This window comes from Chitinophaga sp. Cy-1792, from assembly GCF_011752935.1.
Taxonomy (GTDB): Bacteria; Bacteroidota; Bacteroidia; order Chitinophagales; family Chitinophagaceae; genus Chitinophaga.
In genome coordinates this window covers 2,998,914-3,460,286 of the sequence record NZ_VWWO01000001.1, presented here as the reverse complement: position 1 = coordinate 3,460,286, position 461,373 = coordinate 2,998,914, and the positions used below count along the sequence as shown (strand labels likewise).

Genomic DNA, 461,373 nt, shown 5'->3' with positions numbered 1-461,373 from the left:
CTGAACAGCCTGGACGAAGTAGATCCTGAATTACTGGCAACATTCGACAAACTGGGTATTTCCATCAATGAACAGAAGGCCCTCACCGGTGTAGCCGTTGACTTTGTATTCGACAGTGTATCTGTTGTTACTACCTTCAAAGAAAAACTGAAAGAACTGGGTGTGATTTTCTGCTCTTTCGGTGAAGCTGTTCAGGAATATCCTGACTTAGTTAAAAAATACCTGGGTACGGTTGTACCTCACTCCGATAATATCTTTGCTGCACTGAACAGTGCCGTATTCTCCGACGGATCTTTCGTGTACATTCCTAAAGGCGTTCGCTGCCCGATGGAACTGAGCACCTACTTCCGTATCAATGCACAGAACACCGGTCAGTTCGAACGTACCCTCATCGTTGCCGACGACAATTCTTACGTTAGCTACCTCGAAGGCTGTACAGCTCCTATGCGCGACGAAAACCAGCTGCACGCAGCCGTGGTGGAAATCATAGCAATGGAAAATGCAGAGGTGAAATATTCTACCGTTCAGAACTGGTACCCTGGCGATAAAGATGGTAAAGGCGGTATCTATAACTTCGTAACCAAACGTGGTATCTGTAAAGGCGCCAACAGTAAAATCTCCTGGACTCAGGTAGAAACCGGTTCTGCCATCACCTGGAAATACCCTAGTGTTATTCTTCAGGGCGATTATTCCGAAGGTGAATTCTATTCTGTAGCCGTGGTTCGTAACAAACAGATCGCGGATACCGGTACTAAAATCCACCACATCGGTAAAGGCACCAAAAGCCGTATCATCTCCAAAGGTATTTCTGCCGGACATGGCGATAACAGCTACCGTGGCCTCGTTTCCGTAGGTCCACGCGCAGAGAACGCCCGTAACTTTACCCAGTGCGACTCCCTGCTGATCGGTAACCAGTGTGGTTCCCACACCTTCCCGTACATCGAATCCAGAAACAAATCTGCGATGATCGAGCACGAAGCTACAACGTCAAAAATCGGTGAAGACCAGATCTTCTACCTGAATGCACGTGGTATCGATACCGAAAAAGCAGTAGCACTGATCGTAAATGGTTACGTGAAGGAAGTACTGAATCAGCTGCCTATGGAATTTGCCGTAGAAGCACAGAAACTTTTATCTATTACACTTGAAGGAAGCGTTGGATAGTTGGAAGTTGGTTATTGCAACCAGTAACTGATAACTACCAATTATTTAAACATACAGAACGAAATAAAACAATCATGCTGACGATTAAAAATCTGCACGCAGAAGTAGAAGGAAAAAAAATACTGAAAGGCATCAACCTGGAAATTGGCAAAGGTGAAATGCACGCTATCATGGGTCCCAACGGTTCCGGTAAAAGCTCTCTGGCCTCTGTACTGGCTGGCCGCGATAACTATACCGTTACTGAGGGTGAAGTGTGGTTCAATGGTAAAAACCTGCTGGATTTATCTCCGGAAGACCGCGCACGTGAAGGTGTATTCCTGGCTTTCCAATACCCTGTTGAAATCCCGGGTGTTTCCAACATCAACTTCCTGAAAACTGCAGTAAATGAGGTGAGAACCTACAAAGGCCTGCCTCCTTTGGAAGCAAAGGAATTCCTGAAACTGACCAAAGAAAAACAACAGCTGGTAGATTTTAACACCAACCTGATGAACCGTTCCCTCAACGAAGGATTCTCCGGTGGTGAAAAGAAACGTAACGAAATTTTCCAACTGGCTATGCTGGACCCTCAGCTGGCTATCCTGGACGAAACTGACTCCGGACTGGATATCGATGCACTGCGTATCGTTTCCAATGGTGTAAATAAACTGCGTGATAGCGAAAAATCTTTCGTTGTTATCACTCACTATCAGCGTTTGCTCGAGTACATCGTACCTGACTTCGTACACGTACTGTACAATGGCCGTATCATCAAAACCGGTACTAAAGAACTGGCCCTGGAGCTGGAAGAAAGAGGTTACGACTGGCTGAAAGAAGCAGAGCACCAGAAAGAATCAGTATAACCCATTACGGATGAACAACAGTCAGGAAATTCCATCTTTCCTGTCTCCACTGAAAAAGTAATTCGTAATAGTAAAAGTCCAAGCAACAATATGACAAGCGATATCATGATACCTTTTTACCAGGCTTTAACGGAAGACGTAACTGCCTTGTCGGCCCCGCAGGATAGCCTGCAGGAGACACGCCGCGAAGCGCTGGAACGTTATACCGCCACAGGTCTCCCAACCCTGAAAACGGAAGCATGGCGTTTTACCAATATCCAGCGTTTCCTGAAAGAGTATCCATATGAATTATTGAGTACACCAGCCACCACTACTGCCACTGTTGCTGATGAAGCAGCCATTGCAGGACTGGACAGCTATCGTGTAGTACTCGTAAACGGCCATTTACAGGCAGATCTTTCCAGCCTGCCTGCCGGTAAAGGTATCAGCATCGGCGCTATGAGCGCTTTTGCAGAAACCCCTGGTTTCGTTAAATGGTTCAACAGCCAAAAACACCTCGCAGGTGAATCCCTGGCCAACCTCAACACCGCCCTCTTTGCCGATGGTCTTTACATCGAACTGCAGGCGAATGTTGCGCTGGAAAAACCGATCCACCTCGTACACGTATATACTTCCGACCGTCACGCATTTGTACAGCCACGTCACCTGTGGATCCTGCACAGAGGCGCAACAGCTACCGTTATCGAAAGCACCGTGCACCCTAAACAGGAAGCCGTAGCCTTCGCCAACAGCGTAACGGAAGTAGTAGTGGAAGATAACGCTGAACTCTGGCATTATAATGTACAACAGGGTGCCGACAATTTCCGTCAGGTAAACACCACTGCTGCACAGCAACAGAAAGACAGCCGTTACCACAACTTCAACTTTACCCTGCCTAATACACCGTTCACCCGTAACAACCTGAGCGTAGTACTCAATGGCAGCAACACAGAAACAAACCTGAAAGGTCTGTACCTCGCTACCGGCAGTCAGCACATCGATAACCATACCTTTATGGACCATCTGGTGCCTCACTGTAACAGTAACGAACACTATAAAGGCGTATTGTTAGATACTGCCAACGCTGTATTCACTGGTAGAATCCATGTTCACCAGGAAGCACAGAAAACAAATGCCTTCCAGCAAAACAACAACCTGTTACTGGGCGACAAAGCAACCATCAACTCACAGCCTCAGCTGGAAATCTATGCTGACGACGTGAAATGCTCACACGGCTTTACCGCCGGCCAGTTCAGCGAAGAAGCAATGTTCTATCTCCGCGCCCGTGGTATCGGTGAAGATGCTGCCAAAGCACTGCTGGTGAATGCTTTCTCTCACGACGTAACAGACGAAATTGCTGTGCCTGCGCTCCAGGAATATATCCAGGGCCAGATCGAGGCAATTATGAACATTTAACAACGACGACGTACAATGGAACATATTGCTAATACACAAACCGCTGCACTCGACTTAGCTGCTGTCAGGAAAGATTTCCCGATACTGCAACGTATGGTGCATGGCAAACCGCTGGTATACTTCGATAACGGAGCTACCACGCAGAAGCCAGCAGTGGTAATAGAAACAGAGAAACATTACTACGAAACATATAATAGCAATGTGCACCGCGGCGTACACCATCTGAGCCAGGTAGCTACCGATGCATTCGAAAAGGCCCGCAATATTGTGACCGCCTATATCAACGCACCAGACAGCAGCCAGGTCATCTTCACAAAAGGTACTACCGACGGTATTAACCTGGTAGCAAGTGGCTTTAGCCGCCGCTTCCTGAAACCCGGCGATACCGTGATCATCTCCGCAATGGAACACCACTCGAACATCGTTCCATGGCAGATGGCCTGTGAAGACAACGGAGCCACCCTCAAGGTAATCCCTATCAACGATAAGGGCGAACTGATCATGGAGGCCTTCGAAGCCATGCTCGATGATACCGTTAAAATTGTATCCGTAACGTACGTCTCCAATACCCTGGGTACGGTAAACCCGGTGGAAGATATTATCTCGCTGGCGCATGCACGCAATATCCCTGTTCTGATAGATGCCGCACAGGCCGTTCAGCACATCAGTATTGACGTTCAGGCCCTGCAACCGGATTTTCTCGTTTTCTCCGGCCATAAAATCTATGGCCCTACCGGCACCGGTGTGCTGTATGGCAACAAAGAATGGCTCGATAAACTGCCTCCTTACCAGGGCGGTGGAGAAATGATAAAAACCGTTACCTTCGAAAAGACAACGTATAATGTGTTGCCCCATAAATTTGAAGCCGGTACACCTAATATTGCCGGTATCATCGGACTGGGCGCAGCAATTGAATATTTGCAGCAGGTAGGCATTCCCGCCATCCAGCAATGGGAAGAGGAACTGATGGCCTACGCCATGGACCAGCTCCGCCAGATAGACGGTATCCGCTTTATCGGTGATGCTGCCAACAGAAGCGGCGCCATTTCCTTCCTCGTGCATAACATTCACCCCTTTGATATGGGTGAACTGCTGGACCAGCAGGGTATAGCTGTCAGAACAGGTCATCACTGCACAGAGCCATTGATGAACCGATTCAATATCCCAGGTACGGTAAGAGCTTCTTTATCTTTCTACAATACCAGGGAAGAAATTGATAAACTGGTGGCCGGAATCAAACGTGCCAGCTCCATGCTGCTGTAAACAGGCCAATATGACGATTAAAGAAATACAGGAAGAAGTAATATCGGACTTCGCCTTCATGGAAAACTGGGAAGATAAATACGAATATATCATCCAGCTGGGTAAGGAATTGCCCATCATCCAGGAAGAATTTAAGAAAGAGGAAAACCTGATCAAAGGATGCCAGAGCCGCGTATGGTTACATTCAGAGCTGAAAGATGGCAAACTTTTTTTCACCGCCGACTCCGACGCCGTTATTACCAAAGGCCTGGTTAGTCTGATGATATCAGTACTTTCCGGTCATTCTCCGAAAGAAATAGCTGAAGCAGAAATATTTTTTATTGATGCCATCGGTTTAAGCAGCCACCTCTCTCCTACCCGTTCCAACGGTTTGCTGAGTATGCTCAAACAGATGAAACTTTATGGAGTAGCCTACCAGGCTAAAATGAACCAATAATGAGTGAAGCAACATTAAGAGAACAGATAGAAGCACAGCTGCGAACAGTTTATGACCCGGAAATCCCGGTGAATATCTGGGAGCTTGGACTTGTATACGCGATTAAAATCAAGGAAGATTTTAGCGTAGGCGTAGATATGACCCTCACCGCACCGGGCTGCCCGGTTGCCGGCGACATCATCCGTGAAGTGGAAGAAAAAGTACGTGGCGTGGAAGGCGTTACAGATGTACATGTACACCTGACCTTCGATCCACCCTGGACAAAAGAGATGATGAGTGAAGAAGCTAAACTGGAATTAGGATTTTTATAATACCTTTCCGGAACGGTAAAAAGCAGCATACAAAGGGCCTCGCCCTTACAAATACTATATTTAAGGCCAAATGTCAACTTACTCCAAAATGAGATAGTTAGATATTTGGCTTTTTTATTTTTTGATTTTCTTTAATTTGTGCCAAAATTCAGCCTCGGCGAAATAATCATTTATTATAATATCTTAAAGCAAAGAAGACAAACTAAAACAGAATCTATTTAAACCTTATGCCATATACAGAGGAAGCGACACAACCAATAATTGAAAGGCTGAAACTACGGTACCTCCATGCTCATGAAACCGTCGTGTCGATTCACCTGTTCCTCACCGGCCGGCAATCTGAAGTCCCGGTACTGACAACACCAGACGAAGCTGCAATGGCAGGCGCATTTATCCCGCTACTGTCTTTGCCCGACCAATGGAATGATAATGACCGACTGGTTTTACAGTTACTATCCGAACCACAGGTATGGGAACAAAATGAAGCTGCATTTCTTTCGCATATCGTCCCTATGCTGGATATGCCAGGCAGCTCCAATTCCATCGTACAACGCTTTAGTGCCTTCACCAACTTCCTGCAGGAAAGGGGCTTTAGTCCTGAAAAAATAGGCTCCATGCTGATCCTTCATTCCAGAGAAGGGAATAATATGGACCTGATGCCATTGAAATTTTCTCCTTTGAGAAAATTTTTACAGGATTTGCTCAAAAGCACCGACAGCTTGTCGATACAACCCTACCTGACCCGCTGGGTACATCTCAGCTGGAATTCCCTGTTTTTTCGTCTTCTTTCTAAAAGTCATCCCGAACTGGAGATGACCTACCTTGAAAATCAACTCCTGGCCCAGGTACCAGGGTATCTGCACAGTGAACTGGCCAACGCCCTGTTACAGCATAATTACAGCAAATACGAACCGCTGTTGCTGCAGGTATTACAGGCGCCAACACCACCAACCGTTGCCGTGCAACTGGGTGTGCAGCTGGCACTGACCAACTACCAGCCAGATACCTACCAGGCCGGACTATTACCATTATTCAGGCAATACCTGCACGACTATACGCAGCAGCCGCAGCAGGAGGAAGGCTATGCCTCTACCCTGCTTCATGCGGATGCCGTATCATCCTATCCGCTTAGCGTGATAGCCCTGCACGGTATTTTACAACATAATGCCACTGAAGGAATCACCTACCTGCACCAGTTTATAGCAGAGAAACGCTTCCTGCCGCAGGTATGCTTCGATATCATTGCCCGCCAGCTCCAGGTAGCCGCTGTTCCGCTGCTGCTGGAAGCCCTGCAGCAGGAATATGATATCCAGATGCTCCTGCCGCTGCTCGCGCAATTCGACCCGGCCTTATACCTGGAAGCACTCTGGCCTTATACCATGCATAAGCTGAAGTCGGTACGTATGGCCGTAGCGCCACTGCTGGCGAAAGACCCGGACGCTGTCACCAAAGCTGCCGGACTACTGCAATACAAGAAAGCAGAGCAACGCCTGACAGCATCCCTGATCCTGTGTACCATCAATACTCCGGAAGCACGTACGCTGATACAGGAAGCACTACATAATGAGATCAACGACGATGCACGCGACCTGATGCTGGAAACGCTGGGCAATACCATTCAGTATACCTCAGAACCAGCTACAGTCGATTATCTCGTAGCCTCTGCGAAGCGCAGGAATAAACTGTCGCGGCCACTGGAAAAATGGCTGGACGATCAGGCACTGCCTCCATTATGGATGCATGACGGTACCCAGCTGCCATTGGAAGTGACCCGGTTCCTGATCTATCGCATGTCGCGCATAAAGGAAATGGGCTCCGATGTAGAAGCCAAACCATTGCTGGACCTGCTGGACAGGACCCGCAACGACGACTTCGCCATGGCCCTGTTCCAGATATATGAAGCACATCAGGGCGATACACAACTCAAATATATACTGGCTACCGCCGCACTCACCGGTGGTGAAGAGCTGGGAAATGCCCTCCGCGAAAGCATTGGCAGCTGGATCAATAACCGCAGGCCACGGCAGGCGGAACATGGCCTCGCCGCCCTCGCACTCCATGCAGCCAAAAAATCACTGCAGGTAGTAGAGAAATATGCCAGGAAATATACCACCCGCCGCATAGCACTGGGCAATGCAGCACGACAGGCACTGTCGCGCTCCGCAGCCGAACTCGGACTCACCATGCATGAACTGGGCGACAGAATCGTTCCTGACCTGGAATTTGAAGGATTGGTGAAGCCTTTCATCAATAAAGACGAAACCTGGAAAGGCATGGTAGACCTGGATTTCCGTATAGGCTACCTCAACAGGCGTAACAGGCGCATGAAAACGCCTCCGGGCCAGACTACCGCCCTTGTAAAACGGTTCTTTAAAACCACCCAGAAGAACCTACCCGAGCTGGCAAAACTACAGGCTTCCAGGCTGGAGCAGTTCCTGATTACACAACGTAGCTGGAGCGCAGCCCAATGGAATGCCCTGTTTTTACATAACCCTATCCTGTTCGTATTTGCGAACAGGTTAGTATGGGCCAGCTACCATGCTGACGGGCAGTTTTCCGGCACATTCCGTTGCACGGAAAACAGTACGCTCACAGATGTAGGCGGCAATGCCTTTGAACTACCGGAAGGGGCGACCGTACGCCTGCTTCACCCGCTGCAGATAGATGCAGCCGGCAAAGAACAATGGCTGCAGCACTTTACAGCCCATAACATCATCCCAGGCTTTGCACAGCTGGAACGTCCGGTATCTGAACTGAACATCCAGCAACGCCAGCAAACGATGATCTATGATTTTGAAGATATAATTATGGAACAGGAAGCCCTCAACAGCCTGATGGAAGAAAAAGGCTGGAAACTGAGGACCAATGAGGAAAGTCAACCGCTTTCCTTCCGTAAAACAGATGATATAAACGAAGTAGAAGCCGTGATAGAATTATCCGGCATCTACCTCGAGTCGGGTATCCAGTGCAAACTGGGTACCCTTTACTTCATTGACCTGGAAAAAGCAGGCGATGCAGCTTTCGATAGTACCAGCAGGAACGCAGGCGCTTATATGCTGCCACTGCACAAGGTTCCGGCGGTATTCTATTCTGAAACAGTGACGGATATTTCAAAGCCCGGCTCCACGATTGAGCTGGTATAACAGCAACGTACATACGAAAAAGTAGCAAATGTGCCATCTCTACTGCGTAGATATGGCTTTTTTGTTTTTATAGCTCTTTAGAAACAAAAGGCGGATATTTATCTGCAGATAATTTTCTGGTGCGGGTTTCAGGATTATAATCATAGTAGGAAGGTATGTATTCAAAACGTAGTTTTCCTTTTTCAAGGTACCAGCGGGCAGTTGCATCAAAAGCCACGGCGCGGTACCGGCCATCCCCGGCAGGCATATCTCTGTATAACAATTGTTCTTCTCTCCAGCTAACTTCATCTTCACTAACAAAAATATTATAAACACCATATACCACTGCCTCCATGGTATGCCCGGCCACGGTGGAAGATAGCAGGTGCATAAAACCAGTCATCTCCCCGGAAGATTTACGTATCGCTAACTCATACCGGTATACGCTGGTGCCTGTAAAATCCTTTTGCAGCAAGCCTTCTGAGCCATCAGGGCTAACTTCGTATACTTTTTCCGTGGTAACGGTGGTCATATGAAATTGAATGCCGTCTTCGGTTTCAGAGAGATCGGAAAATAACATCCTGTCGCTGTAAATGCCTCTCAGCCCACCTTTCTCAAGGTCGTACGATAGTGCAGGGGTTTGCATTACCTTGCCCAATACATGTTCGCGGATGAAATCGTGTAGTTTTTTCTGCATATAGTACTAAGGATCGAAAAAGGAAAAAGTTCAACTGTCCTGGAAAATGTTGGTGTAACCTTCCCGGAAAAGAAACGCCGCCCCTATCTGATAGAGACGGCGTTTTTTATTATTTCATTACTAATCGGACAGGCAAACTATTCAATCATTAATAAGGAATCCTATCAAGGTGTGTATGTCACCGCACTGCTGTATAATACATTGGACACCGCCGACATATAAGTATGCTGGTCTGTGCTGGTGAGGTTGTACCATAGGTACACGCCATAGCCATTGGTTTTGGTAGAATTTGCCAGACTAACAGCCGTGCTCTGACTGGTAGATGAAAGATCTACGGCTGCCGGCGCCAGCTGGCTTTTTGCCAGGCCAGCTACGTTAGGAACGGAATAACTGCCGTAAATAGCATTCCAGCTGTAGTTAACGAAGTCGCCGGCTTTCTGGCCACCATATGATAAACGGGAAGCAGCAGGGCCATAATAATAGAACGTGATCAGTTTGGAAGGCATTAAAGTTCTTAACTCAGAAAGCAAAAATACAAAGGAGCTGTCGTTTGGCTGCCCGGTACTGTTGGTGCCATAATCTGCATATTCATCATCGAAGTCGATACCATCCAGTCCGTAGTAGGATACGGTATCAGACAGCTGTTTGGCAAAATCATGTGCGGCGCTGCGGCTGGTAAAGTTGCAGAAACCCGCGCCCTGGTGGTTTCCCAGGATAGATAACAGCACCTTCATGCCTTTGTTCTGTAATGGAACAATCTGGGTAGTTTTGTTGGCCAATACACTGCTTACCTGCGGATTATTGTACAATACCGCTTTGCTGGTACTCGTATTATAATTGATGTTGGCAGCAAAGATGATGGCAATATCAAACAGCTGCTGGCCACCGGTAGTGAGCGTATATTTACCGGTATTGAGAATACTGTTGCTGTTTACTTCTACATAACATACAGACACGCCACCTGATTTTGTAACAGATTCCGTATGTGCTTTAACGTTAGTATTCGTGCTCAATGCATTGTCCTTATTACAGGAAGTGGCAAGGAGGGTAACAAGGGTGATTGATAACAAAGACGTCAGGAAAGTCCCGTGGAATGTCGATTTCATAACTTTTGGTTTGATGGGTTTGATGGTTAAGAATAGAAAATGAGATGCCTGGCCGCATCCTGGCAGAGATTACGGGGTAAAATAGAGTGCTGTAGCCCGACTAATAAAAAATAATGGAATTCGAATTCTTACCTGAATATAACTAAAATCCGATAAAACAACTAAAACGTTTAAGCTCCCTACCACAAAGGATTTAAAGCCTGTTTAGCAAGGCGGATAATTATCCTGATTGGGATTGCCGCCATTAACTGCTAAATTCAACATACTTCTGCCTGTCACTTGCAGTCATAAGCTGTAAGTTTATCTATACAAAGCCTGGAAATTGAGCCCCCACTGATGTAGCATTGACACCCCTGATTTTATCTCCTAAATTCCTGTACGATGAAAATAGTGTACCTGCTATTATTATTAGTTTGTTGTATGCCGGCATACGCACAGCAGCCAGCCCCGCTAAGTATTGAAGTGGCGAAAGCGGAGCTCAGGTCCGGGCAAACAATCGCCCCCGCCCCCGAAGCAGCAGAGTTGGGAAAGTACGCCAATGCACCGGTAAGTTTGTATACAGGAACACCGGATATAACTGTCCCTATCTATACGCTGCAGGGGAATAACCTCTCCATCGAGCTCAGTCTGCATTTTGATGCCAGCGGGTTTCGCCCGCAGGATGCACCTACCTGGGTAGGCCAGAACTGGTCACTGTTTGCAGGCGGCGTCATCACGAGAGTAGTGCGCGGTAATCCGGATGATGCCCGTTATACCTCATTGGACCTTCCACCAGCCAGCGACTACTTCGCATGGCAGAACAGGCTGCAGCAAATAAAGAAAGGTGAGATAGAAATGGAACCAGACCTCTACTACTACAACTTTGATAATTATACCGGGAAATTCATCAGAACACCATCCGGCCAGATCGTGATGAAAATGCGGAATATGATGGACTTCCACTTTGATAGCACCGAAATCACCGTAACGGATGATAAAGGTAACAGGTACCGCTTTGCAGATATTGAAGCTACCCGTATGGAACCGGGTAACGATCCCTATCCTGATTCAGCCACAGTACGCAGCTACAACTATATATCCAGCTGGTACCTGACCAGTATCATTGCTGCAAACAGTCATGAAAAACTATTATTCGGCTATGATTCTACCGTAGCATATCCGATGGATTTACAAAACACCAATAGCGCCGCCATCACCCACAGTTACGCTACCATCAGGCATTATGACAGCACCGGAATGACTACTGTACATACTATAGACAGTAACTACAACGCCTATACGGGGCCTTTCACTTACAGTACACGCAGGTTTCTGAAAAAGATATCGCTGGTAAGGGACGACAGCATCATTGCGTTCATTGCGTTGAAATCCACGCCAGATATCGACTCCATAGGTAGCCGCCAACTGGATACCATTGCTGTATACAATGCGATTGGAGGAACACCGGGATTAGTAAAACAATTCCGGCTGGGATATGGCTATTTTTCCAATCCGGATAATAGCTACACCAAAAGAAGACTGCGGCTCGACAGTTTGCAGGAAATTCCCATCAGGCAGGATGCAGCTGTGCCACCTCCTTATCAATTCTTCTACAATACGAATGCGGCCATGCCGGAAAGATTTACCAAAAGTATTGACCATTGGGGCTTTTATAATTGTGCTAATAACCAATCTCTGGTACCGAACATAAAAATCATCTCTCCACCTGATCCTTCTGACAGCATAATTGGCGGAAACGCAAACAGGGAGCCCAATCTCACAGGATCCTCTTACGCCATGATCAACAAAATTATTTACCCTACCGGTGGATTTACCAGCCTGGAATATGAATTACATACCACCCTGAATCAAAATGAATCAGTACGTACACTGGGAGGTGTCAGGATTAAAACACTGGCAGATTATGCATTCCCCGATATTCCGGATATGTTCGGCATAGTGAAAGCTTACACCTATACCGACGATATTTATTATGATAAGTCCAGTGGCAGATCAGATGAAGCTTTTCCTGCTTACCTGGTAACATCTTCCTATACCAATCGCGACACAGATACCTTGTCCGGCGATTATTTTCAAAGCCAGAAAAATTATACGGTCACCGCGAACGGTTCTTTCGGACTAGGTTCATTCCAGGGAAAACATGTGGGCTACCTGGAAGTAACAGAGAAAATAGTCAATAACCGGCTGCCCGCAACACATGGCAGAACACTACTCAGGTACCAGTTAAATAATATCAGCACAACTGATGACGACATCGCAAATGGTTCACTCATCTGGTGGGATATGTACAATTATTACGGGGCATTTAAATACGAGGTGAAGTATACCTATCTCACCAATACAATAAATACCTATGCTTCCACACAGGCAAAGCCTGTATTAAATCAGACCAACGCAATACTGTGGTGTAAAACGCTGGATTCAGCAGGCAATCCTGTATACAATGCCTATACTGCATTAACCGGGCTACCGGCAGGCTGCACCGACTCCAGCTATTATCCCACTACACTGAAAACAAATACCTATGGATTCAAATCTCAGGAAAAATTCCTGACGTTAGCAATAGAAAAGCGTCCCGATGATTTTACATCGTATAGTCTTACCACCAATACTAAATATATGTATGGTAATCCGGCGCATATTTATCCCACGCAAATCGAGCGGTACAGCGATCATATAAAGGTCGTCACCCGCAAGAAGTATATTGCTGATTACCCGGCGCTGGCGGGGGCTAACGATGCCGGCATTCCCCTCATGCTATCCAAACATTACCTGGCAGCTGAAGTAGAGAATTACCAGTACCGTGCACCGAATTCCGGCCCCGATAAACGCGTCATCAACGGCACCATTTCTTATTATGGCGCAGACCTGTTGCCGGTAAAACAATTAAGTATAGCTGCGCAGAAACCGATAACAAACTTCCAGGAGTCCGCACTTACCACCAGCGGCCTGACGTTTGACCCGGCCTATCAGCCAGCAGTTTATTTTACCTATCAGCAGGGAGCGCTTGCCTCCAGGCAAAACAATGCAGGACCCATCACACGGTACCTGCGGGGATACAACAATAGTTATACCGTGGCGGAAATGACGGGTGGCAATAAAGTACACGCGGCTTACTATAATTTCGAAGATGATGGGCAATCCTGGTATGGCTCACAGATAACAGGCTATACCATCAACAACTCAGTTGCCTACGCAGGTCAGCGGAGTGCCATCATTCCCGCAGGAGGAATGATCACCATCCCTTCTTCTCCGCTGCGCGTGGTCATGAAACTTTCTTTCTGGTTATATAGCGGTGGCATTACAGCGAAACAGGGCCTTACCACGATCACACCATTTATGACCGGCCCGGTAAGGAATGGCTGGACATACTACGAATACAGGTTCGATCCCGCAGATGGCAGTGTTCAACTCACAGGCAACAACACTATTATAGATGAACTACGGTATATCTATGTCAATGCCGACATTATAACCTATACATATGATCCCCTAATAGGCAAAACAAGTAGTAATTCAGCCAACAACCGCATTATTTTCTATGAATATGATGGATTAAACCGGCTGATAAATCTGAAAGATGAACAAAAAAATATCCTGCAAAATTTTAAATATAACTATGGCCCGGGCATACCAGTAGATATCCCCCATTGAGTAACTACACAATCTGTTCATATGAAACGCATATCTATCATCATATGTCTGATGCTATATGTAACAGCTGCCTACAGCCAGTTAAGCACAGGCAATACTTTTATAGTAGAAACTAAAATAAGGACTGGCGGCGTCACCGATCAGGCAGGTGTAGACGCTTTGCCGCCAGATAAAAGAACCAGCACGGTCACTTACCTGGATGGTCTTGGACGATCCCTGCAAAAAGTAATAGTACAAGGCAGCCCGGGGCTAAAAGATATGGTAACGCCATTCTACTTTAATAACTTCGGAAATAACACCCAGCGCTTCCTGTCTTATACCGATTTGACCGGCAGTAACTATGGTAGTATCAGAACTACTGCTTTTTATGACCAGCGGGCATTCTATAACCTTGCCAATACTTCAGCAGCAGATGTGGCAAAAGATAATCTTCCTATAACTGTACTACGTTATGACGAATCCCCACTGAATAATCTGCAGTTAACCGGCGGCCCCGGCTCCAGCTGGAACCCTGATGGCGGCCATCCCACCTCCAATTATTATTCTATCATTTTCGCCACCATCAATACATACGATAGTTTATTATTACACTGGGTTATTACTTCAGACAGCGGCGCTGTACCAACCGCAGAGTTATGGTCTCCATGGGAAGCACATAAGATGGTAACAATTAATCCGCAGGGAAATCAGTGCGTTGATGTATTTGATATCAACTTTAACCATACGCTCAGAAGAAAATACGCAGATAGCGTAGCCCTCGATACACACTATTCCTATGATGATTTCAATCGCCTGCGTTTTATAATTACGCCTGTCGCATCCAGGTTAGTAATCGGAAAAACTCATCCGCTGACAGTAGATAGTGTTCCATTCCTCAAAGACGAAATGTGCTATTACTATGACTACGATGCAAAAGGACGCGTGATCAGGGAAAAGCATCCAGGTGAGGCCATTATAGAAATGGTGTATGATGCACAGGAGCGCCTGGTCTATAAAAGAGACGGCAACCTTCTGGCAAAAGGACAGTGGCTTTACTACGCATATGATTATACAGGCAGGATGACAGGCAGCAGCCTGTATCTGTCCAACATCAGCCGCAATGCCTTGCAGGAAAAAGTAAACGGATATATCTATGATTCCATCATAGGAAACCTTATCATGCCTTCTCCTGACTATACTCCTGTACTGCCTTTGACAGGAAATCAATATAACACTTATGGCTCCTCTCCCGATCCGGCATTTGCCTTTGTACCTGCTGAAATGACCAGGCTGCAGAGCGGTAACAGTACAACTGCCGACATAGTAACCACTGCATCGAAACTTACCAATGGGCTGAAATGCGCAGACTGGTCGCAGGTTTTAGACAGTTCCATCACCCTTCGCAGCAGTTATTATTATGATGATAAAGAGCGGTTGATCCAGCAGGTCTCGAAAAATATATATGGAGGGATAGATGTCCACAGTATACGATATGATGCGGAAGGTAAGGTACTAAGTTCCTACGACCATTACAGGAATCCCGGAAGTACTGTTACGCCTGAACTAAAAGTCCTTACTGTCCGGTATTATGATGATGTTGGTAATCTTACCCAAATAGACAAACAGCTCAATGATTCCGGGCAGCTGAAAACAATTGTTCAGATGCGTTATAACAGCATAGGGCAGCTTATTTGCAAAACCTTTGGTAACAACCTGGATAGCATGAAGTACAGTTATCATATTCAGGGCTGGTTAAAGTCTGTAAACAAGGAATACCTGCGTACAGGCACGGGTAATTATTTCGGGTATGATCTGGGGTATGATGATTCCACCACCGTGATACCAGGCACCCGGTATTTAAACCCATTATATACCGGCACACTCGCAGGTACGATGTGGCGGTCTGCCAATGATAATGTTTTACGCAAGTACGATTTCAAATATGATAAAATTGATAATTTGCTGCGCGCTGATTTTGTACAGCAAGATCCTGGTACTTCCGCCTGGTCCCGTAGCCTGGTTGATTATTCGGTAAGCGGCATTAAATATGACCTGAACAGCAATATTAAATCGCTTACGCAGCGTGGACTATCAGGCACATCTTCCATTATCGTGGACAGCCTGAAATATGAATACTTTCTCAACAGCAATAAACTCTATTTTGTAACAGATAAAGTAAATAATCCGCTAAGCACGCTGGGAGATTTCAAAGAAGCCAATACCGATCTGCAACAGGATTTCGATTACGACGCCAATGGCAATCAATACCTCAATATGAACAAGCTCACGCGAGTGCTTCGGTATAACTATCTGGATCTTCCTGATTCAATTTATATGTGGGGAAAAGGATATGTGGTATATACCTATGATGCCAACGGCAACAAATTACAAAAGGCGGTTACTGATTATACCGGCGCCGGAAAATATACGACCATTGGATATTTAGGCGACCTTGAATTCCGGAACGACACGCTGCAGTCCATTGCACACGAAGAAGGCCGGATCAGGGTAATAGTAAAGGCAGGCCAGCCCGTGCAATATATCTACGATTATTTTGAGAAAGACCAGCTGGACAATGTTCGCGTGATACTGACAGAACAGACAGATACCAGTATTTACAGTGCGAGTATGGAAACAGCCCTTGCTACGCGGGAAGAAAATACCTTCAGTAACATAGCGGAAACCCGTAGTGCCAAACCTCCTGGTTACCCTGCCGGAGACGGTCGTCAGAAAAATGAATTTGTCGCCTTATTATCCGGTCAGCCGGATGGTAAGAAAACAGGGCCATCGCTGGTGATACGTGTAATGGCCGGAGATACGGTAAGGATTGGCGCCAATGCATTTTATAAAAGCAGTACTGTAAAGAAAAATAATCCGGTATTACCACTGGAAGTACTGTTAAACCAGGTATTGCAGGGAGCTTCCCCTCAGGCCGGCAGGAATACAGCCCATACTTCCCTGCTGGCTGATCAACCGCCGCTGATCGCCCATAACCTGACCCCGGGCAGTTATGAGCGATTGAAGGCCGGTAATGATCAGGCCATTGACCCACTACGTCCTAAGGCTTATCTGAATTATATATATTTTGATGACCACTTTAAGATGATTGAAGAAGCCAGTGGTGTTAAACAGGTAAAAGCTACACCGGATCAGCTGCAGGAGCTTGGAACGGATAAGATGGTGGTTTCCAGGAGCGGATATCTTTGTGTATTCCCCAGCAATGAAAGCCAGGAGCGGCTTTACTTTGATAATGTTACCGTATCGCTTACCACCGGGCCATTGCTGGAGGTAGCACATTATTATCCGTCCGGACTTGTTATGGACGGTATCAGCAGTAATGCGCTGAAAGGAACCGCCTATCCGGAGAACCGGAAGAAATTCAGCAGTGCAGAACTGCAAAGCGGGGAATTCATGGATGGCAGCAGCCTGGAATGGTACGATTTCCATACTTTTCTCTATGACCAGCAGATAGGACGGTTGCTACAGAGCCGCAAACCGAATCAGCCATTCCAGGAATACCTGTCGCCATTCCATTACAAATTCAATAAGCCTGCCGGATATGTTTTCCCGGAAAATCCGCTTGCAGTACCGATCACAGATATATTAAAAGGCAGGGCAGCTGCAGCGAAAGTGGTGCGTAGTGTGAGCATATTGCCAGTAGAAAAATAAATATCGCTTTCACATACTGAAAAGGGTGACTCAACTAATCGTTGCGTCACCCTTTTACCTGATGCTACAATGGTAAGTTAATACCGGTCGTTCTGCACCATATTGGGATTGGCCAGTATTTCACTCATAGGTATAGGGAAGCGCATATCCCTCAGCGGGTCGCAGTTCCTGCTTTCTACCGGCGTCGGCAGGCCCGTTCCGGGATCTACTGCGCCATATACTTCTCCGGTCATCACGTCTTTAAAAATATTCCAGCGGCGGATATCAAAGAAACGTGCGCCTTCAAAACACAGCTCCGACATACGTTCCCGGCGTATCAGCACACGAAGGGCAGCCTGTGAATTATACTTTGCAGGGTCTACGGAAGCCAGGCCGGCACGGTTCCTTATCTGGTTAATATAACTGAGCACATCAGGGTTTTGCCAGTCGCCCAGCTCCACCAGCGCCTCTACGTAGTTCAACAATACTTCCGCATAGCGGATGATCATATAGTCCAGTGTTTTGGAACTGGCGTTTCTGTCTTTAGGGTCCAGGTATTTATTGACCCAGAAACCTGTATTGGTGGAAAACTGCAAACCGATTTTATCGCTGCCGGTGCTGGCAAACGGGCGCAGGGTATCTCCCTGGTATACCTGATCGGGCAGTAATACTGCCGCTACCAGGCGAGGGTCGCGGTTATTTTTGTAATTGGGTGTTTTGTGATAGATCGCCTGTGAGTCTGTCGGCAGTTCTGCCAATGTCTTCCCCTGGAGGGTTTCGAAGTTATCGATCACTACGTTGGTGGGTGACACAACTGTTTTTCCACCTACGCCTGCCGGTGCAAACGTATTCCAGGCACCGCTGCAGCCTGCATCTTTGAAGAAAATACGTTCCTTGTTCAGTTCCCCTGCATAGGTAAACAATTCAGCATAACTGTTTACTTTACTGTTTGTTGACTTATACAGACCATATACGCCCTGATCTATCACCGCCCGGGCACTTGACTTCATCAGGTCGTATTTGCCGTAAAACAGGGCTAATTTGCTGATTAACGCATAACATACGCCGGAGGAGATACGCCAGGCCTCGTTGCTGTTATAGGTGTCGGGCAGGTTAGGCGCACATTCCGTCAGTTCCTTCACAATGAAATCATAGACTTCCTGTTCTGTATTACGTTTCAGTTCACTTTTCAATGGCTCTACTGAGGTGGTCACGATCGGAATACCACCAAAGAACATCAGGAGTTCCATATGGTAATAGGCCCGCATGGCACGGGCTTCGTTCTTATAGCGCGCTCTCAGGGCAGAGTCCATATAACAACGGTCCACATTTTCCAGGAAGCGGCTTGCCCTGCGGATGTCTTTATAATCATCTCTCCAGACCATCAGCGCTACATCCCAGGTGCTGTTCTGCAACCCTTTTGCATATAGCTCATAAGCGCCCCTGGTATCCTGACGTGCCACGGCTTCGTCACTCAGCGCTGATAAAAACATCAGCTGACGGCCATCACTGCCGCCGGGAAGTCCTGCATACACAGAACCCAGCGCCCCGGTGGCATTGGCTTCTGTTTTCCACCACGAGGCATCTGTTACTGAGGTGGGGTCGTCATGGGTCAGAAATTTCTCACAACTGGTCAATAAAAACAAGGCTATAATTAGCATCCAGCGATTTGTATTCTGCATGAGTGAAGGTTTTAGAATTGAACATTAATACCGGCAATGAAAGCCTGCATCACACCATAAGTCCACTGGTTACCCTGGCTCTCGGGGTCCATCAGTTTCATACCTGTAAGCGTCCAGGCGTTCTGGGCATTTACATAACCACGGATACGACTGATACCCCTGCGTTTCAGCCCGTCAGACACCACGTTATACCCCAGCTGCGCATATTTCAGCCGCAGATAGGCGCCATTCTCAAACCAGAAGTCGGAAGAATATTTGCTGTTGGCCGGCGCGGCAGATAAGCGCGGGAACATAGCGTTGGTACGTTCCGGCGTCCAGTACCTGGTCGAATAATATTTGGTAGGCACACCACCATCTTTACTCATATCCAGCGGTAAAGCCAGCATTCCCTGCAATACGGCGTCGCATTTATTAACGCCCTGCAGCATAAACTCCAGGTCCCAGTTTTTATAGGTCAGCCGGAAGTTGGCGAAATAATTGGTGGTGGGCACGGGATTGCCTATACGCATCTGGTCATCACTGTCGATGATCTTATTACCATTACGATCTACGTATTTGATATCTCCCGGTTTAGCCCCTGCTACTACCGGTATCAGCGGATTACCCGCGGCATCAAAGTCGGAAGCCTGCAACAATCCTGCGGTTTTATAACCAAACCAGCTGTTGACGGCCCCTCCTACTTCGTTGATATTGGTAGTGGTTACTTTTGAACCACCTTCCAACGCGAGGATTTTGTTTTCATTGAAGGTAATGCCAGGGCGCACCGACAGGCTGATGGCGCGTGACAGCTGCGCATTGTAGTTCAGGCTGATCTCCCAGCCTTTGTTGGACACCTTGCCGGCATTCACCGGAACAGCTGCTTCAAATCCGCCGGTGTAGGACAATTGCGGGAACAGGATCATTCCTGTCGTCTGCTTGCTGTAATAATCGGCTACCAGTTCTAATTTGCTGCCAAACAAAGCGAGGTCCATACCCACATCCAGCATGTTTACCGACTCCCAGCTGATGTCAGGATTACCATTGCTCACCTCTATTCCGCTGCTGTTGTTGATAGTAGTCTGGTACTGATAGAGATCAATACCTTCATTTCCTAGTCTGCCATACGAAGCTCTGAGCTTCATATTATTTATTGCGCGGATGCTTTGCATAAAGGGCTCCTTGCTTACATTCCATCCTATCGCTGCCGATGGAAAGAAGCCGTATTTATGCCCCGGACCGAATTTGGATGAACCATCTGTACGACCGGTAAGCTCCAGCAGGTATTTGTCTTTATAGGAATAATTTGCTTTCGCATATGCAGAGAGAATAGACCAGATGCTGACTGTTGTTACATCTGAAGAGGCTGATTGTCCGCTGCCATTGCTTTCTTCCTGGGAATAACCAGCCATGATAAACAAATGGTGATCATTCTTATCAATGGTATAATCTGCATTCGCACCAAGGTAATAGTAAGTAGTACGTGCCAGTTTATTACTACGTTGCTGCGTCCACGTTTGCAATAGCTGACCGGTATAATAGTCAAAGAAATTATAGTTATCGCGGGTATCGTTGGTGATGTCGCTATTGAGGCGGAAGCTGAATTGTCCGCGTAGAAACAGGTTGGGCAATACTTCCCAGCGTGGCTGCAGGTTGATGCTGGATTGTCCGTATTCCCCTTTACGGATACCACCTTTTTCTGCATAGGCCAGCGGGTTTACGATATCTGCATATCTCCCGTAAATATCTACACCATTTTTAGTATCAGGGTATTTAGGAAGAATGGTGGGTGGTACGCGGTAAACATCTTCCAGGATTCTATTTCCTCCGGTACCATTGGGTCTGTTGGGCTGCGAGGTATTCCGCTTGATCGCCAGTACATCTATGTTTACCAGTAATTTTTTACTGAGAGATACAGAAGTGTTGGCGCGTACATTATACTTCCTTGAGCGCGATAATGGAATCATGCCTTCCTGGTCCTGGTAATTCACGTTGAGGGCAAAACGCGCCATGTTATTGCCTCCGCTGACGCCCAGCGACTGGCTGTTGATCGGTGCTCTTTTATTTACGATCAGGTCCTGCCAGTCGGTATTGGGGTACTTCACCCGGTCGGTGCCGTCAATGGTAGCCTTGATGGCCTCTTCGCTGTAGAACGGCTGGTTACCGGCGTTTACCTGTGCTTCGTTGTACATGCGCATGTATTGCGGCGCATCTACCAGGTCCGGCATTACTGTTGGCGACTGAATACCGTAGTAGCCATCGTACATTACACTTACTTTGCCGGGCACACCACGTTTGGTGGTAACGAGGATAACACCGTTGGCCGCGCGGGCGCCATAGCTGGCTGCTGCTGCCGCATCTTTCAGCACCGTTACACTTTCAATGGTCAGCGGATCGATGTAGTTCATATCCATGGGTACGCCATCTACCAGTACCAGCGGGTTAGAGTTGTTGAGGGTGCTGATACCACGGATTTTAATTACCGCTGCATCACCACCAGGCAGGCCACTGCTCTGGTTTACCTGCAATCCGGTAATACCACCCTGCAGTGCCTGCGAGATGGTGGTCACTGGCTTTCCGTTTAACGCCGAAGCCACATTGAGGGAAGCAACGGAACTGGCAATATGTTTGCGTTGCTGCTCTGTAAGGCCCACCACTACTACTTCATCCAGCCTGGATACATTTTCTTTCAGGGCGATGGTGAGGCCGTTGTTGGTATTGAGCACCATATATTCCTGGGGCAGATAGCCTATCTGTGAGAAAACAAGGGGATGATTGCGTGGCACACGGATGCTGAAATATCCGTCAGGGTCAGTGGTGGTGCCGATGCTACCATCCTTTAATTTGATGGTAACACCCGGAAGCCCCTGCGGTGGCTCGTGCGTATCATACACACGACCTTTTACCAATACCAGGCTATCTTCAGAAAATTGTCTGCTTTGCCTGGGAGTGGCCTGCGATTTTGGTACGATTGTTACCTGGTTGCCGGTAATCGTATAGCCGAGGGCGGTAGACTGCAAACCTTTATCCAGGATGTCTGTGATATTGGCATGCATGAAGAGGGTAATTTTGTCTGAACCTGCAACCAGGTCATCTTTGTAAAAGAAACGCCAGTCGCTCTGCGACTGTATCTGGCGGAACAGTTCAGTAAGCGGTGCATTTTTTAACCTGACCAGCAGCTGCCCGTTTTGGGTAGCGGCGGCACTGTACATGCCAATAACGGTAAGCAGGGGCAATAGGAGCCATGCAACGTAGAGTTTTCGCATACGTTAATTTTGTGTGTTGATTGAAATCGTATATAGGTGCCCGTAGCCGGGCATAGCAATCCCTGACGGTAACCCTGGCCAGGGCTACCATACTGTACCGGAATTACAAAAAAGGCTATTGTTTACTGAATACTATGTTACCGGAAATATTTTCATATCGCATGGAAGTGGCTTCAGCAATGCTTTTCAGCACATCGTCCATATTATTATGAAGATCGATATCACCTGAAAATGTTTCGCTGCTTTTGGTTGAATGAATCGTAATTTTCCTGTTGTAATATCTTGCCAGTTTTTTCAAAATATCTTCTAAAGTGGTATGCATAGCTATCAGGTGATGATCTTTCCAGGCGGTATACATTTCTGTTGACACCATACCGGCTTCCTGCTGGATACCATCGGTTACAACAGCCATCTGTCCTGGTTTCAGCAGGGATGCGTGCGTACCTGTTTCCACGCTGATACTGCCCGTACATAAAACAAACTGTTGCTGCTGATCATCTTTATAAGCGGAAATATTAAACGAAGTACCCAGCACCTTTACCTTTGAATCGCCCGCATATACGTAGAAAGGCCGGGCAGCATCCTTACTTACTTCAAAATAGCCCTCTCCTTCCAGTACCACACTGCGTTCTGTTTTATCGAACGCCGGCGGATATACGAGCCTGGAACCCGCATTCAGCCATACATGCGTGCCATCGCTGAGCGTCAGCTCGGCGGTATGTGCATAAGGCACCAGCAAGGTATTGAAGGAACCTAACCTGGTATCCTGGCTTACCTGTTGTGTATTAACCGTCAGGGTATTGCCTGACTGGTAAGTGATGACAGCTTTTTGCTGTGCTACCTGTACCTGTTTATTATTACTGAGAATTAATCGTACAGCCGTGAGCGTATCCTGGGCCACGACCTGTTCCTTACCGGCAAAACGCAGTATGGCAGGCTGTTCCGAAGGCCTTAGCCAGTAGAATAGCGGTAGTAGCAGTACCAGTATGATGGCAGCTGCTTTCCAGGCATATAGCAGGTAGATGCGTTTATTTTTTTGTTGCATGCCGGCGTCTATACGCTGCCACAGCAAATCTTTTTCAGCCCCTGTCATATGTTCATTGCCAGCGGCCCGGGCGATTGCCCGTATGCGCAAATCCTGTTCACTGTTGTCGAATAGGTCCATTAATATATAAGAGAAAGCGGTTAGGTTTTTATAGACTGGTTTTGTAAGATTTTTTTTATTTTTTTCAGATTTCTGCCAGCAGGATGAGCAGCAATGTACTGAAAACCTTTACAGTGGTACCTTCCATGGATTCGCGCATTTGTTTGATGGCGCGGTAAGCCAGGGTACGGCAGGTGGCGATTTCAATTTCCATGATAGCAGCAATTTCTTCATAAGAGAGATCGCAGTGATATTTCAGGTAGATGATTTCCTTTTGCCGTGCAGGAAGCTGGTTGAGCTGTTCGGCGAGCAGCTTTATCAGCCGCTGTTCATCTTCGCTGGCGATGATGGCAGTTTGTATAGAATCTGATTGAAAATCAAGCGTAAAGAGTGAGGCATCCGCTATCAGTTTCACCCTGGCATTTTTTTTAAGGGTGAGATGCAGTTTCCTTCTCATGGCTGCCAGCAGGTAGAATTTAATATTTACACTGCGGGATAATTTATGGTGGTAATGATGCAGATCAATGAAGAGGTCGTGGATACAGTCGAGGATAAGGTCTCTGTCTGTCGTATATCTGTTTCCGTAGGCGAAAAGTGTGTCTGCGTAGATTTCATACAGCGCTTTGAATGCTGGCTGTTCGCCGGCAATGACACTGTTCCACAGCGCTGATTCGTTTACTACCTGTGAGTTTTCCACAACTGAAAAGGATAAGATACCATCGGCTGATGGTGGGATAAAAGTACAGCTCCTGACTAAAAAATAATATTAATTAATCTTTATCTTCCCTTAGATCATCTAAGCAACAAGATAATAAATTTAGTGGTGTACTTATACAGGTAGTAAACTTTATGCGGCAATTATTTTTCGAGGGTACCGAACAATCCGTTTTTATAGTCGGCGAATGCCTGTTCGATTTCTTCGTTGGTATTCATGACAAAATTATCTTTGGCAGCTACCGGCTCGTTGATAGGTTCCGCGTTCAGATATAGTATCCTGGTGGCTTCTGTGGCCTGGATATGTACGTCAGCGTTAGGGTCGTCTTTATCCAGCACCACAAGGTGATAGCCATTAACGCTGGTGCCGTTTACCAGCACGTTACCGTCTACCACGTAGAGCAGTGTCCAGTAACCGCGTTTAGCCTGCAGCGATACGGCTGTACCGGCATCCAGACTCCCCCATATGGCTGTGATAGGCGTAAAGTTCTGCAGCGGTCCTTTCAGGCCTTCATATTCGCCACCTACCAGTTTCAGGTGTACACCTGGATGTGCCGGTATATGAGGCATATCAGCCCCTTTAATATACTGATAGTAAGGATCTTCAAATTTATGTGCTGCGGGTACGTTGAACCAGAGCTGCAGCAGCTCATAGTTACCGCCTTCTTTCAGAAATTCTTCAGAAGGACCTTCACTATGCAGGATACCTTTGCCAGCAAACATCCACTGTACATCGCCGGCGGTCACCGTCATGGCGTTGCCGGCATTATCGCGGTGAAAACCCTGCCCCTGCAACATAAACGTTACCGGTGCAAAGCCCCTGTGCGGATGCGGGTGCAGGCGCTCTTCCGGAGAGCCGGCAGCGTAAAACTTCGCCGGCATATGATGTACCACGATAAAAGGATTGGCAAAACGGAACTGTGCCGTAGGGAGCGACTGGCGTACCACCTCTGTATCAGTGATTTTCTTTTCGCGGCCTTCCAGCACATGCAGTATTTTCTTTTCCATTATCAGCTGTTTTGTGATGATTCAGGTAATAACTTCAGTCGGGCTTTTTCCACTGAGCTACGGAACATTTTCAGTATCAGCACCTCATAGTGTTCGATCTGAAGGACCTCTCCTTCTTTAGGAATATTCCCGTGTTCGTAGTTTATTAAACCAGAGAGTGTTTCATAATGTTCGCTTTCCGGCAATGGTACCGGCAGGAACTCGTTGATGTCGGAGAGGTTTTCGTGCGCATTCACGATGTAGGTATCTTCATCTTTTTTCTCTACGATCGGTGCTTCGTGGTCGTGTTCGTCCTGAATGTCTCCTACCAGTTCTTCCAGGATATCCTCCATGGTAACGATACCTTCCGTATCACCGAATTCATTGGTAACAACGGCCATTTGCAGGCGTTGCAGCTGGAAAGTACGCAGCAGGTCTTTGATCTTCATGCTGTCCGGTACATAAAATACCGGTTTGAGGATCTCGTTGATGCTGGTCAGTTTCTTTTCGTGTACCCCTTTAACGAGGTCTTTGGTATAGATCACGCCTTTCAGTTCATCCAGCGAGGTGCTGTATACCGGGTAACGGGAATAACCGTCTGTGATCACCTGGTTTACCAGCTGATCAAATGGCAGGGAGATGTCCAGTGCGGAGATATCCTTACGGTGAGTCAGAATTTCTTTTACGCGGCTGTCGTCGAATTCGAATACGTTCTGTATCAGCTCGCGTTCTGTTTCTTCGATAGCGCCGCCTTCCTGGCTTTCGGAGATGATCAGCTTCAGCTCTTCTTCAGAGTGAATTTCAGATTCGCCTGCAGGTTGTAATCCGAAGAGGCGCAGGATACTGTTGGCCAAGCCGTTCAGCATCCAGATAAACGGGCGGAAGATGACGAAGATGAAGCGCAGCGGCATGGCTACTGCCAGTGTGGTAGGCAGTGGCTTGCGTATCGCCATTGACTTCGGCGCCAGTTCACCAAATACGATATGTAATACGGTAATGATAAAGAATGCAATAGGGATCGCTATGGCATGGGCAGCACTTTCTGTGATCGTCAGCCCGATGGCTGCCATGAAATTCAGGACCAGTGCAGTTACCACTGATTCTCCAACCCAACCCAAACCCAGGGAAGCCAGGGTAATACCCAGCTGTGTGGCGGCGAGGTAGCCGTCGAGATTGCTCAATACGTGTTTTGCTGCCCTGGTAGACCTTTTAGAGGCACCGGCAGCGCTGTTTATTTGTGAAGATCGTACTTTAACAATGGCAAATTCTGCCGCGACGAAAAATCCGTTTAATAATACAAGAATAATAGTTCCGAGAACTTGTAGAAACATTAGTTGGGTAAATTGGTTCGCAAGCCCAAATATAGGTAAATGATTTTTTATACGTTCGTGTATTTTTGTCAGGTCTTTAAGGTGAATATCATATTATAAAATACCATAACGCCGGTTGCCTGTTTTATTATTTTTTTTCACTAGTCTACTATTTTCATAGAGTTTATGTATTTTGTGAAGAAATAGACATAAGAAATCCATGGAGAAAGTCGCTTCACCAGCCGTAACCGCAGCTATAGAACCAACACCAGCAAAGGTTTCACCGGCAAGCCCCCGAAAAAACCGCCTCTTATGGTGGGCCGCTGCAGTTATCCTGGTTTTGGTAATACTGGCCACAGCATGGTGGCATACTCCTGCTTTTCGTGCCTATGCGGAGGAGATTCCGTCTACCTTTTATTACTTCCTGATTGCCGGTTTTATCTTTGCCATGATAGATGGTGCCATCGGTATGTCATATGGTATTACCTCCACCACCTTCTCCCTTTCTATGGGAATCCCGCCTGCTTCTGCCAGTACGGCGGTACATATTTCCGAAATCCTCAGCAACGGCATCGCCGGCTGGATGCATTTCAAAATGGGGAATATCAACAAAAAACTCTTCAAACTCCTGATCATCCCTGGTATTACCGGGGCAGTAATCGGGGCATATCTCCTGTCTTCTCTCGAACATTATTCTACCTATACCAAACCGGTTGTATCACTTTACACACTCATTCTGGGTAGTATTATCCTGAAACGTGCCATTCAGGCGCGCAGGGCGAAGGTGCAACAGGGGAAAAAAATTAAAAAGATCGGTATCCTGGGCTTCTTCGGGGGCTTCATTGATGCGATCGGTGGTGGTGGCTGGGGATCCATCGTTTTATCTTCTCTGATCGCCGGTGGCCGGCATCCAAGGTTTTCACTCGGAACAGTGAAACTCTGCCGCTTTTTTATCGCCATGCTCAGCTCCCTGACCTTTGTAACGGTATTATCACATGTACATTGGGACGCAGTATCCGGACTCGTAATAGGCAGTGCGCTGGCCTCTCCTATTGCTGCCAAAGTTTCCAACAGAATTTCGGCTAAAACGATTATGATTGCTGTGGCTGTGATTGTTATTCTGGCCAGCCTGAAAAGCATCTACGGCTTCACCGTGAAAATATTATAAAACCAATACCATTTATTCTTCCGATACGGGCCTGTTCACCTTAAGTGTAACAGGCTTGTTTATTTCATACTGTACCAATGCATAGATGACCACGGCTATACGATCATCGAAAGGCTTGGCCGGCAGGTACTGATTGTCAATACTTACTTTTATTTCTGCAGTTTTATCTACAAAGAGATACCAGCCATCACTTTGTTTCTTCACGACATAGCCCGTCAGTTTAACAGTGGTACTGTCCCTGTCGAGCTGCCTTGCTTTTCGTATCACCTCCCCTACCGTGTATTGCTGGTTTTGTTGCGGTGGTATAAAGGCAACAGCTGTAATTACACTAAGTACAAACAGCAGACTTTTCATGGGAGATGTTTTGCTTTCCTTTAAACAGCTGCTCAACTAAAATGTTCAGCGGGGCGACAGCACAAAAAAAGCTGGCCTCTATCTAGTAGAGACCAGCCTGGCGTTATTAATGGATGGATGCGGATTTACTCTATTGTCAGCTGTTGTGCTTTACGAATATCTACCTTGCCGGCATCTACGAAAACACAACCTTTCTTAAAGGTCGGGACGTATGTCCAGCTACTGATAACTTTACCGTTGAGCATTACCCTGGCGGGCTTTGTATTACGGAATACTTCCAGTTTTAACGTACGCTGCTCCAGCTGACCGGCATATTTGCCGGTAGTTGCAGCAAGGTTCACCACGGTTTTTCCATTGGCTGTATTGCTGGTAATATTCGTGTAGGCAAATGCGTTATTCTTTTTATAAGCCTGTGTAGCGCCGTCATCTTCATACAATCTGAAATGACCTGCTACGCCAGGATATATTGCCAGCGTCAGCGTATCTTTCGGGCGCTGGCGATCATACAGCATTTCCGGGTATTCAGGAATGATAGCGCCTTCTTTCACAAATACAGGCAGCTTCTCCAGCGGCGCCTTGAAGCCACTTAACCATCTGCTGCCCGTGTAGGTGTCACCGTTATCGTAATCTGTCCAGGTACCGGCAGGCAGGTATATGCTGTCTCTTTTCTCTTCGTCTTTATAAACCGGCGCTACCAGCAGGTATTCACCACTCATAAACTGGTATTGCGTACTACGGCCCCAGGTGGTGCTGTCTTTAGGGTATTCCAGTACCATGGCCCTGCAAACAGGGGTACCTGTTTCATAGGCTTCGCGGCAGTAACTGTACATATAAGGCGTGAGCTGCATTTTCAGCTTCATGTAATGGCGGTTGATGCTGGTATACGGCTCTCCGTATGTCCATGGCTGCTTATTTTCCTTTGCCCAGCCGCTGATAGACATATACACCGGTGTAAAGCATTTCCACTGCATATCACGGGTATACGTTTTTGCGCTACCCCTGAAGATACCGTCTACGTCGCCGGTGGCGTAGTTGAAGCCACTTAATCCGCTACCGATCACGGTTGGGATATGGAAACGGATATATTCCCAGTTACCGCTCTGGTCGCCGCTCCATACGGTAGCATAGCGCTGGGTTCCTGCCCATCCGGCCACACACCAGATAAATCCTCTGGCATCGGCATTCTGCTCTATTCCTTCAAAAGCGGCACGGTTGCCATCCAGCCCCCATTTGTAGCCAGGTCCTACCCAGGCCACGTCCAGCTTCATTACGCGGGTGCCTAATCTGCTCACTTCGTCTTTTATCTTATCGACGCCGTTTTCCGTCCACAGGCCGGTATAGAATCCCAGCTGATGCAGGCGTTGTACAACGGTATCGAGTCCCTGGTAGCCGCAACCATAGCCATCATTCGGCAATATCCAGCCACCAGGCATATCTTTTTCGCGGTAAACTTTTGCTACTTTGTTGATCACATCACCAGTAACACCTTTTTTGTTGTAACAGTCGGCATCACCAAATTCGAGTCCCCAGCGGGGCACCATAAACGGCCTTCCTGTAACGTGTGTATACTGGTCCAGCATGGTTTTCAGACCAGGACCGTAGAAATAGTATGCATCAAATTCATATCCTTCATGCTGTAACTGTACGGTATCTTTAAAGGCATATTCTCCTTTGCTGAAAGTATTTCTGAAGATACCATAACCGGCAGTGCTGATAAAGAACGGCGCCGGATTGGAAGTGGTGTTGGCGCCCCAGTTGCCGAAATTATTACGGATAGGAATGATACTGTCGCGGTGCGAGAAGTTACCATTTTGCATACCGCCACCGTAGAAATAATCGTTCTTTCCGCGGCGGATGGCCTCTGTGGCCTGCTCGCCTAAACTGATAGGCTCCGTTTGTTCGGATATCAGCTTGCCAGATTTATCGTAAACGGCTATACGAAAAGGTGATTTCTCAATATGCAGATTTAATGCGGTAGTGGTAATTTCATAATATTTCCCTTTATCCTTTACCTGGTAAGGAATATTTTTATCCCCGTTCCATACTACGATACCATTGCTGAAGGCATCTGCAAAATGGCCGTCGGTGCTTACCTGCAGGCGATATACATCTGGCTGCAACCATTGCAGTTTTACATCTGCGTTATTTAATTTAAATAGCAGATGACCGGGTTGTTGCTGTAAACCGGTAATATTTGTGAGCGGTACTTTTTTCAGCAGCAGATGGGTACGCAGGGTGTCATTACCCGGGTTATCATCTCCCGGTAAAATCACCTGCGCCTGCAAAGGCCAGATGCCTTTGCTATGCAGATCGGCCTGCTCCAGCAGGATATCGCGATAGGCATAAGGTGGCAGTTGATTGTTATGCAATGGCACAGTAACTGTTTTTACAGCAGCGCCGGTACCAATACTGTATTTCACCTGTAAATCGGCGGTGGCAGGCTGTGTACCCAGGTTGGTAATACGCACGGTCAGTGGCTCTTTCGAGGAAAACTGCTGCTTGCCATTCTGTGGCGTCACCACACTGGTAATGGCCACATCCAGCGGATATACCTTTTCGTAGGTAGCCAGGAAGATCTTACCATTCAGGGTTCCTTTGGCATCTTTTACTACATTGCCACTGCCTTCGTCGAATTTGTAATAATGCAGCAGGTGGTTGTATTGCGGGTCTTTATCGGTCACTTCTTTAAATGCCAGTCGCGCGATGGTAGCGGCATCCAACTGGGTGTCCCACATACGCATCTCGTCCACGGTGGCATTGAGGGTACCAAAACCATCACCATCCAGCCCGATCTGCGATAACGGCAAAGGAATGCTTTTATCGATCGTCTGTACAAATTTGCCATCTATATAAAGGGAAGTATGCGCGCTATCGGCCACCAGTGCGAGGTGCGTGAGCTTTCCTACCGGCAGTTCATAATCGAAAAGTACATCGAACTTACCTTTCTGGGTAAGGCCTATTTTGTTGGTATTGTTATATTGTTCGAGACGAATCCCACTCTCATAGTCGCCGCTGGTAAGCAGGGAGGAATAGGTGCTGACCTTATCGCGACTCACAAGGCATTCCACCGTGTAAGGAGGCTTCAGGTCTTTGCCGTTCAGCTCAACAAAATTGCTGGGTCCGTGGAAGCGAAGCCTGTACTGCGCACTGGCCTGCATACCGGTTACAGACAGGAGTGCCGTCAATACAGCAGCTCCTATCAGAGAGTTGATAGATTTCATTTTCATTGTTCACTAATATAACGGGCTAAAAATACTGATCATAATTGAGAATTCCGGCATAAATTGTAATTAGAAAACTATCTTATGGGTTTCATCAGGAATTATTCCAGTGTTTTTTGGTTGCTTGGGGGTATTATCGCGGGCAGTATTGCCGGACTGATATGGGGTTCCAGGGTAACGGTCATTCAGCCTGTAGGCGAGATTTTCATCAATTTATTATTTACAGCAGTAGTCCCGCTGGTATTTTTTGCTATCGCAGATGCCATAGCGCAGGTAGATGCAGGCAAAAAGCTGGGCAGGATACTGGGGGTGATGTCGCTGGTATTCCTGGCCACCCTCCTGCTGTCGGCTATTTTTACCATGGTCACCGTAACGGTATTCCCGATACACCAGGTCATCACTTTAAGTACTCCTTCGGGAAATATAGGCCAGCCGGGCAACCTGGGTGAACAGCTCACGCGACTCCTGACGGTAAATGAGTTTTATGAACTGTTGTCCAGGAAAAATATGCTACCGTTTATCATCTTTTCCGTGATCACGGGATTTGCCGCTATGCGTGCAGGTGCTGCCGGCCAGGCATTCCGTAACTTCCTGCATTCCGGCAATGAGGTCATGAAGCAGATCCTGCATGTGATTATGAAGGCCGGCCCCGTGGGTCTGGGCGCCTATTTCGCCTGCCAGGTCGGAACCGTAGGCCCGCAGCTGTTTGGCACTTACGCTCATTCGCTGGGACTGTACTATATTGTGGGCATTGTCTACCTTATCACCGGCTTCACGTTATACGCCTTTATTGCCGGCGGCTTTCACGGCATTCGTATCTTCTGGAAGAATAATATTGTGCCGATGCTTACCGCAGTTGGTACCGGTAGCAGTATCGCTACCATCCCTGCTAACCTGGAAGCAGCACCTAAAATGGGTGTCCCCAATGATATCGCCAATGTAGTGATTCCGCTGGGAGCCACCTTGCATAAAGATGGCTCCAGTATATCGGCCATCGTGAAAATGGCCGTGGTATTTGGTATGTACGGAAAAGGATTCGATAACCCGCATACAATACTGATGGCGCTGGGCATCACCGTTATCGTCAGTATTGTGGAAGGCGGTATTCCCAATGGCGGCTATGTAGGCGAAATGCTGATGATGAGCATTTACGGCTTTCCGCTGGAAGCCTTGCCTGCCATGATTATCATTGGTACGCTGGTAGATCCGCTGGCCACTATTCTCAACGCAACCGGCGATAATGTGGCAGCTATGATGACTACCCGCTTCCTGCGCGGGTCATTGGAGAAGCCCGTCCAGCCGGCACCTTCCGTTATCGATTAATTTCGTTTATGCGTTTACGATAGTCTGCACTACAGGTATCTTTTTAAAAGCCTGTTCCAGATCACTAATCAGATCAGTATATTCTTCCAGTCCAACAGATAAACGTATCAGGCTGTCGCTCACACCGGCAGCCCTTCTTTTTTCATCCGGGATAGACTTATGTGTCATAGCAGCGGGGTGACAAAGTAAACTTTTAATACCACCTAAACTCTCTGCCAGTTTGAAGTAGTTGGTACTGGTAACAAAAGCAGTAGCTGCTGCGGCGGTATCATTCTTTAAAGTAAAAGAGATAACTCCCCCAAACCCTTTACTCTGGCGCTTTGCCAGCTCATGACCCGGATGTGAGGCCAGTCCCGGATAAAAGACTTTATCTACTGCCGGATGTTGTTCCAGGTATTCAGCGACCTGTTGCGCATTTTGTACGTGCTGGCGTATACGCAGCGGCAATGTTTCGATACCACGGATCAGCAGGAAGCTGTCGAACGGCGACAGTACGGCGCCACAGGCATTCTGATAGAACTTAATTTCCTGTGCAAGTTGTTCTGTTTTGCTGATAACCACACCGGCAATAAGGTCGCTGTGGCCACCAAGGTACTTCGTAGCGCTGTGCACTACAAGGTCGGCGCCGAGCGACAACGGCTGTTGAAGGATGGGCGAAGCGAAGGTATTATCTACACACAAAAGAATATTATGTGCTTTGGCAATCTTTGCGATTGCTTCGATGTCGGAGATCTTTAACGTAGGATTGGTAGGGGTTTCCAGCCAGATCAGCCTGGTAGCAGGTGTAACGGCATTGAATACGGCGCTGACATCTGTCGTATCTACATAATTGACGTGGATACCGAACTTTTTATATACTTTATCGAAGAGGCGGAAGGCACCACCGTAGATATCATCTACTGCAATAATTTCATCGCCTGCCTTGAGTAATTTAATAACGGCGTCAATCGCGGCGAGGCCACTGGAGAAGGCCGATGCGCCAGCACCTCCTTCCAGTCCTGCGATAATTTTTTCTGCTGTTTCCCTTGTAGGATTATTACTGCGTGCATAGTCATAGCCTTTGTTGACACCTGGTGCTTCCTGCACAAAAGTGGAAGTCTGATAGATAGGTACTGCAATGGCGCCTGTTTGAGGATCTACTGGTAAAGAATGGATCAGCTGTGTGATGGTACTCATTGGTTCATAATTTTTTTGATGAATAAATGGGGTTCTTTTGCAGTATACTATCAGGAGAGATGCAAGGTGAGTATTATACCATTGCCGGCAGGCATGGGTATAAATAAAAAAACTCATCTGGAGCCAGATGAGTTTTATATCTAAAAGAAAATTAGTAAAACTTGTATCTGACTTATCTTCCCTCGCTAAGCGAGGATGGATGCAGCACCTTTCACGTGGTGAAGGTTGCTAAGGTATCGTCGGGCCATGTCCCTACTCCTTTCTTGATAAGCAACTATTAAAGAACTGATGCAAAGATAGGACGCAAATTCAAATCTACAAATTTATTTCCTACAAAATCAGTAGACTACTACTTTTTATGGGCAGCAATAGTATCCTGAATCCCTTGCTGGTATGGCGTTGGCGTCATTTGAAAATATTTTTCAAATTTATCAGAATTAAAGACAAAGGGGTGGTTATTCTGGTATAACATCTCTACGATCTCCTTAGTCTGTTTATCGAACAGCCCGGTGAGCGACAGCATAAATTTGTTCAGCTTCATATATTTCGGTTTCACCCCCATGGCATCGGCAATCATTGTTACATATTCTTTACCAGTGGGTGCCGGCGCGGCTGTAGGAAGGTGCCATACCTGGTTCCAGGAGTTGTTGTCCTGCAGGAGCAGGTGCATTGCCCTGCCGGCATCCGGCGTATAGGTATAGCTGTGTGGCATATCATCGCGGCCAATCCACATGGCAGTACTCTTATTAGCGAATTTGTCGATGATAAGGATGTTGAGGAAACCGGTTTTATCGGCATGAGGGCCGTAGAAGTCGGCTGCACGGGCAATGGTAGCAGTTATATTGCCGGCTTTTACTTCCTCCATCAGCTGGGTGGCAATCTTTGCCCTTACTTCCCCTTTTCTGCTTGCCGGGTTATAGGGAGATGTTTCCACCATCTGTCCTTCTACTAACCCGTACGAATATACGTTATCGAAGAAGAGGAGTTTGGCGTTACTGGCTTTACAGGCAGCAATAACGTTATTCATGATGGCAGGCCATGCAACGGACCAGACATTAATATCATATTTAAGTCCCGCGCAAAGAATCACGACATCAGACCCTTTCACGGCGTTTAAAGTCTGGCTGGCATCAGTGATATCAGCCGCCACGAGATCGGTGATACCTGCATAGGATTTAGGGTTGCGACCAACGAGACGTACACGTTGTCCGGCGGCCACCAGCTGAGCGGTCAGCTCATTGGCAATAATACCGCCAGCGCCTAAAATAGTATAAAGAATACGGTTGTTCTGTTCAGACATAAAAAGGGTTTGTATAATAAGTTAAGCTAAAAACCAACATCCGGGGCCTTGTGCAAGCACAACGAATTTCAGTAAATTATACAGCATATACAAGGAGACGATTGAAAAATAAGGATATTTTAATTCCCGGTCCTGATTATGTCCGACAGTACCCGTTATTGTCTTTTACTGCCAGTTATTTTAATGATGTTTACGCTCCCAGATGATATCAACGGCCATATAATGCACATCCGTTAAATTCCCTCCTGTACCCAGCAGGTCATTCATATAACCGATATCGATGGTAACAGGAAGATGTTTGGGATGTACCGTATAATAGACCGTGAACCTGGTTTCTTTGTAGCCCCAGCCACTCCATTGACGGGGTTCATTTTCCTTGCTGACAGCAAACAAAATTTCCGCACTGGTACTTAGTTTATTGGTGCCTGTACCCAGTGGTATACTAAGTTGTGATTTCAGTCTTGTCCTGAATTGAAAATCCTCTTCTGCCGGCGTGAATGCAGGGGCAAAAAACTTCCTGAATTCCTGCCGTAAAGTATTTTTCCATTTGAGATGTCCCAGTGGTGTAGTGATCGCATACCGGCCATAGAGGCGGAATTCCTGTTCAAAAGCCGGATCGGCACTATGATAGGGATAGGCTTCCTCGTAATTGTTTTGCCGGCGGTAGCTGATGGCGTAGGAATACTCCCTGTTTTTGCGGTAATGATGATAAAATTCCTGGTTCAGCACCAGGATAGCCTGGTGATGGAGTGGGTTGGCATCGGCAGTAGGGTTACTTGTTCTTCCCAGGCCGATGTAGGTCAGGGATTCCACTTTGCCGGCACTATCCAGTGGCTGACGTATTCCCAGCGCCATCCAGCTCGCGGTATTGGCCTTACCAAGGCCAGGCGGACTTATCTGTGCTGCTGTAGTAGCAGTAAACAGTACAAAAATTATAAATAATGCAATTATGTTAATGGAAATGTTTTTGATGGTCATACTCACTGATCAAAATAGATAGCCGTGCTTTGCGCAACTGCCGGCAGGCAGTTATACGCAAGCATCATTGTTCACTGTACTGACTTTGTCTTGTCTGAAATAATTATGGCTGGAATACCCGCTCGAACATCTATCTATAAAAATAAAAAACAGTACAGGTTCAAAATTAAAAAATAAGGGCCGGAACCACTAGTACAAATCAGGACTTCCCTATTCAAAAACACGACCTATCCGCTATTATTGCTTTTTCAAAACATCCATCCGGGGGGTATGGATGAGCTGCAACAATACACCGTTGGTCCATCCGAAACCATCCTGCAATGGGTACTCTCCCCCACCCGCAGGTAAGTGTATATCAGCTACATTGTATTTTTCCAGGAGTTTGCCAGTATGGTTAAACACGGTAATATTCAAGGTGGTCCAGCGTTTGGCGATGGTATCTGCCAGTGATTGCTGTCCATAGTTGTGCAGGCCTTTGATGGCCATGTATTGCAATGGTGCCCAGGCATTGGGAGCATCCCATTGCTGGTGGTTGCTGACCTGTGTGGTCATAACACCCCCAGGCGCCAGCAGCTGCTGTTTGATAAAGGCAGCCATTCGTTTAGCCATGGCCGTAGAATTGGTCATGCCGAAAAATAGTGGCGTGGCGCCCGCGATAGTAACAGCTTTTGTTTGTTGCTGCAACTTCCAGTCGTAGTCAAAATACCAGCCGCTTTTTGTGTTCCAGCAATACCGGATAACGGCCTGGCGCCGGGCTGCAGCCAGTTTTTTAAATAACAGCGCTGAATCCGCCTTGCCCTTTTGCTTATATCCTCTGGCGATGGTCAGTTCCAGGTGATAGAGCAACCCGTTGAGGTCGACGGGAATGATATCCGTTGTATGAATGGTCGTGAGCTGCTGCGGGTCTTTAAACCAGCGGCTACTGAAATCCCAGCCGGATTCGGCCGCCGCACGGATATTACGATAAAACACGGAAGGGTGCTGGGTGGTTTCCCGTGCTGCCAGTACATCTTCGCGGTACGACTCTTCCCTCGGCTGATCACTGAAATCCCAATAACGGTTCAGCACCTCTCCGTTGCGGAGCTTCACCACATGCGCCACGGCATTGCCTCTGGACAAAGTATCTGCACCACGCATCCAGAAAGCATATTCTTTTAACAGTTCAGGCAGATAATGCGCATATACCGATTCACCTTTTGTTTCCGCCAGCAGGGATATCATCATGGAAAAGAACGGGGGCTGGCTCCTGGTAAGGAAATACGTACGGTTACCGTTAGGAATGAAGCCCAGCGTATCTATCAGCCATGCGAAATTGCTGATCATATTTTCAATCATCTCCGTTTTTCCGGCTGCCTGTAATCCCAGCATGGTGAAATAGGAATCCCAGTAGTAAACCTCTCTGAACCTGCCACCAGGCACGATATAGGGATGTGGCAAAGGGATCAGCGACACACTGCCATCCGGTACGGGCTCACGGCGCAAAACCGTCCACAATGTATCTATATGGTGTTCGATGCCGGCGCTGATATCGCTGTGGTAAGGCACTGCGCGGGAAGCGGGCATTTCGAAATAGCTGTCGGCAAAGGTTTTAAGGTTGAAGCCAGGTTTGTCTTTTGCGGCAAGCCAGGCCTCCATAATGGCTGCCGGCGCCATTTTGGGCTTCATGTCAACAAATGTTTTACCATCCGGATAAATACGGTTCAGCTGTATATCTTCAAACAATCCCGGATAAATGGTACGTGGTGTCTGCTGTTGTGCAGGTAATTGCAGGTAGATGATCAGTAGGAAAGCCGTAATGATAGATTTCATCTGGAAATTATTTTGGGTTATAACGTGCCTGGCAATACGAAAATAACCAATTAATCCGGGCAAAAAAAAGCTGCATTCCACCAGGAATACAGCCTTGTAATATTGGTACCGGCAGTACGATCAAGGATCCAGCGGATCGCGGCTATCCGCCTGCAGGGAATTGAGTTCCGGCAGGTAGGAAATGCTGGTTTCGCTGACACTAACCGCCTTTTTCATGGGCAGGTAGCCCAGCTCCTGGCGGCAGCGTAACTCAAACAACCGGGTGCTGATATAAGTAAGGTGCATGTTATCGGAAACACATAAAATTCTTTTATCTACCGGCATACCAGTACGGAACACGATCCTGTTGGTATTACGGATATTGGTGGTGGTATGGCGTGCATATGGCTCTACGATCACGGCGTCTGACGGCACTTTCAGACTATCCACCAGGTATTTCTTCATCTCTATGGCCTCTGCAAAAGGCGTCAGAAAAGGGTGTACATGTCCGCCGGAAACTACGATAAATGGCGCCATTCCTCTCTGGTACATGGCTGCACCACTCTTGCAGCGGGCTTTTCCGGCATCGCTGATATTGTCTTTATTTCCCGGGCCGGCACCTAATATAAGGATGACGGTATAATCATACTTTTTCCAGTTCAGCTTTTTAAGCCGTGCATATGGTTCTTTGTTGATGTTGGACAGCGGTTCGTACCTGGCTGCTTCATCGTGTTTGTTATAAGTCAGCAGCGCCAGCGCCAGATCCAGGGAAGGTTCGAAGAAGAGTACTTCCTGGTTGCCGGTTGTCTGCATCTTATCTAAAATACCATTTACGCCGGCGTAGTAGGCCGGAGATTTAACATACCAGGCTGCAGAATCGATATTGGGATACCTAAAACCTTTGTTTTCGGTATATGCCCGGAGAATGTAATTAACGCCTTTGGCGGCATCCTGCCAGGCCATGGTCAGTAAGGTGGTATCACTTTCCCGGCTGTATAGCTGAAAAAGGCCACTGTTGCGCATGGCATGAATGAGCGGCGCCATGGTGGCCTGGTTGGTAGTCAGCAGATGGTTCAGGCGATAGCTGATGCCCGCTACTTCCTCATTGGAAAAATAGAACGGCGCCACCAGGTCTTCCGCATCGTGCTGCCCCGCCGGCACCGGGCCTGCCAGGCGATGGCTAAATTCCCTGGCTACCTTTGCCAGCATTTCATCCTGCAATAGCAGCCTGCGGATGGCAGGCATTTGCTCTATCAGGGTAAAAAGGTAGAAATTCCTGTCCTGCACCTTATTATTTCCGGTAAAAAAGGTATAGTGAGGGTCTGGTGGCGACAACTGCGCCATAACACGGGTTCCGCCAACGAAAAGACAGATAAGTAATAACCTGCGAAGAATAAACATATTACAAGATTACAGATAATATCAATTAATAGAACAGTTCTTTTTCAGATTTGTTCATTTCTTAATTTAAGAAAAATTTATAATACATTTCTAACGCTAATATATATACGCCTAATACACAAAACGCTCCACCAGCAAGGATTCCAGCACAAATCAATTGTAAATCAACCACATAAATCACTTACTTTTACAGCATCAAAAACAGTTCAGCAGCCAACATCCATGTATCACAACCACGCGCAGAAAACATTTGTCCGATTTGGTGTACTCATATTAATGGTAGTCATACTAACCACCTTATTCCTGATGATATATATGCGCAAGCGTACATCAGAACGGATTGGCAGTATGGTAAATGAGCTATCTGTAAATGATAACAGCAGCAGGCACCTTAGCAAGGCATCGCAGCTGTTGTACCAGGCAGACAATAACTTCAGGCTATATACCGTCACCTTCGACCGGCAATACTTTACCGGCTACCACGATATGCTGAAAGGCGTGAAGGCCGAACTGGACAGCGCACTGGCAGATAAAGGCCCTTATGGGGTTTCTATACTCCTGGCCAATAAAGCCAGACAGATGGACATATTTACGCAATGCAGCCACCGCCTGGATTCATTGCTGCAACTGGAAACTGCCTGGCCGGCGATCAGCGTACCTGCCGGTGTACAAGCGTCATCCTCCCCAACGCGTATACATATAGACACCATCATCAGCACACAGGAAACAGCCACCAGAAGTAAAAAGAAGCTCCTGGGCCGCATCCGTGATGCGATTGCCAATAAATCCGATACCAAAAAAACGAAACAGGTAGCTATCGTAAAACATACGCCCGTTGCCAGTCCGCATAGTATCTCCAAAGATCAGCTGCAATCCATGCAGGCAAAATACGACCAGCTGTTCGTAGAAGCCTCCCGCACCAGGAACCGGATGAATAACGCCGAAGCCGACCTGGTGGCCACCAGCAACCGACTCTTTGCCGCTATACAGGAGCTGTTGCTGCAGGCCAATGATGCCACGCAGGCAGCCATGGCCGCCGAACGCAGCAAAGTGCAGGCCGGCGCCACTATCTCCCTGGAAAAAATCAAACACCAGGGATACTGGGAAATCCCACTTATACTCGTACTCGCCACCATTATCATTTATGGTATCATGCGACTCTATCGCTACGACCTGGCACTGCTCCGCTCCACACAGCAGGCAGAAAGACTCGCCCGCCAGAAATCTGAGTTTGCAGCCACCGTCAGCCATGAACTGAGAACGCCTATACAGTCGCTGCTGGGCTATAGCCAGCAACTCAACCGGGAATATAAACCTGAAACGGTATCGGCTATACGAACAGGTGCAGAAATGCTGTTGCAGGTAGTTAATAACGTACTGGAATATACGAAAATAGAAACCCATAAACTGGTATTGAAGCAGGAGAAGTTTTCGCCAAGAGCCGCTATAGAAGAGGTATGCCAGGTATTACAGGTACAGTCAGAACTGAAATCTCTCCAGATGACAGTCAACATCTACTTCCCTACTACCCTGCAGGTATCGGGAGACGCCTTTCGGCTGAAACAGGTAATCACCAACCTGGTAGCCAACGCTATCAAGTATACCGACAAAGGCGCCATCACCATCACTGCTGCCATGCGCACCATAGAAAACGGCAACTGCCTCCTGGAAGTAACCGTTACCGACACCGGTATCGGCATTCACAACCGCGACCTGCCACAGCTATTTGATGCCTTTACACAAGCCTCCGCCGACAGCAACGCCTCCTTCAGGCCCAACAGCAGCGGCCTCGGACTACATATCGCCAAAAAAATCATCGACCTGCACGACGGGAAAATCTATGTTAAAAGTATCCACGGTAAAGGATCTACCTTCTTCTTTGAAATAAAATACCAACCCATCGTTCACTCCCCTGCCACCAGGAAAATTACCGTACCTGTCAATATCAATCAACCTTCCGGCACCTCCACGAACAAAGTAGTGCGCATACTGGTAGTGGAAGACAGCGTCCTTAATCAGAAGCTGCTCTCGATGATGCTGGACAGAATGCAGGTATATTATAAAATAGCAGGTAATGGAGAAGAAGCCCTCGCTTTGTTTGAAGAATATACGTTCGATATTATCCTGACAGACATAGACCTTCCCGGCATGGACGGCATCGCGCTGACCGCGCATATTCGCGCCATGGAAGACAAGAAAAAAGCCGCAGTTACCATCATTGCCATTACCGGGAATGTGATGGAAGAAGATATTGCCCTGTACCTCAAATGCGGCTTCAATGATTATATCATGAAACCTTACCGCGATACCGACATCCAGGAAAAGCTGCTGCTTTTTGGTGTGATGGCCTGATTTGCGTAGCTTAACAGGAATCAAACCCTTGTAAGTTGACACTGGCCGACCGCATCATTGCATTTAATAAGTCCCTCCATTTTGAAGGTAAGCTGCCTGCAGGCATTCATGTCATGAACCCTTTCCGTGAAAAAAAGGACATCGTGGACATCATGACAAAATTCTACAGGAAGTATTACAGCGATAACCAGCCCCGGCAGATTATACTGGGTATTAATCCTGGCAGACTGGGCTCAGGGTCTACCGGGGTGCCTTTTACGGATACCACCCGCATGAAGCAGGTAGGCCTGGAAATTACAGATTTCAAGACGCATGAGCCTTCATCGGTATTTGTATATGACGTGATCAACGCCTATGGCGGCCCGGAAAAGTTTTATAAGCGGTTTTACATTACGTCTGTTTGTCCGCTGGGGTTTACCACCGACAAGGGCGACAAGGTCATCAACTACAATTATTATGATTCCGCGGCACTGACAAAATCAGCCCTGCCGTTTATTGTAAAATGTCTGAAAGAGCAATTGAGCTGGCCGATCAGCCATGAAGTCTGTTATTGTATGGGTACGGGTAAAAACGCTGCATTTTTGCAGGGGTTAAACACAGAGCATCAATTCTTTAAGGAAGTGGTACCATTGGAGCATCCGCGGTATGTCATGCAGTATAAGAGCAGGTCTAAGGATGCGTATGTGCAGAAGTACCTGGATACCTTTGCTGCGCATGTATAGCAGGGATTGGCAACAGTATGTCCCGGAATGTGGAACGCGGGCAACACTACACTGCTATGCCGTTGTCATACCGTTGACATACCCTTGTTATGCCGTTGCTTTACCAATATAATCTGCGATCATGTTGAGGAGGCCCATATCAAGGCGGTGGCCGGCAAAAGTGGCGCCGGAGGCCCTGAGATAGCCGTCATCATCTTTTTCCAGGAGTACCTGTTCGCCAAAAACGTCTACTATAAAACGGTCATCAGCGGCGGATCCGGCGGATTTAACAGGAAAGGTGCCGGAGGGGGTCTGAATAGTAAAGGGCTGCATATACGAGCGGTTTAGACGTTTTATGTAGCAAACCGCAGGCCAGCTCCTCCTAAACGGACAGGAAATTATAATATCTGTACCAGGTATTTTCAAATCCGTCGTGGGAAATGAATTCCGCGACAAGATCATGATCGTTGCCGAGGTTATCCAGTTGTGGAAATGGTTGATCGCTGAGGGCAGTGCCTCCGAAATTGAAGTTGCTGTTAGCGATGCCAAAAGTACCGTCCGGATATAACTCTATTTTTCTGCATTCAAAGCGGAGTTCATCCAGTTCTATGAATTGAACTTCCGCTTCATCTTCCTCACGGTGCAGCCAGTAAATTTTGACATATTGCATGGATGATTACATTTTTTCCAGCTTGCACTCCCATACCTGGTCGTGCTGCAGGGGACTTTCAACAATCACCCCTTTGATCCTGTAGGTATCGCCCTCCTGTTTTATCTGGTCGCCCACATTAGGAGCACCGGCATCATTGAACCGGATGGTAGCCATAATGCCGAAAGACTTATAGCTGTTGATTTTGATAATAGCAGCGGAGCGTAAAGCCGCAGGAACGGGTTTCTTTTTATTCAGCAATCTGAAGGATACTACCAGCAAGGTTACTGCCGCCAGGGCGTACAATAAATAAGTGAACACGGTATAAAGGTTTAGGTTGTTGGTCATCCGCAGTTGTTTAGTGCAGATAAAAATAAGTTGACAAAGGCATTATCAATTTAAAGAATATTTCGCACATATAGCACAAAATTTTATGTTAAAAACTGTACTGCCTTTTGTCGCTTTAAAACCATGTTCTCCTCTGATATTATCTTCCGTCGTCGCTAGTCGTAATTTTCATTACATCGAGGTCATTCAGTATCTCTGTGAAGGACTTCGGTGGTTTATCATCAAAGAACTGTAACGGGCTGTCGTACTTGAACCTGTAGCCCAGCAAATCTTTGACCTTGGTGTTTGTAACAATTTTATAGCTATCGTCTTCAGGTTCTTTTCTTCTCGGGCGTTGCAGATCGAAGTGGGCAGCCGCCTGCACGTGATAGCTGAAACGCAGCGGGTGGCCGCTGGCACATGCATTGAATACTTCCCCCCAGATATCTTTTTCCAGCACCCGTTCTATCACCCCTATGCAATCCGCACGGTGAATCAGATTGAGTGGTGTATCCTGGGCCCTGGGGTCATTGACTTTCTTCTGTGTATTGGGCAATCTGTCGAATCCGGCGAGGCCGCCGAAACGTAGCACGACGGTATTAAAACCGGGTTTGTTCAGCAACACTTTCTCTGCTTTCAGCAATGCCACACCGTTGGGCTTATCTGGCGGTATATTACAATCTTCATATACCTTATCGTTAATGTTCGGATAAACAGAAGTAGAGCTGACAAAAATTACGTGCCTGATACGTGTTTGCTCCAGCGCTACGGCCAATGTTTCCATTTCTGCGACAAACGCATGATCCCCCCGTTGCATCCGTGGCGGCACATCAATGATGATTACATCGGCATCCCAGAAGGGAGCATTATCACCTTCGATGGCATCTTCCTTCAGCCTGACGGTATAGCCTTCAATACCCAGTGTATGCAGCTCTGCCACACCTTCGGCAGTTGTACGGGAACCTTTCACCCTATAACCGATGGATGCCAGGTGAACCGCCAGTGGCTTACCTACCCATCCACAACCCAGAATGCTTATAACAGGATATGTTGGATTAAACATTGATAATTTACATTGATGAGATTCGAGATCAGATAAATATCCGGATTTATCTGCCAATGCAGTATCAAGCCGGATTTATCTTACTTAAAGCTATAACTTTTCAAGCATAATTTTAGTTCAGTAGAATGGTTTTTTTGAGATAAAAAGCCCGACAGTAGCCGCTATTCGGATATCTGACCGAAAAAAATATATTTAAAAGGGCATCCTCCGCCTATCTCTCTAAAACAATTCAAATATAATACAGGCAAGGGAAACAGCTCATATAACGTTTGTGAATATACGCGTTCTACAGATGACTCCATTTTTTCAATGCCGTTATCAACAGCTTATTATCCTCCTCGCTCCTGCATGCAATTCTACAAAATCCTGAGCTTAGTCCCTCAAAATCGGAGGCATCCCTTATCAAAATAGCATATTTATCCAGCAGCCAAGACCTCAGTTCTGTGGCTGTACCTGTCAAAGTCTCAAATAAGAAATAATGCGTATAGGAGCTATAGACTTTGAACTCCGGCATGGCTTTGATTTTTTCACGCAGCTGAAAAGTATTTGCCAGCAGGTCGTCCAGTTTAAAGGCAAATTCCCTGGGATGTGCCAACATATACATTCCGGCGGTGATAGCGAGCTGGTTAACGCTCCAGGGCGGCTGGAAAGCCCTTAACCTGTCGAGGAGGGGCTTCTGGCCGGCAATATATCCCAGGCGCAGGCCCGGGAAGCAGGCCACCTTGGCAGGAGAGCGCAGCACCAGCAGGTTGGGCAGGCGATGAATATGCGTCACCAGCGTCCGGGTTTCCCTGGTAAAATCGATATAGGCCTCGTCCACTACAAAGATCGTTTTACGGTTGGCATTGATCATCCGCTGTAATACAGCCTCTTCCAATACCTGTCCGCCGGGATTATTCGGATTACAGATAAAGACGAGGTCGGTATCAATGCGAAAGCCATCATCCAGCTTATCCCACCATAGAAAGCTGACCTGGTGCTTAAACAGGCGCGCAGCCGCTTCATACGCCGAAAAAGTCGGCGCGATGATGCTGGTGGTAGCGCCGGCAAACAATTGTGCGATGAGGTAAACCGCCTGTGTGGCGCCATTGGTGACCAACACGGTGCCGGGTTGCTGCTCCAGCTGCTTCTCCAGCGCCTCCTGTAGCAGACCAGCGTCTGGCGAAGGATAACGCACGATCGTATCCAGACTGCCGGCCAGATGACTTTTGAGCCCGGCTGTAAGTCCGCTGTACAAGGTATTCTCGCTGAAATCCGCTACTATTTTCCGGGGAAACTTATCTCCACCTTCTCCATTCACAGGGTTCATATATACTGATTAATTTTCCAACGTCTTATAAACAGCTGAAAGATTAAGATGTTCACGAAGCAGGGCTGCCAATTTGTTATATTGTTCTTCTTTCCACTGGTGGTAGTCGAAAGCAACCTGCAGGTCTTTTCCGGTTTGTTGCAAAAGGGTATTCACCACTACTTCATTGTCAAGGATACCATGCATATAGGTTCCCCAGCATTTGGGTGATTGCAGGTATCCGTCTGTAGTGCCATCGGCCAGTGTATTCAATGGTTTGGGCAGTTTACTAACGGTATCGCCCATATGAATTTCATAACCGGTACATCGCGTATCCGTACCGGCAAAATAGAAGTGACGTTGCTCCGTTGTTTTCGCCGTTTTAATTACGGTAGATACCGGCAGTATCCCCAAACCCGGTACTGCGGCCGTTTCACCCTCTACCCCATCCGGGTCGGCGATCCATTCACCCATCATCTGGTAGCCGCCACAAATACCTATCACCACTTTCCCCTGCTGCCAGGCCTGTAGCACAGCAGCGGCAGTGCCATTATTGCGGAGGGCCACCAGGTCAGCAATGGTGCTTTTACTACCCGGCAGTATGATAATATCCGCGTTGCTGATCTCTATGGGGTTATCTGTATAAAAAAGATTGACGGCATCATATCTTTCCAGCGGATCGAAGTCGGTGAAATTAGACATATGCCGTAGCAGTACCACGGCCACATTCACTTTGCCGGCAGCGCTGCGGCGTTGTTTTGTGTGCAGGGTCACACTGTCTTCCTCTTCGATATGAATATCCCGGAAATAAGGCACCACGCCGATAACCGGTACGCCTGTCAGCTCTTCCAGCTGGCGGCGGCCATCATCGAACAGGCTGATATCTCCCCTGAATTTATTGATGATAATACCTTTGATAAGAGCTTTATGTTCGGGTGGCAGCAGGGCCAGCGTACCATAGATACTGCCGAAGATGCCTCCCCTGTCGATGTCGGCGATCAGGTAAACGGCCGCATTGGCGTGATATGCCATGCGCATGTTCACAATATCCCTTGACCAGAGGTTGATTTCACTGATGCTGCCTGCCCCTTCCATCACCACAGGGCTATACCTGGCCGACAGCCGGTCGTAGGCGGTAGTCACCTCTGTAAAGAGGGCGTTATTATGTGGTTCGCTGAAGTATTCTTTCGCCGTACGGTTTCCTGCCGGGCTTCCGTGTAACACCAGCTGGGAGGCAGTATCAGATACCGGTTTGAGCAGTACGGGGTTCATATCAGTATGACAGGGCACGCCTGCTGCTTCCGCCTGCACCGCTTGTGCACGGCCTATTTCAAGGCCTTCCGGCGTTGCATAGCTGTTGAGCGACATATTCTGCGCCTTGAAAGGCGCCGGATGATAGCCATCCTGTAAAAAAATACGGCAGAAGCCTGCGGTGATCACACTTTTTCCCACGTCGGAGGCCGTCCCGGTAAACATGATACTCTTCATGCAGGCAAATGTAACGAGGATTTTCCTGCCGGGAATTTTCCTGCTTTTTTGTTTTGCTTCAAAAGTAGGCCTTCGGCATACTTTTGAAGTTGTAGTTACAGCCGCCACCGCAGGTGGCGGCTGTAACTACAAAGATTTTTTTATTGGGGAGAGAAACGCTGGCAGACCTGTTCTTTGCTCAGGCCCTGGTTGAATTTAATGGTAGTGAGGTCGTGGTGTTGCTGTTTGCCGCCTATATCTACCAGCAGCTTATAAGGTACTTTATATCCCTCTACATCGCGGTAATCACTGTAATCGGTGATGACATTACTGCCGGTATTTTCTTCTGTTGTAACAATGATACTGCGCACTTTCAGGCCTGTTTTCTCATCATAATAATTTCTGAAAACGGTACCGTTGCTGGTAGCCACAGACAATACATAAGCGGGGGCACCATTAACCATTTCCTCTGTGGGAGCGAGTTCCAGCTTCACCATATCCGGATTTCCCAGATAATAGTATTCCGGGAAGAGCATATGTTTATCCATTTCCACCCCTTTTTCAGCAGCAGAGAGCGACACCATTTTACCATTTCTCATCACCATTACGCTATCGTTCTGGATACGTGTCAGGAAAAGGGTTTGCTGTTGCGCAGGAAGATAGACTTCTCTGCAAAAAAAATATCCATCTTTAAATTTTGCCCGGGTAGTTGTCATGATCTTTACCCCCAACGCTTCACCAGCGAGGGTAAAGGCGATATCCTGCAATGATTTCATTTTCTCCATACCGCCGCAGGCAGTAATATAATTACGAAGTATATCCGTTGGCGTTATACCTGCCGGCACCTGCTTTGCGACATCATTCCCTTTCCAGGAATTGTTATTCCTGTTTTCATCCGGGAGTTCACCGAGTGGGTCCAGCGTTACTGCTACCAGCTTAGAGGTGGATGGGTAAGGCAATACGTAGGTTGGGCCATGCTGCCATATTTCCACCGGCAGTTTCAGTGTATCTGTAGTGCCATTGGCCTGTTTGATGGCCACGGTTACCGGCATGGGCAGCTGCTCCAGGCATTCCAGCGTAATCAGGGCACCACTTGCCGGATCATCTTTTACATATTTCACGTCTTTCACTGCGAGATCCAGTTTCCAGGTATTAAAGAACCATCCTTTCCAGAACCAGCTCAGATCTTCTCCGGTGGCGTTTTCCATGCTTCTGAAGAAGTCGTTCGGTGTAGGGTGTTTATACGCCCAGCTCCGGATATATTGCCTGAAGGCATCATCAAATCTTTCCCTACCGATTATTGTATTTCTCAGCAATTCCAGTCCCATGGCCGGTTTATAATAGGCAGCAATACCCAGGTAGCGGTCTGCCACTACATCCGGCATGGTCATAACCGCTTCATCAACGGTTTGATGGAGGGAGTTGACACCGTTTGCCAGCTGCGCCGGCGTATAGTATTCCCCCTGGTGGAAGGCAGCTGAAGAGATACCATTGATAAAGGTGTTGAAACCTTCGTCCATCCAGGGATATTTCCGTTCATTAGAGCCTACGATCATCGGGAACCAGGTATGGCCGAATTCGTGCGTGGTAACACCCCAGAGGCTATTTTTATTGGCTTTCCAGGAGCAGAAAACGATGCCCGGGTATTCCATACCACCAACACGTCCGGCAACATTGGTAGCTACCGGATAAGGATAGGGAAACCATTGGGTTGAATAGTGTTCGATGCAGGCTTTGGTGTATTCAGTAGCTCTTCCCCATCCGTTGCTGTCGGCATTTTCGAGGAGGTAGACCGATTGTGCGAGTGCTTTTTTATTTTCCGGGAGATTGATTTTTGCAGCATCCCATATGAACGCTGCGGAGGCTGCCCAGGCTACATCGCGGGCATTCTTACAGGAGAAATGCCAGGTTTTATTGCCGGAGGCAGGTGTTTGTGCCTGCACAGCAGCTGCGGAACGGATGGCAACGGTGTTGTCGCTCTGTGCCGCAATACTGAGCTGCTTTTGCTGTTCGGCGCTCAATACCTTTGCCGCATTGGTCAGTTCACCGGAGCCTGCAACGATCATATTAGCCGGCGCGGTGATATCATATTCATAATTGCCGTATTCCAGGTAGAATTCACCGTTGCCGAGGTAGGGCAGGTTATTCCAGCCGAGCACGTCGTCATAAACGGCCATGCGTGGGTACCATTGCGCAATCGTATATACGGTACCGTATTTCGATGGCATGCGCCCCATGCGGTCGGTACCATCTTCGGGGATAGTAAAAGCGTAGTTGATGTTGATCTGCATATCGGCTTTTGTTGCCAGCGGAGCAGGCAGCCGGAGTTGCATACGGCTATCCGTGATGGTGTAAGCCACATTGTATGACTTACCATTGAGGACGATGCTGATTTCTTTAAGTTCGAAGCCGTTGGTAAAGCTGTTGCCTGCCAGCCGGGCTTCTGCGGGAAGCTGTGTGGCTGTGGCGCGGGCATCTTTCTTAAAAGCCTGCTGGTCCAGCTGCAGCCAGACGTAAGGCAGGGTATTGGGACTGTTGTTATGATAACTGATCCGTACGGAACCGGTAATACGCTGGGCGACAGTGTCGAGGGTAGCCTGGATGTTATAGTCGGCCGCATTTTGCCAGTAGGCAGGTCCGGGTCTTCCGTCGGCAGTGCGGTATTCGTTACCGTTGGAAGTATAAAAGATGGGAGCAAAAGCTTCGTGCTGGTCGAATTTTGACTGGGCTAAGGCTGGCTGCACCAAAGAAAGCAGTAAAAGCAGCGCAAGTGGACTAAACTTTAATTTCATCGTTACGATGGCAGATGTTTTTTAATGTGTATTGGAAGATAAAGAAAAAAGGACAGCTTTCGCTGCCCTTTTTTGTATAGAGAGAAATCAGTAATGATTAAACGAGGTTTTTTAAATCTTTCTTCACACGTCGGAGCCGGAAAGCGAAAATAATGCTGAAAACGCCTGCCATCCAAAAGCCGGCGGCCAGGATACCCAGGATGGTAGCTACTCCAATGGTTGGGTTATCCAGGATGAAAATTGACACCATCACCAGGAGGATACCTCCCACGAGCAGCCAGCCCCAGTTAGGGATTTTTTCCATGCTGAGCTGGATACTGAATACGATCAGGCTGATACCACGGAAGAGGAACCAGAATCCCAGGAAGAGCGGGATTACCGCCATACTGACAGCGGGGTAGATCATCAGCAAAAACCCTACTACTACGTCGATAATACCGGACGCCAGCGACCATCCCCAGCCGTACATGCTTTGCCGGTTACTCACCGCAAAGGAGATTTCAGCGATACCGGTAACAAAGAGGGTAACGGCAAAGAATATACTCAGTATCACGTAGCTGCTGAAGGGGTTGGAGAAAACGATGAACCCGGCAATGATGAATATAATACCATTGAGCAGGTATAACCACCAATACTTCACATTACTTCGGATAGTAGATAAGAGGTTAGACATAATTTATTTTTTTAATAAAAAATCAAGGCTTACATATAGTCCTAACACATGCCATTGTAAAAAGTTCAACGGGGGACGTTGCGAAGCGCTTAAAACATTAACTTTGCGCCAGCTGATTTAAATCATATTAATAACGATTCCTGGAAACTATCTTTGTGTGATGAACAAGGCGATAAAGCAACAGAGAGGCCGCCCGATTTGGTGGCATCAAGCAGATTTCATGGGCATTCATTTGGTGCCTTTTCTTGCGTTTTTTACAGGTACAACGGCATTCGACTGGATCTTATGCGCAGCGTTGTATGTAATACGCATGTTTTTTGTGACAGCAGGATACCACAGATATTTCTCGCATCGTGCTTTTAAAACGTCGCGATTCTTCCAGTTTATCCTGGCTGGTGGTGCACAGAGCAGCCTTCAGAAGGGTGCATTGTGGTGGTCTGCCAATCACCGTATTCACCACAAACATAGTGATACGCCTGAAGATCCTCACTCTGCGAATGTGTATGGCATCTGGTATGCGCACATCGGCTGGATCATGGGTCCTGAATACAAACCTACCCGTTTTGACCTGATCAAAGATCACAAAGCGAAAGAATTATTCTGGCTGAACAAATGGCATATGATTCCTGCCGTAGTACTGGCTGTTGCCGTGTATTTCGTAGGTAACAAAGTGAATGGTACCGGATGGTTCGACTGGCATGCAGGTTTATCTACCCTGTTTATCGGTTTCTTTGCCAGCACTATCTTCCTGTATCATGGTACTTTCACCATCAACTCCCTGATGCACAAGATCGGTAAGCAACGTTATGAAACCGGCGACCAGTCACGCAACAGCGTATGGCTCGCATTGATCACCCTGGGTGAAGGATGGCATAACAACCACCACTATTATCAGAGCGCTGCACGTCAGGGTTTCTACTGGTGGGAAATTGACATCAGCTACTATGTGCTGAAAACTTTAAGTCTGTTTGGTATTGTATGGGATATACGCCCTGTTCCGGCTAAAGTAAGAGAAAGCAACAAGATTGATAAGAATAAAGTAAGAGACGGCAGATCTGTAGAAGATTTAAGAGCTTAGTTTCTCAAAAAATATAAAAGAAGAAGGTCGTCTCTCCAATAGAGACGACCTTTTTTTGTATCTGCTTATGAGTTGAGGTTAACCAACAATACACTACACGATTAAAATCATTCTCAAACAAATGGCGAAAGAAGAAAACAATTTGCACGCAATATCTTCCGGACAATTACAGATTGCGTTCAGATAAGTTAAGCCGTGATGTGTATTGTGTGATAATTAAAATATATGACAGTTAGTAAGGTTACTTTATTCGCATTGGATGATCCAGGTTGATAGTCAGTGCGGTAACACTGCATTTATAGCTGCAATTTGATTAATTCCTGCTGACCGGACAATACCGCCATGGGGTGATTTTAGATCTGTACAAAAATGGCATATTGCAGGAGTGCCTGTACATTTCTGCACCGTAGTTTCTGCATAATATTTTTACGATGTGTTTTAACCGTATCTATGGAGATAAAGAGCTGTGATGCGATCATGGGATTGGTAAGACCGCGGACGATGAGTTGAAATATTTCTTTTTCCCTGGCAGATAACGCGTGAAACTGTTCGGCATGCGCCATCTTGAACAGGGAGCTTTTGAGCATACGGTTCAGGAGGAAGATGTATTCATTCAGTTCTTCGCTGGCTATTTGCAGGGTAATCTCCGAAGTACCTTTTTCCAGGCTTTTCACTTTTATCACCGGTGGCTGTGCTACCAGTTTCCTGTTACTTTTTGTCAGCCATTGCAGGGCCTCTTCCGGTTCTTTGAAAAAGCGGGAATTAACATTGGCCGCTCCTTCTTCAAAGAGGTTAGCGACAGACAAGAGATGCATCATGTTCTCCCCTACAATGATCCCGACTTTTCCATCGAAGCCGGCATCAATACACGCAACATTGAGGAAAGTATCTGTCCATTGCTGTAATTCGGGGGTAATGGCAAATTCACAGTTACTATTATACCAGAGTGTATGTTTGGGTAATACCTGCATATAGGCTTCTTTAAAAGCAGCAATACCAGCGATATATTCTTCTGCTGTGGCGCAGGTAGTCCAGGAGGTAGACAGAATACCAGTCTTTCCCAGTAAAGTAACATCGATAATATCAGTTGTAGCAACAAGTTCCATAAAAGGCGGATAAACAGTAACATAAAACAGGACGATGCCTGCCAGCGCGTAATAACTAAAGGCGGCAGTGTTAGAACAGTGCTCTTCGGATCAAATAGAAATAGTCAGTTGTTGGATTCCAATCCTATATCCAAGATAATCAATTTATTCATTCCTTCAAACCCTTTCTGACGGCTTTTTATTTCCATCATTAGCGATTATCTTGGTGCAAATTTCAACCACATGTCGAACTACACACCGGATACGGCCCGATATAACCAGATGAACTATCAGCGTTGCGGAAAAAGTGGCCTGATGCTGCCAGCAGTATCATTGGGTCTGTGGCATAACTTCGGTTCCATTGATAACTTCGAGAATGGCCGAAGCATTGTCCGTCATGCCTTTGACAATGGCATCACCCATTTTGACCTGGCTAACAATTATGGCCCTGTTCCGGGCAGTGCAGAAGAGAATTTCGGTCGTATTATAAAGAAAGATTTCACTGGTCATCTGAGAGATGAGCTGGTCATTTCCACCAAAGCAGGTTACACCATGTGGCCCGGCCCTTACGGAGATAAAGGTTCCAGGAAATATCTCATTTCCAGTTTAGACCAGAGCTTACAGCGGATGGGGTTGGATTATGCAGATATTTTCTATAGCCACCGGCCTGATCCTGAGACTCCCATTGAAGAAACGATGGGCGCGCTCCACAGCATTGTGCAGCAGGGAAAGGCCTTGTATGTCGGGTTATCCAATTACACAGCGGAGCAAACCGCAACAGCAGTAGCTGTTTTAAAGTCCCTGGGCACCCCTTGCCTGATCCATCAGCCAAAGTACAGCATGTTTGAAAGATGGGTGGAAAACGGCCTGCTGGATGTACTGGAAGCCAATGGTGTGGGATGTATTCCTTTCTCGCCGCTGGCACAGGGATTACTGACCAATAAATACCTGCATGGCATTCCGGAAGGTTCCAGGGCCAGTAAGCCTTCAGGATTCCTGAAAGAAACCGATATCACCCCTGAAAAAATCAGTAAAGTTCAGCGATTGAATGAGCTGGCAGTTAATCGTGGGCAGAGCCTGGCGCAAATGGCGCTGGCATGGATACTGAAAGATAGAAGGATCACATCCGTGCTGATAGGCGCCAGCTCTGTAAAGCAGCTGGATGATAACCTGAAAGCACTGGACAACCGCAGGTTTACGCCGGATGAGTTATCCGCTATCGAGACTATATTGGGATAAACCTCCACCAATCCATCAACCGATACCTTCGGTATCGGTTGATGGATTGGTTCTCTCTACTGCGTAGAGACGGCGGGCTACCGCCTGATAAATTACTTTCATAATTTTGTTAATCTACCCGCACAACCACCTTCCCTACTGTTCTGGAAGTTTCTACCTGGAGGTGTGCTTTCCCCATTTCATCAAAGGGAAATACGGCTGCTACGATGGGACGCAGTCTTCCGTCGCGGAGCCAGGAGGCCAGTTCCTGCATATCTTTTCCATTTGAATGCACGAGAACAAACTTCCCGTTTACCTGGAAGGGCTTTGCCATATCTGCTATCACCTCCCTGGTGGCGCCGTTGATACTGATCAGTGTACCACCTGGATTAATTATTTCGAGGGAGTCGGCCACCGCCTGTACACCCACGGCATCTAGCGTATAGTCGACACCGTTAACATGATCTTTCAGGTGCTGGGAGGTATAGTCGATATGCTGGTCTACTCCCAGCTCAAGGAGTGCGTCTTTGTTTGCCGCAGAAGAAGTACCGATTACATAGGCGCCGAGCCCTTTGGCAATCTGGACAGCAAAATGTCCAACCCCGCCGGCAGCTGCATGTATGAGTACTTTCTGGCCGGGCAGGATATTCCCGTTACCCACCATGGCCTGCCATGCCGTTAGCGCCGTTAAAGTAGCCGCCGCCGCTTCTTCATGGGTAATATTATCCGGCTTCAGTGCCAGCTGATCAGCGGGTACAGCTACATATTCCGCGTAGGCCTTACCGTGTCCGGGGAAGTTGACCATGCCAAAAACGGCATCATTTACTTTAAACAGCGGTGATTCGCTGGCTACCACCACACCGGAGATATCCCAGCCGAGAATGATGGGATCAAAATCCTTCAGGGCCTGTGAAAAACCGCTACCTGAGCGGGTTTTTACATCTACAGGATTGATACTGATCGCTTTTACCTTTACCAGTACTTCACCGGCGCTGATGTGAGGGGTCGGTATTTCTTTGATCACGAGGTTATCTACGGGGCCGAATGCTTTTAATACGATTGCTTTCATCTGGATAAATGATTTTATAAAAGCAAAATTATACAGACATCTACCCACATTACTTGTATATATTTTCTATAATTCTGTAAATTTATACCATGAAGAAAGAAAATCTGTATGAGCCATTTGAAGTAGAAATCAAAGACTTATCCGAAGGGCTGGAAACAGCGCATGGGCATAATTTCTTTGAGCTGGCTTACATTGTATCAGGTACGGGCCAACAAACAATCAACAGCCATCACTTCAATTATGCACCAGGGCATATGTTCCTGATTACACCGGAAGATATCCATTCGCTGGAGGTTCAAACACCAACGGTATTCTTTTTCCTACGCTTTACCGATATCTACATACAACAGTATTCTTTGTCACAGGAGAATATTAAGAAACTGGAATTTATTCTGCAGAATGCCAATCACCAGCCGGGCTGCATATTGAAGAACCAGACAGATAAAAGTATTGTGAAACCTATGGTAGATGCGGTTATCCGGGAATATGTCAACCGGGACATTTATAACCAGGAGCTGATAAGGCTGATGGTAAATACGCTGATTGTTATAGTAGCCAGGAATATCACGAAGTTTTTGCCACAGCAAACAGATGAACAGACGGATGCCAAGGCAATGGATATTTTACAATATATCCGCCAACATATATTTCAGCCGGAAAAGATCAGAACAGAGGTTATCAGCAAGCATTTCAGCGTATCGGAGCATTATCTTGGCCGGTATTTCAAGAAGCATACCAATGAAACCATGCAGCAATTCATTATGAATTACAAGCTGCGGATGATAGAACACCGTTTACGGTTCAGCGACATGCGTATCAGTGAAATCGTGTCGGAGCTTGGGTTTACGGACGAGAGTCATCTAAACCGTTTCTTTAAAAAGCAGAAAGGTGTGAGTCCGACGGCCTATAGAAAAAACAACCGAAGGGTACCGCTGGCATAAGGCATAGCAGTACACTTCGTATAGTCGTTAAGGTTTTCTCTTTGCCCTATCATATTGCACGGGCCATGGCATTTCGTCGTAATGGAGTTCGTGCGCGGCTCTCAGCGGGAAATAGGGATCACGGAGGAGTTCTCTGGCCATAAGCACCAGGTCGGCTCTTCCTTCCGCGATGATGGATTCCGCTTCCAGCGGGGTGGTTATCATGCCTACCGCACCGGTGGCGATACCGGCTTCTTTCCTAATCATTTCAGCGAATGGCACCTGGTACAGGGCCCCCACCTGAATTTTCTGGTGTGCTGCCAGTCCACCGGAGCTGGCATCTACCAGGTCTACTCCTTTCTCTTTCAGTATCATTGCCAGTTTCACGGTTTCTTCAGGTGTCCATCCGCCATCGGCCCAGTCTGTAGCGGAGAGGCGCATGAGCAGCGGGAATTGTTGTGGCAGTACGGCTCTCACTGCCTCTGTGATTTCGACTGCCAGTCGTATCCTGTTTTCGAAGCTGCCGCCATAATCATCGGTACGCTGGTTGCTGAGTGGGGAGAGGAAATTATGGATGAGGTAACCGTGAGCACCATGTAATTCTATTACCTCAAAGCCTGCTCTGATGGCACGTTCTGTTGCTTTCGCGAAATCCTGTATTACTTTTTTGATACCCTCTTTGGTGAGTGCTACCGGCAACGGATATACGTCGTTGAACGGGATGGCGCTGGGTGCGTATACCGTCCATCCGCCCTCACTCTCGGGTACGGCCTTGTGTCCTTCCCAGGGGCGGTAGGTACTGGCTTTCCGGCCGGCATGTGCCAGCTGGATACCGGGAACGGCGCCTTGTGATTTAATGAACTGTGTAATACGCAGGAGCATGGGAAGATGTTCTTCTTTCCAGATGCCGAGGTCCTGCGGGGAAATACGGCCTTCCGGGGAAACGGCGGTAGCCTCTGTAAGGACCAGTCCTGCGCCGCCAACTGCCCTGCTGCCTAAATGTACCAGGTGCCAGTCGTTGGCAAAACCATCTTCTGAGGAATATTCGCACATGGGCGACACCACAATTCTGTTCTTCAGCGTTATTGCCCTCAGTTGAAGGGGTTCAAATAAATGTGCCATATAGCAGTTGGATTTCCGTACTGAAAGGTAAGAAAAGATCGTCAATACCTGCCTCGTGCGCGGGTATCGTTCTATTACAAAATTGTTATTTCATTTGTTGATCATCTCCCGAAACTTCATCTTATCGAGCAGGAATTTTAACTTTTTACCATTATAAAAAATATTTTCTTCGCCGGGTATCAAACCCATTTTTTCAAGTGAACAATACCATGCAATCCTGGACCCTTCCCCGGAAGATCCTCTTCCGGTTTATTTCGCTCTATTTCACGCTGTATATTTTATCATTTCCTGCCGGCATGATGTCACTTCCCGGCTTTGCGGAGTTATTGAAGCTTCTGGCGAGCGTTACGGGCAAAGTTATGTTTGGCGCGGGCTATACGAATAATATTCATCCTACCGGCAGTGGCGATACACAATATGCCTATGTTTGTATTGTCACTATTCTCGCACTGGCATTTGCAGGAACGATCGCCTGGAGTTTGCTTGATCGCAGGAGAATATCTTACTTAAAACTTCAGTATTGGTTCAGGGCAACTATCCGTTACTGGCTGGCCATTGAGCTGATCAGTTACGGTATGTACAAGGTAATACAGATACAGTTCCTGCCTCCTACCCTTTACGACCTTGATCAGCCGTTGGGCAACTCCACACCGATGGGGCTGGCATGGAAGTTCTTTGGGCATTCCGCAACCTATAATCTGTTTATGGGACTGGCCGAGGTGATACCGGGCATTCTGCTGTTATTCCGTCGTACAACCTTAGCGGGTGCGTTGCTGGCAATAGGTGTGATGACCAATGTTTTTGTGCTGAACCTTACTTATGACATCCCGGTAAAACAGTTTTCCGGCCATTTGTTACTGACTGCAATAGTGATAGCTGCTCCTGAACTCAGGCGGCTAGGACAATTCCTTTCCGGCAGCCATATCGTACAACCTTCCACCTTATACAAGCCGGTATTTTCAAAACGCTGGCAAAGATACCTGGTGATAGGTATCAAGGTGATTTTTTTGTTCATGGTACTGGACACCTATATGATAGAAAGGTATATCGTAGGAAAAAAGAGCCAGGCACATTATGCTGAGAAGCAGACACTATACGGCATCTACGAGGTAAAGCAAATTAAGGCACCGGTGGACTATAATAACCTGAACGGCTGGCAGAAAATCTACTTTGACCAAAGAAACATGTGCGTGATTGTACATAACGACAATACCCTCTCGTTCGGTACTTTTAAAGTAGATACAACAAAGAAGAAAGTTTCTTTTACCGGCCGGAATATACTTCAACAGGAATTCAGCTATACATCAATGACCGACGGCCAATTGCAACTCACTGCTACTATAAACAATTCGCCTGACAGCATTCTGCTTCAGGCAAAGGATATACCTGATTTCAGGTTGAAGCACACTAAATTTAATTGGGTCACAGAATATCCCAACAACCTTTAATAAAACGGGCTGACCTCTGCAAAAGGCCAGCCCGTTTAGTTTTGATATATCGGCTTGCGTTATAACAAGCTGTTGCTATTTCGAGAAGTAGGCTGCCACCTGGTTCCAGTCGGCATCCGTTACGGAATTGCGACGTACATTGGCGATCAGCTTGCCGTTCATTTTCAGCTGAATGATATCCGCTTGCTGTACCGCTTCGTACTGACTTTTCTCCAGCAACAGATCATGTCTTTTAAAAAGAAAAGATTTGTTGATGAATGAGAGGTCCAGTTTATCTTCAGGAGTGACGTTTAAAAGCATCAGTTCATTCCTGTTCAGATAAAACATACCGCATATTCCTGCGGTCATTACAAAGCAGTTGAGTGTCAGAACATCCTCCACACTCATTTTCAGGAATAAGAAAGATAATGTAGAGATTAAAATACCGGGTACGATCAGGTACCATTGCAGCTTCATCAGGTATTTAGGCTTAATTTTTACAACCATTACAGCACTTTTAGGTTAAATGATACATTACTACAGTCCCTAAGTTAATATTTTTAAATTATATAAAAAATGTCCAATTGGTTCATTATCAGCTCGGGATATTATAACCAGCTGAAAATAAATTGGGCTGACCCCTGCAAAAGGCCAGCCCATTCATTTCCGTATATTGATTTCCGTTAGTATCCGTGATTCTGATCCAGGGTACTTTTCCCGTCTTTAATACTCAGATCTATCTGTCGCTGTGGAATAGGAAAGTATTCATTCTTTTTAGGCGTAAATCTTGCGCCTGCGATATCAGAAGTGATAGTAGCTTCATAGGTAAAATAAGCATTGAGCGTCGTTTCCGCCTCTCCCCATCTTACCAGATCAAAAAACCGATGACCTTCCATGGCCAGTTCCAGCTTACGTTCGAAGTGAATGGCCTTTAGCGCCCAATCCTTACCACTACCGCCAAACGTACCTACAGGATAAGTTCCTATGACGTAATTGGCGGCAGGATCATCGGTATTGCCTTCCAGTGGATTATCATCATCGATATAGGTATGTACCCATCCGGAAGGGTCCATGGCGCGGGCTCTTACGCGGTTTACATAAGCTTCTGCCTTAGAGAGATCACCTACCTGTGCCTGACATTCTGCCGCCATCAGCAACACATCTGAGAAGCGTATCAGTACATAGTTGATGGCATTACCAGGCGCCCAGCCGTTAGGATCATAGAACTGGCTTTGTGTGGCCTGCATGTAAACATTTTTCTTAGGAGAATAAGGACCAGCGGATGTTTGTGTACGGATCCAGTCGCGGCCGGGATGCAGTCCCCAGTCGAGGTAAGGAAGGCCGCGGCGGCCTACGGTCCAATCGAGGCGTGGGTCCAGGTTTCCTCCATCCGGAACGAAGTTATCAGCAGAGGCAATGCCCATATCATTTTTCACCGGATGCTGGTTATAACTATCCAGATAAGGGAGGCCGTTGTCGTCGGTACGGAAGGAATTTACCAGGTCCTGCGAAGGCTGGTAGAAGCCACAGCAGCTGAAAGGGCCGCCATACGGATAATTGAGCATTTCGCCCTGGTTGGCATTGGCAGTGCCACCGGAGCCATCATTCGCACTGTATTGAATAGAAAAAACATCCTCTTCGTTATTTTCCGTAGCGCCGTCGTAGTTATCATGAAAATGCTTAACCAGGTTGAATTTTACTCCTTTGGTAGTTACCCCGTTATTGATTACATTTTCGAAGATGGGCATTGCATCCGTATATTTTGCCTGATAGAGATAAGTTTTGGCGAGATAGGCCGCGGCCGCCCATTTATTGGCCCTACCTACCTCCGACTGGCGTTCGTTGAGGTTTTGCATGGCATACTGAAAATCAGCTTCAATCTTAGGCCATATACTTTCTTTGTTTGGCAGCTTGTACTGATCTACGTTCAGGTTAGCGAAATCGGTATTGGTTTCATCCATCCAGGGCACTTTATCGAACATCTTTTTAAGATCAGAATAAAAATGACCGCGCAGGAAACGTGCTTCCGCAGCCACTTCCGTCTTTTCTGCATCTGTCATATCCGTTACTTTAGTGAGCAGGTGCAGTACAAAATTACATCTGCGGATACCTTCATAGTTGACCCGCCATTTATCGTTGAAGAAACCATTGCTGGCATTGGTACCGAAAGTAGCCACCGTAAGTATCGTTGAGGCATCGTCAGGACTACTTCCTTTATGCGCATCACCGCCGCATACGGAGCCATACACCCAGTTATCGGGCGACACCACATAACCGCTGCCACCGGAGAGGTTTACCATATCACCATTTACAAAGTCCTGGCCGTCTATGGCGCCGTAGGCGCCTACGAGGAGGATGTTTACCCCCTTTTTATTTGTCAGCTGTGATTCGTCGAGCGCAGCCTGTGGCTTGCGTTCCAGGAAGTCTTTACTACAGGCACTCAACAAAAGAAGTATACCTGCTGCCCATCCAAAAATTTTATGAGAATATGTGTTCATATATTTCTTTTTTGCATCAGGAGATCAGAAACCGAGATTAATACCAATCAGATACTGGCGCTGGTTGGGGTAGCCACCTTCGTCTACACCGAAGTCAGTAACGCCGGAGCCATTGATTTCAGGATCGAGACCGGAGTATTTTGTGATGGTGAACAGGTTGGCACCCTGTACGTATACACGCAATTTATTGATATGGTACCTGGTCAGCCATGCGGAAGGCAGTGTATATCCCAGCTGAATATTTTTACAGCGCAGGTAGCTGCCGTTTTCCACCATATAGGAGTTAGGGACGCCGCTGGTGCTGGCATAGGCGTTGATCTCCTGGATAGGTGCTTTTGCATTCTGGTGGTCAGGGCGCCAGGAGTCGTAGAGCGCCGTTTTGCTTTTTGCGCCTTCGAAGGTGCTGTAGAAATCTCTCCACCAGCGTACATTATTCCATATCTGGTTGCCATGGGTACCGAAGAGGAACATGCTAAAGTCGAAACCTTTATAGCTAAGGCCGATATTCAGGCCGTAGGAGAAATCAGGATTTGGATTTCCCAGGAAGGTACGGTCATCCGCGTCAATCTTTCCGTCGTTATTAACATCCGCATAACGGAATCTTCCTATGCCTTCATCTGTCTGATAGGTAGCGTGCGGATCGCTGGTAGCTTTTTGCGCGATAGCATCGGCAGCGTCTATGTCTGCCTGGGAGTTCCAGAATCCGATCACTTTATAGCCGAAGAAAGAAGAAACCGGGTGTCCTACGGCATTACGGATAATATTGCTACCATCGAATCTCCTGGAATCTGTATCAAAGTAATCTACCCCGTCAGCAATTTTCAGGATTTTATTTTTGTAGGTAGTCAGTGTACCCGTAACCGTTAGTTTGAGACCTTTGGCGATTTCGCTACGCCATCCGATGGAGAAATCGAAGCCGGTATTTTTCATACTGGCGATATTCACGAACGGAGAGGCAGCGGTACCTGCGAGGCCAGGTAGTTCAGGGTTATAGAGCAGGTCACGTATATTTTTCTGGTAGTAATCGGCAGAGAAATCGAGGCGGCCATGGAGGAAAGTAGCATCCAGTCCGAAGTTGGCATTGCCGTCACTTTCCCATCTGGCGGCGGGGTTACCAATCTGGAAGCCCGCGAAGCCAGGTGTCAGGCTTTTATTCGTTCCACTGAGATCGTAGTAACTGGAATTGCGGTTACCGGCATACAAAGAGAAGCCATTGTTGATACCCAGGTTGAGCTGGTTGCCCATGATACCCCATCCACCGCGGAGTTTGAGATCAGATATCCAGGTAAGGTGCTGCATGAATGCTTCCTGGGAGATGCGCCAGCCGGCGGAAACAGCGGGGAACCATCCGAAGTGGTTACCGCCGATAAAGCGGGAGGAGCCATCGCGGCGTATGGTGGCGCTGATGAGGTATTTATCACGGAAAGCGTAATCCACGCGGCCTATCAGCGACGACAGTGCGTCAATAGAGCGGTTGCTGTAGTTGGTTTGCGTACCAGTACCGGTAGAGAGATCCGGGAAGTTGGGATCAAAAGTAAAGTAATCCAGCGTAGTACCACCTACAGAACGGCTGTTATGTTCATATGCTTCAGTGCCCAGCATCACTTTCAGGTCATGTACCTTATTGAGCGTCTGGTGATAGGTAAGGGTATTGGTCCATGTCCAGTCGTAGCCATTGTCTGCACTTTCCGAGTAGGAGTTCACCGAAGCATTTTCTCTGTTTTCATATTGCGGGTAGGTGAATGAATGCCGCCATGCGGAATATACTTCACCACCGAAGCTGGTACGGAAGATGATATATTTCAGGAAGTCAATTTCAGCGAATACATTTCCCAGGAGGCGGCTGCTGAGACCTTTATTATTGCGGGTGCGGTATTGAATGGCAACGGGGTTGAAAGCATCACCGAGGTCGTCGGGTTTGGATCCGGCGAAATTCCCTGTGATATCATATACCGGGATGATGGTTTGTTCCCTGATGGCGTGGCCGATGACCGCATCACTGGAAAGCTCGTCTACAGCGGGATTATCGGTAATGGAATAGGCCAGGTTCTCTCCCACCCTGATATGATCAGAGATATTATACTGCGTATTGGAGCGGATTGTATACCTTTTCAGGTAGGTATTCATGAGGGTTCCCTGCTGGTTGAAGTAGTTGAGCGAGAACAGGTAATTGCCTCTGTCGCCGCCGCCGCTGACAGCGATATTCTGGCTGGTGATGGGTGCGGGGCGGAACAGTTCATGGTACCAGTCAGTACCCGCTTTATTAGCCCTGACGATCTGGTAGAAATTATTCATTTCGTTGGGGTCCGTATAGTCCGGGTTGACGAAATACAGTTTAGGGTCTACCGAAGGGTCCCCTTCTTTCGCCCCTTCGGGGAGAATATAGTCAGGTATCACTGGTTTGGCGCCGGTACCATAGAGCGCATCGCCTGGGTCCTGGCCGGAGTTCTTATAGGCCATCCAGCGGAGGTCAGCGCGTTCCTGCGGGTTGAGCGTATTCCAGACGTTGCCGCTTTTAGGGATCTGGCGGCCGTAATAGCCGTCGTAGCTGACATTAATCTTACCGGTACCGCGGCGGGTGGTGATGATGATCACACCGTTGGAAGCCCTGGCACCGTAGATAGAAGCAGCACCGGCATCTTTCAGTACCTGGAGCGAAGCTACATCGTTGGGGTTGATGTCCGCGATGCTGGTAGTAGGCACACCATCTACCACGTATAGCGGGCTGTTGTTGCCGAAGGTATTGACACCGCGGATACGTACCTGCGGCGCTTCCCCAGGCTGGCCGGAGCCGATTACCGTTACCCCGGAGGCTTGTCCCTGCAGTTGTTCCGTAATTTGTGCGGTAGGTTGTTTTTGCAGGTTATCGATATTGACAACCGCTACGGACCCGGTAAGGTCTTTTTTCCGTTGCGTGGTATATCCCGTGACAACAATTTCATTGAGGGCGCTGGCGCCTTCTTTCAGGGTCACATTAACCGTTGTTCTGCCGTCGATGGATACACGAAGTGTTTCGAAGCCGAGGGAAGAAAATTCCAGTGCTTCCGCCGCATCGCCGGGGGTGATGAGATTGAAGGACCCGGACTCGTTGGTAACCACCCCTTTATTGGTGCCGGCGAGTTTCACCGTTATGCCTGGGATAGGATTTCCTTTTACATCCTTCACAGTACCCTTAACAGCATGTTGCTGTTGCTGGAAGTCGTGTGTGCCGGTATTTGCGGGCTTTTCCGTGATAATGTAAAAATGTTCCCTGGGCTTTTCGAAGTGCAGGTTAAATGGCGCGAGTGCTTTGAGCAGTGCCTCTTCCGCAGAGCGGCATTCAGTAACCTGTACGGGGGTCTTTTTACTTTTTATCAGGTTGCTTTTATAGGCGATAGACACCTGAAAATGTTGTTCTATCAGTTGCAGAACGGTTTTCAATTCTGCTTCCTGCGGCCTGTTGGCATCGGGAGCCGTTGCTACGGGGAGGGCTGCATTGTTAACAGCCAGGTCCTGGGCAGTCAGGGTTTGGGACAGGAATAACAGGGCTAATAGCGGCATTAGCATTACACGTAAACCTTTTTTCATTGATGCAGGTTTTAACGATTAATAATAGCGAAAAGCATTTTGGTTGTTATCTCTTTTGAATCCAGATATCGTTGCCTTTTTGGTTGAATTGAATCCTGAAAACGTTGGCCAGCTGTAACATCATGGTATCAACATTATAGACTACGGGCATGGAGCCAGATACTTTATATTTCAGCAGTGCTGTATCTTTTACGATGAGGTTACATCCGAAGGTCTGCCGCATGAAGGTGGCAGCATCTTCGAGGGTATAATCTTCCATGATGAGTTTACCATTATGCCAGGCGGTAAACTTTGCGGGGTCTGTTTTACTTTTGGCATAGTCGCCCGCCGACTTACTAAACCTTACCATTTCTCCCGGTACGAGGGCCATGGTTGCGGCCTTTCCGGGTATTGCCTCATTGATATGCAGGCGTATGCCGCCCTGTTCCAGTACTACAATTACATCAGGCCCTTTGCTGTTGACATTGAACCGGGTGCCGGTAACTTCCACTTTAATATTTTCGTATGTATGTACTATAAACTGTTCATTATTGCTTTTATGTTTTACGTGGAAGTATGCTTCACCGTCGAGCCATACTTCTCTGCCGCTGCCGGGGGTAGTGGCGTAGAGTAGCCGTGAATCGGCGTTGAGCACTACTTCCGAGCTATCAGGCAGCAGCCAGGTTTTTTTTTCGCCTGGCAGGGTTCGTGCGGACAGTATCACCGGTTTTGCCGCAGGTTTGAGGAGCAAAAATGCAGCAGTAATCAGTATCCCGGTTAATACAGCCGCGGCGTATGTCCAGGGGAGGTATTTCCTGTTTCCGGGGGTGTCCGGGATTTCGTCCATTTTGTGCCAGACAGCGTCCAGGAGAAGTTCCTTGTCTTGTACAGACATGGAATATTCCTTGAAGCGGATGGTACCGACCAGTTGCCTGGCGGCAGCTATCACGGGTTCTTTTTCCGGGTATTGCAGGAGCCAGTTTTCCCAAAAAACGTTGTGGCGTTCCGGTTGCAGTATCCAATCCTGAAAGTCCTGATCCAGTGCTAATTGACTGGCATTATAATTATGGTAGTCCGGTGTAGCCAACAGGAGTATTTTTTAATAAAGAGCACGAGAGGGGTTAGATCTCATCAGTTTTTTCAAAAATTTTTTATTTATGTAGAAAAAAGAGGACAACCGGGAGGGTAACTGTTTTTTTGAGGATGGTGATTGCTTTGGAGATGGTGTTATATACGGAATCTACCTGCATATCCATCATTTCGGCCACTTCCTTGTAGCTGAGGCTTTGGTAGAAGCGCAGGTAAATAGCTTCCCGCTGGCGGCGGGTGAGGGTGTTGAGGGCCTGTTGGAGTAGTTTTTGTTGTTCAGCAATTGTTTCCTGGCGGATCAGGGTCGTTTCCTGGGGTTGTGTAAGTTCAAATTCGAAGTCGAGGAGTTCTTCTCTTTTGCGGTCGTTTTTGAGGGACCTGAGGAGACGTCTGCGGAGGCTGGAGATGAGGTAATATTTTATGTTGATGATATTTTCGGAGAGATGAGATCTGCTGGACCACAGGTCCTGGAAGAGGTCCTGGAGGCAGTCTCTGACTCTTTCATTATCCTGGCAGAAGTGCATTCCATAATGATAGAGATCATCAATATAGGTATCGTATATGGATGAGAAGGCGTGTCTGTCGCCCTGGCGGAATTTATTCCAGAGGGTATTATGTGAAGCCACGACATGCATGTCGGGCCTGATGGCGTTCGCTTCTTTCATACTGATTTTGGTTGTTGAGTGGCTGATATAAAGCTTGTCAAATAATCTGATAGTTGCAAATTTTTTGCGGCTGGCGAATAAAAAATCACCGGTATAATTCAAAATCAAACAAATGACTATGAAAAAAAACGTATATCCGATGGCGTTTGCCCTGATGATGTTGTTAAGTAGCTGTTCTGTTATTGGCGGTATTTTTAAGGCGGGGGTATGGACAGGGATTATTATAGTGGCGATATTGATTGCCGTGATCGTCTGGTTGATATCGCGGAGTAGTGGCAGGGATTAACATAACGGAAACGGTCTCTACGCGGGTAGAGACCGTTTTTTATTATTTAGCTGTGAAGCTGAGGTAAAATCATGCTTGCATGAGGTCTTGGCGGGTGAGGCGGTGGCGGTGGTCGCCTTGGCGGCACACAGCTGACGGCCATTATTAAAAAAACGCCCAGGATGAGAATAATATGCTTCATGGTCTTGGCAGTTTTATTACTGGAGGAAGTACAAAACCGGGGCCAGAAAATGAAGCCAACGCGGCCTATGGCGGGTTTCGACTTATTGTTCAAATAGTCATTCTCTTACAGCTTTGAAAAAAAAGTACTATAATTTTGTAAAATTCAAAAAAATACTACTTTTGCATCCCCTCCCTGAGGAGTTCGGGACGTAGCGCAGCCCGGTAGCGCACTAGCATGGGGTGCTAGGGGTCGCAAGTTCGAATCTTGTCGTCCCGACCGAATTAGAAAAGCCATTTCATCATCTGAAATGGCTTTTTTTTAGCCCAATTTCAATATTAAAATTCCCTATATGAAAGTCAAAAATTACGTTTATCCCTTTATTCTTGTATTTGCTATTTTATTTTCCTGCACTAAGGATGGAGCGCCCGGCCCACAAGGTTCCAAGGGAGAACAAGGCGAACCAGGACTCAAAAGTCTTTTGAGAATTGACACGTTGCCACCAGGAACCATTTGTGGTAATGGTGGGGTTATCATCAGATCAGGAATTGATAAAAATGGTAATAATAAACTCGACGATCAAGAAGTTGATAATACCCAAACTATCTGCAACGGAATGAACGGCAACTACAATAAAGAAACCATCATTCCTTTGTATTTAGGACGTGTAAATTTTGGCGGCACAGCACCAGTAATGTGCATTCCCGATTTTGATATCAATAATTACCCCGGAATTGATTCAATAATTCTCCGTGTAAACTTTGCAGCCATCGTTAATGATAATTGCGCCTTGTATAATTTCACCGACAATCAGATCATAGCCAATAGCGGTGCCCGTAGTACTGCAATAGGATTTGGCCAATCTGGTAATTTCATCAAGTCGATACCTAACAAGAAGTTTGACCTGGGTTATGCTACTGGCAATACCGTGGTCAACCAAATATATTTGATTATGTATAGAAAATAGTACAAAAGAAGCATTAGTTTGTATTTTGTCGCCCCGACAACTTAAACAAAACCAGCTCATTGTCTTTGAACAATGCAATAGAAGATGAAGAAGGAGGAATGTCTGCAAGATGAATTCTGAAACGTGCAGTAGCTTCCAGATCCTGGCCGGCGAAGACACTTGCTACAACAGAAATGTATCCAGTTGCCCTGATCGAATTGAAAGGGCCTTGCTGACAGTAAGGCTCTTTCTCATTCAAACCCCAGATACCATGAAAAAATTACTGGACACCTTGTAACACCAATCGTGTTTACAAATGCAAACAAAGAAACTTCTTGACACCACCGACCATCGCAGAACTTACAATGTGGTCAAAAAAGAGATGTTTGCCGTTTGTTCAAGATGCCACTGGCATCCAACTGTCTGGCTTCATTGCACTGACAATCCTTTTAGATTCATGCGATATCATGGTGATGCAAATATTCATCCCAATGATATGAAGTTTAAAAATCTTCCCAGTTGGAAAATTGTTTCTAAAAACAGGAAACAGTGGATGAAGAAAAAGTTTATGACCGAAAGTACTATCATGCGCGATGGTAGTCTTTGGGTCGAAAAGTGGTGGTAGTTGCAAAAAGTTACTTATAATAACTATTCTTGATACAATCACATAAATCCTGACGAATCATTCTCCTGGTGGTGTAGGTAAAGGCGTTTTTGAATTGGAGCCAGATGCATTGCTTTCTTTTATGCGGATAAGGCTCAAAGAAATAAGGAAATCCAAGAAGGTTAGTCAAGAAGAACTTACCTTCAGATGTGGATTGGAATTATCCCATATAGGTAGAATTTAAAGAGGTACAATAAATACCTCAATTAGCCTTCTAGCTACAATTGATAAAGCAATAGATGTACCTGCTTCAAAATTATTTGAATTTGAATAGTTAACACACTCACCATTTCTTATAATTAGTAAGAATGCTTATGCAGTACCATAGCCTCTAATTCTGTAAGTGAAAGGCTATTTTGGGTATCTCTATGTATCATTCGATGACAATTAGCGCATAGGACAGTCATATCTATTTTTGGATCAATCTTCTTTTGCCCATTTAATTGATGCAGTGGTTTTAAATGATGTACTTCTATATAATCCTTTCCATGATTGCCATAATATTTCTGAAAATCAAAATTGCATACTTTGCAAATGACTCCATGATATTTAATAGCTGCTGCCCTTAATTTGGGATCTCTTTCATATTTATTAACTAGTTGTTGAGAAACAGCGCCCTCAAAGGATGAATAATTCTCCTCCTCTTTGTAAGAGGCAATGTCATTTTCACATATCTTTAGCAGTCTGTCATTAATTGAAAGCTGGTTAGTGATTAGGTATGGATGTTTCTCCAGATAAATCCCCCCCTTTCCACTTACCTTTTGCCCTACGTGACATCCAAGTTTCTCTGAAAAAGTAATCAGTTGCTCCAGCAGTTCATTAAATCTGGAAGTACCTTTTGGTACTTCTTCAAAATAGTTGAATAATATTTTTTTTGTTATTCCCCCATGCCCCGATCCTGCATAATTCGTTATTCGATTGTTCTTATAACCCAAAAATTTACTTGGGATAAATATTTCTTCATTAGGGAAATAATACCAGTCACCAAAATATTTGTATACCCTGAAATAAAATAAGCTCTTCTTATTTCTTACAGATTGAATATCATTCTTAAAATGATTTACATTCTCAACAATATCCAGAACACTTCTTACTAAATCCATATTGAATTAATTAAAGATTCAAGTATTTATCTCCGTGGTATTGAAAACCTATTCCAGCCTGCAAATGATTATACCTAGACAAATAACCATACCCCTACATTTATCACAAATTTTATAATTCAAAATAGTTTTTTCATCCTCACCATAAACAGGCAATTTATTCTTCCGGTGAAATTCAGCATGGCGATAGTTGCAAAAAGTAATCAGATCATAATTATTGTATTCCTATGGAAGTTTATTTCTGATATACTTTTTATGATGTACTTCTAAAAACCTACCTCTATTGCTAATCCAGTAATTAGACAAATACCTAAGCCACTTAAACCAGTGGTATTTAATAGCACCACTGGTTTAATATATTTTTAATGCAGCAGAGTGTTCCCTATTGAATTCGACTTTTTTTCCATTCCTTCTTTATAATCAAGCAACATAATTCCCTGCAGCCACATCTGGCCAGCTGTATCTTCTACAGAAATAAGATAATTGACGTGCATTTCAGGATCAACATCTTTCTCCAGATTAAAACTCCCAACTATTTGATTCCCATTTATCTCAATCTCACATTTACCATAATATTGTCCATTTGCCCAAACATAGATTACATCTCCTGCATTTGTATAAATGCTAGTGATTGACCAGTTAAATTTTAGTTTAAAATTTTTCATGCCGGTAAAATTAAATTGCAGCTAAAATTTGTTGTGTTGTTGTTGCATTATCAATTTTTAATACCATTGGCCCCTTATAAGAACCTTCTCTAATCTCTATTGTGTGATCTTCGTGTTCATACCTTAAAGCGAGTCTTCTACCTCTGCTTTGTAGCCATAGAATATTACCAGTCGCCCCATTACCTGTGCTTTTTACTTCGATATTGGTGTTAGGGTCTTTTCTGAGAATTATAATTCCCAACAAACCGTATATAACATCATCTACATTTTGAGCGTGGTGATTAGCCCTATCCACAACCCCTTGAAAATACTGTCTCAACATCTCAACTGAATCCACTTTTATTGGCATATGTATTATTTTTAATGAATAAAAAATATACTGCAAATTATAAAAATCAAATATTATTATAAGTTAACCTGTAGTTAATACAAATTTTAATAAAAACATACAATATAATTTACAGATGGATTAATTTAGTTTCTTTTAGATGTTCACGAAATTTTTGCTTTCATCCTGGATCAGGAGGAAATAAAAAACAAACATGTATAAGCAGGAAAAAAATGCTAACTTCTATTTGCGCTTTTTTTTAACAACGACAATATCATTAATTCCAGTGTACGATGATTCTTTTCGTTGATGCGGAAATTCTTATAAATAATCTTCCCGTCCTGGTCGATTAAAAAATTCTGAGGCGCTGCATAAACACCATAATTTTTCTCTGCAAAGGCCTCATTTCCATGTAGTGGTATAAAGGAATATTTATTGTTTTTTATAAGCGTGGTTACATATGGATCTTGTTCCGGCGCTATATTAATGCCTACATAAGCGACATTTTCGCTGTTAATTTTTTTAAGAACTGCTTCGAAATGTGGAAATTCGGCTTTGCAGGGGTTGCAACCAGGGAACCAAAATGTAAGTAGTACCACCTTGCCTTTCAAGTCATTCAACTTCAGTTTGCCTTTACCGGTATATAGATCAAGATCAAAAGGATAAGCAGAAACAGCTGCTTCGTTTCTTATCATTTCAATTTCCTGATCAACCTGGTCTTTATTCTTTCCTGATTTCTCACCATATAATGTGAGCGCTGTATAGAGCTTATCAGTGGGATTTTTTGCGAATATAACAGCAAGACTATCATAGGCAGCCTTCACGTTGCCTGATTCATCAAGCAGGGAAGCACCTTTCAATGCGATATAATCACTAATATCATTGTATCGTGGAAGTTTTATTTTATCAAATTCCAGCATTGCAGCGGGATAATTCTTTTCTTGTTGGAGTTTATTGATACTAATCAATGATTCAGCTATTTGTCTCCGGAGTTTCCAATCTTTCCCATCTCCCATTTCATCTGTCAATATCAGCGCTTTTTGCAGGTCTGTTTGCAGGTAAATATCCGCTAAGGCCGTCATTCCTGCTGCTGACCATCCAAATTTTTGCGGAGGGTACAATTTACGCAGGTCTTCATAATATCCTATTTTAACATTCAGGTCTGCTGTCGCTTCGGCTAACTCGCATAAAACCCAGGCACCATAGTCACTTTCGGGAAAACGCTTTACAAATTCATATACTTTGTGTTTGTATTCCGCAGCATTATCATCCCGGAAAGTCCTGAGATACGCACCGGCATAGCCTGCATTAGTTGTGTCAGCCAATGTTGCCTTTCTGAGAAACTCCCTGAATTGAGCTTGTTCCCCCCTACAAAGCGCATCATCTGCCAACATAGACCAAACCTTCGCATTACCAGGCGTCATTGACGAAGCTTTCAGCAAAAACTCCCTGGCCTGCGGCATTTCATTCGTATAAAAAACTGTACCAACAGCAAGGGGAATATTCACATTATTTGGGTACTTCTTCATCCATGCTTTATATTCACTTACAACAAGCGGGTTATCGATACCCATAGCAAATATGTAAGACCGATGGGCTTTGAAGCTGTCAATATTAGCTGTTACAACTGCCCTCGCTTTAGCAATTTCCTCGGTGGATGCAGGGCCTCTCCGTATAGGTTTCTGAGCCATCACCTGCACAGAGAAAATAAGTACTAATGAAATAATTATTAAGGCAGCAAATTTACGTGGGCTTTTCTTCATTGTTCTATTCTGGTTGTATATCATTAAAAATATTATTATCAAGATATAGCGTAGGTGTACTTCGGGCGCATTATTATTTATTCTCAAGAATCATCTGCACACCTTGGGTTATTATTAAGATAGCTGTATTTGCAGAGGTACGGTTTTTATAAAAACCTGCCAGATTACAAAGAAAGTAATTTTAGTGAGAAACCAAACCATTTATTTCAAAGCGATGCAATATTCAGCTGGCACCAATGACTCCAAATGCTTATTCTCCTATTGAAACCTAATTTTAAGTACACCGATGACTATTGATTATTGCTAATACTGAAGGGTTATTCGTCTAATTTCTGTAAATTAACAGATTTATATTTTATAAATAACACTATAACAGATTGCATATTATGAAAGAACCATTATATATCACATTTGCCAATAGAATAGCCAAAATGATTGAGGAGGGCACCTTCAAACCCGGTGACAAATTGCCATCCATACGAGGCCTTCACCAAAAAAAAGGGCTGAGTGTTGGTACGATATTACAATCCTTCAACTATTTACTGGATAAAGGACTTATTATTTCTAAAGAGAAGTCCGGGTACTTTGTACAGGATATTTCCATGAAGAAAATTCCGGCACCCAAAGTAATGCCTGTTTCATTATCGGCAAAAACGGTGCATACGGATAGCCTATTACAAAAACTACCACTGGACGGTACCGGAAAAAAATTCACCTCTTTTACCAATGCGCTCCCTGACAACCGACTCCTTCCCTTCAACAGTATCAAGCGCTTTATCCAGCAAACATCCAGAGATTCCAGTGGCAGTTATCTTGGATTGGAAAGCCGGTATGGGAACAAAGATTTACGGGAAGAAATAGCCAGACGCTCCCTGCAATGGAGAGGATTTGTTCACGCCGACGAAGTGGTTATTACAAATGGCGCTGCAGAAGCTATCTTGTGTTGCCTTAAAGCCGTCACGCAGCCAGGAGATACAATCCTGGTACAAACACCCTGTTTTTTTGGCATCCTGCAAATAATCGAATTTCTCGGCCTGAAAGTAGTTGCTATCCCATCGGATCCTATAGCAGGCATATCTGTACCTGATGTTAAAAAAGCCTGTAAAAAATTAGCTGTTAAAGCTTGTGTACTTGTCAGCAATTTCAATAACCCCGATGGTGCCAGCATAAGTACCGAGGGAAAAAAAGAACTTGCTTCGATAGCCAATACAATGCATATTCCAATAATAGAAGACGATCTTTATGCGGAGCTATTCTTTAAGGGAGGGAGGCCCGATACCATAAAAACCTACGATTCAGATGGGTGGGTAATGTACTGCAGCTCATTTACCAAAACATTAGCGCCGGGATTCAGAGTTGGATGGTGTGCTGCCGGACGCTTTACTTATGATGTTGCACGCAACAAATCAGTATTAAATCATTCTACTTCAAATTTCAATCAGCAGGTAATACTTCAATTACTTCGTTCAGGAATGGCTGAAAGACACTTATTGAAATTCAGATTTGAGATGCAAAAAAATCTCAATCGATATACCTTCATTATCCACCAGCATTTTCCCGACGGAACAAAGATTTCTCAGCCCAACGGCGGGTTATATCTCTGGATAGAATTACCGATTAAACTTAACACGTCCAGTCTGCTTCCAAAAGCAATAGAACAAGGCGTATCCTATGCTCCCGGCGAAATTTTCTCACCTAAAGGAGAATACCAACATTATATACGCATCAGCTTCTCCAGTCTTTGGGAAAGAAAAGTCGAAAATGCACTGATTACTTTAGGGAGGTTTTTCAGAAATGCTGCTGCTGAGTCTGAAAACTAATGCCCCGTCACCAGAAAATCTGTTACAACAAAATATACCGAATCTGTATCTGTTGCATTACTTAAATCACTAGTAATTTTGTAATGCCATATAGCTAAATCAGCAATATTTAGTATTGGATTTCGTAAATGCACACAATAAGCACTTTTGAAAAGTACAATATGAGCATAAGATTAGTGGCAACCATCCTATTATTACTAAATTTTAAAGTTATGCAGGCACAAGATGTTCTATCAGAAAAGCTCAACAGCAACACAAAAATAAAAATCGCATATGTTGATGAACCCCCATTCTATTGGACAGAAGGCGATAGTGTAAAGGGGGCTGATATAGAATTAGCAGAGGCCATTCTACATGCAATTGGCATTACCGATATTGAATATATCCATACAACATTTGAAAACCTTTTACCAGGTATCCAATCAGGTAAATGGGATATGAATGTTCCTATTTTCGCCACCAGTGAACGGGAAAAAATAGTAACATTTAGTAATCCTGTTTGGGCGCTAGGAGATGGATTCGTTGTCCTGAAAGGAAACCCTAAAAATCTGACAAGTTACGAGGCTGTTGGCAAGAGAACAGATGCAAGGCTGGGACTTATACCTGGCCAGGTCCAGTTTGATAAGGCAAAAGCTGCAGGGGTAACTGACGCTCAAATCATCATGTTTAAAGATCAGCCAGCAGTAATAGCTGCATTACTGGAAGGAAAAATTGACGCTTTTGCAGCAACTGCACTGGGAAATAATTCCATTGCTGATGCTAACCCTCAACTGGAATCAATTCCTCATCCAATTATTAATAAAGCAGAAACACCCGTTGGAGCATTTTCTTTTAATAAGGAAAACCTGCTATTAATCAATGCTGTTAACAAGCAACTCCAAGCCTACCTTGGAACAGCAGAGCATCGAACAAAAATGGCAAAATATGGCATTAATAAAACTGAAATAGATCCGGTAATAACAAATAAGGATGTTAAGTGAGACACCTCCACTTGTCAATGCTATTTAATCAATCAAAATAAATTCAACTAATACCACCATGATAAAACATAATGAAATATCACAGTTTGGATATTCAGAATATGTAGAGATTGATTTAGGAACTGCAAAAATGCTTTTTTTTTCAGGACAATTAGCGCTTGACCCTGACGGGAATACTGTTGGTGTTGGAGACTTTGAATTACAGACTGAATATATTTTTTCTAATATTCAGCAAAAGTTGCAAACGGCCGGGGGAAATATGAAAGATATTATCAAACTGAATAATTACTTCACTGATATTTCCAATCTACCTTCATTCAGATTGATCAGGAATAGGTACATAGATACAACCCGACCACCAGTGCAGACTTCCGTAGAAGTAAAACAGCTTTTCAGAGCAGACGTCCTCCTGGAAATTGAAGTTACCGCAGTGATTAAAAATTAATGCTATGGAAATACGAAACAGTACATCCAAAGATATTGACGAAATATTCAGGCTATATAAGATTGCAACAGATTTTCAAAAGACAAAATTCACGGTTCATTGGCCGGAATTTGAACAAAGTCTTATTGCTACTGAGATAGCTGAATACAGACAGTGGAAAATTCTGATAGATAATAAGATTGCATGTGTTTGGGTCACGACATTCAGTGACCCACAGATTTGGGAAGAATACAACGCAGACCCATCTGTTTACATTCACAGAATTGCTACAAATCCAGATTTCCGTGGACAAAACTTAGTCGGATCGATTACTGAATGGGCGAAAAGGTTTGCACTGGAGAACAACAAGAAATTTGTGCGAATGGACACTGTTGGAGATAACCGTGGACTTATAAATTATTATGAGAAATGCGGCTTCACTTTTCTGGGATTATCTAAACTTAGAAACACGAACGGTCTCCCCTCCCATTATAATAACGCTACGGTAAGTTTATTCCAGATAGAAGTTGTTATATAAGTAGAAAATATTGTAACCAGGTGAAGTGGAAATTTCAATAACTTTTAGCTTAACTTTCAGCGTGGTGAATGATACTAAATTGTATAATCAGATTTATACAGTTTGGTATCATTCTCATTTGGAGCCCTGCTTATTAGTTTGCAGGAAGGAAGTCCCGACGACAGATGTCTATTAAAATAAATATGGATTCAATCGACCTTCTTCTATTTTTTATTGCTTTCGCATAATTCTTTTCCGATGGTCTTTTCCCCATTTAAGCAAGGCCAGGAACACGGGTTGAAGTGTTTGGGCATAATCCGTTGTCTTATATTCGATATATGTCGAAGCCTTATCATAAACTATTCTGGAGATTAATTCATGTGCTTCCAGGTCTTTCAATTCCTTTGTTAGCACCTTACCAGTAATTCCAGGTATGCTTCTTTCGATTGCTTTAAACCGCTTGTTTCCTCCTAGAATTGATATGAGAATTTGCAGCTTCCACTTCCCATTTATCACCTCCATTGCATCTCTTATCGGCAAAAGTGCACCAAGGCAATCCTGGTGGAGTAATTTATCCATTTAAATCCTGATTTCGGTTACCTATAGGTAAGTGGTTTCCCTCAGGTAACCGCCTACATAACAGGTACAAAGGTACATACTTTTGTAAGGCCATCACTATCGATGAAAAATATTATCAACACTAAAAATTGGAAAGTATGAAAGCACTGCATGTTACATTTTTTATAATACTTTTTGCAGGAACTGCACTACATGCTCAGTCAAATCAGCAAGCGATTACAGGAGTATGAGAAACTGATAAAAAAGATGGCCGGATGGAAATATTTAAAGATGGGGGGCAATACCGGGGAAGGATGCTATGGGGCGCAGACCACCTTGAATCGGATGGTAAAACATCAAAAAAAGATTCGCACAACCCGGATGAAAAACTACGTTCCAGGAATATTATAGGCATTGTAAATTTGAATGGATTAAAATGGGATGGAAAAGAATATATCGATGGCGTTATTTATGATCCACGTAGTGGAAAATCATATAAATGCAAAGCATGGATGGAGGGTGATAAATTTCATTTGCGTGGATTTATCGGGGTGGCACTATTTGGCCAGACAGTTACCTGGCATCGATATCTTACCAGGTGACCTGCAGATAAAACCATAAACCTGAATTAAGAAATAAAAAGAACATCCGTTTCCTCAACCTGTAACACATTTATCGTTCACAAGATGCGCTTACTTCATTTAAATAAAAATGTAGATCATAAAATGAACAATCATAAAAACCGGGACTATATGAATGTTGCACTTTGGATTATTCAACTGATGCTGGCGGCTGTATTTTTGGCGGGAGGGATAATGAAAGCTTTCAATTATGAAACAGCCAGGATGAACATTTCCTGGGTGAAAGACGTACCGAAAGAATTAGTACGCTTTATCGGTATCAGTGAAATCATAGGTTGTATAGGCTTACTTCTCCCCGGAATCACCGGAAAGCTGCAGATCCTGACATCAGTTGCTGCCATTGGCTTATGCGTAATCATGATATTGGGAATCGGCTTGCATATATATAGAGGCGAGTTTTCACTAATAGTTGTAAATGTTATATTATTTTCTTTGGCTGCATTTGTGGCATATGGGAGGTGGCAGGCTTGTAAGCCTGCAAAGTTTTAAACATTAAATGATCCTTTCCTGGAAAATATTGGCAGCCATCATTCCGACAGAAAAGAGCCTTGCCTATAGCAAGACTCTTTTCAAAATGTTAGCAATAAGAACAATGGTATCTCGAAATAAAAACGCTTAAACCGTCTCCAGCGCAATACAACAATTTGTTATACTCGTGCGGGTGGCGGAAAATAACTTGGCCACATCCTGGGTACCTCCATAGACCATTTGATCTTTATACAGAGCTTTCCATTCGGCAGCAATGTGTTTGGCTGTTTTGCTGTAACAATTCATAAATAGTATTTCTTTCGCAGTATTGGCTTTGGCCGTCACCAACAGGTCCTTCACTATCTTGGTTGAGACTTCCAGGTCCGGTGTGTTGGAAAATAATTTATCAGCTGTTCTCTCACTACCATGTGCAAAAACGATAATAAAGTCATCTTTTGTTAGCTCAAATTTAGTCTCTGGGTATACAATTACAAGCCCTCCCTTAACTATGTCTGCGTTGATATATGGCCCCACCTTGGTACTTGCAACTCCTGCAGTTATCTCATTAAATTTAGTAAGAAACTCGGTAGCATCTTTAAGCAGGTCTTCCTTATCATTAAGGGTACTTTGTTTAAACGGAATAAAAATGAATAATTTGGCCATGGAATAGTTTTTTGAGGTTGAATATTAATTTAAGAGGAGTTACAATTTAACAAAGGTTTCAAAGAATACAAAATAATTTATACAAATTGAAATAGCCACATTATATAAGGACTCCTACCATAAATTATTTTCCAAACTTTACAGCTATGCTGGCACTTAGCCTGCGCGGCATTATCTGACTCACATAACTTCCCCAGTATACTTCATTGGAAAGATTATCCACTTTCACAGCTACCTTGTAGCATGAATGTTCATAGCTTATTGCAGTATTAAATACGGTGTATGCCGGAATGTAAAACATGCCGCCAGAACGGGACTGACCAATATAGCTCTTATCGTTATAATTGCCGCCAATGCCCAAACCCAGGCCTTTAAGTGCACCTTTCAGGAAGTAATAATTGATCCACAGATTGGCTGTTTGTCCAGGACCCGTCCATTGACGTAACCCATCAACGTCTTTATTAGTATTAATGGTATAAATGGTATTATAAGCATAACCTGCAATAAAGTTCAGCCCCTTAAAAGGATTTCCTATAACTTCAATTTCCAGGCCTTTACTCAGCTGGCCGCCATCTTGTACCTGGTAGTTGCTGCGTCCGGGAGAGAAATCATTACGTACCATATCACTCACCTTGATATGATAGTAGCTGATAGTACTGTTCAGTTTTCCGGACAGGATATCCAGTTTTATACCTGTCTCCCACTGGTTAGCCTGGCTTGCCTTGAAACTGGATACTGTACCATCAGGCTGCCTGTAAGGAGCATTGTTGCTGAAGCCATTCATATAGTTGGCAAATAATGATACCTTTTCAGGAACTATCTGATACACTAACCCCAGCTTAGGAGAAGCTACTGTCTGACTATATTTCCCTTGTGTGGTATCTTTTGCCAGGTCCTTTGTTCCATCATTTGAAAAATGATCTGCACGCACGCTGAGCATTGCCAGCAGGTGCTGTGTAATATTCACCACATCAGAAACATATGCACTGTAAGTATGCTGAGTTGTAAGGGCACTATTCAACGGGATTCCTGCAAGGGCTTTATCCAGGGTAGTCTGCGTAAGGTCGTGGTAATGCGGATCATTCCCCCTGTTGCCGATCATGTCAAAGCCATAAACAGATGCCGCATCATTACGGACATTGCTTCTGTAATAATCGAGCCCTAATACTATACGATGACGCATTCCGGCCAGTTTGAAATCTCCGTTGAAATTTTGTTGAACCTGGACATTATTCACCACATTGTTTTCGTAGGACGGATTGCGTGACACGCTGTCTCCAATAATCCTATTCCAGCTATAATACCCTTTTTCAGTGGCGTGTGTATAGGATATGCTGGTATGAGACTTCCAGCTATCTGAAATTTTATAGTCTGCATTTCCATAAACTGTGGCAGAAGGCTTTCGTTCGTATAGACTATTGTCACTATATGATTTTTTCCAATCGATGTTCAGGTCGCGTGGAGTAGTCTTTGTGAAAGAGTTCTCAGGGAATAAACGGTTAAAGTCATTTCCTTTCTGGCTGTATATTTCTGCATCAACCAGGATGGATAACCGCTGATTAGGCTTATACAATAGAGAAGGTGCCAGAAAAAACCTCCTGGTGAATCCGGCATCCTGGAAGCTACCCTCACTATGGTAGGCGGCGTTGGTACGCAGATACAGTCCCTTTTCCTTACTTATTGGCGTATTAATATCTATTGTAGCCCTGTTCAGTCCAAAACCACCCGTCATATAGGACACCTCGCCTTTAAATGTTTCCAGCGGTTGTTTCGATACCCTGTTCAATAAGCCACCGAATGAAATCAGGCTGCTGCCAAACAACGTTGCAGAAGGTCCTTTCAGTACTTCTATCCTTTCGATATTAGCCACTTCTATACTGTTCATTTTATAATCCTGCAGGCCATTTCGCAGGTAACTGGTTGTAAAGAAGCCGCGTAAGTTGAAAGAGTTGGAGCCATTTACGAGCGCCTGACTTACACCGGTTACATTCTTCAATACATCATTATAGCTAACAATTACCTGATCTTGCAGTAATTCTTTCGGAATTACATTGTAGACCTGTGGATTTTCAAGATTCTTTATGGGCAGACGGGCCACATCTTCCACCTCCTTACGGGCAAATTTGTTGTAACCAATACTTACCCTTACCTCCTGTAATGACTTTACATCCTTTTCCAGGATGAAGTCTTCGGAATGCTGCTGTCCGGCTTTGACGGTAACACTCCTGGTCTGTTGCAGCAGACCAACAGATTTCACGACCAATAAATAGGTTCCAGGTTGCAGGCCTGGTATATCATAAATTCCCTGTTCGTTTGATACAGCACCTTTATTGGTACCTGAAACAGCGACGGTTACAAAGGGTACCGCCGCCTTGTCTGTCGTATAGACAATACCGTGAATAGTGCCGGTACTATGTTGGGCATAGCCGGTAATAGCTGATAACAAGGCGGCAATAATAAGGAGACTTGCTGCAAAGCGTTTAACAAATTGGTTGCTCATGATAATCCTGGGCGATTACAGATTTTAAGTTGAATAATTCGTTGCAAAATTGAGGGAATGCCATCCCTTTCAATAATCCATTTGGGAAAAATTATTACTCAATCAGGAAAATTTATCATGTACATTACGCAACTTCCTCTTTTTGCTATTTTTTAATTCAATTTTAAGCCTCGATTTTTTTTTAATTATGTTGAAGATTTATGAGTTGGAAAGCATTAAAAGATGATTAAAGATGAATAACAGGCTATTAAAGCTGAATACGGCATACTACCTTTATTATATAATTACTATTAACAGATTTGTGGTTATTGGATTATTTAATAGTACCCCCGACCTTGCAGTAGATAGATAGTAAGTTAGCAATTAACCAGGAAATATTAAATCGACTCATCCCACTACCAGCCTGGCATGCCCGACAAAAACAAAATGGTCACCTACTAACATAGATGGATGTATGAAAATATTTTTTTTATCCCTATCAATAACACTCCTGTTATCCGGTTGCCTGGTCCCTGAAGTATTTAAGCCCACGCAACTACAACGAAACTGGCCACAGGAAATGCATGTACGCAAAGGCGATGGTAACGGCGCTAAGGATTATAACCAATCACAGGTAGCTGCCGGCATTATCTATCTAAAAGGACATGATACCATTTCCGGGCTGATTAAACTCATCACCTACGATAAGAGACTTTTCTACACAGAAAAATTGCCCATTCTGAAATGGGGAGATATAGATGATTATAAAATAACAAAATTAGATAGGTATAAAGTGGATTCCGTCAGAATATATACAGATACCGTCAATCATTATCCGTCTACTTTATTTATTCAGGTGGAGCCAATGAGTCTCTGGCGGCCGATTGCTGTCAGCAAAAACGCAGGCATTTATGTACCATGGTTTTTTATATCCAGAACAGGAAAAACTTTTTCCAACATCATTCTTTACAGCCAGGGCAAAAAGTACAGGATAGTAAACAGGTTCTTTTATGGAGATATTAAAGTAAAGCATTACCGGCATTCCCTCGTAAGATTTATGCAACGGAGATTCGGAGTACATAAAAAAATCAAAGACTTTCAAAATGAAGAGGAGATGTTCAACTATATTTTACAACAGGAGGAAATCAGTCTTGCCAATAAAAAAACAACAAAATGCCAGTAAATATATTTTTCTGGCAGATAAAAGTTAATGAAAAATAGAAATAGTCATACACTAACATAGATGAATATATGAAAATACTTTTTCTATCCCTGGCAATACCCCTTCTATTATCCGGTTGCCGCATTCCCGCATTATTAAACCCGACACAACTACAACGGAGCTGGCCACAGGAACTACATGTCACCAAAGGCGATCGTTACGGCGCTAATGCATATAACAATTCACAGGTAGCCGCCGGCATTATTTATTTAAATGGGCGGGATACTATCTCCGGGTTGATTAAGATTGTCAACTACAATGAGGAGTTATTGTACACAGAAAAATTGCCCATTTTGAAATGGGGAGATATTGAAGATTATAAAATAACAAAATTAGATAGAGACAAAGTGGATTCAGTCAGAATTTTTACAGACACTGTCAATCATTATCCTTCTACCTTATTTATTAAGATGGAGCCTAAAACGCTCTGGCGCCCGATAGCGCTCAGCGATAATGCAGGTATTTATGTACCCTGGTTTTTTATATCCAGAACAGGGAAAATTCTTACTAAGATCATTCTTTACAGTGAAGGCAAAAAGCACCGGATAGTAAACAAGTTATTCTATGGAGATATTAAAGCAAAGCATTACCGGCATTCACTTGTAAGATTTATGCGGCGTAGATTCGGGGTACATAAAAAAATCAAAGACTTCCAAAATATAGATGATATGTTCAACTTTATTTTACAACAGGAGGAAATCAGTCTTGCCAATAAAAAAACAACAAAAAGCCAGTAAGCATATTTTGTCAGCAGATAATAGTTAATAAAAAATAAATAATTACATGAAAAAGACATTCCTGTACCTATCTTTAATACTACTGACAGCCTGCGGCACGTCACGTTATGTTAACAGGTATGAGGCTACCCAATGGCCGGTCACACTGCCACAACACCCTCCCGATAAGCGCAGCAAAAAAGTCTATAATAATGCACAGATAGCCCCCGGCACCATTTATTTCAACAACCAGGATGCTGTTTCCGGATGGATTAAATTAGTACCTTATCATCCCGAACTGAAACATACCATAAAAATACCTATTATAAAAAGTCAGGATACTGATGATGAGCGAATATCCAGGGTTGGCAGGGAAAACATTGACAGCATCAGGATTTTTCCAAGTAAACCCGACAGACATGGGACAGCCCTTTTTGTTCCGGTAGTACCCATGAAATTCTGGAGAGCCATTGCAGTCAGGAACCAAACAGGCATTTATGTTCCACGGTTTATTATGGCCCTGCATGACAAATATTACCCCTATATCATTTTGTATAGTGAAGGCCAAAAACATACCATCCTGAAAAGGTTCTTCCATGGCGATGTAAAAGGTAAACATATACGTCATGCACTCGTAAAATTTATCCGTCACCGATACGGAATACACAAGCGGGTAAATGATTTTAAAGATGAGCACGAAATGTTCAATTTCATCCTGGATCAGGAAGAAATCAGGAACAGGCATTTGTCGGCAGGAAAATAAAAATTAAATTTTTCCCTCCCCCTCAGCTATAGAAAGAAAACAGAATTGGGTTTTAGATTTGAAATAAATTCAAATATCATGAAGATCTATTTTCTGTTGGGATGTCTGCTCGTCAGTGCGTCCACGTTTGCGCAAAAAATCAGCGAGGCCAAAGTACCTGCTGTGGTTAAAACCGCTTTAACCAAAAAGTTCCCCAACGCTACCGGTATAAAATGGGAAATGGAGCAGCAAAACTACGAGGCTGGTTTTACTGATAACAATCAGCACGTTTCCGCAGTATTTGACGTAAAGGGTAACTGGATGGAAACGGAAACGCCTATTCCTGCGGCTGAACTACCAAAAGCAGCTACCGCATATATCGCCAGCCATTATAAAGGTGCAAAGATTAAGGAGACAGCCCGTATTCAGAAAGCCAGTGGCGCTATCAATTACGAAGCAGAAATAAAAGGCAAAGATGTTATTTTCGACGACAAGGGCGCAGTCCTGTAACAGATTGAAAAGATTCATGTTTTAGGCCCGCATTTGCCAGAGGACTAGGCATCAAATCAAAAATGGCCGTCTCTACTGAATAGAGACGGCCATTTTAACCAATACGATATGTGATATTTTTTCCCATTAATTAATTAATTAATTAATTAATTAAACCTGCAATCAATTATCTCCCATCCCGAATTTGATTACGGAATTTGATGCAGGTCGTTCTGCTGTAATCATCGAAGATGCATCATTCACTGGTGTCCAGCGTTCTTTACCGAATTTGCTAAAATCAATATAGCTGCCAAGCACGGTAAAATGTTCGAATACAAAAGGAATCCCTTCTGCTCCGAGTGCAGAACGCTGATCTGCAACATGGAAGTGAAGATGCGGGCCGGTTGTCTGACCAGTAAACCCGAGGGCAGCAATGACGTCTCCTTTTTTTACCCGTTGTCCGGGTACGACTTTAATACTTCCTGGTTTCAGATGTTCGTAAAATGCGATGCAGTTATTTCCGATATCCAATGAAATGTAGTTGCCTGTGGCCTTCCCGGCGGGGCATTCCGGATGACCAGACAAAGTGCTACTTTCCTGGAAATCATTTCTGGTGGCTGAAATAACACCATCGCTCACCGCAAGTACGGCTGCTGCATAGCCGTACCAATTTTTCACCACATTATTATCCCCGTTTGCATAATGCCCCTGCTTATCCAGCTTGATGAAATCAATGGCAAAACGTCCCGGAATCCGGGCCTTCCCATCAACCGTGTAAATTACCCTGCGATGTCCACGGCTCCAGGCAGGATCGTAAACTGCAACCCAGGGACCACCGCTTAAAGGGGCTCCCAGCACTATTGGTGGCTTCCCTGATAAGCTCAGCGGTGCACCCAGCACCGAAAACGCCTGCTTTTTATTGCCCTGGGATAATGTGAAACTAAGACGATGAACCAGTTGTGCATTATTTTTATCATGTTGCAATTCAAGATAGACTACCCTTGAATTACCCGGTGCAATAATATTCTCTTTATCCTGCAATTGCAATCCCAGCCTGCTAAACCTATTCATCAGATCATCCCTGCCAAATGTGGCAACAACAGAAGAATCAACAACATTCAATACATCCATCTTTTCAAGACTGATGGAATCGTTGGAGAAATTAGTCAGATAAAGCTCGTAGTAAACCGCAGGCTTTCCGTTTATAATGACAGAACCAGGCATAAAAGGAATATGCATATCGACAGATTGCCGGTATTCCTGGCAAAAGCCCGGCTCCATACTTGCGATAACTATCAGTAGGACGTATAACAACCTGTTGATTATTGCCATGCTATATTTTTTGATGTAACCTGATTTAAATTTAAGCAAAAAGATTTGTTAGCCTATCAGCACCATAAATAAAACCCTAAACCAGGGACATCGCTTGCTGATGTGCCAATAGCCTATAGAAACGCTGACCAGAATATAGCAAGAAACGGGTTTTACCGGGGACCGGGTCCTGCTAATTTTGTGCAATAAAATTATAGAAAATGCAGCGATTAAAAGACAAAACGGCCTTAATCACAGGTGGTACCAGTGGTATTGGCAAGGCCACCGCAATGGATTTTATTGAAAACGGCGCTTCAGTGATTATTACGGGTCGCTTCAAAAACACCGTAGACGCCACTGTAAGTGAACTGGGACCTAAAGCCAAAGGAATTGTTTCGGATGCCGGAAAAATGGAAGATATCCTAAGTTTGGCTGAAAAAGTGAAACTGATCTCACCGCAGGTGGATATACTTTACGTAAATGCAGGCTTCGGAAAATATGCACCGTTAGCACTGATAGATGAGTTGCATTTTAATGAACAATTCGATGTAATCGTTAAGGGAACGTTGTTTACAGTGCAACAGATTTTACCTTTAATGAAAGCCGGCGGATCTATCATTTTGAATACTTCTATTGTAACAGAAGTTGGAATGCCTAATTCTTCCGTTTACTCTGCCGCAAAATCTGCAGTACAATCGTTTACAAAAACATTTGCGTCCGAATTGGCTCCCAGGAAAATCAGGATTAACGCAGTAAGCCCAGGGCCCATAAATACCAATTATTTCGACCGGTCTAATTTGTCGTCAGACCAGGTACAGGCGATGGCTGGTGCTGTTATGCCACAGGTTCCACTGGCTCGTTTCGGAGAACCGGCTGAAGTGGCTAAAGTGGTAACCTTTCTGGCTTCTGAAGAATCTTCATTTATGCATGGTACGGAATTGTTTGTTGACGGCGGATTTCCAAAGATTAAATGATTCAGTGTAACCAATACGGTAAATAAAAAGGCTTCAACTAATTGTTAAGTTGAAGCCTTTTTATTTCAAAAAATAAAGTTAATTTATTGGGGAATTTTTTCCTTTGAAACGATAGCAACCAGGGAGAAGTCAGTTTCAATCTGGGTTGTTGTTCCGGGTACCACATTACCCGTCTTCTTAACTTTAAGTACATACCTAAACCCTGCTTCTGGTTTAAACCCTGTTATTATAACCAATGGCAGATAGTCATTCTCTCCCACTTTCTTTGCAACCATCCAGAGCGCCTCTCCGACAGGGGTACCTTCAGGAAACCAACCCGGTGATATTGCCCCTCCATATACATCAACCTGTAAGGTGATGTCCGGCTCAATAACCTCGTCATGACTTTTTTTACATGCAAAGCTTCCAATAACTATCAGGAGCAGCCACAGGGCATTTAAACGATTAAGTTTTAATTTCATCATGTTGAATCTGAATATAGGAGGCATGAAGATATAGTATCTATCAATAAAATACAAGCACACCCTTGCGAAGCATGTACATGCATGTAAAGAAAAAATTGTCCCCTGCCGCCGCATACGCCCACGGCATCGTCACGCTCTATTTCTTTTAAGTTCCATTTTCTCCAGCTTCCTGATACGATTATGTAAAATCGGGTGTGTATCTCTGAAAAATACATACCAGAGACTCACCCGGCCGCTTCCTGAATATTGTGATATCTTCAGCAGCGATGTACTGAGGGCCTTTCCATATCCCAGCCTGGCTGCAAAGGCGTCGCGGCGGTATTCCGTGAACCTGGAATCAGCGCGGTAAAAGAAATTAAAAACCAGGTTTAGCAACAGAAAGAACAGCCCTAGAAACAGGAACATCATTATCCATGGCAGCGCATGGAAATAATATGCTATACCGAATAACATTAAAAAGGCCAACAGACTTACCACTATGCCCTGTGCGAAGGCCTCCCGGATAAAATGCCTGGCCATACCCAATGTCACGTTCAGGGTTACACGTTGTATATATGCCGGTACATGATAAGCTATTAGCAGGCCGGCGCTGGCGAAGGTATCCCTGGCCCTGAGATGCCCCATTTCATGCGCTAATACCGCTGTCAGCTCCTCATCATCCAACATATCCATCAGGTCTGGTGAAACAGCAATGGTCCGTGCACCTATGGCAAAAGCTGCGGGCCCTTCGGTAGCGATGATACGTAACCGGTATTTCCGGCTATCCTGCGCTTTCCGCTGCAATATCGTCATACAGCGTTGTAAACGCTGTTCTTCCGCCTGTATTGGCCGTCTGACATTCATGGAAAGCTCCATTACCGGCACCAGCCAATAAACACCGGAAAGACAAAGCAGCGTGGCCCCTGCCAGCGTTAACCAGAATACACTATCCGGTAAAGCCTTAACAGGATGAAAGGCTGCAATGGCAATGAATGTTGCAGTGACTGCTAAAAAAATGTAACTAAGAAGTAGCACAAACTTAAGACTGTTGCTTATTCGCATATGGGGCAGGTTGATATATAGGTTATAACAAGTCCTTCAATTTACGAAATTTTCACGATCAACCGTCCGGTACTATCCTGTAAACAACTGTTCCTAAAATATCTATGTGCCAGCTGGCAGATGCATCAGGGAAGGGATCCATCTACTCTCTGGATAACCAGGCCATTATCCTTATGTTGGGTTTTATAATATTCGACCTTTGTTCTTTGGTTAAACACATTCACATTGGCGGCATTTAAAGACTGCAGGTCCATCACATGCCCGTTTACCGCTACCTCCTGCAATTGCATGGAACTGATATTATTTCCGTACAGCGCCAGGATCAGGTTCTCCGGATTATAACCTGGTGGAACAAGAAACCTGGTGGTGCAGGTAGTACTGTCTATCACCTGTGCCTTCAGATCAACCAACTTACTATTCCCTTGCAATAATAACGCGACAGACACGCCTGTTCCCGGCCATCTTATTTCAGGAGTATTTATTACAGACTTTATTTCCAGCTGCAGAAACCCATTAGTTTTGATATCCTCCTTCATGGCATCAGTTAGTTTGAAGCCAAGACCAAACCTGGCCGTACTGTCCCATGCAGGGGCCAGGGTAACAGGTGTAGATAGCTTTGCAAAATACAACGCATCAAAATCAGTGGTGATATTAGTAACAGCTTGTAGTTTACTTTTAGTAGAGCTAAGATTAGCCCAGGTCATATAATGCTTTTTATTGAAATATTTTTTCACGGTCTCACTCTGCTGGAAATAGAAGATACCATTTTCCTTTCCTGTGGCGGCATGCAGGATAGCAGCAAATTTGTCGTCACTTTCCGTAATAGGGGCAATACCTGATCCTACCTCAAAGGTACCTGACATCAGGTCAGTACCAATGGTATAATACTGACCAGGGAATTGCTGATCCAGCAGATATCCAAACGATGTGTACTCTTTTCCAACAGCATATAAAATACCTTTCTGCACATGTGCATTATGGGCATATACGATAATTTTAGCTCCAGGTCTGGATGTCTTTATCCATTTAATATTATCATACATGCAGGAATCCCGTACGATAGTTCTGCCCTCCACTTTTTCGGGTCCGTATTTCATGTAATGTATCCGTAAGGAGTATTCTATTTGTTCTACGCTTTGTTTCAGCTGTGCATCCCCTTCATACAGTGAGGCTGCTTTCCGGAAAGCAGTAAATTGTGGTTCCAGTTCTTCCAGCGGGTGCATCCTGGGATATTCATTCATCATACCTAAAGACAGATTAGCCCAGACAGCAAGCACTTGTTTAAACGTATCTGCTACCGGCATATTGGTTTGCCGGATAAAAGATAAAGCATCTTCCGCTACCCCTTGCATACCTTTATTCTCTGCCCCCATCATCCATACTTTATTGGCAGGGGTCTGCGTTAGGTTATAGTTCCTCACCCACTCTACTAAAGGCAGTAAATCATATTCAACTCTCATTTCCGGAAAATGCCGGATATAGCGCAAAGCAGATATTGCATCCCCCTTGCCGTTTACTACATAATCATTCAACGCACGTGTATCACTGAATTCTGACTCTGCCAGGATGATGATTTTAAAATCATTGAAACGAATCAGCCTTGTGGCAATGTTCATAAATGCCTGTAAGCATTCTTTTGTACCATGTGTGGCCTCACCAATGCCCACTATTGTTTTATCCCCTACCATTTCATGCAGGCGGGTAAATGCGGTAAAGGTATCTGCCGGCAAAAAGCTACCCAGACTTTCCGTCTGGGCATTGATCAGCTGGTTTAATCTTTCCTTGCCCGTTTGTGCCCGGACAAAACCATTGCATAACAGTAAGAAAACAACAATAACAACATGTTTAGGTATAGTATTCATGTATGATGATTTAAGCTAACTATAAAGCCAGCAATCCCGTTCGGATTCACCATATAATAATCATGCACCACAGTCAGGAAGGCAGGATGTAAATGGAATGACTAAAGATCATGTATACTTTTCTTTAAAGAGAAATAAGTGAGTTAAAACTATCCTAAAACTTTTTCTGCCAACAGCCAGCACTGTATGAATGTTACAAAATTATCTTGCCAACATGCGTATTTTATACTTCTTTCCTTAAATTAATTGGTTAATCTGTAATGAAAGCCTGCTCAATCTCATGTGAATCTTCCAACATGCGGAACTTTGTGATAAGGCCTTCTGCAATGGTGAATCGCATAACAAAATGCGCTTTGAATTTCTTTCCGGTTGCCTTTACCGTTCTTCCGGCTTTTCCAAAGACAGCGGCTTCGTTCCCATCAATAAATGTATGTTCCATTTCAAAATCATCTTCCGCCAACATATGTGCATCCATTAATTGCCGCAGTGCCTTTATTACCTCCTGTTTACTACTTTTCTGGCCCGTCCAAGGCATATATGGTGATGCTGCTATATAGAAATCAATTTCCTCCGCCAGGTATTGTGCAATGGTGGGTATGTCATTTCGGGAAGTTCCGTCAAAAAACCCGGCTAGCACTTCCTGGGTTTGCCTGTTCTCTGCTGATACAAACATGGTGTAGTATTTTTAATTGTGATTGTCTGATTTACTATTTCAATATCCGGATGCATGATTTTATATCAACTCGGCTTTTGCTTCCGCAATCTTTCCTTCTTTAAAAATAAAATCAAAAGTGCCATTCACTTTTTTCCCGGGAAATTCACCTGTAAATTCCACTTCAATATGAGCTGCTGTTTTACTGACAATAGCTAACCTGAGCAATTTTGTGTGGGTTTTGTAACCAATAAAGTATGTTTCAAAATACCGCCTGATGCCGGAATGTCCTTTAAAAACTTCACCGACAGACGGATCATTCAGGATGGCGCTTTCCTGCCATTTTTGTAAATAGGCCGCTGTGTCAAAAATATTGCTGACTGCAATCCAGTCCTGGATGAAAGCTGCTATATCCATTGTGATTTCTTTATTTTTATAAATAATATTGTCTTCAGCAAAAAATGTGGTGAGCGCACTAATGCCTATCAGTGGAAGGATGCTTTAAAGGCTATTGGTGTCAGGTGTGTCTTATTCCTGAATAACTTATTAAAAGATTGCGGATGCTCAAATCCTAACTGATAGGCAATTTCGGCAACGGACATATTACTTGATGTCAAATATTCTTTTGCTTTGGCAATCAATTTTGCGTGAATGTGTTGCTGTGCATTTTGTCCGGTCAACGAACGTAGCATATCACTTAAATACCGGGGTGAAAGGTTCAGTTGTGATGCCAGGAAGTCAACAGTAGGAAGTCCGTTTTGCAGGGATTCGTTTTCAAAATAGTTATCCAGCATTTGTTCCATTCTTGTAAGCAAATCGTGGCTGGCAACTTTTCTTGTAATGAACTGCCGTTTGTAGAAACGACTGCTGTAATTCAGTAGTACTTCAATATGCGACACTACAACATCCTGACTAAAATCATCAATCGTACTATTCAATTCTTCTTTAATGTGGTCAAAAACAGAAAAGATGATCTTTCTCTCTTTATCTGATAAAAACAAGGCTTCATTGGCTGTATATGAAAAGAAACCAAAGTTCCTGATCTTTGCATTAAGGGGATAATTCCGAATTAAATCAGGATGAAAAAGTAAAGTATATCCTGCATAATCCTGCTCACCGGAAGCACTTTGAATAACCTGGTTAGGGGCAACAAAAGACAATCCTCCTTCTTCAAAATCATAATAGTTTTGTCCATACCTGACTTTTCCCGTCAGGTTCAGCTTATATGAAATTTTATAGAAGTTTAGCAGTAATGCTTTAGGTAATTCATCCGGCGGTGTTTTAATATCTGCATAATTAACCAGACTAACCAAAGGATGCAGTGGTTTAGGAAAGCCTAACAGTTTGTGTAATTCCGAAATAGAATTGAATTGCTGCGGTATAATGTTTTCGTTTTTCATACGCTATACTAATTACATATCTCTCCCGAATTATCTATTATGCTAAAGGAGAAATACATCAGGTATAATTAAACAAACATTGCTTGTATTTTTTGATATTGTATCTCAGCACCAAATGTTTCTCTTTCATGGTACAAATTGATAGCATCTTCTCCGGCAAAATAACGCAGCTGATTTTTATTGTCAGTTGCTGCCGCATAAATAACAGCGGCAACCGCTTCAGCAGTTGAAAATCTGCTTATATTTTCTTCGCTATAACCCGCTGCCACTTTATCCGCCAGTTCCGTATAGGCCCCGTGTAATCCTCCATCCATGGAACGTCCGGCAAAGTCGGTTTGTATACCACCAGGCGCAACTATTTTCACTTTAACGCCAAAGTGAGCCAGCTCATAAGCGAGGCTTTCAGAAAACCCATCCACTGCGAACTTGGTAGCGGCATAAACCGAACAGGTCGGGTAGCCGGCCAGGCCGAACATAGAAGTAATGTTGATGAACATTCCAGCCTTTCTTTCCCTGAAATAAGGAATAAACCCTTTTGTTAAACGGATGACACCTAATAAATTTGTATTTAGCTGGCGGGTTATCTGTTCATCACTCAAGGCCTCCAATACGCCAATTAACCCATATCCTGCATTATTCAATACCAAATCAATGGTATGCATGGATATTGCCGCCGCCACCGTTTCCTTGATTTGTTCCGGATCTGTAACGTCTAACTTCAGTACTGAAACATTTTCCAGTGCGGTGAGTTCGGTTTCATATTGGGGATTTCGCATGGTTGCAATTACATTCCAACCTATTGACTGAAACAACCTGGCACTCGCTTTTCCCAGGCCAGTGGATGCCCCTGTAATAAATACTGTCTTTCTCATACCTGACTTTGCTTAAATTTTATGATACAAAAGTCGAAAGAAGTAAAGACCTGCATGTAGCCGGATTGAGTTAAGTTGTTGCCAAAATGACGAATTTCAGCTATGGATTTGCTATCATTGAAGTAACTGCTGTATCGCCTGCATATGCCCCACCAGCTGACGCTGCTCTTCTGCGGTAAGCTTATCAATCAACATTTCTATCTGCATCTCTGAGGCGCTGTTCAATTTAGTAAACAATGCCGCTCCTTTAGCGGTGAGCGAAAGCAGTGTAATACGGGCATCTTCAACAGCACGCTGTTTTGAAATAAGACCTGCATGCTCAAATTGTTTCAGTACCTTACTCAGGTACCCTTTATCTATCTCAATTTCAGACATCATCTGAGAAGCGCTCAAGGGGCCATTGGTATGTATTTCGTATATAATGCGCGCCTCTACCAGCGAATAATCGCTATTGAGTAAATGCCTGTTCAATAATCCCAGTAACTTTGTATAATAGCGGTTAAATGCCCTGATGCTGCTTATAGTAAGTTGCTTGACTTTCATAAAGATGCCTGATTAAGATAAAGTCATGTCATAACGCCTTTCTGTTACCGGCTTACCAAAACTATCAGATGTGCTTTCCTGTGTCAGGCGAAAGCCTGCACGCTGGTATAAGCCGATAGCCACCTGCTGCTCTTCGGTAGTCCAGAGATAGGCCTGTGATACCTGCCGCTCCTTCATAAATGCCATGAATTCATACATGAGCCGTTTCCCTAAACCAATACCACGGTATTCCGGCAGGAAAATAAAATAGCGCAACTGGAGCTGCTCTCCCCGATGCTGGGCGATCAGGGAACCCATTATCCGGCCATTATGCTGGCATATCCAGACTTTATCCTTCCTATCATCATACTCCCGCGCAAAATCACTCAGGCCATCCAGCACATAAGATTCAAACTTCAACCCGTAACTACATTCCCTGGCATATAAATCCCCATGCATATAAGCTATATAACCTAAATCTCCAGGCTGTAAGGTGTTTCTGATCTGGATGTCGGATAAGACAATCGCTGACATAATATATCTTCTTTAATGTAAATAGTTGAATTATTCAACCATTACAAAGAAAACCATTTTAGTTGAATTATTCAACTATTTTACAAAATCCTTAAACACAATTGATTTATCATAGTGGTGATGCATAAACCGGCTTACAGCCAGCAGAACAGCGGTGCCTGCTGTCAATATCTTATCAGCATATAAGCAACAACCTGCTCTCCCCCGGCTTTTCCCTGGGAGCCCTGTGTAAACACGGTGGCACCTTACTTCCGGGAGCATCCACTGCCAGCCGCCAAAGGTTACCAATGCCACAGTTGATCGGCTGCGCATCAGGCACAGCCTGATAGTGGAGATCGAAGAAATTATCCGTCAGGAAGGCCTCAAATCCTTCCGCCGGCCCATTATAAAGCTTTTCGAGTCCGGCCCGGATTTCAGGAATGAGAATTTTCTGTATGCCTTGTGCATTGGGCAATATATCACTGGACTCGCCATAGTACGTGCATAAAAAAGTGCTGGTAGGTATCGGCGCACGATCCACATGCCAGGAATAAACATCGGTAGGAAAAAACGGATAGGCGACATCACGCTCATAGTAGCTGATCACATTCAGCAACGGCGATGCGCCCTGCTCTTCCAGTAATAGCATATCATTCAAAAGAATTTCACGGGCCAGATTCCCCTGCTCACTCAACTGAAGCGCACGCAGCTCCTCCTCTTCAACGACCGTTATATTTCCATCTAACGCTATCTTGTGTACAATCTCAGAAAAATCCCCTGCCAGCTCGCGCTTCCAGCAAAGTGCATTCACCTGTCCGCTGTAGGGTGTAGCAATGAGGTCATGAAAACTTTCAACGTAGCCCACCTGGCTCCCGGCCGGAGATATATCTTTCATCATAAAATATCCTTTGACAATTACATACGGGAAAGCGATCCGCCAGTCCCGTCGGGCCGGAGCCGATGTAAAGGTACCAATGATAACCAAGAAACAGCCAGGCAACCAGCGAAAAGTTGGAGATACCTATTGACAGTATTTTGCCTGAGCCTCCTTTGCTTCCGCATCTCCCCGTGCCACTGCCTGCTGCAGGTGCTGACAGCCGGCTTCCTTTTGCCCGGCGCGCAGGTATACATAAGCGCTTAACCGGTAAGCCATACCTAATTCATATTGCTGCCCGATGCAAAATTGAAAATCGCGGAATGCACTGTTTAAACTATCGAGGTTGTAGTAGACCAGACCTCTGTCCAGCCTGATCACTACCATCGGAACATCATAACCTTGTCCCACATCAACTATTGAATTGGGGTTCAGGTCGATGTAAAATTTTTCACCGCCCTTGTGCCGGATGGCCGCCTGGAAGTCATCCAGCGCCTTCCTGTACTGGCCCAGGCTAAATTCATTTTGCCCCCTGTTAACCAAAGCCAATACATTGTTCGGGGATAGCCTGATAACGGCAGTATAATTTTGAATGGCAAGATCATGCTTCCCGAGTCTTGATAAGTCGGCACCACGATTAAGATAGGCAGGCAAAAATTTGGGGTTCGCTTCAATTGCCTTATCCAAGACTCCGATGGCTTCTTCCAGTTTGTTTTGGGCCTCAAACGCAGCAGCTTCTTTCAGGTAGTCTTTAGAGGATTTGAACATACAGGAGCAGCAAAGAAGGCATAGTCCAGCGATAAAATACTTTCCAGACATATAGTAAAGATTTTGGCAGAAGAATTATTGGTAGCTGATATTATAAAAAAGAAAGCATAAATCAAAGCCAATATCCGACCCGTCTGACAAACAATGATTTAGACATATCAAGCATAAGAAAATACGTATATGCAGCAGCGTTATACCCTAAAATGACTGTCTGAATGCAAGTGGCGACAACTTCGTTCTGGCCTTAAAGAGTTTACTAAAAGATTGCGAATGCTCGAAACCTAATGCATAGGCAATTTCCGATACAGATAAATTAGTTGCAGCTAATTTTTCCTTCGCCTTTTCAATGATGGCGTTATGTATATATTGTTGTGTATTCATGCCGGTAAGTGAACGAGAAATCCGTCTTGATACTAGCCTTAACAACATTCTCCACAACAGCATTCAACACTATTGCCATATGTTTGTTAAGTAACGCATGGCATAACCATTATGCCGACGATCTGCATAAAAGAGACACCATGAATAAACTGTTCAAACTTTTGTTGTGTATTGGATTGCCGTTACTTACAGGAGCTGTTGCCGGATATGTTACGCTGCAAAATGTAAACACCTGGTATCCGGGCCTGGAAAAACCATCTTTTAATCCTCCCAATGCGGTATTTGGGCCTGTATGGACTATATTATACATTTTGATGGGTATCTCCCTATATCTCGTATTACAGCAGCCTCCTTCTCCGGCGCGAAGGCGTGCCATCGTACTTTTCAGCATACAACTTTTCCTGAATTTCTGGTGGAGCATACTGTTCTTCCAGTTTCACTGGGTGAGGGTTGCCATGGCAGATATCTTATTGTTATGGCTATTCATCATTTTAATGATCAGGCAGTATTACCGGGTGTCGGCCACTGCCGCCAGCCTTCAATGGCCTTACCTCGCGTGGGTAAGTTTTGCCAGTATACTGAATGCCGCCATCTGGTACCTTAACTGATCCTTCTACTGGAGCACGCACCACCAGCACATATCCTAAGTCCGACGAAAGATCATTTAACGCTAACAGACATGCATATATTGATTACAGGAGCAAATGGTTACATAGGACAGCGCCTGGCGGCTGTGCTGGCAGAACAGGGACATCAGATTACCTGTTGTGTCAGGAGTAAAAAACGATTTACCACTGACCATATACCAGGACCTGTACAGGTGGTGGAAGTGGATTTTTCGGGAGATGTCAGCCAGGTCAGCTTTCCTGAAGATATTGATGTAGCTTTTTTCCTGATTCATTCCATGCGGGAAGGTGCTTCCTTCGAGGCTTCAGAACTTCGCGCCGTAACAAACTTCCTGCAGCTGGTGTCTGCTACGCGCTGCCAGCAGATCATTTACCTCAGTGGCATTGTAAACGCCCCGCAGCTGTCCAGGCATTTATCATCCAGACTCGCTGTAGAGCAGGCACTTCGTGCCGGCAAGGTGCCCGTTACTGTTTTACGGGCAGGAATCGTAGTAGGCTCCGGCAGCTCCTCATTTGAAATCATCCGCGACCTGGTGGAAAAACTTCCGGTGATGATAACACCGGAATGGGTCAACACCAGGTGTCAGCCTATAGCCATCAGGAATGTCATTTCTTTTCTCGCCGGCACACTGCTGATGAAAGAAGCCTACAACCAGGATTTCGATATTGGCGGCCCCGAAGTGCTTACCTATAAACAAATGCTGTTACAATTTGCAGCTGTTCGCGGCTTAAAACGTTATATCATTACGGTACCGGTAATGACTCCCCGCCTATCCAGTTACTGGCTCTATTTTGTCACCTCTACCTCCTACCAGCTGGCAGTAAACCTGGTAGACAGCATGAAAGTAGATGTAATATGTCGCCCCAATAACCTTTCCCGGCAACTCAACATCACCCTGCTAACCTATAAGGAAGCAGTAGCATTGGCATTTCAAAAAATCGAGCAACAGGAGGTAATCAGCAGCTGGAAAGATGCTTTCAGCGCTTCCAATGCAGATCCCAGGATCATAGGCAATATAGAAGTACCGGTATTCGGGTGTTTTAAAGATATCAAACGCCGCACTATTGATGGAAACGAACAGGAAGTGCTGCAAAAAATCTGGAGCATCGGCGGAGAAACCGGCTGGTATTACGGTAATACACTATGGAAACTGCGTGGCCTGATGGATAAAGCCTTTGGCGGCGTAGGACTCCGCAGAGGCCGCACCCACAGGACCAGCATATCTGGCGGCGATGCACTTGACTTCTGGCGGGTAATAGTGGCAGATAAAGCCAATAAGCGCCTGCTATTGTTTGCAGAGATGAAATTGCCGGGAGAAGCATGGCTGGAATTTCAGATCAATCAGAAAGAAGAACAGTCAGAACTGGTACAAACCGCCACCTTCCGCCCTAAAGGCATACTGGGCAGACTATACTGGTATAGCATGCTGCCTTTCCATTATTTCATCTTTAATGGAATGATCAATGCATTACTGAAAACCGATAAAAAGTGAATAAATTAGGATACTATTAAAAAATGTATTCCCAGGAACAAATAATTCATCAACCCCATAATCATCAAAAAATGAGCAGCTGTATCAACCACAAAACCCTTGTATTCCGATCACTAATCATAGCAATAGCAGTGGTCTTTTCCGGCGTTGTTGCCATAGCGCAGGAAACAACTGTCAAACCGGCTGCCCCGCCAGCCAATTTCAAAAGTCAGTATATGGATGTCAATGGCGTGAAGATCCATTACGTTATTGGTGGCAAAGGCGATCCACTGGTACTGGTCCATGGATTCGGGCAAAACTGGTATATGTGGAACAGGGTACTTCCTGCACTGGCAGTACACTTCACCATCATTGCGCCCGATTTGCGCGGCGTAGGCGAATCCGGCAAACCGGCATCAGGTTATGATAAAAAGAATATGGCGAAAGATATTCATGAACTGGTGAATAAGTTAGGGTATAACAGTATTAACCTCGCCGGCCACGACATAGGACTGATGGTGGCTTACGCCTATGCTGCGCAGTATGGCGATGAGGTAAAAAAAGTCGCCTTCCTGGATGCTTTACTTCCTGGTATTGAGCCCGTATGGTCCGACTCCAAGGATAAGCTCTGGTGGTTCGGTTTCTTTGGCTGGCCGGCATCCGGACAAGTGGTAGCGGGAAAAGAAAGAATTTTCCTGACGAATTTCTGGCCGGTTGTAGGGCATGTACAAAATGCCTTCACTACAGCGGAAAGCGAAGAATTTATCAGGGCCTATTCCGTGCCAGGAGCTACTACCGGCAGTTTCAGCTGGTTTGCTGCATTTCCGCAGGATGCCAGAGACAATTTACAGCTCAGTCAGCATAAGCTCACCATGCCCGTACTGGCCATGGGTGGCGAATACCAATCAGCTCCTTTCCTGGCAGATCATCTGCGATTAGTAGCCAACGATGTTAAGGAAGTGAAAATTATGGGGGCAGGGCACTGGCTGGTGCAGGAACAAACAGCACCCGTATTAAAGGGCCTGATGGATTTCTTCCTGCCATCCGCTTCCGAATAAATTGCTCCAACCTGCAAAATTGCATATTATTGCAATTAAGATAAATGGGGGTAAATACCTGATTGTATGCTGAAAGAAAAAAGATTTGAATTTATCCTGGACCAGTTAAAGAAGAAACAGCATGTCACTTTTGAAGGTGTATCTGCAAAGCTGGGTGTATCGGAAGATACCGTCAGGCGGGATATAGAATACCTGCATAAAAACGGGTTATTGTCGAAGATACGTGGCGGCGCTATGAGCAGGGCTACCAATCCATTGACCTTCCAGGACAGGAAAAATCATCTCAAAAAAGAGAAAAATATTATTGCCTTAAAAGCGCAGCCGCTAATCAAAAACGGCATGACCGTATTTATGGATGGCGGCACCACCATACACAGTGTGGCAGCCTATTTCCCTGCCGACCTGAAAATAAGGGTCATCACTAATAATTATACCGTTATCAGTGCATTGGCGGAACATAAAAACATTGAGCTGATTGTTGCCGGTGGCAATTTTGACCGTACCCTGCAAACTTTTTCCGGCTTCACCACCTGTTCCGGCATCGCTGAGTATATCGCAGATGTTTACCTGACGGGCACCTGCGGAGTAGACCTCCAATACGGCATCACTGCCGCTTTTCAGCAGGATGCGGAAGTAAAACGTGCCATGAAAAAAAACGCCAGGCAAACCATCGTACTGGCCAACCACGAACGGTTAGGACAGGTAGAAGCTTTTGGCGTTTGCAGCATGGAATCCATAGATGTTTTAATAACAGACCTGAATAGTGATGACCAGGAAATAGATGATTTCCGGCATATTGATATTCAAATCATTTAAATTATCCACCATACAGTTGCCTAAGCTCATTCCCGGGAATGAGCTTTTTTTATTTGCTGTAACCCTGCAAATATTTGCAATATTTTGCAAATTTGCATATTATTGCAATATAATTAATTCTTACAATAATTACATCTGCAATATGGGAATTGAACATATCGCCATATGGGTGGCCAACCTGGAACACATGAGATTGTTCTACATCAAATATTTTGGTGCAACATCCAATGATCTTTATTTTAATGCCAAAAAATTATTTTACTCCTATTTCCTGACCTTTGAAACGGGCCCGCGACTGGAGATCATGCATATGGACACCATCAGTGAACAACGCCAGCAGTACAGGGCACAACACAGGGGATTTGTGCATATGGCGTTTAAAATGGGCTCCAGGGAGGCTGTAGATGATATTATCACCACCCTCCGGCAGGATGGTTATAAAATTATCGGAGAGCCTCGGGTGACGGGAGACGGCTACTATGAGGGCATTTTCCTGGACCCGGAAGAAAATATTGTAGAAGTGCAGGCTTAATATTAAAGTAAGTATTTATGATAAAATTGATAGTCACGGATCTTGACGGAACGCTATTGAACGACAACCACGAAGTGCCGCCGCGTTTCTGGGGTATTGCAGAAAACCTGTTTACCAAAGGGGTTAAGCTGGGCATTGCAACTGGCCGGCCTTATTTCAGTATCAGTGAAAAATTCGGATCGGTCATGGACAAGATATTCGCTATTTCTGATAATGGCAGTCTTGTTACGCATGAAAATAAAGTTTTGATGTCAAAACCATTACCACAGTCAGCGATAACGGAACTTGTCACTACGGCACGAACCATTAACGATGCCTGGCCGGTGTTATGCGGCACTGATCAATGGTATATTGAAGATGCCAGCGATACACTGATAGAAAGCATCCTGGTATACCATAAGAAACTGGCTGTTGTGGATGATCTCACCAAGGTTAGTGAGCCGGTTTTAAAGGTGTCCGTTTACGATTTAAAAGGCGCTGAACAAAACAGTTATCCGCATTACAAACATCTTGCTTCCAGGCTTAAAATTGCTGCCGGGGCTGCCATGTGGCTGGACATTACCCGGAATGATGCCAATAAGGGAGCGGCCGTAACCAGGTTACAGGAATTATATGGCATCAGCCCTGATGAAACATTGGTATTTGGCGATTTTATGAACGATTATGAAATGATGCAGACTGCCAGATACAGCTACGCCATGAAGAATGCCACTCCTGCCATAATCCAGACAGCCAACTATGTTACGGAAAAAGATAACAACGATGCCGGCATACTAGAGGTGATTGAAGCATTGTGCTTTTAGATTCACTGCACTCCCCGGTAAACATGCACTACAATCCCACGGGGAAAGCGCTTCAGGTCTGTGAGTTGCAGCTCCAGCGGGGCGTTAAAGATCGGTAACCCCGCACCCAGGGCCACCGGATGAATAGCGAGGTGGTACTCGTCTATCAGTCCTGTAGCGATAAGACTTTGCATAAAACCACCGCCGCCCAGTGCTACTATTGGTTTTCCATTGCCTGTAGTTTTCAGTTCGCGGATTGTTTCGGTAAGGTCGCTGCTGAAAACGGATGCTGCTGCCCAGGAAGCTGCAGCGGCCACCTGCTCAGGGGTAGTAGTGGCAACAGGAGGCAGTCCGCCGAACCCTTTTTTCGTAAACAGGGCTTTGGGGGAGGCAAAAAACAGGTAAATGGTCACCAGTAAGAGTTCTATCAGACAACATTTTTGATGAAGGTAATCCCTAACCTGGTTCAATGCGTGTGAGATCAGGTTGGCGACGGTCTTCTTGATGAGCTGCAGTTTCGCTGCGATCTGATCATGCGAAAGTCCTTTGTTACCTCCCTGTCTCGTGCGGGTAAATTATGCAGGACAGCATGTATCATGGTAGTTGTTTCCCTGCTGTGCATTAATTCTTCCTGAGGAACAGCAACAGGTTCCATACTACGTATCAGCAGCTGACGCTTATCATGGCGCAAGGTATTGATATCTCATGCCATACCATGGTCATGAAGTAGGCTCTGAATTTCTGCCATTGCTGTATGCTTTCACTCTTAAGCCATTACATAACAAATACTTCCTGGTTGGCATCTTCCACAAGCATAGGAGATTTCAAAAATGGTAATGCAAATGAGTAGACTTCATTCCATTAATGCCTCTCTAGTTGCGCATAGGCCTGTTCTTCGCCTTGAGCGATACCATCAATGAATTTCTTCAGTTCACATGAAGAAATATCCGGCAAATAAAGTTGATTTAATATTTTGACGATTGATGACACTTTGTGTTCAATGGACTTCCATCAATTTATGACATGAGCGCATTGGTTTGTTTGTAATATAGTATCAGCCATACAAACTAAAAACCTTTCAACCTTTTATCCATGGTCATTTTCAACAATTTAAAAAAGTCATTTTTTTCGGGGAATTGTCTGAAATTTTACGTCTTAAGAAGTTGCTGCGATATATTATAAAAAGTGCTATGGTATTTCTCCTGGTCCGCAATAATGTATTAATTTGATGAATTTTAAAATGTTCCACTTTTTTAAAAAATCGTTTTCGCTTCTTCTCTAAGCACCTTAATGGATCTGTAGCTGGTATTTTCACTATTCAGGATACAAATTTATGTAACAGATAATAAAGAAGTTAAAGTCATAAAAGTTACACCATGACTGATTCCAAGAACAAATCTTGTCTGTGCCCAGAAGAATGCGATGAAGAGAATGGCTAACCGAAGATATTTTCAAGTATATAGACATTTATTAAGTATTCAATACCTTGATCATAAAATGATAAATACTCAAAAATTGGTTGGACTTGACATCTATTTTTTTGGGAGTTAAAACAATACTTCCAATTTGCGGCAGTACAGGTTTTTCTCCATTAAAACTATAATCGTGTTTGAAAATCGACTCTAATCCACTGGTAGCACTAGCAGAATGCATTAAAGAAATTGTAAATAAGCCAATTACCTGTTGTTTTGATGTGTCTGAAACTCCGATTTTATGGAGGTAATTGAGAGTAAGTTTTGCAAGGTCTAGTTGCAATTTTATCGGATCATAATTTTTATATTTGGCGTCTAATATGCAATAAACAGCACCTTTAGAGTTACTCGCTCGGATAATAAAATCCGGTTTATATGAGAATCGAGTAAAATGTGTAAATTCAGGGGGAAAATCTTCATAAAATATGGTGTAAAAAATATCTCCAGATTTTATAGTATAAGTACCAGCTAACTTATTATTCTTATCTCCCAATAGTACTTCCTGCCAATTATTATCATTTACATTATTGGAGATAGTATCTTTTAATAAGTAAAAACAATATATCTCAAATAATCTATCAAATGACTCTACTTCTAAATTGAAGTTATTGATATTTAAATCCAGATTAAATAAATGACGCGAATAGTCTATTAATTGTAGAACTTCACGGTAATGCATTTTTCGGAAAAATCCTTCTATTTTTGATGGAAACCCAAAAACAGGAGAGGTTACAGGCAGTTCCTTTGTATGAAAGGCGTAAATCGTTTTCACAATTTCACCTGATTCTACAACTGTTTGAAGTATCAGGTTATTGAAGCACGATATAAGAAATTCTTTAAAATTAGATATTCTTGTCCTGGGTGTCCTACTAAAAATCTCTTCACCCAAATCGAGTAATAATCTTCTTAGGTTTATCAAGAAACCTAAAATAATGGCATTCTCATAAGTATCTGTGCTTTTACTTATTTCATTAAGAAGTATTGATTCTATCCTAACCGGATGATTATTGATAATGGCATCCAAATCTGAACTATTACCATCAACCTTCTTAAATACTGATGGATTATCAATTAACCAATCAATTGAATCTTCATCGACAGGTTGAGTTTTATCATATGATACTACATTCTGTTTATATGAATATTTTCTTATAGGGTCAAATTTAAACGCTGGAAGACTCTCCTTCCATTTGTTTAATTTTTTCAACAATTCGCGAAGTGCTTCTAATAAAGTATTCTTAATATCATTCTGACTCCCCTCCAATACAGCTTTATAAAGGATATTACTATCAAAGTAGCCAACACTAATTAAATATAAGGTGACTAGTTCATAGTTCTCAGAGCTAATTTTATTGGTCTCAACAATTACATTAGCTACATGAACCTCGGCACCTTCTATGTGAACGTAAATTTTTGACAAGCCTATTTCGTTAACAAAAATTCTCGCAAAGCGCCTAGCTCCTGACTTGGTAGCATAGCGTTGCTCGGATAGATGTGCTTCATTATTACTCCCAGGCAACAATCCATTTAGATGATTTAAGTTTAACTTGTAATAATTTTTTTGTTGCTGATAGATTGGTTCATCTAAAACCAGAAAAGTATTTCCAATAACGACCCTCATCTTCGATGGCTCCAAGAATACATCCGTTTCAATTTCAATATCAACATGGCTTAACTCAGAAAGTTGAATATTTAAAACATTACCCGAATATGTATAGGTAATCAAATCTTCCCGACTTTTTACATGAAAGTAAACGTACATATTAGAAGAATGTATAGTTTTGAAATTCTTTCCCCTTAGTAATTATTTCATCCAACTCCTGTCCGCTTTTTAATAGGGATCGATGAAAACACTCATCTTTTAATTTCTGCAAGCGAGCCTCAAACCCTTTACCGTGCCCATTGATGAGTGGAATAATATTTTGAAGAATAGCGTAGTCCAATGCCAGGAATTGATTGGAATGATACTTATTAAATATTTTCCTCACAACGTGGCAATACATTGTAATAGCTTTTACTTTTCTTGGACTCACTGGAACCTGCTTTCCAAGCTTAGCATCTTTATCTCCGAGGATATTAAGTATTTCTGTAAACGTTCTTTTTTCATTCTGCGTTAGACTAGGATTCTCAGGAAAAAAAGCCGATCGTATACTAGCAAATGAATGATAGCTCATATCATGATCTATAGTCAATGCAGTAAATGTTAATTCTGTACTTTTCTGAGCATCATAATCCAATTTTATTATACTCGCCCTATCCAATAAACGCGGGGATAATATTTCAGTTGTATGATCATTATTGATCGTAAACAGAAATCTTAAGCCATCTGGCAGACTGATATATCCATCTTGTTTAGGATCATTAAGGTGAATGCTTCTATCAGTTTCTTTATCTGTCACCCCCAAAAAATCAGACCAATAATGTTCTATTGGACTAAGGTTAGCCTCATCCAACACTATGAAGAAAGGTACTGTTCTCAATAACTCTGGATCGTTTGTAAGTTGATATAGACGGTCAAGCAAACCAAATTCATCTTTCTGATATTCAGCTTTCAAGGAATTATAGAATCCCAATAGATTTTTCTTTGAATTCCAGCCTCTTCCCACTGGTATATCTAAATATAGATCTTTGGGGGCAATAAACGATCCTATCAAATAAGAGAGAGAAGATTTACCGACACCCGGCAACCCGGAAAAAATAGTGAGGAAATTTTGATGAACGCAGGTCAGCACATTGGCAATTTCAATCTCACTAAGAATTCTATTCCTAGAATCCAAATAGGTTTTGGCCTCACTAATATACAAATCCATATCTAATGGCCCTGATATAATCCTAGTATCAAAATCAAAGCTAGACGCCTGCATTTCATCTTGCTGTAATGTATCTGGAAAGTACCCGTTCAAAGCTTTTACATATGGCATTAGCTCCACCACTTTTTTGTGAGTACCTTTGGTCGCTTCTTTGAAATATTCTTCCTGAAGTTCCAGCAATTCTTTTTTCTTTTGATCTACGGAGGTCATCAGCACGTGTACTGCATTCTCAACTCTAGTATACTCCCGGCTCAAATCAGGAAGATTATTTGCCATCCCTAGCACTTCAAGTTTACTTGCTATTTCCTGTTCAATTTTGTTAAGTTCTTCAGACTTAGACTGGAGTAATTCCTTCTGATTAGTTAAGCGTTGCAACGAGGCTTCCAGACCTTCAACATCCTTTGTTCTCTGAACTATAGTTTTTTCTAAGTTTGAAATATCTTCACCTAACTCCTTATTCTTCGAGATAAATTCCTTCCTGAATTGGGCTTCATAATCTTTAATAAGATCAAATTTATTATTACTTATATATTGATCAATTTTAGCTTGCCCTTCTTTTGATTGAATATATTGATTTGAAATGTATGCATCTAGATAATTTAGCCAAGCAGATGTCTTACCTTGTAATGAAGTCAAACGTGAAAACCTAATTTTATCGACCACACTTTCACCACTGTTCATAGTGAGCCAGTTTTGTGTTTTCTCTTTTGAGTATCCATCAGGAAAAGCTGTACTAGCCCAATCAATTATTTGCTGATCAGTTTCATTTAGTATATGTTCAATTGGTTGTATTTTTTCCACTATCTCACTGATACCGTAGATGTAATACTCTTCATCTTCATTTTTTCCATACAAATTCTTTACAATCCTGTGCTCCAGCTGTTCACGATTAAATTTAAATGTTACATTCTGTAATTCATCGTTCAGATTTAAATCGACAGTATTTAAAGATTCAATTTTATATATGAAATCACCTGACATTTGATCAGGCTTCTCTACCTGAAAAATAGAAATCGGGCCATATATAAAACCTCCATCTTCAATAAAAACATATCTATGGCCGGAATATGGCAATCCAATTTGGTCATTATCCAGTGGAAATTTCCCTTTAATAAGCATAGGCAGCTTAGAAATACTTACTGATGTACCATCAAGAGATTGATATTGACAGCTAGTTGGGGTATACTCCTCATAGTTACTTGTTTCCTCTATATCTAATACAAAAAATTCATGTGCTTCAAAATCTTCATACACGTAATTATACTCTTTGAGAATAATAATAGTGCCCAAATTTGGAAACTTTTCTTTACGCTTTTCAGCACTTCCAGTGGATTCTATCAAATTGTCCTCACTAATAAAATATATAGGTGTGATATGCCCGGAGCTGACCTCCCTTTGGGTTGAGCGTTTTGCAATTACGACATTCATATTCAAATATTATTAAAAGACTTACAATTTTGGTTATTTTTTGGTCTAGTTTAGTTATGCAGCATTCGCATAAGGGCTTTAATTTAGCTTTAATATGACAGAACATATTCCATCCACTGCATCAAGGGATGCAGTAAATAACTTCAAGTATATAAAAAATAAATGATTATTCAAATATAAAATCAGCTGGAACATCCTAAAAATGAGCAAATTAACTTCCCCGACAATGATAAACCTTCGGGCCAAGTCGATTTTCAGCATTCACTATCCTCTAGTAGAATCTATTAATTGTATCCAGCTAACAATCCAAGTTTAGATTTGACCATCATGACAATTTTGAATTACTGCTTTTACAAAGTGAATATAGGTTTTACAAATTAAAATAGGTTTGCTTAGCTGAACACCTTATCTATTGTAAGGATTAGGAAGTGTCAGTATTGATAAATCTTGTTGGAAATGATTTCCTGCCTATGTGGATTGGCAGTACAAATTTTGATTCTAAGGAAACAAATTGCTGCAGTATCTATGATAAATATTCAATGAAATCGATAACAATTAATTATTGGCTAATATTATGAAAAGATCAACCAATAATAAGTTCATATCTCATACTTTCAAAAAGTTATCAAAGCAGTTATTGTAAAAGAATATAGCATGATCGAGGAAGAATGAAGATGTAATTTACTAGGAGCATTTGCTTCATAAAACACTGAAAAACAGTCCTTTTCTAATCAAATGAGAATGAGTCAATATTTACCAAAGCCCCATTCTTGTTTCATTTTTACAAAACAAGACATAATGAATGAATTTACTAGCGATTCACTGCACTCCCTGGTAAACATGCACTACAATCCCACGGGGAAAGCGCTTCAGGTCTGTGAGTTGCAGCTCCAGCGGGGCGTTAAAGATCGGTAACCCCGCACCCAGGGCCACCGGATGAATAGCGAGGTGGTACTCGTCTATCAGTCCTGTAGCGATAAGACTTTGCATAAAACCACCGCCGCCCAGTGCTACTATTGGTTTTCCATTGCCTGTAGTTTTCAGTTCGCGGATTGTTTCGGTAAGGTCGCTGCTGAAAACGGATGCTGATGCCCAGGAAGCTGCAGCGGCCACCTGCTCAGGGGTAGTAGTGGCAACAGGGGGCAGTCCGCCGAACCCTTTTTTCGTAAACAGGGCTTTGGGGGTCGTGTTCATCGGTTCGGCAAAAGGCCCTGTGGCAGTAGGCCAGAAAGGAGCCATCTCTTCAAAGGATACCCTGCCCATGATCAGCAGTCCGGCCTGTTTGATGATGCCCACACTCCAGGCCAGCGATTCCTCATCGCCGGTTTTGAAGATCCAGTCTTTCCTGCCATTGGCGTCGCATACGAAACCATCCAGCGAAACCGACATCTTCATGATTAACTTGCGCATAGATCAAATATTTGTTATTCAAAAATAGGTCATCTGCCCGCAGCAAATCCAGGGGAATTACGACAAAGATCGGGGGAATTGCGCCACAGTACAAGGTTTTGTGGATCATCTTCCTATATTTTAATATCAGCAATTGTTGTTGTGAAATATAAATATTGTTATTTAAAAATATATGTATGAAGAAATCTGCCTTCTCCCATCAGATAACTATCCGTTTTTCAATAGCTTAGAGAATAGTATTACGATCATTTGCAATAGTTTCATACCTTTGCAACCCAATTGTAGTTTATGCTTGAAAAATTGAAAATAGGGGTATTAGGAGGCGGTCAACTCGGTGCTATGCTGATCAGGCATGCCATTGATCTTGGTCTCAACGTTTCTGTGATGGATAAAGATCCAAATGCACCATGTGCACGTTATACCTCTTCCTTTGTTCCTGCCGATCCTACTTCGTACGAAGCGGTGCTGGCATTTGGTAAGGGAATGGATGTTATTACGATAGAAAGGGAAGCAGTAAATATTGCCGCTTTGCGTCAGCTGGAAAAAGACGGCGTGAAAGTATTTCCTTCTCCCGACACGATTGAAACCATCCAGGATAAATATACCCAGAAGCAATTTCTGCAGTCGCACAATATACCGGTAGTACCGGGTGTGGCTGTACAGGGCAAAGACGAACTGTATGCTATCGAAAACAAGCTGCCTGGCTGCCTGAAAAAGCGCCGCGATGGCTACGACGGCTACGGTGTAATGGTTTTAAAAACGAAAGAAGATATCCAGAAAGCTTTTGAAGTACCTTGTGTACTGGAAGAACTCGTGGACATCAAGCATGAAATAGCTGTTATTGTAGCAAGAAACGAACACGGAGAAGTAAAATGCTACGATGCCGTAATGATGGCGTTTTCAGAAGAGAAATTCATCCTGGACTCACAGATTACGCCGGCACAGCTGGATCAGGCTATTCTTCAACAGGCCACTGTTCTTGCTGAAAAAATCGCAGCTGCATTTAAGCTGGTAGGTATTCTTGCCGTTGAAATGTTTGTAACACAGGACAACAAAGTAGTAGTCAATGAACTGGCGCCAAGACCACATAACAGCGGTCACCATACAATAGAAGCCAGCATCACTTCTCAATACGAGCAACTGCTCCGCGCCATTTTAGGATTGCCACTGGGCGCCACTGACCTGCGTTTTCCAACTATCATGATGAACATACTGGACAGTACTTATCTGAATGAAAATAAAAAGGAAGTATTAACAAGTCTGTTGGCGATCAAGGGAGCACACCTCCACTGGTATGGCAAAACAGAACACAGGCCAGGCAGGAAAATCGGTCACCTGACGATCGCAGATACCACCATGGAAAGCATTACAGCAAAGGCTGAAACTATTCGGAAAATTTTAAAATAAAAAATATGAAACAGGTAGAAGTAGGCGTTATCATGGGCAGCAACTCCGATGCACCTATTATGAATCAGGCAATCGAAGTGTTAAAGAAATTCGATATTGGTTTTGAGTTTAGCGTTGTATCAGCACACCGCAGTCCGCAAAGAATGTTTGATTATGCAGCTGCTGCTGAAGTACGTGGCCTGAAGATCATTATCGCAGGTGCTGGTGGCGCAGCTCACCTGCCAGGCATGGTTGCGGCTATCACCACTTTACCTGTAATCGGTGTACCTGTTAAGTCGTCCAATTCCCTCGATGGCTGGGATTCGCTGTTATCCATTGTACAGATGCCGGGTGATGTTCCTGTGGCTACTGTAAGTGTGAATGGCGCCCGCAACGCAGGTTTACTGGCAGTACAGATACTGGCTACCCATAATCCGGCACTCAGAGAAAAACTGGCTGCCATGAAAAAGGACAACAATGAAAAAGTACTGAAAATGGATGAAACCCTGGACCAGTACAGATAATATATCAGGCTGTAACCCCATTACAGCTTATGTTCAATAGCTTGCAACCGATCTTTACTGAATAGAGATCGGTTGTTTAGTTTTCTCTACCACATAGAGACGGTGGGCCAAAAAAAACGCCGCAGGCGCAAGACGTCAGCCCTTTTATGCATTTGGTCAAATTTCCCCTTTCCTGCCCTTATTTTGGCTTACCTTTTTGCCATGAAGCCAAAACATCTCCTATATCTCCTTGCCCTGATCAAGCTGATATTACCGTTCTTTCTTCAGGACCCTCACTGGGGACCTCACCGCGACGAATTCCTGTACCTCGCTGAGGCGAGGCATATGGCTTGGGGCTATATGGAAGCGCCGCCACTGCTGTCCGTTTTTGCCTGGCTGACCAACCTTTTCGGAGGAGCCATGTGGGCCATCAGGCTATGGCCTGCCCTGGCAGGCGCCCTCACCTACCTGCTCGTGGGACGCCTCGCACTTCACCTGGGAGGCCGCTGGTTTTCCGTTGTGCTTGCCTGGCTCCCTTTCGTAGCCGGGGCCTGGCTCAGAATGCATTTCCTCTTCCAACCTAATTTCCTGGATATTTTATGGTGGACGGCCATGGTCTATGCACTGGTGCGATATCAGCAGACAGAGAAAAATGTCTGCCTCTATCTCGCAGGCATCAGCTTTGGCCTGGGCATGCTCAGTAAATACACCATGCTGTTCTATGCCATCGGCTTAATAGCAGGACTTGTACTCACCTGGAACAGAAAAGTACTTACCAACAGGCATTTTTATTTCGCGATGGGATGCGGCCTGCTGCTTTTCCTTCCTAATCTGCTCTGGCAGATCAATCAGGGATTTCCGGTTGTATACCACATGAAAACACTGCATAACGGCCAGCTGCAGTACCTGAGCCCATGGACATTCCTCAAAGACCAGCTGCTATACAATGCAGCTACCCTATTCATCTGGATAACAGGCCTGGTTTGGGTGGCACGCACGAAGGAATACCGCTTCGTTGCATGGGCTTTTATCATCACCATTATACTGTTGCTGATAGGCCACGGCAAAAGCTATTATTCACAAGGCGCCTATCCCGTCCTGTTTGCCTTTGGCGCTGCGCAACTGGACACCTGGGCCAATAAATGGATGAAAGCCGGGATGGTCGCTTTCAGCCTGTTTATAGGTTACCGGCTCATTCCAATACTGCTGCCTTTTAAATCGCCGGCAGCGCTGGTGAACTATTATCAGCATCATCACCTGGCCAGCAAAGTAGGTGCGCTCCAATGGGAAGATCAGCGGGACCACCCGTTGCCACAGGATTTTGCTGATATGTTGTCGTGGGATGAAATGACACAGAAAGTAGCCGCTGCCTATGCCACGCTTGATAATGACGAGAAAGCGCGTACCATCCTGTTTTGCGACAACTACGGAGAAGCAGGCGCCGTAAATTATTACGGCCCCGCATATCATCTGCCAAAAGCCTACAGTGACAACGCCAGCTTTCTATACTGGTTGCCGGATAACTTTGAACAATACGACATCATACTGCTCGTCACCGACGACAGGCTCGAAATGGAGCACAAATTTATCCAGGAGTTTAAAGAAGTCAGACTTGCAGGAAAGATCACCACCCCATACTCCCGTGAAGAAGGTTCACTGATCATTTTGATGAAGGGCCCCAGCGAAGCATTCAGACAGGCATTCAAAGATAAAATTGATCGCAGCAGACTTAAAACCACCGCCCAGGGGGCTGTTCAGACATTCAAGCCCAATCCCCTCGATGATGGAGGCAGCCTGCATTAAAGATTGAAGTAACGCACTTTGCTATCTTAATAATTCGTCCATGGTTTTGAAACCATGGACGAATTATTTTTATCATCATGATAAAAAACGAAAAACGCTTTATTCTATACACTCACGAAAAAATATTGATCTTTTACCGATTCTAATACTATTTTTTCCGGATTAATCTTAGTCTTGCAGCAATAAATAACCACCCCAAAACAGTAATTCCAATTAGCAATGATTCAGTCACACCTTTTCTATTCCCAGGTTTCTTTATAAATCTGATAGATGTAACGTAAGCACAAAATCGGGCAGCACTCATAACTCCATAATGGAGAAAGAAATGTTATATACTGTTATCAGCGTCAAATACATTATACGTAATGGTGAGGACTCAAAATAGTCCCTGCCGGTATTGTCATATTGAAAACTGCATTAATCCCGGGGAAATATAGCTGTAGTATACCTACTCCCTGGGAATTAGTCTATTTATTTTTTTACAATGACTCCAAAATTCAGATTCACCTGTTGTGTAATAATACACCTGGTCAGCTTATGCTATTCCGTGGCTAATGGCCAAATCGCTCACTATCAACCGGGCAAATCAGACAGTACCACTTTGGTATATTTAAATCCATCTAATCTTAATACAGAGGAGATGCAGATTATATATCGGACACTAGGACAAATCTATGATAGCATCAATCCTAACTGGTCCATGTTTCATCCAAGTTTTCTAAATGAAATCAAGGCAAAAAAACAATCCAACGAAAAAACGATTGAGCTTCTTTACAATGTCACTAAGAATCAAGACAAAGACCTTTTTGAGACGGTTGCTGCGTCTGCACATATCCGGACATATGCCTTAAATAAGTCCGACAGTAAGGAGCCTATTGTATGGAAGCAAAGTATCAATAAGCTGCCTAAAATTCCTGACACGGAGAATGTTGATAACGCACAATATTTCAATCTTGCCAAAGGCACCATTGCATACATAAGCACAGATTCTCTTACCTCCGCCATTACCAATGATAATACGAATATTGCTGCGGCTCCTGAAAATGAATATGCATTGTCAGCAAACAACAATGATGGATTATGGGCCTTTAACTTAAACCCTCATCAAAAAAAGTTACTTTTCGATTCTATTGCACGGCAGCACCCCGAGTTACTTTCAAAAATCGGAGCATATAACAACTATATCGATGAAGGAGAAATAGTTATCCCAAAAGAAGACACCCTGCAGACAACTGCGAAAATGAGTATTGTTGTGGATAATACATTTACCCTTCATGATACGCTAGCCCAAAAACTTTCCAATGTTGCGGATTCCTGTTTTCGGAAATTCTATGTACTTGATTTGTTCAATACAGGCGACTCCTGCGCACACGGGCAAAAAGTACTGAATGTAATAAGCCTCATACTAAACAAACATATCACATCCGCTCCGCTCCGACAACAGTTACAGGAAAAGATCATTGCGATCCCCCTCAACTACACTGGTAATAAGCGTTTTCTGGACTCTCTGTTAGTGGAATACCTCAAATTATATAACGAGGGTGATGAAGCGAAGTTTTTAATGGAAATCAAAGATATTCCTGATCGTTTGCTTGACTATAGGAGAATCCAACAGGAAGTTGTCCGGCTGAAGGCATCACACCAAAAATTCAAACCCACATTTATTTGCACTTTCGTGCTGAAGGCGCTACTTGATTATTGTCAACGCCCCTCCTCGCAGGTGGATGTTGTCAACACCAGTCTGTTCACAAAGATCAGCGACCGGATCGGTCTTAATTTCACGCCGCTGTCTACCTGCTTTATTGCAGCTGCAGATAATAGTTCCGGCAGCATAGAGAACCTTCAGCTATTGCAGGAGGGCCTGAATAATACGGAGCCTTTAGTAACATATAATACACTTCAGCATCAAGCCTCCAGTTGCTTTCTCATCGGTGGATACCTGTCTCCCACCAAACCCTTTGGTATGTACTCAGAAAACGCCCTGGGAATAACTGGTGTCGGCCATGCCTCCAACTGGAATACCAGCAACAGTAATTCATACTGTATTACGCAATCTACAACCGGCAACAGCTACGCCAGTCCGGAGGTATCAGCGATGATCTGGCTGGCGCGGGCTTACTGGAGAAGTATTGGCATTACACCTTCCCCATGGGAGATAAGAATAAAGCTGATCTTATCAGGTGAGATTGCGGAAGATTTTGTACAAAAATATGCCAGCGGTGGATTAGTCAACTGGAATGCCTTCTACTATCCAGGTTTCAGGTATCTCATGAAACAGGATGGCTCTATTCAACAGCTGGATTTATCGGATAATTCTTCTGTTACTATCTCCGGAACGCAATATACATTGGGGAAAAAACCAACCACACAGAAAGCAGACAAGCTGGCCCATAAAACCAATATCCTTGGTTTTAAGCATGTGAATGGCAAAAACTATTTCCTCTTTGATGACAGTATGTGCTGGCAAGAAGTGGCAGACCAGCCTTACTTCGATCTAAAACCTAAAGGAGGGACCGCTATCAACTGGGATGCCTTTATTGCCGGATACAAAGAAATTATTTATTATTAAAACATATCATCATGCGCAAATCTTTTCTTACTGTAGCTGCAGCACTCATATGCTTTTCTGCAGGTGCACAAAATTACAACAAGGAATTTATCAAGGCAGTTAAAAGGTGTATTGGCAAAGACTTCAGGAAGTATTCTTTCCTAAGTTATCCGCTGGACAATTATGGCGTGCTGACTTTTTACCGTACCAGTCCCACCACCAACCACATGATATCACCATCATTCAAGACTATTGGTAAAGATAAACCCACCAATCCGGACGAGTGGTTAAAGATGGATAATAATGTTGAAATCGGTGAAGGCCCATCAATAGAACTTAGTGATAAATCTCAGCGGGAGATGTCTGTTTCCACGATTCTGCCTAAATTATTTAATATATTAAAAATAAGTGGAAAATATAAGCAGGAGAGCGTAGTTGAATCCCATGTGCATTTTAACGCAGGTTACAGTCGGGTAATGGACCCTGATAAAGCGGTGGCACTTATTCAAAAAATACCTTCAGTTAATACAGGCTATGTAAACAAGGACCTGGTTTATGTGTACGCTGATTTTGTCATCAATAACATGGTTGTTGATATTGCCGTTACAGGTGATATGGAAGGCTCCCTCGATGCAGGATTGAGCGGCTTCCCTACTGTAGACAATGTTACAACAGTTGGAGATGTTGATTTGAATTTTTCAGTAAAGAAAAACAGTAAAGGTAGTTACACGGTAACCTTTAATCGTCCGTTAATCATTGCCCGATTACTTAAGTACCAACCAAGCGACGGAACACTGGAATCAACTGGTGATGTAGCTATTGCTAAAGTCCCCGATCCTTCCCTGCTCGTGGCCAGGAAGTAAGCATTATCCGGCAAAGTCCGACAAATGATACCAGGTACAGCCTCATAACGCTCATTGTTGTGAGGCTGTATTCTTTTATTAAAATCTTCAATTAACCTCAACTATCTCATTCTAAATTATTTAACATTTTCTGTTTATTAATTAATTCCTGCTTTTCCCCCACCTCATCTAATTAAATATCTGAATTATTAACAATTAACGCTTTTAGGCACCTATTTATAGATATCATCAAACGCCTGTCTGAACACCCTATACAATCCAAGCCAACCGGGGGTCGTTTTACCCTCCAAATCCCTTATATTCGTTTTACTTAAGTTCTTTCTTTTTTTTAGGCCGGAAACCGGTGACACAAAGCCAGGCAGTAAAAAGGGACCGTGAAACATGCAACAAAGAAGATCAGCCCCCAACTGATCAGGATAGCTACCTTTATTGTTTCAGCAAAAAATATACACCAAACAACCTACTGCAGCAGCATGCACCTGTCATTTCCGGCATCATTACCTGACGTAATATTTTAAAGCTTGATATTATAATGAATCACGTAAATGAAAAGCGCACTCCTGGACAAAAATTCAGGGATGCGATGCAAAAGGAGAATCCACTGCAGATCGTTGGCGCCATCAATGCCAATCATGCACTGCTGGCCCAACAGGCCGGATTTAATGCCATCTACCTCTCTGGTGGCGGCGTTGCGGCAGGCTCACTCGGTATCCCGGACCTTGGCATCACCAATTTAACAGATGTACTGATAGACATCGAACGTATTACCAATGTTTGTGACCTCCCGCTAATGGTAGATGTTGATACCGGCTTCGGGCCGTCTGCGTTCAACGTAGCAAGAACTGTAAAATCATTAATAAAAGCCGGAGCGGCAGCACTTCATATTGAAGACCAGGTAGGCGCAAAACGTTGCGGACACCGCCCCGGGAAAGAAGTTGTCAGTAAAGATGAAATGTCGGACAGACTGAAAGCCGCTGCAGATGCACGTTACGACGACAGCTTCGTCATCGGCGCCAGAACAGATGCGTTTGGCAACGAAGGACTGGAAAAAACCATCGAACGTGCCATTGCCTACAAGGAAGCCGGCGCCGACTTCATCTTCGCAGAAGCCGTTCCTGACCTCGCCGCCTATCAAAAATTCGTAGATGCTACCGGCATACCAGTGCTGGCCAACATTACAGAATTCGGTATGATAAAAATGTATACCGTCGACGAATTAAAAGGCGCCGGTGTGCAGCTGATACTCTACCCGCTTTCTGCATTCCGTGCTGCCAATAAAGCCGCGCAGAATGTCTATGAACACATCCGCAAAGACGGCACCCAGCAAAATGTGCTCGATACCATGCAAACAAGGGAAGAACTCTACAAAAGCATAGGCTATCATTCCTACGAACAAAAATTAGATGATCTCTTTAAAAAGAACAAAGATGTCCAGTAACAACGAGCCAACATTCAAACCAAAAAAGAGTGTAATGCTTTCCGGCGTTGAAGCGGGGAATACAGCACTTTGCAGCGTAGGCAAGAGCGGAAACGACTTACATTACCGCGGGTACAATATCCTCGACCTGGCAGAGAAAGCTACCTTTGAAGAAGTAGCCTATCTCCTCATCTATGGTCAGCTGCCTACCCAGGCACAACTCAATACCTATAAAACTAAATTAAAATCACTGCGGGGCTTACCGCACTCTATAAAAAATATCCTGAGAAACATTCCTGCCGCCGCACATCCCATGGATGTGATGCGCTCGACAGTTTCCGCCATCGGCAGCATACAGCCTGAAAAAGATGATCACAATACTGCCGGCGCAAGGGATATCGCCGACAAGCTGCTGGCATCTTTCAGCTCCGCATTGCTTTACTGGTACCACTATACGCATAACGGTAAAGAAATTGACGTAGAAACCGATGATGAAACCATTGGCGGACATTTCCTTCACCTGTTACATGGCCGCAAGCCATCTGAATCAGCAGTAAGGGCCATGCAGATTTCGCTGAACCTCTACGCTGAACACGAATTCAACGCCTCTACCTTTACCAGCAGAGTAATTGCCGGTACCGGTTCTGACTTTTATTCCTGTATCACCGGCGCCATCGGCGCATTGCGCGGGCCTAAACATGGCGGCGCCAACGAAGTCGCTTTTGATATCCAGAGCAGATATAATTCCGCTGATGAAGCTGAGGCCGATATTAAAAAGCGTTTGCAGAACAAAGAAGTCATCATCGGTTTCGGACACCCTGTATATACTATCTCCGATCCTAGAAATGTGGTGATTAAAAAAGTGGCGAAAGAGCTGTCCGCCGAAGCTGGTGATATGCTGTTATATGATATCGCCGAGCGACTGGAAACAGTGATGTGGGACGAAAAGAAAATGTTCCCCAACCTGGATTGGTATTCGGCTGTTTCCTACCATCAGCTGGGCGTACCTACGCTGATGTTCACGCCGCTGTTTGTGGTGTCGAGGGTGACCGGCTGGAGCGCACATATCATAGAACAACGCCAGGATGGTAAAATTATCCGCCCCAGCGCCAATTACATCGGACCGGAGAACAAAGACTTCGTTCCTATTACAGAAAGAAAATAAACATCAAAATAAATAAGCAGCAATAATATGTCGTCACATATTTCGAATGAAAGACCACAACCAGACAAAGTACTGGCAGATATCGCAGACTACGTTTTAAACTATAAGATTACCAGCGACCTCGCCTGGTCGACAGCGCATTACTGCCTCCTGGATACGCTGGGCTGTGGCCTTGAAGCACTGACCTATCCTGCCTGCACCAAGTTACTTGGCCCGGTAGTGAAAGGAACAGTAGTACCTAACGGCGCAAAAGTACCGGGAACACAGTTTCAGCTGGATCCTATCCAGGCAGCATTTAATATCGGTGCCATCATCCGCTGGCTCGATTTCAATGATACCTGGCTCGCAGCAGAATGGGGCCATCCTTCCGATAACCTGGGAGGTATTCTGGCTACCGCCGACTGGCTGTCCAGGACCAACCTGGCCGAAGGCAAGGCACCGCTGAAAATGAAACAGGTGCTGGAAGCCATGATCATGGCACATGAAGTGCAAGGTGTGCTGGCACTGGAAAACTCTTTCAACAAAGTAGGTCTGGACCATGTACTGCTGGTGAAAGTTGCCTCTACCGCCGTAGTAGGCAAACTGCTAGGCCTCAGCAGAGATGAACTGATCAACGCGATATCGCTCGCATTTGTAGACGGGCAGTCGTTACGTACTTACCGCCACGCTCCTAATACCGGCAGCCGAAAATCATGGGCAGCAGGTGATGCCACCGCAAGAGCCGTTCGGCTGGCATTGATCGCACAGACAGGTGAAATGGGCTACCCTTCCGTTCTTACCGCCAAAACATGGGGTTTTTATGATGTCTCCTTCAAAGGAAATGAATTCAAATTCCAGCGCGGATATGGCTCCTATGTAATGGAGAACGTATTGTTTAAAATCTCCTTCCCTGCTGAGTTCCATGCCCAGACTGCCGTAGAAGCAGCCATGACACTGAACAAAAAACTGGCAGCTATCGGTAAGACATCGGAAGATATTAAAAAGATTACCATCCGTACCCACGAGGCAGCGATCAGGATCATTGACAAAAAAGGACCACTCAATAATCCGGCAGACCGCGACCACACCATTCAATACATGGTAGCAATACCTTTGATCTTTGGCAGATTAACGGCCGCAGATTATGAAGATGTAGTGGCGCAGGACCCGCGTATTGATATCCTCCGCGATAAAATCTCCTGTGTGGAAGATCCGCAGTTTACCAAAGATTACCATGACCCTGAAAAACGCTCCATCCCGAATGCGCTGACCATTGAACTGAATGATGGAACCGTATTGGATGAAGTGGTAGTTGAATATCCGATCGGACATAAGCGCAGACGTGAGGAAGGTATTCCGGAGCTGTTGAAAAAATACAAGATCAACCTCGCCCGCATCTTCCCGGAAAAACAACAGAAAACATTGCAGGCCCGCACAATGGACTATGCAACGTTACAGGATATGGACGTACAGGAGTTTGTTGATTTATTCGTTATATAGTTAATTGCTGTAGTTGCTGCTATCAGCACAACGTAATTACCGGAAGGGCATATCACTGATATGCCCTTTTTATTTTAGTCAGATGCCTATATTTTGCTGGTCTTTATTGACGCACATCACAAAGGTGCTGTGCGTACTCCCGATACTCTGCACAGACCCCAGTTTATTAAAAACAAAATCCTGGTAGTGCTTCATATCCCTGGCATATACTTTTAACAGGAAGTCGTAATCTCCGGAGATATTATAACATTCCACCACTTCTCCCAGTCGCATAATATCTGTTACAAACTGTGTCCCTACGGACTTATCGTGCTGTTTGAGTTTGATATTACAAAATACGATGAGGCCATAGCCCAGCTTCTCTGCATCTATAACAGCGATATACTTTTTGATGTAGCCACCTGCTTCCAGTTTTTTGACACGTTCAAAAACAGGGGAAGTGGAAAGACTCACTCTGGCAGCCAGTTCTTTAACCGTGATGGTAGAATCTTCCCCAAGTAGCCTGAGCAGTTGCCGGTCGATATCATCTAATTGGTCCATGAAAAAATATTCTTTTTTAAGAGAAAATAGCGCTTATGTCAGGTAATATATTCTGCATAAAAGATAAAAATAGAATTTTATACTGATAATTTTATCTTTTATAAAACAAATCATCTAAATACTTAGATTTGTCCCGTTTATCGTTCTTTTCATATCTTATCGACCAGAATGGGTTGCTGATGAAAATCAGCATTAAAAGGGAACCGTGTGTAAATCACGGGCTGTCGCGCAACTGTAAGTAACGCAAAAAGTTTTCACCACTATATGTCCACTGTATCTACTACGTAGAAATGGGAAGGACGGTGCAAATGTTACAAGCCAGGAGACCTGCCTGCATTGGAAGGACAATGCTTTCGCGTAAAAGGCAAAGGTCTGATCTGATAGCTGACAACCTCACATGAATAGGTGTGGTGTGGCTATTGTATGTCCCTTCCTCCTGCGAGCATTGAAGGTTTGTAAAGACAATTGTAATTGTTTTAACTAAACTATCTAGGAAAATGCTTACGCAAAACCTGGGCTACCCGCGCATTGGTGGCCAAAGACAGCTTAAAAAAGCTAACGAGCAGTACTGGGCAGGCAAGATAACTCTCAACGAGTTACAGGAAGTTGCCCGCCAGATCAAGGTAGAAAACTGGAAAACACAGCTGGATGCAGGCATAGACCTGATCCCATGCAATGATTTCAGTTACTATGACCAGGTACTGGATACCAGTGTATTACTGGGTGTTATCCCTGAGCGCTACGCCCCTGTTCTCTCTCAGGTAAAAGCAAACCACGAAATTGACGCCTATTTTGCTATGGCAAGAGGTTACCAGAAAGATGGCCTCGACATCACTGCGATGGAGATGACCAAATGGCTGGATACCAACTATCACTATATTGTTCCAGAGTTCAGGGCCAACCAGGAATTCCGTGTTAACAACAACAATATCTTCAACGAATTTGAGGCGGCTCAGCAACAAGTGGGCAAAAAGGCAAAACCAGTATTGATAGGGCCTGTAAGCTATCTGCTGCTGGGTAAGGAAAAAGAGAAAGGTTTTGAGCGTGCAGACCTCATCAAAAAACTGGTACCGGTATACGTTGAAATCATCAACAAACTGAAAGCACAGGGTGCTGAATGGATCCAGCTGGACGAACCATGTCTCGTGCTTGATCTCTCTAAAAAAGAAAAAGAAGCATTTGAATACGCCTACAGCGAAATCGCCAAGCAGGTAAGTGGTATCAAAATACTGGTAGCTACCTACTTTGATGCGCTGCTGGACAATACTGAACTGGCTGTAAACCTGCCAGTAAACGCACTGCACGTTGACCTGGTACGTGCGCCGGAGCAACTGGATGAAGTGCTTGCATTCATTCCTAAAGGACTGCAACTCTCTGTTGGTGTAATCGATGGCCGTAACGTCTGGAAAAACGATTACGAAAAATCTTTGGCGCTGATCAGCAAAGCGGTTGCAAAACTGGGCGCTGAAAACGTTATCATCGCTCCTTCCTGCTCCCTGCTGCACAGTCCTATTGACCTGGCTTTCGAAACAGCCCTTGATCCTGAGATCAAAAACTGGATGGCATTTGCTAAACAGAAGCTGACAGAAGTAAGCGAATTAAAACAGATCGTTGAAGGCAACACCGCTTTGCTGGATGCCAACAAGAAAGCCATTGAGAGCAGACGCACATCAGGAAAAGTTCACAAACAGGCGGTGAAAGACCGTGTGGCAGCTATCACAGCGAATGATGCCACCCGTAAAAGCGCATTCCCTGTTCGTCAGCAACTGCACCATCAGCGCTTTAAATTACCTGCCTTCCCAACCACTACTATCGGTTCCTTCCCGCAAACAGACGATATACGTCAGTTACGTGCGAAATACAAAAAAGGTGACTTAACCACCGAACAGTATGAAAAAGCCATCGAACAGGCAACAATCGATACCATTCGCTGGCAGGAAGAAATTGGCCTGGATGTACTGGTACATGGTGAGTTTGAGCGTAACGACATGGTGGAATACTTCGGTGAGCAACTGGATGGCTTCCTGTTTACCAAAAATGGCTGGGTACAGAGCTACGGCAGCCGTTGCGTGAAACCTCCGGTTATCTTTGGTGATGTTAGTCGCCCGAATGACATGACCGTACGCTGGAGCACTTTCGCTGCTGCACAAACAGACAGACCGATGAAAGGTATGCTGACAGGTCCGGTTACTATTCTGCAATGGTCTTTTGTACGTGACGACCAGCCTCGTGAGATTACTACCAAACAGATTGCACTGGGTATCCGCGACGAAGTGGTAGCATTGGAAAAAGCCGGCATCGGTATTATTCAGATCGATGAAGCCGCGATCCGTGAAGGTTTGCCACTGCGCAAAGCAAAACGTCCGCATTACCTCGACTGGGCAGTGAGTGCGTTCCGTATTGCAGCAAGTGGTGTGGAAGATAAAACACAGATCCATACACACATGTGCTACAGTGAGTTTAACGATATCATCGAACATATCGCTGCGATGGATGCGGATGTGATCACCATAGAAACCAGCCGTTCACAGATGGAGCTGCTACAGGCATTTGCGCACTTCGAATATCCGAACGAGATCGGACCAGGTGTATACGATATCCACTCCCCTCGTGTACCAACCACAGAAGAAATGGCGGCCCTGCTGGCAAAAGCAGCTGACCTGCTGCCGGCACGCAACCTCTGGGTAAACCCTGATTGCGGTCTGAAAACACGTAAATGGCCTGAAACCAAATCTGCCCTGATCAACATGGTGGCGGCAGCACAGCAGGCACGTGAGCATATCAGCACCGAAAGCCTTGTCTAAATAACCGGTGGACATCTCTCCACCACCATCATACAGCAACACCAGGTACAGCTTTCAACTTTTGCCTGGTGTTGCTTCATCACATATCGCGCATTTAGCCAACATCAAGGCCGAGATTGAAGCCTCTATTCATATGATAAACAGCATAGCAGGTATGTTGTCTGAGATAGGTATAAGAAAAGAAATGCTTACCGTTACAAATAGTTAAGATATGAGTGTATTTATCAGAGAGAAACTGGAATTACCCAACAATGGGAAGAAGCTGCTGCTACACTCCTGCTGTGCGCCCTGTTCCGGTGAAGTCATGGAGGCCATTATAGCCTCCGGGATCGAGTTCACCATTTACTTTTATAATCCGAATATTCATCCCAGGAAAGAATACGATATCCGCAAAGATGAAAACATCCGTTTTGCTGAAAAGCATGGGATCCCTTTTATTGATGCGGATTATGATGTAGATAACTGGTTTGAGCGGGCGAAGGGCATGGAGGCAGCACCAGAGCGAGGCATACGTTGTACCATGTGCTTCGACATGCGTTTTGAGCGTACGGCTTTGTATGCAGCTGAGCATGGTTTTGATACTATCTGCAGTTCTTTGGGAATTTCCCGGTGGAAGAATATGGACCAGATCAATGATTGCGGCCTCAGAGCGGCTGGCCATTATGAAGGCCTTACCTACTGGACCTATAACTGGCGTAAGAAAGGTGGTTCAAAGCGTATGCTGGACATCAGCAAAGAAGAAGAATTTTACATGCAGGAGTATTGTGGATGTGCGTATTCGCTGAGAGATACCAACAAATGGCGTACACAAAACGGCAGAGAGAAGATTAAACTGGGAGAAAAATATTATGGAAAGGATGCTGATGATAAGTCAGTATAATTTTTAGTCCCGATGAGCATAAAGGCCTTCAGGCATATTGCGGGAAGGCCTTTATGTTAATTTTGATTGATAGTAAGGTAATATAAATCTTTCCCTGACCTGCCTTAGTTTCTCATAAAATGCGTCTATTTCCAGGCCTTCCAGCGGTTCATTCTTCCACAGATCTTCTTTTGTAATTCCGGTAGCAATGGTCAGGCCGGCTATCAATAGATTTTTCAGAAAATGCAGGTTCTCATCTGCCGGCTCAAAATTCCTGGTATAATCAAGTACCTCAGCTAATGGTGTAGTGCTGAAAATGGATTGATCGCCGCCGACGATATCAATATATTCGACCACCATACATAAGGTTACAATCATGGCGCCAGCTATAGAAAATTTCACTTCTTCATCTACCCAATCCACATCCTTATGCAATGTCATATACTGCCAATACGGGATTGTAAATGAATGTCCCGGAACAAAAGCATGGTGAAGGTCTGCCCCGTTTTCATCAAAGATCCAGAGGATATCTTTTTTAAGTTGATTTATTTCTTCGTATTCCAGCTCTTTTTTGGTACCACCAGGTATTTTAATAAATTGGCCGCTAAGCATTGTATGTTGTTTATGATTCCGGTAACTATAAAGATAGCAGACTCAATCATGATTTCTCTTTGACAGACGATATTTACCTTGTATCTTTATCTAGTATTCCAATACCTTATGAACACACGACGTAGTTTTCTCCGAAATTCCTCTCTTGCAGCGGGACTGCTTTTATTAAAATCCCCCCTTCATACGCTGGCAGCCAATAATATGGCTACAATACGCCTGGCTGGCGATAGCAGCGGGTTACTGTTACATTATACCAACGATATGCATGGCAATGTATTTCAGGGCATGGATGCCGGCGACCTGTTGCTGGATGCCGGTGATTTTACCGATGGAAGCACCAACCACCATGCTCACCTGGAGGTTATACATGCGATGAATGCTGCAGGTTACCATGCTGCTACCATCGGCAACCGGGAACTGGCCAATGGTACAGCCGCTCTTGCCGCGCTCATTCCTGCCATGAAATTTGCATTGGTAAACTGTAATTATCATTTTGAAGATACAAAGCTGGCAGCCATGATAAAACCGGCATTGATTGTTCAGAAAGGTTTGATTAAAATTGGTATTACAGGCGTAGGTACTCCCCTTCCTGGCGTAGCCGGCGTAACAGTAACAGATCCTGTTGAAGCGGCCAATGCTGCGGCTGCACACCTGCGCAAACAAGGATGTCAGCTGGTGATCTGTTTATCCCATTTAGGATATGACACCACGCCTGGTAAAGTTTCCAATTATGCCCTGGTACATGAATCAACAGATATCGACTTCATTGCAGGCGGACATCAACATAACAATAACAGCTACCTACGCTCTTTACGCAACGCTGCTGGCAAGGAAGTATTAATAGGCCATACCTGCAGTACCAACGCTACAGTGAAAGGCGAACTGGCATTTAGTTTCAATGAATCGCAGCAACTCATGCAAATAATGCCTGCTGTTTTGAAAGCATAATCTTTAATAATTTATATAAAGTAAAAGGCGGTGTCTACAATGTAGACACCGCCTTTTACTTTATTATCCCTGTCCGGCTACCGGACAATGGTGATGAAGCCTTTAAACTGTGGTTTACCGGCTCCCATATCAATGATATAGTAATAAGTGCCTTCTGCCAGCGGACTACCATTAACCGTACCATTCCAGGTATTGGAATAATTTCGTTGACGGAATACCAGTCTTCCAGCCCTGTCAAATACTTTCACCTCGTTATCAGGGTACATATCAATATTTTTCACTACCCAGAAATCGTTATGGCCATCGCCATTAGGTGTAAGTATGTTGGTAGATTCCAGTTTGTAATCTTCCTTAACATTAATCGTAATGGCTGCATCTGCCATACATCCCTGATCGCTGGTAACTACCACTTTGTACGTTGTAGTTTGTGCGGGGCGTGCATTTGTAACCGCTCCATTTACATTACTGAGTCCTGTTGCCGGTTCCCATGCATAGGTACCGCCTCCGGAAGATGACAGCGTAATCGTTTCTCCCTTGCTGATAGTAGTAGGGCCGGATGCCTGTATGGTAACTACCGGTAATGGATATACGGTAATTGTAATCGCTCCGGATATTTTTTCCTGACCCTTATAATTCGCTATTACCTGGTAAGCACCAGCTGTAGTGACTTTATAGGCAGATGACGTCGCTCCTGGAATTCTTACACCGTCTTTCATCCAGACCCAGGTAGGAACAACAGATGGAGACGCAGCGGTGCCTTTAAGTGTTACACTGCTTTGATCACAGAAATTGATGGCGCCATCAGGTGTGAGGTCCGGAACAGGATAAGCAGTAACCTCCACTGTCTGGGAAACCGGATCAGCCGCCTCGTAATTATTATCACCAGACTGACTCGCAGTAATAATGACTGTACCGGCAGCACCAATGGTGGCAGTGTTACCGGTAATACTTATCACCGTATTGTTATTGCTTACATAGGTAACTGGCAATCCGGAAGATGCAGATGCCGGAATGGCAAATGCAGGGTCACCTTCGTTTTTACCGGTAACTGGATTAAAAGTGATCGTCTGCTTCGCTTTCCGGATGGTAAGCTGTGCAGCTATATAAGTAACCGTATAATTATTATTACCAGGTACTGCCGGCGTGATGGTATAGGTGCCGGCATCTACTGCCTGTTGTGAATTTCCTGTGTAACTGAGCGTGCCGAGCACATTCTCCTGGTCGTTGTTTACCAATCCCGTATAGTCGGCGCCGTTACCACCGGTATATGGCTGGCCGTCATACGTTTTTTCAGCATTATGTGCGGTGACAGTTACCGGGGCTTTTTGCACCTTGATGGTCGCCTGTACTGCGGTAGCCGGATCAAAGTTTGCATTTCCTGCCTGTTCCGCAACCACTACAACCGGGCCGGCACCTGTGATAGTTACCATGTTACCAGTAACTGTTGCCGGGCCACTAACGATCCGGAAGCTCACCGGCAAGGTGCTGCTGCTGTTAGCAACCAGGGCAAATGGTGCATCACCATAGGTTTTGTCTGCCGGCTGCTGGAAGCTGATGGTTTGCGCATTGGGAACCACTGTCAATGTACCTGCTACGGTTACAAAAGTATAGTTGTCTGCTGCCAGCGTATTCAATGCCACATCAATCGGATAAGTACCTACTACACTGTTGTTATCTGCAATAGTACTGAGTATAGGTGTTCCTCTTACTACAGCAGCATCATCATTATAAACAAATCCTTTGATCTTATAGGTAAAGACAGGGTTAAGCAATTGATAGATTTTCTGTTTATCATCAGCAACTACCGTCAATACCGCCGGCAATACGGTGAAGCTTTGCTGGCGTGGCGTAGCTGCCAGCCAGTTCCTGTCTCCTTCCTGTGTAGCCGTTACCGTTACAGTACCGGTGCCAGTAAGGGTAATGGTATTACCATTAACAGTAGCTGGTCCGGAAACGCTATAGCTTACTGGCAGCCCGCTGCTGGTAGGTGTTGTCAGCACCAATGCAGGATCACCATACGTTCTGTTATTCAGTGGTGCAAAGTTGATGCCCTGGTTGCTCTGAGAGATAGTCAGGGTACCGTGTACCAGGTTAAAGTTGTAATTGGCTGCCTGCAGGGTACCGATTCCCACATTTACATCATACACCCCTACATCAGAAGTGTGTGTAGACGCAGGCGTAATAACTGGTGCTCCGCTAATCACAGTTGGCTGGTCGTTATTTACCAGACCGGAAATAAAGAAGGTGAAGGTTGGATCTCCCTGCAGGTAAGTACGGTAATAATTACCTACGAAGATATCGACGGTTGCCTTAGCAACGTTGAACGTACGTGTTACCGGTGTTGCTGCGTTCCAGGAAGAATTGCCATCCTGGTAAGCTTCAATGGTAACATCGCCGGCGCCAGTCAGTGAGATAACATTACCACTCAGCGTAGCAGGTCCGCTAAGGATGCGGTAAGCTACCGGCAGACTACTGTTACTGGTAGGGGCCAGCTGGAAAGGCGTTGCGCCATAGGTCATATCGGCAGGCTGCGTGAAGGTAATCACCTGGTTACCTTTTCCAACGGTATAGCTACCAGGCACCATTTCGAAATCATAGTTTGCAGCAGCAAGTGATTGCTGTGCCATATATATTGGATAGGTACCCAGCGGGCTGGATATATTAACCGATGTTGAGCCGACAGCTGCGCCACTTACTACTGCCGCTGTTTCATTATAAACAAAGCCATCGAAGTGATAGGTAAGTGCCTCCACAGGCTCCATGTAATTTTTCTGTTTATCATCAGCAATAACCCGCAGGGTCGCTTTCTTTATATCGAAAGTCTGGGTGGTAACTGCTGGCAGATAGTTTGCATCGCCTGCCTGTGTAGCCGTTACCGTTACAGTGCCGGTACCGGTAATTGACAGCACATTATTATTAACCGTTACCGGGCCCGTGGCGGACAATATCACTGGCAGGGAGCTGCTGGCATTGATGGCCGGTGTGAATGCCGGATCGCCATAGGTTTTATCTCCGATAGCCGGGAAATTAATTGACTGAGTGGCTTTGACAATATGCAGCGCTCCTTTAACCAGGTTAAAAGTATAATTGGCAGCGCTGAGCGAACCTGTTGCTACATTAATATCATAGGTACCTGGCGCTGATAGCAGATCTGCAGTGGTAGTGAGATTTGCCACCCCGGTAACTATAGTTTCATCATCGCTGTATTTATACCCGCTGATAGCATAAGTAAACGTAGGCTCGGTTTCGTGGTAGGCACGTGTTTTATCATCGGCAGTAACATTGAGCACTGCCTTTCTGATCGTGAGTGTTTGTGTAACAGCGGTAGCAGCCTGGTAATTATTATTCCCTGGCTGACCAGCACTGATCAGCACATCACCCGCACCTGTAATCGTCAGTACATCATTGGCGATGGTGGCTGGCCCCGACACAATGGTATAGACCACCGGTAAACCACTGGAGGAAGTACCTGTCAGGGTAAATGGCGCGTCTCCATAAGTTACATCAGCCGGCTTGTTAAAGGTGATTGTTTGTGTGGTAGTGCCGATGGTATAGCTGCCGGTTTGGGCGTGGATATTATAATTGCTGTTATTCAGCGCACCAATATTGACAACTATAGGATAGTTACCGGCATCGCTTGCACTGGTGGCGGTAGTAGCAAGAGCAGGTATGCCGCCAAGGACAGCAGGGGATTCATTATACACCAGGCCATTGTAATGATAAGTGAGCGGTACAATAGTTTCGCCATAGGCAGATGATTTATCTTCTGCGACAACAGTCAGTTCGGCGGCATTGATCTGGAAGCTCTGGGTGTAGGTAACAGGGTTGTAGTTATTGTTACCTGCCTGATTTACAGTGACCGACGCACTACCAGCTCCCTGGATGGTCACCAAATTACCTGTAATGGAAATAGGGCCACCCGCTACTGTATATGTCAGCGGTAAGCCACTGGTAACCGTTGCCTGCAAATCAAACGGTGCATCTCCATAAATTTTATCTGGAATGGTAGTAAGAGAAATAGTCTGATTGGCTTTGGTTACAGTATATGTACCAGGTTTCAGGGAGAAGATATAGTTTGCAGACGATAGCGTACCTGCGGTGATATCCACTGTATAGCTGCCTGCAGGTGCATTGGCTGGTGCGTCGGTAGTAAGTACCGGGGTTCCGGTAATGCCGGTAATATCTCCCGGTGCTACCAGGTTGGTTATCTGGTAGATAAATGCAGGTGTTGTACTACCATATGTTACACTTGTATCTTTCGCAGTCACTATTGCTGTTGCCTGGGCAACCTGGATCACAAATGTAACAGGTGTTGCAGCAGGATAATATTCATTGCCTGATTGGGTAGCGCGTACATTAACGGTACCGGCACCTGTAAGCGTAATGGTATTACCATTGGCAGTGGCAGCACCGCTGATGATCTCATAGGTGATTGCAAGTCCGCTGGTAGCAACGGCTCCCGGATCAAAAGGTGCGTCTCCATATGTTTTAGTTACCCCTGTTGGTACGTTGATATTTTGAGTGGCAGGGATAATAGTAAGCGTACCTTTTTGCGGAACGATCGTATAATTAGCGCTGGTAACAGCAGCGGCATCAATGTTTATATCATAAGTACCCGGACGGTCGGTTTGGGAAGCACCAAAAGTGATAACAGGCGTACCGGTAAATACAGTGGCATCATCCGGTGATACAAAGCCTGAATAGGCGTAGGTACCGGCAGGATTAGGCTGACCATACATCCTGGTGACATCATCTGGTTTCAGATCTATTGATTTACGTGCAACCGACACCGTAGTCGTAGTACTGGCCGCCAGGAAGGCATTGGTAGCGGATACGGTAGCCGTCAGCGTTACCGGGCCACCGGCGCCTTTTGCAGTGAGTAAATTATTGGTAACAGATGCTATCGCAGGATTGGCACTGGTGATGGTGATAACGCCATCGCTATTGGTAGAAGGGCCAGGGGCAAGCGTTACATTAGCATCTCCATAAGTAATGGTATTGGTGATAGCAGGGAAAGTGAGGGTAGGCGCCACTGCCTGGTACTCATACGCCCCCGGATCAACGGTAACATTACTGATCCTTGGTTTACCTGCCAGGTCCAATGTCATTCCACCAACCACACTATTATTTCCCCTGTTGATCACCTTACTGGTTACATCCAGGCTATAATCTCCTGTGGCCGGACTTTTAAATGTAACACCTGCGGCTGTAGCGTCCGTGGTAGAAGCGGATGTATAGAAGGAGCCTCCGATCATACTATTCACATAGGTAATCGTGCCAATTGACTGCGTCAGATCATTATTCGTATTCTTAGCAATAATGGAATTATAAACCGACAGACTACCATTACCTCCTACCATATTCAATCCGCCTGTATTTCCTGCGATGGTTGTTTGCCGGAAGGTCAGGTAATTATTACCACTTCTGATGGCATAGTTACCTGGTGTTATACAGGTATTCCCTGCTACCAGTACGTTGGTGAAGGTGATATTGCTTCCGTTGGCATATGGAAGATAGATGCCCGGTGCATTTATAGCCCTGTTACCTACAATCTGCACATTGGTAAAGTCTGCCCCTACAATAGAAGCGGTGACACCCGAAACAAAGCCTGCACCCAAACCAGTAGAATTATTTCCACCGGTAATGACGATATAATCCAGTTTAATACCTGTTGAGGGATTACCGAATACGACTACGGTTGTAGAATTTGCACCAACAATATCTGATCCAGTAAGGGTAATACCATTTGATTTGTTGTTGTCATTATTGTCGAGATCACCGCTCAGTACCGCCATATTAGCGGCGGGAGCTGTACGCGCCGCCGGGGATGCCTCGCCGGCGCCGCCAGGCTGGAAACCGCCATACACGCTTACATTAGCGGGAATCACAAAAGATTTGCTTGCATCTCCTGTACCTGAAGGCAGATAAGTGCCCTTAGCCACCCATATTTGTTTGATATTATTTGCAGGATCTGCGGCCACGAGCAATGCGTCCCTCAATTCTTTCACAGGCTCCTGCCAGGAAGTACCATCGCCAGGATTAGTGGTGCTACCATCCACACGCACAACGCCATTGGCATCCGGGTTTACAACTACCAGGTTGCAAGGCGCCGTTTTAACCAGGTTAAAAGTATCGGGAAAGGTGGTGGAATAAGTATTGTTTTTGTACCAGTTGGTCGTATCCTGCAACAATTTCCTTAAACTGCTGCTTGTTCCAACAAGGGTCGCACAATTATATTTTGCATTCACCGCAAAAGCAGAAGGAAATTTGAGCGGGCCGGATTCAATTGGCATCTCTGAGCGGGAGGAAGTAAGCTCACAGGAACTAATATTGTTAGCAGCATCCCATAACTTTCTATTGACATTAAGGCCGGCAAGGATAGTGGAATAGGATGCAGGGTTGCCTGCGTTATTATTGGTATAGGCAAACAACTGGTCTCCTACCAGGCCCAGACTCACATATGTTTTGAGGCTGGGGTTTGTCAGGCCCGCTGTTTTATTAGTGGCGTATAAACCTGTCGCAGAGCCGATATTGGCAGCAGGATTGTATTTACAACTGATAACCACCTGTGTGCCGGGGGCCAGCCGTGTGCCGGGCGAGGTCCATTGGATGACACCATCAGTTTGTGAACCCATGCCTGTGCCACAAAGTAGCGACTGAAAGGCGCCGGCTGTGTAGCCCAGGTCAGTAAAATAAATCACGGTGTTGGGTGGACAGCTTTTCAGCATTACAAAGGAAAATACATCATTTTGTGTTTTGCCGTCGGTATTGTCGTCGTAGGTATTGATACCTGTAAAAAGCAGGTCTCCGGCGCCTATCTGGGCTTTTGCCACAAATACGGAACAGAGTATCAGGATGGTAATCAGGGACCTTTGGAGTATAAACTTCATACTATCGTTGGAAGTCAGGGATATAAAATAGTTAACGGATTATGCCGCAACATTTGCTATAGGGATATCCTTGCTGCTTAGCCGCAAGGATAGGTATTATTCCAGTTGGAAATAAAAGCACCTTTTACTTCAGACTGCAAGGCAGTCCATTGGTCCAGGGTAGCGGTCATTTCGTGTCCGATCGTCACGTGCATGTTAGCATCAGCATGGGCATACCATAGCGGTGCCAGTGTATGCTGTGTGGCAGGATCGAAAGTAATTGGTCCTCTGGGGCTGTCTATCTGCACCTGTTCCAGGGCTTGCAGCACTCCTTTGGGTTTGTAGCCGTGTGCTGCTTTCCCGCTGGCGATGGCGGCAAGCAACTGGCCAGTTGTCCAGCCATGCATGGTAAAACTGGTGATAGCTCTTTCCAGCGTCTGCGACATCTGCTCCATAAACAATTTATTTGCCGGCAGGTCCACTGCGGGATGCCAGGGGATATAACCCTCCAGGCTACACGATAATTGGATAGGGCCATAATTGGCTACCAGCGCGTCTTCAAATAACATGGGGCCTGCGAATAACTGAAGGTTATCCAATTGTGCAGCAGCGAGTTGCTGCAGGAAGAGGTGTCCCAGTTCGCCGTTGAACAGCGTCAGCAAAGTGGTAACATCCGGGCGTTGTTGCAGGAAAGCTACCAGTGGCGCCACGGTAAATTCTGCCGCTTTGAACCTACTGATAAAGTTATATTCCAGCATCCCGCCGTTGCTGATATAATAATGCGACAGCGCATGACTGACAGGAAAACCGGCCTCAAAGAAAGAGGTACAGAACGCAGCTTTTGTTGCTATGCCGGCTGCCCTGGCTGCTGTTTGCTGACAACAAAGATTATGTTGTAAAGTATGTGAAATTACGTTGGGGTGTGGTTCCCAGCCGTGCATATAACGCGCGCCGGGATGTACGAGTATAATCAGTTTATTGGCAGCCCTGGCGAATTCCGCAACCGGCAGCAGGGATTGCTGATCGGCATACATTACCAAAACATCTACGTCATCTTCCATCAGCATCTTCTCCGCAGCAGCGTATACGGCGTCTTTATCTGTACCAAAACCAATATTGGCGGTAACATATTCAACATCCGTTCCGACATGTGCAAGGCTGGCCTTACAACCTGCGAGAAAATCGTATTGGAGGAGTGGCTGGTAATTAGATTTTGGTAAAAGTATTCCTGTTTTCATGATGGAGATAAAAAGTATATTGGCGCAGATATTTATTAAAACTGTGATGGAAAAACGCCCGCTATCGCAATCATGAAGTTCACTGTCACATACGGCTGCATGATATCAAAAGGTTGTGATCCTCCTGTATAATTTACATCCAGTGTAGTTTTAGTGAGACCACTTGAAACAACGGAGAGGTCGGCCATTTTTATTGGTGGCGACTGTACAACCGGACTATAACTATATTGTACAAGCCCGGGATTGACCGCAGGGTGATTGCCGGTAGCATACATTTGCGTAGCCGGATTCTCTCCATAGGCGGGCATATAAACCTGACCTGTAATTTTATGCGTATGGGGAGGAATATTTGCAACTGACAGCGTTATCCTTTCACTTCCGCCTGCTTCTCCCAATGTAAAGTTATACCCATTCAATTGTCCCTGATGGATCGGTACTCTTCCCTGCAAATTAGGAATCCCGAAATTCTGCACGCCATCCCCACCATAAGTGGTTCCGATCACAGTATATAGTGCCTCATTACCGTTTATTTCCATCAGCTGGCCGTTACAGGGTACCCAACCTATCGGCACTTTGGCCTCTGCGAACAACCTGATTTCTCCTATATATGGAGGTTGCATAATGATGTAATTAAAATTTGTACGTAGTTAGAGTGAAGTAGGAAAATCCCCTACAATTGCGATTAAAAAAAAGGTTCCCAGACTTGGCTGGACGTTATTTACCATGACCTGCGAAGAACCTGTGTTCTCCAATGCCATGTTATTGACAAGGTCCATCCCACCTATTCCTCCTACCGGTGCACCATAAGCGTTACCTGTGGCTATGCTACCAAAATAGGCATTAGCCGGGCTGGCAGTGGTAGCCACATCTCCCACAGGAAGTGACATGGCTTTGGCAGAAAAAGTATGTGTATGGTACGGCAGATTATCAATAGTCAATGTAGTCGTCAGGCTTCCTCCTTTGTCTCCAAGCAGACGTTCCGTCAGGCCAAGCCCTTGCCCCTGGCCAATCACTGTTGCATCCATCAGATTAGGTAATGCAAAGTTTGTTTTGCCATCTCCGCCGTAGGAAATACCCAACAGGCTAAACAATGCCGGATACTGCTGAATAGAGACTATTTGTCCATCACAAGGTAACCAGCCAACGGGTACATAACCAGGATTGTATCCCACCATCATTATCTCTCCGAGATAAGGCTCAAAAGACATATGCTAAATTTTAAGATCTGTTAGGAAATGCTCCTGTAAGCGCAATGACGTAATTAAGGACCAGGTATGGCATCATATTATTGTATCCATTGGCATTCCCTGTATTTAAGGTATATGCAGGATTCATATCCAGGAGGTCAGCTGCTGCTACAGGTTTCATCTGCTCGTCCATACCTGCACTGAAGGCCGGCAAGGCATTACTGACAGGTACGCTGGCAACGGGTGAAGTAGTAGTTGCAACATTGCCTGCAGGCATGATAATATTTCCTTTCAGGGTGTGCGTATGTAACGGTAACTGTGCGTTGGTCAGGGTATTGGCAACATTACCTGTGGGAATTCCTGCGTTAAATGATGTTCCCCTATGAACAGGGGCCCTGCCACGAAAATCGGGCAGCTGAAAAGTAGTTTTTCCATCCCCACCATAAGTAGTTCCCAGCAATGAAAAAAGTGCGGCGTATTGCTGGATAGATAATGTCTGCCCGTTGCATAGGGCCCAATTTCTGGGGGCAAAGTTGAAAGACACGATCATTATTTCGCCTAGAAATGGTTCTGTGGCCATGAGAATCTTTTACGGTAAGGGATTAGTGCTGTCCTGGTATTAATAACCTGCAAACCTAAATAAAGATTCGGAAATCTGCAATCTTTTCTAGTAAAAAATGAGAAAATGATAGTTTACGGGAACGGATATACGATGAATGCCATTTTCGTATATCCACTATATTTAGTCTGCCGGCTACTCCAATATTTTATAAACAATACAAGTTTGCCTATATTTAAGTATTCCCAAATTCAGCCTCCCTATATGATGAATAAGATAAAGTATCTACTCCTTATCACACTCGCAGCCTGTTCCCTGCATGTCAGGGCCCAAAACATCTTTCCGGTAAAACTTGACAATTGCAGCGCCTCACATTTCTGCCTGGACTGCGGCAATCCCAAGGCGGGATATGACGAAGCAGCATTCGCAGCACTACTGGATAAATTAAATGAGGAATTAAACTTAACAGGCATGCATGGCGATGTGATGTTCCAGGTACTCGTCAGCGCCAAAGGACGGGGCTGTGTTTTAAGTCACACAGATATATCCGATAACCCTGTTACAGCCAAAATTATAGCCGCACTTAATAAGTTTAAAAAGTGGACTCCCGCAATTTCCAAGGGGAAAATAGAAGAAAAAACGTCTATCAATCTCCTCTTCACTATTAATGATAATAAAATCACCGGACAAATTCAACGGGTAAATATGGCAGATTTCCGGAAATCATTCGACAGGCCTGCTGACCCGGAGATCTACAACAAAACCTATCAATACAAAAATGAAAATTTAAAAAACTATACCATAACATCCTGGACTTCGGGCAACTCCACGCTGCCCAATAATATGATTGACCATATTACCATAGATAAACCGGGCCTGATTTGGCTTACCGTAGATGATGGGCTTGTAACCTTTGATGGTAAGGAGTTTAAAAATGCGGAACAAAATATTACCCCCAAAGGAAAAGCGTTTTCGTATTACGCGCTGGCTACCGACAATCAGAATGTTAAATGGGTATATGGTACCAGGAACATCTATAGTTATGATAATACAAAATGGACCAGGTATGATGCTGCTGAAATTGGTATTGACGGCGCCTATAACATTATCAATAATCCTACAACCGGCGAAGTATTTTTCTGTTCCGATGAAGGCATAACCATATATAAAGATGGAAAATGGTCTAATATCAACAAAAGCCAGTTTAAAGACCTGTCCTCCAATCGTGTAACATTTGCCAGAAGAGATTCGAAGAACAGATTATGGATCGGTACTTTCAGCGGCACTGCCATGATTGATGAAAATAATAAAATGACCAATTTTGAAAAGACAGCGACCGTATTAAAAGGTAAATGCATCACCTCTATGGATGAAGATGAAAATGGAAATCTTTATTTCACACTTTTTGAATACGACAAAGGAGAAAAAGGAAAAATAAACGCCGATGAAGGTATTGCCATCAGAAATGCAGATGGCTCCTTCAAACAGTTCACAACAGATAATTCTGGAATGCCTTTTAATCATACCACCTGCGTGCTTTACGACAAAAAGGAAAAAGTGCTGTGGATATCTACAGACAGAGCAGGCTTAATAAGATATGACCTGAAAGATAACTGGGAAAATTATCATAACAAAAATTCTACAATACCCACCTCCTATATTTCAACCATGGTATTTGACAACAATGGTGTGCTGTACCTCGCAACCAGACAGGGATTAGTAAAAGTGGAAAGAAAATAGATATTCAGGATATCTGACATTTTCATTCAGATAAAAAAGCGAAAAGAATATTTTCTTTTCGCTTTTTTATTCATTGATTCCAAAGTTCATTTTAATAATTATTTTTCCAAAATGTTGCATTTGGATTGATTGCCCCCAATTAAATCATACCAACTTCTCCAGCTGTTTTGTATCTTACGCGCCATTTTTAAGCGTCATGTCCAACCAACAGCTACGGCTATTCTATTTTATTATCCTGCTATTCATATCCCAGAAAGGATTCCCTCAACAGCGCCATCAGCGGACTATAGACAGCCTGCTGCTTGCAGACAGGCAGTTCCCAACCGATGATAGGGCCAGGGTGGAGCGTTATGAACAACTGCTCAGGTTCTATGGCAAACTTGGCAGGGAAGACATGGCAGAAGCCTATGCCAACAAAGCAATCAGGCTGGCAGAACAACTTAAATTGCACAATGCCATCGGGGATACTTATTATCACCTGGGGTTCTTTTATCAGAGTCATGGTAACTTTATAAAGGCAGAAGAAATCTACAATAAAGGCATCCGAAAAGCCAGGGAGACAGGATACAAACAGCTATATGGCGACATATATTATAACATGGGTGCCATGTACGCCAGCTGGCCCGATTACAACAAGGCACTTAATGCCAACCTCGAAGCCGTGGCTGTATATCATGAACTCGGCGACACCCTGGACGTAGCCGGATGCTATGAAAATATTGCCGCCTGTTATAAACAGCTCGAGCAATATAAAACTGCCATTTCCTACCTGGAGCAGGCTGCCCGGATCTTCCGGCATTCACAAGGAGAAGAGTACGGACTGGCACTTTGCTATGCAGACCTGGGCGCCAATTACTGCCTCGCCAATGAAAATGAACTGGGCATAACAAAGGAGAAAAAGTACCAGCAGGCAAGGGACTACCTGAGTAGGTCACTGGAACTAGCCAGTCCCATAGGCGATCCACCATTGATGTCGAATATTTACCGGACCCGTTCCATGTTATTTAATAGAAATGGTATGCCCGCCGAAACACTGGAAGCCCTCCAACAGGCCATTGTCTACGATAAACTGATTACCAACAGACAGGATTATGCCACCGACCTGCTGTCGCTGGCCGACTTCTATATCGCCCATCAGCAATACAATGAGGCCTCTCCCCTGTTACAGGAAGCCCTAAAGATAGGAACTGAACATAATTTCCCCCTATTGCAGCGGGATGCCAACCTGGCACTGAGTAGCCTCGCAGAAAAACAGCAGCATTTCATAAAAGCGCTGGAACATTTTAAAGCCTATATCAGTTTCCGCGACCAGGTTTTCAATGCAGAAAAAGAAAAGGAAATTACCCGTAAACGCCTGCAGCTGGATTTTCTTATTAAAGAGAATGATTATAAAAATAAACAACAGTTGATGAACCTCGCCCTGCAAAAGCGAACCCTCGAAGCCCGGGAACAAAAGCAGGAACTGGAATTAAAAGAAAATGAAATCAGGATTGAAAAACTGGCTTTCCTCCAGCGACAGGCATCATTGGAAAAAGAAAAATTGCAGCAGGCAGGTGAACTCGAACGTCAACGCCTAAACGCCCGCCTGGACAAAAAATCCAGCGATGAAAAAATTCTGAAAGAAGAAAACAAGACCCGGCTGAACCGCAACCTCGCCATATTCCTCGGTATATTGACCCTGGCATTATCTGGCGCCGCGCTGCTGGTTTATCGTGCACAGCAAAAAACGAAACAGCTGAACCTCCTCGTGCTATCTCAAAAAGCAGCACTGGAAGAATTAGGGAAGGTCAAAGACCGGATCCTGGGAATTGTCAGCCACGACATGCGGGCGCCTGTGAATTCCCTGATATCCTTTACCAGGCTACTGGAACATGGAAACCTCCCCGAGGAAAAACTAAAGGCATATACCCTTAGTCTGAGCCAGACTTTAGGTCATACCTCCTCTATGATGGAAAACCTGCTAAACTGGGCCTATAGCCAGATGCAAGGGTTCAGGCCCGACCTGAAAATATTTCAGCCAGGCCCTATCGTACAGGAACTGGTAGCTTCTGCCGGCAGAGATGCCGCCCTGAAAAACCTCGATCTCTCCTTTACGCAGGAAGCCGGCGTCATGGCCTATGGAGATATGAATATGCTGTCATTGATCGTCAGGAACCTCCTGAACAATGCCATAAAATTTACCAGGGACGGAGGACGAATCGCTGTCAGCATTGAACAGAGCGCCCAACATATAAAGATATATATAGCTGATACAGGCGTGGGACTGGAAGAAAAACAGTTGCAAATGTTCAATAGCAACACAGGTATCCAACCAGGTCGCAGCACTGCCGGCACCAATAGTGAAAAAGGAATGGGGCTCGGACTAACCCTATGCAAAGCCTTTGCTACCATGATGCATGCACAATTAACCGCTATCCCGAATGGCAGCCAGGGCACCATATTCGTGCTGGCCATGCTGTGTGGCACGCCGATTGGTTATCCGAAACAGGAAGCAGCCAATAACTAAAGCCCTTCCTTCCTTGCTACCCTGTTGAGTGTACGGCTGCTGATCATTTGTAGCAATCCATCCCTGTAGGACGGACTTAGCGGAAGATTTACACCTCCCTCCAGTATTATCTCATAGCCGTTTACACTGGCTATTTTATTAAAGTTGATGAGGTACTGCTTGTGAACCCTTACAAAGAAACCGGGCAGCTGCAGTACCAGGTTTTTGAGATTGATCAGCGCGGTATACGTAAGTCCTTCGCTGGTACGCAGTTTCGAAAAATCGCCAAAACTCTCTATAAAGATAATATCCTCATAATTGAGGCGTACATATCCTTTACTGTCTTTGATAAAGAAAAAGTCATCGCCGGCCTTTTGCTCCATTTCTGCCAACTGCGCCTTCTTCTGCAGGTCCAGGTGCTCCACCGCCTTATTAACCGCCTTTATCAACCGGTCCATACTCACCGGCTTGGCGATGAAATCCAAAACATCGAGTTCAAAACTCTCCGCCGCATGCTCCAGGTGCGAAGTGATGAAGATGAATAAAGGCGGATCTTTCAGCCCTTTCAGCAGGTCTATGCCTGAAATATCCGGCATGTCGATATCTGAAAAAATTATATCAATTTTCTCATTAGACAATAGCTTAAAGGCTTCCGCGGCATGTTTGCAGATGCCTTTAACCTCCAGCAGACCTATTTTAAGGAGATACATTTCCAACAGATCCCGCTCAATAATATTGTCCTCGATAATCACACAGTTATATTTCATCACCGATAATACATTAATTATCTGCAAATATATAAATCTGGTTAATCCTAATGAACATTACCATCTGGTAAAGCGTCATTTTCGACCAATAGCGGTAAATTCCAGACAGAGCCCCCTTTTCATATACTGATTCCCCCTCCTGATAGATTATTTCAGCAGGGTTGTCTACTCGCCGACTTTTAAATGCAATTTTTTTTCACATTTGCGGCCATAAATATTGAAAATGGGAACCGCATTGCTAATAGCCAGTCTGCTGGCAATATTCAGCGCAGATTATTACAAAAAGCTCCTACGTATAAAAAGAGCGGCGGACCATGCAACTGAATGTATTAATGCCGTAATAGAAAGACGTTACGATATGATCCCAAAGCTCGTCAATGCTGTAAAATCTTACATGACTTACGAAAACGATGTGCTGAATAAACTGATGACCATGCGTACCAAAGGCCTTTCAGACAATACCAGCGAGGCGGAAACATTGATCATCAACAGCAGGATTACCTGTGCCTTCAAACATACCTTAACAGCCATGGAAAGTTATCCGGAACTCATAGAACAGGATAATTTCCCGTCCCTCCGGGAAAGGTGCATAGATATGGATGATTATATACTGGCTTCCGGCAGGTTCTATAACAACGCTGTAATAGCATACAATCATCATATAAAATCATTCCCGGGTAATCTGATAGCACTATTAACAGGTTACAAATCTAAACCCCTGCTGGATGTTACCGAAGAAGAAACCAGGACAACAACCGTAAGAGTCCTGTTCTACCATCAGCTATAAAAGACAAAATATATTATTACCCCCGACATTATCACAAAAACCCGTCCGGTTCGCCCCAAAGAAGAAGCCTCCACTGTTTGTCAGTCGGAGGCTTATTTCATTTTCTAAAATATTATTGCATCATCGTGTATCCTTCAGGTTTATATTCACCTTATCGCCATCATTCTTAATGGTCACGTATTCCTCTATTTCTGCGGTGGCGCCGGTAGCACCATTGCCGGTATTATACACGTTGCTGGACGACAGCACTGCACCACTCGGGTGCATTAAGTAGTTGGTACCTGCATAATAGGAATAGGAGTACCTGTGCGTGTAACCAAAAGACGTCCATAAGATGTATTCCCCTGGCATCAGGTTGGTAAATTCGAAATGCCCTTTGTCATCGTAAACGGTCGTTTTTTTAATACAGCCTGCAACGTTAGGGTCGATAGGTACTTCAGACAGCTTCTTTCCTTTCCTGATCTTTTTATTGACAGCCTTCCACTCGTCGAGGTAGTTGGAGTTGGGCAGTATGTAAATGGCGGTTCCCTGCGGTGCAAACTGCGCTTTTTTGATATTTATCACCTGTATGTTACTACCGCTATGGTCTCTGGCAAAGGCGGTTCCCATAATCACGCTGTTGCCATTCTCCAGTTTTTTGAGGTTGGCCACTTTATCGAAACGCGCTTCTATCGGCTGATAGTCCAGCTCTTCATTGACACAAATCTCCGTCGTGCCTCCACCTACAGGCATCTCCCTTTGCCAGATCCTGTAATCTTTTTTATCGATGACGTAGGTATATATCGCGTTCGACTCTACTTCCAGCACATTTACCAGCCAGCTATCATGCTTACCGGTTTTAGGGGAGCGCTGTACATAACTTTTCACATCTTTAATAATGTAATTCGACAAAACGCTGTCGGGACTTTTATCATAGTAAAATTGCGTTATTTCTGCCTTGTACCCTACGTCCAGCGGCAACGAGGTAAAAAGTAATTCCATGAAGTTGAAATCAACAAATTTCCCCGCAGGCTTAATGGTTAGCTGCTGGTCTTTATTGGTTTTTACGTCGTGGTATTTGCCAGTAACCGGATTGCCAAATTTGAGGTCCAGCGAGTTTTTAAGGCCGGCAGACTTATAACTGACAGGGCTCAACGTTTTTGCATCGGCCACAGATGTACGGTTTCTATACCAGACATCCTTGTCATCAATATAGTCTACTGCAAGTTTCAGTTCATTGCCTGTAACTGTTAAATCATTGGTATAAGTTCCTTTCTTTTCCCAGTTATTATCTTTTACATAATAGATGGTGTACAGCGATTTCCCTGGTTTCAACCGGCTGGTGTTGATGTCCGGATGTCCGGGTAAAACAGTTTTTTGCGCGAAGCTGGCCAATGGTAATACCAGCAGGAACATAGGTTTTAATAAAATTCGCATGAAGTCCGTATTTTCTTACCTGATAATGTTCGAGCCTATATCAGTCCACCTCCTGGTGTAGTTACTGTGCAGGATGGTCTTTAAGATATGGCTGGTTCTTAAAATATGTTATAAACGAGGGGTAAAAATAAAAACTTTCCCCTTACTTTAAAATAGTAAGGAGAAAGTTTTTATGCAGTAGATCATTGGAAAAAGTTAGTCATCCATTCTTTTCCCGTTTTTTATAATTTATCTAGATAATTATATTATCTCACATACCGCTCCAAACTATCCACAGACATACATCTTAAAATAATTATTATTTTTACATATAAAAAATATAACTGAAACGGGTATACCAAAACTATTTTTCCGGCCTTAGCTGCTTCATATCTTTCAGTACACCCCTGGCCACAAAAAACAGCAGCACAACAATCACGATGATCCCCGCCCATATCCACCAGGCGCTGTTGAAAAAGGATTTTTCTGCTACCGGCACAGCTACCTGTGCGGCCAAAGTATTAAAGTGATCATCCACGATGACAGGCAGATGCCGGGGGATATCTTTACTAAAATAATCCAGATCGTACTGGCCTGGCGGAATTCCTTCCGGTGCACCTTTAATGTAGTATTGACGGCCCTTTTCCAGGTATACCGTCAGCCAGACATCAGGTTGCCAGACCGCTATTTCGTCTATTACCAGCGGCGGATTATCTTCATTATCTATTTGCAGGTACAACTCTTTTGTCTTTACCGGCTCTTTCAGGATAATACTGTTTGGCTGATCGGACGACAGGTAGAAAGATGCCAATGTTCTCATGGTAGCCGGCGCGTCTTTTTTGTCTCCCACAATTTTCTCCTGCAACGCCATCCTGCGGTGATAGAGGGCCGGCGATTTAATAGCAATGGCCAGCTTGCCCACCAGCGAGCATTCCGGCAGGTGTATTACCACCTGTGTAGTCCTGACCTTACTATTGGTAGTTTGCAGGAAATGAACAGCCGGCAAACGCACAAAACCCGCCGGAGCTGCTACCTGCTGCCTGTAATAGCCAATACTTTTTATCATCAGCGGCGATGACAACGAGTCGTCGATCACTACTGACAACCAGCGGTACGAGAGCAAAGGCAGCATTTTTCCTATAGCCGACACCGTAGGATCGCTTGTTGGCAGCCCTGCGCCCGGATCCATCATATACGTTCCCTGCACCGCATACCAGTGCGCCTTATCATCACTGCCATCAATACGTATCTGTTTCTCTACATTGGTATTTTTGTACAGGAAGATAAGCTGGTCCAGCTGAACACTGTCTTTGTTATGAATAATAAGGACGGTACGCCTGCCTTCGCGCGTACTGCTGACAATTTCCAGCGGAATAAAACTGGTAGCGTCATAGGCCAGCTGCTGCTGCTTTGCCAGGTAAGGCACCGTGGTACTATCATTCACTATCCTGAAATTGGACAGGTCAGGATAATTCAGCTGCCCCAGCAACGCCGGCGAAGGAGAAATATGATAAAACCCGCTGGAGTCTACTTTAGGTAAACGCGCCTCCCAGGTATAATGCAGCGGTTTCTCCTGTGCCTGTGCAGTAGCTGCTAGCAGCAGGAAAATAATAACGCGCAGGTATCTATTCATGTGTAGTTTCATCAATGGTGGCAATTTCATCTGCCATTAATAATTTTTTCAAACGTTGGTACATAAAGGAGATAATCAGCAATATTACTCCCAGGGAGATAAATGCAGCGATCTTTCCTCCTTCTCCCAGGCCCGTAAAATCAAAGAGGAACAACTTAGCCAGCGTAACTCCGAATACCGCAATAGCAATAATCCTGACAGTACGTGATTTCCACTTCAGTCCCAGGTACATGAGTACAAACGCATATACACCCCATAAGATGGCATATCCCACACGTTGCGTACGATATAATACCGCATCCTGACTACCTGCATCTGCATGACTAAAAAACACCACCACATGATCCAGCCCCGCGCTGATAAGATAAAGAATGATCACCGCAAAGGCCCAGTACTTCCCGGTATTGAGTGCCCAGCTATCTATCCGCTTCAGCGCTTTCCATAACCGGAACAGCATTATACAAAATAACATGAGCATGATATCATGCACAAAGAAAGTGATGGTAGGCATTTGACCTGCCAACACTGCAGAACGGACATCTATCGAAGCAGGGTTATAAAACAGCGGATATAACAGGATATTTATGACACACAAAATAGCAGCCAGCTTCACAAAAACGATTCTCTTATTACGTAGGTATAGCAGCAGTAATGTTAAAGCCAGTGAGTTATAAGCCCCGAGAACCACCGGCGTCAGTTTCCAGGAATAAAAACTGACCTGGTAATAAATTTCGTGAAAGAATACCAGGTAGCAAAGTATTCCCGTAATAACAGTAAGGAACGTACGAAATACAGGAACAGACAAACTATCAATAAATGGCTTTGTTTCATCTTCCTTCCTGGATAACCGCACGAGCATAAAATGCGCTACCAGGACCACTATTCCAGTGATGAAAGCATGATTCAGGAAAGGCATCCTGATAGCTGAACGCGCATAATACAACTGCGCCCAGTCCATCACCAGGCTACCCAGCATGAGTATATGCACGATAGCGCCGGCATACTTTATCAGTACGATACCTGATTTCTGCCAGAGCCACAGCAGCAGCACCGTTTCGGCAGCCCAGAAGAGTGTAATATAGTTACCATGAAGCTGAACAGGTGCGGTCAGACTGGCAAAAGAAAGTACCAGTCCGATCAGCAGGAAAATAAGTACCTTATCTACACGTTGATTACGGTAAAGACTATACGCAAATATGCAGTTAAACACTGCCACCAGTGCCGTAAAGAGGCCCTGTAATTGCTCCTGTCCCATATTGTGCAGCAGCACCATACCGGCCGCATAGTAAAAGAGCGTATTACTCAGCAGGATAGTGATATTCAGCCAGGCAAACCGCTGTTGGTTGCGGACATTATTGATGATATTCATTACAAAAAATACCACATAGAAGCAGGTACCGAAAATCAGGCCTGCAAGGTAATGCGGCGGTTTGCCCGGATCGCCTCCGTTCATCTGCCAGCTGAGCCATCCACCAAATAACACCACAGTAGCCACATAGCTGATAACATTTACGACATTCCATTTTTTATACCAGGCAGTAACGATCATGCCTATATTTAAAATCAGGATATAGGTAAATAAAGCAATGATATTACCGTTGCCGGTGCTAACAAAAAACGGTGCACCAAAGCCGCCCAGTACCGCTATCACCGCCAGTTCCTGCCTGTCATAGGCCACAGACAGCAATACGGTAAACGCTGTCACCAGTATCGTTAGTCCGAATGCAATACCCTGACTGAAAAGATGGTACTGATGAAAAGCAATGGAGATCGTGAAATATAATACCGCAACACCACCACCTACCAGCACAGAACTGAAGGCTGCAAAGGTTTTCCTCAGCCGATAGGATAATCCCAGTAAGAGGCCGGCGGTAATAAATCCTATAAAGGTCCTCCCGATTTCATTGATCCAGTCTTTATCAATAGCATATTTTAAGAAGAAGCCAATACCGAGTACCAGGATGGCAATACCAATTTTATTAAAGAGATTCTCACCGATAAACTTCTCCAGATCAGGGTTACGCTCCCAGAAGCCCGGTGTCGAAGGTATGTCTGACAGTAAATTTTCAGGTTCTATTGCAGTAGTCACTTCCGGCACAGTAATTTTCTGCGATGGTACTGCAGCGGGTGGTATATTTACCGGTAATGGCGGTATTTCTCTTACCGGTGGTGGCATCAACTTATCCTGTACCGGCTTTGGAGGCGCCGGAGCGACAGGTCGCACCTGTGGTGTGACAGGTGGAACGCTTGTCGTAATAACAGGTTTATCTTTCGGTGTTTGCAATGTCTGTTTCAATAACCCTTCCAGGTCATCCAGCCGGACATTAAGCTGCTCCAGACTTCTGGTAGTATCACCCTTAAATGTAAAGAGTATCACCAGCACCAGAACCAGGAATAAAAATATAAATACTTCAATCATAAGTACAGGCATAGCATTTGGTCTGCTTTAAATATAAGGATCTGCGGGAATCAGGGAATAGCAGGAAGAAATTTTAACAACCTGTAAAGAAATTCCGGTCAATGATTGGCGCCGATATGAACAACAAAATGGGCTGATCAAACTACATGTTGATCAGCCCATTCATTGGAAAATACTTTTATTACTTAGCCTTCGTTTCTATATAACTCACAAGGTCTCCTATGGTTTGCGTATTTGTCATCTCATCGAGGTTTAATTTTACCCCAAGTTTATTTTCCAGTTTGGATGCAAGCTGAACGGCCAGAATGGAGGTCATCCCCAACTCACTAAATGTGGTGGCAGGATTGATGGCTGTCTCAGGAACACCAGTCGCAGTGCTGATTGTGTTGATCACATTTGATTCAGTAGGCTGTGCCATAAAACATGGTTTTTTGAAGGTGATAGAATGTTGAAACGGTGGTTATTCCTAAAAAGAAAACAACAACGTTTACAACCCAAAATGGTTCAAAAAAAGCACGCCCCTGATTATATGTTACAACGAATTTCCAGCCGTAAGACATATGCGCTTATTTAAGCAGCCCCATTTGATTCAGGCGGTAAGCGGCATCCATCAGCATTTCGCCACTCAGTTGCTCGGTAAGGTCACTGTTTGTGGCAGGAACTGTCCAGTCTTTGTTGAAGATCATCTGCGGTTTGGAGGTGCCTTTCTGCCAGAGTGTTTCTGCATTCAGCTGCAGGAAGCTGGCAAACTTAGCAGCATCCGTACTACTGATACTTCCATCCGTAATCAGCAACATCAGGTAACGCACCAGGATACCTTTAAACAGGCCACCATCACCATTGCCTTCACTATTGAGTATATTCGATTTGGTGAAGGTCCCACCCAGCGCATTATTGGCGGTCTTCAAGGCATCGTTTAAATAGGTGGCTTGCCCGGTGAGCTTATACAATTCAACACCTGCGCCAATAAACACGCCCTGGTTGTAGGTAAAGTTCCAGTTTTTTACTACGTTACCACTGCCATCCTGGTTGATACCATCCCATACCAATCCGCTGACAGGATCTACCAGTACAGCTTTCTCCCAGTCGTAAATTTTTTTGGCCCAGGCGATATCATCCGGCTGCTGTGTAATGGCATACATTCTTGCGGCAATGATGACTGCGGGTGCATTGGCAGGTGTATTTTTATAGTTTTTAGAGAAATCCTTGTTCCAATGGATGCCGCCGCCCCATACCGCGTCCCAGCCTCCTTTGATATCATTCCAGAGCAGTACGGCCACATCTTTATATTTAGTGTCACCTGTTGCCTCAAAAGCTCTGAGACAAGCCAGGGTCATCCACTCCATATCATCATAAAAATAGTTGATATAAGTATTACCGTTCTTTACTTTCATTCCGGCAAGCAGGTCATCCATCCTGGTTTTGATGGCCGCATCACCGGTACGGATATACGCATCTACCAAAACATCCAGCGCATGGGCATTGGGCCAGTAATTGAAGGTGGTATTTCCGTTATTATTCTGGTTAAAGTATTTATCCTGGTTCCAGTAGTTGTTTAGCAATCCCTTTAAAGATGAATCGGCTATCTGCGACCAGTTGAATACATATCTTGCTTTGCCGGCGCCGGGGCCCGGCCCATCATCTACCGGCTCTTTCAAACATGCTGTGCAGGCCAGCAGCGGAAACAAAAATGCTAAATAAATGAATCTTTTCATGGCTAAACCTATTTAACGATAACTTCGTGTGTGTAATTTTTATCAGCAGAGAAATAAAGGTTGATATCACAGTTATGCATATCTGCTTCTGCTGCAAACTTGTAGCAATAATTCCACTGATCATTGTTACTGATCGGAATCAGGTACCAGAAACTTAGCGGTGAAGCGGAAGTCGGGCGGTTGTTATCAGCATTGGAACTGCCGATCCATTCGCTGCCTGTATTCCCATCACTATCTACCGTGGCTATACGAAATTTATATCGTTCATCACGGCCCCAGCTTTCCTGCTTGAAGGCGATGGGCTGACTTTTAATACTCCAGGTGCTATTACCGGCATAGTTAATTTCACACTGCATTACATTTAAAGGAGCAAACCATAAACCTATACTGGTAATAGTTGTTACATTAGACGCCGCATTGTTGAAGTCCAGGCGAATACGGCATACTTTAAGCCCCGTGGTCTGTGCATTTTCTCCGCCTTCTATTACAGCATTTCCTGTCAGGGAATAAGTGGAAGGAGTGCCGGTATTTCTATCTGTAAAATGATATTTACCATTTTTCAGGGAAGTATAAATTTCAAAGACACCAGGAGAAGTGGATTTCATTTTCAAGGCATTCCCGAGTTCAGCACCTGCCTCTGTGGCATCGCCGGTCAGATAAACATCTGCAGGTATTTCAGCAAAACCATTTGGCCGCTCCACTTCAATTAATTTTGTTTCTGCTGCTTTCTGAATATTGTACCCTTTCGATGCAAAAACCGTCCATTTCAGTTTACCTGTTGCCAAAGAGAGAATACCAGCCTTACCGGCAATGCTGTTCAGGTCTTTATGAGAGAGCGTCAGTTTGTTCTGCACACCTCCGCCATCTGAAGTATACCTGGCTACCGGATTAGAGAAATCGCCCCCTTCTTTATCAAAAGCTACTTCATACAACACCAGTGAACCATCTTCTGCACGGGCCTGGTCCCACTCAAAGCTGGTAGTGGCACTGGTAGTGGGTTGCAGCTTGATATATTTATTATCCAGCGGTGCCGTCAGCTTTGGTACCGGCTGAATATTGGTATTTAAGGAATAATCATTCTTCTTACAGCTGAAAAATAAGATGCTGCCTACGATAAGGAAAAGATATTTATGCATATTAATTCAGTTTTTAAATAGAGAAATTACCAATCCTGGTTTTGTGAAAGATTTTTATTCTGGTCCCTTTCTGCGGTCGGAACCGGCCACAGATAATGCTTCGGATCAGTAAAAACCCTGTTCTCGACAATGATATATCCGCGCGCATCTTTATTGAATGCGCCGGAGCTTACCCGGATACCTCTTACGGGTCTGCTTAACACAGTAGCCGCAATTTTCCAGCGTCGGATATCCAGCGTACGCAATCCTTCGAATGCAAACTCTGCTCTTCTCTCCCGGCGAATCAATGTTTGCATGGTTGCCTGGTCCATGGCAGCATTATACACGGTAGCACCTGCATCTGCAAAGCCTGCACGGGTACGGATTGGCTGAATGGTCTGTCCCCAGACAGCAGCATTCATTTGCCCCAGTTCATTTTTTGCTTCTGCATACATGAGCAATACATCGGCATATCTGATCAGTATCAGGTTTAGTCCTGAAGAGTAGTTGGTGGCTGTTCTGTCGTAATATTTCTGGAAATAGTAACCGGTAGGTGAAGCGCCCTGGTCATCTACCGTATTGGTAGCAGGCACGGAGCCCGGCTGTGTCAGAATCGTTTGAACGACGCCACTCAGGTCTGTAACCTTCGATCCATGATGGAGTATGGTTGCTTCAAAACGAGGGTCTCTTCCTACATAGGGATTATTTTCATCGTAGCCCGAACCTGCATCCGTAATGGCTTTTCCATTCGCCATGATATAATCATCTACGAGGTCCTGCGTTGGCACCAGCACGCTTCTAAGGGCTGTAACTGTTTGCGGCATAAACTGGCGCTGTTTATCGTATGTTCTGCTTCCGCCATATTGCAGGTCAAAAATCACTTCACTGTTATATTCATTGGCCACGGTGAACAGGTTACTGTAATTACCGAACAGCGCATAGGTGCCATCCGTTGTTTTCCCGATCAGCAATTCACAATCACTGACTACCTGCTGCCATTCGCTGCGGAACAGGTGTACCCTGGCACTCATGGCGATGGCGGCACCACGGGTAACGCGGCCTCTGTCCTGCTGCGCCTGGGCGGTATTTACAGGTAAATCTTTTCGTATATCCGTCAACTCTGTAAGCACAAACTGCTGTACCTTCTCTTTGTCGCTACGGGGTATCGTTCTTGATTCTTCTATGGAAATAAGATTGGTATAAAATGGTACATCACCATAAAAAGAAGAGAGCTGAAAATACGCGTAGGCGCGGATAAACCGGGCTTCTGCAACTATTCTCCGCTTCAGTGTACTGTCGATACCAGGTACCTTATCCATATTCACCACCACTTCATTGCACCTGCGAATGGTGGTATAGTAATAAGACCAGTCATCTTTTACCCGGTCGTTATTACCGTCGTAACCTCCGTTGGAGATGGCATTCACATTCAGCAAACCGGTGCCGTTGTTATATGCATTATCTGTTAAAGCTTCGTCGCCAAAGAAATAATCATCTTTGTAAAGATGTTCATAACAGGCGGTCAATGCATCCAGTCCATCCTGTGCATTACGCCAGTACGAGGCTTCTGTAAACTCTTTTGTCATTGGCTGATCGAGTTTACGACAGGCAAATAAGCCCGTAGCAATCAATATGGTCAGAACAATTTTCTTCATAACAAAATATCTTTTGTAGGATCAGAACTTAAAATCTACACCGAAGGAATAGGTGGCAGCGTTAGGGTAATTTCTGCCGGCAATCGGGTTGTAGTTGGACATACTCAGTTTATTATCAAACTGGGTAAACTCCGGGTCCACGCCAATTTCCCGGAAACGCTTCGGCATAATGGTGATCAGGTTCTGGCTGGTAAAATATACCCTTGCCCCCTGAATATGTGCCCGCTGCAGCAACGACGCAGGTAAACTATAGCCCAGCTGAAAATTTTTCAGCCGCAGGTACCTGGTATCAAATAACCAATAGTCAGAGTATGCAAAGTTGTTTTGATCTGCTGCGCCAATGGTAAGTCTGGGATAGGTAGCATTGGGATTGGTAGGTGTCCACCTGTCCAGGTGCTGCACCATGGCATGATCTTCATTATTATGGAAGGCTTCTACGATATCACCACGGAGGAACTGCGTTCTTTTACCTACCCCCTGCCAGAACATGGTCAGGTCGAAATTCTTCCAGCTGACATTATAGGTAAACCCGAAAGTATAGCGGGGAAAAGGGTTTCCGAAGATATAACGGTCATTTTCATCAATGACGCCGTCTTTATTACGGTCTACATATTTAATATCACCGGGCATTACCTGCTGGTTATAGGCAAAAGGCACTTTCGGTGCATTTTTCAGGTCGTCGAGGTTCTGGTACAGTCCTGCGGATTTATAACCATAGTAGGAGGCAATAGGATAGCCTTCTTTGATGATAAACGTAACATCGGATCCCTGGATGGATTCCTGGCCGAACTTAATGACCTTATTCAGGTTATCTGAAATATTGAAACCAAAGTTATGCGTAAACGCACCTGTTTTCAGGTGATAGGTCAGGTTAAGTTCCCAGCCTTTATTATTAACGGTTCCCACATTCTCCAGTGGTGCATCGGTTCCGGCAGTACCTGGCACTGTCTGGAACAGGTAAATACCGGTTGTTTGTTTATTGAAATAATCAAAAGATGCTGTCAGTCTGCCTTTAAAGAAATCAGCATCTACGCCATAGTTGCTCATGGTGGAAATTTCCCATTTCAGCAGGTCGTTATAGGTGGTAAAGGTAGATCCGTTTGCCGGGGAATTATTGAAGGAGTAATTGGCATTATTGAGTTTAACCCTGGCGAGGTAGTTGAAGCCGCCAATATTTGAGTTACCTACCTGCCCATAGGAATAACGCAGCTTGATGTTGCCAATGCGGTCTTTGATCTCCTGCAGAAATGCCTCATCTGTCAGGCGCCAGCCGAGCGAAAAGGCAGGAAAGAACTGCCATCTGTGGCCGGGAGCGAGTTTGGACGATCCATCATAGCGCCAGGTAAATTCCGCCAGATATTTATCTGCATAAGCATAATTTACCCTTCCAAACAAAGAGTTCAGGGCATACAGATTAGGATTGATAATATCGTTGTAGGTACCCAGGTCGCGGTAATCATACGTTCCATCAGATTTTGGAATATATCCGCCACCGATAGACCAGTCCTGATCCAGGTTGGTAGTGCCGAACCTGTCTGCCCGCATACCCCATGTTTCGTTGGTGGCATCGCTTCTCACCCCTACCTGTCCTTTGACATAATGTTCGCCAAAGGTGTTTTCATATTCCGCCGTGGTATAAATGTTAGATATCAGATTTTTATATTCCGATACATGGCGTTCGTTGTATAACGGTGGTGTAGCGGTTGTATAATAGGGCGCATAGGAGAATTGGTTGATGCGTCTGTCGTTCGATTCGACATTATAGTTTGCAGAAGCATTGAAGTTGATTTTAAAATGGTTGACCGGTGTAACAATGATATCCAGTCCGCCCATCAGGTTATCCACTGCTTTTGATTCGTAACCATAGTCATTCAACAGGGCAAATACGCTGTTGCTGGTCAGGGCAGGCACGACCCAGTTGCCCAGCGTATCTTTCACGGGATAGATACGTGGCACCCTCATGGCATCCCGCATCAGCATCCCTATATCTGCGGCCTGCTTACGGGTATTCGAACGCGTATAGGCGGCATTCGCCGATACTTTCACGTACTTGCTGACATCAACGGAAACATTCAGGCGGGTGTTATATCTTTTATAGTAGAAGTCCTGGCTGACGTATTTATTCTGCAACATATTTCCCTGGTCGAGGTAGCCGAGCGACAACAGGTAGCTGCTTGATTTTCCGCCACCGGTCAGACTAACACTATGATTCTGCTGTGGTGTGGAGGTACGAAGCATTTCCTTGAGCATAGCGGGCTCGGAGCCGCGGTCGTGCCAATACTTAATATCTGCGGGTGTAAACTGTGGTGTTTTCCCGGAGTTTACCAATGCTTCGTTTTTCAAAGTCATATATTGCCATGCTTCCACGTTCCGGGGCAGCGTAGTAGGTGTTTGCCAGCCATACATGCCATTATATTGCACAGCAGGCCGTTCATCTTTTTTCCCTTTTTTTGTAGTGATATAGATGACCCCATTTGCCGCCTGTGAACCATAAATGGCCGAAGAAGCAGCATCTTTTAACACAGAAATACTTTCTACGTCGTAAGGATTGAGATTACGCAATCCATCACTTCCGGCCTGAATACCATCAATAATAACCAGCGGGTCATTCCCTGTTAAGCTACCTACACCGCGAATATTCATGGTAAGGCCGGCACCCGGTTCTGCTGTATTCTGCTGTATAATCAGGTTGGGAGCCTGGCCTTGCAAGGCCTGATACATGTTTACCACTGGCCTGTCGGTAATATCTTTTGCAGATACGGTGCTGATAGCAGCAGTAACCTGTCCCTTTTTCTGTGAGCCGTAGGCGGTAACTACTACTTCGCCAAGTTCTTTATTATCTATAGTCAACATGGCCACAATACTCTTACGGCCTTCAATGGCTATTTCAGCAGGGATATAGCCGATAGATGAAACCAGTAAAAATCCATTCAGATCAGCGCCGGAAATTCTAAGTGAGTAATTGCCATCTGCATTGGTAACAGCGCCGATGGTTTTCCCTTTCAGCCTGATATTGGCACCGGGAATAGCCTGTCCCTTGCTGTCCACCACGCGGCCACTGATGGTAATTTCCTGTTGCTGATTCGCTATACTGGCGGCGAAATCGGCCCCTACTCTTTTCAGGATAATCTTATTGGAGATAATTTCATAGTTGATATCAAGTGGAAGCAAAATCATTTGCAGTACATCTTCCAACTTATTATCCTTCACGTCCAGGGATACTTTTTGTACTGATTTGAGATCGTCGTTTGAATACACAAATACCAGGGATGTCTGCGTTTCGATCTGATCTAATACCTGTACCAGGCTTGCATTTTCTACCTTCAGGCTAACCAGGTAGTTCATGGCCGGCGGTCGTTCATGATCTTTAGCGGTAGTGTGTTGCCGACGCTGACCCGACGCATAGACAACCTGGGCATGGATATCCAGTACACTTATCATAGACAGACCAAGAAACAGTGACAGGAAGGACGGTCTGAAAGAAGGCCGGTAAAGTTCCTTTCTCATAACGTAGTGGTGATTAATAATGATTAAAATATAATAGCGTAGGTTTTCATTTATTCTCCGATAACTAAAGTTGAATCTGTAATCCGGTAGTGAAACGCTTTGGATTTACTGAGATAGTACATGATTTCTTCCAGGCTATTGTTATGGAAAGTGCCAGTGAGCCTGAATTGTCGTGGTGCCGATGCTTCAAATTCCACTTTTTTGTTAAAGTTGCGTTCCAGGTTGGCAGCGATTTCTTCCAGGGTAGCATTTCTGAAAATGAGGTGTCCATCTGTCCAGGCTTTATCTTCTCCTCCTATTGTATTGGCTTTGATAAGGGTACCGCTATTGGCCGCATAGATGACCTTTACGTCCGGTGTAATGAGGATCGTATCACTTACCTTTTTAGCTTCTTCATAGCGGGGAATAAATGCTACTTTTCCGGTAACAACGGCAGCCTGCAGCGGCTCGTTTTCATAGGCCTTAATATTGAAAGAAGTGCCTAATACCTTGATGGTGCCCTTCTTCAGCCGGATAATAAAAGGACGTGAAGGGTTCGCTGCAATATCAAAAAACGCTTCTCCTTCGAGGAATACGGTCCTGCTTTGACGATCGAATTGTTCAGGATAGGTAAGCTGACTGGCAGCATTTAACCAGATCTTACTGCCATCGGCCAGTTCGATATAGGACCTGGTGGCTTTGCCATTCTTTCTGTTTACCCATTGCAGGGCTTTCGCAGGAATGGGGCTTCTCTCTTTATTATAAAAGAAAATAACCATGCCTATTAAAAGACTGGCAGCCACCGCGGAAATGACTGCATATCTGCGTTTATACAAGCGCCTTACAGGCGTGGCATCCCCGTTCCCGGCCCGGATTTTCGACAAGGTTTTCTGCAGTACCAATTCCATATTTTCACTGGAATGATGCGGGGCATCATTAAAATAATGTTCCAGATGCTGGTACCTTTCCCGGAGGCCAGGATGGCTGCTGATAATATTTTCTAAGGTGGCTGTTTCTTCCGGACTGGCAACACCCGTTAGTTTCCGCATTACCAGTAATACGAATTGTTCTTCATTTAACATAAATGGAATCGTGTTCTGGTATAAGGACAGGTTACACCAGGGAAACTACTTACAGGCTGCAAAAATTTTTTTTAGTGAAAGAGGGAGCTTAACCCTAATAATAATATGATGGGAGGAAGTATCTTCTTCCGGGAGCTGAACGCGCCTAATTCCGCATTGAGCCGGCGCATAGCACGGAATAGCTGTGTTTCTACGGTCCGGGGAGAAATCCCCAGTATTTCCGCCACTTCTTTATATTTAAAACCGTCTTCTTTTATAAGTTGAAAAATTCGCCGGCATTGGGCTGGAAGTGAAGCCACTACCTGGTCCAGCATAAAACGCATCTCCTTCCATTCCAGGTCTTTTTCCAGGTCTATGCTGTTATTCAGCTCCGCTGCAGCGCCTGTCAATGGTACAATACGAAGGTGACTGTAGACCTCCTGGTAATTCAGTGAATGATTTTTAACGGCAACAAATAAGTATACCTGCAAATTGTTGATGTTCACCAACTCTTCCCGCCTGTTCCAGATTTTTACAAATACATCTGATACAATCTCTTCTGCAGCTTCCCGCACCGGCACATAGCGCATACAGAAATGAAGCATCCTTTCATAAAAATGACGGAATAACCTGGCGAAGGCTTGCTCGTCATCATAACGCGAAATCTGTAATTGCCATTCACGAATCTCATCTGTAATCATGTGGCTAAAACGTTTTTGCTAAAAAAGCTAAAAAAAGGAAAACTGACGCTCTCCCGGTTTGGTTGATTAAATACTTTCTATAACGCTGGCGGATATCTGAAAATCTAAAGACAATAATAATTAAAAGGATTTATAAAAACAAGCGGTTAAATTCCTTCCCGGCACCGGGAATAATGATCCCTATTTTATTCTGCCAGCAAAGATTTATATTTCAGGGGAGATACATTTTTTATCTTCTTAAAAAAACGATTGAAATTGGTCAGACTATTAAACCCGCACTGGTAGGCTATATTACCGACAGACTCCTCTCCGGCGGACAATAACTTACAGGCCGCAGTAATCCGTACTTCATTCACAAATTCTACAAATGTCTTTTGTGTTCTCCCTTTAAAATACCTGCAAAAAGCCTGCTTGTTCATATGAATCAGCGCCGCCGCCTCATCCAGGCTGATCTCCCTGGAATAGTTATCGAACACGTATTTAAACAGCCGGTCCATTTTTTCGCTGTCTTTGTTAGTATAGGTATTCGTATAGCCGGTACCTGCCAGTAAAGTATATTCCTTCACGTTAGTCAGCAGCTGCACCATTTCCAGCAATAACATCAGCTGCTGCGGCCCCGGTTCCAGCTGTGCCATTTTCAGCAACAGCACTTTCAGCTGCTCCCGCGCAGCACCATGAAACTTCATCCCCCTTTTGGCTACCTCCAGCACCGCTTCCAGTTTCTTTGTACTGAAAAACGACGATAGCAGCGTCACCAGTTTATCAGGATGGAAAAACAATGCAACAGAACGCGCTGCCTCGCCCTGCTCCCGCTTTGCCGGCTTCGTGGAAGAGTTGTACCATACATGAGGAATATACGAACCCAGTAATATCAGTTCCCCGGGTTCAAAATTCTCGACACAGTCGCCTATGACCTTATGCCCTGAACTCTTTACAATGTAAGTTATCTGGCACTCCGCATGAAAATGGAATTCGGTCGTAAAAAACGGCCTCGTAATCAATCTGGTCGCAAAAACTTCATTTTCCAACCCCTCTAATACTTTGGCAAAAACAGGCTTCATATTAACAATATTACTGGATACATTGGCAATATTTTGCTAATATAAGACTAAAACTAATCAATAGGCAGGAATAGTTATCATTGCAGCATTTTTACCTTCGTAACCACAATCAGTGAATACCATGTTAGCAGACAAAATTATTTTTCTTACGGGGGGAGCCGCCGGCATAGGATGGGAATGTGCGAAAGCATATGCCCGCAACGGCGCCATCGTATGCATCGCCGATATCCATGCGGACCTCTCCGCCCGTGTCGCTGAACTGGGAGAAAAACACATCGGCATTCACTGCAACATCGGCAACGAAGGATCCGTAAAATCCGCCATAGAAAGAGCTGTTCAGACATTCGGCCGGCTGGACGTCCTTCACAACAACGCCGGCATAGCACAGCCATCAAAACCGCTGCACGAAACCAGCGACCACGAATGGGACCTGCTGATGCAGATAAATGTGAAAAGCATACTGTATACCACCAGGCACGGACTGGAATACCTGAAGCAATCTTCCGGCAACATCCTCCACACCAGCTCTATGGTAGGTATTATCGGACAGGATAATCACGCGGCCTATGTTGCCACCAAAGGCGCTGTCAATGCGCTCACCAAAGCCATGGCCCTCGACTATGCCCCGTTTGGCATTCGTGTAAACGCTATCTGCCCCGCTGCCATCAAAACGGCAGCACTGGAAACATGGAGCAACGAACAACCAAATCAGGCTGCCATCCGGCAATATTTAGATAACCTCCAGCCTTTAGGTAAGATGCCCGCAGGAGATGTTATCGCCGACGCCGCCGTATTCCTGGTGAGTACAGCCGCACGCTTTGTAACCGGCTGTATCCTGCCTGTCAGCGGGGGCGCGGAATTAGGGTACCGAACAATGCTATAGCTCAAATATATTCAGATGATTCAGAAAGTCAATGTTAACGACCGACGCTTCCGCCTCGCGGCTGGCGCTGGCAGCGATGCCGTGCACAAGGACCCCGAATACTCCTACGCACATACGCAGCTGACAGACGAAAAAGGAAATACCGGCAGCGGCCTCGCCTTCACCGTAGGCACCGGCAACGAACTGGTATGCGCCGCTTCAAAATTCTATGCCGCCGAACTGCAAGGCAGGGATATAGAAGAACTCATGGCCAGCTTCGGCCATACATTCCAGCAGCTATCCAACGAACAACAATTCCGCTGGCTGGGCCCTCATAAAGGCATCGTTCACCTCGGACTGGCAAGTGTTACCAATGCCTGCTACGACCTCTGGGCAAAGCATAGCGGCCTGCCCCTGTGGAAATTGCTGATTAGCCTGTCGCCAACACAAATAGTCAATACCCTCGACCTCTCCTACCTGGAAGATGTACTCACCAGGGAAGAAGCCATCGCTATGCTGGAAGTACAACGTGCATCTATAAACGACAGAATGGGCATCCTGACCACAGGCTATCCCGGTTATGATACGTCTGTAGGCTGGTTCAATTATGACGACGAAAAAGTAAGATATAACTGTCAGCGGGCCATCGACGCAGGTTTCACTGCCATGAAATTAAAGGTAGGCTCCACTGATCCGCAACGGGATATCCGCCGCGCCAATATCGTCCGGGAAGTAGCCGGCGATAACGCAAAGGTGATGCTCGATGCCAATCAGCAATGGACATTGCCACAGGCCATCAGCATCTGCCACGGACTGAAAGACATGCAACCCTATTGGATAGAAGAACCTACCCATCCCGACGATGTGCTGGCCCACCAAACGCTTGCAAAAGAAATAGCACCGCTGAAACTGGCGCTGGGAGAGCATGTACCTAACCGCATCGTATTCAAAAACTACCTCCAGACGGGCTGCGCTTCCTTCATACAGGCCGACGCCGTTCGCGTAGGCGGAGTAAGTGAATTCATCACCATCAGCCTGCTCTGTAAAAAATTCGGCGTACCTGTGGTACCGCATGTCGGCGATATGGGCCAGCTGCACCAGCATCTTGTACTGTTTAATCATATTGCTATGGGCCACGAAGCCTTATTCCTGGAACATATCCCGCACCTGCAATCACATTTTGTACATCCGGTACAGATAAAAAACGGCGTATATGTTACACCCCAGGAACCGGGCAGCAGCTGCGACCTGATTTAAAATCACCGATTATACATCAACGTTATGATCTCAGGAACAGATATTACCATCAGCATTATTTACATACTCCTGATTGTCACCATAGGCTTGTGGGCCGGGAAACGTAAGTCTGGCCCAACAACAGGCAGCGCCAGCAACAGCTATTTCCTGGCCGGCAGAAACCTGCGCTGGCCAATGATCGGACTGGCTTTATTCGCCACCAATATCTCCTGTCTGCACCTGGTGAGCCTGGCCCAGAGTGGCTTCGATACCGGGCTGCTGAACGGTAACTTCGAGTGGATGGCAGCCTTCACTCTGATATTGCTGGCCGTATTCTTCATCCCGTTTTATATACGCTCCGGCATCACCACACTACCGGATTTCCTGGAGAAAAGATATAATAAGGCCTGCCGCGACTGGCTGGCATTTGTTTCGATCATATCTGCCATGGTAATACATATCGGGTTCTCTTTTCTGGCAGGAGGCATCGTGCTGGAAACATTGTTCGGAATTCATATGTACGTCAGCGTTATTGTCATTGCCTCGCTGACAGGGCTGTATACCATTATTGGTGGCCTTAGAGCGGTGGTTGTCACCGAAACGGTGCAAAGCATTGTACTGATTGCCGGCGCGATTATTATCTCCTGTTTTGCATGGAATAAGATCGGGGGCTGGTCAAATATGACAAGTATTCTAGCTGCCGAAGGAAACAGTCAGAAACTGAGTATGATACGTCCGTTGGGCGACAGCAGCGGTATGAGCTGGATGGCGGTATTCTTCGGATATCCCGTACTGGGCATCTGGTACTGGTGTGCCGATCAGACCATCGTACAACGGGCATTGGGCGCCAAAGATGAAGATAATGCCAAGGTAGGTGCGCTGTTCTGTGGTTTTATCAAGATACTCCCGGTATTTATTTTCGTACTGCCTGGTCTTATCGCCTATACGCTGTTTAAATCTGGGAAGCTGGACCTGCATAGTCTGCCCGTAATCATGCAAAATGGCGTTGCCGCACCGGATTCAAAAGGAATATATACCGTAATGATTACGCAGCTGCTCCCGAAAGGACTGGTAGGCTTGCTGGCAGCGGCGTTGCTGTCGGGCCTGATGAGCCAGATCGCCGGCGCATTGAATGCGATCAGCACGTTGGCAAGTTATGATATATACAAACGTATCAAACCCACTGTAACAGACCGTCAGCTGGTAACGGCAGGCCGATGGTCGGCAGCCATTGCCCTGGCCATTTCCCTGTTGCTGTTGCCACTACTGAATAAATATACCAGCCTCTTTGAAGGAATAAACGATATCATCGCACATATCGCCCCTCCTGTTACCTGCGTATTTCTGCTGGGTATATTCTGGAAAAAAGCCTCCGGAAAAGCAGCACAGTATACTTTATGGGTTGGTTCATTATTGGGCATCGTTGTATTTACCGCCGGAAAAATAGCTGACAGCAATAGTTTCATCGCACAGGTGCCTTTTATGATGATGGCCTTTTATCTCTTCATCACCTGTGTAATATTACAGGTAATACTGAGTTATGTTTTTCCGGTACAACACAATGCTGCCAGCAGTACCCTATACTGGCATAACATATGGCAGCCGCTGGGCATCAAAGGCTGGCGCGGCATTGGCAACTATAGATTGCTGTCTGTTTTACTATTATTACTGATGACGATATTATACTGGGTCTTCCGCTAATCATTCATTTATTTTTTACATATGAAGAAGCTTATTAAAATTTTTCTCACCGTTTGCCTGCTGGCTATAGGCAATGTATCACCCGCACAAACGATCAGCGATTTCATGAAAGATCGTTTCGGTATGTTTATCCACTGGGGACCTGTTAGTCTGCGTGGCACGGAAATCGGCTGGAGCCGCGATAAAGAAGTACCTATATCGGATTATGATAGCTTGTATAAAGAGTTTGATCCGGTATTGTTCAATGCGGATACCTGGGCCAGAACAGCCAGGGATGCCGGTATGAAATACCTCACAATCACTGCCCGTCATCATGATGGGTTCTGTCTGTGGCCATCTGCATATACCGACTACAATATCTCCCATACTCCGTTTAAAAAAGATGTGGTGAAAGCCTTACATGATGCATGTAAAAAATATGGCATTAAGTTCTGCATCTATTATTCTGTGCTCGACTGGCACCACCCCGACTACCCTATTCATTCTGCACATAACGGAAAAATTGATCCGGCAGCAAACATGAACAGGTATGTTACCTATATGAAAAATCAGTTGAAAGAATTGATTACCAACTATGACCCGTATATGCTCTGGTTTGATGGACAATGGGAGCAACCATGGACAGATTCGCTGGGTAGAGAGATATACACGTACTTAAAAAAACTCAAACCGGCCATCATCACCAACAACAGGCTGGGAAAGGAATTCGCGGCAACATCCAACAAAGCTATTGATGTTTCCAAAATGATTGGCGACTACGATACACCAGAGCAGGTGGTAGGAAAATTAAACATGGAAACGCCATGGGAAAGCTGCTTCACCATCTGTCATCAATGGGCATGGAAACCTAATGATAAGATGAAGTCGCTCAGGGAATGCCTGACGATATTATCCAAAACAGCCGGTGGCAACGGCAACCTGTTACTGAATGTAGGTCCTATGCCTGATGGCAGAATAGAAGCCAGGCAGATAAAGCAGCTGGAAGCTATCGGCAGCTGGCTGAAAATAAACGGCGATGCCATTTATGGCACCAAAGGCGGCCCGTATCAGCCCAACAACGATTACGCCACAACCCGCAAAGGCAATAAGCTATACCTGCATGTATTGAATACAGACACGGCAACATTGGCACTGCCTGCATTGCCAGGCGTACAGGTTAAAAAATCGTATATCCAGGGAGGTGATCCGGTGGCTGTAAATGCAGCAGCAAATGAGTTTCATATATCCCTGCCCGTTAGCAGGAAAGGACAGCTACCTTACGTTATAGTAATGGAACTGAATCAATCAGCAGAAAATCTACCATTGATTAAATAACAGGAAAATGAAGACAATCATTCATTTACTAATAGTAGTAGTGATCTGTTTCACTGCAGGGTGTAGTGCGCCTGCAAAGCAACCTGATATAACGGAGAAGGTTAAACGTTATGGAATGGTAACCGGTATCAAAGCGGAAAAGATCGGTTATTACAAACAGCTCCATGCAGCAATATGGCCTGCTGTAGCACAAACTATCAGCAAATGTCATATCCGGAATTATTCCATCTACCTGAAAGAAATTGATGGCAAATCATATCTGTTCAGTTATTTTGAATATACCGGAGATGATTTTACCGGAGATATGAAGAAGATGGCCGCGGATACCGCTACGCAGCGCTGGTGGAAGGAAACAGCTCCGATGCAGGTACCATTGCCGGATGCCGCTGCAGCGGGTGAAACCTGGAGTAATATGGAAGAGGTATTTCACCTATAGGGTAATCTCCGGATATTGATTTTTATACCAGCAAATCATTAACATAAAAAGAGAGCCGGAATACTGTTATTCCGGCTCTCTTTTTATGTTACATCATGGGGAATGGTTGTCGGCGGTAATAAATTCTGCCACTAACATGATGGAACACCACCGTCGCACCATATGGTCCGTCATCTTTAAACGTTCGCTTATTGACAGCAAAATCGTAAACGGTTTCAATAATACCACGCAGCGTTAGTGTTCTAAAAATAACAGTGCTATCCAGGTTATCACAAAACACACATGTATCCTGGCCCTGAAATGTAACTGTCACCTTATCGTAACGATAACCATATTTTGAAAACCTGGCTTTCATGGCCTGGTCATGCAGGGTATCAGCTACAAAATACCGGCTGCCTTCCCTGGTGGCATATGCCACTGCATCGTTGGCCAATTCCGTTATCCCAGCTGCATTTTTCGCCTTTTGTCTGACGTTATCTTTATCTATCCATGATTTCTCTACATTACAGGAAAATGCTGAAAGTGCCAGCATGCCTGTAAGAATTACATTTATTAATTTCATGATATAGGTATGAGGAGATTGTAATATATTAAAGCTGCATACTTATATATCTACATCCAGCGTATTTACCATCCTGATATACTCATATTGTAAATCTTCGTGTAAAGTATCTATTGCCTTAACGGACTTCTTCAGCAGTTGCATATAGATATTTAAGATAACCGTATTTTTATGGCTGACCATCGCTGCATCCTTCATTTGCTGACAGATGTACAGCAGCAGCTCCGCTTCTGTTTCCTTATTCCCTACATAGCGTATATACTTGTTCGTTATACGAATGATCTTTCTTAATTTCTTCTTTGCGAGATGGGATTTTTCCCGGTTTATCTCGCTAAAAGCCTCGTCTATCTCTGCTTTAATAGCAGCCACATAAGCCGGCAGATCATTTTCTTCAAATAACAGGTACGTTAACAGCTCTTTATTATCAGCCTTAAATTTAGCTAACCGCAGACATAAAGCCATCAGACTTGATGGTGGCAAGGTTTGTAATTCTTTCTTAATCTCGTTGACCGATGCGGTTTTCATAATGCTCAATTATTCTGTAGGCTCCGGCGTACTTTTACCCGCCAGCCAGGAATTAAATATAGTGTAGAATACCGCCATGATGATAGCGCCTTTGAAGATCCCGGTGAATCCCCATGCGGCAAGGCCTCCCACTACGCCGATAAATAACACTAAAAACGGCAATTTACCACTTTTAGCGATCAGTAGCGGTTTCAGGATAGCCTCCCCTACCTGTAATCCGGCGCCATAGATCACCAGGAACAAGGTTGTGCCCGGATGTCCCTGCGTAAACATCCATACCATCACCGGTATCCAGATGACCAGCGGCCCTATTTGTATCAGCACCAGGAAAAAAACCAGGGCCGACAAGCCTAACGCAAACGGCACTCCGCCAATGGCAAACCCAATCCAGGAAACAATACCGGTGATAAATGCAGTACCCATCACACCAATGGATACCCCTTTAATGGCCATAATGGTAGCTTCCAGGAGCTCTTCCCCGTCTTTCTTACCCAGCAGATGTTGTATGGCAGACCTGACGGGCGTCACCGCATTTTCGCCCGCTACCAGGAAAAAGGCAGAAACGACGATCCCGATAATCAGTTGCAACGCCGCTCCGATGATGCCGGCACCACTGCTGATGACATCCCTGATCACCGCACCCACCTGCCGCTCATGGCCTACAATAGTAGCATGCGGGTTCTCACGCAGACTTTGCCAGTAACCATTGATATCAGGGCCCAGGTAGGGTATGCTCAGTAGCCAGGAAGGTAAAGGCGGCAGACCGTTCTGACGGGTATCATTGATCCACTCTACAATATCACGCATGTGTGTGCTGATCGCACTGATGATATAGGTAACAGGCAGTGCAATAATAGCCACCAGCACAATTGCATACACAATAGCCACCAGTTTGCGCCGGCCCTGCATTTTCAGCACCATTTTTTCAAAAAGCGTGTGGAACGACACCGAGAAGATCAGTGCAAAGGTCAATACACCGAAAAAAATATGTAATACCTTATAAAGTGCCAGCAGCAGGCCTAGCAACAGTAACAATACCAGAATCGTTTCGATCAGATTGCGTGAGCCCGGGCGAAATTGCGTATTCATAAGCGGTACGTTTCAGTAATATGAATTTACTACTTATCCTCCATTACTAACGGTGTCAGATATGCATAAATTTTGAAACCGGGAAAACTAAATTGTATTGAACAATAGCCCCTCCTAAAGTGTTTTTAGTACATGATAAAATGAGGCAGACTACATCTATCCTGCACAGATGAGTAAAAAAGGTATACCGAAAACTGCCTGATTCCTATAAAACACAATACTGTACTGAATTCATTAATTCCTCACAGCAACAGGCACAAATTAAAAATTCAGCACTTCACATGATGGACCGCTGGCAAAATTAATGAGCCATTCAAATTTTGAATATATTTATTGCTCTGCATCTAACGCAATCCATATCCGAAACAGATAGACAGCTTTTATTTTAAAAGTATTCAATTGTTAACTAAAATAAAGTCATGAAATTATTGAAGATAACCTTGGCAGCCGGCCTCTTGTTTATGATGGCCTGTAATAAAAACGACAACTCATCCACTCCTCCAACTCCTCCTCCGGGAAGCAAAGTGGCAGTTCAATTTTCAGTAGATGGTTTTTCACAGATTGTTACCGGCATGAGTAATGCAAAAGCCGCATACAATATTGACACATTGAAAAAGTACATCTCCAACCTGGCATATCTTGCTTATGATTCTGCCGGGAACCAGGTGAGTGCACAGTATCAGACAGTCAATACCAATCCAAACAATTTTGGTCAGATATCAGATTCGTTAGTACCGGGAAAATATACAATTATCACTGTAGGTGCACCTAACGCCATAAAACTGAATGACTGGCAAAATGTAGGTACCTGGCAGCCCTACCCGCTTGCAACTTCACGCATCGTATATGGTAGTCCGGCTTACGGTCCCGCAAGTGTATATGAAACCTTCTATAGCAAAACTGCGGTAACAATCACGAAAGATACTGCCATATCTGATTTGACGATGAATAGAATAGTAGGTAAAGCACAGGTAATCGTAGAAGATTCGGCATCTTTTGACGTGGTAAATGCTTATTACAATGTAGAATCCCAGGAATATGACATGGGGCCTGATACCGTATATTACCCAATGGACTGGACCTACAACGGTACAAGAGATGGCAGGATGAATTTCACCAATGTTAGCCTTGGCATAAAACAGCGTTTTATCCTAAATGACATCACAACCTTCAGCATATACCTCGAGGGAGTAAAGAATCAAGCTGTCATTTCCAGGAAAACCATTTCCGCTGTACGGTGCTACCATAATAAAATCACCACTTTGCAGGGCTCCATTATGGGCAGTGGCGGCAATGGTAAAACATCTGTAACACCCGCCCTGAATACGAGTTGGGCCGGCGACACGACCATTCGGTTTTAATGCCTGATAAATACACGAATAAGTAATTATAAAAAGTAAAATCCCGCAGATTTATATCTTCGGGATTTTCTTTTTATATCTCGTAACATAAAACCTGTTACCCTGCAATATAACTGCAACCTGCACCCCTTATTTTTGCTGCTGCCATGCCGGTAATTATTGTGATAGTTTGATGTATGTCCTGTTAAAAGCATTTGTTTCCCGCTTAAAATTCAATACCATGCAATTTCCTACAATGTTTAGCCCGTACAACTTAAGTGGACTGGAATTGAAAAACAGATTTTTGATGGCGCCCATGACCAGAAGCAGGACCTCCCAGCCCGGCGATATCCCCAATGAGCTGATGGCTGAATACTATGCACAGCGTGCTGCTGCCGGCATTATTATAACGGAGGCTACGTATGTAAACATACAGGGACAAGGCTATGCCAGAACACCTGGTATTGCCACAAAAGAACAGATAAAAGGCTGGAAAAAGATTACCACAGCGGTACATGAAAAAAACACACCTATATTCCTGCAGATATGGCATACTGGAAGGATGTCGTCGTCGCTGGTAAATGGACTACAGCCTATTGGTCCCTCTGCCCTGATTGCTGAAGAAGCCAGTGTATACATTGAAGATAACGTAACGAAAGGGATGATAGCCTTCACACCGGTGGAAGCACCACGCGCCATGGAAGCTGCTGATTTTACGGATGTAAATAATCAGTTTGTACAGGCAGCCCTCCACGCCATGGAAGCCGGCTTTGATGGCGTAGAACTACACGGCGCCAACGCCTATCTGATAGACCAGTTTCTCCGTCGTAACTCCAACAGACGAACAGACATGTACGGCGGCAGTATACCCAACCGCATCCGCTTCCCTATGGAACTGATAAAAGGCGTGGCACAAGCCATCGGGAAAGAAAAGGTAGGGATCAGGTTTTCTCCCAATGTCAAATATAAAAATATGGACGACCCGGAGATCTTCGACGCTATCCTGATGGCAGCCCAACAGCTGAACGACCTGGGCATTGCCTATATTCACCTGGCAGAAGGTGACTGGGAAAACGGCCCGGAACTGGATGAAAGCTTCCGCAAAGCATTGCGGCTTGCCTTTACCAAAACGATCATTGCCACCGGCAGTAAAACACCGGAAAAAGGAGAAACCCTGCTGAAAAAGGGCTATGCCAATTTAATCGGCTTCGGACGCAGCTTCGTTGCCAATCCAGATTTCCCGATACGGGTATTGACAGGTGCTCCTTTAAACGAAATCACTGACCGGCACCTCCTCTATGGTGGTGGCGACCATATCGGGTATTCAGATTATCCCGCTATTTAAAAAGCTAATACTTCAGTAACCCTTTCGCCTGCGCTATGATCTCTTCTCTCCTGGGCGACTCCACATAATAGGTCCAGGAGTTACGGCTGGGCCCCAGAAAGCGGTATAATATCTGCACCCCAATATGCGCATTCAGGATATCCCTGACCTCCGCGTAACGGATGGTGGTATTAACACCGAAATACAACTCCAGCATACGCCTGATGGCCTGCTGCATCACCTCTGATGCGTAATACCATTGATGAATCAGCAATTCACTGAGCAGGTAGGCCAGGTCGTAGACAGGATGTCCGACATGTGCCTGCTCAAAATCTATGATACCAATAGCTTCGGTATTTTCATTCAGTACGATATTCCTGGTATTGATATCACCGTGCAATAAGCATAGCTGTTGCATTTTGTATTGATCGGCCAGGGTCCGCACTTTTACCGCAATGTCCGGCTCCAGGTGCGATGCCAGCTCATAGTATTGCAATTGTAGCTTATAATCCCGGAAGACAGTATTCAGGTATAATGGCTGCTCCGTATATGCAGTAACGTTATGGCTTGCCGTATGTAGCCTTGCGAGTACACGGGAAACCGCCAGCAATGCCGTCACTGGGGCCTTACCTGCCGCCAGATAGGATAATAAAGGTTTGCCATTGGCCACACCTGCTATCACCAACGTGTTACTGGCTTCATCCTGCCTGATTGCCGGCACATGACTTTTATTACCTTCTATACGCCGGCAGTAGTCGTGCACCTTAAACGCCAGCTCACGCCGCTGCGTAGCAGGTATTTCAGGGGGCGTGAATATCCCGGAGACGGGTTTATCAAGGTATCTTTTAACGTAATATTCCTGCTGCTCATCACCGACGCGGTAAACTTCATTGAAAAGTCCGCCGGTAACCGGTTGTAAAGTAGCCTGTCCCAGGCTGATGTTTAATCGTTCCCGCAGAAATTGTTTCCAGTAGGATAAATCTGTAGTAGACTCCATAGGGGTTAAGATAGAGAAAAATTTGGTAGCAATATTGAATCTGCCATCTGGAAACTTACCGTTGATTCGCTTCCAATGCTTTTACTAATTCAAAAACCGTTCTCGGGACCTTCCATCAAGGCGCCGTCCGGGCCCTCAAAAATATTTTTTTTCTCCCAATATTTACTATATTGGTAGCTAATTATAAAAAAATCAATCATATAAAATATACTATTCCTGAAAATTGTATTCGGATAGAAGTGTTAATATCGTCATGTATGTTTACCTAATTTTTTCTGTCAACCTATTTGCTCAACTGTCCAGCAATAAGCCTGCGCTACAACTGGCAGCAGATTCAAAAACCAAACCAGCATGTTAGCCTTTCGTTATAAAACCAACAATTCAATATTGCCGGTTACATGTAGCAAAGACTTACAAGAGATGTAAAAACAACACGGGAACCTATATAAAATCTGAACTCGATAAGCAGAAGATGTATACACAACCCTATACCTGGCAAAATTCTGATAAATAGCATCAGACGATCATTGCTGCCCATGTTACTGAAAGCAGAAAAATGTACGTCTTTTTCACGATAAGCAATTCCTGATACAAACTACATCAAAAAATACCCTTCTCAATTATAAATGTAAATCCATGAACAAAAAAATTCCAGTTTTTATTCTCCTCACATTGACTACGTTTTCCTTTGTTGCCTGTAAAAAGCATAACGCACCTCCGGCATGTGGATGTGAAGCCCCGGCGAGAGATACCATTCCTGAGACATCTAATATTATTGGAACTATAATGTACAACGAAGACATTAGTAGTAAAGATTTTAAGGACAAGTATGTGATATTATACCAGGAAGAAAACTGTATTAACTGCAAACACTATTTGGCCATATGCAATGAGGCTGCGTTACCATCGGCAGTATTGGCACTCAAGGCATCCAAGGGGTCGTTGCAGGTTAGTTTCAGTGGCTTCTTAAAACCTATATGCGATAAATTTAATGCACCAGCAGATTATACATATGAAAATCTATATTTAACGAAAATTAAAATTCAATGAGAATCCTATTATTTGTAGCATTTGTATTGCTACAAATCCCTGTACTTGCGCAAGAAAAATTTAGTTATTCCACTAAGAAAGGAAATATTGAATTTACTATCTCTTCCAGTGAATATTATGTGGCTTTTTCTGATTCGAACAGAATGAAGGCACTTACAACCTTAACACCTCATAAAACACTTAACACTGCAAAGAACACAGCCATTATATCAATTGATTTACCCGATACAGATGTAAAAACAAGAATATCAAAACTAACCGGCAAACTGAATAATGCGCCTAAACAAACCGAACCTGTATTAATATACAAAGATGGAACCAGGCAAATATGTACTGGTGAAATTATTGTAAAATTTGTTGATACTGCTTATCTGCAGACATTACGCAAAGTATATAATATAGCGGTATCACGTGATACATTTGTTAATAAACAATATATTATTACGTTAGAAGGTTCCTCCACCCAGGAAACGTTCGGTTTTATTAATCAGTTGAATGAAAGCAAATATATAGACTTTGCTGAGCCTAATTTCATACGACTGTTTCAGCCTTTTACCGCTGACCCTTTATACCAATACCAATGGGCCATTAAAAACCAAGGATACCTGGGAGGAACTCCTGGTGCGGATATGCATGTGGAAAATGCATGGAATATTGCCACCGGACAAGGTATAAAGGTAGCCATCATAGATGAGGGCGTCGATTTAAATCACCCTGATTTAGCCGCCAATTTATTAGGAGGTTTTGACGCGACAGGAAATAATTCAGGGGGTGCTCCTTCTGGCGATGATGCACATGGAACGGCCTGTGCAGGGATAGTGGCAGCCATAGCCAACAATTATATCGGAACTACCGGTGTAGCCTACAATTCAAAAGTGATTCCAGTCAGAATTGGGCGTAAAGGCGACGGCACTTCACCGTGGACAACCGATGCCTGGGCTTCTAATGGAATTACCTGGGCAAAAAATAGTGGTGCAGATATTTTAAGCAATTCATGGGGAGGCGGTAGTCCATCCAATGCTATTACCAATGCAATTAATGACGCCGTAAACAATGGGAGAAATGGCAAAGGTTGTGTGGTGCTATTTGCAGCAGGAAATTATAACACCGCTATATCCTATCCATCAACACTTAGTAACGTAATAGCAGTAGGAGCCAGTAGCATGTGCGATACACGCAAACGTTCTTCTAATGACCCTTTAGGGGTTAGTTGTGATGGAGAAACTACCTGGGGAAGTAATTACGGACCGGGATTAGATATCCTTGCCCCGGGTGTAAAAATATATACAACAGATATTTCGGGTTATGCAGGATATAGCTTTGACGATTACACCAGCACATTCAATGGCACCTCATCCGCAACGCCAAACGCCGCTGCAGTTATGGCATTGATCCTTTCTGTCAATCCGGGATTAACAGGAATACAGGCAAGGCAGCTGCTGGAAAGCACCTGTGATAAAGTCGGAGGATATAATTATCAATCTAATGTATCTGGTCAGCCTAACGGAACGTGGTGTGGTGATGCAGGCTATGGAAGAATAAATGCCTGTGCAGCAGTAGCCAAAACATTACAAAGCATGCTTTCAATAGACGGGCCGGCCCAGTTTTGTACCTCCGCTAATTATAAAATTAACGGTTTAGCATCCGGAACAACTGTCACCTGGGCAAGTTCAGATCCCTCCATTGTAACTTTAGATGCGAATGGAAATGCATCCAAAGGATGGTTACCTGGCGGCAACGTTACAATAACAGCTACCATAAATACCGCCTGTGCAGCTATTACTGTTTCTAAAACGGTATCGGTTGGTGCCCCCGCCGTGACTATTAATGCTGTAGATGGTAAGAGTTGCGAAATATCTATTAGTTGTTCAGCCACCGGAAATCCAACGTCCTACAATTTTCATACATACAATTATGATAACGGATCCGGATATCAAACAAATAATACCGGACACTTTAATGTTTATTCATCGGGAGAAGGAACGTATAAGATCGGGGTTTCCGCTACGAATAGTTGTGGTACTGGTTTAGACGCCGTTATGCTAACAAATGTCACCTGCTCTGATTTCTATAAATTTGCTATTTCTCCGAATCCTGCCACCAATATTGTGAATATATCGCCTTCCCAAAGTGCAGCTAATCTGGCTGCAAGGAATACTTCAGCAAAATCCGCAGATCTCAGTATTTCACAGGTGAATATATATGATCAAAGTGGCAATTTAAAACACCAGCAAAAGTATTCAAATTCGAATGCAAGCGAGCAGGTTAATATTTCTAACCTCGGTTCGGGTGTTTATTTCCTTGAGATCGTCACTAAGACTAATAAAGAAAGACAAATAATTATAGTGAAATAAATTTCCAATAATCGCTGGTACATCTTCAAAGTAAAAAACAAAAGGGCTGACAAAAATAAAATTTGTCAGCCCTAAAATTCCCGCAGATGAATATCTGCGGGATTCCTTTTTCTTGCTAATTCCAATTTATCAATCAAATTTTTATTTAGATTCCAATATCATCTTTCCACTCGTCAATCCTTCTCCTGTTACCGTAACAGTTACCGACCCTTTTATCAGCTTCCTGGAACGCACGATCAGCACTAGTTTGCCACTGAATAGTTTTCTCTGGTCCGCTGCAAAAGAGGTGAGGTCTGCCGGATCGCCGTTATCGGCGGCTTCAAAGGTGCCAGCTCCACTTACAACTATATGTAGCAGGTTATCTGCCTGGGGCACCGGAATGCCTCTCTCATCTGTAACACTGACAGTAATAAATGATAAGTCTTTGCCATCAGCATAGATGCGTTTTCTATCGGCCTGCAACTGCAATGTTGCCGGAACACCTGCTGTACGGAGGGTGTCTGCTGCCCAGGGTTTCCCGTTTTTATAAGCCTGCACACGCAGTTCTCCCGGCTGATATACCACGCTATCCCAGCGCAGCCGGTATTCAAAGGCTGCCTTCTTTTTTCTGCCCATGGAAACACCATTGACAAACAGTTCAGCTTCATCACCGGAAGTAAACAGGTGTACCGGCGTTACCTGTCCTTCACGTCCGGGCCATGTCCAATGCGGTAACAGATGCGCTATAGGCAGCTCAGGGCGCCACCGCGACTGGTACAGATAAAAACGATCTTTCGGCAGGCCCGCCAGATCAATAATGCCGGAATAGGAGCTGCGGGCAGAATAATAGGGCGTTGGCTCGCCCAGGTAATCAAATCCCGACCAGACGAATTCTCCGGCCACATACGGATGCTTGTCCTGTGAGGCAAATACTTTGTCGGGCGAGGCACCAAAAGCTGCTGTATAAAGCTCATAGGCGCTTACCTGCGCCAACTTACCATTACCGCCTGCTCCTTCATTGACAGGTGCACTGCTCTCTGCTGTAACGGGAAACAGATAGGTTTCCCGGGTACTCAGCGCAGAAGCAGTCTCGCTGCTGAAAATCAGCCTGGTGGGAAACTTCTGCTGAAATGCCGGATACAGCGGTGTAGTACGGATACCCTTCAAACCCTGATAGGCCGGGGCATCGCGGATACCTTCTCCCTGATAGTTCAAACTCAGTATATCCATGACCGTAGGAAACGGCATGTCCGGCTTGGCATAATTCATAGAGGCGGTAGCGGGCCGCGTACTGTCTTCTTCTTTTACTATCTTATATAATGCCGCAGCAACAGCTGCTCCTTTTTCTTCGGTGTATTGTTCTCCTACTTCATTCCCGAAACTCCAGGCTATAACGGAAGGATGGTTTTTATCTCTCCTGATAAAAGCCCTGGTATCCGGCTCATGCCAGTCGGGGAAGATAAGATGAAAGTCCAGCGGCGTTTTCTTCGTTTCCCAGGAATCGAATATTTCGTCTATCACCAGGAAACCCATTTTGTCTGTCAGCTCCAGCAATTCCGGTGCCGGCGGATTATGCGCCAGCCGTATGGCATTACAACCCAGTGCCTGCAATATTTCCAGCTGCCTTTCAGCTGCACGTACGTTAAACGCTGCACCCAAAGCGCCCAGATCGTGGTGCTGGTTGACGCCCTGCATCCGCACCTGCATGCCATTCACCACCAAGCCTTTAACCGGATCGAAAGTCACCTGGCGAATGCCAAAGGTAGTCTTGTATTCATCTACCAGCTTTCCATCGGCAAATACCTGCGTTACGGCTTCATATAAATGAGGGCGTTGCCCCGGAGCCGGCCCCCACAGCCGGGGATGGTCCAGCTTTACAGCGGCGGTGAGCTTAGCAGTACCACCAGCTTTGATAAAGGCTTCTTTCACAGGCAGCGTGGCTACCTTTATATTATCGCTGGTATACAAAGATGAAACAACGCGTATGGCTTTATCTGTAACGGCTTTATTATCTACCGAAATGGCCATATCTACTGTGGCGGCGGCAGTGGAGATATCACGGGTGGTGACACTACTCCCCCATTGTGCCACATGCACGGGGTTTACCTTTGTCAGCCATACATTTCTGTAAATACCTGCCCCCGGGTACCAGCGGGCAGAGTTAGCAGGATTATCCAGGCGTATCGCCAGCTGGTTGGTACTACCCACACGGATATACGGCGTGAGGTCCAGCCGGAAGCTATTATAACCATAAGGCCAGCCGCCCACCAGGTGGCCATTGAGCCATACCATGGTGTAAGACATCGCCCCGTCTATATCCAGGTAAATCTGCCTGCCCTTGTCGGCAGCAGGAATGTCCAGCTGCCTGCGGTACCAGGCGACGCCCTGCACCGGCAGCCTTCCCATGCCACCGCCTACGATGGCATCGGCTTCCCGGTAAAAAGGTCCTTTGATGGCCCAGTCATGCGGCAGATCTACAGATTCCCATTTGCTGTCGTCATAACGTTGTTGCACAAACGAAAAATCAGCACCCGGATTACCTGCCGGGCGCTGATGGGTTTTCATTGGGTCCGTTATAAAGTCATTCCCCGAAGGAAGTATCCAGTGCTTCAGCACCTGCTGCCGGGAAGCTACTGCCACAGCGGCTGTTGGCCTGCTGTCTGCCACCACATCATCTTTGCGGTCGTCAACAACAGGCCTTACATCGTAGGCCAGCGCATCAGGACTGGAAGCATACCTGAAAAACTTCCAGTGCTCATTTATACTTATATGTTGCCTGGGCTGCTGTGCCAGCACTGCCGCCACCGGCAGCAGACTGGCAAAGCAAAACAGGAAAAATATACGGTTTCCGTTATTCATCATCATTCAGATTTTAAAGGCTTATTTATAGCCATCATTCTGTGTCAGCACTGCTCCCCTGTTACGTTCTATTTCTCCCTGCGGGATAGCCCAGAGGTTGAAACGCTTTTCCATATTGCCGGCATAAAATGAGTTGAACCGTGTTACACGGTCATACAGTAAACCCAGTCGCATCAGCGTCAGCATACGCTTCTCTTCCACCCCAAACTCTCTCAGACGCTCATCCAGTATATAGTCAATGTTTACCGCTCCTGCCTGCACCGGCGAAGCATTAGACCTCGCTCTTACCATGTTGATATCTGTGGCAGCAGCACCGGTATTACCCAGCCCGAGGTAGCCTTCCGCTCTCAACAAATAAGTTTCTGCCAGACGGAAAAAGTACTGATCGGTGTAAGTACCACCAGCAGAAGATTTCAGTTCATACTTTTTAACCGGGTCAGTAGAACCAGGATTTACGTATAGCCCTGACGGATGGTCAAATACGGTGGTTGCCTTCGACTGGTAAGGATAAAATACCCTCGAAGGGAACGTAATACCAGCGCCCGGCGGCGGGTTGTTGGTAGAAATTTTCTGACCGTAATATGGACTGAGTGGATTAGTAGCCACCACTTCCCGTACAAAGTTATTGTTGGCATTGCGGATGTCATTGGCATAATCACTCTGCCAGATATCATTCTCATAATGCTTGGAAGGCTGCATAAATCCTACGCCCCTGCCTCCGGTATAATCGCCGATAGGCCAGAGAAACAGCCCGATGCCGTTTACTTTCATGTCGCGGTACAACGGTACATGCACACGCTCCAGCTGGTAGCTGCCTGCCGGAGCAGTAGATACAGCACCACCACCTAATACATCTGTTTCAAATTGTATTACCCAAAGGGCTTCTGTATTACCTGCCGATTTACGGTTCTGGTTTTTTGTCTGGAACAAGTCCCAGTACACATCTCCAGGGGTTACAGTACTATGCGATCCGAAACGGTTTTTCATGAGTGCCATCGACGGGTCACTGATCACCACAGAAGCTGCTGTTACCGCGTTCTGGTATTGGCCTGCGGCCAGATACACCTCCGACAGCAGATGCTGTGCCACGAGATTCGATATCTCGCCATCTTTTACCGCTGCAATGCCAGGTAATTTATCCGCTGCAAATTTCAGATCGGTAATACACTGGTCCAGCACTTCTGCTTTGGTGGCACGGGTGTAATTGATCTTTTCCGTCACCACTTCATGAAGCTCCAACGGTACACCGCCGAAAAGATATGCCAGTGTTCTATACCCCAGCGCCCTGAAAAAACGCGCCTTCGCCTCAAACGATGCCCTGTCGGCAGTAGAAAGACTGGAAGCAGGAATACGACTGATGACGGTGTTAGCCTCCGCTACAATTTTATAGATCTGGTTCCAGTGGTTATTAGGTAATCCGCCGCTGGGACCGAAATCCGACGCAAGGTTAGGATTACTACCTACAGATACTTCCACAGCCAGATCTGTTCTGTACAGGTAATGCATCGGCTGCCAGTCGCTGGAAGAATAAAATTCTGTTCTTACCAGCGCATACAGGTTATTAATAGATGCATTGAAGTCTTCCGCTGTCTTAAAAGCATTGCTGGTACTTAAAAATGACTGCGCCTTTTCGTCGAGAAAATCACGTTTACAGGAAATCACCGGTGAACAAAGCAGGGCACATAATATAATCCGATTCAGTTTTTTCATAACAATAATTTGTGATGGAATTAGTAAATGATTCTCAATCCTACAGTAAAACCTCTCAGTACAGGACGGCCGCTGGTGGTAAGTCCCATGGCGGTGCCATCGCTGTTGTTGGCCTCAGGGTCCCATCCTTCCCATTTAGTCCAGGTGTATAGGTTCTTACCACTTACATACAGGTTGAACGACTGCGCTTTCAGTCTTTTCAGGAGATTGTTGGCAAAGTCGTAGGAGAGCGACACATCCTGTAAACGCACAAAGCTTCTCGACTGCCACATATTAGGTTCTACTTTCGCATGGGAACCGGAGATATTTCTCGGGTATTTGCCATTAGGGTTCTGTGGCGACCAGAAATCTATTCCCTGCAGGTTGTTCACGCGGATACTGTTATCCTCGCGGAAGAAGGACGGGTTGTTGTTACCCAGGTACCCATCTCTGCCACCTTGTACGGAGTTGAGGAAGAAGCTGAATGTAAATGCCTTGTAGGAGAATGTTTGTGATAAGCTCACGCGGTACAGCGGCTCCTGACGGCCCAGGAAGATACGGTCTGCCTCTGGTGTAATATCCTTATCACCGTTCTGGTCTACAATACGTACGGAACCTACCGGAAAACCTGCCAGACGTGTATCATTCAGCCCATAGATGCCATTTGTCTGGTAATCATAGATAGTGCTGATAGATTTACCGATAAACAGGCCACTGGAGATCAGGTCATCTTCTTTACCATCACCATTGGCATCCTGTCCGGTGAGATGAATAATTTTATTTTTATTGAGCGAGAAGTTCGCGTTTGCCTGCCATCTGAAGTCACGTCTGTCCATTACATTCCAGGTAAGAGCTGCTTCAAAGCCACTGTTGCGGATCTGACCCAGGTTACTTGTAATATTGGTAAAACCCGTTGCCGCAGGAATAGCGACACTATACAGCAAATCGTAGGTATTGTTACGGTAATAATCCAACGAACCACTTACTTTATTTTTCAGGATAGAAAAGTCGATACCACCGTTCACACCTTTGGTACGTTCCCACTTCAGGTTATCATTACCCAGGGAAGCTACCTGTTGTCCGAATACGGTACTGCCCCCATCGCCGTAAACATAGGCAGCGCCGGTGGTTACACGTGCAATAGAGCTGTAGCGGGAAGTCTGGTTACCGGTAACGCCGTAGCCTGCACGCAGTTTCAGGTAATCGAGGAAGGTGATACCTTTCATAAAGCTTTCTTCAGACATAATCCATCCCAGCGCTACCACCGGGAAGGTGCCATACTTATTATTGGCAGAGAACCCGGAGAACCCATCACGACGCAGGATAGCAGAGAGCAGGTATTTATCATGGTATTTGTAGTTGATACGCGCCATCTGGTAGTTGAGCGTTTCTTCCCATGCATCGGACGAAGTAGTTTGTATACTTCCCTGCGACAGGTTATTATAGCTCAGCGTGAGGCGTGGGAAGCCGGTAGCAGTGGCGTTGGTACTGTTGAACTTACGGCCTACAGCGCCATACAGCAAAGTGGCCATGAGATCATGTTTACCGAATTTCCTTTTATAGGTCAGGATATTATCGAAAGTATAATCGTAGTATTCCTGGTTCGCTTTGTAGGCCATGCCTGTTTGTCCGGCATCATAGATGCTGGAATAGAAGTGCGCGGAAGTGCGGTAGTTATTACCAAAGTTCATCCTGTAGTTCAGCCCTTTCAGGAAAGGCAGGTCCATATCAGAATAGATATTGGCGAAGTAATAATTATTGCGATCCTTGTCATCTACATTATAGGTAGTGAAAGGGTTGGGTTCCAGTGTATTCATCGGGAACGGAATGAGCGTGCCAGTGCTGTCGTAAGGAACAATGAGCGGCGTCATACGCAGCAGACTGCTGAAAGAAGGCTCTGCACCGTCCTGGTTAACGAAAGCAGCAGAGGACAAGAGCCCTACTTTCCACCATTTCAGCGGTTGTGTTTCGATATTGGCGCGTACAGACTTACGTTTGAATTTATCATTCATGATAAACCCTTTCTGGTCTACCAGGCCACCAGATAACAGGTAGTTGATACGGTCGCTTCCACCGCTGATGCTGAGATTATTCTCTGCAATGGTACCGGTGTTGGTACCGGCGTTGAACCAGTTGTAGTTGTAGGGTTTCAGCGTGCCTTGCGGTGTGAGGATGCTGGCATCTGCCACACTTTCAATTTTAAAATTCGGATTGGGTGTGGTATAGTCCGGGCCGGTGAAGGCCTTATCATAGAATGCTTCTTTCAGGTAATTGAGGTACCCGTCGCGGTCATAAGGTTTCAGGTTGCCCACCGTAGGATATTGTGACGTATAGGCGGTAGAGAAAGCAATGCGTGGATGCTGGCTCACCTTTCCTTTGCGGGAGGTGATCAGAATCACACCATTGGATGCCTGGGCGCCGTAAACGGCAGTAGAGCTGGCGTCTTTCAGTACGTCAATGCTGGCGATATCATCCGGGTTGATGGAAGACAGTGACTGCGTGTATTGCACACCGTCGAGGATGATGAGTACACTCTGGTTACCGTTGAGGGTAACACGGCCACGGATAGAGATGGGAGGTGTTCCGCCGGCGGCAGTGGCCACACCTACGTTGAGGCCGGGCACTGTTCCCTGCAGGAACTGCGCGATGTTGGTATTAGGCGCTTCGCGGAGCGACTCCAGGTTTACGCTGGATACGGCGCCGGTGAGATCTGCCTTGCGCTGGCTGCCATAACCCACTACCACTACCTCGTTGATATCTTTGGAAGAGGTATAGAGTGTAACATCCAGCTGATCTGCGGCAGTTACTGCCACTTCCTTAGGAGTGAAGCCCATGCAGGAAATCACCAGTATGCTGCCTTTTGCGGCGTGGATGTTAAACTGCCCGTTGGCATTGGTAACTTCTCCTTTGGAGGAGCCTTTCACTACGATGGTAGCGCCGGGAACAGGCTCTCCGTTTTCAGCGGCTACACGCCCGTGCACCACCTTATCCTGGGCGTGCGAATGCAGGGGCATCGCCCAGCTGAATGCCGTTAGTAATAGAATAGTTAGCATGCGGCAAAGGTGCTGGTGGCGCCTCCCGTTGACGCCATTGCTTTTAATAGTTTTGTTCATAACGGTAAATGTCATTTTGACAATTATAAAATTGATGGAATGTGGAGATATAGTTGATTTTAACGTGAAAATTTTAACTGGCGTCTGTAGCGGAAAAGATTGTATAGTATTGGAATCGCTACAGTAATAGATCAGCATAGCAGTACATCAGGGCGGCCCGGTTGTGGTCCGCACATCATACAGTCAGTGGAATTTATCGATATAATTGTCATAATGACAATTATAAATCCGGAGATAAAAAAAATGAGCAGCGCTCAATTACCGATAGTGATTTTCTGGAATTTTTTTGGTTGATAATATATCTTACATCGTCATCCGGGATTTCCAATAACACTGGTTATTGTATTAAATCATTCAATAACAGCAGCTAATATTGAGAACGTGGTGGAATTTTTCCTATTCTTCAGGACGAATATAAGAAAATTTTGGATTTACGTAACCGATTGCATTTTTTTATTCAATTTTATTTTATTTCCTTTGATCAACAAGCTATCAATAATGGCGGAAGACCGTGAAGTAACGATATACGACATTGCTAAATACCTGAACATCTCGGCAGCAACAGTGAGCAGGGGCTTGAAAAACAACCCCACCATCAGCAAAAAAACATGTAAGAAAATCATTGACACGGCCAACATGCTGGGTTACCAGTCCAATGCCTTTGCCAGCAACCTGAGAAGCAGACAAACCCATACCCTGGGCGTACTGATCCCCCGGCTAAACAGCCATTTTATGTCGTCGGTACTGGCAGGCATGGAGAACGCCGCCAATGCGCATGGCTACAACCTTATCATCGCACAGTCACTGGAAGATGTAGAGAAGGAAAAACGTAACGTACTTACCATGTTCAACAAAAGAGTAGACGGCCTGCTGATCTCTCTCTCCGCAGACGCCACCGGCATTGAACACCTGGAACCCTTCTTTAAAAGGAAAATACCCGTGGTATTCTTTGACCGCGTATATGCACATACCGATAGCCTGTCTGTAGGCATCGACAACCAGGCAGCTGCCTACGATATCACGACCCACCTCATCAGGCAGGGATGCAAACGCATCATGCACCTGGGAGGAAACCTGCTGCGAAATGTATACCACGATCGCTTCAAAGGATATAGAAAAGCTTTAAGGGAATACCACCTGCCCTTTAAAGAAAGCTACCACCTGGTCAGCAACGGCTCCGAACAGGCCGGCACCGCCGCTGCGCAATATATCCTGGACCTGCCCCCAGCCGAACGCCCCGACGCCGTTTTCTCCGCCAACGATACCGCCGCCGTTTTCTGTATGCTGGCATTAAAGGCCGCCGGACTCAACATCCCCGGCGATATTGCCTTCGCCGGCTTCAACAACGACCCTATCAGCAAAGTCATTGAACCCAACCTCACCACCATGAACTACTCCGGCGATCAAATCGGCCACACCGCCGCCTCCCGGCTCATCGACCACCTCAAAAGTGAAAACAACCGCTTTACCACCAGTGCCATCACACTCCGTGCCGACATGGTCATCAGGGCTTCCTCTCTCAAAAAAGGGTAATTGCAGAACGCAACCGATTGCGTAAAAATGGGTAATTTCTGGTAAATCATCTACCCGGAAAATTAACCGGACTAACGGTCACGATCGTACGAAGAAATCAGGTAAGGCATCATCTTTTCTTTCCAGTCTCCCACACCCGTATAAGCATCCAGTCTGCTGAGGAAGCTGGTAAAATCCAGCTCAAAGAGCGCCTCCGGATGGGGTTGCCCCAGCAATAACTGCAGGTGCTTCGTTCCCTTACCGTTGACATGTGTTTTATAGGGCGCCCATTCAAAATGGTCCGGATAGGTATCACGTATTAATTTAATGAGGATTAACCCGGTTCTTACAGGCCTGAACCACTCCGCATCCTGCACATGCAGCATCACACCTTTACAGGAACTTCCCTGGTAGCGCCCACTTAGAGGCACAAACTCCAGCGGCCTGGCCACGGCGTCACCAGAACTACGCTCATTCATCAGCATAGCTATTTCCCTGGCATTCATCCACGGTGCACCTGCTACCCTGAACGGCGTAGCTGTTCCCCTCCCCTCACTAACATTAGTGGCTTCCAGCAAACATAGTCCAGGGTACAGTAACGTTGATTCATAACCGTTAATGGCAGGCGAAGCAGGCACGAAAGACTGCCCCCACACAGGATAAAACATATCCCGCTTCCATCCTGTACAGGGCACTACCTGTAAGTCTGTCCCCAGCTTTCTTTCCTGGTTGAAATATAACGCCAGCTCTCCCAATGTACAGCTATGGCGCAACGGAACAGACCACCGGCCGATGAAACTGGCCGCTGTGACTTCATCCAGCAAAGGCCCTTCCGCCAGTGAAAAATCTCCTGAAATAGGATTGGGCCTGTCCAATATCACCACCTTTTTACCATAACGTGCCGCCGCTTCCAGCACATAGGTCATCGTCCAGAGGTAAGTATAAAAGCGGGTGCCAATATCAGGAAGATCTACCAGCAACACATCTATATACTGCACATCTTCTATCGCCGGCATTAATTTCTCTCCATATAAACTCACGACAGGCAAACCTGTCAGCGTATCGGTGCCATTCAGCATAAAATGGCCATCAGGGCCGGTTGTATCCAATCCGTGTTCAGGGGAAAACAGTTTAACTACGTTAAAACCCTGCCTGATAAGCTCTTCCCTGGAAGGCGTATAAAAATGCGTCACCGCAGCGTTGTTCGTCAGCAAACCGATCCGCTGCTGCTTATCTATCACAGGTGCATGTAACAACTGGTCTATCCCGTATTTAACTAAAGCCTTATTCATACGCTAATGTAGTATTATCATTGTTTTTATCCCAGGCACGCCAGCACGGTTTCTATTACCCGCTTGGTTTCGTGTATATCACGCACGGCGATGGACAAGGCGCCGGCCTGCTTTGCCGGATAATCATTACCACCAGGGTAGATCGCATCTCCCACAAAGATCATATCGGCAATGGCTATATGTAAAATATCCTGTAGCTTTCTGATCCCATAAGCCTTATCTATGCCTTGCCGGGTAACATCGATGGAAGTGGTACCGCCAATATTTACTGAAAACCCTTCGAGCGACTTATCCAGGATGGCCTGTATCTGTTTACGCTTTGCGCTGTCGGGGTCCCAGGTGCGCTTCGCTTCCAGTGGCGCCTGCTGCCCCAGTGCTGACCAGGTAATCTGGCTGCCACGGTCTTCTATCTGCTCGCCCCAGGTTTGGCCAACGGTATACCCTGTAGTAACAACAGCGGCCTGAATGGCGGCAATAATGCGCGACTTTTCTTCCCGCGTAAAATCTTCTGCATACAGCTGCTGCCAGCCCGTTTTGAGGTCCTGCATACTATAGAACCTGGTACCACTGGTAGGCAGCAGCGAAAGGTTCTTCCAGTTTTCACTCTGCGGCAGGTTTCCCAATACCTGCGTTTCAAACTGCTGCCAGTTGCCACCGGAAATAATAGCCACTCTCATAATACCCATCAGGCTATTCAACAAGGTTGCCATCTCCGCATCGATGGCGGATTTACTCTCTGCAATGGTGCCATCCAGATCAAATACGATCAGCTTTTTCATATGAGTTTTTAGTTAGATAGATATCGCGGCAAGCGTATCTACCTAAAAAAACAGCTGAAAGAAAGTTTTTGTTTGCAGGAAAACACCTTACAATCATCATTAAACGGGATATATTTTTACCTGATAGATAGACAGGTATTTCTTAAATGTTGCGCCACGTATGCCTTCCTTTAAAATCAGGTCTACCTTACATTCCAGCAGCTCCTGCAACCCCAGCCAGATACGCACCAGCCTGCGTGGCTTTTCCATTCCTTCCAGTGGCAGCAGGTCTATCCACAAATCAATATCGCTGCTGCCGGGCCGGAAACGCCCGTCTATCACCGATCCGAAGGCATACAATTCTGCAATGGCATGGGTTTCGCAGAAAGTCCGCAGTGCCGGCAAACGGTCTTGCAACTGCGCATGCATGATTATTTCCATGTTTCTTTTATTCTACTCAATAAATATCCATTCGGAATAAGATGGTCCTCCGCCAGCAGATTAGCTTTGCTGAGAATCACCGTCAACATCAGATCTCCTTCATCCGGCAGGAAGTGTCTGGCTGTTTGTTCCAGCATTTTAGGCTCCACATGAATCCATCCCGCTGTTGCTGCATTCCATACATCGGCCGTGCCGATGTGAATTTTATAGCTGGCCAGCTCTCCACGTACATACAGGTATTGTCCATCAATACTGCAACGCTCGCTGATGGCCGTCTGCGGCATCAGCAGCTGCAAAATATCTCTGCGAATAATGCCTATCGGCGATAAATCTCTCTTCGCACTGGCGTCACAGTAAGCACGTACCTTATCCATTACCGCCTCCACCGGCGTGTAGCCGTAACCGATACCCGACACTGTCACTATCATATCTAAATCCCTCATTACTTCAGAAAACGCCACCGGATTAACTTTCGCCGAACGAACCTGCTGCTTCCCCTCCCTGAACTTCACCTTTCCTGTTACCTGCAAACACCCGCCTGATGAGGAATAACTTTCAGACCACTGGTCTGATATTTCAAATTCAACAGCCAGGTCGAATGCAGGCAGTCTTATACTGGAATCCTGGTGCGAATAATCACCGCAAGACCATCCCCTTGTCTTACACAATGCATTGTACTGGTTTTCTCTGACCACATGTCCTTCGAAATGATCCGCATGTTTTTCATCACTTGCATTGGCGCGGTATACTTCCCGGAAAGCCTGCCGGAAAGGCTGCTTCACCTGGTGTTGCATACAGAATCTTCTCCAGCCTTCCACTTCAGAGGCAGGAGCCGTCACCGGATGCCATAATTTGACGACCGTGCCTTTATCACTAACCCAGCTAACTTTCTGGCCCTGACTATCTACAAAACCATCTCCCCTGAAAATAGCGCTGGTAGCCATTTTTCCATTACTGAATTCCCATATCAGGTTTTTACCCAATGCACCGGTAACAGCATGTGCGATATAATACGGCGCCCATACTTCGTATATCCATTCCCGTTTATTACGGTATATTTCTTCCAGCCTGTTTTTCTGTAAGGCATAGTGGGACTTGATTTCCTTATGTTTGAGTTTGTGAGATTTAAATTGTGCTGTCAGATTTTTCTTTACTGCCGATGGCACTTTTGCGACTATACCGCCATTTTCCATTAATACTATCTCTCCCACATCTGCCTGCATCAGATCTATACCCATGGCATAATTACCATCTTCTACTATCAGCTGATGCTGCTGATTGAAGCCCATATCCGGCACAAAACGCTCCTTGATCATTTCTGCACCGCCCTTATTATTTTTTCCGCCATATTTTGCAATGGCAGTATCGATCGCCTTTTTATAGGTTTTATGTTTGATGGCATCCCGCAGGGCTGTGAGTCGCGGCACCGCAAATTCAATGCCTTTCGCCTCATAGATATCCAGTATATCTTTATACAACTCAGGAGAAACACGCAATAGCAGATCAATGATATCAAACAGTTTTTCATCCTGCAGAATCCTGTTGGTAAAAATAGTACCACGGATAATACGGCCCCCCAATGTATAGAAATAATAATTGCCTCTTTCTATGGTTAGCGGGTTCTGGCCTCTGTACAGTGGCGCTCCCGCCAATACTGTTTTTACCCATTCGGGGTTTTGATTTAAACGGATATCGTCCATTCTGTCGCGCACCCAGTAATTCTCCAGTTTTTTGGCATTGCGCGCCAGCATCTGCGTTTTTTCGAATAACCAGTTAGTGGTAATAGCGAGATAGTTCTCCCTTCCTATTTTATCCAGCAGCACAGTCACCTGGTCATACCAGGCCTGATCAGGCTTTCTTTTTACATCATCCAAAGAAAAAAAATGGACAAACAGCTCTTCCCAATCTGCGCCCAATGGCAAAGGGAAATCATACATGGTTCTCATAGGTAATTGTTATGATCGATGGGAAGTATATTTAATTCTTTGCAAGAGATGTTCATCTGCAATCAGATCATCTTCTGCCAGGAAATTCGCTTTGCTGAGAATGACTGTCAGCATAATATCTCCTTCATCCGGCAGGAATAGCCCGGCATTTCTGCTGAAACTGGGGGCAATGTGCACACCTAAGCCTGTGGCAACGTTGGTCGCCTGGCCTGTGGCAATATGTATATTATAGTTTGCCAGCGTTCCGGTTACATGCACATACTGATCATCGATACGGAAGCGATCGGAGTAGACCATATGAGGGAGCAGCAGCTGTAGTATATCCCTTCTCACAATACCTATGGGCGACAAACTCCTTTTCGTATAGTCTTCATAGTAAGTACGTGCTTTTTCCATCACCTCAGTGACTGGCTTATTTTCATTACCTATCGACGATACACTTACAATCATATCCACATCTCTCAATACCTCTGATAATATCACTGGTGGTATATCTTCCATATTTCCGCTATAGCCTTTTCCTTCAAAATCCACCCCTCCGGTAACCTGCAGGTGGTCTCCATTTGACAAACTATCATACCAGACATCCGCAATGCACAGGTAGGCGGTCAGTTTATAGGCAGGCAATTTAATATTGGTATGTTCATGCCTGAAATCACCCGTAGACCAGCCACGCATTTTACACAACGCATTATACTGGCGTTGTTTCACTACATGCCCTTCGAAATGATCCACTGACCAGTTGTTATGGTTGTCGTTTAACCGGTATACTTCCCGGAAAGCCTGCCTGAATGGCTGTTTCAGCTTATGTTGTATGCAATAGTTCCGCCAGTCAGCAATTTCCGCTGCGGTAGCCTTTGCAGGATGCCATAGCCTTACAATCGTATCGGGCTCCTCTACCCAGTTCACTTCCTCACCAACGCTATTTACAAACGTTCCTTTACGACAGATTGCTGTAGTCGACTGGTCCCCATTCACAAATTCCCAGATCAGCTGTTTGCCCAATGCGCCTACAAAAGGATGCGTGATATAATAGGGTTCCCAATTTTCGTATAGCCATTCCCGGTTATGGCGGTAAATTTCTTCCAGTCTGTTCTTTTGTAAGGTATAATGGGCACTGATTTCCTTATGCTTTTTCTGGAAAACCTTAAAACGTTCGGTCAGCTCTTTCTTCACGGCAGCGGGCACTTTTATGGCAGGTACGCCGTTTTCCAGCAACACGATTTCCGGACCTGCCAACATCAGATCTATGCCCATGGCGTAGCTGCCATCTTTCACCAGCAGCTGGTGACGGTTGTTGAAGTCCATATCAGGTATAAAGCGCTCTTTCATCGCCTCTGCGCCGGATGTCTTGTTGGTTTTATCGCCAAATTTTGCAATGGCTGTATCCACCGCCCTGCGATAGGTTTTATGGCGGATAGCATCCCGGACGATCATCAGTCGCGGCACTGCAAATGCTGCATCGCGGTTCCTGTATATATGCAGGATATCCATGGTTACTTCCGGCGCCAGTCGCATCAGCACATCCATCATATCATATAACACCTCATTTTCCAGGATCATATTGGTATGAAGCGTGCCACGTATGATGCGGCCACCCAACGTATAAAAGTAATAATACCCGTCACGGAGGTACAAGGGGTTCTCTTTCGTATAGTAATATTCAGTTCCCAAAACAACGTCTACCCATGCAGGACGCTGGTTTTCCAGCACCTTCTCCATTCTTTGGGTCAGCGGGAAATCTTCATGTAACCGGAACCGCCAGCTCTTTTTCAGGAATTCATCCAGGCGTTTGATATTACGTTGCAGCTGTTCGCATTTTGCAATCAGCCAGTTCACCGTAACATCCAGGTATTGCTCATGCCCGATCTTATCCAGTACCACTTTTACTTTTGCGTACCATTCTTTGTCAGGGCGCTTTTTGTGGTTATCCAAAGAAAGAAAAAGGGTAAACAGGTCTTCCCAGTCTTCGCCGGCCGGCAAAGGGAAATCGTCTATCGTTCTCATAGGTAGTGGTTAGAAGAATTTAATCAGTTTGGTAAATAGTACAGTCAGGTTCTCCGTGGCCGGAATAGGTTCATCCAGGGCGTATTGCACCTGGTTTACCGCCACCGTAAAGCTATGGTCCCAATATCGCTGCATAACAAGGTGAAAATGTTCATGGAATTGCAAGGGAGCAAAAACACCTTTTACGGTTTTATTCAGCCATTGATCAACATCAGTAGGATAAACAAGCCCGGTGGGCAACAGTTTCCGGTGTTCATTCATCCAGTTGATTTCGTGCAATACCTTTTCGTATATCAGTTCCCGTACGGTAATGACGGGCAGCTTCCATTCGAGCTTCAGGGACTCTTTACCGGCTACAGCAACGGACGTATTAAAATAATGGATTTCCACAGGTACAGGATTTCCAACTAATATAAAATAAAAAAAGGAAACAGGATGGTACCTGTTTCCTTTTACTTTACTGCGATGCAGCCATTATTTATGTTGCCTGATGGCGGCAATAAATGCATCCACCACGGATTCTTCGGTTGCCCAGGAAGTAATAATCCTCACAGCGGAATGTTCCGCATCTATCGCCTCCCATTCGTAAAACTGGTATTCCTTACTCAGTTCGCTGATCAGCGTTTTTGGAAGGATAGGAAATAACTGGTTGCTGGTGGCGGGTGTCAGGAAAGTATATCCCTGCTCCTGCACGGCCTTTGCTATTTTCATGGCCAGCATATTCGCTTTCCTCGCCAGTGTAAAGTAAAGATCATCTTTAAACAGCTCCAGGAACTGAATGCCCAGCAACCTGCCTTTAGCCAGCAATGCGCCTTTTTGTTTCAGCACATAATCAAAGTCGGCTCCCAGCTGCGGATTATTGAATACAACTGCCTCGCCTATCAGGGCGCCGTTTTTCGTGCCTCCAATGTAACATACATCTGTCAGCTGCCCGATATCCGTAAGCGTCAGGTCATTGCTGTCGGCCGTAAGCGCATGCCCCATTCTGGCCCCATCCATGTATAACAACAGGTTGTTGGCCAGACAAAAATCACGGAGTTCCGTCAGTTCAGCCTTGCTGTAGATCGTTCCTATTTCGGTGGAATTGGAAATATAGACCATACGTGGCTTCACCACATGCGGACGCATACTGTACGCAGCCAAAACATCTTTCAGATCAGCCGCCTGCAACTTACCTTCTTTGGTATCGACGGTAATTACCCGATGCCCGGTAGCCTCAATGGCGCCGGTTTCATGGGAAAAGATATGCCCTGTTTTCGCACTGATCACTGCTTCATGTACTTTTAACAGGGATGAAATCACGATCAGATTGGATTGCGTACCACCTGATATAAAGAATACAGCCGCTGCAGGATTCCCGAGTTTCTGCTTCAGCATTTCCTTTGCTGCCACAGAATATTCATCTTCTCCATATCCTGATTGCTGTACCAGGTTCGTTTCCACCAATCGCTGCAGGATATTGGGATGTGCCCCCTCCGAATAATCATTTCTAAAACTATACATAGCACTGTTTTATAAGCCGTACCGACGGTATAAATTATTAATTTCTAATTACCTTCCTTCAATTGCAATATAGGTGCGTACATGTCATGATAAAGCAAACATTGCCAATGCTGCTCTTTCCCTTCTTTCTCCCATACTGTACGCAGTTCCATGGCCTTTTTCCCGTCATAATCGCTTTTATAGGCAACATGCGGGTGCAGGTAATTGGCCTGCGGTAAATCATCTGCCCCATAAAAATAAATGTCAGTAGCAGCAGTTAACCAGAACACCTGGTGAAACGGACTATGCCCGCCAACCACTTTAAAGGTTATTCCAGGTAAGATGGAGCCTTCATCATCATTCATCAATACCAGGCCAGGTAAGGCAGATACCTGCTCCAGCATGGCCCTGTTGTAGGCATAGCTCTGTTGCTGTGTCAGCGCATATTCCAGCTCCCGCTGCTGCAGGTATATCGCAGCATTCGGGAAATGCGTATATAGGTGACCGTTATCTAACCAGCCTACGCCGTTTAAATGGTCTTTATGCAGATGAGATAATAGTATTTTAGTTATCTGTGAAGGGGGAACGCCCTGCTGCGCCAGCAAAGAAAGGAGATCATGACCCGCTGCCGATTCGGCTCCCAGCCCCGTATCCAGTAAAATCAGCTCCTGGTTATGCACTACCAGGAAAGGACGGACAGCATACCTGATTTGCTGCGCCTGCGCCTCGTTCCCTGTCTCATATAATGTAAATACCTTCTGCTTGTCTACACTGTAAATGCCTTGATCTAAGGGTATTATTTTCATGCGCTTCTCTTTATTCAGCTATTATACCGGATATAACATCCACCCAATCTCCGGTATTTCAACACGAAAATTACAACTTATTATCAAATCAGCAGGAACAGGTACACTACCCGAATGTTAACTATTGCAAACTAGTGTTATTTAGCGTTAATATTACCTGCATTTACATATAATTTATATTTATAATTTTATATATAAGTAGATGATTTACATATTTTTAAATAATTTGTTAAAGTAGAATGCCTACACAGGCACTAACGCTGACCATTAAACGTTGGCACCTTATCTGCATCTATATATCCCGTAAACAGGAATTATTAAATCATTTTAAATTGACAATTATGATGAAACATTTCTTCGCAGCAGGGATATTGATGATGACAATGGTTACTGCCAAAACAAACGCACAACAACCACAACAACAGGAACCACAGCAACATCAGCCAGGTGACAGAGAAGGCTTCTTTAAGAAAATTGATAAAGATGGTGATGGCAAACTCAGCAAAGCTGAAGTAGAAGCTGCAAGCAAAGACGATAAAAGACTGGAAAAACTGAACGAAAACTTCGCTACAATCGATACCAATAAAGATGGATTCATCGACAAAGATGAGCTGAAAGCATTCAGAAAAAGTCAGCCACATCCTCATAAAGATGGTGGCACCAAATAATCTCCCTCAATAATAACGAAAGAGGCCTCTGCAAATGCAGAGGCCTCTTCTTTTTAATGGTTGGTTGGTTGGTTGGTGGTTGGTTGGTGCATTGTTTACTGCTGCAAATATTTTGCGATAAATTGCTTCATCACCTTATTATATTGATTAATTTTTTCTGTAATTACACCATGCCTGTTGCCTGGAAATAACATCATTTCGTAATTGGCATTCTCCTCATTTTCCAGCTTATTTACCAGCGACAACGTATTATTTACATGCACATTATCGTCTTTCACACCATGCATCAGCAGCAGCTTTCCTTTTAGTTTATCCGTATGCGTTAGTACAGACGTTTTCTCATACCCTTCCGGATTTTCCGCCGGTGTATCCATATACCGTTCGGTATAATGACTGTCGTACATACGCCAGTCGGTCACGCTTCCGCCAGCAATGCCATACTTAAAGTAATCTGCGCCATTGGTCATTGCATAACAAGTCATATAACCACCAAAGCTATAACCGGTGATACAAACCTTATCCGGATCTACCGCTTCATTTGCTATCAGCCATTTCAGGCATTGGATCCAGTCTTTCAGCGCCCATCCTGCCAGATCCCGGTGCATGTAGTTCTGCCCCACCTTGCCAAATTCTTCACTTCCACGGTGATCAAAGCTCGCGTGTATCATTCCATCCTCAGACAAAAATTTTGGATTTACAAACCGATCCTGGACATTGGAAGACGCCGGCCCACCATAAATAGCGATCATCAACGGGTATTTCTTTCCTGGCTTATAGTCGGCAGGGAAAAACAGATGTACCGGCAGGTCAAACTTCCCATCTTCACTCTTCACATAAATCGTACGCTGCTTACTGGCAATCGCACTATCAAAATCAGGACCTTTACTATCTCCCAGCTGACAGATAATTTTACCGGTATTACTTACCAGTGCGAGCCTGTCCGGTGTACTTGAATTACTGTATTGTGTAGTAAAATACTGATGGTCCGGAGAAAATTTCACATCATGTGTGTACGGTCCGAATGTCAGCCGCTTCAGGTGCTGCCCGCTGAAATCCACGCGATACAAGTCTTTTCGGTTCAGTCCATCTTTATTGCAGGTAAAATAAATTACTTTATTTTTTTCATCGATGTAATTAATTGTTTTTACGACGAAATTACCACTGGTGATCACATTCTTCAAGGATCCATCCGCATTATGCAAATACAAATGCCTGAATCCGGATTTATCGGAAGCCATAATAAACTGCCGGCCACCGTTTACAAATTGCAGGCGCTCTTCATCATCCAGGTTGATCCAGGTAGACTGCCTTTCTTCATACAACAGTTCCTTGCTACCGGTAGCAGCTTTCACCGCATAGAGCTGATAATGATCCTGGCCCCTGTTGAGCCACTGTACCAGCAACGACTTGCTATCCGGGCTCCAGAGCGGCGTACCAAAATACTGGTCTGTATTCTTATCAAAATCAACCCATTGGGTATGGCCACCATTGATAGCAACAACACCTATTTTCACAGCAGGATTAACATCCCCCGGCTGCGGATAACGCTGATGCTCCACATACCCGTGAAACCCGTCCCCCACATCAGTGATTGTATATTCAGGTACTTTGCTGTCGTCTGTCTGGAAGTAGGCGATAGACTTACTGTCCGGGCTCCACCAGAATGCCTGTCCTTCGTTCTGCCTGCCTAAAATTTCTTCCATATACACCCAGGAAGCCATACCGTTCATCAGCGAAGCAGTACCATCGAAGGTAAGCCTGCTTTCTTTACCAGTGGCCAGCTCCAGGGTATATAAATCATTCGCCCGTGTGAAAGCAATATAGTTGCTATCCGGCGAAAATACCGGCGTAGCTTCCGTCAGCGTATCATGGGTGAGCTGTTGTTGTTTTTTGCCTTGTTGCAGATAGATATCATTATTCAGAACGACGAGCTTCTTATCAGGCAGACTTCTTCTTCCTTTATAGGAAGAATCGATCAATTCCTTACCAGTGGCGGCATCCACTTTCACGTAGTAAGTCTTTTGCTGCTCATTGAACCTGATCAGCATAAAATGGTTATTATCTGTCCATTGCTGCACTATCGGTAACGGGCGTACGTAATTTTTACCTTTCTGCTGGGCATATGTACTGCCGGCGGTCAGCAAACCAGCCGCCAGCAGTACATGTTTTATTAATGAATGTCTCATTCAGGAATGCTTTTATTTCCAGTTGGTATTTTGAACCATGTTGGAATTGGACATCAATTCTGTATACGGAATCGGGAAGCAATAATGTTTCAGATCAAAGAAGCGGGTTTCCAGTAATACCGGTGCACCATATACTTTGGTATTTCCAGCAAGTGTAATATTTGCCCCATAGATATTTTTATATTTTGCCTGATCTGCGATATGCCAGCGACGCAGGTCCCAGAACCGCTGGTCTTCAAAAACAAACTCTATTCTTCTCTCATGACGGATACGCTGACGCATTTCATCCTGCGACAATCCGGAAGGGAGATCAGGTTGTTTCGCACGTCTACGGACAGCATTCACGGCATCATATACGGTAGCATCCGGTCCAGTGGCCTCATTCTGCGCCTCTGCATAATTCAGCAGTATTTCTGCATAACGGAGGTATTGCCAGTTCTGATCACTGCCATAGGTAGCATCGCCCAGGAAATTGAATGTCTCGTTAATTGCCTTTCTTACCAGGTAAGTAGTTTGTGACTTGAAAGAACCGGAATTAACCTGATCGAATCCATTTACATAAGTACGTAATTCTGTTCCCCTGTAGATAGATCCATCATAAGCTACCGAGGCATAAAAGCGTGCATCCCTGTTGGCGAAAGGAGTTTCAGCATTATATAATGCGGATACAGCAGGTAACTTACCATCGGTCATTTCATAATCATCTACCAGGTTCTGGGTGGGATTACTATTAGATAAACCACTCATAGAACCAATGGCCATATTCTTGTCGTAGCTATGCGCCCTTTCTTTGGCAATATTATTATGCTGCACAGAAAGAATACATTCCTGGTTATTCTTTACGGTAAAAAGCGTTTTATAATCCGGATACAGGCTATATTTTCCGAGGTCCATGACCGCTTTTGCGGCAGCTGCCGCCTCCTGGAAACGACCTGCGTACAGTAGTACCCGTGATTTCAGAGCCATAGCAACTCCTTTATTGAGGCGGCCGGCAGGACTGGTCTGGCTGGCAGGCAAAGCGCCAAGTACTGAAGTCACTGCATCCAGTTCGCCAATGATATAGTCCACCGTCTGCCTGCGTGTGCTACGTGGTATATTCAGACTGTCCTTTCCATATACCTGCGCCTTCTCTACTATCACAACACCCGGTGCATCTTCATAACCATCTACCAAACCGGAAGGTGCAGCTGCACCAGCAGCTTTGATCGGGTCATCGCCAAAGTAGTTCAGCAACTCTGTGTAGTAGTAAGCCCTGAAGAACCGTACTTCTGCCTTATATTGCTTTCTTAACAGCGAATCTCCTGCGACGTCATCTATATGCCCCAGGAAATCATTTGCCTTACGCACCTGCTGGTATAGAGAGGTATAGTATTCGTTAAAGGGAGAACTGGTCGCATTCCAGCTGGCATCCAGTGTAAGTGGCCTGATGGTATAATCATTGGCCAGGCCGTTCATACCGTCATCTGTAGCGGCAGACAACAGGTAAGTTCTGCTGTACCCACTCTGTAGTGTCGAGTAAAAATAATTTACATAGTTTCCCACCAAACCCATATCACTCCATACAATCAGCTCATTTATCTTGTCCTTCGGCCTTTTGTCCAGTATACTTTTAGTGCAGGATGCCAGGCACACCATGCAGCCTGCAACCCATCCGAGTATTATATTTCTTCTCATGATTTTGTCTTTAAGGATAAAAAATTAGAAACTAACGTTTACGCCTGCACTGAGTGTTTTCTGAGGCCCGTAAGGAGTGGTAGTCTCATTTTCCGGGTCAGTATATTTCACTTTGGAGAAGACCAGCAGGCTACCACCCTGAAGATTAAATACAACATTCTTAAATCCGGCTCTATTCAACCAAACCGGCGTTAAGGCATAAGACAGTTTAACATTACGTAAACGGAGATAATTCCCGTTTAATCCATAGAAATCAGAAAGACGGCTGTTGCTGGCCTGTATACCCAGTCTTGGCCAGCTGGCACTGGTATTTTCAGGTGTCCAGCGGTCCACCTGCCTGGTATCATAATTCACCCAGGTTTTATAACCATACACATTTGTATAATCACCGATACCCTGGAAAGTAAGGTCTAAGCTCAAAGATTTCCAGGAAGCGCCGAAGGAGAATCCATAGTTCAGCAAGGGTATACCCACATTATCTTTCACAATAACATCCTGCTGATCAATAATTCCATCTCCGTTCAGGTCTGCAAATTTTATATCACCGGGGTGCAGGGTAGAATTTTTTCTGCCGTCCTGTACTGCCCAGTTATCAATTTCTTCCTGTGTCTGGAATAGACCTAAGGCATGGTATACACGGTTGATATTTACCCCCCAGCCATTTCTCTGGTTTCCATCCCAGGAAGGCAAGCCACGCTGTTCACCAGAGTAGTCAACAATTGTTTTTGTATGGGAGATATTTGCCCGTACATAATAAGTAAAATCTTTGCTGATACGGTTTGTATGGGTCAGACTTAGTTCAAAACCACTGGTATGGTTATTACCCCTGTTGACACTTGGGGTATAGGCGCCATAGGTACCAGGTACATTGTCAGCAACAGAGATCAGTACATTGGTGTTATTTTTCCTGTATACATCAAATTCAGCACTGAGCAAGCCTTTCAGCACACTGGCATTAAACCCGAAGTTGGCAGACTTGATAGTACCCCAGGTAATGTTGGTATTTGGCGCATTCAATCCAGGATAAACAGATGGCACATAATTGCCTCCGAATATATATCCATATTTACCTGTACCGGAACTGGAACCTGTATTCTGACCAACGCTGTACGAGTACAGGTAAGCGTTATACCCGGAACCCGTTTCATCACCGGCCATACCATAGGAAGCACGCAGCTTCAGCTCATCCAGCCAGGAAGCATTGTCTTTGAGGAAGCGCTCTTCAGATATACGCCAGCTGGCGGAAACAGAGGGGAATGTGCCCCAGCGGTGCCCTTCAGGATAGTTTACAGATGCCTCTGAACGGAAACTCGCATCAATATAATATTTGCCATTGTATGAATAACTCGCACGACCTACATAACCTACCCTGCCAAACTCAGTAGCAGTACCGTTGTTGGTAGAATTTGCAGCGTCTCCTGCAAACAGCTGATCTACCCCGGGAGAAAAAATATTGATCCTTGACGCACTCAGCATAGTGGAAGACGACTCATTGGTAGTATACAACAACATACCCGAAAAGTGGTGCAATCCTATGTTTCGGTCATAGTTAAGACCAAATTCCATATTGGTAAAATTCGCCCTGTAAACACTCTCACTAAGACTCGGCTTCAGGTCTGCACCCTTGCTGTCTACCCCTGACACAGGCACATACTGTCCACTTGCATTCTGGCGGTATAATTTATATTGCCTGGTAAATGTTTTGTCTCCGTAGTTATTTCTGTCGAAAGAAGCCATCGCACGTGCACTAAGCCCTTTAATAAATGGCAGGGAGTAGTCCATACGCAGTTTCCCGTTGAAGTAATTGGCTGTTTTGCGGTAATAGCCCGAAGAGGTAGCCTGTACTGCCGGGTTCATAATACTACCGGTATAATTCGCTGCCGGCAGGCCATTGCTGAAATATACCGGCTGTAACGGAGAGGCCTGGTATACATTGGCCAGAATGGTATTGGTACCTGCAGCAATAGGATCATTCAGTTGCTCGTTAATATAGCGGATGTCCACTCCCATTGTCAGGTTTTTATTCACTCTGGCATCAAGGTTGGAGATAAGCGTATAGCGTTTGAACCCATCATTGGATACCAGTGAGCCCTGGTTGTTATAACCACCGGCCACATAATATTTCATCATTTCATTACCACCGGACATATTCAGGTTGTAACTCTGACTCCTGGCCCAATTCAGCAATACCGCCCTGGCCCAGTCGGTATTGGCATATTTGTCGGGGTTCAGTCCGCGTTTAATCGTATCAAGTGTAGCATCAGAATAAATGCTTCCTTTTCCTGAGTTAAGGGAAGACTCGTTTTCCAGCAACGCCTGTTGATAGCTATCCACAAACTTAGGTTGCTGTGTTGGCTGCGACCAGGAAGAACTGGCATTGAAATTAAAGACGGTCTGCCCTTTTTTTCCTCTTTTGGTAGTAACGAGAATCACACCATTACCACCTCTGGATCCATAAATAGCAGTAGCTGCGGCGTCTTTAAGTACCGTTACCGTTTCAATATCAGCGGGGTCCAGGTCATTGATATTAGCCTGTCCTGCAAATCCGCCGGAATTGCCGGGATCATTGAGTGGTATACCATCTATTACAACAAGCGCAGCATTCGATAAGGAGGAACCACGCACCAGCAGCCAGGAAACATCTCGTCCGGGAGAACCACCGGATTGTTTACCAAACAAGCCAGGAACAGTGCCTATCAATGCATTGCTCAACATATGTGTAGGCATCTGCGTGATAGTTTTGTTATCTACGGTGCTTACCGCATTGGTAATAGCTTCTTTACGCTTGGTGCCATACCCTACTTCCACCACTTTCACCTCATCAAGGGTCCTGGTATTCCGGTTGAGGTATACGCCCATATACGTTCCGGTTACTTTTACCACCCTGGCGCTGTAACCTACAAAGCTTACCTGCAGGGAAGCATTGGTTACATTTTCATGTAGCCTGAAGGAAAACTGGCCGTTATTATCCGTCAATGCACCTGCACCACCCGGCATCACTCTTATAGTGACGCCCGGCAACATTTCCCTGCTTACAGAATCATATACCACACCTCTGATCTCACAGACGGATACGATTTTTGCATCTTCCGGCTGCCCATCCATATTGGGTTGGGCCGACGGCAATGCGGGTGTCCTGGCGGCTCCTGCCGGGCGCCTGATGATCATATAATTATTATCGCTTACATATACAAACAACAGGTCCGCAGGATATAATACCCGCTTCATCAGTTCTTCCAACGGAAGTTTTGTATTATCATCTATTACAATGTCCGTCTGTCGGCCTTTTAATAACGCCGGCTCAAACACAAACTGTGTCTTGTAACGTTTTGTAATCTGGTCAAGGGCATAGGTAACAGGCGTCTGCTTGCGGTTTCTTTCCGACTGGGCATAGGCCCCCAGCGTCAGGATGCTGCAAAGCAATAGCAGCCAAAATTTCAGTGAAATTTTTTGCATAAGAATTTGTTGGTTAGTTGTCCGATCCGGTTGAGATGCTTAAAAGCGTTGTTTAAAAATCAGTTGGTGATCCTTTTTCTCAATGTCCATCTGTAATAATCCCGCCAGTACAAAGATGATATCGTCCTCGTTTTTGACCGGGAAAATGCCTTTAAATCGTTTATTCAAGATTGTTGTATCTGTTATCACGGCATGATAGCCGTAGTTATCTTCCAGGAGTTGCAGTATTTCACTTACCTGCATTTCATCCATTATGAGTGTATGATTTTTCCAGGCACTCACTGCCTGTACTGCCTTTGGTGAAAGTTTCATAAGGCCGGACTGCCTGTTGAACTGTGCTACTTCTCCCGGCTGCAGGCGCAGCTGTTGCTCATGTGCGGTGATCTGCACCGCACCGGTACGGAGTCCTACCTCCGTTATGCCGTGGCGCTCTTTCACATTGAAGGTGGTACCTAATACGGCTACATCTACCTGTTGTGTATGCACGATAAATTGCTCCGCCGGCAACACAGGCCCCCTGTCTTTTTTCAGGTGGCGTACTTCAAAAAATGCCTCCCCCTCCAGCCATACTTCACGTTTGCGGCCGCTGCCCCAGTATTTTTTATAGGAGACGACCGAATTACTGTTTAATATGATGGTAGAACTATCTGGTAATACTATGGCAGACATCTTCCCATAAGCAGTATGAATAGTAGTGCGGGCAAACATATACCAGGCAACGCTACCTGTTATCAGCAGCAACACTGCTGCTGCCACACCTATCCATCTTCTCCGGATCTGCCGGAGTAAAGGCTTGCGGCTATCTGCATCCATTCCTTTCGCTATACTATGCCATACCTCGTCTGCGAGCTGTGGAGCGGGAAAAATACGTTTCGCGGTAAATATCAACCGCAATGCTGCCGCAGCATCCTGCAATTCCCGCAGATTTTCCGGGGCAGCATGCTGATAAGCCTCCCACCACGCCGCATCTGGCGATCCTCCACGTATATAACGAATGAAACTTTCATCGTTCAGAAAGTCCTCTTTTTTATATTGCTGATACTTCTCACTCATGGCAAACCATCACACCTCATCAGGGGCGATTTTTCAATAAACACCGGGGTAGGCATAATTACCCCACGAAAAGGAAAAAAAATTTATCTTTTTTCCAGGTTAATAAAAATTTTTCTGATAAATAGGGAGATTAAGGGAGTAAGTTATTGGCTGGCAGCGGCTTTCAACAGGCATATCACTGCTACAAGCGAGATATCCAGCAGGTCGCGCAGTGCTTCCAGCGAGCGGGCGGTGAGCTTATATGCCCCTTTTACAGTTACATCCATGATAGATGCAATTTCTTTATAATCCAATTCCTGGAAATAGCGTAGGTAGATGATTTCCTTTTGCCGGGGAGTAAGCCGCTCCATGGCGGCTTTCAGGGCAGCGAGCTTCCGGTCGTTCGTTTCCCGCTGAATATAGGCGGCTTCCGGAGAAAACTCCAGCTCAAAATCATAGGATTCTTCCAGTTCGTTGATCCGTCGACGTTTCTCATCCCTGAACTTATTATAAATAATTGCCCTGAGAGAAAATAACAGGTAAGGCTTGATACGCTTCATTTCCGTCAAAGTAGCCTTATTGGTCCAGAGCTTCACAAACAACTGCTGTATGCATTCCCTGATCATGGCTTCATCCCCCGTAAACCGCATCCCATATTCGTACAGCATAGTGAAATGGGCACGGTAAACCTGCTGAAATGAATGCTCATCTCCTGCTACAATCGCTTGCCACAATTCAATATCATCAGTGATTATCTGCATTAGCCGACTCAGTTTACTACCGGGAAAAGGGCGAAAAATTACAACCATTTCCCGAAATTTATCAGGAAAAATATAAAAATGAGGGCCGGATATTGACCAGGGCCAGAAAAATAATCCGTCCATATCCGATTTAAAAGCCTATCTTTATATGAATTACCTCGGGCTCCTGCCGCTGCTTCTGCTGATTTAGTCTGGATATCTTCTTTTCTTCCTCAGTCTTCGCTTTTCCAGCTGCCACATTGCTTACGTTGTAAACGTTTACTAAACAATCTCATAGCAGGAATCATTCCCTGCCGAACAAACTTTTAAATCATTACGCAATTTTGCGATATAACTATAATCAGTAACTATGGGAGAATCCTTTTCCAAAAAAGAAAACAGAAACAAAAAAGCTAAATCGAAAGAAGACAAAGCGCAGCGGGCACAGGAACGGAAGCTTAACAACAACAAAGGCAAAGGCCTGGAAGATATGCTGGCCTATGTAGATGAGAATGGAAACCTGAGCGCAACACCACCAAAAGAAACCAGAAAAACGGATATCGATGCCAAAGACATCCGTATCGGAGCTACCCCCAGGCCAGCAGAAGATCCGGTTAAAACCGGCACGGTCACGTTCTATAATCAGACAAAAGGCTTCGGCTTTATTGCGGAAGACAATTCCAGGGAAGACGTTTTCTTCCACATGAATGAGCTCCTGGATCCTGTAAGAGAAAAGGACAAAGTATCTTTTACCAAAGAAAGAAATTCCAAAGGATATTATGCAGCAGCTATAAGAAAACTCAACGCCGGTAACAAACCTCCGGCTCAATAGCATCATTTTATCGCATTGCAATAATTATAATCTGAAGCCGGATAACACCATCTGCTGCCTGTCTATGGCACTAGATGTCATTATCCGGCTACTCTTTTATATCTTATGAAAGCACCACCTGCTTCTTGGGCAACACTACCAATCTGATAATACCCAGACAAGCCAGTCCCCTGATAATATAAAATACCGGATCTATCTCAAACCACCGCTGCCCGAAATTAACTGATGACGGGTGTTTATGGTGATTATTATGATAAGACTCCCCCAACATCAACACATCCACAAACAACAGATTCATAGCCGTATTACGTAACTTAAAATTGATATAGCCATATTTATGCGCAAACCAATTTACAATGGCTCCATGAAAAGCTCCCATAGACACCACTATCGGCAATAATAGATATTGATAAGGACTTGTTGCAAAAACTATAAAAATCAAGACATATACCGCCACCCACAATAATCTGGATAAGGTACTGTTGGCGAATTTATCAAACCTGTCCCATTCAGGTAGGTTCTTCATATACTTCGCCTCAACGTCCATCCTATTATGCAGGATATCCTGGTATACTGTCCTTGTCCCCCACATCATAGTGAATATATTGGAGGAAGTAGAAGGTGAATGTGGGTCCAGCTCCGTATCTGTATGCGCATGATGCAATCTGTGCATAATGGCATAAGCTTTAGGACTCATATATGACGAACCTTGGGTAATGTAGGTAAATATGAAAAAAAACCGTTCCCACCCCTTACCCATGGTGAAAGCTCCATGTGCGGCATATCTATGCTGAAAAAAAGTTTGTGAAAACAACGACAGGTACCATAAAGCGGCAAAAAAAATAAAAATGACCATATTTGAAATTTTGTAGAAGCGAGTAATAAATCTCAAATATGCCAGTAGAATAAATGGAGATATAAAGCGCTGTCCGATGCGTTAGTTATATACCCAATGTAGTTCTTCTATTGTTAATAAAACGGTAAAAGAAATAATGATAACAAATAAATAGGAATAATTTCATTCGGAATCCGAACATAATTATGCATATATAAAACCAGGGAAGGTGCTTTGGCAGCACCTTCCCTGTAATCTATTGAATAAAAAGCAATCCTATTAAGACACTTCTCCATATCTCACTTCCCGTTCTTTCCGAACCCGCCGCGGTGGCACACCACAACTACCACCGGCACAACCGAAATTCAATATAGGTAAGAGACTCAGCAAACCGCCTATCAGTACAAACTGCCTGTCCTGCGCAATAATACCCTGCACAATAATGGCTATGCCAATCGCCAGCCGTATCCAACGCATAATACTCCACCCGCTAAAAATCCTGTTTTTCATCTGCTATATTATTAGTGTCGGTGTAAATATCGTACAACAACAGTTATTGTTTGGTGACTTTTGTTACAGAAGCCTCTATTGCAGGCCCACCGGTGAAGTTTTTATGTCCCCCTACAGCAGCCAATGAAGCAGGCATTACAGGGATAACATTTTTATTTCCGATCGGTAGCCACGTTATAATAAGGGTCCTCCATTACATTTACTTCAATCACCCCTGCTGCATTATGCAGTAACCGGCGGCAATCCTCACTCAGATGCCGCAAGTGCAGCTTTTTATTTACCTGCTGATAACGCGCGGTCAGTTTATTCAGTGCATCAATGGCACTCATATCCGTTACACGACTTTCAGAGAAATCAATGATCACTTCATCAGGGTCTCCTACAACGTCAAACTTCTCCAGGAAGGTAGCCACAGAACCAAAAAATAATGGCCCGTATATTTCGTAATGTCTGACTCCCTGTGCATCCGTAAATTTGCGGGCACGTATACGTTTCGCGCTTTCCCAGGCAAATACCAGTGCAGAAAGAACCACACCAATCAATACGGCCAGCGCCAGGTTATGCAACCACACAGTAATCCCCGCTACCAATATACCCACCGCCACATCCTGCCGGGGCATTTTATTGATGATCCGTATACTGATCCATTCAAAAGTACCAATAGCCACCATTATCATGACGCCTACCAACGCCGCCATAGGCACACGCTCTATGACCGGCGCACCAAAAAGAATGATCAACAGAATAGCCAGTGCTGCTATAATACCCGAAAGGCGCGCCCTCGAACCGGCAGACAGGTTCACAAAACTCTGCGCAATCATCGCACAGCCACCCATGCCCGTAAAAAAGCCATTCACGATATTCGCTGTACCCTGTGCCACCGCTTCTTTATTGCCGCGTCCTTTCGTGCCCGTGATTTCATCCACTACATTTAACGTAAGCAGACTTTCAATTAATCCCACACCCGCCATTACCAATGAATAGGGAAAGATGACTTTTAGCGTATCAATATTAAAAGGCACCGATGGAATATGAAACGGCGGAAATCCTCCGCTGATTGCAGCAATATCTCTGACTGTTTTTGTAGGTATCCCCAACGCGAGCACCAGCAGGAAAACCACGATAATAGCGACCAGAGAGGCCGGCACCGCCTTTGTGATTTTGGGTACGATAAATACAATCCCAATCGTCAACAGTACGAGTCCGAGCATAATCCATAGTGGCATACCACTGAGCCAGGCGGTGCCTGCAGGTGTAGTTATTTTGAATTGCTGGATTTGCGCCATAAAAATGATGATGGCCAGCCCATTCACGAAGCCATACATCACAGATTGCGGCACCAGCCGGATAAATTTTCCCAGCCTGAAAATCCCTACCAGGACCTGGAAAACCCCTGCCAGCGCAACAGCAGCAAATACATATTCCACACCATGCGATTGCATCAGTGCAATCAATACTACTACAGTTGCACCCGCACCTCCCGACACCATTCCCGGGCGGCCGCCGAGCACTGCTGTGATAAGGCCCATCAAAAAGGCAGCATATAAACCCATCAGGGGCGACAATCCCGCTAATATCGCGAAGGACAAAGATTCCGGAATCATGGTCATTGCTACAGTGAGCCCTGCCAGTACTTCCGTTTTATAGTTGACTTTCTGCGAGAAGTCAAACAAATTAAAGTAGGCCTTCATGTTTGATGAAAGGTTATTATCTATTAAATAAAAAATAATGCAATGGAATAAACAGAATAGTTATTCCGGCGGAAAACCGCACGGATACTGACAACCGGAAGATCAGGCTATCAAGGTGGTGTCACCGGAGATGATGCGATTTTGCTGTTCATATCGGGCGCAAAGGTAATATAATGTCGCTAAAATGCAAGAGTAAATGTGGATAATTTCAAGGTAATATTTTAGTATCTGAATGCGCGCGAAAGATTTCTATAAATAAACGCAAGAACGATTATGGAAAAGAAAATTATCAAAGTGAAGAACAAATATACCCAACAAGTTATCACGTATACTGTTGATGAAAAACTAAACAATCTGGATGACGATTTTCCAGCTGCAAAACTAGAGGCTACGGAAAAGGCTTTGCCTAAATTAAGAGAATTAATCAAAAGTTTTCAGCAAGAAAAACGCTGATCAGAATAATACCCGAATTATAAAAACAATATGCTTAAAATCACAACGAACAGAAAGGATTTCAGCGGAAATCCACCAATGAAAATGAATAGAAATGATAGGAGTTGCTGATAGTACCATTTTTACTTTGGTTCGGTTTACTTATTTAAAAAGTAAATGAACAACGAAGCATATAAAATAATTCATTTTGCAAGTGATCACAGTGATTATGAGTTCTTCAGTATTGGCCCAAAAGGGGTAATTCTAAAGAGAATAACTTTTAAATTCAGTAAAATTGAAAATGTTGTCATAATGGCTTTTGGAGATGTTAACCAAGACGGGGAAATTGATGATTTATCTATCAGCAACAATGGAGATAGAAATAAAGTACTCGCAACAATCTGCCAAACCATTGCCCGTTATTTAAAACACTATCCGGAAAGAATGGTATATTTCAAAGGCAGCACCGAAGAACGAACACGTCTATATAGAATGATAATTAACAATAACATCAAAGAGTTTGAAGCAGGCCATCACATCTGGATGGAGTTAGATTACAAGTTCGTTCCATTTCAACCAAGTATCAAAGTATTTGGTTTTGCCATAAAAAGGAAAAATGCTTAATTTTATAATTATGGAAAAAAAAGTTTTTAAAGAAAAATGCGAATTTTCCCAACAGGAAATCACCTACATTCTTGATGAAAGACTTAACAACATTAAGAACAAAAAATTTCCAGCCGCAAAGCTGGAGGCCACAGAAAAGGCTTTGCCTAAATTAAGAGAATTAATAAAAAGCCTCCAATAAACACCATTCGCAACAACCCCAATTGTATATTAATGAAAAAGAAAACTATCAAAGTAAAAGGCGAATTCTCCCAACAGGAAATTACTTTAACTGTTGATGCGAGACTGGATAAATTAGATTTAAAAATGATGAATCCCAGAGCACTAGCCGAAGCAAATAAAGCTATACCCAAAATGGGAAATATATTTCGAAATAATTAGCATAAAAAAGCCATCTGTCCTACAGATGGCTTTATACATTTCAACGCAACCACATCCCCTACCTATTCTCCATCCACTCCAGAAATTGCGTAATCTTTTCCTTACCAACCGTCAGCACTTCTTCCGCCGGCACACTCAACTGCAACGCCAGCTTTCGCGCCGAATAATGCTCCACTTCCTTAATAGCATCAAAATTCACCAGGTACTGCCGGTTCAGCCGGTAAAACTGCTTCGCTGAAAGCTGCGACTGTATCTGCTCCATCGTCTGTGAAATAATATATTTCTGCTGCTGGAAAGTAACAATATATGGCGACTCAAACTTGATATATACGTAAGCGATATTATCCGTACGAACAGTAATATATTTGTTGTTATGCAATACCAGGAAACTCGTTTTGGTTTCCGGTTTGTCCAGCCGCTTTATCAGCTCCTGCCAGTCGTTCTGCGTACGCTGCTGAAAGAAACTTTTAAAATGGTCCATTCTATCAAAAGCAGCTTCCAGATCAGCCACTGCAAAAGGTTTCAACAGGTAATCTACACCGTTCGACTTTATCGCATCCATCGCATATTCTCCATATGCCGTACAAAATATTACCGGCGCTGTTACTTTCACCCGCTTGAAAATCTCAAAACTCAATCCATCTGCCAACTGCACATCCATAAATATCAGGTCCGGCTGCGGATTAGCAGAAAGATAACTGACCGCTCCCTCAATACTACTTAATATCGCGTCTATCGTGTACGCAGGCCTTAGCTTTGTAATCATGGCTGCTAAAGACTTCGCGGCTTTTATTTCATCTTCAATTATTACGATCCTCATGTATAACCGGTAATTTTACTGTAAAAGATAGGGTATCTGGTATTATTTCAATGTTTTTACTGATAAGATGATCATAGCGCTCGTTGATATTCTCCAAACCCAGTCCTGTCGATACTTCCGGTGTGATCTTAGGCTGCAGGTTATTCGTTACCACTATCTCATCTCCCTCAGAAAAAATCCGCACATGCAACGGCTTATCCAATGAAACAACATTATGCTTGATCGCATTTTCTACCAGCAACTGCAACGTAAATGGCGGTACTACTGATGCCTGATGTCCCTTACTAACGTCAATGGATACATCAAGCCCTTCTTCAAACCGGGCATTCAGTAAATAAACGTAAGCCTGGAGTATCTTCAGTTCCTCCGACACCTTTATCAGGTCCAGCTTTCTGTTCTCCAAAGTAAACCGGTAAAAATCCGACAACTTTAATATGAAATCAACACTATGTTCATCCCCACTCTCTACCATATACTTCAGCGTATTCAAGGTATTGAACAGAAAATGCGGGTTCACCTGCTGCCGTAACAATTCGAACTGTGCTGCCAGGTTATCCATCTTACTGCGCTCCAGCTCTATACTCACCCGCTGGTTCTGATAGGTCTGATAGATCAGGTGAATGAACATGTAGAAGGTCAGATTAATCAGCACACCCCTTACTTCAAACATAAGCATGGTAGGGCCAAAGTTAATATGCGTCAGTATCTGCTGCTGTATGTACGACAACAGGAACATCACCACAATACCTACCACGAGGTTCTTCAGCAACGGTGCCAGTGAAAACCCTTTGGCTACCTGCCTGGAATTATATACCGGCAGTGTAAGCATGTTATAGTACCATACAAACAACGAAAATAAAAACGTGATCGCTGAATTGGCAATTACCTCATAGATATTATACTGATGCTGGATCAGGCTGGGCAGTGATACAATAACGCCCAGAAACAAGGAGCTTAACCAGATAATCCTGCCCGATATTTTAAATGGCTTTCGTTTGTTCATGATGGGTCAAAGATAATCGTATTTGGCAGCCATTGGAAACAAACAACACCCGAATCCGGCATCTGGCACCCTGAACCGGACATTCCGGGTCCTCATGCCGGCACTCCACTTCCCAGCGGCATTTCTGGCCTGAAAGTCCGCCTGGCGGCTCACCTGGGATACTGTCCGGCTCACCCCCTCAATTGCCGGATACAGGGTATTACGTTTTCCCGGCGCCCCGGGAATCTTTCTCTTTGTGTCATAATACTTCGTATATGCACACACCGAACCGGATTAAACTAATCACTTTCAGCGCAGGAATTGCCGTAATAATAGTTGCAGCCATGTCTTTTACTACCCGTGTGGTAGATAACCCTCCGGTTACCGCGGAAATAGACGTTCCTGCCCCTGTAAAAAAGATCTTTCAGAAGGCTTGCTACGATTGTCACTCCAATACAACCAGGGTACAATGGTTCGATAAATTACCCATTGTAGCCGGTATGGTAAGAAGGGATGTCCTGGCCGCCCGGCAGAAATTCAATTTCTCTGAATGGGACAAGCTCTCCGGCGCCGAACAGGAATCCATCCTCTGGGAGGCCTACAATATGATCAATGCCGGCAATATGCCACTGCCCGAATATGCGGCACTCCATAGCAACGCAAAGGTCACGCCGGCAGAAATGGCCACGCTCCGGAACTACCTGGATACAAAACGTAAAACGGTACACCCCGATACCACTGCCGTTAAACAGGAGCATAACACCGCAAAAGCTGTACCTGTAGCGCCTACAGGCATACAATTCATGCCGGAGTTCCGCCAGTGGCAGGTAATGAGTACCACCTCCCGTTTTGACAATACTACCATGCGGGTCATGTATGCCAATCCGGTTGCCATGAAAGCTATTCAGGAGAAAAATATCAGTCCATGGCCCGACGGCGCCATCATCGTTAAAGTAGTATGGGAAAAAGCCCTGGATAATGAAGGGAATATTCATCCCGGTAAATTCCTGAACGTACAGTTCATGGTACGGAACCACACTAAATACGAAAGCACCGACGGCTGGGGTTATGCAAAATTCGAAACACCGGAACTCAAGCCTGCCGGCACTTTACTCACTGCCCAAACCTGTGCATCCTGCCACAGGGCTGCCAATAAAACCGGTGGCATCTTCGATCTCTCCACCTTAAATTAATATAGTCATGCGCGTTATCATACCCATCTACATCGCAGTTATGCTGCTCATCAGCTGCAGCACCAAAAAAGACATCCCTGCCTTACGCCCCTATGCATTCAACGACAGCGGCCTGCTGGTTATCACAACGGTTATCAATGAAAAAGCCGGTACCGTATCGCTGCTGTATGGCAACAAAGCCGCAATGGCACAGCAACTGAACAGGAAAGACACGCTCGCAGTACCTGCACAGTATACACTGGTAACCTACCGTAACCAGGATAATAAATACTGGTATGGCAGCTATATCAACGGAGCACTGTTAAGGGTGGAACAACTCAATATGAGCGGCCAGCCAGCTTATTCTATCCGGGAGTATAACAGCCCCGCCTATACGCAGACGGACGCCACCAGCCGTACAGATTTCATCCTTTCTCTTACCCCGGCATTTTACCCTTGCGATCCTTATTAATCACTACAAAATCTACATAAAATGAAAAAATTAATCGTACCAACACTCAGCATAGCCATGATCTGCCTCAGTACACTCATCGGCGCCTGCAACTCCCTATATGGCAACAACAACGCCTCCGTCATCAGTAACAGCGACAGCACCAAAGGCTTTGCGGTGGTAGAACTCTTTACCTCCGAAGGCTGCTCCAGCTGCCCTCCCGCTGATGCCCTGCTGGAAAAGCTGGAAGCGCAGAGCAATGGCAAACCCTTATACCTGCTGGCTTTCCATGTCGATTACTGGGACCATCAGGGATGGCGCGACAGCTTCAGTCAGCATGAATTCTCCCTGCGCCAGGAAGAATATGCCGGATGGCTCAACCTCAACGGCGTGTATACCCCGCAGGTAGTTATCAATGGCTCCAGCCAGTTTGTAGGCTCAGATGCCGCTGCTATTACCTACGCCATCAATCAGGCGCTGACAACACCGGCAGCCGCGTCCCTTACACTCAAAGCCACTTCCGGCCATCAGCAGGTTAATGTATCCTGGGACTCCCCGGCGCCACAGAAAAATACCCGGCTGTTGCTGGCGCTGGTACAGAAAAATGCACAAAGTATGGTGAGGGCAGGAGAAAATGCAGGCAGGAAATTATCACATGTACAAATCGTGAAAGACCTGACCACCGTCAACATGAAAGATACGAGCGCTACCCTGCCCCTTCCCGCCGGCTTCGACCAGCAAAACTGGGAACTGATCGGATTGCTGCAGAATACCCGCAACGGGCATGTGATCGCGGCCAGTAAAGTCAATATTCAATAATATCTCCGCAACAATCATCTATCTATTTAAAAAAATTAAAACCATAAGCGATGAACAACATCACCACAAACACAGCAAAAGTTTTATATACCGGTAAAACACATACCACCGGTGGAAGAGAAGGACAGGCAGTCAGCAGCGACGAACAACTGCAGCTTAAACTGGGCGCTCCCGGCAGCGGAAAAGGTACCAACCCTGAACAGCTATTCGCAGCAGGATGGTCGGCCTGCTTCATCGGTGCCATGGGACTGGCAGCAAAGGCACTGGAGGTGAAATTACCGGCTGATACTGCCGTTAATGCGGAAATTGACCTGCTGCTCGATAACGGAAGCTACAGCCTGCAGGCACGTCTGAATATCGAACTTCCAGGCATAGATACTACGATAGCCGAACAACTGATCGAAAGGGCGCACAACACCTGCCCCTATTCAAAGGCCATCAGGAATAATATCCCGGTAACATTAAACCTTGTGTAATATTGGAATGGCTAAAGGCCCGCGGTGGAGAGCTGCGGGCTTTATTGCTGCTGTTCGTTGTTAAAAGACTCAAAGGCAGCCCGCGCATGAGGTGGCTCCAGCTTAAACCTGTAAACATGCAATACCCGTTCCTCCAAAGAAGTCAGGTCTGTCCATGTCATAGTATAAGTACCCTTTTCATCAAACCAGTCATATTGCATGATACGACCGATCAGAAATTCAGCTTCCAGTTGGCTATGACAGATTGCGGTATATAGGACGGTGCCTTCAGGCTCTCTAAAATCTAATCTCGTTAACATCGATTCTATTTACTACATCCTAATTTCTGAAAAATTTTTGAATAACGACGTCCTCCATTCCTTTTTTCTTACCCGTTCAACTAATTTATTGCACGTGACAACATGATTTTAGCGAATTTTAATGAGACTCCTTCACCATGGCCTTCGTTCACGGCTTATCCCGCTTATTCATTTTGTTCAATCAAACTTATCTTGATCATTTTATTCAAATCATATTGGAATAAATTACCAAACGTTAATTTTTTGTAAATTCAGTAACGTATCCTAACTATCCAGCATATCCTGAATTTTTATGAACAACCCACATAAACCGGCGATACCAGTACACTTTTACGGCCTGGATGCAATACGAGGTATCGCATCCATCATCGTCGTACTATATCACTGGCAATTATTTTTTTATAAAGATGATATATGGTTCCAGGATGGCTATGATAAAGCGTCCCTCCCACTCTATTCATGGTTCGAAGTATTCTATAATAACGGCATGGTGTCCGTAGACCTCTTCTTCCTGCTCTCCGGATTTATTTTCTTCTGGCTGTATGCAGACAGGCTTTCTTCCAGAAAGATGAAGTTCGGCAAATTTGTGGTATACAGGGTGAGCAGGTTATATCCCATTCACTTCGCCGGCCTCATGCTGGCCGCCCTGCTGCAGTTCCTGATCCTGAAAAACCTGGGGCACTACTTTATATTCGTATTCAACGACAGCTACGATTTTGTTTTGCACCTATTATTTATGCAAAACTGGGGTTTTGAAAGAGGCCCTGGCTTCAACGCACCGTCCTGGTCTGTGTCTATTGAAGTACTACTCTACCTGATGTTCTATATGGTCTGCTTCTTCCGTTTGCAGGCCAACAGGCTATTTATCCTTTTGCTCATTCCCGTGGGCGCCATCATGCAGCATTATGATATGCTCATCGGTAAAGGGATGTTCTCCTTCTTCATGGGTGGCCTCGTATACTATGCCTATATGGACATACTCCGCCAGAATAAAGCTAAACAGTACCTAAAGGTGATTGGTATCATCACGCTGGCACTATGGACTTATACCATTGTCGGATATTATTTTTCATTAACACATCAGGCCTGGGAATGGCTAAGACTACATCAGCTGTCGCATATAACCCCCGAAGCTTCCGAAAAGATTTACCCTGTACTCAGAAATATGCTATTCAGATTAACCGTATCTCCGTGCACTATTCTCACACTGGTGTTGCTGGAAACTGTCCGTCGCCCACTCAGCAGCCGCTGGGCAATCCTCGGCAACAGCAGCTATGCTATTTATCTCCTTCACTTCCCACTACAGTTATTGATTGTGTTGCTATTCCATCAATTTAATATCAGTCGCCAGATATTGTCTTCGCCATGGTCAATGCTGGCTTTCTTTTCAGTGCTGGTTACTATAAGTGTTGCCGCTTATTACTGGTACGAACTACCATTACAGGATAAAATCAGGCAACTGGCTTTTCCAAAACCACCCAGGCTGGCGGTGGAGGTTTCTGATAAAAAAGCTTAACGAACCACCACAGCTGCCAGAAAATAGTTGAAAAACCGACAGATTGAACCGCAATCACCCATTGCGGATTAACTGACCCATAAAAGAATGGCATTCATGCGATACTACTTACTAACCCTCCTTTTCGTGATTACTGCCTGTCAAAGCAGTAAAAAGATCACCTATTTCAATGATATCGTCAGCACTAACGGCCGCGATACAACACTGCACGTGCCCCCGCTACGCGTGCACCCCGGTGATGTGCTCCAGATTACCATCACCACGCTGGACAAAGACATATCGATGATCTTTAACCCAAACCCCATGGGTACCAACAACATGACCAACGGCGGAATAGACCAGGGCTACCTCGTAGATGCCGCCGGTAATGTCAATCTGCCCATCGTAGGAGAAGTGAATGTCAATGACAAAACCACCTCCGAAATCAATACCATCGTGGGTGACAAACTTGCTAAATCTTTAAAAAATGTATACGTATCTACCCGCATCGTAAGCTTTAAAGTATCCGTACTCGGTGATGTAGCCCGCCCCGGCTCCTTTAAAATAGGTACGGAAAGAGTTTCTCTGTTGGATGCCCTCAGTATGGCCGGCGACCTTAACGTCACCGCCGAACGCGACAATGTCATGGTGATCCGGGAAGTGGATGGTGTAAAACAATACGCCAGTATTAATCTTACCGACAGCAAAATGTTAAGCTCTCCTTACTACTACCTGGAAAATAATGATGTGGTATATGTCAGACCCGGTTCCAATAAGAAATTCCCGACATCAAAGTCTGTTATCCTGCTGCCTGCGATCATAGCCCTTATTTCACTCGGTACCACCATTGTGCTCCTGAGTAAATGATAAAACCCTTTTGTATGGCACCTCTCAAAGTAGTACACAATACCACCAAAGCCCTGGACCTTTCCGATCTTCTCCGGAAAATGCTGTTCCACTGGCCCTTATACCTGGTAGCCATCCTGCTGGCCACCGGTGCCGGATACATGTACCTGAAATATGCCAAGCCGGATTATATGGCTACCGCCAGATTATATATCCGCGATGATAAAAAAACAGGCAACAGTGAAGAAGCCGATGCCCTGAAATCATTGTCACTCTTCAAAGATGGTAAAAATATGGAGAATGAAATGGAAGTCCTCCAGTCGCCGGTACTCCTCCAGAGAGTCATCAGCGCAGGTGCTTTCAACCTCCGGTATTACGACAAACAACCACTCCATACAAACGAATTATATGTAAACCCACCCCTCCTGATCAGGGTTTTAAGTAATAATGCCCGGATTGGTAATTATACCTTCGACGTTAAGGCAGATAAAAACACCTATAACCTCCGCGCCAAAGCAGGCAAAAAAGGAAAGGCTACCGCCATATCCGTACATGCAGACCAACCATTTACATTTGGCAAAGATACCTTCCTGCTCCATGCCAATACCACTGCCACAGCAGCCCTGCCAGACCATTACCGCATCGCGGTGGATTCTGTGATTGAACTGGCTGCAAAAACGGTCGAAGATATCAATACAACGCTCGTCAACAGAGATGCCACCGTCATCCTGCTGAGTTACAAAGATCCCGTTGCCCAACGCAGCGCCGACTTCCTCAACGCGCTCCTGGATGAATACAACGAATACACACTCAGCGATAAAAATAAATCCGGCCTCAAAACCATTCATTTCCTCAACACCCGCATAGACTCCCTGAAAGATGAGCTGGGTTTGCTGGAAGGCCAGGAAGAACATTTCAAGGTACAACGTGGCATCACCGACATCGACGCCAGCTCCAAACTGGCACTGGAACAGGTAAAAGAAGCCGACTCGCGGCTCAGTGAGGCCAATATGCAGGTCTCTGTACTCGACCAGGTAGAAGACTACATCAATATGCCCGATGCCAACTACCCGTTTGCTCCCGTTGGCGGCAGTGTAGACGGCACCCTCACCGCCATGATCAACCGGTACGAGGAAGCACTGCGCGAAAACCGCAAACTCTCCCTCTCCCTGCAACCCGACAATGTGATCATGCAAAACGCCACCGCCCAGGTAAAGGATGCCCGCGCCACCATCCGCGACTATATCAGCGGATATAAAAGAAATGCCGGCGTGGTACAGCAACAGACACAGGAAAAAGTTAATGGCATCAACAATAAGATCGCCCAGATACCGGCATACGCCAGGGAATACGTAAATATAAAACGACAACAGGGGGTAAAAGAAAATCTCTATCTCTTCTTACTGAAAAAGAAAGAAGAAGCCTCTGTAAGCAATGCCAGTACGGTAACCGATAATAAAATCATCGCACCGGCCTATGTACCGGAAGACCCTGTCAGCCCGAAGAAACCACTGATATATATCAGCTTCCTCGTACTGGCACTGGTGGCCGTCAGCATATATATCTACATAAAATATTTCCTCAATCCGCGTATCCTCAACAGGTCTGAAATAGAAGAAATTTTTGACCTGCCGGTTATTGCAGAAATATTCCAGCAGAAAGAATTTGTGAGGGATCTTTCCCTGCCCCAGAAATCAGTGCTGACAGAACAGATCCTCAACCTGCGTACCAATCTGCGTTTCCTGCTGGCAGACCATAAAGGTTCCGCTACCATTATGCTTACCTCCAGCATTTCCGGTGAAGGCAAAACCTTCCTTACCACGCATATCGCCAATTCATTAACAGTGAATGGCAAAAAGGTGGTGATGGTAGAAATGGACCTGCGCAAACCCAAGCTCTCCTCCTTCGTTAATATGGACCACCGTACAGGTATTACCAATTACTTACTTGGACATGCATCGCTGGAAGAAATTGTCCGCAAAGTACCCGGCGCCGAAAACCTCTACATCGTGTCGTCCGGTCCTATACCACCCAATCCGGTAGAGCTGATCGAAGGCCAGCAGATGGCACACCTGCTCCAGGAACTAAAGTCCGCCTTCGATTATGTAGTAATAGACACGTCGCCGGTAGGCATCGTATCTGATGCGAAAAGTATCGCCCCGTTTGTAGACTGTACCCTCTTTACCATTCGCTACAACTATACCCTCAAAGCCAAGCTGGCACAGATGGAAGAGGTACTGCGGGAGAATTATTTCAAGAAGAAGGGGCTCATCTTTAACGGCATAGAACAACATTCCTTCTACCCACATTACTACTATGGAAAATATAGCTATGAAGAACAGAAAGGCCGCAAATACAGCTGGCGCGCATTGATCAGAAAAACAGCCAAACGCATTGCATAAACTGGTAGAAAATACAGGATGGCTGCTGGCAGATAAAATCAGCCGGTTATTTCCAGGGATACTGGTACTGGCACTGCTTGCGCGTCACCTGGGGCCAGGCACATTCGGCATCTGGAGTTATACGATCGCCGTCAGTGCCATTATGGGAAGTATCGCCATTCTGGGCATGGACAAGCTGATCATTAAAGAACTAATGGCAGAACAGGATACACGTACTACGGTAACGACTATACTATTTATACGTATCACCGCAGCAATGCTTTGCATGATCCTCAGCATAGTGCTGGTATATCTCATGAACCCCAACCCGGTATACCTGCTCTGCATCTGCTTTTCCAGCACCACCATCCTCTTCCAGTCTTTTGACGTCATGGATGGTTATTACCAGGTAAGCAAAAGCCTGAAAACAGTGATCGTTCCCAAAGTAACTATGTTCCTGACATTCTCGGCATGCAGGCTGATCGCTGTATTTTTGAACGCAGGCCTCGTGGTTTTCCTCGCCCTGGCGGCATTGGAACTCGCCTGCGCCTATTCCTGGATACTTTACAGGTACCTGCGGCACACCACCCTTCATCCGCGCTTTATCAATTTCAAAATGGCGGGAAAGCTGCTCCGTGACTCCTGGGTGCTGATACTCGGCGGCCTGGTGGTCGTACTGTTCATGAAGGTGGATAATGTACTGCTCAACTTCCTGAGTACCCCCGCCGAACTGGGTAATTATGTGGTGGCCATCCGCATATCAGAATTATGGTATGCCCTGCCTACCGTCATCAGCACCGCCATGCTGCCTATTCTTTTCAAAAAGAAATCGGAAGGACAGACCGTGTACCTCCGGACGCTCGAAAAATGGCTCCGGGCATCAGGCGTTATCAGCACCATACTGGCGCTGGGCATCAGCATCACCGCCAGGCCACTGCTATTCTGGCTATATGGAAGCGCCTATGTCAACGCTGGCGCCATCCTTCAGATACATATCTGGGCCGTTATTCCTGTATTCCTGATGATGGTACTGGTGCAATATCTTTTCGTAGAAAGCCGCTACAAACTCTATCTGTATGGTAATGTTGCCGGCCTGATAGTAAATATCATCCTCAATATCATCCTGATTCCTACTATTGGGGGAAAAGGTGCTGCCATAGCCACCGTAGCGGCCTACAGCACCGTATTTATCACGACGGTATTACTCGACAGCAGCAGGCAGGCCATATTACTGAGCTGGAAAATGCTCTACCCTGCACGCATATACGCAGATGCCGCTGAAGGCCTGACACTGTTACGCCGGCGCTTCAGCAAACAACTATTCCTTCACCCCAATAACCCACTGGCCGATGAATAACGTAAAAAATATAACGAAAAGCCTCGTCACCAGGCTATTCCCTAAACTCCGGTATAGTGTGCTCGCCTATAGCTCCGAAGGGGAAGACCTGATCCTGAAACGCATCTTCGATGAAAAGAAAGATGGCGTATACGTCGATGTTGGCGCACACCACCCCTTCCGTTTCTCCAATACCTACCTGTTTTATAAAAAGAACTGGAGAGGTATCAATATAGATCCACGACCAGGCACCATGGCGCTTTTCAACAAACACCGCCCCGGCGACACCAACCTGGAAATGGGCGTCAGCAGAGAACCACAGCACCTCACCTATTCCATCTTCAATGAACCGGCATTAAATACGTTCTCGGAAGAACGTGTCAGAGAATATACACAGAAAGAATGTTACAAGGTCATAGACAGCAAAAAGATCGAGACAATGCCCCTGGCAGCTATCCTCGACCGGCACCTGAAATCTACGACCATCGACTTTATGACCATAGACGTAGAAGGCATGGACCTGGAAGTACTTCGCTCCAATAACTGGCATAAGTACCGCCCGGCCATCGTGCTGGTAGAATCTACGCCATACGAACTGGAAAAAGGAAATAACAGCGAACTGCTGAAATTCATGGACCAGAAAGGTTATGGCCTCTTTGCAAAAACATTTTACACCTACTTCTTCCGCGACCTGCAAGGAAATTATATGGGTCCGAATGATTAAAATCAACAGCAGATGAATACCCCCGTACTGATATTGATTTTTAACAGGAAAGCAAAATCACTGGAGCTTATCAGGCACCTGCGTGCGGTGAAACCCCGCCGCATATATATTGCAGCCGATGGCCCCAGAGACAATCGCCCGGAAGAAACCCTGCAATGTGAAACGACCAGGAATGCAGTACTGGAAGCCATCGACTGGACCTGCCAGATAACCACCCTCTTCCGCACCGGTAACCTCGGTTGCGGAAAGGCCGTCAGCAGCGCTATCAGCTGGTTCTTTGAGCAGGAAGAAGAAGGTATTATCCTGGAAGATGATTGCATGCCAGCCCCCAGCTTCTTTGATTTCTGTACCAATATGCTCCACCACTACCGGCAAGACCAGTACGTCATGCATATCAATGGCAGCAACTTTCAGTTTGGCAATCAACGCGGAAATGCCTCCTATTACTATTCCCGCATGGCACACATCTGGGGATGGGCCACCTGGCGCCGCGCATGGAAATACTACGACTTTTCCCTTTCCAGATACAAACACCATACTACAACAGGACTCAGCAGAACACTCCTGCACGACTACCACTGGATAATGAACGGCAAGCTCGATACCTGGGACGTGCAGTGGTTCCTCTCCGTATGGTTCAACAAAGGATGGGTCATCGCCCCAAATGTAAGCATGGTACGTAATATCGGATATGATGCCGAAAGCACCCACACCCAGCGGATACCACCCTGGTTCAGCAAAATCGCTTACGGCGAAATCACCGATATCGTACATCCGCAGAAAAGATCAATAGACCAGGAAGCAGACAACTACGCCAGTAAGGTCATGTTTTCGCCCAGCAGGACTTACCTGGTGGTACGTGATTTTATCAAAACAAGCCCCCGGCTGATGAAGTTATATACGCGACTGACAACAAAATAATTCATTGTGGAGACAACAGTATTAGATCTGAAAAGCAGTAACCTCTTCGTGGAGGTATTCAAGGAAATGATGCCACTCATCATTGCCCTGACATTGCTGTATCTCTACTATAAAAAGCGTATCAACATCATCGACATGCTGCTGTATGCCTTTGCCACAGAGGCTTACACTATGATCTACATAGGCCCCACCTTTAGCTCTTCCTTCTTCATTGCCATGTTTATTATGGCAGATCAGCTACACCAGCTGCTGACAGGCAGACTATACATCCGGAATTCGTACCTCTGGCTGTTACTACTACCATTGATTTTGCAGATAATGGTGATGATGATCACCGCATTTTATAAAAATCCTTTTGAATGGCAGGGCAGCGGCATGAGCTTCTACCTGCGTCCATTATATTTTTATATAAAGACATATCTGCCGATGTTTGCCATTGGCTCAAAGATAGTACAGGACAGGCATTCACTATCCTTCGACGCCTTCTGTAACACAATGATGCGCATCGCCGTTTTCTCCTGCTGGATGGGCGTCATTCAGCTGTTTGTACTCGTTGTACTGAAAAACCAGATACTGGGACAGCTGCTGGGCTTGCAGGAAAGATATATGTACCAGCAAATAAACGGACCACTGGGAATTCGCATCCAGGCGCTGTTTGCCGAACCAAAGGTATTCAGTGCGTTTATGTCCGTCACCATTCCCATCTTCTTATACAACAGAAAATACAGGTACGCCTTATGGGCTTTTATGATGGCCACCATCACCTCTTCACAAACTTTCTGGACCAATATACTCAGTGCCGGCATTGTATTTCTGCTGCTGTACCGCTGGCCGGTGGTCAGACTCAAAATACTGACGAGTCTGGGTATAATCGTTGGTATGTTTATGATGGTGGCAGGCATGAAAGATACGCTGATGAAACTCTACCTGAAAAACAGGAACCAACCAGTATACCAGATGTTGCTGGAGCGTTCCGTAGACAGGTACGATACCAAATACTGGCAACAGGACAACGTATACCTGGGTATTCCGTTGCAGCGCGACATGGAGTTACCCATCGTTAACTTCCTGCAGGACAACCCCTATTTGCTGGCCACCGGCTATGGCCCGGGAAACAGTATGTTCATTCCGGCGAGTTACTTTGACGGGAACCTGCGGTATGAAAACCGTTTCGAAGGCGTTGGCGGTCATAACCTCAACATGCGATGGTTTTATGTGCTGGCAGAATTCGGATTGATCGGCCTGATTTTTATTTTCTGGCTGGTTACCAGATCACGACCCGGATTACCATTATTTCAAAAAAACTACCTGGTATTTATCGCCGTATGTTTCTTTTTTAGTCAGATAGATTTATTTCTGTTGATGACCTCTTTATTATGTGTATATGGAGAAGTATCGCCATCTATGCATAGCGAAGAAGCTATCACTGCACTGGCTTAATTGTTATGAATATCTATTTGGACAATATCGTTTTCAGCATTCAGCAGGCAGGCGGGGTATCTGCCTACTGGTATGAACTATTGAAGGGTATCTGCAATAGCGGGCAGCGTGTATCCTTTCTGAATACCCGGCTTACCGCGGATAATGTTTTTGAGCAACAGTTACAATACAACGATTATCCATGTATCCGGGAAAGCAAACTACCGGCGGGTCTGCTGCGGTACCTCCCGCTGCGGTATACTTTGCCGGCAGGCGCCATATATCATGCAGGCTATATGCGGGTATCTCCCCAGAAAAATATACTGAACATACTCACCGTGCATGACTTTGCACATGAGCGTAAGCTGGCCACACGTTTTCCGAGAGGGTTATTCAATACCACCCAGAAAGCCTATGGCATCAGGAAGGCAGATGGAATCATCTGTATTTCTGAAAGTACCAGGAGTGAACTATATCATTTCTATCCGCAGGCACGCGCAGCCAGCGTCAGCGTGATACACCACGGCATAGGCAGCGACTTTTCCGTGATGGATAAACGCTCCTGGCCATCGGTGCTGGCAAAGAAAAATATTCCGGCGTACGTGTTGTATGTGGGCGCCAGAAACTATTATAAACATTTCAACACCGCAGTACAGGCGCTGGCGTTGTTACCGGAAAATTACCACCTGGTAGCTGTTGGTGGTGGGGCCACATCAGCAACAGAAAATGCGCTGCTGAAAAAATTGCTGCCAGGCAGGCACCATCTGCTGCCGGTAGTTAGTAAAGAAACACTGAACCACTTGTATAATCAGGCCTTTTGCCTGCTCTACCCTTCTGTTTACGAAGGCTTTGGATTTCCTCCGGGAGAAGCCATGAAGGCCGGTTGCCCGGTAGTTGCCTGTAACCGCACTTCCATTCCGGAAGTTGTAGGCGATGCCGGCATACTTGCAGACGAGCCTTTGCCGGAAGTTTTTGCCTTCCGCATACAGGAACTGGAACAAGACAGTTACCGGCAACGGCTGATCAGCAAAGGACTGGCCAGAGTACAGCAATTTACCTGGGAAAAAACAGTGGCATCTACATTACACTTCTATCAAAATTGTTGGCAAAAAAAGTTTGCAAGATGAACCTGATATTTAAAATGGCAGATGCAGCACGGGTGATGCTACAATCAGGCAAAGGCCTGGGCGGATTGCTACGGAACGGGGCCTCTGTAGCCTCCACACAGATCATGCACAACTGCGGGCATTACATCTCCCAACTAAACACCATCATCGATGTTGGCGCAAACAAGGGACAGTTTGCACTCGCAGCAGCGTATAAATTTCCACACGCCAAAGTACTTTCCTTTGAGCCACTGCCGGATGCTTATAAATCATTGCAACAAAATACCAGAAAATCTGCCCGGATCAGCGCCTTCAATTATGCGCTAGGCAGCAATGATGGCCAGCTGGCATTTTATAGCAACGAATATTCCCATGCCAGTTCCGCACTGCAAGTCAGTGAAACACTCATAGCACTGGAACCTGGCACTGCAAATGCAGTATTAACACAGGTACCGGTAAAGCGACTGGATACTGTGTTACAACAGCTGCCCGTCAATGGCCCCGTACTTTTAAAAATGGACGTGCAGGGCTTTGAGAAAGAGGTACTATCCGGCGCTGGCAATAGCCTGCAACAAATAGACTACCTCCTTTTTGAAACCAGTTTTGTACCCCTTTACAAAGGAGAACCCCTGTTTGATGAAATGCACCATTTTGTCAAATCGCTTGGCTTCGAGTTTATCGCACCTGTAGGATTCCTGCAATCTGGAAAGTTGCAAATCCTGCAAATGGACCTGCTATACAAGAAAAGGTGATGGATTGACTCACGCGGTTACAGTAGCGTCGATTTGTTAACTTTTTAGGTGTTGTTTTATGAAACTCATTGTTCAAAGGCCCATGCTCTTTCGCCAGCTGGCAGACTGCATCGTGCTAACATGCGCATTCCTGTTTTCCCAGGAAATGGTGGTGTTGCTTAAACATCCGGCCATGGCCCAACCCGCCAACCTTTGGCTGTTGCTGATCAGCCAGGTCACCTGGCTGCTTACCGGCCAATATAGTACTCATCTATATGATGATTTCAGGTCGAGGCCATTCTCCTACGAATTTATGGCCATCACCAAAACACTGCTGCTGCACGTATGTATACTTACATTCGTGGGCTTCTATTTCTTTAAACACTTATACTCGCCCCGGCTGTTTATCGGCATTTATACTACCAGCATATATATCATCATGCTGGTAACAAAACTGCTGATCAAAAAAATGCTGGTAAAACTCCGCTCCTATGGTCTCAATAAAAAAAATATCCTGATCATAGGCGCCGGTGAAACCGGGCAGAATTTTCTGCAAACCATTTCTGCCAACGACCATTACGGCTACCAATGTGTAGGCTTTGTCGACATTGCCCCAAATGAAGCTGTCAACGGAAAATACCTCGGCAATATATCTGACCTTACCCGGATTTTTGAAAAACATGAAATTGATGATGTAGTACTGGCATTGCCGCAGAGTACCAGGGAAGAAAGGGAACATATCATCGTTACCAGCGAACAGGCAGCCAAGAGGGTAAAAATCATCGCCGACTGCCACCAGCATTGCAGCAGTATGGTTAAAATGAGCTTATTCGGACACTTCCCGCTGATCAGCATACGTACCACCCCGCTGGATGATGCCGGCATACAGCAGCTGAAACGCGCTTTTGATATACTTTTTACGGTGGTCATGATGGCTGCTTTTTCCTGGCTGTTTCTGCTGATCGCCGTACTGATAAAATTAACGTCGGCCGGCCCGGTGATATACCGCCAGGAAAGATGGGGACTGAAAAACAAGCGTATGGTCATCTATAAGTTCAGGACCATGCGTGTCAACTGCGAGGAAATAGGCACCAGTGGCGAATACCTCCAGGCTGAGCGCAACGATCCCAGGGTAACAAAAATCGGGAAGATATTGCGCAAAACAAACCTCGATGAACTGCCACAGTTCTTTAATGTTTTACGTGGAGAAATGTCGTTTGTAGGTCCGCGCCCACATTGTACCCCCATGCATGTAGAAATGCAGAAAACCGTGAAACACTATATGCTGCGTCACCAGGTGAAACCCGGTATCACCGGCTGGGCACAGATCAACGGCTGCCGTGGCGAATGCAAGTCATTGCTGGAGCAACAGAAACGAATCAACCTGGATATCTGGTATATAGAAAATTATAGTATCTGGTTAGATATACAAATCGTATTTCAGACGATCGTAAATATGATCAGGGGAGATAAAAATGCATTCTGATGGCCACACGTATTTTATTGATCAGCGGGTATTTTTCGCCGGAGCCCAGCGGCATTGGCAAATACAACGGAGAGCTCATGGAATGGCTTGCTGCCAGAGGCTATGAGTGCAGTGTTATTACATCCTATCCTTCTTACCCGCAATGGAAGGTGGCGCCGGAATATCAACATAAAAAATATTACTACTCCAATGAAATACATGCTGTTGGCAATCAGTCAGCCATCCATGTTTTCCGCTGCCCGATGTACGTACCTGCAAAGCCAAGCGGGAGCCGGAGAGTATTACAGGATATCAGTTTCTACGCTTCTGCCACCCTGCGGCTTGTGCCCCTCCTGTTTGGCAAAAAATATGATGTAGTACTGATAGTATCACCCGCCTTTCACCTTGGCCTGCTGGGCTTTTGGTATAAACTCACCAGAAAGGCCACCTTCCTCTACCATATTCAGGACATGCAGATAGAAGCAGCCCGGGATTTAGGTATGATTAAGTCCAGATGGTTATTACAGCAAATGTTTTCTATAGAGAAATTCATTTTCAGAAAGGCTGACATGGTCAGCAGCATTTCCCCGCAGATGGTGGCCAGTATTGCCGGAAAAGCCGGAAAACAGGTAAACCTGTTTCCTAACTGGGTCGATACTTCGTTGTTTTATCCACTGTCAGACAAAGCACCGCTAAAACAGAAATTCGGACAGGAGGCTGGTAGCAAGATCATTTTGTACAGCGGCGCCATCGGCGAAAAACAGGGACTGGAACATGTGCTGGAAGTGGCCATGCGCCTGCATAACGATCAAAAGATACGCTTTATCATCTGTGGTTCCGGACCTTATGCCCAAACACTGGCAGAAAAAGCAAAGGCTGCACGCCTCAGCAATATCAGCTTCCTGCCCTTACAACCTGCAGCTACTTTCAACGAATTTTTAAATATGGCAGATGTACACCTGGTACTACAAAAAGGTAAGGCCAGCGACCTGGTACTACCTTCCAAACTCACTACCATACTGGCTGTAGGTGGCGTAAGCGTTATCACAGCCAATGCAGGCACCACACTTTATGACCTTGTGAGAGAGCACCAGGTAGGTATCAGCGTAAACGCGGATGATACCGATGCCTTGGAAGCCGGAATCAGACAGGCATTAGACAGTGAGCACAGTAAAATTTCCAGTAATGCCAGGCAATATGCGGAACAATACCTCGGCGTAAATGGGATTATGCAGCAATTTGAGCAGGATATATTATCAGCATAGGTCTTTTCGTACTGCCACTATATTCTGGAAACAGAATATTTCGTAGTGTACCGGATGATAGATACCCAGGGATAGTGGGCCATCCGGCAACAAACGGAAGAAGTCATAATTGGGAAGCAGGTCAATAATATCTTTAAAGAATGTTTTGGATATGACATTCATTTCATTAAACTCCAGCTGGATAACATCAATTTTCCCCGCCCTGATGGCCTGAGTGGCGCCCTGGAGCACGTTGCGTTCATGCCCTTCCGTATCTATTTTCAACAGGGCAATTTTATCGATATCGTTAGTAGCAATAAATTCGTCCAGGGTGGTCATGGAAATGCGGATTTCTTCTGCCATGCCATGGTGCAGCGTTTCTATTACTTCCTTATACATACTGGCATGTTCAGAGCCTTCCTGTCCGTCATAATCATATATTACGGTATCCGATGATGCTTCGCCGGCGCCCAGGCAAACAGGCGTAAAGTTTCTTTTTTCGGCGATATCTTTGAGTTTAAGGTAAGTTTTCGGATGGGGCTCAAATGCAAAAATAGGCAGGTTTATCTGCGCATCACGGAGCATGGCTGAATAGTGACCAACATTAGCACCGATGTCCAATATCACACCACTGTTCAGCAGTTTACGGGCCTGCAGGAAACGAATGAAGGCTTTCTCTCCCGTCACATAATCATTTTCACTGTTTCTCAGGCCCAGCCCGAACATGCTCAGCTTATACATAAAGAGATGTATCGGGTAAAATGCTTTCCTCACCAGCAGAAAAACAAAAACATTTTTGACAGATCTCCCTACCCTGTTCATAGCAAACGCATTTATAGGAAAGTTAAGGATAAGCAGCATGAAAACCCTGTTCATTTTGTTCATTCAAATACTTTTAATATCGACAAATGAACAGCATGTATCGACAAAAAAAACGAAACAGATGACGGCTATCACCATTTAACTGACAACAAAACATTATTAAATTAAACGTCAGAGACTGCTCATTTTTCTACATACCGGGGCATACCTCACCCAATTTTTCGTACAGGCATAACCATTGGAAATACGCCCCTGCAGGCACCTGTCAACAGGGGCTATCTCCCTGATAATAAATAACTACGCGATCTTCTCTCTTTAAAAAAATAACCAGTGGTATACTAATTGCCTGTTATTAGCCAATAATATTCTGTAACCAAAAACCATCTTTATGAGGTCTTTATTGAAAATCTGTTGCGCTGTGTTATTAACAGCATTTGTGATTGCTTCCTGTAGCAAGAGTACAGACCCTGCTGACGTAGATATATTTGCAGGGACATTCAAAGGGAGTGTAGCCTACACCGATAGTGGCACCAATATTCAGCAGGACAACGGCAGTGTATTTGTTACGAAGGTAGGTACACAGTATAATTTCAAATTTTCAGACAACATTCCCGCATTGACAGGTGTTGAGTTTGAAAAGAAAGATGATAATACCATGGTAAACATTGGCGCCAATGGAACAGGGCTTATCACTATTAATAAAGATAAGCTGGTCATAGGTTTTACCAGGGATGGAAAAACCTGGACCGCCAACTGTAACAGGTAAACCTATACGAAGATGACCAGCTGTTATTATTTTTGTCTGAATAAATAATAACAGCTGGTCATCTTTAATAAGATCTTCCGGCCTGATAATGACCGCATTTTGCTTTAAGTTTTTTTAAGTAGAAAAAAGATATCCGGTACCGTTAGTGATTAACATATACAAAACATAATCCATGTCTCAATTTTGTGACATTTGTACTATATTCGTTTATGTAACTTACAGGGAGTTTGACAGGCACCCGCTTACAAAAAGCTAAATCATTGGTGCACCTGTCCCTGAACCCTGAATATAAATGCTGTTAGCCGATACGATCATTGTTGTGATAATGCCTCAATAAAAAATGTTCAGAGAATGATATCACGTAGCTGGCAGGCTATTCTTTTCTGCTAAAGCATTGGGATTAAATAGTAAAATCGATAATTAGTACTCATCATATGACTCATTCATTTTTAATGATTGGCCAGTCCAATATGGCGGGCCGTGGTTTTACAGCCGAGGTACCGGCTATCCTGGACGAAGGCATCAAAGTACTTCGGAACGGTCGCTGGCAAACCATGACAGAACCCGTTAACTACGACCGTCCGGTTGCTGGTGTTAGTCTGGCTGTTTCTTTTGCAGCCGCATTACGGCACAGCAACCCACAGGCGGCGGTAGGCCTTATCCCTTGCGCCGATGGCGGCAGCAGCATCGACGAATGGGCTGTAGATGGACCATTGTTTGAAAATGCCGTTACCCAGGCACGCCTGGCCATGCGTGACAGCACCCTGGCGGGTATACTCTGGCATCAGGGCGAGGCTGACAGTCTGCCCGGAAATGCAGAACGTTATACCAGCAAGTTTGGCCCCGTAATAGCAGCACTGAGAGCTGCACTGAACGCACCTGCAATACCGCTGATCGTGGGAGGTCTGGGCGACTTCCTTGTAAAGGGCACCTATGGTAAAGTGTTTTCCTCCTACCAGGTAGTCAACGACCAGCTCTTGCAATATGCGGAATCTCAGCCCCATTGCTACTTTGCGACAGCTGCGGGCCTCACGGCCAATCCGGATTATATTCATTTCAATGCGGCTTCCCTCCGGCTATTTGGTATACGTTACGCAGAGGCCTTCACAAAGCAGCAGCAAATCACGGCGCCATTGCCTTTTGAAAGTGCCGTGCTGGAAACCATCTATAACAGGGAGATGACCGTTGCGGAAAAAACCTTTGAGCTGCAACTTAAATTCGCTCATGGAAAAATCTCTGTAACCACCTTCCAGCAAGAATTGGAACAACTACAACCTCTATAAACCATATTAAAAAAGGATGGGCCAGATGGCCCATCCTTTTTTGCTTTTGTCAAGCTATTTCAATTATTTTTTATCGGCGATCAGCTTCATGACGTATTCCATCTGCGTATCCTTTTTGTTCATGTAGTCGTCGAAGGTCTGCCATACCTCATGGTCAGGCATTGTTCCGCGGCCTTCCGGCTGGTCGGGCTTTACGGGTGCGTCCTGTACTACGTAAACAATAGAGAACTGTGTTTTGATTTTGGAATTGGGTAATTCATAAACCAGTGGCGAGTGACCGTTATGGCCATAGTATCCGCCCACCGTTTCAACGCCAACGATGGTGACGTTTCTGGCATAGGCTTTCACCAGTGATGCCAGGTGAGAAGCCGCAGAAGCTGTGTACTCATCAGCCAACAGGTACAGGTGTCCTTTATAGGCAGGCTGTTTAGGGTTGTACACAGGGTTCATTACCTGGTTCTGTTTACTTCTCCCGTTGCTGTAAGGCAGGTAGTTTTCGTTCAGGAATTTATGTCCGTAGGCAATATCTGCCGAATCGAAGCGCTTTCCGGTGCTTATTCCCCAGAAATACTGCATAAAAGGAATGGAATCACGGTTAAAGGAGATATATGCCTCATCGTTTTCCTTAAATGGATGGTCCGTGAGGTACATCATCGGCTGTTCGAAGGTAGGGTCGCTGCCACCGGGATTGCTTCGGATGTCCAGGATGAGATTAGGAACCGCGTTTTTGTCCAGCTGCTGGAAAACGCTGTCGATAAACCGCTGGTATACCGGAAAGCGGGGATCATCGGCATCGTCGGCCATGGTGAAGATGCGGAGACTGAGCAGGCCGGTAGCGGCATCTTTCATGCGGAAGCTATATTTAGGCTGCACATTATAGTCGATGGTACTATCTACCGCTGCGCTGTAGCGGCTTACCTGGTTTTTCTTGCGTTCGTCGAGGGTTACCGCTGCCAGTGTAGCCGTTTTCACGTCCTGCGTATATGGCGGAGTAAAAGTTACTTTAAAGCTATCATGCAAGCCATATTCCAGGAGATATCTCACCCCATAGGCACGGTTAACACTACCGGATAACTTTTCGGTAACGGTATAGCCATCGGCAGTTAAGTACTTATAGAAAGAATGCATTAGTGCAGTATCCGAAACGCCATTGATACTGAGAATACGGGAACCTGCCGGGATTTCGGCCGTCTGGTTATTGAAAATCATTTTCCCCTGGATATACTTCAGGTCGTAGGGGAAATAGCCTTTCTGGCGGTTAAGGAAGCCGAATAAATCTGCTGCCGGCTCCGTATAGTTATGGCAGCTGCCTTCGAAATCAGAGAGTTGCAGAATGATTTTATAGAATTCCGTTGTACGTACAGGCTTTTTCGTTGCATTTATTGCCCAGTTGTAGATGCTGTCTATCTGTTTTTTGGTATAATAGCGATATAGTCCGGAATTGGTTTTCTCCCGGATATCGCGGAATACCTTCAGGTCCGCCTGCATCTGGCGCGGCGTGAGCATTTTGTTGTAGATTTTCAGGCTGTCTGCCGCAGACAAAGGTTTGGTTTGGGCTGCCGAGAATAATGCAGGGAGTTGGGTCAGCACAGTAAAAAATAAAAAGCGTCTCATAAGTTTCCGCCCGCAGGCGCTGATTTGATTGAATCCACAAGCTACGAAACTATTCACTGAAGCGCAAATACTATCCTTTCACGCGCCAGAACCCAATACAGTAGCGGATTTTATTAAAAATACAGAAATAATCGTTGCAACATCTTATATTTGACCCTTATGCGAACATATCCCGGAGATGAAAAAACCAGGCTGAAAGGCTGTTTTTAATCAATGGTATTATACCCAAAAGGTGCGGCTATAAATTACGTTTATACTATCATGAATCAATATAACGGATACATATACCTATCGATCATCTGCCTGGAAAAAACAATAAAAGCGCAAAAGTAAATACCTGAGACAGGGATGTCTGGATTTACTGCTGTTATTTTTCGTTAACTGATAAAATTTTTTGTAATTTAAAGATTGCCTGTGCACGTATTCACTTATACAACCTGGTTTTAAATAATATATCAGCCCGACAAAAGATAACAATTAGTTAAATTTAAAAGCGAACGAACGGTTTAAAAATTAATAATTTTCCCCTGACAATTTGAAGGTTATGCTGAAAATTTCAGAAGTAGGCCTATACAACTACCTGACCTGGAAACAAACGCCGGGCCTGAAGGAGAACGTAAAACTTATGACAGTGAAAAGAGGTAAGCAATTGTATGATACCTCACATAAGTATACAGATATCTATGAGATCATCAGTGGCGCTGTGAAGCTGGGTGGTGTTTCCGGAAAGGGCCGTGAATATATCTATGAACTGGTAACTCCCGGTGAATTTTTTGGCAACCTGGCCATGCTGGGTGGTGATACCTTCAGTGAATTCGGCAAAGCCATTGCCTCCACACAGCTTAGAATTTACAAACCTGCTTTCTTCAAACACCTGATGACCCATGATCCGGAAGTAGCGGCATGGTCATTTGAAAAAATCGTTTACCGCTGGAATAAAACGGAATCCATGCTGGCCAATATCCGTTCCTATGAGCCACGTGAGCGCATCACGCTGCTTTATGAAGAATTGCAGAAAAAAACGATTATGGTAGGCAACAGGGAAATCATTCTCAACAGATTACTCACCCTGCAGGATATTGCCGACCTTACAGGAACCACACGGCAGCTGGCGGCCGATACGCTGAACGCCGTCTGACTCATTTGTTAACCCATACCAGCCTGCTGACCTTTTTCTCTTTAGCCAGTTTTTTTCAAAAGGCTGTAAGATTCTGACACGATTAATATTCAAGTAACTATTTGGTGATCTTCCGTTGACACCACTTGCATTTTCATGCACTTACTTTGCATCTCGAATATGATAAGGGCTTTTCACCAAAACGAACAACCTAAATCAAACTTATGAGGAGCATTATAATACTATGCACGTGTCAGTTCGCACTATACTGTAAATCGTGGGCAAAACCCCATGGCAAAAGCTGGCCATGGAATGCAGACATCTTGCTGCAAAAGGATCTGCACACTACCGCTGTCGATAAAAACAAAAAATAGGCATTTACTGTACCTGGCAATCATCAACCTACAACTTAACAAATAACTATTCATTCCCATACTAAAAGTTGCTCTTATGCTACAAAGGAAAGCATTACTTTTTCTGTTATGCCTGTTTTTATTGCCGCTGGCAATGATGGCACAGGTCACCACCGGATCTGTCACCGGTACCGTTAAAGGTCCGGATGGCAAAGCCATTGAAGGCGCCAGCGTAACACTGGTACACCAGCCTTCCGGCACCAAATACATGAACCGCACCTTAAAGAATGGTGGTTTCACCATCAGCAGCGTTCGCGTAGGCGGCCCTTACCTGTTAAAGATTGATTTTATTGGTTTTAAAACGCAGACTGTAGAAGGTTTCAGCGTAGTACTCGGCGACCCATATGATGTAGTGGTTACCATGGGCGCAGATACCAAAGAACTGGCCGGCGTAACCGTAGCATCTACCGTAAAACGTAAAGGTGCAGTTGAAAAAAGCGGTGCCGCTACCGTGATCGACTCGAGAACACTGGCTGTTATGCCGTCGTTTAACCGTAGTATCACCGACCTCACCAAACTGACGCCGCAATCAGGTGGCAACAACAACACCTTTGCCGGCAGAAGCGGTAACTACAACAACCTGAAAGTAGATGGTGCCAACCTCAACAACAGCTTCGGTCTGAGCACCGACCCGCTGCCAGGTGGTGGCTCTTCTCCTATCTCCCTGGATGCTTTTGACGAAATCTCTGTAAACATCGCACCAGTAGACGTACGCCAGTCGGGCTTCACCGGCGCAGGCATCAACGCCGTTACCAAAAGCGGTACCAACGAATTCCACGGTACCGTTTATGGCTTCTACCGCGACCAGTCTTTCAACGGCCGTAATGTTGGCGACATCAAACTGGATCCTGCCACCTCTTCTTCCAAAAAAACCTATGGCGGAAGCATCGGCGGACCTATCATCAGAAATAAACTCTTCTTCTTTATCAACGGAGAATATGAAGCCAATTCCGGCTCCAGGATCACCAACTATGTAGCTACCGGTAGCACCAACGCAGGAAACGTTTCCTCTACACCATTGGATTCTATGGCCCTGCTGGCAAAATACCTGAAAGATAAATACAACTACGATCCGGGTGTTTATGACAACTACCCTACCGCCGCTAAATCAAACTACAAATACATCGCTAAAGTAGACTGGAACATCAACGAACACCATAAACTGACCGCTAAGTTCAGCGATTTCGTCAGCAATGAAGATCCATCTTCCGTGAATGCCAGCTCTATTATCGGTGGCGGCGGATTTTCACTGCCAGGCACTACTGCCTCTATCTCTACCCTGCCAAACAGCAGGCTGAGTAACAAGTCTATGATTTTCTCCAATTCTGTTTATGGCTTCAAACATACCGTTAGAACCGGTACACTGGAACTGAACAGTAACTACGGTAAAATCTCCAATAGCTTATTACTCACCTCCAGCAAGGTACAGGATACCAGGATCACCAACAGTGCTCCGTTTCCTTTCGTGGAAATCTTCGATGGTACCAATATCGCCCATAACTACATGAGCTTCGGAGTAGAGCCATACAGCTATAACAACGACGTACTCAATAAGGTATGGAGCGTTACAGACAACATCTCTTACTATACCGGTAAACATTCCTTCACTGCAGGCTTCTCCTATGAGTCGCAGCTGGTTGGTAATATGTTCATGCCAGGTGCACAGAGCTATTATATCTACAATTCCCTGAACGATTTCATGACAGATCAGGCGCCTTTATATTACTCCTATGCCTATTCAATGGTACCTGGTAAGAAAGCCGTTTACTCTGCTGAACTGAAATACGGACAAGCTTCTGTATACGCACAGGATGAGATCAAAGTGAACAGCAAGCTGAAAGTAACCGTAGGGTTGCGTGCCGACAAACCTGTATATGTAGAGAAAGCCCTGGAAAATCCAGCTATCACAGCGCTGACATTCCCTGACAAAGATGGCAACATGACCCATTACAATGGTCAGTGGCCGGCAGCAAGACTGAACCTTTCTCCACGCATCGGTGCAAGATGGGACGTATTGGGAGATAAATCACTGATTGTTCGTGGAAGCATGGGTATCTTCAACGGTATGGCGCCATTTGTATGGCTGACCAACATGCCTACCAACTCCGGTATGTACCAGAACAGTGTGGCGTTGAAAAACACCAACCCAGACGACCTGGCACAGCTGCAGAAAATGAAATTCAACCCGCAGATTGATGGATATGCAGATAAGTTCCCTCCAGTGGCTGGTACTTCTATCCCTAGCAACATCGTGATGATTGACAAAAACTTCAAGTTCCCGCAGATTTTCAGAACAGACCTGGCGATCGACAAGAACCTGGGCCATGGCTATAGCTTCACCCTGGAAGGACTGATCACCAAAGATATCAATGCCATCCGTATGCGTAACGCCAACCTGAAAGAGCCTACCGGCGAATTCGCTGGTCCGGATAACAGACCACGTTATGTATCTACCTTAAATACCGATCGTTATATTTATCCTAATATCAGTTCTGCTGTTATCGTAGAAAACACCAACAAAGGTTATTCCTATGCATTCACTGCACAGCTGAACAAAGCCTTTGCAAAAGGTTTCTTTGGTTCTATCGCCTACACCTATACGAAAGCGAAAGATATCTCTGCTAACTCCGGCTCTCAGGCTTATTCCATCTGGAACTCCAACGCTACCGTTGGAACCAGCAACGACCTGGAACTGGCATCATCAGCCTTCGCTACCCGTCACAGAATCGTGAGTATGCTCTCTTACCGTTTCGAATACCTGAAACATGCAGCTACTACCCTCTCCCTGATTTACCAGGGTGCTCCTTCCGGTAACATCACCTACAGGATCAATGGCGACTTAAACGGCGATGGCAACAACCAGGATATGATGTACATACCTAAGACAGGTAAAGAACTGGTATTTGATGCTTACTCTGCTACCGTTAGCGGCGTAACCTACAGCTTCACTGCCGACCAGCAGGCTGCTGCACTGGATAAATTCATCAACAACTCCTCTTACCTGCGCAAACACCGTGGTGGGTATGCAGAAAGAAACGGCGCGATGATGCCCTGGTACAACGATGTATCTGCACGTATCCTCCAGGAGTTTTACATCAAATCCGGCAAAACCAGACATACCCTGCAATTCTCTGCAGATATCCTGAACCTGCCTAACATGCTGAACAAATACTGGGGTATTCAGAAAACAACGACGACCACACAGCCGCTTGCGCTGAGCCGTATTGGTACCGACGGTGTTCCTGTATATAAAATGCAAAATAATAACGGCGTATTATATACAACACCTACACAGAATATCAACAGCGGTACCAGCACCTGGTCTATGCAGATTGGTGCCCGCTATTCTTTCTAATCCATTCATTACGACGATCATGAAAAAGATAACATATTTATCCGCCATAATGCTCTTTGCACTGCTCAGCTCCTGTACAAAGAACAATGATATGATTAAAGCTGAACTGGAAAAGGCACTGCCAGCCATTGAAATCACCAGCATGGGTCTGATTAAACAAACCGGCCCGTTTGCAGTGAATGATGTGATCCAGGTATCTTTCAACGGCGCACTCACCAAAGCAGATCCGGGTGTACTGGATTTCGCCTGGTACGATGTACCGACTTCCGGTAAACCGGCCATGGTAGACAGTACGCATTTTGCCAGCTGGAACGTAACAGCTTCCGCTGCTACTGCCAACAATGGTGTAGCTACTACATTCTTACCATCTACTTATCCCAATACCAATACGTTTTCAGGCAACTTAAACGTAAAACTGAGCAAACTCGCCACGGGTAAAACTTACAGCCTCTATATCTATGTTCGTAGCGCAGATAATAAAGTAGCTGTTCTGTCCCAGACGAAGTTTATCACTATGAAATAAGCTAAAGAGGGTACGCCACCTGCATGCGGCATACCCTCTTTTAAAATTTGTACATTCCTCCATAATAGTATATATCCTAACCTAAGACCTGCTAAGAAGATAAAGAGGTCATGCCAACTTACGGACAGCCGCATTCCTGTGGCTGTCCTTTTTTTATAATACGATACTATGATTTACAGTGTATCTGGTATCTTTCAGAACAGTAGAAAAGATGGTATAAATAATTCTCACCGGTAATTGTCTGTTATATATTTACCGAAGGGCGGCCGGAACCTATTACCCAGGCCTCCTTCATAACTTCTGAGTAGGTCGGGTGCGGGTAAAATGCCCTTGCCATTTCGTCTGCGGTAATTTCGAATGTTTTTCCGGCGATGGCCTGTGTGACCAGGTCTGCGGCGCGGGCGCCGATCACATGTGCGCCTAATATTTCACCATACTTTGTATCTATCAGCACTTTTGCAAAACCGTCTGTATCCATGCCGGCTCTTGCCCTCGCATTGGCAGCAAACGGGAACTTCCCTACGCGGTAAGGAATACCGTCACGTTTCAGCTCTTCCTCCGTAAGCCCTACCGATGCTACTTCCGGCCATGTATAGACAACACCGGGGATACAGTCATACTTTACCTGATGTGGGTGCCCGAACATGCTTTCCACTACGTACATGGCTTCTTCTTCCGCCTTGTGCGCAAGCATGGCGCCACCGATTACGTCGCCGATGGCATAGATACCGGGAACCGTCGTTTCCAGTGCCGCATTGGTAACAACCGTACCTCGCTGGCTCAGCTGCACACCGGTATTTTCGAGGCCGAGCCCCTGTACATAAGGCTTACGCCCTACTGCCACCAGTACATAATCCGCTTCAATTTCCTGTTCTGCATTGCTGCTGTTTCTATACCATACTTTGGCAGTGCTGCCCAGGTTGTCCGCTTTATAAACGGATTGCTGTGTCAGAATCTTTACACCTTCTTTTTCGAGAATTTTACGCAGTGAGCTGCCCAGTTCACGGTCCATGGTGGGAATGATCTGGTCGGCGTATTCGAGGATGGTAACGTTTGTGCCTATACGACTAAAAACCGATGCCATTTCAACACCTATTACGCCGCCGCCGATAATTACCAGATTTTTAGGTTGTTCCGGCAGGGAAAGTGCTTCTGTGGAAGTGATGATACGTTTTTTATCAATAGCTACACCTGGTATGGTGGCCGGTTTGGAGCCGGTAGCAATAATATACTTAGCAGCTTTTACGGTAGTGATAGCGCCGTCGTTCCCTCTTACCTGGAGCGTGCTGTTATCTGTAAAAGAGCCGGTACCCAGGAGTCGGGTGATGCTGTTTTTCTTCATCAGGTAATCGAGGCCCTGCGTATTTTTCAGCACTACTTCCGCTTTGCGTTTATTCAGCTGGGTAAAATTCAGTTGCACCGTTGTTGTTTCAATACCGTGTGCCTTGAAATTATGCAGCGCATCAAAGTAATGGTGGGTGCTGTCGAGCAGCGCTTTCGTGGGAATACAGCCCACATTGGTACAGGTACCTCCCAGTGTGGAATATTTCTCTATCAGTGCTGTTTTATAGCCTAACTGTGCCGCGCGTATTGCAGCTACATAGCCACCGGGGCCGGAGCCGATTACAGCCAGATCGTATTGTTCCATATCTTATATTTTTATCTTATTAAATTATTTACCTATAAAATATACCAATCGGTATATTAATTTATAAAAAAAATCAGATGGCTATTTCTTCCGCGATAATTTTATCTATCCTGTCTAATGCGATATGCAGGTGAGATGATTGTCCGCGTGTCTTTGACAGCAGAATACCTCCTTCTATCAAGATGATAAACAGGCTGGCATATTCTTTAGCGGAGATTTCCGGATGGAATTCCTGCTGTTTTTTGCCTGCGTCGATGATACGGGCAATTTCTTTCGCCCATACCTCAAAGGCTTTGGCCGTGCTTTCCTTAAGTACCGGGAAGGTATCATCTGCATCGATGGCGGCATTGATCAGCGGGCATCCGCCTTTCCGGTACAGCGCGAGCCAGTGGTCTCTGTAGAGATCCGTAAGGCCACAGAGCCTGTCTTTCCAGGTACGGTAGCTTTTATTGAAATACTGCATTAATAGCTGGTGCAGGAAAAAGGCGTTATGCTCAAAAACGGCCACTGCAACTTCTTCCTTATCGGCAAAGTTGCCATAGAAAGCACCTTTTGTTAGTCCGGTGGCTTCCGTAATATCGGACAGGGAAGTGCCCGCATATCCTTTTTTATTAAAGATATCCGCCGTTTGTTCTATGATATAATTTCTTGTTTTTTCTGATTTTTTCATGCAGATGCAGACCATTTACTGACCTGTAACAGCAAAGGTACAATAATTATACCGAATGGTATATTTTAATCAGCAGGATCAGGCTTGCCGGATCAGCAGCTGCGTTGCCAGCGAACGCAGCGTCTCTCTGCCGGTTTCAGGGATACTGAGTTCGTCAATACGCTGAAAGGCCATACCAGTATATCTTTCCACTTCCTGCCGCACCCAGGCACCAGCGCCACAGGCATCAAAAAGCTGGCGTACGGCTGGCACCTTTGCGGGGCCGTCTACCGCCATGGCAGCCAGCAAATCCTGCTGCTGCGCAGGACTACAGAGTTCCATCGCCTTAATCAGCAGGGCAGTATTCTTGTTTTCGATGATATCACCGCCTTGCTGCTTACCAGTGGTAGCGGGATCGCCGAAGGCATCGATATAGTCGTCCTGCAGCTGAAAGGCAATGCCCAGGTTTTTACCGAAGCCATAGAGCAGCTCCTGCTGGTAGGCAGATGCCTGCGCCGCCATCGCCCCCATGGTGATGCTGGCAGCCAGCAGCACAGCGGTTTTCATGGTAACCATGTTGAGATAATTTTCATAACTAACCTTACCAATACCGGCAGCTTCCTGGTCGAGGTCCAGCTGCTGCCCCTCACAGATTTGCCGGGCTGTTTTCAGGAACAGCGCCATAATCTGTTTACGGTTAGGCAGGGTGACACGGTTAAGCGCTTCCATAGACTTTATCAGTAGCGTATCCCCTACTACAATGGCGGTGGACTTCCCATAGCGGACATGCACCGTGTCCATGCCGCGCCGTAGCGGCGAATTATCCATGATATCGTCATGTACCAGCGAGTAGTTATGAAATAGCTCTACTGCCGTGGCAATGTGCAATGCTTCCGCTTCAGGGCCGCTGAACAATTCATTTCCCAGCAAACAAAGCATAGGACGCAGTCTTTTGCCACCATTGGCAAGGAAATACTGAATGGCACCATAAAGGTTTGCTGGCTGGTCAGGAAATGGCCATGCATGTAACCATGCATCAAACCCGGCCCTGAGCTGGTCTGTCGATTTCATGTTCGTTGATTTAGGTAGATGAGATGGCAATTTTGAGTATAGTGTGAATATTAAATACACATTACGATCATTCATTCAATATTATGGGCATCATGATAATCGTGCTGAAATAAAGTTAATGGCTAAGGCTGAAATATGATTTCAGCCTAATGTCGACAGATATCTCTCTTAAATCATTTTCTTTTCTGATATTGTGAGGCTTAATTAAATTCCCGACCTGTGAAAACATTTCTCTACTTATTGTTAGGCTGTGCCCAACTATTTTCTACAACTGTTTTTGCACAGACAGATTCCCGTGAGTTTTCTATTAAAAAGGCGGAAGCATTCCTTAATATGAGCCGGCAGCAGTTAATACCAATATTAACGCAACAGCATTATCAATTTGAAGAACAGGACGAAGGTTATGAATTTTATAAGCGGATAACACCTCTCCAAGTATTTTCTGTGGGTTTCAAAATAAATAAGGATAAAAAAATAACGGTCTTTTCCTGGGGCGAGACACCCGATGTTTTGCCCGGCATTAAGGAAGAACTTAAAAAGGCGGCGTTTAGACTGACAGATACTAAAAAGGATATTGGTAAAACCCTTTACATTTACCTCAGCAAAAACAACAACACCAGGCTGGAGATTATATCAACTCCTGCGCTTAAACCAATATCCCTGATCATGTCTGATACGCGGGAACAGATATTCCGAGCCACTGACATTACAACACATTGATTTAAAGATAATTATAAACCACCAATGTACATATCCCATCAATATACTAACTTCAGCAGGCAAAAAAAATAATTATGACCAGTGAAAAAGCCATTCTTGCCGGCGGTTGCTTCTGGGGAGTAGAAGAATTGATCAGGCAATTGCCAGGCGTTACGCATACAGTGGTAGGATATACCGGTGGCGACGTACCCAATGCGACCTACAGAAATCATGGTACACATGCCGAAGGGATCGAAATCACCTTTAACCCGGAAGTATTATCATACAGGAGCTTATTGGAATTTTTCTTCCAGATACATGACCCCACCACCCGCAACAGGCAGGGCAATGATATCGGTACCAGCTACCGCTCTGCGATCTTCTACCTGGATGAAAAGCAGCATGAGATTGCATTGAAGGTAATCGCTGACCTGGAAGCCTCCGGAAAATGGCCCGGCAAATTTGCTACGGAAGTAGTGCCCGCCGGCGATTTCTGGAACGCTGAAGAAGAACACCAGGACTATCTGCAGAAACATCCTTTCGGATATACCTGCCACTATATCAGGCCCGACTGGAAACTGTAAGGCCATGTAACTATTTTGCGGGGCATCTCTTGACACAGAGATGCCCCGTTTTCATTTTATAACCCGATAGTTATCAAGATACTCCGTATGTATTAATCTGCTACATTTGGCAGACCTATGAAACGATTACTGATATTCGCTGTACTGTTTGCCGGAATTACCGCCTGTAACCGCCGTGCTGTACTGCCCTCCCGCGATAATATTGCTGCGCAATTTATCACCATCGATACACGCAGGGATACCACGCTGCATATGAAGGATGGCCTGGAAATTATCATCCGGGCCAATGCGTTATCCGCACCCGGACATTCTGCCAGACTGGAAGTAAAGGAAGCCCTGAACATTCAAACCATGATCAGTGGCGGTCTCGTGACAAAGAGCAATGGACAGCTGCTCAGTAGCGGCGGCATGTTTAAGATAGCACCCGCCGATGATAAGAAGATAAGTTTTAATGCGCCCATCACAGTAAAAGTGCCTGCCAGCAATATTTCTCCAGGCATGCAATTGTATGATGGCGTGGAAAAAGATGGGGCCATCAACTGGGAAAACCCAAGACCACTGAATGATACGGCGGAGAAAACAAATAAGCTAGGACAGGCTATTTATGAAAACAATTGTAAATGGTGTCATGAAGGTAACCTGTATGACTCCTCTATGGATGCTCCTCCGCTATACGGCGCTATTGCTGACTGGAACTATGATACCGCAGCGATTTTTGCCTATACCAATAACAACCAGACTTACCTGGAGGAAGGCAGAATGCGCCTGGGCTGTAACTATTTCCCAAAATACCACTGGACCATAGGTTTAGGGCCCATAAGCGATGACTCGCTGAAAGCCGTATTTGCTTTTATTGAAGAAGATGGCAGAAAAAGATATGGCAGCCCGCCGGTAAAAAGCCCCTGCGACAGCTGCCGCTTTTATCAATGGCATCTGGGATCCTTAAAAGCATATAACTACGAAGGATATACAGATACCGCAGCTACTGACTTTGTAACGCGAACGGATACACGCACCGCCGACACTATTCCCGGTGACGGTAAAGTAATGGAAGCAGGCACCCAAAACGGCGAACAGGCCAAAGCATCTTATTACACCGTTAAGATCGATAACTTCGGCTGGAAAAACGTAGACGAAGAAACCAGGAGCCTCCTTACTGCCGCACCATCGAAGTTAAGCGTTACGGTTAAAGGCCCTTCCCTGCCTTCTATGCATATTTACCTCGTCATCCCGCAAGACAAAATCCTTTCTCCCGGCGGCCTCCTCGATGATGGCGTTTCCTACGGCTTCTATGGCACCGACAGCACGGTATATCTCCCACAGCGTACGTCCGCATACGTGTTTGCCATCGCAGAAGATCCTGATAAAAAGGAATTTTATTTCGGAAAAACAGCTTTTACTACCGATTTTGTAAATAATCTCACCCTACAATTACAACCTGCCCAACCGGAAGCATTTGAAAAGTTTATTCAGCAGGCAGGCGGCGATAAGGGACTAAGTGCTAAAGTAGGTACCGTGCCGGCAAAACCTGTAAATGGTACTGGCACTGCACTGATAAAATATTACGAACAGAAAGTGGCAGAACACTGTCACAACAAATAATTGGCGCATTTTATCAATTGGCCGGCACATGCCGGCCATACCTTTGTTCCATAAAACTGATAAAAAATGGAACAGGCAAATATCAACCGGGACATCGCCGCTTCTTTACTGACAGCCATGGGCAATAGAGACATTGCAGCTATCCTTTCTTTCTTTGGAGAAAATACGGACTGGTACATCCCCGGCGACGAAGCCAATGTGCCCTGGCTGGGAAAACGACAGTATAAAAGCGAAATAGCAGATTTTTACAAGCTACTCTGGGAAAATACGGTACCAATAGACGCCAGTATTGCCGGTATCTTTACCAACGGCAACCAGGTGGTGATTAGCGGGGAATTCACTACCCTTATGACTAAAAAGAAGGAAACGGTTCAGTCTATGTTCTTTATTCATATGATAATAGAAAATGGACTCATCACCAGGTACAGGCTTTTAGAAGATTCTTTTGCCGTATCCGCCGCCATGTAAAACCGGCTGTGCGGCAACGGTCGCACAGCTATCCCTTCCTCCCTCTCTTCCCGGATACAATCAAGTTCGTACTGCAAACAAACTGTGCAAATCTGCTCCCCACGGCCATCAAGACAACTTCCCCTCTCACTCATGTAAAATAAGTAACAGATTATTGGATTTTCAGTATATTAGATCAATTTTATGCACTGTTACTAACTTATTAAAATTAAAAAGGACTCACAACTGTTATCGACAGCCCGCTGTCTGCTTATCCGTGACCATAGAACAATAAATTAGCGCCCTCAGAAACCCTGAACATAATGAAACTAATCGATGTAAACCTTACTAAACTTATTACTGTAGGAATTAATAAAAATAACTCCATCGGAGAAAACGGCGCCATCAGAAACGTAAACCTGATTAGCCTGTTAACAATTATATGTACATCCATCTTCTCTGTTGCGCTCTATTTCCTGACAAAAGAACCGCTGATATATGTGCCCGTAATTTTTGAAGGGCTGCTCTTCGGTTCCCTGTTATGGTTCAATTATAAAGGCTGGTACCGCCTTACCGGGTACCTCGTTACCATCATCAACTGCTGCGCCATCACCTATTATAGCGCAGTGTTGGGCCGCATCATGGAAGTATACCTGCTCTTCATCTTCGTACTGAGTGTATCTATCATCGTACACTTCGAACGCAGACAGCAGGTAATCTGTATGATCATCGCCCTCCTGGCACTGTGTATCTGCACGGTCAACTACCATTTCCGGTTCGTACAACCCATCGTCGACAAACAAGGTACGGAAACCATCAACTGGATCGTGCTGGGACTGATCCTGTTTCTCGATTGCGCCTCCATCATCGTGACGCATTCCTATATACAGGATTTGTTCAAGTCTATACGTAAATCAAACCGCGACCTCCGCATTGCACACAACAAACTGAATAAAACCAATCAGCAGCTCGCGGAAAACCTCGAGGTAGTCAACAAACAAAGGAACGAACTGGAAATCCTCAACAAATACAAACAGGAATACCTGCAACTCAGCAACCATGAGCTGAGAGCACCACTGAATGCTATCACGCTGATCAGTCAGTTGTTATACCATTCTTCCATTACAAAAAAAGAAAGCGCACATCTTCGCTTCTATACACAGGCACTCTACCAGGCAAGCATATACGTAAAAGATCTTGTCAACCAGAATCTATCTGTTGGCGCCATCGATTATGGTATCTTAAATAATATTAAAATCAGTTCCATACACATCAGGTCATTTATAGAGAATCTTATTGAAATACACGCCTATGTGGGCATGGCAAAAAATGTAAAAATTGTGAGTCAGGTAAAAGACCTGCCGGAATGTATAGAAACAGATGAGAACATTCTCCGGCTGATCATTGCCAATCTGCTCTCCAATGCCGTGAAGTATACCGCTTCCAATAGTACGATTACCTTACATGCCAGCGGTAAAGACGGTCAGCTCACCATTGCGGTGCTCGACCAGGGCACAGGTATACCGGAAGAGCAGCTCGACCTGATTTTTGAGAAATATTTCAGTATGGCCACCAACCCTAACCAGATCATGAACTCCAGCGGTGTAGGACTTGCCTTCACCAAAAAGGCAGTGGAACTGCTGGGCGGAGAGATCCTGGTATCTAACCGGCCCGAAGGCGGCGCCGTGTTTGAGGTGGTAATGCCATTGGTTCCCGGCGATCCTGCTGCACCACAGCGGAACATGAACGATATCGCCATTCTGAAGCTGAAATTCCCGCATTTACGGGTATTGCTGGTAGAAGATAACTACCTCTCGCAGATCATGATGGAAAAAGCCATGCAGGAACTGGGCTGCCAGTTTCAGATAGCAGGCACCGTAGCTGACGGTATCGCGGCAGTGGCGAAGGAAGACTTCAACATCATACTGCTGGATGCCATCCTTCCTGATGGGGATGCTGGTACTTTTCTGTCTATCTTAAGAAAAACAATGCACAAGGAAATGCCGGTGATCGTTTGCAGCGGCAACCTGATGGACGAAACCATCCAGGGCTACCTGGAGGCCGGCGCCAACGACTTTGTCAGAAAGCCGTATCATTTCTCTGAAATTGCCGGCATGATGCTCTTGTATGGCGCCAATGGTGCCACAGAAACTACCCGGGACAGATAAGAAAAGCGGACTAAAAAGCCCCGAACATGCTTTTTAGTCCGCCGCTAAACTAAGAGTGAACAGGACGTACCCTGTAACGGATGGTATCTCTACGGCTCCATTCGATATTTCCACACATCATCTGCTGTAAGGCTTCCATATACCTGCGGAAGTTACTACGTTGCATCATGCGCGTTACCTTATCAAATTCCACCGCATCCCTGTTGTGGATCTGGATCGCATATTTTACCGCATTATCGATGGAGAGGCTGAAGTGCTTTTTCACGAGCATGACAATATTAAATTCATCATTTTCCAGCAATTCCTTCTGATAAGAGAAAATATCATTGGCCAGGCAGATAGAACGGGAACAGAAATCGCTCATCCTGTTGTACTCCTTGGAGGCATATTGCTCCGCCGTCAGCGAGTAGCCCGTCATCAGCTCCATGAGGTAAACGAACACGTTGGCACCGCCAATAGCTGGCCGGTGTTTCAGGTAATCACCGATGGAAGTTACCTGGTTGTGTACGTTTTGAATACGCCAGAAGTTGGCATCAAAAGCAATCTGCATACTCCTGATAAATCTTACTCTCCACTGCTGGTTACCATGATGGATCATCCGCTCCCAGACGTCGGCAAAGGCGATAAGGATAGGGTGATTTACCGCAATCCGGTTATGCTCCATGATCTGCATTAAACCGAATACGAATTTCTCATAGGCAGACTGTTCCTGCAAGGCCGTTTTTTCTCCTGAGTCCAGGAAGTCGTCCAGCACAAATAACAGGGAATTAAAGTCTGATGCTACCTGTAATAATTCTTCTGTAGCATTAGGGAACATGCGGGCAACCATTTTGGGGAAGTCTGAGGCCATATGCAATTCCTCCGTTTCCGGGGTAAGCAACCCATAATTGTAAAGCCAGATTTTGGTTTTTTCTCTGACACATGACAGGTTTTTGTTGTAAGCAGTGGCCGTGTTAGGGCAATAGAGGCCCTGAAATCTGTTGGACATACATTTTAATTTTTAGTGAGTAAATAGGGGATTTATTTAATATCTTGATTGGTCCGCACCCGCCCAAAGGGCAACGAACATGAGTACTCTTCTTAAATGGCCAGGGATAATCAGCAATGATTTAAATTAAATCACTATATGAATGAAATCGACGAATAAATAATCTGGTTATTGCATTTTCAACTCAGAATGACGAGTTACTGATAAAATTGGAAAATAAATTACAATCAGCGCAAAAAGAAACCGCTTTTTTATGGATATACGAAACCCGCCGGGTTTCCGGGAAACAGCAAAAAGCCAGAAAGTCCGCAAACAGTGATGTTGCGGACTTTCTGGCTTTTTTAGTCATTTTGGCCCAATCTGAAAAAAACAGGATTACGGAGCGTACCCCGTTAGTTTAACCTTTATGGCTGTTTGTATTTTCCTAAAAAAATATCTATCGCTCGTCTTTTTGCGGCGACCAGATTGTAATACTCCAGCTGACTCATCGAGTCGGCAAACGCAGCTACTTCCCTCATCTCCTTGTTTACCCAATACCGGTCTTTGGATTCGTCCTCACGCGAGAAATCATTATAAAACTGGTACTTCCTGTAATGCTCCCAGTTAAACCTTTGCTTTTCACCGGCAGGCTTCAGCTGATATATTACACCAGGTTTACGGCCATAGGGAAACCAGATATCCAGGGAAGCTGTTTTGTCAACAATAGCCACAATCTTTCCCCGCATAGTATCGGTACCCGCTACACGAAACAGCGTATCAAAGCCAGCGAAAAAACTTGTTTTATCCGGAATTAAAAACTCATAAAAAGCAGTATCCTTCACAAAATAAATGTGGCCCCGACCATTTGTATATAATTTATCCGGCACTACAGGACGTATGATTCCCGGAGTAAAGGTATAATGTATTCGCTGTGCCTTACAGGAAAACAGGAAAATCAGCAGGATCAGAAGACTTGCTTTATAAAATGCCATAGCCAGAATATATTAGGTTTAGTATAGAAGATCTTAATATAATCAAAATCATTATAACAATAATCTCTCCCGATATACAAACCTATTCTGCCTGCAACCCTTATCTGCACTACACTTCCGCAAAATTATCTTGTATATGTTTCTCAACAGACATTAAATTCAGGTTATAGAGAAATTAAATCTTTCTCATCTGAAATTAGAATGCTTTAATGCTGATCTTCGGGCTGAAGATTGATGCTACTTTTAGGCGTACAAGTTGAACTATGAATATCTTACTAATTGAAGACGAACCTAAAGTAGCAGCATTTATCAAAAAAGGACTGGAAAATTTTCAGCATACTGTTACTGTAGCCTACGACGGACAAGACGGCTATCATGCCGCCATGCAACAGGATTTCAGCGTTGTTATACTGGACAGGTTACTCCCCACCCTGTCGGGCCTGGATGTATGCCGCCGTATCAAGCATATGAAAAAGGGATTGCCCATACTCATGCTCACCGCACTGGGCACCGTGCAGGACATCGTTCAGGGCTTCGAAAACGGCGCCGACGACTACCTCACCAAACCTTTTCACTTCGATGAGCTGATGGCCAGGATTCAGGCCCTGCACCGCCGCGGCATGACCCTAAACCCAGGCGCTGTCTACCAGGTAGCTGATCTCGTCATGGATTGCTATAACCATATCGTGAAACGCGGGGAAAAAGAGATAGCACTTACCGTGAAAGAGTATTCCCTACTGGAAGTTTTTATGACCAATAAAAACAGGGTACTCACGAGGACCTATCTGGCAGAAACCGTATGGGGCATTAATTTCAGCAGGGGCACCAACCTGATCGACGTGTATGTCAATTACCTGCGATCCAAGGTAGATAAGGGCTTCGACACACCACTCATACAAACGGTAGTAGGTGTTGGTTACGTCATGCGGGATAAATAACACACATTAGAATTTCCTAATTACATTCTAACTGTAAGCATCCACGCATTTAATACTGCTCCAATAATGCAGTTCTAGCTTTGCATTGAAATGAACAGACATTCTGCACTCGCTTAACTGCATTATTATTTATGAAATTTTATTTTACCTCTCTACTGGGCATATGCATATTTACAGGTAGTGTATCTGCCCAGGAACGGCAGCTACATGGTATTGTAGCCGATTCTACCAACGGACAGCCGCTACCGGGTGTTACCGTAGCCATACCAGGAACAGGAACCGGTGTCATTACAGATGCACAGGGAAAATTCATTATCCAGTTACCCTCAGGCGCCAGAAAATTACTGTGTACGTACATGGGTTACCGTGAGAAAGAAGTAATTGTTGGCAATACGAACCATTCACTGCAAATATTGCTGGCAGGGTCTTCGCAGGCACTGCAGGGAGTGGTGGTAACCGGCTACACGCAGCAAAGCAAATCCAGAACTACCGGCGCCATTACCAGTGTGCCCACTGGTGTTACCACGCAAGCGCCCGTTGGATCCTTCGACGTAATGCTGCAAGGCCGCGCTCCTGGCCTGTATGTGGGCACTCCCACCGGACAGCCCGGCGAACCCGGACGCGTATCCATCCGCGGACTGGGCTCCATCAACGGGGATGTAAACCCACTCTATGTAATTGATGGCGTGCCTGTTTCCAACAACTCTTTTTCGGCACTCAACCCGGAAGATTTTGAAACAATCAGCGTATTGAAGGATGCGGCCGCAACTGCCGCCTATGGCTCCCGCGCAGCAAACGGTGTGATCATCATCACCACCAAAAAAGGAAAAGCATGGGAAGATGGGAAAGTTCGTGTCAACTATCGCAATCAGTTTGGTATCTCCTCGCTCAACAGCGCTAAATGGGACATGATGAATACCAACGAACGGTTGCAGTTCGAAGAAATACTAAAAGACCCAACCCTGCCGGGATGGGCCTACTCTCCAAATAATCCGCAGAAAATTGTCAACGGTGCAGCAGTACCGAAAACACTGGAAGACTACACCTATGGCAACGCCGTACTCGATAGTATGCGCCAGATCAATACAGACTGGCGCAAGCAACTGCTGCGTCAGGGCCGTATGCAGTCTCACAGTCTGAATATCTCCGGAGGAAATGATAAAACGGTATTCTATCTTTCCGGTTCTTATTTTAATCAGGAAGGTATTGCACTGAATTCAGGATTGGAAAGATATAGTCTGCGTGGCAATATCCAGAACCGCAGTGGTAGGTTCCGTACAACGCTCAATATGGGCTTATCTGCGGCCACAGTGAAATATATACAGGACGAAGGTGTGGCAGAAGAAGGTGGCGCTGCTGTTGGCGGCGGTGGCATCACGGAAAAGAATCCTATTGCTGCCCTGTATTATGCGCTGCCATATGAATCGCGCTATGGCAAGCCAGGCGTAGGCAATTACGGCGCCAATGCCCTCGATGCCTATGCCAACAGCATGAAAAAGGATAATCAGCTGAAGGCCGTACTGTCGCTGAATGAAACAGTAGACCTCACCAAAGACCTGCAACTGACGGGTACTGTGGGTATGGACTTCCAGCAAAGTAATACTACAGAATACCTCAATCCTGACTCCTGGTACGGGCAACTGGTCACCAACGGCAACCAGGGCTATTATCAGCGCGGACTCGCCAACAGACTTGGTCTCGTAGGTACAGGAGGATTCCGGTACAATAAACACTGGAACACCCACCACGAAATAGAAGCCAATCTCCTCGCAGAAATCAATAAGATCACCGGCAACGGGTTCGGATTCAGAGGTTACGGACTGGTATCAGAATTACATAACACACCTGCCGGTGTTACACCAGGCACGCCTGATAATAACTTCATCCCGGATATCAGCGGACAAACAACTCCCAACCGTATGTTGGTATCTCAGATAGGGCTGTTCCGCTATTCCTACGACGACCGCTATACGATTACCGCCAGCCTGCGCCGCGACGGTTCTTCCCAGGTACCCGCGGATAACAGGTACAAACTGTTCTACGCGATTGGTGGTAACTGGAATATACTGGCAGAGAACTTCATGAAATCACAGTCGGCCTTCAGCAACCTGCGTATGCGCGCCAGCTATGGCCTTACAGGTAATGCAGGCGGCTTCACCAGCGACTATGGCTATAAAACATTATATGGCTCCGCAGATTATAACGGCGGCAAGGCATTGATCCCCATAACTCCAGGTAATCCGGCCTATAACTGGGAAATGAATAACATCGCTGATGTAGGATTGGAATTCGGATTCTTCCACAACCGTCTTCGTGGTGAAGTAGATGTTTATAACCGCGTTACCAAAGGATTGTTTGTGAACAGAAATCTTTCCCTTACTACCGGCTTCCCTACGATAGCCACCAATTCGGGAAAGGTCAGGAACCGCGGCGTGGAACTGATGCTGGAAGGAGATGTAATCAAACAAAAAGATTTCTCCATGACCCTTGGACTGAACTTCGCGTATAACAAAAACAGGATTTTAAGTCTGGGAGAAGAAGAACAGATTTTCTCCGACGAGGTAACCATGAACATGGTAGGAAAGCCACTGGGTAGCTTCTACGCGGTAAGATGGAAAGGTGTGGACCCGCAGACAGGCGCCCCGCTCTACCTCGACAAAGACGGAAAGGAAACCAATGTCTACAATCCTGATGATGCCGTTCCTTTAAACGCTACCTACGACCCTCCGGTAATGGGCGGCGCTACACTGAGCATTCGCTGGAAACGCCTGGAATTCAGTACGCTTATCAGTTTCATTCATGGCATGTCGCGACTCAACTATCCTGATATGTACGCACATTCCGGCAGCGCTGCCTACCGCAGGTACAGCCAGTCCAGGGATATGCTGAGTATCTGGCAGAAACCAGGGGACATCAGCAACTATGCGGGTGCACAATATGCCACTTATGTTACCAGCAGAGATATTACCAGCGCGGATTATGTCAAGCTGAGAAATATAACTATCGGCTACAACATCCCTGTTTCCGGCGCCACCAAAGGAGCTATCAGGAACCTGAAAGTATTTGCCTCCGGTCAGAACCTCTTTTCCATCATGAAGTGGAGAGGCTTCGATCCTGAAGACGCCAACGACATTGCCCAATACGAATACCCAATGCCGCGTATCATCACCGGTGGCATACAGGTAGGCTTTTAATGAACAACTAAAGCATCAACAATGAAATTTACAACTATAAAAAGATGGTCATTGGCTGTTTGTGTAGCCGCATCTCCCCTACTCTATTCTTCCTGCAATAAAATGCTGGACATCAAACCTACCGACCAGGTAGATGAAGAAGATATCTTCCAGTCTGTTTCCACTGTAAACCGTGCCGTGCTGGGCGTATATGCCGGCTGGGCGCCTGAATACACCTTGCGTATAGGTGCTGTATTGGCTGACGAGTGCGCGATAGGACCTAAAAACGCTGGTGTTAATGGCGACGCCCAGCTGCTGTACCGATGGTCGTATACAGGCTTTGATCCTGAAATAGCCGCACCCTGGACAAACGGCTACCAGGTCATTAACCGCGCTAACCGAATACTCGCCGGCCTGAATAAAGTACCCGTGCAGAATGAAGCGGATAGCAGTGTGAAACAGCAACTGGAAGGCGAACTACTGGCCATCCGTGCCTTCGAACATTTCGAACTGTATCGTATATACGCCAGCTCTTATCTTTCCGGCGGACTGGCAGTACCTTACATCACTGATGCCGATATTAACAACAAGCCTTCCCGCCCTTCCACCGCGGACTTCATGGCTAAACTCCAGCAAGACCTCGACGAGGCCTTAAAAGATATAGGTGATGGCACAGATAATACCCGCATGAACAAACAGGCACTGTATGCCCTGAAAGCCAGGATAGCATTATATTCCAGCAACTGGAGCAATGCGCTGTTGTTTGCAGACAAAGCCGTTGCCAATGCAACACTGGCTACCAGCGATGAATTTCCGGCCATATGGACAGACAAAAGCAATGCAGAAGTAATCTTCAAACTGAAAAGAACGAATCAAAGCAGCATCAGGCCTGGTGATATTTGGAAAAATGCGGGCTTAGGTATTATCTACTTCGCCCCTTCGCAACAGCTGCTGCAAGCCTACGACGACCAGACGGACATCCGTGCCACCGCCTATTTCGACCATGACCCTTCACTCGAAGCAGATGGACAGCTCCCTGATATCATCACGAAATATAAAGGAACAGACGGCGCTGAAAATAGAAACGATGTTAAAGTATTCCGCGTAGCAGAAATGTACCTTATCCGTGCAGAAGCCTATGCACAATCTGGCAACCTGGCAGCAGCCACCGATCAGCTAAACGCACTCAGATCCGCTCGTATAAAGGATTACAAGGCAGAAACATTTTCAAGTCTGCAGGAGATAAAAACAGCCATAGCTACGGAAAGATGGAAGGAATTAGCTTTTGAAGGTCATCGCTTTTTTGATCTCAAACGATGGGAAAAGCCAGTAGTAAGGGAAACAGAGACATTAACACCTAATGATATCTATTACCATATTCCAATACCTCAGGCAGAAGTACTGAGCAATCCAAATATTAAACCTAATAATAGTGGTTGGTAAACGTAAAAGTCATAGAGAAAGATAGGACATAAACGACAAAAGCAGTATCTACTGCTGATTAGACAATAAAGTCGAACAAGAAGGTAGCCATTAGCTGGCTACCTTCTTTATTTTTAGGCGTTATACATTTATATAAAAATCGTCAATCCGTTTCTTGCGAAAAAGAAAAAATAAATTACGACAAATCAGCAAGAAACGGATTTCCCACGAAGAATGGTCTGGCTAATTTTGAACTATCAAATGAAAACAATATTTAAATAATTCAAAATTTTCAAACCATGGAAAATCAAAAAACAAAAGAAGAGCTAAACAAAGAAATAGTGGTACGTTGGTTTACACACTTCTGGGGTGAAACAGCAGACCTTTCCATTGTAGATGAAATTGCTGCACCTGATATGTTATTGAAATATTCATTGCATGAACCACGCAATGGTCGCGAAGACATTAAGGATTTCATGACAGATTTCCGTGCAGCATTCCCTGATTTGCAGTTCTGGGGCACTGCCGACCTGATTGCTGAAGGAGATTATGTAGTAGGCCAATGGGAAGGCGGCGGCACCCACACAGGCACTGCTTTTGGCGACTTCCTTGCAGGTTCACTCCCGGAAGCTACCGGAAGAAAAATGCATTTCACCGGAACAACCGTACTGAAAATTGTAGACGGAAAAATCGTTGAAGAAATTGGTCTTGATGATGGTATTACTGCCTTAACGCAATTAGGCTTAATAAAAACTGTCTAAGAGGAAATTTTCAAAAAGGAAGGTCGGGATAATCCCGACCTTTTTATACCTAAAAAAACCTTGCAAAGTCGATCAAACCAACTTATTCTAACTCGGAAATATCACAATTCTTTCCTGATAAAAACATGCATTAAAACAGTCTTCATTGCGCAAGCAAATCTTCTATTTCTTTGGTGGCGGGCTGTGATAATATTTGGAAAATCTTTTCTTGCGGCAGCTGTAATAATTCATCATCATATTCCTCCTCATGTACCGCTTTACGATATAATGACTTTAAATCCTTTAGGTTATTAATACCAAAATCCAGTAGTTTTAAAAGAGATCTTTTATCAACAGAAAAATCACTCACCCAAATCCTGATACCGGGCTCCATGTATTTATTCCTGACTTTTACGTTACTATTATTAAGTGCATGTCCGTGAATATTATCATATGACATTTCATACGTCACGGTATCTGATACTTTCACCGGAGAAACCGCCAGATAGATGAATGGCAATTTTTTATGCTTATAATATGTAAAAATATATTTACTGCAAAGCATTGCCAGATCAAGCTTAATAGAATCCCTGCTACTATGAATGCCACTGCTATATACAACTTTCCCAACCTGGGTTATTTTTGTATAAACAGCTTGACCATTACTGTTCCCTGCAGACAAAATGACTGTCACAAAAAAAAATAGACAACGGTTTAACATCTCATAAATTATTTTTAACAATAAATTCTTCAGGAAAAGTTTTCTCTGGAAATATTTTGCAACTTAAATTTGAGGCCATTTTGTTTCCACAATTTCAATAGCTGGGATAATGGTGTTACATGTTGATCTTCCAGTAAAAATTCCACCTCATTCTTTTCTCCTGCATATCGAAACATAATGTAATTGCGCACTCCTGTTTTTATAAAAAAAGATTTCCCCCCAATTAATTCACCACTTACACTATTAATGGAAACATCAATATCTTTCAGATCCTCAAGCAAATACCTCATTTCGTGCCCTGTTGTATAGCTTAGCACTATTTCATATGGAGATAAATAAATGCTTCCAATAATAGTATATTCCTTTATTATTAAGTTAGCATGCCAAAATAATGTGGCAAGGGGTACCAAAATTAGAAACCAGCATTTCGGGCCATAATTAACACAATAAAATGCCAGACCTAGCATTACCAGCCCAGACCACCTCAACCACATAAGTAAGCGGTAATTTCTACCAGTGATCAGTGGCAGCACACATACTATCCTATTCATATCTATATTTAGTAAATCATTGTTACTTATGGCAGAAGGAATCTGCCTGTTATAGGCTACTAATGCTGGAAATAAAAAGTATCCAATACCTTCATTCTACCATTATTTTCCTTAAAACGTATTACCCATCCTGAAAACTGATATCTAGTTATCGTAATATTTTCTCTGGAAGTACCTTCATCTGCAACCACATTAAGGTTATCTGTATAGACCATGTCCGATATCGGGACAATCGGAATGCTCATCGTATCGCTAATCCGGACAAATCTATTTGAGTTATCAATGATCCGTGTTTGCGGGCTTGCTTTACACGAAGAACAATATCTGACAAGCATAATCTCCGTAGTATCGAATGTATTTAGCCATAATACGAAGGGTTTCACCGTATCGCTCAGGTGCATTTTCCGGGTACACTTGCCTATTTGAACAAGTATCTCCTTATCTAACCTGTAAATGATTGGTTGAACTTGTACAGCAGGAGCATTCACTGACGTTGTCAATACCGCTGCTTCCGGCGATGTATGAACAACAGACTGCTGTCCTGATGCCATGCCCCAGCTAAAAATAAGGATACAAAAATTGCGTGCTACTCGCAAAAACTTCATAAATACTGGTAATGAAAGGGATATAAGATGTTGATCTTCTACAGATACAATATAAAAAAAATAGGTTTTCTTTTCAGATATTTCCAGATCAGGATAATTTAGTAGAGAGATCAGAAACATTCAGCCACAGGCATCCTCCAACAAATTGCTATTAACGGGGTATCAAACCAAAGGAGCCTCTTTGGTGAGACTCCCTTGTTGTTTTTTTTAGAAACATAAGAAAGTAGGGCAATTCTGAGAGCAGATAGTCGGGCAAACATGACCACAGCTGGAATTGCTTTTCATGCCTTGCGCTTCTCCCTGGTGAGCGCCATTCATTGGGGCAATTTTAATTACACCCAGTTTAATTTTTTTAGGATTTACAGGTTTCATAACCAAAACTTTTTTGTGTGAAAAGGAAATGTCTATATTGAAATTACAGACATTCATTTATAATAGGAACAGCACTGCAATAAATCACGGAAAAGCGTGATACGCACATCATCCAGGGGATTTATTCAAAATAATATCTCATAAAAACATATACTATTAACGATTCAACTATGCATTTTTCAGATTTACAGGATTTATGTTTGATTTTCTTAATTTTGTAAGATGAAAAATGAGTTGCTGACCACAGCCGGCGAGATAAAAAATATCAACCTGCGACTGAAAGGTTTCAAAATATATGAGGTAGCGAATACCATGGAAGGCTTGCCGGAATATTCACGGAAAGACTTCTTTAAGATATGTCTGCACCATGGCAGCAGCACCATTCACTACGCTGATAAAAGCGTGGCGCTGAAAGGCTACAGCCTCTTCTTTGGCACGCCGCACATACCCTACTCCTGGCATGTAGAGTCCGCCAGGCATAACAGTTTCAGCTGCATCTTCACGGAAGACTTCCTCAACAATAATGAACGGCTGAAAAGTCTGCAGGAATCGCCCATTTTTAAAATCGGTGGCACACCTGTATTCAGCCTGACTAAAGAAACCTATGACTTTATCCGGTCTATCTTTAAAAAGATGCTGGAAGAACAGGATTCCAGCTACCAGTATAAAGATGAGCTGATCAGGAACTATATCAACCTGATCATTCATGAAGCGCACAAGCTGCAGCCTTCTGAGGAGTTTTATACCTCCAATGCCGCCAGCCGCATCGCCGCTATGTTCCTGGAGCTGCTGGAACGGCAGTTCCCGATAGACACACCGCATCAATCGCTGGAAACAAAGCACCCGCAAGACTTTGCCGCCCTGCTCAATATACACGTCAATCATCTCAACAGAGCTGTAAAACAAACCACAGGCAAAACTACAAAAGACCATATTACAGACAGGATTACGGCTGAAGCAAGGGCGCTGCTACTTCATACCAACTGGAATGTGGCGGATATCGCCTATGCGCTTGGATTTGAATACCCCACCTATTTTAACAATTTCTTTAAACGGGTAACAGGCACTACCCCTAACGCCTTTCGAAAACAACCTATTGTTTGAAAATCATACTTATCTGTTTGAAAAACTTTATATCACACCGTCCGGGCTGACCTAATTTTGTGCCATCATTAACAAGTATTTAATCATTCAAAAAATAGTAGTTATGGCACAGGCAGTAAAATTCAAAAACAGGACCTGGGATATGGCAGGAAACCTCTTCTTACCATCCAACTTTGACCAGACTAAAAAATACGCGGCCATCGTTTGTGTACATCCCGGTAGTAGTGTTAAAGAACAAACAGCAGGTATATATGCAGCCAAACTGGCCGCAGAAGGCTTTGTAACCCTCTCCTTCGACGCATCATTCCAGGGAGAAAGCGGCGGAGAACCCCGCTACATCGAAGATCCGGCCATGCGCGTAGAAGACATCCACGCAGCAGTAGATTATCTGACCACACTCCATTATATAGATGAAAATCGTATAGGCGTACTCGGTGTATGTGCAGGCGGTGGCTATGCTGCCAATGCAGCCATGACAGAACGCCGCATCAAGGCAGTGGGTACTGTTGCCGGCGCCAATATCGGCCGCCTCTACAGAGAAGGTAATCCCATCCAGACACTGGAAGCCATCGCGCAGCAACGCACTGCCGAAGCACGTGGCGCTGAACCAATGATCACCAGCTGGATTCCCAACACACCTGAAGAAGCACAGGCTGCCGGCGTGAAAGATATTGACGTATTGCAGGCAGTTGATTATTACAGAACTCCACGCGGACAATACCCTACAGCCTGTAATAAATTACGCTTTATCAGCATGGCTAATATCATGACCTTCGACGCCTTTCACCTGGCAGAAAAATTACTGACACAACCACTCCAGATCATTACCGGATCTGTTGCCGGTGCATTCGGTTCTGCAAAAGATGGCCAGGAATTGTTTGAACGTGCTGCCAGCAAACAAAAAGACCTGTATGTAATTGAAGGGGCTTCTCACTATGACCTCTATGACGGCCCGGAATACGTGGCACAGGCGGTAGATAAATTAGTACCGTTCTATAAAGAAAATCTTTAACAGTAACGTATATACGTAAAAAGACTGATCCATACTTTTCGGATCAGTCTTTTTTATGGCGTTTCCATTCCTCGTATTCTGTACGCATACAGGCGCCGCAAGGCCGGTATCCATGGGCGATCGCCTCGGATTCACTGCTAAAAAACACACGGTTCTCCACCTTCATCCTACGACCAGCCCGACAGGAAAGCAATCCATAAATTTTATCTTTTTTATTTCCTCCCCATTGCACCAAACCCTGATGAATCAGCCGGAATAAGGCTTTTTGTCTTGCTGCGGCTGTATCCCCTAACCCGACATGATGTTGCATACCAAAATATTTATCGTTAAATTTCAATATAAATGGCTTTATCAGCAACCCGAATCTTGCGGTAAACCGCCAACAAAAGCATCCCAGCAAATGTTTATTGTTTAACCGGTATCTACTTTATCACTGTAAAACATAACATATTATGGCTCAGGAAGAAATCTGTCCACACATGAAGGCATTGACGGAATTAAAACAGGCTAAAACCTATGAGTGCGAAGAATGCGTTAAAATAGGTTCAGACTGGGTACATCTCCGTACCTGCCAGACCTGCGGTGCAACGCTCTGTTGCGACCAATCGCCACACCAGCATATGACAGCGCATAACCACCATACCCATCACCCGGTGATTTCCTCCGCCGAACCCGGAGAACGCTGGTTATATTGTTATGAAGACGATAGTTTTGCAGAATATTAAAATAAAGTCCCGTCTCTACCGGGTAGAGACGGGACTTTTATTTTTCGCCCTTCCGGTAGCTATTTCATCAGGTGAGTTTTCTCGTACCCAGCCATTTTACCATGTCCGGATCCCTGTGATCAAAGAAGCTGCTGGTTTTCAAATCCAGGCTTACAATCTGGTCCATATCTTCACCGGACAAACTAAAATCGAATACATCAAAATTCTGCTCAATCCGCTCCTTTTTAACAGATTTAGGAATTACTACGATGCTACGTTGTATCAGCCAGCGCAATATCACCTGCGCCACTGATTTATTGTATTTTTTACCAATGCCTGCCAGCAATGCATTGGTGAAGATGTCATGTTTACCTTCGGCAAAGGGCCCCCACGATTCCTGTTGTACATCATTTTCCTTCATGAAATCATGCGCGGCAATCTGTTGATTAAATGGATGTGTTTCTATCTGATTTACAGCGGGCTTCACTTCGTTGTGAAGGATGAGGTCTATGAGCCTGTCGGATTCAAAATTACTGACACCGATAGCCCGTACCAGGCCTTCCTTCAAAAGGGCCTCCATATCGCGCCAGGCGCCGTAAATATCGCCGTATGGCTGGTGTATCAGGTAGAGGTCTATATACTCCAGTCCAAGGTTTTTCAGGGATTTATTGAATGCATTCCTTGTTTTACCCTCACCAGCATCCTGTACCCATAATTTAGTTGTCAGGAAAATGTCCTCCCGTTTGATGCCCGACTTTTTAATGGCCTTTCCTACGGCGGTTTCGTTGCCATAGGCCGAGGCTGTATCAATCAGGCGGTAACCGGTACTGAGCGCGTCGGAAACGCTTCTTTCGCACTCTTCCAGGTCTGTAACCTGGTATACCCCGAAGCCCAGGACAGGCATCTCCACGCCGTTATTTAAAGTCACGAATTCCATAAGAGATAGATTTGACTTTCTATACAACGCAGACAGACAGATTGTTATAACATTTACATCTACATAAAGTAAATTTCATATCTAAAAAATCTATCTTTACAACTCAACCAAATCTCATTTCTTGAAGAAAAAATTCGATGCACTGTCATGCTAAAACATGACATAAGTGAAAAAACACAAAATTCTAAATGAAACGGATCACCGTCGTACCTATCAACTGATTCGCAAAAACCCATATACGGCATGCCATATATGCGGCTGGGCAAAAACAGATCTATACCGGTACTGTCCCAATGCTCCAGAACGTTACTCCGTTTATGAGTGTAATGACAACCGCCAACCTGTCAAAAAAATACAGGGCGGCTATTACAGCTGGAAACTGGTTTCCAAAAAGAGAAAACAGTGGATGAGAAAAAAATTTTTCACTGTACGATATGCCAGGTTTTCAACGGGAATATATCGTCTGGGATGGTGATTATTATCTGTTGAATGCAACGTGATCCGCAATGAAGTTGACCTATCTAAACATCTTCAAATGAAGAAAAAATTCGACGCATTGTAGCACCAATAAGTGTTACAAATGAAATACCACAAAACATTAAAAGAAACAACCGACAGCCGAACCTACCATCTTGTTTTAAAAGAGCTGTATGCTATATGTCCACGCTGCCGCGCATGGCATACAGATTTTTACCGGAAATGCCTGGACAAGCGATATCCGTTCCAGTGTTTTATAAAGGACGAATATGGCATCCCTGGTAAATGCTACGGTGGCCACAATAGCTGGAAACTCTTTTCTAAGAACAAGAAACAGTGGATGAAGAAGCCTGTTAAAACTATACGGCTGAATATCCTCGGACAAGACGTTTATTGTATCGGCTGGTAAAAAAAAGCTTACAACGTTGCCGTTGTAAGCCTTTTTTATTTGTTTATTAAAATTATTGTGGCCTTGTTTCTTTCATTCTTACCCATACCAGTACACCGGACAAAAAGGTGAGTATGCCCGCGATATGTACTGCCCAGATAAGTCCTACGAACTGTGCCACGATGCCTGCCATGAGTGCGCCAACAGCATAGCCTATATCTCTCCAGAACCGGTACACGCCCAATGAAGAAGCCCTCCAGGAAGGATGCGCGGAATCACTGACTGCTGCCAGCAATGCCGGGTATACCATGGCTGTACCGGCGCCTAAAAACACAGAGCCTACCAGCCCGGAAGTTTGTGGTGGTAATAGTTCCAGTCCGATCACGATATGCCCCAGCACCTGTACAAACATCCCCCAGACGATGAGGGGTTTTCTGCCGATCCTGTCTGCCAGCGGCCCCGTGATGATCTGCCCCAGCCCCCAGACTACAGGGTATATCGCTTTAATCCAGCCCACCCCTTCCAGTCCGACGCCGGCAGCAATAAAAAGCAGCGGGAATACGCCCCACGACATACCATCATTCAGGTTGTTGATGAGTCCTGCCTGAGAAACGGCAAAGAGGTTTTTATTTTTCAGGGTAGTTTCCTTAAAAACCCATAACAGGCTTGGTTTATGCGCCTGCTCTCCTGCTGTGGTCACTTTCACGGTAGCGGCTTCCAGTCGCGCAAACTGCCGCGTATCTTTTACAATAAATATAGACAGCAACAGGCCAATTATCGTATAGGCGATACCGATATAAAACGGTTGCGGACGCAACCCATAATGCGCAGCGAGGTAACCGGTGAGCAGGGCGGTAAGTCCCACGGCGCCATAACCGGCGGCCTCGTTCAGTCCCATGGCGAGCCCTCTTTTCTTAGGCCCTACCAGGTCTATTTTCATGTTTACGGTCATAGACCATGCAAAACCCTGGCTCACCCCTAATAATATATTGGCAGCTATTATCCAGTTCCAGGAAGGCCCCCAGCCTAGCAGGAAAGGTACCGGCAAACCTATCAGCCATCCCCATATCAGCACGCGCTTTCGGGTGTATTTGTCTGCCAGCAGCCCTGAAACCAGGTTGGTAAAGGCTTTTACCACCCCAAAGGCTATGATAAAGGAAAAAACAACCAGGTCGGCATTGATCTTAAACACTTCGGTTCCTACCAAAGGCACTACCGTACGTTCCAGGCCCACCATACCGCCTACCAGACTGTTAACCAGTACCAGCAAACTGAATTGCTTCCAGTTCTCTCTCAATCCTAACTTAATCTCCACTATAGATAAATTATTGATCCTGCAAATGTACAAAGAAAAATCTATTCAATATTTTCATTGAATAGATTAAACAACGAAAAAAAAGCGCGATCAGCGCTTCTATATATATCAATCTTTTTTATCTGACACCGGGTATCCTTTCAGCACCCAGTCAGGAAACCCCTCCTGTAGCCGCTTTGCTTTAAAACCTTTCTTCTTTAACAGGTGTACCGCTTCATCTGCATACACACAAAATGGCCCACGGCAATAAGCCACTACCGCCTTGCTTTTAGGCAGCTTTTTCAGCAATTTATCCAGCGCTTCAATAGGCGCCGAAATAGCCCGGTGTATATGCCCACGGTTGTATTCTTCCTCCGGCCGCACGTCCAGCAATATCACCTCGCCTTTCTGGATCATATGCGCCAGCGTTACAGCATCTACGCTTTCAAGGTTACTGTAGCCTTTGCGGAAATCATGCACCACTTTGCCGATTTCACCGTTATAGGCTAACCCCAGCTCCCGCAGGCCCGACCATGCATTGTATACATTTTCGCCTGCCAGACTGTAATTAATAAAATTCCCTTCGCGGGTTATGCTTACCAGCCTGGCCGCTTTCAGTGTTTGCAGGTGCTGCGACGCATTGGCTACTGTCATCCCTGTATAATTCGCTATCTGTTCCACCGTAAAAGGCCCCTGCGCCAGCAGATCAATGATCTCCAGCCGGTGCGGATTACCCAATGCCTTCGTCACTTTCGCTAACTCACCGTATACTTTATCCTTAAAATCTCTCTTGTTCATATCTTCACAGTTATGCTTTATAAAGATAAACAAATTTGCCCATCTATTCAATTATTTAATTGAATAGATATAATGGCTATATTTTACCACTATCAGCGAAAGGCTTATATTGCCTTTCCGATTGTATAACCCAACAGAAAAAAAATGAGTAAACAGGAAACCATAGCTGCAGACATCGCCAACGCCTTTGCCTCGCTGATAGCACAACTGAACAGCAAGAAGGACGCTGCCGGTATTATTAAAAGAACCACCTTACAGGCTGGCATTCACGACCTGGCAAGGTTCGTATATAAAAACGGGGAAATGTTCCTCTACTCTTCAGATGATGACTTCAGTGATGCCGACATGCATTATGAAGGTCTGCCTCCCGCCGATGCCATCACCGACGAAAAAGAGGTAGCGGCCATTTCAGCCCTGCTGCCGGCACAGTTACAGGCCGCGCTCACACCGTACGACAACCTGCCTATCATTGATTTCAAATTTGTGGTCACAGGGGAAATCATTATCGGTAAAAACCATTATAAAATAACGCCGTATATCCATATCAGTGAGCCCAAAAAACAGCACTTGCTTACGCAGATAGAAAAATACCTGCACAATAAAATTTATAACGGTAAATACCCTACGAAAAATCTGGAAACTTTCTTTCTGGCAAGGCACCTGGTAGACCCGCTACTGTACCCAACTCCGGACTATCAACAAATCACCCGTATCTTCGATCAGATCATCGATCAGAATAAAAATAATAAAGAAGAACAAAAACAGCATCGTTATTATATCAACAATGCACTTAACAACTGGGCTGAAAATTACTTCCTGCCGCAGTTCTATGACATTACAAAAATTGGCTACCAGTCGCCCACCTACCAGCTGAAACAGGAATATTCCAAGCCTGAGCCGGCGGCCCTGGACATGCTGCTATATATCGCCACGGCTATCATCCGCTACGAACCTAATTATTCCCGGCCCGGTGGCATCACCTTTGTTAATCTGGCCAAAGAATTGGGCAGCACCAAAGCCGCCACCCTGCTGCAATCCGGCACAGGCAAATTTACGCCGCACACTTCCGCGGCAGTGAAGATTACACCCAATGATGTTTTTGCTACCATAGACATACAGATTTTACAGGAAGATGCACCTGCCTACATGGAGAGTCTCAGCTATCTGCAAAACCTGCTCAGTAACGGATTTCCACGCAGCTACAGCATTGTACTTAAGTCTAAACAAAAACATTTCCTGCCTGTAAAAGGACTCGCAAAAAACAGTACACACCGCTTTTTTGCCAATACATTACAATACCCTGCATTATTCGCCTCCCTTGAAACCTATGCGCGTTTAGCCATGTCCGTGCCTTTTCAATGGTATGAAGATGCGGAAGCAGAATATTGCTGCATGCCCGGCACCTATGCAGTATTTGGGCTGGGACTTACCGACACCGCCTTCTTCCCGCTGGTGAAAGACTATATGCCATTGGTAGACAGCGAGCATCAGTCTGTACAAAACCATTTCACCATTGCATTTATTGAAAAGCATGGCACAACGCCGGCCATCATACCCGTTATCACAGCCTGCCTGCTGGCTTGCCAGGATATGAAGCCCGTCAAACAACTGGCAACACTTGCTGAAGAGTCGTTAAACACAATGCTGGAGGCCTTGCAGGAAGTACCTTCCTACCAGGTTGAACAGGTGATTTCATTGATCTGGGGTAGCAAAGAAAAGTTAGCCACCATCGCGAAGAAGAAAAATGCGGCGCCGCAATTACAGGCGTTATTGCAGCTCGCCGCAGATTGACAATATCAGGGTTGCTGCCGGATAAAGGCCACCATAGCAGGGATCAGGTCAACATGTAAAGGCAATGCTTCTTTCTGATTAACGCCGATCATTGCGGCATCTTTCAAGGGGTGCACCATGTCTTTGATCAGCAGCAGCTTTGAACCGGGCAAACAGTCATGCAGATAGGTTGCCTGCTCTGGTGGCACCTGCGTATCTTTGGTACCATTGATAATGAGCACTGGCATCGTCAGGTGCCCGATAAGTTCACAGGGCACATAGTGAAATGAACTACGCCAATAGGCATAGGTAGCAGGATTCAGTATACTTTGCAACTCCGGTGAAACAGTAGCAGGCGTCTGTCCGTACTTCAGCTCTGCAAAGATTCCCTTTGCCTTCAATGCACTTTCGGGAGAAATTAACTTACTCACCTGCGCGGTAACAACCTCTGTCAAAGGTTCACCAGCACCGGATATAGAGATAAACGCATCATAGGGCTGCAATGCAGCTACTGCCATTCCTATCAGCGAACCTTCACTATGGCCGGCAATAATAACACTGCTATATTTCCCCGAATTACGCAGATACCGCACCCAGTCAGCAGCATCACTGACATAATCATCCAATGATAATTGTGTCAGCGACTTTTTCGTTGCTGCGCTCTCTCCTATTGCCCGTTTATCGAACCGCAGGGAAGCAATACCATTGGCTGCCAATCCATCTGCCAGCTGCATATAGGAATGCTGAAAAGCGGCTTCCATCAGTCCCACATCTCCGTTTCTATCCACCGGGCCCGATCCTGCTATGATCAGTACCACCGGCCCTTTAGCGGCTGCCGCCGGCTGCTGTAACGTACCATATAATACAGTACCATCAATAGCCTGTACGGTATCAATAACTTCACCTGCACGCAGTAAAACCTTCGACAAAACCTTTGCGATAGTGAAGCCGGTTATTTTACGTTCCGGCGTAACAACAATATTCATCACCAGCGAGTTGCGCTCGAAAATATTAGTCACCTGTACCTGCTCAAAAAGGCCCTGCCTGCCCATTTCACGTATTTCACCCAACTGTTCCCACTTTCCATACTGTTGCGTTATTTTGTTCCAGGCCGTACGCAACACCTCACTATTAACACCCGCCATCGCCCTGGAATCCATCATGTTATAGGCCGCTGTCCAGTTTTCTCTTGACAACTGATTACAAAAATCAACTGCTATATCTTTCGTTTGTGCATAAACGTTAGTAGTAAATAAAATTAAAACGAGGATTTTCAGTAAGCGCATAATCAGGAATTAACTTGTTGACGATAGAGGTACCAGGAATAAAATACGGGGATCAAAGTAGTAATCAGTACAATGGAAATAAATAGATATTTCGTACTGGAGGCCGCCAGAAACAGCGATAGTACAAAGCCGGTAAGTCCGCCGGCAAACAACAATACACCGCCCAGGTGATGCGTTTTACGCCAAACCACCTCACTGCTGAATGTCCAGGGGGTGCGAATCCCCAGCATACTGTTGGGCTTCACACTATACAGCAGATTACCCATCACCGCCAGGAATACCAGCATCAGCTGCGGTATCAGCTTTTCAATATTAAAAAGATCAGGCGCGAAGATGGCGCATAAAGGTCCTGCAGACATGACCACATGTGAACCCACCCATAGTATATTGTAATATTTATAATGGATCGCAGTATTGGAAATACTGCGCTGGCCTATCTTAAATACCGCAAACACCAATGCATTTGCCAGTAAAAGCACGATGCCAACCATCCAGTAATTACTTTTTTCACCAGTACCATGCGGTATAATGTTGGCCGCCCTCAGCATTTCTAAAACAGGGATAGCCGCCAGCAGTGACAGTACTGCTATTTTGATCCCGTATTTAGCGCGGAAGAACTGTGGTAAACTAATCAGCTGCGTATACATACCGCGTTGCAAAAAGGTGAACAATGCCCATAACAACAGCATCGCAGGAAAAATCGATAACAGATTGGTCAGCGGCGCCGAATAACGGTCTACCACCAGTCCATGACTGGTAAAGCTGTAATGCGCAGGTATTTTCGGGGGCAACGATGGTGCAAGCCAGAGATATACCAGGAAAGGCGTAGCCATGATCAGCAGGGAAAGCCATTCGCTTCTCCATTTATTTCCCTTCATATTTTACCTTTTTTGCTGGTTTGAAAGAAAAGGAACTGTCCGAAAACTGCATCATCCACTTGAGTAATTCATCCATCACTGTTGTATTCAGCGAATACGTGATAAACTGCCCCTTCTTCTCACTCGTGATCAACTCTGCCTGCTTCAGCAAATCCAGGTGATGGGAAATCGTAGGCCTGGAAAAATCGAAATGGTCCGCAATCTCGCCTGCGGTGAGGTCTCCCTGCTTCAGCAGGGCTAATATGTCGCGGCGCGTCTGGTCATTCAGCGCCTTAAAAATGTTGTTCATAAAAAAGATATTTAGACAACTATCTAAACACTAATTTAGACATTTATCTAAATATCTAAAAATATTTTTTTGTTGAAATAGATTCAAAAAGCTAACATATTATTAATCAATTCGCAGGGAAAAACTTAATTTCTACCTATGATGGTTGATAGCGTGCGGAAGAGGCATGCCACCTGTAATTGCCTTTAAACATCAGCTTTAACTCATTGATATAGATTTTATAACTATCGTTATAATGCCCAAAATCAGGTGCTGTTTCTTCCAAAGCCAAAAACTTGCTGACATCCGCCGCATGGATTTGCTCCGCAATAAAATAGGCTTCTTCAAGACTACAATTCCGTTCTCTTAATATGACGATGACAAGATTCATCAGCTGGCCACTTTCCAATTCTTTTGCCGCTGAAAAATAATCATTACACCAGGCAATGATACGTGCAGCTACCTGCCTTATCTGCCGCGTGTGCGGGTGAGAAATGATTTGATAAGGCAGTAATTCCGGCAGGTACAATTCTACGAGATCCTGGAAAATATACATCCCAATGAGATGCTCCCGTATAAAGAGGTAATGATCAATTGTCGGACACGCCTTTTTGTCCATAAAATATCGTTCCGTTATAATGCCATCATAGAAATAGGAAAGACCGTTGTTCCATCGCTGCAGCCATTCAACAGTTACCAGATTTTGCATGCTATTCCTGAACAATAAAAATTCCTGGTAAATCCCTGCCGGGTCATGGCTTACATCATGGCCTGCCATAATGGACTCACTTTTAAATAAATACGGCCTGAGTGCCGCCACACTCAATTCGTCTGTTATATCATCATGAATAAATAACAGCACCACTAACCTCGCCCCTATCAAAAGTGTTTCCCATGGCGCATTTGGATAAAAACAGGACGTGATCATACCAAAGCTGCAGCGTTTATAATATGCTTTCTTTTCGCTGTCAAGAAATTTATAATTGTCAATCCACTCGGCGACAACAGCTTCCAGCCTCGCTTCATTAGGGTTCGACCTTTCCTCAAATGGATAGTGTAAAGATGGGTAATCTTGCATGGCTTACTTCAAATTTTAAATTCCATACAAAATAGCATGCCTTACCGCAGCAATAACGGCATTACACTTCCCTTCTTCCCCACAAACGGCAGGAGCGCGTCTGTATAACAGACACGCTCCTGCAATTCAAAGATATTTAAGAATAACTGGTATTAGAATTTCAATGCAAAGGTACCCAGGAACCTTGCCGGAGGCTGCGGCGTAAGCCTTACCGACCATGCCTGCTCACTGGTAAGATTATCTACCTTAACGCCTACCCTGAATTTAGGCTGCTCATAGAAGATAGACGCATCTAACATTACATAGCTCGGAATAGTTATCTGCACTTTCTGTGTATTGGTCTGGTAAGACATGCTCCCCGCATTTCCTCCAAAGCCAAGGCCAAGGCCATTCAGCTTACCTTTGGTCAGGCGGTAGCTTACCCAGAAATTCCACATATTAGCCGGGCCAGACAATGCAGGACGCAGCCCTTGCACAGTGGAATCAGCTTTCGTGTATTTACTGTCGTTATAAGCGTAACCAGCCACGATGTTCAGTCCTGCAACGGGATTGGCGGTAACTTCGGCCTCAACGCCTTTGCTACGTTGTGTTCCATCCTGTATCTGGTAGTTGACATCATTAGGGTCTGTACGCAGTACATTCTTCACCTGGATATCATATACGCTCACGGTACCCACCAGCTTGTGGTCCCATACATCCGCCTTCACACCGTATTCCAGCTGGTTGCCCTGTTCCGGTTTAAAGCTATTGCCCTGTGCATCGGAACCCGCTTTGTTGAAAAAGCCGTTCATATAGTTACCGAACACGGATACACGATCTTTTACCACTTCATACACCAGGCCCAGCTTTGGAGACAGGGATGTCTGGTTGTAGTTGCCGGTAGTAACACCTTTCGCGATATTATAAACACCCTGGTTACGGTAATGGTCTACACGCAAACTCACCATGGCCATCAGCCTGTCCGTAAAATTGAACACATCGGAGAAATAAGCCGCATAGCTGTTATCGCCGTTATTCTCTGCACGTGGCGTACCGGTAGGCAATAAGGAATCAATCTGGTAACTGTATACCTTATACGCTGTGCCGGGATGAATGAAGTTGACGGTAGGGCCATTCACTGCAATCCTGTCGAAGGAGTTGGAGTTGTTGTAATAGTCCAGCCCCAGTACCAGGCGGTTACGGAAATTACCTATTTTGAAGTCGCCGATAAAGTTCTGCTGGATATCAGTTGCAATAAAGGCGGTATAACCTTTCATGACATTGGCACGCAGCGTAGAGTCGGTGCGGCCGTTAAGCGCTGTAATATAGCCATTTATAGAGGACCTGGCACGGGAAACAATCGTTTGTGATGTCCAGTGTTCTGATATTTTATAATTCACCTGTGCAAAGATGTTCAGCATTTGTGTATTGTAGGCAATATCATTGCTGAGGAACATTTTGTTGTAAGGGAATCCCATAGTGGCAATGGAGATATTTTTCGTACCACCGGTATAAGGATTAAAACGTACTACAGACGTACCTTTTGCCTGTCCGAATTCTACATCCAGTAATAAAGACAAACGGTCATTGATCTGGTAAGAGAAGCTTGGAGCAAGACTCAGACTTTTGGTAAAGCCCATATCCTGGAAGCTCTGTTCAAAGGTAGTGGCGCCATTTACACGGAACAACATGGTCTTTTCTTTATTCACCGGCGTGTTCACGTCTAAGGTTAAACGATTGAAGTTCCAGCTGCCGCCGGTATAGGCCACCTCTCCACCGAAGCCGTTGTATGGCTTCTTGGTTACGCGATTATACAATCCGCCATAGCTGCTGGAAACGTTGGTACCAAACAAGGTAGCGGAAGGCCCCTTGATCGCTTCAATTCTTTCGAGGTTGGCATTGTCGATAGACGAAAATGCCTGCCCGGCTACCCCATTGCGGGCATTAGGTTCTGTTTCGAAGCCACGGGAGCGGAAAGTAACCCTTCCCTGGTTTGCAATCATCGGGATACCGGCGCCAGGAACGTTTTTAGATACGCTTCCCAGGTCTACCGCCATCTGTTGCTGAATCAGTTCCTTCGGAACAATATTATATACCTGCGGATTTTCGAGGTTTTTTAAAGGAAGCCTGGAGATATAGTAGCTTTCCTTCTTGGAAAGACCATTCACATTACCGACCACACGCACTTCCTGCAGGGCCTGGATATTCTCTTTAGGCAGCCGGTAGTCTAAAGTTACCGTTTTACCGGTTTCAATATCTACCTGGAAGTCTTTCTCAGCGGCTCCCAGCAGCTGAATACGCAGAATATAGTGACCAGCGGGAACGCCTTCAAATTTATAATGGCCATCATTATCCGTTAAAGTGCCCTTGTCAAGCTGCACAATGGTAACAGATACGAGCTCCAGCGGCTGGCCGGTATTGGAGCTGACCTTACCGGTAAGTACGCCTCCGGCAAAAGTTTTGTCATCAGATTGTGCAAAGGTCAGGACCGGGAAAGATAAAAATAAGAATAGCAGGATATTTCTCAGCAGTGTCGGCATTCATCAAAAATTTCCGCAAAGGTAGCAGCCGGAATTTTCAATCATTTCTCAAATCGGGAAAAATTTGCAGGTGATATTTTTCCCAATTCTGAATAAATTTTAAAGAGAGATAGTTTTCGGATAATCTCCCCATACTGTAAAATGTTAGTGACGATCAGGATACCACACTAAAAAATCGACTGCCAATACACCACAGCACGTACTTAAAACCGCCACAATACGTCGTTCAGCGGTATATTACCGGCCTGCCTCCCCTGCCATTGCACAACAGCGGCTATCTTCATAATTATTTATCATCTTCCCTAAAAAAATCTACCTGAAAAATGCCTAATTTGGCGCTACCCAAAAATTAAGATTCATGAAATACCTGTTTATGTTAGTAATGACGTGTTACCCCAGCTTTGCCTATAGCCAGTCCGAACCACACGAATTACATACCGTAGGCATTGCCATTGGCCTGCTCGGCGGACTCTATGACGGCTTTTATCCTATCGGAGAACTAAAAACCAAAGGAGATTTCGGCATTGGTGCGCCAGACAAAATCAACGGCGAATTACTAATCTTTAACGGAAAGGCCTACCAGACCACCTCCGACGGTAAAACCAGCGAACTCCCGGATAATTACAAAGTACCTTTTGCCATGGTGAATAATTTCCGGCCTACCATACGTATACGTATAAACGAAACCATCAGCAAGCAGGAACTATACCGCCGCCTGGACAGCCTCTTCCCCAATCAGAACGGGATGTACGCCATCCATATCAGCGGTAAGTTTTCGTATGTAAAATCCCGTGCACTGCCACCTGTGGCCACACAGCCACCCTATCCGGATTTCAAAACCTGGTCAAAGCAACAGCAGTTCTTCGAATTCAGGCAGGTCTCCGGCGACCTTGTCGGATACCGGCTGCCGGCTTATATGGATAACACCAATATCTCCGGTTATCATTTTCATTTCCTCTCTGCTGATAAAAAAGGCGGTGGACATATGGTCGACAGTGAATTGTCGAATGTAATCGTGGAACTGGAGCCACTGGAGGGGTATACTGTTAAAATCCCCGATACGAAAGGGTTCCGGCAGTTCAACTTCCAACAGGGATATAACACGGAAGCGAAAAATATAGATGAGATTTACGAAACCAAACACTAATAAAAGCAGCTGCCTCAGGGCAGCTGTTGCTCTCTTTCAAAAAAACTTTTTGTGGCCATTGCTGCCTCTACTTCTCCTATCGCCAGCATCAGGTTGTGTTCTGTAGCTGTCAGTGCTGCCAACGCCTGTTCCATACGATGCCAGATGGGTACCATCCCTGCTACCAGCTCCTGGCCTTTGTCTGTGAGTAATAACAGCCGCTTGCGCTCATCCTGTTTATCTTTTTTGGAACGGATCAGCTTCTGCTTTTCCAGCTCCTTGAGCAGGCTAATGGTAGAAGGATGCGTATAACCTATCTCCTGCGCGATCTCTGTAACACTCATGGTGCCTTTCTTATGTAAACTAAATACTACCGGAAACCATTTCGGCTCAAAGTCGATCCCATGCGCTTTATAGATCTGCTGCCCGTCTTTCCGGAGCTGTTCCGCAACACGCTGCAGCCGCGTTGAAATGGCCAGGATACCTGATTCGTCTATTACGTTCCGCATAGTAATTATTTTTATATAGCAAGATGGTAAAATACATTGTCCGCACTCATCAGGGGGAAATACGAAGGTAAGTCGGCTTTGGCAATTACTTGAAACTGATTGCGTTCATAGAAGCGAATGGCCGCATGCAGGATATTCACCGTGCCAAGATAAAGGTCTTTAATGCCCATTTCCCGGCACCAGGCAATCAGGTGCTCCAGCAGCCGTTGTGCCAGCCCGTATTCCTTGCCGCGGTACTCCTTTTTAACGAACATTTTCCTGATGGCGCCCGCCTCATGCCCGATATTGATCAGGGCAATTGTTCCTGCCAGCGTATCCCCCACATATATCCCCCAGAATCCACCACCCGAACCATGGTAAAAACTGTCGATCTGCTGGAGGTCCGGCTGATCCGCCAGGGTTACATTTACGCCAAATTCCCTGGTCTGTATGGGAATAATAATATCTATTACGGCTGCTGAGGAATCATTATAAACCTTTTCTATCCTGATTTCCGGTAACATAACTATCAATTTTAGTATAAAACTACGTAGTTAACTACATATATCCAAATCAAATAAAAAAACGACCTCGGTGCCAGGTCGTTTAGTAGCTGTAGGAGTAGGAGTCGAACCTACACGAGGCAGTTAGCAGAAGCAAAAAAAGTTAGTGGTTAGCTGTTTACGCTGCTGTTTATCCCGTTTTCCTCACCCCCGAGACAAGGGGGCATGTCTGCCAGTTTCATCACCCCACAATATGTTGTGTGTTTCTCATTCAACAATACAAATATACAACATACCGCCTTTTTATTCCAAATTTTTCAACGATTTTTTCTTTTTTATAGATTTTATCTAACAAAATAAACTTTATGCCTATTAATATCTAAACAGAGACATCTAATAGATAGCTTACTTAGATTTTATTTATCCGGAGACACCCTGCCACATGAAGCGCGAAACCAGGTATAATACTGTGATAAACAGCTAGCGTATTACTCAATGGTAATATCATACTTCATGAGCAAACCTGCCACATCTGCCAGGGAAAACTTAGCTTTCTTGATCTTATTGCGCTCAGGATCAATAATATAACCCGTCGCCTTCCGCAAGTCTGCTTTTTCGAGGTTGGTATTATCAAAGGTGGCACCAATAAGGTCACAGTCCTGTAATACAGCCTGGCTCAGGTCCGCCAGTGTAAAGTCGACCTCGCGTAAGATGGTGTTTTTACATTGGAGCTTCTTCAGGTTGCGGTTATAAAAAGAGGCATGTTGCAGATTACAGCCATCGAAACTCACTTCAAAACCAAAGTCGTTGCAGGTATCAAAATGAAGTCCCAGCATCTTACAACCCACAAAACGTACGTCCCGCATGGCTGTCTTATTCAGCTGTACCATACTCAGGTTACAATCGCTAAATGCGCACTCCACAAAAATGCATCCTGCAAAACTGACGTTGGAAAAATCACAATGCAGAAATTTACAGTTTTCATATTCACCTGCCGGAAATCCATTCGTTGCAAAGTCTTGCTGCTTAAAGGTTTCATCTGTAAATAACCTATCCATACCGTGCTTATTTTTGCAGGCAATGTAAAAATTATTTAGCGGAATGCCATTTTTTTAATGACTGCTATAAGTCAGTTGTGCACCGGGATCGGCTGCTGTAGCCACATACGGACGTATAAGGCTGATCATCTTCTCTGTCCTTAAAATTCTTGTTTTTTTAGTCAGATGATAGTAAGAATCAAAAAATAAACTATCCGGATATACGAAATCTTCCGGCTTGTTGACTACCGGCACTTTCAGGTCGGCGCGTATGGTAGCCTGGTATTGATCGATCACTGCTTTATTGAAAGCATAGGAGGATTGCGCAAATGTCGGGAACAGGAAATACAGCTTCGCTCCTTTTGCACTAATGATCTCATTCGCCTTGTTGATTTTGGCAATACCATCCCAGTAACCTGCCTGCAGCTTCAGCGGCGTTGCTGGCGCCCCGTCAGGACGCAGGTCCAGGTGTGCCACTACATCTCCATAACTATTAAATGCATGACGGGAATATACTTTTTCCAGTTCTGCCTTTCTTTCCCGGATCACTACGGGCTTAAAGCGCAACAGCAGCTTATCCCGGTTATAGCATACCTGGTCAAACTTCGCTTCTACCAGGTGTTTGAAAGTCGTATAATAATCCTGCTGATAATAATCAGCTGCCTCCGGCAAAAATTCTCCGGCGGCATAATCCAGGTCGTAGCGACCGCTTTCCAGGAAATATTCTGCCGACAAAAACACTACGTCTCCCGCACGCACGGTATGTTCAAGCTCCTGTAAGATAAAATCCAGTCCGAGTCCGCCATGCAATCCCAGGTTTACCACCGGCTGATGAATGGCATCTTCAACCATTTTGCTATCCAGCCCGAACGCCACATTGGAGCCGCCGGCAAAAATAACACGATGGCCCTTCAAGGCATTCAGCCGGGCATGCTTCACCACAATACCGCCAACATAATCAAACTCGCCAGGCACCGCCAGCGGTGGTCCCAGCAATAGCAGCAACCCGGTGAAGATTGCCGTAAATAAGAGTATGCGGAGAATAAACGACTTCATATCAGAACTGAAAATAAATGAATTGTTGTTGTTCGGACTTCAGCAGGATAATAACAAACAGCAGCACCAGGTATACCGCCCAGCGTACCGGACGCCCCATCCTTATACTGATGTTAGCCAATGCATAGGGATAGGCCCTTCCCTGCCATTCTACCAGCATAAACAATGCTACCAGCAGCAACATCGTCATCGGGAATATGACAGGCTTCTGCAACAGGCTCAGCGAAAATATCTCCCGCAGGTAGGCAAATGCATGTCCTGCATTTTCTGCCCTGAAAAATACCCAGGCCAGTGTTACCAGCAGAAATGTGGATAGCATTTGCAATCCTTCTTTCAGAGAAGGTAATATCCGCCCCTGTGCCACTATTTCCATATTTTTCCTGTTACGGTCAGATAAAAGCAATGGCAGGAAATACACTGCATGAATCGCCCCCCAGATGATAAATGTCCAGTTGGCGCCATGCCAGAACCCACTCAGCAAAAAGATGACAAAGGTATTTCGCACTGCCTTGAAACGTCCTTCCCTGCTACCTCCCAGCGGTATATACACATAATCCTTAAACCAGGATGACAGCGAAATATGCCAGCGGCGCCAGAACTCAGCAATGTCGCGGGAGAAATAGGGATAGGCAAAATTGCGCAGCAACTCAAAACCAAACAGCCGCGCTATGCCCAAAGCCATATCAGAGTAACCCGAGAAATCGCCATAGATCTGAAACGCAAACAGTACCGCCCCTGTCAGCAACGTGCTGCCATTATAATCGGCGGAATGATTAAATATCTGGTTGGCATAAAAGGCACAGCCATCTGCGATAACCATTTTTTTAAGCAGGCCCCAAAGTATTTGCCGCAGGCCATCGGCGGCCTTGCTGCTATCAAATACCCGTGTCCGCTCTATTTGCGGAAGCAGATGCGTGGCACGTTCTATAGGCCCCGCTACCAGCAAGGGAAAGAAGCTGACAAACAACGCGTAGTTGACAAAATTCCTTGTAGGGGTTACTTTTCCGTAATACACGTCTATCACGTAAGACAAGCCATGGAAGGTATAAAAAGAGATCCCTACCGGCAGTATGATACGCAGCGTCCAGAGATGCGGCTGAAAACCACCCGCATGCAGGAGGTCCGCAAAGGAAGCCACAAAGAAATTATAGTATTTGAAAAAGAATAGGAATCCTAAGTTTATACCGATACTTGCCGTCAGCCATATCTTTTTCTTCCGGGTACCCACTGCCTGGTGTATCATTATCCCGGAAGTATAGTCCAGCAAAATAGAAAAGAACAGCAGGAACAGGAAACGGTAGTCCCACATGCCATAAAAGACAAAACTCGCTGCCAGCAATATTAAATTCTGAACCATCAGCGAACCTCGCGCCGCAAACCAATAGAGCAGGAAAACAATTGGCAGAAATAATGCAAACTCGAATGAGTTGAAAACCATAAACAGTATAGGGGTTTACCGCAGTCTAAAGTTGGATGTATTACAGGTTCCGAAAGTAGCGCTTTCACCCGATAAATCAAAGCCGGCAACAATGGTAAAACAGCCATCAATGGGTGAAACGCAATACCCATCCCTAAAAACAGAAGATAATCATTCTACAACAAATAATAAATATTTATAAATTATAAACAAATATTTATGTATGAAAATAATTATCAGAAACCGGAGGTTAATGATGGAAAGTACGGTCGAGCTGTACCCTGTATTCCGTGTGCTTTTTTAAGAAGCTGGCCACAAAGGGGCAGTATACCATCACTGGCTTATTGAGAGACTTCGCATAATCGAAGGCAGCACGGGCTAACAAGGTGGCAATACCCTTACCGGTTAGGCCTGCAGGCACGGTGGTATGCATGAAGGCTATATCTTCCTTATAAAACCGGTATGTGAGGATCGCCTTCTCCCCACCTTCGCTGATCTCGAACTGCAGCTCCTTCGTATTGTTGACAATATTGTAATTAGTACCAGACATATATCCGATAACAACTGGCAATTAATGGTTGTTTTAAGAAAAAAATCCCGCCTCTGCAGTAGAGACGGGATGGCAAGAAAATTAAAACGCTAACATCAGAGCACGCTCACAGGACGTTTCTCATCGTCGATGGCTACAAACGTAAATGTTCCGTTGATAGCCATTTCCCGGGCATCAGAGTACATCTCTTCCGTGTAAATCTCCACCGTTACTTTCATACTGGTGTTACCCACTTTCGATACGCGACCAATGAGTTCAATGATTCTGCCCGCAGGAATTGGTTTGTTAAAATCAATTTTATCTGAAGATACAGTTACTACTTTTTTCCGCGTAAATCGCGTGGCAGTAATGAAAGCCACTTCATCCATCAGATACATGGCCGTACCACCAAACATCGTATCGTAGTGATTGGTACTATCGGGAAATATCGCTTTGAAGATATGTGTTTCCGATGCCTGTATGCGTTCTTCTATCGTCATTGTAAAATATTTTCAATTTTTTACCATATTGGATCAGGCAGGAACCTTATTGCGCAGGGTTTTAGCAGCTGCTACCATGGCAGCCACTGCAGCTTTGGTTTCCGGCCAGTCCCTGGTTTTGAGGCCGCAATCAGGATTTACCCATAACTGCTCAGCAGGAATCACTGCCATGGCCTGCTCCATCAGGTTTACCATTTCTTCTTCCGAAGGAATGCGTGGTGAGTGAATATCATAAACACCCGGGCCAATATCGTTAGGATATTTGAAACTAGCAAAACCTTCCAGTAACTCGGACTGCGAACGCGATGTTTCTATCGTGATCACATCCGCGTCCAGTGCGGCGATGCTTTCAAAAATATCGTTGAATTCTGCATAACACATATGCGTATGTATCTGCGTGGTATCTGCCACACCGGAAGCTGCTACCTTAAATGCGCGTACGGCACCATCCAGATAAGCTTCCCGGTTTTCCTTGCGCAGCGGCAAACCTTCTCTCAAGGCCGGCTCATCTATCTGAATCACTTTAATACCGGCTGCTTCCAGGTCTTTCACCTCATCCCGGATTGCCAGGGCAATTTGCAGGCAGGTAGCCGCTCTTGGCTGGTCGTTCCGGACAAAGCTCCATTGCAGAATAGTAACGGGGCCTGTCAGCATACCTTTCACCGGCAACGAAGTCAGGGATTGTGCATATTGTGTATAGTAAACAGTCATGGCTTCCTTGCGCTCCACATCACCGAAAATAACCGGTGGTTTTACGCAACGGCTGCCATAGCTCTGTACCCAGCCATTTTGGGTAAATACAAAGCCCTGTAGCTGTTCTCCGAAATACTCTACCATGTCGTTCCGCTCAAACTCGCCATGTACCAGCACATCCATACCGATAGATTCCTGCCACCGGATAGATGCCGCTGTTTCTTCTTTGATCAGCTGATCATATTCCGCAGCACTTAGTGCTCCTTTCTTCCATTTACTGCGCCAGGAGCGGACAGTAGCTGTTTGCGGAAAACTGCCAATAGTAGTGGTCGGGAACATAGGCAATCCCAGCACCTGCTGCTGTGCTTTCTTACGTACCGGGAAAGCATGCTTTCTTTCTGCATCTGCTGCTGTCACCGCCGCAGCCCTGTCGGTTACTGCTTTGCGGTGGATGAGCGGAGATGTTCTCCGCGATTCCATCGCGGCATCGTTATCTTTCAGCTCCTGTTGCGCATTGACGGTAGGATTTTCTCCCGCCAGAACAGCCAGTGTTTTTACTTCGTCCAGCTTTTGTTTTGCAAATGCCATCCAGTTTTTAATGGTAGCAGGCAGATTTTTTTCGTCTGTTTCCAGGTCGAGATCACAGGGAGTATGCAGCAGGGAGCAGGAAGGCGCCACCAGGAGGCGGTCTTCACCCAGCGCAGCTTTTGCGGTGTTGATCAGCTCCAGGGATTTGCGGAAATCATTCTTCCAGATGTTGCGGCCATCGACTACGCCAAGGGATAAACGCAGTTTTGTTTTGCGTATATCTGTAGCCAGAATATCTTCCAGCTGCATAGAGCAACGTACCAGGTCCAGGTGGAGTGTTTGTACCGGCAGCTTCAGTACGGCTTCCAGGTTGGCGCCATAACATTCGAAGTATGCAGCCAGGATCAGGTGCAGGTGCGGGAATGCCTTATGAATAGCAGCATAGCTGTTTGCAATGGCATCCAGTTCTACTCTGTTTAAATTGAGGGAAAGACAAGGTTCATCGAACTGAATATAATGTGCATCCAGTTCATCGAGCTTCGTGAGTACTTCCAGGTATACCGGCAGCAGGCGGTTCAACAACTGCAACCGGTGAAAGCTCCTGCCCTTTTCCTTACCCAGTAACAGGAAGGAAACAGGCCCCAGTATTACCGGCTTGGTCTGGAAGCCCGCACGTTTGGCTTCGGCGAACTGTGATATAATTTTTTCGGAGAAGAGTGTAAACTGCTGGTTGGGTGTAAATTCAGGAACAATATAATGGTAGTTGGTATCAAACCACTTGGTCATCTCCATGGCAGTAATATCCATGCCATCTTTCTGGTAGCCGCGTGCCATGGCAAACTGCAAATCCAGCTGTGGCAGCTGCTTTTCAACCAGCAAGTCGTGATAACGCGTAGGGATCGCTCCTACCATCAGACAGGTATCCAGCACATGGTCATAGTAAGAAAAATCATTACTGGGGATGATATCTATGCCGGCATCTTTCTGCAGATACCAGTTGTTTAAGCGTATATCCTTAGCCGTTTGTTCCAGCTGAAAGGCGGTGATTTTACCACTCCAGTAAGCTTCATTGGCTTTTTTCAATTCACGGTGGGCGCCCATTCTCGGATAGCCCAGGTTATGCGTAATCATGTGCCCGGTCGGTTTTAAAGTGAATGATGACAGGTGATCATCTTTACTTCAATACCTTCTGCGGGAATAGTGGGCAGGATACCCGGCCTTATCACTGCGTACGTCAGTAATAGCAAGTATACCCGAAAGCTGACCCACTTCAATCCCCGAAAGTATTGTCAACATGCAGAAAAGGCAGGTCTCCTGGCTCGTAGTATCCGTGTCCGTTCTTCTCGTCTTCAGGTGACAATGAACATAAAGCTGGACAGGATTCAGGTAACTACTTACAGTTGCGGGACAGCCGGCGATTTTAACACCGTTCCCTTTTAATGCTGCGTACAACAGCAACCATTTCTGTATCAAACAGTAAAAAAAGATATTATGAGGGCAATTTTAAGAATAAATATCTTTCCAAACAAAATATAAAGAAAAAAAGAACAATCATCTACCTTTACAGCAGAACAAAACAATAAAAAATAAACATAACACGGAATTATTTTCTACACAGGGTAAAATGCTTTATTTAATTTTTCTTTCTCCCCTGCTTACCGCAGATGTACCAAACCAGCCGAGTACCTTTACCTTACCCTTAGGATCGGTATTCTGTATATTCGTAGGCACATTCTCCAGCACCTTCGCAAACAAACCTCCCGCATTCAGCTGCTGATATACCTGCCACAAAAAATCATAACTGTTTTTACTCAGCGCCGATAAACGCACAATGACCGTTTCATTCAGCTTGAAAGGACGGTCATAATCTGTGATACGCTGGGTGAGCGGCAGAATAAAAGGTGTTCCATCTGAAATACCTCCTGCCAGTGAACCATCAATAGACAGCAGGTCTTCCACCCGGTGCAGGGTATCATTCCTGTACGACCTGATCCAGTAATAATCACCTTCTCCGGGAAAGTCTACCGCAAAAAATTTAGCATAGAAGCCTTCTACACCGGATACAGCTTCTTCCTTGGTTTTATGACCAAATAAAATAGAATCAACCGGTGGTACTCTTTTAAGTGAGTCCACCCCTTCCAGTATTTCGTGCTGGTACTCAATATGTATTTTATATACGTGTCCTACATAGCCAATAGGTTTGGCGCTGGCATCGTAGGTATATGCACCGTTGTTAAACGTAAAAGGATAACTACTGCCGGTGGTAAGGTCATTTAAAATGATTTTCGCATCTCTTATAACGGGCGCAGAATCGGGATCGGCATAAGGCACCGACATCGTCATACGTATACTTTGAATCCCCTGCTCCGTGGTAATCCAGGCGTCCACTACGGGAAGCGACTTCCCTTCAGGTACATCCAGGCCAATGTTGTCCTCACAGGCCGTAAAACCTGCCAGCAATACCAGCGATATAAAGCAGATTATTTTTCTCATAGCAAGCAATTTTATAGCTGTCAGAAACTGAAATTATAGGTGATACCAGGAATGATGGTACCGATGATGGAAAGCCTTACGGCTTCTTTTTTTGTCGGGTCGTCCGGATCCTGCCGGAAGTAAACGGTATAGGCATTGCGTCTGGCATAAACATTATAGACAGAGAACACCCATTCCCCTTTCCAGCGGTGTAGCTGCTTTCCACGGAGTGTCAGCGAGAGGTCCAGGCGGTTGTAAGGCGCCAGGCGATAGCCATTGCGCTTGTCCGTACTATTGTAAGGGATATCCCAACCCTGGAATTCAAGGCGGTTATCAGCGAAGGTGGCCGGTGTTCCGGAGGCAAAAACAAAATTACCGGAAACGGATACACGCTTGCTGACCTTATGTGTAGCAGTAACGTTTACATTATGTGTACGGTCGTACCTGTTCAGGAACCATTCACTCAGACTGATACCCGGCGTTCTGCGTTCGGTGCGGGAAAGTGTATAACTGATCCATCCCGTCGTGTTCCCGATGTCTTTCTTTGCAAACAGCTCCAGCCCGTATGCCCGTCCTTTCGATGGCAGCAAATCCGCTTCTATCTGGGGATTTAACTGCAGGTTGGCATTATCGATATAATCTACCTGGTGATCTATCCACTTATAAAATACTTCTGCGGAAAACTCATATTTATCATTCGGCGCATTATAAAAATACCCTGCGGTATACTGGTCAGCTACCATTGGCTGAATATTATTGGTACTTGGCGTCCAGATATCCAGTGGTGTTGGAGAGGCGGTATTGGACAGCTGGTGCATGAACTGCGTTGTTCTGCTATAGGCCAGCTTTACGGCATGTTCGGCCGTAAATGCATAACGCATGGATATACGCGGTTCAAAGTAGAGGTACCTTTTCATGAATGCCCAGTCGCCATAATTTTTTTGTGCAATGAGGCGCTTACGCACGCCGGGCGTGGTGTCTGCATAGTAGTAGGCCGTGCCTGCTCCCAGTAGCTGATAGACAGAAACACGGGCGCCGTATTGTATCCCGAAATGTGTGTCGGGCTTATATTCATGGTCGATGTATACAGCAGATTCCAGTGCGTGCTGATCGGCCAGCTGCTTCACGTTGCGGGTGTCTCCCTGTATACCTACACCAGTGCCGGGTTTTATGGTATAGTAAACACCTTGTGCCCCAAAATGAATGGTATTATGTGCATTTATAAACCAGGTAAACGAAGGCTTCAGCCCATAGTTGATAATGTTGGATGTCCAGTCGTAACCCTGTTCCGGTTCATTCGATGATTTGTTGCTGAGGTTGGTAAAGCGCAGACTATAATCATATTTGCTGTAGTAGGTAGAAAGATTCAGAAAGAGTTTATTATTGAACACATGGTTCCAGCGTAAAGTGGCCGTGGCATTACCCCAGCTCATGTTGATATCATTTCCCAGTCCGAATACATCCCTGCCCAGGTAGCCACTCAGAAAGAGGGTATTATTATCATTGAATTTAAAGTTCGCCTTTGCAGTAAGATCATAAAAGTTCAGTTTGGTATCTTTCATATCCCCTGAGGTAAAGGGTTTCATGAGTACATCAATATACGACCTTCTGGCTGCCACAATAAAAGACGATTTATCTTTTACGATCGGTGCTTCCACAGATAACCGGCTGAAGATATTGCCGATACCACCATTCATATTAAACTGCTGATTATTACCATCCTTCATGCGGATATCGAGTACGGAAGATGTTCTTCCGCCATATGCCGCCGGGAAGCCGCCTTTGATGAGGTCCAGGCTTTTCACCGCATCGGGATTAAATACCGAAAAGAAACCCAGCATATGAGTGGCGTTGTACACAGGCGCTTCATCCAGCAGGATCAGGTTTTCGTCGCTGTTTCCTCCGCGTACATTAAACCCGGAAGCGCCGTCGCCAACAGTTTGCACGCCGGGCAAAGTCTGGATGGCACGCAACACATCTACTTCCCCCAGAAAAGTGGGTAATTTTTTCATCTGCTGAATATCCAGCCGGTTGACGCTGGTGTTGAGTGAGTTGATACTTTTCTCTGCGCTGCTGCCTTTAACGGTAACTTCGTTTAGCTGGCTGCTGGCGGGTTCCAGGCTAACATCCAGTTTGGCATGCTGCTGCAGGTGTACGGTTGTTTTAAAAGTATTGTAACCAATATAACTGAATTGCAATTCCTGATCGCCGGCAGGCAATGTCAGGGAATAAAAACCATATTGATTGGTAACGGTACCGATGCTGGTACCTGGTTTTCCAATAGATATGCCTATCAGCGTCTCTCCGTTCTTTTTATCTCTTACGTATCCACTGACGGTATATCTGGCCTGTTGTGCGTATATGGAGGGTATCTCCAGCAGCAGACATAGCACAGACATATACATGCTCGCCTTCTTTTTCATAAAATTTTAATGCCCCGGTTTTAAAATAAAGATGGTTCCTGGATTCCGTAACAACGCATATACGACGATGACGAGTGCCCCTGTTCAGAATATATTTTTGCACATTGTTACTGCATTCCCGACAAAACTGTTACACAGAAACTGCATTAATAAGCAGCAGATTTTTATGCCCGTAGGCATCAAGAATGATGCCAGCGAAATGCCCGCCAACGGCGGGCTTCGCTATATAACCCGTGTGATTACACGTAAGTGTCAGGCGCTTTAAATTTGTATTAATAATTAAAAAAGGCAGCTCCGGAAATTGTCCGGAGCTGCCTTTAAAAAAGACGCGTGTTAAATATTAAGCGATTTCCGAAATAGCTTCCGGCGATACAGGAGGTTGTTCGGACCTGGCCTGCTTAGCCTTCACCATTTTACTTACCCTGCCTAACAGTACAATACTGACCAGACTAAAACCAACGACCACCCAGCCAACGGTATCATAGTGCTCTAGTGGCGAAAAGTTATCTTTTCGTGTTACGATCCATCCGGTCAATACAGCGGCTACACCACCGGCAATCTGTTGCAGCGATGCGTTGATACTCATAAACGCACCTCTGTCTTCCATGACAGGAATAGCCGTTACCATGGTGGTGGCAGGTACCATACGTGCAAGGATACCACCCAGCATCAGTATGTTGATGATAATCAGTACCCACAAAGGTTGTGGGTTGATATTAGTGTAGATAACCACCATTACCATCAGCCAGCAGGCGGCAACGGTGTACAGTCCGAATTTATCTACCCGGTCGCTCAGTTTACCTATCAGCGGCATAATTACCAGCGATGCACAACCGGAAGCCGTAAACAGTATCGGCAATTGCTCCTGTGTTACATGCAGATTGTTGATCGCATAGGTACTTCCGAATGGCATCATCATAAAGCCACCGATAGATAACAACGCAGTAGCAGTAAAGGCTATACGATAATCCTTTTTCTTTACGGTGTTTAACAGGTGTTGTACAATAGACCTGTCGTGCTGCAATTTCAGGTGTGCCGTTACAGGAGGCAACTTGAATACAATCATACCCATTATAATCGCAGCCAGTATCACCACCATAAAGAAAGGTGATTCCCAGCCCCAGCGGTTAGCGATATATAAACTAACAGGAATACCTAATACCTGGCTGGCACCAAAACCCATCTGGGCAAAGCCTATCACGCGGCCACGCTGCTCCAGCGGAAACAGGTCCGTCACAATAGCCATGGAAATAGAACCTATTACGCCACCAAAAATACCGGTGATGGTACGCGATGCCACCAACATGGGATAATTTGTAGAAAGGCCGCAGCATAATGTGCCCAACATAAAGCCGGCATAAAAGAATATCAGCAGTTTCTTACGGTCAAACTTATCTGCAAAGCCCGCCGTGAGCAGGCCGGAAGCACCGGCACTGAAGGCGTAGGCCGCCACTACAATCCCGAAATGATCAGGCTTTATCTGCATGGATTTCATCAGCATATCTCCCAATGGCGACAATACCATGAAATCTAAAACTACGGTGAACTGAGTAAGGGCTAACATTAATACGATGAGCTTCTGCTCACCACTAAAGGGGATTTCTCTTTTCATATACAACTATTAATAAGCAAGCATTCATTTATAGAATACAAAAAATAGATACAGTTTCCGGCGGATTTTAAAAGAAGCGGTTACATAACGAAAGGTTTTGTATGTTATTTAAAAGATTTTATGACGCGATCAAAAGCTTCTCTCAATATGTCATCAGTAAGCTGGAATGGGCGCCTGTCAAAGCTCTTGCCTTGCTGATGAAAACGAATAAGGGTATACAGCGGCGCAAATGCCACAGACCAGTATACTTCCAGCGACATACGGGTCAGCTCTCCCCTTTCATATGCCTTAGACATAAATGCAGCGGAATACTCCTTCATCTGGTTATTGATCTGTACCTGCTGGATGTTGCCTATATCTGTATTACGCATACGTTCCATAAAACAGTTCAGTAACGGCTCCTTCAGGCAGTAGCTGGCCCTGTTCTTCCACTGCTTCCATAACCCTTCCTCAAAACTGGCTTCCGGGTCAAAATCATGAAAAATCGCCTGCACCATGCCATCACTCGCCTCAGATACAATATTCGCAATCAGGTCGTCCTTGTCTTTGTAATAGATATAGATCGTTGCCGGTGATACCCCCGCCGCCTTCGCCAGCCGGTTTATCCCGAAGTTTTCATACCCCTCCTTCGCTATCATTTCAATAGCTTTCTCCTTGATCCGCTGAATTTTATCTTCATCTCTATATCGCATGACGCAAAAATAAGTAAGCGATCGCTTATTTTAAAATTATTTTTTTAGAGAGATAGGATAAAGAAGCCCATAATTTTGCAGCATATGAATAATAACACCCCCACTATCCATACAGAACGACTGATACTCAGGCGGTTTACTGAAAATGATGTGGTAGCTTTCCGGGACCTCATGAATGATCCGGCGGTAAATACCTTCATTCCGGTATTTCCGTTTGAAACATTGACCGCAGCACAGGACTACCTCCGGGAGTATTACCTGAAAACCTACGACGCTCCCCTGGGCTTCCGGTATGCCATATGTTTGAAAGAAAATGACACCCCTATAGGGTATGTCAATGTAAGTCCGGACGACAGCCACGATTTTGGCTATGCCTTACAACAGTCCTGGTGGCATAAAGGCATTGTTACAGAAGCAGCAAAGGCCGTGGTGGAAGCTATCCGCAAGAGCGGCATCCCCTACCTTACCGCCACGCATGATGTCAGCAATCCCAGGAGCGGCAACGTCATGAAAAATCTCGGCATGAAGTATTGCTATTCCTACGAGGAACAGTGGCAACCTAAGAATAAGCTGGTCATCTTCCGGATGTACCAGCTAAACTTAGACGAAAATTCCGATTTTGTCTATCAGCAATACTGGCTAAAATACCCGCATCATTTTGTGGAAGAAAACGTGTAATAAAAAAGCCGCCTCAAGGTTGGCTTTGAGACAGCTTATGCAATAAAATTTCTATTTACTGTGGCAGATGTTCCGGCCTTCTCATCTTATAAGGCGCTCCGGTTATAGACTGCAAAAATGCAATCAGTGCCTGCTTTTCGTCTGTACTAAGATGCAAAGGCTGCATCAGTTTGTCTGTATGCGGAAACAAAGTGTCCTGCTCCTGCCCAGGCTTGGGCTTCATCATCTGCATGCCACTGTTATAAATATTGATCACTCCTTCGATATTATCAAACAGCCCGTTATGCATCCATGGCCTGGTCAGCATCACATCACGTAACGACGGCGTCCTGAAACGTCCTACATCTGCAGGATCGCCAGTGATGGTATATCTTCCCAGATCCTCATACTTACGCTGATAATAAGTAAGCCCGATATTATGAAATGCATCATCCGTAAAATATTTACCATTATGACAATTCATGCACCTGGCCTTGGTACGGAATAAATGCAATCCCTGTATCTCCTGATCGCTCAGTCGTTTATAATTACCCATTACAAACAAATCGAACCTGCTGGTACGACTCTTTATCGTTGCTTCAAAAGCAGCCAGGGCCTGTACAATTCTATCTATTGTAATATTATCAGCACCATACGCCAGCTGAAACAGATTTTTATATCCGGCAATTTTTCCAAGTTTCTCTGCCAGTAACGGCGGCTCCATATTCATTTCATGATGTGTGGCAATAGGGTTGATAGCCTGATCTTCCAGGCTTTCAGACCTCCCATCCCAAAAAAAAGTACGGTGTGCCTCACCAATATTGAGCAGTGAAGGGGTGTTGCGGCTGCCCTGCAAATGATCATTACCCAGGGAAACCCTGCGGCCATCTGCCCATGCCAGGTCCGGATCATGACAGCTACTGCAGCTGATCTGGTTACTACCCGACAATCGCGGGTCAAAAAATAGCATCTTCCCCAGGTTAACATCCGGTTGCTCCAATAAGCGCGGCAGATTTGTATCCGGTAAAATCGCTTCCAGCTCTTTCCATTGTACCCCGGAATCGATGACCGGCATCGGCCACATTGCCACTGGTCGCGCATACAAAGCACGCAGGCTATCTGCTTCCTGTTGCACGTGGCTGCTACCCGTTGTCAATGCCGACGCAAACACCAGCATCAGCAAACAGGTAATAATAATGATCGTTCGTTTCATTGATTTATAATGCTGCTTCCTTATAGATAAATATTAAATGAAACTCCATACTGTAAACGGTACGGCCCCACTTCCCTGATTTCTGCCAGGGGATAATTATCTGTATTTAACTTCTTTATATACTTTACTTCCGCACTTAATCCAGCCGGTACTGTCTTAAATATTCTACGGGAAATATAAACCACTTTTGCTCCCACACTACCTGCTACACTTTTCCAATAATAATAATCGTGGTACAATACATCCGTTACCAATTCATCGATCTGTAATGGCGCCACTGCTACCGTCGTTTGCAATGGCAGATACATACCCGCAGTCAGCTTAACTTTAAAGTGGTCATTATTTTTTAGCTGGCCATTCAACGTACCTCCTGCTGCTGGTGTAATAATGGTATAATCTAATTGCTGCGTACTCAGGAAATCCTGCCTGGATGAATGCTGTAGCTCTGCTCCGGCATCAAAGCCAAAAGATAAGCCTTTTTGTGCCGTTCCGGCATAAGCGTAATATAACTGAACATCAGTGGCCCGGTATACGTAGTTGTTCCCATTCAGGGGAGGCTGATTATTACCGTTGGAATAACGGTTGATATCCTCTCCGGCAGAAACTTTTGCACTCAGCTGCAAGCTATGTTGATTTCCTTTGTAAATCCCCAGGTTAAAGTTGTATGCCTCCAGCGTATATGTTCCCCAGACCGATTGTTTCAGCGAGCTTTCCAGGAAAGTCCCTGTTTTATATCTGCGCCAGTCATACGCCAGGGATGCCTGTAGCGTCCAGTCATTGCGCTGGTACATTTCTGTTAGTTTCAGTCCTGAGGAAGAAGAGGTGGTACGGATATTCTGGTCGGAGCCCGGCCGTGGCATATGATAGCCCATTCCCATCACCATATAGGTACGACGCTCCGGAAAGCTGTCTAACCCGTACTGGTATTTTTTGCTGCGGTAGGATGTTTGCGTATTTTCAGATGCATACCCTACAGAAGGTTGCAGCCCAAGAATATGCTTACCTGCTATGATGGCTACTTCCGGGCTTACACGCAGCTCAAAATCCTTCACTCCCGGCCGGGGATCGATATCCCTGAAAGCAGTATTGTAAAGATAATAAAAGCCACTGCCTATTAATAGTTTGTTGGGTATGGCCTCGTAGGCTACTCTCCCGTTGATGCGATACTGCTGCCGTTCGAAATTCCCAGCCTTTCTGGCGGCAAGAAAGTATGGCCGGTTCAGGTCAGGTAATCCCTGCAGTTGCCAGACGATACTGTCATCGCTGGTACGGCTATATGAAAAATTCCCGTATACCCTGAAGCGGCCAAGTGTACGAATACCTTCGCTCTCAAAAGATATCACCGAATGTTGCTGTGGCAGCTGTGCCAGCCTGAACCCTCCTGCTGTATTGCTGATGCCTGTTTTCACAATTCCCACATCACTGGTTGTGTAAAACTGTAAACTGGCAATAGACTGTGATGCCCATTGATAGCGGCTCATTGCTGGTTCATAATTAAAGATACTGTCTGCTGTGATTTCCTTTTGGCCAAAGGTCACCACAGACAATAACAGCGCCGGCATCAACATTGATATCTTCTTCATGCGATCTTTTATTGGCGTTTATTTACTGGTAAATGCATTTTTGGAAGGGTCTGCCTTGATGACCACAAAGTCCAGGATAGAATTATTGGTATCCTGCAATACGATACGTCCATCAACTTTATTCTGTGTTTTTCGCAGGATAGCCTGACTACTGTATGCACCATTGGGCACATACGCAAATCCCGCATCCAGATCAGCAGGAAGACGCTTAGGCGTGTGCTTTGCTATATCTGTCGGCTGCATTTCCACTGCATCAAAAATCTGAGCACCAGCTTTTGGAATCTGGAAATACAACCTGGTATCTTTAGGATTGTTGTCAGGTGTCTGCAATAGTTTCCAGGTAGATTTAATATCAGCGGTAGTCTTAAATATTATCAGCCCTTCTCTGCCGAGGTTATCAAGAATGAGATCGCGGTTAGGATTAGCGATAACGGTAACGTGTGTAGTGGAAGTATTGAGGTCAGATGCCAATGGATTTGTACCAGGGAAATTACCCATATATACATCAAAGTCCGCCTTGCTCAGGTCTACAGTAAGATCCGGATTTCTTACGCCTACTTCTTTTCCGTTAATATCGGTAAACGGTACCTTGTGGTTGATGGCTGTTTGCGCTATGATAAGGCTCTTTCCTGGCTGTACGGGATAGGTGCTGCCGTTGCCGGGAATACGGAAAATCATCGAAGAATAAACATAATCCGTATTGGCATTGGCAACGGTATTACCGGCAGACAGCGACCAATCCCACTGACCGGTAGCTTTCAGGTAATACCCCTTTGAAAGATCCAGACTGCTTGAAGCGGTACTAACCCCTTCCACCTGCGCGAAATAAAGACTATCGGCATACAGTACATGATCTGAATTATTGTATATCTCAAAAAACTGGTCTCTGAACAATGCACCATCTTTTGTATCCGAACCTGCATAGTAAATCTGCTTGATCACCCAGCTGTCGGAACCACCACCTGTTTTGATGTCTACTTTCAGATTATTCTCCGGCGACACAGCAGCTGCTGTTAATGTACCCGTGTAAATGACACTTCCTGCCACTTTCTGGCCCGTTGCAGCCAGATATGCTTCCGGAGATAGTTTCAGCTCTACAGAAACATTATAAGTCCCCGGGATCATCTTCTGAAAAAATACAGTATTGGTATCTGTACTGATACTGTCTTTATACTTATTATTGTTGGTCGCATTAGTAAGCGTCACAACGGCTCCTTTATATGGGATGCTCACACTGTTGTCGGCAGAAAGCTGTAAAGACACTGCAATATCCACCGGTTGCAAAGGTGCTGCCTTATCTTTATGACAGGCAGATAAAACTAAAGCTGATAGCAGTGTAAAAAGAATTTTTCTCATAGAAGTTTATTTAGAATTTCAATGCAATTTCTCCTGACAAGACCACTGGTTGTGAAAAGGTTTTCACTAAATTGGTCTTGTCGTAGTATTTCTGATTTAGTAAGTTGAAAACATTGTAGGCATTGACGGAAAACCTGATCTTCTTCTTTATCTCTTTAACTACCTGCATGTTGAAGGTGAAATAAAAAGGTTCAGCGTTATCGTATGCACTGGTATCCAGGCTACTCCATAATCTGAAAATCGGACTATCCGGACTTAGTTCTTCTGCAGGGTGATATATGTTGTCCAGGTCAGTATACCCGAGAAACCTGTTGCTGTTATTGAAGTTTCTTTGTCGTTTATAGAGCGACAGGTTGGTAGTAAGGTTCACAATGAAACCTAGTTTGGGTATATGCGTGGAGGCATTGATTCTCCCATTAAAAGCCCAGGCTTCATAATTCACCGGAGAAAACAAACCATACCACACATTATTGGAAACCGCCAAAGAACTCGTTTCCAGGTATATCCTGTTTAAATGACTTCCATATTTACTGTAAGCCATGCCGGCAGAAAAACTAAAGGTGGTAGCAATAGGTTTTATTCTCCCCACACTCAGCAACCAGTCTGCCCCAATATCATCCGTGTTTACATCGTTCACCACCCGACTCAATGCCATTCCCGTTACGTTCTTACTTTTCCCGTTGGGGTAATAATGGATTTTCCCGCCAATTGTATCATAATCATAACCGGGAAGGGAGTACATTTTCTGGTCAGCTGTGGTATTAAATCCACCACGCATATTTCTGTAATAGAAAAATAAGGAGGTGGCAATTTTTTTATCGCTGTATTTCCAGCCCCACTCTACCTGCGTAGAACGGATTGGACGCAGGTAGCTGTTGTCCGGCGTAACCTTTTCCGTGTACATCAATACCAGTCGTTTTTCAGGCTGCTGGTCGTATACCAGCAACACCGGGATATCAAAGTAAGATGGTGCAGGATAACGGTAGGCCATACCCGGCGCCCTGGAAGAGGTGCCAAAACCCAGGGTGGTGGTGAAGTGCCTGTTCAACGTTAAAGATGTGTTGATACGGGGTTGAAGTGTCCCAAATCCATTCTGGATATCATATCGCAGGCCGGGGTCCAGGGTCAGTTTTTTATCCCCCAGAAAAACATTAAAATGGTCCTGAATATAAAATCCGCTATTGATCAATGCCGGCAAAAACTCATAGGCGTAGGGACGTTGATTCTGATAACTCTGGTTAACAAACCGGGGCGCAGCAGGGTCCACGATTACCCCTTCCCCATTATTGTAACTAATGGTGGTGTTCCATCCAATACTCCAGGTATGCTCTATGTTTCCGGAAAGCCAGGCCCCTTCTGCACTTAAATCCGCACTACCATTATTCGGCTGCCCCAGTACGTGATCAATAGCCGTATAGTTTCCCGGAATATAGTAGCCCTCATAAATTCCTGTTGTGTCTTTATCTGCAATTGCTTTCGGCTGTGCATTGATAAGGTACTGTGAATAGGATTCCTGGCGTGCATGCGAATAACCCAGGTTCAGACTTACCCTTCGCAAGAAGCTACTATTCACCTCATAACTCATCCTGTTGGTAAAGCTGATATTATTTGTTTTCGCGTAAACAGCCTGTTCACGGTCATCTTCAGGATCTGATCTTAAATTATCATTTCTGTAGACATAGGAAACAGCAACAGTATTTTTTAATTTACTGGTGAGATAATCAGTCCACATTACACTCAGATTTGTTCTGTCGTATGATTGCAGCATGTTACGGGGATCTGCATTATAGCGAAGGTGGTTAACAGCAATATTCAGTGCACCCAGTTTTTTACCAAGGTCGAAACCCTTTCCCATTGAGTATTGTGTAGTATATCCATTGATACCCACATTTACAGCCCAGGGCGAGTAACCAGCCTGTCTGTCGATGATCACTGCACCAGTAGTTGCATTCCCGATCTTTGCAGATGGAACACCCGAAACAATTTCAATACGTTCAATATTATTCACCGGAATATCACGCATGTCAAATCCGGTAAAGGGGACGTCAAATCCTCTCTCACCGTAAGGCCTTATCATGGAGGTACTCAGTCCAAACATGGACAGGCTTTTAGATTGCATATTTGCGTCGTTGGATTGTGCTATACCATCAACGATATAGGTCACCCCAAGAGCGTTCAGGTTGGATGCTACATCTGTACTGGCTGTTCTCAATGTCAGGGTCTGTACGTTTTTCAGGTCTGGCGCCTTCACTTCCCTCCCTGGTAATGCACTTAGCAGGTCCGCCAGGGAAAAGGCCTGTGATTGTTCTATTGCCTCTCTGTCAAATACGATGGAAGAATTGGAATTTGTTCCTTTCTGTACCGCATTGACATGGATACCTTCCAGGGTCAGACTCAGTTCTTTCAGCATATAGGTAGGAGTCTGTTTATAATCGGCGGCTGTAAGTAAAACCTCGCGGGTTTGTTTTCCCATATAGCTGATCGTGAGGTGTGCTACCTGCCTGGTATCAGGAATTTTAAAAGAGAAACTACCGTTTACATCAGATGTCTGCTGATCCTGTGTTTCTTCAAGTTTTACGCTGGCAAAGCTCAATGGTTTATTCTTCTCATCCACAATCAGGCCGGTGAACAAACCTGGCACCGCTACCGTACCGTAAGCCTGCAGCACCGCATCAGGCAATGCATGATGCTTATTTTTCGGAAAGATGATAAATCCCTTACCGTTATATTTATAATCATAGCCAGTTTCTTTCAGCAGGTCTGCCACGATCGAGGTTACGGTGACTTTACTATATTTTCTCGCACCTATTTGAAAACGACTGAGAACAGCAGGGTTGTAGGTAAAAGAGGTAGATGTTTCTTTACTTAATTGCTGCAATACTTCCGGAAGTGAACCTCCTTTCAGTACAACGAAAACGTATGTATCTGGTACCTGTTGTGCTGTAGTCTGCAAGGAAAACAGCAGCATTACCAATAGAAATGGCAGTTTTATATGTGCATATAAAAATTTCATCTGATAAATATTATTTTCTGTTATTTACAAGGCTGGCCTTTAATATGTATGGCGTTTCCGTTATACGTGTAAGTAATACCGTAAATCATGTGTAATGCATCCAGTATCTGTGAAATCGGATCTATGTTGCTAAAGCTGGTAGTAATCCGGCAGCTGGCTATGCCAGGTGTATCAAAAATTATCTGAATATTATATAACCGCTCCAGGTCCTGACGAAGTTCCTCAAAGCTGACGTTGGTAAGCGTTACCGTGCCGCTCATCCACCTGCCATCTGCTGCTGTAAATGTTTCCATACGAAGCGCACCGGTGGTTTTATCCGAAATTGTTGCCTGTCCGGCTTTTACACTATCAGCTTTATATTTGTTATTACTGACAGTTACCACCCCTTCTATTACGCCTACTCTTTCCATAGTAAAGGAGTTATAGCTTTTTACAGAAAAAGCTGTTCCCAGGTCAGTAACCTTCATTCCCGAAGCAGTCATAACAGAGAAAGGGTGTTTGCTGTCATGTACTACCTGGAAATAAGCTTCCCCATCCAACAGTTCAAGCGACCTGTTGCGCGCGAATGGCTCATTAAAACGTATGGTAGTAGCTGCATTCAGCCACACGACCGAACTATCAGGCAATACAAATCTTTTCAGCTGCCCTTTGCGGGTGCTGACAATTATTTTCTTTGTCGGATAGGAAAGATTCCATTGATAGTAAGTACCGGTAGCAATTAACATTAATATAACAGCTGCGGCTATACGAATAAACAGTGGTCGTAATTTATTACTACCTACCTGCACCTGTAAAGGATCATGCTGCCCTTGCCGCATCAGCTCCTGCAACTTTTTTTTCTGTACGGTACTTTCGGCCACCTGCCCATGATGGTGCAATGCCATTACAAAAACAGTGGCTTCCTCCAGCATTGGCCGGAGTTCGGGATGATCTGCCGCAAATTGTTTCCAGCGGGCAGTATCTGCTGTATTTCTGTTCAGACAATAATTGATGAAAGACTCATCAGTGGCGAGGTTTACTATCGTTAAAGGTGGCTGCATTTTCGCTGTGCTTTATTATAAGAGAGCAGCACCTTATATTTTTTACCCGCCTGTTTGCAACTTTTTTTCTACAGTAACAAAAGATGTATCGCCGAGATGATTTCTTTTGAGTGCCCATCCGCTGTCAGGTTGGCTCTGAGCGTTTTTATGGCTTCATGAATTTTGTTGTATATCGTTCGCTCTGTCAGTTTAGTTTTGTCTGCAATCTCACTATAGCTTAATCCCTCATAATACTTCATCCGTATCAATTCCTGTTTCCGGGCAGATAATCGTCCGATAGCCCTGCTTAGTATTTCTTCCAGTTCCCGGAGCCTGATCTGACTGATCAGCAAATGCTCATGGGAGGCTTCTACCTGGTCCAGCCCTTCATTGACAAGGTCGCCGGGAAACTGCAGCAGTGCATTTGTTTTTGCGGCTGCACTGATCAGTCGTCGGCGAAAGGACGTATACGTATAGGCTGCCGGGTGCTCCACAGTTATGAGTATGGCACGTTTCTCCCAGAAATAAAAAAAAGTCTGGTTGATCGTGTCTTTTACCAGCTCTCTATCCTGTGTGATGCGTAGTCCATAAGCCAGCAGCCCCGGATACCAGGTATCGAATAATTCAAAAAACCTGGCTTCATCGCCTTGCAAAAGTCCCTCCCACAATTCGCCCGCTGCTGGTATTTCCATTAATAACTACTTTAAGTATTACTATTCTCCTGTAAGGGAATGCAAAAGTACGTGGAGTTCTTTCCCGCTGTTTACGCAATCGGGAAAATTTCAGCTGTAAGGGAACAACAATCACAAAGTAGGCAAAAGATGTACGTCTTCTCTCTAAAACCCTTCATCACAAAGGATTACAGAGAAATTTAAAAGCACTTCAAAAACAGGAAAACCAGCTGCCATACCGGAAAATTTTCGTATACACATAAGCGGTACCTGGCCGGAGTAGAAATAAGTTATCCTTCCGATACCTGCAGATTTTCGCTGAAGTAATTGGGAATATGGGCAGATTTGTTCCGGACGATCTGCCGGTAGGTTTCAAAAAATCCGGTGGTAATATCACTCTGGATAGGCGCCAGCTTTACATAAGCCTCCGGTAAGCGGAACCAGGGTATGGTGGGGTATTTATGATGAATATAGTGATAACCGTTATTGTGCGTGACCATGTTGGTGAATGCATTGATATTGGTGCGGGTACCCGATACCGTATGAAAATGATCGGAAATCTCTGACCAGTACAAATAAGCAGCACCGCTCCAGTACAGGGGAAACAGCCAGAACTTCACCAGCCAGAGCAACTTACCACTGATAGCAAACAAAGCCACCACGACTGCCCAGAATGCGATAATCTTCCAGCCGCTTTTAAAAGGCCTTAAACTGATGGTACGGATATAATGTATGCCCGGCAGCCCGATCAACGGTTTAATGAACCATATATAGGCAAAATGGTACCGTGGATTGAATAAACCCATCTTACGATAATCCTCCACCAGGTGGTCCTCCATTTTCCCCAGCCTGCTGTGATGTACCAGGTGTTCATGCCGGAACTGTTCTACAGTTTTGAAAAAAGGCAGGGCATATAAAAATTCCAGATAATAGTTCAGCCGTTTTTGCCGGAAAAGGTTATGATGGGAGGCTTCATGCAGCAGCGATTCACCGATGGCAAACTGAAAGGCACCAATCAGCCAGACAGATGGCAGGTAAAGATAAATGGATGGATAGCGGATATTCAGCCATGCAACCAGGAAGATAACACTCCAGTCTCTCGTGATGGCTAATACAGCCTTTGTATTATTATGGATGAGATATTCTTTCATCTCCTGATACTTTTTTGAGGGTTCGCATTCAATCATTAACGATGGTTAGCAGGGGTCAGGCGCGGGGCTAATGCCAGTTTTACAAGGAAATTACACAACGGTACTTAACAAAAATCCATGTGCTTACGAAGATAAAGAATAATTTCAAAAATAAGCCACCGCTACCTCCCGGACGAGGACGCTACAGGCAGGTATGCCAACAAAAAAGCTGATCCCTGTTGAGAGACCAGCCTTTATAATATCTAAAAAAACTTATTATTTCACCCGTACCAGTTTCAGTTTCTGATAAGTATTACTGTTCACCTTTCCTTCCAGCCCCTGCAGGTCAATTGTTACATCTTTCTGCTGCAGCCTTCCTTCCATGGTAAGGGTATCACCACTGATCACATAACCATAAGTACTTACACCTGGCATCGTAATATCAGCGCCCATACCGGAAAGGTCCGGCATCATCAGCGATACACTGATAGAATCCTTCCCTATCAGCTGGTAGTCTGCCTCACTATCCGCTGCCGGCACCGTGTAATCCAGGTCATATTTTATCGGCTGCCCGGTAATACCGGATGTAATAATAGTAGTGGTGTATGTAGTTTTGATACGGAAGGTTACGCCCTTACTCACCGCATGACCAGCCGCAAAAGTATAGAGGCCCGCAGCCGTACTGTTATCTGTAAAGTTCATCACTACTGAAGAAGAAGCAATGGTACCCATAAAATCGTAGGATGTCTGTACGGCATTCTCTGACCCGACATACACCAGTTTCCAGGTACCGGTAATATCTGCATTGCCGGTATTACCCGTGTTTCCTGTGTTGCCGGTATTTCCGTTATTACCGTTGTTATTGTTGTTTCCATTGTTTCCGTTATTACCGGAAGACACAGGGCCATTGATACCTGGCTCAACTATCACCTCCTTATTGCAGGCGAAGAGGAATGCCGACAATAATGCGGCACTTAATATAATGCGGGCTTTCATAGGACAATCTTTGAGGCCGCAAAGTTATAGTAAATATTTTTATTATGCGAATCTGTTATTAAAAAAAACGTATATGCACCCTGGTTAGTTACCCAGGGTTTTCAGCGCCAGGTAAGTCATCAGGCCGGCGCCGGTTTCCAGGGAAACCTCATCTGCATCAAAGGTAGCCGTATGTAACCCCGATACAATCCCCCGTGCTTCATTCCGCACGCCCAGCCGGTAGAAGCAGGCCTCGGCAGATTGGGAGTAATACGCAAAATCTTCCGCAGCCATCCAGATATCCAGGTCCACCACATTTTCGACACCCAGAAAATCGATCGCATGCTGCTTCGCCACCGTAGTGAGTACTTCATCGTTGATCAGCACAGGATAGCCCTGCTGAATGTCGACCGTACACCGGGCTTCCATCCCTTCTGCAATAGATTCCGCCATCTTACGGATTTTTTCGTGTGCTGCCTTACGCCAGCCTTCATCCAGACTACGAAACGTTCCTTCGATCTTCACTTCGTCTGGTATCACATTGGTGGCACCATTGGCGATCATCTTTCCAAAAGATAAAACAGAAGGCAGTAACGGATTGGCTCTCCTGCTCACGATCTGCTGCAATGCCGTGATGATATGACAGCCGATAACAACAGGATCGATGCCCAGGTAAGGCATGGCGCCATGTCCTCCTTTACCATGTACCGTGATAAAAATTTCATCATTGCTGGCCATATACCTGCCGCCACGGAAACCTACCTTCCCTGCTGCCAGCTCCGGCATGGTATGCTGTCCGAAAATATGGTCCGGCTTAGGGTTTTGCAGCACCCCTTCTTTAATCATCATACTGGCGCCGCCAGGGATCAGCTCCTCCGCCGGCTGAAAGATCAGCTTCACGGTACCGCTGAAATCCGGCTTCAGCTGTTGCAATATGCCTGCTGTAGCCAGCAAGGAAGAAGTATGTACATCATGGCCGCAGGCATGCATCACGCCAGGGTTTACCGACTTATACCCCACCTCGTTCAGCTCCTGAATCGGTAGTGCATCTATATCTGCCCGAAGGGCGATAACAGCATTTGAATCCGCTTTTTCTCCCTTCAGCAGTGCTACAACGCCGGTATCTGCCATCCGCTCATGACGGATGCCGTAGGCATCAAGCTGCGCTTCAATAAATTTTGCGGTATTATATTCCTTGTAAGATAATTCGGGGTAGGTATGCAGGTGCCTGCGATTAGCGATGGTAGAAGGTTGCAGCTCTCTGGCCAGCTGCCTGATCTTATCTTTCAACATATTATTTCCTTTTTGATAAGCGGCAGCCAGTTTTTCTACCAGCTGCCGCATACCCGAAAATAATACTTATCAGTCTCCCGAGTCGATTTTTTTTACCAGCTCTGCTCTGACAGATTCCGGCAGTTTACTCAGGAGCTTGAGGTTGGTGGCTTTCTCAATTTCGTCTACAGAGGTAAGATAAGCGTTCCACTTAGGACTTACATCGTTTTTATTAGGCGTATTCACGGCAATAATGCGGGTATTTTTATTGATACGTTTCAGGTCATTATTACCTTCCGGTATCACCACAATCACTTTCCAGATATGGTCCGGCACGGTGATATTGTCGCGGTCAATTTTCTTGCGCAGTCCTTTGGAGCCCATACCACCGGAGCCGTAGCTACCCATGATAATGTATACTTCATTACCGTCTTTTACGAGGCTGCGGGTATAGTTTTCCAGGTTAGCCCAGAGATGCTGGTTATGCATCGGCGCCTGCGGGATCATATTCGTCATCAGGAAGGTGGCCTCGTTGGCGTCGCGGGAGAACGTCCTGTCGCCGGAAGGGCAGTTATGCCCCCTGTCGAACCCACTACCAATGTAGCTCGACTGTGTCACCTGGTACCAGTTATCAGGCATATCTGCATCCGGGCGGAAATCGTTCGCCCTGGACATCGGCCCCAGATCATCAGAACCCACATGCCAGCTCACCCAGTTAGGACCACCACGTTCACGGTTATACGATAATTTGTAGTAGCCTTTATCCATCAGGTAGTTGTCTGGCATCACCAGCGCAGCTTGTGCATTACTTGGGTTACCCAGGAGGATATTGTCATTATCTCCAGCTACCTCATTACCGGTGGAAGCACCTTTGCTGCCACTACCGGCATCCGGCGATGTGGTGGCATTGCTGCTGAATACAACTGTGAGCGCATCGAAATTGATACGGCCATTATCTTTGTCCGGATTTCTAATCTGGAGACGTACTGTTTTTTCTGTGGAGATGGTAAAGGTAGATGTCTGCAGCGTAGGAGAACTGGTTTTCACCGCATTACCTACCTGGAGGAAACGTTGTCCTTTGTTGACAGAGGCCCAGAGCTCCCAGTTACCGCCGGCATCAGTGCCATAGGCCGCATGCTTCAGTGTAACCGTTACCGTACCACTGACATTCACATCAAAATTCATGGTGGCACTACCGCCGCCGCGTATACGAAGTGCCTGGCTGCCTTGCTTATGGTCTTCGTCTTTCGCCCCTATCACGGCGTCTTTCAGCGTCCAGCTACCTGAAGAAAGCGTAATGGTTTCCGTGTTGTAATTTTCCTTTACAGGACCATCAGTTTCAAAGTCTTCATAAAGTAAAGGCGGTTTCTTCTTTGCGGTGGAAGTTTTCTTGTGTGCAGTTTTCTTAGGAATATCTTTCTCTTTTTCCGAAGTAAACTTACGGGTGCAGTATGTCACCAAAACGGCTACGACAGCCAGTATGATGACAAATGGACTACTATTGCTACTCTTACTTTTTTTCTTTGGCATAGTGCAGGTTACGAGCGCGCGAAGATATCATTTTCCCGTGTTCCTGCAAAGCAGTGGCGTATTAAAAAATAAAAGGACGTTTATACATCACCGTTTTATCGGTTTAGTATAAACGCCATAAAAAATTAAAAGTCAGTTATCAGAAAAACAGCTGTGACAATACGTTGGTAGCATCGCTAGCTTTAGGTTTGAGTCCCAGGAACTTTGCATACTGTGCTGCGGTGAATACCCCTTTTAATTTACTAAACAGTCCGCCCTGCAATCCTTTGAATTTCGACGTGTATTCAGTAGGGTTAGTTTGCTGCAACGGCATGATCCCTGCTTTTTGTTTCAGAAATCCGGATACCAGGTCTGTCACTTTTGGTTGTTGGGTGTTGTTCAGTCCTAAAGATGGAGTCAGTTGGCCCATGATACCGCTGGTGAGGTTAGAAAGGTTTCCCGTGGAAGATGTGGTGCCGGTGGCTTTTTTGGCTGCGTCCAGGATGTTTTGTGCTTTGGTTTCGCCAATGGCCAGCAGGCTTGCTGTGGCAGCGAGCAGAAGGATTTTTTTCATTTTTCAGATGATTTTAGGAAGATGATTACCAGGTATGTTATAACAAAAAGGCGGGGAAATGGTTGGCTGACAATCTCAGGAGATTTCTGGCCGGTTTAAGCAACATTTTGACCCTTTATCGTCTTTGAGCCACCTGGTAAGATCGTAATTTTAGGGCTGCATTAAAAATGCAATTAACCATCATCAAAACAATGTACGAAGATAGAATAAAGAGATCTGGCCTGCAGGGAAAGATCACCAGTGCAGCCGATGCCGCCTCTTTTATTAAGGACGGTATGGTAGTTGCCAGCAGTGGTTTTACCAAAGCGGGCGACAGTAAGGCCGTACTGAAAGCGCTGGCTGCTCATGTACAGGACCACCCGATGAAGATCACGCTGCTCACCGGCGCATCTCTCGGCCACGGCACAGACGGACTACTGGCAGAAGCCCACGCCTTGAAAAAACGCATGCCCTTCCAGGTAGATCCTGTATTGCGCAGTAACATCAACAGCGGTGATGTTTTATTTATGGATCAACACCTCGGAGAAAGTGCCGAGTTAATCAACGAAGGCATCATCACACCCGATATCGCAGTCATTGAAGCACTGATGATAGAAGAAGATGGCAGCATCGTTCCGACAACTTCCGTAGGTAATACCGCCAGCTTTGCTGCGGCAGCATCCAGGATCATTGTAGAGATCAATATTTCTGTACCACTGACACTGCATGGCGTGCATGATATTTTCTCCGCCGGCACCTGGCCCGACAGAAAAATCATCCCTATCACCAGTGCAGGTACCCGTATCGGACGTACTTCCATACCGGTAGATCCTGAAAAAATTATTGCAATCGTTATAACTGAAACAACCGATAGTCCGGCACAAATCAATGAGCGCGATGATAAAACACGCGCCATTGCCGGGCATCTGCTACAGTTTTTCGAACATGAAATAAAAAGAGGCCGGCTCACTCCTTCCCTGCGTCCTTTGCAATCAGGCATAGGAAAAGTAGCCAACGCAGTGCTGGAAGGCTTTATAGACGGCAACTTCCATAACCTGACCATGTACTCTGAAGTACTGCAGGACAGTACTTTCAGTTTAATAGATGCCGGAAAAATGGATTTTGCATCCGCGAGTAGCATCACCGTATCACAGCCCTGCTACAACAGGCTGATGAACGATATCGAAAGGTACAAACCCAATATCGTACTGCGTCCGCAGGATATCAGCAATGCCGCGGAAGTAATACGCAGACTGGGTGTTATCAGTATCAATACTGCCATAGAATTTGATATTTACGGCAACGTAAACTCTACGCATATCGCAGGTACGAAGATGATGAATGGCATCGGTGGTTCCAACGACTTTGCACGCAACGCCTATATGAGCGTATTCGTGACACAGGGATCCTCCAAGGCAGGTGCCATCTCCCACATTGTACCAATGGCTTCGCACGTCGATAACAGTGAACATGATGTCGATATCCTCGTCACTGATTTCGGACTCGCGGATCTGCGCGGACTCGCGCCACGCGAAAGAGCTAAACTAATTATCAGCAACTGTGCTGATCCTGCTTACAGAGATGAATTAAATGATTATTTCCTGGCAGCATGCAAAAAAGGCGGACACACGCCACATCTGCTACAGGAGGCACTGAGCTGGCATCAGCGGATGGAAAGCACAGGTGCTATGAAAAGAGAACAAGTCCCTCAGGATATGTAGGTTTTGCTTATGAAGAACAGGTGTGAAAGGCAAAGAGGTCGTCTCCGTAATGGAGCGGCCTCTTTTTTATGCACATAAAAAAAACTGCTCCTACCAGGTAGAAGCAGTTTAGTATTTTTTTCATGATCGAACAATGACGGTGATCAGCGATACTAACCTAATCGCTTACGCATACAAATACTGTTGTCCATCCCGATATACTGACCATAATTATCCATGATCGTATATCCGCTCTTCTGGTACAAACTGATGGCTTCCGGCTGACGCTTGCCTGTTTCCAGGATGGCATATCCGTAATTCAATTCTCTTGCCCAGTTTTCCAGCTCCTGTAAAATGCCCATTGCAATACCCTGTCCGCGAAGGTCAGGCATTACAAACATACGCTTGATTTCTATCGTATGATCATTGAACTCACGGAAACAGGCACACCCTACAGCCGCTCCGGCTGCATACGCAATCAATACCGTTTCAATGGCATCAATTACGTTGTGCTCATCATAAAGTTCCTGCAACTCATGGTAGCGGTCACGAAGATCATCATCCAGTGCGCTGGTCAATGATTCAAAGTCCCGTTGTTCATTGTTGGTGCGGAGATAGGTTACCGTGTTCATTACTTTTCTGTTTTTACGGGCTACAAAATTTCACCCCAATGATATAACCAAAAAATATATCTACAAAAAAAATAAAATCACAGCGAGAGAAAATAAAATTCGTATATACATTAACGTTAGACAATTGCTACCCCACTCTTTCTGCAAGCACACATAAAACAAAAAAATATAATTTATCGATAGTTATAAAGTGTATATATCATTGTATAATTATTATCAATAGCTCCCGGGCATGGACACTGGGCATTTCTATACTATCTTTGGCACGTTAAGCGAAAACCATAAAAACAAATACCCATTGACTACAACAACGATATCGCCCTCGCGGTTCTTTTTTTTGATTTTAATTTTAGGAGCACTGACAGCGCTCGGACCATTTTCCATAGACATGTACCTCCCGGGATTCCCGGCCATAGCAAAAGATTTTGGCACCGACGTCACTACGATTGGCTTTTCTCTCACCAGCTTCTTCATTGGCATATCCGCCGGACAGCTGCTCTACGGCCCACTACTGGACCGATATGGCCGTAAACGCCCGCTGTATGCCGGACTGATTCTTTACATTGCTGCCTCCATCGGCTGCATCTACAGCCATTCGATTCAAAGCCTTATTATTCTTAGGTTTTTTCAGGCCATCGGTAGCTGCGCGGCCACAGTAGCCGCTGTAGCCATGGTAAGAGATATATTTCCCGTGCAGGACAACGCCAGGGTATTTGCCCTGTTAATGCTGGTAGTGGGTGCCTCTCCCATGGTAGCTCCCGCTGTTGGCGGCTATATCACTGCTGCTTTTGGCTGGCATACCGTATTCCTGATACTGACAGTATTGGGCATATTGATACTGGTTTCCAGCCTGTTATGGCTCCCGGAAAGCTACCAGCCCGATCACAGCATCTCCCTGAAACCCAGGCCCATCATCACCAACTTCCTCGCGGTACTGGGGAATGCACAGTTTACTACTTACGCCCTCGCAGGCGCCTGCAGCTTTGCCGGCATATTCGCCTACGTTTCCGGCTCTCCGAAAGTATTCATGGAACTATTCAGTGTAAGCGCCAAAGTGTACGGCTGGATTTTCGCCGGGCTTTCCGTAGGTTTTATCGGCTGCAGTCAGGTAAACAGTATTTTGCTCCGCAGGTTCCAAAGTACACAGATACTCCCCTATGCACTGACCTTCCAGTCTGTATTCGGTATCCTGATCGCGGCAACAGCCATGCTGCACCTGCTTACGCTGCCGGTACTCATTGTATTGCTGTTTGGATATCTCTGCTGCCTTGGATTTGTCAATCCCAATACTGCCGCCCTTTGCCTGGCGCCGTTTTCCAAAAATGCAGGTAGTGCATCTGCCGTCATGGGTGCACTGCAACTGGGTATTGGCGCCATCACTTCCGCAGCCGTAAGTGCTGTAAAAACGCCGGATGCCATGCCAATGGCCATCACACTGGCGGCATGCGGCATCACAGCACTGGCAGCCCTCCTCATCGGCAGAAGGTTTATTAAGTCGGGAACCATACAATCTGCCGGCAATAACGTTGTACTACACTAACTATTGTCTTACAATATCAAGCGTCCACTTTTGCGACAAATATGTCCGGAAGTGGACGCTTTTTTTATGCTCAGATACCGTAAACGCCCTGTTTTCAGTACTTTCACACTATGGCATATTGTTAGTTTCCTATTCGTTACAATATTTGTATTATGCTTAAGAACTACCTGAAAACAGCACTGCGTAATCTGCTGAAACATAAAACTTTCAGCCTGCTGAATATCTTCGGACTAAGTATCGGTATCGTTTGCGCCGGACTTATTCTACTCTGGGTGGAAAATGAACTGACCTATAACGCCAACATTACACATAAGGAAAATATCCAGCAGATAGAACTCAACTGGAACCAGAACAACAGCCTGCGCACCTTTACCTCCACTCCCGGCCCACTGGGCGCAACCGCCCTCGCCACTATTCCCGGCATCGTTTCCTATTGCCGCAGCACGGAAGACCAGGTGCAGGCACTCTTCAACTTTCAGAACAAACCCACATATGCCAATGGCAAATATGTAGACAATACCTTCTTCTCCATATTCCAGTGCCACTTCCTGGAAGGCAATCCACAAACGGCTTTCAGTCAGCCCAACAGCCTTGTTATCACTCCCCGTACCGCAGAGAAATTCTTCCATACAAAACAAAATGTGCTGGGAAAAACCATCCTGGTGAATAACGCCACCACCTATACGATTTCTGGTCTGGTCAATGATCTCCCGGATAATGCCACTGTAAAATATGAATGGCTCGCCCCATTGGAAAACTTTTACCCCAACCCCCAGCAGTACCTGAGCAGCTGGACTAACTGCGGACTCGAAACATACCTGCAAACCACACCTGGTGCAGATCTTAATAAAATTAACGATGGCTTGTCAGCCATCATGCGCAGCAAAATGCCTAACAGTATCAACAGTACGGTACTGCTCAATGCGAACGACTGGCACCTGCGCAACGTTTTTAAAAATGGTAAACAGACAGGTGGCACCATAGAGTTCGTACAGCTGCTGAGTATCATCGCTGGTATTATTCTGCTCATCGCCTGCATCAACTTCATGAATATGGCCACTGCCCGAAGTGAACAGCGCTCCAAAGAAGTGGGCGTGCGCAAAGCTTTAGGCGCCCCCAAAGGCAAACTGGTGGTACAATTCCTCATTGAATCGCTGTTACAGGCTGCACTGGCAGGTATCATTGCCATATGCATTATCGCACTGGTACTGCCGGCATTCAACGCATTGGTGGGAAAAACGCTGTTGCTTAATTTGCTGCAACCTCAACATCTGCTGATCTTTACGGCTATTATCCTGGTATCGGGTTTACTGGCTGGCAGCTATCCGGCCCTTTACCTGTCAGGGTTTCAGCCATTAGCCATCCTGAAAGGATCAAAGGTCAATACAGCCGGTGCTACGTTCATACGAAAAGGCCTGGTGGTTACACAGTTCACCATTTCCATATCACTGATCATTGCCACTATCATCATCTACCAGCAAATAAAACATGCTAAAACAAGGGATATCGGATTAAACATGGAGCAACTGATGTCTATCACCGTCGAAAAAGAAGACGTAAAACAATTCGATGTGATCCGTCAGGACCTGCTGAATACCGGCGTGGTGAAAAGCGTTGCCCTGGCTGATTACAACCCACTTAATGGTGGCAATAATACAGATGAATTCTACTGGGAAGGAAAACCAACCACCAACAGAACTATTACTTCCATCCGTTGTATTAATAAGGATTTCATTGCTACTGCAGGCATGAAAATCATCGACGGCAATAATTTCCTTGCGGAAGGTACAGATAGTACCAACGTCATCATCAATGAGGCAATGGCGAAACAGATGGGAAGCGGTAGTGTAGTAGGGAAAAATCTGTTCATAGGAGAAGGTAAAGCTCAAATGAATTTACGTGTAGCCGGTGTCGTTAAAGATTATGTTTATGGCGATGTGTACGGCAATCCGGACCCGGTCGTATTCTTCAATTTCCCTTCCGAAGCCAACAGGATCTACCTGAAACTCTTGCCGGTAAATGACCTGGAGTCTGCACTCAAAAAAATAGGAACGGTCATTACTACCCACAATCCGGCATATCCTTTCCGGTATAGCTTTACAAATGATCAGTTTAATGCCATGTTCAATACGGAAATTATGCTACAGAAACTCAGCCGCATTTTCGCCACCATCGCGATCCTGATCAGCTGCCTCGGCCTCTTCGGTTTATCTGCCTATACTGCTGAACGCCGTACCAGGGAAATAGGTATCCGCAAGGTGCTGGGCGCAAGTTCCTTTGGCATCACCACTATGCTATCGGTAGATTTCCTTAAACTGATATTGCTCAGCATACTAATCTCCTTCCCTGTATCGTGGTGGCTGATGAGTCACTGGTTGCTGCGTTTCCCTTACCACATCAGCATAGGGCCAATGGTATTCATTGTTGCAGGCCTCACTGCGCTGATTATTACCATGGCTACTATCTCCTTCCAATCTATCAAAGCTTCTATCGCTGATCCGGCAAAAAGTCTGAAAGCAGAATAATTGCATTTGTATAATAGAAGAGGATTTCTGAGAAGCAATTGCATTAAAGATTATGTTTGATGAATTCCCAACCGATACCTTCGGTATCGGTTGGTGTGTTCCGCGCTGCGCGCGGTAAACTACCGCCAGTCAAACAACTTTTAGATTTTTTTGGATTTCAGGAAGATCCGTAAAAATGATATCTTCACAGAAACCATGTTTTATGTCAACCACTTCATCCAAAAGTAAATACAAAAACGAGCAGGTACAGTACATCGAATTTCTTTCTGAAAACCTTGACCGTGCCGCCGCATTTTATTCCAGCAGTTTTGGTTGGGAGTTCACCAGCTACGGCCCCGGATACATTGGATTTGAGGGTGACTATGTAGATGGCGGCTTCGCGCAAGGCAAACCAGTAAATGGTACTGTGCTTGTCATCCTTTATTCCACCGACCTGAAAGCTACTAAAAAGAAGGTGATCGCTGCTGGTGGCACTATTGTAAAAGATGTTTTCAAATTTCCCGGCGGAAGTCGTTTTCACTTTGCAGACCCCGATGGTTATGAACTGGCCGTTTGGTCGGCAGAATAATAAAATGTACTGTATTTACACTAACCCATATTCCTGAAAAAATCACTATTATGTACGAAATCAAAGTACAGTCTCCGTTTACCCGGCACCCCGACGCCTATCCTGATTGCAATAATGAAAAAGCACTTGCTTTATACCAGGCGATCGATTGGGAAGAGCTGTATAGCCAGATAGAAGCCTCCGGCGACAGCCCTGAGAACCCATTTTATTTTTACGAGATAAACCGCCGGAACAACCTCGGAGAAAACGAAATGCTTTGCATCTCCGGCTGCTTATACGGGCGTGTAGGCGTTGGGTATATGCGGCCTAAAATGGAACGCAAAGGCTTTTTTAAGAAAAAGGATGTCCTTAATCCCAGATTCGCTACGCAAATGGATGGTGTAGAATCACCATTCGCACTCACCTGCCTGCAGGCTTTCCTGCGGGGAGACGCCGCCTATCTCGAGGAAAACCTGATTAACCAGGAGGAAGGATTTTCACAATAGTTTATTCTCCCATCGCCACTGCCCAGAGGTACCATGCAGTATGGGGCAGCCACTGTTCGGCCCAGCGCCAGTCGGCATCCTTGCCGGTAACCGCATAAGGGATATTAAAAGCGATATCATTTTCGTCTTCAAAACCGGAAGTAATACCATTCACGATACCGCCAGGTGCATTGGTATATTCAAATGTACCAAAGAAGCCGTAGGCAGGGTTATTATGCCCTGTCCCCTGTAACATGCAGGCATCATAGGGATTCAACCCCAGTATCCAGTTCAGCTGGTCACCGGCAAAATTGCGCAGACTATCAGCGAATGGTTTATCTGCTGCAAATAACCGCGCTGCCATACGTGCTGCCGTAGCAAGCGAGCCTAGCCTGGCATTTTCTCCCTGCCACCAGGGCGCTGCCTCGCTACCATGCGGAAAAAAGAAACTGCTTCTCCTGTTACCCAGTGTATCCTGCACCAGCTGCCGGCTATATCCAAACGGGTTATTGACTTCATTGGTTACAGCCAGCTCAAAACGCAGAGAGGCTGCTATGCCATTTCGTATAGCCGTCTGCGTTTTAACATCTGCATAGGGATAATACTTCAGCAAGGCCACCACAGGCAATCCTGCATCGCTGGGATGGAAAAAGGGCCTGTCCCTATCATCTGCGCGCCAGTAGCCGCGATACCTACCCCAGCTGGAAAGCCTTGACAGCAAACTGTTTGCGCGCTTTTCTGCGGCAGCTTTATAACGCACATCACCGGTAGCTTCCAGTAAGCCTGCGGCGGCAGACAATGCGCAATAATCATCTACAATATTCTCTTTGCCATCATTGGTCATCTCTTTATTATGTGCTTCCAGGTAGTTAAATGCACGGATGGCGGCCTGTAAATAGGCCTTATTACTATATTCTCCACTGGTATCATACATAGAGGCCTTCGCCAGGGCAGCAATGGCAATACCGCCACCAGAGCGGTAACTCGCCTGAAAACTCTGCCAGCTGTTATCATCCTTACCAGTGGTAAAAGCTGTCTGGTCTTTACTAACCTTGATTTTGTAATTTTTCTCTTCGGGCCGCACGATCCTGTCTACGGCACGCTTTCCTGGCCCTGGTGCACTCACACTTCTGTAAAAGGAACCATTTTTCGCCTGCATACGCGTAAGATAATCCGCACCATACATGGCTTCGTCCAGCAGACGACGGTTAAACTGCCTGTAATCTGTTCCCGGCTTATGGGTGAGCAGGTCGTAGGTATTGATCAGACTCCAAACCGTGAGTGATATCTGTTGCGGATTGAAGTAAGTAGAGAAAGACAGGTGAGAAAGATGTTTACCATAATCACCGGTAGCATCGTACCAGCCGCCATGGGCATCAATGGTATCTTTGGTTCCGAGCAGGCCGGTGTGGCGGTCTGCCTGGTCCAGCAGCCCGGAGCTACGCTGTCCTTTGAAATAGTATATAACATCGGAGATCGTCTGACGCTCCAGTACGTGCGCGCCTACACTAAAGGCATAGGAACTGTATTGATGATCGGGCAATGCTACTACCAGCCTGTATTTTCCGGGAGTGGTAAAAGAGGAGAAATCGATGCGCCAGAAATAAAGGTTTCGCCATTTATCGACGGTGCCCTTGTCGGCCAGCTGGCCACTGGCACTAACCTGGTTGGTGGCATCATCTATCAGTGTCCAGCCGGAAGGCTTAACCGGCCGGTCTGAAACCAGCATCGCTGATTTCTGTTGGGTGGTTTCGTAGCCTACATGATTGGTGACTACGCGAACGTTCTGTGAACTTACTGCCAGGGGTAGCAGACAGCATACAAACAAATGTCTGAAGGATAGTGAAAAGGGCATGGGCGGGAATATTTTCTATAAGATAATCATTCCCGCCACAAATCCTTAACCTTTTATGTTGAACGGTTTCGACAGTTTGAAATGTTCTGAATCCGGTCCTACATGAATGGTATAGTTGCCTTTATAGAGCTTCCACTGGCGTTGCTGCATATCCCATTTCTGCAATTCACTTACAGGGATACTCAGTTCAGCTACTTTGCTGCCACCTTTATCCGTGCGAACACGTGCAAAGGCTTTCAGTTCTTTTACCGGCATACGGTCTACAGCAGGATAGCTGATATAAGCCTGTACTACTTCATCAGCCGCTATCTGGCTGCTATTGCTTACGTTGACGGCTACACGGATGGTATCACCGGCTTTATAATTAGCCACTGGCTCCTGTTTCCAGGAATAGTCAAAGCTGGCATAACTCATACCGAAGCCAAAAGGCCACGCTGTTTGCCCTTTGAAATAGCGGTAGGTACGGTTTTTCATGCTGTAATCCTTATAGTCCGGTAAATCGCTGATAGATTTGTAGAATGTCAGCGGGAGTTTGCCGGAAGGGGAATATTTTCCGAAGATGATATCCGCGAGTGCGTTGCCTCCCTGCTCACCCGGGTACCAGGCCATGATAACGGCATCCGCATAGGGAGCAATTTCGGCCACATCTACGGCGCTACCGGAGGTAATTACGGCGATGATAGGCTTCTTATGTGCCGCACGGAGTTTCTGCATGAATATCACCTGGCTGCGGGGCAGACTCAATGAATTTTTATCGCCACCATGTGCAGCGAGGAATGCATCACCGTCTTCACCTTCCTGCAAAGCGGTCAGGCCGATAACAGCCACGGTTACGTCGCAGTTTTCAGAAGCCCAGATGCCTCCAAAATGAAGGGTATCGGTGAAGTCGCAGCCCTGGTCGTATTGCACGGCCATGCCTGCACCGGCAGCTTTGGTCAGTCCTTCTACGAAGGTGACCATATCACCGGAGAGTCCATGATAGTTGCCCATGAGGGCTTCCAGTGAAGCGGAGTTGGAACCGGTAACCAGCATGGAGGATAATTTCTCCTTATTCAGTGGCAATACGCCGTCATTTTTCAGCAGTACCATGCTTTCGCGGGCTGCCTGGCGCGCCAGTTCTTTATGCCAGTTGTTATTGACGCTGTCTGCACCATAGCCTGCATATGGGCGGTGCGCGGCATCGTTGTACAGTCCCAGCTTCATTTGTGTACGTAGCGAATGTATCAGTGCGCTGTCTACATCTGCCATTGTCAGCCAGCCATTATCCATAGCTTTCTGTACATCATCCTGGAGGATGTTGGCGCAGTCGAGGTTTACACCTGCCTTAATAGCTGCTGCTGCCACTTCTACTCTTGTAGGAATCGTTTTATGTCGTGTCCAGATATCTTCCAAGGCCCAGCAGTCGGTCACTACCTGCCCGGTAAATCTCCATTCTCTGCGCAGGATATCCTGCAGGAGTGTGTTGCCGGTGCAGCATGGCTGACTGTTAACGCGGTTATAGGCACACATGATAGATTCCACATTGCCGTCTACCAATTTTTTGAAGGCGTAGAGATAGGTTTCACGAAGGTCTTTCTCGTCTACGATGGCATTGAATTGGTGACGGTCGGCCTCAGGGCCGCTATGCACTGCGAAGTGTTTCGCGCAGGCAGCTGTTTTCAGGTGCTGCGGATCATCTCCCTGTAAGCCATTGACGAAGGAACCAGCCATGGTAGCTGTCAGGTAGGGATCTTCCCCATAGGTTTCCTGTCCCCTGCCCCAGCGTGGGTCACGGAAGATATTGATATTCGGGGTCCAGAAATTAAGCCCCATGTATTGTACATGCCTGCCCTGTGCTACTGCCAGGTTGTATTTGGCGCGGGCCTCCGTGGAAATAGTACCGGAAACGGCCTTTGCCAGCTGCGGATCAAAGGTGGCCGATAAACCTATCGCCTGCGGATACACGGTAGATTCACCACCACGGGCAATGCCGTGCAGGGCTTCATTCCACCAGTTATAGGCAGGAATTTGCAGGCGCTCTATCGCCGGGCTGTTATAGCCCAGTAAAGAGATCTTTTCCTGCAGGGTCAGGGTTTTTAACAGGTCCTGAACCCTTGTTTCATTGGGCAGATCCGCCCGCCTGAACACCGGCTCCTGGGCATAAACCTGCGCCAGTCCCAGGAAAGACAGGGTAATAGTAAAGATGCTTTTTTTCATCATTTCGTACGAAAAATCTGTTGGCTAAATAATATCTTATCCTCAAGATATCAATAATTCCGTATAGTTTCCTTGCATGGCTGTATTCGGTTAATGCAGCATTAATAAACGCGATGATACCATAAAAAAAGCCGGTCTCTACTGGGTAGAGACCGGCCTGCAAATCATTGATCTTTATAGCACTAGAAATTGAAGTTATCCGGATCAGGACCTACGCGGGTACCTTTGTCCAGCGCATCAATCGCTGCTATATCTTCCGCAGAAATTTCAAATCCGAAGACATTGGCATTGTCTGCAATTCTTTTCTGCTGAATGCTTTTTGGAATGGTCACCACGCCTTTCTGCAGGTCCCATCTTAATACCAGCTGTGCAACAGAAACTGCATATTTCTGCGCCAGTTCTTTCAGCTCAGGAATATCGAAGATACCACCCTGCATCAGCGGGCTCCAGGCCTCATACTGGATGTTGTGTTGTCTGGTGAAATCCAGTAAGGATGGCTGCACCAAACGTGGATGGAATTCCAGCTGGTCTACCATTGGTATTACTTTAGCGCCCTGCATCAGGTCTTCCAGCTGATGTTGCAGGAAGTTGCTGACACCAATTGCTTTTACACGACCTTCAGCATACAGTGTTTCCAGTGCGCGCCAGGTTTCTTTATACTTTCCTTTTACCGGCCAGTGGATCAGGTAAAGATCCAGGTAATCTGTTTTCAGTTTAGATAAAGATGTTTCGAATGCTTTGATGGTAGTATCATATCCCTGGTCGGCATTCCAAACTTTCGTAGTGATGAAGATATCTTTTCTGTCTGTTGCATGATTGGCAATAGCGGTACCTACACCTTCTTCATTGCCATAAACCGCTGCTGTATCAATATGACGGTAACCTGCGTTCAGTGCATACTTCACTGCATCAATCACCTCTTGTCCTTCGTTGGTTCTCCATACGCCCAATCCGAAATATGGCATCTGAACACCGTTTGCAAGTTGTACTGTTCCTTTAATGTCTGTAATTTTCATAAAATTTTCTTTTGCTTCTTAAAATCTCCACAATTAATAATTGCGCACTCACTACAAAGATAGTTCCGGTTTTTTAAATGTATTATTCCTGATATAATAGGCATTATCAGAAAAATAATAACGCGCTATAGTGGCTGTTTTTTGTTGACAGAATCCAGTGGAAGGTTATAAAAACGCTTTACCAGTCTGCTATCGGGTAATGAATTCAAAGTGGCGATCAGCCATTTGTCGTTTTTCTTTACCATCTTGCCTTTATAATAACCTACACTGAGCAGGTCTATCTCACCGCTTTTGAGGTCTGTCCAGACATTGGCACAATACATACTTACTTTTACGGTATCGTTGGTGGTGGCTTCGAACTGCATATTCGACAGCAGGTGACGTTGCTGAAAATGTGCATCTTTCACACTGGCGGCCAGGTCAAAGATACGGTCAGAGAAATGTGTTTTACCATGGAGTACCACGCCGTCTATTTCACCGCTGATGCTATCGTCCATATATTCCAGGCATCTCTCCAGTTTCACATTATCAAAATTTTCTGCAAAACTATAAATGACTTTTTCTATCTGTTGCTGATCACGGAAGCGGACTTCATACCGGAAGGTACTATCGGGGATCTGGGTACTGCTATTGGTAAGCGGGTCGTGCTTTTCAGAAGGATAAGTACAGGAAACTGCTGCTATACATACAGCTGCAACCATCAGGGTCTTAAATCTAAACATGCGTAGGGGGAATTTAATGGTAGACAAATCGCACACGGACAACCTTATTACGAATATAACAAAAATGGACCAAGGCTTGTTCCCTGATCCATTCCATTTATTTCTAAAATTAAGATTTACCTGTATCTGCCTATAAAGGGCAATTCTGATGGTAGTCTATCAGCTCTATTTCCTGGCGTTGCAGCTCAATGCCTTTGTAGTAGGCTTCAATTTCGTCCAGTACGGCCACCACTTCTTCTTCCGTTTTCAGGGTTACCAGCCTGCTTCTGAACTGTTTTATTTCCGGCAGTCCTTTCAGATAGCCGGCATAGCAGCCACGCATTTCATTGATACCTTGTACCGGACCTTTCCACTTTATAGATTCGTGCAGGTGCTTTTTACTTACGGCGATACGTTCTTCCAGTGTCGGACCTGCCATCAGTTCACCTGTTTGTATATAATGTTTGATCTCACGGAATATCCACGGGTAGTGAATGGCAGCACGGCCAATCATGATGCCGTCAACACCGTAGCGGTTTTTATACTCCAGCGCTTTTTGCGGTGTATTGATATCGCCATTTCCGATAATCGGGATATGGATACGTGGGTTATTCTTCACTTTTCCGATCAGCGTCCAGTCTGCTTCTCCTTTGTACATCTGGCAACGGGTGCGGCCGTGGATAGCCAGGGCTTTAATCCCGACATCCTGCAGCCTTTCTGCCACCTCTTCTATATTTTTGGTATCATCATCCCATCCCAGGCGGGTTTTGACCGTAACGGGCAGCTTTGTGGCCTTTACGCAAGCCTCCGTAAGCTTTACCATCAGGTCTAAATCTTTCAATACACCTGCACCGGCACCCCTGCCTGCTACTTTTTTCACCGGACAACCGAAATTGATGTCCAGCAGGTCCGGATTAGTGACATCCACAATCTTAGCCGCCATGGCCAGACTGTCTTCATCACCTCCAAATATCTGAATACCTATAGGTCGTTCAAATTCAAAGAAATCCAGCTTGCGGCGACACTTGATGGCATCACGGATCAGTCCATCACTTGAAATAAATTCCGTATACATCAGATCAGCCCCGTTTTCTTTGCATACCACACGGAATGGCGGGTCACTGACATCCTCCATAGGAGCCAGTAACAGCGGAAAATCAGGGAGCGTTATGTTATCAATTTTCACCAGAATGCTGAATTTTTGAGGGTGCAAAGTTAGGCTTTTTCTCGCAAAACACCGTTAAACGCCTGTGTAGATGCTTATTTTGTGTTTAGGAGATTTAATAAGAGATTCTGACCTGTTTTATATAACTTTCGTATGCTTTTTGATTAATCCTGAATCACGCTTTCCAACATTTTCGAACTTATTCTGTTTTCTCTAACTAACGAATAACAATAACGTATAAACGACATAACATCATCCTTTGTCTCTACTGAGTAGAGACTGTTTATGCCGCTTAGCGGGAAAAAAATTAGCCATGGAAAAATTTGACGCTATCATTATAGGATCAGGCCAGGCTGGAAATCCGCTGGCAAGCAAGCTTGCCGCAAAAGGACTGAAAACTGCCATTATTGAAAAGCGTGCCCTGGGCGGTACCTGTATCAACGACGGCTGTACCCCCACCAAAGCCATGATTGCCTGCGCAAAAGTAGCAGAAGCCATCCGGAACAGTCAGCGCTGGGGTATCTCCGTAGATCATAGCTCCATGGAAATAGACCTGCCGTTTATCGTACACCGCAAAAATGAAATCGTACAAAACTTCAGGAATTCCATACTACGTGGTTTCGATAACAAACCGGAAATAAAGCTCTTCATGGGTACCGCTGCTTTCTCCGGTCTTAAAAAAGTCATGATCAACAAGCTGGATGGCGGTAATGTAGAAATTGAAGCAGACAAAATCTTTATCAATACCGGCGCTACCACCATCATTCCTGATATTCCGGGTATAGACACCGTTCCCTTCCTGACCTCCACCACTATTCTCGACCAGATGGAAGTACCGGAAGAACTGATTGTGCTGGGAGGCAGCTATATAGGCCTGGAACTGGGGCAGCTCTATCATCGTTTAGGCAGTAACGTTACCATCGTAGAACCCGGCATACACCTGATGTCAAGGGAAGACGAAGATGTAGCCGCTACCGTGAAAAAATTCCTGGAAACGGAAGGCCTGGATATCCACCTCTCTGCCCATCCCGATAGCATCAGCTATGACAACGGTACCATCAGCCTGAATATCATTGCCGGCAATACCCGGAAAACTATTACCGGCACGCATCTGCTGGTAGCCACCGGCCGCAAGCCGCAATCTGCCGGCCTTCAGCTCAGTAAAACCAATGTCACCACAGATGATCACGGCTTCATACAGGTAAATGATTTCCTGGAAACCACCTGCCCGGGCATCTACGCCCTCGGCGATGTAAAACCCGGCCCCGCATTTACACATATGTCGTACAATGATCATCTGATTGTATACCATAATATCTTCGAAAACAAACATGAATCTATCCGTACAAGGCCCATTCCCTACTGCATGTTTACCGACCCGCAGCTGGGCCGCATCGGCCTGTCCGAAAAAGAAGCCGTACAGGCAGGCTACCCTATTAAAGTAGCCAAATTAGGCATGAACAAAGTAGCCAGGGCCATAGAAACCGGACTGACAACAGGTTTTATGAAAGCCATCGTACATGCGGCTACAGACAAAATCCTCGGCGCCGCCGTCATCGGCGACCAGGGCGGAGAAATCATGTCTATGCTGCAACTGGCCATGGCAGGCGACATCACCGCACGCCAGCTGAGCCAGATGATTTTCGCCCATCCACTATATGCCGAATCTTTAAATAACCTGTTCTTAACACTGGAAAAATAAAACCCGCTTTGGGTAAATAATTCCTCATCAATCCTATTGTCCGGATGATCCAATTAACACATGTCAGCAAAATTTTTGATAACGGAAAAAATGCAGTAGACGATATTTCCTTTGAAGTACAGGCAGGTGAAATCCTGGTACTGTTAGGCACCAGCGGCTGTGGTAAAACCACTACCCTCCGCATGATCAACCGACTCCTGGAACCCTCTGCCGGCAACATTTTCATTGATGGTGCCGACACCAGCACCATCCCGCCTACCACCCTACGCAAGGGCATGGGTTATGTCATGCAAAACAATGGCCTCTTCCCACATTATACCGTACTGGAAAATATCAGCACCGTACCACAGCTACTGGGATGGGACGACGACAAAACCCGGGAACGCTGTATCTCCCTCATGCATAAACTGAAATTAAATCCGGATACCTATGCAGACGTATACCCAGCACAACTCAGCGGTGGCCAGCAACAACGCGTCGGACTGGCAAGGGCACTCGCCGCAGACCCACCGGTACTCCTGATGGACGAACCCTTCGGCGCCTTGGACCCACTCACGCGATCGGGTGTACGAAAAGAATTTAAAACACTGGACGAACTACATAAAAAAACGGTTGTCCTGGTGACCCACGACATTGAAGAAGCCCTTGAACTAGGCCATCGCATCTGCCTGATGAACGAAGGACGTATCCAGCAGATCGGCTCTCCTATTGAGTTGCTTTTCCGGCCACACAACGATTTTGTACGTAACTTCTTCGATGGTCAGCGGCTACAGCTGGAGCTTTCCGTGCTGCACCTCCAGGATATCTGGCAATTTATTCCACTGACGGATATCCCCGACAGCTACCGCGAAGTTCCTGCCAGCACCAACTGCTGGGAGGCCTTGTCGCTACTCGGTAAAGGCAATGTGGTAGCACGTTCCGGCACTCTTTCCAAACCTATCACCGCCAGCAGCATCATGGATGGCCTTCACTCATTTAAAAAACATTAATGGCCATGGAAGCAACACCAGGATTTTTCTCCTTCATACAACAGGAATCAGGTAAGCTGCTGGAACAAACCATCACGCATACCGGACTCACCTTCATATCCGTGCTGATAGCCATCGCCATCGGCCTGCCGGCCGGCATCCTGATCACCCGCCGGAAGCGACTGGCAGCGCCTGTGCTGGGTATTGCCGGCGTACTACAAACCATTCCCAGCATTGCACTGCTCGGTTTTATGATACCGCTGCTGGGAATAGGCCCCAAACCGGCCATAGTGGCGTTATTCCTATATGCTTTACTACCCATCATCCGCAATACCTATACCGGCATTAAAGGAGTGGACCCAGCCGTCACGGAAGCCGCTACCGGCATGGGTATGAGCGACCGCCAGCTGTTACTGAAAGTACAGCTGCCACTGGCCATGCCTGTTATCCTCGCAGGCATCCGCACCGCTACGGTAATCAACGTGGGCGTAGCCACCCTGGCGGCTTACATCGCTGCCGGCGGACTCGGCGAATTCATATTTGGCGGTATCGCACTGAACAATACCAATATGATCCTTGCCGGCGCCATACCAGCCGCATTACTGGCCATCCTGTTCGACTGGCTCATTTCCCTGTTACAAAAATCAAGGATCAGCGGTTCACGGTGGCGACTATACGCTTTACCCCTGCTGATATTCGGCCTATCATCTTTCTATCTTATACCATCTACAGACAGCAAGCTGACAGCAGGTTTCACGCCGGAATTCATGGGACGCCGCGACGGCGACATCGGGCTTAAAGCAATTTACGGGCTACACATACACACACTTGTCATCAGCGACATGATCATGTACAATGCCGCCTATGAAAAAAAGGTGGACGTTATCAGCGGAAGTAGCACCGATGGGCGGGTAAAAGCTTTTAATCTGGCCGTACTGGAAGATGATAAACATATCTTCCCGCCCTATTATGCCGCACCCATCGTGCGCAATGCCACCTTACAGCAATACCCGGAACTGGAACCCGTACTCGATCAACTGGCTGGTACAATTAATGATAGCATAATGACGGCATTGAACTATCAGGTGGATTTCCTGAAATATAGTCCGGAAAAAGTGGCAAAGGATTTCCTTACGGCTAAAAATCTCTGGAAACCCGCCCGCAAAGGCAATAAAGGCACTATCACCATCGGCTGTAAAATATTCGGCGACGGCTATATCCTTGCCAATATGTACAAAATGCTGATAGAAGGAAATACCGACCTGGAAGTAAGTACCAAACTGGGACTCGGCGGCACAAAAATTTGTTTCGAAGCATTGAACAATAATCAGCTTGACTTGTATCCGGAATATAGCGGTACAGGTTTGCTGGTTATCCTTCAGGCGCCCGACACCGTTACCGACCGGATTATCAGCAGCAGTCAGCAGGTATTTGATTATGTAAGCAGCGAATTTGAGAAAAAATACCAGATCAAATGGTTAAAACCGATCGGCTTCAATAATACATATGCTTTGATGATGCGCAAGGAACAGGCTGATAAACTGAATATTCACACTATTTCCGATTTATCTCGTTATATGAAAAAATAATCTGTATGGCTTTGCTCGAAAAATATAAAACTGTAAGATCACGTTCTGAATATATCTGCCGGCCGCTGAAAACGGAGGACTACGTAGTACAACCCGTTGTAGATGTGAGTCCGCCGAAGTGGCACCTGGGCCATACCACCTGGTTTTTTGAGACTTTCATCCTGCTTCCTAATGCTCCCGGCTACACGGAATTCGATCCGCAGTACAATTTTGTTTTCAACAGTTACTACGAATCTGTGGGCGCCCGCGTTATCCGTACAGACCGTGGTAATCTGAGCCGCCCCGCCGTAGAAGACGTAATGCGGTACCGCCGCCATGTGGATGCCGCCATGGAAAAATTCCTGAGCGGGCCACTGGAAGCAGATCTCAAAGCTTTGATTACGCTGGGTCTTAATCATGAGGAACAACACCAGGAATTACTGTACACCGATATCAAATATATACTCGGCCACAATCCACTGATGCCCCCGTATGATGAAACGAGGAACAGCCAGGGTATCCCGGCCACTCCGGCCAACTGGATTACCATACCCGCAGGGATATACGAAATAGGTTTCCAGGGAGATGGATTTTGTTTTGATAATGAGTTAGGCAGACATAAAGTCTACCTGCATGAATACGCCATCAGCTCAGCGCTGGTGACCAATGCCGAATACCTGGAATTCATTAACAGTGGCGGTTACCAGGACTTTAAATACTGGCATGCAGAGGGCTGGGACTGGGTAAAACACAATGAAATCAGGTGCCCGATGTACTGGTACCAGATAGATGAAAAGTGGCATTGTTACACCTGGCAAGGCTTGCAGCCACTGGACCCGGAGACGCCCGTATGTCATATCAGCTATTACGAGGCCACCGCATATGCCGCCTGGAAAGGGTTACGGCTTCCAACAGAAGCTGAATGGGAAGTAGCAGCTGACAAATTCGAATGGGGACGCCGCTGGGAATGGACAGAAAGCGCGTACCTCCCCTACCCTGGCTTCACCAAGGCACCTGGTGCCATCGGAGAATACAACGGAAAATTCATGGTAAATCAGATGGTGCTGAGAGGCGCCTCTGAGGTAACACCTCCTGATCATAGCAGGATTACATACCGCAACTTTTTTCATCCACCGCTACGGTGGCAGTTTACAGGAATAAGACTTGCAAAAGGCTAATTATTTCATTCATGATTTCAAACATGATTTATGGCACAATTAACTGTAATTTCCACACCAGCAAACGTTTTCCGGACACGTCCCGCAAGCTCCTTCTACCACGATGTAGTACAGGGACTACGGGCACAACAAAAATACCTGGACCCGAAATACTTCTATGATGCCGCCGGCGATGAACTATTTCAGCAAATCATGCAATGTCCTGAATATTACCTGACAGGCTGTGAAATGGAGATTATGACACAGCAGTCTGCCGCCATAGCAGCGGCTTTCAGCAAGTACGCCGCCGATTACGATGTCATCGAACTGGGTGCCGGCGATGCATCTAAATCTATACACCTGCTGCAACAGCTGATAGATAACGGCACCGACTATACGTACTATCCTATAGACATTTCAGGAAATGTTATTCAGCTCCTCAACAGCAGTTTGCCGCAACAACTGCCACAGCTCAGTTTCCGCGGATTGCAAGGAGAATATTTCGAGATGTTGAAATATGCTTCCACCATATCTTCCAGGAGAAAAATCCTGTTATTCATGGGAGGCAATATCGGTAACTTCTCACCCGCAGCGGCACGCAGCTTCTGTCAGCAATTGCGGCAGCACCTGCAAAGCGGCGATTTACTGCTCACAGGTTTCGACCTGAAGAAACACCCGCAATTAATTCTGCATGCATATAATGACAGCGCAGGAATCACCAGAGAATTCAACTTCAACCTGCTAAGACGCATCAACAGAGAATTGCAGGCCGATTTCGACACCAGTAAATTCGAACATTTCCCTACTTATGATCCGCAATCAGGTTCCTGCAAAAGTTACCTGATCAGCTTATGCGCACAACAGGTTCATATAGGCGACGACGTTACCATTCCCTTCCGGGAAAATGAACCTATCTACATGGAGATTTCACAAAAATATGATCCTGTAGAAATCAATCAGCTGGCGGCTTTTGGTGGATTTGCTCCTGTAGCGGAATTCCGCGACCAGCGTAACTGGTTCTCCGATTGTCTGTGGCAGGCTGTTTGACGTTTTTCATGCAAAGCAAGCAGTTTTTCGCAAACTCGCCTTCGGCGTTTTTTCTCTCGCAAAGCAGCATAAGCGGCAAAGAAGCAAAGGATTATGTTTTATTAATTATGGTACTTCTATAGAGACCCAAACAATAAAACACAGGCCTTATAAACAACAAAACGCAGGTATTTGCTGCTCTGCTGCTTATGCTGCTTGGCGAGAAAGCCCGCCGCAGGCGAACTTTAAGGCCGAAGGCCTTCCTTTGCATCTTTGCGAGCAATAAAAATCCAACAACTATGTACGATACTAAACTGATAGTACAATCGCTCCGCGACGAACTGCTGAAAGGCAATGCACATGTAACCTTTGAAGAAGCCATACGTAACCTTCCGGCAGAAAAACGCGGCGAAGTGCCGGAAAATATGCCCTACAGCATCTGGCAGCTGGTAGGCCATATCCGTATGACACAGTGGGACATCCTGGATTTCTCCAGGAACCCGCATTACAAAGAACTCAGCTGGCCGCACGACTACTGGCCAAAAGAACGGGCGCCCAAAAATGAAGATGCCTGGAAAAAATGTATTCACGAGATCAAAGAAGACCTCCATGCATTTATTGCCCTGCTGGAAGCCCCTGACGCAAAACTCTTTGAACCCTTTGCCCATGGCGACGGACAGCACCTCTTCCGGGAAGCCCTGCTGATCATCGATCATAATAGCTATCATGTAGGAGAAATTGTTGCATTACGCCGGCTCCTGGGCGTATGGCACGGATAGGCCGGTATTTCTTAACTTGCGCCTGCAAAAACAGGCAGCTGGTGCAAATGGATTTAAAATACTGGGATACATATATCCGTCAAAGAAGATTTTATAAAGATATCCGGGAGATGACCATCGCGGATACAGACAGGGAAAGGGTTAGCGCCAATTTTTTTGCAATCGGCGGCCACCAGGGATGGTACTATGGCGACTGGCTATGGCAGCTCCGCGGCTGGATGGACCAGCTGGCCGGCGGCCCCGGACTGAAACGCGGAAGGGTCCATCCTACTGCTTTACAGGCAGGTGATCATGTAGATGTATGGCGGGTACTGGAAGCAAATAAAGCGTCAGATATATTGTTGCTGAAAGCCGAAATGAAGATGCCCGGTGAAGCCTGGCTGCACTTTCAGCTGAAAGACAATAAAATAGTACAAACGGCAATATATGTGCCGGGGTCTGTTTTCGGAGATATATACTGGGCCAGCGTCTGGCCATTTCATGGTTTTATTTTTCCCGGTATGCTGCGCGGCATCGTAGCTCATAATGGTTAAAGTATGATCTCATGAAAGATAGCGATTACGTAGATGCACTTATACAAATGCTGGCTGCGGATGATCAGCAACTCTCGCTGCTTCTGAGAGAAAAATGTGAAGTACTAACGCTGAAGAAAGGAGAAACGCTCATTGCATTTCAATCTTCCAACAGAAAAATTTACTGGATTGCGACAGGAAGCTTTATTCGCAACATCATTACTTCCCGCGGGGAAGAAAAAACCGTCATGTTCCATACAGAAAGCTTCTGCGAGTTCTTTAAATCCTACGATACCGTATATCTTCACAGCAAAACCAACTATGAAATTATTGCCAATGAGGCAGCTGTCGTAATAGCCATCCATTTTGATATACTGATGAACGTCATGAAAAACAATTTAAAACTGCTGCAGTTTTATAATGAAAAAACAGAAGCATTATTTGTTACCATTGATTTATTCCGAAACTTTCAATTAGGGCTTACCAGCGAAGAATACCTGGATTGGCTCTACCATAATTACCCCTTTCTTTTCAAGCGTTTCCCTGCCCAAAGCATTGCCAGTTTTATGGGTATTACCCCTGTCTGGCTCAGTAAATTAAAGGCAAAACTCATTTCTTAAATTAATTTAAGCCGTTTCATTTTTACCTAAAATAGCTTTGTGTTGTTAATTCATTTAGCAAGCAATAAATATTAGTAAAATGAAATCCTACCAATCAAATAAAGCATGGTCAGCACTGAATGCATTGCTTCCCGAAGCATTTCAGATCAAGCCGGACAATCTTCCGCTGGAAGAAACCTGGGAATGGCATGGTAATCAGATGCACCTCGACCGTTATCCCAATCCAGGTGCTGAATACAGGATTTTCCTGCATCACGGCGTTGGTACCAACGGAAGGCAGCTTAATATGATTTTCGGTCATAAAATGGCTGCATTAGGCTATGATGTGGTGGCTATGGACAACCTCGGTTACGGTATGACGGAAGTCAACCAGAAAGATATCACCTATAACGACTGGGTCCATTCGTTTGCAGACTTCGTTAATGCAGAAACAAAGCGGGATTATAAAAAGCCGGTTCTTTACGGGCTCAGCGCAGGCGGTATGCTGATCTATAACGCTTCCTGCTTTATGAATGAAGTACATGGCATGATTGGCATGTGTTTTCTGCAGAATGACAATAAATATGTGGGCAATAAAACAGCTAAGTTTCATGGCACCAACTGGCTGGTTATTCCTGTCATGGAAAAATTATCCAAAACCAAAGCCAGGACAGCGCTCATTGCCATGAAAGATGTTTCTAAAATGGATTGCCTGTGTAATAACGAGGCAGCCCTGCAAATTTTCCTGAAAGATTATGCATCCGCAGGTGCAAAAGTGCAACTGCAGTTTCTGGCTGATTATATGACCTACAAGTTACCAATACCCGTTGAAGCATATGATAAATGCCCGATTTTATTGACGCAGCCTGAGCTGGACAGGTGGACGCCGCTGGAGCTCAGTGAGCTATCGATGAAAGGGATTAAGGCGCCATATACCGTAAAAATCCTGGAAGGCGGCGGGCATTATCCGATGGAAGAAAAGGCATTGGTAGAATTAATTGCCTACGCAGATGAATTTATTAAATCGCTTAAATAGCGGGATTTCATTCAACATATATAAAAAAAGACGTCTGCACAAATGTGCAGACGTCTTTTTTTATAGAGAAGTTCGGGTTGAATTAGTTACCTGGTTTTTCCAGCAGTTTGAAGAACTGGTCGAGCTGAGGCAGGATCACGATTCTGGTTCTGCGGTTGGCAGCTTTACCTTCCGGTGTATCGTTGGATGCCACAGGAACGAATTCAGAACGGCCGGCAGCAGTCATCCTTGCAGGAGGAATACCGTATTGGTTCTGGAGGATACGAACAACGGAAGTAGCACGTTTTACGGACAGATCCCAGTTGTCGAGCAGTACGTTCGGGCGGTAAGGCACGTTATCGGTATGACCTTCCACCATGAACTCGATGTCAGGCTGGTTCAGCAGTACTTTGGCTACTTTACCCAGTACATCTTTTGCACGGTCAGTTACATCATAGCTACCGCTTTTAAACAGCAGTTTATCAGAGATATCGATGTAAACCACACCTTTTTCTACTTTGATGTTGATGTCTTTATCATCCAGGTTACCGATGGCGCCTTTCAGGTTGAGTACCAGCTGCATGTTCAGCGAATCTTTGCGGGCGATAGCACCTTGAAGATCTTTGATGTATGCATCTTTTGCACCGATATTATCCAGTGATTTTTTGATGCTTTCTGCCTGAGAGCTGGAGATAACAGAGAGTTCTTTGAGGTGTTCCAGCATCTGGCTGTTGTTAGCTTTCAGCTGGTCTTGCTGATCGGTCATATTTTGAACACGATCCTTATAAGCAGCAGCTGCACGAGCTGCATCTTCATCACATTTCTTCAGTTGTGCTGCTGTGCTGCGGTATAAACTGTCCAGGCGGGCATTTCTTGCCTCAGATTCCCTCAGCTTGCGTGGAGCTGAACAGGATGCCAGTACGGTACTGATTGCAAGCACAGGCAGGACAAAACGTTCTATTTTCATAAAATGCACTTTTAAATAATCTGATAATTTTACTTAATACGTTGACTATAGGTATCCCGAAGGTAATGCTCCATATGCAAATAACAGGCCGAAGCGGGCTAATCTTAACAAAATCTTCTTAAAATGTCATTAATTTTTGATTAGTAGCAAAGAAATAAATATTATTGCATTTATATATCTGTCTAAATTACTGTATTAGATCTCGCTGGAACAACCTCATTCTTTCCGCCTTTTACCGGATCATTTATAAGAAGCCTGAAGTATTCAGTGGCTGATTTTTCAGTAGATGTCAATTAAATAAAAAGCTTTAGGCATATGTCAAGTTCTATAAACTATTACTATTTTCGTTAAAATACTGTTCACTAACTTTAGCGTATTATCAAATAAGCAGGAAACTTTTATAATTTATAAGAACTTAGTAGCCAGCTTGTTCACTGTAACTATTTTCCATTAATTGCTGAAATGTATGAGAAAGGTGGTTTCTTCGGGTCAACCGACAATAAAGGAAATTGCTAAGCGGCTGAATATCTCTGTATCTACCGTATCAAGGGCATTACACGATCATCACAGTATCGGGTTAAGGACCAAGGCAAGGGTGCAGGAACTGGCCGCAGAACTGGGATATGAGCGCAATCAGACAGCGATTTTCTTCCAGCAGGGCAAGACCTTTACGATTGGTATTTTGCTACCCGAACTCTCGGAGGCATTTTTTGCCAGTGCTATTAGTGGTATTGAAGATGCTGCCTACAGCAACAACTACACAGTACTCCTCGGGCAGTCGCACGACGATGAAGCCCGTGAAAAACAAATTATCCAGAGCATGAAACACCATCGGGTAGATGGTATTATTGTGTCTGTCGCCAAAAACACCCGCAACTACGAACATTTTGAAATGCTGCGCCAGGCCAGGATCCCGGTCGTATTCTTCGATCGTATCCCCAACCTCGCCGATATCAACAGCGTTTCCTGCAACCTGGAATCAGGTACCGTAGAAGCAGTGGATTTCCTCCTGAAAAAAGGGCATCGCGTGATCGGCATGATCAACGGCCCGGAACAGATGGTGGCCAATAAAGACCGCACCAACGGCTATATACAGGCACTCAGCAAACATCGCCTGAAGTATGACCCTGAACTGATCGTCAACTCAGACCTTACCGCAGCCGGCACCACTACTGCCATGCAACACCTGCTGTCGCTCAAAAGAAAAGTAACCGCAGTGGTTACCTTCAACGACTATGTAGCCATGGATGCCGTTCAATATGCACTCAAACAAAACCTGGAGATAAACAAGGACATTACCTTCGTTTCATATGCCAATACACCGGTAAGCGGATATACCGCCTTCCCGCCTGCTGCATCCGTAGAGCAGTTCCCCTATCAGCAGGGACAGGCAGCCACCAACATGCTGCTGGATATTCTCAACGGAAAACATGCGCTCAACGATTATCAAAAAATGATCATCGAATCAAAACTGGTATCTCACTAAAAAAATAAATGATTATATTGTGGTGGGCATAACTGCCGATAACCCTGCCATAGTTGCGTTACCATGGCAAAGGCTACCTGACTTACTGTTCATTGTTCTAAATAAAATTGTTCACTGTTGCGTAACTTACCACGCTTCATTGTTCACTGTACGCACCTGAAAAGATGCGGTCTCTTCTAACTGATGGCGCTTAATTGTTCACTGTTATGCGCCTTTCTGTTCACTGTCTAAATAAACTGCTTTTCTTACGTCAGAAGTTTTACCCTCTGTATTAATTGCTCCACTATTTTACGCAAATGTTTTAACAATTTCTTTACGCAAACGCTTGCGCTATCAACGCAAGCGTTTGCGTAATTCCAGCGCAAACGCTTGCGTAAACGTATCTTGATTTGTGTAAACCATACACAGTATTGTCGCGGTTCTTCAAAAAAAATCTCAGCTATTTTTATTATCCTTGTTCCCATTATTCTATCAGACATCCTTTCAATAATGAAAAGAAAATTCCTACGCTGGCTAAAGCCCTTGATTCCGGCGGTACTATTATCAACCATGCTGCAGGCACAGAACAAGGAAGCCGCCAAAGACCTGGTATTTCACGATGCCCTTGAATTTCCGGTCATAGATAAATACCACCACGAAGCCAACTACAACAGGATACCAGAAAAATTCAAAACCACGGTGCGTCCGGAGATATGGTCACTGGGCCTCAACTCCGCCGGGATTGCCATCCGCTTCCGCTCCAATGCCTCCAATATCACCTGCAAATGGAAAGTGAAAAACATAGGAAACCTGCAAAACATGAACGCTACCGGTGTGCGCGGGCTCGATCTCTATGCACTCGTTGGCGAAAAATGGCAGTTCGTAAATAGCGGCGTTCCGGAGGCTACCGCCAACAACCAGAAAACACTCTTCAGCGGCGGCAAACCCGAATACCGCGAATACCTGCTCTTCCTCCCCTTATATGATGGCGTAGATTCCTTATCCATCGGCATCAACAAGGAAGCAGAAATTACCCAGCCTGCCACGCAACATCTGCTCAATAAAAAACCTATTGTTTACTACGGCAGCAGTATCGCACAAGGTGGCTGTGCCTCCCGCCCCGGACTGGCCTACACCAATATGCTGGTGCGTGAAATGCAACGCCCTATCATCAACTTCGGCTTCAGCGGCAATGGTATGTTTGAAGCAGCTGTAGGCGAAATCCTGCTCGAAACAGATCCCGCCCTGTACGTGATAGACTGCTGCCCCAATACCGCACCGGAACTGATCCACGAACGTGCCGTAAAACTCGTGCAACAGCTCCGCGCTAAAAAACCCGATGTACCGGTACTGCTGGTAGAGAACTATATTTATGAGGCAGCTTTCTTCCAGCCAGCTATCATGGATATCGCTGTTAAAAAACAGGCCGAACTGAAAAAAGCCTATGATGAGCTGATAAAATCGGGGGTTAAACATCTCTATTACAAAACTGCTGAAAACTTTATCGGTACTGACCATGAAGGCACTGTAGACGGTATACACCCCTCCGATTTAGGCATGAAAGCCTTCGCAGATCATATATTGCCAATACTGCAAAAACTGACCAAAGGTCAGCCTTAATAACGCACACGTTGCAGAGGACCGCATCCTTCGCAACGCCTTGCCATCTTTTATTTCAAACCCACTTTTTATGAAAAGCGTTTATGCTTTCACGTTACTATTCCTTTTTACCGTGCTTGGTGCAAAGGCTACCAACTTTTCTGATTCTATACAAATTGCAGGTATGCCTGGCAAAGGCAGCTGGATAAACCAGCCTGCTAAAACGATTATCAAAGGAAATAATCTGCATTTATTTGCACCGAAAGAAACAGATTTCTATCATGCACCCAATGGCGGCTTCAAAGCCACCTCTGCTTCTATCCTGCTGTTTCAGCCAGATTCTAATTTCACCATCACTACTAAAACAAAAGTAGCTTTTGGAAAAACCTATGACGGCGGCGCTATCTTCGTATATGCAGACACCACGCATTACATCAAATTCCTGTTTGAATTCAGCCATTACGGCAAGTATGCCGTATGCTCAGGGGTTACAGATGGAGTAACAGATGATTGCAACAACGCCGTTGCTGCGAAAAATGAAGTCTATATGCGACTGAGTAAAAATGGGCCTGTATACGGGCTTTTCTATTCCCTGGATGGGAAAGAATGGTTCTGCGCAAGAATGGTACGCTTTAATCCTGGTGGAAACATCAGGGTAGGCTTCTCTTCACAGGCGCCGCTCAGCGCTACCTGTGAAACTGCTTTTGAAAATATACAATATGCGCCTGTAGGCTTTAAAAACGGTAATACCGGCGAAATAAAATAATGGTGGCGCAATTTTGATAAAGGCTGCCCAAAAAGCAAAAGAAGGCTTTTGGGGCAGCTTTCTTCGTTATGGATATATTTTATGCGTATTGCTTCAATGTGATCGAATTGGCAATCCTGTTGGGCATTTCTATCATCATATTCTTCCAGGGGGTATATGGTAATATCTTCCACATCAGCTGGCTCATCCAATATTTCAACCAGGTGCTGGGTACAAACCATTCGGCGCCGTCAGCCATCTGCTGGCAACGCTCTGCCATTGGCCTCAGTTGCGTTTCATAACTGGCAAATGCCTGCTGATAATCACCATTAGCTTCCTTCAGTTCTCCTGCCAGAATATAAGCACCCAATACCGCCAGACTCGTCCCCATGCCCGACATAGGAGAAGCACAATGTGCCGCATCCCCCAAAAGCGCCACCCTACCCTTCGACCAGCTGTCAATTTTAACCTGACTGATCGCATCAAAATAGAAGTCCGGCGCATTGTCCATCATCTCCAGCAATGCCGGCACCTTCCATTCTTCCCGCGCAAACTTCTCTCTTACTATCTGCTTTTGCTGACTGATATCCCGATAATTATAGGGAATATCCTTATCTGCAAAATAGAAAGATGCCCGCGCCTCTGTACCTTCTTTCGCACCAAATACGCCTACACGTTTACCCAATGTGCTATAGAAAACACCATCCATATTTAATTTCAGGAAGTCGGGCGTAGTGAAGATGGCCACATACAGCCCCAGGTGCGATACACATTTCGCTTCACTTCCAAAGGCGATCGTACGCACTTTGGAATGTAATCCGTCGGCCCCTATTACCAGGTCAAAATCACATGGCAGCTGTTGTTTAAAAGTCACCGTTACACAATCGTTATGCTCTGTCAGCGATGTAATGCTATCATTAAAAATATACCGGACATTTTCCCTGGTGGCTTCATACAAGATATTGGCCAGGTCTCCACGCATTATTTCCAGCTCACCACTGGTAAATGCATCAGGAAAGCTCCCTACTTTAGCATTATGCTTATCTACTATATTAATCTTACCGGCACGTGTTTCAAATTTCTTAATTTCCTCCAGGAGTTCCATTTCTTTTAATACAGATAATGCTACCCCGCGAAAATCAACAGCATAGCCCCCTGGCCTGATGGCAGGCGCCTGCTCAACGATAGTAACATCAAATCCATATTTATGCAGCCAGAAGGCAAGTGCAGGCCCTGCGATACTGGCGCCTGATATCAGAATGGTTTTGGTCGTTTTCATGCTTCAAAACTAGGCAGACAGCATCTTCCGGACAATCTGCCATCGGCTGACAAATATAAAATCCCGGTAAATGATCGGATTTCTTCGGCAAAAGCACCATTACTGCTATCATAAAAAAAGGCTGACCAGACAGTATACTACTGCTGGCCAGCCTATTCATTATTCCGGGGAAAACTCAGTTAATCATTTACCTGTTAATCGCTTCAAAATAGTTTCGATTTCTTCCTTATGCGAGAAATCCAGATTGGCAGCAATCATTCCATCCTTGCCAACGATCATGACATGTGGAATACTGGTGATGCTGAATAGCGGTGTAACACCCTCTTTTGGTGAAAGTCCGCCGGGAGTGACAACCTGCCCCCATTCCATATGCTGCGCTGCCATCGCTTCTTTCCATTTTTTCACATCTTCATCTATAGACACACTCAGAAATACGACGCCTGCATCTTTGAAATTATTATAATGCTCACGCATCTTTGGAATGTAGGCCAGACAAGGTGCACACCAGGATGCCCAGAAATCCATCACGACGATTTTACCGGAGAAATCTTTCATAGAAACAGGTTTACCGGAAGGATCAGTCATTTTGAAGTCCTTCATAGGCTTACCAGCACTCACCTTCTCATAGTCATTCAGTTTTTCTTTTAACTGTTTGCCGTAATAGGATTGCTTACCTTCAGCCGTAAGCAGGTTATAAACTTCTGCGGTGTTATCATAATCGAAGGCTAACATTCTGGCAATAAACGGCGCCACAACCTCTCCCCGGTTAGCTTTCAGGTATTCCTTTGCCGACAGCTCACTTTTCTTCCATTTCAGGTATGCAGCGTTTGCGACACCACCTTTCAAACTATCGGCAGTAAGTGTGCTGAAATCCCCATCAATGGTATAGCTGACATTTTCCAGAAAGACCAGGAAACTCTTTGTACTAATCTTCAGAATTACCTGCTGCGGATGGTCCAGTTTTCCGCTGTAAGTGAATACACCATTTTCAATTTTCACTTTCGGTGAAACTACCGTATTCATGGAACCATCAGGTCCTTCCTCCCGTAGTTGTACAGAAGCCGAACCACTGATAATACCACTGACCTTACCTTTTATGACAAAGCCATCGTCTGCAAACGTTACCAATGGCGCCAGCAGCAACACAACAAGCCTGAGAAAATATTTCATGTAGTAATGAATTTGATTATTTGGAAGAAGTGATATTTTTAGCCGAAGGCGTATTTTCTTTTCCTAAGATTTCACCGATTTTCTTATCCAGGTCTTCACCATATAAATTCTTCGCCACCACTTTACCATCGGGGCCAATCAATACGTTCTGCGGAATAGCAGATACACCATAAGCGCCTGCAGCAGGCTCACTCCAGCCTTTCAGGGAAGAAACATTTATCCATGGCAGTTCATGTTTTTCTATACCATGCAGCCAGCCTTCACGTTTGGAATCCAGGGAAATGCCCAATATTTCAAAAGCAGGGCTCTTATACTTTGCATACATTGATTTCAGTGCAGGCACCTGTGCCACACAAGGCGCGCACCAGCTGGCCCAGAAATCCAGGAATACATATCTGCCCTTAAAATCGGCCAGTGAGATCATTTTTCCGTTTACATCCGGGATAGTGAAGGCCGGCGCCACTTCGCCCACTTTCAGGTTATGAGGCACTCCAGGTACATCCGCACCACCGTCGCCAATTTTTAAACTTAAAGGACTTGGGTCTATTTTACCAGGATGCAGATAACGCTGCACAATGCGACTGTTCACCGCATGTTCACCAAGTGTTGCGATCGTAGAATCTCTTTCATTCTTCGCCTGGTAATAACAGGTCAGAATATAGCCAGATACACCTGAGTTCTTATGTCTGGAAATCCAGTCCTTAAAAAATTCATGTCTTTTCATGGTCAGGGCCGTGGCTTCTTTCAGGTAGAGATCTGCCTTATCTTCATCTCCTATTTCCATGGCTTTATGATAGGAAGCTTCCAGGTCCTCCAGCTTTTTACCTTCACCCACCGCGATATTCAGCCTGTTATCTATCTCCTGCCATTCCGCCACCCATGGAGCACCTGTATATTTCGCATCATTAAAGTCATTACCCTTTATCTGCATTTTACCATCTTCCAGGTAAAAAACACTATTCAGCGAATCCTTCGCATCGCCGATCTGTATAAGATATACGCTACCTCCTTTCGGCATCGGCATCGTAAAACTAAATTTGTGATTTTTTACGATACTCGAATCTACCTCACCGGAATAAGGTTCGTATAACACCGCTTTCATGCCATCAGTAGCTTTCTTAAGCTCACCTGTAATAATGGCGCCTTTTTGTGCATAAGCTGTAAAGCCGCTCACACTCAATACTAGTGTCAGAAATTTTTTATTCATTTTTAAATTTTTTAGGTAGACGATTTAAATATCTTGTTACGGGTGATTGCTATTTATTTGTTTCGTTGACCATATCCGCCAACACTGCAATGGTTTCAGCCAGGTATACATCTTTTGCCAGGCGATCCAGCATAATTGAATAATTGGGAGATACCTCATTCTCAGGTGATTTGAATGCCGGATTCAGGTTACGGTAAATGGAAGGAGAGATATGCAGTAAATGTGCTGCAGGAAGCTCTCTGTTAACCTGAATATCCTTTTTGTATTTTTCCATCTGCTTATACTGCTGCCGGAATGCCACGAACTCCAAAGACATTGGCTGGTCAGGGAAAGTATTCAGCTTTTCTGAATTGGAGGATATATTGCTGAAAGCTGTGTTATGCTTTATTCTTTCTTTTGCCTTTGCTACAACGCTGTCATAATTGAATGGGAATGCCAGTTTTTCAAATGGCTTAAGGATGACAGAATCAAATGGCAGCGCGGAAGGAAAGTCTTTCTCCCTGCTTCCCTGGAAGCTGATACGATCCTGCAAAACGATATCCGGTATAACGCCTTTTAGCTGTGTGGCACTACCGGTAACCCTGTAAAATTTCTCTACTGTCAGCCGCATATTTCCATAGTTCACATCTTTAGTACCAAGTGCTGGGTCACCCATTTTTCCAATGTTCAATGTTCTCTGTGCAGTTCCTTTTCCATAGGAAGAAGAAGAGCCTACAATAATAGCACGGCCACGGTCTTGCATGACAGCTGCAAATATTTCTGATGCAGAAGCGCTGTTTTCATCTACCATCACCGTCAGCGGACCTTCATAATTGGCTTTGGTAGCAGTCATCGAATAGCAATCGATACTATTCTGGTTACGAAGCCACGACACAGGTCCGCCAGGCAAAAAGGCGGTAGACATTTTCACCACCTGGTCAAGCGCTCCGCCACCATTGCCACGCAGGTCCATGATCATCCCATCTACTTCCTGCGCTTTCAGTTTTTCTACTTCCTTTATAATATCAGCAGCAGAACCATTACCCGCACCGCCAGACTGGTCCATATAAAAAATTGGCAGGTAGATATAGCCGAATTTCTTGCCATTTTGTTCAATAATGGCACTTTTTGCCCTGCTTTCTGTATCATTTACCTGTGCACGTCTGACAGTAACCGTTCTGGCAGTTTCGCCCGGCTGCTGAAGCGTGAGCTTTACCTCCGTATCCTTATCACCACGGATCATGTTCGACACTTCCGTGGACTCCAGTCCGCTCACATACTGCATTTGTCCGTTTACATCAGAAATTGCAATGATATTATCGTTCTCTTTTACCACACCGCTTTTTAAAGCAGCCCCGCCAGGAAGCATCCGTTTAACGAAGTAATCAGCCTCCTTTACACCTAACTCCATTCCCAGACCATAATACATTTTGTTAAGCTGCTGGTCCAGTTTATCATCCTTAGGCCCGGCAAATGTTGTATGCGGATCTATTTCCATCATGGCTACTGCCATATACTGGGTAAACAATTCATTAGCATACTTCTCCGTCAGCACTCTCTTGAAAAATAATTCCAGCGCCTTGCGCGTTTTCTCCCTGGATTTTGCTTCCAGTACCGGATCCACTTTATTCAGTTGCTTAGCTCCCTCTCCTCCTGCAGCTTCCAGTTCCAGGTAATTATTCAGGGTAGTATACTTCAGCCTTTTCCGCCAGAGATCTTCCCGCTCCTTCAACGAGGTTGGAGCAGGAAGTTTTTTTCTGTTCAGAATGGCTGATTCCTGAATCGTATAGTCAAAAGGGTTAGCTAAGATTTTTTTATAGAGATCATTGCATTCTTTCAGTCTGCGATTGTATATAGCGTACGTTGCATCGAAGAAAGCTGTCTGTCCTTCATTAAAATCCTCGTCAATACGTTGTTTAAATCCGGCCAGACTATCCAGATCTTCCTGGAGAAAAATATTTCTGTTTACATCTAATGTCTGGATAAAACTGTTCCAGACATTTTCACTATAGACATTATCAATCGCCCTCAGATGATAATGCATTTTTTTTACTTTAGAAATGGTCGCTGCAACGGTTCCTTTTCTAAAAGCCGGTATCTCTGCTGAACTGGAAGGTATCTGCGCATGCGCTGCAAAACCTGTCAGGGTAGCACCAATGAATAGCAGTCTTTTATTTCGGTCAAAAATTTTCATATAATCTCAAATATTTTAAAGAAGATCTTCTGATATAACTTACTGCGCTGCACCAATTGCCTGTAAGTCAATGCCCATGCTATTGAAGTAATCAACGACAGCTGCATATTTCTTTTTAATGAGCCCCCTCGAATCTACCTTTGGAGTGAATATTTCAGCTGTAGCTTCAGCCTCTGAATGACTGGCGATATACTCTACATATCCCAGGAAATCCACCATCATATTGCTGATTTGTCCTGGTAATATTGGCTCTATAATGCCAAAGGAGTATTGTGTAGTGGCAATCATCGCATTATAATCAGGCGGACACAAAGCCACAAATGACGGAGGAATTGTCAGGGTAACTGCCTTAAATGCCCTGTCAAAATAATTCCGGTGCAGGCTTCCTCTGATCTTTCTTAATTCAGCAGGACTTTTAGACACCAGCGTGCTATCTGCCCAGCCAATGCAGAGCATACTTCTCGTATTGGAAAACCCTTTTACATTACGGTTGCCGCCTGTACCTATATACGAAGCCAGTAAAACCTTTATAGGCAAAGTTTTTCTCAATATTGAATCCGGGTACCGGTTCAGCACCTCCTTCTTAAAAAGGTCAAGCACCGCAGGGATATACGCCGGGTTTGCCGCAAAAGCACTGTCGGATAATTTGTCGGTATAATTGTAAGCATAATCTACCTGCGAAAACTTATACAGGATATAGGTATCATACTTCTTGTATATAGAAAAAATGGTATCGTCGTATGCTGCTGTCCCCTGAGGAATTTTGTATAACGGTGCTGCCGGACTGGCCGTCAGGTCTTCTTTTTTGTTACACGCTGTCAGTAAAACAACTGCTGTCAGCAAATAAAATATTTTCATAAACAGTATTATTGAAGATTATTCTGCTTTTCTCAATCCTGAGATAGTCGGGTTTGGTGTTAATGCAGGGTTTCTGGTCATAGCGCTTTGCGGTATGGACATGATATACTGCGGATCGCGGCGTTGCAATTTGTAATATTCGGTAACGCCTGCGGCAGGCAGATAAGCATGTGTGATAGATGGCATGCCGTATCTTCTCAGATCAAACCAGCGGTGACATTCCTCTGCATACAGTTCCCGGCGTCTCTCCGATCTGCAGCTATCCAGCATTTCAGTGGCAGGCAATAATGTCCATGGTTTAAAGTCTGCCGGCATAAACCTGCCCTGTCGCAGCGTATTCAAAGCCTGCAAACCTTTACTACCCGCTGTTGCATCTCCCTTCATGCGGTACATCTGTATGTAAGCCTCTGCAATATTCAGGTAGGCTTCTGAACTTCTCCAGGTATTTGTGAGACCATTATCACCAGTTAACCCACCCGTCAGATTTTTCTGGGAGGAATAGTCAAAGGCAAAAATAGACTTCAATTCATCCGGCGTCTGCATAATGGATACCTGGGCTCTCAAATCAGCTGGCTCAAAACAATTAGCCAGATCATGCGAAATATTATAGCAGGTACCATATGGCGGCAGGCTCTGTTCATTTACATTTCCATAACACCATATCGTTTCTATATTAGCTCTTCCTGTTAATGGCTTGGCGAATATATCGTCTATGCCAATCCATTCATTATAATCCATCAGCTGCGGATGGTCTTTGATAACCACCGCTGCATGGCTGATTGCCTGATCCCATTTTTCTTCATAGAGATATACCCTGCTCGCCAGGAGATGAGCTGCCAGGTAGGAGATCCTATAGGCTTCTACTTTACTTTTATGCAGCTCCATCAGATATATGGCACTATCCAGGTCCTTTTCGACCTGCTCATAGACTTCTTTCACGGTACTCCTTGCCAGGTACTGATCAGATAAATTGGCGGATAATCTTAACGGAACACCCGGGCTCTTGTCAGGGGTAGTAGTAGAATCGTTATAGGGTTTGCCATAAATATTTACGAGCATAAAATGATAAAATGCCCTTAACGTATAGGCTTCCCCTTTATACTGATCTTTCTCTGCCTGTGTACCGATTGATTTATCGAGGTACTGCAATGCAACGTTGGTGCCCAGCAATACCCTGTAATACGCTTCCCAGGTATCTACAGTGGGATATCCTTTTGAAGGAGCCGTGTTATCGAAGTTGGGTTGCCACTGATAGAAATCGCGTGCTGTGCCCGCTTCACCAGCTATAAAGGGCGCATAATAACATTGCACATCATCTGTCAGATAAACCATCCATGGTTGTAAGAGCTGACTTCCTACCGGATATCCTTCTGTATAGAGGATCTCTCCAAAGTCGGCCGCAGTTTTAGGAGTAACTTCTGTTTGTGAATATTCCCGCAGGAATTTTTTACACGACATTAAACTTAAAGTTCCCAGAAGTAGCAATATCAGTTTCTTCATACTGAAGGATTAAATATTTTTATTAGAATGTCGCGCTCAATGAAAAGGCGTATTGTCTCATCTTTGGCAGTGCAGAACTGCCAACGCCGTCAATTTCAGGATCCTGACCATGCAGCTGTTTGTTGGCAATGGTAAATACATTATTTACTGAAAATCCGGCAGTAGCACCTTTTATGTAATATTTCGCCAGCATAGACGCCGGAATACCGTAATTGATATTGATGGCATTACAGCGGAGATAATCATTACGCACCACTCTTATATCCGATAAATTATACGCGGTATAAGGATTAACCTTATTGATTAATGGCAATCCCTGCGCGTCCAACGTAGCATATGGTATTATTAAATAGTCTTCATATGGCGCCATACCCATCATCGCGGGAACATTGGTATGTTGCTCATCACCAGGCTTTCTCCAGCGATTAAAATAATCACGTGTCACATTGGTATAAGGTGCAGGAAGAACGCCTACCTCCATTGCCTTCAGATAAGGATCATTCAGGCGTTTGCTACTTCCAAGGCTAACATAGAGCGATGCACTGATAGAAAAAGATTTGTAGGTGAAGGTAGGTGTGATACTACCGGAGAATTTCGGAAAGGTCTGTCCGGAATACACCAGGAATGAATCCGGTATACTGGCTTTAGCCTGGTTTATTTTATCAAAAGTTGGCAATCCGGTATTATGATCTAACCCTTTGAAAATATAGGAATAGAATCCTGATACCGCCTTGCCTGCAAGGTGCCCGGTTCCGGTAAATAAATAAGCATAATTACTGAGATAGGCCTGATCAGATACCCGGTTAATGACCTTACCAGCGATAAAATTCATCGAAAATCTGGCATACTTTCTTCTGATAAGCGTAGCATTGATGGAAACATCCACACCACTATTGAATAAATCACTGCCATTCCGATACATCATTCTTCTCCCGTATTCCAGTGGTATATCTATATTATCCAGTACGTCTACCGTTTTTTTCCGGAAGTATTCAACTGATAATGTCAGGCGCCCATCCAGAAAGAATGCATTGGTACCAAAGTTCCACTGGCCGGTTTTTTCCCAGCGCAGATTAGGATATGGCAATGTTTTGATACGGAGATATGGAACATTGGTATAGCTATCCGCCGATCCATTTGACGCATAAGTAGCAATGAGCTCAGGTCCTACCGCACTCACCACATTTCCTTGTGTACCATAAGATACGGTGAATCCTAAATCACTGATAACAGCACCAACCGGGAACCACTTTTCTGCTGCGGCGTTCCAACGTCCGGAAATACTGTAGTTAGGTAAAAATTTTCCGTTTGAATATTGACCGAATCGGTTAGAGCCATCACTTCTGATCGTTCCACTAAAAATGTAGCGGTTCATCAGATTATACGCTGCCGTGCTGAATAATGAAACGGTGTTTTGCAGATCATTCATAATAGTAGTATTACTTATCTGCTTCCTGGATACATCTGCAGGAAAGAATGCCTTGCCTCTGTCAGGAAAATAACCAGGCTGTGTAGAATAGATACTATTACCTTGCTGGCTGCTTACTTCATTAGCAATGGAAAAATTGACCTGGTCCCTGTTATTAAATACACTGGTGCTATATTCCAGTGTATTGACCATCCTCAACATTCTGCTGGAAGAGGTAATCATATCAGCAATCCCACCATAAGGAATGACTGAACCCATAAAAAAAATACTCTTGATATCCGGGGTCTCTCCATAATTCCATCCTCTCAGATTGGCGATGTAATAAGATTTATCATCAGCCGCAGACATGCCACTGGCATTATTAATGATAGCACTCGAACTGTTACGGAAAAACCAGCCATGGCCAATCTTATAATCTAACTGCACATTCAAACTGGTTGAATTGGTAGCGCTGGTATTTTCTGTATGCGCTATCTCATTCAGGATATTAAAATTCAATGCATTTAACTGCTTCCTGATATCCAGGTAGCCATAAGAATCCCCATTAACTGACATTCTCTGCGGATAAAAAGCATCCGGACTATATCCCCTGTTGGTTTGTAAAGCATATCCCAATGGATTAGCCGACCTGTAATAACCAGTGGAATTACTGAAGTTACTGTTGAGCGTAACATCCAAAGTCAGCCGCTTACTCAAACGGGAATGAAGATTGACATTTGCACCATAGGTTTTTTTACTATCATTGGTAGCAGCGCCGTAAAAGTTGGTATAGTTCAATGAGGCATAATAAGTGGTTTTATCATTTCCTCCACTTACGCTCAATGAATGCTGCATACTCAGCTGGCTTCTGAATAGAAGCTTAAACCAGTCTGTATTACGGGTTTCCATGGCAGCCACTTTTTGGTTAAAAGTTGCCTCATCAATATTTCTTGCATACAAATCCTGCAACAAACCTTCGTAGGAAATATTTTCTTTTACACCTGTCGTGACGCCACTATTTATAATTCCATCTTCCTGCATCTGCTTTGAAAATTCCAGGCGCTCTTTGGAATTCATCAAATTCAATCTATTGTAAGAAGGCCGCCCGGTATAACTTACACTGGTATTATATGACACTTGTGCAGGCCCCGATTTACCACGTTTGGTAGTCACCACAATGACGCCATTCGCAGCACTGGTCCCATAAATAGCAGTAGCTGCCGCATCTTTCAGTACTGTAATACTCTCAATATCATAAGGATTTAATCCACTGATCGCATTGCCCATCAATTCGAAATTCGATTGAGAAGCACTGCTGATCATATTATTTAATACTGCAGAAGAGATGTCTACCGGGTCAGGGCGAACCATACCGTCTATCACCCATAAAGGCTGAGCATTTCCCAGCAACGTAGACGTACCACGCAACCTGATGGTAGGTTTTCCATTTACGCTACCCGTTGTATTCACGATCATCATACCGGGTACTTTTCCCTGCAACATCTGATCTACACTGGCAACTCCCGGTTGTATAATATCTGCTGCCTTCAATTTAAAAACAGAACCCGTCGCCAAACGTGGATCAATTTTCTGGTATCCATTTACCACTACCTCTTTGATTTCCCTGGCAACGGTATCCATTTTAAATTCGACCAAACCTTCAACACCAGCCTTTACATTGTATACCAGCGATTTCATCCCGAGCCTGGAAAAAATGATTTCTTCATTCGGATAAGGCACCAGGGTAAAAAGACCGTCTGGCTGAGTTACCGTCATTAACTTAGAGGCATTGGCCCGGATACTGACGCCGGACAACGGGTTGCCGCTCGGATCTGTCACCCTTCCCATTAACACCACCGAGGTTCTCGTTTCCCGGCTATCCTTCAAAATATTAGCCGCTGATGGCGTTTCCTTTTCATAAATGGTAATACCACCTGTCGGGTCCAGCTCATATACAAGGTTAGTGTTAGATAAAAGTTTCTTTAACAACTCACCCAGTGAAACGTCTTTCACATCAATGGTTACAGATGGCTGTTGACTGATCAGCGCTGTGTTATACGAAAGCTTCAGCTTTGCTTTAGTACGAAGTTCCTTCAAAGCCTTTCCCATAGGCAGGTTGGTAACCTTATAGGAAACCTTTTGCGACAAAACATAATTGGATTGTGCAGATACTACAGTACCATGGAGCAGCAGGAAAATTAATAGAATAGGTGCCCAGCAGGCATACAACGCCCACCCCCTCCGTTGGAAGGACAAGCCGGAAATTTTACTCATTAGTATGGTATTAAGATGTTTCGAGGCAACTATACGTTGCTATTGCATTGTTAAATGCTGGTATTATGGTTGATATATTACAGTTACAACTCTGTCATTAACCTCAAATTTCACTTTACGGTCGCTCTGATTGATTTTATTTAATACATCCTGCAACAACGCTGTATGGTTCATATCCAGTGTGAACCTGATGTTTGCCACCGCCGGATTTTCAAAATGAAAATCATAGTCATAGGTTCTTGCTAAAACAGTAGTGATATCTGCTAAAGTGGCATCATCAAAAAACAACTCCCCATCCTTCCAGGCAGTATAAGTGCTTACCTCTACCCACTGTGTACCAATTCCACCATGTGTTCCACTGTAAACGGCCTGTTGTCCCGGCTCCAGCAAAACGCTTCCCGTTTTTTTCTGTACCGCTATTCTTCCGCTAGCCAAAGTAGCCACCACATCTTTCGTATAGTTGTTCACGTTAAAAGCAGTTCCCAAAACCTTCATATCTACATCACCTGCATGTACTATAAACGGATGATTCTTATCAGGTGCTACATCAAAATAGGCCTCTCCCTTAACATATACCTCTCTTGTATGCTGATCGAAAGTTGCCGGGTAAATCAGCCGGGAAGCTGCATTTAACCATACTTTTGTTCCATCTGCCAGTTGCAAAAAAAACTGGGCACCACGAGGAATATCAAGCGTATCGATGGTGGCGGCAGCTGCGGTATTCCCCGCTTCATAAATGATGGCGTTCTTTCCGGCATCTACTTTTACCATACTGCTTTGCAGCAGCTGTGTATCTTTATCTATGGTGATCACTTTTCCGTCTCCCAGCTTCAGCTGTACCTTTGTTGTTGGCAGCTGGTCTGCCAGCTGTACTTTTTTATTGGCATGTCCGGATCCGCTCATCATCCACCAGCAGCCGGCGCCAGCAATCAGTAACAACACCGCTGCAGCCACTTTCAACAGGTTGAATATTTTTACTTTCTTTTGTTTACGCTGTTGTTCAAACAATGCCCAGCCGTCTTCCGGCGCAAATTGGTCCGCCCCCAGCCTGGCCTGCATTTCCCTTGCCGAAGCCAATAGCTCCAGCTCTTCCGGCGTAAGGCGTGCAGGGATATGGTTGTCATCCATCCCATCCAGGATCTTATCCCAGTCTATCCCCATTTCATTATCCTTACTATTCATATCCACAAGGTTATCAGTATGGTGATTAATTTTGCCATCCAGGCACATTCTTTTCTCAAAAACTGCAAAGACAATTTAATTTGCGTTTTTACTGTATTGATAGAAATGTCCAGTGCGGCTGCCACTTCTTTATATTTCTTTCCCTCCTGGGTACTCATCAGGAAAATCCGCCGCCGCTGTTCCGGCATTTTCGATATGGCGGCCCATAAGGCTGCATTCCGCCGCTCTTCTTCCTCCACATCCGTCGAAGGAAATTTATGCAATAGCCGCTCCATCACATGGGTTTCCTCCAGTGTCATTTTATCCGACTGCTTTATGTAATTCAGCGAAGCATTTCTGATGGCTTTCAAGGCATAGCTCCTGAAATCGTGTGTCAGCTGAATGGTATCCCGTTTTTTCCAGCAATAGAGAAAGAAGTCCTGTACTATATCTCTGGCAGCTTCTGCATCGTTCACTACATAATAAGCGGCTGTGCATAGGAGTCGATAGTGTAGCCTGAACTGTTCTTCAAATGAAACGGCTTCACCTGTATTTGGTTGATACATAATCCACTTTCCACCTCTGTTTATATGCCCGCAAAGTAGAAATAAATCCCGGTTAATTTCTATCATCAGCTTTTTCTGCTTTATGCATGATTGACATAGTTACCACTCCCTATCTCAATAAAATAGTTGTTACACATGACTCCTGACTATAGCTTCATAAGGTCTGCTACGGATAAAAACCTGTCTTGGATGCTGACCGATGCTATAGGCAACGAAATGGCAAAAAAGGGTGAAGGCAAATCATTATTTTTTTAAAAAATTTTTCCCTACGCACAAAAGCAGTGGATTTTAAAGAGAAATACAGCTGTATAAAACAAAAAAAGCAGGTCGTGATGACCTGCTTTTAATATCTCCTGATATAATTATCTTATTTCAGATATAAATCGAAATAATCTGTAATCTTCTGCATCAGGTGTACCCTGTCTTTTCCAAGCACATTATGTAAATGTCCCGGATATACGAAGTAGTCCATCTGCGTACCTGTGTCTACACAGGATTTCACGAACTTAATGGAATGCTGCCAAACCACCACATCATCATTGGTACCATGAATTAACAACAGGTGCCCTTTCAGATTTTTTGTTTTGGTCAGCAGGTTATTATCGGCATAACCCTGCGGATTTTCCTGCGGCGTATCCATGTAACGTTCTGTATACATCACCTCATACATGCTCCAGTCGATCACCGGACCACCGGCAACTCCCACTTTAAAAACATCCGGATGACGCAACATCAGGGAAGTAGTCATGAAACCACCGAAGCTCCATCCATGTACACCCATCTTATCAGCATTTACATATGGCAATGATTTCAGATAGGCGACACCCTGCAGCTGATCATTCATTTCCATTGTTCCCAACTGACGGAAAGTAGCCTGTTCAAAAGCCATTCCTCTGTTGGCACTGCCTCGGCCATCCATGGTAAATACGACATAACCATGCTGGGCCATGTATTCATACCAGAGGTTACCACTGGCAGGATAGGTATTTTTGATGAGTTGTACATTAGGTCCGTTATAGAGATATACAATCACCGGGTATTTTTTGGTAGAATCAAAATCGGTTGGCAGGATCAGTTTGCCATACAACGGAGTACCATCGTCGGCTTTAAGCGTAACGTTTCTGATCTCCGGGCGATTAAAGGCTTTCAGCGGGTCTGCGCTTTCGATCAGTTGTTGTTTGAATTTTGTTTTAACACCCAGCACCTGTGCCACAGCAGGCACATTGGCGGAACTGTAGGTATCCAGTACATAATTACCGTCGGTGCTTACCTGTGCTTCGTGCCAGCCGGCAGCATCATCGATACGACGCATGGCAGCGGTTTTCAGGTTCACAGCATACAGGTGTTTTTCCATCGGACTTTCCTTGGCAGTGCTTACAATTACTTCATTGGAGGCCGCCTGGAATCCCAGGATATCGTTTACTACCCAGTTGCCTTTTGTCAGCTGACGCTGTAACTGGCCATTGGTGTTATAGAGATATAGGTGCGTATAGCCGTCTCTGTCAGAATACCAGATAAACTGGTCATTTTTTCCAGGCACAAAGGCCAGCGCATGGCTGGGGTGCACATATTTTGGATCGGTTTCTTCAAACAGTGTTTTTACCAGCTCACCGGTAGTGGCACTGTATTGATTTAACCAGAGGTGGTTCTGTTCGCGGTTCAGTATCGCGATGTATACGGACTGCTGATCAGGGGCCCAGGTAACACAGGTCAGGTAATGATCTGCAGGCAGGCCTGTTTTCAGGAATACTGTTTTTTGGGTAGAAGGCTGATATACCCCCAGTGTTACTTCATGAGAAGTGCCACCGGCCATGGGATATTTGATAATATTTGCTTTGGCAGGCGTAACCGACCAGTCGGTAATCGGGTAATCATTTACCATGCGCTGGTCCATGCGGTAGAATGCCAGCAGATCGCCATTTGGCGAGAAGAAAATACCGCCATTGATACCAAATTCATCGCGGTGTACGCTTTTGCCGTTCACAATGTTGATATCGCTGTCGCTGGTAACGTTATGTGTCTGACCATCAGCGGTACGCAGGAAAAGGTTGTTGTTAACGGTCCAGGCGATCTGGCGGGATTTATTGTTTACGCTGATGTTTTCGGCGCCGGCTGGCAGCTCACACCAGGTGGCGGCTGTCCATTTGCCATTTTGCGGTGTAACGGTATATAGCTGTGTGCCTAATGCAAACCAGGCAGTAGTACTATTGATCCAGTGGAGGGCAGGCAGACTGTTAAACGTTCTGGAGCCGGAGAGCTGCTGGTTAAGTGTAGCGGCAGTAAGCAGGGTGTCTGCTTTCATGGAAGGAACGCTGTATTTCACCCAGGCATTGATTCCGTTGCCGGTGATGGCTCTTGTATAGGCTTGTTCGTCGGGTACCCATTCAAAGAGTTTCAGTCTTTCAGGAGCCAGCTCCATACGAAGGCCGTTAGTAGCTTCCGACATGGTATACATCCGCTGCTGGGCATAGGTGTTTTGCCAGGCATTCACTAAACATCCGGTCAAAAGCACCAGGAACGCTTTTTTCATCCTTTTTTGAGTTTTAGGATGCGAATGTAACCAAAACGGTAGTGTTTACCACGCGAAATCAGGTCATCTGCCAGTTGCGTTGCATCCATTCCTGCTCTTCCGGCAGTAAATATTCGGAGCGTTTTTCTCTGATCCAGGAGAAGGTTTTTCTTACTTCCGCCTTTACTGTCCTGAATTTCCAGAGATATTCCATACCCAGCATAAGATCAGTGAAACCGCTTTTTACTGCGTCTATATTGAGGTGAGGTACGTTGGTGCGTTTTTTTGATAGAAGGTCGGTAACGCGGTTGATCACCGCATGAATAGCATTTTCATCCCCGTATTTGTAAATAGCCTCCATCGCTTCTGTTTTCAGCTGGCCGCGCATCAGGTTACGGGTATAAAACATCACTTCTTTCTCTCTTTCTATATCTGCAATGGTGGCGAAAGCCATACTACGGATATCCTGCCTGGAATGCTCCAGCAGCCTTTTCAGCGCCTGCAGGCTCTTACGGGTGGCTATTTTATGCAACAAAAGCGCTATATAATATATATCATACTCATTTACAGTACGTTGCAAAACCTGTAGTGCCCATTCTTCCACCGCCGGGTTTTTCGTCTGGCGCAGCGCCAGCAGGGCGGACCTTCTCACATTGGCGTTATTGCTGAGGGTATTATTCAGTAATGGCTGAATATTGATATATCCGGGGATAGGCAACCCACGTTCGAGGTCCTGCTGAATACCGGTGACCATATCGGCATCCTGCTCCATCCGCAGGCGGTCGATAAGAAATCGTATTACTTCCGGTTCATTGGTATTACGGGCTAACTGGGCAATGATATAACCTGCGGCCCGGCGTTTTTCTTTATCTGGTTCATTTTCAATAAACTGATATAAGGTCGGAATATAGGCGTGGTTGGCCAGTTGTTCTGCCTCTCTGAGTGCCTGCCAGCTGATAGTCTGAGAATCGTGAAGCTGATCTGAGCGGTCGCATATCCTGTTGATTAGGTTTGTTAAATAATCCATCGCTATTGATTTTTGATCTGCTGTCTTAACATTTTCAAGAACCATACCAACATGGATGTATCGGCTTATTTGTATAGTTGGCCCTCTCCGATTAACAGTTTTATCATACATTTGCGACTGTATTTTTGGATCGGTTTCGATATAAAGCTCAGTACATACAGATGCACATATTACTCAAAAACGTAAAGATTTTAGCGCCTTCTTCTCCTTTCCACGGGCAGCAAAAAGACATTTCCATTCATAACGGTGTCATCCAACAGATCGCTAATCACCTGGAAGACAGCCATGCCTCGGTAATTTCGGGCGACAACCTGCATGTTTCCGCCGGCTGGATGGATATTTTCTCTCATTTCTGCGATCCCGGCCAGGAACATAAGGAAGATCTCAATTCCGGTATTCAGGCAGCTGCTAAAGGTGGTTATACTACTGTCATGGTGGTTCCTAACACCCAGCCAGCGCTTCATACCAAACCACAAGTCGAATATGTACTCAGTAAATCGCGCCACAGCGTAGTCAATGTACTCCCTATCGGCGCCGCTACCAAAAACCTGGAAGGCACTGGCATCGCAGAAATGTACGAAATGCATGAAGCCGGTGCTGTAGCTTTCTCCGACGGCTGGAAACCTATTCAGTCTCCCGGCCTGCTCCTGAAAGCCCTCCAGTATATCAAAGCCTTTAACGGCACGCTAATCCAGCTCCCGGATGATACCAGCATATCTGCCCATGGCCTGATGAACGAAGGTATCTACTCTACCAGACTGGGTATGCCCGGCAAACCGGCCCTCGCCGAAGAACTCATTATCCAGCGCGATCTTGAACTGACAAAGTATACCGATTCCCGCCTCCACATAACGGGCATCTCTACACGTAAATCTGTAGAACTCATTGCCAGGGCCAAAGCAGAAGGTATCAAGGTTACCTGCTCCGTAGCACCTTACCACCTTTCCCTTACCGAGGCTGCCCTGATGGACTACGATTCCAATTTTAAAGTAAATCCTCCGCTGCGTACCGATGATGATGTTAAAGCCCTGCAGGACGCCGTTAAAGACGGTATTATCGACTGCTTCGCCACACATCACCTGCCACAGGACTGGGACGCTAAAGTACTGGAGTTCGAATATGCAAAAAATGGTATGATCGGCCTCGAAAGCACCTTCGGCGTACTGCGCAAGCACCTGCCGGAAGTACCGCTCGAACAGCTGCTGGCTATGCTCTCCGAAAAACCACGTCAGATCTTCGGCCTCACCCAGCCTGCTATCCAGGAAGGTGCCGTCGCTAACCTGACCGTTTTCAATCCTGACCAGCAATGGACATTCACCGAAGCAGACATCGCCTCCAGGTCTAAAAACTCAGCCTTTATCGGAAGCGAGCTGAAAGGTAAACCTGTAGCTGTAGTAAACAACGGCCAGCTGTTTAAATAGCCCCCGGTCATCACCTAATTAATACCTGATGGAAAAAAAACATGTTAAATATGGGTTGATTACAGCCCTCGTTATTATCGTTCTTTCTTTAATTCTGGTTATCTTACACCTGGATACCCAAAGCTGGGCCAAAATGATCGGAATGCCCATCCTCCTCATCGGAGTGATCGTGTCATGTATTGCCTATGCAAAACAAGATAAAACAGCCACCTTTGGGACTATATTTGCCACCGGCTTCAGAACCGCTGTAGTAGTAGCTTTGATTACCGTAATGGGCACAGCGCTCGTGTATATCGTCAACCCGGCTGCCAGGGAACATAACCTGGAACTGGCCCGGCAGGATATGATTGCACAGCACATGTCCCAAAGCCAGATAGATGAACAACTGGAGATGAACAGGAAAAGCTTCTTCCCCGTGATGATCGGCACCGGTATCTTCTATCCACTGGTATTCGGAGCTGTTTTTGCATTGGTCGGCGCAGCGGTGGCATCAAGAAAAAAATAATTATACGCTCAATACAGCAATATTCTATTTCAAGGAGAAAATAATAATGAGCCTGAACATATCCGTCATCGTTCCTTTAAAAAACGAAGAAGAATCATTACCGGAGCTGGCAGCCTGGATAGATCGCGTCATGCAAGCCAACAACTATACCTACGAGGTATGGATGGTGGATGATGGCAGCACCGACACCTCCTGGCAGGTAATCCAGCAACTCGGTACCGAAAACCCTAACATCAAAGGCATCAAATTCCAACGCAACTACGGCAAATCCGCAGCCCTCAACGAAGGCTTCGCCGCCGCCCAGGGCGATGTTGTCATCACCATGGACGCCGACCTCCAGGATAGCCCCGACGAAATCCCCGAACTCTACAAAATGATTGTAGAAGACGGCTACGACCTCGTCAGCGGCTGGAAAAAGAAACGCTACGATAACGCCGTTACCAAAAATCTGCCCTCCAAACTCTATAACTACACCACCACCCGTATGAGTGGCGTAAAACTCCATGACATGAACTGCGGCCTCAAATCCTACCGCAAAAAAGTCGTGAAGTCCATAGAGGTTTATGGGGAAATGCACCGATATATTCCTGTTATCGCCAAATGGAACGGTTTCCGTAACATCGGCGAGAAAGTAGTAGAACACCGCGCCCGTAAATATGGTACCAGCAAATTCGGCCTGGAACGCTTCGTAAATGGCTTCCTCGACCTCGCTACTATCATGTTTATCAGCAAGTTCGGGAAAAGACCCATGCACTTCTTCGGTGCACTCGGTTCCCTGTTCTTCTTCGTCGGATTTATCATCGCAGGCTATCTCAGCTTAGCTAAAATCTTCTACGATAAATACAACATGACAGACAGACCTATCTTCTTCCTCGCCCTCCTGAGCATGATCATAGGTTCACAGCTGTTCCTGACCGGATTTATCGGCGAACTGGTTACCAGAAACGCCAGCGAACGCAACCACTACCTCGTTGAGGAAAGAATGAACAACGCTAAATAATGCCACACGGCCACCAGTAAAGGCCGCGAACGATATATAACAATGGCTCAGAAAAAGAAAATACTTATTGTCGGCACAGCCTACCCTTTCCGGGGTGGGCTGGCTGCTTATAACGAACGCCTCGCCGAAGAACTGCAACAGGAAGGCCATGACGTGGAAATATTCACGTTCACCGTGCAATACCCTGAATTCCTCTATCCAGGAAAAAGCCAGTTCTCAACCGATCCCGCACCGGCTCACTTACATATCAAACGGGTACTCAACTCTGTGAATCCACTTAACTGGATCAAAGTAGCCCGAATGATCCGTAAAATGAACCCGGACTATATCCTGATCAAATTCTGGTTGCCCATCATGGGACCTGCTTTTGGCACCATATTACGCATGGGAAAAAAGAAAAACCATACCAAGGTTATTTCTATCCTCGACAACGTAGTACCACACGAAAAACGTCCCGGTGACGTACCTTTCACCAAATACTTCCTCAAACCCGTGGATGCCTTTATCGCCATGAGCCAGTCTGTGCTCAACGATCTCCGCGTGTTTGAACCAACAAAACCTGCTTCTCTCATCCCCCATCCTATCTACGATAATTATGGGGAGCATATCTCTAAAGAAGCCGCCAGAGCAAACCTTGGATTGCAACCAGAAAAAAAATATATCCTCTTCTTTGGATTCATCCGCGCCTACAAAGGCCTGGATCTCCTGCTCAAAGCCATGGCAGATGAAAAGATGAAGAACATGGACGTACATGCCATCGTTGCCGGCGAATTTTTTGAAGATGCAGCCCCCTACCAGCAATTACTGCAGGAACTGCAACTCGGCGACCGTGTCATCATGCACACCGACTTCATTCCTACTGAAGCAGTTAAAAACTACTTCTGTGCCGCCGACCTGGTAGTACAACCTTATAAAAGTGCCACCCAGAGCGGTATCTCACAGATCGCCTACCACTTCAACAAACCAATGGTAGTTACGAAAGTAGGCGGACTCACAGAAATGGTGCCCGATGGTATCGTTGGCTTTCAGGCCGATCCTGAGCCAGCAAGCATCGCTGCTGCCATCGAAAAATATTATACCGGCAACCATGAAGCTGATATGACCGAAGCCGTCAAGGAAGAAAAATTAAAGTACTCCTGGCACCGCCTCGCCTCAGAAATTCATAAATTAGCCGGCGAAATCTAAACACAAATATCTAAACCCAAACCAGGCGTGATTTACAGAAGTAAAGCTCCTCTACGTATAGGCCTTGCCGGTGGCGGCACTGATGTAAGTCCTTATTCGGACTTATACGGCGGCGCTATCCTCAATGCCACCATCTCTTTATATGCCCGCGCTTCCATCGAACCGCTGACAGAAAATAAAGTCATCTTTGAATCGGCCGACAGAAGAGAATCCCTCTCCTACGACGCCGTATACCCATTGCCGTTAGATGGTAAACTGGATATACTGAAAGGTGTCGTGAACCGTATCTTCAAAGACTATGGTAAACTTCCTTCCGGGTTCAGACTCACCACCTACGTAGACGCTCCTCCGGGCTCCGGCCTCGGCACTTCCTCCACCCTGGTGGTAGCCGTTCTCGGCGCTTTCGCCGAATGGCTCAAACTCCCGCTGGGTGAATATGACATGGCTCACCTCGCCTATTCCATCGAAAGAGAAGACCTCCAACAGGCCGGCGGTAAACAAGACCAATACGCCGCCACATTTGGTGGGGTCAACTTCATGGAATTCTACGGCGACAAAGTCATCGTCAACCCACTCCGCATCAAAGACGTTTACCTGCATGAACTGGAAAATAACCTCGTGCTCTTCTACACCAGCACCAGCCGCCTGTCTTCCACGATCATCTCCGAACAACAGAAAAACGTCAACGAAAAGAAAGACGACAGCATCGCTGCCATGCATCATCTGAAAGAACAATCAGTAATGATGAAAGAAGCCCTCCTCAGAGGCACCATCGATAAAATCGGTGAAATCCTCGACTATGGCTTCGAACAGAAAAAGAAAATGGCACACGGTATCTCCAACCCACAACTGGACGAAATCTACGAAGCTGCCCGCAAAGCCGGCGCCAGCGGAGGCAAAATCTCCGGTGCAGGCGGTGGCGGTTTCATGATCTTCTACTGCCCGAAAAATACCAGGTTCCCTGTAGTAGACGCCCTTAACAAATTCGGCGGAGATGTTAAACGTTACCATTTTACCAATAACGGTGTTCAAACCTGGAGCATCTAACTTAACTTTAGCAGATGAAGCAAGAAATAGCGAACAGACTGAAAGCCAGCATCTCCGTGAAAGAGGCTATATGCCAGGACGAACAACTGCTGGAAACCATACACCAGGTGGCAGAAACAATCACCAACAGCCTCAAAGCTGATCATAAAATTCTCTTCTGTGGCAACGGTGGCAGCGCTGCCGATGCACAACACCTCGCCGCTGAATTCTCCGGCAGGTTCTACAAAGACCGTACTCCCCTTTACGCAGAAGCATTGCATTGCAATTCTTCCTATATGACCGCCGTTGGCAACGACTACGGCTACGACCAGGTTTACGCCCGAATCCTTCGCGGAATCGGCCGCCCTGGTGATGTCCTCGTCGGCATCTCCACCTCCGGCAACTCTTCCAACATTATCGAAGCGATGAAAGTAGCCAGAGAACAAGGAATGATCGTTGTCAGCATGACCGGGCAAACGGGCGGCAAAATGAAGGAAGGCTCCGACTTCCTCCTCAATATGCCTTCTACGGATACCCCGCGCATCCAGGAAGCACATATCACCGTCGGACATATTATCTGCGAAATAGTAGAAAATAATCTCTTCGCCTGATGACAACCGAATGTATTGTACTGGCAGGAGGCCTGGGTACCAGGCTCCGCGACGCAGTGGCCGACAAACCTAAATGCATGGCCCCTGTTGGCGACCAACCTTTTCTGTATTATCTCATCCAATACCTTCACCAACAAGGAGTTACACATGTAATTCTCTCCCTTGGATATCTGGCAGATCAGGTAATTGACTGGTGTAATAACAACCCGCAACCACTTCGTATTTCATTTGCCACAGAACCGGAACCGCTGGGAACCGGCGGTGGTATTGTATATGCGCTGGATAAGGTAGAGAGAGATAATATTTTTATTGTCAACGGAGATACCTATTTCGATATCAGCCTGCCAGCATTTGATGCCTTCCATACCAGCCACCACAGCAATTTATCACTGGCACTCAAGCCAATGACAAATTTCGACAGGTATGGAACTGTAACGCTCAACGACCAGCAACAGATTACCGCCTTCCGTGAAAAACAATTCATGGAAGCAGGCCTGATCAACGGAGGCATCTACCTCACCAGCGCCAGCTACCTGAAAAGTCTGGCCCTGCCTGCAAAGTTCTCCTTCGAAAAAGAAGTACTGGAGCCAATGGCAGCATCACAACAACTATTCGGCTTTATAAGCGATATCTATTTCATCGATATCGGTATCCCGGAAGATTACTATGCTTTCGTAAAAGCCCAGCAGCCATAAATCAGCATTATGACTTTATTCCTTGACAGAGACGGTGTCATCAACGATGAAATTACAGACGGGTACGTGCTTGGCTGGGATATGTTCCGCTTCAGCGATGGCGCACTGGAAGCTATGCCAATGCTCACTAAAGCCTTCGATCGTATCATCATCGTTACCAATCAACGCTGTATAGGTCGCGGACTCCTTACCCATAGCGGGTTAGAAGGCATCCACTCTAAAATGATGGCCGAAATTAAAAAAGCAGGCGGTCATATCGATAAAATCTACTATTGCCCGGAAGTCAACAATGATAGCCCCTGCCGTAAACCACAAACCGGCATGGCCTACATGGCACTCATGGACCATCCCGACATCTCTTTTACAGAATCCGTCATCGTAGGTAACTCCATGAGTGATATGCAGTTTGGCAGAAACCTGGGCATGAAAACCATTTTCATCGCCTCCACCCATCCTGAAATCACCTTGCCGCACCCACTCATAGACGAGCGCTTTGATACCCTGCTCGATTATGCCAGGTCCATACAATAATTTAAGCGTATATCCGTATAATAAGTATGGTAAAAAAACTGATATTATTCCTGCTGCTCTGCAGCGCCACCTATACCAGCCAGGCGCAGACCCGCGTGCCAGCTTCCGCTCCTGCCACAGCAGGACTGGACCCTGCGGCCCGCTCCAGCCTCAGACATTACCAGGATACACTGAAACAGCTCAGCCAGGAAATATTCCTGGGAAAAGGTGACGACGGTCGTCAGCATGCATGTGATGCGTTCATTCCCATGCTCGTGAAAGCCCTGAAAAATAAAAATTCATTCCGCTTTCCGTTCGACTCACTTCGTACCATTTCCATCCAATATCCGGCCGACAGCAGTTTCCGCATCTTCTCCTGGGCACTTGAACGCGAAAACGGCTTCTATCGCCACTATGGCGCCATTCAGATGAATACACCGGACGGACAGCTAAAGCTGTTTCCGCTATTCGATAACTCTGACTACATGACCAATACCGACACCATCACGGATAACAAATCCTGGTACGGTTGCCTGTATTATCATATAGAACAACGCCACTATTTTAACCAGGAATTTTATACCCTCTTCGGATGGGATGCCAACAATCCACGCAGCCAAAAGAAAATCGTGGATATGCTGACATTCAAAAATGGGCAGCCTGTCTTTGGTGGTCCGTTCTTCAGTTTCTCGCAGGATAGTACGCCAAAGCCTGTCAGAAACCGCTTTATCCTGGAGTATAAGAAGGAAAGCAGTATCAGCCTCAATTTTAATAAGGAAAAGGAAATGATCATCTTCGATCACCTGATTTCTGAATCCAATGAGCCTGAAAAAAAGTTCACCTATGTCTCCGATATGGATTACGAAGGCTTTAAATGGATGATGGGTAAATGGATGCACGTAGAAAAAATCTTCCACGATGCAATTCCAATCGGCCAGGGACCGCCAGTACCGGCGCCAATGGACGTGAAGAAGAAAAGCATGACCAATCCGCAAAGCTATGATGAGGCAACGGGAACGGGTACTGCTGCTCCGGCTACGGTTCCGCAGAAGAAGAAAACGACTAAATCATAATCTTTTTTATCTTTTATCAAAAGAGCGGATGGCCTTCGGCCATCCGCTCTTTTGATTTTATAACGCCAGCTTCGCGGCCGTTATAAAATCAAAAAAAGCTGATCAGCACATACTGATCAGCTTTTTTATATCTTTCAAGAGAAAAGAATTAAGAGAATAATTCTCCCTGCACATTACTATCATCTTCCGGGTCCGGATCTTCATCTTCAGAGAGTAACTCCGCACTGATCAGATCATCGCCGGCAATTCTTGTTCCTACAGCCTTCCAGCCTGTCACCTCAATAAACTCAGCCAGGTTGATCTCTTCCTCTTCAGGATTACGCTTCTTACCTGTTTTCAGCAGTACCACCGGTTGGGTGTGCGTGGTAACCATTTCCAGGTAGTTGCCCTGCCCTTCTTTGATGAAGACAAACTTGTTGTTCAGCGTTTGTGTTTCGATACGGAAACGTTTCACGTTGAACTGTTTCTTATCTGCATCATAATAAATCGCAGTAACGATCTTATCAGGATTGAACTTTTCGATATATACTACGTCATTTGATTCATAGCGGTTCGTCAGTTCATAGTTGGTCAGCTCATAGGTACCGTTCTTGAAGGCAACGAAGATCTTGTCTTCTCCTTCAAAACTACCGATATACACGCCTCTCTCTTCTGTGTTCAGACGACCGGTTTCAGGATCATACCAGATCTTTTGTCCTGCCAGTGTGCTAACACCTTTTTCCTTGAATTTCACGCCGCGGATAGGATATTTTGTAACCTGGTTACCCATGGAGTTACGTCCTTTGATCGCGATGGTTTCGAAGAACAGATCAAACTCTTTATTTCTTGCAGAACAGTTAGGGCTCAGCTTGATGGTTACCACTTCTGCTTCACCATTTGGATTGGCAGAGAAGTAATGCACTTTGGAGTTCTTTTCACCTTTATGCGCCAGATCATATTCCTTGTCGCGGGTTACACCGGTAACATTGAAACGTTTGGCATAGCTGACGCCTGTTTTACCTTCCACATAGATCATGTTGTAGGTAGTACGTTCGTCATTTTTGCGGAATACATCCACGTGAATGATATCCTTGCCCACAAAGGTTTTATCAGCAACCTTGGTCACCAGCATCTTACCATCTTTACGGAATACGATGATGTTGTCGAGGTCAGAACAGTCAGCTACGAACTCATCTTTCTTCAGGGAAGTACCGATGAAGCCGTCTGCACGGTTCACATATATTTTGGTATTGGCAATCGCCACCTGCTGCACCTGAATGGTATCGAAGGTTTTGATTTCAGTTTTACGCTCACGGCCTTTACCATATTTCTTCAGGAGTCCTTCGAAGTATTCAACGGTATAATCAACGAGGTTAGCCAGGTGATGTTTTACCTGTTTGATTTCACCTTCAATACCTTTGATCTGTTCGTTCAGCTCATTGATATCGAGGCGGTAAATTCTACGTACAGGCTTCTCCGTTAATTTGACGATATCTTCCTTAACAATGGCACGTTTCAGGTTTTTCTTATACGGAGCAAAAGCCTTGTCGATGGCTGTGAGTACAGCTTCCCAGTCTTTGTGCTTCTGTTCAAGTTCCTTGTAAATACCTTTCTCAAAGAAGATTTTTTCGAGAGAGGTATAATGCCATTTATCTTCCAGTTCAGCCAGTTTGATCTCCAGTTCCTGTTTCAGCAGGTCTTTGGTATAATCTACAGAAGAACGTAAAAGATCGGATGCGGTGATAAACTGTGGTTTATCGTTTACGATAACGCAGGCATTCGGAGAGATAGAAATTTCACAATCTGTAAATGCATATAATGCATCGATGGTGATATCAGGAGAGATACCCGGCGCCAGCTGCACTTCAATTTCTACATCCGCTGCGGTATTATCTACCACCTTACGCACTTTGATTTTGCCGCTGTCGTTGGCTTTAACGATTGATTCCATCAGCTGTGTAGTGGTAATACCATACGGTACATCCTTTACCAGCAGGGTTTTCTTGTCTTTCTCTTCGATATGTGCACGAACACGAACTTTACCACCACGTTTACCATCGTTGTAGTTACCTACATCGACCATACCACCGGTAGTGGGGAAGTCTGGGAACAGCTCAAATTTCTTCCCTCTCAGGTATTTGATGGAAGCATCCAGCAGTTCGTTGAAGTTATGTGGTAATATTTTGGTAGACAGACCTACGGCGATACCTTCTGCTCCTTGTGCCAGCAGCAGCGGGAACTTCATGGGTAATGCCAGCGGTTCGTTTTTACGGCCGTCGTAGCTTAATTGCCAGGTGGTGGTTTTAGGATTGAATGCGATATCCAGTGCAAATTTAGAGAGGCGTGCCTCAATATATCTCGCTGCTGCTGCATCATCACCGGTCCTTACATCTCCCCAGTTACCCTGTGTTTCTATCAGCAGGTCTTTTTGTCCAAGGTTTACAATTGCATCACTGATGGAAGCATCACCATGCGGATGGTACTGCATCGTTTGTCCGATGACGTTAGCCACCTTATTAAAGCGGCCATCATCCATTTCCTTCATGGCGTGCAGGATACGGCGCTGAACGGGTTTCAACCCATCTTCAATGCTGGGGACCGCGCGTTCCAGGATTACGTAGGAAGCATAATCCAGAAACCAGCTCTCATACATTCCGCCAACATGCGTGACATTATGCAGAGATTCGTCTGTTGTTTGATTTTCCATATCCATTTATTACTCTTACGATTTTACTTTTATCATTTTTTCAAAATCCTCTCTCCATACACGTATACTATCTTTCCGTACATCATCCATGGAGTTGAGTTCTATAAAACAGCAGTCTGTTACGGCAATCAGCTGATGCCAGATCAGCACAGGTATTTCTACCCTGCAAGGCGCCGTAATTTCCGTGGTCACAATTTCATTCCCATCCAGCGGACACCAATGTATTTCGGCCTTTCCACTGAAGAGGTACATGACCTCCGGATTCTTATTATCACTATGACCTTCATGATAATGCTGGCCGCTGCTACTGCCCGCATTCCGGTAACACAACATGAAATCTCCGGTACGCTGGCAGTTCCACATATAGTTACTGCCTCTTTCATCTTCTCCCTGAAGGGATATCGGTGTTACATAGATCATAGTAATAAAGCTGGCTTCATGTTTTTAATTACCCTGAGCCTTCACTCAGGCATTCTCCTGTACCGGGGCAGTGGTAGCTTCTTCGCCTCCACCACCAGGTAGCTTCACTTCAAAATCTTTCGGTGTTTTGAGCTCACCTCTGCTGTCGAGTTTTCCCTCACGGATAAGCTCTTTCAATCGCCATCCCAGGAAATGCTCCGGCAGCGGATATTTCAGCTTTCCACCCACCTGATTGGCAACACGCCAGGCTTTTACAAAATCTTTGCCCGCCTGCGCCACCAAATCTTTATCATATAAAGTAGCAGGTTCACCTTTCAGTTTTTTACCACCTTCCAGTATGCGAATACCTGCATTCTCATTCATCAGTCTGTGCCACTCATCGCCATCCAGCTCAAACTCCGCCAGTGAAACCGGGCGGGCGAGCTTCTTTGCTTTCAGGAATTCTTTTGGAAGAATCTGGTGCAGATGAGTAGGATAGAATACTGCGCCTTTTTCGTTGAGGAAAGGAAGATTGTTCAGGTAGATGATATGCACACGACCAGCAAAATCATACAACTGACTCACCAGCCAGTAATAGCCGGCAACATCACGTGAATTCTGTCCTGCCCAGATCCATATCTCCAGTTCAGGATCCTCTTTCAGCATACCTTTTAACGCACGGAACCGGTCATGGTCGCCTGATATCTCCGGCTCAGGTTCCGGCGTGGATGCAGGTGCTGCTTCCTCAAACATATCAGCGTTTGTGGCTGCTGCCGGCGCTATGCCCTGCATTTGCTGCCACCACTGAAAACGGCCTGCCTGCCCTTCTTTGGTGTCAAGAATAAACAAAGGCCCTACAGACAGATCTTCTTCAAAACACAACACATCTCCCTGCATTTTTTCGTCCATTCCAATGGCTTCTGCCAATACCGGCACGGACGTCTGACCAAACACAATATGCTTTAAGCTCATACAAAAGCTGAATTACCTGACAAACTATTCTTCCACGAGATCTTTCTCGTAACGGAGGTTATTAATAATAAATTCCTGTCTTGCCTGCGTATTCTTACCCATATAGTATTCCAGCAGTTTCTGAATATGGATATCCTTGGAGAGGATAATGGGGTCAATATGCATGTCATCGCCAATAAATCGGCCAAACTCTTCAGGGGAAATCTCACCCAGTCCTTTAAATCGGGTAATTTCCGGTTTACCGGTCAGCTTCTTAATTGCCTTCTGCTTCTCTTCCTCATTATAGCAATAAATCGTTTCCTGCTTGTTACGTACACGGAACAAAGGTGTTTCCAGGATGTATACGTGCCCGTTTTTCACCAGGTCAGGGAAAAACTGCAGGAAGAACGTCAGGATCAGCAAACGAATGTGCATACCGTCCACATCGGCATCGGTAGCTACCACAATATTGTTGTAGCGCAGTCCTTCCAGTCCTTCTTCTATATTCAATGCATGTTGCAGCAGGTTGAATTCCTCGTTTTCGTAAACGATTTTTTTCGTCAGCCCGAAGCTGTTCAGCGGTTTACCACGTAAGCTGAATACCGCCTGCGTTTCCACATTACGTGATTTGGTGATGGAACCACTTGCAGAGTCACCTTCCGTAATAAATATGGTGGTGTTCAGTCGGCGTGCTTCCTGCTCTGCCTTGTCTTTACCGCTAACTTCTTCATTCAGGTGTATGCGGCAGTCACGCAGTTTACGGTTGTGCAGGTTTGCTTTTTTAGCGCGCTCATTCGCCAGTTTTTTAATACCAGCCAGTTCCTTACGCTCTCTTTCACTCTGCTCGATACGTTTCTTCAACGCATCTGCTACCGCTGAGTTTTTATGCAGGAAATCGTCCAGGTGTTTGGAGAAGAAATCCAGCACAAAAGCCTTCATGGAAGGACCACCTTCATATATTGTCAGGGAACCCAGTTTGGTTTTGGTCTGCGATTCAAATACCGGCTCCTGCACGCGTACCGCAATGGCAGCGCAAATGGAAGCACGGATATCTGTTGCATCATAATCTTTCTTGTAAAAGTCACGTACCGTTTTCACGAAAGCCTCACGGAAAGCCGCCAGGTGCGTACCGCCCTGTGTCGTATGCTGACCGTTCACAAAGGAATAATACTCTTCCCCATACTGGTTTTCGTGGGTAATCGCTACTTCAATATCTTCCCCTTTCAGGTGGATGATCGGATAACGCAGATCATCTTCATTGGTTTTACGCTGTAATAAATCCAGCAAACCATTTTTGGAAATATATTTTTTACCGTTGAAGCTGATAGTCAGCCCCGCATTCAGGAAGCAATAATTCCAGATCTGGTTTTCCAGGAATTCCGGAATATAGCGGTAGTTCTTGAATACAGTGTCGTCCGGTGTAAAAGTCACCAGTGTACCATTCTCTTCATTGGTAGCCGTTTCTTTATGCTCCTTTATCAGTACGCCGCGTTCAAATTCGGCGACCTTCATCCTTCCCTCACGAACGGATTGTACCCGGAAATAGCTGGACAAGGCATTTACCGCCTTGGTACCCACACCATTCAAACCCACCGACTTCTGAAACGCTTTGCTATCATATTTAGCACCGGTATTGATCTTACTCACTACGTCCACTACCTTACCTAATGGAATACCACGTCCATAGTCCCTGATCGTTACACTATGCTCCGTTACCTTAATATCTACCTGCTTACCAAAGCCCATCGTATGCTCATCGATACAGTTGTCGGTCACCTCCTTCAACAGGATGTAAATACCGTCGTCCATACTGGAACCATCGCCCAGCTTACCGATATACATACCCGGACGAAGGCGGATATGCTCCCGCCAGTCCAGCGACCGTATGGAGTCTTCCGTATAGGAAGCAAATAGATCCTTATTATCCGTTTTATCCGTATTTGCCATAATATATTAAAGTTTCCTTATACTTATACTGTTTCTTCTCAGATCTGGCCATCCACTCTACTAAATCTTTTAGCAAAACCAGATTACTGGCAAAAATAATGGATTCAGCGAATCAACCCAAGTCAAACTTAAATAAATAAAAAAATGCATGCGATATATTGATTATATAACATATATTATTATATTTACAAAAGATACCCTTTTCTGGTAATTCTTACTGCAGATGATCTATTATTTAATAAAACAATCATCTACAATCATTAGTTTCTCAGAAAGATACCTTTACAATATACCTATTTTTTGAAATCCTAGCCAATGTCCTTATGAAAACACTATGCCTGATCCTATCCGTGCTGCTCATCGGTGCAGCCTTCATTGCCAGCCGATATATCCGCAAAGAAGAGGAAAATAACGTAGGAAATAAACTGCTCAGACTCATCCGCAAGTTCGACAAATGGCAGATGATGCGCTGATTTTTATAAAAAAATCTTCCGATTAACCGGCTTTACCTATTGAATTGATCCTGGGGCCGCCAGCATGGCTTTGACAGATTTAAGATTCCATTCATCTTTAATCCTGTTCCTATGAAAACTGGTTTATTGTTTAAACTGGCTTGTCTGTTGATTGCTGCAATGGTTTTACTGGTCCACCAGTTACGTAATTGGTTAAAAACTGAAAGGCATTGAATAATCAATGCCTTTCAATTGCTTCATTCTTATGTAAGAAAATAATTATCGGTTGTAATACTTGTTAACAGCATCTGTTCTGCTGCGCACATGCAGCTTTTCATAAATATTGTGAACATGCCTTCTGACAGTTTCTATACTGATAAATAAGTTGCTCGCAATTTCCTTATACAGGAAGCCTTTAGACAACTGATCCAGGATTTCCTTTTCACGCGTCGTCAGCGCTTCCAGCGCCGGATTCGGCTTAGCCTGCTTCTGGAAAAATGCTACCACCCTCCTCGCAATCTGTGAACTCATTGGTGAGCCACCTTCATGCAAATCACGGATAGCCTCCAGCAACTCGCCCGGAGAGGTTTTCTTCAGGATGTAACCACTGGCACCAGCCTCCAGCGCATTGAAGATCTTGTCGTCATCTTCATAAACCGTTAACATCATAAATTGCATATCCTGGTATTCTGACTTCAGTCGCGCAATACATTCAATACCGTTCATACCTCCCGGCAGGTTGAAATCCATCAGCACCACATTGGGCAATAAATGAGGGATCTGTTCCACAGCGGTTTCTGCATTATTGAAAGTGCCAACACAGGCATATCCGTCAGAACCATTAATCAGCAATTCCATAGCCGTGCGAATATCATGGTTATCCTCTACTATCGCAATAGAGATAATATCCATGTTATCCTGGGACTTCTTCTTTGAGTATACCGTCATGTTTTTAGTAATTCTAACACTTAGATGTTATAGTAACAAATGTATGTCAATTTAGTGGGATATCGAGAAAAACTATTGTTCCGTTATTAGACGTAATTTCAGCATTTCCCCCTACTGCCTGCGCTCTCTTCTGTATATTTTTTAAGCCGTTTCCGAATAATCTTACCTTTTCCTGATCAAATCCCTTTCCATTGTCTTTGATCATAATGGTCATGTTTTTATTGTTCATCTTCACCTCTATCACCACCTCCGTCGCCTTCGCATGCTTCACCACATTATGCAGCGACTCCTTCACTGCCAGGTAAATATTTCTTCTCGTGCCCCCGCTCAACTTAATGTTTGGTATGGTTTCAGGAAAATAAAACTGATGTGTGATATGCGCATGCTCCAGAAAATCAGCAGCGAAACTTCTCATATAGGCGATCAGGTTAGCCAGCGAATCATTGGATGAATTCATCGCCCAGATGATCTCACTCATCTTATCCACCATCTCTCCCGCAGTCTCAGATATACGCTCGATTTCCTTGGTTTGTGAAGGATCCTGTATCTTTCGCTTCGCTATTTCACTCAGCAACCGGATAGTGGAAAGCCCCGACCCCAGGTCATCGTGCATATCACTTGAAATACGCGCACGCTCCTGATCCACCGCCTGCTCCTTCTCTAATTTTAATTTCTCATGACGAATCTTATAGTCAAGATACAATGTAGAAAAATAATATGCAATGCCTAACAACAACAAAAGCAATAAAAATCTAAACCACAACGATTGCCAGAACGGAATTCTGATCAGAATCTCCAGCGTGGTAGGCGTTGTATTCCAGATATCATCATTATTGGATGCCCGCACTTTAAAAGTATATTTCCCCGGATGCAAATTCGTATACCTCGCCATCCTGAACGTTCCGCCATCCACCCAGTCTTCATCCGCACCCTCCAGCTTATACTGCACCCGGTTCTTCGGCGGATTCGTATATTCCAGCGGCACAAACTCCAACGCAATCGTATTCTGATTATAAGGTAGCTCTACGCGCTTCAGTAAAGACACAGCTGTGTCCGACTCGTATGGCTTATCCAGCACTTCCATCCGCCTGATCACCACCTTTGGATAATATGGATTGTTCCGGAAATTCTTCGGATAAAAACCATTCACCCCACGGATACCACCAAAAAACAATTCTCCGTCTACCGATTTGAAACTGGCGCCGGTATTGAATTCATTAGATTGCAGCCCATCTTCATGATCAAAGGTCGTAATCTCATTAGTGACCATATTGATCTGCGAAAGCCCCTTGTTATGACTCACCCAGATCTTGTCTTTATCATCCAGCAATACGCCATACAGATAATCATTGATCAGCTTCGGATTATCATAACTATTGAAATGCTGCACCACCTGGTCCTGCTCATTTAATACAAACAACCCTTTGGTGCCGGCAATCAGCGCCTGCTTATGACTGTTTTTGGTGATGGATTTTACCGCGGAACCCTCCGGCAGATTAACACGGTTCCAGTGGCTCTGGCCGGCATGATGCACGTACACCGCCGACTTCGTACCCACATACTGCGTCCCCATCATATCTTCGTAATAGGTAGTCAGCAACTCGTCTCCGAAATCATGCACCAGCGACACCTTATACTTTCCCTCCTCTGAGGTAAACATTAACAGGTAATGCCCGTAATTAAAATATAGCTCCCCATTGGAACGCTTAAATAAAAACGGAAACTGCCCCGGATCTTTCGGTAAGCCCAGCGGCTGAATATATTTCGTCAGGTCAGTGAAATTACGATTGATCACATTGTATAATCCAATATGCATCCCGTTAAAACTTAACCAGATATGCTCGTAATCTTCTCTGCAAATGGCTGCCAGACTGCTTGCCGGAAATTTACCCGGATATGTTTCGTTGCTGATCCTTTCCAGAAATCTTCCCCCCTCTTCATAAACATTGAGCCCGTCATTCATCAGCCCCACATATAATCGCCCGTCGTCGTGCTTGTACACCGACTCCACCATATTATGTGTGATAAAGGGAGATCTGTAGAGATTAAATATTTTTCTGTGAGGAGAATATTTTTTGATGCCATCGCCATCTGTTCCTACCCACATATTATCCGATGCATCCCTGTACAGGTAAGTAACCAGGTTAAAGGAATGCGTTTCGAAAGTATTAAAGCTGACAATATGCCGGATAACATCATTTCGCGCAATACTATAGATCAGCACCCCGTCATTTCCGCCAATCCAGGCATTCCCATCATGGTCCAGCTCCATCGTTCGCGGAATGAAAGGTTCATTCCTTTCATTACGGATTTCATATGCCCGGTCACTGAATTTGTTTCTTTTTTTATTGAAGATGATAATATGCCCGTCGCTCGCGATAATAAGCGAATCCTCATTCAGCCTGCGCATCACCGGATTGATACCGACATTCGGTAAACAGAAGGTTTGCAGCTGTAAGGTATGTATGTTCAGAGCCAGCAACTCCCCCGTCTGGTACGACATCCAGATCAGGTCGTTATCCTTGTAGGCAAACTGAGGAATAATACCGGCAGAAGTAAACTGTCGCGGATACGCAATGATACGCTTCCTGGAATAGGTATCCCTGTCTACCACATACAATCCCTTCATCGGACGCCAGATCCAGTAGGTATGTGTAAGGGTATCTTCTCCCAGTACCTTGAACTTTACATTGTTGTCGCGCTCTGCAGCATTGACAATAGAAGTATCAAACAATACCGGCGTGAAATTATTGAGGTATTTATTGTAGATGCTCACCCCGTTGTTATGGGCAAGTAATAACTGGTTACGGCTGTCTTTATAAAAGGAATATCCCTTATAACCACTGAGGTCGAAACGGTTGATAACCGCCCTGTTGCCACTGGTAGTACGCGGTACCAGCTCTCCCTTGCCATCTCCCGGTTTGATGGATATATTCGGTTTATACCTGTATTCGTTGAAAAGATAACCATCGAAGCGGTTAATACCATCCCTGGTCGCAAACCACATAAAGCCCTGGTCGTCCTGGGCAATATCAAATATGGAACTTTGAGAAAGTCCTTCATTTACACTATAGCTGTCAAATATATATGGCTTCTCCTGCGCATGTGTAGTAATAGCACATAAAATGCATAGGCTTAGCAGGACAAGTACTTTCATTTTACGCGGTAAGTGCACGATGGTTTTAGTGTTAATGACAGTAAGCAGGTTAAGGCTTTATTGCAAATATATAAATCTGCTCCACACTTTATAGCAATTTTGTAATTTTCTTCCCGCTAACAGATTGGAAATAAATATCATAATATATGCTCGCTGGCCTTTTATCTGGTACTGCCCATAAACGTTACACTTTACAGTGGCTGCTTTCAGCCGCAGGAGACCGTATCGGACTGCTCCTCCTCGTACTCCTGACAAACATGTTATCATTGTCTGCCCAATCAAAATATCAGGTCAGTATTGTCTGTTCCAAACCCGAAGCTGCCAGTATCCGGGCACTCGCCACCACTACCGACAGTGCTATATGGGTATCCGGGACCAATGGCAAGGTAGGCCGCTCCCTGAACGATGGCAATACCTGGGAATGGTTTATGCCAGACCCCAACTGCGATAGCTGCGACTTTCGCTCTCTCCATGCCTTCAACCGCAACAAAGCCGTAGCTATTCGTATAGGACAACCCGCAAAAGCCTACCTGACACAAGATGGCGGAAAAACCTGGACCAATACCCTCTCCATCGATACGGCAGGTATTTTTATCGACGGACTCGCATTCTCAAAATCCGGAGAAGGCTTCGCCATAGGCGACCCCCTCCCCGATGCCAACGGGACACCGCGTTTTGTAATGCTGCAAACCAGCCATGGTAGCCAATGGCAATCACTCCCCGATGCGGCGAGGCCCATCGCCGCCACCGGAGAAGCCATATTTGCCGCCAGCAATACCAGCCTGATCATCCTCCCGGATGGTACTCCCTGCTTCGTTACCGGCGGCACGAAATCTGCTATCTACAAAAGAAAAGGAAATAACTGGAATGCCTATACGCTACCTGTCATCCAGGGCGAATCCGGCACAGGCGCCTTCTCCGTAGCCTTCCGCGACCAGCAAAACGGTATTGTGGTTGGCGGAAACTACAAACAGGATACCCTCCGCTATCGTAACTGCTTTATCACCACCGATGGCGGCAAATCCTGGAAAGCACCACATACAGCGCCTTCCGGTTATAAATCAGGCGTAACCTGGCTGAATAAAAACACCCTCGTCGCCACCGGAACCAGTGGTACGGATATTTCTTTTAATGGTGGCCTGGACTGGCAAAAAATCGGAAAAGGCTTCAACGTAGTAACCTGCGCAATATATAAGAAGAAAATTTTTCTTGCAGGAAAGGATATTGCAGTAATTACAATAGAGTAAGAAAGAGACGGGCCTGCTGCTAATCAAAAAGGTGCTCCTGGAAAGGCGCACCGCTGGAATAGGTTAAAGCAAAAAGTACATTTATTGCTCTGAAGTTAATAAGATATTTATACTTTTTTGTGTCTTTTTTGTCAATTGAATATTTTTTATCGTAAACGCCGGAATATACATTCTAAACGCAAAGCCGTAAACCACAATTTTTTTTGTGTAATTTAAGCCCGGGAAATCCAACATATTGAATTAGAGTTTATGCAAGTCGAAACCTCATCCAGCAAATATTCTGAAAAACATTACCCGGACGCGGTCAGGTCCTGGAAAAAAGAAGGTAACTATTTTTCTTTTTATACTTCTGAAACCATTCTCGAAATACGGGTTATCTCCGATAAGATCATCCGCTTCCGGTACGCTTCAGATGGCACCTTTCAACGGGATTTCTCCTACGCTACCAGCGACACACTGGAAGAATCCCCTATCGCTTTTGGCATCCGTGAGTTTGACGAAAACTTCGAAATATATACCAACTGTATCAAGGTATTGATTGCCAGAGATAACCTGCGCATTACCATCACCGACCTGGATGGAAAAGTGATCAACCAGGACGAAATGGGCTTTCACTGGCAGCACTATCTCCAGAAAGGCGGCAAAATCGTTTACTGCAGTAAGCTCATCCCGGAAGGTGAAGTATTCTACGGCCTCGGCGATAAGCCTACTGACCTCAACCTTCGCGGCAAGCGACTGGAAAATTACGGCACCGATGCCTATGGCTACCAGAAGGATACGGACCCGCTTTACCGCAATATCCCATTCTATTACGGGCTGCACAACAATATCGGCTACGGTATTTTCTTCGATAATACCTTCCGTACCATTTTCGACTTCGGAAAAGAAAGAGATAACGTTTGCAGCTTCTGGGCCAGGGGCGGTGAGATGAACTACTATTTCATCTACGGGCCTGAACTGATGGAAGTGGCAGAAGCATATACCCGCATTACCGGCACGCCGGAACTCCCGCCAATGTGGGCATTGGGCTATCATCAATGCCGCTGGTCGTACTACCCGGAAAAACGCGTCCGGGAAATCGCTGCCGAATTCCGTCAACGCCAGATCCCCTGCGACGTAATCTACCTGGATATCGACTACATGGACGGCTTCCGCTGCTTTACCTGGAACAACGAGTACTTCCCCGATCCGGCTAAAATGATCGCCGATCTGGAGTCACAAGGTTTTAAAGTGGTAGTCATCATAGACCCGGGCATAAAAGTAGATCCGGAATATAATATCTATCTGGAAGGTCTTAAAAACAACTACTTCTGTAAACGCGCCGATGGCGCACTCATGGAAGGAGACGTATGGCCTGGCAAATGTGTGTTCCCCGACTTCACCAACCCTGAAGTCCGCGACTGGTGGGCCAGCTTATTCAAGGGCCTGGCTGAAACTGGCGTCCGTGGCGTATGGAACGATATGAACGAACCTGCCGTATTTGAAATGGGCAGCTTCCCCGAAGATGTACGCCATGATTATGATGGAGAAGAAGTCAGCCACAGAAAAGCACATAACATCTACGGGCACCTGATGAGTAAATCTACCGCAGCAGGATTAAAAAAATACCTGATGCCCAACCGTCCGTTCGTGATTACCCGCTCCGCCTATGCAGGTGCACAGCGCTGGTCATCCGTATGGACCGGCGACAATGTTTCCAGCTGGGAACATCTATGGCTGGCTGCTGTTCAGTGTCAGCGACTGGCAGTTTCCGGATTGTCTTTCACTGGTAGTGATATCGGCGGCTTCATCGGGGAACCTGATGGCGAATTGTATACCCGCTGGATACAGCTGGCTACTTTCCACCCGTTGATGCGTACCCACAGTGCCAGCAACGAAACAGGCTTCAACCAGGAGCCATGGAGCTTCGGTGAAAAATATGAAGCCGTTACTAAAAAATTCATCAGCCTGAGATATCAGCTGCTGCCATATTTCTATACCACATTCTGGCAGTACGCACAAAATGGCACGCCTATGATCAGGCCACTGGCTTTTGTTGCACAGGATGAGCCTGATACATGGAACTGCTCACATGAGTTTATGTTCGGCGACAGCCTGCTGATCAGTTTTGTGAATGAGGCCAACATGCAGGAAAAGGATGTTTATCTACCAAAAGGAAAATGGTATTCCTACTGGAACGACCAGTTGTATACCGGCGGACAACATGTAACCGTGCCTACGCCGCTGGAAGAAATGCCTCTGTTCGCAAAAGCCGGCAGCGTAATCTCTTCTTACCCGCTGATGCAGTATACCAGCCAGCATCAGCCGGAAGAAATGATCCTCGATATCTATTACGGCGAAGAAGTGACGAAGAGCACGCTTTATGAAGATGCAGGTGATCATTACGGCTATAAAAACGGACAATACAATATCATCCGATTTAAACAGCTGTCCGACCCAACACAGTTCTTCCTGAAGAAAAAGTATTTCGTAAACTACCAGACCTCCTATAACCGTTACCGTATCCGGGTACACGGACTGCCATTTGCTGCCGGAACTATCCTCGCAGATGGAAAGGTAATCCAGCCGGAACTGAGTACTATGGCTAATGTGACGGAGTTCTTTACCGATAAGGGATTTGAAAATATTATTATCAGACCCTGATAATAGCAATTTTTATAGTAGTTCTTTCGAGAGATTTTGATCGTGAAGGAGCAAAAGGTTTTTTAAAAAGCAGGCACAATAGATAGATATCTAATGCCCTTTGTCCTAACCTATGCCAACTTTAGAGATTCAAAATTAAAGCGTCATTTAGACACTTCAAAATTCATTGCCGGAAAACGGCCATAATGAACAAAATGAACAGCATTACCTGCTGTTCATTTTGTTCATACCTCCCAAACCAGCGTCCACACTGGATTACAAAGAAAAAATCAATTTTGCATACAGCCACATCCAGGCAAATACTATACTGCTTTGCGTTATAGGTTTATCTTATCATTCGAAACATCCATAAAAAAACAAACTCCCCTTTTCAGGAGAGTTTACCGGCGAAATACTTTGCCAGCCATCAGGATTAGCATCCCAATAGTGTTAATAATATATAGATAGGAAACAAATAGACATTAATGCACAAAAGATCAGGAAAATAAAGACTGCTCTAAACATCAATTCAATTTTGTCTACACTAAACTCATATTGATTCATTTCTGCGTGACGCTTCGCGTGGTGTAAAATCAGGCTTTTCATACAAACAATTTAATAGGATAATGGAATCAGGAAATACAAAAAACAACTGTATTTCAATAGGTTGATATAGCTTAATACCCGGATAAATTGAAAGTACAACAAAAAAAGCTGAAATGGACAAATCTTTTTGTTCATTTTAGCTTATAGGTTGTTCATTTTCTGTTTAGTGCTTTTTCTTGCCGTTAACAGCATCTTCATGTGGCAAATGCGACACCGGCGCCTTCGGCGTTACAGCTGCAGGAATAGAATCATTATCGCCCGCTTCCGCCGCTGAGATCTCCTCTCCTAAACTATAATACTGCTTGGTCATCTTACCGGAATCTTCATCATAAACCTTCCAGAGGCCCTGTCGTACCGGATTACCTTCCCGCACTATTTCCATTGGCTTCTCGGCACCAGTATCCAGGTCTACAACAAAAATCGTATCCTTCTGCCCGGGAATTTCCGATGATACAATCATTCCTTCCGCACTTCTTTTCCCATCAGGATAGAAATATTTGCAATAACCATTCAATGCATTGTTTTTATAGGTTTCCTCCGCCAGCAGAATGCCGCCATGGGTACTTTTGGTCCATTTTCCTTCCTTTCTGTCATTTTTATAGACCCCTTCCCAGGTAAATCCGGGCTCTCCCCTGATCTCTCCCACTTCTTCCATCCATAATCCCTGCTTCCTTCCCTTCTCATCTTTCTGGTTATGCTTGGGAACCTTATAAACCAATTGCTGGGCAAAAGCTCCGGTAGCCAGACATAGCAGCGTGCAAACAAATAATAACCGACGCATAAAATAGTTTTTCACAAGTTAAAGAAAAGATATATATATTAACAAAAAAGCCTCTCCCGGTTATGGGGAGAGGCTTTTTTGATAAATGTTGCGTTACTGTTTGCTAAGTTTGATCTGGCCCAGTGGGGTATCCTGGCCTTTACCCACGCTCACGTTTGTGATAGTGGTATCCTTGTAAGGTGCAGACGCATTGATGAATACATTCCAGTTGCCTGGTTTCAATCCGCGCACTTTGAAAGAACCATCATTCCATGGCAGTGCATAAAGGGTGTCGTTGTTGTTATCGTATACGGAGATAACAGGGTAAGCATCCATCGGGGTAACGCGACCTGACAGACTGCCCATTTTCAGGATAGTGAATACGTTAATGAACGGACTCAGAATAAATTTACCATCTCTGGTTTTGATAATAGAACGTTGTACGTCAAAATCCAGCCATAACTGAAGGTTACTGCTGCTGAGCTGATCCCATTCGGTATGTCTTACACGGATGATGATCTTGCTCTGGCCTGTAAGGGAAGTTACAGGATAGGTAACACCGTTTTTAACCAATGAATTGTTACTACCGATAGTGATGCGGATACGTTCCATAGTACCTTTGTGAACATTACCTCCGGCAAGCAGGGTATCTGTACCGTTACGCAGGGTCAACAGGTCGTAAACACCTGGATGAATGGCCAGCGAATCCCAAACCTGGCAACTGTCTGTTTTTTTGCCAAGGTCATTATCCCAGCCGCAACGATCGCGATCGTTCCAGCTTTCGTTACCAAGATTTCCGCAGGTGTCTACCAGCACTTCCACTTTGCGGATATCCAGATTTACCTTGTCAAAATAACCAGGATCGTCCGAAAGGAAGAGATTTACTTTCTGCTGATTAGCAGTGGGCTGGGGCTGGCTAGAAGTGGAGTTATCCTTGTTACATGCTGTGAAAAATATGGCTCCTGCTGTAACAAGCACTGCAAATACTAACCCGGCTTTACGGAGATAGTTCTTCATAAATAAATGGTTTTAAATCAATAAAAATTATGGATGCAAAAACTTGGTTGAAAAATTCTGATTAGTTGACAACTGGCCTGTCTGTCTACCTTTGGGGGCACTCTCTTTCTGATCACCGCAATTTTCGGCCCGCTTAAATAGATTGTTAAAATTCCTCAGGGTTTAAAACGGCAAAAAAAATGGCTCACCTGGGTAAGGTAAGCCATTATATAACTCCAAAAACGATCAGTTTATTATCTGCCAGGCGCCGAATAACGAAGTATCGCTGCACCCAGCGGCGGAAGTCTTAAACTAATGGTATATTCCTTACCATTATAAGTCTGCTTTGTTGCTTCCACTGTGCCGGTATTCACCACATTACTGCCATAATAGGCAGCAGCGTCACTGTTAAGTACTTCGTTCCAGTTGCCGGGAACAGGCACGCCAATAAGATAATTCTCCCTCGGCACCGGCGTCATATTCAACGCCACCATCAACATATCATCCGGCTTCACGCCTTTTCTTATATATACCAGCACACAATTATCATAATCATTCACGGTGATCCATTCAAATGTTGCACCATCAAATTGCTGCTCATACAAGGCAGTGGAACTGGTATATAAGTGATTCAATGCTTTTACATAGGCCTTCAATCCTTCATGGGGCCTGAATTTCAGCAGATGCCAGTCCAGCTCGGTTTTATAACTCCATTCGGACGTCTGACCAAATTCATCTCCCATAAATAATAATTTCGTACCCGGGTGCGTAAACATATAACTGTACATCAAACGCAGGTTGGCAAATTTCTGCCAGTCATCTCCCGGCATCTTGTATAACATAGGAGATTTTCCATGTACTACCTCATCATGACTGAGCGGCAGCATGAAGTTTTCGCTGAAGGCATATACCAGACTGAAGGTAAGGTCATTCTGGTACCACTTCCTGTATACCGGGTCTTTTTTGAAATAATCCAGGGTATCGTTCATCCATCCCATCATCCACTTCATACCAAAACCTAATCCACCGAGGAAGGTAGGTCGGGAAACACCATAGAAAGAAGTCGATTCCTCAGCAATGGTCTGTACATCCGGAAACAGGGCATATACCGTTTCGTTCAGTTTTTTTACAAAGCTGATAGCTTCCAGGTTTTCATTACCGCCATGCTCGTTAGGCTCCCAGCCACCACGCTCCCTGCTATAATCCAGGTGAATCATTGAGGCAACAGCGTCTACCCGCAGACCATCTGCATGGTATTTGTCGAGCCAGTAAACGGCATTGCTCAACAGGAAAGAGCGCACTTCACTTCTGGCATAGTTAAAAATATAACTGTTCCAGTCCGGATGATATCCTTTACGCATATCCGCATATTCATAGGTATGCGAGCCATCGAAACGGAACAGACCGTGGGCATCGTAAGGAAAGTGTGAGGGTACCCAGTCCAGGATCACACCAATGCCTGCCTGGTGCAGTGTATCTACCATTTCCATAAACTGCTGTGGTGTACCATAGCGGGAAGTAGGTGCGTAATAACCTGTCAGCTGATATCCCCAGGAACCATCGAAAGGATGTTCCATTACCGGCATGAATTCCACATGCGTGAAGCCCATTTCCTTTACATAGGGTACCAGCATACGGGTAATCTCCGGGTAGGAATAAAATTTTTCTTCATTCAGAGGATCTGGTTTGCGCCAGGAACCCAGATGCAGTTCATATACACTAAAAGGTCGTTTGAGCGAGTTATGTTTTTTTCGTTCTTCCATCCAGGATTTATCTTTCCATTGATAATCCAGTGAATGAACAACAGAAGCTGTTTTGGGCCTTACTTCCCACATGGTGGCGTAGGGGTCTCCCTTAAACAGTTCTTCACCACTATTGGAGCGTATGAAATATTTATAGAGGTTGCCATTACCGATATCGGGGATAAAGCCTTCCCATATGCCGGAGCTGTCCCAGCGTGGTAAAAGGGTATGACTGTATCTGTCCCACTCATTAAAATCTCCGGTTACGGATACATAGGCAGCATCAGGTGCCCATACGGCAAAATAAGTTCCCTGCATACCGTCGCAGGTAGCGGGTCGGGCACCAAACTTTTCGTACAGCCGGTAATGTGAACCAGCCTGAAATAATGCAATGTCTGCGGATGTAAAAAGGGAAAAGGGGATAACGGCCTGTTCTACGTTATAGGAATCTCCGGTCATAAGACTGCTGGTTGAATGTGGTATCAACCAAGATAGTTTAATTTTTGGGAAATTGACAAATAAAATTCTGTTGATCAGATATCTACTGCTATCTCACGGGAGTGGCTATATGAAAACAGATTTGCAGCCAGTAGCAGCCGCCGGCAGGACATCTGTTAAAACGAAAAAAGGGTCTCTCTGTTTAGTAGAGAGACCCTTTCCTATACTGTTTCAGGTATTGCTTAGTCTTTGGAGAATTTACGTTTGAACGGAGGTCTTCCACCGCCACCGGAGAATTCTCTTTTACCACGGCTTTCACCACCACGGCTTTCACCGTCGTTGTTCCAGCGTTTACGAGGGCCGCCTTCTTCTCTGCGACCACCGCCACCGCCGCCACCACGGCGCTTATCACCATCCTGCGACATTTCGATCCTTACAGAACGGCCATTGTATTCCACTTTCTTGAAGCTCTGGGTTACTTTATCAACCACATCATTTTCTACTTCGAAGAAGGAATAAACACCTTTCAGGTCGATACGACCGATTTTGTTACCGCGAACGCCGGTGTTATCGCAGAGATAACGCAGCATATCACCACGGTTGAAATCGTCTACAGAACCCAGGTTGATGAACAGACGGGTGAACTTACTGTTATCACGACGTCCGCCACGATCTTCACCGAACGTACGTTTTTCTTCTTTCACGTTCAGGTCAGCTGCATCCTGGTAGTATTCCAGGAACTGATTGAATTCCAGAGAAGCGAAACGTTTGATGAGTTCTTCTTTGGTCATATTGGCAAATTCTTCGTTGATACGCTCCAGGTATGGCTCGATCTGTTCTTCATTTACCACTACGTTATGTACTCTGTGAACGAGTCCGAAGAGTTGTTTTTCGCAAACTGCGAACCCATCAGGAACATCACCTTTGGTGAATTTCTTACCGATTACTCTTTCGATCTGACGGATTTTACCGATATCACGGCTGCTGATGATAGCGATGGAAGTACCGGATTTACCAGCTCTGGCGGTACGGCCGGAACGGTGAGTGTAGTTTTCCACGTCGTCAGGCAGTTCGTAGTTGATAACGTGCGTAACGTTGTCAACGTCGATACCACGGGCAGCAACGTCGGTAGCTACCAGTACCTGCAGGGCTCTTTCACGGAAGCGTTTCATCACCTTGTCACGCTGTTGCTGGGTAAGGTCGCCGTGGAGTGCATCTGCATTGTAACCATCTTTGATCAGTGATTCTGCAATTTCCTGAGATTCGATCTTGGTACGGGTGAAAACGATACCGAAGATATCCGGGTTGTAGTCAACCAGGCGTTTCAGGGCTGCATATTTTTCACGTGGGCGTACCACGTAGTATTCGTGTTCGATATTAGCGTTACCGCTGTTTTTATTACCTACGGTCAGTTCAAATGGATCTTCCATGTACTTCTGTGCGATACGACGCACTTCCTGTGGCATGGTAGCGGAGAACAACCAGGTAGTTTTTTCTTCAGGGGTGTTGGAGAGGATACTGTTGATATCTTCCTGGAATCCCATGTTCAGCATTTCATCAGCTTCATCCAGTACAGCATAGCGTACATTATCGAAGTTGATGGCACCACGGTCGATGATATCGAGTAAACGGCCCGGGGTCGCTACTACGATATGAACGCCCCTTTTCAGTTCGCGCAGTTGTTGAACAATGCTGGAACCACCATAAACAGCTACGATGCTAACATCGCCCAGGTGTTTGCTGAAGTTTTTCAGATCGTTGGTGATCTGAAGACAGAGCTCACGGGTAGGGCATAATACCAGACCCTGAGGTTTGTGCAGGTTTACATCAATTTGCTGAAGCAGCGGCAGGCCAAATGCTGCCGTTTTACCAGTGCCCGTCTGGGCAAGACCCACGAAGTCGCGGTCACCACTCAATAAAACGGGAATTGCTTTTTCCTGAATAGGGGTTGGAGCAACAAAGCCCAAGTCTGTAATTCCCTTTAAAATGGACTCTTTTAAGCCCAGTGATTCAAATGTTGTCATTGATTTACATTGATCCGGCTCCGTCGGGAGCCTTAGTAACAGTGCCCGTTTATTGCGGGGACTTTTGAAATATTTTTTCTGTTACTTCAGGCCTTTTGCCTGAAGCAAAGAGGCAACGCAGGTTTTTCAGCGCGCTGCTTACACCAGTTCTCCTTCGAGGTCGTAGTCAAATGCTTTCGTGATACGAACCTCCACGAAGTCGCCGGGTTTAAGGCGTTTGGTGGTATTTATTATCACTTCATTATCTACTTCCACAGAGTCAAATTCAGTGCGGGCTAGATACCTGCCGGACTCTTTCTTGTCTACGATTACTTTGAAGATCTTCCCAACCATTTCCTGGTTCTTTTCCAGGGAGATCTCCTGTTGCACAGCCATAATATCCTGTGCTCTTCTTTCTTTTTCCTCAGCCGGGATATTGTCTTCCAGTTCGTAGGCACTGGTACCTTCTTCATGGCTGTAGGTGAATACGCCTACACGGTCGAAGCGCATTCTTTCGAGGAAACTTTTGAGTTCTTCCACATCTTCCTCGGTTTCACCAGGGAAGCCGGCAATCAGTGTGGTACGCAGCGCAATGCCTGGTACTTTTTCACGGATAGCCTGAACGAGCTCTTCAATTTCTTCGCGGGTTATCTGGCGTTTCATGGCTTTCAGCATACCATTGGAGGCATGTTGTAAAGGCATATCCAGGTATTTGCAGATATTCGGAAACTCATTCATTACATCCAGCACTTCCAGCGGGAATTTGGTAGGATAAGCATAATGCAGACGTATCCATTCCAATCCTTCTACCTGTGCCAGTGCACGCATCAGATCACCTAGGCGACGCTTTTTGTAAAGGTCCAGACCGTAATAGGTCAGCTCCTGTGCAATCAGCATGATTTCCCTTACACCAGATTTAACCAGTTTCTCCGCTTCCGCAACCAGCTCTTCAATTGGTTTGGAAACGTGTTGTCCGCGCATCAGTGGAATAGCACAAAATGCACAGGTACGGTTACATCCTTCTGCAATTTTCAGGTAAGCATAATGGGAAGGAGTACTAAGTAAACGCTCTCCTATCAGCTCAGCCTTATAATCAGCATCAAATTTCTTGAGGATCAGCGGCAATTCCATTGTGCCGAACCACGCATCCACACCTGCGATCTCAGCTTCGAGATCACCACGGTAACGCTCGCTCAAACAGCCGGTAACATAAACTTTGTCCAGTTTACCTCTTTCTTTGAGTTCTACTTGTTCCAGGATGGTGTTGATGGATTCTTCCTTGGCTTTGTCGATAAAACCGCAGGTATTCACAACTACAATGTTGTGGTCTCTTTTTGTACTCTCATGTACAACGTCAATTTCGTTAGCAGCGAGCTGACCGCTCAATACTTCCGAATCAACCATGTTCTTGGAACAACCAAGCGTAATAATATTAACCTTGTCTTTCTTTAAAGTTTTCGTCTTCAAGGGCGAATGTTTTAGAGCATGCGGACCAGAATTTTCCTGTTCCGCTACCGCCACGAAGACACACAGACACTAACATAATAAAACAGCAGACTTACTGTACGTGACTTTGAGCCTTAGTGGGGGTTGAATTTGGAAGGTGCAAAGTTAACAAAAGAATTGTTAATTATGAAATTAAAGATAAACGATTGCAAGTCAATTTTTTACAACCGCTTTCCCGCGCTTCAGACTTCAATTAATTTTAATACTTTATTAGCCCTACCCTGTGCCAGTTCCCGCTTTTTATGGTACCACCACTGCGGTGCCAGCCTGATCAGTATGTTATTCATTCCTCTTAAACCTACGATATGATAGAGCCCGTTCAGCTTTCCCGCCAATGATTGGTCCAGTGCCCTTAAACTCATGGCAAATCCGCCATCCATATACTCCATATGATGCCAGTAACCGCCAGGCATGAAGAGTGTATCGCCATGCTCCAGGATAGTGGTATAACCACTCGCATAGTTCAGCGCAGGATATTCTGTCGTATTCAGCTGCTCATGCCAGTTAACAAAACTTGCAGCACTCTCTACCGTAAATGGCATACGGTAAATGTAGGGCGACTGGTCATTCTCCAGCAATAATACACGCTTACGGCCTACAAACTGTGTATGAAAAATATGGGAGAGATCGATATCATAATGCATATGCGCCACCGAACCTGCACCTCCTACAAACAACATCGGGTATTTTTTCAATAACCCTTTCGCATAAATATCCGGCCAGACGAAGTCTTGCGTAAGCTCCGGGGCATGCTGGAAAATGTTGAAGAGGAAAATTCTCAGGGCTACAGGTCCTTTCTGGATCATATCCAGGTAATCGCCGAATTTAATGTAGTCATCGGCGCCGTTAACGGGGGTATTGGCATCAGCACGTGTATTATTATATACACCTACTGTTTTATCACCTACGATAGACTTGAAATAATCCCAGGTCCATTTGTCCTTTGCTATCCAATCGTTACTTATTCCTGTTATTACAACAGGTTTCCTGGGTTCATAGTAGTGCTTTCTGAAGTCTTCCGGCGTGATCTTATCAACTCGATCTATGCTTTTTATATTCATAATCGCGAATTGTAATTAATTGTTCCAAAAAAACGACAACTCTAATTTAATGAATGGCAGGGTTACGAAGCAGCTAAACTAGTCAGTAAGAAATTATTGGGATTGGTACTAACCAGCAGGCAACAATTAAGCTATTGCGAATATAACGTATTTGTTTATCTGCTGATTAGTAGAATACCACTTAAAGTAAATATTTAAGCAGATTATTATTCAAATAATGAGATAGATTTTATAATCTTATAGGTCTCAGTCATTTGCGCTAAACAGAGAATCTACGAAGGCATTTTTATCGAATACCTGCAAATCTTCCATTTTTTCGCCGATGCCGATATATTTTACCGGGATTTTGAACTGATTGGCAATGGCCAGTACAACGCCACCTTTGGCAGTACCATCTAATTTGGTAATGGCGAGGGAAGTTACTTCAGTGGCAGCGGTAAACTGACGGGCCTGTTCAACGGCATTTTGTCCGGTGGAACCATCCAGCACCAGCAATACTTCATGCGGTGCATCCGGTATTACCTTTTTCATTACGCGCTTGATTTTACTCAGCTCGTCCATGAGGTGGAGTTTGTTATGCAGTCGGCCGGCAGTATCAATAATAATTACGTCTACATCCTTGGCTGCACCGCTCTGTACGGTATCGAATGCAACAGCACCCGGATCGGAACCCATGGCCTGTTTCACGATAGGCACCCCTACTCTTTCACTCCAGATAGTCAGCTGATCTACCGCTGCTGCGCGGAAGGTATCAGCAGCGCCGAGGAGTACAGATTTACCTGCTTTCTTAAAGTTATAGGCGAGTTTACCGATGGTAGTAGTTTTACCTACACCATTCACGCCTACCACCATAATAACATAAGGTTTTTTACCGGCAGGAACATCAAAATCGCGGAAGCCGCTATCAGGTGCATCTACCAGCAATGCTGCAATTTCTTCTTGCAGTAAACGGTTCAATTCACTGGTTCCCAAGTATTTATCTTTAGCAACGCGTTGCTCAATTCTGTCAATGATTTTTACGGTCGTATCAACACCAACGTCAGCAGAAACGAGGGCATCTTCAAGGTTATCCAATACTTCGGTATCAACAGTAGACTTACCAGCAATAGCACGGCCGATCCTGGAGAGGAAACTTTCTTTTGTTTTCTGGAGGCCCTGGTCCAGGCTTTCCTTTTTCTCTCTGGAAAATAGATTTTTGAAAAAGCTCATATTAGTTATAATAGGTCTGTAATGCAGTTCCTGTCATTTTTGCAATTCAAACAGGTCGCTAAATTACGGGTTTTTCCCGGTTTCTTCTTGTGCAAAGATTACGCCAGCAGGGTTTTTCTAGCAAAATGGCAGTGGGGATGACGCCTGCGGCGCTTGCCTCACGCAAAGCAGCATAAGGAGCTAAGCAGCAAAGACCCACAATTTCTTGTTTGCACAACTTCAATATTGTTTCTGCAAACACTACTATCTGCAAAGGAAAACAGCAAAACATAATCCTTTGCTGCTTTGCTTCTTTGCGAGAAAAAGAAAAAGTCTCGAAGGCGCATAGAAACACAAAAAGCCGTCCCAAGAGGGACAGCTTTTTTAGTATGATTAGTAAAGCCGAATTACTTTGCGTTGATGTGTTCCTGCACTTTATCTTTGTGCACGATAGCCTCTTTGAAAGTATAAGCACCAGTTTTAGGAGAACGCACTGCTTTCACCACTTTGGTCCAAACTTTCGCGTCAGCTGCTGCTTTTAAATCCTTTACTTTCGAGTTCTTTGAAGCTGCTTTTGCCATGGTATTATATTGTTTTTATGGACTAATGGTTATATGGCTGGTATGCAAAACAACCATCAACCATCAACAATTAACTATTTAATTTCTTTGTGTACAGTCACCTTTCTCATGATAGGGTTGTACTTTTTCAGCTCCAGACGTTCAGGAGTGTTTTTCTTATTTTTTACAGAGATGTAGCGGGAAGTACCTGCGAGACCTGAGTTTTTATGCTCAGTGCATTCCAGGATTACCTGCACTCTATTACCTTTTTTTGCCATTTTGTATACAAATTAAGTGAGTCCACGAATTAGATTTCCTGACCAGCTGCACGCAATTCCTTCACTACTGCATACAAACCTCTTTTATTGATGGTTCTTAAACCGTCAGCAGATACTTTCAAAGATATCCATTTGTCTTCTTCCGCCAGGAAAAAACGTTTTTTCTGCAGGTTAGGCAGAAACCTTCTCTTTGTCTTGATATTGGAGAAGGAAACATGGTGACCTGTAATCGGCTTCTTTCCTGTCACCTGACATACTCTTGCCATGATTCTTAAAATTTAGGAATGCAAAAGTCGAATTTTTATGTGGATTTTGCAAATATAATTACATGAATTTATTAACAAATTCGAAAATTCATGATTATAATGGCAGCGCCAACACGAAAAACAACTACGCAAATGATTAATAATCAATTTTTTATGGAGCAAATTTTCATCTGTCCCCCGATTCAAATATTTATTATAATAATACAATCAGACTCTTCAGCACAGCTCCAAGTCTGACAGCATCCAAAACACGCTGTGGTTCAGTACCATGCTTCACCACCGCTTCTTCATGCGAAGTTACACACATTTCACAACCATTCAGCGCAGAAATCACCAGGCTTAACAGCTCGAAAAACTCTTTCCCCAGCACAGGGTTAGCCATAATACTCATACGGATACCTGCAGAGGTGGCCGTATAAAACTCCTTATTTACAAAATGTCTGAAACGATAGTACACGTTATTGGCACTCATCAGCGAAGTACAGCTGATCGCTTCTGCTATCTCCTTCTCACTCGCACCTTCTGCTGCTGCCATTCGCGCAAATGAAGCCTCTAAAGCCGCATTTCTCTCGTTTACCGCAACAGACAGACCTATCAGATAGGCTTCCTTCTTGCTCAGAGACGCAGCTCCCAGCGAATTGGTTACGTTAATTTTCAGATCCTTCAGGTAACGGGCATCTGCATTCACTAAAGCCTGCAGCTTTTCTGATACCGGCTGCTCTGCTAAACCAACAGCTTCTAACAATTGAATAGCGGTATCCTGATTTGTTGTTGCGAACATATATGTTTTGTGTATTCTGTTAAAACCTGGGGAAACAGACCATGCTACCGCATTTCCTGTTTCCCCGCTTTATTGTAATGTAATTATTGCCGATTAAGCGAGGGTAGCTTCACCTTTCTGCCAGTTGCAAGGGCACAGCTCATCTGTTTGCAGTGCATCCAGTACACGCAGTACTTCTTTCACGCTACGACCTACAGACAGATCGTACAGAGATACCCAACGAACAATACCTTGTGGATCTACAATGTAAGTAGCACGGTATGCAACTTTTTCGTTTGCTTCCAGAATACCCAGCTCTTCTGCCAGAGATTTAGAAGTATCAGCCAGCATTGGGAACTGCAGACCACGCAGATCTTCGTGATCTCTTCTCCATGCAGCATGTACGAACTCACTGTCAGTTGAAGCACCAATCAGTACCGCATCACGGTCAGCGAAATCCTGTGCATGTTTGTTGAATTCAGCAATCTCGGTAGGACAAACAAAAGTAAAATCTTTAGGCCACCAGAACATCACCATCCATTTGCCAGAAGCTTTCAGTTCTTCAGAAGACAGTTCGTAAAATTCTTTACCCTTTTCGATAGAAACTACAGCCGTTTTTTTGAACTCAGGAAATTCTGACCCAACGGATAAGATAACATTTTTCATAATTCTATTTCGATTTTTGATTTGCAGATTATAGCGATTGTATTTTTTCCGGGCGCAAAGATCACTTTACATTCATTATTAATCAAATAGATTTTAAAAATGTGACATAGAGATTGCTTATATATTAGGCTTTCCAACCTATAACAGCTAGTTTCCTCCTGCTTTTCTCCTATAAACAAAAAAATAACCTCCCGAATAACATTATTATGGGATTTCTGTAACTTTTTGGCACGTTATTTAGTTATATAATCGGACTTAATTAAAATTAGCATGGAAATGAAAAAGAAATATTTTGTACTCGTTGTTCTTACGATTGGACTTGCCCTGATTCCGTTTATCAAAAACAGTATCATAAAACAAGATGAATTCGACGCTACCAGAGATCTGTTCATCTAATGTTTAGCGGGTCCCGTTGTACTTTCAGAACTTCCCCACGCCGGGGTCAGGCTTCCATTTGCTATTAGGTTCGTAGTGCTTCCAAATCGCATAACCCACCCTTCTCAGTAACTGCCAGGCTTCATTATCCCGGTTCCAGCTTTGATCTGCATTATTCTTTGTTGCAATGCAGTATACATAATCGCCGTGAGGTGCATTTACCATAATGACCTCCGACCTGGATTCATCCACCGCCCCATTCTTAGACGCTGTTCTGACATTCTCCGGGACCTGCAATAATCCCTGCCCATCCCAGTAATTGCGCGTTAAATTCCTGTACATACGCTCGCTACTATTCTTATCAATCACGACTCCCCTGTAAATCATCTCCATTAACCTCGCCATCTCATAAGGTGTTGTCTGCCCCCAGCCATACTGCTTCCTGTTGACTTCCCTTCCCGGTGTTCTTGAATTCACCCGCAACTGCTTGAAACCATTGGCCTCCAGCCAGCTGTTAATGGTCAATCCTCCTCCTGCCAACCCCTGTAACCATAAACTCGCAGTATTATCACTCATCGTCAGCATCAGCATCAATACTTTATCCAGGTAGATCTTTTCTCCATTCTTAAAAGAACCCAGGATATCCTCCCCGGCATACAAGAGGGAATCTTTGTAAATCAGCTCCTGGTTATATTTCAATTCTCCCGCTGCTATCTTATTAAATATCCCTGCCTGGATCGTGGTTTTGATCATACTGGCAGTAGGAAACAGCGTATCAGCATCAATCGCGACTATTTTATTTTTTTTCAGATGATGTACATAGATGCCCACCTGGCCATGGAAATCCTTTAACATCGGTGCCAGTATGGCTTCCAGTTTTTTATCTGTTTTCTGGGAAAAGGCTGCTACGAAAAGCAGGCAGCAAATGAGGGTGGTGGCTAATCGTTTCATAGGGATAAGATAAAAAAAATCCCCCGCGGTTGCGAGGGATTATATATCAGGTAACTTCATTGATCAGGTCTGCAAAGTTTCGTATGCCTATCTTTTTGGCAGTGGTATAACCTTCGGCATACTCTACTCCTACCATTTTTCCGAGCATTCTGGCGCGGTAGATCACGCTGTCGAAGAAGCCCGAAGAGGAGATGTAGGTTTGTGGCTCATTATCCTTCGGCGCCAGGAACTGGGAGCTGAAAGCCTTGATGGCGTCCAGTTTGCGTTCCATCACCGGGCTGATATCCAATACGAAATCAGGCTCGTGATACCTGTCCTGCAGGAAATGAAATACCTGCTTAGGTCGCCAGGCGGCCTGCTCTTCTCCGTTGAACTGTGTACTGATTTTACGCAGTCCTGCCAGAAAACAGCTATCTGCAATCAGTTTGGCAGCGCGGCCATGGTCGGGATGGCGGTCGTCGATGGCGTTGGCCAGCACTATTTCAGGCTGATATTTCCTGATGGCGGTGATGATCGCCATTTGCTCCATCGTGTCGTTACGGAAGAAGCCATCGGCCAATCCTAAATTTTCACGTACTTCCAGTCCCATTATGCGTCCGGCGGCTTCTGCTTCCAGTACCCTGCCTTCCGGCGTGCCACGGGTACCCAGTTCACCGCGGGTAAGGTCTACCACACCGGTTTTCATACCTTTGGCTGCATGCATCATCAGTGTCCCGGAACACCCCAGCTCCACATCGTCGGGGTGCACCGCTATTGCGAGTATATCCAGTTTCATGTGCTAAAAATTGTGACGCAAAGATACGGATCAATCTTCTGTACTGAGAATGGCAACACCTGCTTTCTTGCCAGTAAGATGGTATTTATCTTCCAGCTCTTTACTGCTAAGGATTTGCAGCGACTGAAACGTACGCCTGTCGACGGTAAATAACCTGGCCTCATCCGTGGGCGTAACTATTTTGTCATTGACAATATATACCAGGTTGCTGTCCAGCGGCTGCACCCTGCGCAGACTGTCGTACGACGGCGACGATGTCCGTAGTAACTGGTCCACCCTTTTCCGTGCGAAAGGTTTGGTTTCTATATATACCACTCCGTTCTCCGCCTGGTTACCATACAGCAGTACGGCTTTCCTTCCTTTGGCAATGGTGATCAACCCTATCTGATCTGGTGTAAAATTGTTGGCGGCTGAAGAAGAAACTCTTACTGAATCAACTACATATACAGGATCATCATCTGCTTCCTGTGCAAATAAAGCAGTGGGTAACAATAAGATCGCAATAAAAAATAATTTAAATCTCATGCAGACGAAGATAGGGAAACTATTCGTGCGGGTTAGTTAAAGGCGCGATAATGTTGGTACATCTCCAGCTCCTGGACGATGACTTCAATGTCTTTATCTTCCTGTTTATCGTAATCGCTTTTGAGGTTCCCCCCGAAGAAGAATGCCACGGTTTGCCATACACGGGCATTAAAGCCGCCTTTCAGCTCTTTAATGATCTCAAAGCAGTTTTGTCCTGTTTCGCGGTCTATCAGCTTCATCAGCACCTTACCCTGGTAAACGGAGAGGTTGGTGAGCTTATCCCCAAACTGGGCCTTGAGTTCTTTTTCCTTGCTGGCCAGGTAGGCTTTTCTGGCGCGGCCATTCGGTAATTTTGCCAGCTCGATGTTTACATCTTTGAGGATACGGGCAGCAGATTTGGCGTATGGATAGGTAACATATACGGCGTTGCGTAATCTTGTCCAGCGTTCTCTTTCTTTCCGCAGGGCTTTGGGCAACTTATCAACTACATCAAAAATGGCCAGTGTAATAACCGGTATAGTATCGGTACCTACTACCACTGCGTGCAATGCGATACTGTCTGCGCCATGGGGCTGCTGCGCTGCAGCACGGTTGCTACAGAGTAAACTACCCACTATCAGGGAAAGGAATAAAACGATTTTTTTCAGCGGACGCATATGCAATAAACGCTCCTTACTATCGGAATGTTACCACAAGTTAAACAAAGATTTGAGATTTAATACATACCTCCCAAAGGTCTCATATGCAAGGTGTGTATGGCAAAGCTATCCATTACTTCTTCCACCCTCGGTACTGCCTTGCTGGTCAGGTTACTGCCCAGCACATGGGCGCCTGCCCCCGGAATCGGCACCGCTATTTTCTGATCAGCTGGTGTACCAAGATCGCGGTTCATGGCCAGGATAGCGGATACCTTCACGGTGGGGTCCTGGTGGTCTTTATCTTTATAATAATACATGGTAAGTGATGGCTGGTGCACTTGCTCAAAAGTAGACGGCAGCATGGTCGTTTCCAGCAGTTCTTCGAGCTGTACCACGGCTTCGAGGCGATAGGTATTATTCCAGTACTGATGATGCACGGTATTGGTATCCTTTCCTACCCGGTAGTTTCCTTTGGAGATAAGGCGTGCCAGCTGCAATCCCCAGTGGTCATTCGCCAGGAAGGCATATTTATCATTGATGGCAATATTGGGCGACATATTCAGCAGCGCATATACATCGTTCGGGAATTTTGCTGCCAGTCGCAGCGCGAGGGTACCACCGGTGGAGGTACTCATGATAATTACTTTTTCACCCAGCGCCTTTCCGATGCTTAATGCTTTACAGGCATCATTCCAGAGGCCTTCGGCGGTCATATGCAGGAGCGGGTCCTGAGAAACGAGACCATGTTCGTTCAGGCGTGACAGGTAGAGGTTGCAGCCAAACTTTTTCGCGAAATCGCGGTGTACCGGATTTCCTTCTTCCTGGCTACCGGAAAAGCCATGGAGATACACAATGGCGTATGGTGTTTTATGATGGAGACTGTCTGCCCATACAATGCGGGCTTCATTATCCGGCTTAACAGGTAATGAATCTTCGCCGGCACGTATGTACGCATCCAGTGCATCCGGCTGTAGCGGCACTGCCGGCAATATATTTCTATAAACCGGTTCTGGTGGTTTTGGACCCAACAGGAACAGGATAAACAGGGAGGATACAATTATTAAAAAAATACGAAACCATCTACGTTTCATAATCAGGGTTTTGGAAGATAAATTTAGGAAGATATAGTGATCAAAAATCGCATAAAAAAATGGTGCCGGATAATTATCCGGCACCATTTAATCATTTATTAATGCCTTAAAACTTACAGATGGACATTGTCAACCATCTTTCTAAATTACTAAATTATTTAGTTTTATTATCAGGCCAGGTTATCCGGTAAAGATCAGATACCTGCACACCCAGTGCAAAGGCAATACGGATAATGGTAGTAAATTCAACATTTGTCTTTCCCCTTTCAATCTTGGACAAATCGCCCTCAGCTATGCCAGTTGCAACTTCGAGTTCCAACAAGGTAAGCCCCATTGCTTTGCGGCGCCTGCGGATTGCTTCGCCTAAATTTACCAGTATGATAGTTTTATAGTCCACGATCCAAAATGCCTGAACCGCGACGAAATTTTCTTAGCCGTACGGCTAACTTTTTAAAAAAAAGACTATATTAGCCTATCTTTGCGATCCCAAAAATTGATTGCAAGGCATCGTTACACCGTTTTAGATAGTTAGGCAGCGAAACCAAGAACTATTTAAAAGCTGGGTACGAGGCCCGCGTACATCTTATGCGCGGGCTCTTTTCTTCGCTTTCCTTGGTTCGCTGCCTGGAAGCGTTGAATTGAGTCCCGCGCATTATTTTTTTCAAACTTAATGCGCGGCAGCATTTTATTACCTCAAAGACCCTGCCGTCATGTATGTATTAATTTACGACCAGGACCACCTTTTTACCCAGGTCCTATCAGCAAAGCTATCACCTCACTTCCAGGTAATCACTACCGACGCTACCCATCAATTTCACCAGGTAATACAGCATTACAACATATCTATTGTGATATATAATGTCGGAGGCACTCACTGGCTATACGGCAAACAACTGGTATGTCAATTAAAAAAGAAAGGTATTAACTGTATATGTTATGCTGATCTTTTATACGAAGCCTATGATGTGCTTTATCCTCGAATTGGAGCTGAGTACTGTAAGAAAGAAATGGAGCACATTTTAAATACAACTGTATTATCGGGCGCCCGTCAGCACGTGGAGCCATCCTGAAGATCCTACGGTTTACTTCATACCGACGTAAGCCACATTTGAGCCATGCCCTTCGTTTCCACGCAGGGCCTCTATTATACTATACCTATGAATCAAATTAGTTATTAATCAAAATCAGAAAAAAATGCCCGGCCGTATCTACGGCAGGGCTTTATAAAACAACAATAATTGAGTATAAAAAGAAATGGCGCATCGATTGATGCGCCATTTCTTTTTATACAGATTACTATAACACATTATACACGTTCTTTCAAAGGCGGTACTGATTTCACCGTGCCTTTTTTATCACTGCCTCTGTTCAGGCGTACTCTGTAGACAATACTAATAAAGGTACCGGCTACCATTACGATTACACCCAACCATAATACGTTGATATATGGGAATACAAGTGCTTTCATGATCACGTAATCAGTGCTGTCGTCTACTTCTTTCACTCTGATCTGCACTTTATTTTCAGCAGGCATGATTTTGCTGAAGCGTACCTGCAGTGCCAGCGGCGCCAGGGTATCTTCGATACTGTACTGGTAAGAGCTGTCGCGGATGAGGTATACCGGTTGCAGATTGAAGTGGTCGTCTGTCTGGGTATAAACTTCCAGGTCGGCACCAACGGCCAGATCGCCGATCTGGGCCTGATAGTTCTTATTGGAAGGTTTGGTATTGATATCTTTCAGGATCATGAACCCTTTGGAGAAGAAGATGGAATCACCTGGCTTCACGTCATGGGAAACATAGTCTGCAGTATCGTTTGCCGGAGCGGTTTTGCTCTTAATCGGCGGTGTTGCGGTGATATAGGTGAAGATATCTTTTGTCAGGTAATGCTTTGATGACGGGTTAGACGTCAGGGCATTTTCCTTGGCATTGACGAATGAGTTAGGGTACAGGCGGAAGCGTTCTACGACGTTGCCTGCTTTATCCTTACGTTCATAATCTACCTTGAAATATACTTTCGCATCACCGGAAGCGGTGGAGTCACCGATATAGGTGGCGTGGTAATCACCCATTTCTACCGGGATATTCTTAGGCAGCATGATATTTTCACGTGCCACCTGTTTAGCTTCCTTACGGAAGAGGTCCTGGCTGAGCATTTTCATCTTATCGATGGAAATCACTTCTTTTTTGGCAGATGACAGCAAGATACCCAGTAACACCATACCAAAGCCAACGTGAGCGATGGAAGCGCCGGCAGCTTTGAGTTTACCATTAAGACCGGTAAAAATGTACATCAGGTTACCCACGATGGCATAGATGCTGGCAAACAGCATAAAGTAGATCGCTGCGAGGAAGCCTGCGCCATAATCGGTGTAGTGTACGCCACCGGAGAAGATGATCGCCAGGGTAGCCACCAGGGAGATACCGGTTGGTACCAGCAGTTTTTTGGTCAGCTGACCGCGAGGCGTGTCTTTATATTTCATGAACTGAACCACGGCGGTGAGTATACCGAGGATCATGGCCAGCCATATCTGGATCTTATTATAATGGAAGAGTGGATCTGACGGAGGCGCCATCTGGTCTATTTTGAGGAGCCCTCTGATGCCAGTCAGGTCAAGTAGTTTATTCCAAACCGGAATAGAGGTAGTGAAGGTGATCTGGATACCTGCGATCAGCAGCACCAGGGAACCTACAAACAGCCAGAATTCGCGGGAATAAGTACTTTCTTCTTTATTAATGTTAGGAATTTCTTTACGGCGTATGATCATCAGTGCTACAGACGGGATGGTGAATGCCGCCATGAAGATCAGCAGCTGTCCGCTCATACCAAGGTCGGTGAAGGAGTGAACAGAGGAATCACCCAGGATACCACTTCTGGTGAGGAAGGTGGAATACAGAATGGTGATATAGGCCATGAAGAAGAAGAATACAGTAGATTTCAGGGCATGACCTGTGGATTTATAGGCCAGGCAGGTATGAACACCGGCTACCATGAGGAGCCAAGGTACAAGCGAGGCGTTTTCTACAGGGTCCCATGACCAGTAGCCACCGAAGTTCAGTGATTCATACGCCCATGCGGCACCCATCATGATACCGGTACCCAGGAGCATTACTGCAAAGAGCGCCCATGGCAACACAGGTTTAGTCCAGCCGGTATAGTCGCGGGTCCAGATACCTGCAAAAGCGAAGGCAAAAGGAACGGTCATAGAGGCAAAGCCCAGGAACAGAATTGGCGGGTGAATTACCATCCAGTAGTTCTGGAGGGTAAGGTTCAGGCCATTACCGTCTTTGATGAAGCTGAGGTATTCGGCTTGCTGGAAAATTGGCGCTGCCTGGTTTTCCTGTGCCTGGCGCAGCAACATAAATGGATTGCTACCGACCTTATAACCAAGGATATAGATACCTAGCAGCATGCTGCTCATCATAAACTGAGACAGGGAGATCACAGACATCACCGGGTTTTCCCATTTACCGCTGGTGCGGATCAGGACGATACCGAGTATGCTGTTCCAGATACTCCAGAGCAGGAAGCTACCTTCCTGATCGGACCAGAGACTGGATAAGAGGTATTGAACAGGCAGGTCGCGGGAGGTATTGCGCCATGCATATTTATATTCAAAATAATGATTATACAGAATATGGTAAAGACAGATAAATACGGCTACAACCGCTATGGATTGAATAAAGAAACCCCATCTTGCTATCTTCTTCCAGGAATCTTTCAACAGGTCTTCCTTGTTTACCACGGCGCAATAGTAGGAAACAGTCGCTACTAAAGATGCTACAAACGCCAGTACGGCAAAGAAATGACCCAGCTGACCTGGTAATAAATGTTCCCCTACAAACTTCATAAATCTACAGATAAAAATTAAAGAGACTGATTACCCATGGCAACCTGATCGTTTTTATACTTTGACGGACATTTCATCAGTATTTTACTGCAATGAAACTCAGTACCATCCATTTTGCCAGTGAGCACAACGGATTCGGCCTTCTCAAAGTCGGTCGGTTTAGCACCATAGAATACCACTTTACGGGTCTCTCCTTTTTTATCTTTCACAAAAAAGCTGAACAAGTTAGCATCCTTTAAAGGATCGTATGACATTGTCTGGAGTGTATCGAGTGTGCCGATTACATGAAACTCCTTCCCTTCTTTCTGACGCGCGGTCGCAAATGTTTCATAGGTACTGAAATCACCAACCATCGTTATGATTACTCCTATTGCCACTGCAATAACCACCAGCAGGATAATATTTGTTTTTTTCATATAAAAATTATCTTCCCTATTGTATTGATACAAGCGCAAAACCCTTTACCATTCTATATTTCAAATCCATTGCAATGTACCTGATCTTATCTACTCCAGATTAATTGCGCAAAATTAACGCAAAATGACTTGCCGACGACAAAATTTATATAAAAGGCAATTCTTTTTTAATGAAATCGGGCTGTAAGTAAACATAATAGTATCTTTGCGCGGAATTTAGAAATGTAAGATTTTATCATGGCTGATTTATCTCAATTTGACCCCAACTCAGTGGGCCTCCTGTCGAACAACATTTTCGGACTTCCCTTTCAGGAAGAAGATGCGAAACTGGTATTATTACCAGTTCCATGGGAAGTAACTGTATCTTATAGCAATGGTACCGCCCGTGGTCCTGAGCATATTTTCAGGGCTTCCTTCCAGGTAGACCTGTACGATGCAGATGTAAAAGATGGCTGGAAAGCAGGCTTTTTCATGCGTGAACCAGACAAACACCTGTTATTACGCTCTGATTATCTGCGTAAAGAAGCAGAACTTTATCTGAAATTCCTGACAGAAGGCGGAGATATTTCAGAAAATGAATTTCTGAAAAAAACCGTAGTGGATGTTAACAGCGGCACCAAAGCAATGAACGAATGGGTGTATACCCAAACCCGTGAACTGCTGGCAAACGGCAAGCTGGTTGGCCTGGTAGGTGGTGACCACAGTACGCCGCTTGGCTTCTTCAAAGCTATCGGTGAACACAAAGGCGATTTCGGTATCCTCCAGATCGATGCACACTGCGACCTCCGTGATGCCTACGAAGGATTCAAATATTCTCACGCTTCTATCATGTTCAATGCACTGGCCGAAGTACCACAGCTGAAAAAGCTGGTACAGGTAGGTATCCGTGACTATTGTGAAGAAGAAGTGGACTATATCAACAATAGTGAAGGCCGTGTGGTGACTTTCTTCGATAAAGACATCAAGGAAAGACAATTCGAGGGTGAAACCTGGAAAGCCATCTGCGACAGCATCGTTGCAACTTTACCGCAGCAGGTTTATATCAGCTTCGACATTGACGGACTGGATCCTAAATTATGTCCGCATACCGGTACACCGGTGAGTGGCGGTTTTGAAACAGAGCAGATCTATTACCTGTTCAAACGTGTTATCGCGAGTGGCCGTCAGCTGATCGGTTTCGATCTGAACGAAGTAGCTGCTTCCCACGACGAATGGGATGCCAACGTAGGTGCACGTGTACTGTTCAAACTCTGTAACCTGCTGGTAAGCGCTAATCAATAATATATCTATGTACAGACTGCGAATCATTCATCCCAATGCCAACAGCAGATTGCGCTTATTGCCTGTCATGCATGGTGTGGCCGGGGTGGTGTTACTGGTAAATGCCATCGCTGTTACCAGGAGCGAACATCCGAGTTGGTTACTGGCGGTTGCCTTTTTGCTGGTAGGGCTTTTCAGCGTGCTGTTCCCCTTCCTGGCCAAGAAGTTCCGCAATTTTGCCTCTGCCAATACTTTTACCAGACTTTTACAGGTATTTGTAAGTCTGACCGGCAGTTTGTATTTCCTGTCGCACCTGCAGCCACTGGGCGCTTTACAGCTGATTATCATCGGTTTGGGCCTGGGTTTCATCGGATGGGCAGAATATAAAATATTGCAGCCAACGTGGCTGAGGATGGATGAGAATGGCATAGAAGTGCCAGGAACCTTCACTCCGAGGCAGATTGGCTGGAACGAGCTGAATAATGTAATTTTGCGTAACGACCTGTTTACAATAGATTTCAGAACAAACAAGATCCTGCAGTTAGAAACCATCGATCTGCCTGGTAAGGAAGAACAGGAAGCAGTTAACGCATTTTGCAAAAGCAGGCTTTCATAAAGAAGCCTGTATCATTATTAATAAGAATTATGGCGGTATTAAAGCAAACACCTTATATACTTTATTCCGACGGGAACGGTAATATCTTTGAAGACACTTCAATGACCGTAACCGGCCGCAGTGGCTGGGATGCATGGCCTGTTGAAGCCGATGAGTGGATAGAATTACCCGAAGGCGGAAATTTATATGAACTTCCCGGCCGTCGTGGTATCGGTATCAGCGTGGAAAACGGAGAAATGCAGCTGTGTGATAAAGGCTGGGCAGTAGCCGCTTTTATTCCACCTGCGCATACCGGCTTTTACCTGGCTGCATATGAAACCATGCCAGACGCACCTACCCTGCCGCTCTTCTGCTATACCGCAGTAGGCTGGCTCGATGGTAAGTTCTATGTACCTGCTACCCGTATCGAAGCGGATATCCGTCAGGAATGTGCCGGCTTCGACGACAAAAAAGTAAAACAGGGCGTAAACCAACTGCTGGAAGCCTATCCGCATAACAGACTGGTACAGCATCTCGCAGAAAACTGCGCGCTGACCTATCATTGTCCTGCTGCCCGTAATTATTTTATGGGAAGATGGGAATGTCCTATTCCTTCCTCTCCTGCATGTAATGCCAACTGTGTAGGTTGTATCTCCTTCCAGCCGGAAGAAGAAAGCATCGTATCTACCCAGGACCGTCTGCGTTTCAAGCCTACGGCAGAAGAGATCGTTGAATATACGGTTCCTCACCTGGAAACAGCACCTTTCCCTATCGTTAGCTTCGGACAGGGTTGCGAAGGCGAGCCACTGCTAATGTGGGAAACCATCCGCGAATCTATTATCGAAATAAGAAAACATACGCCTAAAGGCAGCATCAATATCAACACCAACGGTAGCAAGCCTGATGCAGTGCGCGCATTGTGTGAGGCCGGACTCAACAGTATCCGTGTAAGTATGAACTCCGCACAGGAGAAATACTATACACCATACTATCGTCCTAACAACTACCAGTTTGAAGATATCGTGGAGAGCCTGAAAGTGGTACGTGAATTCGGTGGCTGGACATCCATCAACTACTTCGTATTCCCTGGCATTACCGATAGCGAAGATGAATACCAGGCCCTGCGTAAACTGATACGTGAAACAGGCCTGAATATGATCCAGTGGCGTAACTTCAACATTGATCCGGACTGGTACATGGGCAGAATGAATATTACTGAAACGGGCGACTGTTACGGTATGAAGCAGCTGCTGGAAATGATCCAGGAGGAATTCCCTGATCTGAAATATGGTTACTTCAATCCGCCGATGGAGCGTATTAAAGGAGATTACATGGAAGATTTCGCACATTAATTGTACGATATTCTCTAAAAATATAAATCCCGCCTCTACTCAATAGAGACGGGATTTTTTTTATCTAGATTTTGTTGTGTCAGGATTCTAATGATAACAGCACACCGTCTCTGGCAGCGGTTTCCATACCGAATCGGTATTGCCGGGCGTAGGTGGAAGGCGACATGCCGGTAATCTTCCTGAATACCCTGTTGAAGGTAATAGGATTGTTATAACCGGTAGCATAGGCAACCGAAGCAATGCTGTCGTATTCCCCGCTGATAATCTTTTTACAGGCTATATTGATACGGATTTCGTTGAGGAATTCCAGGTATGTTTTACGCGTATGTTTTTTAAAGTATTTGCAGAAGGCATATGTGGTAAGATGAGCCACAGAAGCAATTTTCCCCAGGGTGATATTTTCTGCATAATGTTCCAGTGTATACTGGTAGATATCATTCATGCGCAAACCTTCCGATTCACTGTAAGCGTAGCGGGAGAAGCCGGTAGATAATGACTTCCATTCCTTCACCTGTTTAGTCATTTGCAGAAGCAGCTGCATAAAGGCCAGGAGCCTTTCGGCACCTGTCAGTCTGGAGATACGTACTATATCCGGTCCAAATCGCTCTTCGAACATGGCCGGCAGTTGCAGGCTGAACTTTGACTGTTGCAGGAACTTACGGACGCCCTCCATTTCAGGCAGCGCCAGCAGACCTTGCAGCGCATGTTCATGGTCAAAGAAGATATGTATGGCGTGTATATTTTTCTCCTGCTGATTTTCGAAGTATTTGGCATCGCCCTTAAACATATGCGGCTGGTTAGCGCCGATAACATATATCTCTCCGGCCTTGAATGGCTGCGTATAGTTACCGGTGATAAGGGTACCTTCCCCTTTGATGATAAGGGTGATCTGCGCCTCCTTGTGGCGGTGCAGGTAATGGTAGAAATATGGTAAGATGTCCTCCTGTACTACAACGGAGCCTTCATCAGCGACCGGAACGGTAAATTGGATAACTTTCATTTACCAATTTTACTCATTTTTTGCCGAATTTGTCAAGATCAGGACAATATTTGTATATCGTTTAACAATTTTTGTTTTTCTTCTATTTGTTAATTCGCTTTTGCGGCTGCCTTCGGCAGCCGCAAAAGCGAAGAATCCGGGTCGCCAATGGCGACCCGGATTCTTCGCCGGAGAGATACATAGGCAGTTAATGACTATGATTTCACCATTTTCTTCTGCAACCAATAAAAGCCTGCGGCAGACAAAATACAACCACCTGCGGTAATGATCCACCATAAACGAAATCCCAGGTGGCCTACTACAAAAGCGCCGGAAGTAGGCGAAACGATATTGGCGACAGAATAGGAAATCGTGTATAGTGCCGCGTATTGTCCGCGGCTATGGTCTTTACTTCGTTGTATCCAGAAACTGTTCATAAAAGGAAGGCTGAACATCTCACCGAAGGTGATAATAACCATAAACGCAGAAGCACAGGCCCATACCGGTGGCATTACTGCCAGGAAGATATAGGCAGCACAAACCATCAGTGCCCCACGGGTAATGAAGATCAGGTTAGGATATCGTCCTTCCAGGTGATAGATCATCACCATTTCTATCACGGCGATCATGATGCCGTTGATAGACATGTTCAACCCGATGGCCCATTCCTGCATATGGAGTACCTCTTTGAAAAACAGGGGCACAATGCTATTAAACTGGAAGAGACAGATCGCGTTGATCATCGCAAAAAATAAAAACCGGATATAGATTTTATCTGACCAGACTGAATCCTTATTTTCGGTTTTATCGGCATGACTTTTGGCGGGAGCGGGTACCGGCGGCAGGAACACGCGCATGAGAATGGCAGCGAACATACAGGTAGCACCGTCCACCCAGAACAGCAGGTTATAGCTGAAACTGGCCAGGATACCACCTATAGCCGGCCCGACGGACCATCCTAAGTTAACGGCTAAACGATTCAGCGCATAGGAACGGGTCCTGTTTTCGGGTTTGCTGTAGGCTGCAATAGCCACACTGTTGGCGGGCCGGAAGGCATCACCGACAGAACTCAGCACAAATACACAGGCGCAGATTTGCGGAAAGGTATGCATCTGACCCAATAAAATGAATAATAATCCGTTAAGGAATAGGCTCCAGAACTGTACCTGGTAAAACCCGATACGGTCCGACAGCCAGCCGCCAAGCGTTGCACCAACGATGGCGCCTGTTCCGAAACAGGCCATCACCATGCCGGCCTGGCCAATGGAAAAATGAAGGTGCTGTGTAAGATAAACCGTCATAAACGGTATTACCATAGTACCACTACGGTTGATCAGCAAAACCAGTGAAAGCCACCATGTAGCAGGAGCTAGTCCGGAATAGGCATTACGGTATAACGAGATTGTATGATGGAGCGGTTTCATGAAGGGACACAAAAATAAAATATTAATCAGATATTAGCATAACATAATGCGTAATTCTTAACTTTGAAGCGTTTATAAGTAGCTACCAATGGAGGAAAAAAACGGGAAGAAAAATATACAGGCCTTAGGTGTAACAATCGGCGTACATGCGTTACTGTTAGTAGCACTGTTATTCGCAGGCTTTTCAGCACCTCCTCCCCCACCCAATCAGGACCTTGGCATGGAAGTGAACCTCGGTACTTCCGATGATGGTATGGGAGAGGTTCAACCGCTTGACCCTAATCCTCCGGCTGCTGAAACACCGGCACCTGAAGCGGTACCGCAGCAGGAAGTCGCCAAAGACAATGCAACACCTCCACAGGACATCGCGACAGATAATGACGCCGACGCGCCTGAAGTGAAGAAACCAGAGAAACCAGTTGTAAAGCCTCCTAAAGAACTGCCTAAAACACTGGAACCAAAACCGGAGAAACCTGCAAAACCAGTAAAAAAACCTGCTCCAACTCCTCCTGCAGAAAAACCTGCACCTCCTGCACCTGTGGCCAAGCCTAAAGCAGTGTTCGGTGGTGTAGCCACCAATAACGCACATAGCGGTAATGGCGCCAATGGCTCCAACAACTCTCCTGGTGAGGGCAATACCGGCAAACCCGGCGACAGAGGCCAGATCAACGGAGATCCTAACGCTAAGGGATATACGGGTGGCGGCGGACTCGGCGGCGGCCGTTCTGACTTTGCACTGAAAGGAAGAAGCCTGGTAGGTAAACCAAGTGTAACCTACGACAGCGATGAGACCGGCTACGTCGCCATCAATATCAAGGTAGACAGGCAGGGAAATGTGATAGCAGCCAATTATACCATGAGCGGATCTACCATCAGCAACGACCGTCTTATCGAAATCGCACGTAAAGCAGCAATGCAAATGAAATATAACGCTAACCCGGATGCACCTGAAGTACAGTTTGGTCCGATACGCTTTTATTTCAAAGCAGAGTAATATAGCAGCATATCTTGTAAGCAAAGAATCGTGAAGAGCGCATATCTATTGAGAAACCGAATCTTGTTATCAAGCTGTAACCTGTTGCAGTCCTTGTAACCAGACCTATGAACCAATGACAGGAACGCGCAGCATTCATGCGCAATAATTCATCGTTTTTTATTTCAGAGCCAACAAATGACTACTGTTAGAAAGATCCTATTTGCTGCTGTTTTGGCCTCGTCGTGCGGTATATCCGCATCGGCCCAGACTTTTGCCGGGTTTCACCAAAGCAATTATGCCGGTGTATACGGTATCCTATCCAATCCGGCCAGCGCCGCTGCCACCAGGTACAAATGGGACCTCAACATCTTTGGTGTTGACGCCAAAGCAGGCAACACCTACATGAAAATTACAAAGCAGGCGCTATTCCATCCGCCGGATACGTTTCGGAGAAACCAGGACTATTTCCTTGATACCGCCGCAAGAAGAAGACAGAACGCCTGGGAAATGGCCGAAATCATGATGCCATCTGTCATGTATTCCATCGACGAAAAACAAACCATCTCCTTCATCTGGCGCATACGAAGCAGCAGCAATGGCGGAAATGTCCCAACAGAACAAGTCAACTTCTTCGGAAATAACTTCCCTAATCCCGAATATAAAAACCAATCCTTCGCTATAAATCATGCCGCCGCTGCCACCAACATCTGGCACGAATTCTCCCTCAGCTATGCCCGCGTATTACGCAATGCCTATGGCGGCATCTGGAAAGGTGGCATTACCATTAAATATCTTGCCGGTGTTGCTGCCGGGTACGGTTCGGTAGACAATGCGCGCTTCACCCTTAACACGAACCGCAGCGGCAGCGTGAGCAGTGGCGTTATGCGTTATGCCTATACCGAGAATATAGAACACTGGAACAAACCTTCTCTCAGCAACCTGAAACCTAATGGCAACAGTGGCATCGGCGCCGACATCGGACTCATATACGAATACAGACCTGATAACGACGGCTTTGGCGACTATGTAGGCGACCACTGGAACCCTGCCTCCGATGATTACCAGTTCCGTATCGGCTTTTCTATTACGGATATCGGTCGGATAGGCTACTCCAAAGCCCCTACCAATACAGATCTTGCGCTGGCCTCCGAATCCATCGATCCATATGCGCTGCTGTATAAAAAGAACCAGAGCATTAAACAATATACCAGGCAGCTGAACAGCCTGTTTACACCACTGCCTACCGATCCGCATTTTAAAATGAGTCTGCCTACCATGCTGCATCTCACCGGAGATTATAATATCAACGATAAATTCTTTGTTGCAGCAAATCTGGATCTCTCCCTAAATGCTGGTCCAAACAATATTTACAAAACCTATGGCATGACACAGTTCATGATCACACCACGTTATGAAAAGGAATACTTTGGCGCCTATATGCCATTCGTATTGAATCATAACGGGCAGGCAGATCTGGGTGCAGGATTCCGTTTAGGACCGTTGATCTTTGGCTCCTACAGCCTCTTTACCAACCTGTTCCGTCATAATCTTGATCATGCGGATGCTTACGTAGCCCTCCGCTTTATTCCTTTTGGGAAAAATGATCCTAATGGCGGTGGTATTTTTCACATGCGCAAACGTCAGCTCCGTTGTCCGGCAAACAGTAATTAAGAAGGAAAAATCGTGGGAATTGCAGGAATATCTATCTTCGCTCAGAAGAATGTAATACCATGCAAAAATATCAGGAGACACTGGACTTTCTTTTTGCACAGCTGCCCATGTTTACCAAACTGGGAGAAAGCGCCTTCAAGAAAGACCTGGACAACACAATAGCACTTCTTAATATCATCAACAATCCGCATCAGCGGTTCAAGTCTATACACGTAGCCGGCACCAATGGCAAAGGCAGCTCCAGTCATATGCTGGCAGCGATTTTCCAGCAGGCCGGCTACAAAACAGGCTTATATACTTCTCCCCACCTGCTCGATTTCAGAGAAAGAATTAAGATAGATGGTAAAATGATCAGCGAAGATTTCGTGGTTGATTTTACTGAGAAGATGAAGCCGCAGATTGCAGCGATTCAACCGTCTTTTTTTGAACTGACCGTGGCAATGGCCTTTGAGTACTTTGCACAGGAGCAGGTAGATATCGCCATCATAGAAGTGGGACTGGGCGGCCGGATAGACAGCACCAACGTTATCACACCGGAAGTTTCCCTTATCACCAATATCAGCTATGATCATAAAAATCTGCTGGGAGATACACTTGCCCTGATAGCAGGCGAAAAGGCAGGCATCATCAAACCAGGTATACCGGCCGTGATCAGCGAAAGACAAATAGAAACCAAAGAGGTATTCATTGAAAAAGCCGCCGCCGTGCAGGCGCCGCTGGCCTTTGCAGATGAACGCTGGATGGGTTCTGCCACAGGTACCAATATTACCAATACACATCTCGAACTAACATTACTGAATATACGTCAGAACCAGACCCATCATTACAAACTGGACCTCAACGGGCAATACCAGGAAAAGAATGTAATGGGTGTGCTGACGGTTGCTGGTATTATGCAGGAGAAAGGCTGGAACATCACACAGGAGCATATCACCACCGCTTTATCACACGTGAAAAAACTGACCGGACTCCGTGGCCGCTGGGAAGTCGTAAACGAACATCCATTAACGGTTTATGATGTAGGGCATAACGAAGCCGGGATTACTGAAATCATGCAGCAGTTAAGGCATATGACCTATACACATCTGCATATCGTTACCGGTTTTGTAAAAGATAAAGAAGTAGATAAAGTATTGCCTTTATTTCCATCCAATGCGAGTTACTACTTTAGTAAGGCACAGATTCCACGTGCACTGGACGAGGTTGCGCTGACAGAAATGGCAGCTGCGCATGGCCTGGAAGGAAAACCTTTTTCGACTGTTCAGCTTGCATTGCAGGCAGCTAAACAACATGCGCAGCCCGATGATATGATATTGGTATGTGGTAGTTGTTTTATAGTGGCAGATGCCTTATAACCGATAAAGCTATTTCATCTCCATACGACCAAGATGTAATAAAGCATACATTACACAAGTAACGTGTAAGCTTTGCAGCAGCTGGTTATCTCTGATCAGTTGCTGCAATTCCTCAACAGACATCAGCACTATTTCTATTTCCTCATTATCATCCAGCTGTTGTTCTTTCACCTTTACGCCGCCGGTAGCCAGAAACATATGGGTAAGATTATTGGTAGAACCGGGGTTTGCAGAAACACTTCCCAGGGAGATAATCTCTTTAAAGGCATAGCCTGTTTCTTCCAGTAATTCTCTTTCCATGGCGAATTTCGGGTCAGGATCGGTATCATCCATGGTGCCTGCGGGAATCTCGATGAGGGTACGTCCGAGGCCGTGCCTGTACTGGCGTATCATGATAGCCTGGCCATCTTCTGTGAATGCCAGTCCATTTACCCAGTCACTGTATTCCAGCACATAATAGGGAGAAACTGTTTTGCCATCGGGTGTGAGGCAGGTATCTTTTCTTGCTGTCAGCCAGTGGTCTCTATGCAGATACTCTGAAGAAACGATTTTCCATTCCATGTTATTCATTGCCTGTCGTATGTTTTACTGCCAGTTCATGCGTTCTTTCAGTTTCCTGATATGCGTCAGGTGGTGCATACCATGCCATGAATAGAGGGCAGCGAGTTTTTTAAGATTTATTTCTTCTCCTGTAGCAGGATGGATAAAGGAGCGTTCCCACTGTTCCGGTTCCATATTATCGAAGATGGATACCCAGCGGCGATGCAGTGCGTGCAGCAGGGTAAGCGAAACATTAATGGGATTCGCTGCTGTGTCGGGCAGTTTGGCCCATTCGGCTTCCTCGTATGGTTTTATAGTAGGCTTATCTTCTGTCAGCGTCAGTTTCAGGCGGATATAGGCGTTCATATGGCTGTCGGCCACATGGTGCACCAATTGTGTAACCGTCCAGCCTTCCGGGCGGTATGGTGTGTTCAGCTGTGCCTGATCAAGATTTTGCACGGTCATCTCCAGCAGAGCGGGCAGGCGTCTGATATCATTTACAAAGCGTTTCACTTCTTCCTGCGTATAGCTGGCCTGAGACTGAAATCGCCCGATGGGGTATTTAAGCGCTTCCATTGACGGATGGTATTTAGTCTTCTCTGAGTTCTTTTCCGGTCATATGAATAAATACGTCTTCCAGGTTGGCCTTTTTCACTTCTTTCTTTCTTTCAAAGCCCTGGGAAACGAGTTTATCGATGAGGCCATCAGGGGAATCCAGTGCGATGATTTCGCCTGCGTCTACGATGGCGCAGCGGTCGCAGAGGAATTCGGCTTCATCCATGTAATGCGTGGTAATGACAACGGTGGTTCCCTGTGCGCGTACTTCGAGGATAAGGTCCCAGAGACTGCGGCGGGCCTGCGGATCGAGGCCGGTGGTAGGTTCATCCAGGAAGATGATCCTTGGTTTGTTGATCAGCGTGGTAGCGATGGAAAACCTTTGTTTCTGTCCACCGGACAACTCCTTGTATTTTGCTTTGGCTTTATCTTCCAGGTTGAACATGGCCAGTAATTTCAGTGGTTCTACCGGTTGATTGTACAGTCCGCCGAACATTTCAATCAGTTCCACGAGGGTAAGTCCGGGATAATAGCCGGAGCTTTGCAGCTGTACGCCAATAATTTTTTTTATTTCATTTGGATTTTTGTCGAGATCATATCCGCCAACATTAACCGTTCCGCCAGATTTTTCGCGGAGTGTTTCAATGATTTCCAGTGTAGTTGATTTTCCTGCACCGTTGGGACCCAGCAGCCCGAAGATTTCACCTTCATACACGTCAAAGCTGATTCCTTTTACAGCGGTAAACTCTCCGTAATTCTTCACCAGGTTAGTCACCTCGATGATCTTCCTATTTTCCATGGTGCCAAATTATAAATAAATAATCAAAAAAAGGCCGATCTCTAAGCTATAGAGATCAGCCTTTTTGTTTTTTCAAGCAGTTATAGATTAGTGCTTAATAAATACCTGTGTAAAGAAAGTAATGCGGCCATTACCTTTAGCGGCGCCGATGCCGATGAGGTTATAGTCGCCCAGCATGTTTTTACGGTGTCCGGGGCTATCGATCCAGCCTTGTACAACCTGTTGTGCGTCGAGGGTACCGTAGGCCACATTTTCTGCTGCTGCTCCTACTCTGCCCATTTTCTTGGAAATGAACGCGACCCTGTCTTCAAAGCCTTCGTGTCCGAAACCGGTGCTGCCATCCGCCATATCACGGCTGTGCTGTAAGGCCTGCTGGCTGCATAATGGATCCAGCTGGAGTGGTTTCAATCCTTTTGACGCTCTGAACTTGTTAGTGTAATACAGGATTTGCTCTGCCATGGTACCGCTAGCGTCGCCGCCTTCGTGACGTGCCGTAGTTTTACAACCTGCACTCACCTGGAGAGCGCTGAAGATGACTACCAGAAAGGTTAGGATGCGGCGGCTTTTCAATACGTACATAAAGTAATAATGGTTAATAATAAAAAATGATTAATGTATATAACACTGACTTAAAAATTGTGCCAAGGTTTATTTTTTAGACTTCCGCTGAAAAATTTCTGCAAATTGTGGTATTAATAACGAAAAACGGCCTATACTAAGTATAGACCGTTTCATTTTTATCTGTAAAGATGATTAGTGTTTGTTGACGATATCCTTCCAGGTTTCCATCATATCTTTAGAACCGATGAAGATAGGAACGCGTTGGTGCAGCTGTACTGGCTTCAGTTCCAGCAGGCGTTGGCGACCATTGGCCATTGCTACGCCACCAGCCTTTTCCACGAGGAATGACATAGGGTTACACTCATAACAGAGGCGCAGGCGGCCGGATGAATATTTCCCAAATGCCGGATACATAAATATACCTCCCTGGATCAGCGTACGATGGATTTCCGCTACCATACAACCTACGAAGCGGTGACGGTAAATGCGGTCGTTCTCATTCCTCGCCATAAAATGGTCTATTGATTCGCGTATGTTTTTTTCGTAGAGATGGTAATATCCAATGTTTACAGAGAAGATATCGCTGTCCGGCGGGCATTTCAGGTTAGGGTGCGACAGGCAGAACTCCCCGATGGATGGGTCCAGGGTGAAGCCCTGTACGCTTCTGCGGGTGGCGTACACCATCATGGTAGAAGAACCATAGATGATATAACCGGCTGCGATCTGCTGGGTACCTGGCTGCAGGAAGTCTTCCAGGTTACACTCCTCTCCTTCCGGCGATAAACGACGGTAAACGGAGAAAATAGTACCGATGGATACATTCACGTCGATATTGCTGGAACCATCCAGCGGGTCCATCAATACTACATATTTTGATTTCATGGAATGTTCATCGGTGAATGCGATGAAGTTTTCATTTTCTTCAGAAGCGACGCCGCAGCAATAGATACTGCTTTGAAGAGAGGCGATGAACTGGTCATTTGCAAATTCGTCCAGTTTCTTAACAGATTCGCCCTGAACGTTGGTTTTTCCTGCTTCGCCGAGGATATCGGCGATCCCAGCTTTGTTTACTTCCACATTGACTCTTTTGGCCGCGAGACCAATATCACGTAAAAGTCCGGACAGCTGCCCGGTTGCACCAGGATAATTGCGTAATTCCTGGATGGTAAATTCATCCAGAGTCATTACTCTTTGCTTGTGATTCATAACGCTAACGATGATGTTCTCCTGCAAAATTACGCCAAATCAGTTATTTTAATAAAAATGTCATTTTACTGTAAACAGATTTTAAAACAATTCTAAACTTGCCGTACTTTGCCAAACAATTTTTTTAAAGAAGACAAACTATCATATGAAGGTTTTCAAGTTCGGAGGCGCAAGTTTAGAAAGTGTTGAACGTATTCGCCAGGTAGGGCAGATCGTACAGTCTTTCCCTGAGGATAAACTGCTGATCGTAATTTCAGCGATGGGTAAAACCACGAATGAGCTGGAGAAGGTGGCACAGAACTTCTTTCTTCGCAAGCGGGAAATAGCTGCACAGCTGCTGTTTAACCTCGAGCGCTACCATATGCAGGTAGCAGAGGAGCTGCTTGGCACCCGCGACAACCCGCTGTTTACCCAGCTGCAACAGTTTTTCACTGAGGCGGAGTGGACATTGGGTGAAAAACCTATGCGTAATTATGATTACTATTATGACCAGCTGGTTAGTCTGGGTGAGTTACTCAGTACTGCCATCGTGAGTGCCTATTTCAATACAGTAGGCATCCGTAACCACTGGCTGGACGTAAGAGACGTTTTCCGTACCGACGATAACTTCAGAGATGCCAATATCGACTGGGACGTTACCCAGCGCCAGGTGACAGAAAGGGTACTCCCGCTGTTCAATACTGCCAGCATTGTGGTAGCACAGGGTTTCATCGGCAGTACTGACCAGAACGAAAGCGTGACCCTTGGCCGTGAAGGCAGTGATTACTCTGCCGCCGTATTTGCCAACATGCTGGACGCAGAAAGCCAGACCATCTGGAAGGATGTGGAAGGCCTTAAAAATGCCGACCCTAAAATCTTCCCGAATACAGTTAATATTCCTGAAATCACCTATGGCGAGGTAATTGAAATGGCGTTTTATGGTGCACAGGTTATCCACCCAAAAACCATTAAACCATTACAGAACAAGCAGATACCGCTGTATGTGAAATGCTTCCTGGACAAAAACCTGCCAGGTACCGTTATCCGTGAAGTGGCAGATGTACGCCAGCTACCGCCGCTTATTGTCCTGAAAAAAAATCAGGTGTTGCTACATATAACTTCCAAAGATTATTCCTTCATCACAGAAGCGAAGATCAGTGGCATTTATGAGATCTTCCACGGATTGAAAATCAAGATCAACCTGATGCAGAATGGCGCCATCAGCTTCTCCTGCTGTATCGATAACAACCCGGAAAAGATAGAGCTCCTGATAAAAACCTTGCACAACGATTTTAAAATCAATTATAACGAAGGGCTGGAACTGCTGACTGTCAGGTATTACCAGGACGGATTGCTGGAAGAACTCAGTAACGGACATCCGATTCTGTTGGAACAGCGTTCTCCTGCAACGATTCAACGTCTGTGGAAGAAATAATTTTATCTACCTGATAATATTTTTAACCCCTTGTGCAACTTTTTTCATGCCTGTACGTCTTTAGAAAAATGCAGGTATGAAAAAGGTTGTTTTTTTATATAGTATGTTCTTCGCTGGGTTGCTGACCGTGGCATGCTGGGGCAATTATTTGTCAGGCCACCGGTCAGCGACTGCCCCGGATGTTGTTCCCTTTTGTTTGATAAGTGCTAGTAGTACCAAGGAAACCAAGTCGACCCACCCAGACAATATCACTCATCTTAGAACGGAAACCGCAGTAAAAGGTCTGCAGGTATTGTTACCAGAAATTTTTACAAAAGAGATTAAATAATAGTGGGCGTTGCGCCCAAGTTTTTGCTAAGAGACAAATAATTACCTCGATAGTATGAAAAAGTTCATGATAGCGTTGGGAATGCTAATGTTCCTGATGGTGGCTTCGTATGCTCAGCAGTCAGCAGCCAGAAACGGAAAAATATCAGTTAAGATCAGCGACAACAAAGGGAAACCATTACCATTCGCAAACGTCCTTTTACGTAATTCTAAAGATTCTTCCCTTATTAAAGGTGAATTAAGCACCGAAACAGGCGCCTGCAATTTCTCCGAAGTTGCCAATGGATCCTATTATATCCAGGCCTCCCAGATGGGCTATAATACCTTTCTTTCCCAAGCCTTTACCATAGATGCTGCCCATAAAAGCATCAATATAGACAGTATCTCCCTTGCCCCGCTCAATAAGACATTACAGACCGTAAATGTTACTGCACAGAAACCATTTATTGAACACGAACCTGGCAAAACAGTCCTCAACGTGGAGAGCAGCCCCACCGCTGCCGGCAACACCGCACTGGACCTGATTAAAAGAGCTCCTGGTGTACACCTGGACAATAACGAAAACGTTATCCTGCAAGGTAAATCAGTACAGGTAATGATAGATGGTAAGCTCACCTATCTTTCCGGCGAGCAACTTACCAACCTGTTGAAAACCACACCGGCAGAGAATATCGCACAAATCGAACTAATGACTACTCCTCCGGCTAAGTATGATGCTGCCGGTAATGGGGGTATCATCAACATAAAAACAAAAAAAGGAAAACTGACCGGGATAAATGGTAGCGTTAATGGTACCTATACCCAGGCCTATTATCCTTCCGGGAATGTTGGCGCGAATTTCAACTGGCGTACAGAGAAATTCAACCTCTATGGCAATGGAAACCTTGGCCGTTACAGGAACCACGTAGACCGCGTTTTCCACCGCACCTTTGAAGACAGTACCGGCGCATCTGCACTCCGCCAGGATATTACCCAGCGCAACAGATTCGATGACAACAGCTACAAAGTTGGGCTGGACTATTTCCTGACCGAAAAGCATACAGTAGGCGTTCTCTTTAATGGCTACAACAACGCTTTCAGATCAGAGATACCTACCACCACGAAGCTCTACAGACCTAATATGCCACCGGATTCTACCCTGAGCTCCATGACAAAAAACAACAATAATTTCGATAACTATTCTGTAAACCTCAACTATAAAGGGGTACTGGATACCAGCGGCAAGGAAATCAGTGTAGATGCGGATTATGCGACCTTCACCAACCGCCGTCATATGTTACTGAACGATAGTATGTTAGATAATCATACCGGGCAGTTCCACAACATGAACGGCATTCAGAACAATACAAAAACAAATATTACCATTAAGAGTCTGAAAGCTGACCTGGTATGGCCACTGGGCAAACAGGGCAAGCTGGAAACCGGTGTGAAGGCATCTTTTGTAACGACCAATAACAAGATGTTGTATGACTCTTTATTACAGGGCAAATATGTACGCGCCTTCACGCAGAGTGATGAATTTGATTACCAGGAAGATGTGTACGCAGCTTACGGCAGTTATAAAAAGACGATCCAGAAAACCAGTTTCACCGTTGGCGGAAGATTTGAATATACCCGCTCCCATGGCTATTCTCACACCATGGATAGTGTAGTGGAAAATAACTACCTGAACTTCTTCCCGAACATTAATATTGAACAAAAACTCAATGATAAAAATAAAATCAGCTTAGCCTTTACCAGGAGAATCGATCGCCCGGACTATGGCCAGCTGAATCCATTCCTCTGGTACCTGGACAGGTATACATTCCGCCAGGGAAATCCTTTCCTGAAGCCACAGTACACCAATAACCTTGAGTTCTCCTATGTGTTGAAAGACAAATACATCTTCACCCTTGGTTATAGCAGAATCAAAAATATCATTGAAGAGTTCCTGAAGCAGAACGACAGTACGAAAACCACGCTCAGCACGGACCTTAACTATCCGCATGCCGACTTCGTGCACCTGGCTGCTACAGTACCTGTGGACGTAACCAAATGGTGGCATATGGATAACAACGGTAACTTCGGATATACTTCCTACCTGGTACAGGCCGGAACAGGACCGCTGGAAACCAGGAGTAACTGGAACTATGACTTTAATACTACCCAGACCTTTACCTTACCTAAGGACTACAAAATAGAAGTGACTGGCTATTATCAATCACCATTCATTTTTGGGATTTTCACCGGTAAGCCACAGTATAATATGAATGTGGGTATTCAGAAAGCCTTCTGGGATAAGCGTGCCACCATTAAGCTGAATGCCAACAACCTGTTGCGCAACCAGGTGTTCCAGGGTGTGGCAAAGTATCAGAACCTGAATATGAGTATCGACAATACCTGGCAGTATAAACAATTTGGAATCTACTTCAGCTATAAATTCGGTAGTAACACCATTAAAGCCGCCCGTGACCGGCAAACAGGCACCAGTGCTGAGTCTAAACGCGCTGGTTGATTCTTTCTCCTTCACCAATAACAAAAGGGTTGGCTGTTCAGATGAGCAACCAACCCTTTTCTTTTGTGGAAAAGTGAGCTGGAAAAAAGTTGGCTTTATGCTACCCGGCCTGAAATGGCCGCTAACGTGAAAGCTCCGGATAAGTGTATGATCGCGGTATTTTTAGCCAGCAATGTGTCTTTTCGGAAAAGTAATTTTTGTTTGGTGGAAATTCAGGAATGACTACCGCTGATGTAGAGTTCGAGGCTGGAGATGATGTGTTTCTGGTCGTCGATGATATACTTTACTACGTCGCCAATAGAGATAAGTCCGATCAGTTGGTGTTGATTGTCTACAACCGGGAGATGACGGATGTGTTTTTCAGTCATCATTACCATACAGTCTTCAATTGAATTGTCAGGAGTGACCGTAATTGGGTTTTCGGTCATGATTTCGCTGATAAGCGTGTCTTTAGATGCCCTTCCTTTAAGAATGACACGACGGGCATAATCGCGTTCGGAGAAAATACCAAGGAAGTTGCCGTTGTGGTCTACCACTGTCAGTGCCCCTACGTTACGATCGACGAGCATCTGAATACCTTCTAATACTGTATTATCCGGGCGTATGGAGTAAACCGCAAGACCCTTGGCTTCCAGGATGTTACGAACTTTTCCCATGGTAAGCCTTTTGAAGTTAAGAAATGAAAAACCGACTCTTACCTAAGATAAGCAATTTTGGTGAGAAATAAAAGCAGCAGGCCCGGGCAGAAACTAGCTATTAGAAGTTATTTGAGATACTTATTCAGTTCTTCTACCAGTAGATACACGGTTGTGCATGGACATTGTTTTGCAAAATCCTGGCTCCCGTTATGTTGCTCGTGGAGTTTTCGGGCCCGTCGTATAGCTAATTGTTGGTCTTTACGCTCGTTTTCACATTACAGACACCCGTTCCACCTTCATCAGGGCACACCAATCCGCGACCTTCAATGGTTTTTCATATAAATCGGTGATAAGGGAATCCAGCAGATTAAACTGCTGTTCCGTTAAAAAAACGGCTCTTCCGTCGTTGCCGCCTGAAATGAGGTAAATGCGCTCATCAGAACCCTGCAGCTGCAACTGATCGTTTATCATGTCCGCAAATCGCTGGCCTGCCTGATCCCAACCGTACCCTTCAACGAATTCATGAAATATAGTATATGCCTTCCCGTTAATGGTTATTTCGTGATTGAGCCCTTGGTTGCTGGAATCACATTCTTCCACATGAGCAGTTATTTCCATAGAAATATTCATCTGCTTAAATAATGGCTGCATTTCTTTTAAAGCATTCGTGATCCCACCTTGTTCAAATAAATCCTCCCCATCGAGGGAAAAGTGCCTGGGATCTAAGGGCGTGTAGGGAGATTCCTCCATTGTAACGAAACTTAAAAAATGCTTGTCCACCAACTCTTTGCCTATTTCAGATTTCAGCTGTTGCAAATTACCAGCAGCTGCATATTTGAAGTACCCAAGATCTTCCAGTTGGGTAGCTATAGCTGCAGCTCTTTCACTTGTATCAGCAGATTCGCTGATCTTAATATTTGCTTTTTTATTCCTGAAGAAATCTAGCAATCCCATCATTTAAATATTTGTATGAAGCAAGATATACAAATGAATATTAATATCTAATTATTATAACGCTATACTTTACAAAAGGATCACGATACATATCAATTTCAAGTCTTTGATAAAAAAGAAAAACCTGCCTCCTTTCGAATGCAGGTTTCCTACTATTTTAAGCTATTATTATTCCAGTGTACGCACACCCTGCACACTCGCCGGTTCCTGCTGTAACAGGTCAAACACAACGATGTCGTTGCTGCCTTTCTTCAGCCAGGAAGCAGGGCAATACAGGTGCTTTTGAGGCCCGATTTCCCAGTAACGGCCGAGGTTATGACCATTTACCCATACAATACCTTTTTTAAAGGCTGACATATCGATATAGGTATCATTTGCTGCCGGCAGTTCGAAGCTGGCTTTAAAGAACTTACCTTCTCTGCTGTCGTTGCCGCCATGTTTTGGCTGCAGCTGCTGAATAAACTGCTCATTCATAGGTAGTTTGTATTGCTCCCATTGCATGAGGGTCATGCCGTTGAGCACTACCCTGTCGGTAATACCTTTGCGGTCGATCATCGCCTCGGCGAAATTGATACGGCCCATGCCTTCTACCAGGATTTCCAATATAGGGTCTTGTACATCCGACTTAGGCAGGTCGATGGTCTTCTCTCCCAACCTGCGGTCCAGCTTACCTACGAATTTACCATTGAGGAAAACTGTTGCATAGTCGTGCAGGTCTTTAATAGTGAGTTTACCGCTCTTATGACCAATCAGTTTGGTTTTATAAACCATGAAGCCATAATCCTGCCCTAAAGCCTCGAAAGGCACCGGCTGCGGTGTATGTACCGGCTCCGGCAGCTGATCCCATACGGTAGTCATTGGCTGCAATGTAACAGCAGCAAAGGTAGTAGTTGGAATAGCCTTAGGGATGGCAGGTAATTTTTTTCCTTTAGGAAGATAGGAACCAATCAGGTTGCGCAGTGCCATATATTTGGCGGTAGTATCTCCCTGTTCGTTGATAGGCGCGTCGTAATCGTAGCTGGTAACATCGGGTTCATAACCGCCTTTACCGCCTGAGTTGGCGCCGGCCATATAACCGAAGTTGGTACCACCGTGGATAACATAGAGGTTGAATGAGCGTTTGGTATCCATCAGGAATTTCACCTCTTTGGCGATGCCTTCGGTGCCCGGGCGTTGCCATTGCTCACCCCAATGTGTCAGCCAGCCAGGATAGGATTCACTACTGAAGGAAGGTACATTTGGGTTTTGTTTCTTTGCCTGTTCGAAATCAGCCTCAGAGCCACCAGAATCCAGTCCTATGGCTGCTCCCGGCACTCCGCCTGCTTCCAGCATAAACGGCGTAGGTCCGTCAGCGGTATAAAAAGGTACGTTGATACCGTTTTTCACCCACATATCTTTCAAGGCATATAAATATTGTTTATCGTTGCCATAGCTGCCATATTCATTTTCTACCTGCACCATTACGACAGGGCCGCCATTGGTTACCAGCAAAGGTTTGATTTCAGCAGACAATGCATCTACATAGCGTTGTACATTTTCCAGGTAACGCGGATCGGAACAACGTACTTTGATATCCGGCGTTTGCAGGAGATAGGATGGCAAGCCACCAAATTCCCATTCTGCACAAACATAAGGGCCTGGTCTGAGCATCACCCACATCCCTTCCTGCTGCGCTATTTTAATAAATTCCGCGATGTTATGATTGGTAGTAGAGAAGTCAAATTTTCCTTTCTCCGTTTCATGATAGTTCCAGAAAACATAGGCTGCTATTGTATTACACCCCATTGCTTTCGCCATCTGAATGCGGTGACGCCAGTATTCATGCGGGATACGGGCCGGATGCATTTCACCACTGATAATCTGAAATGGTTTGCCATCCAGCAGAAAATCCGTTTTACTTAACTCAAAGGAATGTTTGCCTTGCGCCATTGCGCCCTGGCCCATCCAGCAGGATAATGCGAGCATCCCACTCAGTATCACCTTTTTCATTGTTCTGATATTTATTTAACTGACGGTTTGATTAAGGGTACAAAATACATTTTTTTGAACTCAGGGAAAAGATAAATAAAAAAATAGCGGGAACAATTTTGCTCCCGCTATTTTTTTATAAGAAGATAGCACCTGTTATACTGCCTGCTTTCTCTGCATTAACCCCATAACCGCCAGCCCCAGGAAGATCATCAAACCTGTTACTACTGCAATTTTTTTCCAGAGCAGATCACTTTCCTGCATGTTAATCAATCGAAAAAAGCCAAAGCCTATAAAGAATATGTTCAGGGTAAAACCTAGTTTTTTTCTTTTCATAATATTTACGGGATAACATGTGACAATAATACAATCATCTAATATACCCATTCCACAGCGGATCAGCAAGCAATTTGAACAGCCTGACAAGTTGAGGCGCGCTATATAAATTGATAACTACGGACATAAAAAAACGGGCCTCTATTTTACAGAGACCCGTCTTCTTTTATAAAGATGATTATCAGATATTACCTTTCTTCAGTTCAGACACGGCATGATCGCATGCGCGTGCGGTGAGCGCCATATAGGTAATAGACGGGTTCACGCAGGAAGAAGAAGCCATACATGCGCCATCAGTTACGAATACGTTCTGCGCAGCATGTACCTGGTTGAAACCATTGAGCACAGAAGTTTTCGGATCGCGTCCCATGCGGGCAGTACCCATTTCATGGATACAGTGGCCCGGAGGTGGAGCACCATCATAACTGCCTACATTTTTCAGACCGGCAGCTTCCAGCATTTCAACAGCACTTTGCTGCATATCCTTCCTCATCGCTTTTTCATTCTCTTTGAATTCGCAGTCGATGTCGAGGGTTGGCAGTCCGTACTTATCTTTCTTCTCTTTATTGAGCGATACTTTATTTTCAAAGTAAGGCAGATGTTCACCCCATGAACCAATGCCCATGCTCCATTTGCCAGGAATGCTCTGTGCTTCTTTCAGTTCAACGCCGATGCCATCAAAGCCGGTTCCTCTACCTCTGCCTGCACCGCCCTGGTAACCGAAGCCACGCACATAATCTTTCTGTGCCGTTGCTGCGTTCACGTTACGGAAGCGTGGAATATAGATACCGTTAGGGCGACGGCCAGCGTTGTAGTACTGGTCCTGGAAGTCCTCTGTATCACCATATGCGCCGACACCGAAATGATGGTCCATCAGGTTATGGCCCAGCTGACCGCTGTCGTTACCGAAACCGTTAGGGAAGCGGTCGGAAACGGAGTTGAGCATGATGGAGGTGGTACCCAGTGTAGAACCATTGAGGAAGATGATTTTAGCATAATACTCGATGGTCTGTTTGGTATGGGCATCCATGATTCTGACGCCGGTTGCTTTGGATGTATCCTTATCATAGAGTACTTCCAGCACGATAGAATCAGGGCGTAAGGTCATATTACCGGTAGCTGCTGCTGCAGGCAGTGTTACGCCGTTGCTGCTGAAATAGCCTGTAAACGGACATCCGCGTGCACAAAGGTTTCTTGACTGGCAGGGACCTCTGTCGTGATGTTTCTGTGTTACGTGTGCCACACGGCCGATGGTCATGATACGATCGGTGAAGTGTTGTTTGATACGAGCTGCCACGTCTTTCTCCAGGCAGTTCATATCCATTGCCGGCATGAAGATACCATCCGGCAGCTGCGGGAGGCCTTCTGCCTGTCCGCTCACACCGATATAGCGTTCTACATACTCATACCATGGTGCAATATCTTTATAACGGATAGGCCAGTCTACACCATGACCGTCTTTTGCATTGGCTTCAAAATCGAGATCGCTCCAGCGGTATACCTGGCGGCCCCACATGAGTGAGCGGCCACCAACATGGTAGCCACGGAGCCAGTTAAACGGCTTCACCTGGTTGTAGGGATTTTCCAGATCGTTTACCCAGAACTGCTGTGTACCTTCATCAAAGGCATAGCACTGGCTCTGGATAGGATGCTTTTCACGCATCTCGTTGGTATGTTGCAGGTGATGTTTAAACTCCCACGGAGCCATCATTGCAGTAGTGTAATCCTTGATATGCTCCACATTGCGACCTCTTTCGAGTACCAATGTTTTGAGGCCTTTCTCACTGAGCTCTTTTGCTGCCCAGCCGCCACTGATGCCGGAGCCTACAACGATGGCGTCGTAGGTATTTTCTTTCTGAGCTTTTATATTCAGGTTCATTAATAACAGCATTAAAAAGGCCGGCTAAAAGCTGCTAACGGGAATGCCACTACGTTTTATGGAGTGAAACAGTCGCTTTGCTACTTCCAGTCGGCCCTGTGATTAATATGATGGTCAGATCAATCAGAGATTACCTTTCTTCAGTTCTTTCACGGCGAAATCGGCTGCGCGTGCAGTCATGGCCATGTAAGTCAGAGAAGGGTTCACGCATGCAGCAGATGTCATGCTGGCGCCGTCTGTTACGAAGACGTTAGGCACAGCATGGAGCTGGTTGTTTCCGTTGAGAATGGAAGTTTTAGGATCGCGGCCCATACGAGCGGTACCCATTTCATGGATCGCCATACCTGGCCAGGAGCCGTTGTCGTAGGTTTTGATGTTTTTCATACCGGCAGCTTCGAGCATTTCGGCAGCATCGTTCATCATATCTACGCGCATTTTCTTTTCATTCTCTTTGAATTCAACATCGAACTTCAGCACTGGCTGGCCCCATGCATCTTTCACAGAGTGGTCGAGCGTTACCATGTTATCTTCATAAGGTAAGCATTCTCCGAAGCCACCTAATCCCATGGACCAGGTACCTGGTTCAACCAGTGAATCCTTGAAGTCTTTACCTACGCCCATTTCAGCGATACCTTTGCTCCACAGGGAACCACGACTAGCGCCACCCTGGTAGCCGAAGCCACGGAGGTAGTCACGTTTATCGCTGCCTACGTTGCGGTAACGAGGAATATAGATACCGTTTGCACGGCGACCGTAGAAGTATTTATCATCGTAGCCTTCAGCAGTACCGGAAGCACCTGTGCGGAAGTGGTGGTCCATGAGGTATTTACCCAATACGCCGCTATCATTACCTAAACCGTTCTGGAAGCGGTTGGAGGTAGAGTTCATCAGTACGAAAGTGGTACCTAAGGTAGATCCATTTACGAAGATGATTTTAGCGTAGTATTCCACCATGTCTTTGGAATGCTTGTCGATAACACGTACACCTGTTGCCTTACCCAGTTTCTCATCATAGATGATGGAGTTAACGATGGAGTCAGGGCGAAGTGTCAGGTTACCCGTAGCCATTGCTGCCGGCAGTGTGGATGACTGGGTGCTAAAGTATGCACCGAACGGACAGCCACGGCTGCAGAGGTTACGGAACTGGCATTTTTCGCGGCCTGGCAGTGGTTCGGTGATGTTTGCCACACGACCCATTGTCAGGATACGGCCTTTATATTTGTTTTCAATGCTTTTTTTAACGTCCAGCTCAACGCAGTTCATTGGCATTGCTGGCATGAACTGGCCATCAGGGAGCTGAGGCAGTCCTTCGCGGGTACCGCTGATACCGGCAAATTTCTCTACATAATCATACCATGGTGCGAGATCTTTGTAACGGATAGGCCAGTCAACGGCGATGCCGTCTTTCAGGTTGGCTTCGAAATCGAGATCACTCCAGCGGTACGACTGGCGGCCCCACATGATCGATTTACCACCAACGATATCCGGACGGTACCAGTCAAAGCGTTTTACTTCATTGTATGGCGACTGGGAATCGTTGATCCAGTATTTTTCGTTGTGCTCACTATATGGATAATCGCGGCTCAGCTTAGGATGTGTTTCGCGCTGATCAACTGTCAGGCGGCCACGGTGAGGGAATTCCCACGGATCTTTGGTAGCGGTTTCGTAGTCTTTCACATGTTCCAGTTGTTTACCACGATCCAGCATTAATACCTTTAGTCCTTTTTCGGTCAGCTCTTTGGCAGCCCAGCCACCGCTCACACCGGAACCGATCACAATAGCATCATATGTATTCTGAGCCTGTGCTTTTGTATTTAAGTTCATTTTCGACAATTTAAGAAGACAGGAAAGTTCAGTGGTCAGAACCCGACCATACTGAAAGTCAGCATAAGATTCCTAAATAAATCAGGATCAGGTAGCCCAGGCTTTGTCACCTTTTTTGTAAGGGATACAGCCATCGTAGTGACCAGGAACGGCAACATAACGCAGTGCTTTGGTAGCACCAGGCTCAGAGGTGAAATAGCCCAGCAGCGTCAGTTCTTTCATAAACTGGAAGTAGTGTGCTTTGTCATCTTTCTTCTTGTCCTTATTGTAGGCAACGCGTTCCTTATCGATATCGGTAAGTACTTCGGTGCGTTGTTCAGGAGTCAGGTCAAGAAATGCTTTTTTGAATTTCTTGTTGCTGGCTTCGTCGATTTTAGTCAACCCTTCCAGGAACAGTGCCTGATCTTCTTTCTTGTAACAATCGTTCATCATGGTGATGATGAATTCATCTACCTTACCGGCTTTAGCGCCTGGTGTGTCGGTGGTAGGAATGATGGTTTCCGCGACCTCAGCCACCATGTTTTTCGTTTGTGGCTTGGTGAGATCATAATTTTTAGGAGCGGAGCCTGTACAACCTTCTAAGGCTGATAACGTGGAAGCGGAAATGGCAGTCCCCAACAAAATCGCCACATTCCTTATTGCGTCTCTTCTGTGCATAAGTAAATATTGATTTGACCGACTGGTAAGTTTGAAAAAAATATTTTAAAATCCAAATTATGATTGATAAACGCATGTATTTGGTTATAAAAGCGAAAAGGTCCGGCAAAAAGCCAGACCTTTTCTTAAATATTATCTTAATACAATACTTACATAATGTATTTTCCTTTGTCGTCGATCATTACTACCGGCAATTTGTGGTGCTGTTCAAAATATTCGTAGGCCGATTTGAGATTGGCCCAGAAAGGACGGCTGATGGAATCGCCTACCGGGAAATTGCCCAGGTACTCAACAGAGCGGTTATTGCTGAACTTCACCGGGAATACGTGAACAGGAATAAAGTCCTGGCCGGCATTCTTGGCGTTTACCGCGAGGATGTATACTTCGTCGATGAACTCGTCTGTTAACGGGATACATCCAACGGTAATACAGTTACCATGGATATAGATTTCTTTTCCAGGCTGTTTCTGATCGCTCAGGATACGGTCTGAAAAGTTAGGATAATTTATACCCAGCGACAGATGGTAGTTGCTGTTGGGGTTGAAATCATTAATATAGTAGAACCCTTCCGGTACCTGACGGTCGCCTTCTTTTCTTTTAGGCCCCATTTTTCCGGACAAGGTACATACCCTGTAGGATTTGAACAGGCGGAAAGTGTCCTGGGGATTGTTTTTCACCCAGATTTCCATTTCACTGTCGAGCTTGAAAGAGCGAATAAAAATATACCTGGCCGGATAGGCCAGTCCTTTCTTTTCAAATTCCTTTCTAAGCAATTCTTCTTTCTGACGGTATGCTTCTCCTACTTTAGGATACATTTTCTGGTTCTCAAGAAAAGATTGCTGGGCAAACAAAGTGCCCCCTGCCAACAACATCAGTGCGAGTACGATAAGTCGCTTCATACAAGTTCAACAAAAATTTTAATTATACCAGATTAATATAAGCCAGAAAAAACAAAAACAGGGCAATAAGTGAATATATAACCATGGCCACTTTCTTATTCATGAACCGAAGGATATAATGTTTATGACCCTGATAGATCAGAATGACTGTAAAAGCCTGAAAAATCCCACCTAAAAGAAATAAAACTCCGAAAAGCGTCTGAATGCTCATAGACAACGAAACAATTACTCTAAATATTGTTGTAAAGTTAAGTTATTGTCCGGGTTATTACAACCTTGTCCACTCCATTTTAACAGTTACCGGATCGATATCTGAAGTTTGGGTAGCCTTTACCGGGAATTTACCTGCATTATACGTGTATACAAAGGTGTTGGTAACAGCCCTGGAAGCGTTCATACTGGTAAGGGTTTCAGCGACCACATTGTTGGCAGAAAACTGAGCCGGACGGAAGTCTGTCAGCCAGGCCAGGTCTGCCTGCTGCTGTGGGTTATTTTTGTTGTCATAACGGTAACTGATAGCTGAAAGCGCGATAAACTTCGAGTACCCTGGCTGTTTTCCGAAATTCTCCTGGCGGGTTACGTTGCCGTTCTCCCAGGTCCAGGTTTGGTAACCGCTGTTTTCCCAGGTGTTTTTTCCCGCCTGCTTCGTGTACAGGTAGCGGGTAGTGAGCTGTCCGGACTGATTATACGCCAGTGAATCCCAGGCATATACGTCGTTGGAGCGGTAATAGCTGATCTTCGTCACCTTGCCGGCTTCGTTATATTCCAGGGTGGTGTTCAGGTCAGCAGGAGCTGCGCCAGGATCATCGCCGGAAAGCGTTTTAACAATATGGCCGTTCTCGTAAACTGGTACAATCACCTCCTGATAGTCGGCATTCTCGCCTTTGTGCAATACCACCAGCTTATTGATGGTGCGGTCGCTATTATAGGAAATGACTGTCTGGCCCTGTGGAGAGCTTACTTTTTGGAGGTAAGTAGGTTCCGGCTGGCCAGCTTTGGCAAAAGCGGTCGTCAGCACGCATGCAGACAATAAAAGGACATGGCTTACCCTTTGGGCAATCGTTGTGTTGTGCATAGGTTAAAAAATTAAATTATATAACGGTTAATAGTACGCTAAAGTAAATATGGCTTCAATATGATGAGTAAACCAACAGATCAGAACGTTGGCATAATAAATACGAATGTAACCCGGCACACGGATTTGGCGTAACAAAAAATACATATTATTTTTTTGCTACTATGAAAGTTAGCGGTAAGGACTGCTATTTAATGGCAGTGGGAATTATTCTAAAACAGGGCCGAAAAGTTCTGCTGGCGGGGGAGAGCCTTGCATGAAGGCCCGGGGAGATTGTCCGGTAAAGGCTTTAAAGTCTTTGACCAGGTGCATCTGGTCGAAATAACCACAGGAATGGGCGATGGTGGTCCAGTGGATATTCGCATCAGACATCTTCATACCCATAGCCCTCATAAACCGGGAGACCCTGGCATACAACTTGGGCGGCATGCCTACCTGGGCCAGGAAATGCTGTTCCAGGGCGCGGAGACTCATATTTACGCTGGAAGCCAGCTGCCTGACATTCAAGGATTCCGGGCTGGCATTGATAGCCAGTGCAGCCGCCGTAATGCGGTCACCAGTCCCGGAAGTTGTATTACGAATGAGCTTGCTAAGGAAAAATGCATCCGCAGCAGCTTTCATCTCCTGGAGATTAGCAGACTCTTCCAATTGCTCCTGCAGGAAACTCACCTCCTTCCCTATTACATCGTCACTATTTACGACGGAATCACTCAGTAACTGCATCGGCACATTAAAAATCCGGTAGAAACCGTTCGCTTTAAGATTAACAGAGAAAAAGCTGTAACGGCCGTTGTAGGTCTGGTATCCCTGAAACCTGCTGGGAATACAAAGCAGTTGCCGCTCTTTAATATTAAGGTTTTCTACTCCCTTACCGGTAGTATACAATAAAGGGGTTTTAGATATCCAGAAGGTCATAAATGACTGATCAATAGCATGGATCGCTTTTACCAGGTCTGTACCATTAGTATCTATTTCCCGAAGGCAATAACTACTGATAAAATCTCGGAGAGGCAGTGCAGGCAATGCTTCAGTTGTGAGTACCATAGCAGGGGCGGAAATTGGGGATTACAACTTCTCATACAAAGCTATTCAAATTCACTAACGTTGCCAGCCACCCCTGCGATATTTTACTATTTTCAAAAAAAGACCCACTGCCATTGTGCACTTCAGCGGTGATGCGATTTTTTACTATTTTTTATCAAGATAGGTTACCTGGCTAATCCCTATTCGTTTCCGGAGGCGGGCATGGCTACCCGGAAAACGCCATCCGTTACGGCCAGCTGCCGCGAAGAACGGCTACTGGTGGCCGTAAAGTGAAAAGTTCCTTCTATCCAGTCCTTGTCCATTTTTGTTATGGTCATCTCACCGCTTTTTCCGGCCCATATCCCTACATCATCGTTTGTGGAGAGATCAACGGCATTTCCTTCCCCAAAGGAAATAACAGCACCCGACTTTAACTGCCGCGTATCTACGGGAATACTGATAGATTCACCATTGTTTTTACCCAATACTCTGTCTGTACCCGCTACCGGCAGCATTTCCGCTGCACTCCAGTCTTTGCTGTCCAGTTTGGCCTTCATGTAATAGCCACTGGCACTAGTAGCGATAGCACCTGGCGTATGCGCCTTTTCAGCCGATTGAATCTCACTGGCAACCTGTGCTGCATTAGTACCGGTTTTATCATGACTACCGCCGCAGGACAGCATCAAACCAGCTGCCAGCAGACCTATCGAAGGAAGAATGAAATATTTCATGGTAATGCTATTTAATTGGAAGTTTTGAAAATCAGTGGCGTCACGCCGGGCAAACCATACCAGTGGATCGTTTCCACCGGATTCGGCAGCCTTGGGTAGTAAGTACCAAAATCAGCGGTCACCCACATCGTGTCGGCATTGGGCGACAACGCACCGAAATATGGAATAATCTGTTTGATGGTAGGATCATCATTATACCCTGCGAGATTCACCATAGGCCCCACCTGCTTGTATTTAAAACCAATCCCGGCAATGGCCGCACCATTGCGGAGAAATGTTTCATTGGTTTCATCGAAACTGATGGCGCTAAGGTCCGGGTACATGTGCATACCGTTGGCAGGGCCAGAATACGTGATCACTGGCGTATTCCAGGTAGTATTTTTTATGGTCATGGCGCCGGTGTTGGGACACAGCCGCAAACTGGTTTGCATGGAATTATATCCAAACTTAGACGGATCGGAAGGCCCGCCTGTTAAATAGTTTGTCTGGGAAATGCTTAACATCTGCTGTTCATTTATAACATCAAACTGGACGGTTATTGTAGCTTGCGTGGCAGATAAATTATCGATCTTAGTTATTTTCCCCTGGATACTATCCTTTGTGAAGAGGTTGGCTGCAACAGGGTTTCCATTCACTGCGAAATGCAGCATACCATAAATAACAACAACTGTATCTCCCCTGAAAAATAGCACACAGGGAGCATCATAATTCTGTGCCTGTGTATGGTAAGTGCCTGACCATGCTGTATTTGCGAAGAAGTTGGTTTGCGCAGGCGGTGGTGTAACAACAGGAGCAATATTATCTGCCTTTTTACTGCAACTGCTATTCATCAGCAGCATAATAAGCAGACAGGGTAATACAATGAAAGGTACCGGTTTCATGTGGGCATTTGTTTATCAGCATTCTTTGTGAACGCCTCTCTGCAAAATTAACCACCCCCCTGCAGGCTACATTGTAAAAATGCGCAAATGATGTAACTTTAAGTAATAGCAGAAAACTCTGAAAGCTATGTCTGCATTATATTATCCCCCATCGCCCCTGCTGCAGGATTATGTTTCCGGATATGTTTTAACGGATTATGACGGCGGCGGCGCAGCCATTGTTGCCGGCTATCCCAAAGGACACGCCACGCTGTGCCTGAGTCTGGACGGCACTTTCCAGGGTAGTATGAACGATGATCCTGAATTATTGCAGCACCCGAAATTCAGTTTTATACCTTTTCTGAAATCAACAACACTCTTCCATACCACCTCCTGGCCTTCGAGGGTATTACATGTAATATTCAAGCCCTACGGGGCTTTCAGGCTATTGCAGGTACCGCAGCACCTGCAATTCGGTAAAGCCGGAACAGCCATGGAAGACCTGCTGGACAAGAAAGCAAATGCATTTTTAAAAAGAATGGAAGACGCAGGGGCAGACATCAACCTAATCATTAAATTACTCGACAACTGGCTACTACAGCAGGTTTCACAACCTAAAGCAACGGACACCAATCATATCCGGCTAGCCTGTACATTAATAGAAAAAAGCAACGGACTGATACGCATCGACCAGCTGGCGCAGCAGGTATATCTTTCCAAAAGAACGCTGGAATACCGTTTTCAGCAACAGGTGGGTGTCTCTCCCAAATTATACAATCGCATTGTACGCTTCAATAGTTTACTGGGAGATATCAGGAAGAGTAATACGCCCGACTGGCAAGACCTTGCACTAAAATACAATTTCTTTGATCAGGCACATATGATCAAAGAGTTCAAAAACTTCTATAAGAGCACCCCCACAAACCCCGTTACTTTCCGCGATGTTATGGGCGAATAAAAAGGCCCGCCCCGGAAATTCCCGAAGCGGACCAGCAGGTAAACCTTGTTGTTTTGCAGTATGATTACAGGTTTCCTCTCAGCGCCTGTTCTCTTTCGATAGATTCGAACAGTGCCTTAAAGTTCCCTTTACCAAAGGATTGCGCACCTTTACGCTGAATGATTTCAAAGAATACGGTAGGGCGGTCCTGCACCGGTTTGGTGAAGATCTGTAACAGGTATCCTTCATCATCGCGGTCTACGAGGATCCCCAGTTTCTGCAGCGGCGCAATTTCTTCATCTATCTTACCTACTCTGTCCAGCAGTGTTTCATAGTAAGAAGAAGGAACGGTGAGGAATTCCACACCGCGGGATTGCAGTTCAGTTACAGTTTTTACGATATCGTTGGTAGCAATGGCTACGTGTTGTACACCAGGGCCGCCATAGAAGTCGAGGTACTCTTCGATCTGAGATTTCTTTTTACCTTCTGCAGGTTCATTGATAGGAAATTTCACACGTCCGTTACCGTTACTCATTACTTTACTCATGAGTGCAGAGTATTCGGTAGAGATATCTTTATCATCGAAGGAGAGCAGGTTGCGGAAACCCATTACCTGTTCGTAGAAATCTACCCAGGTATTCATTTCGTTCCAGCCTACGTTACCTACGCAATGGTCTACATATTGTAAACCTGCATCAGCCGGGTTGTAAACGGTTTTCCATTCGCGGTAGCCTGGCATGAAAGCGCCTTTGTAATTTTTACGTTCTACAAAGATGTGAACGGTATCACCGTAGGTATGGATACCACTGCGTACTACTTCGCCGAATTCATCTTTTTCCACGGTAGGCTCCATGTATGATTTAGCGCCACGTTTAATGGTTTCTTCGTATGCCGAACGTGCATCATCTACCCAGAGGGCCAGCACTTTGATACCATCACCGTGTGCTTTTACATGTTCTGCGATAGGACCTTCCGGATGTAACGCAGACGTAAATACGAAGCGGAGTTTATTTTGTGTCAGCACATAAGAAACACGGTCTCTGATGCCGGTTTCAGGGCCTGCATAAGCGGCAGACTGAAAGCCGAAAGCTGTTTTATAAAAGTTAGCTGCCTGTTTTGCGTTACCTACATAAAACTCAACATAGTCTGTACCGTTGAGTGGTAAAAAGTCTTGCTGACCGGTAGTTGTAGTGGTGTTCCTGGTAGCTGTTTCCATAACATTAATTTGTTTAAAGATTTTGTTGTAATGTGGTTGGTTGGTTTTTGAGCAGGTTTTAATTTTATTCTGCCCAGCTCATGGTATAGGAGCCATCTTCTATACCGAGTGCTGCTGCTGTTATCTGTAGCGGGTGGAAGGTATCTACCATCACTGCCAGTTCTTTTGTTTCTTTTGCGCCGATGCTTTTTTCCACAGCGCCGGGATGCGGACCATGCGGTATACCGGCAGGATGTAGTGTGATCATGCCGCGCGTAACATGTTTACGGCTCATAAAATCGCCATCTACATAGTATAAAACTTCATCGCTATCGATATTGCTGTGATTGTAAGGAGCAGGGATGGCCTGTGGATGGTAATCGAACAGCCGCGGACAGAAGGAGCATACCACAAAGTTGGAACCTTCAAATGTCTGGTGAACCGGTGGTGGCTGGTGCACGCGGCCCGTAATCGGTTCGAAGTCGTGGATAGAAAAGGCAAACGGATATTCGCAGCCATCCCAGCCGATCACATCAAACGGATGATGTTTGTAGTGGATCGGGTACATAACTCCTTTCTTTTTGATATTGATGAGGAAGTCGCCTTCCAGGTCGATTGTCTGGAGGTTTTCCGGCTGTCTGATATCCCTTTCGCAGTAAGGAGAATGTTCCAGCAGCTGGCCATATTTGCTGAGGTACCGTTTGGGATAACGGATAGGGCTAAACGATTCCACAATGAACAGCCTGTTATTTTCTGTATCAAAAGAAATCTGGTAGATGGTACCTCTTGGAATGACGAGGTAATCGCCGTAACCGAATTTCAATTGTCCGTACTGGGTTTTGAGCGTACCGGAGCCTTCATGAACGAAGATCATTTCATCGGCATCGGCGTTTTTATAGAAGTAGTCGCTCATGCTTTTGCGTGGAGCGGCCAGTACGATATGGAGGTCGTTATTAACTAATACCGCTTTGCGGCTTTTAAGGAAATCGTCTTCCGGCTGGATGTTAAAACCCTGGAAGCTGCGGTGTTTCAGCATTTTTTCTTCTGCCACCTGTGGCGCCACATTATAAGGTTCATCCACTTTTACTATTTCGGTAGGCGGATGACAATGGTATAGTAATGTGGAGTGGGAAGAAAACCCTTCCGTAGAGAACAGCTGCTCAGAATAGAGGCCTCCGTCCGGCTTGCGGAACTGGGTATGGCGCTTATGTGGCACTTGTCCTAGTTTATGATAATGTGGCATAACAGGAATATTGAAATATGAATAGGATTGTGTTGGTGTATGATATTGTTCTGGTGTATAATTTTTATATAGATAGATAATCAGGCAGATACCTGCATAATAGCTGATCGATTAAAAATAGTTCCTGAGATGATAACCAGTTTGTATTGCTGGTTGTTGAAAACCATTCGTGTAAGAATAGCCGGACTGACAGCAAAAGCTGAAGTAGTGATATAACGATGAAGCAGGTTTATCCGCTACTGCAAAGTTACGCTATAATTACAGGAAAAGACCCTATAAGGGTAAGATGAGTGGGTTATGACAAAGCCGAATCCATGGCGAGGGTGGCCATGAGAAAATAGTAGCGAAGCTGACTATTGGATGTGTATTTTAACGATTCAGACAATGCCTGTATTTGTTTACTGGCTAAAGTTAACGATAAATTATTGGTATTTCCTTACCTCTTATAAAGATTTAGGGAGATTTTTTAATGATTTGGCAGATCGCATCTTACGATCAGCAGAAATTCGCCGGATGTCCGTAATTTTTTCACTTCGGGCAGGTCTGTTTCGGAGGTGAAGTCAAAAAAAGTATACTTAGAAGTGCACCATGGCATCAGTAAAGGAATCAATTTTTCAATACCGGCCAGTTGCCAGTTAGATACAGGCTCCACCTCAGTCGTGCAGCCCTGACACCATGTATTTATAACGGCTACCTGATTTTCATAACCGGGGGCATGGTCCAGCTGCCAGGAAAAATTTCTGGCACTTTTAACCGTATGTGCATTCCCTAACTCACCGAAATACCGGCTTGCTTTTGTAATGCTGTCAATTCTAAGGAACTGCCTGTACATATTGCGGTTCCTGTTTTTCATCTTGTCGTTGCAACTGCCGGGGTTTTCGATGATGAGGCGGAGCCAGATATCTTTTGCTGATTTTGCGGAAGATGATTTTTGCAATACTTTATTTATGTGGGCTATATCCTGACATGCTAATTGCTGCAGTGTATCCGGTAGCGCTTTAAGTTCCGGGATGGCTGTCATCAATTCCGGAAAATCTGTTCTAAGTGCTTTGAGGTAAGGTGAAGGCCGTTCGAAATCGATGCCATACACATGCAAAGGCACTTTATCTGTCTGCCGCCAGTCATGCAGCTTTTCCCAGCACATTTGCCAGGAAGGCATTTTAACCGGTTTTATCAGTGAAAGATTGCCGGTAGTCAGGTAATCGTTGTACAACAATGCTGCGGTGCTCCCAAACTCCAGGAAGATATCATTTACCTGCAATTGCTGATGCAGAAATTGCAATAACGGCACCCGCAGTTCATCATAAGCAGGGAGAAAATGAGAGCCTCCCTGACCTAATAATATCACCTTATAAGGTTGAAGCCGGCTGGCTACTGCTGCTGGTGCATCAAATCCGCTTACCGGATCGAAGGCGTAGTGATGGTTCCCGAAATATGCAGCCGGGGATGTTTGTGCGGTACTTCGGGTAATAGTTATCAGCACAGCAATGGAAATGAGGAGTAAGCAGATCCGCAATGATTTCATGGAACATTCATTAACTAAGGCAAGTATAATGAATCTTCTTCATACAATAAAAGTCATCCAATCACGGCACTCATCTATAATCGGTATGCAAAACGACTCACAAAGTCATGTAATTGTCACACAAACAACAATCCCATCTTACCTTCCCGACTAAACGCAAATGCAAGATCTACACAAATACCGCATTTAACAATAACAATTTCTAATAAAACAATAAATTATTAAACATTTACAATCTAAAATGCCAAACATTGAAATATTTCAAAATATCGCCACTGCACTTTAATTTACCATCGGAAATATAGACTTTTGTAACACAATCGTCACAATAAAGTAATAGTGCAACACCTCTCCACATATCACCTCTCCTTCACTCCCTCCTCAGGGGAATGCATGAGCACTATTATTACGACCACAATTATTACCCCATCGCGGGGTTAATTTTCACATATCATCCAACGACCGCAATGAGCGGTAACTACCCGGGAGGAACCGGAAAATCCATACGTATAAACTTTATTTAATATGCAAGTTTTAAAATTCGGCGGTACATCCGTAGGCAGTGCTAAAGCCATAGAACAAGTTTGCCTCATACTGAAAGAAAATAAGCCCGCTGGAAAATACGCCATCGTAGTATCTGCCATGGGAGGTATCACCGATAAACTGATCAGCTGCGGGCAGCTCGCCAGCGCCGGCAACGATCAATATAAATCAGTACTGGAAGAAATTGAAACCCGCCACCTTACCGCCATCCGTGAGTTATTCCCCATCACTGCACAAAGCAGCCTTATCAGCCAGCTGAAAAAGAAATTGAACGCCCTGGAAAACCTCTGCGACGGCATCTTCCAGATAGGTGAACTCAGCAGAAGGAGCCTGGATAAAATCATGAGCTTCGGTGAACTGATCTCCTGCGTGTTCGTAGCGGAAAAACTGAAACAACAGGGCCTCAACGCCACCTGGAAAGACAGCCGCGAACTTATCGTTACCGACAACAACTTTGGACATGCTGCCGTTAACTTCGCAGCGACCAATCACAATATCAAATCCTTCTTCGAGCAGCAGCAGGCCGACTACACCGTATTACCCGGCTTTGTAGCCTCCACTCCCGAAGGAGAAACCACCACACTTGGCCGCGGTGGCTCCGACTATACTGCCGCCATCATCGCAGCAGCTGTAAACGCAGACCTGCTCGATATCTGGACAGACGTCAGCGGCATGATGACCGCCGACCCACGCATGGTATCACAAGCCATCCCGATTGCACACATCTCCTACGAAGAAGCCATGGAGCTGTCGCACTTCGGCGCCAAAGTAATTTATCCGCCTACCATACAACCCGTAATGGACAAGCGTATCCCCGTTTGGATCAAAAACACCTTCGCTCCTAACGACTACGGCACCCTGATCCACGACGGCACCGACCGCAACTTCCCTGTTACCGGTATCTCCGGCATACAGCACATCGCCCTGCTAACCCTCGAAGGTAGCGGCATGGTGGGCATCCCCGGATTCTCCAAACGATTGTTTGAAGCACTCTCACGGGAACGGATAAACGTTATCCTCATCACACAGAGTTCTTCCGAACACTCCATCACCGTAGGTATCCATGAAAATGAGATGCTGGCCGCCAAAGCCACCGTAGATGAAGAGTTTGCGACAGAGATACACGAAAAGAAAATAGAACCGCTGCTGGTTGAAAAAGACCTCTGCATCGTAGCGGTAGTAGGTGATAAAATGAAGAACCATCACGGCACCAGCGGTAAACTGTTTGGCACACTGGGTCGCAATGGAGTGAACGTACGAGCGATCGCGCAGGGATCTACCGAAAAAAATATCTCCGCAGTTATCAATAAAGCAGACGTGAAGAAAGCCCTCAACCTGATACACGAAACATTCTTTGAGCAGCCGCTGAAACAGGTGAACCTCTTCATCGCCGGCGCCGGCAACGTAGGCAGCAAACTGCTGGAACAACTGCAGCAACAACAAAGCTTCCTCCAGAATGAACTGGGACTGCAAATCCGTGTAACAGGACTTGCCAACAGCAAGAATATGCTGCTGAGTGAATACGGCATTAAGCTGAGCGACTGGCGCGAACAGCTGCCACAGGGCGATACCAACGACCTGCAACAGTATATCGCACAGATAAAAGCACTCAACCTTCGCAACAGTGTATTTGTTGATAATACCGCCAGTGCTGATGTAGCCAAGGTATACCGCGAATTCCTGCAACATGGAATTTCTGTGGTTACCTGCAACAAAATTGCCTGCTCTTCAGACTTCCAATATTATAAAGAACTGAAAGAACTGGCACGAAAATATGACGCTTCTTTCCTGTTCGAAACCAATGTGGGTGCAGGTTTGCCAGTTATCAATACGCTTAATGACCTGATCCGCAGCGGCGACCGTGTACACAGCATCGAAGCGGTACTGAGCGGCAGTCTGAATTTCGTGTTCAACAATTTCGTGAACGGTGCCGACTTCCGCAAGGTGGTGAAAGCCGCACAGGACGAAGGTTACACCGAACCAGACCCACGTATAGACCTGAGCGGCACCGATGTTATGCGTAAGATCCTGATCCTCGCCCGTGAAAGTGGCGCTAAAATGGAAATGGGCGATATCACCAACAATCTTTTCCTGCCGGATGCTTGTCTGAACGCCCCTTCTGTGGCCGATTTCTACGAGCAGCTGGACGTTCATGCCGGTCATTTCAACGGCCTGCTCCACGATGCAGCCAGCCAGGGCAAACGCCTGAAGTTCGTTGCCCGCTATGAAGAAGGAAAAGCATCTGTAGGCTTACAGCAGGTAGCGCCGGAACATCCGTTCTACAACCTGGAAGGAAAAGACAATATCGTATTATATACTACCAGCAGATACAAGGAACAGCCACTGATCGTGAAAGGAGCAGGTGCGGGCGCAGATGTGACAGCATCCGGGATATTTGCGGACATCATCAGAACGGCGAGATAGGATTAATTTTTCATTATCCTTCTCACTGCATTCACTGTTCCTAAATTTCATTATATTAAATTAAGCATATGGATTCTATAAAAGTATTTGCTCCCGGCACTGTTGCTAATGTTGCCTGCGGCTTTGATGTAATAGGACTGGCTATGGACGCACCAGGCGATGAAATGATCCTGCGCAGGAGCAATGAACCCGGCATCCGTATTACCGCCGTTCACGGCGCTGACCTGCCACTGGACCCGCTAAAAAACGTGGCCGGCGTCGCTGTGCAGGCATTACTACAGAAATATGAAAACCCTGAAGTTGGCATAGAAATAGAAATATTCAAAAATATACATCCCGGAAGTGGTATCGGCTCCAGCGCTGCCAGCAGTGCAGGTGCTGTAGTAGGCGCCAACTACCTGCTCGGTGAGCCTTTCACCCGCAAGCAACTGGTACGCTTTGCCATGGAAGGGGAAAGACTGGCATCCGGTTCGGCCCATGCCGACAACGTAGCCCCGGCCATCCTCGGTGGTTTCACCATGGTCAGGAGCTATAAACCACTGGACATCATCTCCCTGCACTCCCCTGATGAGTTATGGGTAACAGTTATTCACCCGCAGATAGAAGTGAAAACTTCTGATGCCCGTGAAATCCTGAAGCAGAAAGTACTAATGACAGATGCCATCCGCCAGTGGGGCAACGTTGGTGCACTGGTGGCAGGCCTCTACCAGGACGATTATGACCTGATCAGCCGCTCCCTGGAAGATGTGATCGTGGAACCGGTACGCTCTATATTGATTCCGGCTTTCCATGAATTAAAGATCAAATCCAAAGAAGCCGGCGCCCTCGGTGGTGGCATCAGCGGATCAGGACCTTCCGTATTCATGCTGAGCAAAGGCGAAGCCAATGCCCGGAAAGTGGCAGAAACAATGGATAAAGTATACGCTCCGTTGGGAGTAGACTATAAAATATACGTTTCCCGTATTAATACAGCAGGAGTAAAGGTGATTGATTAACTTTTTAAAGATTGTTCTATGCAGTACTACAGCTTGCAAAATCCGACACATAAAGTTTCCTTTGAGACTGCTGTTACCACCAGTATGGCACCTGATAAAGGATTGTATTTTCCGGAGGTAATACCCCAGCTAGATCCGGCTTTTATCAAAAACCTGGACAAATATTCCGACCACGAAATTGGTTATGAGGTTATTAAGGCCTTTGTAGGAGATGAAATTCCTGAAGATAAATTAAAGAAGATAGTAGCAGATACCCTGCACTTTCCATTCCCGATACAAAAGGTTTCCCGTGCTACCTATGCGCTGGAACTCTTCCACGGCCCTACCCTTGCCTTCAAGGATGTTGGCGCCAGGTTTATGGCTGGCTGTCTGGGTTACTTCCGCCGGAATGCCAATACACCGGTTACAGTACTGGTAGCAACATCCGGAGACACCGGCGCGGCTGTTGCCAGTGGCTTCTATAATGTTCCGGGTGTGGAGGTGATCATCCTCTACCCTTCCAGAATGGTGAGTACCTTACAGGAGAAACAGCTGACCACACTGGGCGGAAACATTCGCGCACTGGAGGTTTTAGGCACTTTCGACGATTGTCAGCAAATGGTGAAAACCGCTTTCCTTGACCAGGAAGTACAGGCCAAACGCCCGCTGACATCCGCCAACTCTATCAATGTAGCCCGCTGGCTGCCGCAGATGTTCTACTATTTCCTGGCCTACAAACAAATGAAAGCGGCGCATCCTAACGTTGTATTTTCTGTTCCGAGCGGCAACTTCGGTAACATCTGCGCGGGTATGATGGCTGCTGCCATCGGCCTGCCGGTACACCACTTCATAGCGGCCACCAACACCAATGATACCGTACCACGCTATATGCAATCCGGCAAATACGAGCCTGGACGTGCAGTCCCAACCCTTTCCAACGCCATGGACGTAGCTGATCCCAGCAATTTCGTACGTGTGCTGGAGTTATACGGGAAAAATTTACCGCAACTGGCTGCCAGCATGAGCTCTTACAGCTTTAGCGATAAAGAGACTGCCCGTACCATGGAACGCGTTTACAAAGAATCCCACTATATGCTGGACCCACACGGCGCCGTAGGCTACCTGGGCCTCCAGAAATACCTGGCAGAAGATCCTGAAGTGACCGGCGTTTTCCTGGAAACAGCCCACCCGGTTAAATTTGAGGACACCGCGCCCAAGTCTATCCGCGATGAGATCCATACCCCTGCCAAGGTGATGAGTCTTTACGGCAAAGAGAAGTCCTCCATCGTTATTCCGGCAGATTATTCCGCTTTAAAAAAGACTTTAATGCAGTTAGAGTTTCAGAATTCAGAATTAAGCCGTTAATTTGGCGCTGATTATGAGAAGACTAACTATCCTTGCCTTGGGGCTGGCCATTTCAGCCTGCAATAACAATAATAAAGACAATAAAAACAGTCAGCAGCAGCAGAACGCCGCTGCTGACTCAGTATATTATAGTGATATCATCCGGCCGGTAACCGACTCGCTGGAAAAGTTCCCGGACAATCCGCCCTTATACTACCGTCGGGCACTATTGCTGTTTAATACACATCCGGAGCTATCGTTGAAAGATTTTGAAAAGGCAGCCGCACTGGATACTGCCAACGTTGAATACTGGGCCGGGGCCGGAGAAGCAGCACTTGCCAGCAGCAACAACAAAAAGGCGGCGGAACTTTTCACCCGCGCCCTGAAAGGTGCACCGGAATATTCTTACCTCCGCTATAAACTCGCCACAGCACAGGTATTAGATAAACATTATCAGCAGGCAGACAGTATCGCGGATATCCTCACCCGTTCTGCCGATGCAAAAGACCAGGCCTATTACCTGAAAGCCAGGATAGCAGAAGACCATAAAGACACCAGCGCCACCATCCAGCACCTGCGCATGGCTGTCAGCGCTGCCGGCGACCATCCCGAATACGAGGCACTCATGGAGCTGGGCGACCTGCTCCGGGCCCAGAAAAATCCGGATGGCCTGCAATACTATCAGCTGGCATACCGGCTGGACAGTGTGAATGCAGAACCTATCTATGCCTATGGCCGCTTCCAGGAAGACCTCAATAAAAAAGACGCTGCTATTACCGCTTTCCGCAAAGCAATCATTTCTGATCCGGGTTATGAAGCAGCCTATATGGCCCTGGGAGATATTTACCGTAAAGATGGTAATTGGAAAGATGCCTATGTTTTTTATAACCTGGCAGCAAAAGCAGCTCCTACCGATGCAGACGCCTACTTCAACAGGGCGCTCTGCCAGGAAAACCTGGGCAAAAAAGACATGGCCCTGGAAGATTACAGCAAGGCCAGCTCCTTCCGTAAAGACTTCAAAGCAGCAAAGGAAGCCATTTCCCGACTCAGCAAAAAGTAATGCTGCGAACTATTTCTTAATTTTATGATGTACAAAATTTACAGCCTTTGGAACAAAAACCTGTATTAATAGCACCCTCCTTACTGGCGTCTGATTTCCTGAAACTGGGAGAAGAAGCAGCCATGCTGAACCGCAGTGAAGCCGACTGGTTTCACCTCGACGTAATGGACGGGCGCTTCGTTCCCAACATCAGCTTTGGATTACCTGTGATTGCCGCCATCAGAAAGGCGACGCAAAAGACCTGTGACGTACACCTGATGATAGAGGAGCCAGGGAAATATGCAGAAGACTTTCAGAAAGCCGGCGCCGATATGCTGACCGTACATTACGAAGCATGTCCGCACCTGCACAGAAACATACAGCAGATAAAGAAACTGGGAATGAAAGCCGGTGTGGCACTGAACCCGCATACGCCGGTAAGCTTGCTGGAGAATATTATCAGAGACCTGGACCTCGTGCTGATCATGAGTGTGAACCCGGGTTTCGGCGGACAATCATTTATTGAACAGACCTATCATAAGATTGCCCAGACAAGGCAACTGATCAACGACAACAATGCCCATGCCCTGATAGAAGTGGATGGAGGCATTAACGCAGCCAATGCCGGCCAGCTTATTCAGGCAGGTGCAAATGTATTGGTTGCAGGCAGTGCGGTATTCGCATCACCCAATCCGGAAGAAACCATCAGAGAGCTAAAAGCTGCTGCAGTAGCAGGTTTAGGAAAGATGTGAGATAATTTCCTTTGACAAGGGCTTCGTCAGGTACCCGCTGACAAACTTGTAGCTACGTACACGTTCCTTGTCTTTTTCATCAATACTGGAGGTCAGTACAAAGATTTTCACAGATTTTGGTAAAGCAGTTTGGAATCCTGCATATTCGTCCAGGAATTCCCATCCGTCCATTACCGGCATGTTCAGGTCCAGCAGGATCAGATCAGGTAATGCTTCGGGGTTATTCGTGTTTTCTCTGAAGTAGTCCAGTACATCCTGGGCATCAGAGAACACACGGATATTATTGCTTATGCCCTGCCGCTCAATCATTATTTTGGCGATCTGCTGGTGAATAGGGTCATCATCCACAATAAAAATCATATTGATCAGGTCCATATAAGCTTATTATTCAGGCCTAAAAGTAATAATAAATTTGGTTCCGAGACCTGGTTTACTCTCAGCTTTTATACTTCCTCCCATTGTTTCTACCTGTGTTTTGGTAATAAACAGCCCGATTCCTTTGGCATCTTTGTTCTTGTGGAAGGTCTTTCTAAAGCCAAATAACTTGTTACCGAATCGTTCCATGTCTATACCTACACCATTATCTTCAACGGTAAGCACAATGAGGTCGTTCTCTACCCATGTCTGCAAATGCAGCTCCGGCGTACGTTCCGGCGAGCGGTACCTGATGGCGTTCGTGATAAAGTTTTGCAGGATACTGTCGAGATATATCCTGGAATATATCAGGGCAGGCGCTTTGCTGAAATCTGATGAGATTTGAATATTGCTCGTTTCAACGTCTACCAGCAAAATATCGGTTACCTTCTTCAGCCTGTCGGCGAAGAAGAGTTTTTCTTTTTCAACATTGACATCCTTTCTGATCTGTACTACTTCTACGAGATCGTTGAGGGTTTCGTCTATTTTCTTAATCACCTCATGCAGCATACCCAGGTATAATTCGCGTTCCTGCTGGGAAGTAGCTTCGTTGTGCATTTGCATCAGCGCCTTCAGGTTGGCGATAGGTGCTCTCAGGTTATGGGAGGTGATATGTGCGAAGTCTTCCAGTTGTTTATTCTGGTTGACGAGGTTTTTATTGAGATTAGACAGCTGATCATTGGCGCGGCGCAGCTCTTTCTGCATTTTGCGGCTTTCGGTGATATCCCTTATAAACACGGAGATACCGCCGTCCTGCATAGGTGTCAGCAGGAAGTCGAACCATTTGTCAGGCGCCGGGAAGTAGATACCGAACGACTGAGAAGCCTGCTGCCGGATGCATTCCTGGAGGCGTGCATAGAAAACGGTGCCGCTCAGTTTAGGAAATACTTCGAAGATATTGCTGCCGGTAAGTGCTTTTCTTCCGATCAGTTTTTCTGCTTTCTGATTGAGGAAGTTGAGTTGTCCATCTGGTTCCATGGCTACGTAGCCCATGTCAATGGTATCGAAGAAGAGCCGCATCAGTTCCGTGTTGCGGGTCAGTGCTTCGCGGATGGCGGATTGTTCGGTGATATCCTGCACAACGCCGTATATACGTTTGGGTGAGCCATTGGAGATATCGGCCTGACCGATTGCCCTCACTCTTTTAACAACGCCATAAGGTGTTTCGATGACCATCTGGGCATCAAAAGGCTTACCGTTACGGATACACTGATCGATCAGTATGCGTAGGTTTTGCCGGCATTCTTCGGTATAGAAGGCCAGTACATCATCCAGGGTAATGGAAGTTCCGGGTGTACAACCGTGGATATTACATGCTTCTTCAGACCATCTGAATTCGCCTGTATTTACGACCAGCTCCCAGCCGCCAATTTTTCCGATCTGGCCGGTCTGCTGCAGGAATTCCTGGTTTTTAATATTTTCCAGTTCCTGTGTTTTCTTGTCGGTGATATCATTTACCAGTGCTACTACGATCCTTTCCTTATCTACCGGGTTGACGACCGGAAATACGGTCAGATCAAGGTACACTTCCCGGTCTATATTTGTCCAGCGGCCATCTTTTCCGAAGTCCACCTTCTTTTCCAGGCGTAGCGGCATATTATCCTGTAATGCCTGCTGGAAGAGATCATCCAGTTCGAACATGGTCGCAAACTCGTCGTTCATCACATTGAACTGTCGGCGTGCGGTGGGATGCGGAGAGTCAAAGAAATTACGTTGGGTTTGATTGATGCGGCGGATAAAGCCGAAGTTATCAAACTGAATATAGCCGATGGGCAGATTTTCTATAATATTATCCAGCAGTCGTTCGCTTTTCTGGAGGCTGATTTCGGCCAGTTTCTTTTCTGTGATATCATCGAGGATAAGGAAAAGGTTGGCCATATTACTCTGTTTATCTACTACCGGGAAAACGGTTGCTTCGAAATAAACAGGATAAATGCGGGTGATATCGTCGTAACTCTTCTCGGAAAAGTTGAGAAGAATTTCTCTTTTCATTGTTTTACGGCCGCTGCGTACATCTTCGAACAGTTTGGCCAGTCCGTTGAGGCGATAATGCGGATCAGAGAGCCAGTTATAATTCTGGCGGGTAAAGAACGCGTGGTCTTGTCCCCAGATCTGTCGCTGGCGGCTGTTCATTTCCATGCTGATACCTTCCGGGGAGAACTGTTGGAGTCCTATCGGGAGGTTTTCCAGTATCTGGCGGAAATACTGTTCATCTTCCTGGATACGCAGTTCGGATAGTTTACGATCTGTGATATCCATGCCGATGATCAGATATTGTTCGGAGCTGTTATTATCAGGGGAGACGGGATTTACGCCGGCTTCGAGCCATAGTGGTTTTTCACCGTTTATGAGGAAGCAGAACTGTTCACGTACAGCTTTACCGTTGTTGATGGCATGCATGGTACGGGCCCACTGGTCCCCGTTTGCGGGAAGCAGGATAGATTCGAGCAGTTGTCCGCAGACTGCCTGCTCCCGTAACTGCAGCGCATTGAGCATCAGTTTGTTTACCGAGGATATGGTGCCGTCCGTGCTAACTGTTACTGACAGTGCGCAGGAGTTGATGGCAGCTTCCAGGTGTTGCAGATGCTGGTAATGCTGATCCATAGCTATATTCATATGATAGCGGAACTTAATATCGTTGTGTCTGCAAAGGCCCTAAAAATAGCTATTAAATAGCAGAAATTACTTTTAATTCCATAAATGTAGGAAAATGTTTAATGAATGAAGGCGAGGTCTGTCGGAAGGTTGTGGATGTTTTATCCACGTGTGTGGATTTTTCATTTGGCAGAATCTGGTGAACGAGTAATATCTTCGCATTGGATTAACATCCTGACAAACAATGCGGCCAGCTGAACGAGAGCTGTTGTTATTTCAAGGGCCGGATCAATCAGGCGAGGTATCTGGAGAAATTAGTGCAAGCTTAACAAGATTGCTATTCAGGTTGCGTAAGAATTGAATATATTCGGCATGATAATATCGACATTTTTCCTGGACAATTTAAATCTTAGAATCATTGACTGAATCGATTATCAACTTAGACAGTATTAATCCCATTGAGTTTTTTGGTGTAAACAACGGAAAACTGGATTTACTGAAGAAGAAGTTCCCATTGTTGAAAATCCTGTCCAGAGGTACCCAGCTGAAGCTGAGCGGCTCGCCGGAAGAGGTGGCAACAGCGGAGGAAAAGATTGGCCAGATCGTAAAGTATCTGGAGCGTAACGGCAATCTGACCGAGAACTATTTTGAACAGATCCTTGGGGATGAAGAGGGTCCTGGCACTGATAACTTCAGTGACCGTAACCCCAACGAGGTACTGGTATTTGGTCCTAATGGCCGCACAGTACGTGCCCGGACGGCAAACCAGAAGAAGATGGTGAAGATGGCCGACGGGAATGATATTGTATTTGCTATCGGGCCGGCGGGTACCGGTAAAACCTATACAGCAGTGGCGCTGGCTGTAAGGGCCTTGAAGAATAAAGCGATCAAGAAGATCATTCTTACGCGTCCGGCGGTGGAAGCAGGTGAAAGCCTGGGTTTTCTGCCAGGCGATTTGAAGGAAAAGATTGATCCTTATCTGCGTCCGCTGTATGATGCGCTGGATGATATGATACCGGCAGAGAAGCTGAGTTATTATATGGCCAACCGTATTATAGAGATTGCCCCACTGGCGTATATGCGCGGAAGAACGCTGGATAGTTCCTTTATTATCCTGGATGAGGCGCAGAATGCGACAGATTTACAGATTAAAATGTTCCTTACCCGTATCGGCGCATCTGCGAAAGCGATTATCACCGGTGACCTTACCCAGATCGATTTACCTAAGAACCAGAAGTCGGGCCTTGAAAAAGCGACCCGTATCCTGAGAAATATCGATGGTATTGGTTATGTGGAGCTGGATGAAGAAGATGTGGTAAGACACAGGCTGGTGAAGGCCATTATCCGGGCTTACGATGCCAATAAAGATTAACAGCTTAAAAAGTATTGGTACTCACTGAGTACCAATACTTTAACGCTTTTTTAACGAGCTTTAGTGTAAGTTCGTGCTCATAAGGGTATGACGTTATAATGACGGAACTTTGCAGATTTCAATGTTTAACCCTATTTTTGTTAGTGATATATTAATAATTTATCCACCGCATGACCAATATTCGTCGAATCCTGTTACTGGCTGTTATACCAACCTTGTTGTTCAGCTGCAAAAAAAAGGCTACACCGGAAGAAGTGGCGCTGGCTTTTATGCACGCCATTCAGGATTCGAACTTTGACAAGGCAAGGGATTATGCCACAAAAGAATCCCAACAGGTAATACAGCTCTATTCTTTTTTTGATGCTCGCCGTAGCGATGCCGAAAGGGAAAAGATCAGAAATGCCAAAATCGAGGTAATTAAAACGGAAAAGAATGAGGCGGGTGATAAAGCATCAGTAACGATCCTTAATTCATCTGCACATCAGGAGGAAGTATTGCAATTGGTGAAAGAAAGTGGCCAGTGGAAGATCTCGCTGACACTGGAAAGTATCATTCCTAACTATGCGCCACCTGCCGGTAACGGACAAACCTTTGATTCTACAGGCACCATGCCGGCTGATACCGCTGCAACCAGCGTTCCTGTCCATTAATAGCTTGCCTTTTTCTCCCGCCATAACTTACGGGATAATAATAATTTAGCTATTAACACTTTGTTACGTAATTTTGCCACGCATTCGCGAGGGCCGGGCATGGAATTTTCCTATCCGATCTTTGCTGTATGCAGGGTTGCTGCCCCTGTTCACGAACTAAAGCTTGCATTGAACTATAAACATTAAAGTAAAGTAGATTAAATTATGATGACAAATCCCTGGCATAGTGTGAGTCCCGGTAGTGAAGTACCACACATTGTAAATGCTATAATTGAGATTCCAAAGGGATGCCGTGCCAAATACGAACTCGATAAAGAAAGCGGATTACTGAAACTGGACAGGGTACTCTACTCTTCTGTTTACTATCCTGCCAACTACGGATTCATACCACAGTCATACTGCGACGATCACGATCCACTGGATATCCTGGTACTGTCTCAGGTTGATTGCGTTCCAATGTGCATCATTGAAGCAAAAGTTATCGGTGTTATGCAAATGATCGATGGTGGTGAAGCTGATGATAAAATCATCGCAGTTGCTGCCAACGATATGAGCGTAAACCATATCAACGATATATCTGAACTGCCTCCTCACTTTATTGAAGAAATGCGTCATTTCTTCGAAGAATATAAAACCCTGGAAAAGAAAACCGTTATCGTGGAAGAATTCCAGAATAAAGCGAAAGCAGAAGAAATCATTAAACAAAGCTTCGAAGATTACCGTAAGATCTTCAAACAAAGCTAAATTGTACAAAGTACGATTATGAAAAAGCTGGTGTCAACTAAATAGGCACCAGCTTTTTTTATAAGCAAATATTTTGATTGATGTTTGATTTTGCCAATGACACCTTCGGTGTCATTGGGGTGGTTCCGCCCCTCCGGGGCGGTGGTAAGCTACCGCAAAGGGAAGCGTTTGTTTGTTCAGGACCGTTTATATAACTTCCTTACAGCAATCTTTTTATAATCCGCAGCTTATGGGTACGTATCCCTGTATCGCGGTTGATAATGCCCTGATTATCGATCGGGTCTATTCTTACCTTACCGGATGAATGTATGATCTCCTGATCATTTAGTAAGATGCCCACATGGGTAATCCGACCTTCTTCATTATCAAAAAATGCGAGGTCGCCCAATTGTGCCTCCTGGAGGAAGTCGACGGCGTTACCCTGGGTTGCCTGTTGGTAGGCATCTCTCCAGAGTTCAATCCCTGCCAGTTTAAATGTATTCTGGGTAAGGCCGGAGCAATCTACCCCAAAAACAGACCTTCCGCCCCATAAATAGGCAGTATTCAGGTATTTCATGGCAGCATCCCTGATAACAGTTGCCCGCTGCGCTGCAGGTACGTCGGTAGTCGCGAGATTTGCCGGGATATTGACCACAGATTGACCCCAGTTTGAGGAACCGCCCTGACATTTAACGAGGCAGCCGAAGGGAACCATCATAGGCTGACCATTAAATATCACCTCGTTACTCCATTCAGGCAGATACCCGGTAACCGGAAGCTTGTAGAATAATTCATCGATGGGCTGAAGGTGTGATTCCGTGGCCCAGCCGATGTAATCATCATATTGATTTCTGACCTGCACCCACCCGCCGGCGGCTGATGCCAGTATTTCCACGCATTCGCCCCACAGCAACTGGGAAATCATTTCGCTTCTGTGTGCCCATTCCATGCGCAAAGGCGCAACAGGCACAGTTACAACAGCATATGGCATATGAATTGTATAAATCCGTTTTAGTATCCAATAATCTTGTACCGGTAATGAACTTTTTCCGATTTAATACGTAAATATAAAATATTAAGTTTATGCACCAGCAGTTAACCAGTTTATCGGATAAAGAGTTAATATCCCGGACCAGAAAACAAAAAGACCGGGAAGCGGAGGGCGTGTTGATGGAAAGATACAGTCATTTACTGGTGGCAATTTCCCTACCTCAGTTAAATAATCGTACCAACCTTGACCCCAACGTTGTTTTTCCCAATTTACTACAGCGACTTAGCGCAAGTCTCAAAACACAATCCATCTATAAAGCAAATGAATGGATCTTGCATACGCTGCGCGGTTACTTCAGCAAACAGGAAAAAACCACCCCGTTCTACCCGTCCCGCGATGGCAGAGACATCCTGCACATCGAGAACAAGGTGGAGAAAGCATCTACAAATACTATAGACCGCGAGGAGCTTGTCGTCCGGCTGGAACAGGCTTTGCAACGCCTTCCTGCAGAAGACAGGTCCCTGTTGCAGGACTTTTATCTTGAAAATAAATCATTCACAGAATTAGCTGCAGCCAAAGGCTGGAACCGGGATAAGGTGCGCAACCAGCTGAAGGCTTCCAAAAACAAATTGGCCAAGCTTTTCATCAATCAGGCGTATGTTAAATAATCATTCAACCCAGCATGATAAGGTGATCAAGATCTTCTCAGGCATCCGTTGCCTGAGTAAGGATCAGTTCCCCCGCTATTTGGACGGGAGACTGACAGACGTGGAAAAACACCTGGTAGAACAACACCTGGTAGATTGTGATCTCTGCTTTGAAGCATTACAGGCGCTCGAACAGGAAGGGAACACGGATCGTTACAACGACCTTACCGGCAAACTGCAACGCTATATCCAGCAAAGCATTTCCCCGGTATCACATACACAGAAGGTGGCAAAATATACCCGCAAGGAAAAATACAAGGAAAATTTCCTGGTATTCTTCTGGATCCTGGCATTCGGCGCCATGGGCATCAGTGGCGTATATGTACTCCGAGGACATATCCGTAACCAGCCGGTAGTACCACGTATTATGGCCAGCGCTGTGCCGCCGGTACATGAAACTGCGGATAAAACAGATACAGAAACGAATCCCGACCAGTCTATCGTACAACCTGATCACGTATCTCCTCCTCCTGCTGTACCGGTGACTGCTCAACCCGTTCCGGGAAATATACTGGCCGTTCCGGGCACCACACCTGTAACAACTGCTCCTGCGCCAGCTGCTAAGCCGGCCGCTCCCCCTGTGGTGCTAAGTGCCGCGGATTCAGCAAAATTAAAAGCCCTAAATGCTGCCAAAGCAGCTAAACTGAAGGCAAGGACTGATAGTATCCGAAAAGTAAATCTTGCAGCCGCAGCAGCGGCCCGTAAAACGGATTCTATCAATAAAGTAAACGAACAATTACAGCGAGACCAGCAGGCAAAAGAAGACGCCGCTGCAAAAGCCCTGGTGGCAGCTAAAGAAAAGGACCTGGCCACTCCGGAGGCGCCCAGAAGGGACGAAACGCCTAAAAAAGAAGTCGCTACCGTTCCCATGACCAATAGTGATGAAAATCTCTATAAATCTGCCTTACAACTACAGCAGCAGGGCAGTATAAACGAGGCCATGGACCATTATCGCAGGATAGAGTCGAATGGAAACCCCAGGTATGTAGAACTGGCGCGGTACCAGCTGGCCATCTGTTATCGCAGTAAGGGCCAGTCCGGCAAGGCCAGACGCATGTTTAAGGAAGTAGTACGTATGGAAGGCAGTATGAAGAATGCCGCCCAGCAGGCACTCGATTCGATGTAAATCTCCATTGACAAAAGATATAAAACAGCCACCTCTACCGGGTAGAGATGGCTGTTTTCATTTAATAAAAGCAGGTTATGGATGGCGTAAAAGGCAGGCATCTACCAGCGATATAAAAAAAATCACATTTATTATCCATTAATTTTATGGAATTTTTATGAAGATTGCATCTTATAAGCAGCATTCCATTTTTTAGCCTGTGAATTATCCGGAAATACATAACATATCAGACCAGGAATTACTGCTACGGTTCAAAGCAGATGGTAACAGCGAGTGGATCGGTGAATTATTCGACCGCTACGCCGTACTTTTACTGGGTATGTGCATGAAATACCTCAAAAATGAGGAAGATGCACGTGATGCCGTACAGCAGATTTTCCTGAAAGTATTGTCAGATGTCAACAAACATGAGATACAATACTTCCGTGCCTGGATATACCAGGTAGCCAAGAACCATTGTCTGATGCAGATCCGTCAGAACCATATGAAGTATAAGGAAGAGATCAGCGACCGAAACCTTGGAAGTATGGAAGCGGAGCAGGAAGATAAGCGTATGCACCAGGAAAAGGACCTGATGCTGGAGAATATGGAGCAGGCGATGAACCAGTTAAGTCCTGAGCAGAAAATCTGTGTGGACCTTTTTTATCTTCATAAAAAATCCTACCAGCAGATTGCTGATGAAACGGGATTTAATCTGATGCAGGTAAAAAGCCATATTCAGAACGGGAAGCGGAATCTCAAAATTATACTGGAAAAACAACAACGCGCAAACAAGCGATAATTTGCATCAATTGATATGAACGAGCATTTCAAAGATATATTTGTCACTACTGGTTGTCCTTCGCAGCAACAGCTACTGGATTATGTCCAGGGGCGACTGACGCCGGAGGAACAGCATGAGATAGAGATGCATTTGTCTGATTGTGAGCTTTGCAGTGAGGCGCTGGAGGGGTTATCTGCTATTCAGGAGAAGGAAAAAATTCCTGCGATGGTCAGGCAGATGAAGTGGGACCTGATGAAGAAGTTACATAAACGATACCGGAGAAATCGCCGGCCGGAGAATTTTAATATATCCCTTACCGTTATAGTGCTGGTGATATTATTTATTATTCTTGCTATGTTCTTCGGATTTCATTTCTTTACACATCACAGATAAAAGTACATTACTGTATAAATAAATTATCAGGGCCTTACAGGCCCTTTTTTTATTAGTACAGGGTTCTGTTTTCCTTGCTGTTCCAGTCTTCAAAAACGCTGATGGCATCCGGGGAAGGTATGTGTATCAGCGGAATACGTTTCTCTTCGTGAGGTTTTCCTATCTCATCATAAATAAACGAGTCGTCGAAAGCGATAGCGGCGGCATCTTCTTTGGTGTTGGCATAATACACACGATCCGGGCGGGCCCAGTAGATAGCTCCCAGGCACATGGGGCAGGGCTCACAGGAAGTGAATATCTCGCAGCCATTGAGCTGGAAAGTATTCAGGCTGGCACAGGCGTTGCGTATGGCCATTACTTCGGCATGCGCCGTAGGGTCGTTGTTGCAGAGGACCTGGTTCCATCCCTCTCCTACTATTTCATCCCCTCTGACTACTATAGCTCCAAAAGGTCCACCATCACCACTTTTCATTCCTTTTGCCGATAAACGGACCGCATGTTCCATGAATTTTATTTCTCTTTCTCCGATCATGATTATTTGTGTTGATGTAGTCACAATTTAGTGAAAAAGCGTTGGAAAATGGTCTGTTGCGAACGCAGGATCTTTGATGATTAAGTTGTTGATAGTGATTTAAGCGAATTAGCCGTTGATACCTTCGGTATCAACGGGGAGATTCCGCCCCTGCGGGGCGGGGCTACTGGTTGATGGTGTTTTATGATTTAGGCGATTTGGCAAGTGATCTCTACTGAGTAGAGATCACTTGAGTGGTCCGCCCCTGCGGGGCGGGTGCGCTGCGCGTGGCGTAAATAAAAAACCCCGCGAAGAATCGCGGGGTTTATTGTAAACTATGTATCGTCGTATTTAGAATTATTTATTTCGAACTACTACAACGCCATCAAAAACATCTATCAACACTGGTTTTGATTTGTCGATATCACCTGCGAGAATTTTCTTACTCAGCAGGTTGATGATTTCTTTCTGGATGAGGCGTTTTAATGGTCTGGCTCCAAACTGCGGATCGTAACCCTGTACAGCGAGGAACTCCAGCGCATAATCAGAGAATTCCAATATTATGCCATTTTTAGCGACCATCTCCTTCAATTGTTGTAATTGTATGTTAATGATTCCTTTAATTTCGTCGCGCATTAACGGCTGGAACATGATGACCTCGTCTACACGGTTCAGGAACTCAGGGCGGATGGTTGCTTTCAGCAGTGTCATTACCTCTGCCTTGGTTTTATCCACTATTTCTTCCTTGTTGCCTTCGTCGATATTTTCGAAGTTTTCCTGGATAATCTGGCTACCCATATTGCTGGTCATGATGATAATCGTGTTTTTGAAATTCACGATCCTGCCTTTGTTATCTGTGAGGCGGCCATCGTCGAGTACCTGTAACAAAATGTTAAAAGTATCGGGGTGTGCTTTTTCGATTTCATCCAGTAATACTACAGAGTATGGTTTACGACGTACTGCTTCGGTCAGCTGTCCGCCTTCATCATATCCGACATATCCCGGAGGCGCTCCTACCAGTCGGCTTACGCTGTGTTTTTCCTGGTATTCACTCATATCGATGCGTGTCATCATGGTTTCATCATCGAAGAGGTATTCTGCCAGGGCTTTTGCCAGTTCTGTTTTACCAACACCGGTAGTGCCGAGGAAGATAAAGGAACCGATGGGCCGGCGTGGGTCCTGAAGGCCTGCGCGGCTACGGCGGATGGCATCAGATACAGCGATGATGGCTTCTTCCTGTCCTACCACACGTTGGTGCAGTTCTTCTTCCAGGTTGAGGAGCTTATCTTTTTCGCTCTGCATCATTTTAGCAACCGGGATGCCGGTAGCTTTTGCCACATTTTCCGCGATATCTTCCGCATCCACTTCTTCTTTCAGCATACGTTTGTGATTCGCAGATAAATCTTCCAGGTCTTTCGTCAGGTCATCTACCAGTTTTTCCTGCTCTTTCACTTTACCGTAGCGGATTTCAGCTACGCGGCCAAAATCGCCGTTACGTTCGGCCTGTTCGGCTTCGAGTTTAAGATTTTCTATCGCAGATTTAGCGTTTTGTATTTTGTCTACTACTTCTTTTTCTGCCTGCCACTTTGCTTTGAAGGTATTACGCTCATCGCTGAGGCGTGATATTTCGGCAGCCAGTTCGGCCAGTTTATCTTCATCGTTTTCGCGTTTGATCGCTTCTCTTTCAATTTCGAGCTGACGGATTTTACGTTCCAGTTCATCCAGTTCTTCCGGCATGGAATTCATTTCCAGGCGAAGTTTGGCTGCACTTTCATCGATAAGGTCAATGGCCTTGTCGGGCAGGAAACGGTCGGTGATATAGCGGTGTGATAATTCCACGGCAGCGATGATCGCTTCGTCTTTTATCAGCACGTGGTGATGACTTTCGTACCTTTCTTTGAGTCCGCGGAGAATAGAAATCGCATCTTCTACGCTTGGTTCATCTACCAATACTTTCTGGAAGCGACGTTCCAGTGCTTTATCTTTCTCGAAATATTTCTGGTATTCGTTGAGGGTGGTAGCACCGATAGCGCGGAGTTCACCGCGTGCCAGTGCGGGTTTCAGGATATTGGCAGCATCCATGGCACCTTCCATGGCGCCGGCACCGATGAGGGTATGGATTTCATCAATAAAGAGGATGATTTCACCATTACTCTCTGCTACTTCCTTTACCACGCCTTTTAATCTTTCTTCAAACTCACCGCGGTATTTGGCACCCGCCATCAGTGCGCCCATGTCGAGTGCATAGATGATTTTACTTTTCAGGTTTTCCGGAACGTCGCCGTTGATGATACGATGTCCGAGTCCTTCCACGATAGCGGTTTTACCTACACCTGGTTCCCCTACGAGGATAGGATTATTTTTAGACCTGCGGGAGAGTATATGTAAAGTTCTGCGGATTTCCTCATCGCGACCGATTACCGGGTCGAGTTTACCTTCGCGGGCCAGTTCGTTGAGGTTTTTCGCATATTTCTGTAAGGTATTATATTGGCTGCCGCCAGACTGAGAGTTGACGGTTTCGCCTTTACGCAATTCTTTTATAGCAGCTTTGAGGCCTTTTTCAGTGAGGCCGGCATCTTTGAGCAATTTGGCGGTATCATCGCTGCCGCCGAGAATTGCCAGCAGCAGGTGTTCTACACTCACAAATTCGTCTTTGAATTCTTTGATGGAGGCACCAGCTCTCAGCATAGCATTATTGGCATCGCGGGAGAGCATTTGTCCTGCGTCGCCTCCGGCCATGCGCGGATATTTTTGCAGCTGTTCGTTGAGTTTGCTGTTGAGGAAGGTAGTGTTCACATCATTCTTCTTCAACAGGTATTCAATCGGGCTGTCCTGGTCATCTAGCAGCGCCTTAAGTATATGCCCTGTTTCGATGGCCTGGTTCTGGTTGTTGAATGCCAGTTGCTGCGCCTGTTGCAGTATTTCCTGCGATTTAATTGTGAAATTATTAAGATTCATAAGTTTTTGTTTTCTCCTTTTTTGTGTCTACAAACGTGCTTTTTTAACAACAAAGCCTGAACCAATGTTTTGAGACCGGAAATTTTGGCACTTTTTTGCGTACCGACCTGAATTTTTAGCAGAAAATTGATGCAGAACCTGCTAATATTACATCATATTTTAAGCATTACCTATATTAATTTGTGGGCATGCCATTGACCATTAGAAAGTACGTACAGCATCTCGTTTGTGCGTTAACGTTAGTAACAGTGAACATGGCCGTTAAGGCCCAGGAAAAGCGTATTATTTCCACACCGGCAAAACTGCTTGCAGACATCCATACCTATCGGGATAAATATCCGGGGAGCAGCTTACAGGTGATGATTCCTGCCGGCACCTATTATGCTGAAAAGCCACTGGAGATAACGCCGGAAGATGTTCGTGGCCTGAAGGCCGTAACGATACAGGGAGCCGGGGCAAACGCCACTGTCATCAGCGGCGGGGCAATGATAAAAGCCACTTTCCTGCCCTGGAAAAATGGTATTTATGTGGCTAAAGTCGCGATTCCATTCGAATTTGACCAGCTATACGTTAATAATGAAGCGCAGGTAAGGGCACGTTATCCGAACTACGACAGCAGCGCCACCCATTATCATGGCTATGCTGCCGATGCGGTGAGCAAAGCCAGGATTGCCTCCTGGAAAGACCCCGCAGGCGGATATATCCATGCATTGCATAAAGCAGAATGGGGCGGCTATCATTACCTGATCCAGGGTGTTAACGAAGATACCACCCTTCAACTGGCTGGCGGCTACCAGAACAACCGGCAGATGGGTATGCATAGCAGTATCAGGTTTGTGGAGAACATCTTCGAAGAGCTGGATACTGCCAGGGAATGGTATTATGACAAGCACCAACAGCAGCTATATTACAAACCCGCACCAGAAGTGAATCCCGCAAAAGCAAGTCTGGTTGTATCGAAGCACCAGGGACTAATCATTCTCAAAGGCAGTGCGGAAGCGCCTTTAAGCCATGTAACCATCAGGGATATACGTTTTACGCAATGCAGGAGTAGTTTCATGGACACGAAGGAGCCATTGCTCCGTAGCGACTGGGCAATATATCGTGGTGGTGTGGTACTGCTGGATGGTACACGTAACTGTGTGATTCGCGATTGTGATTTCGATAACAATGGTGGCAATACCATCTTCCTGAGTAATTATAATAAACTGGATACCATAGCAGGCAATCATATTTATAACAATGGCGCCAGTGGCATTTGTTTTGCCGGCAATGCCGATGCAGTAAGGGCCCCGTTGTTTGAGTACAATCAATCACAGTCCTTCAGCACCATAGACACCGTTGCAGGACCAAAAACCAACCATTTTCCTGATTCCTGCCTGGTTAATGATAACCTCATACATGATATCGGACAGATAGAAAAGCAAATTGCCGGTGTGCAGCTGTCTATGAGCGCACATATCACCGTTGCTCATAACAGTATTTATAATCTCCCACGTGCAGGCATCAACGTTAGTGAAGGTACCTGGGGCGGGCATATCATTGAATACAACGACGTATTTAATACCGTGCTGGAAACTGGCGACCATGGCAGTTTTAACTCCTGGGGCCGCGACAGATGGTGGTATCCGGACCGCAAAGAAATGGATAGTATAGCCGCTGTTCATCCGTGGCTGGTAAAGCAGGATGCCATGTATACAAATATCATTCGTAATAACCGCTTTCGTTGCGACCATGGCTGGGATATAGACCTGGACGATGGTTCTTCCAACTATGAGATTTACAATAATGTTTGTCTGCACGGAGGACTAAAGCTCAGAGAGGGTTTCGGGAGAAAAGTATATAATAATATTATCATCAACAACTCTTTTCATCCGCATGTATGGTTTAAAAACAGCGGTGACGAATTCCGGGAAAACATCGTCATGACTGGTTACAAACCTATTGGCATTAAGTACTGGGGCAGGCAGATCGATCATAATTTTTTCCCTGACAGCATTGCTTTAGCCAGTGCCAGGGCAGCCGGAACAGACGCCCATAGCAGCTATGGTGATCCAGGGTTTAAAGCGCCTGCAACAGGAGATTATACCGTTACCAATGCGGCTGTATTTACTACGGGATTCAGGAATATTGACATGTATTCTTTTGGTGTTATAGCACCAAGGTTGAAGCGGATAGCTGCCAGGCCTGTATTTCCGGCACTGATTGCTGAAAAGGAAAAAGACAAAGGGAAAACTTTTCAATGGAAAAGCGGCGTATTTAAAAATATAGTAACCCTGGGAGAACGTTCTGCCACTGGCATGGCCGACAACAATGGTGTGCTGGTGATAAAGGCGCCCTCCCCTGCCATGGGTTTACAGGAGAATGATGTAATACTGGAACTCAATCATCTACCCATAAAAAATATAACAACACTGGAAGAAGCGCTGGATAAGGTAAGCGGCAAATTTGTACTGAAAGTATTCCGCGGACAAAAAGCGGTTACTTTGTAGCCTGATATATCACCCAATATTGTGTAAAAGCATCCTGGCAACAGGATGCTTTTTCTATGATGCAGCTTCCAGATCTTTTTTCATTTGCCGGCGTATACGGGTACGGTGTTGCGCGCCCCACTCATGCAGTGCCATTACTACTGCTTTCAGGCTGCCTGCATATTCGGTTTTTTCATATTCTACAATAACAGGGGTTGCTTTGGCATTCACCTTTCTTTTAATAAAGCCATTGAGTTCCAATTCTTTCAGTTCATTGGAAAGCACCCTTGCAGAGATGCCATTCAGGGAGCGCTGCAGTTCATTGAAGCGAAGGGGACCTTCGCTGAGGGCTATAATAATGCGCAGTTTCCATTTGCCACCTATGGCATAGAGTGCATCTCCAACGGCTCCCAGTGCGCCTGCGCAGGCACTGCTCATAGGGGCTTCGTATTCCTTTAATATTTTTTCGTCTGCCATAATTCAACATTAACTAACCAAAAGGTTACTACTAACCTTTAGATTACTAGTAACCTTTAGTAAGCTAAGGTACGTAGTTTTGTGCTATCAAAATAAAAATACAATCATGAAGAACATATTGCATATCAGCTCAAGCCCGCGTGGGGAGGCCTCTAACAGCATTTTACTGGCGAACAGGGTCATCAGCAATTTACTCGAAAAATATCCGGAGAGCAAAGTAATCCATAACGATACCGTTAAGAAAGACTATGCCCACCTGGACAGCGTTTTACAGGGCGCCTATTTTACGCTGCCGACAGACAGAACAGCATTGCAGGAAGAAGCTATTCAGGACTCAGAAGAAGCCGTTGCACAGCTGGAAGATGCTGACGTTATCATCATCAGCGTTGCCATGTACAACTTCAGCATACCATCCGCATTGAAAGCCTGGATAGACCATGTGGTCAGGGCAGGAAAAACCTTCAGCTATGGCAATGGCAAGCCGGAAGGATTGCTGAGCAGCAACAAAAAGGTATACCTGGCCATTGCATCTAATGGTGTATTTACAGAAGGGCCGCTGAAAGCACTGGACTTCACGGAACCTTATCTGCGGTTTATTCTGTCGTTTATCGGATTGACAGACATTACCACTTACCGTATAGAAGGTGCCGGTATGCCGGATTTAAAAGAAACAGCCGTGGAGAAAGGATTACAGCAGGTGGCAGTGGCATAAAAATAATAATTGGTTTAAACAAAAAGCGCTCTCTGAAAACAGAGAGCGCTTTTTATGTATAGCTATCGTGGAATATAATCCAGTGGTTATTCCCAGGATTTCACGAGTTCCTGGTTTTTCTCTACCCAGGCTTTAACGCCGGCAGTTTCATTACCATCCGCGTCGTTGATGGCGCCCATCAGTGAACCTAATTGCTCACTGTTGAGTTTGAATTTACGGAAGAAGTTAACCGCAGTGGTATCCCTTATCGTAAATTCATTATTGGCAATGGTCTGAATTTTCTCTGTTTCGCCGAAGACCTTTTTAGGATCTTCCAGGAAGCGGAGTTTAAATTCAGAGAACATAAAATGCGGTTCCCATCCGGTGATCACCACCGGTTGCTTTTCGCTGATGCTTTTCTTCAGCGTTGCCAGCATGGCGGCTTCACTGGAAGATTGCAGCTGGTAATCGAGCGAATAGGCATGTACAGCTTCTTCGGCCTTGTCCATGATACCGGCACCTGCATCAATACCAACAATTTTACCACCGAATTTTGCTTTTGCATTGTTCAGGTCTTCAATCGTTCTGGCATCCACGTAATCCGGCACTACCAGGCCAATACGTGCTCCATCGAAGTTGGTATTGAGTACGGTGATTTTTTCGCCGAAATTCTGCATATAGGTTTTATGGGTAACGGGCATCCATGCATCCATGAATATATCTGCATCACCACCTGCAACAGCGGCGAAAACAGGCGCAACATCTGCATTCTTCAATACAACCGTATATCCTTTTTTCTCCAGCAGATTTTTAGCGAGGTTGGTCATGGCCACCCCTTCTGCCCAGTTGACATAGGCGATGGTGATTTTCTTTTCGTCAGACTGATTGGACTGACAGGCAGAGATACCTATTAGTGCGATGGCCAATACAGCCAGGATAACTTTTCTCATACACATGTTTCTATTCTGTTCTAATACTTTTTTTACACTTTTGTTTTAACCTTCCTTTTACCGAAAGACTGGGTAATACGATCCAGGATGATGGCCAGGATTACTACAGCGATACCACCTTCGAACCCGACACCAATTTTCAGTTGGGTGATCCCCTTCAATACAATTTCTCCCAGTCCGCCTGCGGCGATCATAGCAGAAATTACCACCATGGATAATGCCATCATGATCGTCTGGTTTACACCAGCAAGTATGGTAGGCATAGCCAGGGGCAATTCTACCTTAAACAGCAGTTGCCGTGGTGTAGCCCCGAAAGACCGGGTAGCTTCCACGATATCTGCCGGTACCTGTTGAATACCGAGGGTTGTTAATCGGACAGCGGGGGGCATTGCAAAGATGATAGTGGCGAATACACCCGGAACTTTTCCAAGACCGAAGAATAATACGGCTGGGATCAGGTATACGAATGCCGGCATAGTTTGCATAAAGTCGAGTATAGGGCGCATAATGCTACCTGCGACTTTATTTCTGGCCGCCCATATGCCAAATGGTATGCCAATTAATAAGGCGATTACTGCAGATACCAGGATAAGCGCCATTGTTTCCATGGTTTGGGGCCAGTAGCCCATGCCATATACCAGGCCGAGGCCCAGCAGGGAAAACACGCCGGCGCCCCATCCGGCGCGGCGCCATGCCAGCAAGGTTATCAGCCCGATCACCACGTAGAACGGCAAGCCGTTCAGCAGCCACTGGACTGAATTTACCATCACTTCCACCACCTCTTTTATCATCTTGAAAAAAGGGTGAAAATGCTGGGTAAGCCAGTTAATAAAATCTTCTATATATTTTCCTATTTTAATCATAATCTACGTTTAGTCATAAGGGTTATAATGTCTGTGTACCCATGGTTTCAATAATGAGGGCAGTCTGGGAAATGAGCCCTAATAATTTGTTTGACTGTGGATGAACGACCGCAACCGGTTTATCCGTTTCCGCAATAAATGGTAGCATTTGTTCCACAGTGGTGTCCGGGTAGGCGACGGGAACTTCGCGGTGAATGACCGCTTCAATGGTTTTATCGCCGCGGCGTTTTACTTCCAGGACTTCGTTGAGGTAAACGAATCCGAGGAAATGTTTATCAATGGTAACAGCGGGCAAGATATTGAGGCCTGTACTTCTCATTTTACGCAGGCTTCCTTCCGGGCCATCCTTGCGGAATACGGCGGATACAGGTTGTCTATCCATGAGGGAAGAAGCCGTGATAATGGCTTTTCTGTCTACCTTTTCCACGAAGGAGGAAACATATTCTGTAGCAGGACTGGTAAGGATTTCCTCCGGTGTACCTATCTGAATAATTTCTCCGTCTTTCATGATGGCGATACGATCGCCGAGGCGGATAGCTTCGTCGAGATCATGTGTAATAAAGACAATTGTTTTATGCATTTTTTCCTGGAGGTCCAGCAGTTCGTCCTGCATTTGGGTACGAATGAGGGGGTCCAGTGCGGAGAAGGCTTCATCCATGAGCAGTACTTCCGGATCATTTGCCAGTGCGCGTGCGAGTCCGACGCGCTGTTGCATACCACCGGAAAGTCCGGATGGGTGCTGATTTTCATAGCCTTTCAATCCGACCATTTCTATCACCTCTGCCGCTTTTGCATTTCTTTCCTCCAGTGGAGTTCCTTGCAGCTCGAGACCGAAGGCCACATTTTCCAGTACGGTACGATGCGGCAGCAGTCCAAACTGCTGGAATACCATGGCAATTTCTTTTCGGCGTATTTCCTGGAGTTGCTTATCGTTGAGCTGCGTGATATTGGTATCATTGATGATGATATCGCCGGAAGTGGGTTCTATCAGGCGGTTCAGGCATCTGAGCAGACTAGACTTACCACTGCCGGAAAGTCCCATGATAACAAAAAATTCCCCTTTCTGAATTTCGAAGGAGGCTTCCTTTACTCCTATCGTACATCCGGTAGCAGCGAGGATTTCAGCTTTACTTTTACCTTCCTTCAGCATGTGGAGTGCGGTATCGCGTTCACGACCGAAGATAAGGGTAAGGTTGTCTATTTTGAGTTTAGGCATCATCGTTAATTGTGTTTAGAAGTAGTAACCAATATTTATGTTAAAGCGGCTATGCCATGACTCGCCGGGTGTACCGGCGGCGAGGGCATCGTCCCATACGGGGCCAAGCCAGGGGTGATTTTTACCGGCAGCCCAGTCTATATAAGTATAGATATGACCTGCAGTAACCATACACCCCAGTACATTCATCTGTGAATCTTCGAACCCTGCTGTTTGTTTATCCATGTAGGAATAATCGTTATAGAAAGTCAGGGAAGAGACAGGCCCCCATTTTACCGGTTGGGTAAAGGACAGCGAAGCCGTATGGATAAAGGCTTTGGAAGCCACCTGGTAAGCGGAGCCATAGGCTGCCATGCTTACTGCATCGTGGTATTGCGCCGAATCAGCTACATTGTACTGATAGTACATCGATTGCAATTTCAGGTTCCATTTATGATAATTCAGGTTAGCGTGTAATGCGGCTGCGTAGTGACTTCCCATATCGCGGGTGGGAATGTTGTATAGTCCGCCGGCCATAACGGAGACGCCTACACTATTATCTTTATTAATAAAATATTCTGCGCGGGCATTACCCTGATTTACTTCTTTATTTCTTCCGGCAACATCGTAAGAGTACCTGGAAGGGTCTGTGGGCGTATCATCTCCGAAGTTGAGCTCTTCTGCATTTTTGAAGAAGGCCAGTTCGTACTTCCATTTGGGAGATACGCGTTCGAATTTTATTCCCATATCATAATCATCTTCCTTACCTACATAATAAGGCAGGTTAAAGAACCAGCTATGTGAGTTGTAGGTAATATTTCCGAAGGGCACCTGCGTAAGGCCGACATCAATGCGTGTGGAATCATTGAAATGGTAGCTCACGTAGCCTTCTTTCAGCATGGCGCCGCCGAAATCCTTTGAATAGAAGCGGTATTCGGCATGCAGGGAAAGCTGTTTCCATGCAGCATCTGCGTTGACGCGAAACATATCATAGCCGAAGTCGCCCCCGCGTTTTACCTGTTCTTTTTTCCAGGAAGAATTATTATAGTTAAATCTTAATGCACCTCCAATATGTAAAGAAGGTTTATCATTGTTTTTACTGTTATTCAGTGAATCCTGCGCGTTGGCAAACATGGGCAGGAGGAAAAAACAGGTACACAGGTATAGCCATTTAAGGCGGTTGTAACGGGAAAAATAAGCGTTAATGGCATAGGAGTTCCTAACCATCCATGATTGTTGAATCATAGCAGTCATAGTTCTAATGTGTTTAAGCTGATCTTTTCCTCTGCGACATAGGAATCCTATATGCAGGAACTGCATGTAACAGTTAATCGGAAATGAAACCGGGCGCGAAGTGGCCCGACAAGTGATCAATACCAATAAATAGCGACTGTTCTATCGTAATGAGCGTGCTCGGAAGGCACTTTGAACAGTCTTGAAATGCGTCAAGCTTGACGAAGGTACAAAAAATCGGGCAGGAAGCCAAACGATTCTTAAAAAAATGTGAACAACAAGCGGGCATCTACTGTTATAAACAAGCAAATTAGTGTTTTCTGTTACCTACGGATAGATAGATATTCCAATTCCGCCCCGAACTATTTTCATCATTTATTAAACCTCACAATTATGTCTTTCGACTTATTAGAAAGTGTAAAAAATCTTTTCAGCGGCAATCTCGTTAGTCAAATTTCCGCTCAATTAGGAGAGAGTGAAGGGAACGTACAAAAGGCCCTTGGCGGTATTGTACCGACTGTTTTAACGGGTCTGCTTCATAAAACAGAGAATAGCGGAGATGCTTCCGGATTGCTGAATATGGTAAAGGGAGCTGCATCAGATGCTTCCCCGACAGCATTGTCATCCGCCCTGCAATCAGGAGGAGGTGGTTTGATGTCGAAGGGAGCCGATATGCTGAAAAGTATTTTTGGAGATAAGGTTGGGTCTATTACATCCATGATATCTTCCTTTTCAGGCATTAAAGAGAGCAGTGCCAATACCTTGCTGAGCTCCGCAGCACCTGCCACCTTGGGTACGGTAGGTCAGTATGCGATCCAGAACAACCTGAACCCGAGCGGGTTTTCATCTTTCCTCAGTTCGCAAAAAGATAAAATACTTGGTGCGATGCCATCAGGGCTGAATCTGGCAGGATTACTCGGTTTGGGTAGTCTGGGTGAGATTGGCCATAAACTGAGTGGTATGGCAGGAAATGTAGGCCATACAGTAGGCAATGCGGCCAGTTCTACGGTCAATTCCGTCAAGCAGGCCGGCGGCGGCAACAAATGGATCTGGTCATTGATCCTGATATTGGTAGCCATCATATTACTCTGGTACCTGATGCGTGGTTGTGGCGGTTCCAAAAACGCAGAGCCTGTTACAGACAGTGTAACCAATGCGCAGCTGGCCGATTCTGTGGGTGCTTCTACCCCTCCGGTGACTTCTGAGTCTGTACGGGAAAGCATCCAGGTTACATTACCTGACGGCACCGTTTTAAATGCCTACAAAGGTGGTATTGAAGACCAGCTGGTTACTTTCCTGAAAGATAGTACCAAGCCTGCCGGAAAAGATGTATGGTATGATTTCGATAACCTGAATTTCGAAACAGGCAGTGCTAAACTGACACAGGAAAGCATGACACAGGTAAGCAACATTGCGGCTATTCTGAAGGCATTTCCGAAAACAAAAATTAAGATTGGCGGCTACACTGATAAAACCGGTGATGCTGCTGTAAATAAAAAATTATCTCAGGAAAGAGCTGATGCCGTGGTAGGTGAATTAAAGAAACTGAACGCACAGACCAGCCAGTTACTGGGAGCAGAAGGTTATGGTTCAGAATTTGCGAAAGCAGCTGCCGATGCACCTGATGAAGAACGCAAAAAAGACAGACATATTTCTGTTGGTGTCAGAGAGAAATAACAGGCACCCGTTATCATATTATGTAAAAAGGCGTCTCTATGTAGATAGAGACGCCTTTTTGTTTCTATAACAAGCTATTATTGTTCTTTCACAAAAACAATCCTGGAACGATCTGATTTGTAAATGGCATTTCTGAATGCCACCAGTGCATTGTAATCAGCTGCAGGGAATGTGCCTGCCAGTATTTCCAGCTTACGTATATACGTGATCGTCTTATCCTTTACTGTCAGGTTCATTTCGAAGGTGCCGAACTTTGTTTTCAGTTGCTGACCTTTGGGAAGTCCTTCCAGCTGGTAACCGGCAGGAATTTTTATGTTAATACTATCAATATCACAATAAGCCATGTCGATCCGTACAGGGGATGTACGCAGAGAATCTTCTTCCAGCTTTAACCCTGTCGCATTAAGGATATTAGGCAGGAGAAACATCCGTTTACCTTGTACCGTAGCGTAGTTATTGCCTTTGATCTGGAGTTTTTCCATCACTTCAGGCAACTTACCGATATCCCCTGTATTGGCGGATATATCGAAGTTCAGTACATCATAACTGGCCAGTGAGAACGACTTCCGTAAAGATTCCAGCTGATGTTCCCGACTGGTGTAGATTGCCCTGCTGACATAGTTTTCCTGTTGTTCGCCGGTACGTCTGATGGCCACATTCATTACAATATGCCCGGTATCATTAATGGCTGCATCGATAACGGATATTTGCTGGTTATCTGCCGTGCTGAGTGCAGGTGTATTCACCAGTTTACTATTCGCCGAATCAAGGAGCAATACAGGTCTGTTCCCGGTAGAGCTACCCATATAACCCGGGCTGGTGAGTGGGCTGGTACATTCCAGGAAGATCGTGTCTTTCCCGTTAGGCACACAGGCTATCATGTGATTGAAGTAATTACCAGGAAATTCTACCGGTAATCTGTCGGGATTTTCATCTAAATCAGCTAATACCAAATGAGAAGGAATGCCAACTTCTTTCAGCATGGCATGCATCATATTGGAGAGCGATTTACAATCTCCATAACCTGTTTTAGCAGTGGTGGCGGCATCGATGGTCTGGAAACCGCCGATACCTAACTGAATGCTGATATAGCGAAAGTTTTTCTGCAGGTACTTGTATAACGCTTTTACTTTTTCTTCTTTATTGGGCAGCGGATCGGCTATTTCGTGAACTTTGGCTTTTACATTTGCAGGTAGTTCATCCCTTCCTGCATTGAGGGCATACACGAAATTGCCCAGGTCTTTCCAGGAGTCTCTGTTGCCATGAAAGCTGCCATAGTCATACTCCTTAGCACCGAGATACAGACCCGATATCCTTTCCTGCAGCGGGAGTGCATATGCTTCCTTACGAAAGGCCGGCATATTGGTTAATGTCCAGGTATAGCTTTTCCCTTCTTTCACATCTGCGGTTACAGGTGCCTGGTTAAGTTGCTGTGGCTGATATTTTAACTCCATTCCGGGAGAAGTCACGATATTCACTACAGCCTTTTCAACAGCCTGTGAGGGAGATCCCTGCGGAAACCATGACATCGTGTAAAAGGCTGTGTTATACTTGTATTCAAACTCCCATTCCACGGTATATGGGAATACAGAACTTTTACCAAAAGAATAGTACTTATACCTGTTATCAGTGATGAGTGATTCATCGCCGGTGCCGGCATAGTCTTTTATATCACTTTGCCGCATCCGTTGATCCTGCAACCCAAGTAAATTATAGCGTACGCCAGACATGCTGCGCAGCTCATTTAACTTGTCATATGCCAGTGCCATGGATGCTGCACCCTCTCCTTCTGCGTCAAGGATGGTTACCACCAGGTGAATGGTTTTCCTAATTTCTTTCGGACTGATAAACCTGTAGGTTGTTTCTGAAAGTCGTACTACACTATGTGCATTCTTCTTCAGGTCAGCATTAATAGTGGTAATCGGGTAGACAGGATCACCTGCCAACGCGGTTTTCGCCACACAACCGATTAATAGAAACAGCAATGTTTTTTTCAAGGTTATGCTTTTTTCTTTTTCAATACAATTTGTTCCGCCTGTTTTTTCACGATCATATCGAAGAAGCCGCGCAGCGGTTCATAATCTTCCGGCGTGAAGGTTGCTTTAGTAAAGCGTATACGGCAACGCAGCTGTATATGATCATCCACCTGCTGAATAAGATATTGGAACTGGCCTTCGTTTTCATTGAAGCTAACGATAGAAGGTTTAGGCATCTCGTCTACCGCATATCCTGAAGGAATCTGCAGGTTCATGGAATAGATTTCATCAAATACTGCAGGCATTTCTACCGGATATTTACGTTCTGCCGCGGTAAACAGGTTATGCTTAGTTCCTTCTCCCAGCATGGGGTTGAGGTAAATTACATCGTCGCCTGCACCTTCATCGCTTTTTATCTTAAAGTTGTATTTTACCAATACCGGGTTATCCAGATCTTCCAGGTTGTCCAGTTCAGTATCAGAGATTTCCACTTCACCATTATATGCTTTTCTGATCTTCTCAAAATAGCCTTCTTTCTTTGTTTTCTCCACTTGTGTACGGATACCGTAGGAGCCGAGGTAAGTTGGCTGTTGCTGGAATTCACCTGAGAATGCACCATTTTCGAACTTACTAAAAGACACGGTGGTAATGGCAATTTCATGCAGTGAATCTGCGGAGATAGAGAAAGCGGTGCCAATATCGTCTACGATACGTGCATCACCGTTATAGCAGTCGGGCAATAACTTGCCAAATCCCAGCTTTGGATGGGTAGCATCGAGTTTAACTTTCTGTCCGTCAATATCCACTACTGCGATAATGTAGTTGAAGTTTGTCAGCATAGGATAAAAAGGATATACATAACCGTTTTCTCTTGTGCTTAAAATCACCGGATATGCATCCAGTTTTGCACGTCTTAAAAGCCCTACCAGCAGCAGGTTTACATCAGATACATCCCCAGACTTCTCCGTAAGGGTTGTTTTTAGTTTCTGAGAAGTATACAATCTTCTTTTATCGGTGCATTTAATATTTGACCGGATCCAGTTAAAGATTTTATTAGCTTTTTCTTCGTCGGTAGTAGCGCCTTTAATGATATCATCGGTGATATTATCCATGAAGTTATTATTCTTACCCATGGCCACACCAAAGTTTTCATCTTTATTCAGGGCTTCCATCAGCTTTGGCCAGGTATTACGGTAATCTTTTTTATAAGTTCCGTTATAAAAACCACTCAGCTGAAACTCGATTTTATTGACATAGTTATCCGTTGTGGTGATAAACTTTTCATCCCTGATAGGCATGAGATCTTTTGCTGCCCATCGCCAGCTGTTGATGTTGGCATCCATGGTGCCTGTTTCTGTAGCGCCGGTGGAATTTTTATTACTTCTGAATGTATAGGTGGTTCGGGAAGTGCTTTTGGTTTTTTCCGCATAGGGCTCATATCCCTGGCTAATCTGAACGTATTCAAATATATCGGGGATGGATACCTGGTATTCACTCCACAGGGTTGGAATGGCATGCTGGAAGGTCCATGGTTCGAGGTTTGTATAGTAGGGAGATGTTTTTACAAAGCTATACTCGATAATGGTACCATCTTTAATGGCAGGGATGGCAAATTTCTTCTCTGTATGCCTGTCATCGATCTTTTCTGTATAGATATCTTTGCTTTCCAGCTTTGTTTCAACGATCTGGCCATTTTCCAGGTTGTAGGCGGAGGCTTTGATCTTACTTACCGTTTCCTCAGACTTATCGTTGTGGTACAACATGATGGACACCTGCCCTCTGCCTGCCCCCATTTTATCTACTATTTTGATACGGCGATGGATTTTATATACGAGATTGAAATCCATGGAGCCATCAGATTCAAAGCCAGATGAGCCGATTTCAGAGATAATGATGGCATGAGCTCCGGTATCTTTGGGAAAACTAACATTAAATTCCTCTTTGGAGACTTTTCCATACTTCATTTTTGCTCCATCCTGGGAAAAGGCAGTTTTGGTACACAAACAAGCCAACATGATAGGCAATGCTGCAACGACAGAGTTATAGCGCATATAGATATAGAGATTATTAATTCTTATAGGTTCAAATCGGGGGCAATTTATAATGGTTACAGGTATTTTTAAAATGAAGGGAATGTAAACTGGACAAGTTGTAATTTTGCGGCGTGGAACATACCAGGTACATAAAAGAGCTGGCCCGGGAAATGGGATTTGACTACTGTGGCATTTCTAAGGCTACCCAGCTGGACGAAGACGCCCGCAGGCTTGAGTCCTGGCTCAATAAGGGCATGAATGGCCATATGCAGTATATGGAAAATCATTTCGATAAACGAATTGATCCCCGTAAGCTGGTAGATGGGGCACAGTCTGTTATCACACTTTTATACAACTATTTCCCTTCAGAAAAACAGCAGGAAGACGCCCCCAAAGTTTCCAAGTATGCTTATGGAGCGGACTATCACGAGGTAATCCGGGCGAAGTTAAAGGAGATGCTGGCGCGGATGCAGGAGCGTATCGGCCAGGTACAGGGGCGTGGATTTGTGGATTCGGCGCCTGTATTGGAAAGAGCATGGGCCCGTAAGTCGGGGTTGGGCTGGGTTGGTAAGAACGGGAATATCATCAATAAAAAATCAGGTTCCTTCTTCTTTATTGCCACGCTGATTACGGATATCCCGTTGGAATACGACGGGCCGGTGGGAGATTTCTGTGGTACCTGTACCCGGTGCCTGGATGCCTGTCCGACCAATGCCATTGTATCTCCCGGCGTTGTAGACGGGAGCAGGTGTATTTCCTATTTTACGATAGAGCTGAAAGACCTGTTGATACCATCGGAGATGAACGGCAGTTTCGATAACTGGATGTTTGGCTGCGATACGTGTCAGGATGTTTGTCCGTGGAACCGGTTCAGCAAACCTAACAGCGAAGTGGCTTTTACGCCCATTCCGGCTATTCTGAATTTTTCTACCAGTGATTGGGAGGATATGACGGAAGAAGCCTTTAAGGAAGTCTTCCGTCATTCTCCGCTGAAACGCAGTAAGTACGCGGGTATCCGCCGTAACCTGCAGTTCCTTAAACTGGATAGGTAAATTATTTTTTTGCTTTGGCCTGTTTGATAGCCCAGTTGCTCAGGTCGATCGCAGCCTGATAGTTCTGATAATCAGGTGTGAGTCTTTTTCCGTCAACATATTCGTTATAGAACCATGGGTCGCCTACGGCGAATACGGCGCCTTTACCTACTTTGGCAACTGCCATAATAGCGATATCACCATCTTTATAAACGGCCCTGGCTGGCGCTTTCAGGGTAAGACTCGAAATTTCCTTTATATAGATTTTCTGTACACTTGGGAATACCTCGTGGTTGGCAGGGATCATGAAGGCGCCTTGCTCATAGTGTTTGCCCTGAACGCGGTTACGGGAATCACCATTAAAGTGAATACCGAAGCGTTCGGACAATTTATTAAAGTGGTCAAACTCCGCATTGAGCGAGTCATTTTCCAGCAAAATCAATACACCGCCGGCTTTCACCCAGTTATAGATTTCGTTGGCATCATGCTCATTCATGTAGTTTGGATGAGGCGTTTCTGCTTCAGTATCCGGATCTACCATGATATAGATATTGCTGTTACGAAGATTTGCTTTGGTAGGTGCTACTGCGAGTGTATCTCTTTTTACCCCCAGCGAATCCCAGATATTTGCCCATAGGGAGAAGCCTCCGTTTTCCTGTTCATCCCAGATATAATGCCAGCGAATCGTGTTGCCGGCTTTATCTTTTTTAAATTCGTGGTTGTAGTAATAGTCAAGTGTTACCGTCAAACCTTTTCCTGATGGACTTTGCGCAAAAATGGGTGTAAGTAGTCCCATAAATAGGACGGACATGATTCCGTGGAGTAATAGTGAGCGTCGCATAAAAGAATTATCAAATTGGGGGAAAAAATTAGCAATAATTATTTAAAAATTATAGCGTACCAAGATAATTTCTGAATAATTAAATCTGCAAATGCTGCAAAAATATCTTTGCTAATACTTGACATTGCTTTTAGCAAACCATACATTTGTATCGTAGAAAGTATTGATTCGACGAGGATTATTGTACTGAAAAAATCATTATCAAGATAAACTTTTTATGGACCTGAGTGCCATAACGTGGAATTTTAATATCCCCACGCTGTAGATCCCTACTGGCGTGGGTTTTCTTTTTATATGATTTGATGTATGTCAAAAAATATTTCCCAGCCTTTTATTGTAGTCTGCTGTATGTAAATATCTATGGGATGATGATATGGGGAGCTAGATAATTTGCTAATTTATTTAGCATTCTCTTTTGAATAGGGTATTACAAACACATTATTCAGCTGTACGCCTAATGCGATAGCAATTTTTACAATAGTGGTATATTCTGCATTAATCAATCCTCTTTCAATCTTTGAAAGCTTGGATGGGTCAACCTCTGCGGCATCCCCAAGGTCTTCCAGCGTCCAGCCGCGGGCCTTCCGCAGCTGGCGTATTGACTTTCCAGTGATTGCTAATATTGTATCCTTGATGTCCACGCTTGAAATTGTGTGAACCGCGCGAATTATTTTTGGCCGATATCGCCCAAAAGAAAATTTTTCTTATATTAGCCTATCTTTGCGATCCCAAAAATTGATTGCAAGGCATCATACTAGAGCATATTAACTGTCGGCAAAACTGGTTAGATATGCAGGCGTATGAGGCTCGCGTATGTAATTGCGCGGGCTCTTCAATTTTGTCATTACCAGTTAGCCGACAGGATGACGAAAGACAGAGAGCTCCGCGCATTATATTTTTCATCTGTAATGCGCGGTATTTAATTAACCTCAAAGACCCTGCCGTGCACTTACTGATCTACGACAAAGACAAAGTTTTTACAAAAGCCCTTGCAAGGAAGTACTCAACATCACATCAGGTAACAGTTGCGACCACTTACTATATTGTCAGGGATGCGTTGATATTTGCATCGGTGACGCATGTAATGGTAGATGTCAGCTGTTTTGACGAAATATCCGGAAGGATATTCGTCACATTGTTATTTCAGAAAGGCATAGCTGTTTTATGTTATTCTGAATTCACCACCCCGAAGCAGGAAGAACTATACAAAAGCCTGTGCGCCACCTATTGCAGAAAAGACATTACTGAAATCATGCACGCCTTTGAAGTATTGGTGTAGCAACATAAAGTATAAACGCAGTCCGCGTTTCAGGGTTCCCAGGAATAAAATGATGTGGCTTTTTTTTCGAAGCTCCTCTCCGCCCCGCGCTGGCGGAGAATTTAGCATAGTGCCTGCCGTGTCCACGCCGGGCTTAATACTATTGCTTTTACAGCATATTAGTGTGCAGACATAACGGAATCGATTGAATATCAGGCGACAAAGGCAACCGGTGTATTTTCGGTCAGAAAAACCTATCTTGCCTGGCAGTTATGTCAACCAAAGCAGTGTGTAAATGAGGAAGAGGACTTTACTGAACCTACTTGTATCTACCGTTATGTTTTTAGTGCCTGCCCGTGGCATGCGCGCTCAAACACTTAACTATCAGTTTAATCATATAGATATCAACCATGGCCTGCTCAACAACCAGGTCAATTGCATATTTAAAGATAGTACCGGCTTCATGTGGATAGGTACCATATCCGGCTTAAACCGCTTTGATGGCTACAATTTCAAGGCCTTCCAGCATGATATCCGGGATACCACCAGCCTGTCTGACAACTCGGTAGAAAAGATACAACGTGGCCCGGGCAACCAGCTATGGCTCTATACACGCAGTGGCATCAACATTTATAATCCCGCTACCAGCCGCTTCAATCACCGACCCGAAACAGCATTACAAAAATGGGGTATCCCGGGAAACACCATCAAATCTGTTATCGAACTAAAAAACAAATACATCTTCCTTCATCCGGCCAATGGCGTATATCTGCTGGAATATAATACCAACAAACATCTTCCTAAAATAATCTATACAGATAAAAATAATCAATACCAGACCAGACTTCTCCAACATCTCCCCAACGATACCAATTCTATTGCCAGTAATATTATTGCAGATATCAATACCGACCGCGATGGGAATTACTGGATCATCCACAGCAATGGCATCCTGGAACATGTGAACGGCAATTCGCTGGCTGTAGATTACCGGAACCCTGCCCTGCAAAGGCCCGACAGTACCGGTTTTACCATGAGTACCGATCAGGACGGCGACCTGTGGCTGTTTTCAGAGAAAGATGATAACGGCGTATGGCTATTTGATGTACAGGCAAAAAAATGGACCAACTTCTCCCAAACCACGCCAGGACTGCCTTTGAACAATAATATCATCAGGGGAATCGTACCTGCCAGCAACGGAGAAATATGGATTGGCACCGACCATGGCGGCGTTAATATCATCAATAAAAAAACACATAGCATCCGGTATATACAGCATATTGTAGATGATAACAGAAGCCTGAGTCAGAACAGTATTACTACTTTATATAAAGATAACAGCGGGATCATCTGGATAGGGACTTTCAAGAAAGGCCTGAACTACTACCATGAAAATATGGTTAAGTTCCCGTTGTACCAATACCAGTCGTACAACAGTAACAGCCTGCCTTTTGATGATGTGAACCGGTTCGTGGAAGATGCCGTTGGTAATCTCTGGATCGGCACCAATGGCGGCGGACTTATATATTTTGACAGGAGTCGTGGTACTTTCAAACAATACAAACATGATCCCGGTAATGCAGCCAGTATTTCCGGCAATGTGGTGGTGAGTTTATGTATTGACCATGCACATCAGTTATGGGTTGGCACCTATTTCGGAGGGCTGGACCGCTTTACCGGCAATGGTTTCGTGCATTATAAGCATCAGCCAGGAGATCCCGGCAGCATCAGCGACAACAGCATCTGGGAGATCATGGAAGATCAACACCAGCAGCTCTGGGTAGGCACCCTGAATGGTGGCCTCAACGTGCTGCATCCTGCCACAGGCAAGTTTCAGCATATGGATGGGGTGTATAAATCAAAATATGTAGCAGCCTTACTGGAAGATCATGCCGGCAATATCTGGACCGGTGGCTCGGAAGGAATCACCTTATACAACCCGGCTACGGAAACGACTACACGATTTGTTTGCAGTCCGGGTAAGAGCGGCAGTTTAAGCCACAACAACGTGGTATGTATCTTTGAAGACAGCCACCAGCGTATCTGGGTTGGCACCCGTGAAGGGCTGGACCTCTACGACCCTGCGCATAAAACATTTCATACCCTTCGGAAAGAAGACGGGCTCCCGGATAATACGGTGCTGAATATACTGGAAGCCAACGACGGCACCCTGTGGATGAGCACTCCCAATGGCCTGAGCTGTCTGACGGTAAGTGCCGATGCAAAAACCTTCCGCTTTAAAAACTATGACGAATCCGACGGTTTGCAGGGAAAGGAATTCAATGAAAATGCCGCGCTCAAAACCCGTAAAGGGGAGCTGATATTTGGTGGTGGCAATGGTTTCAATCTCTTCTACCCCAACAATATCTTACTGAATAAATCTATTCCACCGGTAGTACTGACGGATCTCCAGATATTCAACCGTAGTATTCAGCCGGGCGAAAAGCTGCGTGGTGATGTAATCCTGGAGCAGAGTCTTTCGCAGACAACCACCATTACGCTGCGTCATGATCAGAACATGTTCAGCATTGAGTTTGCCTCGCTGAATTATTTTC

Annotated in this window: 382 protein-coding genes, 1 tRNA gene, 3 pseudogenes and 3 riboswitches (2 of these 389 running past the window's edge); of the genes and pseudogenes, 161 read left to right on the top strand and 225 right to left on the bottom strand. The window is 45.4% G+C overall.

All coding sequences use genetic code 11. From position 1 onward, the window contains the following. The 7 genes from sufB to F3J22_RS14075 form a co-directional block, all read left to right on the top strand. Positions 1 to 1,164, top strand: the 3' portion of a protein-coding gene (gene sufB, locus F3J22_RS14105) for a Fe-S cluster assembly protein SufB (RefSeq protein ID WP_167018187.1). 282 nt of this gene lie to the left of the window's left edge; only the last 1,164 of its 1,446 coding nucleotides appear in the window; the start codon falls outside the window, past its left edge; its stop codon occupies positions 1,162 to 1,164. A 74-nt stretch (positions 1,165 to 1,238) separates the two neighbouring features. Continuing rightward, a complete protein-coding gene (gene sufC, locus F3J22_RS14100) occupies positions 1,239 to 2,003 on the top strand; it encodes a Fe-S cluster assembly ATPase SufC (protein ID WP_167018185.1) in 765 nt (254 codons plus the stop codon). 90 nt (positions 2,004 to 2,093) lie between these two features. Continuing rightward, the gene (sufD, locus tag F3J22_RS14095; RefSeq protein ID WP_167018182.1) at positions 2,094 to 3,398 is read left to right on the top strand and encodes a Fe-S cluster assembly protein SufD; all 1,305 of its coding nucleotides are present in this window, start codon (positions 2,094 to 2,096) and stop codon (positions 3,396 to 3,398) included. A gap of 15 nt (positions 3,399 to 3,413) precedes the next feature. Further along, on the top strand, positions 3,414 to 4,661 hold the full coding sequence (locus F3J22_RS14090) for an aminotransferase class V-fold PLP-dependent enzyme (RefSeq protein ID WP_167018180.1): 1,248 nt from the start codon (positions 3,414 to 3,416) through the stop codon (positions 4,659 to 4,661). A 10-nt stretch (positions 4,662 to 4,671) separates the two neighbouring features. Continuing rightward, entirely contained in the window at positions 4,672 to 5,097 is a 426-nt protein-coding gene (locus tag F3J22_RS14085; RefSeq protein ID WP_167018178.1) for a SufE family protein, read from the top strand. Next, positions 5,097 to 5,408, top strand: coding sequence for a DUF59 domain-containing protein (locus F3J22_RS14080; protein ID WP_167018176.1), 312 nt, complete (start codon positions 5,097 to 5,099; stop codon positions 5,406 to 5,408). Before F3J22_RS14085 ends, F3J22_RS14080 begins: the two co-directional genes overlap by 1 nt. Positions 5,409 to 5,635: 227 nt before the next feature. Then, positions 5,636 to 8,551 carry a DUF4132 domain-containing protein gene (locus F3J22_RS14075; RefSeq protein ID WP_167018174.1) on the top strand — a complete coding sequence of 972 codons (2,916 nt, stop codon included), beginning with the start codon at positions 5,636 to 5,638 and terminating at the stop codon, positions 8,549 to 8,551. A 67-nt stretch (positions 8,552 to 8,618) separates the two neighbouring features. On the opposite strand, the gene F3J22_RS14070 is transcribed toward F3J22_RS14075, so the two are convergent. Together F3J22_RS14070 and F3J22_RS14065 are read right to left on the bottom strand one after the other, a co-directional pair. Next, entirely contained in the window at positions 8,619 to 9,227 is a 609-nt protein-coding gene (locus tag F3J22_RS14070; protein WP_167018172.1) for a hypothetical protein, read from the bottom strand. 164 nt (positions 9,228 to 9,391) lie between these two features. Beyond that, on the bottom strand, positions 9,392 to 10,333 hold the full coding sequence (locus F3J22_RS14065; RefSeq protein ID WP_167018170.1) for an endo-beta-N-acetylglucosaminidase H: 942 nt from the start codon (positions 10,331 to 10,333) through the stop codon (positions 9,392 to 9,394). 381 nt (positions 10,334 to 10,714) lie between these two features. On the opposite strand from F3J22_RS14065, the gene F3J22_RS14060 reads away from it, so the two are divergent. Together F3J22_RS14060 and F3J22_RS14055 are read left to right on the top strand one after the other, a co-directional pair. After that, complete coding sequence (locus F3J22_RS14060; protein ID WP_167018168.1) at positions 10,715 to 13,987, top strand: hypothetical protein; 3,273 nt, start codon at positions 10,715 to 10,717, stop codon at positions 13,985 to 13,987. 21 nt (positions 13,988 to 14,008) lie between these two features. After that, on the top strand, positions 14,009 to 17,635 hold the full coding sequence (locus F3J22_RS14055; RefSeq protein WP_167018166.1) for a DUF6443 domain-containing protein: 3,627 nt from the start codon (positions 14,009 to 14,011) through the stop codon (positions 17,633 to 17,635). 77 nt (positions 17,636 to 17,712) lie between these two features. On the opposite strand, the gene F3J22_RS14050 is transcribed toward F3J22_RS14055, so the two are convergent. The 6 genes from F3J22_RS14050 to F3J22_RS14025 form a co-directional block, all read right to left on the bottom strand. Then, complete coding sequence (locus tag F3J22_RS14050; protein WP_167018164.1) at positions 17,713 to 19,296, bottom strand: RagB/SusD family nutrient uptake outer membrane protein; 1,584 nt, start codon at positions 19,294 to 19,296, stop codon at positions 17,713 to 17,715. 11 nt (positions 19,297 to 19,307) lie between these two features. Next, on the bottom strand, positions 19,308 to 22,538 hold the full coding sequence (locus F3J22_RS14045) for a TonB-dependent receptor (protein WP_167018162.1): 3,231 nt from the start codon (positions 22,536 to 22,538) through the stop codon (positions 19,308 to 19,310). A 115-nt stretch (positions 22,539 to 22,653) separates the two neighbouring features. Further along, positions 22,654 to 23,703, bottom strand: coding sequence for a FecR family protein (locus F3J22_RS14040; RefSeq protein WP_167018160.1), 1,050 nt, complete (start codon positions 23,701 to 23,703; stop codon positions 22,654 to 22,656). 64 nt (positions 23,704 to 23,767) lie between these two features. After that, positions 23,768 to 24,379 (bottom strand): sigma-70 family RNA polymerase sigma factor, encoded by a 612-nt coding sequence (locus tag F3J22_RS14035; RefSeq protein ID WP_167018158.1) that lies wholly within the window; start codon positions 24,377 to 24,379, stop codon positions 23,768 to 23,770. Between the two features lie 161 nt (positions 24,380 to 24,540). Next, positions 24,541 to 25,404: a pirin family protein gene (locus tag F3J22_RS14030; protein ID WP_167018156.1), complete on the bottom strand. Its 864-nt coding sequence runs from the start codon at positions 25,402 to 25,404 to the stop codon at positions 24,541 to 24,543. Positions 25,405 to 25,406: 2 nt separating this feature from the next. Then, positions 25,407 to 26,714 (bottom strand): hemolysin family protein, encoded by a 1,308-nt coding sequence (locus tag F3J22_RS14025; protein ID WP_167018154.1) that lies wholly within the window; start codon positions 26,712 to 26,714, stop codon positions 25,407 to 25,409. Positions 26,715 to 26,913: 199 nt separating this feature from the next. Here F3J22_RS14025 and F3J22_RS14020 point away from each other — a divergent pair, with 199 nt between their 5' ends. After that, positions 26,914 to 27,861: a sulfite exporter TauE/SafE family protein gene (locus F3J22_RS14020; RefSeq protein ID WP_167018152.1), complete on the top strand. Its 948-nt coding sequence runs from the start codon at positions 26,914 to 26,916 to the stop codon at positions 27,859 to 27,861. Between the two features lie 12 nt (positions 27,862 to 27,873). Here F3J22_RS14020 and F3J22_RS14015 read toward each other — a convergent pair whose 3' ends face one another. Continuing rightward, the gene (locus F3J22_RS14015) at positions 27,874 to 28,215 is read right to left on the bottom strand and encodes a NirD/YgiW/YdeI family stress tolerance protein (protein ID WP_167018150.1); all 342 of its coding nucleotides are present in this window, start codon (positions 28,213 to 28,215) and stop codon (positions 27,874 to 27,876) included. Between the two features lie 125 nt (positions 28,216 to 28,340). Beyond that, positions 28,341 to 31,442 (bottom strand): TIM-barrel domain-containing protein, encoded by a 3,102-nt coding sequence (locus F3J22_RS14010; RefSeq protein WP_167018149.1) that lies wholly within the window; start codon positions 31,440 to 31,442, stop codon positions 28,341 to 28,343. Between the two features lie 78 nt (positions 31,443 to 31,520). Here F3J22_RS14010 and F3J22_RS14005 point away from each other — a divergent pair, with 78 nt between their 5' ends. Further along, complete coding sequence (locus F3J22_RS14005) at positions 31,521 to 32,759, top strand: dicarboxylate/amino acid:cation symporter (protein WP_167018147.1); 1,239 nt, start codon at positions 31,521 to 31,523, stop codon at positions 32,757 to 32,759. Positions 32,760 to 32,765: 6 nt separating this feature from the next. Here the strand turns inward: F3J22_RS14005 and F3J22_RS14000 are convergent, their stop codons facing one another. The 5 genes from F3J22_RS14000 to F3J22_RS13980 form a co-directional block, all read right to left on the bottom strand. Then, on the bottom strand, positions 32,766 to 33,935 hold the full coding sequence (locus tag F3J22_RS14000; RefSeq protein WP_167018145.1) for a PLP-dependent aspartate aminotransferase family protein: 1,170 nt from the start codon (positions 33,933 to 33,935) through the stop codon (positions 32,766 to 32,768). A 169-nt stretch (positions 33,936 to 34,104) separates the two neighbouring features. Next, a riboswitch (SAM riboswitch) is annotated at positions 34,105 to 34,208 on the bottom strand. A 76-nt stretch (positions 34,209 to 34,284) separates the two neighbouring features. Further along, positions 34,285 to 35,235 (bottom strand): NAD-dependent epimerase/dehydratase family protein, encoded by a 951-nt coding sequence (locus tag F3J22_RS13995; protein WP_167018142.1) that lies wholly within the window; start codon positions 35,233 to 35,235, stop codon positions 34,285 to 34,287. Between the two features lie 180 nt (positions 35,236 to 35,415). Further along, entirely contained in the window at positions 35,416 to 36,213 is a 798-nt protein-coding gene (locus F3J22_RS13990; RefSeq protein WP_167018140.1) for a DUF2490 domain-containing protein, read from the bottom strand. 237 nt (positions 36,214 to 36,450) lie between these two features. Continuing rightward, positions 36,451 to 38,022, bottom strand: coding sequence for an alpha,alpha-trehalase TreF (treF, locus tag F3J22_RS13985; RefSeq protein WP_167018138.1), 1,572 nt, complete (start codon positions 38,020 to 38,022; stop codon positions 36,451 to 36,453). 120 nt (positions 38,023 to 38,142) lie between these two features. After that, a complete protein-coding gene (locus tag F3J22_RS13980) occupies positions 38,143 to 39,402 on the bottom strand; it encodes a YdcF family protein (protein WP_167018137.1) in 1,260 nt (419 codons plus the stop codon). A gap of 276 nt (positions 39,403 to 39,678) precedes the next feature. Between F3J22_RS13980 and F3J22_RS13975 the strand changes: the two genes are divergently transcribed. Both F3J22_RS13975 and F3J22_RS13970 read left to right on the top strand, forming a co-directional pair. Continuing rightward, a complete protein-coding gene (locus tag F3J22_RS13975) occupies positions 39,679 to 41,754 on the top strand; it encodes an ATP-binding protein (protein WP_167018135.1) in 2,076 nt (691 codons plus the stop codon). Positions 41,755 to 41,789: 35 nt separating this feature from the next. Continuing rightward, positions 41,790 to 42,476, top strand: coding sequence for a uracil-DNA glycosylase family protein (locus F3J22_RS13970; protein WP_167018133.1), 687 nt, complete (start codon positions 41,790 to 41,792; stop codon positions 42,474 to 42,476). An 87-nt stretch (positions 42,477 to 42,563) separates the two neighbouring features. Here the strand turns inward: F3J22_RS13970 and F3J22_RS13965 are convergent, their stop codons facing one another. From F3J22_RS13965 to F3J22_RS13930, 8 genes are all read right to left on the bottom strand, one after another. Beyond that, entirely contained in the window at positions 42,564 to 42,788 is a 225-nt protein-coding gene (locus F3J22_RS13965) for a hypothetical protein (protein WP_167018131.1), read from the bottom strand. 49 nt (positions 42,789 to 42,837) lie between these two features. Further along, entirely contained in the window at positions 42,838 to 43,125 is a 288-nt protein-coding gene (locus F3J22_RS13960) for a hypothetical protein (RefSeq protein WP_167018129.1), read from the bottom strand. Positions 43,126 to 43,131: 6 nt separating this feature from the next. After that, positions 43,132 to 43,452 carry a hypothetical protein gene (locus tag F3J22_RS13955; protein ID WP_167018127.1) on the bottom strand — a complete coding sequence of 107 codons (321 nt, stop codon included), beginning with the start codon at positions 43,450 to 43,452 and terminating at the stop codon, positions 43,132 to 43,134. A gap of 139 nt (positions 43,453 to 43,591) precedes the next feature. Then, positions 43,592 to 44,494: an SDR family NAD(P)-dependent oxidoreductase gene (locus F3J22_RS13950; RefSeq protein ID WP_167018125.1), complete on the bottom strand. Its 903-nt coding sequence runs from the start codon at positions 44,492 to 44,494 to the stop codon at positions 43,592 to 43,594. Positions 44,495 to 44,780: 286 nt separating this feature from the next. Beyond that, on the bottom strand, positions 44,781 to 45,803 hold the full coding sequence (locus F3J22_RS13945; protein WP_167018123.1) for a histidinol-phosphate transaminase: 1,023 nt from the start codon (positions 45,801 to 45,803) through the stop codon (positions 44,781 to 44,783). 9 nt (positions 45,804 to 45,812) lie between these two features. Continuing rightward, on the bottom strand, positions 45,813 to 47,270 hold the full coding sequence (locus F3J22_RS13940; protein ID WP_240155054.1) for a cobyric acid synthase: 1,458 nt from the start codon (positions 47,268 to 47,270) through the stop codon (positions 45,813 to 45,815). Positions 47,271 to 47,410: 140 nt separating this feature from the next. Further along, positions 47,411 to 50,041, bottom strand: a complete 2,631-nt coding sequence (locus F3J22_RS13935) for a M1 family metallopeptidase (RefSeq protein ID WP_167018121.1) — start codon at positions 50,039 to 50,041, stop codon at positions 47,411 to 47,413. A gap of 97 nt (positions 50,042 to 50,138) precedes the next feature. Continuing rightward, positions 50,139 to 50,714, bottom strand: coding sequence for an HdeD family acid-resistance protein (locus tag F3J22_RS13930; protein WP_167018119.1), 576 nt, complete (start codon positions 50,712 to 50,714; stop codon positions 50,139 to 50,141). A gap of 220 nt (positions 50,715 to 50,934) precedes the next feature. On the opposite strand from F3J22_RS13930, the gene F3J22_RS13925 reads away from it, so the two are divergent. Next, on the top strand, positions 50,935 to 51,792 hold the full coding sequence (locus F3J22_RS13925) for an acyl-CoA desaturase (protein ID WP_240155053.1): 858 nt from the start codon (positions 50,935 to 50,937) through the stop codon (positions 51,790 to 51,792). 353 nt (positions 51,793 to 52,145) lie between these two features. Here F3J22_RS13925 and F3J22_RS13920 read toward each other — a convergent pair whose 3' ends face one another. Next, entirely contained in the window at positions 52,146 to 52,898 is a 753-nt protein-coding gene (locus F3J22_RS13920; RefSeq protein ID WP_240155052.1) for a LuxR C-terminal-related transcriptional regulator, read from the bottom strand. Positions 52,899 to 53,120: 222 nt separating this feature from the next. Here F3J22_RS13920 and mgrA point away from each other — a divergent pair, with 222 nt between their 5' ends. Next, positions 53,121 to 54,116, top strand: coding sequence for an L-glyceraldehyde 3-phosphate reductase (gene mgrA / locus F3J22_RS13915; protein WP_167018115.1), 996 nt, complete (start codon positions 53,121 to 53,123; stop codon positions 54,114 to 54,116). A gap of 109 nt (positions 54,117 to 54,225) precedes the next feature. Here the strand turns inward: mgrA and F3J22_RS13910 are convergent, their stop codons facing one another. After that, positions 54,226 to 55,164: an NADP-dependent oxidoreductase gene (locus F3J22_RS13910; RefSeq protein WP_167018113.1), complete on the bottom strand. Its 939-nt coding sequence runs from the start codon at positions 55,162 to 55,164 to the stop codon at positions 54,226 to 54,228. Between the two features lie 89 nt (positions 55,165 to 55,253). Here F3J22_RS13910 and F3J22_RS13905 point away from each other — a divergent pair, with 89 nt between their 5' ends. Then, a complete protein-coding gene (locus tag F3J22_RS13905) occupies positions 55,254 to 56,105 on the top strand; it encodes an AraC family transcriptional regulator (RefSeq protein ID WP_167018111.1) in 852 nt (283 codons plus the stop codon). 27 nt (positions 56,106 to 56,132) lie between these two features. Here the strand turns inward: F3J22_RS13905 and F3J22_RS13900 are convergent, their stop codons facing one another. Beyond that, positions 56,133 to 57,206, bottom strand: coding sequence for an NADH:flavin oxidoreductase/NADH oxidase (locus tag F3J22_RS13900; protein WP_167018109.1), 1,074 nt, complete (start codon positions 57,204 to 57,206; stop codon positions 56,133 to 56,135). Positions 57,207 to 57,403: 197 nt separating this feature from the next. Between F3J22_RS13900 and F3J22_RS13895 the strand changes: the two genes are divergently transcribed. Beyond that, complete coding sequence (locus tag F3J22_RS13895; RefSeq protein WP_167018107.1) at positions 57,404 to 58,654, top strand: hypothetical protein; 1,251 nt, start codon at positions 57,404 to 57,406, stop codon at positions 58,652 to 58,654. A 75-nt stretch (positions 58,655 to 58,729) separates the two neighbouring features. Here F3J22_RS13895 and F3J22_RS13890 read toward each other — a convergent pair whose 3' ends face one another. The 5 genes from F3J22_RS13890 to F3J22_RS13870 all read right to left on the bottom strand — a co-directional run bounded on the left by F3J22_RS13890 (position 58,730) and on the right by F3J22_RS13870 (position 66,431). Continuing rightward, the gene (locus F3J22_RS13890; protein WP_167018106.1) at positions 58,730 to 59,140 is read right to left on the bottom strand and encodes a hypothetical protein; all 411 of its coding nucleotides are present in this window, start codon (positions 59,138 to 59,140) and stop codon (positions 58,730 to 58,732) included. Positions 59,141 to 59,316: 176 nt separating this feature from the next. After that, positions 59,317 to 61,131, bottom strand: a complete 1,815-nt coding sequence (locus tag F3J22_RS13885) for a RagB/SusD family nutrient uptake outer membrane protein (RefSeq protein ID WP_167018105.1) — start codon at positions 61,129 to 61,131, stop codon at positions 59,317 to 59,319. A 24-nt stretch (positions 61,132 to 61,155) separates the two neighbouring features. After that, positions 61,156 to 64,698: a TonB-dependent receptor gene (locus F3J22_RS13880; protein WP_167018104.1), complete on the bottom strand. Its 3,543-nt coding sequence runs from the start codon at positions 64,696 to 64,698 to the stop codon at positions 61,156 to 61,158. A gap of 46 nt (positions 64,699 to 64,744) precedes the next feature. After that, the gene (locus tag F3J22_RS13875; RefSeq protein ID WP_167018103.1) at positions 64,745 to 65,764 is read right to left on the bottom strand and encodes a FecR family protein; all 1,020 of its coding nucleotides are present in this window, start codon (positions 65,762 to 65,764) and stop codon (positions 64,745 to 64,747) included. A 64-nt stretch (positions 65,765 to 65,828) separates the two neighbouring features. Continuing rightward, entirely contained in the window at positions 65,829 to 66,431 is a 603-nt protein-coding gene (locus tag F3J22_RS13870; protein ID WP_167018102.1) for an RNA polymerase sigma factor, read from the bottom strand. 118 nt (positions 66,432 to 66,549) lie between these two features. On the opposite strand from F3J22_RS13870, the gene F3J22_RS13865 reads away from it, so the two are divergent. The 3 genes from F3J22_RS13865 (at position 66,550) to F3J22_RS13855 (ending at position 67,844) form a co-directional block, all read left to right on the top strand. Continuing rightward, positions 66,550 to 66,717, top strand: a complete 168-nt coding sequence (locus F3J22_RS13865) for a phosphatidate cytidylyltransferase (protein ID WP_167018101.1) — start codon at positions 66,550 to 66,552, stop codon at positions 66,715 to 66,717. 365 nt (positions 66,718 to 67,082) lie between these two features. Further along, positions 67,083 to 67,156 (top strand) — tRNA-Pro (locus F3J22_RS13860). Between the two features lie 73 nt (positions 67,157 to 67,229). Next, positions 67,230 to 67,844 (top strand): hypothetical protein, encoded by a 615-nt coding sequence (locus F3J22_RS13855; RefSeq protein ID WP_167018100.1) that lies wholly within the window; start codon positions 67,230 to 67,232, stop codon positions 67,842 to 67,844. 13 nt (positions 67,845 to 67,857) lie between these two features. Here F3J22_RS13855 and F3J22_RS30855 read toward each other — a convergent pair whose 3' ends face one another. From F3J22_RS30855 to F3J22_RS13830, 5 genes are all read right to left on the bottom strand, one after another. Beyond that, the gene (locus F3J22_RS30855; protein ID WP_205195207.1) at positions 67,858 to 68,082 is read right to left on the bottom strand and encodes a BrxA/BrxB family bacilliredoxin; all 225 of its coding nucleotides are present in this window, start codon (positions 68,080 to 68,082) and stop codon (positions 67,858 to 67,860) included. A 704-nt stretch (positions 68,083 to 68,786) separates the two neighbouring features. After that, on the bottom strand, positions 68,787 to 69,590 hold the full coding sequence (locus tag F3J22_RS13845; RefSeq protein ID WP_167018099.1) for an HNH endonuclease: 804 nt from the start codon (positions 69,588 to 69,590) through the stop codon (positions 68,787 to 68,789). A 362-nt stretch (positions 69,591 to 69,952) separates the two neighbouring features. Next, positions 69,953 to 70,255 (bottom strand): hypothetical protein, encoded by a 303-nt coding sequence (locus F3J22_RS13840; protein WP_167018098.1) that lies wholly within the window; start codon positions 70,253 to 70,255, stop codon positions 69,953 to 69,955. A gap of 10 nt (positions 70,256 to 70,265) precedes the next feature. Beyond that, the gene (locus F3J22_RS13835) at positions 70,266 to 70,604 is read right to left on the bottom strand and encodes a hypothetical protein (protein WP_167018096.1); all 339 of its coding nucleotides are present in this window, start codon (positions 70,602 to 70,604) and stop codon (positions 70,266 to 70,268) included. 215 nt (positions 70,605 to 70,819) lie between these two features. After that, on the bottom strand, positions 70,820 to 72,346 hold the full coding sequence (locus F3J22_RS13830; protein WP_167018094.1) for a TlpA disulfide reductase family protein: 1,527 nt from the start codon (positions 72,344 to 72,346) through the stop codon (positions 70,820 to 70,822). A 386-nt stretch (positions 72,347 to 72,732) separates the two neighbouring features. On the opposite strand from F3J22_RS13830, the gene F3J22_RS13825 reads away from it, so the two are divergent. The 4 genes from F3J22_RS13825 (at position 72,733) to F3J22_RS13810 (ending at position 76,108) form a co-directional block, all read left to right on the top strand. Further along, the gene (locus F3J22_RS13825) at positions 72,733 to 74,166 is read left to right on the top strand and encodes a PLP-dependent aminotransferase family protein (RefSeq protein WP_167018092.1); all 1,434 of its coding nucleotides are present in this window, start codon (positions 72,733 to 72,735) and stop codon (positions 74,164 to 74,166) included. A gap of 161 nt (positions 74,167 to 74,327) precedes the next feature. Continuing rightward, positions 74,328 to 75,146: a transporter substrate-binding domain-containing protein gene (locus F3J22_RS13820; protein ID WP_205195206.1), complete on the top strand. Its 819-nt coding sequence runs from the start codon at positions 74,328 to 74,330 to the stop codon at positions 75,144 to 75,146. Between the two features lie 58 nt (positions 75,147 to 75,204). Beyond that, positions 75,205 to 75,591, top strand: coding sequence for a RidA family protein (locus F3J22_RS13815; protein WP_167018090.1), 387 nt, complete (start codon positions 75,205 to 75,207; stop codon positions 75,589 to 75,591). 4 nt (positions 75,592 to 75,595) lie between these two features. Next, positions 75,596 to 76,108 carry a GNAT family N-acetyltransferase gene (locus F3J22_RS13810; protein WP_167018088.1) on the top strand — a complete coding sequence of 171 codons (513 nt, stop codon included), beginning with the start codon at positions 75,596 to 75,598 and terminating at the stop codon, positions 76,106 to 76,108. Positions 76,109 to 76,318: 210 nt separating this feature from the next. On the opposite strand, the gene F3J22_RS13805 is transcribed toward F3J22_RS13810, so the two are convergent. After that, a complete protein-coding gene (locus tag F3J22_RS13805; RefSeq protein ID WP_167018086.1) occupies positions 76,319 to 76,666 on the bottom strand; it encodes a helix-turn-helix domain-containing protein in 348 nt (115 codons plus the stop codon). Between the two features lie 248 nt (positions 76,667 to 76,914). Here F3J22_RS13805 and F3J22_RS13800 point away from each other — a divergent pair. Next, positions 76,915 to 77,247, top strand: a pseudogene (locus F3J22_RS13800) (DUF2147 domain-containing protein); the annotation flags it as partial. A gap of 84 nt (positions 77,248 to 77,331) precedes the next feature. Beyond that, complete coding sequence (locus tag F3J22_RS13795) at positions 77,332 to 77,775, top strand: DoxX family protein (RefSeq protein ID WP_205195205.1); 444 nt, start codon at positions 77,332 to 77,334, stop codon at positions 77,773 to 77,775. A 126-nt stretch (positions 77,776 to 77,901) separates the two neighbouring features. Here F3J22_RS13795 and F3J22_RS13790 read toward each other — a convergent pair whose 3' ends face one another. Continuing rightward, positions 77,902 to 78,417 carry a hypothetical protein gene (locus F3J22_RS13790; protein ID WP_167018082.1) on the bottom strand — a complete coding sequence of 172 codons (516 nt, stop codon included), beginning with the start codon at positions 78,415 to 78,417 and terminating at the stop codon, positions 77,902 to 77,904. A gap of 124 nt (positions 78,418 to 78,541) precedes the next feature. Then, on the bottom strand, positions 78,542 to 80,917 hold the full coding sequence (locus tag F3J22_RS13785) for a TonB-dependent receptor (protein ID WP_167018080.1): 2,376 nt from the start codon (positions 80,915 to 80,917) through the stop codon (positions 78,542 to 78,544). Positions 80,918 to 81,371: 454 nt separating this feature from the next. Between F3J22_RS13785 and F3J22_RS13780 the strand changes: the two genes are divergently transcribed. The 4 genes from F3J22_RS13780 (at position 81,372) to F3J22_RS13765 (ending at position 84,086) form a co-directional block, all read left to right on the top strand. Continuing rightward, positions 81,372 to 82,079 (top strand): hypothetical protein, encoded by a 708-nt coding sequence (locus F3J22_RS13780; protein WP_167018078.1) that lies wholly within the window; start codon positions 81,372 to 81,374, stop codon positions 82,077 to 82,079. A 68-nt stretch (positions 82,080 to 82,147) separates the two neighbouring features. Continuing rightward, positions 82,148 to 82,855: a hypothetical protein gene (locus tag F3J22_RS13775; RefSeq protein WP_167018076.1), complete on the top strand. Its 708-nt coding sequence runs from the start codon at positions 82,148 to 82,150 to the stop codon at positions 82,853 to 82,855. A gap of 46 nt (positions 82,856 to 82,901) precedes the next feature. After that, complete coding sequence (locus tag F3J22_RS13770) at positions 82,902 to 83,597, top strand: hypothetical protein (protein ID WP_167018074.1); 696 nt, start codon at positions 82,902 to 82,904, stop codon at positions 83,595 to 83,597. 78 nt (positions 83,598 to 83,675) lie between these two features. Continuing rightward, entirely contained in the window at positions 83,676 to 84,086 is a 411-nt protein-coding gene (locus F3J22_RS13765) for a PepSY-like domain-containing protein (protein WP_167018072.1), read from the top strand. A 162-nt stretch (positions 84,087 to 84,248) separates the two neighbouring features. On the opposite strand, the gene F3J22_RS13760 is transcribed toward F3J22_RS13765, so the two are convergent. Next, positions 84,249 to 85,397, bottom strand: a complete 1,149-nt coding sequence (locus tag F3J22_RS13760; protein ID WP_167018070.1) for a M23 family metallopeptidase — start codon at positions 85,395 to 85,397, stop codon at positions 84,249 to 84,251. 200 nt (positions 85,398 to 85,597) lie between these two features. Here F3J22_RS13760 and F3J22_RS13755 point away from each other — a divergent pair, with 200 nt between their 5' ends. After that, complete coding sequence (locus F3J22_RS13755; protein ID WP_167018068.1) at positions 85,598 to 86,350, top strand: SDR family oxidoreductase; 753 nt, start codon at positions 85,598 to 85,600, stop codon at positions 86,348 to 86,350. Between the two features lie 83 nt (positions 86,351 to 86,433). Here F3J22_RS13755 and F3J22_RS13750 read toward each other — a convergent pair whose 3' ends face one another. The 12 genes and pseudogenes from F3J22_RS13750 to F3J22_RS13695 form a co-directional block, all read right to left on the bottom strand. Beyond that, a complete protein-coding gene (locus F3J22_RS13750; RefSeq protein ID WP_167018066.1) occupies positions 86,434 to 86,814 on the bottom strand; it encodes a DUF4377 domain-containing protein in 381 nt (126 codons plus the stop codon). 129 nt (positions 86,815 to 86,943) lie between these two features. Continuing rightward, entirely contained in the window at positions 86,944 to 87,855 is a 912-nt protein-coding gene (locus F3J22_RS13745; RefSeq protein ID WP_167018064.1) for a M48 family metalloprotease, read from the bottom strand. 125 nt (positions 87,856 to 87,980) lie between these two features. Next, a complete protein-coding gene (locus F3J22_RS13740) occupies positions 87,981 to 89,717 on the bottom strand; it encodes an erythromycin esterase family protein (RefSeq protein WP_167018062.1) in 1,737 nt (578 codons plus the stop codon). 250 nt (positions 89,718 to 89,967) lie between these two features. Then, on the bottom strand, positions 89,968 to 90,390 hold the full coding sequence (locus tag F3J22_RS13735; RefSeq protein ID WP_167018060.1) for a nuclear transport factor 2 family protein: 423 nt from the start codon (positions 90,388 to 90,390) through the stop codon (positions 89,968 to 89,970). 60 nt (positions 90,391 to 90,450) lie between these two features. Continuing rightward, complete coding sequence (locus F3J22_RS13730) at positions 90,451 to 90,786, bottom strand: nuclear transport factor 2 family protein (protein ID WP_167018058.1); 336 nt, start codon at positions 90,784 to 90,786, stop codon at positions 90,451 to 90,453. Between the two features lie 68 nt (positions 90,787 to 90,854). After that, positions 90,855 to 91,769 carry an AraC family transcriptional regulator gene (locus F3J22_RS13725; protein ID WP_167018056.1) on the bottom strand — a complete coding sequence of 305 codons (915 nt, stop codon included), beginning with the start codon at positions 91,767 to 91,769 and terminating at the stop codon, positions 90,855 to 90,857. A gap of 68 nt (positions 91,770 to 91,837) precedes the next feature. Continuing rightward, positions 91,838 to 92,641 carry an SDR family oxidoreductase gene (locus F3J22_RS13720; protein WP_167018054.1) on the bottom strand — a complete coding sequence of 268 codons (804 nt, stop codon included), beginning with the start codon at positions 92,639 to 92,641 and terminating at the stop codon, positions 91,838 to 91,840. Positions 92,642 to 92,755: 114 nt separating this feature from the next. Continuing rightward, positions 92,756 to 93,184, bottom strand: coding sequence for a MarR family winged helix-turn-helix transcriptional regulator (locus F3J22_RS13715; protein WP_167018052.1), 429 nt, complete (start codon positions 93,182 to 93,184; stop codon positions 92,756 to 92,758). A gap of 12 nt (positions 93,185 to 93,196) precedes the next feature. Further along, on the bottom strand, positions 93,197 to 93,697 hold the full coding sequence (locus F3J22_RS13710) for a GNAT family N-acetyltransferase (protein ID WP_167018050.1): 501 nt from the start codon (positions 93,695 to 93,697) through the stop codon (positions 93,197 to 93,199). 175 nt (positions 93,698 to 93,872) lie between these two features. Continuing rightward, entirely contained in the window at positions 93,873 to 94,574 is a 702-nt protein-coding gene (locus F3J22_RS13705; RefSeq protein ID WP_240155051.1) for a hypothetical protein, read from the bottom strand. A 123-nt stretch (positions 94,575 to 94,697) separates the two neighbouring features. Continuing rightward, entirely contained in the window at positions 94,698 to 95,369 is a 672-nt protein-coding gene (locus tag F3J22_RS13700) for a tetratricopeptide repeat protein (RefSeq protein WP_167018048.1), read from the bottom strand. Positions 95,370 to 95,516: 147 nt separating this feature from the next. Then, a pseudogene (locus F3J22_RS13695) lies at positions 95,517 to 95,714 on the bottom strand (helix-turn-helix domain-containing protein); the annotation flags it as partial. A gap of 125 nt (positions 95,715 to 95,839) precedes the next feature. On the opposite strand from F3J22_RS13695, the gene F3J22_RS13690 reads away from it, so the two are divergent. The 6 genes from F3J22_RS13690 to F3J22_RS13665 all read left to right on the top strand — a co-directional run bounded on the left by F3J22_RS13690 (position 95,840) and on the right by F3J22_RS13665 (position 101,006). Further along, positions 95,840 to 96,307, top strand: a complete 468-nt coding sequence (locus F3J22_RS13690) for a TspO/MBR family protein (protein WP_167018046.1) — start codon at positions 95,840 to 95,842, stop codon at positions 96,305 to 96,307. 71 nt (positions 96,308 to 96,378) lie between these two features. Next, positions 96,379 to 97,818, top strand: coding sequence for an SDR family oxidoreductase (locus F3J22_RS13685; RefSeq protein ID WP_167018044.1), 1,440 nt, complete (start codon positions 96,379 to 96,381; stop codon positions 97,816 to 97,818). 71 nt (positions 97,819 to 97,889) lie between these two features. Continuing rightward, positions 97,890 to 98,855, top strand: a complete 966-nt coding sequence (locus F3J22_RS13680) for an alpha/beta fold hydrolase (RefSeq protein ID WP_167018042.1) — start codon at positions 97,890 to 97,892, stop codon at positions 98,853 to 98,855. 66 nt (positions 98,856 to 98,921) lie between these two features. Beyond that, positions 98,922 to 99,671, top strand: a complete 750-nt coding sequence (locus tag F3J22_RS13675) for a DeoR/GlpR family DNA-binding transcription regulator (protein ID WP_167018040.1) — start codon at positions 98,922 to 98,924, stop codon at positions 99,669 to 99,671. 142 nt (positions 99,672 to 99,813) lie between these two features. Further along, on the top strand, positions 99,814 to 100,203 hold the full coding sequence (locus F3J22_RS13670) for a VOC family protein (RefSeq protein WP_167018038.1): 390 nt from the start codon (positions 99,814 to 99,816) through the stop codon (positions 100,201 to 100,203). Positions 100,204 to 100,220: 17 nt separating this feature from the next. After that, positions 100,221 to 101,006: an HAD family hydrolase gene (locus F3J22_RS13665; protein ID WP_167018036.1), complete on the top strand. Its 786-nt coding sequence runs from the start codon at positions 100,221 to 100,223 to the stop codon at positions 101,004 to 101,006. A gap of 2 nt (positions 101,007 to 101,008) precedes the next feature. Here the strand turns inward: F3J22_RS13665 and F3J22_RS13660 are convergent, their stop codons facing one another. The 4 genes from F3J22_RS13660 to F3J22_RS13645 all read right to left on the bottom strand — a co-directional run bounded on the left by F3J22_RS13660 (position 101,009) and on the right by F3J22_RS13645 (position 108,105). Continuing rightward, the gene (locus F3J22_RS13660; protein WP_240155050.1) at positions 101,009 to 101,455 is read right to left on the bottom strand and encodes a dihydrofolate reductase family protein; all 447 of its coding nucleotides are present in this window, start codon (positions 101,453 to 101,455) and stop codon (positions 101,009 to 101,011) included. Positions 101,456 to 102,455: 1,000 nt separating this feature from the next. After that, positions 102,456 to 104,183: a hypothetical protein gene (locus tag F3J22_RS13655; RefSeq protein ID WP_167018034.1), complete on the bottom strand. Its 1,728-nt coding sequence runs from the start codon at positions 104,181 to 104,183 to the stop codon at positions 102,456 to 102,458. A gap of 37 nt (positions 104,184 to 104,220) precedes the next feature. Beyond that, the gene (locus F3J22_RS13650; protein ID WP_167018032.1) at positions 104,221 to 106,695 is read right to left on the bottom strand and encodes a hypothetical protein; all 2,475 of its coding nucleotides are present in this window, start codon (positions 106,693 to 106,695) and stop codon (positions 104,221 to 104,223) included. Positions 106,696 to 107,514: 819 nt separating this feature from the next. Beyond that, positions 107,515 to 108,105: a dihydrofolate reductase family protein gene (locus F3J22_RS13645; protein WP_167018030.1), complete on the bottom strand. Its 591-nt coding sequence runs from the start codon at positions 108,103 to 108,105 to the stop codon at positions 107,515 to 107,517. A 288-nt stretch (positions 108,106 to 108,393) separates the two neighbouring features. On the opposite strand from F3J22_RS13645, the gene F3J22_RS13640 reads away from it, so the two are divergent. From F3J22_RS13640 to F3J22_RS13605, 8 genes are all read left to right on the top strand, one after another. Continuing rightward, positions 108,394 to 109,512, top strand: coding sequence for a 5-(carboxyamino)imidazole ribonucleotide synthase (locus tag F3J22_RS13640; RefSeq protein WP_167018028.1), 1,119 nt, complete (start codon positions 108,394 to 108,396; stop codon positions 109,510 to 109,512). A 5-nt stretch (positions 109,513 to 109,517) separates the two neighbouring features. Next, on the top strand, positions 109,518 to 110,015 hold the full coding sequence (gene purE / locus F3J22_RS13635) for a 5-(carboxyamino)imidazole ribonucleotide mutase (RefSeq protein WP_167018026.1): 498 nt from the start codon (positions 109,518 to 109,520) through the stop codon (positions 110,013 to 110,015). Between the two features lie 201 nt (positions 110,016 to 110,216). After that, the gene (locus F3J22_RS13630) at positions 110,217 to 111,797 is read left to right on the top strand and encodes a glycosyltransferase family 39 protein (RefSeq protein WP_167018024.1); all 1,581 of its coding nucleotides are present in this window, start codon (positions 110,217 to 110,219) and stop codon (positions 111,795 to 111,797) included. Positions 111,798 to 112,437: 640 nt separating this feature from the next. Then, a complete protein-coding gene (locus F3J22_RS13625) occupies positions 112,438 to 114,366 on the top strand; it encodes a hypothetical protein (RefSeq protein WP_167018022.1) in 1,929 nt (642 codons plus the stop codon). A gap of 11 nt (positions 114,367 to 114,377) precedes the next feature. Further along, positions 114,378 to 115,208 carry a hypothetical protein gene (locus F3J22_RS13620; RefSeq protein ID WP_167018020.1) on the top strand — a complete coding sequence of 277 codons (831 nt, stop codon included), beginning with the start codon at positions 114,378 to 114,380 and terminating at the stop codon, positions 115,206 to 115,208. Between the two features lie 532 nt (positions 115,209 to 115,740). After that, on the top strand, positions 115,741 to 116,646 hold the full coding sequence (gene prpB / locus F3J22_RS13615) for a methylisocitrate lyase (protein ID WP_167018018.1): 906 nt from the start codon (positions 115,741 to 115,743) through the stop codon (positions 116,644 to 116,646). Beyond that, complete coding sequence (gene prpC, locus F3J22_RS13610) at positions 116,636 to 117,790, top strand: 2-methylcitrate synthase (RefSeq protein WP_167018016.1); 1,155 nt, start codon at positions 116,636 to 116,638, stop codon at positions 117,788 to 117,790. Before prpB ends, prpC begins: the two co-directional genes overlap by 11 nt. Positions 117,791 to 117,817: 27 nt before the next feature. Next, positions 117,818 to 119,269, top strand: a complete 1,452-nt coding sequence (locus F3J22_RS13605; protein WP_167018014.1) for a bifunctional 2-methylcitrate dehydratase/aconitate hydratase — start codon at positions 117,818 to 117,820, stop codon at positions 119,267 to 119,269. Between the two features lie 78 nt (positions 119,270 to 119,347). On the opposite strand, the gene F3J22_RS13600 is transcribed toward F3J22_RS13605, so the two are convergent. After that, entirely contained in the window at positions 119,348 to 119,809 is a 462-nt protein-coding gene (locus F3J22_RS13600; protein ID WP_167018012.1) for an Lrp/AsnC family transcriptional regulator, read from the bottom strand. Positions 119,810 to 119,962: 153 nt separating this feature from the next. Beyond that, positions 119,963 to 120,159: riboswitch (cobalamin riboswitch) on the top strand. Between the two features lie 147 nt (positions 120,160 to 120,306). Between F3J22_RS13600 and metE (F3J22_RS13595) the strand changes: the two genes are divergently transcribed. Together metE (F3J22_RS13595) and F3J22_RS13590 are read left to right on the top strand one after the other, a co-directional pair. Continuing rightward, positions 120,307 to 122,613 (top strand): 5-methyltetrahydropteroyltriglutamate--homocysteine S-methyltransferase, encoded by a 2,307-nt coding sequence (gene metE / locus F3J22_RS13595; RefSeq protein ID WP_167018010.1) that lies wholly within the window; start codon positions 120,307 to 120,309, stop codon positions 122,611 to 122,613. 211 nt (positions 122,614 to 122,824) lie between these two features. Continuing rightward, positions 122,825 to 123,493, top strand: a complete 669-nt coding sequence (locus F3J22_RS13590; RefSeq protein WP_167018007.1) for an epoxyqueuosine reductase QueH — start codon at positions 122,825 to 122,827, stop codon at positions 123,491 to 123,493. Between the two features lie 51 nt (positions 123,494 to 123,544). On the opposite strand, the gene F3J22_RS13585 is transcribed toward F3J22_RS13590, so the two are convergent. Continuing rightward, positions 123,545 to 124,084, bottom strand: coding sequence for a hypothetical protein (locus F3J22_RS13585; protein WP_167018005.1), 540 nt, complete (start codon positions 124,082 to 124,084; stop codon positions 123,545 to 123,547). 108 nt (positions 124,085 to 124,192) lie between these two features. On the opposite strand from F3J22_RS13585, the gene F3J22_RS13580 reads away from it, so the two are divergent. Continuing rightward, positions 124,193 to 125,032, top strand: a complete 840-nt coding sequence (locus tag F3J22_RS13580) for a metallophosphoesterase (protein ID WP_167018003.1) — start codon at positions 124,193 to 124,195, stop codon at positions 125,030 to 125,032. A 77-nt stretch (positions 125,033 to 125,109) separates the two neighbouring features. Here the strand turns inward: F3J22_RS13580 and F3J22_RS13575 are convergent, their stop codons facing one another. From F3J22_RS13575 to F3J22_RS13555, 5 genes are all read right to left on the bottom strand, one after another. Then, positions 125,110 to 131,922, bottom strand: coding sequence for an MBG domain-containing protein (locus F3J22_RS13575; RefSeq protein WP_167018001.1), 6,813 nt, complete (start codon positions 131,920 to 131,922; stop codon positions 125,110 to 125,112). Positions 131,923 to 131,999: 77 nt separating this feature from the next. Continuing rightward, positions 132,000 to 133,139 carry an ABC transporter substrate-binding protein gene (locus F3J22_RS13570; RefSeq protein WP_167017999.1) on the bottom strand — a complete coding sequence of 380 codons (1,140 nt, stop codon included), beginning with the start codon at positions 133,137 to 133,139 and terminating at the stop codon, positions 132,000 to 132,002. Positions 133,140 to 133,174: 35 nt separating this feature from the next. After that, positions 133,175 to 133,759 (bottom strand): phage tail protein, encoded by a 585-nt coding sequence (locus tag F3J22_RS13565; RefSeq protein ID WP_167017997.1) that lies wholly within the window; start codon positions 133,757 to 133,759, stop codon positions 133,175 to 133,177. A 27-nt stretch (positions 133,760 to 133,786) separates the two neighbouring features. Further along, a complete protein-coding gene (locus tag F3J22_RS13560) occupies positions 133,787 to 134,347 on the bottom strand; it encodes a phage tail protein (protein WP_167017995.1) in 561 nt (186 codons plus the stop codon). Between the two features lie 10 nt (positions 134,348 to 134,357). Further along, positions 134,358 to 134,906 (bottom strand): phage tail protein, encoded by a 549-nt coding sequence (locus F3J22_RS13555; RefSeq protein ID WP_167017993.1) that lies wholly within the window; start codon positions 134,904 to 134,906, stop codon positions 134,358 to 134,360. Between the two features lie 243 nt (positions 134,907 to 135,149). Between F3J22_RS13555 and F3J22_RS13550 the strand changes: the two genes are divergently transcribed. Continuing rightward, complete coding sequence (locus F3J22_RS13550) at positions 135,150 to 136,625, top strand: two-component regulator propeller domain-containing protein (protein ID WP_167017991.1); 1,476 nt, start codon at positions 135,150 to 135,152, stop codon at positions 136,623 to 136,625. A gap of 196 nt (positions 136,626 to 136,821) precedes the next feature. Further along, positions 136,822 to 139,131: a tetratricopeptide repeat-containing sensor histidine kinase gene (locus F3J22_RS13545; RefSeq protein ID WP_167017989.1), complete on the top strand. Its 2,310-nt coding sequence runs from the start codon at positions 136,822 to 136,824 to the stop codon at positions 139,129 to 139,131. Here F3J22_RS13545 and F3J22_RS13540 read toward each other — a convergent pair. Then, entirely contained in the window at positions 139,128 to 139,877 is a 750-nt protein-coding gene (locus F3J22_RS13540) for a LytTR family DNA-binding domain-containing protein (protein WP_167017987.1), read from the bottom strand. The genes F3J22_RS13545 and F3J22_RS13540 overlap by 4 nt on opposite strands. Positions 139,878 to 140,100: 223 nt before the next feature. Between F3J22_RS13540 and F3J22_RS13535 the strand changes: the two genes are divergently transcribed. Beyond that, on the top strand, positions 140,101 to 140,664 hold the full coding sequence (locus tag F3J22_RS13535) for a LemA family protein (RefSeq protein WP_167017985.1): 564 nt from the start codon (positions 140,101 to 140,103) through the stop codon (positions 140,662 to 140,664). 120 nt (positions 140,665 to 140,784) lie between these two features. Here F3J22_RS13535 and F3J22_RS13530 read toward each other — a convergent pair whose 3' ends face one another. The 11 genes from F3J22_RS13530 to F3J22_RS13480 all read right to left on the bottom strand — a co-directional run bounded on the left by F3J22_RS13530 (position 140,785) and on the right by F3J22_RS13480 (position 156,905). Then, positions 140,785 to 142,080 carry a hypothetical protein gene (locus F3J22_RS13530; RefSeq protein WP_205195203.1) on the bottom strand — a complete coding sequence of 432 codons (1,296 nt, stop codon included), beginning with the start codon at positions 142,078 to 142,080 and terminating at the stop codon, positions 140,785 to 140,787. A gap of 343 nt (positions 142,081 to 142,423) precedes the next feature. Continuing rightward, the gene (locus F3J22_RS13525; RefSeq protein WP_167017983.1) at positions 142,424 to 143,692 is read right to left on the bottom strand and encodes a hypothetical protein; all 1,269 of its coding nucleotides are present in this window, start codon (positions 143,690 to 143,692) and stop codon (positions 142,424 to 142,426) included. Continuing rightward, positions 143,685 to 146,123 carry a DUF2339 domain-containing protein gene (locus F3J22_RS13520; protein WP_167017981.1) on the bottom strand — a complete coding sequence of 813 codons (2,439 nt, stop codon included), beginning with the start codon at positions 146,121 to 146,123 and terminating at the stop codon, positions 143,685 to 143,687. The genes F3J22_RS13525 and F3J22_RS13520 overlap by 8 nt, the downstream gene beginning before the upstream one ends. A gap of 169 nt (positions 146,124 to 146,292) precedes the next feature. Then, positions 146,293 to 146,529, bottom strand: a complete 237-nt coding sequence (locus F3J22_RS13515; protein ID WP_167017979.1) for an acyl carrier protein — start codon at positions 146,527 to 146,529, stop codon at positions 146,293 to 146,295. A gap of 148 nt (positions 146,530 to 146,677) precedes the next feature. Continuing rightward, positions 146,678 to 147,826: a glycoside hydrolase family 76 protein gene (locus tag F3J22_RS13510; protein ID WP_167017977.1), complete on the bottom strand. Its 1,149-nt coding sequence runs from the start codon at positions 147,824 to 147,826 to the stop codon at positions 146,678 to 146,680. 8 nt (positions 147,827 to 147,834) lie between these two features. Next, positions 147,835 to 148,962 (bottom strand): SusE domain-containing protein, encoded by a 1,128-nt coding sequence (locus F3J22_RS13505; RefSeq protein WP_167017975.1) that lies wholly within the window; start codon positions 148,960 to 148,962, stop codon positions 147,835 to 147,837. Between the two features lie 26 nt (positions 148,963 to 148,988). Continuing rightward, positions 148,989 to 150,596, bottom strand: coding sequence for a RagB/SusD family nutrient uptake outer membrane protein (locus F3J22_RS13500; RefSeq protein WP_167017973.1), 1,608 nt, complete (start codon positions 150,594 to 150,596; stop codon positions 148,989 to 148,991). A 21-nt stretch (positions 150,597 to 150,617) separates the two neighbouring features. Further along, complete coding sequence (locus F3J22_RS13495) at positions 150,618 to 154,103, bottom strand: TonB-dependent receptor (protein ID WP_167017971.1); 3,486 nt, start codon at positions 154,101 to 154,103, stop codon at positions 150,618 to 150,620. Positions 154,104 to 154,153: 50 nt separating this feature from the next. Continuing rightward, the gene (locus tag F3J22_RS13490; RefSeq protein ID WP_167017969.1) at positions 154,154 to 155,164 is read right to left on the bottom strand and encodes a FecR family protein; all 1,011 of its coding nucleotides are present in this window, start codon (positions 155,162 to 155,164) and stop codon (positions 154,154 to 154,156) included. A gap of 71 nt (positions 155,165 to 155,235) precedes the next feature. After that, entirely contained in the window at positions 155,236 to 155,844 is a 609-nt protein-coding gene (locus F3J22_RS13485; protein WP_167017967.1) for an RNA polymerase sigma-70 factor, read from the bottom strand. Positions 155,845 to 156,029: 185 nt separating this feature from the next. Then, positions 156,030 to 156,905, bottom strand: coding sequence for an AraC family transcriptional regulator (locus F3J22_RS13480; protein WP_167017965.1), 876 nt, complete (start codon positions 156,903 to 156,905; stop codon positions 156,030 to 156,032). Positions 156,906 to 157,026: 121 nt separating this feature from the next. Between F3J22_RS13480 and F3J22_RS13475 the strand changes: the two genes are divergently transcribed. Genes F3J22_RS13475 through F3J22_RS13455 form a run of 5 tightly spaced genes read left to right on the top strand, consistent with a single transcriptional unit; the run spans position 157,027 to position 162,454 of the window. Further along, complete coding sequence (locus F3J22_RS13475; protein ID WP_167017963.1) at positions 157,027 to 157,788, top strand: SDR family NAD(P)-dependent oxidoreductase; 762 nt, start codon at positions 157,027 to 157,029, stop codon at positions 157,786 to 157,788. A gap of 15 nt (positions 157,789 to 157,803) precedes the next feature. Further along, positions 157,804 to 159,024 (top strand): enolase C-terminal domain-like protein, encoded by a 1,221-nt coding sequence (locus F3J22_RS13470; protein ID WP_167017961.1) that lies wholly within the window; start codon positions 157,804 to 157,806, stop codon positions 159,022 to 159,024. 24 nt (positions 159,025 to 159,048) lie between these two features. Then, on the top strand, positions 159,049 to 160,704 hold the full coding sequence (locus tag F3J22_RS13465) for a sodium/solute symporter (RefSeq protein WP_167017959.1): 1,656 nt from the start codon (positions 159,049 to 159,051) through the stop codon (positions 160,702 to 160,704). Positions 160,705 to 160,725: 21 nt separating this feature from the next. Then, positions 160,726 to 162,018, top strand: coding sequence for an alpha-L-fucosidase (locus F3J22_RS13460; RefSeq protein WP_167017957.1), 1,293 nt, complete (start codon positions 160,726 to 160,728; stop codon positions 162,016 to 162,018). A 7-nt stretch (positions 162,019 to 162,025) separates the two neighbouring features. Next, entirely contained in the window at positions 162,026 to 162,454 is a 429-nt protein-coding gene (locus F3J22_RS13455) for an L-rhamnose mutarotase (RefSeq protein ID WP_167017955.1), read from the top strand. An 88-nt stretch (positions 162,455 to 162,542) separates the two neighbouring features. On the opposite strand, the gene F3J22_RS13450 is transcribed toward F3J22_RS13455, so the two are convergent. Genes F3J22_RS13450 through F3J22_RS13440 form a run of 3 tightly spaced genes read right to left on the bottom strand, consistent with a single transcriptional unit; the run spans position 162,543 to position 164,630 of the window. Next, on the bottom strand, positions 162,543 to 163,016 hold the full coding sequence (locus tag F3J22_RS13450; protein WP_167017953.1) for a hypothetical protein: 474 nt from the start codon (positions 163,014 to 163,016) through the stop codon (positions 162,543 to 162,545). A gap of 42 nt (positions 163,017 to 163,058) precedes the next feature. After that, entirely contained in the window at positions 163,059 to 163,541 is a 483-nt protein-coding gene (locus F3J22_RS13445; protein WP_167017951.1) for a hypothetical protein, read from the bottom strand. A gap of 9 nt (positions 163,542 to 163,550) precedes the next feature. After that, positions 163,551 to 164,630, bottom strand: coding sequence for an AI-2E family transporter (locus F3J22_RS13440; RefSeq protein WP_167017949.1), 1,080 nt, complete (start codon positions 164,628 to 164,630; stop codon positions 163,551 to 163,553). 419 nt (positions 164,631 to 165,049) lie between these two features. On the opposite strand from F3J22_RS13440, the gene F3J22_RS13435 reads away from it, so the two are divergent. Both F3J22_RS13435 and F3J22_RS13430 read left to right on the top strand, forming a co-directional pair. After that, positions 165,050 to 165,991: a hypothetical protein gene (locus tag F3J22_RS13435; protein ID WP_167017946.1), complete on the top strand. Its 942-nt coding sequence runs from the start codon at positions 165,050 to 165,052 to the stop codon at positions 165,989 to 165,991. 220 nt (positions 165,992 to 166,211) lie between these two features. Beyond that, positions 166,212 to 167,315 (top strand): alkene reductase, encoded by a 1,104-nt coding sequence (locus F3J22_RS13430; protein WP_167017944.1) that lies wholly within the window; start codon positions 166,212 to 166,214, stop codon positions 167,313 to 167,315. A gap of 4 nt (positions 167,316 to 167,319) precedes the next feature. On the opposite strand, the gene F3J22_RS13425 is transcribed toward F3J22_RS13430, so the two are convergent. Then, positions 167,320 to 168,291 (bottom strand): aminoglycoside phosphotransferase family protein, encoded by a 972-nt coding sequence (locus tag F3J22_RS13425; RefSeq protein WP_167017942.1) that lies wholly within the window; start codon positions 168,289 to 168,291, stop codon positions 167,320 to 167,322. A gap of 636 nt (positions 168,292 to 168,927) precedes the next feature. Here F3J22_RS13425 and F3J22_RS13420 point away from each other — a divergent pair. Next, positions 168,928 to 169,341 carry a hypothetical protein gene (locus F3J22_RS13420; protein WP_167017940.1) on the top strand — a complete coding sequence of 138 codons (414 nt, stop codon included), beginning with the start codon at positions 168,928 to 168,930 and terminating at the stop codon, positions 169,339 to 169,341. Beyond that, the gene (locus F3J22_RS13415; RefSeq protein ID WP_167017938.1) at positions 169,338 to 171,695 is read left to right on the top strand and encodes a S8 family serine peptidase; all 2,358 of its coding nucleotides are present in this window, start codon (positions 169,338 to 169,340) and stop codon (positions 171,693 to 171,695) included. Before F3J22_RS13420 ends, F3J22_RS13415 begins: the two co-directional genes overlap by 4 nt. A 141-nt stretch (positions 171,696 to 171,836) precedes the next feature. Here F3J22_RS13415 and galB read toward each other — a convergent pair whose 3' ends face one another. The 3 genes from galB to F3J22_RS13400 are packed head-to-tail and all read right to left on the bottom strand — an operon-like array spanning position 171,837 to position 179,335. Then, positions 171,837 to 174,533 (bottom strand): beta-galactosidase GalB, encoded by a 2,697-nt coding sequence (gene galB / locus F3J22_RS13410; RefSeq protein ID WP_240155049.1) that lies wholly within the window; start codon positions 174,531 to 174,533, stop codon positions 171,837 to 171,839. A gap of 21 nt (positions 174,534 to 174,554) precedes the next feature. Next, positions 174,555 to 176,243, bottom strand: a complete 1,689-nt coding sequence (locus tag F3J22_RS13405) for a RagB/SusD family nutrient uptake outer membrane protein (protein ID WP_167017934.1) — start codon at positions 176,241 to 176,243, stop codon at positions 174,555 to 174,557. A gap of 20 nt (positions 176,244 to 176,263) precedes the next feature. Next, the gene (locus F3J22_RS13400) at positions 176,264 to 179,335 is read right to left on the bottom strand and encodes a TonB-dependent receptor (RefSeq protein ID WP_205195202.1); all 3,072 of its coding nucleotides are present in this window, start codon (positions 179,333 to 179,335) and stop codon (positions 176,264 to 176,266) included. A 498-nt stretch (positions 179,336 to 179,833) separates the two neighbouring features. Here F3J22_RS13400 and F3J22_RS13395 point away from each other — a divergent pair, with 498 nt between their 5' ends. Further along, positions 179,834 to 180,868, top strand: a complete 1,035-nt coding sequence (locus F3J22_RS13395) for a LacI family DNA-binding transcriptional regulator (RefSeq protein ID WP_167017932.1) — start codon at positions 179,834 to 179,836, stop codon at positions 180,866 to 180,868. Positions 180,869 to 180,939: 71 nt separating this feature from the next. Here F3J22_RS13395 and F3J22_RS13390 read toward each other — a convergent pair whose 3' ends face one another. From F3J22_RS13390 to F3J22_RS13355, 8 genes are all read right to left on the bottom strand, one after another. Continuing rightward, positions 180,940 to 182,139, bottom strand: coding sequence for an exo-beta-N-acetylmuramidase NamZ domain-containing protein (locus F3J22_RS13390; RefSeq protein WP_167017930.1), 1,200 nt, complete (start codon positions 182,137 to 182,139; stop codon positions 180,940 to 180,942). A 26-nt stretch (positions 182,140 to 182,165) separates the two neighbouring features. Continuing rightward, positions 182,166 to 182,918, bottom strand: coding sequence for an HAD-IIB family hydrolase (locus F3J22_RS13385; protein WP_167017928.1), 753 nt, complete (start codon positions 182,916 to 182,918; stop codon positions 182,166 to 182,168). 99 nt (positions 182,919 to 183,017) lie between these two features. Continuing rightward, positions 183,018 to 183,338 (bottom strand): nucleotidyltransferase family protein, encoded by a 321-nt coding sequence (locus tag F3J22_RS13380; protein WP_167017926.1) that lies wholly within the window; start codon positions 183,336 to 183,338, stop codon positions 183,018 to 183,020. After that, positions 183,329 to 185,284, bottom strand: coding sequence for a DUF4132 domain-containing protein (locus F3J22_RS13375; RefSeq protein WP_167017924.1), 1,956 nt, complete (start codon positions 185,282 to 185,284; stop codon positions 183,329 to 183,331). Before F3J22_RS13375 ends, F3J22_RS13380 begins: the two co-directional genes overlap by 10 nt. A gap of 9 nt (positions 185,285 to 185,293) precedes the next feature. Beyond that, a complete protein-coding gene (locus tag F3J22_RS13370; RefSeq protein ID WP_167017922.1) occupies positions 185,294 to 187,291 on the bottom strand; it encodes a DUF4132 domain-containing protein in 1,998 nt (665 codons plus the stop codon). 9 nt (positions 187,292 to 187,300) lie between these two features. Continuing rightward, positions 187,301 to 187,681 carry a hypothetical protein gene (locus tag F3J22_RS13365; protein WP_167017920.1) on the bottom strand — a complete coding sequence of 127 codons (381 nt, stop codon included), beginning with the start codon at positions 187,679 to 187,681 and terminating at the stop codon, positions 187,301 to 187,303. An 84-nt stretch (positions 187,682 to 187,765) separates the two neighbouring features. Next, positions 187,766 to 188,794, bottom strand: a complete 1,029-nt coding sequence (locus tag F3J22_RS13360; protein WP_167017918.1) for a low specificity L-threonine aldolase — start codon at positions 188,792 to 188,794, stop codon at positions 187,766 to 187,768. Positions 188,795 to 188,838: 44 nt separating this feature from the next. Then, a complete protein-coding gene (locus F3J22_RS13355) occupies positions 188,839 to 189,579 on the bottom strand; it encodes an MBL fold metallo-hydrolase (protein WP_167017916.1) in 741 nt (246 codons plus the stop codon). 341 nt (positions 189,580 to 189,920) lie between these two features. Between F3J22_RS13355 and F3J22_RS13350 the strand changes: the two genes are divergently transcribed. Beyond that, entirely contained in the window at positions 189,921 to 190,247 is a 327-nt protein-coding gene (locus F3J22_RS13350) for an EF-hand domain-containing protein (protein WP_205195201.1), read from the top strand. Positions 190,248 to 190,342: 95 nt separating this feature from the next. On the opposite strand, the gene F3J22_RS13345 is transcribed toward F3J22_RS13350, so the two are convergent. The 5 genes from F3J22_RS13345 to F3J22_RS13325 form a co-directional block, all read right to left on the bottom strand. Continuing rightward, complete coding sequence (locus F3J22_RS13345; protein WP_167017912.1) at positions 190,343 to 192,433, bottom strand: S9 family peptidase; 2,091 nt, start codon at positions 192,431 to 192,433, stop codon at positions 190,343 to 190,345. A 12-nt stretch (positions 192,434 to 192,445) separates the two neighbouring features. Then, positions 192,446 to 194,107: a RagB/SusD family nutrient uptake outer membrane protein gene (locus F3J22_RS13340; RefSeq protein WP_167017910.1), complete on the bottom strand. Its 1,662-nt coding sequence runs from the start codon at positions 194,105 to 194,107 to the stop codon at positions 192,446 to 192,448. A gap of 24 nt (positions 194,108 to 194,131) precedes the next feature. Beyond that, positions 194,132 to 197,563 (bottom strand): TonB-dependent receptor, encoded by a 3,432-nt coding sequence (locus tag F3J22_RS13335; RefSeq protein WP_167017908.1) that lies wholly within the window; start codon positions 197,561 to 197,563, stop codon positions 194,132 to 194,134. A gap of 39 nt (positions 197,564 to 197,602) precedes the next feature. Next, positions 197,603 to 198,616 carry a FecR family protein gene (locus F3J22_RS13330; RefSeq protein WP_167017906.1) on the bottom strand — a complete coding sequence of 338 codons (1,014 nt, stop codon included), beginning with the start codon at positions 198,614 to 198,616 and terminating at the stop codon, positions 197,603 to 197,605. 143 nt (positions 198,617 to 198,759) lie between these two features. Beyond that, positions 198,760 to 199,356, bottom strand: a complete 597-nt coding sequence (locus tag F3J22_RS13325) for an RNA polymerase sigma factor (protein ID WP_167017904.1) — start codon at positions 199,354 to 199,356, stop codon at positions 198,760 to 198,762. Positions 199,357 to 199,705: 349 nt separating this feature from the next. Here F3J22_RS13325 and F3J22_RS13320 point away from each other — a divergent pair, with 349 nt between their 5' ends. After that, a complete protein-coding gene (locus tag F3J22_RS13320; protein ID WP_167017902.1) occupies positions 199,706 to 200,167 on the top strand; it encodes a cold-shock protein in 462 nt (153 codons plus the stop codon). A 103-nt stretch (positions 200,168 to 200,270) separates the two neighbouring features. Here the strand turns inward: F3J22_RS13320 and F3J22_RS13315 are convergent, their stop codons facing one another. The 3 genes from F3J22_RS13315 to F3J22_RS13305 all read right to left on the bottom strand — a co-directional run bounded on the left by F3J22_RS13315 (position 200,271) and on the right by F3J22_RS13305 (position 203,203). After that, a complete protein-coding gene (locus F3J22_RS13315; RefSeq protein WP_167017900.1) occupies positions 200,271 to 201,023 on the bottom strand; it encodes an acyl-CoA desaturase in 753 nt (250 codons plus the stop codon). Positions 201,024 to 201,281: 258 nt separating this feature from the next. Further along, the gene (locus tag F3J22_RS13310) at positions 201,282 to 201,512 is read right to left on the bottom strand and encodes a hypothetical protein (RefSeq protein WP_167017898.1); all 231 of its coding nucleotides are present in this window, start codon (positions 201,510 to 201,512) and stop codon (positions 201,282 to 201,284) included. A gap of 152 nt (positions 201,513 to 201,664) precedes the next feature. Next, positions 201,665 to 203,203, bottom strand: coding sequence for a SulP family inorganic anion transporter (locus tag F3J22_RS13305; protein ID WP_167017896.1), 1,539 nt, complete (start codon positions 203,201 to 203,203; stop codon positions 201,665 to 201,667). Positions 203,204 to 203,476: 273 nt separating this feature from the next. Here F3J22_RS13305 and F3J22_RS13300 point away from each other — a divergent pair, with 273 nt between their 5' ends. The 4 genes from F3J22_RS13300 to F3J22_RS13285 all read left to right on the top strand — a co-directional run bounded on the left by F3J22_RS13300 (position 203,477) and on the right by F3J22_RS13285 (position 204,640). After that, positions 203,477 to 203,656, top strand: a complete 180-nt coding sequence (locus tag F3J22_RS13300) for a hypothetical protein (protein ID WP_167017894.1) — start codon at positions 203,477 to 203,479, stop codon at positions 203,654 to 203,656. Between the two features lie 156 nt (positions 203,657 to 203,812). Beyond that, entirely contained in the window at positions 203,813 to 204,259 is a 447-nt protein-coding gene (locus F3J22_RS13295; protein WP_167017892.1) for a hypothetical protein, read from the top strand. 10 nt (positions 204,260 to 204,269) lie between these two features. Beyond that, positions 204,270 to 204,440, top strand: a complete 171-nt coding sequence (locus F3J22_RS13290; RefSeq protein WP_167017890.1) for a hypothetical protein — start codon at positions 204,270 to 204,272, stop codon at positions 204,438 to 204,440. 32 nt (positions 204,441 to 204,472) lie between these two features. Next, the gene (locus tag F3J22_RS13285; protein ID WP_167017888.1) at positions 204,473 to 204,640 is read left to right on the top strand and encodes a hypothetical protein; all 168 of its coding nucleotides are present in this window, start codon (positions 204,473 to 204,475) and stop codon (positions 204,638 to 204,640) included. A 58-nt stretch (positions 204,641 to 204,698) separates the two neighbouring features. Here the strand turns inward: F3J22_RS13285 and F3J22_RS13280 are convergent, their stop codons facing one another. After that, positions 204,699 to 205,460, bottom strand: a complete 762-nt coding sequence (locus F3J22_RS13280) for a LytTR family DNA-binding domain-containing protein (protein ID WP_167017886.1) — start codon at positions 205,458 to 205,460, stop codon at positions 204,699 to 204,701. Continuing rightward, on the bottom strand, positions 205,441 to 206,463 hold the full coding sequence (locus F3J22_RS13275; protein WP_167017884.1) for a sensor histidine kinase: 1,023 nt from the start codon (positions 206,461 to 206,463) through the stop codon (positions 205,441 to 205,443). The genes F3J22_RS13280 and F3J22_RS13275 overlap by 20 nt, the downstream gene beginning before the upstream one ends. A gap of 254 nt (positions 206,464 to 206,717) precedes the next feature. Here F3J22_RS13275 and F3J22_RS13270 point away from each other — a divergent pair, with 254 nt between their 5' ends. From F3J22_RS13270 to F3J22_RS13255, 4 genes are read left to right on the top strand one after another with little or no spacing between them, the layout of a single operon-like run. Further along, positions 206,718 to 207,635: a heme-binding domain-containing protein gene (locus tag F3J22_RS13270; RefSeq protein ID WP_167017882.1), complete on the top strand. Its 918-nt coding sequence runs from the start codon at positions 206,718 to 206,720 to the stop codon at positions 207,633 to 207,635. A 7-nt stretch (positions 207,636 to 207,642) separates the two neighbouring features. Further along, positions 207,643 to 208,086, top strand: a complete 444-nt coding sequence (locus F3J22_RS13265; RefSeq protein ID WP_167017880.1) for a hypothetical protein — start codon at positions 207,643 to 207,645, stop codon at positions 208,084 to 208,086. 21 nt (positions 208,087 to 208,107) lie between these two features. Further along, complete coding sequence (locus F3J22_RS13260; protein WP_167017878.1) at positions 208,108 to 208,884, top strand: thioredoxin family protein; 777 nt, start codon at positions 208,108 to 208,110, stop codon at positions 208,882 to 208,884. 50 nt (positions 208,885 to 208,934) lie between these two features. Further along, positions 208,935 to 209,360: an organic hydroperoxide resistance protein gene (locus tag F3J22_RS13255; RefSeq protein ID WP_167017876.1), complete on the top strand. Its 426-nt coding sequence runs from the start codon at positions 208,935 to 208,937 to the stop codon at positions 209,358 to 209,360. Between the two features lie 41 nt (positions 209,361 to 209,401). On the opposite strand, the gene F3J22_RS13250 is transcribed toward F3J22_RS13255, so the two are convergent. Continuing rightward, complete coding sequence (locus F3J22_RS13250) at positions 209,402 to 209,659, bottom strand: hypothetical protein (protein ID WP_167017874.1); 258 nt, start codon at positions 209,657 to 209,659, stop codon at positions 209,402 to 209,404. A gap of 292 nt (positions 209,660 to 209,951) precedes the next feature. Between F3J22_RS13250 and F3J22_RS13245 the strand changes: the two genes are divergently transcribed. From F3J22_RS13245 to F3J22_RS13195, 11 genes are all read left to right on the top strand, one after another. After that, on the top strand, positions 209,952 to 211,175 hold the full coding sequence (locus F3J22_RS13245) for an acyltransferase (RefSeq protein WP_167017873.1): 1,224 nt from the start codon (positions 209,952 to 209,954) through the stop codon (positions 211,173 to 211,175). Positions 211,176 to 211,271: 96 nt separating this feature from the next. Continuing rightward, positions 211,272 to 212,021 (top strand): polysaccharide biosynthesis/export family protein, encoded by a 750-nt coding sequence (locus F3J22_RS13240; RefSeq protein ID WP_167017870.1) that lies wholly within the window; start codon positions 211,272 to 211,274, stop codon positions 212,019 to 212,021. Positions 212,022 to 212,035: 14 nt separating this feature from the next. Further along, positions 212,036 to 214,402, top strand: coding sequence for a polysaccharide biosynthesis tyrosine autokinase (locus F3J22_RS13235; RefSeq protein ID WP_167017868.1), 2,367 nt, complete (start codon positions 212,036 to 212,038; stop codon positions 214,400 to 214,402). Next, entirely contained in the window at positions 214,395 to 215,738 is a 1,344-nt protein-coding gene (locus tag F3J22_RS13230) for a flippase (protein ID WP_167017866.1), read from the top strand. Before F3J22_RS13235 ends, F3J22_RS13230 begins: the two co-directional genes overlap by 8 nt. Beyond that, positions 215,731 to 216,441 carry an FkbM family methyltransferase gene (locus tag F3J22_RS13225; protein ID WP_167017864.1) on the top strand — a complete coding sequence of 237 codons (711 nt, stop codon included), beginning with the start codon at positions 215,731 to 215,733 and terminating at the stop codon, positions 216,439 to 216,441. The genes F3J22_RS13230 and F3J22_RS13225 overlap by 8 nt, the downstream gene beginning before the upstream one ends. Positions 216,442 to 216,453: 12 nt before the next feature. Beyond that, entirely contained in the window at positions 216,454 to 217,362 is a 909-nt protein-coding gene (locus F3J22_RS13220) for a nucleotide-diphospho-sugar transferase (RefSeq protein ID WP_167017862.1), read from the top strand. A 6-nt stretch (positions 217,363 to 217,368) separates the two neighbouring features. Continuing rightward, entirely contained in the window at positions 217,369 to 218,802 is a 1,434-nt protein-coding gene (locus tag F3J22_RS13215) for a hypothetical protein (RefSeq protein WP_167017860.1), read from the top strand. Between the two features lie 5 nt (positions 218,803 to 218,807). Continuing rightward, positions 218,808 to 219,908: a glycosyltransferase family 1 protein gene (locus F3J22_RS13210; protein WP_167017858.1), complete on the top strand. Its 1,101-nt coding sequence runs from the start codon at positions 218,808 to 218,810 to the stop codon at positions 219,906 to 219,908. Beyond that, positions 219,905 to 220,639, top strand: coding sequence for an FkbM family methyltransferase (locus F3J22_RS13205; RefSeq protein WP_167017856.1), 735 nt, complete (start codon positions 219,905 to 219,907; stop codon positions 220,637 to 220,639). The genes F3J22_RS13210 and F3J22_RS13205 overlap by 4 nt, the downstream gene beginning before the upstream one ends. A gap of 58 nt (positions 220,640 to 220,697) precedes the next feature. Next, on the top strand, positions 220,698 to 222,104 hold the full coding sequence (locus F3J22_RS13200) for an undecaprenyl-phosphate glucose phosphotransferase (RefSeq protein ID WP_167017854.1): 1,407 nt from the start codon (positions 220,698 to 220,700) through the stop codon (positions 222,102 to 222,104). Then, positions 222,104 to 223,348: a WcaI family glycosyltransferase gene (locus tag F3J22_RS13195; RefSeq protein WP_167017852.1), complete on the top strand. Its 1,245-nt coding sequence runs from the start codon at positions 222,104 to 222,106 to the stop codon at positions 223,346 to 223,348. Before F3J22_RS13200 ends, F3J22_RS13195 begins: the two co-directional genes overlap by 1 nt. Here the strand turns inward: F3J22_RS13195 and F3J22_RS13190 are convergent. Continuing rightward, positions 223,340 to 224,068, bottom strand: coding sequence for an FkbM family methyltransferase (locus F3J22_RS13190; protein ID WP_240155048.1), 729 nt, complete (start codon positions 224,066 to 224,068; stop codon positions 223,340 to 223,342). The genes F3J22_RS13195 and F3J22_RS13190 overlap by 9 nt on opposite strands. Before the next feature lie 469 nt (positions 224,069 to 224,537). Here F3J22_RS13190 and F3J22_RS13185 point away from each other — a divergent pair, with 469 nt between their 5' ends. Together F3J22_RS13185 and F3J22_RS13180 are read left to right on the top strand one after the other, a co-directional pair. After that, a complete protein-coding gene (locus F3J22_RS13185; RefSeq protein ID WP_167017848.1) occupies positions 224,538 to 224,915 on the top strand; it encodes a hypothetical protein in 378 nt (125 codons plus the stop codon). A 434-nt stretch (positions 224,916 to 225,349) separates the two neighbouring features. Beyond that, positions 225,350 to 226,198 carry a sialate O-acetylesterase gene (locus F3J22_RS13180; RefSeq protein WP_167017845.1) on the top strand — a complete coding sequence of 283 codons (849 nt, stop codon included), beginning with the start codon at positions 225,350 to 225,352 and terminating at the stop codon, positions 226,196 to 226,198. Positions 226,199 to 226,261: 63 nt separating this feature from the next. On the opposite strand, the gene F3J22_RS13175 is transcribed toward F3J22_RS13180, so the two are convergent. Further along, complete coding sequence (locus F3J22_RS13175; RefSeq protein WP_167017843.1) at positions 226,262 to 227,812, bottom strand: S41 family peptidase; 1,551 nt, start codon at positions 227,810 to 227,812, stop codon at positions 226,262 to 226,264. A 544-nt stretch (positions 227,813 to 228,356) separates the two neighbouring features. Between F3J22_RS13175 and F3J22_RS13170 the strand changes: the two genes are divergently transcribed. The 3 genes from F3J22_RS13170 to F3J22_RS13160 all read left to right on the top strand — a co-directional run bounded on the left by F3J22_RS13170 (position 228,357) and on the right by F3J22_RS13160 (position 233,220). Then, positions 228,357 to 228,950: a Crp/Fnr family transcriptional regulator gene (locus F3J22_RS13170; protein WP_167017841.1), complete on the top strand. Its 594-nt coding sequence runs from the start codon at positions 228,357 to 228,359 to the stop codon at positions 228,948 to 228,950. 429 nt (positions 228,951 to 229,379) lie between these two features. Next, positions 229,380 to 232,697 (top strand): TonB-dependent receptor, encoded by a 3,318-nt coding sequence (locus tag F3J22_RS13165; RefSeq protein ID WP_167017840.1) that lies wholly within the window; start codon positions 229,380 to 229,382, stop codon positions 232,695 to 232,697. Between the two features lie 19 nt (positions 232,698 to 232,716). After that, a complete protein-coding gene (locus F3J22_RS13160; protein ID WP_167017838.1) occupies positions 232,717 to 233,220 on the top strand; it encodes a hypothetical protein in 504 nt (167 codons plus the stop codon). 244 nt (positions 233,221 to 233,464) lie between these two features. On the opposite strand, the gene lpdA is transcribed toward F3J22_RS13160, so the two are convergent. The 3 genes from lpdA to F3J22_RS13145 form a co-directional block, all read right to left on the bottom strand. Beyond that, entirely contained in the window at positions 233,465 to 234,868 is a 1,404-nt protein-coding gene (lpdA, locus tag F3J22_RS13155; RefSeq protein WP_167017836.1) for a dihydrolipoyl dehydrogenase, read from the bottom strand. Between the two features lie 73 nt (positions 234,869 to 234,941). Further along, positions 234,942 to 235,538, bottom strand: a complete 597-nt coding sequence (locus tag F3J22_RS13150) for a TetR/AcrR family transcriptional regulator (protein ID WP_167017834.1) — start codon at positions 235,536 to 235,538, stop codon at positions 234,942 to 234,944. Positions 235,539 to 235,616: 78 nt separating this feature from the next. Further along, on the bottom strand, positions 235,617 to 236,588 hold the full coding sequence (locus tag F3J22_RS13145; RefSeq protein WP_167017832.1) for a polyprenyl synthetase family protein: 972 nt from the start codon (positions 236,586 to 236,588) through the stop codon (positions 235,617 to 235,619). Positions 236,589 to 236,807: 219 nt separating this feature from the next. Between F3J22_RS13145 and F3J22_RS13140 the strand changes: the two genes are divergently transcribed. The 5 genes from F3J22_RS13140 (at position 236,808) to F3J22_RS13120 (ending at position 242,088) form a co-directional block, all read left to right on the top strand. Continuing rightward, the gene (locus F3J22_RS13140; RefSeq protein ID WP_167017830.1) at positions 236,808 to 237,308 is read left to right on the top strand and encodes a hypothetical protein; all 501 of its coding nucleotides are present in this window, start codon (positions 236,808 to 236,810) and stop codon (positions 237,306 to 237,308) included. Positions 237,309 to 237,382: 74 nt separating this feature from the next. Further along, positions 237,383 to 237,871: a peptide-methionine (S)-S-oxide reductase MsrA gene (gene msrA, locus F3J22_RS13135; protein WP_167017829.1), complete on the top strand. Its 489-nt coding sequence runs from the start codon at positions 237,383 to 237,385 to the stop codon at positions 237,869 to 237,871. 117 nt (positions 237,872 to 237,988) lie between these two features. Next, positions 237,989 to 239,473, top strand: coding sequence for a cytochrome c (locus F3J22_RS13130; RefSeq protein ID WP_167017827.1), 1,485 nt, complete (start codon positions 237,989 to 237,991; stop codon positions 239,471 to 239,473). 66 nt (positions 239,474 to 239,539) lie between these two features. After that, on the top strand, positions 239,540 to 239,941 hold the full coding sequence (locus F3J22_RS13125; RefSeq protein WP_167017825.1) for a nuclear transport factor 2 family protein: 402 nt from the start codon (positions 239,540 to 239,542) through the stop codon (positions 239,939 to 239,941). Between the two features lie 302 nt (positions 239,942 to 240,243). Then, positions 240,244 to 242,088, top strand: a complete 1,845-nt coding sequence (locus F3J22_RS13120; RefSeq protein ID WP_167017823.1) for an ATP-binding protein — start codon at positions 240,244 to 240,246, stop codon at positions 242,086 to 242,088. Between the two features lie 49 nt (positions 242,089 to 242,137). Here F3J22_RS13120 and F3J22_RS13115 read toward each other — a convergent pair whose 3' ends face one another. Beyond that, positions 242,138 to 243,076: a hypothetical protein gene (locus F3J22_RS13115; protein WP_167017821.1), complete on the bottom strand. Its 939-nt coding sequence runs from the start codon at positions 243,074 to 243,076 to the stop codon at positions 242,138 to 242,140. A gap of 404 nt (positions 243,077 to 243,480) precedes the next feature. Beyond that, positions 243,481 to 244,047 carry a hypothetical protein gene (locus tag F3J22_RS13110; protein ID WP_167017819.1) on the bottom strand — a complete coding sequence of 189 codons (567 nt, stop codon included), beginning with the start codon at positions 244,045 to 244,047 and terminating at the stop codon, positions 243,481 to 243,483. 263 nt (positions 244,048 to 244,310) lie between these two features. Between F3J22_RS13110 and F3J22_RS13105 the strand changes: the two genes are divergently transcribed. The 4 genes from F3J22_RS13105 to F3J22_RS13090 all read left to right on the top strand — a co-directional run bounded on the left by F3J22_RS13105 (position 244,311) and on the right by F3J22_RS13090 (position 250,341). Continuing rightward, positions 244,311 to 244,985 carry a response regulator transcription factor gene (locus F3J22_RS13105; RefSeq protein ID WP_167017817.1) on the top strand — a complete coding sequence of 225 codons (675 nt, stop codon included), beginning with the start codon at positions 244,311 to 244,313 and terminating at the stop codon, positions 244,983 to 244,985. Positions 244,986 to 245,116: 131 nt separating this feature from the next. Further along, positions 245,117 to 248,179, top strand: a complete 3,063-nt coding sequence (locus F3J22_RS13100; RefSeq protein ID WP_167017815.1) for a SusC/RagA family TonB-linked outer membrane protein — start codon at positions 245,117 to 245,119, stop codon at positions 248,177 to 248,179. A 21-nt stretch (positions 248,180 to 248,200) separates the two neighbouring features. Further along, a complete protein-coding gene (locus F3J22_RS13095) occupies positions 248,201 to 249,601 on the top strand; it encodes a RagB/SusD family nutrient uptake outer membrane protein (protein WP_167017813.1) in 1,401 nt (466 codons plus the stop codon). A gap of 278 nt (positions 249,602 to 249,879) precedes the next feature. After that, positions 249,880 to 250,341, top strand: a complete 462-nt coding sequence (locus F3J22_RS13090) for an ester cyclase (protein ID WP_167017811.1) — start codon at positions 249,880 to 249,882, stop codon at positions 250,339 to 250,341. A gap of 142 nt (positions 250,342 to 250,483) precedes the next feature. On the opposite strand, the gene F3J22_RS13085 is transcribed toward F3J22_RS13090, so the two are convergent. The 4 genes from F3J22_RS13085 to F3J22_RS13070 all read right to left on the bottom strand — a co-directional run bounded on the left by F3J22_RS13085 (position 250,484) and on the right by F3J22_RS13070 (position 252,569). Further along, positions 250,484 to 251,041 (bottom strand): hypothetical protein, encoded by a 558-nt coding sequence (locus tag F3J22_RS13085; RefSeq protein WP_167017809.1) that lies wholly within the window; start codon positions 251,039 to 251,041, stop codon positions 250,484 to 250,486. A gap of 29 nt (positions 251,042 to 251,070) precedes the next feature. Continuing rightward, positions 251,071 to 251,592, bottom strand: coding sequence for a hypothetical protein (locus F3J22_RS13080; protein WP_167017807.1), 522 nt, complete (start codon positions 251,590 to 251,592; stop codon positions 251,071 to 251,073). Positions 251,593 to 251,651: 59 nt separating this feature from the next. Beyond that, positions 251,652 to 252,317, bottom strand: coding sequence for a hypothetical protein (locus F3J22_RS13075; RefSeq protein ID WP_167017804.1), 666 nt, complete (start codon positions 252,315 to 252,317; stop codon positions 251,652 to 251,654). An 87-nt stretch (positions 252,318 to 252,404) separates the two neighbouring features. Beyond that, complete coding sequence (locus F3J22_RS13070; protein ID WP_167017802.1) at positions 252,405 to 252,569, bottom strand: hypothetical protein; 165 nt, start codon at positions 252,567 to 252,569, stop codon at positions 252,405 to 252,407. Between the two features lie 222 nt (positions 252,570 to 252,791). Between F3J22_RS13070 and F3J22_RS13065 the strand changes: the two genes are divergently transcribed. Together F3J22_RS13065 and F3J22_RS13060 are read left to right on the top strand one after the other, a co-directional pair. Next, positions 252,792 to 253,673 (top strand): AraC family transcriptional regulator, encoded by an 882-nt coding sequence (locus tag F3J22_RS13065; protein WP_167017800.1) that lies wholly within the window; start codon positions 252,792 to 252,794, stop codon positions 253,671 to 253,673. A 103-nt stretch (positions 253,674 to 253,776) separates the two neighbouring features. After that, positions 253,777 to 254,685, top strand: a complete 909-nt coding sequence (locus tag F3J22_RS13060; RefSeq protein ID WP_167017798.1) for an alpha/beta hydrolase — start codon at positions 253,777 to 253,779, stop codon at positions 254,683 to 254,685. 43 nt (positions 254,686 to 254,728) lie between these two features. Here F3J22_RS13060 and F3J22_RS13055 read toward each other — a convergent pair whose 3' ends face one another. After that, complete coding sequence (locus F3J22_RS13055; protein ID WP_240155047.1) at positions 254,729 to 255,022, bottom strand: Ada metal-binding domain-containing protein; 294 nt, start codon at positions 255,020 to 255,022, stop codon at positions 254,729 to 254,731. A gap of 115 nt (positions 255,023 to 255,137) precedes the next feature. Here F3J22_RS13055 and F3J22_RS13050 point away from each other — a divergent pair, with 115 nt between their 5' ends. Further along, positions 255,138 to 255,410 carry a UBP-type zinc finger domain-containing protein gene (locus F3J22_RS13050; protein WP_167017796.1) on the top strand — a complete coding sequence of 91 codons (273 nt, stop codon included), beginning with the start codon at positions 255,138 to 255,140 and terminating at the stop codon, positions 255,408 to 255,410. Positions 255,411 to 255,477: 67 nt separating this feature from the next. Here F3J22_RS13050 and F3J22_RS13045 read toward each other — a convergent pair whose 3' ends face one another. Then, entirely contained in the window at positions 255,478 to 256,326 is an 849-nt protein-coding gene (locus F3J22_RS13045) for an aldo/keto reductase (RefSeq protein ID WP_167017794.1), read from the bottom strand. A 580-nt stretch (positions 256,327 to 256,906) separates the two neighbouring features. On the opposite strand from F3J22_RS13045, the gene F3J22_RS13040 reads away from it, so the two are divergent. Further along, on the top strand, positions 256,907 to 257,212 hold the full coding sequence (locus F3J22_RS13040; protein WP_167017792.1) for a hypothetical protein: 306 nt from the start codon (positions 256,907 to 256,909) through the stop codon (positions 257,210 to 257,212). A gap of 52 nt (positions 257,213 to 257,264) precedes the next feature. On the opposite strand, the gene F3J22_RS13035 is transcribed toward F3J22_RS13040, so the two are convergent. Both F3J22_RS13035 and F3J22_RS13030 read right to left on the bottom strand, forming a co-directional pair. Further along, on the bottom strand, positions 257,265 to 258,506 hold the full coding sequence (locus F3J22_RS13035; protein ID WP_370459413.1) for an MFS transporter: 1,242 nt from the start codon (positions 258,504 to 258,506) through the stop codon (positions 257,265 to 257,267). A 108-nt stretch (positions 258,507 to 258,614) separates the two neighbouring features. Next, positions 258,615 to 259,283: a metalloregulator ArsR/SmtB family transcription factor gene (locus F3J22_RS13030; RefSeq protein WP_167017790.1), complete on the bottom strand. Its 669-nt coding sequence runs from the start codon at positions 259,281 to 259,283 to the stop codon at positions 258,615 to 258,617. A 144-nt stretch (positions 259,284 to 259,427) separates the two neighbouring features. On the opposite strand from F3J22_RS13030, the gene F3J22_RS13025 reads away from it, so the two are divergent. Further along, positions 259,428 to 261,074, top strand: a complete 1,647-nt coding sequence (locus F3J22_RS13025) for a DUF6138 family protein (protein WP_167017788.1) — start codon at positions 259,428 to 259,430, stop codon at positions 261,072 to 261,074. A gap of 5 nt (positions 261,075 to 261,079) precedes the next feature. Here F3J22_RS13025 and F3J22_RS13020 read toward each other — a convergent pair whose 3' ends face one another. From F3J22_RS13020 to F3J22_RS13000, 5 genes are all read right to left on the bottom strand, one after another. Continuing rightward, positions 261,080 to 262,339 (bottom strand): serine aminopeptidase domain-containing protein, encoded by a 1,260-nt coding sequence (locus tag F3J22_RS13020; protein ID WP_167017786.1) that lies wholly within the window; start codon positions 262,337 to 262,339, stop codon positions 261,080 to 261,082. Positions 262,340 to 262,341: 2 nt separating this feature from the next. After that, positions 262,342 to 263,217, bottom strand: coding sequence for an SdpI family protein (locus tag F3J22_RS13015; protein ID WP_167017784.1), 876 nt, complete (start codon positions 263,215 to 263,217; stop codon positions 262,342 to 262,344). Next, complete coding sequence (locus F3J22_RS13010) at positions 263,204 to 263,506, bottom strand: autorepressor SdpR family transcription factor (RefSeq protein WP_167017781.1); 303 nt, start codon at positions 263,504 to 263,506, stop codon at positions 263,204 to 263,206. The genes F3J22_RS13015 and F3J22_RS13010 overlap by 14 nt, the downstream gene beginning before the upstream one ends. Before the next feature lie 136 nt (positions 263,507 to 263,642). Beyond that, complete coding sequence (locus F3J22_RS13005) at positions 263,643 to 264,563, bottom strand: hypothetical protein (protein ID WP_167017780.1); 921 nt, start codon at positions 264,561 to 264,563, stop codon at positions 263,643 to 263,645. 152 nt (positions 264,564 to 264,715) lie between these two features. After that, positions 264,716 to 267,082 (bottom strand): TonB-dependent receptor, encoded by a 2,367-nt coding sequence (locus tag F3J22_RS13000; protein WP_167017778.1) that lies wholly within the window; start codon positions 267,080 to 267,082, stop codon positions 264,716 to 264,718. 358 nt (positions 267,083 to 267,440) lie between these two features. Here F3J22_RS13000 and budA point away from each other — a divergent pair, with 358 nt between their 5' ends. Next, entirely contained in the window at positions 267,441 to 268,229 is a 789-nt protein-coding gene (gene budA, locus F3J22_RS12995; RefSeq protein ID WP_167017775.1) for an acetolactate decarboxylase, read from the top strand. A 14-nt stretch (positions 268,230 to 268,243) separates the two neighbouring features. Here the strand turns inward: budA and F3J22_RS12990 are convergent, their stop codons facing one another. From F3J22_RS12990 to F3J22_RS12935, 12 genes are all read right to left on the bottom strand, one after another. After that, complete coding sequence (locus tag F3J22_RS12990; protein ID WP_167017773.1) at positions 268,244 to 268,717, bottom strand: MarR family winged helix-turn-helix transcriptional regulator; 474 nt, start codon at positions 268,715 to 268,717, stop codon at positions 268,244 to 268,246. Positions 268,718 to 268,728: 11 nt separating this feature from the next. Further along, positions 268,729 to 269,220 carry a GNAT family N-acetyltransferase gene (locus F3J22_RS12985; RefSeq protein ID WP_167017771.1) on the bottom strand — a complete coding sequence of 164 codons (492 nt, stop codon included), beginning with the start codon at positions 269,218 to 269,220 and terminating at the stop codon, positions 268,729 to 268,731. 467 nt (positions 269,221 to 269,687) lie between these two features. Continuing rightward, positions 269,688 to 270,257 carry a pentapeptide repeat-containing protein gene (locus F3J22_RS12980; protein ID WP_167017768.1) on the bottom strand — a complete coding sequence of 190 codons (570 nt, stop codon included), beginning with the start codon at positions 270,255 to 270,257 and terminating at the stop codon, positions 269,688 to 269,690. A gap of 54 nt (positions 270,258 to 270,311) precedes the next feature. Continuing rightward, positions 270,312 to 271,292 (bottom strand): hypothetical protein, encoded by a 981-nt coding sequence (locus F3J22_RS12975; protein ID WP_167017766.1) that lies wholly within the window; start codon positions 271,290 to 271,292, stop codon positions 270,312 to 270,314. Between the two features lies 1 nt (position 271,293). Beyond that, positions 271,294 to 272,730: an MBOAT family protein gene (locus tag F3J22_RS12970; RefSeq protein WP_167017764.1), complete on the bottom strand. Its 1,437-nt coding sequence runs from the start codon at positions 272,728 to 272,730 to the stop codon at positions 271,294 to 271,296. A 229-nt stretch (positions 272,731 to 272,959) separates the two neighbouring features. Further along, positions 272,960 to 273,280: a GNAT family N-acetyltransferase gene (locus F3J22_RS12965; RefSeq protein WP_240155046.1), complete on the bottom strand. Its 321-nt coding sequence runs from the start codon at positions 273,278 to 273,280 to the stop codon at positions 272,960 to 272,962. Positions 273,281 to 273,354: 74 nt separating this feature from the next. After that, positions 273,355 to 273,738: an acyl-CoA thioesterase gene (locus F3J22_RS12960; protein WP_167017762.1), complete on the bottom strand. Its 384-nt coding sequence runs from the start codon at positions 273,736 to 273,738 to the stop codon at positions 273,355 to 273,357. A 33-nt stretch (positions 273,739 to 273,771) separates the two neighbouring features. Next, positions 273,772 to 276,090, bottom strand: coding sequence for a 5-methyltetrahydropteroyltriglutamate--homocysteine S-methyltransferase (metE, locus tag F3J22_RS12955; protein ID WP_167017760.1), 2,319 nt, complete (start codon positions 276,088 to 276,090; stop codon positions 273,772 to 273,774). Positions 276,091 to 276,245: 155 nt separating this feature from the next. Next, positions 276,246 to 276,437: riboswitch (cobalamin riboswitch) on the bottom strand. Between the two features lie 151 nt (positions 276,438 to 276,588). Next, the gene (locus F3J22_RS12950; protein WP_167017758.1) at positions 276,589 to 277,452 is read right to left on the bottom strand and encodes a DUF4249 domain-containing protein; all 864 of its coding nucleotides are present in this window, start codon (positions 277,450 to 277,452) and stop codon (positions 276,589 to 276,591) included. A gap of 20 nt (positions 277,453 to 277,472) precedes the next feature. Beyond that, positions 277,473 to 279,854: a TonB-dependent receptor gene (locus F3J22_RS12945; RefSeq protein ID WP_167017756.1), complete on the bottom strand. Its 2,382-nt coding sequence runs from the start codon at positions 279,852 to 279,854 to the stop codon at positions 277,473 to 277,475. 340 nt (positions 279,855 to 280,194) lie between these two features. Then, positions 280,195 to 281,466 carry an MFS transporter gene (locus tag F3J22_RS12940; protein ID WP_167017755.1) on the bottom strand — a complete coding sequence of 424 codons (1,272 nt, stop codon included), beginning with the start codon at positions 281,464 to 281,466 and terminating at the stop codon, positions 280,195 to 280,197. Positions 281,467 to 281,570: 104 nt separating this feature from the next. Next, entirely contained in the window at positions 281,571 to 282,158 is a 588-nt protein-coding gene (locus tag F3J22_RS12935; protein WP_167017754.1) for a TetR/AcrR family transcriptional regulator, read from the bottom strand. Positions 282,159 to 282,242: 84 nt separating this feature from the next. Between F3J22_RS12935 and F3J22_RS12930 the strand changes: the two genes are divergently transcribed. After that, the gene (locus tag F3J22_RS12930) at positions 282,243 to 282,836 is read left to right on the top strand and encodes a GNAT family N-acetyltransferase (protein ID WP_167017753.1); all 594 of its coding nucleotides are present in this window, start codon (positions 282,243 to 282,245) and stop codon (positions 282,834 to 282,836) included. Between the two features lie 55 nt (positions 282,837 to 282,891). On the opposite strand, the gene F3J22_RS12925 is transcribed toward F3J22_RS12930, so the two are convergent. The 11 genes from F3J22_RS12925 to F3J22_RS12875 all read right to left on the bottom strand — a co-directional run bounded on the left by F3J22_RS12925 (position 282,892) and on the right by F3J22_RS12875 (position 297,130). Then, complete coding sequence (locus F3J22_RS12925) at positions 282,892 to 284,028, bottom strand: cytochrome-c peroxidase (protein ID WP_167017752.1); 1,137 nt, start codon at positions 284,026 to 284,028, stop codon at positions 282,892 to 282,894. A 20-nt stretch (positions 284,029 to 284,048) separates the two neighbouring features. Further along, a complete protein-coding gene (locus F3J22_RS12920) occupies positions 284,049 to 285,611 on the bottom strand; it encodes a DUF6850 family outer membrane beta-barrel protein (protein WP_167017751.1) in 1,563 nt (520 codons plus the stop codon). Between the two features lie 18 nt (positions 285,612 to 285,629). Further along, positions 285,630 to 286,967 carry a DUF4876 domain-containing protein gene (locus tag F3J22_RS12915; protein WP_167017750.1) on the bottom strand — a complete coding sequence of 446 codons (1,338 nt, stop codon included), beginning with the start codon at positions 286,965 to 286,967 and terminating at the stop codon, positions 285,630 to 285,632. Positions 286,968 to 286,977: 10 nt separating this feature from the next. Continuing rightward, positions 286,978 to 289,980 (bottom strand): carboxypeptidase-like regulatory domain-containing protein, encoded by a 3,003-nt coding sequence (locus F3J22_RS12910; RefSeq protein ID WP_167017748.1) that lies wholly within the window; start codon positions 289,978 to 289,980, stop codon positions 286,978 to 286,980. Between the two features lie 20 nt (positions 289,981 to 290,000). Next, positions 290,001 to 291,020, bottom strand: a complete 1,020-nt coding sequence (locus tag F3J22_RS12905; protein WP_167017746.1) for a FecR family protein — start codon at positions 291,018 to 291,020, stop codon at positions 290,001 to 290,003. Between the two features lie 68 nt (positions 291,021 to 291,088). Beyond that, positions 291,089 to 291,691: an RNA polymerase sigma factor gene (locus F3J22_RS12900; RefSeq protein WP_167017744.1), complete on the bottom strand. Its 603-nt coding sequence runs from the start codon at positions 291,689 to 291,691 to the stop codon at positions 291,089 to 291,091. Positions 291,692 to 291,960: 269 nt separating this feature from the next. Beyond that, entirely contained in the window at positions 291,961 to 292,821 is an 861-nt protein-coding gene (locus tag F3J22_RS12895; RefSeq protein WP_167017742.1) for a fatty acid desaturase, read from the bottom strand. A gap of 255 nt (positions 292,822 to 293,076) precedes the next feature. Beyond that, on the bottom strand, positions 293,077 to 293,796 hold the full coding sequence (locus F3J22_RS12890; RefSeq protein WP_167013033.1) for a hypothetical protein: 720 nt from the start codon (positions 293,794 to 293,796) through the stop codon (positions 293,077 to 293,079). Between the two features lie 84 nt (positions 293,797 to 293,880). Next, positions 293,881 to 295,119: a M20 family metallopeptidase gene (locus F3J22_RS12885; protein ID WP_240155045.1), complete on the bottom strand. Its 1,239-nt coding sequence runs from the start codon at positions 295,117 to 295,119 to the stop codon at positions 293,881 to 293,883. An 18-nt stretch (positions 295,120 to 295,137) separates the two neighbouring features. Further along, the gene (locus tag F3J22_RS12880; RefSeq protein WP_167017740.1) at positions 295,138 to 296,577 is read right to left on the bottom strand and encodes a DNA/RNA non-specific endonuclease; all 1,440 of its coding nucleotides are present in this window, start codon (positions 296,575 to 296,577) and stop codon (positions 295,138 to 295,140) included. 139 nt (positions 296,578 to 296,716) lie between these two features. Further along, complete coding sequence (locus tag F3J22_RS12875; protein WP_167017738.1) at positions 296,717 to 297,130, bottom strand: hypothetical protein; 414 nt, start codon at positions 297,128 to 297,130, stop codon at positions 296,717 to 296,719. 167 nt (positions 297,131 to 297,297) lie between these two features. Here F3J22_RS12875 and F3J22_RS12870 point away from each other — a divergent pair, with 167 nt between their 5' ends. Further along, the gene (locus F3J22_RS12870; RefSeq protein ID WP_205195200.1) at positions 297,298 to 298,830 is read left to right on the top strand and encodes a succinate CoA transferase; all 1,533 of its coding nucleotides are present in this window, start codon (positions 297,298 to 297,300) and stop codon (positions 298,828 to 298,830) included. A 152-nt stretch (positions 298,831 to 298,982) separates the two neighbouring features. Here F3J22_RS12870 and F3J22_RS12865 read toward each other — a convergent pair whose 3' ends face one another. Then, positions 298,983 to 299,441: a GNAT family N-acetyltransferase gene (locus tag F3J22_RS12865; protein ID WP_167017736.1), complete on the bottom strand. Its 459-nt coding sequence runs from the start codon at positions 299,439 to 299,441 to the stop codon at positions 298,983 to 298,985. A gap of 298 nt (positions 299,442 to 299,739) precedes the next feature. Between F3J22_RS12865 and F3J22_RS12860 the strand changes: the two genes are divergently transcribed. From F3J22_RS12860 to F3J22_RS12845, 4 genes are all read left to right on the top strand, one after another. Continuing rightward, positions 299,740 to 300,981: a multidrug effflux MFS transporter gene (locus F3J22_RS12860; protein ID WP_255492060.1), complete on the top strand. Its 1,242-nt coding sequence runs from the start codon at positions 299,740 to 299,742 to the stop codon at positions 300,979 to 300,981. 152 nt (positions 300,982 to 301,133) lie between these two features. Beyond that, a complete protein-coding gene (locus F3J22_RS12855) occupies positions 301,134 to 303,506 on the top strand; it encodes an ABC transporter permease (RefSeq protein WP_167017733.1) in 2,373 nt (790 codons plus the stop codon). Positions 303,507 to 303,708: 202 nt separating this feature from the next. Beyond that, entirely contained in the window at positions 303,709 to 304,074 is a 366-nt protein-coding gene (locus F3J22_RS12850) for a VOC family protein (protein ID WP_167017731.1), read from the top strand. Between the two features lie 50 nt (positions 304,075 to 304,124). Then, the gene (locus F3J22_RS12845) at positions 304,125 to 304,559 is read left to right on the top strand and encodes a hypothetical protein (RefSeq protein WP_167017729.1); all 435 of its coding nucleotides are present in this window, start codon (positions 304,125 to 304,127) and stop codon (positions 304,557 to 304,559) included. Between the two features lies 1 nt (position 304,560). On the opposite strand, the gene F3J22_RS12840 is transcribed toward F3J22_RS12845, so the two are convergent. From F3J22_RS12840 to dusB, 5 genes are all read right to left on the bottom strand, one after another. Then, positions 304,561 to 306,393, bottom strand: coding sequence for a glycoside hydrolase family 9 protein (locus tag F3J22_RS12840; protein ID WP_167017727.1), 1,833 nt, complete (start codon positions 306,391 to 306,393; stop codon positions 304,561 to 304,563). 45 nt (positions 306,394 to 306,438) lie between these two features. Continuing rightward, on the bottom strand, positions 306,439 to 308,592 hold the full coding sequence (locus tag F3J22_RS12835) for a glycoside hydrolase family 3 N-terminal domain-containing protein (protein ID WP_167017725.1): 2,154 nt from the start codon (positions 308,590 to 308,592) through the stop codon (positions 306,439 to 306,441). A gap of 179 nt (positions 308,593 to 308,771) precedes the next feature. Beyond that, positions 308,772 to 309,605, bottom strand: coding sequence for an aldo/keto reductase (locus F3J22_RS12830; protein WP_167017723.1), 834 nt, complete (start codon positions 309,603 to 309,605; stop codon positions 308,772 to 308,774). Between the two features lie 125 nt (positions 309,606 to 309,730). Continuing rightward, complete coding sequence (locus F3J22_RS12825) at positions 309,731 to 310,327, bottom strand: nuclear transport factor 2 family protein (RefSeq protein WP_167017721.1); 597 nt, start codon at positions 310,325 to 310,327, stop codon at positions 309,731 to 309,733. Positions 310,328 to 310,457: 130 nt separating this feature from the next. Next, the gene (gene dusB / locus F3J22_RS12820) at positions 310,458 to 311,495 is read right to left on the bottom strand and encodes a tRNA dihydrouridine synthase DusB (RefSeq protein ID WP_167018440.1); all 1,038 of its coding nucleotides are present in this window, start codon (positions 311,493 to 311,495) and stop codon (positions 310,458 to 310,460) included. Between the two features lie 289 nt (positions 311,496 to 311,784). Here dusB and F3J22_RS12815 point away from each other — a divergent pair, with 289 nt between their 5' ends. The 9 genes from F3J22_RS12815 to F3J22_RS12775 all read left to right on the top strand — a co-directional run bounded on the left by F3J22_RS12815 (position 311,785) and on the right by F3J22_RS12775 (position 320,818). Further along, entirely contained in the window at positions 311,785 to 313,173 is a 1,389-nt protein-coding gene (locus tag F3J22_RS12815; RefSeq protein WP_167017718.1) for a mercuric reductase, read from the top strand. A gap of 44 nt (positions 313,174 to 313,217) precedes the next feature. Beyond that, complete coding sequence (locus F3J22_RS12810) at positions 313,218 to 314,162, top strand: ABC transporter ATP-binding protein (protein WP_167017716.1); 945 nt, start codon at positions 313,218 to 313,220, stop codon at positions 314,160 to 314,162. 5 nt (positions 314,163 to 314,167) lie between these two features. Continuing rightward, the gene (locus F3J22_RS12805) at positions 314,168 to 315,730 is read left to right on the top strand and encodes an ABC transporter permease/substrate-binding protein (protein ID WP_167017714.1); all 1,563 of its coding nucleotides are present in this window, start codon (positions 314,168 to 314,170) and stop codon (positions 315,728 to 315,730) included. 5 nt (positions 315,731 to 315,735) lie between these two features. Next, complete coding sequence (gene egtB / locus F3J22_RS12800) at positions 315,736 to 316,887, top strand: ergothioneine biosynthesis protein EgtB (protein ID WP_167017712.1); 1,152 nt, start codon at positions 315,736 to 315,738, stop codon at positions 316,885 to 316,887. A 30-nt stretch (positions 316,888 to 316,917) separates the two neighbouring features. Further along, the gene (locus F3J22_RS12795) at positions 316,918 to 317,913 is read left to right on the top strand and encodes an L-histidine N(alpha)-methyltransferase (protein ID WP_167017710.1); all 996 of its coding nucleotides are present in this window, start codon (positions 316,918 to 316,920) and stop codon (positions 317,911 to 317,913) included. A gap of 278 nt (positions 317,914 to 318,191) precedes the next feature. After that, positions 318,192 to 318,671, top strand: a complete 480-nt coding sequence (locus tag F3J22_RS12790) for a DinB family protein (RefSeq protein ID WP_167017707.1) — start codon at positions 318,192 to 318,194, stop codon at positions 318,669 to 318,671. Positions 318,672 to 318,718: 47 nt separating this feature from the next. Further along, a complete protein-coding gene (locus F3J22_RS12785; protein WP_205195198.1) occupies positions 318,719 to 319,204 on the top strand; it encodes a DUF2867 domain-containing protein in 486 nt (161 codons plus the stop codon). A gap of 11 nt (positions 319,205 to 319,215) precedes the next feature. Continuing rightward, entirely contained in the window at positions 319,216 to 319,803 is a 588-nt protein-coding gene (locus F3J22_RS12780) for a Crp/Fnr family transcriptional regulator (protein WP_167017703.1), read from the top strand. A gap of 79 nt (positions 319,804 to 319,882) precedes the next feature. Continuing rightward, the gene (locus F3J22_RS12775) at positions 319,883 to 320,818 is read left to right on the top strand and encodes an alpha/beta hydrolase (protein WP_167017701.1); all 936 of its coding nucleotides are present in this window, start codon (positions 319,883 to 319,885) and stop codon (positions 320,816 to 320,818) included. Between the two features lie 82 nt (positions 320,819 to 320,900). Here F3J22_RS12775 and F3J22_RS12770 read toward each other — a convergent pair whose 3' ends face one another. Beyond that, a complete protein-coding gene (locus F3J22_RS12770; RefSeq protein ID WP_167017699.1) occupies positions 320,901 to 321,764 on the bottom strand; it encodes an OmpA family protein in 864 nt (287 codons plus the stop codon). 466 nt (positions 321,765 to 322,230) lie between these two features. Here F3J22_RS12770 and F3J22_RS12765 point away from each other — a divergent pair, with 466 nt between their 5' ends. The 3 genes from F3J22_RS12765 to F3J22_RS12755 all read left to right on the top strand — a co-directional run bounded on the left by F3J22_RS12765 (position 322,231) and on the right by F3J22_RS12755 (position 325,594). Beyond that, positions 322,231 to 323,250 carry a LacI family DNA-binding transcriptional regulator gene (locus tag F3J22_RS12765; protein WP_167017697.1) on the top strand — a complete coding sequence of 340 codons (1,020 nt, stop codon included), beginning with the start codon at positions 322,231 to 322,233 and terminating at the stop codon, positions 323,248 to 323,250. Between the two features lie 489 nt (positions 323,251 to 323,739). Then, positions 323,740 to 324,849 carry an SGNH/GDSL hydrolase family protein gene (locus F3J22_RS12760; RefSeq protein WP_167017695.1) on the top strand — a complete coding sequence of 370 codons (1,110 nt, stop codon included), beginning with the start codon at positions 323,740 to 323,742 and terminating at the stop codon, positions 324,847 to 324,849. A gap of 70 nt (positions 324,850 to 324,919) precedes the next feature. After that, a complete protein-coding gene (locus F3J22_RS12755) occupies positions 324,920 to 325,594 on the top strand; it encodes a DUF1349 domain-containing protein (RefSeq protein ID WP_167017693.1) in 675 nt (224 codons plus the stop codon). Positions 325,595 to 325,673: 79 nt separating this feature from the next. On the opposite strand, the gene F3J22_RS12750 is transcribed toward F3J22_RS12755, so the two are convergent. The 11 genes from F3J22_RS12750 to F3J22_RS12700 form a co-directional block, all read right to left on the bottom strand. Then, a complete protein-coding gene (locus F3J22_RS12750) occupies positions 325,674 to 326,852 on the bottom strand; it encodes an FAD-dependent monooxygenase (protein ID WP_167017691.1) in 1,179 nt (392 codons plus the stop codon). Between the two features lie 183 nt (positions 326,853 to 327,035). Further along, on the bottom strand, positions 327,036 to 328,022 hold the full coding sequence (locus tag F3J22_RS12745) for a TlpA disulfide reductase family protein (protein ID WP_167017689.1): 987 nt from the start codon (positions 328,020 to 328,022) through the stop codon (positions 327,036 to 327,038). 16 nt (positions 328,023 to 328,038) lie between these two features. After that, complete coding sequence (locus F3J22_RS12740) at positions 328,039 to 329,229, bottom strand: TlpA disulfide reductase family protein (protein WP_167017686.1); 1,191 nt, start codon at positions 329,227 to 329,229, stop codon at positions 328,039 to 328,041. Between the two features lie 49 nt (positions 329,230 to 329,278). Then, entirely contained in the window at positions 329,279 to 331,402 is a 2,124-nt protein-coding gene (locus tag F3J22_RS12735; RefSeq protein WP_167017684.1) for a carboxy terminal-processing peptidase, read from the bottom strand. 39 nt (positions 331,403 to 331,441) lie between these two features. Then, positions 331,442 to 332,260 carry a hypothetical protein gene (locus tag F3J22_RS12730; RefSeq protein ID WP_167017682.1) on the bottom strand — a complete coding sequence of 273 codons (819 nt, stop codon included), beginning with the start codon at positions 332,258 to 332,260 and terminating at the stop codon, positions 331,442 to 331,444. Positions 332,261 to 332,278: 18 nt separating this feature from the next. After that, positions 332,279 to 333,760: a RagB/SusD family nutrient uptake outer membrane protein gene (locus F3J22_RS12725; RefSeq protein WP_167017680.1), complete on the bottom strand. Its 1,482-nt coding sequence runs from the start codon at positions 333,758 to 333,760 to the stop codon at positions 332,279 to 332,281. Between the two features lie 22 nt (positions 333,761 to 333,782). Continuing rightward, the gene (locus F3J22_RS12720) at positions 333,783 to 337,442 is read right to left on the bottom strand and encodes a SusC/RagA family TonB-linked outer membrane protein (RefSeq protein ID WP_167017678.1); all 3,660 of its coding nucleotides are present in this window, start codon (positions 337,440 to 337,442) and stop codon (positions 333,783 to 333,785) included. Positions 337,443 to 337,505: 63 nt separating this feature from the next. Continuing rightward, positions 337,506 to 338,624 carry a FecR family protein gene (locus F3J22_RS12715; RefSeq protein WP_167017676.1) on the bottom strand — a complete coding sequence of 373 codons (1,119 nt, stop codon included), beginning with the start codon at positions 338,622 to 338,624 and terminating at the stop codon, positions 337,506 to 337,508. Next, positions 338,621 to 339,169: an RNA polymerase sigma-70 factor gene (locus F3J22_RS12710; protein WP_167017674.1), complete on the bottom strand. Its 549-nt coding sequence runs from the start codon at positions 339,167 to 339,169 to the stop codon at positions 338,621 to 338,623. Before F3J22_RS12710 ends, F3J22_RS12715 begins: the two co-directional genes overlap by 4 nt. Before the next feature lie 367 nt (positions 339,170 to 339,536). Beyond that, positions 339,537 to 341,699, bottom strand: coding sequence for a DPP IV N-terminal domain-containing protein (locus tag F3J22_RS12705; RefSeq protein ID WP_167017672.1), 2,163 nt, complete (start codon positions 341,697 to 341,699; stop codon positions 339,537 to 339,539). A gap of 58 nt (positions 341,700 to 341,757) precedes the next feature. Next, on the bottom strand, positions 341,758 to 342,705 hold the full coding sequence (locus tag F3J22_RS12700) for a HEAT repeat domain-containing protein (RefSeq protein ID WP_167017670.1): 948 nt from the start codon (positions 342,703 to 342,705) through the stop codon (positions 341,758 to 341,760). Positions 342,706 to 342,866: 161 nt separating this feature from the next. On the opposite strand from F3J22_RS12700, the gene F3J22_RS12695 reads away from it, so the two are divergent. From F3J22_RS12695 to F3J22_RS12655, 9 genes are read left to right on the top strand one after another with little or no spacing between them, the layout of a single operon-like run. Continuing rightward, entirely contained in the window at positions 342,867 to 344,126 is a 1,260-nt protein-coding gene (locus tag F3J22_RS12695; protein WP_167017668.1) for a dihydroorotase family protein, read from the top strand. Positions 344,127 to 344,154: 28 nt separating this feature from the next. After that, a complete protein-coding gene (locus F3J22_RS12690; RefSeq protein WP_167017666.1) occupies positions 344,155 to 344,631 on the top strand; it encodes a DUF4199 domain-containing protein in 477 nt (158 codons plus the stop codon). A gap of 46 nt (positions 344,632 to 344,677) precedes the next feature. Beyond that, entirely contained in the window at positions 344,678 to 345,631 is a 954-nt protein-coding gene (locus F3J22_RS12685) for a glycosyltransferase family 2 protein (protein WP_240155043.1), read from the top strand. Between the two features lie 42 nt (positions 345,632 to 345,673). After that, complete coding sequence (locus F3J22_RS12680; protein WP_167017664.1) at positions 345,674 to 346,816, top strand: glycosyltransferase; 1,143 nt, start codon at positions 345,674 to 345,676, stop codon at positions 346,814 to 346,816. A gap of 27 nt (positions 346,817 to 346,843) precedes the next feature. Further along, positions 346,844 to 347,863: a dehydrogenase gene (locus tag F3J22_RS12675; RefSeq protein ID WP_167017662.1), complete on the top strand. Its 1,020-nt coding sequence runs from the start codon at positions 346,844 to 346,846 to the stop codon at positions 347,861 to 347,863. Positions 347,864 to 347,877: 14 nt separating this feature from the next. After that, positions 347,878 to 348,453 (top strand): SIS domain-containing protein, encoded by a 576-nt coding sequence (locus F3J22_RS12670; RefSeq protein WP_167017660.1) that lies wholly within the window; start codon positions 347,878 to 347,880, stop codon positions 348,451 to 348,453. After that, positions 348,453 to 349,148 (top strand): nucleotidyltransferase family protein, encoded by a 696-nt coding sequence (locus F3J22_RS12665; protein ID WP_167017658.1) that lies wholly within the window; start codon positions 348,453 to 348,455, stop codon positions 349,146 to 349,148. Before F3J22_RS12670 ends, F3J22_RS12665 begins: the two co-directional genes overlap by 1 nt. 9 nt (positions 349,149 to 349,157) lie before the next feature. Beyond that, positions 349,158 to 349,679, top strand: coding sequence for an HAD-IIIA family hydrolase (locus F3J22_RS12660; protein WP_167017656.1), 522 nt, complete (start codon positions 349,158 to 349,160; stop codon positions 349,677 to 349,679). Between the two features lie 26 nt (positions 349,680 to 349,705). Then, complete coding sequence (locus tag F3J22_RS12655; protein WP_167017654.1) at positions 349,706 to 350,731, top strand: hypothetical protein; 1,026 nt, start codon at positions 349,706 to 349,708, stop codon at positions 350,729 to 350,731. Positions 350,732 to 350,879: 148 nt separating this feature from the next. On the opposite strand, the gene F3J22_RS12650 is transcribed toward F3J22_RS12655, so the two are convergent. The 4 genes from F3J22_RS12650 to F3J22_RS12635 are packed head-to-tail and all read right to left on the bottom strand — an operon-like array spanning position 350,880 to position 356,714. Beyond that, complete coding sequence (locus tag F3J22_RS12650) at positions 350,880 to 353,417, bottom strand: DNA gyrase/topoisomerase IV subunit A (RefSeq protein WP_240155042.1); 2,538 nt, start codon at positions 353,415 to 353,417, stop codon at positions 350,880 to 350,882. A gap of 15 nt (positions 353,418 to 353,432) precedes the next feature. After that, entirely contained in the window at positions 353,433 to 353,837 is a 405-nt protein-coding gene (locus F3J22_RS12645) for a hypothetical protein (RefSeq protein WP_167017650.1), read from the bottom strand. 45 nt (positions 353,838 to 353,882) lie between these two features. Beyond that, positions 353,883 to 354,788 (bottom strand): DUF1835 domain-containing protein, encoded by a 906-nt coding sequence (locus F3J22_RS12640; RefSeq protein ID WP_167017648.1) that lies wholly within the window; start codon positions 354,786 to 354,788, stop codon positions 353,883 to 353,885. Between the two features lie 24 nt (positions 354,789 to 354,812). Further along, positions 354,813 to 356,714 (bottom strand): DNA topoisomerase IV subunit B, encoded by a 1,902-nt coding sequence (locus tag F3J22_RS12635; RefSeq protein WP_167017646.1) that lies wholly within the window; start codon positions 356,712 to 356,714, stop codon positions 354,813 to 354,815. A gap of 323 nt (positions 356,715 to 357,037) precedes the next feature. Between F3J22_RS12635 and F3J22_RS12630 the strand changes: the two genes are divergently transcribed. Further along, positions 357,038 to 357,187: a hypothetical protein gene (locus F3J22_RS12630; RefSeq protein WP_167017644.1), complete on the top strand. Its 150-nt coding sequence runs from the start codon at positions 357,038 to 357,040 to the stop codon at positions 357,185 to 357,187. Between the two features lie 258 nt (positions 357,188 to 357,445). Here the strand turns inward: F3J22_RS12630 and F3J22_RS12625 are convergent, their stop codons facing one another. Both F3J22_RS12625 and F3J22_RS12620 read right to left on the bottom strand, forming a co-directional pair. Further along, on the bottom strand, positions 357,446 to 358,114 hold the full coding sequence (locus tag F3J22_RS12625; protein WP_167017642.1) for a response regulator transcription factor: 669 nt from the start codon (positions 358,112 to 358,114) through the stop codon (positions 357,446 to 357,448). Positions 358,115 to 358,160: 46 nt separating this feature from the next. After that, positions 358,161 to 361,271 (bottom strand): sensor histidine kinase, encoded by a 3,111-nt coding sequence (locus tag F3J22_RS12620; RefSeq protein WP_167017640.1) that lies wholly within the window; start codon positions 361,269 to 361,271, stop codon positions 358,161 to 358,163. A gap of 146 nt (positions 361,272 to 361,417) precedes the next feature. On the opposite strand from F3J22_RS12620, the gene F3J22_RS12615 reads away from it, so the two are divergent. Next, complete coding sequence (locus F3J22_RS12615) at positions 361,418 to 362,518, top strand: oxidoreductase (RefSeq protein WP_167017638.1); 1,101 nt, start codon at positions 361,418 to 361,420, stop codon at positions 362,516 to 362,518. Positions 362,519 to 362,767: 249 nt separating this feature from the next. Further along, entirely contained in the window at positions 362,768 to 365,161 is a 2,394-nt protein-coding gene (locus tag F3J22_RS12610; RefSeq protein WP_167017636.1) for a glycoside hydrolase family 31 protein, read from the top strand. A 748-nt stretch (positions 365,162 to 365,909) separates the two neighbouring features. Here the strand turns inward: F3J22_RS12610 and F3J22_RS12605 are convergent. From F3J22_RS12605 to F3J22_RS30850, 18 genes are all read right to left on the bottom strand, one after another. Next, complete coding sequence (locus F3J22_RS12605) at positions 365,910 to 366,527, bottom strand: toxin-antitoxin system YwqK family antitoxin (protein WP_167017634.1); 618 nt, start codon at positions 366,525 to 366,527, stop codon at positions 365,910 to 365,912. Between the two features lie 93 nt (positions 366,528 to 366,620). Beyond that, positions 366,621 to 367,523 carry a DUF4382 domain-containing protein gene (locus F3J22_RS12600; RefSeq protein ID WP_167017632.1) on the bottom strand — a complete coding sequence of 301 codons (903 nt, stop codon included), beginning with the start codon at positions 367,521 to 367,523 and terminating at the stop codon, positions 366,621 to 366,623. Between the two features lie 233 nt (positions 367,524 to 367,756). Continuing rightward, a complete protein-coding gene (gene glgB / locus F3J22_RS12595) occupies positions 367,757 to 369,703 on the bottom strand; it encodes a 1,4-alpha-glucan branching protein GlgB (protein ID WP_167017629.1) in 1,947 nt (648 codons plus the stop codon). 221 nt (positions 369,704 to 369,924) lie between these two features. Continuing rightward, complete coding sequence (locus F3J22_RS12590) at positions 369,925 to 371,706, bottom strand: DEAD/DEAH box helicase (protein WP_167017627.1); 1,782 nt, start codon at positions 371,704 to 371,706, stop codon at positions 369,925 to 369,927. 138 nt (positions 371,707 to 371,844) lie between these two features. Continuing rightward, on the bottom strand, positions 371,845 to 373,152 hold the full coding sequence (gene rimO / locus F3J22_RS12585) for a 30S ribosomal protein S12 methylthiotransferase RimO (RefSeq protein WP_167017625.1): 1,308 nt from the start codon (positions 373,150 to 373,152) through the stop codon (positions 371,845 to 371,847). A 221-nt stretch (positions 373,153 to 373,373) separates the two neighbouring features. After that, on the bottom strand, positions 373,374 to 374,252 hold the full coding sequence (locus F3J22_RS12580) for a cupin-like domain-containing protein (protein WP_167017622.1): 879 nt from the start codon (positions 374,250 to 374,252) through the stop codon (positions 373,374 to 373,376). A gap of 246 nt (positions 374,253 to 374,498) precedes the next feature. Next, positions 374,499 to 375,461, bottom strand: coding sequence for a signal recognition particle-docking protein FtsY (gene ftsY / locus F3J22_RS12575; RefSeq protein WP_167017620.1), 963 nt, complete (start codon positions 375,459 to 375,461; stop codon positions 374,499 to 374,501). Between the two features lie 386 nt (positions 375,462 to 375,847). After that, on the bottom strand, positions 375,848 to 376,021 hold the full coding sequence (locus F3J22_RS12570) for a DUF4295 family protein (RefSeq protein WP_167017618.1): 174 nt from the start codon (positions 376,019 to 376,021) through the stop codon (positions 375,848 to 375,850). Positions 376,022 to 376,095: 74 nt separating this feature from the next. Further along, positions 376,096 to 376,278: a 50S ribosomal protein L33 gene (rpmG, locus tag F3J22_RS12565; protein WP_167017616.1), complete on the bottom strand. Its 183-nt coding sequence runs from the start codon at positions 376,276 to 376,278 to the stop codon at positions 376,096 to 376,098. Positions 376,279 to 376,307: 29 nt separating this feature from the next. Continuing rightward, a complete protein-coding gene (gene rpmB, locus F3J22_RS12560) occupies positions 376,308 to 376,544 on the bottom strand; it encodes a 50S ribosomal protein L28 (RefSeq protein ID WP_073086206.1) in 237 nt (78 codons plus the stop codon). A gap of 193 nt (positions 376,545 to 376,737) precedes the next feature. After that, on the bottom strand, positions 376,738 to 377,325 hold the full coding sequence (locus F3J22_RS12555; RefSeq protein ID WP_167017614.1) for a carboxymuconolactone decarboxylase family protein: 588 nt from the start codon (positions 377,323 to 377,325) through the stop codon (positions 376,738 to 376,740). A 93-nt stretch (positions 377,326 to 377,418) separates the two neighbouring features. After that, positions 377,419 to 377,970 (bottom strand): peroxiredoxin, encoded by a 552-nt coding sequence (locus F3J22_RS12550; RefSeq protein ID WP_167017612.1) that lies wholly within the window; start codon positions 377,968 to 377,970, stop codon positions 377,419 to 377,421. A 420-nt stretch (positions 377,971 to 378,390) separates the two neighbouring features. Further along, on the bottom strand, positions 378,391 to 379,296 hold the full coding sequence (locus tag F3J22_RS12545) for a serine hydrolase (protein ID WP_167017610.1): 906 nt from the start codon (positions 379,294 to 379,296) through the stop codon (positions 378,391 to 378,393). 46 nt (positions 379,297 to 379,342) lie between these two features. Next, entirely contained in the window at positions 379,343 to 380,071 is a 729-nt protein-coding gene (gene bshB1, locus F3J22_RS12540; RefSeq protein ID WP_167017608.1) for a bacillithiol biosynthesis deacetylase BshB1, read from the bottom strand. A gap of 30 nt (positions 380,072 to 380,101) precedes the next feature. Further along, complete coding sequence (locus F3J22_RS12535) at positions 380,102 to 380,596, bottom strand: hypothetical protein (protein WP_167017606.1); 495 nt, start codon at positions 380,594 to 380,596, stop codon at positions 380,102 to 380,104. Positions 380,597 to 380,628: 32 nt separating this feature from the next. Continuing rightward, positions 380,629 to 381,252 (bottom strand): DUF4294 domain-containing protein, encoded by a 624-nt coding sequence (locus F3J22_RS12530; protein ID WP_240155041.1) that lies wholly within the window; start codon positions 381,250 to 381,252, stop codon positions 380,629 to 380,631. Between the two features lie 59 nt (positions 381,253 to 381,311). After that, positions 381,312 to 382,325: a carboxylesterase gene (locus tag F3J22_RS12525; protein ID WP_167017604.1), complete on the bottom strand. Its 1,014-nt coding sequence runs from the start codon at positions 382,323 to 382,325 to the stop codon at positions 381,312 to 381,314. A 154-nt stretch (positions 382,326 to 382,479) separates the two neighbouring features. Further along, on the bottom strand, positions 382,480 to 382,722 hold the full coding sequence (locus tag F3J22_RS30850) for a helix-turn-helix transcriptional regulator (protein WP_205195197.1): 243 nt from the start codon (positions 382,720 to 382,722) through the stop codon (positions 382,480 to 382,482). A gap of 313 nt (positions 382,723 to 383,035) precedes the next feature. On the opposite strand from F3J22_RS30850, the gene F3J22_RS12515 reads away from it, so the two are divergent. Next, positions 383,036 to 383,395, top strand: a complete 360-nt coding sequence (locus tag F3J22_RS12515) for a hypothetical protein (protein WP_167017602.1) — start codon at positions 383,036 to 383,038, stop codon at positions 383,393 to 383,395. Between the two features lie 236 nt (positions 383,396 to 383,631). Here F3J22_RS12515 and ccsA read toward each other — a convergent pair whose 3' ends face one another. Both ccsA and F3J22_RS12505 read right to left on the bottom strand, forming a co-directional pair. After that, positions 383,632 to 386,175, bottom strand: a complete 2,544-nt coding sequence (gene ccsA, locus F3J22_RS12510) for a cytochrome c biogenesis protein CcsA (RefSeq protein ID WP_167017600.1) — start codon at positions 386,173 to 386,175, stop codon at positions 383,632 to 383,634. Positions 386,176 to 386,192: 17 nt separating this feature from the next. Continuing rightward, positions 386,193 to 386,591, bottom strand: coding sequence for a cytochrome c maturation protein CcmE (locus tag F3J22_RS12505; protein WP_167017598.1), 399 nt, complete (start codon positions 386,589 to 386,591; stop codon positions 386,193 to 386,195). A gap of 237 nt (positions 386,592 to 386,828) precedes the next feature. On the opposite strand from F3J22_RS12505, the gene F3J22_RS12500 reads away from it, so the two are divergent. Genes F3J22_RS12500 through F3J22_RS12490 form a run of 3 tightly spaced genes read left to right on the top strand, consistent with a single transcriptional unit; the run spans position 386,829 to position 389,798 of the window. After that, complete coding sequence (locus tag F3J22_RS12500) at positions 386,829 to 387,872, top strand: agmatinase family protein (RefSeq protein ID WP_167017596.1); 1,044 nt, start codon at positions 386,829 to 386,831, stop codon at positions 387,870 to 387,872. Between the two features lie 7 nt (positions 387,873 to 387,879). After that, a complete protein-coding gene (locus F3J22_RS12495; RefSeq protein WP_167017594.1) occupies positions 387,880 to 388,467 on the top strand; it encodes a hypothetical protein in 588 nt (195 codons plus the stop codon). A gap of 29 nt (positions 388,468 to 388,496) precedes the next feature. After that, positions 388,497 to 389,798 carry a radical SAM protein gene (locus F3J22_RS12490; RefSeq protein WP_167017591.1) on the top strand — a complete coding sequence of 434 codons (1,302 nt, stop codon included), beginning with the start codon at positions 388,497 to 388,499 and terminating at the stop codon, positions 389,796 to 389,798. Between the two features lie 79 nt (positions 389,799 to 389,877). On the opposite strand, the gene F3J22_RS12485 is transcribed toward F3J22_RS12490, so the two are convergent. Together F3J22_RS12485 and F3J22_RS12480 are read right to left on the bottom strand one after the other, a co-directional pair. Next, a complete protein-coding gene (locus F3J22_RS12485) occupies positions 389,878 to 390,798 on the bottom strand; it encodes an AraC family transcriptional regulator (RefSeq protein WP_167017589.1) in 921 nt (306 codons plus the stop codon). A 194-nt stretch (positions 390,799 to 390,992) separates the two neighbouring features. After that, positions 390,993 to 392,201, bottom strand: coding sequence for an MFS transporter (locus F3J22_RS12480; RefSeq protein WP_167017587.1), 1,209 nt, complete (start codon positions 392,199 to 392,201; stop codon positions 390,993 to 390,995). Positions 392,202 to 392,289: 88 nt separating this feature from the next. On the opposite strand from F3J22_RS12480, the gene F3J22_RS12475 reads away from it, so the two are divergent. The 3 genes from F3J22_RS12475 to F3J22_RS12465 all read left to right on the top strand — a co-directional run bounded on the left by F3J22_RS12475 (position 392,290) and on the right by F3J22_RS12465 (position 396,203). After that, positions 392,290 to 393,195 (top strand): hypothetical protein, encoded by a 906-nt coding sequence (locus F3J22_RS12475; RefSeq protein ID WP_167017585.1) that lies wholly within the window; start codon positions 392,290 to 392,292, stop codon positions 393,193 to 393,195. Positions 393,196 to 393,372: 177 nt separating this feature from the next. Beyond that, the gene (locus tag F3J22_RS12470) at positions 393,373 to 394,848 is read left to right on the top strand and encodes a DUF5723 family protein (RefSeq protein WP_167017583.1); all 1,476 of its coding nucleotides are present in this window, start codon (positions 393,373 to 393,375) and stop codon (positions 394,846 to 394,848) included. A 59-nt stretch (positions 394,849 to 394,907) separates the two neighbouring features. Next, positions 394,908 to 396,203, top strand: coding sequence for a folylpolyglutamate synthase/dihydrofolate synthase family protein (locus tag F3J22_RS12465; RefSeq protein WP_167017581.1), 1,296 nt, complete (start codon positions 394,908 to 394,910; stop codon positions 396,201 to 396,203). Positions 396,204 to 396,212: 9 nt separating this feature from the next. On the opposite strand, the gene F3J22_RS12460 is transcribed toward F3J22_RS12465, so the two are convergent. The 5 genes from F3J22_RS12460 to fbp all read right to left on the bottom strand — a co-directional run bounded on the left by F3J22_RS12460 (position 396,213) and on the right by fbp (position 399,864). Beyond that, on the bottom strand, positions 396,213 to 396,773 hold the full coding sequence (locus tag F3J22_RS12460) for an NUDIX hydrolase (protein ID WP_167017579.1): 561 nt from the start codon (positions 396,771 to 396,773) through the stop codon (positions 396,213 to 396,215). 15 nt (positions 396,774 to 396,788) lie between these two features. Continuing rightward, entirely contained in the window at positions 396,789 to 397,319 is a 531-nt protein-coding gene (locus F3J22_RS12455) for a YfiT family bacillithiol transferase (RefSeq protein WP_167017577.1), read from the bottom strand. Between the two features lie 13 nt (positions 397,320 to 397,332). Then, complete coding sequence (locus F3J22_RS12450) at positions 397,333 to 398,097, bottom strand: ABC transporter ATP-binding protein (protein WP_167017575.1); 765 nt, start codon at positions 398,095 to 398,097, stop codon at positions 397,333 to 397,335. Between the two features lie 87 nt (positions 398,098 to 398,184). Beyond that, complete coding sequence (locus tag F3J22_RS12445) at positions 398,185 to 398,676, bottom strand: CAP domain-containing protein (RefSeq protein WP_205195196.1); 492 nt, start codon at positions 398,674 to 398,676, stop codon at positions 398,185 to 398,187. A 174-nt stretch (positions 398,677 to 398,850) separates the two neighbouring features. Continuing rightward, on the bottom strand, positions 398,851 to 399,864 hold the full coding sequence (gene fbp / locus F3J22_RS12440; protein ID WP_167017573.1) for a class 1 fructose-bisphosphatase: 1,014 nt from the start codon (positions 399,862 to 399,864) through the stop codon (positions 398,851 to 398,853). A 145-nt stretch (positions 399,865 to 400,009) separates the two neighbouring features. On the opposite strand from fbp, the gene F3J22_RS12435 reads away from it, so the two are divergent. The 3 genes from F3J22_RS12435 to F3J22_RS12425 all read left to right on the top strand — a co-directional run bounded on the left by F3J22_RS12435 (position 400,010) and on the right by F3J22_RS12425 (position 404,099). After that, on the top strand, positions 400,010 to 401,278 hold the full coding sequence (locus tag F3J22_RS12435; protein WP_167017571.1) for an aspartate kinase: 1,269 nt from the start codon (positions 400,010 to 400,012) through the stop codon (positions 401,276 to 401,278). 76 nt (positions 401,279 to 401,354) lie between these two features. Continuing rightward, positions 401,355 to 401,606 carry a hypothetical protein gene (locus F3J22_RS12430; protein WP_167017569.1) on the top strand — a complete coding sequence of 84 codons (252 nt, stop codon included), beginning with the start codon at positions 401,355 to 401,357 and terminating at the stop codon, positions 401,604 to 401,606. A 54-nt stretch (positions 401,607 to 401,660) separates the two neighbouring features. Next, positions 401,661 to 404,099, top strand: coding sequence for an outer membrane beta-barrel protein (locus tag F3J22_RS12425; protein ID WP_167017567.1), 2,439 nt, complete (start codon positions 401,661 to 401,663; stop codon positions 404,097 to 404,099). A gap of 212 nt (positions 404,100 to 404,311) precedes the next feature. On the opposite strand, the gene F3J22_RS12420 is transcribed toward F3J22_RS12425, so the two are convergent. The 13 genes and pseudogenes from F3J22_RS12420 to F3J22_RS12365 all read right to left on the bottom strand — a co-directional run bounded on the left by F3J22_RS12420 (position 404,312) and on the right by F3J22_RS12365 (position 416,964). Further along, positions 404,312 to 404,755, bottom strand: coding sequence for a CBS domain-containing protein (locus F3J22_RS12420; protein WP_167017565.1), 444 nt, complete (start codon positions 404,753 to 404,755; stop codon positions 404,312 to 404,314). 107 nt (positions 404,756 to 404,862) lie between these two features. Beyond that, a pseudogene (locus F3J22_RS30845) lies at positions 404,863 to 404,982 on the bottom strand (hypothetical protein); the annotation flags it as partial. 25 nt (positions 404,983 to 405,007) lie between these two features. Next, complete coding sequence (locus F3J22_RS12415; protein ID WP_167017563.1) at positions 405,008 to 405,691, bottom strand: hypothetical protein; 684 nt, start codon at positions 405,689 to 405,691, stop codon at positions 405,008 to 405,010. A gap of 168 nt (positions 405,692 to 405,859) precedes the next feature. After that, the gene (locus F3J22_RS12410; RefSeq protein WP_167017561.1) at positions 405,860 to 407,680 is read right to left on the bottom strand and encodes a beta-galactosidase family protein; all 1,821 of its coding nucleotides are present in this window, start codon (positions 407,678 to 407,680) and stop codon (positions 405,860 to 405,862) included. Positions 407,681 to 407,815: 135 nt separating this feature from the next. Continuing rightward, a complete protein-coding gene (locus F3J22_RS12405; RefSeq protein WP_167017559.1) occupies positions 407,816 to 407,995 on the bottom strand; it encodes a hypothetical protein in 180 nt (59 codons plus the stop codon). A 181-nt stretch (positions 407,996 to 408,176) separates the two neighbouring features. Continuing rightward, on the bottom strand, positions 408,177 to 409,874 hold the full coding sequence (locus F3J22_RS12400; protein ID WP_167017557.1) for a GMC oxidoreductase: 1,698 nt from the start codon (positions 409,872 to 409,874) through the stop codon (positions 408,177 to 408,179). A gap of 123 nt (positions 409,875 to 409,997) precedes the next feature. Continuing rightward, the gene (locus F3J22_RS12395) at positions 409,998 to 411,698 is read right to left on the bottom strand and encodes a GMC oxidoreductase (RefSeq protein ID WP_167017555.1); all 1,701 of its coding nucleotides are present in this window, start codon (positions 411,696 to 411,698) and stop codon (positions 409,998 to 410,000) included. An 87-nt stretch (positions 411,699 to 411,785) separates the two neighbouring features. Further along, positions 411,786 to 412,355, bottom strand: a complete 570-nt coding sequence (locus F3J22_RS12390; RefSeq protein ID WP_167017553.1) for a gluconate 2-dehydrogenase subunit 3 family protein — start codon at positions 412,353 to 412,355, stop codon at positions 411,786 to 411,788. 149 nt (positions 412,356 to 412,504) lie between these two features. Beyond that, positions 412,505 to 413,254: a murein L,D-transpeptidase family protein gene (locus tag F3J22_RS12385; RefSeq protein ID WP_167017551.1), complete on the bottom strand. Its 750-nt coding sequence runs from the start codon at positions 413,252 to 413,254 to the stop codon at positions 412,505 to 412,507. 268 nt (positions 413,255 to 413,522) lie between these two features. Further along, entirely contained in the window at positions 413,523 to 414,329 is an 807-nt protein-coding gene (locus tag F3J22_RS12380; RefSeq protein WP_167017549.1) for a hypothetical protein, read from the bottom strand. A 207-nt stretch (positions 414,330 to 414,536) separates the two neighbouring features. After that, positions 414,537 to 415,373: an AraC family transcriptional regulator gene (locus tag F3J22_RS12375; RefSeq protein WP_167017547.1), complete on the bottom strand. Its 837-nt coding sequence runs from the start codon at positions 415,371 to 415,373 to the stop codon at positions 414,537 to 414,539. A gap of 179 nt (positions 415,374 to 415,552) precedes the next feature. After that, positions 415,553 to 416,083: a DUF6252 family protein gene (locus F3J22_RS12370; RefSeq protein ID WP_167017545.1), complete on the bottom strand. Its 531-nt coding sequence runs from the start codon at positions 416,081 to 416,083 to the stop codon at positions 415,553 to 415,555. Between the two features lie 11 nt (positions 416,084 to 416,094). Continuing rightward, entirely contained in the window at positions 416,095 to 416,964 is an 870-nt protein-coding gene (locus F3J22_RS12365; RefSeq protein ID WP_167017543.1) for a hypothetical protein, read from the bottom strand. Between the two features lie 127 nt (positions 416,965 to 417,091). Between F3J22_RS12365 and F3J22_RS12360 the strand changes: the two genes are divergently transcribed. Further along, positions 417,092 to 417,901 carry an AraC family transcriptional regulator gene (locus F3J22_RS12360; RefSeq protein WP_167017541.1) on the top strand — a complete coding sequence of 270 codons (810 nt, stop codon included), beginning with the start codon at positions 417,092 to 417,094 and terminating at the stop codon, positions 417,899 to 417,901. A 64-nt stretch (positions 417,902 to 417,965) separates the two neighbouring features. Here the strand turns inward: F3J22_RS12360 and hppD are convergent, their stop codons facing one another. The 3 genes from hppD to F3J22_RS12345 all read right to left on the bottom strand — a co-directional run bounded on the left by hppD (position 417,966) and on the right by F3J22_RS12345 (position 421,843). Beyond that, a complete protein-coding gene (gene hppD, locus F3J22_RS12355) occupies positions 417,966 to 419,096 on the bottom strand; it encodes a 4-hydroxyphenylpyruvate dioxygenase (protein ID WP_167017539.1) in 1,131 nt (376 codons plus the stop codon). 64 nt (positions 419,097 to 419,160) lie between these two features. Then, positions 419,161 to 420,318 (bottom strand): homogentisate 1,2-dioxygenase, encoded by a 1,158-nt coding sequence (locus F3J22_RS12350; RefSeq protein WP_167017537.1) that lies wholly within the window; start codon positions 420,316 to 420,318, stop codon positions 419,161 to 419,163. A 466-nt stretch (positions 420,319 to 420,784) separates the two neighbouring features. Then, a complete protein-coding gene (locus tag F3J22_RS12345) occupies positions 420,785 to 421,843 on the bottom strand; it encodes a hypothetical protein (protein ID WP_167017535.1) in 1,059 nt (352 codons plus the stop codon). Positions 421,844 to 422,368: 525 nt separating this feature from the next. Between F3J22_RS12345 and thrA the strand changes: the two genes are divergently transcribed. From thrA to rpe, 5 genes are all read left to right on the top strand, one after another. Beyond that, complete coding sequence (thrA, locus tag F3J22_RS12340) at positions 422,369 to 424,810, top strand: bifunctional aspartate kinase/homoserine dehydrogenase I (protein ID WP_167017533.1); 2,442 nt, start codon at positions 422,369 to 422,371, stop codon at positions 424,808 to 424,810. Between the two features lie 68 nt (positions 424,811 to 424,878). Then, positions 424,879 to 425,805, top strand: coding sequence for a homoserine kinase (locus F3J22_RS12335; protein WP_167017531.1), 927 nt, complete (start codon positions 424,879 to 424,881; stop codon positions 425,803 to 425,805). An 18-nt stretch (positions 425,806 to 425,823) separates the two neighbouring features. Then, positions 425,824 to 427,149 carry a threonine synthase gene (gene thrC / locus F3J22_RS12330; RefSeq protein ID WP_167017529.1) on the top strand — a complete coding sequence of 442 codons (1,326 nt, stop codon included), beginning with the start codon at positions 425,824 to 425,826 and terminating at the stop codon, positions 427,147 to 427,149. Positions 427,150 to 427,162: 13 nt separating this feature from the next. Then, positions 427,163 to 428,188, top strand: a complete 1,026-nt coding sequence (locus tag F3J22_RS12325; RefSeq protein ID WP_167017528.1) for a lipopolysaccharide assembly protein LapB — start codon at positions 427,163 to 427,165, stop codon at positions 428,186 to 428,188. A 47-nt stretch (positions 428,189 to 428,235) separates the two neighbouring features. Continuing rightward, positions 428,236 to 428,919, top strand: a complete 684-nt coding sequence (gene rpe, locus F3J22_RS12320) for a ribulose-phosphate 3-epimerase (RefSeq protein ID WP_167017526.1) — start codon at positions 428,236 to 428,238, stop codon at positions 428,917 to 428,919. Here the strand turns inward: rpe and F3J22_RS12315 are convergent. Next, positions 428,905 to 429,294 (bottom strand): response regulator, encoded by a 390-nt coding sequence (locus F3J22_RS12315; protein ID WP_167017524.1) that lies wholly within the window; start codon positions 429,292 to 429,294, stop codon positions 428,905 to 428,907. The genes rpe and F3J22_RS12315 overlap by 15 nt on opposite strands. A 9-nt stretch (positions 429,295 to 429,303) precedes the next feature. Continuing rightward, entirely contained in the window at positions 429,304 to 431,949 is a 2,646-nt protein-coding gene (locus F3J22_RS12310; protein WP_167017521.1) for a PAS domain S-box protein, read from the bottom strand. Positions 431,950 to 432,346: 397 nt separating this feature from the next. Between F3J22_RS12310 and F3J22_RS12305 the strand changes: the two genes are divergently transcribed. The 3 genes from F3J22_RS12305 to F3J22_RS12295 all read left to right on the top strand — a co-directional run bounded on the left by F3J22_RS12305 (position 432,347) and on the right by F3J22_RS12295 (position 434,694). Then, entirely contained in the window at positions 432,347 to 433,300 is a 954-nt protein-coding gene (locus F3J22_RS12305; protein WP_167017519.1) for a PhoH family protein, read from the top strand. 170 nt (positions 433,301 to 433,470) lie between these two features. Then, positions 433,471 to 433,950: a DUF4878 domain-containing protein gene (locus tag F3J22_RS12300; protein WP_167017518.1), complete on the top strand. Its 480-nt coding sequence runs from the start codon at positions 433,471 to 433,473 to the stop codon at positions 433,948 to 433,950. A 204-nt stretch (positions 433,951 to 434,154) separates the two neighbouring features. Then, a complete protein-coding gene (locus tag F3J22_RS12295; protein ID WP_205195195.1) occupies positions 434,155 to 434,694 on the top strand; it encodes an inorganic diphosphatase in 540 nt (179 codons plus the stop codon). Between the two features lie 199 nt (positions 434,695 to 434,893). On the opposite strand, the gene F3J22_RS12290 is transcribed toward F3J22_RS12295, so the two are convergent. Beyond that, the gene (locus F3J22_RS12290; RefSeq protein WP_167017516.1) at positions 434,894 to 435,664 is read right to left on the bottom strand and encodes a C40 family peptidase; all 771 of its coding nucleotides are present in this window, start codon (positions 435,662 to 435,664) and stop codon (positions 434,894 to 434,896) included. A gap of 92 nt (positions 435,665 to 435,756) precedes the next feature. Between F3J22_RS12290 and F3J22_RS12285 the strand changes: the two genes are divergently transcribed. From F3J22_RS12285 to F3J22_RS12270, 4 genes are all read left to right on the top strand, one after another. Further along, positions 435,757 to 436,332 (top strand): RNA polymerase sigma factor, encoded by a 576-nt coding sequence (locus F3J22_RS12285; protein WP_167017514.1) that lies wholly within the window; start codon positions 435,757 to 435,759, stop codon positions 436,330 to 436,332. After that, entirely contained in the window at positions 436,322 to 437,497 is a 1,176-nt protein-coding gene (locus F3J22_RS12280) for a zf-HC2 domain-containing protein (RefSeq protein ID WP_167017512.1), read from the top strand. The genes F3J22_RS12285 and F3J22_RS12280 overlap by 11 nt, the downstream gene beginning before the upstream one ends. Positions 437,498 to 437,696: 199 nt before the next feature. Continuing rightward, positions 437,697 to 438,278, top strand: a complete 582-nt coding sequence (locus tag F3J22_RS12275; RefSeq protein WP_167017510.1) for a sigma-70 family RNA polymerase sigma factor — start codon at positions 437,697 to 437,699, stop codon at positions 438,276 to 438,278. Between the two features lie 15 nt (positions 438,279 to 438,293). After that, positions 438,294 to 438,653: an anti-sigma factor gene (locus F3J22_RS12270; RefSeq protein WP_167017508.1), complete on the top strand. Its 360-nt coding sequence runs from the start codon at positions 438,294 to 438,296 to the stop codon at positions 438,651 to 438,653. A gap of 52 nt (positions 438,654 to 438,705) precedes the next feature. Here the strand turns inward: F3J22_RS12270 and F3J22_RS12265 are convergent, their stop codons facing one another. Together F3J22_RS12265 and clpB are read right to left on the bottom strand one after the other, a co-directional pair. Continuing rightward, positions 438,706 to 439,185, bottom strand: a complete 480-nt coding sequence (locus tag F3J22_RS12265; RefSeq protein WP_167017506.1) for a nucleoside deaminase — start codon at positions 439,183 to 439,185, stop codon at positions 438,706 to 438,708. Positions 439,186 to 439,521: 336 nt separating this feature from the next. Continuing rightward, on the bottom strand, positions 439,522 to 442,122 hold the full coding sequence (clpB, locus tag F3J22_RS12260; RefSeq protein ID WP_167017504.1) for an ATP-dependent chaperone ClpB: 2,601 nt from the start codon (positions 442,120 to 442,122) through the stop codon (positions 439,522 to 439,524). A gap of 188 nt (positions 442,123 to 442,310) precedes the next feature. On the opposite strand from clpB, the gene F3J22_RS12255 reads away from it, so the two are divergent. Beyond that, positions 442,311 to 444,614, top strand: coding sequence for a PDZ domain-containing protein (locus F3J22_RS12255; RefSeq protein ID WP_167017502.1), 2,304 nt, complete (start codon positions 442,311 to 442,313; stop codon positions 444,612 to 444,614). 54 nt (positions 444,615 to 444,668) lie between these two features. Here F3J22_RS12255 and F3J22_RS12250 read toward each other — a convergent pair whose 3' ends face one another. After that, positions 444,669 to 445,070 (bottom strand): helix-turn-helix domain-containing protein, encoded by a 402-nt coding sequence (locus F3J22_RS12250; protein ID WP_240155040.1) that lies wholly within the window; start codon positions 445,068 to 445,070, stop codon positions 444,669 to 444,671. Positions 445,071 to 445,176: 106 nt separating this feature from the next. Between F3J22_RS12250 and F3J22_RS12245 the strand changes: the two genes are divergently transcribed. Then, entirely contained in the window at positions 445,177 to 445,782 is a 606-nt protein-coding gene (locus F3J22_RS12245; RefSeq protein WP_167017500.1) for an FMN-dependent NADH-azoreductase, read from the top strand. A gap of 86 nt (positions 445,783 to 445,868) precedes the next feature. Here F3J22_RS12245 and F3J22_RS12240 read toward each other — a convergent pair whose 3' ends face one another. The 4 genes from F3J22_RS12240 to F3J22_RS12225 are packed head-to-tail and all read right to left on the bottom strand — an operon-like array spanning position 445,869 to position 450,023. Continuing rightward, complete coding sequence (locus tag F3J22_RS12240) at positions 445,869 to 446,711, bottom strand: glycine betaine ABC transporter substrate-binding protein (RefSeq protein WP_167017498.1); 843 nt, start codon at positions 446,709 to 446,711, stop codon at positions 445,869 to 445,871. Positions 446,712 to 446,743: 32 nt separating this feature from the next. Then, the gene (locus F3J22_RS12235) at positions 446,744 to 447,574 is read right to left on the bottom strand and encodes a proline/glycine betaine ABC transporter permease (RefSeq protein WP_167017496.1); all 831 of its coding nucleotides are present in this window, start codon (positions 447,572 to 447,574) and stop codon (positions 446,744 to 446,746) included. 22 nt (positions 447,575 to 447,596) lie between these two features. Beyond that, positions 447,597 to 448,793, bottom strand: a complete 1,197-nt coding sequence (locus F3J22_RS12230; protein ID WP_240155039.1) for a glycine betaine/L-proline ABC transporter ATP-binding protein — start codon at positions 448,791 to 448,793, stop codon at positions 447,597 to 447,599. Positions 448,794 to 448,805: 12 nt separating this feature from the next. Beyond that, positions 448,806 to 450,023 (bottom strand): hypothetical protein, encoded by a 1,218-nt coding sequence (locus F3J22_RS12225; protein ID WP_205195194.1) that lies wholly within the window; start codon positions 450,021 to 450,023, stop codon positions 448,806 to 448,808. A 372-nt stretch (positions 450,024 to 450,395) separates the two neighbouring features. Between F3J22_RS12225 and F3J22_RS12220 the strand changes: the two genes are divergently transcribed. After that, the gene (locus tag F3J22_RS12220) at positions 450,396 to 451,679 is read left to right on the top strand and encodes an OmpA family protein (RefSeq protein WP_167017494.1); all 1,284 of its coding nucleotides are present in this window, start codon (positions 450,396 to 450,398) and stop codon (positions 451,677 to 451,679) included. A gap of 77 nt (positions 451,680 to 451,756) precedes the next feature. Here the strand turns inward: F3J22_RS12220 and F3J22_RS12215 are convergent, their stop codons facing one another. Both F3J22_RS12215 and F3J22_RS12210 read right to left on the bottom strand, forming a co-directional pair. After that, complete coding sequence (locus F3J22_RS12215; RefSeq protein WP_167017492.1) at positions 451,757 to 453,676, bottom strand: DUF3857 domain-containing protein; 1,920 nt, start codon at positions 453,674 to 453,676, stop codon at positions 451,757 to 451,759. Positions 453,677 to 453,678: 2 nt separating this feature from the next. Further along, positions 453,679 to 455,706, bottom strand: coding sequence for a DUF3857 domain-containing protein (locus F3J22_RS12210; RefSeq protein ID WP_167017490.1), 2,028 nt, complete (start codon positions 455,704 to 455,706; stop codon positions 453,679 to 453,681). A gap of 113 nt (positions 455,707 to 455,819) precedes the next feature. On the opposite strand from F3J22_RS12210, the gene queG reads away from it, so the two are divergent. Next, the gene (gene queG, locus F3J22_RS12205) at positions 455,820 to 456,740 is read left to right on the top strand and encodes a tRNA epoxyqueuosine(34) reductase QueG (RefSeq protein ID WP_167017488.1); all 921 of its coding nucleotides are present in this window, start codon (positions 455,820 to 455,822) and stop codon (positions 456,738 to 456,740) included. A gap of 1 nt (position 456,741) precedes the next feature. On the opposite strand, the gene F3J22_RS12200 is transcribed toward queG, so the two are convergent. Beyond that, entirely contained in the window at positions 456,742 to 457,530 is a 789-nt protein-coding gene (locus F3J22_RS12200) for a hypothetical protein (protein ID WP_167017486.1), read from the bottom strand. A 428-nt stretch (positions 457,531 to 457,958) separates the two neighbouring features. Continuing rightward, positions 457,959 to 458,201, bottom strand: coding sequence for a helix-turn-helix transcriptional regulator (locus F3J22_RS12195; RefSeq protein WP_167017484.1), 243 nt, complete (start codon positions 458,199 to 458,201; stop codon positions 457,959 to 457,961). 302 nt (positions 458,202 to 458,503) lie between these two features. On the opposite strand from F3J22_RS12195, the gene F3J22_RS12190 reads away from it, so the two are divergent. Together F3J22_RS12190 and F3J22_RS12185 are read left to right on the top strand one after the other, a co-directional pair. Next, complete coding sequence (locus tag F3J22_RS12190) at positions 458,504 to 458,839, top strand: hypothetical protein (protein ID WP_167017482.1); 336 nt, start codon at positions 458,504 to 458,506, stop codon at positions 458,837 to 458,839. A gap of 274 nt (positions 458,840 to 459,113) precedes the next feature. Then, positions 459,114 to 461,373, top strand: the 5' portion of a protein-coding gene (locus F3J22_RS12185) for a hybrid sensor histidine kinase/response regulator transcription factor (protein ID WP_167017480.1). 1,880 nt of this gene lie beyond the right edge of the window; only the first 2,260 of its 4,140 coding nucleotides appear in the window; it begins with the start codon at positions 459,114 to 459,116; its stop codon lies off the right edge, out of view.

Coding starts and splice junctions, on each gene's coding strand:
- sufC (WP_167018185.1), top strand. CDS start 1,239: ATGCTGACGATTAAAAATCTGCACGCAGAAGTAGAAGGAAAAAAAATA.
- sufD (WP_167018182.1), top strand. CDS start 2,094: ATGACAAGCGATATCATGATACCTTTTTACCAGGCTTTAACGGAAGAC.
- F3J22_RS14090 (WP_167018180.1), top strand. CDS start 3,414: ATGGAACATATTGCTAATACACAAACCGCTGCACTCGACTTAGCTGCT.
- F3J22_RS14085 (WP_167018178.1), top strand. CDS start 4,672: ATGACGATTAAAGAAATACAGGAAGAAGTAATATCGGACTTCGCCTTC.
- F3J22_RS14080 (WP_167018176.1), top strand. CDS start 5,097: ATGAGTGAAGCAACATTAAGAGAACAGATAGAAGCACAGCTGCGAACA.
- F3J22_RS14075 (WP_167018174.1), top strand. CDS start 5,636: ATGCCATATACAGAGGAAGCGACACAACCAATAATTGAAAGGCTGAAA.
- F3J22_RS14070 (WP_167018172.1), bottom strand. CDS start 9,227: ATGCAGAAAAAACTACACGATTTCATCCGCGAACATGTATTGGGCAAG.
- F3J22_RS14065 (WP_167018170.1), bottom strand. CDS start 10,333: ATGAAATCGACATTCCACGGGACTTTCCTGACGTCTTTGTTATCAATC.
- F3J22_RS14060 (WP_167018168.1), top strand. CDS start 10,715: ATGAAAATAGTGTACCTGCTATTATTATTAGTTTGTTGTATGCCGGCA.
- F3J22_RS14055 (WP_167018166.1), top strand. CDS start 14,009: ATGAAACGCATATCTATCATCATATGTCTGATGCTATATGTAACAGCT.
- F3J22_RS14050 (WP_167018164.1), bottom strand. CDS start 19,296: ATGCAGAATACAAATCGCTGGATGCTAATTATAGCCTTGTTTTTATTG.
- F3J22_RS14045 (WP_167018162.1), bottom strand. CDS start 22,538: ATGCGAAAACTCTACGTTGCATGGCTCCTATTGCCCCTGCTTACCGTT.
- F3J22_RS14040 (WP_167018160.1), bottom strand. CDS start 23,703: ATGGACCTATTCGACAACAGTGAACAGGATTTGCGCATACGGGCAATC.
- F3J22_RS14030 (WP_167018156.1), bottom strand. CDS start 25,404: ATGGAAAAGAAAATACTGCATGTGCTGGAAGGCCGCGAAAAGAAAATC.
- F3J22_RS14025 (WP_167018154.1), bottom strand. CDS start 26,714: ATGTTTCTACAAGTTCTCGGAACTATTATTCTTGTATTATTAAACGGA.
- F3J22_RS14020 (WP_167018152.1), top strand. CDS start 26,914: ATGGAGAAAGTCGCTTCACCAGCCGTAACCGCAGCTATAGAACCAACA.
- F3J22_RS14015 (WP_167018150.1), bottom strand. CDS start 28,215: ATGAAAAGTCTGCTGTTTGTACTTAGTGTAATTACAGCTGTTGCCTTT.
- F3J22_RS14010 (WP_167018149.1), bottom strand. CDS start 31,442: ATGAAAATGAAATCTATCAACTCTCTGATAGGAGCTGCTGTATTGACG.
- F3J22_RS14005 (WP_167018147.1), top strand. CDS start 31,521: ATGGGTTTCATCAGGAATTATTCCAGTGTTTTTTGGTTGCTTGGGGGT.
- F3J22_RS14000 (WP_167018145.1), bottom strand. CDS start 33,935: ATGAGTACCATCACACAGCTGATCCATTCTTTACCAGTAGATCCTCAA.
- F3J22_RS13995 (WP_167018142.1), bottom strand. CDS start 35,235: ATGTCTGAACAGAACAACCGTATTCTTTATACTATTTTAGGCGCTGGC.
- F3J22_RS13990 (WP_167018140.1), bottom strand. CDS start 36,213: ATGACCATCAAAAACATTTCCATTAACATAATTGCATTATTTATAATT.
- treF (WP_167018138.1), bottom strand. CDS start 38,022: ATGAAATCTATCATTACGGCTTTCCTACTGATCATCTACCTGCAATTA.
- F3J22_RS13980 (WP_167018137.1), bottom strand. CDS start 39,402: ATGTTTATTCTTCGCAGGTTATTACTTATCTGTCTTTTCGTTGGCGGA.
- F3J22_RS13975 (WP_167018135.1), top strand. CDS start 39,679: ATGGTAGTCATACTAACCACCTTATTCCTGATGATATATATGCGCAAG.
- F3J22_RS13965 (WP_167018131.1), bottom strand. CDS start 42,788: ATGCAGCCCTTTACTATTCAGACCCCCTCCGGCACCTTTCCTGTTAAA.
- F3J22_RS13960 (WP_167018129.1), bottom strand. CDS start 43,125: ATGCAATATGTCAAAATTTACTGGCTGCACCGTGAGGAAGATGAAGCG.
- F3J22_RS13955 (WP_167018127.1), bottom strand. CDS start 43,452: ATGACCAACAACCTAAACCTTTATACCGTGTTCACTTATTTATTGTAC.
- F3J22_RS13950 (WP_167018125.1), bottom strand. CDS start 44,494: ATGTTTAATCCAACATATCCTGTTATAAGCATTCTGGGTTGTGGATGG.
- F3J22_RS13945 (WP_167018123.1), bottom strand. CDS start 45,803: ATGAACCCTGTGAATGGAGAAGGTGGAGATAAGTTTCCCCGGAAAATA.
- F3J22_RS13940 (WP_240155054.1), bottom strand. CDS start 47,270: ATGAAGAGTATCATGTTTACCGGGACGGCCTCCGACGTGGGAAAAAGT.
- F3J22_RS13935 (WP_167018121.1), bottom strand. CDS start 50,041: ATGAAATTAAAGTTTAGTCCACTTGCGCTGCTTTTACTGCTTTCTTTG.
- F3J22_RS13930 (WP_167018119.1), bottom strand. CDS start 50,714: ATGTCTAACCTCTTATCTACTATCCGAAGTAATGTGAAGTATTGGTGG.
- F3J22_RS13925 (WP_240155053.1), top strand. CDS start 50,935: ATGGGCATTCATTTGGTGCCTTTTCTTGCGTTTTTTACAGGTACAACG.
- F3J22_RS13920 (WP_240155052.1), bottom strand. CDS start 52,898: ATGGAACTTGTTGCTACAACTGATATTATCGATGTTACTTTACTGGGA.
- mgrA (WP_167018115.1), top strand. CDS start 53,121: ATGTCGAACTACACACCGGATACGGCCCGATATAACCAGATGAACTAT.
- F3J22_RS13910 (WP_167018113.1), bottom strand. CDS start 55,164: ATGAAAGCAATCGTATTAAAAGCATTCGGCCCCGTAGATAACCTCGTG.
- F3J22_RS13905 (WP_167018111.1), top strand. CDS start 55,254: ATGAAGAAAGAAAATCTGTATGAGCCATTTGAAGTAGAAATCAAAGAC.
- F3J22_RS13900 (WP_167018109.1), bottom strand. CDS start 57,206: ATGGCACATTTATTTGAACCCCTTCAACTGAGGGCAATAACGCTGAAG.
- F3J22_RS13890 (WP_167018106.1), bottom strand. CDS start 59,140: ATGGTTGTAAAAATTAAGCCTAAATACCTGATGAAGCTGCAATGGTAC.
- F3J22_RS13885 (WP_167018105.1), bottom strand. CDS start 61,131: ATGAACACATATTCTCATAAAATTTTTGGATGGGCAGCAGGTATACTT.
- F3J22_RS13880 (WP_167018104.1), bottom strand. CDS start 64,698: ATGAAAAAAGGTTTACGTGTAATGCTAATGCCGCTATTAGCCCTGTTA.
- F3J22_RS13870 (WP_167018102.1), bottom strand. CDS start 66,431: ATGAAAGAAGCGAACGCCATCAGGCCCGACATGCATGTCGTGGCTTCA.
- F3J22_RS13865 (WP_167018101.1), top strand. CDS start 66,550: ATGAAAAAAAACGTATATCCGATGGCGTTTGCCCTGATGATGTTGTTA.
- F3J22_RS13855 (WP_167018100.1), top strand. CDS start 67,230: ATGAAAGTCAAAAATTACGTTTATCCCTTTATTCTTGTATTTGCTATT.
- F3J22_RS13845 (WP_167018099.1), bottom strand. CDS start 69,590: ATGGATTTAGTAAGAAGTGTTCTGGATATTGTTGAGAATGTAAATCAT.
- F3J22_RS13840 (WP_167018098.1), bottom strand. CDS start 70,255: ATGAAAAATTTTAAACTAAAATTTAACTGGTCAATCACTAGCATTTAT.
- F3J22_RS13835 (WP_167018096.1), bottom strand. CDS start 70,604: ATGCCAATAAAAGTGGATTCAGTTGAGATGTTGAGACAGTATTTTCAA.
- F3J22_RS13830 (WP_167018094.1), bottom strand. CDS start 72,346: ATGAAGAAAAGCCCACGTAAATTTGCTGCCTTAATAATTATTTCATTA.
- F3J22_RS13825 (WP_167018092.1), top strand. CDS start 72,733: ATGAAAGAACCATTATATATCACATTTGCCAATAGAATAGCCAAAATG.
- F3J22_RS13820 (WP_205195206.1), top strand. CDS start 74,328: ATGAGCATAAGATTAGTGGCAACCATCCTATTATTACTAAATTTTAAA.
- F3J22_RS13815 (WP_167018090.1), top strand. CDS start 75,205: ATGATAAAACATAATGAAATATCACAGTTTGGATATTCAGAATATGTA.
- F3J22_RS13810 (WP_167018088.1), top strand. CDS start 75,596: ATGGAAATACGAAACAGTACATCCAAAGATATTGACGAAATATTCAGG.
- F3J22_RS13805 (WP_167018086.1), bottom strand. CDS start 76,666: ATGGATAAATTACTCCACCAGGATTGCCTTGGTGCACTTTTGCCGATA.
- F3J22_RS13795 (WP_205195205.1), top strand. CDS start 77,332: ATGCGCTTACTTCATTTAAATAAAAATGTAGATCATAAAATGAACAAT.
- F3J22_RS13790 (WP_167018082.1), bottom strand. CDS start 78,417: ATGGCCAAATTATTCATTTTTATTCCGTTTAAACAAAGTACCCTTAAT.
- F3J22_RS13785 (WP_167018080.1), bottom strand. CDS start 80,917: ATGAGCAACCAATTTGTTAAACGCTTTGCAGCAAGTCTCCTTATTATT.
- F3J22_RS13780 (WP_167018078.1), top strand. CDS start 81,372: ATGAAAATATTTTTTTTATCCCTATCAATAACACTCCTGTTATCCGGT.
- F3J22_RS13775 (WP_167018076.1), top strand. CDS start 82,148: ATGAAAATACTTTTTCTATCCCTGGCAATACCCCTTCTATTATCCGGT.
- F3J22_RS13770 (WP_167018074.1), top strand. CDS start 82,902: ATGAAAAAGACATTCCTGTACCTATCTTTAATACTACTGACAGCCTGC.
- F3J22_RS13765 (WP_167018072.1), top strand. CDS start 83,676: ATGAAGATCTATTTTCTGTTGGGATGTCTGCTCGTCAGTGCGTCCACG.
- F3J22_RS13760 (WP_167018070.1), bottom strand. CDS start 85,397: ATGGCAATAATCAACAGGTTGTTATACGTCCTACTGATAGTTATCGCA.
- F3J22_RS13755 (WP_167018068.1), top strand. CDS start 85,598: ATGCAGCGATTAAAAGACAAAACGGCCTTAATCACAGGTGGTACCAGT.
- F3J22_RS13750 (WP_167018066.1), bottom strand. CDS start 86,814: ATGATGAAATTAAAACTTAATCGTTTAAATGCCCTGTGGCTGCTCCTG.
- F3J22_RS13745 (WP_167018064.1), bottom strand. CDS start 87,855: ATGCGAATAAGCAACAGTCTTAAGTTTGTGCTACTTCTTAGTTACATT.
- F3J22_RS13740 (WP_167018062.1), bottom strand. CDS start 89,717: ATGAATACTATACCTAAACATGTTGTTATTGTTGTTTTCTTACTGTTA.
- F3J22_RS13735 (WP_167018060.1), bottom strand. CDS start 90,390: ATGTTTGTATCAGCAGAGAACAGGCAAACCCAGGAAGTGCTAGCCGGG.
- F3J22_RS13730 (WP_167018058.1), bottom strand. CDS start 90,786: ATGGATATAGCAGCTTTCATCCAGGACTGGATTGCAGTCAGCAATATT.
- F3J22_RS13725 (WP_167018056.1), bottom strand. CDS start 91,769: ATGAAAAACGAAAACATTATACCGCAGCAATTCAATTCTATTTCGGAA.
- F3J22_RS13720 (WP_167018054.1), bottom strand. CDS start 92,641: ATGAGAAAGACAGTATTTATTACAGGGGCATCCACTGGCCTGGGAAAA.
- F3J22_RS13715 (WP_167018052.1), bottom strand. CDS start 93,184: ATGAAAGTCAAGCAACTTACTATAAGCAGCATCAGGGCATTTAACCGC.
- F3J22_RS13710 (WP_167018050.1), bottom strand. CDS start 93,697: ATGTCAGCGATTGTCTTATCCGACATCCAGATCAGAAACACCTTACAG.
- F3J22_RS13705 (WP_240155051.1), bottom strand. CDS start 94,574: ATGATGAAAGATATATCTCCGGCCGGGAGCCAGGTGGGCTACGTTGAA.
- F3J22_RS13700 (WP_167018048.1), bottom strand. CDS start 95,369: ATGTCTGGAAAGTATTTTATCGCTGGACTATGCCTTCTTTGCTGCTCC.
- F3J22_RS13690 (WP_167018046.1), top strand. CDS start 95,840: ATGAATAAACTGTTCAAACTTTTGTTGTGTATTGGATTGCCGTTACTT.
- F3J22_RS13685 (WP_167018044.1), top strand. CDS start 96,379: ATGCATATATTGATTACAGGAGCAAATGGTTACATAGGACAGCGCCTG.
- F3J22_RS13680 (WP_167018042.1), top strand. CDS start 97,890: ATGAGCAGCTGTATCAACCACAAAACCCTTGTATTCCGATCACTAATC.
- F3J22_RS13675 (WP_167018040.1), top strand. CDS start 98,922: ATGCTGAAAGAAAAAAGATTTGAATTTATCCTGGACCAGTTAAAGAAG.
- F3J22_RS13670 (WP_167018038.1), top strand. CDS start 99,814: ATGGGAATTGAACATATCGCCATATGGGTGGCCAACCTGGAACACATG.
- F3J22_RS13665 (WP_167018036.1), top strand. CDS start 100,221: ATGATAAAATTGATAGTCACGGATCTTGACGGAACGCTATTGAACGAC.
- F3J22_RS13650 (WP_167018032.1), bottom strand. CDS start 106,695: ATGAATGTCGTAATTGCAAAACGCTCAACCCAAAGGGAGGTCAGCTCC.
- F3J22_RS13645 (WP_167018030.1), bottom strand. CDS start 108,105: ATGCGCAAGTTAATCATGAAGATGTCGGTTTCGCTGGATGGTTTCGTA.
- F3J22_RS13640 (WP_167018028.1), top strand. CDS start 108,394: ATGCTTGAAAAATTGAAAATAGGGGTATTAGGAGGCGGTCAACTCGGT.
- purE (WP_167018026.1), top strand. CDS start 109,518: ATGAAACAGGTAGAAGTAGGCGTTATCATGGGCAGCAACTCCGATGCA.
- F3J22_RS13630 (WP_167018024.1), top strand. CDS start 110,217: ATGAAGCCAAAACATCTCCTATATCTCCTTGCCCTGATCAAGCTGATA.
- F3J22_RS13625 (WP_167018022.1), top strand. CDS start 112,438: ATGCAGATTATATATCGGACACTAGGACAAATCTATGATAGCATCAAT.
- F3J22_RS13620 (WP_167018020.1), top strand. CDS start 114,378: ATGCGCAAATCTTTTCTTACTGTAGCTGCAGCACTCATATGCTTTTCT.
- prpB (WP_167018018.1), top strand. CDS start 115,741: ATGAATCACGTAAATGAAAAGCGCACTCCTGGACAAAAATTCAGGGAT.
- prpC (WP_167018016.1), top strand. CDS start 116,636: ATGTCCAGTAACAACGAGCCAACATTCAAACCAAAAAAGAGTGTAATG.
- F3J22_RS13605 (WP_167018014.1), top strand. CDS start 117,818: ATGTCGTCACATATTTCGAATGAAAGACCACAACCAGACAAAGTACTG.
- F3J22_RS13600 (WP_167018012.1), bottom strand. CDS start 119,809: ATGGACCAATTAGATGATATCGACCGGCAACTGCTCAGGCTACTTGGG.
- metE (WP_167018010.1), top strand. CDS start 120,307: ATGCTTACGCAAAACCTGGGCTACCCGCGCATTGGTGGCCAAAGACAG.
- F3J22_RS13590 (WP_167018007.1), top strand. CDS start 122,825: ATGAGTGTATTTATCAGAGAGAAACTGGAATTACCCAACAATGGGAAG.
- F3J22_RS13585 (WP_167018005.1), bottom strand. CDS start 124,084: ATGCTTAGCGGCCAATTTATTAAAATACCTGGTGGTACCAAAAAAGAG.
- F3J22_RS13580 (WP_167018003.1), top strand. CDS start 124,193: ATGAACACACGACGTAGTTTTCTCCGAAATTCCTCTCTTGCAGCGGGA.
- F3J22_RS13575 (WP_167018001.1), bottom strand. CDS start 131,922: ATGAAGTTTATACTCCAAAGGTCCCTGATTACCATCCTGATACTCTGT.
- F3J22_RS13570 (WP_167017999.1), bottom strand. CDS start 133,139: ATGAAAACAGGAATACTTTTACCAAAATCTAATTACCAGCCACTCCTC.
- F3J22_RS13565 (WP_167017997.1), bottom strand. CDS start 133,759: ATGCAACCTCCATATATAGGAGAAATCAGGTTGTTCGCAGAGGCCAAA.
- F3J22_RS13560 (WP_167017995.1), bottom strand. CDS start 134,347: ATGTCTTTTGAGCCTTATCTCGGAGAGATAATGATGGTGGGATACAAT.
- F3J22_RS13555 (WP_167017993.1), bottom strand. CDS start 134,906: ATGGCCACAGAACCATTTCTAGGCGAAATAATGATCGTGTCTTTCAAC.
- F3J22_RS13550 (WP_167017991.1), top strand. CDS start 135,150: ATGATGAATAAGATAAAGTATCTACTCCTTATCACACTCGCAGCCTGT.
- F3J22_RS13545 (WP_167017989.1), top strand. CDS start 136,822: ATGTCCAACCAACAGCTACGGCTATTCTATTTTATTATCCTGCTATTC.
- F3J22_RS13540 (WP_167017987.1), bottom strand. CDS start 139,877: ATGAAATATAACTGTGTGATTATCGAGGACAATATTATTGAGCGGGAT.
- F3J22_RS13535 (WP_167017985.1), top strand. CDS start 140,101: ATGGGAACCGCATTGCTAATAGCCAGTCTGCTGGCAATATTCAGCGCA.
- F3J22_RS13530 (WP_205195203.1), bottom strand. CDS start 142,080: ATGCGAATTTTATTAAAACCTATGTTCCTGCTGGTATTACCATTGGCC.
- F3J22_RS13525 (WP_167017983.1), bottom strand. CDS start 143,692: ATGAATAGATACCTGCGCGTTATTATTTTCCTGCTGCTAGCAGCTACT.
- F3J22_RS13520 (WP_167017981.1), bottom strand. CDS start 146,123: ATGCCTGTACTTATGATTGAAGTATTTATATTTTTATTCCTGGTTCTG.
- F3J22_RS13515 (WP_167017979.1), bottom strand. CDS start 146,529: ATGGCACAGCCTACTGAATCAAATGTGATCAACACAATCAGCACTGCG.
- F3J22_RS13510 (WP_167017977.1), bottom strand. CDS start 147,826: ATGAAAAGATTCATTTATTTAGCATTTTTGTTTCCGCTGCTGGCCTGC.
- F3J22_RS13505 (WP_167017975.1), bottom strand. CDS start 148,962: ATGCATAAATATCTTTTCCTTATCGTAGGCAGCATCTTATTTTTCAGC.
- F3J22_RS13500 (WP_167017973.1), bottom strand. CDS start 150,596: ATGAAGAAAATTGTTCTGACCATATTGATTGCTACGGGCTTATTTGCC.
- F3J22_RS13495 (WP_167017971.1), bottom strand. CDS start 154,103: ATGAGAAAGGAACTTTACCGGCCTTCTTTCAGACCGTCCTTCCTGTCA.
- F3J22_RS13490 (WP_167017969.1), bottom strand. CDS start 155,164: ATGTTAAATGAAGAACAATTCGTATTACTGGTAATGCGGAAACTAACG.
- F3J22_RS13485 (WP_167017967.1), bottom strand. CDS start 155,844: ATGATTACAGATGAGATTCGTGAATGGCAATTACAGATTTCGCGTTAT.
- F3J22_RS13480 (WP_167017965.1), bottom strand. CDS start 156,905: ATGAAGCCTGTTTTTGCCAAAGTATTAGAGGGGTTGGAAAATGAAGTT.
- F3J22_RS13475 (WP_167017963.1), top strand. CDS start 157,027: ATGTTAGCAGACAAAATTATTTTTCTTACGGGGGGAGCCGCCGGCATA.
- F3J22_RS13470 (WP_167017961.1), top strand. CDS start 157,804: ATGATTCAGAAAGTCAATGTTAACGACCGACGCTTCCGCCTCGCGGCT.
- F3J22_RS13465 (WP_167017959.1), top strand. CDS start 159,049: ATGATCTCAGGAACAGATATTACCATCAGCATTATTTACATACTCCTG.
- F3J22_RS13460 (WP_167017957.1), top strand. CDS start 160,726: ATGAAGAAGCTTATTAAAATTTTTCTCACCGTTTGCCTGCTGGCTATA.
- F3J22_RS13455 (WP_167017955.1), top strand. CDS start 162,026: ATGAAGACAATCATTCATTTACTAATAGTAGTAGTGATCTGTTTCACT.
- F3J22_RS13450 (WP_167017953.1), bottom strand. CDS start 163,016: ATGAAATTAATAAATGTAATTCTTACAGGCATGCTGGCACTTTCAGCA.
- F3J22_RS13445 (WP_167017951.1), bottom strand. CDS start 163,541: ATGAAAACCGCATCGGTCAACGAGATTAAGAAAGAATTACAAACCTTG.
- F3J22_RS13440 (WP_167017949.1), bottom strand. CDS start 164,630: ATGAATACGCAATTTCGCCCGGGCTCACGCAATCTGATCGAAACGATT.
- F3J22_RS13435 (WP_167017946.1), top strand. CDS start 165,050: ATGAAATTATTGAAGATAACCTTGGCAGCCGGCCTCTTGTTTATGATG.
- F3J22_RS13430 (WP_167017944.1), top strand. CDS start 166,212: ATGCAATTTCCTACAATGTTTAGCCCGTACAACTTAAGTGGACTGGAA.
- F3J22_RS13425 (WP_167017942.1), bottom strand. CDS start 168,291: ATGGAGTCTACTACAGATTTATCCTACTGGAAACAATTTCTGCGGGAA.
- F3J22_RS13420 (WP_167017940.1), top strand. CDS start 168,928: ATGAACAAAAAAATTCCAGTTTTTATTCTCCTCACATTGACTACGTTT.
- F3J22_RS13415 (WP_167017938.1), top strand. CDS start 169,338: ATGAGAATCCTATTATTTGTAGCATTTGTATTGCTACAAATCCCTGTA.
- galB (WP_240155049.1), bottom strand. CDS start 174,533: ATGAATAACGGAAACCGTATATTTTTCCTGTTTTGCTTTGCCAGTCTG.
- F3J22_RS13405 (WP_167017934.1), bottom strand. CDS start 176,243: ATGAAAAAACTGAATCGGATTATATTATGTGCCCTGCTTTGTTCACCG.
- F3J22_RS13400 (WP_205195202.1), bottom strand. CDS start 179,335: ATGAACAAAACTATTAAAAGCAATGGCGTCAACGGGAGGCGCCACCAG.
- F3J22_RS13395 (WP_167017932.1), top strand. CDS start 179,834: ATGGCGGAAGACCGTGAAGTAACGATATACGACATTGCTAAATACCTG.
- F3J22_RS13390 (WP_167017930.1), bottom strand. CDS start 182,139: ATGAATAAGGCTTTAGTTAAATACGGGATAGACCAGTTGTTACATGCA.
- F3J22_RS13385 (WP_167017928.1), bottom strand. CDS start 182,918: ATGAAAAAGCTGATCGTATTTGATCTGGATGGCACCATTGCAGAGAGT.
- F3J22_RS13380 (WP_167017926.1), bottom strand. CDS start 183,338: ATGGAAATAATCATGCATGCGCAGTTGCAAGACCGTTTGCCGGCACTG.
- F3J22_RS13375 (WP_167017924.1), bottom strand. CDS start 185,284: ATGAGAACCATGTATGATTTCCCTTTGCCATTGGGCGCAGATTGGGAA.
- F3J22_RS13370 (WP_167017922.1), bottom strand. CDS start 187,291: ATGAGAACGATAGACGATTTCCCTTTGCCGGCCGGCGAAGACTGGGAA.
- F3J22_RS13360 (WP_167017918.1), bottom strand. CDS start 188,794: ATGTATAGTTTTAGAAATGATTATTCGGAGGGGGCACATCCCAATATC.
- F3J22_RS13355 (WP_167017916.1), bottom strand. CDS start 189,579: ATGAAAATAATACCCTTAGATCAAGGCATTTACAGTGTAGACAAGCAG.
- F3J22_RS13350 (WP_205195201.1), top strand. CDS start 189,921: ATGATGAAACATTTCTTCGCAGCAGGGATATTGATGATGACAATGGTT.
- F3J22_RS13345 (WP_167017912.1), bottom strand. CDS start 192,433: ATGAGACATTCATTAATAAAACATGTACTGCTGGCGGCTGGTTTGCTG.
- F3J22_RS13340 (WP_167017910.1), bottom strand. CDS start 194,107: ATGAGAAGAAATATAATACTCGGATGGGTTGCAGGCTGCATGGTGTGC.
- F3J22_RS13335 (WP_167017908.1), bottom strand. CDS start 197,563: ATGCAAAAAATTTCACTGAAATTTTGGCTGCTATTGCTTTGCAGCATC.
- F3J22_RS13330 (WP_167017906.1), bottom strand. CDS start 198,616: ATGAGTGAGAAGTATCAGCAATATAAAAAAGAGGACTTTCTGAACGAT.
- F3J22_RS13325 (WP_167017904.1), bottom strand. CDS start 199,356: ATGCAGATAATCACTGATGATATTGAATTGTGGCAAGCGATTGTAGCA.
- F3J22_RS13320 (WP_167017902.1), top strand. CDS start 199,706: ATGGGAGAATCCTTTTCCAAAAAAGAAAACAGAAACAAAAAAGCTAAA.
- F3J22_RS13315 (WP_167017900.1), bottom strand. CDS start 201,023: ATGGTCATTTTTATTTTTTTTGCCGCTTTATGGTACCTGTCGTTGTTT.
- F3J22_RS13310 (WP_167017898.1), bottom strand. CDS start 201,512: ATGAAAAACAGGATTTTTAGCGGGTGGAGTATTATGCGTTGGATACGG.
- F3J22_RS13305 (WP_167017896.1), bottom strand. CDS start 203,203: ATGAAGGCCTACTTTAATTTGTTTGACTTCTCGCAGAAAGTCAACTAT.
- F3J22_RS13300 (WP_167017894.1), top strand. CDS start 203,477: ATGGAAAAGAAAATTATCAAAGTGAAGAACAAATATACCCAACAAGTT.
- F3J22_RS13295 (WP_167017892.1), top strand. CDS start 203,813: ATGAACAACGAAGCATATAAAATAATTCATTTTGCAAGTGATCACAGT.
- F3J22_RS13290 (WP_167017890.1), top strand. CDS start 204,270: ATGGAAAAAAAAGTTTTTAAAGAAAAATGCGAATTTTCCCAACAGGAA.
- F3J22_RS13285 (WP_167017888.1), top strand. CDS start 204,473: ATGAAAAAGAAAACTATCAAAGTAAAAGGCGAATTCTCCCAACAGGAA.
- F3J22_RS13280 (WP_167017886.1), bottom strand. CDS start 205,460: ATGAGGATCGTAATAATTGAAGATGAAATAAAAGCCGCGAAGTCTTTA.
- F3J22_RS13275 (WP_167017884.1), bottom strand. CDS start 206,463: ATGAACAAACGAAAGCCATTTAAAATATCGGGCAGGATTATCTGGTTA.
- F3J22_RS13270 (WP_167017882.1), top strand. CDS start 206,718: ATGCACACACCGAACCGGATTAAACTAATCACTTTCAGCGCAGGAATT.
- F3J22_RS13265 (WP_167017880.1), top strand. CDS start 207,643: ATGCGCGTTATCATACCCATCTACATCGCAGTTATGCTGCTCATCAGC.
- F3J22_RS13260 (WP_167017878.1), top strand. CDS start 208,108: ATGAAAAAATTAATCGTACCAACACTCAGCATAGCCATGATCTGCCTC.
- F3J22_RS13255 (WP_167017876.1), top strand. CDS start 208,935: ATGAACAACATCACCACAAACACAGCAAAAGTTTTATATACCGGTAAA.
- F3J22_RS13250 (WP_167017874.1), bottom strand. CDS start 209,659: ATGTTAACGAGATTAGATTTTAGAGAGCCTGAAGGCACCGTCCTATAT.
- F3J22_RS13245 (WP_167017873.1), top strand. CDS start 209,952: ATGAACAACCCACATAAACCGGCGATACCAGTACACTTTTACGGCCTG.
- F3J22_RS13240 (WP_167017870.1), top strand. CDS start 211,272: ATGCGATACTACTTACTAACCCTCCTTTTCGTGATTACTGCCTGTCAA.
- F3J22_RS13235 (WP_167017868.1), top strand. CDS start 212,036: ATGGCACCTCTCAAAGTAGTACACAATACCACCAAAGCCCTGGACCTT.
- F3J22_RS13225 (WP_167017864.1), top strand. CDS start 215,731: ATGAATAACGTAAAAAATATAACGAAAAGCCTCGTCACCAGGCTATTC.
- F3J22_RS13220 (WP_167017862.1), top strand. CDS start 216,454: ATGAATACCCCCGTACTGATATTGATTTTTAACAGGAAAGCAAAATCA.
- F3J22_RS13210 (WP_167017858.1), top strand. CDS start 218,808: ATGAATATCTATTTGGACAATATCGTTTTCAGCATTCAGCAGGCAGGC.
- F3J22_RS13205 (WP_167017856.1), top strand. CDS start 219,905: ATGAACCTGATATTTAAAATGGCAGATGCAGCACGGGTGATGCTACAA.
- F3J22_RS13200 (WP_167017854.1), top strand. CDS start 220,698: ATGAAACTCATTGTTCAAAGGCCCATGCTCTTTCGCCAGCTGGCAGAC.
- F3J22_RS13195 (WP_167017852.1), top strand. CDS start 222,104: ATGGCCACACGTATTTTATTGATCAGCGGGTATTTTTCGCCGGAGCCC.
- F3J22_RS13190 (WP_240155048.1), bottom strand. CDS start 224,068: ATGTATAAGCTGAGCATGTTCGGGCTGGGCCTGAGAAACAGTGAAAAT.
- F3J22_RS13185 (WP_167017848.1), top strand. CDS start 224,538: ATGAGGTCTTTATTGAAAATCTGTTGCGCTGTGTTATTAACAGCATTT.
- F3J22_RS13180 (WP_167017845.1), top strand. CDS start 225,350: ATGACTCATTCATTTTTAATGATTGGCCAGTCCAATATGGCGGGCCGT.
- F3J22_RS13175 (WP_167017843.1), bottom strand. CDS start 227,812: ATGAGACGCTTTTTATTTTTTACTGTGCTGACCCAACTCCCTGCATTA.
- F3J22_RS13170 (WP_167017841.1), top strand. CDS start 228,357: ATGCTGAAAATTTCAGAAGTAGGCCTATACAACTACCTGACCTGGAAA.
- F3J22_RS13165 (WP_167017840.1), top strand. CDS start 229,380: ATGCTACAAAGGAAAGCATTACTTTTTCTGTTATGCCTGTTTTTATTG.
- F3J22_RS13160 (WP_167017838.1), top strand. CDS start 232,717: ATGAAAAAGATAACATATTTATCCGCCATAATGCTCTTTGCACTGCTC.
- lpdA (WP_167017836.1), bottom strand. CDS start 234,868: ATGGAACAATACGATCTGGCTGTAATCGGCTCCGGCCCCGGTGGCTAT.
- F3J22_RS13150 (WP_167017834.1), bottom strand. CDS start 235,538: ATGAAAAAATCAGAAAAAACAAGAAATTATATCATAGAACAAACGGCG.
- F3J22_RS13145 (WP_167017832.1), bottom strand. CDS start 236,588: ATGAAATCGACAGACCAGCTCAGGGCCGGGTTTGATGCATGGTTACAT.
- msrA (WP_167017829.1), top strand. CDS start 237,383: ATGACCAGTGAAAAAGCCATTCTTGCCGGCGGTTGCTTCTGGGGAGTA.
- F3J22_RS13130 (WP_167017827.1), top strand. CDS start 237,989: ATGAAACGATTACTGATATTCGCTGTACTGTTTGCCGGAATTACCGCC.
- F3J22_RS13125 (WP_167017825.1), top strand. CDS start 239,540: ATGGAACAGGCAAATATCAACCGGGACATCGCCGCTTCTTTACTGACA.
- F3J22_RS13120 (WP_167017823.1), top strand. CDS start 240,244: ATGAAACTAATCGATGTAAACCTTACTAAACTTATTACTGTAGGAATT.
- F3J22_RS13115 (WP_167017821.1), bottom strand. CDS start 243,076: ATGTCCAACAGATTTCAGGGCCTCTATTGCCCTAACACGGCCACTGCT.
- F3J22_RS13110 (WP_167017819.1), bottom strand. CDS start 244,047: ATGGCATTTTATAAAGCAAGTCTTCTGATCCTGCTGATTTTCCTGTTT.
- F3J22_RS13105 (WP_167017817.1), top strand. CDS start 244,311: ATGAATATCTTACTAATTGAAGACGAACCTAAAGTAGCAGCATTTATC.
- F3J22_RS13100 (WP_167017815.1), top strand. CDS start 245,117: ATGAAATTTTATTTTACCTCTCTACTGGGCATATGCATATTTACAGGT.
- F3J22_RS13095 (WP_167017813.1), top strand. CDS start 248,201: ATGAAATTTACAACTATAAAAAGATGGTCATTGGCTGTTTGTGTAGCC.
- F3J22_RS13090 (WP_167017811.1), top strand. CDS start 249,880: ATGGAAAATCAAAAAACAAAAGAAGAGCTAAACAAAGAAATAGTGGTA.
- F3J22_RS13085 (WP_167017809.1), bottom strand. CDS start 251,041: ATGTTAAACCGTTGTCTATTTTTTTTTGTGACAGTCATTTTGTCTGCA.
- F3J22_RS13080 (WP_167017807.1), bottom strand. CDS start 251,592: ATGAATAGGATAGTATGTGTGCTGCCACTGATCACTGGTAGAAATTAC.
- F3J22_RS13075 (WP_167017804.1), bottom strand. CDS start 252,317: ATGTTTCTGATCTCTCTACTAAATTATCCTGATCTGGAAATATCTGAA.
- F3J22_RS13070 (WP_167017802.1), bottom strand. CDS start 252,569: ATGAAACCTGTAAATCCTAAAAAAATTAAACTGGGTGTAATTAAAATT.
- F3J22_RS13065 (WP_167017800.1), top strand. CDS start 252,792: ATGAAAAATGAGTTGCTGACCACAGCCGGCGAGATAAAAAATATCAAC.
- F3J22_RS13060 (WP_167017798.1), top strand. CDS start 253,777: ATGGCACAGGCAGTAAAATTCAAAAACAGGACCTGGGATATGGCAGGA.
- F3J22_RS13050 (WP_167017796.1), top strand. CDS start 255,138: ATGGCTCAGGAAGAAATCTGTCCACACATGAAGGCATTGACGGAATTA.
- F3J22_RS13045 (WP_167017794.1), bottom strand. CDS start 256,326: ATGGAATTCGTGACTTTAAATAACGGCGTGGAGATGCCTGTCCTGGGC.
- F3J22_RS13040 (WP_167017792.1), top strand. CDS start 256,907: ATGAAATACCACAAAACATTAAAAGAAACAACCGACAGCCGAACCTAC.
- F3J22_RS13030 (WP_167017790.1), bottom strand. CDS start 259,283: ATGAACAAGAGAGATTTTAAGGATAAAGTATACGGTGAGTTAGCGAAA.
- F3J22_RS13025 (WP_167017788.1), top strand. CDS start 259,428: ATGAGTAAACAGGAAACCATAGCTGCAGACATCGCCAACGCCTTTGCC.
- F3J22_RS13020 (WP_167017786.1), bottom strand. CDS start 262,339: ATGCGCTTACTGAAAATCCTCGTTTTAATTTTATTTACTACTAACGTT.
- F3J22_RS13015 (WP_167017784.1), bottom strand. CDS start 263,217: ATGAAGGGAAATAAATGGAGAAGCGAATGGCTTTCCCTGCTGATCATG.
- F3J22_RS13010 (WP_167017781.1), bottom strand. CDS start 263,506: ATGAACAACATTTTTAAGGCGCTGAATGACCAGACGCGCCGCGACATA.
- F3J22_RS13005 (WP_167017780.1), bottom strand. CDS start 264,563: ATGCAAGATTACCCATCTTTACACTATCCATTTGAGGAAAGGTCGAAC.
- F3J22_RS13000 (WP_167017778.1), bottom strand. CDS start 267,082: ATGCCGACACTGCTGAGAAATATCCTGCTATTCTTATTTTTATCTTTC.
- budA (WP_167017775.1), top strand. CDS start 267,441: ATGAAATACCTGTTTATGTTAGTAATGACGTGTTACCCCAGCTTTGCC.
- F3J22_RS12990 (WP_167017773.1), bottom strand. CDS start 268,717: ATGCGGAACGTAATAGACGAATCAGGTATCCTGGCCATTTCAACGCGG.
- F3J22_RS12985 (WP_167017771.1), bottom strand. CDS start 269,220: ATGTTACCGGAAATCAGGATAGAAAAGGTTTATAATGATTCCTCAGCA.
- F3J22_RS12980 (WP_167017768.1), bottom strand. CDS start 270,257: ATGGATAGGTTATTTACAGATGAAACCTTTAAGCAGCAAGACTTTGCA.
- F3J22_RS12975 (WP_167017766.1), bottom strand. CDS start 271,292: ATGAAGTCGTTTATTCTCCGCATACTCTTATTTACGGCAATCTTCACC.
- F3J22_RS12970 (WP_167017764.1), bottom strand. CDS start 272,730: ATGGTTTTCAACTCATTCGAGTTTGCATTATTTCTGCCAATTGTTTTC.
- F3J22_RS12960 (WP_167017762.1), bottom strand. CDS start 273,738: ATGACGATAGAAGAACGCATACAGGCATCGGAAACACATATCTTCAAA.
- metE (WP_167017760.1), bottom strand. CDS start 276,090: ATGATTACGCATAACCTGGGCTATCCGAGAATGGGCGCCCACCGTGAA.
- F3J22_RS12950 (WP_167017758.1), bottom strand. CDS start 277,452: ATGAGAAAAATAATCTGCTTTATATCGCTGGTATTGCTGGCAGGTTTT.
- F3J22_RS12945 (WP_167017756.1), bottom strand. CDS start 279,854: ATGAAAAAGAAGGCGAGCATGTATATGTCTGTGCTATGTCTGCTGCTG.
- F3J22_RS12940 (WP_167017755.1), bottom strand. CDS start 281,466: ATGAAAAGAGAAATCCCCTTTAGTGGTGAGCAGAAGCTCATCGTATTA.
- F3J22_RS12935 (WP_167017754.1), bottom strand. CDS start 282,158: ATGCGATATAGAGATGAAGATAAAATTCAGCGGATCAAGGAGAAAGCT.
- F3J22_RS12930 (WP_167017753.1), top strand. CDS start 282,243: ATGAATAATAACACCCCCACTATCCATACAGAACGACTGATACTCAGG.
- F3J22_RS12925 (WP_167017752.1), bottom strand. CDS start 284,028: ATGAAACGAACGATCATTATTATTACCTGTTTGCTGATGCTGGTGTTT.
- F3J22_RS12920 (WP_167017751.1), bottom strand. CDS start 285,611: ATGAAGAAGATATCAATGTTGATGCCGGCGCTGTTATTGTCTGTGGTG.
- F3J22_RS12915 (WP_167017750.1), bottom strand. CDS start 286,967: ATGAGAAAAATTCTTTTTACACTGCTATCAGCTTTAGTTTTATCTGCC.
- F3J22_RS12910 (WP_167017748.1), bottom strand. CDS start 289,980: ATGAAATTTTTATATGCACATATAAAACTGCCATTTCTATTGGTAATG.
- F3J22_RS12905 (WP_167017746.1), bottom strand. CDS start 291,020: ATGCAGCCACCTTTAACGATAGTAAACCTCGCCACTGATGAGTCTTTC.
- F3J22_RS12900 (WP_167017744.1), bottom strand. CDS start 291,691: ATGGAAATACCAGCAGCGGGCGAATTGTGGGAGGGACTTTTGCAAGGC.
- F3J22_RS12895 (WP_167017742.1), bottom strand. CDS start 292,821: ATGAAAGAATATCTCATCCATAATAATACAAAGGCTGTATTAGCCATC.
- F3J22_RS12890 (WP_167013033.1), bottom strand. CDS start 293,796: ATGAAAGCCCGCATTATATTAAGTGCCGCATTATTGTCGGCATTCCTC.
- F3J22_RS12885 (WP_240155045.1), bottom strand. CDS start 295,119: ATGCGGCAGCTGGTAGAAAAACTGGCTGCCGCTTATCAAAAAGGAAAT.
- F3J22_RS12880 (WP_167017740.1), bottom strand. CDS start 296,577: ATGCCAAAGAAAAAAAGTAAGAGTAGCAATAGTAGTCCATTTGTCATC.
- F3J22_RS12875 (WP_167017738.1), bottom strand. CDS start 297,130: ATGAAAAAAATCCTTCTGCTCGCTGCCACAGCAAGCCTGCTGGCCATT.
- F3J22_RS12870 (WP_205195200.1), top strand. CDS start 297,298: ATGCAATTAACCATCATCAAAACAATGTACGAAGATAGAATAAAGAGA.
- F3J22_RS12865 (WP_167017736.1), bottom strand. CDS start 299,441: ATGAACACGGTAACCTATCTCCGCACCAACAATGAACAACGGGACTTT.
- F3J22_RS12855 (WP_167017733.1), top strand. CDS start 301,134: ATGCTTAAGAACTACCTGAAAACAGCACTGCGTAATCTGCTGAAACAT.
- F3J22_RS12850 (WP_167017731.1), top strand. CDS start 303,709: ATGTCAACCACTTCATCCAAAAGTAAATACAAAAACGAGCAGGTACAG.
- F3J22_RS12845 (WP_167017729.1), top strand. CDS start 304,125: ATGTACGAAATCAAAGTACAGTCTCCGTTTACCCGGCACCCCGACGCC.
- F3J22_RS12840 (WP_167017727.1), bottom strand. CDS start 306,393: ATGCCCTTTTCACTATCCTTCAGACATTTGTTTGTATGCTGTCTGCTA.
- F3J22_RS12835 (WP_167017725.1), bottom strand. CDS start 308,592: ATGATGAAAAAAAGCATCTTTACTATTACCCTGTCTTTCCTGGGACTG.
- F3J22_RS12830 (WP_167017723.1), bottom strand. CDS start 309,605: ATGAAAATTACAGACATTAAAGGAACAGTACAACTTGCAAACGGTGTT.
- F3J22_RS12825 (WP_167017721.1), bottom strand. CDS start 310,327: ATGTTTAGATTTAAGACCCTGATGGTTGCAGCTGTATGTATAGCAGCA.
- F3J22_RS12815 (WP_167017718.1), top strand. CDS start 311,785: ATGGAAAAATTTGACGCTATCATTATAGGATCAGGCCAGGCTGGAAAT.
- F3J22_RS12810 (WP_167017716.1), top strand. CDS start 313,218: ATGATCCAATTAACACATGTCAGCAAAATTTTTGATAACGGAAAAAAT.
- F3J22_RS12805 (WP_167017714.1), top strand. CDS start 314,168: ATGGAAGCAACACCAGGATTTTTCTCCTTCATACAACAGGAATCAGGT.
- egtB (WP_167017712.1), top strand. CDS start 315,736: ATGGCTTTGCTCGAAAAATATAAAACTGTAAGATCACGTTCTGAATAT.
- F3J22_RS12795 (WP_167017710.1), top strand. CDS start 316,918: ATGGCACAATTAACTGTAATTTCCACACCAGCAAACGTTTTCCGGACA.
- F3J22_RS12790 (WP_167017707.1), top strand. CDS start 318,192: ATGTACGATACTAAACTGATAGTACAATCGCTCCGCGACGAACTGCTG.
- F3J22_RS12785 (WP_205195198.1), top strand. CDS start 318,719: ATGGATTTAAAATACTGGGATACATATATCCGTCAAAGAAGATTTTAT.
- F3J22_RS12780 (WP_167017703.1), top strand. CDS start 319,216: ATGAAAGATAGCGATTACGTAGATGCACTTATACAAATGCTGGCTGCG.
- F3J22_RS12775 (WP_167017701.1), top strand. CDS start 319,883: ATGAAATCCTACCAATCAAATAAAGCATGGTCAGCACTGAATGCATTG.
- F3J22_RS12770 (WP_167017699.1), bottom strand. CDS start 321,764: ATGAAAATAGAACGTTTTGTCCTGCCTGTGCTTGCAATCAGTACCGTA.
- F3J22_RS12765 (WP_167017697.1), top strand. CDS start 322,231: ATGAGAAAGGTGGTTTCTTCGGGTCAACCGACAATAAAGGAAATTGCT.
- F3J22_RS12760 (WP_167017695.1), top strand. CDS start 323,740: ATGAAAAGAAAATTCCTACGCTGGCTAAAGCCCTTGATTCCGGCGGTA.
- F3J22_RS12755 (WP_167017693.1), top strand. CDS start 324,920: ATGAAAAGCGTTTATGCTTTCACGTTACTATTCCTTTTTACCGTGCTT.
- F3J22_RS12750 (WP_167017691.1), bottom strand. CDS start 326,852: ATGAAAACGACCAAAACCATTCTGATATCAGGCGCCAGTATCGCAGGG.
- F3J22_RS12745 (WP_167017689.1), bottom strand. CDS start 328,022: ATGAAATATTTTCTCAGGCTTGTTGTGTTGCTGCTGGCGCCATTGGTA.
- F3J22_RS12740 (WP_167017686.1), bottom strand. CDS start 329,229: ATGAATAAAAAATTTCTGACACTAGTATTGAGTGTGAGCGGCTTTACA.
- F3J22_RS12735 (WP_167017684.1), bottom strand. CDS start 331,402: ATGAAAATTTTTGACCGAAATAAAAGACTGCTATTCATTGGTGCTACC.
- F3J22_RS12730 (WP_167017682.1), bottom strand. CDS start 332,260: ATGAAAATATTTTATTTGCTGACAGCAGTTGTTTTACTGACAGCGTGT.
- F3J22_RS12725 (WP_167017680.1), bottom strand. CDS start 333,760: ATGAAGAAACTGATATTGCTACTTCTGGGAACTTTAAGTTTAATGTCG.
- F3J22_RS12720 (WP_167017678.1), bottom strand. CDS start 337,442: ATGAGTAAAATTTCCGGCTTGTCCTTCCAACGGAGGGGGTGGGCGTTG.
- F3J22_RS12715 (WP_167017676.1), bottom strand. CDS start 338,624: ATGAATAGTAAGGATAATGAAATGGGGATAGACTGGGATAAGATCCTG.
- F3J22_RS12710 (WP_167017674.1), bottom strand. CDS start 339,169: ATGTATCAACCAAATACAGGTGAAGCCGTTTCATTTGAAGAACAGTTC.
- F3J22_RS12705 (WP_167017672.1), bottom strand. CDS start 341,699: ATGAAAAAAGCGTTCCTGGTGCTTTTGACCGGATGTTTAGTGAATGCC.
- F3J22_RS12700 (WP_167017670.1), bottom strand. CDS start 342,705: ATGGATTATTTAACAAACCTAATCAACAGGATATGCGACCGCTCAGAT.
- F3J22_RS12695 (WP_167017668.1), top strand. CDS start 342,867: ATGCACATATTACTCAAAAACGTAAAGATTTTAGCGCCTTCTTCTCCT.
- F3J22_RS12690 (WP_167017666.1), top strand. CDS start 344,155: ATGGAAAAAAAACATGTTAAATATGGGTTGATTACAGCCCTCGTTATT.
- F3J22_RS12685 (WP_240155043.1), top strand. CDS start 344,678: ATGAGCCTGAACATATCCGTCATCGTTCCTTTAAAAAACGAAGAAGAA.
- F3J22_RS12680 (WP_167017664.1), top strand. CDS start 345,674: ATGGCTCAGAAAAAGAAAATACTTATTGTCGGCACAGCCTACCCTTTC.
- F3J22_RS12670 (WP_167017660.1), top strand. CDS start 347,878: ATGAAGCAAGAAATAGCGAACAGACTGAAAGCCAGCATCTCCGTGAAA.
- F3J22_RS12665 (WP_167017658.1), top strand. CDS start 348,453: ATGACAACCGAATGTATTGTACTGGCAGGAGGCCTGGGTACCAGGCTC.
- F3J22_RS12660 (WP_167017656.1), top strand. CDS start 349,158: ATGACTTTATTCCTTGACAGAGACGGTGTCATCAACGATGAAATTACA.
- F3J22_RS12655 (WP_167017654.1), top strand. CDS start 349,706: ATGGTAAAAAAACTGATATTATTCCTGCTGCTCTGCAGCGCCACCTAT.
- F3J22_RS12650 (WP_240155042.1), bottom strand. CDS start 353,417: ATGGAAAATCAAACAACAGACGAATCTCTGCATAATGTCACGCATGTT.
- F3J22_RS12645 (WP_167017650.1), bottom strand. CDS start 353,837: ATGATCTATGTAACACCGATATCCCTTCAGGGAGAAGATGAAAGAGGC.
- F3J22_RS12640 (WP_167017648.1), bottom strand. CDS start 354,788: ATGAGCTTAAAGCATATTGTGTTTGGTCAGACGTCCGTGCCGGTATTG.
- F3J22_RS12635 (WP_167017646.1), bottom strand. CDS start 356,714: ATGGCAAATACGGATAAAACGGATAATAAGGATCTATTTGCTTCCTAT.
- F3J22_RS12630 (WP_167017644.1), top strand. CDS start 357,038: ATGAAAACACTATGCCTGATCCTATCCGTGCTGCTCATCGGTGCAGCC.
- F3J22_RS12625 (WP_167017642.1), bottom strand. CDS start 358,114: ATGACGGTATACTCAAAGAAGAAGTCCCAGGATAACATGGATATTATC.
- F3J22_RS12620 (WP_167017640.1), bottom strand. CDS start 361,271: ATGAAAGTACTTGTCCTGCTAAGCCTATGCATTTTATGTGCTATTACT.
- F3J22_RS12615 (WP_167017638.1), top strand. CDS start 361,418: ATGCTCGCTGGCCTTTTATCTGGTACTGCCCATAAACGTTACACTTTA.
- F3J22_RS12610 (WP_167017636.1), top strand. CDS start 362,768: ATGCAAGTCGAAACCTCATCCAGCAAATATTCTGAAAAACATTACCCG.
- F3J22_RS12605 (WP_167017634.1), bottom strand. CDS start 366,527: ATGCGTCGGTTATTATTTGTTTGCACGCTGCTATGTCTGGCTACCGGA.
- F3J22_RS12600 (WP_167017632.1), bottom strand. CDS start 367,523: ATGAAGAACTATCTCCGTAAAGCCGGGTTAGTATTTGCAGTGCTTGTT.
- glgB (WP_167017629.1), bottom strand. CDS start 369,703: ATGACCGGAGATTCCTATAACGTAGAACAGGCCGTTATCCCCTTTTCC.
- F3J22_RS12590 (WP_167017627.1), bottom strand. CDS start 371,706: ATGACAACATTTGAATCACTGGGCTTAAAAGAGTCCATTTTAAAGGGA.
- F3J22_RS12580 (WP_167017622.1), bottom strand. CDS start 374,252: ATGAATATAAAAAGCATAGATCGAGTTGATAAGATCACGCCGGAAGAC.
- ftsY (WP_167017620.1), bottom strand. CDS start 375,461: ATGAGCTTTTTCAAAAATCTATTTTCCAGAGAGAAAAAGGAAAGCCTG.
- F3J22_RS12570 (WP_167017618.1), bottom strand. CDS start 376,021: ATGGCAAAAGCAGCTTCAAAGAACTCGAAAGTAAAGGATTTAAAAGCA.
- rpmG (WP_167017616.1), bottom strand. CDS start 376,278: ATGGCAAAAAAAGGTAATAGAGTGCAGGTAATCCTGGAATGCACTGAG.
- rpmB (WP_073086206.1), bottom strand. CDS start 376,544: ATGGCAAGAGTATGTCAGGTGACAGGAAAGAAGCCGATTACAGGTCAC.
- F3J22_RS12555 (WP_167017614.1), bottom strand. CDS start 377,325: ATGTTCGCAACAACAAATCAGGATACCGCTATTCAATTGTTAGAAGCT.
- F3J22_RS12550 (WP_167017612.1), bottom strand. CDS start 377,970: ATGAAAAATGTTATCTTATCCGTTGGGTCAGAATTTCCTGAGTTCAAA.
- F3J22_RS12545 (WP_167017610.1), bottom strand. CDS start 379,296: ATGAAACGATTAGCCACCACCCTCATTTGCTGCCTGCTTTTCGTAGCA.
- bshB1 (WP_167017608.1), bottom strand. CDS start 380,071: ATGAAACTGGATATACTCGCAATAGCGGTGCACCCCGACGATGTGGAG.
- F3J22_RS12535 (WP_167017606.1), bottom strand. CDS start 380,596: ATGAGATTTAAATTATTTTTTATTGCGATCTTATTGTTACCCACTGCT.
- F3J22_RS12530 (WP_240155041.1), bottom strand. CDS start 381,252: ATGCGTCCGCTGAAAAAAATCGTTTTATTCCTTTCCCTGATAGTGGGT.
- F3J22_RS12525 (WP_167017604.1), bottom strand. CDS start 382,325: ATGAAACGTAGATGGTTTCGTATTTTTTTAATAATTGTATCCTCCCTG.
- F3J22_RS12515 (WP_167017602.1), top strand. CDS start 383,036: ATGTATGTATTAATTTACGACCAGGACCACCTTTTTACCCAGGTCCTA.
- ccsA (WP_167017600.1), bottom strand. CDS start 386,175: ATGAAGTTTGTAGGGGAACATTTATTACCAGGTCAGCTGGGTCATTTC.
- F3J22_RS12505 (WP_167017598.1), bottom strand. CDS start 386,591: ATGAAAAAAACAAATATTATCCTGCTGGTGGTTATTGCAGTGGCAATA.
- F3J22_RS12500 (WP_167017596.1), top strand. CDS start 386,829: ATGGCTGATTTATCTCAATTTGACCCCAACTCAGTGGGCCTCCTGTCG.
- F3J22_RS12495 (WP_167017594.1), top strand. CDS start 387,880: ATGTACAGACTGCGAATCATTCATCCCAATGCCAACAGCAGATTGCGC.
- F3J22_RS12490 (WP_167017591.1), top strand. CDS start 388,497: ATGGCGGTATTAAAGCAAACACCTTATATACTTTATTCCGACGGGAAC.
- F3J22_RS12485 (WP_167017589.1), bottom strand. CDS start 390,798: ATGAAAGTTATCCAATTTACCGTTCCGGTCGCTGATGAAGGCTCCGTT.
- F3J22_RS12480 (WP_167017587.1), bottom strand. CDS start 392,201: ATGAAACCGCTCCATCATACAATCTCGTTATACCGTAATGCCTATTCC.
- F3J22_RS12475 (WP_167017585.1), top strand. CDS start 392,290: ATGGAGGAAAAAAACGGGAAGAAAAATATACAGGCCTTAGGTGTAACA.
- F3J22_RS12470 (WP_167017583.1), top strand. CDS start 393,373: ATGACTACTGTTAGAAAGATCCTATTTGCTGCTGTTTTGGCCTCGTCG.
- F3J22_RS12465 (WP_167017581.1), top strand. CDS start 394,908: ATGCAAAAATATCAGGAGACACTGGACTTTCTTTTTGCACAGCTGCCC.
- F3J22_RS12460 (WP_167017579.1), bottom strand. CDS start 396,773: ATGAATAACATGGAATGGAAAATCGTTTCTTCAGAGTATCTGCATAGA.
- F3J22_RS12455 (WP_167017577.1), bottom strand. CDS start 397,319: ATGGAAGCGCTTAAATACCCCATCGGGCGATTTCAGTCTCAGGCCAGC.
- F3J22_RS12450 (WP_167017575.1), bottom strand. CDS start 398,097: ATGGAAAATAGGAAGATCATCGAGGTGACTAACCTGGTGAAGAATTAC.
- F3J22_RS12445 (WP_205195196.1), bottom strand. CDS start 398,676: ATGTACGTATTGAAAAGCCGCCGCATCCTAACCTTTCTGGTAGTCATC.
- fbp (WP_167017573.1), bottom strand. CDS start 399,864: ATGAATCACAAGCAAAGAGTAATGACTCTGGATGAATTTACCATCCAG.
- F3J22_RS12435 (WP_167017571.1), top strand. CDS start 400,010: ATGAAGGTTTTCAAGTTCGGAGGCGCAAGTTTAGAAAGTGTTGAACGT.
- F3J22_RS12430 (WP_167017569.1), top strand. CDS start 401,355: ATGAAAAAGGTTGTTTTTTTATATAGTATGTTCTTCGCTGGGTTGCTG.
- F3J22_RS12425 (WP_167017567.1), top strand. CDS start 401,661: ATGAAAAAGTTCATGATAGCGTTGGGAATGCTAATGTTCCTGATGGTG.
- F3J22_RS12420 (WP_167017565.1), bottom strand. CDS start 404,755: ATGGGAAAAGTTCGTAACATCCTGGAAGCCAAGGGTCTTGCGGTTTAC.
- F3J22_RS12415 (WP_167017563.1), bottom strand. CDS start 405,691: ATGGGATTGCTAGATTTCTTCAGGAATAAAAAAGCAAATATTAAGATC.
- F3J22_RS12410 (WP_167017561.1), bottom strand. CDS start 407,680: ATGAAAAAGGTGATACTGAGTGGGATGCTCGCATTATCCTGCTGGATG.
- F3J22_RS12405 (WP_167017559.1), bottom strand. CDS start 407,995: ATGAAAAGAAAAAAACTAGGTTTTACCCTGAACATATTCTTTATAGGC.
- F3J22_RS12400 (WP_167017557.1), bottom strand. CDS start 409,874: ATGAACCTGAATATAAAAGCTCAGAAAGAAAATACCTACGACGCCATC.
- F3J22_RS12395 (WP_167017555.1), bottom strand. CDS start 411,698: ATGAACTTAAATACAAAAGCACAGGCTCAGAATACATATGATGCTATT.
- F3J22_RS12390 (WP_167017553.1), bottom strand. CDS start 412,355: ATGCACAGAAGAGACGCAATAAGGAATGTGGCGATTTTGTTGGGGACT.
- F3J22_RS12385 (WP_167017551.1), bottom strand. CDS start 413,254: ATGAAGCGACTTATCGTACTCGCACTGATGTTGTTGGCAGGGGGCACT.
- F3J22_RS12380 (WP_167017549.1), bottom strand. CDS start 414,329: ATGCACAACACAACGATTGCCCAAAGGGTAAGCCATGTCCTTTTATTG.
- F3J22_RS12375 (WP_167017547.1), bottom strand. CDS start 415,373: ATGGTACTCACAACTGAAGCATTGCCTGCACTGCCTCTCCGAGATTTT.
- F3J22_RS12370 (WP_167017545.1), bottom strand. CDS start 416,083: ATGAAATATTTCATTCTTCCTTCGATAGGTCTGCTGGCAGCTGGTTTG.
- F3J22_RS12365 (WP_167017543.1), bottom strand. CDS start 416,964: ATGAAACCGGTACCTTTCATTGTATTACCCTGTCTGCTTATTATGCTG.
- F3J22_RS12360 (WP_167017541.1), top strand. CDS start 417,092: ATGTCTGCATTATATTATCCCCCATCGCCCCTGCTGCAGGATTATGTT.
- hppD (WP_167017539.1), bottom strand. CDS start 419,096: ATGGAAACAGCTACCAGGAACACCACTACAACTACCGGTCAGCAAGAC.
- F3J22_RS12350 (WP_167017537.1), bottom strand. CDS start 420,318: ATGCCACATTATCATAAACTAGGACAAGTGCCACATAAGCGCCATACC.
- F3J22_RS12345 (WP_167017535.1), bottom strand. CDS start 421,843: ATGAAATCATTGCGGATCTGCTTACTCCTCATTTCCATTGCTGTGCTG.
- thrA (WP_167017533.1), top strand. CDS start 422,369: ATGCAAGTTTTAAAATTCGGCGGTACATCCGTAGGCAGTGCTAAAGCC.
- F3J22_RS12335 (WP_167017531.1), top strand. CDS start 424,879: ATGGATTCTATAAAAGTATTTGCTCCCGGCACTGTTGCTAATGTTGCC.
- thrC (WP_167017529.1), top strand. CDS start 425,824: ATGCAGTACTACAGCTTGCAAAATCCGACACATAAAGTTTCCTTTGAG.
- F3J22_RS12325 (WP_167017528.1), top strand. CDS start 427,163: ATGAGAAGACTAACTATCCTTGCCTTGGGGCTGGCCATTTCAGCCTGC.
- F3J22_RS12315 (WP_167017524.1), bottom strand. CDS start 429,294: ATGGACCTGATCAATATGATTTTTATTGTGGATGATGACCCTATTCAC.
- F3J22_RS12310 (WP_167017521.1), bottom strand. CDS start 431,949: ATGAATATAGCTATGGATCAGCATTACCAGCATCTGCAACACCTGGAA.
- F3J22_RS12300 (WP_167017518.1), top strand. CDS start 433,471: ATGACCAATATTCGTCGAATCCTGTTACTGGCTGTTATACCAACCTTG.
- F3J22_RS12295 (WP_205195195.1), top strand. CDS start 434,155: ATGATGACAAATCCCTGGCATAGTGTGAGTCCCGGTAGTGAAGTACCA.
- F3J22_RS12290 (WP_167017516.1), bottom strand. CDS start 435,664: ATGCCATATGCTGTTGTAACTGTGCCTGTTGCGCCTTTGCGCATGGAA.
- F3J22_RS12285 (WP_167017514.1), top strand. CDS start 435,757: ATGCACCAGCAGTTAACCAGTTTATCGGATAAAGAGTTAATATCCCGG.
- F3J22_RS12280 (WP_167017512.1), top strand. CDS start 436,322: ATGTTAAATAATCATTCAACCCAGCATGATAAGGTGATCAAGATCTTC.
- F3J22_RS12270 (WP_167017508.1), top strand. CDS start 438,294: ATGAACGAGCATTTCAAAGATATATTTGTCACTACTGGTTGTCCTTCG.
- F3J22_RS12265 (WP_167017506.1), bottom strand. CDS start 439,185: ATGATCGGAGAAAGAGAAATAAAATTCATGGAACATGCGGTCCGTTTA.
- clpB (WP_167017504.1), bottom strand. CDS start 442,122: ATGAATCTTAATAATTTCACAATTAAATCGCAGGAAATACTGCAACAG.
- F3J22_RS12255 (WP_167017502.1), top strand. CDS start 442,311: ATGCCATTGACCATTAGAAAGTACGTACAGCATCTCGTTTGTGCGTTA.
- F3J22_RS12250 (WP_240155040.1), bottom strand. CDS start 445,070: ATGGCAGACGAAAAAATATTAAAGGAATACGAAGCCCCTATGAGCAGT.
- F3J22_RS12245 (WP_167017500.1), top strand. CDS start 445,177: ATGAAGAACATATTGCATATCAGCTCAAGCCCGCGTGGGGAGGCCTCT.
- F3J22_RS12240 (WP_167017498.1), bottom strand. CDS start 446,711: ATGAGAAAAGTTATCCTGGCTGTATTGGCCATCGCACTAATAGGTATC.
- F3J22_RS12235 (WP_167017496.1), bottom strand. CDS start 447,574: ATGATTAAAATAGGAAAATATATAGAAGATTTTATTAACTGGCTTACC.
- F3J22_RS12230 (WP_240155039.1), bottom strand. CDS start 448,793: ATGATGCCTAAACTCAAAATAGACAACCTTACCCTTATCTTCGGTCGT.
- F3J22_RS12225 (WP_205195194.1), bottom strand. CDS start 450,023: ATGACTGCTATGATTCAACAATCATGGATGGTTAGGAACTCCTATGCC.
- F3J22_RS12220 (WP_167017494.1), top strand. CDS start 450,396: ATGTCTTTCGACTTATTAGAAAGTGTAAAAAATCTTTTCAGCGGCAAT.
- F3J22_RS12210 (WP_167017490.1), bottom strand. CDS start 455,706: ATGCGCTATAACTCTGTCGTTGCAGCATTGCCTATCATGTTGGCTTGT.
- F3J22_RS12200 (WP_167017486.1), bottom strand. CDS start 457,530: ATGTCCGTCCTATTTATGGGACTACTTACACCCATTTTTGCGCAAAGT.